Source organism: Microbispora sp. H10885, from assembly GCF_014161415.1.
Classification (GTDB): Bacteria; Actinomycetota; Actinomycetes; order Streptosporangiales; family Streptosporangiaceae; genus Microbispora; species Microbispora triticiradicis.
The window spans coordinates 172,441-633,813 of the sequence record NZ_JABBWY010000002.1 but is presented as its reverse complement, the minus strand read 5'-3'; the positions used below and the strand labels follow the sequence as shown (position 1 = coordinate 633,813).

Annotated in this window: 381 protein-coding genes, 8 tRNA genes, 3 pseudogenes and 2 riboswitches (2 of these 394 cut by a window edge); of the genes and pseudogenes, 220 read left to right on the top strand and 172 right to left on the bottom strand. The window is 72.2% G+C overall.

Annotated elements, in window-relative coordinates; all coding sequences use genetic code 11:
* On the top strand, positions 1–384 hold the 3' portion of the coding sequence (locus HHX37_RS07785; RefSeq protein ID WP_182874284.1) for a MarR family winged helix-turn-helix transcriptional regulator. It extends 60 nt beyond the left edge of the window; 384 of the gene's 444 nt are visible here — the last part of the coding sequence; the start codon falls outside the window, past its left edge; the stop codon is at positions 382–384.
* 31 nt (positions 385–415) lie between these two features.
* Here HHX37_RS07785 and HHX37_RS07780 read toward each other — a convergent pair whose 3' ends face one another.
* The 4 genes from HHX37_RS07780 to HHX37_RS07770 form a co-directional block, all read right to left on the bottom strand.
* Positions 416–1,045 (bottom strand): DUF6879 family protein, encoded by a 630-nt coding sequence (locus HHX37_RS07780; RefSeq protein ID WP_182880015.1) that lies wholly within the window; start codon positions 1,043–1,045, stop codon positions 416–418.
* A 104-nt stretch (positions 1,046–1,149) separates the two neighbouring features.
* The gene (locus HHX37_RS36370) at positions 1,150–1,278 is read right to left on the bottom strand and encodes a hypothetical protein (protein WP_259402306.1); all 129 of its coding nucleotides are present in this window, start codon (positions 1,276–1,278) and stop codon (positions 1,150–1,152) included.
* An 80-nt stretch (positions 1,279–1,358) separates the two neighbouring features.
* The gene (locus HHX37_RS35530; RefSeq protein ID WP_259406262.1) at positions 1,359–1,985 is read right to left on the bottom strand and encodes a DUF1707 SHOCT-like domain-containing protein; all 627 of its coding nucleotides are present in this window, start codon (positions 1,983–1,985) and stop codon (positions 1,359–1,361) included.
* Positions 1,986–1,987: 2 nt separating this feature from the next.
* The gene (locus HHX37_RS07770) at positions 1,988–2,755 is read right to left on the bottom strand and encodes a PadR family transcriptional regulator (protein WP_182874282.1); all 768 of its coding nucleotides are present in this window, start codon (positions 2,753–2,755) and stop codon (positions 1,988–1,990) included.
* 362 nt (positions 2,756–3,117) lie between these two features.
* On the opposite strand from HHX37_RS07770, the gene HHX37_RS07765 reads away from it, so the two are divergent.
* On the top strand, positions 3,118–3,840 hold the full coding sequence (locus HHX37_RS07765) for a metal-dependent hydrolase (protein ID WP_182884946.1): 723 nt from the start codon (positions 3,118–3,120) through the stop codon (positions 3,838–3,840).
* 208 nt (positions 3,841–4,048) lie between these two features.
* Positions 4,049–6,823, top strand: a complete 2,775-nt coding sequence (locus HHX37_RS07760) for an aconitate hydratase (RefSeq protein ID WP_111698064.1) — start codon at positions 4,049–4,051, stop codon at positions 6,821–6,823.
* 64 nt (positions 6,824–6,887) lie between these two features.
* Here the strand turns inward: HHX37_RS07760 and HHX37_RS07755 are convergent, their stop codons facing one another.
* Positions 6,888–7,223, bottom strand: a complete 336-nt coding sequence (locus tag HHX37_RS07755; RefSeq protein WP_220498858.1) for a type II toxin-antitoxin system PemK/MazF family toxin — start codon at positions 7,221–7,223, stop codon at positions 6,888–6,890.
* The gene (locus HHX37_RS07750; protein WP_182884945.1) at positions 7,204–7,518 is read right to left on the bottom strand and encodes a hypothetical protein; all 315 of its coding nucleotides are present in this window, start codon (positions 7,516–7,518) and stop codon (positions 7,204–7,206) included. The genes HHX37_RS07755 and HHX37_RS07750 overlap by 20 nt, the downstream gene beginning before the upstream one ends.
* 187 nt (positions 7,519–7,705) lie before the next feature.
* On the opposite strand from HHX37_RS07750, the gene HHX37_RS07745 reads away from it, so the two are divergent.
* Positions 7,706–8,431 (top strand): sulfite exporter TauE/SafE family protein, encoded by a 726-nt coding sequence (locus HHX37_RS07745; protein WP_111698062.1) that lies wholly within the window; start codon positions 7,706–7,708, stop codon positions 8,429–8,431.
* 58 nt (positions 8,432–8,489) lie between these two features.
* Here the strand turns inward: HHX37_RS07745 and HHX37_RS07740 are convergent, their stop codons facing one another.
* A complete protein-coding gene (locus HHX37_RS07740; protein ID WP_182884944.1) occupies positions 8,490–10,469 on the bottom strand; it encodes an alpha-L-fucosidase in 1,980 nt (659 codons plus the stop codon).
* A gap of 334 nt (positions 10,470–10,803) precedes the next feature.
* A complete protein-coding gene (locus HHX37_RS07735; RefSeq protein ID WP_182874276.1) occupies positions 10,804–11,517 on the bottom strand; it encodes a FadR/GntR family transcriptional regulator in 714 nt (237 codons plus the stop codon).
* A 327-nt stretch (positions 11,518–11,844) separates the two neighbouring features.
* Between HHX37_RS07735 and HHX37_RS36365 the strand changes: the two genes are divergently transcribed.
* From HHX37_RS36365 to HHX37_RS07720, 4 genes are read left to right on the top strand one after another with little or no spacing between them, the layout of a single operon-like run.
* Complete coding sequence (locus tag HHX37_RS36365; protein WP_259402304.1) at positions 11,845–11,967, top strand: hypothetical protein; 123 nt, start codon at positions 11,845–11,847, stop codon at positions 11,965–11,967.
* On the top strand, positions 11,964–13,052 hold the full coding sequence (locus HHX37_RS07730; RefSeq protein ID WP_182884943.1) for a sugar ABC transporter substrate-binding protein: 1,089 nt from the start codon (positions 11,964–11,966) through the stop codon (positions 13,050–13,052). The genes HHX37_RS36365 and HHX37_RS07730 overlap by 4 nt, the downstream gene beginning before the upstream one ends.
* 5 nt (positions 13,053–13,057) lie before the next feature.
* On the top strand, positions 13,058–14,629 hold the full coding sequence (locus HHX37_RS07725; protein WP_182880019.1) for a sugar ABC transporter ATP-binding protein: 1,572 nt from the start codon (positions 13,058–13,060) through the stop codon (positions 14,627–14,629).
* Positions 14,622–15,674 carry an ABC transporter permease gene (locus HHX37_RS07720; RefSeq protein WP_111698058.1) on the top strand — a complete coding sequence of 351 codons (1,053 nt, stop codon included), beginning with the start codon at positions 14,622–14,624 and terminating at the stop codon, positions 15,672–15,674. The genes HHX37_RS07725 and HHX37_RS07720 overlap by 8 nt, the downstream gene beginning before the upstream one ends.
* A 55-nt stretch (positions 15,675–15,729) precedes the next feature.
* On the opposite strand, the gene HHX37_RS07715 is transcribed toward HHX37_RS07720, so the two are convergent.
* A complete protein-coding gene (locus HHX37_RS07715) occupies positions 15,730–16,821 on the bottom strand; it encodes a LacI family DNA-binding transcriptional regulator (RefSeq protein WP_182884942.1) in 1,092 nt (363 codons plus the stop codon).
* Between the two features lie 202 nt (positions 16,822–17,023).
* On the opposite strand from HHX37_RS07715, the gene HHX37_RS07710 reads away from it, so the two are divergent.
* From HHX37_RS07710 to HHX37_RS07695, 4 genes are read left to right on the top strand one after another with little or no spacing between them, the layout of a single operon-like run.
* Positions 17,024–18,382, top strand: a complete 1,359-nt coding sequence (locus tag HHX37_RS07710) for an ABC transporter substrate-binding protein (RefSeq protein ID WP_182880021.1) — start codon at positions 17,024–17,026, stop codon at positions 18,380–18,382.
* A gap of 6 nt (positions 18,383–18,388) precedes the next feature.
* A complete protein-coding gene (locus HHX37_RS07705) occupies positions 18,389–19,312 on the top strand; it encodes a carbohydrate ABC transporter permease (RefSeq protein WP_182880022.1) in 924 nt (307 codons plus the stop codon).
* Positions 19,309–20,133: a carbohydrate ABC transporter permease gene (locus tag HHX37_RS07700; RefSeq protein ID WP_182880023.1), complete on the top strand. Its 825-nt coding sequence runs from the start codon at positions 19,309–19,311 to the stop codon at positions 20,131–20,133. The genes HHX37_RS07705 and HHX37_RS07700 overlap by 4 nt, the downstream gene beginning before the upstream one ends.
* 5 nt (positions 20,134–20,138) lie before the next feature.
* Complete coding sequence (locus tag HHX37_RS07695) at positions 20,139–21,449, top strand: glycoside hydrolase family 68 protein (RefSeq protein ID WP_220502653.1); 1,311 nt, start codon at positions 20,139–20,141, stop codon at positions 21,447–21,449.
* On the opposite strand, the gene larE is transcribed toward HHX37_RS07695, so the two are convergent.
* Together larE and HHX37_RS07685 are read right to left on the bottom strand one after the other, a co-directional pair.
* Complete coding sequence (gene larE / locus HHX37_RS07690; protein WP_182884940.1) at positions 21,396–22,274, bottom strand: ATP-dependent sacrificial sulfur transferase LarE; 879 nt, start codon at positions 22,272–22,274, stop codon at positions 21,396–21,398. The genes HHX37_RS07695 and larE overlap by 54 nt on opposite strands.
* A gap of 13 nt (positions 22,275–22,287) precedes the next feature.
* On the bottom strand, positions 22,288–23,577 hold the full coding sequence (locus HHX37_RS07685; RefSeq protein ID WP_182880026.1) for an L-fuconate dehydratase: 1,290 nt from the start codon (positions 23,575–23,577) through the stop codon (positions 22,288–22,290).
* Positions 23,578–23,745: 168 nt separating this feature from the next.
* Here HHX37_RS07685 and HHX37_RS07680 point away from each other — a divergent pair, with 168 nt between their 5' ends.
* From HHX37_RS07680 to HHX37_RS07625, 12 genes are all read left to right on the top strand, one after another.
* The gene (locus HHX37_RS07680; protein ID WP_111698051.1) at positions 23,746–24,594 is read left to right on the top strand and encodes a fumarylacetoacetate hydrolase family protein; all 849 of its coding nucleotides are present in this window, start codon (positions 23,746–23,748) and stop codon (positions 24,592–24,594) included.
* Positions 24,591–25,325: an SDR family NAD(P)-dependent oxidoreductase gene (locus HHX37_RS07675; RefSeq protein ID WP_111698050.1), complete on the top strand. Its 735-nt coding sequence runs from the start codon at positions 24,591–24,593 to the stop codon at positions 25,323–25,325. The genes HHX37_RS07680 and HHX37_RS07675 overlap by 4 nt, the downstream gene beginning before the upstream one ends.
* Positions 25,322–26,245, top strand: a complete 924-nt coding sequence (locus tag HHX37_RS07670; protein WP_310740297.1) for an aldo/keto reductase — start codon at positions 25,322–25,324, stop codon at positions 26,243–26,245. The genes HHX37_RS07675 and HHX37_RS07670 overlap by 4 nt, the downstream gene beginning before the upstream one ends.
* A complete protein-coding gene (gene larA / locus HHX37_RS07665; protein WP_182884939.1) occupies positions 26,235–27,491 on the top strand; it encodes a nickel-dependent lactate racemase in 1,257 nt (418 codons plus the stop codon). Before HHX37_RS07670 ends, larA begins: the two co-directional genes overlap by 11 nt.
* Before the next feature lie 2 nt (positions 27,492–27,493).
* A complete protein-coding gene (locus tag HHX37_RS07660) occupies positions 27,494–27,916 on the top strand; it encodes an RbsD/FucU family protein (RefSeq protein WP_182884938.1) in 423 nt (140 codons plus the stop codon).
* Positions 27,913–28,614, top strand: a complete 702-nt coding sequence (larB, locus tag HHX37_RS07655) for a nickel pincer cofactor biosynthesis protein LarB (RefSeq protein WP_111698046.1) — start codon at positions 27,913–27,915, stop codon at positions 28,612–28,614. Before HHX37_RS07660 ends, larB begins: the two co-directional genes overlap by 4 nt.
* Positions 28,611–29,744, top strand: coding sequence for a nickel pincer cofactor biosynthesis protein LarC (gene larC / locus HHX37_RS07650; RefSeq protein ID WP_182884937.1), 1,134 nt, complete (start codon positions 28,611–28,613; stop codon positions 29,742–29,744). The genes larB and larC overlap by 4 nt, the downstream gene beginning before the upstream one ends.
* An 8-nt stretch (positions 29,745–29,752) precedes the next feature.
* Entirely contained in the window at positions 29,753–30,631 is an 879-nt protein-coding gene (locus tag HHX37_RS07645) for an amidohydrolase family protein (RefSeq protein WP_310740296.1), read from the top strand.
* 559 nt (positions 30,632–31,190) lie between these two features.
* Entirely contained in the window at positions 31,191–32,315 is a 1,125-nt protein-coding gene (locus tag HHX37_RS07640; protein ID WP_182874261.1) for a sugar ABC transporter substrate-binding protein, read from the top strand.
* Between the two features lie 176 nt (positions 32,316–32,491).
* A complete protein-coding gene (locus tag HHX37_RS07635) occupies positions 32,492–33,268 on the top strand; it encodes an ATP-binding cassette domain-containing protein (protein WP_182880033.1) in 777 nt (258 codons plus the stop codon).
* A complete protein-coding gene (locus HHX37_RS07630) occupies positions 33,265–34,506 on the top strand; it encodes a sugar ABC transporter permease (RefSeq protein WP_111698042.1) in 1,242 nt (413 codons plus the stop codon). The genes HHX37_RS07635 and HHX37_RS07630 overlap by 4 nt, the downstream gene beginning before the upstream one ends.
* An 89-nt stretch (positions 34,507–34,595) precedes the next feature.
* Complete coding sequence (locus HHX37_RS07625) at positions 34,596–35,801, top strand: ROK family transcriptional regulator (protein WP_182885069.1); 1,206 nt, start codon at positions 34,596–34,598, stop codon at positions 35,799–35,801.
* Between the two features lie 35 nt (positions 35,802–35,836).
* On the opposite strand, the gene HHX37_RS07620 is transcribed toward HHX37_RS07625, so the two are convergent.
* Positions 35,837–36,631, bottom strand: a complete 795-nt coding sequence (locus HHX37_RS07620) for a neutral zinc metallopeptidase (protein ID WP_138459985.1) — start codon at positions 36,629–36,631, stop codon at positions 35,837–35,839.
* 238 nt (positions 36,632–36,869) lie between these two features.
* Here HHX37_RS07620 and dxs point away from each other — a divergent pair, with 238 nt between their 5' ends.
* Together dxs and HHX37_RS07610 are read left to right on the top strand one after the other, a co-directional pair.
* Positions 36,870–38,783 carry a 1-deoxy-D-xylulose-5-phosphate synthase gene (gene dxs, locus HHX37_RS07615; RefSeq protein WP_182880034.1) on the top strand — a complete coding sequence of 638 codons (1,914 nt, stop codon included), beginning with the start codon at positions 36,870–36,872 and terminating at the stop codon, positions 38,781–38,783.
* A 63-nt stretch (positions 38,784–38,846) separates the two neighbouring features.
* Complete coding sequence (locus HHX37_RS07610; protein WP_310740295.1) at positions 38,847–40,334, top strand: amino acid permease; 1,488 nt, start codon at positions 38,847–38,849, stop codon at positions 40,332–40,334.
* Here HHX37_RS07610 and HHX37_RS07605 read toward each other — a convergent pair.
* Positions 40,297–40,920, bottom strand: coding sequence for a LysE family translocator (locus HHX37_RS07605; protein WP_182884936.1), 624 nt, complete (start codon positions 40,918–40,920; stop codon positions 40,297–40,299). The two genes, HHX37_RS07610 and HHX37_RS07605, sit on opposite strands and share 38 nt — an antisense overlap.
* A gap of 13 nt (positions 40,921–40,933) precedes the next feature.
* Between HHX37_RS07605 and HHX37_RS07600 the strand changes: the two genes are divergently transcribed.
* The 8 genes from HHX37_RS07600 (at position 40,934) to HHX37_RS07565 (ending at position 53,779) form a co-directional block, all read left to right on the top strand.
* A complete protein-coding gene (locus HHX37_RS07600) occupies positions 40,934–41,110 on the top strand; it encodes a hypothetical protein (protein WP_182884935.1) in 177 nt (58 codons plus the stop codon).
* A 109-nt stretch (positions 41,111–41,219) separates the two neighbouring features.
* Positions 41,220–43,421 (top strand): alpha/beta hydrolase, encoded by a 2,202-nt coding sequence (locus HHX37_RS07595; protein ID WP_182884934.1) that lies wholly within the window; start codon positions 41,220–41,222, stop codon positions 43,419–43,421.
* Between the two features lie 182 nt (positions 43,422–43,603).
* Positions 43,604–44,551 carry an agmatinase gene (gene speB / locus HHX37_RS07590; RefSeq protein ID WP_182884933.1) on the top strand — a complete coding sequence of 316 codons (948 nt, stop codon included), beginning with the start codon at positions 43,604–43,606 and terminating at the stop codon, positions 44,549–44,551.
* Positions 44,548–46,200 (top strand): N,N-dimethylformamidase beta subunit family domain-containing protein, encoded by a 1,653-nt coding sequence (locus HHX37_RS07585; RefSeq protein WP_182884932.1) that lies wholly within the window; start codon positions 44,548–44,550, stop codon positions 46,198–46,200. The genes speB and HHX37_RS07585 overlap by 4 nt, the downstream gene beginning before the upstream one ends.
* Complete coding sequence (locus HHX37_RS07580; RefSeq protein ID WP_220502652.1) at positions 46,197–46,577, top strand: cupin domain-containing protein; 381 nt, start codon at positions 46,197–46,199, stop codon at positions 46,575–46,577. The genes HHX37_RS07585 and HHX37_RS07580 overlap by 4 nt, the downstream gene beginning before the upstream one ends.
* A gap of 85 nt (positions 46,578–46,662) precedes the next feature.
* Positions 46,663–48,165 carry an APC family permease gene (locus HHX37_RS07575; protein ID WP_182880042.1) on the top strand — a complete coding sequence of 501 codons (1,503 nt, stop codon included), beginning with the start codon at positions 46,663–46,665 and terminating at the stop codon, positions 48,163–48,165.
* Positions 48,158–50,707, top strand: coding sequence for a CehA/McbA family metallohydrolase (locus HHX37_RS07570; RefSeq protein WP_182884931.1), 2,550 nt, complete (start codon positions 48,158–48,160; stop codon positions 50,705–50,707). Before HHX37_RS07575 ends, HHX37_RS07570 begins: the two co-directional genes overlap by 8 nt.
* A gap of 1,164 nt (positions 50,708–51,871) precedes the next feature.
* Positions 51,872–53,779: an HNH endonuclease gene (locus HHX37_RS07565; RefSeq protein ID WP_182884930.1), complete on the top strand. Its 1,908-nt coding sequence runs from the start codon at positions 51,872–51,874 to the stop codon at positions 53,777–53,779.
* A 106-nt stretch (positions 53,780–53,885) separates the two neighbouring features.
* Here the strand turns inward: HHX37_RS07565 and HHX37_RS07560 are convergent, their stop codons facing one another.
* Positions 53,886–56,006 carry a 3-hydroxyacyl-CoA dehydrogenase NAD-binding domain-containing protein gene (locus tag HHX37_RS07560; RefSeq protein WP_182884929.1) on the bottom strand — a complete coding sequence of 707 codons (2,121 nt, stop codon included), beginning with the start codon at positions 56,004–56,006 and terminating at the stop codon, positions 53,886–53,888.
* The gene (locus tag HHX37_RS07555; RefSeq protein ID WP_220498861.1) at positions 56,003–57,226 is read right to left on the bottom strand and encodes a thiolase family protein; all 1,224 of its coding nucleotides are present in this window, start codon (positions 57,224–57,226) and stop codon (positions 56,003–56,005) included. The genes HHX37_RS07560 and HHX37_RS07555 overlap by 4 nt, the downstream gene beginning before the upstream one ends.
* A 201-nt stretch (positions 57,227–57,427) precedes the next feature.
* Here HHX37_RS07555 and HHX37_RS07550 point away from each other — a divergent pair, with 201 nt between their 5' ends.
* A complete protein-coding gene (locus tag HHX37_RS07550) occupies positions 57,428–59,851 on the top strand; it encodes a hypothetical protein (protein WP_182884928.1) in 2,424 nt (807 codons plus the stop codon).
* Positions 59,852–59,889: 38 nt separating this feature from the next.
* On the opposite strand, the gene HHX37_RS07545 is transcribed toward HHX37_RS07550, so the two are convergent.
* From HHX37_RS07545 to HHX37_RS07530, 4 genes are all read right to left on the bottom strand, one after another.
* Complete coding sequence (locus tag HHX37_RS07545; protein WP_182884927.1) at positions 59,890–60,504, bottom strand: hypothetical protein; 615 nt, start codon at positions 60,502–60,504, stop codon at positions 59,890–59,892.
* Positions 60,501–61,070 (bottom strand): RNA polymerase sigma factor, encoded by a 570-nt coding sequence (locus HHX37_RS07540; RefSeq protein WP_182884926.1) that lies wholly within the window; start codon positions 61,068–61,070, stop codon positions 60,501–60,503. Before HHX37_RS07540 ends, HHX37_RS07545 begins: the two co-directional genes overlap by 4 nt.
* A gap of 99 nt (positions 61,071–61,169) precedes the next feature.
* The gene (locus HHX37_RS07535; RefSeq protein ID WP_182880051.1) at positions 61,170–62,393 is read right to left on the bottom strand and encodes an HRDC domain-containing protein; all 1,224 of its coding nucleotides are present in this window, start codon (positions 62,391–62,393) and stop codon (positions 61,170–61,172) included.
* Positions 62,394–62,396: 3 nt separating this feature from the next.
* Positions 62,397–62,993: a DUF3000 domain-containing protein gene (locus tag HHX37_RS07530; protein WP_111697961.1), complete on the bottom strand. Its 597-nt coding sequence runs from the start codon at positions 62,991–62,993 to the stop codon at positions 62,397–62,399.
* Positions 62,994–63,461: 468 nt separating this feature from the next.
* Between HHX37_RS07530 and hemE the strand changes: the two genes are divergently transcribed.
* Entirely contained in the window at positions 63,462–64,499 is a 1,038-nt protein-coding gene (gene hemE / locus HHX37_RS07525; RefSeq protein ID WP_182880052.1) for a uroporphyrinogen decarboxylase, read from the top strand.
* A 15-nt stretch (positions 64,500–64,514) separates the two neighbouring features.
* Here the strand turns inward: hemE and HHX37_RS07520 are convergent, their stop codons facing one another.
* From HHX37_RS07520 to HHX37_RS07510, 3 genes are all read right to left on the bottom strand, one after another.
* Positions 64,515–65,588: a DUF4349 domain-containing protein gene (locus HHX37_RS07520; protein WP_182884925.1), complete on the bottom strand. Its 1,074-nt coding sequence runs from the start codon at positions 65,586–65,588 to the stop codon at positions 64,515–64,517.
* Between the two features lie 172 nt (positions 65,589–65,760).
* Positions 65,761–69,069, bottom strand: coding sequence for a PQQ-dependent sugar dehydrogenase (locus HHX37_RS07515; protein WP_220502651.1), 3,309 nt, complete (start codon positions 69,067–69,069; stop codon positions 65,761–65,763).
* Positions 69,070–69,184: 115 nt separating this feature from the next.
* Complete coding sequence (locus HHX37_RS07510; protein ID WP_182880054.1) at positions 69,185–70,315, bottom strand: sugar phosphate isomerase/epimerase family protein; 1,131 nt, start codon at positions 70,313–70,315, stop codon at positions 69,185–69,187.
* Between the two features lie 374 nt (positions 70,316–70,689).
* Here HHX37_RS07510 and HHX37_RS07505 point away from each other — a divergent pair, with 374 nt between their 5' ends.
* From HHX37_RS07505 to HHX37_RS07475, 7 genes are read left to right on the top strand one after another with little or no spacing between them, the layout of a single operon-like run.
* Positions 70,690–71,892: an inositol-3-phosphate synthase gene (locus HHX37_RS07505; protein WP_182884924.1), complete on the top strand. Its 1,203-nt coding sequence runs from the start codon at positions 70,690–70,692 to the stop codon at positions 71,890–71,892.
* Positions 71,889–72,734: an SCO3242 family prenyltransferase gene (locus HHX37_RS07500; protein WP_182884923.1), complete on the top strand. Its 846-nt coding sequence runs from the start codon at positions 71,889–71,891 to the stop codon at positions 72,732–72,734. Before HHX37_RS07505 ends, HHX37_RS07500 begins: the two co-directional genes overlap by 4 nt.
* Positions 72,731–73,582 (top strand): sugar phosphate isomerase/epimerase family protein, encoded by an 852-nt coding sequence (locus HHX37_RS07495; protein ID WP_182880057.1) that lies wholly within the window; start codon positions 72,731–72,733, stop codon positions 73,580–73,582. Before HHX37_RS07500 ends, HHX37_RS07495 begins: the two co-directional genes overlap by 4 nt.
* Entirely contained in the window at positions 73,548–74,051 is a 504-nt protein-coding gene (locus HHX37_RS07490; RefSeq protein ID WP_111699525.1) for an EboA domain-containing protein, read from the top strand. Before HHX37_RS07495 ends, HHX37_RS07490 begins: the two co-directional genes overlap by 35 nt.
* A 5-nt stretch (positions 74,052–74,056) precedes the next feature.
* Positions 74,057–74,899, top strand: coding sequence for a TatD family hydrolase (locus tag HHX37_RS07485; protein WP_182884922.1), 843 nt, complete (start codon positions 74,057–74,059; stop codon positions 74,897–74,899).
* A gap of 2 nt (positions 74,900–74,901) precedes the next feature.
* Positions 74,902–76,032, top strand: a complete 1,131-nt coding sequence (gene eboE, locus HHX37_RS07480; protein WP_111699527.1) for a metabolite traffic protein EboE — start codon at positions 74,902–74,904, stop codon at positions 76,030–76,032.
* Positions 76,032–77,357, top strand: a complete 1,326-nt coding sequence (locus tag HHX37_RS07475) for an alkaline phosphatase family protein (RefSeq protein ID WP_111699528.1) — start codon at positions 76,032–76,034, stop codon at positions 77,355–77,357. The genes eboE and HHX37_RS07475 overlap by 1 nt, the downstream gene beginning before the upstream one ends.
* 64 nt (positions 77,358–77,421) lie before the next feature.
* On the opposite strand, the gene HHX37_RS07470 is transcribed toward HHX37_RS07475, so the two are convergent.
* Positions 77,422–78,612, bottom strand: a complete 1,191-nt coding sequence (locus tag HHX37_RS07470; RefSeq protein ID WP_182880059.1) for an ROK family transcriptional regulator — start codon at positions 78,610–78,612, stop codon at positions 77,422–77,424.
* 214 nt (positions 78,613–78,826) lie between these two features.
* Here HHX37_RS07470 and hemG point away from each other — a divergent pair, with 214 nt between their 5' ends.
* Together hemG and hemQ are read left to right on the top strand one after the other, a co-directional pair.
* Positions 78,827–80,263: a protoporphyrinogen oxidase gene (hemG, locus tag HHX37_RS07465; protein ID WP_259406260.1), complete on the top strand. Its 1,437-nt coding sequence runs from the start codon at positions 78,827–78,829 to the stop codon at positions 80,261–80,263.
* Positions 80,264–80,292: 29 nt separating this feature from the next.
* The gene (gene hemQ, locus HHX37_RS07460; protein ID WP_138460003.1) at positions 80,293–80,994 is read left to right on the top strand and encodes a hydrogen peroxide-dependent heme synthase; all 702 of its coding nucleotides are present in this window, start codon (positions 80,293–80,295) and stop codon (positions 80,992–80,994) included.
* Here hemQ and HHX37_RS07455 read toward each other — a convergent pair.
* The 3 genes from HHX37_RS07455 to HHX37_RS37620 all read right to left on the bottom strand — a co-directional run bounded on the left by HHX37_RS07455 (position 80,966) and on the right by HHX37_RS37620 (position 84,287).
* Positions 80,966–81,535 (bottom strand): hypothetical protein, encoded by a 570-nt coding sequence (locus tag HHX37_RS07455; protein WP_182884921.1) that lies wholly within the window; start codon positions 81,533–81,535, stop codon positions 80,966–80,968. The genes hemQ and HHX37_RS07455 overlap by 29 nt on opposite strands.
* Before the next feature lie 122 nt (positions 81,536–81,657).
* Positions 81,658–82,311 (bottom strand): response regulator transcription factor, encoded by a 654-nt coding sequence (locus HHX37_RS07450; RefSeq protein ID WP_310737992.1) that lies wholly within the window; start codon positions 82,309–82,311, stop codon positions 81,658–81,660.
* Entirely contained in the window at positions 82,296–84,287 is a 1,992-nt protein-coding gene (locus HHX37_RS37620; RefSeq protein WP_182884920.1) for a histidine kinase, read from the bottom strand. Before HHX37_RS37620 ends, HHX37_RS07450 begins: the two co-directional genes overlap by 16 nt.
* 143 nt (positions 84,288–84,430) lie before the next feature.
* On the opposite strand from HHX37_RS37620, the gene HHX37_RS07440 reads away from it, so the two are divergent.
* Positions 84,431–85,024: a hypothetical protein gene (locus HHX37_RS07440; protein ID WP_182874237.1), complete on the top strand. Its 594-nt coding sequence runs from the start codon at positions 84,431–84,433 to the stop codon at positions 85,022–85,024.
* Between the two features lie 7 nt (positions 85,025–85,031).
* On the opposite strand, the gene msrB is transcribed toward HHX37_RS07440, so the two are convergent.
* The gene (gene msrB, locus HHX37_RS07435; protein WP_111699536.1) at positions 85,032–85,433 is read right to left on the bottom strand and encodes a peptide-methionine (R)-S-oxide reductase MsrB; all 402 of its coding nucleotides are present in this window, start codon (positions 85,431–85,433) and stop codon (positions 85,032–85,034) included.
* Between the two features lie 95 nt (positions 85,434–85,528).
* Here msrB and ligD point away from each other — a divergent pair, with 95 nt between their 5' ends.
* From ligD to HHX37_RS07410, 5 genes are all read left to right on the top strand, one after another.
* On the top strand, positions 85,529–86,530 hold the full coding sequence (gene ligD / locus HHX37_RS07430; protein WP_182884919.1) for a non-homologous end-joining DNA ligase: 1,002 nt from the start codon (positions 85,529–85,531) through the stop codon (positions 86,528–86,530).
* A 162-nt stretch (positions 86,531–86,692) separates the two neighbouring features.
* On the top strand, positions 86,693–87,286 hold the full coding sequence (locus HHX37_RS07425; RefSeq protein WP_182884918.1) for a superoxide dismutase family protein: 594 nt from the start codon (positions 86,693–86,695) through the stop codon (positions 87,284–87,286).
* 348 nt (positions 87,287–87,634) lie between these two features.
* A complete protein-coding gene (locus tag HHX37_RS07420; RefSeq protein ID WP_182884917.1) occupies positions 87,635–88,423 on the top strand; it encodes a hypothetical protein in 789 nt (262 codons plus the stop codon).
* 100 nt (positions 88,424–88,523) lie between these two features.
* Positions 88,524–89,270 carry a pyrimidine reductase family protein gene (locus HHX37_RS07415; protein ID WP_310740294.1) on the top strand — a complete coding sequence of 249 codons (747 nt, stop codon included), beginning with the start codon at positions 88,524–88,526 and terminating at the stop codon, positions 89,268–89,270.
* 16 nt (positions 89,271–89,286) lie between these two features.
* Positions 89,287–90,387: an ATP-dependent DNA ligase gene (locus HHX37_RS07410; RefSeq protein WP_182885063.1), complete on the top strand. Its 1,101-nt coding sequence runs from the start codon at positions 89,287–89,289 to the stop codon at positions 90,385–90,387.
* A 41-nt stretch (positions 90,388–90,428) separates the two neighbouring features.
* On the opposite strand, the gene HHX37_RS07405 is transcribed toward HHX37_RS07410, so the two are convergent.
* From HHX37_RS07405 to HHX37_RS07360, 10 genes are all read right to left on the bottom strand, one after another.
* A complete protein-coding gene (locus HHX37_RS07405; protein WP_111699539.1) occupies positions 90,429–90,737 on the bottom strand; it encodes an AzlD domain-containing protein in 309 nt (102 codons plus the stop codon).
* Positions 90,737–91,597, bottom strand: a complete 861-nt coding sequence (locus tag HHX37_RS07400) for an AzlC family ABC transporter permease (protein WP_182884916.1) — start codon at positions 91,595–91,597, stop codon at positions 90,737–90,739. Before HHX37_RS07400 ends, HHX37_RS07405 begins: the two co-directional genes overlap by 1 nt.
* Positions 91,594–93,741 carry a glycogen debranching protein GlgX gene (glgX, locus tag HHX37_RS07395; RefSeq protein WP_182880066.1) on the bottom strand — a complete coding sequence of 716 codons (2,148 nt, stop codon included), beginning with the start codon at positions 93,739–93,741 and terminating at the stop codon, positions 91,594–91,596. Before glgX ends, HHX37_RS07400 begins: the two co-directional genes overlap by 4 nt.
* Before the next feature lie 116 nt (positions 93,742–93,857).
* Positions 93,858–94,286, bottom strand: a complete 429-nt coding sequence (locus HHX37_RS07390) for an OsmC family protein (protein ID WP_111699541.1) — start codon at positions 94,284–94,286, stop codon at positions 93,858–93,860.
* 98 nt (positions 94,287–94,384) lie between these two features.
* Positions 94,385–95,197, bottom strand: a complete 813-nt coding sequence (locus HHX37_RS07385) for an ABC transporter ATP-binding protein (protein WP_111699542.1) — start codon at positions 95,195–95,197, stop codon at positions 94,385–94,387.
* The gene (locus tag HHX37_RS07380) at positions 95,194–96,069 is read right to left on the bottom strand and encodes an ABC transporter permease (RefSeq protein WP_220502650.1); all 876 of its coding nucleotides are present in this window, start codon (positions 96,067–96,069) and stop codon (positions 95,194–95,196) included. Before HHX37_RS07380 ends, HHX37_RS07385 begins: the two co-directional genes overlap by 4 nt.
* On the bottom strand, positions 96,066–97,046 hold the full coding sequence (locus tag HHX37_RS07375; RefSeq protein WP_182884915.1) for an ABC transporter substrate-binding protein: 981 nt from the start codon (positions 97,044–97,046) through the stop codon (positions 96,066–96,068). Before HHX37_RS07375 ends, HHX37_RS07380 begins: the two co-directional genes overlap by 4 nt.
* Positions 97,043–98,170, bottom strand: a complete 1,128-nt coding sequence (locus HHX37_RS07370; RefSeq protein WP_111699544.1) for an agmatinase family protein — start codon at positions 98,168–98,170, stop codon at positions 97,043–97,045. Before HHX37_RS07370 ends, HHX37_RS07375 begins: the two co-directional genes overlap by 4 nt.
* A 116-nt stretch (positions 98,171–98,286) precedes the next feature.
* Positions 98,287–98,379, bottom strand: a riboswitch (guanidine-I (ykkC/yxkD leader).
* 86 nt (positions 98,380–98,465) lie between these two features.
* A complete protein-coding gene (locus HHX37_RS07365; protein WP_310740292.1) occupies positions 98,466–100,088 on the bottom strand; it encodes an isovaleryl-CoA dehydrogenase in 1,623 nt (540 codons plus the stop codon).
* Positions 100,089–100,193: 105 nt separating this feature from the next.
* On the bottom strand, positions 100,194–101,744 hold the full coding sequence (locus tag HHX37_RS07360; RefSeq protein ID WP_310740291.1) for an ankyrin repeat domain-containing protein: 1,551 nt from the start codon (positions 101,742–101,744) through the stop codon (positions 100,194–100,196).
* A 95-nt stretch (positions 101,745–101,839) separates the two neighbouring features.
* Here HHX37_RS07360 and HHX37_RS07355 point away from each other — a divergent pair, with 95 nt between their 5' ends.
* The 3 genes from HHX37_RS07355 (at position 101,840) to HHX37_RS07345 (ending at position 104,099) form a co-directional block, all read left to right on the top strand.
* A complete protein-coding gene (locus HHX37_RS07355; protein ID WP_182884913.1) occupies positions 101,840–102,625 on the top strand; it encodes a DUF1707 SHOCT-like domain-containing protein in 786 nt (261 codons plus the stop codon).
* A gap of 131 nt (positions 102,626–102,756) precedes the next feature.
* A complete protein-coding gene (locus HHX37_RS07350; RefSeq protein ID WP_182884912.1) occupies positions 102,757–103,254 on the top strand; it encodes a SigE family RNA polymerase sigma factor in 498 nt (165 codons plus the stop codon).
* A gap of 2 nt (positions 103,255–103,256) precedes the next feature.
* Entirely contained in the window at positions 103,257–104,099 is an 843-nt protein-coding gene (locus HHX37_RS07345) for a hypothetical protein (RefSeq protein WP_182884911.1), read from the top strand.
* Here HHX37_RS07345 and HHX37_RS07340 read toward each other — a convergent pair.
* The 6 genes from HHX37_RS07340 to HHX37_RS36355 form a co-directional block, all read right to left on the bottom strand.
* Entirely contained in the window at positions 104,096–104,842 is a 747-nt protein-coding gene (locus HHX37_RS07340) for a sirohydrochlorin chelatase (protein WP_182880072.1), read from the bottom strand. The genes HHX37_RS07345 and HHX37_RS07340 overlap by 4 nt on opposite strands.
* Positions 104,839–105,567 (bottom strand): phosphoadenylyl-sulfate reductase, encoded by a 729-nt coding sequence (locus HHX37_RS07335; protein ID WP_111699547.1) that lies wholly within the window; start codon positions 105,565–105,567, stop codon positions 104,839–104,841. The genes HHX37_RS07340 and HHX37_RS07335 overlap by 4 nt, the downstream gene beginning before the upstream one ends.
* A gap of 62 nt (positions 105,568–105,629) precedes the next feature.
* Positions 105,630–105,782, bottom strand: coding sequence for an Insertion element protein (locus HHX37_RS07330; RefSeq protein ID WP_111699548.1), 153 nt, complete (start codon positions 105,780–105,782; stop codon positions 105,630–105,632).
* Entirely contained in the window at positions 105,779–107,461 is a 1,683-nt protein-coding gene (locus tag HHX37_RS07325; protein ID WP_111699549.1) for a nitrite/sulfite reductase, read from the bottom strand. Before HHX37_RS07325 ends, HHX37_RS07330 begins: the two co-directional genes overlap by 4 nt.
* A gap of 155 nt (positions 107,462–107,616) precedes the next feature.
* Positions 107,617–107,700, bottom strand: a complete 84-nt coding sequence (locus tag HHX37_RS38125) for a putative leader peptide (RefSeq protein WP_357054749.1) — start codon at positions 107,698–107,700, stop codon at positions 107,617–107,619.
* 84 nt (positions 107,701–107,784) lie between these two features.
* Positions 107,785–107,919, bottom strand: a complete 135-nt coding sequence (locus tag HHX37_RS36355; protein WP_259402300.1) for a hypothetical protein — start codon at positions 107,917–107,919, stop codon at positions 107,785–107,787.
* A gap of 181 nt (positions 107,920–108,100) precedes the next feature.
* Here HHX37_RS36355 and HHX37_RS07320 point away from each other — a divergent pair, with 181 nt between their 5' ends.
* From HHX37_RS07320 to rsgA, 3 genes are all read left to right on the top strand, one after another.
* Positions 108,101–109,069 (top strand): YihY/virulence factor BrkB family protein, encoded by a 969-nt coding sequence (locus tag HHX37_RS07320; protein ID WP_259406258.1) that lies wholly within the window; start codon positions 108,101–108,103, stop codon positions 109,067–109,069.
* A gap of 180 nt (positions 109,070–109,249) precedes the next feature.
* Positions 109,250–110,509, top strand: a complete 1,260-nt coding sequence (gene glyA, locus HHX37_RS07315) for a serine hydroxymethyltransferase (protein WP_182884910.1) — start codon at positions 109,250–109,252, stop codon at positions 110,507–110,509.
* Between the two features lie 224 nt (positions 110,510–110,733).
* Entirely contained in the window at positions 110,734–111,846 is a 1,113-nt protein-coding gene (gene rsgA / locus HHX37_RS07310; RefSeq protein ID WP_182880074.1) for a ribosome small subunit-dependent GTPase A, read from the top strand.
* 155 nt (positions 111,847–112,001) lie between these two features.
* Here rsgA and HHX37_RS07305 read toward each other — a convergent pair whose 3' ends face one another.
* From HHX37_RS07305 to HHX37_RS07295, 3 genes are all read right to left on the bottom strand, one after another.
* A complete protein-coding gene (locus HHX37_RS07305) occupies positions 112,002–112,316 on the bottom strand; it encodes a WhiB family transcriptional regulator (protein ID WP_076434697.1) in 315 nt (104 codons plus the stop codon).
* A gap of 115 nt (positions 112,317–112,431) precedes the next feature.
* Positions 112,432–113,337: a sucrase ferredoxin gene (locus tag HHX37_RS07300; protein ID WP_111699553.1), complete on the bottom strand. Its 906-nt coding sequence runs from the start codon at positions 113,335–113,337 to the stop codon at positions 112,432–112,434.
* Between the two features lie 110 nt (positions 113,338–113,447).
* The gene (locus tag HHX37_RS07295; protein ID WP_182884909.1) at positions 113,448–114,956 is read right to left on the bottom strand and encodes a glycerol-3-phosphate dehydrogenase/oxidase; all 1,509 of its coding nucleotides are present in this window, start codon (positions 114,954–114,956) and stop codon (positions 113,448–113,450) included.
* A 57-nt stretch (positions 114,957–115,013) separates the two neighbouring features.
* Between HHX37_RS07295 and HHX37_RS07290 the strand changes: the two genes are divergently transcribed.
* The 3 genes from HHX37_RS07290 to HHX37_RS07280 are packed head-to-tail and all read left to right on the top strand — an operon-like array spanning position 115,014 to position 119,820.
* A complete protein-coding gene (locus tag HHX37_RS07290; RefSeq protein ID WP_259406257.1) occupies positions 115,014–116,633 on the top strand; it encodes an FAD-binding oxidoreductase in 1,620 nt (539 codons plus the stop codon).
* 27 nt (positions 116,634–116,660) lie between these two features.
* Positions 116,661–118,160: a metallophosphoesterase family protein gene (locus HHX37_RS07285; RefSeq protein WP_182884908.1), complete on the top strand. Its 1,500-nt coding sequence runs from the start codon at positions 116,661–116,663 to the stop codon at positions 118,158–118,160.
* A gap of 34 nt (positions 118,161–118,194) precedes the next feature.
* Positions 118,195–119,820 (top strand): bifunctional 3'-5' exonuclease/DNA polymerase, encoded by a 1,626-nt coding sequence (locus HHX37_RS07280; RefSeq protein WP_182884907.1) that lies wholly within the window; start codon positions 118,195–118,197, stop codon positions 119,818–119,820.
* Positions 119,821–119,856: 36 nt separating this feature from the next.
* Here the strand turns inward: HHX37_RS07280 and HHX37_RS35525 are convergent, their stop codons facing one another.
* The 4 genes from HHX37_RS35525 to HHX37_RS07260 form a co-directional block, all read right to left on the bottom strand.
* Positions 119,857–121,941: a serine/threonine-protein kinase gene (locus tag HHX37_RS35525; RefSeq protein WP_220502649.1), complete on the bottom strand. Its 2,085-nt coding sequence runs from the start codon at positions 121,939–121,941 to the stop codon at positions 119,857–119,859.
* A gap of 152 nt (positions 121,942–122,093) precedes the next feature.
* Positions 122,094–123,491: a DUF1116 domain-containing protein gene (locus HHX37_RS07270; RefSeq protein WP_182884906.1), complete on the bottom strand. Its 1,398-nt coding sequence runs from the start codon at positions 123,489–123,491 to the stop codon at positions 122,094–122,096.
* 46 nt (positions 123,492–123,537) lie between these two features.
* A complete protein-coding gene (locus HHX37_RS07265; protein WP_182884905.1) occupies positions 123,538–124,923 on the bottom strand; it encodes an FdrA family protein in 1,386 nt (461 codons plus the stop codon).
* Positions 124,920–125,864, bottom strand: a complete 945-nt coding sequence (locus tag HHX37_RS07260) for a DUF2877 domain-containing protein (protein WP_182880081.1) — start codon at positions 125,862–125,864, stop codon at positions 124,920–124,922. The genes HHX37_RS07265 and HHX37_RS07260 overlap by 4 nt, the downstream gene beginning before the upstream one ends.
* 195 nt (positions 125,865–126,059) lie before the next feature.
* Between HHX37_RS07260 and HHX37_RS07255 the strand changes: the two genes are divergently transcribed.
* The 6 genes from HHX37_RS07255 to cutA all read left to right on the top strand — a co-directional run bounded on the left by HHX37_RS07255 (position 126,060) and on the right by cutA (position 133,176).
* A complete protein-coding gene (locus HHX37_RS07255; protein WP_182880381.1) occupies positions 126,060–127,652 on the top strand; it encodes a PucR family transcriptional regulator in 1,593 nt (530 codons plus the stop codon).
* A gap of 17 nt (positions 127,653–127,669) precedes the next feature.
* A complete protein-coding gene (locus HHX37_RS07250) occupies positions 127,670–127,885 on the top strand; it encodes an RNA-binding S4 domain-containing protein (protein WP_117409520.1) in 216 nt (71 codons plus the stop codon).
* Positions 127,886–128,024: 139 nt separating this feature from the next.
* On the top strand, positions 128,025–129,407 hold the full coding sequence (locus HHX37_RS07245; protein WP_182884904.1) for a uracil-xanthine permease family protein: 1,383 nt from the start codon (positions 128,025–128,027) through the stop codon (positions 129,405–129,407).
* 24 nt (positions 129,408–129,431) lie between these two features.
* On the top strand, positions 129,432–130,307 hold the full coding sequence (locus tag HHX37_RS37615; protein ID WP_182884903.1) for an FAD binding domain-containing protein: 876 nt from the start codon (positions 129,432–129,434) through the stop codon (positions 130,305–130,307).
* Entirely contained in the window at positions 130,304–130,795 is a 492-nt protein-coding gene (locus HHX37_RS07235) for a (2Fe-2S)-binding protein (protein ID WP_182880083.1), read from the top strand. Before HHX37_RS37615 ends, HHX37_RS07235 begins: the two co-directional genes overlap by 4 nt.
* On the top strand, positions 130,792–133,176 hold the full coding sequence (cutA, locus tag HHX37_RS07230; protein WP_182884902.1) for an aerobic carbon-monoxide dehydrogenase large subunit: 2,385 nt from the start codon (positions 130,792–130,794) through the stop codon (positions 133,174–133,176). The genes HHX37_RS07235 and cutA overlap by 4 nt, the downstream gene beginning before the upstream one ends.
* 30 nt (positions 133,177–133,206) lie before the next feature.
* On the opposite strand, the gene HHX37_RS07225 is transcribed toward cutA, so the two are convergent.
* From HHX37_RS07225 to HHX37_RS07205, 5 genes are all read right to left on the bottom strand, one after another.
* Positions 133,207–133,527 (bottom strand): type II toxin-antitoxin system PemK/MazF family toxin, encoded by a 321-nt coding sequence (locus HHX37_RS07225; RefSeq protein ID WP_182884901.1) that lies wholly within the window; start codon positions 133,525–133,527, stop codon positions 133,207–133,209.
* The gene (locus tag HHX37_RS07220) at positions 133,517–133,747 is read right to left on the bottom strand and encodes a hypothetical protein (protein WP_182874211.1); all 231 of its coding nucleotides are present in this window, start codon (positions 133,745–133,747) and stop codon (positions 133,517–133,519) included. The genes HHX37_RS07225 and HHX37_RS07220 overlap by 11 nt, the downstream gene beginning before the upstream one ends.
* A 97-nt stretch (positions 133,748–133,844) precedes the next feature.
* Positions 133,845–134,756, bottom strand: a complete 912-nt coding sequence (gene cydB / locus HHX37_RS07215) for a cytochrome d ubiquinol oxidase subunit II (RefSeq protein WP_182884900.1) — start codon at positions 134,754–134,756, stop codon at positions 133,845–133,847.
* A gap of 11 nt (positions 134,757–134,767) precedes the next feature.
* The gene (locus HHX37_RS07210) at positions 134,768–136,255 is read right to left on the bottom strand and encodes a cytochrome ubiquinol oxidase subunit I (protein ID WP_182880087.1); all 1,488 of its coding nucleotides are present in this window, start codon (positions 136,253–136,255) and stop codon (positions 134,768–134,770) included.
* Positions 136,256–136,696: 441 nt separating this feature from the next.
* Complete coding sequence (locus tag HHX37_RS07205) at positions 136,697–137,761, bottom strand: alkene reductase (RefSeq protein ID WP_182884899.1); 1,065 nt, start codon at positions 137,759–137,761, stop codon at positions 136,697–136,699.
* A gap of 112 nt (positions 137,762–137,873) precedes the next feature.
* On the opposite strand from HHX37_RS07205, the gene HHX37_RS07200 reads away from it, so the two are divergent.
* Entirely contained in the window at positions 137,874–138,464 is a 591-nt protein-coding gene (locus HHX37_RS07200; protein ID WP_182884898.1) for a MarR family winged helix-turn-helix transcriptional regulator, read from the top strand.
* A 90-nt stretch (positions 138,465–138,554) separates the two neighbouring features.
* Positions 138,555–139,229, top strand: coding sequence for an SRPBCC family protein (locus HHX37_RS07195; RefSeq protein ID WP_182884897.1), 675 nt, complete (start codon positions 138,555–138,557; stop codon positions 139,227–139,229).
* A gap of 105 nt (positions 139,230–139,334) precedes the next feature.
* On the opposite strand, the gene HHX37_RS07190 is transcribed toward HHX37_RS07195, so the two are convergent.
* Positions 139,335–141,302, bottom strand: coding sequence for an ABC1 kinase family protein (locus tag HHX37_RS07190; RefSeq protein WP_182884896.1), 1,968 nt, complete (start codon positions 141,300–141,302; stop codon positions 139,335–139,337).
* A gap of 270 nt (positions 141,303–141,572) precedes the next feature.
* On the opposite strand from HHX37_RS07190, the gene HHX37_RS07185 reads away from it, so the two are divergent.
* The 5 genes from HHX37_RS07185 to HHX37_RS07165 all read left to right on the top strand — a co-directional run bounded on the left by HHX37_RS07185 (position 141,573) and on the right by HHX37_RS07165 (position 148,167).
* Complete coding sequence (locus HHX37_RS07185; RefSeq protein ID WP_182884895.1) at positions 141,573–142,235, top strand: DsbA family oxidoreductase; 663 nt, start codon at positions 141,573–141,575, stop codon at positions 142,233–142,235.
* 102 nt (positions 142,236–142,337) lie between these two features.
* Positions 142,338–144,380 carry a hydantoinase/oxoprolinase family protein gene (locus tag HHX37_RS07180; protein ID WP_182884894.1) on the top strand — a complete coding sequence of 681 codons (2,043 nt, stop codon included), beginning with the start codon at positions 142,338–142,340 and terminating at the stop codon, positions 144,378–144,380.
* A complete protein-coding gene (locus HHX37_RS07175) occupies positions 144,370–146,202 on the top strand; it encodes a hydantoinase B/oxoprolinase family protein (RefSeq protein ID WP_182884893.1) in 1,833 nt (610 codons plus the stop codon). The genes HHX37_RS07180 and HHX37_RS07175 overlap by 11 nt, the downstream gene beginning before the upstream one ends.
* A gap of 98 nt (positions 146,203–146,300) precedes the next feature.
* Positions 146,301–146,456, top strand: a complete 156-nt coding sequence (locus tag HHX37_RS07170; protein ID WP_182884892.1) for a hypothetical protein — start codon at positions 146,301–146,303, stop codon at positions 146,454–146,456.
* A 226-nt stretch (positions 146,457–146,682) separates the two neighbouring features.
* Complete coding sequence (locus HHX37_RS07165; RefSeq protein WP_182884891.1) at positions 146,683–148,167, top strand: carboxyl transferase domain-containing protein; 1,485 nt, start codon at positions 146,683–146,685, stop codon at positions 148,165–148,167.
* Positions 148,168–148,190: 23 nt separating this feature from the next.
* On the opposite strand, the gene HHX37_RS07160 is transcribed toward HHX37_RS07165, so the two are convergent.
* The 6 genes from HHX37_RS07160 to HHX37_RS07135 are packed head-to-tail and all read right to left on the bottom strand — an operon-like array spanning position 148,191 to position 152,964.
* Positions 148,191–148,655, bottom strand: a complete 465-nt coding sequence (locus HHX37_RS07160) for a hypothetical protein (RefSeq protein WP_310740290.1) — start codon at positions 148,653–148,655, stop codon at positions 148,191–148,193.
* Positions 148,656–148,663: 8 nt separating this feature from the next.
* Complete coding sequence (locus HHX37_RS07155; RefSeq protein WP_244361334.1) at positions 148,664–149,122, bottom strand: hypothetical protein; 459 nt, start codon at positions 149,120–149,122, stop codon at positions 148,664–148,666.
* Positions 149,123–149,132: 10 nt separating this feature from the next.
* The gene (locus HHX37_RS07150; protein ID WP_182884889.1) at positions 149,133–149,924 is read right to left on the bottom strand and encodes a carbon-nitrogen hydrolase family protein; all 792 of its coding nucleotides are present in this window, start codon (positions 149,922–149,924) and stop codon (positions 149,133–149,135) included.
* Complete coding sequence (locus HHX37_RS07145; protein ID WP_220502645.1) at positions 149,854–150,885, bottom strand: DUF418 domain-containing protein; 1,032 nt, start codon at positions 150,883–150,885, stop codon at positions 149,854–149,856. Before HHX37_RS07145 ends, HHX37_RS07150 begins: the two co-directional genes overlap by 71 nt.
* A gap of 20 nt (positions 150,886–150,905) precedes the next feature.
* The gene (locus tag HHX37_RS07140; protein ID WP_117409503.1) at positions 150,906–151,391 is read right to left on the bottom strand and encodes a hypothetical protein; all 486 of its coding nucleotides are present in this window, start codon (positions 151,389–151,391) and stop codon (positions 150,906–150,908) included.
* A gap of 4 nt (positions 151,392–151,395) precedes the next feature.
* Positions 151,396–152,964, bottom strand: a complete 1,569-nt coding sequence (locus HHX37_RS07135; RefSeq protein ID WP_182884888.1) for a RyR domain-containing protein — start codon at positions 152,962–152,964, stop codon at positions 151,396–151,398.
* A 315-nt stretch (positions 152,965–153,279) separates the two neighbouring features.
* Here HHX37_RS07135 and HHX37_RS07130 point away from each other — a divergent pair, with 315 nt between their 5' ends.
* Positions 153,280–154,164: an alpha/beta fold hydrolase gene (locus tag HHX37_RS07130; RefSeq protein WP_208758856.1), complete on the top strand. Its 885-nt coding sequence runs from the start codon at positions 153,280–153,282 to the stop codon at positions 154,162–154,164.
* Positions 154,165–154,185: 21 nt separating this feature from the next.
* On the opposite strand, the gene fxsT is transcribed toward HHX37_RS07130, so the two are convergent.
* From fxsT to HHX37_RS07110, 4 genes are all read right to left on the bottom strand, one after another.
* The gene (fxsT, locus tag HHX37_RS07125; RefSeq protein WP_182884887.1) at positions 154,186–158,106 is read right to left on the bottom strand and encodes an FxSxx-COOH system tetratricopeptide repeat protein; all 3,921 of its coding nucleotides are present in this window, start codon (positions 158,104–158,106) and stop codon (positions 154,186–154,188) included.
* On the bottom strand, positions 158,103–159,383 hold the full coding sequence (locus tag HHX37_RS07120) for a TIR-like protein FxsC (protein WP_182884886.1): 1,281 nt from the start codon (positions 159,381–159,383) through the stop codon (positions 158,103–158,105). The genes fxsT and HHX37_RS07120 overlap by 4 nt, the downstream gene beginning before the upstream one ends.
* A 68-nt stretch (positions 159,384–159,451) precedes the next feature.
* Positions 159,452–160,246 carry an AAC(3) family N-acetyltransferase gene (locus HHX37_RS07115; protein WP_310740289.1) on the bottom strand — a complete coding sequence of 265 codons (795 nt, stop codon included), beginning with the start codon at positions 160,244–160,246 and terminating at the stop codon, positions 159,452–159,454.
* Positions 160,247–160,373: 127 nt separating this feature from the next.
* Positions 160,374–162,560, bottom strand: coding sequence for an FxsB family cyclophane-forming radical SAM/SPASM peptide maturase (locus HHX37_RS07110; protein ID WP_182884884.1), 2,187 nt, complete (start codon positions 162,558–162,560; stop codon positions 160,374–160,376).
* Positions 162,561–163,040: 480 nt separating this feature from the next.
* On the opposite strand from HHX37_RS07110, the gene HHX37_RS07105 reads away from it, so the two are divergent.
* Positions 163,041–164,204: a pyridoxal phosphate-dependent aminotransferase gene (locus HHX37_RS07105; protein WP_182880103.1), complete on the top strand. Its 1,164-nt coding sequence runs from the start codon at positions 163,041–163,043 to the stop codon at positions 164,202–164,204.
* A gap of 10 nt (positions 164,205–164,214) precedes the next feature.
* Here the strand turns inward: HHX37_RS07105 and HHX37_RS07100 are convergent, their stop codons facing one another.
* Together HHX37_RS07100 and HHX37_RS07095 are read right to left on the bottom strand one after the other, a co-directional pair.
* On the bottom strand, positions 164,215–164,589 hold the full coding sequence (locus tag HHX37_RS07100; RefSeq protein ID WP_182884883.1) for a type II toxin-antitoxin system PemK/MazF family toxin: 375 nt from the start codon (positions 164,587–164,589) through the stop codon (positions 164,215–164,217).
* The gene (locus HHX37_RS07095; protein ID WP_182884882.1) at positions 164,589–165,263 is read right to left on the bottom strand and encodes a hypothetical protein; all 675 of its coding nucleotides are present in this window, start codon (positions 165,261–165,263) and stop codon (positions 164,589–164,591) included. The genes HHX37_RS07100 and HHX37_RS07095 overlap by 1 nt, the downstream gene beginning before the upstream one ends.
* 224 nt (positions 165,264–165,487) lie before the next feature.
* Here HHX37_RS07095 and HHX37_RS07090 point away from each other — a divergent pair, with 224 nt between their 5' ends.
* A complete protein-coding gene (locus tag HHX37_RS07090; RefSeq protein ID WP_182880106.1) occupies positions 165,488–165,634 on the top strand; it encodes a hypothetical protein in 147 nt (48 codons plus the stop codon).
* Here HHX37_RS07090 and HHX37_RS07085 read toward each other — a convergent pair.
* Positions 165,621–166,253, bottom strand: a complete 633-nt coding sequence (locus tag HHX37_RS07085) for a TMEM175 family protein (protein WP_182880107.1) — start codon at positions 166,251–166,253, stop codon at positions 165,621–165,623. The genes HHX37_RS07090 and HHX37_RS07085 overlap by 14 nt on opposite strands.
* Before the next feature lie 170 nt (positions 166,254–166,423).
* Between HHX37_RS07085 and HHX37_RS07080 the strand changes: the two genes are divergently transcribed.
* The 10 genes from HHX37_RS07080 to HHX37_RS07035 all read left to right on the top strand — a co-directional run bounded on the left by HHX37_RS07080 (position 166,424) and on the right by HHX37_RS07035 (position 174,968).
* The gene (locus tag HHX37_RS07080) at positions 166,424–167,359 is read left to right on the top strand and encodes a carbamate kinase (protein ID WP_310740288.1); all 936 of its coding nucleotides are present in this window, start codon (positions 166,424–166,426) and stop codon (positions 167,357–167,359) included.
* Positions 167,359–168,465 carry a ring-opening amidohydrolase gene (locus HHX37_RS07075; RefSeq protein WP_182884881.1) on the top strand — a complete coding sequence of 369 codons (1,107 nt, stop codon included), beginning with the start codon at positions 167,359–167,361 and terminating at the stop codon, positions 168,463–168,465. The genes HHX37_RS07080 and HHX37_RS07075 overlap by 1 nt, the downstream gene beginning before the upstream one ends.
* A gap of 37 nt (positions 168,466–168,502) precedes the next feature.
* Positions 168,503–169,072 carry an SseB family protein gene (locus HHX37_RS07070; RefSeq protein ID WP_182884880.1) on the top strand — a complete coding sequence of 190 codons (570 nt, stop codon included), beginning with the start codon at positions 168,503–168,505 and terminating at the stop codon, positions 169,070–169,072.
* Positions 169,073–169,196: 124 nt separating this feature from the next.
* Positions 169,197–169,976 (top strand): prepilin peptidase, encoded by a 780-nt coding sequence (locus tag HHX37_RS07065; RefSeq protein WP_182884879.1) that lies wholly within the window; start codon positions 169,197–169,199, stop codon positions 169,974–169,976.
* 152 nt (positions 169,977–170,128) lie between these two features.
* On the top strand, positions 170,129–171,307 hold the full coding sequence (gene aroC / locus HHX37_RS07060; protein ID WP_220502644.1) for a chorismate synthase: 1,179 nt from the start codon (positions 170,129–170,131) through the stop codon (positions 171,305–171,307).
* A 14-nt stretch (positions 171,308–171,321) separates the two neighbouring features.
* The gene (locus HHX37_RS07055) at positions 171,322–171,834 is read left to right on the top strand and encodes a shikimate kinase (RefSeq protein ID WP_117409525.1); all 513 of its coding nucleotides are present in this window, start codon (positions 171,322–171,324) and stop codon (positions 171,832–171,834) included.
* Positions 171,831–172,907: a 3-dehydroquinate synthase gene (gene aroB / locus HHX37_RS07050; protein ID WP_182884878.1), complete on the top strand. Its 1,077-nt coding sequence runs from the start codon at positions 171,831–171,833 to the stop codon at positions 172,905–172,907. The genes HHX37_RS07055 and aroB overlap by 4 nt, the downstream gene beginning before the upstream one ends.
* Positions 172,904–173,338 (top strand): type II 3-dehydroquinate dehydratase, encoded by a 435-nt coding sequence (gene aroQ, locus HHX37_RS07045; protein WP_117409488.1) that lies wholly within the window; start codon positions 172,904–172,906, stop codon positions 173,336–173,338. The genes aroB and aroQ overlap by 4 nt, the downstream gene beginning before the upstream one ends.
* A gap of 14 nt (positions 173,339–173,352) precedes the next feature.
* A complete protein-coding gene (locus HHX37_RS07040) occupies positions 173,353–174,150 on the top strand; it encodes an SGNH/GDSL hydrolase family protein (protein ID WP_182884877.1) in 798 nt (265 codons plus the stop codon).
* Positions 174,151–174,152: 2 nt separating this feature from the next.
* Entirely contained in the window at positions 174,153–174,968 is an 816-nt protein-coding gene (locus tag HHX37_RS07035; RefSeq protein ID WP_220502643.1) for a hypothetical protein, read from the top strand.
* 164 nt (positions 174,969–175,132) lie between these two features.
* Here HHX37_RS07035 and HHX37_RS36340 read toward each other — a convergent pair whose 3' ends face one another.
* Positions 175,133–177,259 carry an ATP-dependent DNA helicase gene (locus tag HHX37_RS36340; RefSeq protein ID WP_182884876.1) on the bottom strand — a complete coding sequence of 709 codons (2,127 nt, stop codon included), beginning with the start codon at positions 177,257–177,259 and terminating at the stop codon, positions 175,133–175,135.
* A 259-nt stretch (positions 177,260–177,518) separates the two neighbouring features.
* On the opposite strand from HHX37_RS36340, the gene HHX37_RS07025 reads away from it, so the two are divergent.
* Complete coding sequence (locus HHX37_RS07025) at positions 177,519–178,811, top strand: hypothetical protein (RefSeq protein ID WP_182884875.1); 1,293 nt, start codon at positions 177,519–177,521, stop codon at positions 178,809–178,811.
* A 58-nt stretch (positions 178,812–178,869) separates the two neighbouring features.
* A complete protein-coding gene (locus HHX37_RS07020; RefSeq protein WP_182880115.1) occupies positions 178,870–180,459 on the top strand; it encodes a Na+/H+ antiporter in 1,590 nt (529 codons plus the stop codon).
* Between the two features lie 24 nt (positions 180,460–180,483).
* Here HHX37_RS07020 and HHX37_RS07015 read toward each other — a convergent pair whose 3' ends face one another.
* On the bottom strand, positions 180,484–180,744 hold the full coding sequence (locus HHX37_RS07015; RefSeq protein WP_117409483.1) for a UBP-type zinc finger domain-containing protein: 261 nt from the start codon (positions 180,742–180,744) through the stop codon (positions 180,484–180,486).
* A 106-nt stretch (positions 180,745–180,850) separates the two neighbouring features.
* Between HHX37_RS07015 and HHX37_RS07010 the strand changes: the two genes are divergently transcribed.
* The 4 genes from HHX37_RS07010 (at position 180,851) to HHX37_RS06995 (ending at position 182,838) form a co-directional block, all read left to right on the top strand.
* On the top strand, positions 180,851–181,690 hold the full coding sequence (locus tag HHX37_RS07010; protein ID WP_220502642.1) for a ferritin-like domain-containing protein: 840 nt from the start codon (positions 180,851–180,853) through the stop codon (positions 181,688–181,690).
* A 10-nt stretch (positions 181,691–181,700) separates the two neighbouring features.
* Positions 181,701–182,066: a hypothetical protein gene (locus HHX37_RS07005; RefSeq protein WP_117409523.1), complete on the top strand. Its 366-nt coding sequence runs from the start codon at positions 181,701–181,703 to the stop codon at positions 182,064–182,066.
* 89 nt (positions 182,067–182,155) lie between these two features.
* On the top strand, positions 182,156–182,506 hold the full coding sequence (locus HHX37_RS07000) for a YidH family protein (RefSeq protein ID WP_117409482.1): 351 nt from the start codon (positions 182,156–182,158) through the stop codon (positions 182,504–182,506).
* Positions 182,503–182,838: a DUF202 domain-containing protein gene (locus HHX37_RS06995; protein ID WP_182877016.1), complete on the top strand. Its 336-nt coding sequence runs from the start codon at positions 182,503–182,505 to the stop codon at positions 182,836–182,838. Before HHX37_RS07000 ends, HHX37_RS06995 begins: the two co-directional genes overlap by 4 nt.
* A gap of 26 nt (positions 182,839–182,864) precedes the next feature.
* Here HHX37_RS06995 and HHX37_RS06990 read toward each other — a convergent pair whose 3' ends face one another.
* Positions 182,865–183,425 (bottom strand): lytic transglycosylase domain-containing protein, encoded by a 561-nt coding sequence (locus HHX37_RS06990; protein ID WP_182877017.1) that lies wholly within the window; start codon positions 183,423–183,425, stop codon positions 182,865–182,867.
* A 360-nt stretch (positions 183,426–183,785) separates the two neighbouring features.
* Here HHX37_RS06990 and HHX37_RS06985 point away from each other — a divergent pair, with 360 nt between their 5' ends.
* Positions 183,786–184,274 carry a glutathione peroxidase gene (locus HHX37_RS06985; protein WP_182880118.1) on the top strand — a complete coding sequence of 163 codons (489 nt, stop codon included), beginning with the start codon at positions 183,786–183,788 and terminating at the stop codon, positions 184,272–184,274.
* Positions 184,275–184,280: 6 nt separating this feature from the next.
* Here HHX37_RS06985 and HHX37_RS06980 read toward each other — a convergent pair whose 3' ends face one another.
* Positions 184,281–185,291 (bottom strand): LacI family DNA-binding transcriptional regulator, encoded by a 1,011-nt coding sequence (locus tag HHX37_RS06980; RefSeq protein ID WP_182884874.1) that lies wholly within the window; start codon positions 185,289–185,291, stop codon positions 184,281–184,283.
* A gap of 123 nt (positions 185,292–185,414) precedes the next feature.
* On the opposite strand from HHX37_RS06980, the gene HHX37_RS06975 reads away from it, so the two are divergent.
* A complete protein-coding gene (locus tag HHX37_RS06975) occupies positions 185,415–186,635 on the top strand; it encodes an ABC transporter ATP-binding protein (protein ID WP_182877019.1) in 1,221 nt (406 codons plus the stop codon).
* Positions 186,636–186,654: 19 nt separating this feature from the next.
* Here the strand turns inward: HHX37_RS06975 and HHX37_RS06970 are convergent, their stop codons facing one another.
* Positions 186,655–187,470 carry a hypothetical protein gene (locus HHX37_RS06970; RefSeq protein ID WP_182884873.1) on the bottom strand — a complete coding sequence of 272 codons (816 nt, stop codon included), beginning with the start codon at positions 187,468–187,470 and terminating at the stop codon, positions 186,655–186,657.
* The gene (locus HHX37_RS06965) at positions 187,467–188,636 is read right to left on the bottom strand and encodes a glycosyltransferase (RefSeq protein ID WP_182880121.1); all 1,170 of its coding nucleotides are present in this window, start codon (positions 188,634–188,636) and stop codon (positions 187,467–187,469) included. The genes HHX37_RS06970 and HHX37_RS06965 overlap by 4 nt, the downstream gene beginning before the upstream one ends.
* A 165-nt stretch (positions 188,637–188,801) precedes the next feature.
* Between HHX37_RS06965 and HHX37_RS06960 the strand changes: the two genes are divergently transcribed.
* Positions 188,802–190,040 carry a nucleotide sugar dehydrogenase gene (locus HHX37_RS06960; RefSeq protein ID WP_182884872.1) on the top strand — a complete coding sequence of 413 codons (1,239 nt, stop codon included), beginning with the start codon at positions 188,802–188,804 and terminating at the stop codon, positions 190,038–190,040.
* A 1-nt stretch (position 190,041) separates the two neighbouring features.
* On the opposite strand, the gene HHX37_RS06955 is transcribed toward HHX37_RS06960, so the two are convergent.
* Both HHX37_RS06955 and HHX37_RS06950 read right to left on the bottom strand, forming a co-directional pair.
* Positions 190,042–190,791, bottom strand: a complete 750-nt coding sequence (locus HHX37_RS06955) for an SDR family NAD(P)-dependent oxidoreductase (protein ID WP_182877022.1) — start codon at positions 190,789–190,791, stop codon at positions 190,042–190,044.
* Positions 190,792–190,825: 34 nt separating this feature from the next.
* Positions 190,826–191,191: a carboxymuconolactone decarboxylase family protein gene (locus tag HHX37_RS06950; protein WP_310740287.1), complete on the bottom strand. Its 366-nt coding sequence runs from the start codon at positions 191,189–191,191 to the stop codon at positions 190,826–190,828.
* Positions 191,192–191,525: 334 nt separating this feature from the next.
* Here HHX37_RS06950 and HHX37_RS06945 point away from each other — a divergent pair, with 334 nt between their 5' ends.
* From HHX37_RS06945 to HHX37_RS06930, 4 genes are all read left to right on the top strand, one after another.
* The gene (locus HHX37_RS06945; RefSeq protein ID WP_133306131.1) at positions 191,526–192,197 is read left to right on the top strand and encodes a hypothetical protein; all 672 of its coding nucleotides are present in this window, start codon (positions 191,526–191,528) and stop codon (positions 192,195–192,197) included.
* A gap of 13 nt (positions 192,198–192,210) precedes the next feature.
* Positions 192,211–195,186, top strand: a complete 2,976-nt coding sequence (locus HHX37_RS06940) for an AAA family ATPase (RefSeq protein WP_182884871.1) — start codon at positions 192,211–192,213, stop codon at positions 195,184–195,186.
* Positions 195,187–195,292: 106 nt separating this feature from the next.
* Positions 195,293–195,778, top strand: coding sequence for a MarR family transcriptional regulator (locus HHX37_RS06935; RefSeq protein WP_310740286.1), 486 nt, complete (start codon positions 195,293–195,295; stop codon positions 195,776–195,778).
* Positions 195,765–197,033, top strand: coding sequence for an epoxide hydrolase family protein (locus HHX37_RS06930; RefSeq protein WP_182884870.1), 1,269 nt, complete (start codon positions 195,765–195,767; stop codon positions 197,031–197,033). Before HHX37_RS06935 ends, HHX37_RS06930 begins: the two co-directional genes overlap by 14 nt.
* A gap of 9 nt (positions 197,034–197,042) precedes the next feature.
* Here HHX37_RS06930 and HHX37_RS06925 read toward each other — a convergent pair whose 3' ends face one another.
* On the bottom strand, positions 197,043–198,554 hold the full coding sequence (locus HHX37_RS06925; RefSeq protein WP_310740285.1) for an aldehyde dehydrogenase family protein: 1,512 nt from the start codon (positions 198,552–198,554) through the stop codon (positions 197,043–197,045).
* Positions 198,555–198,585: 31 nt separating this feature from the next.
* Positions 198,586–201,615 carry a helix-turn-helix transcriptional regulator gene (locus tag HHX37_RS37610; RefSeq protein WP_310740284.1) on the bottom strand — a complete coding sequence of 1,010 codons (3,030 nt, stop codon included), beginning with the start codon at positions 201,613–201,615 and terminating at the stop codon, positions 198,586–198,588.
* 167 nt (positions 201,616–201,782) lie between these two features.
* On the opposite strand from HHX37_RS37610, the gene HHX37_RS06915 reads away from it, so the two are divergent.
* Positions 201,783–202,670 (top strand): fumarylacetoacetate hydrolase family protein, encoded by an 888-nt coding sequence (locus tag HHX37_RS06915; RefSeq protein ID WP_182884868.1) that lies wholly within the window; start codon positions 201,783–201,785, stop codon positions 202,668–202,670.
* Positions 202,671–202,712: 42 nt separating this feature from the next.
* Here HHX37_RS06915 and HHX37_RS06910 read toward each other — a convergent pair whose 3' ends face one another.
* Complete coding sequence (locus HHX37_RS06910) at positions 202,713–203,258, bottom strand: DinB family protein (RefSeq protein ID WP_182884867.1); 546 nt, start codon at positions 203,256–203,258, stop codon at positions 202,713–202,715.
* Positions 203,259–203,409: 151 nt separating this feature from the next.
* On the opposite strand from HHX37_RS06910, the gene HHX37_RS06905 reads away from it, so the two are divergent.
* The 8 genes from HHX37_RS06905 to HHX37_RS06870 all read left to right on the top strand — a co-directional run bounded on the left by HHX37_RS06905 (position 203,410) and on the right by HHX37_RS06870 (position 214,484).
* Positions 203,410–204,138, top strand: coding sequence for a class I SAM-dependent methyltransferase (locus HHX37_RS06905; protein ID WP_182884866.1), 729 nt, complete (start codon positions 203,410–203,412; stop codon positions 204,136–204,138).
* Positions 204,139–204,359: 221 nt separating this feature from the next.
* Positions 204,360–205,565 (top strand): SWIM zinc finger family protein, encoded by a 1,206-nt coding sequence (locus HHX37_RS35515; RefSeq protein WP_220502726.1) that lies wholly within the window; start codon positions 204,360–204,362, stop codon positions 205,563–205,565.
* 208 nt (positions 205,566–205,773) lie between these two features.
* Complete coding sequence (locus HHX37_RS06895) at positions 205,774–207,126, top strand: DUF5691 domain-containing protein (protein WP_182884865.1); 1,353 nt, start codon at positions 205,774–205,776, stop codon at positions 207,124–207,126.
* Positions 207,123–208,190 carry an ATP-binding protein gene (locus HHX37_RS06890; RefSeq protein ID WP_182884864.1) on the top strand — a complete coding sequence of 356 codons (1,068 nt, stop codon included), beginning with the start codon at positions 207,123–207,125 and terminating at the stop codon, positions 208,188–208,190. The genes HHX37_RS06895 and HHX37_RS06890 overlap by 4 nt, the downstream gene beginning before the upstream one ends.
* Positions 208,180–210,843 (top strand): DUF5682 family protein, encoded by a 2,664-nt coding sequence (locus HHX37_RS35510; protein WP_220502640.1) that lies wholly within the window; start codon positions 208,180–208,182, stop codon positions 210,841–210,843. Before HHX37_RS06890 ends, HHX37_RS35510 begins: the two co-directional genes overlap by 11 nt.
* Complete coding sequence (locus HHX37_RS06880) at positions 210,843–212,000, top strand: VWA domain-containing protein (RefSeq protein ID WP_182884863.1); 1,158 nt, start codon at positions 210,843–210,845, stop codon at positions 211,998–212,000. Before HHX37_RS35510 ends, HHX37_RS06880 begins: the two co-directional genes overlap by 1 nt.
* A gap of 29 nt (positions 212,001–212,029) precedes the next feature.
* Positions 212,030–213,382, top strand: a complete 1,353-nt coding sequence (locus HHX37_RS06875; protein WP_259406254.1) for an MFS transporter — start codon at positions 212,030–212,032, stop codon at positions 213,380–213,382.
* 106 nt (positions 213,383–213,488) lie between these two features.
* A complete protein-coding gene (locus HHX37_RS06870; RefSeq protein WP_138460053.1) occupies positions 213,489–214,484 on the top strand; it encodes an enolase C-terminal domain-like protein in 996 nt (331 codons plus the stop codon).
* 84 nt (positions 214,485–214,568) lie between these two features.
* On the opposite strand, the gene HHX37_RS06865 is transcribed toward HHX37_RS06870, so the two are convergent.
* Both HHX37_RS06865 and HHX37_RS06860 read right to left on the bottom strand, forming a co-directional pair.
* Positions 214,569–216,098 carry an LCP family protein gene (locus HHX37_RS06865; protein ID WP_182884861.1) on the bottom strand — a complete coding sequence of 510 codons (1,530 nt, stop codon included), beginning with the start codon at positions 216,096–216,098 and terminating at the stop codon, positions 214,569–214,571.
* An 88-nt stretch (positions 216,099–216,186) separates the two neighbouring features.
* Positions 216,187–217,692, bottom strand: coding sequence for an alpha/beta hydrolase family protein (locus HHX37_RS06860; RefSeq protein ID WP_182880133.1), 1,506 nt, complete (start codon positions 217,690–217,692; stop codon positions 216,187–216,189).
* Between the two features lie 125 nt (positions 217,693–217,817).
* Here HHX37_RS06860 and HHX37_RS06855 point away from each other — a divergent pair, with 125 nt between their 5' ends.
* Positions 217,818–218,918: an exonuclease SbcCD subunit D gene (locus HHX37_RS06855; RefSeq protein ID WP_182884860.1), complete on the top strand. Its 1,101-nt coding sequence runs from the start codon at positions 217,818–217,820 to the stop codon at positions 218,916–218,918.
* 31 nt (positions 218,919–218,949) lie between these two features.
* Entirely contained in the window at positions 218,950–222,333 is a 3,384-nt protein-coding gene (locus HHX37_RS06850) for an AAA family ATPase (protein ID WP_182884859.1), read from the top strand.
* A 27-nt stretch (positions 222,334–222,360) separates the two neighbouring features.
* On the opposite strand, the gene HHX37_RS06845 is transcribed toward HHX37_RS06850, so the two are convergent.
* The 4 genes from HHX37_RS06845 to HHX37_RS06830 all read right to left on the bottom strand — a co-directional run bounded on the left by HHX37_RS06845 (position 222,361) and on the right by HHX37_RS06830 (position 225,331).
* Positions 222,361–223,401, bottom strand: a complete 1,041-nt coding sequence (locus HHX37_RS06845) for a hypothetical protein (protein ID WP_182884858.1) — start codon at positions 223,399–223,401, stop codon at positions 222,361–222,363.
* A 348-nt stretch (positions 223,402–223,749) separates the two neighbouring features.
* Positions 223,750–224,211 carry a hypothetical protein gene (locus HHX37_RS06840; protein ID WP_182884857.1) on the bottom strand — a complete coding sequence of 154 codons (462 nt, stop codon included), beginning with the start codon at positions 224,209–224,211 and terminating at the stop codon, positions 223,750–223,752.
* A gap of 35 nt (positions 224,212–224,246) precedes the next feature.
* Complete coding sequence (locus tag HHX37_RS06835; RefSeq protein WP_182884856.1) at positions 224,247–224,516, bottom strand: hypothetical protein; 270 nt, start codon at positions 224,514–224,516, stop codon at positions 224,247–224,249.
* Between the two features lie 95 nt (positions 224,517–224,611).
* Positions 224,612–225,331, bottom strand: coding sequence for a M50 family metallopeptidase (locus HHX37_RS06830; protein ID WP_182884855.1), 720 nt, complete (start codon positions 225,329–225,331; stop codon positions 224,612–224,614).
* 145 nt (positions 225,332–225,476) lie between these two features.
* Between HHX37_RS06830 and HHX37_RS06825 the strand changes: the two genes are divergently transcribed.
* Positions 225,477–226,571, top strand: coding sequence for a magnesium and cobalt transport protein CorA (locus HHX37_RS06825; RefSeq protein ID WP_220498873.1), 1,095 nt, complete (start codon positions 225,477–225,479; stop codon positions 226,569–226,571).
* A 117-nt stretch (positions 226,572–226,688) separates the two neighbouring features.
* Here HHX37_RS06825 and HHX37_RS06820 read toward each other — a convergent pair whose 3' ends face one another.
* Complete coding sequence (locus HHX37_RS06820; RefSeq protein WP_182884854.1) at positions 226,689–227,627, bottom strand: RNA polymerase sigma-70 factor; 939 nt, start codon at positions 227,625–227,627, stop codon at positions 226,689–226,691.
* A 216-nt stretch (positions 227,628–227,843) separates the two neighbouring features.
* Between HHX37_RS06820 and HHX37_RS06815 the strand changes: the two genes are divergently transcribed.
* From HHX37_RS06815 to HHX37_RS06800, 4 genes are all read left to right on the top strand, one after another.
* Positions 227,844–228,578: an SDR family NAD(P)-dependent oxidoreductase gene (locus tag HHX37_RS06815; protein WP_259406253.1), complete on the top strand. Its 735-nt coding sequence runs from the start codon at positions 227,844–227,846 to the stop codon at positions 228,576–228,578.
* 208 nt (positions 228,579–228,786) lie between these two features.
* Complete coding sequence (locus tag HHX37_RS06810) at positions 228,787–229,353, top strand: PadR family transcriptional regulator (protein ID WP_182884852.1); 567 nt, start codon at positions 228,787–228,789, stop codon at positions 229,351–229,353.
* Positions 229,354–229,423: 70 nt separating this feature from the next.
* Entirely contained in the window at positions 229,424–230,419 is a 996-nt protein-coding gene (locus HHX37_RS06805) for an ATP-binding cassette domain-containing protein (RefSeq protein WP_182877041.1), read from the top strand.
* A gap of 4 nt (positions 230,420–230,423) precedes the next feature.
* Positions 230,424–231,278 carry an ABC transporter permease gene (locus HHX37_RS06800; protein ID WP_117409781.1) on the top strand — a complete coding sequence of 285 codons (855 nt, stop codon included), beginning with the start codon at positions 230,424–230,426 and terminating at the stop codon, positions 231,276–231,278.
* A 20-nt stretch (positions 231,279–231,298) separates the two neighbouring features.
* Here HHX37_RS06800 and HHX37_RS06795 read toward each other — a convergent pair whose 3' ends face one another.
* The 3 genes from HHX37_RS06795 to HHX37_RS06785 all read right to left on the bottom strand — a co-directional run bounded on the left by HHX37_RS06795 (position 231,299) and on the right by HHX37_RS06785 (position 234,551).
* Positions 231,299–232,723 carry a condensation domain-containing protein gene (locus tag HHX37_RS06795; RefSeq protein ID WP_182884851.1) on the bottom strand — a complete coding sequence of 475 codons (1,425 nt, stop codon included), beginning with the start codon at positions 232,721–232,723 and terminating at the stop codon, positions 231,299–231,301.
* On the bottom strand, positions 232,720–232,998 hold the full coding sequence (locus tag HHX37_RS06790) for an acyl carrier protein (RefSeq protein ID WP_182877043.1): 279 nt from the start codon (positions 232,996–232,998) through the stop codon (positions 232,720–232,722). Before HHX37_RS06790 ends, HHX37_RS06795 begins: the two co-directional genes overlap by 4 nt.
* Before the next feature lie 233 nt (positions 232,999–233,231).
* Positions 233,232–234,551, bottom strand: a complete 1,320-nt coding sequence (locus HHX37_RS06785) for a hypothetical protein (RefSeq protein ID WP_182884850.1) — start codon at positions 234,549–234,551, stop codon at positions 233,232–233,234.
* Positions 234,552–234,776: 225 nt separating this feature from the next.
* Between HHX37_RS06785 and HHX37_RS06780 the strand changes: the two genes are divergently transcribed.
* Positions 234,777–236,996 carry a thiamine pyrophosphate-dependent enzyme gene (locus HHX37_RS06780; protein WP_182884849.1) on the top strand — a complete coding sequence of 740 codons (2,220 nt, stop codon included), beginning with the start codon at positions 234,777–234,779 and terminating at the stop codon, positions 236,994–236,996.
* Between the two features lie 43 nt (positions 236,997–237,039).
* Here the strand turns inward: HHX37_RS06780 and HHX37_RS06775 are convergent, their stop codons facing one another.
* Positions 237,040–237,615, bottom strand: a complete 576-nt coding sequence (locus tag HHX37_RS06775; RefSeq protein ID WP_117410194.1) for a TetR/AcrR family transcriptional regulator — start codon at positions 237,613–237,615, stop codon at positions 237,040–237,042.
* 46 nt (positions 237,616–237,661) lie between these two features.
* Between HHX37_RS06775 and HHX37_RS06770 the strand changes: the two genes are divergently transcribed.
* The 4 genes and pseudogenes from HHX37_RS06770 to HHX37_RS06755 all read left to right on the top strand — a co-directional run bounded on the left by HHX37_RS06770 (position 237,662) and on the right by HHX37_RS06755 (position 243,430).
* The gene (locus HHX37_RS06770; RefSeq protein ID WP_182884848.1) at positions 237,662–239,236 is read left to right on the top strand and encodes a carboxyl transferase domain-containing protein; all 1,575 of its coding nucleotides are present in this window, start codon (positions 237,662–237,664) and stop codon (positions 239,234–239,236) included.
* A 3-nt stretch (positions 239,237–239,239) separates the two neighbouring features.
* Positions 239,240–241,222 carry an acetyl/propionyl/methylcrotonyl-CoA carboxylase subunit alpha gene (locus HHX37_RS06765; RefSeq protein WP_182884847.1) on the top strand — a complete coding sequence of 661 codons (1,983 nt, stop codon included), beginning with the start codon at positions 239,240–239,242 and terminating at the stop codon, positions 241,220–241,222.
* A pseudogene (locus HHX37_RS06760) lies at positions 241,213–242,112 on the top strand (hydroxymethylglutaryl-CoA lyase); the annotation flags it as partial. The gene HHX37_RS06765 and the pseudogene HHX37_RS06760, both read left to right, overlap by 10 nt.
* Positions 242,113–242,281: 169 nt before the next feature.
* Entirely contained in the window at positions 242,282–243,430 is a 1,149-nt protein-coding gene (locus tag HHX37_RS06755; RefSeq protein ID WP_182884845.1) for an acyl-CoA dehydrogenase family protein, read from the top strand.
* A gap of 150 nt (positions 243,431–243,580) precedes the next feature.
* On the opposite strand, the gene HHX37_RS06750 is transcribed toward HHX37_RS06755, so the two are convergent.
* On the bottom strand, positions 243,581–244,027 hold the full coding sequence (locus HHX37_RS06750) for a hypothetical protein (RefSeq protein ID WP_182880150.1): 447 nt from the start codon (positions 244,025–244,027) through the stop codon (positions 243,581–243,583).
* Positions 244,028–244,273: 246 nt separating this feature from the next.
* On the opposite strand from HHX37_RS06750, the gene HHX37_RS06745 reads away from it, so the two are divergent.
* On the top strand, positions 244,274–244,717 hold the full coding sequence (locus HHX37_RS06745; protein WP_117409609.1) for a GNAT family N-acetyltransferase: 444 nt from the start codon (positions 244,274–244,276) through the stop codon (positions 244,715–244,717).
* 113 nt (positions 244,718–244,830) lie between these two features.
* Here the strand turns inward: HHX37_RS06745 and HHX37_RS06740 are convergent, their stop codons facing one another.
* From HHX37_RS06740 to HHX37_RS06725, 4 genes are all read right to left on the bottom strand, one after another.
* Entirely contained in the window at positions 244,831–245,625 is a 795-nt protein-coding gene (locus HHX37_RS06740; RefSeq protein ID WP_138460066.1) for an ArsR/SmtB family transcription factor, read from the bottom strand.
* Positions 245,626–245,833: 208 nt separating this feature from the next.
* The gene (locus HHX37_RS06735; protein WP_182884844.1) at positions 245,834–248,299 is read right to left on the bottom strand and encodes a hypothetical protein; all 2,466 of its coding nucleotides are present in this window, start codon (positions 248,297–248,299) and stop codon (positions 245,834–245,836) included.
* A 37-nt stretch (positions 248,300–248,336) separates the two neighbouring features.
* Positions 248,337–249,290, bottom strand: a complete 954-nt coding sequence (locus tag HHX37_RS06730) for a carbohydrate kinase family protein (protein ID WP_138460069.1) — start codon at positions 249,288–249,290, stop codon at positions 248,337–248,339.
* Positions 249,287–250,189, bottom strand: a complete 903-nt coding sequence (locus tag HHX37_RS06725; RefSeq protein WP_182884843.1) for a pseudouridine-5'-phosphate glycosidase — start codon at positions 250,187–250,189, stop codon at positions 249,287–249,289. The genes HHX37_RS06730 and HHX37_RS06725 overlap by 4 nt, the downstream gene beginning before the upstream one ends.
* Positions 250,190–250,308: 119 nt before the next feature.
* Here HHX37_RS06725 and HHX37_RS06720 point away from each other — a divergent pair, with 119 nt between their 5' ends.
* The 5 genes from HHX37_RS06720 to HHX37_RS06700 all read left to right on the top strand — a co-directional run bounded on the left by HHX37_RS06720 (position 250,309) and on the right by HHX37_RS06700 (position 256,419).
* A complete protein-coding gene (locus HHX37_RS06720; RefSeq protein ID WP_182884842.1) occupies positions 250,309–251,868 on the top strand; it encodes a phytoene desaturase family protein in 1,560 nt (519 codons plus the stop codon).
* Positions 251,869–251,986: 118 nt separating this feature from the next.
* Positions 251,987–252,706 (top strand): response regulator transcription factor, encoded by a 720-nt coding sequence (locus HHX37_RS06715; protein ID WP_310738002.1) that lies wholly within the window; start codon positions 251,987–251,989, stop codon positions 252,704–252,706.
* A complete protein-coding gene (locus tag HHX37_RS06710) occupies positions 252,703–254,133 on the top strand; it encodes a sensor histidine kinase (RefSeq protein ID WP_182884841.1) in 1,431 nt (476 codons plus the stop codon). The genes HHX37_RS06715 and HHX37_RS06710 overlap by 4 nt, the downstream gene beginning before the upstream one ends.
* 164 nt (positions 254,134–254,297) lie before the next feature.
* Entirely contained in the window at positions 254,298–255,368 is a 1,071-nt protein-coding gene (locus HHX37_RS06705; RefSeq protein WP_182884840.1) for a transporter substrate-binding domain-containing protein, read from the top strand.
* Positions 255,358–256,419 carry a hypothetical protein gene (locus HHX37_RS06700; protein WP_182880157.1) on the top strand — a complete coding sequence of 354 codons (1,062 nt, stop codon included), beginning with the start codon at positions 255,358–255,360 and terminating at the stop codon, positions 256,417–256,419. The genes HHX37_RS06705 and HHX37_RS06700 overlap by 11 nt, the downstream gene beginning before the upstream one ends.
* 7 nt (positions 256,420–256,426) lie before the next feature.
* On the opposite strand, the gene HHX37_RS06695 is transcribed toward HHX37_RS06700, so the two are convergent.
* Positions 256,427–257,365: a LysR family transcriptional regulator gene (locus HHX37_RS06695; protein WP_220498875.1), complete on the bottom strand. Its 939-nt coding sequence runs from the start codon at positions 257,363–257,365 to the stop codon at positions 256,427–256,429.
* A 113-nt stretch (positions 257,366–257,478) separates the two neighbouring features.
* Here HHX37_RS06695 and HHX37_RS06690 point away from each other — a divergent pair, with 113 nt between their 5' ends.
* On the top strand, positions 257,479–258,372 hold the full coding sequence (locus HHX37_RS06690) for an NAD(P)H-binding protein (protein ID WP_182880158.1): 894 nt from the start codon (positions 257,479–257,481) through the stop codon (positions 258,370–258,372).
* Positions 258,373–258,438: 66 nt separating this feature from the next.
* A complete protein-coding gene (locus HHX37_RS06685) occupies positions 258,439–258,804 on the top strand; it encodes a darcynin family protein (protein WP_182880159.1) in 366 nt (121 codons plus the stop codon).
* Positions 258,805–258,825: 21 nt separating this feature from the next.
* Here HHX37_RS06685 and HHX37_RS06680 read toward each other — a convergent pair whose 3' ends face one another.
* Both HHX37_RS06680 and HHX37_RS06675 read right to left on the bottom strand, forming a co-directional pair.
* On the bottom strand, positions 258,826–259,272 hold the full coding sequence (locus HHX37_RS06680; RefSeq protein WP_182884839.1) for a type II toxin-antitoxin system VapC family toxin: 447 nt from the start codon (positions 259,270–259,272) through the stop codon (positions 258,826–258,828).
* A gap of 8 nt (positions 259,273–259,280) precedes the next feature.
* Positions 259,281–259,577 (bottom strand): FitA-like ribbon-helix-helix domain-containing protein, encoded by a 297-nt coding sequence (locus HHX37_RS06675; protein WP_182884838.1) that lies wholly within the window; start codon positions 259,575–259,577, stop codon positions 259,281–259,283.
* Between the two features lie 196 nt (positions 259,578–259,773).
* Between HHX37_RS06675 and HHX37_RS06670 the strand changes: the two genes are divergently transcribed.
* The 3 genes from HHX37_RS06670 (at position 259,774) to HHX37_RS06660 (ending at position 263,581) form a co-directional block, all read left to right on the top strand.
* Complete coding sequence (locus tag HHX37_RS06670) at positions 259,774–260,946, top strand: bifunctional glycosyltransferase family 2/GtrA family protein (RefSeq protein ID WP_182884837.1); 1,173 nt, start codon at positions 259,774–259,776, stop codon at positions 260,944–260,946.
* On the top strand, positions 260,943–263,057 hold the full coding sequence (locus tag HHX37_RS06665; RefSeq protein ID WP_182884836.1) for a glycosyltransferase family 39 protein: 2,115 nt from the start codon (positions 260,943–260,945) through the stop codon (positions 263,055–263,057). Before HHX37_RS06670 ends, HHX37_RS06665 begins: the two co-directional genes overlap by 4 nt.
* Before the next feature lie 107 nt (positions 263,058–263,164).
* A complete protein-coding gene (locus HHX37_RS06660; RefSeq protein ID WP_117409557.1) occupies positions 263,165–263,581 on the top strand; it encodes a ferritin-like domain-containing protein in 417 nt (138 codons plus the stop codon).
* Positions 263,582–263,686: 105 nt separating this feature from the next.
* On the opposite strand, the gene HHX37_RS06655 is transcribed toward HHX37_RS06660, so the two are convergent.
* Positions 263,687–264,772: an FAD-dependent monooxygenase gene (locus HHX37_RS06655; RefSeq protein WP_182884835.1), complete on the bottom strand. Its 1,086-nt coding sequence runs from the start codon at positions 264,770–264,772 to the stop codon at positions 263,687–263,689.
* Positions 264,773–264,856: 84 nt separating this feature from the next.
* Between HHX37_RS06655 and HHX37_RS06650 the strand changes: the two genes are divergently transcribed.
* Positions 264,857–265,348, top strand: coding sequence for a TetR/AcrR family transcriptional regulator (locus HHX37_RS06650; protein WP_182880166.1), 492 nt, complete (start codon positions 264,857–264,859; stop codon positions 265,346–265,348).
* Between the two features lie 101 nt (positions 265,349–265,449).
* Here the strand turns inward: HHX37_RS06650 and HHX37_RS06645 are convergent, their stop codons facing one another.
* The 7 genes and pseudogenes from HHX37_RS06645 to HHX37_RS06615 all read right to left on the bottom strand — a co-directional run bounded on the left by HHX37_RS06645 (position 265,450) and on the right by HHX37_RS06615 (position 276,294).
* The gene (locus HHX37_RS06645; protein ID WP_220502638.1) at positions 265,450–266,277 is read right to left on the bottom strand and encodes a helix-turn-helix domain-containing protein; all 828 of its coding nucleotides are present in this window, start codon (positions 266,275–266,277) and stop codon (positions 265,450–265,452) included.
* Between the two features lie 90 nt (positions 266,278–266,367).
* Positions 266,368–268,134, bottom strand: a complete 1,767-nt coding sequence (locus HHX37_RS06640) for an acyclic terpene utilization AtuA family protein (RefSeq protein ID WP_182884834.1) — start codon at positions 268,132–268,134, stop codon at positions 266,368–266,370.
* Complete coding sequence (locus tag HHX37_RS06635; protein WP_182884833.1) at positions 268,131–268,937, bottom strand: enoyl-CoA hydratase-related protein; 807 nt, start codon at positions 268,935–268,937, stop codon at positions 268,131–268,133. The genes HHX37_RS06640 and HHX37_RS06635 overlap by 4 nt, the downstream gene beginning before the upstream one ends.
* Positions 268,938–269,437: 500 nt before the next feature.
* A pseudogene (locus tag HHX37_RS06630) lies at positions 269,438–271,381 on the bottom strand (acetyl/propionyl/methylcrotonyl-CoA carboxylase subunit alpha); the annotation flags it as partial.
* 40 nt (positions 271,382–271,421) lie between these two features.
* Positions 271,422–273,020, bottom strand: coding sequence for an acyl-CoA carboxylase subunit beta (locus tag HHX37_RS06625; RefSeq protein WP_182884832.1), 1,599 nt, complete (start codon positions 273,018–273,020; stop codon positions 271,422–271,424).
* A gap of 163 nt (positions 273,021–273,183) precedes the next feature.
* The gene (locus HHX37_RS06620; protein ID WP_182884831.1) at positions 273,184–274,866 is read right to left on the bottom strand and encodes a serine/threonine protein kinase; all 1,683 of its coding nucleotides are present in this window, start codon (positions 274,864–274,866) and stop codon (positions 273,184–273,186) included.
* 63 nt (positions 274,867–274,929) lie between these two features.
* Complete coding sequence (locus HHX37_RS06615) at positions 274,930–276,294, bottom strand: FAD-binding oxidoreductase (protein ID WP_310740282.1); 1,365 nt, start codon at positions 276,292–276,294, stop codon at positions 274,930–274,932.
* 196 nt (positions 276,295–276,490) lie between these two features.
* Here HHX37_RS06615 and HHX37_RS06610 point away from each other — a divergent pair, with 196 nt between their 5' ends.
* Both HHX37_RS06610 and HHX37_RS37605 read left to right on the top strand, forming a co-directional pair.
* Positions 276,491–279,244 carry an immune inhibitor A gene (locus HHX37_RS06610; RefSeq protein WP_259406252.1) on the top strand — a complete coding sequence of 918 codons (2,754 nt, stop codon included), beginning with the start codon at positions 276,491–276,493 and terminating at the stop codon, positions 279,242–279,244.
* 248 nt (positions 279,245–279,492) lie between these two features.
* The gene (locus tag HHX37_RS37605; protein ID WP_182884830.1) at positions 279,493–280,422 is read left to right on the top strand and encodes a diacylglycerol/lipid kinase family protein; all 930 of its coding nucleotides are present in this window, start codon (positions 279,493–279,495) and stop codon (positions 280,420–280,422) included.
* Positions 280,423–280,426: 4 nt separating this feature from the next.
* On the opposite strand, the gene HHX37_RS06600 is transcribed toward HHX37_RS37605, so the two are convergent.
* From HHX37_RS06600 to HHX37_RS06585, 4 genes and pseudogenes are all read right to left on the bottom strand, one after another.
* Positions 280,427–281,272, bottom strand: a complete 846-nt coding sequence (locus tag HHX37_RS06600; protein ID WP_182884829.1) for an SWIM zinc finger family protein — start codon at positions 281,270–281,272, stop codon at positions 280,427–280,429.
* Positions 281,273–283,984: an SNF2-related protein gene (locus HHX37_RS06595; RefSeq protein WP_182885051.1), complete on the bottom strand. Its 2,712-nt coding sequence runs from the start codon at positions 283,982–283,984 to the stop codon at positions 281,273–281,275.
* 249 nt (positions 283,985–284,233) lie between these two features.
* Positions 284,234–285,244, bottom strand: a pseudogene (locus HHX37_RS36315) (SNF2 helicase-associated domain-containing protein); the annotation flags it as partial.
* Between the two features lie 787 nt (positions 285,245–286,031).
* Positions 286,032–286,682 carry a TetR/AcrR family transcriptional regulator gene (locus tag HHX37_RS06585; protein WP_182884828.1) on the bottom strand — a complete coding sequence of 217 codons (651 nt, stop codon included), beginning with the start codon at positions 286,680–286,682 and terminating at the stop codon, positions 286,032–286,034.
* Positions 286,683–286,763: 81 nt separating this feature from the next.
* Between HHX37_RS06585 and HHX37_RS06580 the strand changes: the two genes are divergently transcribed.
* The 3 genes from HHX37_RS06580 to HHX37_RS06570 all read left to right on the top strand — a co-directional run bounded on the left by HHX37_RS06580 (position 286,764) and on the right by HHX37_RS06570 (position 288,952).
* On the top strand, positions 286,764–287,903 hold the full coding sequence (locus tag HHX37_RS06580; RefSeq protein ID WP_182884827.1) for an FAD-dependent monooxygenase: 1,140 nt from the start codon (positions 286,764–286,766) through the stop codon (positions 287,901–287,903).
* A 190-nt stretch (positions 287,904–288,093) separates the two neighbouring features.
* Entirely contained in the window at positions 288,094–288,498 is a 405-nt protein-coding gene (locus HHX37_RS06575; protein WP_182884826.1) for a hypothetical protein, read from the top strand.
* Positions 288,491–288,952: a hypothetical protein gene (locus tag HHX37_RS06570; RefSeq protein ID WP_182884825.1), complete on the top strand. Its 462-nt coding sequence runs from the start codon at positions 288,491–288,493 to the stop codon at positions 288,950–288,952. Before HHX37_RS06575 ends, HHX37_RS06570 begins: the two co-directional genes overlap by 8 nt.
* A gap of 79 nt (positions 288,953–289,031) precedes the next feature.
* Here the strand turns inward: HHX37_RS06570 and HHX37_RS06565 are convergent, their stop codons facing one another.
* Genes HHX37_RS06565 through HHX37_RS06555 form a run of 3 tightly spaced genes read right to left on the bottom strand, consistent with a single transcriptional unit; the run spans position 289,032 to position 291,804 of the window.
* A complete protein-coding gene (locus tag HHX37_RS06565) occupies positions 289,032–289,799 on the bottom strand; it encodes an FAD:protein FMN transferase (protein WP_220502636.1) in 768 nt (255 codons plus the stop codon).
* Complete coding sequence (locus HHX37_RS06560; protein ID WP_182884824.1) at positions 289,799–290,407, bottom strand: FMN-binding protein; 609 nt, start codon at positions 290,405–290,407, stop codon at positions 289,799–289,801. Before HHX37_RS06560 ends, HHX37_RS06565 begins: the two co-directional genes overlap by 1 nt.
* Positions 290,408–290,430: 23 nt before the next feature.
* The gene (locus HHX37_RS06555; RefSeq protein WP_182880177.1) at positions 290,431–291,804 is read right to left on the bottom strand and encodes a ferric reductase-like transmembrane domain-containing protein; all 1,374 of its coding nucleotides are present in this window, start codon (positions 291,802–291,804) and stop codon (positions 290,431–290,433) included.
* Positions 291,805–291,952: 148 nt separating this feature from the next.
* On the opposite strand from HHX37_RS06555, the gene HHX37_RS06550 reads away from it, so the two are divergent.
* The 3 genes from HHX37_RS06550 to HHX37_RS06540 all read left to right on the top strand — a co-directional run bounded on the left by HHX37_RS06550 (position 291,953) and on the right by HHX37_RS06540 (position 294,581).
* Entirely contained in the window at positions 291,953–292,681 is a 729-nt protein-coding gene (locus HHX37_RS06550; protein ID WP_182884823.1) for a response regulator transcription factor, read from the top strand.
* On the top strand, positions 292,678–294,186 hold the full coding sequence (locus HHX37_RS06545; RefSeq protein ID WP_182880178.1) for a sensor histidine kinase: 1,509 nt from the start codon (positions 292,678–292,680) through the stop codon (positions 294,184–294,186). Before HHX37_RS06550 ends, HHX37_RS06545 begins: the two co-directional genes overlap by 4 nt.
* 131 nt (positions 294,187–294,317) lie before the next feature.
* Complete coding sequence (locus HHX37_RS06540; RefSeq protein ID WP_117409574.1) at positions 294,318–294,581, top strand: hypothetical protein; 264 nt, start codon at positions 294,318–294,320, stop codon at positions 294,579–294,581.
* 127 nt (positions 294,582–294,708) lie between these two features.
* Here the strand turns inward: HHX37_RS06540 and HHX37_RS06535 are convergent, their stop codons facing one another.
* The 3 genes from HHX37_RS06535 to HHX37_RS06525 all read right to left on the bottom strand — a co-directional run bounded on the left by HHX37_RS06535 (position 294,709) and on the right by HHX37_RS06525 (position 300,284).
* Positions 294,709–295,119: a cellulose binding domain-containing protein gene (locus tag HHX37_RS06535; protein WP_117409575.1), complete on the bottom strand. Its 411-nt coding sequence runs from the start codon at positions 295,117–295,119 to the stop codon at positions 294,709–294,711.
* Positions 295,120–295,250: 131 nt separating this feature from the next.
* Positions 295,251–297,686, bottom strand: a complete 2,436-nt coding sequence (locus tag HHX37_RS06530; RefSeq protein WP_182884822.1) for a glycoside hydrolase family 9 protein — start codon at positions 297,684–297,686, stop codon at positions 295,251–295,253.
* Between the two features lie 126 nt (positions 297,687–297,812).
* A complete protein-coding gene (locus HHX37_RS06525; RefSeq protein ID WP_182884821.1) occupies positions 297,813–300,284 on the bottom strand; it encodes a glycoside hydrolase family 48 protein in 2,472 nt (823 codons plus the stop codon).
* A gap of 365 nt (positions 300,285–300,649) precedes the next feature.
* Here HHX37_RS06525 and HHX37_RS06520 point away from each other — a divergent pair, with 365 nt between their 5' ends.
* From HHX37_RS06520 to HHX37_RS06495, 6 genes are all read left to right on the top strand, one after another.
* Positions 300,650–301,048 (top strand): phage holin family protein, encoded by a 399-nt coding sequence (locus tag HHX37_RS06520; RefSeq protein WP_117409578.1) that lies wholly within the window; start codon positions 300,650–300,652, stop codon positions 301,046–301,048.
* Complete coding sequence (locus HHX37_RS37600) at positions 301,045–302,052, top strand: DUF3618 domain-containing protein (RefSeq protein WP_220502635.1); 1,008 nt, start codon at positions 301,045–301,047, stop codon at positions 302,050–302,052. The genes HHX37_RS06520 and HHX37_RS37600 overlap by 4 nt, the downstream gene beginning before the upstream one ends.
* Positions 302,049–303,020, top strand: a complete 972-nt coding sequence (locus HHX37_RS06510) for a YihY/virulence factor BrkB family protein (RefSeq protein ID WP_182884820.1) — start codon at positions 302,049–302,051, stop codon at positions 303,018–303,020. The genes HHX37_RS37600 and HHX37_RS06510 overlap by 4 nt, the downstream gene beginning before the upstream one ends.
* A gap of 119 nt (positions 303,021–303,139) precedes the next feature.
* Positions 303,140–303,568 carry a YkvA family protein gene (locus HHX37_RS06505; RefSeq protein ID WP_138460104.1) on the top strand — a complete coding sequence of 143 codons (429 nt, stop codon included), beginning with the start codon at positions 303,140–303,142 and terminating at the stop codon, positions 303,566–303,568.
* Between the two features lie 242 nt (positions 303,569–303,810).
* Positions 303,811–304,332, top strand: coding sequence for a phospholipase (locus HHX37_RS06500; RefSeq protein WP_138460107.1), 522 nt, complete (start codon positions 303,811–303,813; stop codon positions 304,330–304,332).
* 104 nt (positions 304,333–304,436) lie between these two features.
* Positions 304,437–304,859: an HIT family protein gene (locus HHX37_RS06495; protein ID WP_396774917.1), complete on the top strand. Its 423-nt coding sequence runs from the start codon at positions 304,437–304,439 to the stop codon at positions 304,857–304,859.
* Between the two features lie 121 nt (positions 304,860–304,980).
* On the opposite strand, the gene HHX37_RS35500 is transcribed toward HHX37_RS06495, so the two are convergent.
* Complete coding sequence (locus HHX37_RS35500; protein WP_220502634.1) at positions 304,981–305,193, bottom strand: hypothetical protein; 213 nt, start codon at positions 305,191–305,193, stop codon at positions 304,981–304,983.
* 125 nt (positions 305,194–305,318) lie between these two features.
* Entirely contained in the window at positions 305,319–305,780 is a 462-nt protein-coding gene (locus HHX37_RS06485; protein ID WP_182884819.1) for a hypothetical protein, read from the bottom strand.
* Between the two features lie 141 nt (positions 305,781–305,921).
* On the opposite strand from HHX37_RS06485, the gene HHX37_RS06480 reads away from it, so the two are divergent.
* The 7 genes from HHX37_RS06480 to HHX37_RS06450 all read left to right on the top strand — a co-directional run bounded on the left by HHX37_RS06480 (position 305,922) and on the right by HHX37_RS06450 (position 312,801).
* Entirely contained in the window at positions 305,922–307,103 is a 1,182-nt protein-coding gene (locus HHX37_RS06480; RefSeq protein ID WP_117409583.1) for a sensor histidine kinase, read from the top strand.
* A gap of 85 nt (positions 307,104–307,188) precedes the next feature.
* Positions 307,189–307,938, top strand: a complete 750-nt coding sequence (locus HHX37_RS06475) for a LytR/AlgR family response regulator transcription factor (protein ID WP_117409605.1) — start codon at positions 307,189–307,191, stop codon at positions 307,936–307,938.
* Positions 307,935–308,306, top strand: a complete 372-nt coding sequence (locus HHX37_RS06470; protein WP_182876239.1) for a hypothetical protein — start codon at positions 307,935–307,937, stop codon at positions 308,304–308,306. The genes HHX37_RS06475 and HHX37_RS06470 overlap by 4 nt, the downstream gene beginning before the upstream one ends.
* Positions 308,307–308,407: 101 nt before the next feature.
* The gene (locus tag HHX37_RS06465; protein ID WP_307801172.1) at positions 308,408–309,883 is read left to right on the top strand and encodes a cation acetate symporter; all 1,476 of its coding nucleotides are present in this window, start codon (positions 308,408–308,410) and stop codon (positions 309,881–309,883) included.
* Between the two features lie 178 nt (positions 309,884–310,061).
* Positions 310,062–310,406 carry a DUF485 domain-containing protein gene (locus tag HHX37_RS06460; protein WP_138460110.1) on the top strand — a complete coding sequence of 115 codons (345 nt, stop codon included), beginning with the start codon at positions 310,062–310,064 and terminating at the stop codon, positions 310,404–310,406.
* Positions 310,403–312,001 carry a cation acetate symporter gene (locus HHX37_RS06455; RefSeq protein WP_182884818.1) on the top strand — a complete coding sequence of 533 codons (1,599 nt, stop codon included), beginning with the start codon at positions 310,403–310,405 and terminating at the stop codon, positions 311,999–312,001. The genes HHX37_RS06460 and HHX37_RS06455 overlap by 4 nt, the downstream gene beginning before the upstream one ends.
* 200 nt (positions 312,002–312,201) lie before the next feature.
* Positions 312,202–312,801 carry a TetR/AcrR family transcriptional regulator gene (locus HHX37_RS06450; protein WP_117409587.1) on the top strand — a complete coding sequence of 200 codons (600 nt, stop codon included), beginning with the start codon at positions 312,202–312,204 and terminating at the stop codon, positions 312,799–312,801.
* A gap of 124 nt (positions 312,802–312,925) precedes the next feature.
* Here the strand turns inward: HHX37_RS06450 and HHX37_RS06445 are convergent, their stop codons facing one another.
* Complete coding sequence (locus tag HHX37_RS06445; RefSeq protein WP_182884817.1) at positions 312,926–314,518, bottom strand: wax ester/triacylglycerol synthase family O-acyltransferase; 1,593 nt, start codon at positions 314,516–314,518, stop codon at positions 312,926–312,928.
* 290 nt (positions 314,519–314,808) lie between these two features.
* Here HHX37_RS06445 and HHX37_RS06440 point away from each other — a divergent pair, with 290 nt between their 5' ends.
* Positions 314,809–315,711 (top strand): helix-turn-helix domain-containing protein, encoded by a 903-nt coding sequence (locus tag HHX37_RS06440; protein WP_182884816.1) that lies wholly within the window; start codon positions 314,809–314,811, stop codon positions 315,709–315,711.
* Between the two features lie 123 nt (positions 315,712–315,834).
* On the opposite strand, the gene HHX37_RS06435 is transcribed toward HHX37_RS06440, so the two are convergent.
* From HHX37_RS06435 to HHX37_RS06385, 11 genes are all read right to left on the bottom strand, one after another.
* Entirely contained in the window at positions 315,835–321,282 is a 5,448-nt protein-coding gene (locus HHX37_RS06435) for a hypothetical protein (RefSeq protein ID WP_182884815.1), read from the bottom strand.
* 12 nt (positions 321,283–321,294) lie between these two features.
* Positions 321,295–322,656: a hypothetical protein gene (locus tag HHX37_RS06430; protein WP_182884814.1), complete on the bottom strand. Its 1,362-nt coding sequence runs from the start codon at positions 322,654–322,656 to the stop codon at positions 321,295–321,297.
* Between the two features lie 18 nt (positions 322,657–322,674).
* Entirely contained in the window at positions 322,675–324,135 is a 1,461-nt protein-coding gene (locus HHX37_RS06425) for a ComEC/Rec2 family competence protein (protein WP_182884813.1), read from the bottom strand.
* Between the two features lie 140 nt (positions 324,136–324,275).
* Positions 324,276–325,961 (bottom strand): DNA polymerase/3'-5' exonuclease PolX, encoded by a 1,686-nt coding sequence (polX, locus tag HHX37_RS06420; RefSeq protein WP_182884812.1) that lies wholly within the window; start codon positions 325,959–325,961, stop codon positions 324,276–324,278.
* A gap of 75 nt (positions 325,962–326,036) precedes the next feature.
* A complete protein-coding gene (locus HHX37_RS06415) occupies positions 326,037–326,570 on the bottom strand; it encodes a GNAT family N-acetyltransferase (protein ID WP_182880192.1) in 534 nt (177 codons plus the stop codon).
* Positions 326,571–326,651: 81 nt separating this feature from the next.
* The gene (locus HHX37_RS06410; protein WP_182884811.1) at positions 326,652–327,626 is read right to left on the bottom strand and encodes an aldo/keto reductase; all 975 of its coding nucleotides are present in this window, start codon (positions 327,624–327,626) and stop codon (positions 326,652–326,654) included.
* A 9-nt stretch (positions 327,627–327,635) separates the two neighbouring features.
* Entirely contained in the window at positions 327,636–328,961 is a 1,326-nt protein-coding gene (locus tag HHX37_RS06405; RefSeq protein WP_310738006.1) for a cytochrome P450, read from the bottom strand.
* A complete protein-coding gene (locus HHX37_RS06400; RefSeq protein WP_220498882.1) occupies positions 328,958–329,557 on the bottom strand; it encodes a GTP-binding protein in 600 nt (199 codons plus the stop codon). Before HHX37_RS06400 ends, HHX37_RS06405 begins: the two co-directional genes overlap by 4 nt.
* Positions 329,558–329,561: 4 nt before the next feature.
* The gene (locus tag HHX37_RS06395) at positions 329,562–329,918 is read right to left on the bottom strand and encodes a DUF742 domain-containing protein (protein WP_117409594.1); all 357 of its coding nucleotides are present in this window, start codon (positions 329,916–329,918) and stop codon (positions 329,562–329,564) included.
* Complete coding sequence (locus HHX37_RS06390; RefSeq protein ID WP_182884810.1) at positions 329,915–330,349, bottom strand: roadblock/LC7 domain-containing protein; 435 nt, start codon at positions 330,347–330,349, stop codon at positions 329,915–329,917. The genes HHX37_RS06395 and HHX37_RS06390 overlap by 4 nt, the downstream gene beginning before the upstream one ends.
* A 92-nt stretch (positions 330,350–330,441) precedes the next feature.
* Positions 330,442–331,923, bottom strand: coding sequence for a sensor histidine kinase (locus HHX37_RS06385; protein ID WP_182884809.1), 1,482 nt, complete (start codon positions 331,921–331,923; stop codon positions 330,442–330,444).
* Between the two features lie 25 nt (positions 331,924–331,948).
* On the opposite strand from HHX37_RS06385, the gene HHX37_RS36305 reads away from it, so the two are divergent.
* Positions 331,949–332,131, top strand: a complete 183-nt coding sequence (locus tag HHX37_RS36305; RefSeq protein WP_182880196.1) for a hypothetical protein — start codon at positions 331,949–331,951, stop codon at positions 332,129–332,131.
* 311 nt (positions 332,132–332,442) lie between these two features.
* Here HHX37_RS36305 and HHX37_RS06375 read toward each other — a convergent pair whose 3' ends face one another.
* Complete coding sequence (locus HHX37_RS06375) at positions 332,443–333,219, bottom strand: sensor histidine kinase (RefSeq protein WP_182884808.1); 777 nt, start codon at positions 333,217–333,219, stop codon at positions 332,443–332,445.
* 386 nt (positions 333,220–333,605) lie between these two features.
* Here HHX37_RS06375 and HHX37_RS06370 point away from each other — a divergent pair, with 386 nt between their 5' ends.
* Positions 333,606–335,471 carry a hypothetical protein gene (locus HHX37_RS06370; RefSeq protein WP_182884807.1) on the top strand — a complete coding sequence of 622 codons (1,866 nt, stop codon included), beginning with the start codon at positions 333,606–333,608 and terminating at the stop codon, positions 335,469–335,471.
* Positions 335,472–335,517: 46 nt separating this feature from the next.
* Here the strand turns inward: HHX37_RS06370 and HHX37_RS06365 are convergent, their stop codons facing one another.
* The gene (locus tag HHX37_RS06365) at positions 335,518–337,062 is read right to left on the bottom strand and encodes a PQQ-dependent sugar dehydrogenase (RefSeq protein WP_182884806.1); all 1,545 of its coding nucleotides are present in this window, start codon (positions 337,060–337,062) and stop codon (positions 335,518–335,520) included.
* Positions 337,063–337,330: 268 nt separating this feature from the next.
* Between HHX37_RS06365 and HHX37_RS06360 the strand changes: the two genes are divergently transcribed.
* A complete protein-coding gene (locus HHX37_RS06360; protein ID WP_310740281.1) occupies positions 337,331–338,263 on the top strand; it encodes a GNAT family N-acetyltransferase in 933 nt (310 codons plus the stop codon).
* Positions 338,264–338,336: 73 nt separating this feature from the next.
* On the top strand, positions 338,337–339,680 hold the full coding sequence (gene gdhA, locus HHX37_RS06355) for an NADP-specific glutamate dehydrogenase (RefSeq protein WP_182876258.1): 1,344 nt from the start codon (positions 338,337–338,339) through the stop codon (positions 339,678–339,680).
* 15 nt (positions 339,681–339,695) lie between these two features.
* Here the strand turns inward: gdhA and HHX37_RS06350 are convergent, their stop codons facing one another.
* Complete coding sequence (locus tag HHX37_RS06350; RefSeq protein ID WP_182880202.1) at positions 339,696–341,093, bottom strand: MFS transporter; 1,398 nt, start codon at positions 341,091–341,093, stop codon at positions 339,696–339,698.
* Positions 341,094–341,195: 102 nt separating this feature from the next.
* On the opposite strand from HHX37_RS06350, the gene HHX37_RS06345 reads away from it, so the two are divergent.
* The 3 genes from HHX37_RS06345 to HHX37_RS06335 are packed head-to-tail and all read left to right on the top strand — an operon-like array spanning position 341,196 to position 342,862.
* Positions 341,196–342,083, top strand: a complete 888-nt coding sequence (locus tag HHX37_RS06345; protein WP_182884804.1) for a helix-turn-helix transcriptional regulator — start codon at positions 341,196–341,198, stop codon at positions 342,081–342,083.
* Positions 342,084–342,093: 10 nt separating this feature from the next.
* The gene (locus HHX37_RS06340) at positions 342,094–342,465 is read left to right on the top strand and encodes a VOC family protein (protein ID WP_182880204.1); all 372 of its coding nucleotides are present in this window, start codon (positions 342,094–342,096) and stop codon (positions 342,463–342,465) included.
* A 34-nt stretch (positions 342,466–342,499) separates the two neighbouring features.
* A complete protein-coding gene (locus HHX37_RS06335) occupies positions 342,500–342,862 on the top strand; it encodes a DUF2203 domain-containing protein (protein ID WP_244301765.1) in 363 nt (120 codons plus the stop codon).
* Between the two features lie 37 nt (positions 342,863–342,899).
* Here HHX37_RS06335 and HHX37_RS06330 read toward each other — a convergent pair whose 3' ends face one another.
* On the bottom strand, positions 342,900–343,772 hold the full coding sequence (locus HHX37_RS06330; RefSeq protein WP_165900667.1) for a sirohydrochlorin chelatase: 873 nt from the start codon (positions 343,770–343,772) through the stop codon (positions 342,900–342,902).
* Positions 343,773–343,984: 212 nt separating this feature from the next.
* Between HHX37_RS06330 and HHX37_RS06325 the strand changes: the two genes are divergently transcribed.
* The 6 genes from HHX37_RS06325 (at position 343,985) to HHX37_RS06300 (ending at position 350,651) form a co-directional block, all read left to right on the top strand.
* Positions 343,985–345,064, top strand: a complete 1,080-nt coding sequence (locus HHX37_RS06325) for a LacI family DNA-binding transcriptional regulator (RefSeq protein ID WP_111700681.1) — start codon at positions 343,985–343,987, stop codon at positions 345,062–345,064.
* The gene (locus tag HHX37_RS06320) at positions 345,061–345,969 is read left to right on the top strand and encodes a ribokinase (RefSeq protein ID WP_182884803.1); all 909 of its coding nucleotides are present in this window, start codon (positions 345,061–345,063) and stop codon (positions 345,967–345,969) included. Before HHX37_RS06325 ends, HHX37_RS06320 begins: the two co-directional genes overlap by 4 nt.
* A 78-nt stretch (positions 345,970–346,047) precedes the next feature.
* Positions 346,048–346,302, top strand: a complete 255-nt coding sequence (locus tag HHX37_RS06315; RefSeq protein WP_133305992.1) for a hypothetical protein — start codon at positions 346,048–346,050, stop codon at positions 346,300–346,302.
* Between the two features lie 110 nt (positions 346,303–346,412).
* Positions 346,413–347,432 carry a phosphotransferase enzyme family protein gene (locus tag HHX37_RS06310; protein ID WP_182884802.1) on the top strand — a complete coding sequence of 340 codons (1,020 nt, stop codon included), beginning with the start codon at positions 346,413–346,415 and terminating at the stop codon, positions 347,430–347,432.
* 126 nt (positions 347,433–347,558) lie between these two features.
* Complete coding sequence (locus HHX37_RS06305; RefSeq protein ID WP_182884801.1) at positions 347,559–349,973, top strand: molybdopterin oxidoreductase family protein; 2,415 nt, start codon at positions 347,559–347,561, stop codon at positions 349,971–349,973.
* Between the two features lie 90 nt (positions 349,974–350,063).
* The gene (locus HHX37_RS06300; RefSeq protein WP_182884800.1) at positions 350,064–350,651 is read left to right on the top strand and encodes a hypothetical protein; all 588 of its coding nucleotides are present in this window, start codon (positions 350,064–350,066) and stop codon (positions 350,649–350,651) included.
* A gap of 616 nt (positions 350,652–351,267) precedes the next feature.
* On the opposite strand, the gene HHX37_RS06295 is transcribed toward HHX37_RS06300, so the two are convergent.
* Positions 351,268–351,342, bottom strand: a tRNA-Val gene (locus tag HHX37_RS06295).
* A 25-nt stretch (positions 351,343–351,367) separates the two neighbouring features.
* A tRNA-Gly gene (locus tag HHX37_RS06290) sits at positions 351,368–351,439 on the bottom strand.
* A gap of 193 nt (positions 351,440–351,632) precedes the next feature.
* On the opposite strand from HHX37_RS06290, the gene HHX37_RS06285 reads away from it, so the two are divergent.
* From HHX37_RS06285 to HHX37_RS06235, 11 genes are all read left to right on the top strand, one after another.
* The gene (locus HHX37_RS06285) at positions 351,633–352,196 is read left to right on the top strand and encodes a DJ-1/PfpI family protein (RefSeq protein WP_182884799.1); all 564 of its coding nucleotides are present in this window, start codon (positions 351,633–351,635) and stop codon (positions 352,194–352,196) included.
* A gap of 190 nt (positions 352,197–352,386) precedes the next feature.
* The gene (locus tag HHX37_RS38120; protein WP_182885047.1) at positions 352,387–352,983 is read left to right on the top strand and encodes a DJ-1/PfpI family protein; all 597 of its coding nucleotides are present in this window, start codon (positions 352,387–352,389) and stop codon (positions 352,981–352,983) included.
* Positions 352,984–353,347: 364 nt separating this feature from the next.
* Positions 353,348–358,498 carry a LamG-like jellyroll fold domain-containing protein gene (locus HHX37_RS06275; RefSeq protein WP_182884798.1) on the top strand — a complete coding sequence of 1,717 codons (5,151 nt, stop codon included), beginning with the start codon at positions 353,348–353,350 and terminating at the stop codon, positions 358,496–358,498.
* Between the two features lie 219 nt (positions 358,499–358,717).
* The gene (locus HHX37_RS06270) at positions 358,718–359,476 is read left to right on the top strand and encodes a hypothetical protein (protein ID WP_111700691.1); all 759 of its coding nucleotides are present in this window, start codon (positions 358,718–358,720) and stop codon (positions 359,474–359,476) included.
* A gap of 313 nt (positions 359,477–359,789) precedes the next feature.
* Entirely contained in the window at positions 359,790–360,512 is a 723-nt protein-coding gene (locus HHX37_RS06265) for a hypothetical protein (RefSeq protein ID WP_182876269.1), read from the top strand.
* A gap of 189 nt (positions 360,513–360,701) precedes the next feature.
* Positions 360,702–360,977, top strand: coding sequence for a hypothetical protein (locus HHX37_RS06260; RefSeq protein WP_030505148.1), 276 nt, complete (start codon positions 360,702–360,704; stop codon positions 360,975–360,977).
* A gap of 8 nt (positions 360,978–360,985) precedes the next feature.
* The gene (glmS, locus tag HHX37_RS06255; RefSeq protein WP_182880211.1) at positions 360,986–362,803 is read left to right on the top strand and encodes a glutamine--fructose-6-phosphate transaminase (isomerizing); all 1,818 of its coding nucleotides are present in this window, start codon (positions 360,986–360,988) and stop codon (positions 362,801–362,803) included.
* Positions 362,804–363,010: 207 nt separating this feature from the next.
* The gene (locus HHX37_RS06250; protein ID WP_182884797.1) at positions 363,011–363,973 is read left to right on the top strand and encodes a Bug family tripartite tricarboxylate transporter substrate binding protein; all 963 of its coding nucleotides are present in this window, start codon (positions 363,011–363,013) and stop codon (positions 363,971–363,973) included.
* A gap of 45 nt (positions 363,974–364,018) precedes the next feature.
* Positions 364,019–364,229, top strand: a riboswitch (cobalamin riboswitch).
* A gap of 131 nt (positions 364,230–364,360) precedes the next feature.
* Complete coding sequence (locus HHX37_RS06245) at positions 364,361–366,598, top strand: ribonucleoside-diphosphate reductase subunit alpha (RefSeq protein ID WP_182884796.1); 2,238 nt, start codon at positions 364,361–364,363, stop codon at positions 366,596–366,598.
* Positions 366,595–367,599, top strand: a complete 1,005-nt coding sequence (locus HHX37_RS06240) for a ribonucleotide-diphosphate reductase subunit beta (RefSeq protein ID WP_244301766.1) — start codon at positions 366,595–366,597, stop codon at positions 367,597–367,599. The genes HHX37_RS06245 and HHX37_RS06240 overlap by 4 nt, the downstream gene beginning before the upstream one ends.
* A gap of 41 nt (positions 367,600–367,640) precedes the next feature.
* Positions 367,641–368,696: a mechanosensitive ion channel family protein gene (locus HHX37_RS06235; RefSeq protein WP_182884795.1), complete on the top strand. Its 1,056-nt coding sequence runs from the start codon at positions 367,641–367,643 to the stop codon at positions 368,694–368,696.
* Between the two features lie 41 nt (positions 368,697–368,737).
* Here the strand turns inward: HHX37_RS06235 and HHX37_RS06230 are convergent, their stop codons facing one another.
* Together HHX37_RS06230 and HHX37_RS06225 are read right to left on the bottom strand one after the other, a co-directional pair.
* A complete protein-coding gene (locus tag HHX37_RS06230) occupies positions 368,738–370,309 on the bottom strand; it encodes a hypothetical protein (protein ID WP_182884794.1) in 1,572 nt (523 codons plus the stop codon).
* Positions 370,310–370,383: 74 nt separating this feature from the next.
* On the bottom strand, positions 370,384–371,544 hold the full coding sequence (locus tag HHX37_RS06225; RefSeq protein WP_182884793.1) for a DUF5685 family protein: 1,161 nt from the start codon (positions 371,542–371,544) through the stop codon (positions 370,384–370,386).
* A 110-nt stretch (positions 371,545–371,654) separates the two neighbouring features.
* Between HHX37_RS06225 and HHX37_RS06220 the strand changes: the two genes are divergently transcribed.
* Together HHX37_RS06220 and HHX37_RS06215 are read left to right on the top strand one after the other, a co-directional pair.
* Entirely contained in the window at positions 371,655–372,419 is a 765-nt protein-coding gene (locus HHX37_RS06220) for an enoyl-CoA hydratase/isomerase family protein (RefSeq protein ID WP_310740280.1), read from the top strand.
* Between the two features lie 44 nt (positions 372,420–372,463).
* Positions 372,464–373,054, top strand: a complete 591-nt coding sequence (locus HHX37_RS06215; RefSeq protein ID WP_138460134.1) for a hypothetical protein — start codon at positions 372,464–372,466, stop codon at positions 373,052–373,054.
* A 53-nt stretch (positions 373,055–373,107) separates the two neighbouring features.
* Here the strand turns inward: HHX37_RS06215 and glgC are convergent, their stop codons facing one another.
* Complete coding sequence (glgC, locus tag HHX37_RS06210) at positions 373,108–374,397, bottom strand: glucose-1-phosphate adenylyltransferase (protein ID WP_259402746.1); 1,290 nt, start codon at positions 374,395–374,397, stop codon at positions 373,108–373,110.
* 71 nt (positions 374,398–374,468) lie between these two features.
* Between glgC and glgA the strand changes: the two genes are divergently transcribed.
* Positions 374,469–375,644 (top strand): glycogen synthase, encoded by a 1,176-nt coding sequence (glgA, locus tag HHX37_RS06205; protein ID WP_182884791.1) that lies wholly within the window; start codon positions 374,469–374,471, stop codon positions 375,642–375,644.
* Between the two features lie 7 nt (positions 375,645–375,651).
* Here glgA and HHX37_RS06200 read toward each other — a convergent pair whose 3' ends face one another.
* A complete protein-coding gene (locus tag HHX37_RS06200) occupies positions 375,652–377,010 on the bottom strand; it encodes a hypothetical protein (protein WP_182884790.1) in 1,359 nt (452 codons plus the stop codon).
* A gap of 349 nt (positions 377,011–377,359) precedes the next feature.
* On the opposite strand from HHX37_RS06200, the gene HHX37_RS06195 reads away from it, so the two are divergent.
* Complete coding sequence (locus HHX37_RS06195; protein ID WP_396775116.1) at positions 377,360–380,131, top strand: hypothetical protein; 2,772 nt, start codon at positions 377,360–377,362, stop codon at positions 380,129–380,131.
* Positions 380,132–380,181: 50 nt separating this feature from the next.
* Here the strand turns inward: HHX37_RS06195 and HHX37_RS06190 are convergent, their stop codons facing one another.
* The gene (locus HHX37_RS06190; RefSeq protein ID WP_138460137.1) at positions 380,182–381,249 is read right to left on the bottom strand and encodes a zinc-dependent alcohol dehydrogenase family protein; all 1,068 of its coding nucleotides are present in this window, start codon (positions 381,247–381,249) and stop codon (positions 380,182–380,184) included.
* Positions 381,250–381,369: 120 nt separating this feature from the next.
* Here HHX37_RS06190 and pgeF point away from each other — a divergent pair, with 120 nt between their 5' ends.
* Positions 381,370–382,059 carry a peptidoglycan editing factor PgeF gene (pgeF, locus tag HHX37_RS06185; protein ID WP_111700276.1) on the top strand — a complete coding sequence of 230 codons (690 nt, stop codon included), beginning with the start codon at positions 381,370–381,372 and terminating at the stop codon, positions 382,057–382,059.
* A 113-nt stretch (positions 382,060–382,172) separates the two neighbouring features.
* Here pgeF and HHX37_RS06180 read toward each other — a convergent pair whose 3' ends face one another.
* Positions 382,173–382,631: a MarR family winged helix-turn-helix transcriptional regulator gene (locus HHX37_RS06180; RefSeq protein WP_220498885.1), complete on the bottom strand. Its 459-nt coding sequence runs from the start codon at positions 382,629–382,631 to the stop codon at positions 382,173–382,175.
* Positions 382,632–382,682: 51 nt separating this feature from the next.
* Here HHX37_RS06180 and HHX37_RS06175 point away from each other — a divergent pair, with 51 nt between their 5' ends.
* From HHX37_RS06175 to HHX37_RS06155, 5 genes are all read left to right on the top strand, one after another.
* Entirely contained in the window at positions 382,683–383,099 is a 417-nt protein-coding gene (locus tag HHX37_RS06175) for a VOC family protein (protein ID WP_182884788.1), read from the top strand.
* 188 nt (positions 383,100–383,287) lie between these two features.
* Entirely contained in the window at positions 383,288–384,010 is a 723-nt protein-coding gene (locus HHX37_RS06170) for a hypothetical protein (RefSeq protein ID WP_182880221.1), read from the top strand.
* Between the two features lie 134 nt (positions 384,011–384,144).
* Positions 384,145–385,146, top strand: a complete 1,002-nt coding sequence (locus HHX37_RS06165; RefSeq protein ID WP_182876284.1) for a YihY/virulence factor BrkB family protein — start codon at positions 384,145–384,147, stop codon at positions 385,144–385,146.
* Positions 385,143–385,913 (top strand): phosphatase PAP2 family protein, encoded by a 771-nt coding sequence (locus tag HHX37_RS06160; protein WP_182880223.1) that lies wholly within the window; start codon positions 385,143–385,145, stop codon positions 385,911–385,913. Before HHX37_RS06165 ends, HHX37_RS06160 begins: the two co-directional genes overlap by 4 nt.
* A complete protein-coding gene (locus HHX37_RS06155; RefSeq protein WP_182876286.1) occupies positions 385,897–386,646 on the top strand; it encodes a phosphatase PAP2 family protein in 750 nt (249 codons plus the stop codon). Before HHX37_RS06160 ends, HHX37_RS06155 begins: the two co-directional genes overlap by 17 nt.
* A gap of 55 nt (positions 386,647–386,701) precedes the next feature.
* Here the strand turns inward: HHX37_RS06155 and HHX37_RS06150 are convergent, their stop codons facing one another.
* The 4 genes from HHX37_RS06150 to HHX37_RS06135 all read right to left on the bottom strand — a co-directional run bounded on the left by HHX37_RS06150 (position 386,702) and on the right by HHX37_RS06135 (position 388,429).
* Entirely contained in the window at positions 386,702–387,403 is a 702-nt protein-coding gene (locus HHX37_RS06150; protein ID WP_182876287.1) for a hypothetical protein, read from the bottom strand.
* Positions 387,404–387,539: 136 nt separating this feature from the next.
* A tRNA-Cys gene (locus HHX37_RS06145) sits at positions 387,540–387,610 on the bottom strand.
* Positions 387,611–387,640: 30 nt separating this feature from the next.
* A tRNA-Gly gene (locus HHX37_RS06140) sits at positions 387,641–387,712 on the bottom strand.
* 54 nt (positions 387,713–387,766) lie between these two features.
* Entirely contained in the window at positions 387,767–388,429 is a 663-nt protein-coding gene (locus HHX37_RS06135; protein ID WP_111700252.1) for an ACT domain-containing protein, read from the bottom strand.
* Between the two features lie 101 nt (positions 388,430–388,530).
* Here HHX37_RS06135 and dusB point away from each other — a divergent pair, with 101 nt between their 5' ends.
* Positions 388,531–389,643: a tRNA dihydrouridine synthase DusB gene (gene dusB / locus HHX37_RS06130; protein WP_310740279.1), complete on the top strand. Its 1,113-nt coding sequence runs from the start codon at positions 388,531–388,533 to the stop codon at positions 389,641–389,643.
* A 23-nt stretch (positions 389,644–389,666) separates the two neighbouring features.
* On the opposite strand, the gene HHX37_RS06125 is transcribed toward dusB, so the two are convergent.
* The 3 genes from HHX37_RS06125 to HHX37_RS06115 form a co-directional block, all read right to left on the bottom strand.
* Positions 389,667–390,554 (bottom strand): hypothetical protein, encoded by an 888-nt coding sequence (locus HHX37_RS06125; RefSeq protein ID WP_182884787.1) that lies wholly within the window; start codon positions 390,552–390,554, stop codon positions 389,667–389,669.
* Position 390,555: 1 nt separating this feature from the next.
* Complete coding sequence (locus tag HHX37_RS06120) at positions 390,556–393,135, bottom strand: DUF6493 family protein (RefSeq protein ID WP_182884786.1); 2,580 nt, start codon at positions 393,133–393,135, stop codon at positions 390,556–390,558.
* Between the two features lie 515 nt (positions 393,136–393,650).
* A complete protein-coding gene (locus tag HHX37_RS06115; RefSeq protein ID WP_182885045.1) occupies positions 393,651–396,143 on the bottom strand; it encodes a DEAD/DEAH box helicase in 2,493 nt (830 codons plus the stop codon).
* Between the two features lie 138 nt (positions 396,144–396,281).
* Here HHX37_RS06115 and HHX37_RS37595 point away from each other — a divergent pair, with 138 nt between their 5' ends.
* The gene (locus tag HHX37_RS37595) at positions 396,282–397,445 is read left to right on the top strand and encodes a sensor histidine kinase (RefSeq protein ID WP_182884785.1); all 1,164 of its coding nucleotides are present in this window, start codon (positions 396,282–396,284) and stop codon (positions 397,443–397,445) included.
* Positions 397,446–397,493: 48 nt separating this feature from the next.
* Here the strand turns inward: HHX37_RS37595 and HHX37_RS06105 are convergent, their stop codons facing one another.
* The 3 genes from HHX37_RS06105 to HHX37_RS06095 all read right to left on the bottom strand — a co-directional run bounded on the left by HHX37_RS06105 (position 397,494) and on the right by HHX37_RS06095 (position 399,283).
* Positions 397,494–398,159 (bottom strand): rhomboid family intramembrane serine protease, encoded by a 666-nt coding sequence (locus HHX37_RS06105; protein WP_208758867.1) that lies wholly within the window; start codon positions 398,157–398,159, stop codon positions 397,494–397,496.
* A gap of 135 nt (positions 398,160–398,294) precedes the next feature.
* Positions 398,295–398,696, bottom strand: coding sequence for a nitroreductase family deazaflavin-dependent oxidoreductase (locus HHX37_RS06100; protein ID WP_111700247.1), 402 nt, complete (start codon positions 398,694–398,696; stop codon positions 398,295–398,297).
* Positions 398,697–398,722: 26 nt separating this feature from the next.
* A complete protein-coding gene (locus tag HHX37_RS06095; protein WP_182876291.1) occupies positions 398,723–399,283 on the bottom strand; it encodes a TetR/AcrR family transcriptional regulator in 561 nt (186 codons plus the stop codon).
* Between the two features lie 117 nt (positions 399,284–399,400).
* On the opposite strand from HHX37_RS06095, the gene HHX37_RS06090 reads away from it, so the two are divergent.
* A complete protein-coding gene (locus HHX37_RS06090; RefSeq protein WP_182876292.1) occupies positions 399,401–400,999 on the top strand; it encodes an MDR family MFS transporter in 1,599 nt (532 codons plus the stop codon).
* 147 nt (positions 401,000–401,146) lie between these two features.
* On the opposite strand, the gene gndA is transcribed toward HHX37_RS06090, so the two are convergent.
* Together gndA and HHX37_RS06080 are read right to left on the bottom strand one after the other, a co-directional pair.
* Complete coding sequence (gene gndA, locus HHX37_RS06085; protein ID WP_111700244.1) at positions 401,147–402,568, bottom strand: NADP-dependent phosphogluconate dehydrogenase; 1,422 nt, start codon at positions 402,566–402,568, stop codon at positions 401,147–401,149.
* Positions 402,569–402,661: 93 nt separating this feature from the next.
* Entirely contained in the window at positions 402,662–403,945 is a 1,284-nt protein-coding gene (locus HHX37_RS06080) for a TIGR03118 family protein (protein WP_182884784.1), read from the bottom strand.
* A gap of 320 nt (positions 403,946–404,265) precedes the next feature.
* On the opposite strand from HHX37_RS06080, the gene HHX37_RS06075 reads away from it, so the two are divergent.
* On the top strand, positions 404,266–405,141 hold the full coding sequence (locus HHX37_RS06075) for a hypothetical protein (RefSeq protein WP_111700242.1): 876 nt from the start codon (positions 404,266–404,268) through the stop codon (positions 405,139–405,141).
* 158 nt (positions 405,142–405,299) lie between these two features.
* Here the strand turns inward: HHX37_RS06075 and HHX37_RS06070 are convergent, their stop codons facing one another.
* The 5 genes from HHX37_RS06070 to HHX37_RS06050 all read right to left on the bottom strand — a co-directional run bounded on the left by HHX37_RS06070 (position 405,300) and on the right by HHX37_RS06050 (position 411,218).
* On the bottom strand, positions 405,300–406,289 hold the full coding sequence (locus HHX37_RS06070; RefSeq protein ID WP_182880231.1) for a sulfotransferase family protein: 990 nt from the start codon (positions 406,287–406,289) through the stop codon (positions 405,300–405,302).
* Positions 406,290–406,373: 84 nt separating this feature from the next.
* Complete coding sequence (locus HHX37_RS06065) at positions 406,374–406,847, bottom strand: ATP-binding protein (protein ID WP_111700240.1); 474 nt, start codon at positions 406,845–406,847, stop codon at positions 406,374–406,376.
* A gap of 295 nt (positions 406,848–407,142) precedes the next feature.
* Complete coding sequence (locus HHX37_RS06060; protein ID WP_182884783.1) at positions 407,143–408,393, bottom strand: hypothetical protein; 1,251 nt, start codon at positions 408,391–408,393, stop codon at positions 407,143–407,145.
* A gap of 158 nt (positions 408,394–408,551) precedes the next feature.
* Positions 408,552–409,541: an adenosine deaminase gene (add, locus tag HHX37_RS06055; RefSeq protein ID WP_182884782.1), complete on the bottom strand. Its 990-nt coding sequence runs from the start codon at positions 409,539–409,541 to the stop codon at positions 408,552–408,554.
* Positions 409,542–409,721: 180 nt separating this feature from the next.
* Entirely contained in the window at positions 409,722–411,218 is a 1,497-nt protein-coding gene (locus tag HHX37_RS06050; protein ID WP_182884781.1) for an LLM class flavin-dependent oxidoreductase, read from the bottom strand.
* Positions 411,219–411,261: 43 nt separating this feature from the next.
* Here HHX37_RS06050 and HHX37_RS06045 point away from each other — a divergent pair, with 43 nt between their 5' ends.
* From HHX37_RS06045 to HHX37_RS06030, 4 genes are all read left to right on the top strand, one after another.
* The gene (locus HHX37_RS06045; RefSeq protein WP_310740278.1) at positions 411,262–411,966 is read left to right on the top strand and encodes a DNA polymerase beta superfamily protein; all 705 of its coding nucleotides are present in this window, start codon (positions 411,262–411,264) and stop codon (positions 411,964–411,966) included.
* A 115-nt stretch (positions 411,967–412,081) separates the two neighbouring features.
* Positions 412,082–412,837, top strand: coding sequence for a DNA polymerase beta superfamily protein (locus HHX37_RS06040; RefSeq protein WP_182884780.1), 756 nt, complete (start codon positions 412,082–412,084; stop codon positions 412,835–412,837).
* Between the two features lie 140 nt (positions 412,838–412,977).
* The gene (locus tag HHX37_RS06035; protein WP_138460151.1) at positions 412,978–413,211 is read left to right on the top strand and encodes a hypothetical protein; all 234 of its coding nucleotides are present in this window, start codon (positions 412,978–412,980) and stop codon (positions 413,209–413,211) included.
* Positions 413,212–413,303: 92 nt separating this feature from the next.
* Positions 413,304–413,897 carry a DUF488 family protein gene (locus tag HHX37_RS06030; protein WP_220502630.1) on the top strand — a complete coding sequence of 198 codons (594 nt, stop codon included), beginning with the start codon at positions 413,304–413,306 and terminating at the stop codon, positions 413,895–413,897.
* 104 nt (positions 413,898–414,001) lie between these two features.
* On the opposite strand, the gene HHX37_RS06025 is transcribed toward HHX37_RS06030, so the two are convergent.
* From HHX37_RS06025 to HHX37_RS06015, 3 genes are all read right to left on the bottom strand, one after another.
* A tRNA-Val gene (locus tag HHX37_RS06025) sits at positions 414,002–414,076 on the bottom strand.
* 13 nt (positions 414,077–414,089) lie between these two features.
* Positions 414,090–414,160, bottom strand: a tRNA-Cys gene (locus tag HHX37_RS06020).
* 13 nt (positions 414,161–414,173) lie between these two features.
* Positions 414,174–414,245: transfer RNA gene (locus tag HHX37_RS06015), tRNA-Gly, on the bottom strand.
* A 224-nt stretch (positions 414,246–414,469) separates the two neighbouring features.
* Between HHX37_RS06015 and hutH the strand changes: the two genes are divergently transcribed.
* Entirely contained in the window at positions 414,470–416,017 is a 1,548-nt protein-coding gene (gene hutH / locus HHX37_RS06010) for a histidine ammonia-lyase (protein WP_111700235.1), read from the top strand.
* A 21-nt stretch (positions 416,018–416,038) separates the two neighbouring features.
* Here hutH and HHX37_RS06005 read toward each other — a convergent pair whose 3' ends face one another.
* Positions 416,039–416,878, bottom strand: coding sequence for an NAD(P)-dependent oxidoreductase (locus tag HHX37_RS06005; protein WP_182884779.1), 840 nt, complete (start codon positions 416,876–416,878; stop codon positions 416,039–416,041).
* 85 nt (positions 416,879–416,963) lie between these two features.
* On the opposite strand from HHX37_RS06005, the gene HHX37_RS06000 reads away from it, so the two are divergent.
* From HHX37_RS06000 to HHX37_RS05990, 3 genes are read left to right on the top strand one after another with little or no spacing between them, the layout of a single operon-like run.
* Positions 416,964–417,872, top strand: a complete 909-nt coding sequence (locus HHX37_RS06000) for a LysR family transcriptional regulator (RefSeq protein ID WP_182884778.1) — start codon at positions 416,964–416,966, stop codon at positions 417,870–417,872.
* 60 nt (positions 417,873–417,932) lie between these two features.
* Complete coding sequence (locus HHX37_RS05995; protein WP_182884777.1) at positions 417,933–418,943, top strand: chorismate-binding protein; 1,011 nt, start codon at positions 417,933–417,935, stop codon at positions 418,941–418,943.
* Positions 418,944–418,962: 19 nt separating this feature from the next.
* The gene (locus HHX37_RS05990; protein ID WP_111700231.1) at positions 418,963–419,793 is read left to right on the top strand and encodes an aminotransferase class IV; all 831 of its coding nucleotides are present in this window, start codon (positions 418,963–418,965) and stop codon (positions 419,791–419,793) included.
* Between the two features lie 34 nt (positions 419,794–419,827).
* Here HHX37_RS05990 and HHX37_RS05985 read toward each other — a convergent pair whose 3' ends face one another.
* Positions 419,828–421,243 carry a hypothetical protein gene (locus HHX37_RS05985; protein ID WP_310740277.1) on the bottom strand — a complete coding sequence of 472 codons (1,416 nt, stop codon included), beginning with the start codon at positions 421,241–421,243 and terminating at the stop codon, positions 419,828–419,830.
* 91 nt (positions 421,244–421,334) lie between these two features.
* Complete coding sequence (locus HHX37_RS05980) at positions 421,335–421,751, bottom strand: SsgA family sporulation/cell division regulator (RefSeq protein ID WP_036329836.1); 417 nt, start codon at positions 421,749–421,751, stop codon at positions 421,335–421,337.
* 477 nt (positions 421,752–422,228) lie between these two features.
* Between HHX37_RS05980 and HHX37_RS05975 the strand changes: the two genes are divergently transcribed.
* Both HHX37_RS05975 and HHX37_RS05970 read left to right on the top strand, forming a co-directional pair.
* Positions 422,229–422,303: transfer RNA gene (locus HHX37_RS05975), tRNA-Val, on the top strand.
* A 957-nt stretch (positions 422,304–423,260) separates the two neighbouring features.
* Positions 423,261–424,016, top strand: coding sequence for an FkbM family methyltransferase (locus HHX37_RS05970; RefSeq protein ID WP_182884776.1), 756 nt, complete (start codon positions 423,261–423,263; stop codon positions 424,014–424,016).
* Between the two features lie 36 nt (positions 424,017–424,052).
* On the opposite strand, the gene HHX37_RS05965 is transcribed toward HHX37_RS05970, so the two are convergent.
* The gene (locus tag HHX37_RS05965; RefSeq protein ID WP_182884775.1) at positions 424,053–426,563 is read right to left on the bottom strand and encodes a hypothetical protein; all 2,511 of its coding nucleotides are present in this window, start codon (positions 426,561–426,563) and stop codon (positions 424,053–424,055) included.
* A 692-nt stretch (positions 426,564–427,255) separates the two neighbouring features.
* On the opposite strand from HHX37_RS05965, the gene HHX37_RS05960 reads away from it, so the two are divergent.
* Positions 427,256–428,356: a hypothetical protein gene (locus HHX37_RS05960; protein WP_182880250.1), complete on the top strand. Its 1,101-nt coding sequence runs from the start codon at positions 427,256–427,258 to the stop codon at positions 428,354–428,356.
* A gap of 44 nt (positions 428,357–428,400) precedes the next feature.
* Here the strand turns inward: HHX37_RS05960 and HHX37_RS05955 are convergent, their stop codons facing one another.
* The 4 genes from HHX37_RS05955 to HHX37_RS05940 all read right to left on the bottom strand — a co-directional run bounded on the left by HHX37_RS05955 (position 428,401) and on the right by HHX37_RS05940 (position 433,531).
* The gene (locus tag HHX37_RS05955) at positions 428,401–428,814 is read right to left on the bottom strand and encodes a hypothetical protein (RefSeq protein ID WP_182884774.1); all 414 of its coding nucleotides are present in this window, start codon (positions 428,812–428,814) and stop codon (positions 428,401–428,403) included.
* Positions 428,815–429,224: 410 nt separating this feature from the next.
* Positions 429,225–430,604 carry a lectin gene (locus HHX37_RS05950; RefSeq protein WP_259403396.1) on the bottom strand — a complete coding sequence of 460 codons (1,380 nt, stop codon included), beginning with the start codon at positions 430,602–430,604 and terminating at the stop codon, positions 429,225–429,227.
* 347 nt (positions 430,605–430,951) lie between these two features.
* Entirely contained in the window at positions 430,952–432,427 is a 1,476-nt protein-coding gene (locus tag HHX37_RS05945; RefSeq protein WP_220502629.1) for an arabinofuranosidase catalytic domain-containing protein, read from the bottom strand.
* Between the two features lie 366 nt (positions 432,428–432,793).
* On the bottom strand, positions 432,794–433,531 hold the full coding sequence (locus HHX37_RS05940) for a FadR/GntR family transcriptional regulator (RefSeq protein ID WP_208758869.1): 738 nt from the start codon (positions 433,529–433,531) through the stop codon (positions 432,794–432,796).
* A 383-nt stretch (positions 433,532–433,914) separates the two neighbouring features.
* Here HHX37_RS05940 and HHX37_RS37590 point away from each other — a divergent pair, with 383 nt between their 5' ends.
* The 10 genes from HHX37_RS37590 to HHX37_RS05890 all read left to right on the top strand — a co-directional run bounded on the left by HHX37_RS37590 (position 433,915) and on the right by HHX37_RS05890 (position 452,614).
* Entirely contained in the window at positions 433,915–436,344 is a 2,430-nt protein-coding gene (locus HHX37_RS37590) for an RICIN domain-containing protein (RefSeq protein ID WP_182880252.1), read from the top strand.
* Positions 436,345–436,468: 124 nt separating this feature from the next.
* Positions 436,469–437,893: an RICIN domain-containing protein gene (locus HHX37_RS36290; protein WP_310740276.1), complete on the top strand. Its 1,425-nt coding sequence runs from the start codon at positions 436,469–436,471 to the stop codon at positions 437,891–437,893.
* A 113-nt stretch (positions 437,894–438,006) separates the two neighbouring features.
* Positions 438,007–440,889, top strand: coding sequence for a lectin (locus tag HHX37_RS05925; RefSeq protein WP_182884772.1), 2,883 nt, complete (start codon positions 438,007–438,009; stop codon positions 440,887–440,889).
* Positions 440,890–441,009: 120 nt separating this feature from the next.
* Complete coding sequence (locus HHX37_RS05920; RefSeq protein ID WP_182880254.1) at positions 441,010–442,833, top strand: ThuA domain-containing protein; 1,824 nt, start codon at positions 441,010–441,012, stop codon at positions 442,831–442,833.
* Positions 442,834–443,567: 734 nt separating this feature from the next.
* Positions 443,568–444,992: a sugar ABC transporter ATP-binding protein gene (locus tag HHX37_RS05915; protein WP_208758890.1), complete on the top strand. Its 1,425-nt coding sequence runs from the start codon at positions 443,568–443,570 to the stop codon at positions 444,990–444,992.
* Between the two features lie 41 nt (positions 444,993–445,033).
* Positions 445,034–445,990 carry an ABC transporter permease gene (locus HHX37_RS05910; protein WP_259406251.1) on the top strand — a complete coding sequence of 319 codons (957 nt, stop codon included), beginning with the start codon at positions 445,034–445,036 and terminating at the stop codon, positions 445,988–445,990.
* Positions 445,987–446,919, top strand: a complete 933-nt coding sequence (locus tag HHX37_RS05905; RefSeq protein ID WP_182880256.1) for an ABC transporter permease — start codon at positions 445,987–445,989, stop codon at positions 446,917–446,919. Before HHX37_RS05910 ends, HHX37_RS05905 begins: the two co-directional genes overlap by 4 nt.
* Before the next feature lie 13 nt (positions 446,920–446,932).
* Complete coding sequence (locus HHX37_RS05900) at positions 446,933–448,156, top strand: substrate-binding domain-containing protein (RefSeq protein WP_182884770.1); 1,224 nt, start codon at positions 446,933–446,935, stop codon at positions 448,154–448,156.
* Positions 448,153–448,986, top strand: coding sequence for a sugar phosphate isomerase/epimerase family protein (locus HHX37_RS05895; RefSeq protein ID WP_182884769.1), 834 nt, complete (start codon positions 448,153–448,155; stop codon positions 448,984–448,986). Before HHX37_RS05900 ends, HHX37_RS05895 begins: the two co-directional genes overlap by 4 nt.
* A gap of 76 nt (positions 448,987–449,062) precedes the next feature.
* A complete protein-coding gene (locus HHX37_RS05890) occupies positions 449,063–452,614 on the top strand; it encodes a lectin (RefSeq protein WP_182884768.1) in 3,552 nt (1,183 codons plus the stop codon).
* Between the two features lie 91 nt (positions 452,615–452,705).
* Here the strand turns inward: HHX37_RS05890 and HHX37_RS05885 are convergent, their stop codons facing one another.
* Positions 452,706–455,282, bottom strand: coding sequence for an LVIVD repeat-containing protein (locus HHX37_RS05885; protein WP_182884767.1), 2,577 nt, complete (start codon positions 455,280–455,282; stop codon positions 452,706–452,708).
* 543 nt (positions 455,283–455,825) lie between these two features.
* Between HHX37_RS05885 and HHX37_RS05880 the strand changes: the two genes are divergently transcribed.
* From HHX37_RS05880 to HHX37_RS05850, 7 genes are all read left to right on the top strand, one after another.
* Positions 455,826–456,245: a DUF5980 family protein gene (locus HHX37_RS05880; protein WP_111700198.1), complete on the top strand. Its 420-nt coding sequence runs from the start codon at positions 455,826–455,828 to the stop codon at positions 456,243–456,245.
* 238 nt (positions 456,246–456,483) lie between these two features.
* The gene (locus HHX37_RS05875; protein WP_182884766.1) at positions 456,484–458,745 is read left to right on the top strand and encodes a catalase; all 2,262 of its coding nucleotides are present in this window, start codon (positions 456,484–456,486) and stop codon (positions 458,743–458,745) included.
* Positions 458,746–458,826: 81 nt separating this feature from the next.
* Complete coding sequence (locus tag HHX37_RS05870) at positions 458,827–459,264, top strand: hypothetical protein (protein ID WP_182880262.1); 438 nt, start codon at positions 458,827–458,829, stop codon at positions 459,262–459,264.
* A gap of 214 nt (positions 459,265–459,478) precedes the next feature.
* Entirely contained in the window at positions 459,479–459,985 is a 507-nt protein-coding gene (locus tag HHX37_RS05865) for a flavin reductase family protein (RefSeq protein WP_111700195.1), read from the top strand.
* Between the two features lie 88 nt (positions 459,986–460,073).
* Positions 460,074–460,622, top strand: a complete 549-nt coding sequence (locus HHX37_RS05860; protein WP_182884765.1) for an NADPH-dependent FMN reductase — start codon at positions 460,074–460,076, stop codon at positions 460,620–460,622.
* The gene (locus HHX37_RS05855; protein WP_182884764.1) at positions 460,619–460,858 is read left to right on the top strand and encodes a hypothetical protein; all 240 of its coding nucleotides are present in this window, start codon (positions 460,619–460,621) and stop codon (positions 460,856–460,858) included. The genes HHX37_RS05860 and HHX37_RS05855 overlap by 4 nt, the downstream gene beginning before the upstream one ends.
* A gap of 44 nt (positions 460,859–460,902) precedes the next feature.
* A protein-coding gene (locus HHX37_RS05850; protein ID WP_182880265.1) for a lanthionine synthetase LanC family protein crosses the window boundary here: on the top strand, positions 460,903–461,373 show its 5' end (the start). 846 nt of this gene lie beyond the right edge of the window; 471 of the gene's 1,317 nt are visible here — the first part of the coding sequence; it begins with the start codon at positions 460,903–460,905; its stop codon lies beyond the right edge, outside the window.

The window sequence follows — 461,373 nt, the reverse complement described above, 5'->3', positions numbered from 1 at the left end:
GCGGTGAGCGACCGGCTGCGCGCCGAGCACGGCATCGGCCTGGGTCAGTTCGAGTTCCTGCAGATCATCGACGGCCGCCCCGGGTGCCGGGTGCTCGACATCGTGCGCGAGGTGGGGATCACCGTCGGAGCCGTGAGCAAGGCCGTCGACCGGCTCGAGAGCGCGGGTTTGTGCGTGCGCGCGGCCCATCCGGAGGACCGGCGGTCCTCCGTCCTCAGCCTCACGCCGGAGGGGTCCCGGCTCCTGGCCGCGGCCCGCCCGACCCTTGAGGCCGAGCTGGCCGCCCGCACCGCCGCCGTCCCGGCCGCCGACCTCGCACGGACCGCCGGGACGCTCGCCATCCTGCGCACGGTGCTGGAGGAGCACCAGCGGGACGGGGCCTGAGCCCTGTCCCGCCGGCCGGAACGGGCGAGTCTCAGGGGTGGCCCGGGTGGGAGAGGATGCGCCAGGGCGAGGGAGGCGGCAGGGGCGCCACCTCACGGTCGTGGAAGGCCACCATGTCCTCCGCCTCCGCGTACAGCTCGGCGATGATCTCGGCGCACTCGTCGATCACGGCCGGGTCGGTGATCCGCCGGCCGCCCACGTGCGCCCCCATATCGTCGTAGAGGACCTCGTACATCAGGCCCGGGCCGAGGATGAGCAGCTCGGGCAGGGGTCCGCGGTCCTCCAGGTGCCGCACCGACCGGGCGTGCAGCGCCCTCGCCCGCTCACCCGCCCGGGTGCGGGCCGCGAGCAGGACGATCTCCCATTGCAGGTACGGCGTCGGCGGCGTCTCCACGATCCGCAGGCGGCGTAGCTCCGCCCGGGGCGGGAGGTCGTCGGCGAAGCGCATCTCGCCCATCAGCGCGAGCGCCCGGTCCCAGTCTCCGCTCACCATGGCGACCCAGCTCGGCGTGTCGGGCTCGTGGAAGTGCTGGGCGCGTTCCAGCTTCCACACCACACCCTCCACCTCCCGCAGGTGCTCGTAGAGCTCGGTCCGGTACTCCGCCGCGGGGAGGACTTCTCCCGCGACCTTTCTGACGTGCTCGAACGCTTCTCCGGGCATGGGGCCTCCTCGGCCGAAGCCGAATAGTGGTCGGAGCGCGCCCGGCCCCGGCCCGGATCGAGGAACGTGGCGCGCGTCGATCTTCCGCGGACGTGTGGCGCGTGTCAGTTCCCCGTCGAGTTGCTGCAGGCGCTCGTCTCCGCGGCGTCCAGCAACCTGATCCTGATCTGCCTCGTCCCCGCCGTTCGCTCGGTCTGCGGCACCACCTCGGGTTCCGGCTCGGCTGCCTGCATATCACCCTCCGTTCATCGGGGTGGCCGCAAACTCTCCCCCGAGGGCGACATGTCGATCGTTGGCCTCCGTCGATGCCGGGTCAAGGCCCAATTCGCGAGCGGCGCGGCCGGTGCCGGTGCCGGGCGAGGCGGAGGACCGTCGTCACCAGCCAGGCCAGGAACAGCAGCTTGGCGACCAGGAACAGCGGCCAGGCGAACCCGGAGACGAACGCGACCACGAGGACCACCGCGGCGACGAGCGGCAGGACCGGCGGCCCAATCCTCGGACGCCTCGCGCCCGCCCAGTGGGCCCCCCGGGGCGCGCCCCACGCCGCCCCCCAAGGCGCCGCGTACGGCGGCCGCCCCCAAGGCGCCGCGTACGGTCCCCGGGCCGCGCCGTACGGCCCCCAGGCCGCGGGGAAGCCGTGGCGGTGGTGGTGATGCCCGGGGTACGGCGATCCGGGCAGGGGAGCCGCGTTCCGGAAGTCGGCCCGGACGTCGGGGAGGAGGTCGGCGGTCACCCGCCGCAGGTCCTCCTCCGTACGGGCGGCGAGGGTGGCGTCGAGGCGTTCGTCGAGTTCCTCGCGGGTGATGCGGCCCTGCGCGAACGCGTCGTGCAGGACCCGCATCACCTCGTCGCGCTCCCTGTCGCCGATGCGCAGGGCGCCGGCGGGGGGCCGGCCGGCCCCGCCGCCACGCCCGCCGCCGGTGTCGTCGGGGAATGCCATGGTCACTCCTCGGCGGGGTCGCCGTCGGCGAGGATCCGGTAGAGCTGCCGCCGGGTCTCGGTCAGGACCTGCCTGGCCTGCCTGATCTGCCCGTCGCTGCCCGACTGGGCGATCTGGAACAGCGCCGACGCCGCCTGCCGGGACAGGCCGAACAGCTCGTGGACGTCGTCCCCGATGTCCGGCGTCATCTCCTCCCAGGGAGCGCGCACCTCGGTCTCGTGCTGCGCGACGTACTCCCGGCCGGCCTCGGTGAGCTGGAACGTCTTGCGCCCGTCGGTCTCCTCGGCACGGACCAGGCCCTCGTCGCTGAGCTGCTGGAGCGCGGGGTACACCGCGCCCGGGCTGGGCTTCCAGCCGCCCTGGCTGCGCTCGGCGATCTCCTGGATGATCTGGTAGCCGTTGCGCGGCTCCTCCGCGAGCAGGGCGAGGATCGCCGCGCGCACGTCACCCCGCTTGGCCTTGCGGGGCCGTCCGAAACCCCGGCCGCCGAACGGGAAGTTCCCGCCCGCCCACGGCCCGAACGGGCCGCCAGGGCCGCCCGGACCGAAACCGCCCCACGGGCCGCGCCCCCGCATGCCGCCCCTGTGCCGGTGCTCGTGCGGACCGGTCTCCTGATGCTCCTGGTGCCACATGGCCGCCTCCTTCATGTTCGCGTACGCCCGGCGCAGGGCGCGCCGCAGGTGGCGGCGCATCTCGTCGCGGAGCGCGTCCCGGGCGTCCCGGGGGTCGTGGCCGGCCCAGGGCCCGCCGAACGTGTGTGCCTGGCTCATCGCGTGTCCCTTCTTTCCGATCCGTTCTCGATGCCTCAACGATATATCGAGATTGTTCTCCTGGCGCATGCGGGGAAGAGTGATGTAGCTCACCCGGAACTTTTTCCGGTTGCGGGGAACACCGGCCGAGACCGTAGCGTTATCTGCCACAGGCGGGATCGTTCTGCTCTGGGAGGGCTGGGGGGTGCTCTTGGAGCGGGACGATCCCGCACCCTTTTCTCGCGGCGGCCCGTCCCGCCGCGTTCTTCGCCTCCGGGGCTGCCGCGGCGCCGATGACGAGAGCCCGACACAGCTCCGGCCTCGTGGGCGCTTCGCGGATTTTGTCGGTGCTTTGCCGTACAGTCTCAAGGCGTGATCTTGACATGATGGGGCACTCGCACGCCCTCAGCGGGGCGGCGGTGTGGCTCGCGGTCGCGCCGGCCCTGGTGGCGCTGCCGGGCGTGGTGGGCCATGCGGAACTGGCGACGCTGACGGGCCCGATCCTCACCCCGCCGGAACTCGTCGCGGGGGCGGTGGTCTGCGCGGGCGCGGCCATGCTGCCCGACCTCGACCATCCGAGCGCCACGATCGCCCAGACGTTCGGCCCGGCGACCTACCTGCTGAGCAAGGGCGTCAACTTCGTGAGCGGCGGGCACCGGCACGCGACGCACTCGTTGCTGTTCAGCGTCGTGATGGGGGTGGGCGCGCACCTGCTCGGCGACCGCTACGCGGTGGGCCGCGACATCCTGGTCGTCCTGATGATCGGCCTGGCGCTGCGCGCGGTGGGGCTCGGCGTGCCCGGCAAGACGCTCATCTCCGCGGTGGTGAACGTCGGGATGACCGCCGCGCTGTTCCTGACGTTCATGACGCTCGGGGTCACCTACTCCTGGCTGGGGATCGCCATCGGGGTCGGCTGTCTCGTGCACGTCATCGGCGACTGCCTGACCGAGCGCGGCTGTCCCGTCTTATGGCCGATCAAGGGGCGCTGGCTCCTGCCGTTCGACATCGGCATCAAGACCGGCAGGGCTTTCGAGAAGCAGTTCCTCGGCCCGGCCCTGTCGATCGTGGTGATCGCGCTGCTCTGCCTGCGGCTGATGCCCGCCTGAGCGCGGGCCGGCGGCCTGCGGAGGCGCGAAATTCGGGCATCTACTCGCAAGTAACTTGATGTCGAGATATCCGGGGAGATATCTTGATGTCGAGACATCCTCGCGCCGCACAGGTAAGGGCGACCTCATTGTCAGGAGTGTTCCTTCGGTGCGGGAGGATGCATAGCGAACTTGTGAACAAGCCCGGAACCCTGGGGAGGCGAACTTCGTGTCCGCGAACAGCTTCGGCAGCCGTGACACGCTGCGCGTCGGTGACGCGTCATACGAGATCTACCGGCTGGACGCCGTCGAGGGGTCGGCGCGCCTCCCGTACAGCCTGAAGATCCTGCTGGAGAACCTGCTGCGCACCGAGGACGGCGCGAACATCACCGCCGACCACATCCGCGCGCTCGCCGGCTGGGACCCGAACGCCACGCCGAGCGTGGAGATCCAGTTCACCCCGGCCCGAGTGATCATGCAGGACTTCACCGGCGTCCCGTGCGTGGTGGACCTCGCCACCATGCGTGAGGCCGTCCGCGACCTGGGCGGGGACCCCGCGAAGATCAACCCGCTGGCCCCCGCCGAGATGGTCATCGATCACTCGGTCATCGTGGACTACTTCGGCCACCCCGACTCCTTCCAGCGCAACGTCGACCGGGAGTACGAGCGCAACCGCGAGCGCTACCAGTTCCTGCGCTGGGGCCAGACGGCCTTCGACGAGTTCAAGGTCGTGCCGCCGGGCACCGGGATCGTCCACCAGGTCAACATCGAGCACCTGGCCCGGGTCGTCATGATCCGCGACGGCCGGGCGTACCCCGACACCTGCGTGGGCACCGACTCGCACACCACGATGGAGAACGGCATCGGCGTCCTCGGCTGGGGCGTCGGCGGCATCGAGGCCGAGGCCGCGATGCTCGGCCAGCCGATCTCCATGCTGATCCCCCGGGTGGTCGGGTTCAAGCTGACCGGCAAGCTGCCCGCCGGCGCCACCGCCACCGACCTCGTGCTCACGATCACCGAGATGCTGCGCAAGCACGGCGTCGTCGGCAAGTTCGTCGAGTTCTACGGCGAGGGCGTCAGCAGCGTGCCGCTGGCCAACCGCGCCACGATCGGCAACATGAGCCCGGAGTTCGGCTCCACCTGCGCCATCTTCCCGATCGACGGCCAGACGACCGACTACCTCACGCTCACCGGCCGCTCGCCCGAGCAGGTCGCGCTGGTCGAGGCGTACGCCAAGGAGCAGGGCCTGTGGCTCGACCCCTCGGCCCCCGAGCCCGTCTTCAGCGAGTACATCGAGCTCGACCTGGCGACCGTCGTCCCGTCGATCGCCGGGCCGAAGCGCCCGCAGGACCGCATCCCGCTGTCGGACGCCAAGTCGGCCTGGCGCGCGGCGGTGCGCACGTACGTCACGGACGAATGCATCGAGGGCCCCGCCGACGAGGCGTCGGCCGAGTCGTTCCCGGCCTCCGACTCGCCCGCGATCTCCCACAGCGGGGCGGGCGACGTGCCGCACGCCGTGCGGCGTAACGGCGAGCGGCCGCACCGCCCGACGCGGGTCACGCCTGCGGACGGCGCCTCGTTCGAGATCGACCACGGCGTGGTCACCATCGCCGCGATCACCTCCTGCACCAACACGTCCAACCCGTACGTCATGCTCGGCGCGGCCCTGCTCGCCAGGAACGCCGTGGACAAGGGCCTGGCGCGCAAGCCGTGGGTGAAGACCTCCCTCGCCCCGGGCAGCCAGGTCGTCACCGGCTACTTCGAGCGGTCCGGCCTCCAGCCGTACCTCGACAAGCTCGGTTTCAACCTGGTCGGGTACGGCTGCACCACCTGCATCGGCAACTCCGGCCCGCTGGACCCGGAGATCTCCGAGGCGATCCAGGAGAACGACCTCGCGGTCACCGCCGTGCTGTCGGGCAACCGCAACTTCGAGGGGCGCATCAACCCCGACGTCAAGATGAACTACCTGGCCTCGCCGCCGCTGGTCGTGGCGTACGCGCTGGCCGGGACGATGGACATCGACCTGAACAACGAACCGCTCGGCGTCGGCGCCGACGGGCAGCCGGTCTTCCTCAAGGACATCTGGCCCGCGCCCGAGGAGGTCGCGGCCGTGGTGTCCGAGTCGATCGGCCAGGACATGTTCCTGCGCGACTACGCGGACGTGTTCAAGGGCGACGAGCACTGGCGGTCGCTGCCGATCCCGACCGGTGACACCTTCGAGTGGGACTCCGACTCGACGTACGTCCGCAAGGCGCCGTACTTCGACGGCATGCCCGCCAAGCCCGAGCCGGTGACGGACATCAGGGGCGCCCGGGTTCTCGCCAAGCTGGGCGACTCGGTCACGACCGACCACATCTCGCCCGCCGGATCGATCAAGGCCGACACTCCGGCCGGTCGCTACCTGCGCGAGCACGGCGTCGAGGTCAGGGACTTCAACTCCTACGGCTCCCGCCGGGGCAACCACGAGGTGATGATCCGCGGCACCTTCGCCAACATCCGGCTGCGCAACCTGCTGCTGGACGGCGTGGAGGGCGGCTTCACCCGCGACTTCACCAAGGGCGGGGAGCAGGCGTTCATCTACGACGCCTCGCAGAACTACCAGGCCGCCGGCATCCCGCTGGTCGTCCTGGCCGGCAAGGAGTACGGCTCGGGCTCGTCGCGCGACTGGGCGGCCAAGGGCACCGCGCTGCTCGGCGTCCGCGCCGTCATCGCCGAGTCGTACGAGCGCATCCACCGGTCGAACCTGATCGGCATGGGCGTGCTGCCGCTGCAGTTCCCCGAGGGCGAGACGGCGCAGTCGCTCGGCCTGACGGGCGAGGAGACCTTCGACATCGTCGGCGTCGAGGAGCTGAACGCCGGCGCGACCCCCGCCACCGTGACCGTGCGGGCCGGGGACGTCGAGTTCCAGGCCGTGGTGCGGATCGACACCCCGGGAGAGGCCGACTACTACCGCCACGGCGGCATCATGCAGTACGTCCTGCGCTCCCTGCTCGCCAAGAGCTGACACGTTCGGCGCAAGCCGGCGGCCTGGTTTCGTGGCCAGGTCGCCGGCTTGCGTCAGACGCGCTTCACGGCTTCATGAGATAGCCGAGGACGGTGTGCATCTTCGCCAGGGCCGGCTCTTCCACCCAGCCGATCCTGCGAGTCAGCCGCTGGACGGAGACGGCACGGAACTGTTCCACCATCGCCCAGCTCTGCTTCTTCAAGCCCGTGCCCGGGTCGATCTCGACATGGCTGGGCCAGTCGCGCTGGGCCGTGGTCAGCGGCACCGTGAGCACGATGCCCACATGCACGTCGTTGAGCACGCGCCCGCTCACGACCACCACGGGCCGCTGCCCGCCCTGCTCGTGACCTGTCGGCCGGCCGAAGTCGGCCAGCCAGAGGTCACCGCGTGTTATCCGCATCAGGCTCCTTCGGGGTGAGGTGGGAGGACCAGTCCTCGGGCTCGAGCCCGTCCGCGGCGGCACGGTCGAAGACGGCGGTCTCCGCCAGATAGTCGGCCCACCCTTCGGGATCTTCCCGGCGGGTCCGCTCGATCGCCGCTCGCATCTCCTCCCAGAACTTCTTGTGCTCGTACTCGGCGACCGCGTCGTCGATCACTGCTGTCATGGGTCTGCCTTCCTGCTTCGCGATTGCCGCGACCTTGTCGCGAGTAAGCGTGCTGACCCGGATCGTCGTGTGGCGTTGCTCGCTGCTCATACCGCGAGGCTACGATCCTGTCTACAAAGGGGTCTACAGAAAGCGCTACAGCGCTGTCGCTGTGAGGGAGTCTACGGACCCTGTGATTACTCTCGCAACATATATTGATTACTGACGGTGATTGTCTAAGTTCCCGGGCCGGATAACCGGTTGCCGCGACGCGGGGAGCCCCCGCTAGGGTCCCGCCATGGATCACGAGGCGGCGTTGCTGCTGGTCGCGGGAGTGGCCGTCTTCGCCGGGGCGGTCGTGCAGGGCGGGGTGGGGTTCGGGCTCGGCCTGGTGGCGGCTCCCGTGATCACCCTGCTCGACCCGACGGTGATGCCCGGCGCGGTGCAGGTCGTCAACATGACGATGCCGCTGTTCACGCTGGCCCGGGAGTGGCGCCGGACCGAGTGGCGGGGCGCGGGCTTCGCCCTCCTCGGCAGGCTGCCGGGAAGCGCCGCCGGGGCCCTGGTGATCGTCTACGTCAGCACGGCGACGCTGGGCGTGCTGGTCGGCGTCATGGTGCTGGCCGCGGTGGTGCTGACGGCGCGCGCCGTCGCGGTGCCCCGCAACGGCGCGACGCTGACCGCGGCCGGGTTCCTGTCGGGCATCACCGGAACGGCCACGGGGATCGGCGGGCCGCCGATCGCCCTCGTCTACCAGAGCGCCCGCGGCCCGGAGATCCGGGCGACGCTGGCGACGTTCTTCTGCCTGAGCGCCGCGCAGTCGCTCGTCATCCTCGGCCTCCTCGGCAGGCTGCCGGCCCGCGCACTGGTCGCGGGGGCGGCGCTGGTGCCGTTCGTCCTGCTCGGCCACGCCGCGTCGGGGCCGCTGCGGCGCTATCTCGACGGCGGACGGGTGCGCGGGGCCGTCCTCGCCGTGGCGGCGGTCTCCGCGTGCGCGCTCCTCGGCCAGAGTCTCGCCCGGTGAGCGCGCACGTGCCCCGAGGACGGCGGCCCGTCCCCGTGAGGGCGGGCCGCCCGGCGGGTCAGACCCCGGTGACGGTCCACTGGTTGTTGGCGTTGGTGTTCGGCGTCCACATGCCGACGGCGGAGCCGGCGCTGGTGTAGCCCATGCCGTCGAGGGAGGTCCCGGTGCCGCGGTTGATGATCTGGTAGCGGCCGTTGCCGACGTCGTTGAGGCGCCACTGCTGGTTGTTGCCGCCGTTCCAGGCCGACTGCCTGGCGACGGCGCCGTTGGCGGTGTTGCCCCAGCTGTCGATGACCATGCCGTTGGTGCGGTTGACGATCCGGTACCAACCGCCGCCCAGGTCGACCAGCTGCCACTGCAGGTTGTTGCTGCCGTCCCAGTTCCACTGCTTGACGTTCGACCCCGACGCCACGTTGCCGCCGCTGTCCAGCACCAGTCCGGTGGCCACGTTTGCGATCCGCACGTAGCCGGTCGGGGTGCCGCCGGAGCCCAGGGAGGGGATCTGGCCGTTGAAGGTCAGCTTGACCACGTACGCGGGTGCGGTGAACGGGGCGTTGGACGAGGGCATCGAGATGTGCAGGCCCGAGCCGTCCTGGGTGCGGTTGGGCAGGTTGGTGTACTGGCCCGCCGACGAGCCGAGCAGCTGCACCGAGGCGAGGTTGCTCAGGCTGATCCGGTTCGAGCCCAGCGTCGCGATGTTCAGCGTGGCGCCCGGCCAGCCCAGCACCGTGGCGTACAGGACGGTGTTGTCCTTGCTGCGGGTGAACCGGATGTCCTGCGCGGTGCCCGCGCGCGGGGTGGTGAAGGAGCCGCCGCCCATCTGCGTGGGACCCTCGCCGAAGGCCGCCCAGGCCCGGGTGGCGTAGATGGACTCGCCGAAGCGCTTGAGGTAGTCGCCGATGCCCAGCAGGATCGACCGCTGCCCGGAGGGGATGGTGCCGTCGGCCATGGGCGCGATGTTCAGCAGCATGTTGCCGTTCTTGCTGACCCGGTCGATCAGCGAGTGCAGCATGGCGTTCAGCGAGTAGTAGCCGATGCCGTTCGTGTAGCACCAGCTGGAGCTGGAGATGCTGTCGTCGGTCAGCCAGTAGGGGGTCTGGATGCCCGCCGGGCCGCCGCGCTCGTAGTCGACCACCTCGCCCCGGGTGTTGTACCCGTCCTTGTAGGTGGCGACGACGTCCTTGTTCCAGGCGACCGCCTGGTTGTAGTAGTACGACAGGAAGTTCAGCCGGTACGACTCGGGGATCTGGCTGAGGTTGAAGTCCTCCCAGATGACGTCGGGCTGGTAGCCGTCGATGATCTCCTTGAGCTTGTCGTGCCAGAGCTGGTATTCGGTGGTCTTGTCGAGCTGGCCGTACAGCTTCTTGAGGCTGGTGCTGGACTGTGCCGGCACCCACTGGTAGAAGCCGGTGAAGTTGTAGGCGTGGTGCATGGCCACCAGCAGCTTCAGGCCCTTGGCCCGGATGGCGTCCGCGTGCAGGCGCAGCAGGTCGAGCTTGGGGCCGGTGGCGACCGAGTTCCACTCGTTCACCCTGCTGTTCCACATCGAGTAGCCGTCGTGGTGCTCGGCCACCGGCCCGGCGAACCTCGCGCCGGCGTCCGCGAAGAGCTGCGCCCACTCGTCGGGGTCGAAGTTGCCGCCGGCCGACTTCAGCTTCGGCGCGAACTGCACCCAGTTGCCGGCCTTGTCCCGGGCGCCGTTGATGAAGTTGTGGTACGGCCACGCCGACGGGTCGCCGTAGACGCTCTTGTGGTGGTTGTTCTCGTTCGACCCGCTGTTGTACATGTTGCGCGGGTACCACTCGTTGGCGTACGCCGGGACGCTGAAGACGCCCCAGTGGTAGTAGATGCCGAACTTCGCGTCCTGGAACCATTCGGCGGCCGGCGGGTGCTGGTCGACCGAGGACCAGCTCGCGCTGTAGCTCTGCGGGCCGGCGGTGGCCCACGCGGGGCCGGCTTTCAGCACACCGGCGGCCGTGGCGACCGCGGCGGAGGCGAGCAACTGGCGGCGGCTCATCCGGAACGAAGGCGAAGACATGGGCGTGCCTTTCGGGGAGGGGGTCCTGTGGGGTGCCGCGCACGAGGGTTACTGCTAAGACATGGGATGTCTTTGTAGGACGGGCCGGGAGGCCTGTCCAGACCCAACGCGACCGGCGGCCACTCACCGGTGCCTGTTCCGCGGTCCGCCGCCATGCCGGAGGGTGGTCAGGCCACACCCCTTCGGCGACGTTCGCGCATGCCGCGGGCCCTGGCGGCCGGCGTCGGCCCGCCCTCGTCGTCCGCGCCACGGCGCCGGGCCCGGCATGACGGCCGGCCTTACAAAGGCATGGGATGTCTGTAAGTTTCACGGCGCGCTCTCGCCGCCGGTGCGGTCACTCCGGCGGCTCGCCCGCGAGGCCGGGCACCGGACGGCCGAGGTTCTCCCTGAGCCAGGTCTCCGTGGTGTTCACGTGCAGCAGCGCGGCCGCCTGGGCGAGGGGTGCGTCGCCGTCCGCGAGCGCCCGGTAGATGGCGGCGTGCTCGGCGATCGTCCGGCCGGCCGCGTTCTCCACCACCAGTCCGCGCCACACGCGGGCGCGGAGCGTCCGGCCGGCGATGCCGGCGAGCAGGGCGCACAGCGATCGATTGCCCGTGGCCGCGAACACGGCGCGGTGGAAGGCGTCGTCGTGATGGTTGAGCAGCTCCACGTCGTCCTGGGCGGCGATCATCGCGTCGAGGTGGCGTCCCACCTCCGCGAGCTGGGCGGCGGTGATCCGGGTGGCGGCCAGCGCCGTGGCCACCGGTTCGAACAGCCGCCGCACCTCGGTGATCTCGAGAAGGTCGTCGCCCCGCATCATCTCCACGGCGAGGCCGACGCCCTCCAGCAGCAGTTCCGGCTTGAGGCTCGTGACGAAGGTGCCGTCGCCCCTGCGCACCTCCAGCACGCGGGTGGTGACGAGAGAGCGCACGGCCTCCCTGAGCAGGTTGCGGGACAGCCCGAGCTCGGCGGCGAGGTCCTGCTCCGGCGGCAGCCGCGCGCCCGGGGGCAGGGTCCCGTCCTTGATGAGCTGCCGGATGCGTTCGATCGCCTGCTCGGTCAACGACATACCCGAATCTTCGTACGCGGGGGTCGTGAACAGCCACACGGCCCGGTGCCGCGCCGGCCCGGGAGCGCCGGATATGGGACGGCCGGAAAGGGACGGCGGCGTGCCGAGACCCACGGAAGGTCACGTCGCGGCCTCCGGCGGTGGTGGCAAACATGCGATGTATTCGGCCCGGCCTCCCCACCCCACCGAGCTGCGGAACCGGTTGCACTCCGGCCGGGGAGCAGGACTTTAACCCCGAATTTCAGGGGTTTCGGCGATTCCGACGCCGGGAGGTCTGGACACTGACATGGTTTTGGCCATAGAAAGACATCCCATGTTCTGTCAATAATGAGCACGTACGAGGGCAGCCTCGCCGGAGGCTCGCGCGTCCCTGGCGCGGGCCCGATCGAGCCCGCGGGCGCGGTCGGTCACGGCAGGCCCGTCGTGGCGATGCAGAAGGAGAGACTATGAGACGCAGACGCTTCGGGGCCGGGCTGATTCTGGCCATGTCGGGTTTCCTCGCCGCCGCGTGCGGGGGGAACGGCGGTTCCGGGGGCGAGGGGAGCGCGGCTTCCGGCGGTACGGACACGGCGGCGAAGCCGGTGGTCGGCGTCGACTACCCGCGGTCGGACACCGACTTCTGGAACTCCTACATCCAGTACGTGCCCAAGTTCGCCGGCGAACTGGGCGTCGACCTCAAGACCACCAACTCCCAGAACGACGTGGCCAAGCTGGCCGCGAACGTGCAGACGCAGATCGGCCAGGGCGTCAAGGCCGTGGTCATGGCGCCGCAGGACACCGCCGCGGTGGCCCCCACGCTGCAGCAGCTGGAGGGTAAGAAGATCCCCGCCGTGCTGGTGGACACGCGCCCCGACACGGGGAACGCGTTCATGGTCGTGCGCGCCGACAACCGCGCGTACGGCGAGAAGGCCTGCAAGTTCCTGGGCGAGAAGCTTCAGGGCAAGGGCAAGGTGGTCATGCTGGAGGGCGACCTCGCCTCCATCAACGGCCGTGACCGCACCGAGGCGTTCAACGACTGCATGAAGCAGAACTACCCCGGCATCACGGTCTTCGGCGAGGCCACGAAGTGGGACGGCGCCGTGGCCGCGCAGAAGCTCTCCACGAGGCTCACCGCGAACCCGGACATCAAGGGCGTCTACATGCAGTCGAGCTTCGCTCTCGCGGGCACGCTGCAGGTGCTGAAGCAGCGGAACATCCTGGTGCCGCCGGACGACCCCAAGCACGTCTTCGTCGTCTCCAACGACGGCATCCCGCAGGAGCTCAAGGACATCGCCTCCGGGAACATCGACGCCACCGTCTCGCAGCCCGCGGACCTCTACGCCAAGTGGGCGCTGTCGTACGCGCAGGCGGCGGCCGAGGGCAAGACCTTCCAGCCGGGCAAGACCGACCACGACAGCAACATCATCGAGGTGCGGCCCGGTCTGCTGGAAGACCAGCTCTCCGCGCCTCTGGTCACCGCGGACGGCGGTACGTACGGTGACATCCCCAGCGTCAAGCACGACGACAAGTCGCTGTGGGGCAACAACCTGAGCTGAGAGGCATGACAATGGGCGATTTCGCGGCAGGGCCCGCGAGCCCTTCGCCCGCCCGCGACGGCGAGCCGGTCCACTCCGGCCCGCCCGTCGCCGAGGCGGAACGCGTCACCAAGAGATACGGCGAGACGACGGCGCTGGACCGCGCCCACATCACGATCAGGCAGGGAGAGACCCACGCGCTCGTCGGCCGCAACGGCGCGGGCAAGTCGACGCTGGTCTCCATCCTCACCGGCCTGCAGGCGCCGGACGAGGGCGAGGTCCGCTTCGCCGGGGCGCCCGCGCCGCGGTTGTCCGACCGCGACGCGTGGCGGGAACGGGTCGCCTGCGTCTACCAGAAGTCCACGATCATCCCTGAGCTGACCGTGGCGGAGAACCTGTACCTGAACCGGCACGATCGCAACCGGTTCGGGCTGGTCGGCTGGAAGGGCGTGTGGCGGAAGGCCGCCGAGCTCCTGGAGGCCTGGTCGGTGGACGTCGACGTCCGCCGGCCGGCCGGGGAGCTCGGCGTGGAGCAGCGGCAGTTCGTGGAGATCGCCCGGGCGCTGTCGTTCGGCGCGCGGTTCATCATCCTGGACGAGCCGACCGCGCAGCTCGACGGCGCGGCGATCTCGCGGCTCTTCGACCGGATGCGGGCGATGCGGGACCAGGGAGTGACCTTCCTGTTCATCAGCCATCACCTGCAGGAGATCTACGAGATCTGCGACACGGTCACCGTGTTCCGGGACGCCCGGCACATCCTGACCGCGCCGGTGACCGACCTGCCGCAGGGAGAGCTGGTCGCGGCGATGACCGGGGAGGCGGCCGGCCTGCGGGAGCACGCCGTCCGCCCGCCGGTCGCGGCCGAGGCCCCGGTGGTCCTCGACGTCCGGGGCCTGAGTGACGGCGACGTCTACCAGGACGTCGACCTGCGGGTCCGCGAGGGAGAGATCGTTGGCCTGGCCGGTCTGGGCGGCAGCGGGAAGACCGAGCTCGCCGAGACCATCGTGGGGCTGCGGGCCCCGCAGGCCGGGACCATGGAGGTGGCCGGTGAGCGCCCGCGACCGGGGAGCGTGCCGGACTCGCTCGCCGCGGGCGTGGGATTCGTCCCCAGGGACCGGCACCACCAGGGGCTCGTCCCGCTGATGTCGATCGCCGACAACACCACGATGACCGTGCCCGAGCGGCTCGGGTCGGCGGGGTTCGTCAGCGGCCGCCGCAAGGACGCGCTGGCCCGCCAGATGATCACCAATCTGGCGATCAAGACCCCCGGCCCGGACCTGCCGGTCTCCGGCCTGTCCGGCGGCAACCAGCAGAAGGTGGTGATGGCCCGCGCCCTGGCGAACGACCCCCGCCTGCTCGTGCTGATCACGCCGACCGCCGGGGTCGACGTCCGGTCGAAGGAGTTCCTGCTCGAAAAGGTCGAGGAGATCGCCGGGAACGGCACCGGCGTCGTGATCGCCTCCGATGAACTTGACGATCTGCGGCTGTGCAACCGGGTGCTCGTGCTGTTCCACGGCCGGGTCGTCGCGGACCTGGCCGCCGGCTGGCACGACCACGAGATGGTGGCCGCCATGGAAGGAGTCGACCTCGATGCCTGAGACCACCGCCGCCCACCCGGGGACGGGCCACCCCCAGGGCTCCGCGCCGCCGGAGAACGCGGGAACGGGAGGGCGCCGCTCCCCGATTCCGCTGGCGCGGCTCCGGGACTTCGCCCTGGTCCCCGCGATCATCGTGATCGCGATCGTCGGGCAGATCGTGAGCCCGATCTTCCTGCAGGCCGACAACCTGATCAACATCCTGCAGACGATGTCGGAGATCTCGCTGCTCGTCCTGGCGCAGACGCTCGTGCTGGTCGCCGGCAGGATGGACCTGTCGCTGGAGTCGACCTTCGGGCTGGCTCCCGGCGTGGCCGCCTGGCTGACGGTCGCGGCGGGAGCGGGACACGGGCTCGGGCTGCTGTCCGGGGCGTGGGCGATCCCGATCACCCTCCTGGTCGGGGTGCTCGTCGGAATGGTGAACTCGCTGTTCATCGTCCGCTTCGGGCTCAACGGCTTCATCGTCACGCTGGGCATGCTCATCGTGCTGCGCGGCCTCCTGACGGGCATCTCCGGCGGGCAGACCTTCTTCAACCTCCCCGAGTCCATGACCTACCTCGGCTCGACGATGTGGCTCGGCGTGCCCGCGTCGATCTGGATCTGCCTGCTGCTGTTCGCGGCCGGCATCGTCCTGCTGGGGTTCACCCGGTTCGGCCGCGCGCTGTACGCCATCGGCGGCAACGTGGACGCCGCCAAGGCGGCGGGCATCCGTACCGACCGGGTGCTGTGGATCACGCTGATCTCCGCCGGCGCGCTGGCCGCGCTCGGCGGGCTGATGCTGTCGGGCCGGCTCGCCTCCGTCGCCGCCTCCCAGGGGAACGGAGCGATCTTCACCGTGTTCGCGGCCGCCGTCATCGGAGGGGTCAGCCTCAACGGCGGCAAGGGAACGGTGTTCGGCGCGTTCACCGGCATCCTGCTGCTGTACATGATCCAGAACGTCCTGACGCTCGCGGGCGTGCCCGCGCAGTGGATCGACGCGCTCAACGGGGCGATCATCCTCACCGCCCTGGCGATCTCCCGGCTGACCGGGGGCAAGTCACAGAACTGAGGGGGTTCCGGCAGCCCGGGCACGGCTGCCGGAACGCCTTCGCGCGGCCGCCGGGTCACGGCGCCGCCGCGGCGACCGACTCCCGGAGGCGGACGGGCATCGGCACCCGGTGCACCTCGCCCTCCCGTACGGCGCCCTCGCGTACGGCGCCCTCCCGGACGGCGTCGTCACCGTCACGGCCCATCTCCGCGAACAGGACGTCCACCGCTTTACGGCCCAGTTCGTAGTGGGGGAGCGCCACCGTCGTGAGCTTGGGGCGCATCCACGCGGCGATGGGGTGGTCGTCGAAGGAGACGACCGAGACGTCGCCGGGCACCTTGAGCCCGAAGTCGTCGAGCGCCTGGTAGGCGCCCAGGGCGACCCGGTCGTTGAAGCAGATCAACGCGCGCGGCCGCTCGCCCTCCAGCAGCGCCCTGGTCGCGGCGAGGCCGTACTCCGGCTGCCAGTCGGCGCAGACGTGGGCGCCCGCCACCTTGACCCCCGCCTCGCGGAACACCTCCCGGATGCCGATGAGCCGCTCGACGGCCGCGACGCCGCCTCCCCGGGGAAGGTCACGCCGCCCGGGACCGGCGCCGATCAGATGGATGCCCTCGCGATGGCCCGCGTCGAGCAGGACCCGCGCGGCGCGGCGGCCGGCCTCGACCTCGTCGGGGAGCACCGAGGGCAGCGGGGACCGCTGCTTGGGCAGCGCGTTGAGCAGCACGGCGGGGGCGGCCCCCATCCCCTTGGGCACCCTGATGGTCCGCGTGTACATCGCGGCCAGGATGAGCCCGTCCACCTGACGGTCGTGCATGGCCTGCAGCAGGAGACGTTCGAGCTCGGGGTCTCCCTCCGTCTCACCGATGAACAGCATGAAGCCGCGCTCCCGCGCGGCCTCCAGCGCCCCCTTGATCATGTCGCCGGCGAGCCGCGACGTGGCGATCGTGTCCGAAACGAAGCCGATAGTCCGAGTTGTCCCAGTTCGTAGGCCTACGGATACGATGTTCGGCCGATACTGCAACTCGGCCGCGGCCTTGAGCACACGCTGCTCGACATCCTGAGAGATGCGCAGCTCCCGCCCGCGTCCGGACAACACGAGCGACGCGGTGGTCGGCGAGACGCCGGCGATCTTGGCGACGTCCGCCAGCGTGACCCGTCGTGGGCTCACCGAGCGACCTCCTGTGCTGTGAGGGGGTTGACACCCCGCGACGCGTATGGTGAGACTACCGCATTGCTAATCCGATTTAGCAAACCGAACCCCGGGGTGTCCGGCGTCAGCCGTCGAGGGGATCCCCGAGTGGTCCGTTCACGCAACCAACCCGAGCAACCCAACCCGAGTAACCACACCCGAGCAACCCAAGGAGACGCACATGTCGCGTCGAATCCGCCGATGGAACGGAGCGGTGCTTACGGTCGCGCTGGGAGGGGCGCTGGCGGCGGGGTGCGGGGCCCCGGGCGGCGACGCCCCCCAGGCGGAGGCCACCGGCACGTCCCCCTCGTCCGCGCCCACCTGCGGTACGGCGCCGGTCACGCTCAACGGCTACTTCGAGACCGGATTCCCGCTGCCGAAGGATCTCGCCGACGAGTTCACCAAGCAGCATCCGAACGTCAAGTGGAACATCCGTGAGGACCAGTTCGCGGTCATCACCCAGAACGCGCCGCGCGTCCTGGCGGACGACCCGCCGGACCTGATGCGGCTTCCCCAGGTGTCCGAGCTCGTCAAGAACAACCTGCTGAAGAACCTCGACGGCTACGCCAAGGCGTTCGGCTGGGACACCTGGCCGGCGTCGCAGCTCCAGCAGATGCGGATGGCCCCCGGCGGGAAGACCCGCGGCGAGGGCTCCCTGTACGCCATGGGACTGAACTTCAGCATGACCGGCGTCTTCTACAACAAGAAGCTCGCCGCGAAGATCGGCATGTCGGCGCCCCCGGCCACCCTGGCGGAGCTGGACGACGCCCTCGCGAAGGCCAAGAGCGCGGGCGTCCAGCCCATCGCCCAGTTCAACGGCGGAGCCACCGGCGGGCTCGCCTTCCCGCTGCAGGACCTCATGGCCGCCTACGGTCCCCCCGGGCCGATCAACGACTGGATCTTCCAGAAGCCGGGAGCCACCATCGACACGCCGTCGAACCTGCAGGCGACGCGGCACCTGGAGAAGTGGATCAAGGCCGGGTACTTCTGGAAGGACGTCAACGCCGTCGACTACGCGACGATGATGAGCCGCTTCATCAAGGGCGAGGGCCTCTTCATGTTCAACGGCGACTGGGAGTCGGGGAACCTCGACAAGCAGATGCCGGGCGACGTGGGCTTCTTCCTGATGCCGCCGGAGCAGGAGGGCGGCGCCCAGGCCGCGATGTCCGCGCCGCTCACCTTCGGGATCAGCTCCCGGGCGAAGAACGCCGACTGCGCCGCGTTCTTCCTCAACTGGGTGGCGACCGACGCGAAGGCGCGAGAGATCGGCGTGAAGGTCGGCGGATCCCACCCGATGGGCCCCGCGGACGCCGCGATGCCCGAGGTCGAAGCGGGCACGGTCACCGCGAGCACCCTGGAGGCGGGCGCGAAGATCGGCAAGGACAACGGCGCGATGGACTTCATCGCCAACGCCACGGGCGCGATCTACGCCAAGAGCTGGACCCCGCAGCTGCAGAAGCTGGTCGCCGGGCAGCAGACCCCCGACGGGCTGCTGAAGTCGGTGCAGAGCGACTACACGAGCCAGGTCGGGGGGAGCTGAGCGCCGATGGCACGGCGGACTCCGAAGACGAGAAGACCGGGCCCCGCCCGCGCGGCGGGGCTCCGCACCCCGAGCTGGGTCGGCTGGCTGTTCGTCGCTCCGGCGCTGGCCGTCTACGCGGTCTTCGTGCTGCGGCCGATCGTCCTCACCTTCCAGTACTCGGTGTACCGCTGGGACGGCATCGGCTCGTCCACCTGGGTCGGGCTCGGCAACTACGGGAAGGTGTTCACCGACCCCGACCTGTTCGCGACCATCCTCAACGCGGTCAAGCTGATCGTCTTCTTCAGCCTGATCCCCGTCGTGCTCGGCCTCGTGATCGCCTCGACGATCCGGCGGATCGCGGCGAGCCGGCTCGCGCTGGTCGCCCGGACGGTCCTGTTCCTGCCGCAGGTCATCCCGCTCGTCGCGGCGGGCATCACGTGGAGCTGGCTGCTGTCGTCCACCGGCCTGGTCAACCAGCTGCTGTCGCACATCGGTCTCGGCGGCGTGACGCGCGCCTGGCTGGGCGACTTCTCCACCGCCCTGCCGGCGGTCGGCGTGATCGGCGCGTGGGTGCTCCTCGGCCTGTGCACGATCCTGCTCCTGTCCGGGATGAGCAAGATCGATCCGGCGCTGTACGAGGCGGCCCGGATGGACGGCGCCGGGCCGGTCCGCGAGTTCGTCTCGATCACGGTGCCGAGCCTGCGGCAGGAGATCGGCGTCTGCGTCACGGTGACCGTGATCGCGGCCCTGGCGAGCTTCGACATCGTGTACGTCGCGACCCAGGGAGGCCCGGGGAACGCGACGATGGTCCCCGGGCTGGAGATCTACTACCTCGCCTTCTCCGAACGGCAGGTGGGCACGGCCTCCGCTCTCGCCGTCGTGCTCATGGTGCTCGTCATCGTCGTCGCCATTCCCATCCAGTGGCTCACGAAGGACAGAACCTCATGATCGTCGGACGCGGTGAGACGTGGAGCGGGAGGGCGCTGCTCGTCCTGCTGATGGCGGCCACGCTCATGCCGTTCGCCAGCCTGTTCGTCACGGCCCTGCATCCCCCCGGCAGCTACCCGTCCGGTCTCGACTGGCCCTCCGACCCGCACTGGGGCAACTTCGTCACGGCCTTCCAGGCCGCGCGGATGGGCGAACTGGTGAAGTCGAGCACGCTCATCGTCCTCGGCGTGGTGCCCGTCGCGCTGCTCCTCGCGACGCTGGCGGGCTTCGCCATCGGCCACCTCCGCGTCCCGGGACGCAACGTGGTGTTCCTGACGTTCGTGCTCGGGCTGACGCTCCCCTTCGAGGGCATCATCACGCCGCTGTACTACCAGGTGCGCGACATGGGCCTGCTGAACACCAGGTGGGCCATCATCCTGCCGCTCATCGGGCTGTTCATGCCGTTCGCGGTGTTCTGGATGCGGGCGCACTTCGTGAACATGCCCGACGAGCTGTCCGAGAGCGCGCGGATGGACGGGGCGAACCTCTGGCAGCTCTTCTGGCGCATCCACGTGCCGCTGGCCATGCCGGCGCTGTCGTCCCTCGCCATCCTGCTGTTCCTGTGGACCTGGAACCAGTTCCTGCTGGCCATCGTCCTCGTCGACGACCCGCTGAAACGGACGATGTCCGGGGCGCTCGGCGCCTTCCAGGGACAGTGGGGGACCGACATCCCGCTGCTGTGCGCGGGCTCGCTGCTGATCCTGACCCCCACACTCGCCATCTTCCTGATCTTCCAGCGCCGCTTCGTCACGGCTCTGCTTCAGGGTTCGCTGAAGGGATGAACCGCGTGAACGAGGACGGCCCCGCGCGCTGGACGCGGCGGCATCTCGACCTGCTGACCACCGGCCCGCTGACCCTCGCGCCGGAGACGACGGCGCCGCCCGCCCACACGCCCGCCCCGCCGCGTGTGCTGCCCGGCGACGACGTCTGGGACCTGTGGCCGATCCAGGAGGAGGACGGATCGATCTCCGTGGTCCTCGGCCGCGAGCTGTGGATGGCCCTCTCCGCGCCCGCCGCCGGTCATCCGGAGGAGCGTCACGACCACGCCCGGATCCGGCTGCTCGCCAGGGACGGCGACGGCTGGCACGACCTCGGGCCCGCGTTCGCCGACGGCGCCTCGCCGGGCAGCCGCGAGTGGTCCGGATCGGCGGTCCGCCGCCCCGACGGCACCGTGTCGGTCTTCTACACGGCGGCCGGGCGGCGGGGCGAGGCACGCCCGACGTTCCTCCAGAGCGTCGTCGAGACCCGGCCCGCCGTGGTCGTCGCCGAAGGCGGCCGCGTCCTGCTCGACCGGGCCGCCGGGCACCGGGAGGTCCTCCGGTCGGACGGCCGGGCCTACCTGCCGGCCGACGAGATCGACGGGGGACCCGGGCGGATCAGGGCCTTCCGCGACCCGGGCTGGTTCCGCGACCCGGCCGACGGGCGTGAGTACCTCCTCGTCGCGGCGTCCGTGGCGGCGTCCGTGGCGGCGTCCGGGGCGGGATCCGCCGCGGCGCCCGCGGGCGGAGCGGCTGCGGACGACGGAGACGGCGGCTACATGGGCGCGGTGGCCCTCGCCGAAGCGCGGGACGGCGGCTGGTCGCTGCTGCCCCCCCTTCTCGTGGCCGACGGCGTCAACCACGAGATCGAACGGCCGCACGTGGTGGTCCGCGACTCGTCGTACTACCTGTTCTTCTCGACCCAGCGGCACTCGTTCCACCCGCCGGGAAGCGCGCCCACCGGGCTCTACGGCTTCGTCGCGCCCCGCCTGACCGGGCCGTACGCGCCGCTCAACGGGTCGGGGCTGGTGGCCGCCAATCCCCCGGAGGAGCCCGACCAGGCATACGCCTGGCTGGTGCTGCCCGATCTCCGCGTCGTGAGCTTCGTCAACTACCGGTCCGTCGGCGGCGGCGCGGACCCCCTGCGGGCCGGGGCCGCCGAGGCGCGGGCCGCCTTCGGCGGGACGATCGCGCCGGTCTTCCGGCTCGCCCTCGACGGAGCCCGCACCCGCGTGGTCGCCACCGCGCCCGCCACTGGGCCCACCACCGCGCCCACCACAGGACCCTCAGGAGGGGAGCAGCGGGAGCAGGGCGTTCAGCCGCCCGGACGCGAAACCTGAGAGATCCAGCGAGCAGAAGGTGAAGCCGGCGCCGCGTACGGCGGCGTCGACGCGCTCGCGCGCCTCGGTCACGCGCGGGATCTCGTCCCGCGGCACCTCGACCCGGGCGAGCGTGCCGCCCGCGTGCGCGCGCACCCGGCACACCGGGAAGCCGAGGCCGCGCAGCGCGGCCTCGGCGGCCTCGACCCTGGCCAGCACCTCCGGCGTGACCGGATCGCCGTAACTCACCCGCGAGGCCAGGCACGGCGCGGCGGGCTTGTCCGCGGTGACCAGCCCGAGCGTACGGCTGACCAGGCGCACTCCGGCCTTGGTCAGCCCGGCGTCCACCAGCGGCGCGATGGCTCCGCGCTCGGCCGCGGCCCGCTGCCCCGGGCGGTGGTCGCCGAGGTCGTCGAGGTTCGTGCCGAGGGCGACCCGGGCGCCCATCGCCGCCGCCAGCGGCCCCAGCGCGTCGAACAGCGCCGACTTGCAGTGGTAGCAGCGGTCGGCGCCGTTGGCGGCGTACTCGGGCCGCTCGGCCTCGTCGGTGCACACCTCCAGATGGGCCAGGCCGTGGCGCCGCGCGAACGCGCGGGCCGCGGCCCGCTCGGAGGCGGCCAGGCTGGGGGAGACGGCGGTGACGGCGAGGGCCCGCCGCCCGAGCACCCGGGCGGCGGCGAAGGCGAGCAGCGCCGAGTCGGCGCCGCCGGAGTAGGCGACGACGAGCGCGTCCTCCCGGCGCAGCCGGGCCGTCAGCCGCTCCAGGGCGTCGTCGGCGGCTCCGTCGGCCGTGTGGTCCGCCGGGTCGTCGGCCGGGTCGTCCACGCCGGCCGGGCGGTCAGTCATCGGCGCCTCCACGTCAGCCTCCCCAGCGGTGCCCGTCAGGGTAGCGGTAGGCGGCGACGGACTCGTCGTACATGCGGGCGTTGTACCCGGGCGCGTCGGGCAGCCGGTAGCGGCCCCGCTCGATGCGGACCGGATCGACGAAGTGCTCGTGCAGGTGGTCGACGTACTCCAGGACGCGCCCCTCCAGGCTGCCGCTCACGCAGACGTAGTCGACGACCGACATGTGCTGGACCAGCTCGCACAGGCCGACCCCGCCCGCGTGCGGGCAGACGGGCACGCCGAACTTGGCCGCCATCAGCAGGATGGGGACGATTTCGTTGACCGACGCGAGCCGGCACGAGTCGATCTGGCAGAAGTCGATCGCCCCGGCCTGCAGGAGCTGCTTGAACATGACCCGGTTGTGCGCGTGTTCCCCGGTGGCCACGCCGACGGGCGCGATCGCCTTCCGGATGGCCGCGTGGCCGAGCACGTCGTCGGGGCTGGTCGGCTCCTCGATCCACAGCGGCTCGTACGGCGCCAGCCGGTTCACCCACTCGATGGCCTGGGGCACGTCCCACACCTGGTTGGCGTCCATCATGAGGGTCAGGTCGCCGATCTCCTCGCGGGCGATCGCCAGGCGGCGTACGTCGTCCTCCACGTCGGCGCCGACCTTGAGCTTGACGTGGGTCCAGCCGTCGGCGACCGCCTCGCGGCACAGGCGGCGCAGCTTGTCGTCGTCGTAGCCGAGCCAGCCGGGTGTCGTGGTGTAGGCGGGGTATCCGTGCGCGGCGAGCTCGGCGATCCGCTCCTCCCGGGTGGGGGCGAGCCGGGCCAGCATCTCGACGGCCTCGTCCGGGGTCAGCACGTCGGACAGGTAGCGGAAGTCACAGGCGGCGACCAGCTCCTCGGGCGTCATGTCCGCCACGAACCGCCACAACGGCTTGCCGGCCCGGCGGGCGGCGAGGTCCCAGGCGGCGTTCAGCACGGCCGCCGCGGACAGGTGCACCACCCCCTTCTCCGGGCCCAGCCAGCGCATCTGGCTGTCGGACATGATCTGGCGGTAGAGGCCGCCGAGGTTCCCGGCCAGCTCGTCGACGTCGCAGCCGGTCAGCCGTGCTCCGATCTGCCGCGCGGCGGCCACGCACAGGTCGTTGCCCCGTCCGATGGTGAAAGTCAGGCCGTATCCGGCGAGGTCGCCGTCGGTCTGCAACACGACGTACGCCGCGGAGTAGTCGCCGTCCGGGTTCATGGCGTCCGACCCGTCGAGCGTCGCGGAGGTCGGGAACCTGATGTCGATCACGTTCACCGAGGTGATCGTCGGCATGGGCGAACTCCAAATGATCCGATGAATGTGATTCGAACAGTATGGTCACGCCCACCTGAGGTCAAGTAAGTCGGCAAATATCCCACCAAACGGCTTTACTTCAACCCGATGAATCTGACAGGCTCGGCACCACACTTGCCCCTGTGAACCAGTCGGAGTAGACGGATCGTGAAGCTGTTGCGGGTGGGTCCGCCGGGTTCTGAGCGGCCCTGTGTCATGGGCCCCGGCGACCGGGTGCTGGACCTGTCGTCACTGACGAAGGACATCGACGGCGCGTTCCTCGCGGGAGGAGGCGTCGACCGGGTGCGGACGGCCCTCGCGGAGGGCACGCTGCCCGAGGCGGAGCCGTACGAGCGGGTCGGAGCGCCGGTGGCTCGGCCGGGGAAGGTCGTCTGCATCGGCCTGAACTACTCCGACCACGCCGAGGAGACCGGAGCCGCCCTCCCGGCCGAGCCCGTGGTCTTCATGAAGGCGTCCAACACCGTCGTCGGCCCCGACGACGAGGTCCTGGTGCCCCGCCTCAGCGTGAAGACCGACTACGAGGTCGAGCTGGCCGTCGTCCTCGGGGGCACCGCCCGCTACCTGTCCTCCCCGGAGGAGGCCGCCGGTCTGATCGCCGGGTACGCGATCTCCAACGACGTCTCCGAGCGGGAGTTCCAGAACGAGCGCGGCGGCCAGTGGGACAAGGGCAAGTCGTGTGAAACTTTCAACCCCCTCGGCCCATGGCTGGTGACGCCCGACGAGGTCGGCGACCCCCAGGCCCTCGGCCTGCGGCTGTGGGTGAACGGCGAGCAGCGCCAGAACGGCAACACCAAGAACCAGATCTTCGGCGTGCACCACGTGATCTGGTACCTCAGCCAGTTCATGGTGCTGGACCCCGGCGACGTGGTGAACACCGGCACCCCCGCCGGCGTGGCGCTCGGCCGCGGCCCGCAGGCCTACCTGCGGGAGGGTGACGTGGTCGAGGTGGAGGTCGACGGACTCGGCCGGCAGCGCCAGCGGATGGGGCAGGCATGAGCGAGTTCGAGGGGCTGGTGGCGGTGGTCACCGGCGGCGCCTCGGGCATCGGCAGGGCGGTCGCCGAGGAGCTGACCGCGCGGGGCGCCCGGGTCGCGGTGCTGGACCTCAAGGACACCGAGTTCACGTGCGACGTGACCGACGACGCCTCCGTACGGCGGGCGGTCGCGGCGGTGGCCGAGCGGTACGGCCGGATCGACGTGCTGGTGAACAACGCGGGCATCGGCGCGGCGGGCACCGTCGCCGACAACGACGACGCCGAATGGCTGCGGGTGTTCGATCTCAACGTCGTCGGGATCGCCCGCGTCACCCGGGCGGCCCTGCCGCACCTGCGGGAGTCCCCGCACGCGGCGATCGTCAACACCTGCTCGATCGCCGCCACCGCGGGGCTGCCGCAACGGGCGCTGTACTCCGCGTCCAAGGGGGCGGTGCTCGCGCTGACCCGCGCGATGGCGGCCGACCACATCCGCGAGGGCATCCGCGTCAACTGCGTGAACCCCGGCACCGTCGACACCCCCTGGGTCGGGCGGCTGCTGGACGCCGCCCCCGACCCGGCCGCAGAACGGGCCGCGCTGGCCGCCCGCCAGCCGCACGGCCGGCTGGTGACGGCGCAGGAGGTCGCCCACGCCGTCGCGTACCTCGCCAGCCCGAGGGCGGGGTCGACCGCCGGGACCGAGCTGGCCGTGGACGGCGGCATGGCCGGCCTGCGACTGCGGCCGGTGGGCTCGTGAAGGTGTCCCTCGGGCCGTACGGGCTCGGCACCGCGCCGCTGGGCGGACTGTTCGCGCAGGTGGACGAGGAGCAGGCCGAGCGCACCCTGGCCGCCGCGTGGGCGGCGGGCATCCGCTACTTCGACACCGCGCCGCACTACGGCACCGGTCTCGCCGAGGAGCGTCTCGGGCGCTTCCTGCGCGGCCTGCCCGGTGGAGGGGCGGGGGAGGCGATGGTCTCCACCAAGGTCGGCCGCGTCCTGGTGCCCGGTGAGGGCGAGGAGGACGGCTTCCCCGGCCGCACGCAGTACGTGCGGGTGCGGGACTACAGCCGCGACGGCGTGCTGCGCTCGCTGGAGGACAGCATGCGGCGCACCGGGCTCGACCACTTCGGCGCGGTGTTCGTCCACGACCCCGACGAGCACTGGGAGCAGGCCGCGGGGGAGGCGTTCCCGGCCCTGGCCGAGCTGCGCGACCAGGGCGTCGTCGGCGCGATCGGCGCCGGGATGAACCAGACCGCGATGCTGACCCGGTTCGTCCGGGAGACGGACGTCGACGTGGTCCTCGTGGCCGGGCGCTACACGCTGCTCGACCGGTCGGCGGAGGAGGAGCTGCTGCCCGAGTGCGCGCGGCGCGGCGTCGCCGTCGTCGTGGGCGGGGTGTTCAACAGCGGCGTCCTGGCCGGCGGCGGCACCTACGACTACGCCGCCGCCCCGCCCGAGGTGCTCGACCGGGCGCGTGAGATGGCCCGCGTCTGCGAGTCGTACGGCGTGCCGCTGCCGGCGGCGGCGCTGCGGTTCCCGCACCGGCACCCGGCCGTGGACACCGTACTGATCGGCGCGCGCAGCGCGGAGGAGATCACCGAGGACCTGGAGCTGGCGGCGGCGGACATCCCCGACGCCCTCTGGGACGATCTCGAAGGTCTGGGCCATGCGGGTTGACCTCGCCTACGGCGCCGACGGCCTCGCCGTCGACTTCCCCGGCGACCGGACCACGGTGATCGCGCCGGTGGCCCGGCCCTCCGTCCCGGACGAGACCGCCGAGCTGCGGCGGGCCCTGCGCGAACCCGTCGCGGGACCACCGCTGCGCGAGCGGGTGCGCCCCGGCCAGACGGTGGCGATCTCCGCCTGCGACGGGACCCGGCCCCAGCCCAGGCACCTGATGATCCCCGCGATCCTGGACGAGCTGGACGGGGTGGTCGACCTCGGAGACGTGGTGATCCTGGTCGCCACCGGCACGCACCGCGGCAACACCCCCGAAGAGTTGCGCGCGATGTTCGGCGACGAGGTCGTGGACGCCGTGCGGATCGTCAACCACGATGCGCGCGACGCGTCCTCGCTGCGGTGGATGGGCCGGCACGGCAAGGACGTGCCGGTCTGGCTGAACCGCGAGTGGACCGACGCCGACGTGCGGATCACGACGGGGTTCGTGGAGCCGCACTTCTTCGCCGGGTTCTCCGGCGGGCCCAAGCTGGTCGCGCCGGGCCTCGCCGCCCTGGAGACCGTGCTCACCCTGCACGACGCGGCCCGCATCGGCGATCCCCGGGCGACCTGGGGGATCATCGAGGGCAACCCCGTCCACGACGACGTCCGCGCGATCGCCGCGGCGACCGGCGTCACCTTCGCCCTCGACGTCGTGCTGAACCGGGAGCAGAAGATCGTCCGGGCGTTCGGCGGCGACCTCGCGCCGATGCACGCCGCCGCCACGGCCGCGGCCCGCGCCGCCGCGATGCGGCCGGTCGCCGAGCCGTTCGACGTGGTGGTCACGACCAACGCCGGTTTCCCGCTGGACCAGAACCTCTACCAGTCGGTGAAGGGCATGAGCGCCGCCGCCCAGGTCGTCCGGCCCGGCGGGACGATCATCTGCGCGGCCGAGTGCCGGGACGGGTTCCCCGACCACGGCTCCTACCGCGAGGTGCTCACCTCCGCGGCCTCGCCCGACGCGCTGTTCGAGGAGATCTCCCGCCGCACCGAGACCATCCCCGACCAGTGGCAGGTGCAGATCCAGGCGCGCATCCAGCGGCAGGCCCGGGTGATCATGCACACGGCTCGTCTCGGCGACGCCGACCTGGCCGCCGCCCACCTGGAGCGGACCGAGGACATCGCCGCCACCGTGCGGGCCCTGCCGGGGCGGGTGTGCGTGCTGCCGGAGGGGCCGATGACGATCCCCTACCTCGCGGGAGAGTGAGCGTGCTCCGCTATCCCCTGATCCACCCGCCGCTGCTGGCCGCGCTCGCGGCGACCGGGCACGGCTCGCGCGTGCTGCTCGCCGACGCGAACTACGCCCACGCCACCAACGTGCGTACGGGCGCCCCGGTGATCCACCTCAACCTGCGCCCCGGGCTGGTCCGCGTGGACGACGTCCTGGAACTCCTGGTGGACGCCGTACCGCTGGAGGCCGTGCACGCGATGCGGCCCGACGAGGGGGGCGAGCCCGGCGTGTTCGCCCGCTACCGCGAGCTGCTCGGCCCCTCCCTGCCGATCCAGGTCCTGCCCAGGTTCGGCTTCTACGAGGCCGCGAAGGAGCCGGACGTCGCGTTCGCGGTGGCGACCGGCGACGACCGGCTCTACGCCAACCTCCTGCTGACCATCGGGTACGTCGTACCGGCATGAGTGAGGCACTCGACCTCGGCTACGCCCGGGTGGACCTCGGCCGCGAGGCGCGGCAGGGGCTGCCCGAGATCGTGTACGGCCCGGGCAAGCGGGTGAGCGAGATCGCCGGGATCGTCACCGCGCTGCTCGCCCGGAACACCGGGCCGGTCCTGGTGACGCGGGTCGAACCCGGCCCCGCCGCCGAGGTGCGCGAGCACGTCCCGGGCGGCGCGTACGACCCCGGCGCCCGGCTGCTGGTCTGGCGGCCCGCGCCGCCGGTCGCGCACACGGTGGCGGTGGTCACGGCGGGTACGGCGGACGGCCCGGTCGCGGCCGAGGCGGCGGCCGTCGCCTCCGCGCTGGGTCTGCGGACCACCCTGATCAGGGACGTCGGGGTGGCCGGGCTGCACCGGGTGCTCGCCGCGGCCGGTGACCTGCGCGCGGCCGACAGTGTGATCGTCGTCGCCGGCATGGAGGGCGCGCTCGCCAGCGTCGTCGGCGGTCTCGTCGAGACGCCGGTGATCGCGGTGCCCACCTCGACCGGGTACGGCGCCGCGCTGGAGGGCGTGACGGCCCTGCTGGCCATGCTCACCTCCTGTGCCGCCGGGCTGACCGTGGTGAACATCGACTCCGGCTTCGGCGCCGCCCTCGCCGCGTACCGGCTGACCAGGAGGGCCTCCCCGGCGAAGGCGTCTCCGGCGGGCGAGGAGCCCCGATGATCCTCTACCTGAACCCGTTCACCGGACTCGCGGGCGACATGCTGCTCGGCGCGCTGCTCGACGCCGGCGCCTCGCTCGACGCCGTACGGCAGGCGGTCGCCGAGACCGGCCTGACCGGCTGGCGGCTCGACGCCGAGCGGGTGCGCACCGGCGCGCTTACCGCCACCCGGGCGCTGGTGACGGTGGACGACGACGCCACCGAGCGCCGCGCCGCCGAACTGCTCGCGATGGCGGCCCGCACCGGGCTGCCCGTCGCGGAGGCCGCGCTGACCGCGATCGCCGAGGCCGAGGCCGCGCTGCACGGCGAGCCGGTCGCCGAGGTGCACCTGCACGAGCTCGGCGGACACGACACGCTGGTCGACATCGTCGGCTGCGCGGCGGCGCTGCGCGACCTGCGCGTGACGCGTGTTCACTGCGCGCCGCTGCCCCTGGGCGCCGGAGTCGTCCGCACACGTCACGGCGTGCTGCCCGTCCCGGCCCCCGCCACGCTCGCCCTCCTGAAGGGGGCGCGGGTGCGGGGCGGGGAGGCGGGGGAGGCGGTCACCCCGACCGGCGCGGCCCTGCTGGGCGCCGCGGGCACGACGTACGGCCCGGCTCCGGAGATGGTCCTGCGCGCCACCGGGTACGGCGCGGGCGGGCGCGTGCTGCCCGACCGGCCCAACGTCACCGTCGCCATGCTCGGCGAGCCCGTGGCCGAGGCGGAGGCGGTGACCGGGCCCGGCCGCCAGGTCGTCCTGTCGACGAACCTCGACGACGTGACGGGCGAGGTGCTCGGGCACGTCGTCGAGCGCGCCCTGGCGGCGGGCGCGGCCGACGCGTGGGTCACGCCCGCCGTGATGAAGAAGGGCCGCCCCGCCCACGTCCTGCACGTGCTCACGCCCCCCGAGCTGGCCGGCGAGCTGCAGAACCTGGTCCTCGCGGAGACGGGGAGCCTGGGCCTGCGGCGCAGCGTGGTCGAGAAGGTCGCGCTGCCCCGGCACTTCGAGACCGTGCGCCTGCACGGCCGGGACGTGCGGATGAAGCACGGGCCGTGGGGGGTCAAGCCCGAGTACGACGACCTCGCCGCGCTGGCCGAGGCCACCGGCAGACCACTGAGGGAACTGGCACGAGAGGCCTACGACGCACTGTGACTCCTCCTGTGACTTCTTCTGAGACATCCGCCGCCGCACGGATCGACGCCCACCACCACCTGTGGGATCTGTCCCGGCGCCCCCAGACCTGGCTGGAGCCGCCGCAGATGGCTCCGATCCACCGCGACTTCACCGTCGCCGACTACGACTCGGCCGCGGCCGGGGCGGGCGTCGGCCGGTCCGTGCTCGTGCAGGTCCTGCCCGACGCCGAGGAGACGCGCGAGTTCCTGGCGCTGGCGGCGGACTCGCCGACCGTCGCCGGGGTGGTGGGATGGGCCGACCTGACCCGGCCCGATCTCGCCGCCGAGCTCGCCGCCCTGGCCGCCTCGCCCGGCGGCGGCCTGCTGCGCGGGATCCGCCACCTGGTGCAGGGCGAACCCGACCCGCGCTGGCTCGCCAGGGACGACGTGCGCGCCGGGCTGCGGGAGGTGGCGGCGGCCGGGCTCGTCTACGACCTGCTCGTCGTGCCGCACCAGCTGCCCGCCGCGATCGAGACCGTGCGCGCCCTGCCGGAGCTGAACTTCGTCCTGGACCACCTGGCGAAACCCCCGGTCGCGACCGGAGAGGTCGAGCCCTGGGCGGGGCTCGTCCGCGAGCTCGCCGCCGAGCCCAACGTGACGGCCAAGCTCTCCGGCCTGATCACCGAGGCGGTCTGGGACGACTGGGACGCCGCCGCCCTGCGGCCGTACGTCGACGTGGCGCTCGACGCGTTCGGCCCCGGCCGCCTGATGTTCGGCTCCGACTGGCCGGTCTGCCTCCTCGCCGGCTCCCTTTCCCGCTGGTCCGAGACCGTCTCGGCGCTGCTCGCGGAGGCCGGGCTGCCGGACGCCGAGCGCGAGGCTGTCTTCCGGGGCACGGCGGCCCGGGTCTACGGCCTGAAGGACTGAGCAGTAGACCTAGTCATCCCATGAAACGTGTGTATGACACATCGTCGGGATGAGGCTTGAGCACGCATGTGCTATTTAGGCGGGAGACGTGCGTTCCACGGCTCCCGCCGCCGTGTCCGCGGGCCTGCCGCCACGCCCGGCTCGGCGGCGGTGCCGGTGCTTGACGGTGGAAGGGGCGGTTCGTACTGTCCGCTTGCCGGATAGATCCCATGTCTCCGGCAGGCACCCCGGTTCTGGAAGCGCACCACGTCACCGTTCGACCGGCGTCCGTCCGACCGGCTCCGGCCGGGCGGGCGGACGCCTTCGTGTGTTGATCCCACGTTTCTTGATTGTTACCGCAGGCAACAAACGTTACCGTCCTGTGTCTTTCACCACCTGGGCTTTGGGCTTACGTTGTCTCAAACAACATTCCCTGGAGCGGTGAACGCCGTGACCCGGCCACTGCCGTACCGGGTGGCCGGAGCGCCTCGACCCCGAAGGATCTGCGAAGACGTCGGGAAGGCGCGGGCTCGGCCGCACCCCCTCATAGACCCCCAGTCAGAGAAAGGACCCACGCATCATGCGCAAGGGGATCCTCAGCATCGGCGCCGCCGCCGCGGCGCTCACCCTCGGTCTCACCGCCTGCGGGGGCGAGAGCGGTGACACCTCCGCCCAGAGCGGCAGCAGCGCCGCGCCCTCCGCCGCGGACAACGCCAAGGCCGGCAAGATCGGCGTCATCCTCCCGGACAGCAAGTCGTCCGCCCGGTGGGAGACCGCCGACCGCAAGTACCTGGAGGAGGCGTTCAAGACGGCGGGTGTCCAGTACGACATCCAGAACGCGCAGGGCGACAAGTCCGCCTTCCAGACGATCGCCGACCAGATGATCACCAACGGCGCCACCGTTCTGATGATCGTCAACCTCGACAGCGGCACCGGCAAGGCCGTGCTCGACAAGGCCAAGTCGCAGGGCGTCGCCACGATCGACTACGACCGCCTCACGCTGGGCGGCAGCGCGGCCTACTACGTGTCGTTCGACAACAACAAGGTCGGCCAGCTGCAGGGCGAGGGCCTGGTCAAGTGCCTGACCGACAAGAAGGCCGACAAGCCGATCATCGCGGAGCTGAACGGCTCGCCGACCGACAACAACGCCACCCTGTTCAAGGAGGGCTACGACAGCGTCCTCAAGCCGAAGTACGACTCGGGCGACTACAAGAAGGGCCCGGACCAGTCGGTTCCGGACTGGGACAACACCCAGGCCGGCACGATCTTCGAGCAGATGCTGACCCAGGAGCCGAAGATCGCCGGTGTCCTGTCCGCCAACGACGGTCTCGGCAACGCCGCGATCTCGGTGCTGAAGAAGCAGAACCTCAACGGCAAGGTCCCGGTCACCGGCCAGGACGCCACCGTGCAGGGCCTGCAGAACATCCTCGCCGGCGACCAGTGCATGACGGTCTACAAGGCCATCAAGAAGGAGGCCGACGCCGCCTCCCAGCTGGCCATCGGCCTCGCCAAGGGTGAGCAGCCCTCGGTGAGCGGCTCCGTCAAGGACCCGGAGGGCAACCGGGACGTGCCGTCGGTGCTGCTGGACCCGCAGGCCATCTACTTCGACAACGTCAAGGACGTCGTCGCCGACGGCTTCGTCACCAAGGACGAGCTGTGCACCGGCGACTTCGCCGACAAGTGCAAAGAGGCCGGTATCAGCTAACCCACCCCACCCACCGGGTGCGTACGGCGGCGCGAACCCCCCAGGGGTGACCGGCTGAGCCGCGACGAGCACCGTGCGGGGCGCCCCTTCCAGGGCGCCCCGCACCGCTCGGAGCGGCGAGAGGCGGCCCCGAGGACGGCGCCGTACCGGCCCATAGATCTACGGAGAAGCCCATCGTGTCCCAGGGACCGATCCTGGAACTGCGCGGCATCAACAAGAGCTTCGGCCCCGTGCAGGTCCTTCACGACGTCGCCTTCTCGGTCCATCCGGGAGAGGTGACCGCACTGGTCGGCGACAACGGCGCCGGCAAGTCAACGCTGGTCAAGTGCATCGGCGGAATCCACCCGATCGATTCGGGCGAGTACCTCTTCGAGGGCGAGCGGGTCCACGTGAGCGGGCCCAGGGACGCCGCGGAGCTCGGCGTCGAGATCGTCTACCAGGACCTCGCCCTCTGCGACAACCTCGACATCGTGCAGAACATGTTCCTGGGCCGCGAGCGCAAGAGCGGGCTCGTCCTGGACGAGGACACGATGGAGGAGATGGCGGCCAAGACCCTGGCCGGGCTCTCGGTGCGCACCGTGAAGTCGCTGCGCCAGCACGTCTCCAGCCTCTCGGGCGGCCAGCGGCAGACGGTGGCCATCGCCAAGGCCGTGCTGTGGAACAGCAAGGTCGTCATCCTCGACGAGCCGACCGCCGCCCTCGGCGTGGCGCAGACCGCCCAGGTGCTGGAGCTGGTCCGCCGCCTGGCCGACAAGGGCCTCGCGGTGGTGCTCATCTCGCACAACATGAACGACGTCTTCGCCGTGTCCGACCGGATCGCGGCGCTCTACCTGGGACGGATGGCGGCCCAGGTGAAGGCCTCCGAGGTGACCCACTCGCAGGTCGTGGAACTCATCACCTCCGGGCGCAGCGGGGAGCTCGGCATCGGGAACGGCATCGGAGCGGCATCATGACAACCGAAACGCTCCCCAAGCAGGAGAACGCCGACTCCGCGATCGGCACGCACGTCAGGGGTTACGTCGAGCGGGTGCGCGGCGGTGAGCTGGGCGCGCTCCCCGCCGTCTTCGGTCTCATCATCCTGTGCGTGGTCTTCTCGGTCCTGCGGCCGTCGTTCCTGTCGGCGCTGAACTTCGCCAACCTGTTCACCCAGGGCGCGGCGGTCGCCGTCATCGCCATGGGCCTGATCTTCGTGCTGCTCCTCGGCGAGATCGACCTGTCCGCCGGCTTCGCGAGCGGCGTCTGCGCGGCGGTGCTCGCCGTGCTGCTGACCTTCCAGGGCTGGCCCTGGTACCTCGCGGTGCTGACCGCGATGGTCACCGGCGCGGTCATCGGCCTGGTCCTCGGGTCGCTGGTGGCCAAGCTCGGCATCCCGTCCTTCGTGGTCACGCTGGCGGCGTTCCTCGCCTTTCAGGGCGTCGTCCTGCTGCTGGTGAAGAACGGCACCAACATCTCGATCCGGGACGAGACGATCCTCGCGATCGCCAACAAGAACGTGCCGCCGGCCGCCGGCTGGATCGCCACCGCAGTGGGCGTCGCCGCCTACGCCGCGATCCAGTTCGTGCAGGCGCGCCGCCGGGCCGCGCGCGGCCTGGTCGCCGCGCCCATGGCGGTGATCGCCGCCCGCGTCGCGGCGCTCGCCGTCATCGCGGGCGCCGCGGTGTACATGCTCAACCTGGAGCGCAGCCGCACGGCCATCGTGTCGCTCAAGGGCGTGCCGATCGTCGTCCCGCTGATCGTCATCCTGCTGATCATCTGGACCTTCGTGCTGCGGCGCACGGCGTACGGCCGGCACATCTACGCCGTCGGCGGCAACGCCGAGGCCGCCCGCCGGGCCGGCATCAACGTGGACCGCATCCGCATCTCCGCCTTCGTCATCTGCTCCTTCATGGCCTCGATCGGCGGCATCATCGCGGCGTCCCGGGCCAACTCGGTCGACCCCAACACGGGCGGCAGCAACGTGCTGCTGTTCGCGGTGGGCGCGGCCGTCATCGGCGGCACCAGCCTCTTCGGCGGCAAGGGCCGGGCGCTCGACGCGGTGCTCGGCGGCGCGGTGGTCGCGGTGATCGAGAACGGCATGGGCCTGATGGGCTACAGCGCCGGCGTCAAGTTCGTCGTGACCGGCTCGGTGCTGCTGCTCGCCGCGGGTGTGGACGCGCTGTCCCGCAAACGCTCGGCGGCCACCGGCCGCTGACAGGGCGGGCTCCGCTCTCCGATCAAGTCCCAGAGGCCTTCCGGGCCTCTGACCCCCACCCCCCACGGAAGTCCGAGGCCGTTCCGATGATGCGCGCAGGTCCCTCACAGGAGGAGATCCGCAAGCACAACCTCGGGACGCTGCTGCGGCACGTCCACGTGGGAGGGCCCACCTCGCGGGCCGAGCTGACCTCGCTGATGGGGCTCAACCGCAGCACCATCATGGCCCTGACGGCCGACCTCACGGCGGCCGGGCTCGTCCGGGAGGAACTGCCCAGGGACACCGGAAGGGCGGGGCGGCCGTCCCTGGTCGTCCGCCCGGAGACGGCCCGCGTCTACGTGCTCGCCTTCGACGTGGGGGTGGACCGGCTGGCCGCCGCCCGCATCGGCCTCGGCGGCGTGATCCTCGACCGCCGCGAGACCAGGCGGGAGCGCGGGCCCTTCGACCTGGCGCAGGTCACGGGCACCCTGGCGGGCTTCGCCCGGCAGATGCGGCGCAGGACGCGGGAGGACACGATCTGCGTCGGCGCGGCCGCGGGGGTCTCCGGCGTGGTCCGCCGCTCCGACGGCGTGGTCAGGCTCGGGCCGAACATCGGCGCCGTGGAGACGCCGCTGCGGGAGGAGCTGACCCGGCGCCTCGCGCTCGGCATGCCGGTGGCGGTGGGCAACGAGGCGAACCTCGGCGCGCTCGCGGAGCACACCCGCGGGATCGGGATCGGCTGCCGCGACCTGGTCTACCTGCACGGAGACGTGGGCATCGGCGGCGGCATCATCGTGAACGGCCAGCTTCTCGGCGGGCACGGCGGGTACGGCGGCGAGGTGGGCCACATGGTGGTCAACCCCGACGGCCGCCGGTGCGGCTGCGGCTCCCGCGGCTGCCTGGAGGCCGAGGTGGGGGAGCCCGCCCTGATGGAGCACGCCGGCCGGTACGGCGAGATGATCGGCAGGGACGCGGTGCGGGCTGTGGTCGACGCGGCGGACCGGGGCGACGTGCGGGCCCAGGAGGCCCTCGCCCACGTGGGCGGCTGGCTCGGCCTCGGCGTCGCCAACCTCGTGAACGTCTTCAACCCCGAGATGGTCGTCTTCGGCGGCATCCTCAGGGAGATCTACCTCGGCTCGGCGGCCCAGGTGCGCAGCCGGATCGCCACCGGGACGCTGTCGGCGGCGCGGGAGCGGCTGCGGCTGCGCACCACGGCGCTGGGCGACGACGCGACGCTGATGGGGGCCGCCGAGCTGGCCTTCACGCAGGTGCTCGCCGACCCCCTGGAGGCGCTGTCGCGTCTCGGCCCCGCCTGACGGGGACCGTCAGGCGGAACCGCGGGGCGGAACCGTCAAGCGGTCGTACGGGCGGGGGCGCTGAAGGTGTCGCACGCCTTCGGGCCGTTGCCGATCCAGCCGCGCTTGAGCCAGTAACGGATGCTCCGGGCCTTGCCGTGCGCGGCGTCGCCGGTGATCCAGTCGAGCTGCTCCTCGAAGTCGAACTCGTCGCGGCCGAGGGAGTGCCACACGCTGCCGATGAAGGCGCCGGAGAAGCACTCGGCCTGGAGCTCCACGCGGCGGGTGAGGTCGTAGGCCCGCTTCTTGCTCACCGTGCGGTAGCGCCGGTAGACCTCCGGCAGGATGCCGGCGCGGTCCTGCGCGTAGTGGCCGTACTCGTGGGCGATGACCGTGAACAGGTTGAACTCGGTCGGGTCGGACAGCTGCGACTTGTACAGCAGGATCCACATGGTGTCGTTCTTGGGGCAGTACATGCCCGCGGCGTAGCCCGCCGGGTACTTGCCGCAGCCCGTCGGCACGCTCTTGGTGATGTAGCGCACCTTCGGCGGGGAGAACCTCAGCCCGGCCTGCCGGAACTCCTCGGCCCACGACTTGTTGAGGCAGTCGAGCAGGTGGTCGAGGTAGACCCGGTAGGTGTCCAGGTCGTCGGGGCGGCGGGACAGCTCCGAGCACTCGGGGAAGTCGAACTCGCCCGTCTTGTACAGGGGGTTGGCAGTCAGCGCGGCCTGGCCCCTGGGCATGGGCCGGGCGGCCTTGCCCGGGGACGCGCCCGCCGTGCCGGCGAGGGAGAGGACGGTGGCCGCCGCCGTGGCCGCGACGGCGGCAGCACGGAGGCTTATGCGAATCATGAGTGGGCATCCCCAGCGGACAGAGAAACAGGGTCAGAAAAAGGTGGCGAGGGGCTCGAACGCCTCAAAGCGGACTCCCTCGCGAGATCATGAGAGTAGGGCAGGAGGCGGCGACGGGTAAAGCGGAATAGATGTCGTTACGGAGAAGGTCTGTGGAGGTTCAGTGCGACCCCTGGTAACACCCGGCCTCCGTCGAACTAGACTCGATCCGTTCGATGGCGAGCGGGAAGGATGCACGGTGGGGATTCTGGAGACGATCAAGGACCCGCTCGACGTGAAGCGCCTCGAGGCCGGGCAGCTGCCCGCGCTGGCGGAGGAGATTCGCGACGTGCTGGTCTCCACGGTCGCGAAGACCGCCGGCCACCTCGGCCCCAACCTGGGGGTGGTCGAGCTGACCATCGCCCTCCACCGGGTCTTCGACTCGCCCCGCGACCCCATCCTGTTCGACACCGGCCACCAGTCGTACGTGCACAAGCTGCTGACCGGCCGGGCCGAGCGGTTCGGCACCCTGCGGCAGGAGGGCGGCCTGTCGGGGTATCCCAGCCGGGCCGAGTCCGAGCACGACTTCATCGAGAACTCCCACGCCTCCACCGTCCTGTCGTACGCCGACGGGCTCGCCAAGGCGTTCGTGCTGGGCGGCGAGACCGACCGCACGGTGGTGGCGCTGATCGGCGACGGCGCGCTGACCGGCGGGATGGCCTGGGAGGCGCTGAACAACATCGCCGGGCGCAAGGACCTGCCGCTGATCATCGTGGTCAACGACAACGGCCGCTCCTACTCGCCGACGATCGGCGGCCTCGCCTCGCACCTGTCGTCCCTGCGGATGACCCAGGGGTACGAGCACGTGCTGGAGCTCGTGAAGAACAACCTCGGCCGGGTCCCGGTGGTCGGCACGCCGCTGTACGACACGCTGCACGGCATGAAGAAGGGCCTGAAGGACATCCTGACCCCGCAGGCCATGTTCGAGGACCTCGGGCTGAAGTACGTCGGCCCGATCGACGGCCACGACGAGGGCGCCGTGGAGGCGGCCCTGCGCCGCGCCCGGGGCTTCCGCGGGCCCGTCATCGTGCACGTGCTCACCCGCAAGGGGAACGGCTACGCGCACGCGGAGAACCACGACGAGGACTGCTTCCACTCGCCGCAGCCCTTCGACGTCGAGACCGGCGAGGAGCGGCCCCGGCCGCACAGCTGGACCAACGTCTTCGGCGACGAGATGGTGAAGATCGGCGCGGAGCGGAAGGACGTCGTCGCGATCACCGCGGCGATGCTCCACCCCACCGGCCTGGCGGCGTTCGCCGAGGCGTACCCGGATCGGATCTACGACGTGGGCATCGCCGAGCAGCACGCCCTCACCAGCGCCGCCGGGCTCGCGTTCGGCGGTCTCCACCCGGTGGTCGCGGTCTACGCGACCTTCCTCAACCGGGCCTTCGACCAGCTTCTGATGGACGTGGCGCTGCACCGGCAGCCGGTCACGGTCGTGCTCGACCGGGCCGGGGTGACCGGCGACGACGGGCCGAGCCACAACGGCATGTGGGATCTGTCACTCCTCCAGGTCGTTCCCGGGCTGTCGGTCGCCGCCCCCCGCGACGGCGCGCGGCTGCGCGAACTGCTGGCCGAGGCGGTCAGGATCGAGGACGGCCCGACGGTGGTCCGCTTCCCCAAGGGCGCGCTGCCCGCGGACGTCGACGCGGTCGGCAAGCTCGGCGAGATGGACGTGCTGCGCGCCGGGGACGCCGACGTGCTGCTCGTCGCGGTCGGCCCGATGGCGGAGCTCTGCCTGGAGGCCGCGACCCTGCTCGACGCGCAGGGCATCTCGGCAACGGTGGTCGACCCGCGCTGGGTGAAGCCGCTCGACAAGGCCCTCGTGCTCGCCGCCTCGGCGCACCGGCTGGTCGCGGTGGTGGAGGACAACGGCCGGGTCGGCGGCGTGGGCGACGCCGTGGCGCGCCTGCTGCGCGACGCCGACGTGGACGTGCCGGTGCGGACCTACGGCGTCCCGCAGCGGTTCCTCGACCACGCCAAGCGGGCCAAGATCCTCTCCGACGTCGGCCTGACCGGGCAGGACCTCGCCCGCCAGATCACCGAGGCCGTCGCGCGGCGCTCGCAGGTGATGGAGAGCCACCCGGCCAGGTTGGTACATCCGACTGACTGATCACCATGCGTAATACCGGTCCGACCGGGAAGTCTGCAGGTCATCGACGTGAGGAGCCTGCGGATGAACGTTTTCCGGACGAAACCGGTAGAACAGTCCATCGAGGACGCCGAGGGCGGCGAGCACCGGCTCAGGCGCACGCTGAGCGCCCTCGACCTGACGGTCTTCGGCGTCGGGGTCATCGTGGGCACCGGCATCTTCGTGCTGACCGGCGTCGCGGCGCGCAACACGGCCGGCCCGGCGGTCGCGATCTCCTTCGTGGTCGCCGGGGTGGTGTGCGCCCTCGCGGCCCTGTGTTACGCCGAGTTCGCCGCCACGGTCCCGGTCGCCGGATCGGCCTACACCTACGCGTACGCCACGATCGGCGAGTTCCCGGCCTGGATCATCGGCTGGGACCTGATGCTGGAGCTGGCGCTCGGCGCGGCGGTGGTCGCCTCGGGCTGGTCGGGCTACTTCGCCTCGCTGCTGAAGAACTTCGGCATCGATCTGCCGCCGTCCCTCGCCGGTGACCACGCCGTCTTCAACATCCCCGCAGCCGTGATCGTGCTCCTGCTGACCGGGGTGCTGGTGGCCGGGATCAAGATGTCGATCAGGTTCAACGGCGCCATGGTGGCGATCAAGCTGGCCGTGGTGCTGCTCGTGATCATCGCCGGGCTGTTCTACGTCAAGGGGGGCAACTACCAGCCGTTCGTCCCGCCGGCGCACCAGCTTCCTCCCGACGAGGGGCTGAAGGCGCCCCTCATCCAGGTGCTGTTCGGCGTGCAGCCGGTCGCCTACGGAGTCTTCGGCGTCTTCACCGCCGCGGCGCTGGTGTTCTTCGCCTACATCGGCTTCGACGTCGTGGCGACCGCCGCCGAGGAGACCCGCCGCCCGCAGCGCGACCTGCCCATCGGGATCATCGCCTCCCTCGTCGTCTGCACGATCCTCTACGTGGTGGTCTCGCTCGTGGTCGTCGGCATGCAGCACTACTCCGAGCTCAGCGAGTCGGCCCCGCTCGCCGACGCGTTCCGGTCGGTGGGCCAGTCCTGGATGGCGACCCTGATCAGTGTCGGAGCCATCGCCGGTCTCACCACGGTCGTGATGACCCTCATGCTCGGCCAGAGCCGGGTGCTGTTCGCGATGTGCCGCGACAGCCTGCTGCCCCGCTCCCTCGCCCGGGTCCACCCCAGGTTCCGCACGCCGTACCGGATCACCATCGTCATCGGCGTGGTGACCGCGCTGCTCGCGGCGCTGATCCCGCTCAGCGCGATCGCCGAGCTGGTGAACATCGGCACGCTGTTCGCGTTCGTGATCGTCGCGGTCGCGGTGGTGATCCTGCGCAGGACCCGTCCCGACCTGCCGCGCTCCTTCCGCACCCCGCTGGTGCCGCTGGTGCCGATCGCCTCGGTGCTGGCCTCGGCCTACCTGATGCTCAACCTGCCGGTGGAGACCTGGATCCGCTTCTTCGTCTGGATGGCCGTGGGCACGGTCGTCTACTTCCTGTACGGATACCGGCGGAGCCGGGTGGCGAATCCTAGGAGTAAGCCCGGGGAGCCAGCCCTCGGACGATGAGCACGACGCCGACGGCGGCCAGCAGCACGCCGCTCGCGCCGAGCAGCAGGCGGTAGCCGCGGGGGGTCAGCCGGTGCCTGCCGGCCCCCACCGCCCCCGCCAGCGCCACCTTGGAACCGACCAGGACCAGGTAGAAGGCCCCGGTGAAGCCCAGCGCGTACGCCGGGGCCCGGTCCCAGGCCGCGACGAACACCGGCGAGCCCACCGCGATCCAGAACAGCCAGGGGTGCGGGTTGAGCAGGTTCACCACCACTCCGCGCAGGATCTCCCGCGCCGAGGACGGCGCGTCCTCGCCGGGCCGGGGCGGCAGCGCCGTACGGGCCTCGCGCAGCGTCTCCACGCCCAGATAGACCACGTAGAGGCCACCGCACACCGACAGCACGCGCAGCAGCGCCTCCGGCAGCGCCCCGACGGCCGTCACGGCGAGCAGCACCACGGGCAGGTCCGACAGCAGCGGCACGCAGGCCAGGCGCACGCCCGCGCGGAAGCCGCCGCGCAGGCTGGCCGTGATGACGAGCGTCAGCAGCGCCCCGGGCATGACGCCCGCCCCCAGCCCCAGGCTGAGCCCCATGAATAGTTCTGGCACATGACCTCCAGATTTGTCCGCACGAGAGGCTATCGGCGGCCGGCATGCGGCCCTGCCGCAACTCCGCTCGTCGGTGGCGTCCGGCTGTCCCGGCCCGCTGATCGGCGGGTACGACGCCCACGGCGCCGCGCTCACCGTCGCCTGTCAGACGCCGGAGACGGGAGAACGCGTCACGTTCCTGACCCCGTGAGCAACGGGGAACGACATCCCGAACGATCTACCGATATGGCGGTTTATCAATTACCTTGACTTGGTGCAAAGGTGATCGATAACACTGCCGGCAATCAAGGAGTTTCGGGATGACGTTATTCCGTCACGGCGGCGTGCGGCCCGGGGGGACGCGCCGGCTTCCGGCGGTGATCGCCGCCGGGGTCGTGGCGATCGCGGCGGTCCTGGTCGCGCCCCTCGTGCCCCTCTTCACGCCCGGGCCGGCGGCGGCGGACACGCCGTGGCTGAACGTTTCGGACGACGGCTACCTGTCGATCAGCATCCCGGCGGCCTCCATCGAGGCCAAGGTGGGCCCGGTGTCGGAGGTGGCCGTCGAGGGGAACTTCGGTCCCTCCTCCGCCTGGGCGGAGTACGGCCTGACCCGCCGGGGCGACGTCTGGTGGGGGGCCCTCGGCCCGCTCAAGCCGGGCTTGTACCACTACCAGGTCACGGGTGACATCACCAAGAGTCTCAAGGACCCGACGAACGCCACCACCGTGGCGTCCAAGCCTCTGTGGAGCACCTTCCTCGTCGCGGGCGACTCGGCGCGCCTGCTGGCGGACGCGCCCGAAGGGCGGGGCGGCAAGGTCGGGACCCTGACCTACCGGGCCGGGACGCAGGAGCGGTCGGCTCTGGTCTGGACCCCGCCCGGGTACCCGGCCAAGGGCGGCAAGCCGCTTCCGGTGCTCTACCTGCTGTCCGGCCCGGACAGGAGCGCCACCGACTGGCTCGACCTCGGCCGTGCCAGGCAGATCCTCGACAACCTGTCGGCCGGCGGTTCCATCGAGCCGATGGTGGTCGTGATCGCCGACGGTCGCGGACCGGACGACGACAAGGACCTCAAGGACCTCCGCAAGGCCGTCGGAGACGCCTACCGCGTCCATCACGACCGGGAGCACCAGGCGATCGCCGGTGTGTCCGAGGGCGGCTCGCAGGCGTTGCGCGCCGCCCTGACCGGTGCCGGCCAGTTCGCCTACGCCGGCTCGTTCTCGGGTCTCCTCACGGAGATCGCCGGAGGCAGGCCCGGTCCCGGGCCGAACCCCGGTGCCAAGCTGCTGCGCCTGTACACCGGGAACGTGACCGATCCCGCCTACAACGCCACCGTCCGCCTGACGAAGGCGCTGGACCGCGCCGGTGTCAGGTACGAGTTCGACGGGGTCAACCCCGACGCCGGGGGGAACTGGACCGCCTGGCAGGAGAACCTGATCGATTTCCTCCCGCGGCTGTTCCGCAAGGCGCCGGACCATGGTCCGAGCGCCGGTCACGAGCGGCTGAAGGGCGAGTTCCACCCGCCGAGGCCCGGCACGACTCCGACGCCGTTCGTGACGAAGGACGGCTTCGTCACCTTCGAGACCACGACGGACTTCAAGAACGCCCAGCACGTCACGGTATGGGCCAACGACGCTCCCGGCGGGAGCTGGCTGCGCGTCCCGATGTCCCGTGACGGCGACCGGTGGCGGGCGACCATCGGTCCGCTGGACCCGTGGTTCTACTACTACCAGTGGATCGTGGACGGGGTCTCGGTCAAGGACACGTCGAACCCGGCGAAGGTGACCACCGAGCCGAACTGGAGCACCTTCCTCATCCCCGGTGAGCGGTCGCGCCTGCTGTCGGACGTCCCCGCCGGCCGGGGTGGAAAGATCGAGAGCCTGACGTATCCGAGCACCGTCGCGAACCAGGACCGGACCGCGCTGGTGTGGACCCCACCCGGATACGACGCCGGCCGGGCGGAGCCGTATCCCGTCCTCTACCTGCAGCACGGCAGCGGCCAGAGCTACACGGACTGGGTGGAGATGGGACGCGCCAAGCAGATCCTCGACCACGAGTTCCTGGACGGGAAGCTGGTGCCGATGGTGGTCGTGATGGGCAACGGCAACGTGCCCGACTTCGGCAAGGAGCTGCTGGAGAACATCGTTCCGGCGGCCCGGGCCCGCTACAACATCTCCGGCGACCCGTCGCAGCAGGCCCTGGCCGGTCTCTCGATGGGCGGGGTGCAGACGCTCGGGGTGCTCAAGGCGTATCCGGGCCGGTTCGCCTACATCGCGGCGTTCTCGGCCTGGTTCGGCAGCGGCGACGGCGTCGACGCGGAGGCGATCAACAAGGGGACCAGGATGCTGCGCCTGTACGTCGGCGACCAGACCGACTTCGTGCAGCCGTTCTTCATGGCGTCCCTGCCTACCTTGGACGGTCTCGGCATCCACTACGAGTTCGACGGGGTGACCCCCGGGCCGCACGGCTGGGACGTGTGGCAGAAGAACCTCATCGACCTGGCGCCACGTCTGTTCAGGCGCTGACCCTCGGCTCCACGCGGCGCGGTCACCAGGGGTGACCGCGCCGCGTCCGCGTTTGTGCCCGTCCACAAACCATCCTCAATCTTCCGTCGCCACACCAATTGCCGGTCCCTTCGCTCCTCCTGCAGACTTGCCGATCCATAGCCCCTGACCTGGGGCTTCGCAGTGGAGGGAAAGGATCGGGTATGACCGTGCCCCGGGGGCCCACCGACTCGTCCCGGGTTCCGCGATTCGCCGGACCGGCCACCTTTGCGCGGCTGCCGCGCCTGGACGAGGTCGGCCACGCGGACGTCGCGGTGGTGGGCGTGCCGTTCGACAGCGGGGTCTCCTACCGCCCCGGCGCCCGGTTCGGCCCTTCGGCCGTCCGGGAGGCCAGCCGGCTGCTCCGGCCGTACCACCCGGGCCTGGACGTCTCGCCGTTCGCGGCGATGCAGGTGGCCGACGCGGGGGACATCGCGTGCAACCCGTTCGACATCCACGAGGCCGTCGAGACGATCGACGAGGCGGCGTCCGGGCTCATGGAGGGCGGCACCCGGCTCGTCACGGTCGGCGGCGACCACACGATCGCGCTGCCGCTGCTGCGTGCCGCCGCCCGGCGGCACGGCCCGGTCGCGCTGCTGCACTTCGACGCCCACCTCGACACCTGGGACACCTACTTCGGGGCCGAGTACACGCACGGCACGCCGTTCCGGCGGGCGGTCGAGGAGGGCATCCTCGACACCGAGGCCGTCTCCCACGTCGGCACCCGCGGCCCGCTGTACGGCAAGAAGGACCTGGAGGACGACCGGCGCCTCGGCTTCGGCATCGTGACCAGCGCCGACGTCATGCGCCGGGGCGTGGACGAGGTGGCCGGCGCGCTGCGGGAGCGCATCGGCGGCCGCCCGCTCTACGTCTCGGTCGACATCGACGTGCTCGACCCGGCCCACGCGCCCGGCACGGGTACCCCGGAGGCCGGTGGCCTGACCAGCCGGGAACTGCTGGAGATCCTGCGCGGCCTGACCGGGTGCGACATCGTCGGCGCGGACGTGGTCGAGGTCGCCCCGGCCTACGACCACGCCGAGATCACCTCGGTCGCGGCCTCCCACGTGGCGTACGACCTGATCAGCCTGCTCGCACTCAAGGAGGAGCGGTGAGCGACACGAACGCGGCGACGGGTCTTCCCGCCGCCTTCGCCTGGTCCCCGAAGGGCTGGCCCTCGGAGCGTGCGTTCGCCACTCCGGACGCGGCCGAGGTGTGGTGTTACACCGACCGGTTCTCGTACTTCCCCGGGGAGACCGTCCGCTTCCACCTCAGCGCGAACGTCCCGTCCTTCGACCTGGAGGTGGTCCGCGACGGGCTGGAGCCCCGCGTGGTGTGGTCGCGGCGCGGGCTGTCGGCGGGCTGGTTCGAGGCGCCGGCCGACGCCCACGCCGCCGGCTGCGGCTGGCCGGTGGGGCTGGAGCTGGAGATCCCGGACGACTGGCGGAGCGGCTTCCACATCGTCACGGTGCGCGCGGTCACGCCGTCCGGCGAGCTGTGGGAGCGCGAGCACTTCTTCGTCGTCAAGGCCCCGGCCGGGCGGCGTGCCCCGGCCGCGCTCGTGCTGACCACCAGCACGATGCTGGCCTACAACGACTGGGGCGGCGCCAACCACTACCGCGGACTGGGCGACGATCCGCGTTCCGACAACGGGTCGCCGCTGGCCTCGACGCAGCGTCCGATCGCCCGGGGAATGATCCGCAAGCCCGCGGGCGCGCCGCGGGAGGCCAACCCCGGCACGCTGCCGATGCACGGCGCTCCCCGTTACCCGTCGTACGAGTGGGCGCGCCTGTTCGGGTACAGCCGCCACCACGCCGACGCGTTCTGGGCGACGTACGAGCGGCACTTCGCGGTGTGGGCCGAGCGCCATGGGTACGAGATCGACTATCTGACCCAGCACGACCTGCACTTCGACCCCCAGGCGCTGGACGGGTACTCCTGCGCGATCGTCGTGGGGCACGACGAGTACTGGTCGTGGCGGATGCGCGACACGGTCGACGCGTTCGTGGACGCGGGCGGCAACCTGGCCAGGTTCGGCGGCAACTACCAGTGGCAGGTCCGGCTCGGCGACGACGGGACCACGCAGTACTGCTACCGGCTGCCGTCGCTGGACCCCGAGGCCGCCACGACGCCGCACCTCGCCACCACGGTGTGGGAGGCGAAGTCGGTCGGCCGGCCGGGCGCCACCACCATCGGGCTCAACGGCCTCGGCGGGATCTACAACCGCTACGGGGTCGCCACCCCCCGCTCGTCCGGAGGCTTCACGGTCTACCGGCCGCACCACTGGGCGCTGGAGGGGACCGACCTCTACTACGGCGACCTGCTCGGCGGGCCCCCGTACTTCCTCGCGGCCTTCGAGCTCGACTCGGTCGAGTACACGTTCCGGCGCGGGCTGCCGTACCCGACGTTCGAGGACGGCGCCCCCGAGACGCTGGAGATCCTGGCCCTCGCGCCGGCCGTACGCGGGGAGGAGGACCGCTTCGGCGGCCGGGTGCCGATCGGCGGGCCGGAGGAGGAGGTCTACAACTACAACGCGGACCTCGGCGACGACCTGCCCGGCTACGTGCACGAGGGGGAGATGCGCGGCGCCGGGATGATCGCGGCGTTCACCCGCGGGGACGGCGAGGTCTTCAACGGCGGCACCACCGAGTGGTCACACGTGCTCAGCCTCGGCGACCCCTTCGTCGAGCGCATCACGCACAACGTCCTGCGCCGCTTCGGCCTGCGCAGCCGCTTCGAGAACCACAAGGGAGCCGCATCGTGAGCGACGAACAGACCCCCGTGGGCATCGACGCCGTCCGCGTCGTCTCCGCGGCCAACGGCGAACGCTTCGTGCCCCCGCTGAGCGACTACCATGTGCTGTCCGCCGAGTGGACGGAGGCGGAGTTCCGCGTCTTCGGCGGCGCCGCGAGCGCGTTCACCGGCGGTTACTGGACGGGCGAGCCCGGCGCCGTACGGTTCGACTCCTGGCCCTACGACGAGATCTGCTTCATCCTCAAGGGCCGCGTGGCCGTGCAGGACGACTCCGGCCGGCGCAAGGAGTTCGGACCGGGGGAGTCGTTCCACATCCCCCAGGGCTTCCGCGGTGACTGGATCACCCTGGAGCCGAGCGAGAAGGTCTTCGTCGCGGTCAGCCGCTGAGCCCCTCCTTCCCGCCTTCGGGGCCCATCCGCCTTTCTCTCCCCACCTGCCTTCTCCTTCCAGCCCGCAGTAAGGAGCCCCTCCCATGCCCGGTCGTCCTCCCGACAGCTCCGCGAACGCCCCCGGTTCCCAGGTCGGCTCCCTGGCCGGCAACGCCATGGGGACCAAGGACCTCGTCTTCACGGTCCTCGCCGCGCTGGCGCCGCTGACGCTCATCGTCGCGGTCGCCCCCCTGCACTTCCTCAAGGGCGGCGCCGCCGTCCCCGGCGGCTACCTGGTCGCCGGGGTGGTCATGGCGCTGTTCGCCGTCGGTTTCATGACCATGAGCCGGTACGTCCGCAACGCCGGGGCCTTCTACGCCACCGTCTCGCGCGGGCTGGGCAAGCCGGCGGGGTCGGGCGCGGCCATGCTCGCCATCGTCGCCTACAACGCCCTGCAGATCAGCACGTACGGCGCGCTCGGCGTCTACGCCACCGAGACGTTCAAGAACTACTTCCACCGCGACGTGCCGTGGTGGGTGTTCGCGATCGTTGGCCTGGTCTTCGTGGGATGGCTCGGCTACCGGGGCATCCACACCAGCGCCCGGATCCTCGGGGCGCTGCTGGTGCTGGAGACGGCCGTGCTCGTCGTGCTGGCGGTCTACGTCCTGGTGAAGGGCGGCGCCGGGGACTGGTCCGCCGAGTCGTTCGCCCCCACGAGGGTGTTCGACCCGGGCAACGGAGCGATGTTCGCCCTGGTCGCCGGGGCGTTCATGGGCTTCGAGGCCACCGCGATCTTCAGCGAGGAGGCGCGGGGCGGCATCCGCACGGTCCGCCGGGCGACCTACATCGCGGTCGGGTTCATCGCCGTCTTCTACGCCTTCATCACCTGGGTCGTCGTCATGGCGTACGGCGTCGACAAGATCGCGGCCGCGGCCGAGGCCGACCCGGTCAACCTCGTCGTCGCCGTCTTCGACAGGTACGTGCCCGCCCCGATCACCGAGGTGATGCACATCCTGTTGCTGACCAGCGCGTTCGCCGCGCTGCTCGCGCTGCACAACGCGGCCAACCGTTACTTCTACGCGATGGGACGGGAGGGTCTGCTGCCCCGCCCGCTGGGCCGTACCCACCCGCGTACCAAGGCGCCGTGGACGGCGGGGCTCGTGCAGACCGTGCTGGCGGCCGCGGCGATCGTCGTGTTCGCGGTCTTCGGGATCGACCCCTACCTGGGGCTGCTGCTGTGGGGCAGCGCCCTGGGGTTCCTCGGGATCATCTGCTTGTGGGCGCTGTGCTCCCTGGCGATCATCCGCTTCCTGCGCCGGGAGGCGCCCGAGGCCGGGATCTTCCGTACCACGATCGCCCCCGGGCTCAGCTTCGCCGCCCTGGCCGTGGTGCTCTTCCTCGTCCTGAGCAACCTGCCGCTGCTGACCGGCGCCGGCACCGCCACCAACCTCCTGATCGTCGGTCTGGGCGTGGCGGCCGTCGTGGCCGGCGTGGCCAGGGCCCTGTACCTGCGGGCCCGCGCACCCCGGCTGTACGCCGGGCTGGCCCAGACGTCCGTCGACGAGCCGCCCGCCGGGCGGAGAGAGCCTGTCACCGGAAATGCCTGATCACGACACGCCACCCGCGGGCCGGGGCTACCGTCCGCTCGACCTCGCCGGTGTGTTCAACGTGCCCCGTTCGGTCCTCGACGACGGCGACTCCTATCCGCTCGGCACGCGTACGCTCTACGGCCTCCCGTTCCTCTTCGGCGACGAACGGGACGCCGGTGCGGCCCTGCTCCGCGTCGGCGGTCCGCACCCGGCGGCCGTCACCATCCCGGTCGGCCGCGCGGTCACCTGGCTGGTGGTCGCCCACGCCCTGGAGTCCCCGGACCTGTTCGACGGGCAGGCGGTCGGCGGGACCTGCGGCCACTACACCCTCGTCTACGACGACGGGAGCACCGAGCGGCTGCCGGTGCGTCAGCGCATGGAGATCGGGCCCACGCCGAGGCTGTGGAGCGACCGCGCCATCCCGCTCGACTGGGGGCAGACTCCGTTCCTGGCCGTACCCGACGCCCAGCACCGGCTGATGCCGCGCACCCACGGGCGTTTCGACGCCGCCGGGGCGCGGTTCGTCGACATCGACGACCCGCAGGCGCGGTCGCCGTACGTCCTGCCCTACCGGTTCTACCTGTGGCCCTGCCGCAACCCCCGGCCCGGCCGCACGGTCCGCGCGCTGGAGATCCGGTCGGCGGGCCCGGCCATCCTCGTCGGCGCGGTGACCACCAGCGACCTCGACGAGGACCCCTTCGGGCGTACGGTGTGGCGCGACGTCCTGCTCGACCTGGACCCCTCGGCGGGACCGATCGCGGAGGACCTGGCGGTGACCGTCGACCGGGGCTCGGCGACCTACGTCTACCGCACGACCGGCTCCGGCTCCGGCGACGCGGCCGCCGAGGGTACGCCGGCCTGGGGGACGCCGGAGGGGGAGCACCGCCAGGGCTACGTACGCGTCGCGGCCAATCCCTCGGCGCGGCTGACGCTCACCCGCGGAGAGACCGTGATCAGCACCTGCGGATGGGGCGAACTGCTCGCCGCCGGGCGGCACGGCGACGGAGGGGTCACCTGGCGGGTCCCCGACGCCGGGCGGGCCTGGGTGCGCACCACGGTCAGGGACGCGGCGACAGGTGAGCCGATCCCCTGCCGGATCCACTTCCGGTCCGCCGACGGCGTGCCCTACCCTCCCCACGGCCATCACGGGCACATCAACTCCGACGGCAACACCTGGAACCTCGACATCGGTGGGGACGTCCGCCTCGGCACCACGACGTACTCCTACATCGACGGCACCTGCGAGGGCTGGCTGCCTCTGGGGGAGGTCACGGTCGAGGCGGCTCGCGGGTTCGAGTACGAGCCGCTGCGCACGACGGTCACCATCCGGCCGGACCAGGCCGAACTCGATCTGACGCTGGCCAGGGTGACGGACATGGCCGCGGAGGGCTGGTACAGCGGCGACACCCACGTGCACTTCGTCTCGACCCTCGGCGCGGAGCTGGAGGCCCGCGGCGAGGACGTCCGGGTGACCAACCTGCTGCTCAGCCAGTGGGGGCACCTGTTCACGAACACCGAGGAGTTCACCGGCCGCCCGCACACCTCGCACGACGGGCACACGCACGTGTTCGCCGGCCAGGAGAACCGCAGCGGCATGCTCGGCCACATCAACCTGCTCGGCCTGCGCCGCCCGATCATGCCGTGGTGCACCGGCGGCGCGGAGGAGTCGGAACTCGGCGGCGGCCTGGAGACCACGCTGTCCCACTGGGCCGACGAATGCCGTGAGCAGGGCGGCACCGTCGTGCTGGCGCACTTCCCCGTGCCCAACGGCGAGGCGGCCGCGCTGCTCGCCACCGGCCGGCTCGACGCCGTCGAGATGATCGCGTACGACCCGTACAACATCCAGGAGTACTACCGCTACCTCAACGCGGGCTACCGGATCACCCTGGTGGGCGGCACCGACAAGATGAGCAGCGAGGTCCCGATCGGCCTCATCCGCACGTACGCGCAGGTGCCGGCCGAGGAGGAGTTCGACTACTGGAGCTGGTGCCGGGCCGTCCGGCGGGGAGCGACCTTCGCCACCAGCGGTCCGCTCCTGTGGCTCGGCGTCGACGGCCGTCAGCCGGGTGAGGAGACCCACGTGCCCGCGAGCGGCACCGTCCACGTCGGCGCCCGCGTCGAGTCGATCTTCGACGTCGACCGGCTGGAGATCGTGGTCAACGGCCACGTCGTCGCCGAGCGGAGGGTCGAGACTCCCGGCCGTACGCTGGAACTGACCGCGGACGTGCCGGTGACAGAGGACAGCTGGATCGCCGCGCGCTGCTACGGGCCGGGCGCCGGAGTCGCCCGCCACCACGACGTATGGGCCAGGCCGATCATGGCGCACACGTCGCCGGTCTACGTGCGTACGGGCGAGGAGTACGCGCGATCCGACGCGGACACGATCGACCACATGCTGAACCTCGTCGACGGCTCCCTCGCGTACATCGACGAGCGCAGCCGTCGCCTGTGGCCCGGCCAGGTCTGCCATCGGCACGGGCAGGAGGATCACCTGGCCTTCCTCCGGGCGCCGTTCCTGCAGGCGCGCGAGCTGCTGCTGAAGCGCAAGGCGGCCGGCTGAGGGCCCGCGCCGTCTCGCCCGGGAACCGCCAAGGAGCGGATCTCGGGCGAGCGGTCACCTCGCGGTCCCCCCGGCGACGACTGCGGGCCCGTCGTCCGAGCCGATAGGTGGGTCACCCCACACCCAGAAGCGGTAGAGCGCGTTCTCCCGTAGCAATTCGAACGACAGGCGGATTCCGGTGATCCGCTCCATCAGGGCGAAGGCATGGATGCGCCAGGCCAGTCGTCCAGCGTCTGCTCGCCCGGCACGAGGCCTCGCCCGGGACGAGGCCTCGCTCGACGTCGGCATACTTCTCGTGCAGGTTGAACAGGCCGTCGAGGTGCCTTTCGATGAGGGCCGTGTCGCCCCAGATGTCGCCGCCGTAGCCGAACACGCACAGCCTGCGGCCTTCGCATGCGTAGTACAACCTGCCCCTATAGAGCATCTGACCGTTTCTCCGCCATTCGCGATATTTCGCGGGAACACATGTGTTCTGAGGGAATGCGGAACGCGTCACATTCTGGGCAATCGGGAATCTGCCTGTGGCTCCAACAAATCCCGGCGCAAGGGTGTTCGTGCCTGCTGGGGCGTGGAAGAATTAATACAGGTTTTCGAATCCCTATGGGAGGTGTGATGGATCTGTTCGATACTGATCCTGAGCGCCTCCGTCGTTCGAACGATACTGGTGATGGCGACTGGTGGGAGCGGCTCACCGTCAACTCGCCCCTTTGGTCTTCCGAGGGTGCGCTAGCCCGTGAATACGTTCCGATCGTCGAGCCCAGGGCGCGGAAGCACGCGAGCCGGTTCGACGACTCGGCGGAATCGCCCAACTTCGCCCGCGTATTCGAGACTCATGGCGGCAACGCGTCCGATACTGGATGCACCGGCGATGAGGCCGCAAGCGATGCCTCTTCCGACGGTGCTTGTCCTGACAGCGTCCGGGGTGCCGACAGCGGCGATTCCGCTGGCGTTTCCTGCGGCGCTTTGGCGGGCGCTCCTGGTGCTGTTCCCGGTGGTGCGTCGGACGGCGCCTCTGGCGCTGGCTGGGGCTATGCGGGCCGGGGTGATGCGGGCCGAGGTCAGGATGCGGGCAGTGAGGGGGATGCCGGTGGCGCGTCCGGTGGCATCCCTGGTGGCGCTGCTTCTGGTGGTGCTTGCGGTGCGGGGTCGTCGTCGTGGGTGGCGGTGGCGGCGGTTGGTGAGGCGGCCCGGGCAGTGGCGCTGGTGCCGGTGCCTGAATCGGCGGAGGTGTGCCTGGCGGAGGCCGAGGAGTTGCTGTCGGCCCGCGACCGCATCACCAGCGCGCTGGCTGCCCGGGTCGGGCGCGTTCACCGGGCTGGGGAGGCGAGGAACCATGGGCATGCCTCCACCAAGTTGTGGCTGCGCTCTGTCGGGGGCATGACGATCCCGGGTGCGGGTCGGTTGGTGACGATGGGCATGGAGTTGGGTCGTCTGTCGCGGGTGCGTGAGCGGTTCGCCGAAGGCAGCCTGGCGGAGGGGATCGTGGAGGCGATCTGCACCGCCACCTCCGGGTTGACCGACGATCAGGCGACCACCGCTGAGCGGATTTTGCTGGAGTTGGCAGGTTCGGCGGGTGCGGCGGAGGTGGCCAAGGCGGGGCGGTATCTACGGGCGGTGCTGGACCCCGACGGCCACGAGCAGGACGAGCAGGCCGACTTCGACCGCCGGTTCTTCCGGGTGCGGCGGCGCAGGAACGGCGGGCTGGAGGGAGAGTTCTACCTCCCGGTGGAAGCCGCGGCCCGGTTGCAGCACCTGCTGGACGTCTACGCCAAGCCCAAGGCCGAGGGCGACGACCGCACCCCGACCGTGCGGAACGCCGACGCGGTCATCGCGTTCCTGGACAACAAGATCGCGGCCGAGCTCCTGGTGCTGGTCAACGCCGAAAGCCTCCCCGACGACCCCCCAACCGACAACCCCGGAGCCGCCGACCCCGCAGGCACCACCCCCTCAGGCGATTCCACAGCTGACCCCTCTGCCGACCATCCCACCAGCGACCCCTCGCGCACCGACCCCTCAGGCGACCCCACAGCCGACGACCCCACCAGCGACCCGGCAGGCACCGACCCGAGTGACGGCTCTGGTCCCGACTGCTCCGGCACCGGCCCAGGCCCTGACCCCGGCCCTTCGGGCACCGACCCTTCGGGCGCCCATCCCTCAGAGACCGGCCAGTCGGACGCCAGCTCCTTGGACACGGGCCTCTTGGACGCAGACCCGGGTGACGATGCTGGCCCTGAGCCCGGCTCAGGCGACGACCCCGTTCCTGGTCCTGACGCCTACGCGACCCGCGCTGCCGCGACCTGCGCCAGCGCGACCTCCGCCGACGCGGCCGACGCCACCGGCGAGCCCTCCGCCGCCGACTCCGCCGCTGATCCGCCGCCCGAGTACGGCGATCCTCCTGGTAGCCACACTGGGGAAAGCCCAGGCGGGGACTGCCCTGCCGGCGACTGCCCGGCGGGGGACTACCGGCATGCCTTCGCGCCGGGTGATACGCCGAACGGGATGCCGGGGGCGGGCTCCGACGCGCCGTCGGGTGCGGAGGGGAGCACCTGGCCGGGAGGCCGCGCCCGGCCGGGGGGAGATGCCCGGGTGGGACGCGGGGCCTGGCCAGGGGGCGAGGCATGGGCGGGGGTGGGAGGCAGTCCGCCGGGGGTGTGGTTGCGGGGCTTGCCGGGGCTGATCCTGGCGACCGGGCACCTGCTGCCCGTCTCCCGCGTGCACCGGCTGGCCCGTACCAGCACGTTGGTGCGGATCGTGATGGACGCCGGTGGGCAGGTGCTGGACATGGGCCGCAAGGTCCGCCTGGCCACCCCGGCCCAGCGGCGGGCGGTCTTCGCCCGGTATGCGACCTGCTGGGTGGACGGCTGCCCGCTGCCGGCCACGATGTGCCAGATGGACCACGCCGAGGACTGGTGCAGCGGCGGCTTGACCGACCTCAAGCTGCTGGGACCGGCGTGCCAGTTCCACAACCGCGACCGCTACCGCCACCCGGCCCGCTACACCCGCCGCAAGATCGGCGACGACCGCTGGGCCTTCACCTACCGCAACCCCCGCACCACCCGACTGCGGGTGTAGAGGCGGGACACCGGCAGGGCCGGGACGGCGAGTCGTCGTCGCCCCGGCCCCGTGCCCGCGCAGTAAGACCAGCGCAGTGAGACCAGCGCAGTAAGACCAGCGCGGTTCAGGCCGGTACTGAGGCCACGCCAGGCTCCAGGAAGCGGGAGCCGGTGACCTCCTCGGAGATGCCCGTACGGTCCAGGTACGGCGTGATACCGCCGGTGTGGAACGGCCAGCCGGCGCCGAGGAGCATGCACAGGTCGATGTCCTGGGGCGCGGCGACCACGCCCTCGTCGAGCATCAGCCTGATCTCCTGGGCGAGGGCCCGCAGGGCGCGCAGCCGCACCTCGTCCGTGGTCGAGGGGGATGCGGTCGAGGGGGACGAGCCGCCCTCGAACAGCGCCCGAACCTCCGGGTCGATCTGGAAGTCGGGGCCGTAGAGGCCCGGCTTGCCCGCCGCGACCAGCTTGGCGAGGTTCTCCGACACGCCGAAGCGGTCCGGGAACGCCGCGTGCATGGTCTCGGCCACGTGCAGCGCGACGGCCGGGCCGACGAGCTGGAGCAACGCGAACGGCGTCATCGGCAGGCCGAGCGAGTCCAGCGCGTGGTCGGCGGTCTCCAGCGGGGTGCCCTCGTCGGCCGCGGCCGTGACCTCGCCCATGAAGCGGGTCAGCAGCCGGTTGACGACGAACGCGGGCGCGTCCTTGACCAGCACGCACGACTTCTTCAGCGTCTTGCCTACCGCGAAGGCCGTCGCGAGCGTCGCATCGTCGGTGGCCGCGCCCCGGACGATCTCCAGCAGCGGCAGCACGGCGACCGGGTTGAAGAAGTGGAAGCCGACCACCCGCTCGGGGTGGCGCAGGCCCGCCGCCATGCCGGTGACCGACAGCGAGGAGGTGTTGGTCGCCAGCACGCAGGTCTCCGAGACGACCTCCTCCACCTCGGCGAACACCTTCTGCTTCACCGCGAGGTCCTCGAACACCGCCTCGATCACGAAGTCGGCGTCGGCGAAGGCGTCCTTGGTCAGCGACCCGGTCACCAGGCCCTTGAGCCGGTTGGCCTGGTCGGCGGAGATCCGGCCCTTGGCCAGCAGCTTGTCCACCTCGCCGTGGACGTATCCGACGCCCTTGTCGAGGCGGGCCTGGTCGAGGTCGGTCAGCACGACCGGGACCTCCAGGCGGCGGGCGAACAGCAGCGCGAGCTGCGAGGCCATCAGCCCGGCGCCGACCACGCCGACCTTGGTGGCCGGGCGGGCGAGCGACCTGTCGGGCGCGCCGGCCGGGCGCTTGGCCCGCCGCTGCACGAGGTCGAAGGCGTACAGCCCGGCGCGCAGTTCGTCGCCCATGAGCAGATCGGCCAGCGCCTCGTCCTCGGCAGCGAAGCCCTCGTCACGCGACGCCGTACGCGCCAGGGCGACCAGGTCGAGAGCCCGGTACGGCGCGGGGGAGGCGCCCCGCAGCTTGAGATCGACGAGGGTCCTGGCCTGGTCGATCACCGGTGTCCAGTCGCCGGCGGTGTGGTCGGGGCGCTCCACGGTCACCTCGTCGCGCAGCACCTGGGCGGCCCATCGCAGCGACTCCTCCAGGAAGTCGGCGGGCTCGAACATCGCGTCGGCGATCCCGAGGGCGTACGCGTCGCGGCCCTTGATCATGCGGTTCTGCGACAGCGGGTTCTCGATGATCAGCTTCAGCGCCTTCTCCGGGCCGATCAGCCGGGGGAGGAGCTGGGTGCCGCCCCACCCGGGCACCAGTCCGAGGAAGCACTCCGGCAGCGCGATCGCCGGGACCCCGGACGACACGGTGCGGTAGGTGCAGTGCAGGGCGATCTCCAGCCCGCCGCCCATCGCCGCGCCGTTGACGAATGCGAACGACGGCACGGCCAGCTCGCCCAGGCGGCGGAACACGTGGTGGCCGAGCGCCCCGATCGCGACGGCCTCCTCCCGGGCGGACACCTCCGCCGCGCCCTTGAGGTCGGCGCCGACGGCGAAGATGAACGGCTTGCCCACGACGCCGACCGCCGCGACGTCGCTGCGCGCGGCGATCCCGTCGAGCGCGTCGTCCAGCGAGAGCAGGCCGTGCGGGCCGAAGGTGTTCGGCTTGGTGTGGTCGTGCCCGTTGTCGAGAGTGATCAGCGCCATCGTGCCCGCGCCGTACGGAAGCTCGACGTCGCGCACGAGCGCCTTGGTCACGACCTCGTCGGCGTTCCTGCCCTCCAGGAGGGCCTTCCAGGTCTCGATCGTGCTCATGCGAGGTTCTCCCAGATGACGGTGCCGCCCATGCCCATGCCGACGCACATCGTGGTGATCCCGTAGCGGACGTCGGGCCGCTCGGCGAACTCGCGCGAGAGCTGGATCATCAGCCGCACGCCCGACGACGCGAGCGGGTGGCCGAACGCGATCGCGCCGCCGTACGGGTTGACCCGCGGGTCGTCGTCGGCGATGCCGAAGTGCTCCAGGAAGGCCAGCACCTGTACGGCGAACGCCTCGTTGATCTCGAACAGGCCGATGTCGCCGATCGACAGCCCGGCCAGGCGCAGCGCGCGCTCGGTGGAGGGGATCGGCCCGACGCCCATCACCTCGGGGTCGACGCCGGCGAAGGCGTACGACACGAGGCGCATGCGCGGGGTCAGGCCCAGCTCCTCGGCCACCTCCTGGGCGGCCACGATGCAGCCGGTCGCGCCGTCGTTGAGACCGGAGGAGTTGCCCGCGGTGACCCTTCCGTGCGAGCGGAAGGGCGTCTTGAGGCCGCGGATGCCCTCCAGCGTCGTGCCGGGGCGCGGCCCCTCGTCCGCGGTGGCGAGGCCCCAGCCCTCGGCGGCCTTGCGGGTGGCCACCGGCACGAGGTCGCGCTGGATCCTGCCGTCGGCGTACGCCTTGGCGACCTTCTCCTGCGAGGCGACGGCGAAGGCGTCGGCGCGCTCCTTGCCGATGGACGGATAGCGGTCGTGCAGGTTCTCCGCGGTCATGCCCATGACCAGCGCCGAGCCGTCGACGAGCCGCTCGGACAGGAACCGGGGGTTGGGGTCGACGCCCTCGCCCATGGGGTGGCGGCCCATGTGCTCGACGCCGCCCGCGATGGCCACGTCGTACGCGCCGAAGGAGATGCCGCCCGCGACCGTGGTCACGGCGGTCATGGCGCCGGCGCACATGCGGTCGACGGCGTAGCCGGGGACCGACTTCGGCAGCCCGGCGAGCACCGCCGCGGACCTGCCGATGGTCAGGCCCTGGTCGCCGATCTGGGTGGTGGCCGCGATGGCCACCTCGTCCACCCGCTCCGGGGGGAGGCCGGGGTTGCGCCGCATCAGCTCGCGGATGACGCGGACTACCAGGTCGTCGGCACGCGTCTCGGCGTACAGGCCCTTCGGGCCCGCCTTGCCGAAAGGCGTCCGAACGCCGTCGACGAAGACGACTTCACGGGACGCAGGCACGGGTTCGCTCCTACTAGTCGGTAGCTGCCGGAGTCCCATGCTACTGGTCGGTAACCCGTTCTGGGAGCGGTGGGCGTGCCGCGCCTGTGAGAGATCGTTAACCCGGGAGAAACCGGTAGGAATCAGCACATGTGACCTACAGCGATCTCATTCGTGATGTAAGCCCCACAAACCTCAAGATTCCCTCATGTAACTCACATGATCGTCATTCTTGGGGCATTGCACTTGAAAAGGGATCCAATGCACTCCCCTGTGCGCGCCTGGACCAAGGCGCTCGCCGCGGCCGTCACGGCCGTGACCCTGTCCACCTCGCTCCTCCCGGGTCCCGCGCACGCCGGGCCACCCGCCTCGGCCGGCTCGGCCGGCGACGACGGCACCTGGACCGTCGAACCCGTCGGCGGCGGCCACCGGGTCACCCTCCGCCTGAACAGGCCGCTGCCGGTCCGCGACGCCGTTCCCGAACTCGCGGCGGACGGCCGGTCGCTCGGCCCGGCCGAGGAGTCGCCCGACGGCATGACGCTGACCGTCGTCACCCCCGACCCCGCCGTCGCCACGGCGTCCTCCGTGGACGTGGCCTGGAACGGCGAGGTGCCCAGGGTCACCGGGTCGGCCGTCGGCAGGGCCGCCCCGTCACCCGCCGGTTCTCCCACCAGGACACACGGCAAGCCGGTCCCCGTGCCCGTCGACCCGGCCGCGCCCGGTCCGTACGCCGTGAGCCACGACGAGTACGACCTCGGCGACACCGCCATCACGCTGGAGGGGCTCGGCGGCCGCCAGGCCGAGATCCGGGCGAAGGTCTACCTGCCCGAAGGCGCCCCCGGCAGGCGCCCGCTGGTCGTCTTCCTGCACGGCCGCCACTCGGCCTGCTACAACCCTGCGACCCGGGCGACGTCCAACACCCAGTGGCCCTGCCCGGCGGGGCAGCAGCCCATCGCCAGCTACCAGGGATACGACGGTCCCGCGGACGTGCTCGCCAGTCAGGGGTACGCCGTGGTGTCGGTCAGCGCCAACGGCGTCAACGCCGCCGACAACCCCTACAGCGAGGACCGGGGCGCGCTGGCCCGGGGCGAGGTCGTCATGCGGCACCTCGACCTGCTCGCCGACGCGGCCAAGGGCGTGGGCGACGCGAAGCTGGTGAGCCTCTTCGAGGACCGCCTCGACATGTCCGATGTCGGCCTGATGGGCCACTCGCGGGGCGGTGAGGGCGTCGTCAAGGCCGCGCTGATGAACGCGGGCCGGGCGAAGCCGTACGGGATCAGGGCGGTGCTCCCGCTCGCGCCGACGGACTTCGCGCGGGCGACCCTGCCCGGCACGCCGATGGCCGTCATCCTGCCGTACTGCGACGGGGACGTCTCCAACCAGCAGGGCCAGCACTTCTACGACGACTCCCGGTACGCCGTGGACAGCGACCCGGCCTTCCGCGCCTCGCTGATGGTCATGGGCGCCGACCACAACTTCTTCAACACCGAGTGGACCCCGGGCGTGGCGCACGCGCCCGCGTCCGACGACTGGTCGAACCGCAACGACCCCGTCTGCGGCGGCTCCGCGCCGTCGCGGCTGACCGCCGCCGAGCAGTACGCCGTCGGCACCGCGTACATCGCCGGGTTCTTCCGGCTCGTGCAGGGCGGCGAGCAGGGCCTGCTGCCGCTCTTCGACGGCAGCGGCGGCACCACCCCCTCGGCCGGGCGGGCGGTCGTCCACACCGTCGCCCAGGCGCCCGCGGGCGGGCGCCTCGACGTGGCCGCATTCACGTCGCCGTCGCCGTCCACCCAGGTCTCCGGGGCGGCCACCGCGGTCGTCTGCGCGGGGATGCTCGACCGCTCGCCGCAGAGCGGCCTGCCGTCCTGCGCGTCCGCGCTGACCACCTCGCAGGCGCCGTCCTGGACGCCCGCGACGTACGCCGGAAACGTCGCCTCGACTCCGGTGCTGCGGTTCTCCTGGAGTGACCCGACGGGCGCGGTGACCGTGCCGCTGGACAAGCCCGACCAGAACGTCTCCCGCTACGACGCGCTGACCTTCCGCGCGGCCCGGGACGAGACGGCGACCGGCGAGGTGGACCTCGCGGTCGAGGTCGTCGACAAGAGGGGCGCGTCGCGGACGTTCAAGGTGTCGGAGGTGAGCGACGCGCTCACGCCGTTCCCCGGCACGGCCTCGCCGCTGCCCAAGACCTGGCTGCGCACGGTCCGCGTCCCGCTGAGCGCGTTCACCGGCGTCAAGCCGCAGCAGATCAGCGAGATCCGGATCTCGGGCGCGAGCCAGAAGGGCGCCGTCTACCTCGCCGACCTCGCGTTCACCACCATGGCCGCGGGCGAGGCCCGTACCGACAGGCTGCCGCAGGTGTCGGTGGAGGGCACCACGGTGGACGAGGGCGACGGCCCGGGCACGGCCCTGATGACGGTGCGGCTCTCGGAGCAGAGCAGGACGCCGGTGACGGTCCAGATCCAGACGATCGCGACCGGGGCCACCCCGGTGGTCGCCTCCGCGGCGCAGGAGGTCGTCATCCCGGCCAGGTCCCTGGAGGCGTCCTTCCAGGTGCCGGTCAACGGCGACACCGCGGTGGCGTCCGCGCCGCAGTCCTACCAGGTGGTCGCCTCGGTGCCGGTCAACGCGACGATCGGCGGCGGCTTCACCCGGCTCCTCGTCACCGACGACGACATGAGCTGACTCCCCTGCCGGCTGAGGCCTTCCGCCTGCGGAAGGGCTCAGCCGGCGTCAGGGACGGGCGTGCACGGTTTCACGGGTGAGCCCGCTCTGGCCAGCCAGGCGCCGAGTCTCCAGGGCCGCTGCGCGTTCTGGTTGTCGCGGAACTCCAGGACGAGCGTCTCGCCCGGCCGGATGAACTCCGGACGGATCCTGATCTCACGGACGTCGACCACCTGGGTCGCCTCGAACGAGCGCCACCGTTCCACACCCGCCCGCATCTGCGCCTCCGTGTGGCCCGGCGACCCGTAGGAGGGATCCACGCCCTCGAACCGGGGATCCGCGCACCGCGTGTGCGGCGCCAGGAACGACACGTCGGCCGTGACGCCGGCCGCCAGCAGATCGGCCTGCAGTCCCTCGGGGTCGCGCATCTCGTCGAGGGCCACCGTGATCGTGCCGTCGGGGTTCTCGGTCACCGCGTACGCCGGGGTCCCGCCGCCGGCGACCAGCGGTGTGGCGACGGCCGCCGCCACGACGCCGGCCGCGACCAGCAGCCGAGGGGCGGTGACGACCCGCCGCCGGGCGTGCATCCCGTCCATCAGCCGCCGTCTCGCCCCGGTGAGGTCCTCGGAGGAGGCCACCGGGACGTCCCGCCACATGCCGTCGAGCACCTTCATGATTGTTCTCCTTCTGGTAGCGACTGCCGGATCTGGGCGCGGGCGCGGTTGAGCCGCGAGGCGACGGTGCCGGGAGGGATGCCGAGCGCGTCGGCGACCTCCTGGTAGGTGAGGCCGGCCCAGGCGACGAGCAGCAGCACGTCGCGGTCGGCCCGTTTGAGCCGCAGCAGGGCCCGCGCCAGCGGGCGGTTGACGGCCAGGGTGTTGACGCCGTCCTCCACCTGCGCGCCCGCTGTCTCCCCCGGGTGAATCCCGCTGCGCAGGTACGCGCGGTAGAGGGCGGCCTCGGCACGGCGGCGTCTGCCGATCATGTTCGAGGCGATGCCGTACAGCCACGGCCGGGCGTCGGGGCGGCCCCGGTCGTAGTCGGCCCGGCTCTGGAAGGCGGCCAGAAAGGTGTCGGCCACGACGTCCTCCGCCTCGCCGGGACCCAGTCGCCTGGTCACGTAGCGGTGCAGAAGCGGCGCGTGCCGGTCGAACAGGACGGCGAAGATCTCCGGCTCGTGCAGCGATCTCCCGATGAGGGTCGCGTCATCCGCCGCGATGACTTCGCGGGTGGTTGTCATGCATCTCGGCCTTTCCTGGCGTATGCGGTCACCAGTACTTGCCGCGCCGGGCCGAAATGCTTCATTCCCAGGGCACGCGCCGGTCGCCGGCGTCCCGGGTCAGACCTCTCCCTTGATCTCCAGCCGTTCGAGCGCCTTGGTCAGCGGGTGGACGGTCAGGCCGATCTGCCACTCCCGGGCGCCCAGCGCGCGCAGCCGCGCGGACACCGACTCCTCCGTGACCGGGGCGGGCGGCTCCCACGTGAGGCGGCGTACGGCGTCGGGCTGGAGCAGGTTCTCGGTCGGCATGCGGTGCTCGTCGGCCAGCGCGGCGACGACGGCCCGCGCCGCCGCGAGCCGCTTGGCCGCGGCCGGGTCGCGGTCGGCCCAGCGGTTAGCCGGGGGAGGGCCGTCCCCGGGCCCCACGGGCTGCGGCAGCGCAGGTTCGGGCATCGTGCGGGCCCGGTTCACCGCCGCGAGCCAGTCGTTCAGGTGGCGCCGGGCGCTGCGGCCGACGAAGGGCGTGATCTCGGTGAGCGCCTTGGTCGTCCGCGGCTGGTCGAGCGCAGCCTGCACGATCGCGGAGTCGGGCAGCACGCGGCCCGGCGCGAGGTCGGCCTCCCGCGCGATCTCGTCGCGCAGCGTCCACAGCTCCCGCACCACGGCGAGCCCGCGCAGCGAGCGGACCCGGTGGATGCCGGAGGTGCGCCGCCACGGGTCGGTGCGCGGCGGATGGGCGGGGGCGGCCAGGATCGCGCCGAACTCCTCCAGCGCCCACTCCAGCTTGCCCGTGGCGGTCAGCTCGTCGTGCAGGAAGTCGCGCAGCTCGACCAGCACCTCCACGTCGAGCGCGGCGTACCGCAGCCAGTCCTCCGGCAGCGGGCGGGTCGACCAGTCCGCTGCCGAGTGCCCCTTCTCCAGCCGCAGCCCGAGGACCAGTTCGACCATGGTGCCGAGGCCCACCCGCTCGTAGCCGAGCAGCCGCCCGGCCAGCTCGGTGTCGAACAGCCGCCGCGGCCGGAAGCCCAGCTCCGCCAGGCAGGGCAGGTCCTGGTTCGCGGCGTGCAGGACGATCTCGGCCTCCCGCAGCGCCTCGTCCAGCGCGGACAGGTCGGGGCAGGCGACGGGGTCGATCAGCGCGGAGCCCGCGCCGGCCCGGCGCAGCTGCACCAGGTAGGCGCGGCCGCTGTAGCGGTAGCCGGAGGCGCGCTCGGCGTCGACGGCCACGGGCCCCGTGCCACGCGCGAAGGCCTCCACGGCGGCCCTCAGCGCGGCGGGGTCCTCGATGACGGGCGGGATTCCCTCGCGCGGCTCCAACAGCGGCTGGATCACGGGTTCTGACACTGGCTACGGGACCTTCGGGTCATCTCTGCGGGCGGGACGCGGGTGCAGCGTCGCGACGTCGGGGGGCAACGGGGGGATGCCCGCCGCCAGGCACATCAGATCGCACCAGGCGGCGGCGTGGGGCGACATGTCCTCGTCGAGCGGCGACCATGAGGCCCGCAGCTCGATCTCGGTGGTGACGGGGTCGTCGGCCTTGCTGCCGAACCCCTCCGAGACCGCCCGGGTGACCGTGCCGCCGACCGCCGCGTAGCGCGCGCCGTGCGCGTCGAGCGCCTCGGTGAGCCAGCTCCAGGCCACCGGCCCGAGCAGCGGATCCGTGGTCATCTCCGGCTCCACGTCGGCGCGTACGTAGGCGACCAGGCGGAACTGCCCCTCCCAGCCGCGCTGGCCGTCGGGGTCGAAGAGCAGGATCAGGCGGCCGACGGCGAGTTCGTCGTCGTCGCGGTAGACGGAGGCCCCGACGGCCCCGGAGTACGGCGCGAGCCGCTGGGGCGCCGGGATGTCCTCCAGCTCGATCTCCGGCCGGACCCCGGTGGGGCGCAGCGTCTCCAGCGCGCGCCGGAAGGCGGCGGGAGGCGCCGGCGGCTCACCGAGGGTCATGACGGAAGCGTAGGTCGGATTCGGGAGAGCGCGAAGCAGGGGGGTGGCTGTGGGGGACATGAGAAGTCGTCAAGCCGTCGCCGCCGCTCGAGTACTCGGACGCCCGCCTCCCCGGCGGCAGGCAGGGCGCTCGGCACCGTGATCAGTGCGGTGTTCGGGGGAACTCCACATCGAAGTCATCGCTCCGGGGCCTCTCGTCGGATCCACGGTCGTGGCGGTCGCTCGGGACTGATCCGACGTTGGCACGTCCCGCCGACATTTCCCCGCATCGCACTCGGCGTGTCTCGAAAGTGGTATTGGAATCGATGCCGGATGCCCGATTGACGAACACATTGCCGAGCGGTGAGGCGACTCACAGGAGGGGATGGGGTTCACCTTACGGGATCGGCGGAGTTTTTCGCGTCCTCCGGGAACCCCAGGTGGTGGGTCCGGGCACGGGGCGACCTCCGGGCATGGCAGGCTGGTGCCGTGAAACCCCAGCTCGCCGAATCCGTCTTCGTCCGCGCCTGCCGGCGCGAGGCCGTCCCGCACACCCCCGTCTGGTACATGCGACAGGCCGGGCGCTCACTGCCCGAGTACCGGAGGGTACGCGCGGGTGTCGAGATGCTCACCGCCTGCGCCACGCCCGACCTGGTGGTGGAGATCACCATGCAGCCGGTCCGCAGGTACGGCACGGACGCGGCGATCTTCTTCAGCGACATCGTGGTCCCGCTCAAGGCGATCGGCGTCGACCTGGACATCAAGCCGGGCGTCGGCCCGGTCGTCGGTACCCCCATCCGCGACAAGGCGGGCGTCGACACCCTGCGGCCGCTGGAGCCGGACGACGTGCCGTACGTGACGGAGGCCGTCGGCGCGCTGACCGGCGAGCTGGGCGGGACCCCGCTGATCGGCTTCGCCGGAGGGCCGTTCACGCTCGCGTCGTACCTCATCGAGGGCGGCCCGTCCAAGAACCACGACCGCACCAAGGCCATGATGTACGGCGAGCCCGAGCTGTGGCACTCCCTGATGGAGCGGCTCGGCGCGATCACGCTCGCCTTCCTGCGCGTGCAGGCGCTGGCCGGGGCGTCGGCCGTCCAGCTCTTCGACTCGTGGGTGGGCGCGGTCGCGCCGCAGGACTACCGGACGTACGTGCTGCCGCACACCAGCCAGATCTTCGCCGGGCTCGCGGACCTCGGGGTGCCGCGCATCCACTTCGGCGTCGGCACCGGCGAGCTGCTCGGCGTGATGGGTGAGGCCGGCGCCGACGTGGTGGGCGTCGACTGGCGGGTGCCGCTCGACGAGGCCGCGCTCCGGGTGGGCGCGGGCAAGGCGCTGCAGGGCAACCTCGACCCGGCGATCCTGCTGGCGCCCTGGGAGGTCGTCGAGAGGCGGGCCAGGGACGTGCTCGAACGCGGCCGGGTGGCCGAGGGGCACGTGTTCAACCTCGGCCACGGCGTGCTTCCCTCGACCGATCCCGACCAGCTCGCCCGGCTCACCGACCTCGTCCACGAGGCGTCGGCCCGCTGACCACCGCTCCGGGTCCTACTCGGGCTCGTCGCCGGGTGCCTGCCCGGGTCCGGGGGTGTACGCGGGTGTCCGGGCCGGCGGACGCGGCGCGGCGGGGCCGGGAGACGCGGGGGGTGCGGGAGGCGCGGCGGGCCTGCGCCGGCGGACCCGGCGCACGATCTCCCGTCCGGCCAGCCACAGCACCGCGCCCACGGCGAGCCAGGGCAGCAGCACGCCCACCACGGTCAGCGTCACCCCGGTCGCCGAGGACAGGGCGTCCCACCCGGCCCGCAGCCCGGCGAGGAAGCCGGGCGCGTCCTCGGTCTTCTTCGGCTGCGGGGAGGGGGAGGCGCCCGGCTGCGGGAACAGGGTGAGCGTCAGCGTGCCCATGCCGGTCTGCCCCTCCAGGGCCTTCTGCCTGGCCTGCAGCGACTCCAGTTCGGCCTCGCGGCTGGAGATCTCCCGTTCGATCTCCATGATCTCGCCGATCTTCTCGGCCTTCGACAGCAGCGTGCGGAACTGGCTGAGCGCGGCCTCGGCCGACTTCACCCGGCTGGCGACGTCGGCGACCTCCTCGGTGACGTCCTCGGTGTTCTGCCGCATCGACTTGCGGACGCCGAGGTCGCGTCCGAGCTGGGCCAGCACGCCGGAGTAGCGGTCCGGGGGCACCTTGAACACGATCACCCACTGACCGCCGCCCGGGGAGTGCTCGTCGCCCGCGTAGAAGTCGCTGCGTTCCTGGGCGACGTACCCGCCCGCGCCGCTCACGACCTCCTTGGCGCGGTCGGCCGCCGCCGTGACGTCCTTGGCCTCGACGATGAGCTCCGACGTGTAGACGATGGCGCGGTCGGCCTGGCCGAGCTTGACGTCGTCCTGCTTCCCGCTCCCGCCGCCGGACGCGGCCTTCGAGTCCTGTGCCGAGCCCCCCGCGGAGCCGGCCGCCGAGCCCCCCGCCGACCCCTCTCCGGGAGCCTGCTCCTGCATGGCGGGCACGGGCGCGGCGGCGTCGCTCGCCGCCTGGCCGCTCGACGAGTCGTCGCCGCCCCCACACCCCGTCAACAGAAAGGCGACGGCCGCCAGGGCCGCCGCACCGTACCGGATTCGACTCATGTCAGGTACATCGGTTCACCCGCACGGACAGTTCGACGCCGGCGATCACGATGGCATCACAATGCCTCTGGTCATCGCCGGCGTCTCGCCGCTGGGGGGTGAAGACCCGTGGGCCCCGGCCGGGCCGGGCCGGAGCCCACGGGGGTCGTGCCGGCCGAGTACTCGCCGAGTACTAGCCGAGCTGCCTGATCAGGTCCGCGGCGTCCCGGACGAGGACGTCGCTGACGGCCGGGTCGGTCACCTTCTTGCTCTCTCCGGCGAACTCGATGAACTTCTCCAGCCTGCCGACGGCCTTGTGGTTGCGGCCCTTGCCGACCACCTGCTCCTCGGCCTTGTCGAGTTCCTTGAGCAGGGACTCACTCTTGACCTTGCCCGCCGCCTTGAAGGTCTCCAGCAGCGCGCGCACGTCGGCGAACGAGGTGGTGACCTGGAAGGTGACGGTCTTCTCGGTGGTGAAGCCGGCCTTGTCGCGGGCGGTGACGGTCAGCGTGTTGTCGCCGAGCGGCAGCGTCCACAGCGGGATCGCCGCCCCGGACTCGACCGTACGGTCGCCGATCTTGGCGGTGACGCTCGCCACGCCGGAGGCCGCGTCGGTGGCCGAGAAGACCGGCGTGATCGAGGCCGAGTCGCCGTACGCCTTGCTCTCGACGCCGCTCACGTCCACGGCGGGGGCGGTCTTGTCGATCTTCACCGTGACGGTGCCGATCTGCGAGACGTTGCCGCCGCTGTCGGTCGCGCGGTAGCGGACCTCGGTGGTGCCCTCGGTGCTCAGCGTCACCGCGTTGTTGGCGTTCAGCCAGGTGGTGCCGCCGTTGACCGAGTACTGCCGGCTCGCGACCGTGCCGTTGTCGGTCGCGGTGACCGTCAGCGTCACGTTGCCCTTGTACCAGCCGTTCTCACCGGTCGGCTGGGCCGGGTTGAGGGTGGCGGTCACGGTCGGCGGGGTCTTGTCGGCGACGCCGTCGCCCACGAAGGTGAACGCGTCCACGTCCACGCCGCCGGTGGAGGTGACGTAGAGCCTGCCGCTGCCCGTGGGGGCGTTCTTCAGGTCGGTGGTCACCGTCTGCCAGCCGGCCCCGGCCGGGATCGCGACGGTCGCGAAGGGCTCCGCGGTCGGCGAGTTCCAGCGCAGGGACAGGGTGCCCGCGCCGGTCGCCTGGGTCTTCACCGAGGTGATGCCGGCGAAGTTCACCGGGTCGTAGCCGATGTAGTCGCCCGCGTCGAGCGAGGTGACCTTGTTGAGGCCGGACGCCGTCGAGTCCGGGGTCTTGGTGACGCCCTTGCTGTCGTCCCCGTGCTCGGCCTGCATGAGCTTGGGGTTGAGGATCAGGGTCGTGTCGCTGGAGGCGCCGGGGATGCCGTTGGCGCCGTTGTCGCGGTAGCTGACCACGACCACGCCGAAGATGTTCTCGGTCACGCCGTGCTCGGGAGCGTCCGCGGGGGTCGCCCAGGTGATGGTGCAGCCCGTGCCGGTCGTGATCGGGTGGGCGTGCGTGTCGTGGCCGAGGCCGAAGGTCCACGCGACCCGGCTGCAGGTCGGGTTGTCGCCGTCCTCCTGGTCGGTCACCTTGACCTTGAACGGAACCGCGTTGCCCCAGTCGATGAAGCCGCCGTCACCGGGGGTCTCGATGGAGACCTTGGGTGCGGTGTTGCCGACGGTGATCTCGAGGGTGGCGAGACCGAACCGGCCGCCCGCGTCGGTGACCCGCAGCCGGGCGGTGTACTGCCCGAGCTTGTCGTAGGTGTGGGTCGCCGTCACGCCCTTCGCGTCGAACGTGCCGTCGCCGTCGAAGTCCCACTCGTAGGTCAGGTCGCCGGCCTCGGAGTCGGAGGACTTGGCGCCGCTGAACTCGACGGTGAGCGGCGCGTTGCTGCCCGACGTCTTATCCGTGGTGATCTTCGCCTGCGGGGCCTTGTTGCCGGGCGAGTAGTCGATGCGGTAGAGACCCGAGTCGGGGTTGGCGCGGAAGAAGCCGTCGCCGTACTCCAGCACGTACAGCGCCCCGTCGGGACCGAACTCGAGGTCCATCGGGTTGTCCGTGATGGGCATCGCCATCTTGGTCAGCTCGGCGTTGGGCAGGACCTGCTCGATCTTGGTGACCGGCCCGTCGGAGCCCGAGACCGTGAACGCCGCCAGGTAGTCCTGCGAGAACTCGCCGAAGAAGAACTTGTTGTCCCAGTAAGCGGGGAACTTCGTCGCCGACTTGTTGTCCGCGTCGAAGTGGTAGACCGGGCCGCCCATGGGGGCCTGGCCGTTCTGCACCGGGTCGAACTCGGTGAGCCCGGACCACTCCGCCGGCTGGTCGCTCGCGCGGTCGCCGTAGTACAGGTCGGCCGGGGTCGCCGGGGGCAGCTTCTCCAGGCCGGTGTTCCAGACGGAGTCGTTGGTCGCGCCGCCCGCGCAGTCGAAGAACTCACGCGGCTTGGAATTCGCGTAGTCCCAGTGGTTGTAGTTGAAGTTGTCGCCGGTGCAGTACGGCCAGCCGCCGTTCATCGGCTTGTTCAGCGGGGTGACGTTCCACTCGACGAGACCCATCGGGCCGCGCTGGGGGTCGGCGGCGCCGGCGTCCGGCCCGTAGTCGCCCCAGGAGAGCGTCCCGGTCTTCGAGTCGACGTCGATGCGGAACGGGTTCCGCACGCCCATCACGAAGATCTCGGGCCGGGTCTTGGCCGTGCCCTTCGGGAAGAGGTTGCCGTCGGGGACCGTGTAGGAGCCGTCCGCCCCCACCTTGATCCGCAGGATCTTGCCGCGCAGGTCGTTGGTGCTGCCCGCGCCGCGGCGGTCGTCGAAGCCCGGGTTCATGCCGGGGGCGTCGTTGTTGGGCGCCATGCCGTTGGCGCCGGGGGTGCTGGCCGGGGTGTTGTCACCGGTGGCCAGGTAGAGGTTGCCGTCGTCGTCCCAGTCGAAGTCGCCGGCGACGTGGCAGCACTGCCCGCGGTTGGTCTCGACCTTGATGATGACCTGCTCGGTGGACAGGTCGAGCTTGTCGCCGTCCCACTTGAACCGGGAGACCTGGTTGTAGCCCTTCCACTGGTCCCAGTAGGACACGTCGGCGCCGGCGGGCAGGGAGTTGGGCGCCGATCCGGCCGGGGTCTCCGCCGGGTACGGCCCGGTCATCTTCCTCGGCGCGTAGTAGACGTAGACCCACTTGTTGTTCGCGAAGTCCGGGTCCAGGCCGATGGTCTGCAGGCCGTCCTCGGAGTTGTTGTAGACGTCGAACTTGTTGATGATCTTCGTCACGCCGCTGGCGGGGTCGGTCAGCCTGAGGTCGCCGTTGCGCGCGGTGTGCAGGACGCGGCCGTCCGGCATGACCGCCATGTCGATCGGCTCGCCGACGTCCTTGGTGAGAGTGACCTTCTCGTAGTTCTGCCAGTTCAGGGCCGGTTCGTCGGCCGCCTGTGCGGGTGCGGCGGTGAACGCCGCGAACGGGAGTGTCAGTGCCGCGGCGAGACCGCCGAGCACGATGCGAGTACGCTTCAAGTCTGCTGCGCCTCTTCTCTTCCTGGGGGGTGGCAAGGCAACGGCGGGCCGCCACGAGTGCCGCTGCAATGGAACACGTGGCGGTCCGCCGATTCTCGGCGGCTGATGAAGATCGTCAGCCGCGAAGCTTGGAGATGTTGTTGTAGCTGAGCGCGGCGTACTGCAGCGACTGACCCGGGTTGGCGGTGCCGCCGGGCGCGTTGTCCTGCTCGTACATCGGGTTGTGGTAGCCCTTGGCGCCCATCTCGGAGAAGAAGGACTTGTAGTCGATGTCGCCGGTGCCGAACGGAACCATGTCGTAGCCGTTGGCGGTACCGGTGTTGATCTTGCCGTCCTTGGCGTGGAACAGCGGGAACCGCATGGTCTGGCCCTGCACGACGCCGAGCGGGTTGAAGATCTGCGTCTGCGCCGAGCCGTCGGGCGCGGTGTAGGCCTTGTGCTTGTACTGCGCCACGTAGGCCCAGAAGATGTCCATCTCCAGCCACACGTGCTTCGGGTCGGTGTTCTGGAGGAAGTACTCCAGGCGGCGGATGCCGGAGGAGCGGGTGGGCCGGCCCTGCGCGTCGAGCGGTCCGCTGTCGAGCAGGAAGCTGTAGGCCACGTCGTGGTTGTGGGTGTACAGCTTGAGGCCCGCCTCGGTGGCGATCTGGCCGAGAGCGTTCCACTTCTCGGCGGCCACGTCCCAGTCGGCCTTGTAGGCGCTGCTCGTCGGGTCGTTGCCGGTGCCGACGTGCTTCATGCCGAGGATGTTGGCGATCTCCAGGTGGAGCTTGAAGCGGTCGAGGTCGGCCTGGTTCAGCGGCCAGGAGCCGGGGATGAAGCCGTGGTTGCCCTGGGCGACCAGGCCGCTGTCGTCCAGCCAGCCGCGCAGCAGGCGGGCGCCCTCGACGCTCTCCAGGCTGGCGCCGCCCTCGGCGTTGCGGTGCTGGGCGTAGCCGGCGAACTCCACCTGCGCGTAGCCGATCCGGCCGAGCTCCTGCAGAACGGCCCGGAAGCCGGACGGGAGGTTGCTCGACAGCGGGTCGCGGCTGATCGCGTCCCGGACCGTGTAGAGGATGATGCCGCGCCGCGGCGGCGGGACCAGGATGCCGTTGGCGGCGCGGGCGACCGACTTCATCGGGCCGGCCGCGGTGACCGCGGCGACGGCCGCCATGCCGGTCGTGGCCGCGAGGAACTGGCGTCGGTTGAGCCCCAGCTTGCGTCCGAGGTTTCCGGCCGTCTCCATCTCTTCTTCGTACGCACTCATCTGTCTTACTAACTCCATCTGCGTGGAAGCACCTGGGTCCTCGGGTGGTCCTCGGGGGTCAGGTGTGTGCGGAGCACTTGACGAGCAAGTTACGCCTCTTTCACCGAGCGTGGAAGAAGTTTCGTCATGATCTTTTGAACTTTCTACCGTCAGAGGACAAAGTTCCTCGCAAGGGGGTTGGGCGACCAGGGATTTCGCGTGGGAAGTGAGGGGCGGAAGGGGTGGTGGACGATCTTGAGCTCACCGCTTCATCGCAGGTAGATGAACTTTGTGTAGCAAGCCGGAAACTTTTGCTTGTGCGTGGCAAAAGGTCCCACTTAGTATCCGAATGTTCCGGGGTCATCCTTCATACCCGAGTTGACGGGAGAGTTACAGTGCCCATCGGTGTCTGGCTGGTCGGCGCCCGGGGGTCCGTCGCGACCACGGCAGTGGTCGGAGCGGCGGCGGTACGGGCGGGAGCCGCCCTGCCCACGGGTTGCGTCATCGAGGCCGCCGGCTTCCCCGGCGACTTCCCGCCCCTGGCCGACCTGGTGTTCGGCGGCCACGACGTGGTCGGTACGCCGCTGCGCAAGAGGGCCGAACTGCTCGCCCAGGCGGGCGTGCTTCCTCCCGCCCTGACGACTCTCCTCTCGGCGGACATCGACGCCGCCGAGGCCGAGATCCGGCACGGCTACGTCCCCGGCGTGGAGACCCAGGCGGAGGCCGCGCGCCGGCTCGCCGGCGACATCGCGGACTTCCGTGAGCGGCACGGCCTCTCCCGCGTGGTCGTGGTGGACGTGTCCTCGACCGAGCCGCCGGCCGAGGTGCCGTACGCCCGGCTCGCCGACCTGGAGGAGGCGCTGGCGTCCGGGGCGGACGCGCTGCCGCCCAGCTCCCTCTACGCCTACGCGGCCTTCCTGACCGGCAGCGGCTACGTGGCGTTCACGCCCTCCGCCGGACCGACGCCGCCCGCCCTGGACGAGCTGGCGCGGCGCAACGGCGCTCCGTACGCGGGACGCGACGGCAAGACCGGGGAGACGCTGATCAAGAGCGCGCTCGCGCCGATGTTCGCCGGCCGCGCGCTGCGGGTCCGGTCGTGGTCGGGGCTCAACCTGCTCGGCGGCGGCGACGGCGCCACGCTGGCCGACCCCGCCGCCCGGGCGAGCAAGTCGGCGAGCAAGGCGCGCGCCGTCCCCGCGATCGTGGGCGAGGAGGTCGAGGGCCTGACGCACATCGACTACGTCGCCGACCTGGGGGAGTGGAAGACGGCCTGGGACCACATCACGTTCGAGGGGTTCCTCGGCGTCCGGATGACCATGCAGTTCACCTGGCAGGGGTGCGACTCGACGCTGGCCGCCCCGCTCGTCCTCGACCTCGTCCGCCTCGTCGCGCGGGCGCAGGAGGCCGGGCACAGCGGCGTGCTGCCCGAGCTCGGCTACTTCTTCAAGGACCCGCTGGGCGGCGCCGGGCACGACCTGCCCGCCCAGTACGCCCGGCTGGTGGAGTTCGCCCGGTCGCTCGCGGGTGAGACCCCGGCGGTCGAGGCACTGAGGGTCGAGGCACTGACGGACGAGGCACCGACGGGCGACCGGCCGTGAGGGCCTGGCTGGAGCTGGTCCGCGCGCCCGCCGCGCTGTCCGTCCCCGGTGACACGCTCGCGGGGGCGGCCGCGGCCGGGCGGGCCGCCCGGCCCGGCCTCGCCGCGGCGTCGGTGCTGCTCTACTGGGCCGGAATGGCGCTCAACGACTGGTCCGACCGCGAGCTCGACGCGGTCGAGCGGCCCGAGCGGCCCATCCCCTCCGGGCGGATCAGCCCGGCGGGGGCGCTCGGGGTCGCCGTCGCGCTGACCGGCGCCGGGGTGGCCGCCGCCGGGATCTTCGGCGGACGGCGCGGGCTGGCGCTCGCGGGCCTGCTCGCGGGTTCCGTGTGGGCCTACGACATCAAGCTCAAGCACACTCCGGCGGGCCCGGCCGCCATGGCGGCCTGCCGCGTGTTCGACGTCCTGCTCGGCGCGGGCCCCGCCACCCGGGCCGCGGCCCCCATGGCCCTGGCCGTCGGCGCGCACACGTACGGGATCACCCTGCTGGGCACCGCCGAGGTCGACGGCGCCGAGCCTTCGACGATCGTCGGCGCGATGGCCGCCACCGGCGCGACCGCCGCGCTGGCCGCCGTCGCCTGCCGCAGCGGCGGAACCGTGGAACGCCTCGGCGCAGCCGGGCTGATCGCCGGGTATCTCGCCACGGCCGGGCGCGCCCAGGTGGCGCTGTGCACCGACCCCGACCCCCAGCACGTACGGCAGGCCGTGCGGATGAGCATCCTCGGCCTGATCCCGCTGCAGGCGGCGGCCGTCGCCGGGCGGGGCAGGCTCGCCCAGGCGGCGGCGCTGCTCGCCGCGCTGCCCGCCGGCCGGTGGCTGTCGGCGAAGGTGGCGACCTCGTGAGCGCGCTCTTGAATTGGGCGTACTGCACCAACGGCTTCCGCGACCACCCGCTCGACGAGGCGCTGCGCGTCCTCGCCGGCCTCGGCTACACCGGTGCGGCGATCACCCTCGACCACGGTCACCTCACCCCCGACGCGCCGCCCGCCGAGGTGGACCGGATCGCGGGGCTGGCGCGGCGGCTCGGCCTCGCCCTGGCCGTCGAGACCGGCGGCAGGTACACGCTCGACTCCCGGCGCAAGCACTTCCCGACGCTGCTGCACGCCGAGGGGGAGGCGCGGGCGGACCTGATCCGCCGCGCCATGCGGATCGCGGCCGACCTCGGCGCTCCGGTGGTGCACTTCTGGAGCGGCATCCGGCCGCCGGAGGTGCCCGAGGCGGAGGCGTGGGACCGGCTCGCCCGGCACTGCGAGCGCCTGCTCTCCGAGGCGGAGCGGGTGGGCGTCACGCTCGGGTTCGAGCCGGAGCCGGGGATGCTCGTGCAGGACCTCGCCGGGTACGAGCGGCTGCGCGGCCTGCTCGGCGGGCACCCCCGCTTCGGCCTCACCCTCGACATCGGGCACTGCCGCTGCCTGGAGCCGTACGACGTGCCCGAGTGCGTCGAGCGGGCGAAGCCCTATCTGGTCCACGTGCAGATCGAGGACATGCGGCGGGGCGTGCACGAACACCTCGAGTTCGGTGAGGGCGAGATCGACTTCCCGCCCGCGCTCGCCGCCCTCGACGGCTTCGGCGGCCTCGTGGCCGTCGAGCTCGCCCGGCACAGCCACGCGGCTCCCGACGTGGCGAGAAGGTCGATCGAATTCCTGAGGAGGGCACATGACCTGGCTGGCGCGGGCCGTAGCCGACGTTGAGCGCGACCCGGAGACCGTCCACGCGCTGTTCCCGAGGGCCGCGCGCGACGGCGGCCCCGGCGCCCGCGTGGAGCTGCTGAGAGCGCTCGCGAAGGCCGGGCCGGAGCCGGCCGAGGCCGTCACGAGGCTCTACTGGCAGGGTGACGCCTCCGAGCGGCTGGACATCCTGCGGGCGCTCCCGGACCTCGACCTCGGCCCGGCCGCCCTGCCGCTCGTGCACGACGCCCTGCGCACCAACGACACCCGGCTGGTCGCCGCCGCGCTCGGCCCGTACGGCTCGGCCTGGCTCGACGACCACGCCTTCCGGCAGGGCGTGCTCAAATGCGTCTTCATGTCCGTTCCGCTAGCCTCGGTCGAGGGCCTCGACCGGCGCTTCGACGAGGAGCTGCGGCGCATGCTCGCGGACTTCGCCGCCGAGCGCCGCGCGGCCGGACGTCCCGTTCCCCCCGACGTTCTCGAGAGGCTCTGATTCCCATGCGGATCTTCGATCCCCACGTCCACATGACGTCCCGCACCACCGACGACTACGAGCGCATGTACGCCGCCGGGGTCCGGGCCATCGTGGAGCCGGCCTTCTGGCTCGGCCAGCCGCGCACCAACGTCGGGAGCTTCCTCGACTACTTCGACGCGCTGCTGGGCTGGGAGCCCTACCGGGCCGCGCAGTACGGCATCCGCCATTACTGCACGCTCGCGCTCAACCCCAAGGAGGCCAACGACCCGCGGTGCCTGGGCGTGCTCGAGGAGCTGCCCCGCTACCTGCTGAAGGACTCGGTGGTCGCGGTGGGCGAGACGGGGTACGACTCCATGACGCAGGAGGAGGAGCGCGTCTTCGAGGCCCAGCTCGCGCTGGCCGAGGAGCACGGCCTTCCGGTGCTCGTGCACACGCCGCACCGCGACAAGGCCGCGGGGACCCGCCGCACGCTCGACGTGGTCAAGGGGGTCGACCCGGGGAAGGTGCTCGTCGACCACCTCAACGAGCTGACCGTCGGCATGGTCCACGAGGCCGGCTGCTGGATGGGCTTCTCGATCTACCCCGACACCAAGATGGACCCGGACCGCATGGTCGCGATCCTCAAGGAGTACGGCACCGAGCGGATGATCGTGAACTCCGCCGCCGACTGGGGACGCAGCGACGTGCTGAAGACCCGCGAGGTCGGCGAGGCCATGCTGGCCGCCGGGTTCACCGACGACGACGTGGACCAGGTGCTGTGGCGCAACCCGGTGGCCTTCTACGGCCAGAGCGGGCGCCTGGTCCTCGACGACGTCGAGTCCGGCGGCGACTACGAGGGCAACACGATCCTGCGCGGGACGCGCTGACCATGCGCCTGCGTCATCCCGCCGGTCCCGTCGTCCACCTGGCCTACTGCACGAACGTCCACCCCGCGGAGGACCTCGCGGGAATCCACGAGCAGCTCACCGGAGTCGCCGCGCGGGTGCGCTCGCTGACCGGCGCCGGGCGGCTCGGGCTCGGTCTGTGGCTGTCGCGCCGCGCCGCCCGGGCGCTGCGCGACGACCCCGCCGAGCTGGCCCGGCTGCGCGCCCGGCTGGACGAGCAGGGGCTCGAGGTCGTCACCCTCAACGGCTTCCCGTACGGAGGCTTCCACGACGAGGTCGTGAAGCTGCGGGTCTACCGGCCCGACTGGGCCGAGCCGGAACGGCTCGCCTACACCCTCGACCTGGCCGAGATCCTCACCGCGCTGCTGCCGGACGACGTGACCGAGGGCTCGATCTCGACGCTGCCCCTCGCCTGGCGCACCGGCTGGACGCCGGCCAAGGCCGCGGCCGTCAACGCCAGCTTGGCGGTGCTCGCCCGGGGCCTGCGGGCGCTGGCGGAGCGCACCGGCAAGACGATCCGGGTCGGCTTCGAGCCCGAGCCGGGCTGCGTCGTGGAGACCACCCCGCAGGCGGTGGCGCTGCTCGGCGGGGCCGACCGCGACCACCTCGGCGTCTGCCTGGACGCCTGCCATCTCGCCGTCGGCCTGGAGGAGGCCGCCGACGCGGCGGCCCTGGGGCTGCCGATCGTCAAGCTCCAGGTGTCGTCGGCGGTGGAGGCGCCACCGGGCGGCCAGCACGCGCTGGCGGCGTACGTGGAGGAGCGGTACCTCCACCAGACGCGGTGCGCGGCGGGCTACACCGACGACCTGCCCGAGGCGCTGGCCGGGGCGCTGCCCACGGACCTGCCGTGGCGCACGCACTTCCACATGCCCCTGCACGCCGCGCCCCCGCCGCCGCTCACCACCACCTCCTCCTATCTGGAGGACCTGCTGCGGCTGCTGGTGACCCCCGCCTCCCCCCACGGGGACCTCGCCGCCCCCCTCACCCGGCACCTCGAGGTGGAGACCTACACCTGGAGCGTGCTGCCCGGCCCGGTGGACATCGCCGAGGGCATCGCCGCGGAACTGGACTGGACCCGGCGGCGGCTCGCCGCCCTCGGACTTAAGGAGATCTGATGGCGCCCGTCGTCGTCGTCAACGTCGTCGGCCTGACCCCGCGCCTGCTCGCGCACATGCCGAACGTCGCCAAGGTGGGGGCCGCGGCCACCCTGAAGCCCGTGCTGCCCGCGGTGACCTGCACGATGCAGGCCACCCTGCTGACCGGGGCCATGCCGCGCGACCACGGCATCGTCGCCAACGGCTGGTACTTCCGCGACCTCGGCGAGGTCTTCCTGTGGCGGCAGCACAACCGGCTGATCCAGAGCGAGCAGCTGTGGGACGCGGTGCCGGGGATGCGCACGGCCAACGTCTGCTGGTGGTACGCGATGGGCGGCTCCAGCGACTTCATCGTCACCCCCCGGCCCGTCTACTACGCGGACGGCAAGAAGGACCAGGACTGCTACACCCGTCCTCCGTCGCTGCACGACGACCTCGTGGCCGAGCTCGGGGAGTTCCCGCTCTTCTCCTACTGGGGGGCGAACGCCAACATCGCCTCCTCCAAGTGGATCATCGCGGCCGCGCGCCGCATCCTCACCCGGGAACGGCCGGACCTGCTGATGGTCTACGTGCCGCACCTCGACTACGACCTGCAGCGGTTCGGCCCGGACGCGCCGCAGGCCGTCGCGGCGGCCCGTGAGGTCGACGCCGCCCTCGCGCCCCTGCTGCGGGAGGACGCCACCTTCGTCGTGGTGTCGGAGTACGGGATCACCAACGCGTCCCGGCCGGTGGACGTGAACCGCGCGCTGCGCCGGGCCGGGCTGCTGGAGGTCTACACCCAGGCCGGGATGGAGTACCTGGACCCCTGGGCGTCCCGGGCCTTCGCCGTGTCCGACCACCAGATCGCCCACCTCTACGTGCGCGACCCCGCCGACCTGCCCCGCGTCCGCGACATCGTGGCCGAGCTGCCCGGCGTGGACGAGGTCCTCGGCCAGGAGGGCAAGGCGAGGTACGGCCTCGACCACGACCGGGCCGGCGATCTCGTCGCCGTGGCCGACCCGGACGCCTGGTTCACGTACTACTACTGGCTGTCCGACGATCGCGCGCCCGACTTCGCGAAGCTCGTGGAGATCCACCGCAAGCCCGGATACGACCCGGCCGAGCTGTTCATGGACCCGGACGACCCGTTCGTGAAGCTCCGCGCCGGCGCGGCGCTGGCCCGCAAGAAGCTGGGCTTCCGCTACATGATGTCGGTGGTGCCCCTCGACCCGGCGCCGGTGCGGGGCAGCCACGGCCGGCTGCCCGACACGGCGGCGGACGGTCCGGTGCTGCTGGGCCCCTTCGAGGGCGAGTCCTACGCCGCGACGGAGTTCAAGGGCCTGCTGACGCAGCTGCTCAAGGGCTGAGAGACACCTGAGACAAGGCCGCCGTCCCGCGACCGGGGCGGCGGCCTTCGCCTTCGGGGAAGGCTCACTCCGCCGAGAACAGGTGGTCGCTGATCAGGCGGGCCGCCCCGACGATTCCGGCGGTCCCGCCGAGCTCCGACAAGACGATGGGCAGGTTGCCGGTCGCCAGCGGCAGGGAGCGCTGGTAGACGACGCTGCGGACCTCCGCGAGCAACGCGTGGCCGAGACCCGCCACCCCGCCCCCGATGATCACCAGGCCGGGGTTGAAGAAGCTCACCAGCGAGGCGAGCACGAGCCCCACGTGCCGGCCGCCCTCGCGGACCATCCGCACGGCGGCGGCGTCGCCCGAGGCCGCCGCCGCGCCCACGTCCTCGGCGGTGAGCACGCCCTCGTGCGCGAGCCGCTCGGCGAGGAAGGCGGAGCCGCCGGAGCGGGCGGCGGCCAGGGCGTCGCGGGCCAGCGCCGCGCCGCCGAAGTACGCCTCAAGACAGCCCGTGTTGCCGCACGTGCAGAGGGGGCCGTCCTCGTCCACCCGGATGTGGCCGATGTCGCCCGCGCTGCCGGTCACCCCGCGGTAGATCCCGCCGTCGACCACGATGCCGCAGCCGATGCCCGTACCGATCTTGACGAGCAGGAAGTCGTCGACGGACCTCGCGAGCCCGGCGTGCAGCTCGCCGAGCGCCATGATGTTCACGTCGTTGTCCACCAGCACCGGGCAGCCGAACTCCCGGGTCAGCGACTCCCGTACGGGGAAGCGGTCCCAGCCGGGCATGATCGGGGGCGAGACCGGCGTCCTGTCACGGAAGCTCACCGGGCCGGGGACGCCGAGGCCGATGCCGTGGATCACGCCGTGCGTCTCGGCCGTCTCACCGGTGAGCAGCTTGCCGACGAGCTCCATCGTCTGGTCGAGGACCGCCTCGGGGCCCTCCCGCACGTCGGCCGGCTTCGACAGGTGGCCGAGCACCTCCAGCTCGCCGTTGGTCACGCCCACGTCGATGGAGGTGGCGCCGATGTCGACGCCGACGAAGCGCAGATCGGAGGAGAGGCGCACGATGCCCGAGCGCCGTCCGCCCCGGGACGCCGCGAGGCCTCCGGACTCCACCAGGCCCAGCTGCGCGAGCCGGTCGAGTTCGAGGGCGAGCTTGGACGCGGACAGACGGACCACCTCCCCGAGCTCGGCGCGTGAGCGCGCGCCGTCCTGACGCAGGAGGCGCAGGAGCCGGGCCTGGTGCGGATTCTCGGGGCGAACCGTCATTCGCTTCACGCCGCTCTTCGGGGTCGGGAGAACTTCGGGATCGGGGAAATCGGTTGCATGAGGTAACTGACTCTACTTCTGCTCTGGCCTCCTCAACTTTATTACAGGACTGTCTTACTTTTAGCCTGGTATGTGAAAAGTTTCTATGAATCTTGCCCAGGTGGCGGCCATGCCGATACGGCCACCGCGTGTACGGGCCGGTAGCTTTGCCTCCATGGGCAGGACGATGGGCAGGACAGCGGGTAGTCATGTGGTCGTCGTGGGCGCCGGCATCGCGGGACTGGCCGCGGCGCTGCACCTGAGCCGGGCCGAGGCGGGGCTGCGGGTCACCGTGCTGGAAGCCGCGCCGAGGATCGGCGGCAAGCTGTACTCCTCGCCCGTCGCGGGGGTGGAGGTCGACGCGGGCGCCGAGTCGATGCTGGCGCGGCGGCCCGAGGGCACGGAACTGGCCCGGCTCGCCGGTCTCGGCGACGACCTGGCCGACCCGGGCACGACCCGGGCGGCGGTCCTGTCGCGGGGGTCCCTGCGCCCGCTGCCCAGGCAGCAGGTCATGGGCGTGCCCGCGGACGTGGTCGCGCTCGCCCGCTCGGGCATCCTGTCGCCCGCCGGGCTCGCCCGGGTGCCGCTCGACCAGTTCCTGCCGCCCACGCTCGTGACCGGCGACGTCTCCGTCGCGGCCTACGTGCGCGCCCGGATGGGGAGCGAGGTCGTCGAGCGGCTGGTGGAGCCGCTGCTGGGCGGCGTCTACGCCGGGCGGGCCGAGTCGCTGTCGCTCGACGCGACCATGCCGCGCGTCGCCGCCGCCGCCCGCACCGAGCGGTCCCTGCTGCAGGCCGCGAGGAGCATGGCCGCCGAGGCCCCGGCGGACGCCGGGCCGGTCTTCACGACCCTCAGGAGCGGCATGGGCGCGTTGCCGGCCGCCGTGGCCAAGGAGTCCGGCGCGCAGGTCCGGACCGGCGTCACCGTGCGCGACCTCCTCCGCACGCCGGACGGCTGGCGGCTGGTCACCGGCCCCACCCGCGACGAGGAGATCATCGACGCCGACGCGGTCGTCCTGGCGGTCCCGGCGCGGCCCGCCTCCCGGCTGCTGCGGCGCGAGGTGCCCGGGGCGGCGGCGGAACTCGCCGCGATCGAGTACGCCGGAATGGCGATCGTCACCCTCGCCTACCCCCTGGCGGCCTTCCCCGAGCCGCCGACCGGCAGCGGCTACCTGGTCCCGCCGGTGGAGGGCCGGCCGGTCAAGGCCGCGACGTTCAGCAGCGTCAAGTGGCCCCACCTCGCCGAGGCCGGCCGGGACGTGCTGATCGTCCGGTGTTCGCTCGGCCGGCTGGGGGAGGAGGCGGTGCTCCAGCGCGACGACGCCGAGCTGACGGCCCTGGCGACGGACGAGATGACCGAGGTGATGGGCGTCCGCGGGCTGCCGCTCGACACCCGGGTGACCCGCTGGGGCGGCGCGCTCCCGCAGTACGAGGTCGGCCACCTCGACCGGGTGGCCCGGGTGCGGGCCGCGATCGCCGGGCAGCCCGGCCTGGCCGTGTGCGGCGCCGCGTACGAGGGCGTCGGCATCCCGGCCTGCGTCGCCGGCGCCCGGACGGCCGCCCGGCTCGTGCTCGACCACCTGCGGGCGGCGCAGGCCGCCCCGGGGGCCTGACCGCCTCGCCGTACGGGCAGAATGGAGCCATGACGGAGCCCGCCCCGCGCCCCAAGGCACGCGATCTCAACCTGGTCATCCGGTACACGATGTGGTCGGTCTTCCGGCTGCGCGACCGGCTCCCCGACGCCCGTGAGGCCGTCGCCGGGGAGGTCGAGGAGCTGCTCGCCCAGGCGGCGGGCAAGGACGTGACGACGCGCGGCTGCTACGACGTGGCGGGGTTCCGCGCCGACGCGGACTTCATGTTCTGGTGGCACGCCCCCTCCCCGGAGGACCTCCAGGAGACCTACGCCCGGTTCCGCCGTACGGCGCTCGGCCGCGCGAGCGAGCCGGTCTGGTCGGCGATGGCCCTGCACCGGCCCGCGGAGTTCAACAAGTCCCACGTCCCGGCCTTCCTCGCCGACGAGGAGCCCCGCGGCTTCGTCTGCGTCTACCCCTTCGTCCGGTCCCTGGAGTGGTACCTGCTGGAGGACTCCGAGCGCCGCAGGATGCTCGCCGAGCACGGGATGATGGCCCGCGAGTACCCCGACGTGCGGTCGAACACGGTCGCCTGCTTCGCGCTCAACGACTACGAGTGGATGCTGGCCTTCGAAGCCGACGAACTGCACCGCATCGTCGACCTGATGCGCCACCTGCGCGGGGCCGAGGCGAGGCGGCACACCAGGATCGAGATCCCCTTCTACACCGGCACCCGCAAGCCGGTCAGCGAACTCGTCGCCGCGCTGCCCTAGCGATCGACACCCCCAGGACGGCCCAGGTCAGGGCTTCGACCAGGGGGCCCGCCGCGCCGAGCGCCATCGTCAGCGGCAGCGTCGCGGGCAGCACGGCCGCCACGGGACGGGGCACCGGCCCGTGGCGGAAGCACGCGATCGCCAGCGGGACCAGCCCGGCCATCCACAGCGCGATCCCCGGCACGAACAGCGCGCCGAGCGGGTCCGGCGCGTCGTGGCCGAGGAGGAAGGTGGTCGTCACCGGGACCGCGACGAGCGCGTGGCCGAGGCCGTACAGCAGCGCCCCGGCGTCGCCGATCCGACCCCAGCCCCCCGCCGGGCGGTGGACACGGCGCAGCGCGAGGACGGCCACGACCGCCGCCACCAGATAGAGCGCGTACGCGCCCTCGATGACGTAGTCCGCCGGAGAGGCGAACGGCACCGTCTGCGCGTGCAGGATCTGCGTCACGCCGAGCGTCAGTGCCGCCGCGACGGCGACGGCCGGAGCGGCGGCCGGCGCGGTGGGGGCGGTGGAAGTGCGGGGCGACGCGGTGGCGTCCATGACGGTTCTCCTCCGGAGGGTGCTGTCGTTGCCCGTCCAGATTCGGGCCGTGACGATCCCGGCCGGAGGAGCCGATGTTCCCGTCCGCGGGGGAACGCCTCCCGGATCTCCGGGAGGCGGGCTCAGCCCGTGGCGAGTCCCGCCGCGCGGGCGGCGGCGACCGCCCCGGCGCGGTCGCGCACGCCGAGCTTGACGAGGACGCCGGAGACGGCGTTGGCCACGGTCTTCGGGCTGACGCCCAGGCGCGCCGCGATCGCCTGGTTGCCCAGGCCCGACGCGACGAGTTCCAGGATCTCGTACTCCCGGTCGGTGAGCGCGGGGAACGGCCGCGGGGACACGCGGGGCGGCGCGTGCAGCAGGTTGATCAGGGACTCGGCCGCGCCGGTCCCGAAGACGGCCTGTCCCCGGGCCGCCGCGCGCACCGCGGCGACCACGTCGTCCTGGCCGGCGTTCTTGAGCAGGTAGCCCCTGGCCCCCGCGCGGACGGCCGCCAGCAGCGACAGGTCGTCGTCCGACATCGTGAGCATCACCACGCTCGGCGGGCGGGCCCCGGCGGACAGCCGCCGGGTCGCCTCGATGCCGTCCATGTTCGGCATCGAGATGTCCATGAGCACGACGTCGGGGCTGTGCTCGCGGGCGGCGGCGAGCGCCCGCAGGCCGTCCTCGGCCACCGCGACGACCTCGATGCCCTCCACGGTCGACATCAGCGCCCCGAGGCCGTCGCGGACCACCGGGTGGTCGTCGACGACGAGCAGCCTGATCACAGGGGAATCCACGCGGCCACCACCGTTCCGCCGCCGGGGGCGGCGTCGACCGTCAGCTTTCCGTCCAGCTCCTCCACCCGCTCCCGCATGGAGGTCAGCCCGACTCCCGGGACGGCCTCGGGCGCGAGCCCGCTCCCGTCGTCGCGCACGCTCAGCTCGAACCCGTCCGTCGTGCCGGCCTTCGCACCGGCCGCGGTCCGGCCGAGGCGTACGGCACAGCGGCGGGGCCCGCCGTGCCGCACCGCGTTCGTCAGCGCCTCGCGGGCGACCAGGTAGGCCGTGACCTCCACGGCGGCCGGCAGGCCGCTCACGTCCCCGGCCGTGACCTCGATCTCCACCCCGCCGGCGCCCAGCGTCGCGGCGGTGTGCTCGACGGCGCCGGCCAGCCCGAGCTGGGCCAGCTCGGGTGGCCTCAGCCCCCGCACCAGGCGGCGTACGCCCGCGCCCGCCTCGGCCACCTGCGTCCTGATCTGGGTGAGCAGGCCGCGCGCCCGCTCCGGGTCGGCCTTCAGCGCGTTGCCCGCGGCGTCCACCGTGAAGCCGATGCCCGAGAGGAAGGCGCCCAGCCCGTCGTGCAGGTCCCTGCTGAACCGCCGCCGCTCCTCCTCCCGCGCGGTGACCAGCAGCGTCCGCGAGCGCTGCAGCGCCACGGCGCGGTGGGCGGCGGCGAGCGCCGCCCCGGCGTGCGACGCGAGCGGGGCGAGCACCCGCACGTCGCCTCCCGACAGGCCGAGGACGCCGAGGACCTCGTCCTGGAAGCGCAGCGGCACCGACACGCCGAGCGGGGCGGGCGTGCCCCGCTCGGCGACCTTCAGCGGCTCGCCCGGCGCGCCCAGCTCGGCCCGTACGTAGGCGGCCCGGGTCGCCTCGGCCGCCGCGTCGGCGACGGCGGCGAGGATCTCCGCGGGCTCCGAGGTCGCGGCCAGGCGGGCGCCCAGCCGGGCGTGGACGGTCTCGGGGTCGGCCCGGCCGCCGTACAGGATGCGGCCGGAGGCCCGGCGCAGCCAGCGGTGCAGCGGCTCGACCGCGACCGCGACGGCCGTCGCGGCGGCGACGTGCGCCCCGGTGAGCCCGGACACCGTGAAGTACAGCAGGGCCAGGACCCCGGTCAGCAGCCCCAGGGTCAGCACCCGGCGCAGCCACGGCCCGGTCCCGTACAGGTCGTGGCGGAGCATCGCCACGCCGACGCAGGCCGGCAGGGCCAGGATGAACGGCACTCCGGCGGCGGGCAGCCGGGTGACGGCCGGCAGGAAGACGCCCGCCACGAACGCGCCGGCGCCGAGGCAGATCCACAGCAGCTGGGTGCGCCGCTCGCCCTGCGCCCTGACGGTGCGGACGACGAGCCCGGCCGCGCAGGCGAGCGAGACCGCGGCCAGGAGCACGATGACGGCGGGCAGCGCGTCCCGCGCCGGCGCCAGGGCCTCGACCGGGAACGGCCGGTCCGGGCCCTCGGGCACCAGCGCGGCCAGCACCGTGAACGCCGCCGTGGCGGCCACTCCCGTCGCGGCAACCGGCCGCCAGGCCCGCCCGGGCAGGCGGCCGTCCGGCACGAGCAGCAGCAGCACGCCGCCCACGGTCAGCAGGGCGGGGGCCCAGGCCCACGCGCCCACCCAGGCGGCCCAGCGGCCGCCGGGCAGGCCGGGCCGGAGCGAGTAGGAGTCGGCGAAGTAGGCGACGGCGCCGAGCACGGTCACCAGGCAGCAGGGTCCGACGGCGCCGCCCCTGCGGCGGGCCACCAGATAGGCGCCGAGCGGGGTGAAGCCGAGCGCGACCGCGGCGTCCACCGGGTCGGCGCCGCCCAGCGCTCCTCCGGCCGCGACCAGGACGCAGGACAGCCCGAACACGAGCCAGGACACGGTGGGGGACACGGTGGGGGACACGGTGGGGGACACGGTGGGGGACACGGTGGGGGACACGGTGGGGGACACGGTGGGGGACACGGTGGGGGACACAGTGGGGGACACGGTGAGGGACACGGCGGCCGGCACGGACCCTCCCTGTGATCGGCGGAGGACGGGACTCCGTTGGAAGGGACATTCTGCCGGACCACGTGCGAAACGCCTGAAAGGGACTTGGCGGCGGCTGGACTTTGCCATACTGTGACGGAAGATCTACGTCTAGGTGAGGCAGAGTGTCAAGCGGGCTGGCACGTTCCAGGGGGCGCCGCCGTAAGAGGCGGACCCGTTCACACGTCGTCGAACTGTCGCTGGGAGCCGCCGCCTTCGCCGTCGGGGCCTTCGCGATCGCCGGGCCGCTGTCGCACCCGGACGCGGCTCCGGCCGGCGTGGCCGCCGCGCCCGCGCCGCACGCCTCCCCGGCCGGTGAGCTCACCGTCGCGAGCGTCGACACGGGGAAGAAGGCGGACGGCGCGCGGAAGAAGAAGGCGTCGGCGAAGAAGGCGTCGGGACCGTCCAAGTACACCGACAAGAAGGCGGACGCCTACTTCCGCAGCCGGTGGAACGACAAGACGGCCAAGAAGGTCAAGGACATCCGCACCACCGGCCGCTATCTGCGCATCTACACGAGCCTCCCGGAGAACGCCGACAACTCCAAAGCCGCGATCACCCTGTGCAAGCGAGGCCTGGAGTACCTGGCCGAGCGGGGGGAGGTCAACCCCGTGGTGTTCGTCCAGTCCAGGTTCGGCGAGAACGGCAATCCCGTCCTCGCCAACGTCCTCGGCCCGGACGACGACGACTGCCGGGTCACCTACCCGAAGCCGAACTGAGCCGGCCCTACTCGGCCGGCCGCAGGGTCAGGCTGACGGAGTTGATGCAGTACCGGTCGTCGGTCGGGGTGGGATAACCCTCGCCGTGGAACACGTGCCCGAGGTGCGAGTCGCACCGCGCGCAGCGCACCTCGACCCGGCGCATGCCCAGGGAGTCGTCCTCGTGCAGCGTCACGGCCTCCGACTCCGACGGCTCGAAGAACGACGGCCAGCCGCAGTGCGACTCGAACTTGGCCTCCGACCGGAACAGCTCCGCGCCGCAGGCGCGGCAGGAGTAGACGCCGACGGTCTTGGTGCCGACGTACTCGCCGGTGTAGGGGCGCTCGGTCCCCGCCTGCCGGAGGACGCGGAACTCCTCCGGGGAAAGCTGCGCGCGCCACTCGGCGTCGCTCTTGACTACCTTTTCCATGCTCACCACCCTGTGCCCGGTGGCCCCTCGCGGGGATTACGAAGTGAGGAACCATCAGGCCGTCCCGGATCTTCCCCGGGGGTAGGGTCGCCTACATGGCTTCGCCGTACATCGAGATCGAGGTGGGTGACCGGGTCGTCAAGGTCACCAACCCGGACAAGGTCTATTTCCCGGCGATCGGTGCGACCAAGCGCGACCTGGTGACGTACTACGTGAGCGTGGGGGAGGGCGCGCTGCGCGCGATGCGGGAGCGGCCGACCTACCTCAAGCGGCATCCGGACGGCGTCGGCTCCGAGGCGATCTACCAGAAGCGGATGCCCCGGCACCCCGACTGGATCGAGACCGTCACCGTGCGCTTCCCCAGCGGGCGCACGGCCGACGCCTTCTGCCCGACCGAGGTGGCGGCCATCGCCTGGTGCGCCAACCTCGGCACGATCGACTTCCACCCCTGGCACGCCCGCCGCGCCGACCTCGACCACCCCGACGAGCTGCGCATCGACATCGACCCGCAGCCGGGCACCTCGTTCGAGCAGGCCCGTACGGTCGCCTTCACCGCGAAGGAGGTCCTCGACGAGCTCGGCATGCGGGGTTTCCCGAAGACCTCCGGCAGCCGCGGTGTCCACGTGAACGTGCGCATAGAGCCGCGCTGGACCTTCACCGAGGTGCGGCACGCCGCCATCGCCTTCGCCCGGGAGGTGGAGCGGCGCACCGATCTCGCGACGACCGCCTGGTGGAAGGAGGAGCGGGGGGAGAAGGTCTTCATCGACTACAACCAGAACGCCCGCGACCGGACGGTGGCGTCCGCCTACTCGGTGCGCGCCCGGCCCGACGGCCGGGTGTCGGCCCCCGTGACCTGGGCCGAGCTGGAGGACTGCGACCCCGGCGCCTTCGACCTGAGGACGATGCCGGACCGGTTCGCCGCGCTGGGCGACGTGCAGCGGGAGATCGACGACCGCGCCTTCGGCATCGGCACGCTCCTGGAGTGGTACGACGCCGACGAGCGGGGCGACCTGCCGTATCCGCCGAACTACCCCAAGATGCCCGGCGAGCCCAAGCGGGTGCAGCCCAGCAAGGCAAGGCCATCTGGCGGAGGATGACGCTGCGCGAAGCCGGCCCGGCTTTCCCGGGTGCTCGCGGCGCTCGTTGAGCCTCGTCGGAAGCGCGGGCCGAGACTTGACAGAGTCTTGGCCCGGTCTCCCCGACGTGCGTGCCTACCCTGGGCAGTACGAGCCGTTTCCTCCGGCGGGAGGGAGATCGTCATGCTGTGGCGGACGTACCTGTCGTTCATCGTCGCCCTGACTCCCGCAGCGGGGCTGCAACATATGGCCGCCCCGGGCCCGCCTTCGACGGTGGTGCGCGACGGCCCCGACGCCCGGGCGACGCTGAAGGACGCCAACGGCCGGACCGTCGGTGTGGTCCGCGTCAATGAGCAGAAGGACGGCGCCACCAGGGTGCGCGTCGCCGTCGAGAACCTGCCGGCCGGGTTCCACGGGCTGCACCTCCATGCCAAGGGGGTGTGCGATCCCTCGTCGACCGACCCCGCGACCGGCAGTCCGTTCGCCAGCGCAGGCCGGCACCTCGGCATGGGCTCCCACCCCGACCACGCGGGTGACCTGCCCAACCTGATGGTCGGGAAGGACGGGAGAGGGCGGGCCACATTCCTGACCGATCGCTTCGGCCTGGACCGGCTACGTGCGCCGGAGGGCGCCTCGGTCGTCGTCCACGCCCGTGCCGACAACGCGGCGCAGATTCCGGACCGCTACCGCCACGGCAGGAAGGGCCCCGACGCCGAGACGCTCAAGGCCGGTGACTCGGGCGACCGCATCGCCTGCGGCGTCATACGCGTACGGTGAGTCGGCGCGGGTTGTGCGTGCCGGCTTGAGGATGTATTACGCATTGCTCGCAATGATGGATCCGACCTGGGGGAATAATACCTTCTGTTGGGTCGTCATGTCTTACATGGGAGTCTTACCCTGGAGTTGTAAGCATTTCTCTGTGGCTAATCTGGGGAAGAAATGCGAGAGGGCTCCTCGGTCGCAACCGTCAACCGGAAGACAACTTCCTGGCGAGAGCGAGCACTCGCTACCATCGAGGGTCTGGAAACCGAACTTGACCGCCTGAACAACGACTCCGCTTATGCAAGGGGGGTGCGGCGACATTTAGGGGCTGCGCGAGGTGCGGCGACGCGGCTTCGAAACCCGATGTCTGTTTGGACGGGGTCGGCGGTTGACTCCGCGTGGGCAAATATCCACCAGGCCGAGGCCGAGTTGCTGAGGTTGGTTCCGCCCGGCGAGCTGGAATGGTGGGGTACGAACATCCTTGCCCGCGCGAAACAGCATTTGGGGGCAAGTGATCCCCGACGGGTCAAATTCGAATCCCAGCTCAGGCGGTCTGGCGGCAAGCTGACGACGGATGATCGCGAGTTGGCGATTCAAGCAATGCAGGCGGCTAACATAGCCGCCCAATTGGAGAGAGTGAACCTCCGAAGCTTTCGAAACATTGTCATAATCACCACGATCATTCTGGCTGCGATAGCTTTCTCGTTCATTCTCCTGGGTCTTCTTGATCCCAAAAAGCTAAAACTGTGTTATCATCCTCAAGATTTCATGGTATGTCCACTGGGCATGGGTCCGAGTAGGTGGGATATTGCCCTAGTGGAATTTGTAGGATTGTCTGGCGCGGCATTGATGAGGGCCGCCGCTTTGCGTCATGTTCATGGGACCTCTACGCCGTACACTCTTCCTATAGTGCTGGCGCTTCTGAAGCTTCCGGCCGGTGCGGTTTCTGCGGTCCTAGGGCTGTTGCTCATCCAAGGTGGTTTCATTCCGGGCCTGACCGACTTGGATACGGGAGGTCAAATCCTTGCCTGGGCGGCCGTTTTTGGCATCGCGCAGCAAGTGGTGACGCGAGTAGCAGATGAACAAGGGCAGCGTGTGCTCGAAAATGTTCGCGGGCCTTCGTATTGGGGGGAGCGAACTACAAAACCGTAAGCCGTCCAAGGCCCGGCCCGGGGGCGAGCAGGAGGGCTGAGCCGCCCCGGGTTCTCATGGGCGGGGCGCCTGGGCCGTGTTGTCGGTGCGGTGTGCGAGTGTGGGAACCGTGCGCCGCATCCATCCCCACGCCGAGGACGATCCCGACATCGCCGCCGCCTACGCCTACCCGCGTGACCACTGGCTGCGTCTCAACATGGTGGCGAGCGCCGACGGCGCGGCCTGGGTCGAGGGCCACTCGGAGGGCCTGTCCGGCCGGGCCGACAAACGGATCTTCGGGCTGCTGCGCGGCCTGGCCGACGTGGTGCTCGCCGGCGCCGCCACCGTCCGCACGGAGGGCTACCGTCCCGCCCGCCCGCGCGAGTCGTGGCGGGCGCCGCGCGAGGGCCGCCCGCCCGTGCCGCCGATCGCCGTCGTCACCCGCCTGCTCGACCTCGATCTCGGGGGTCCGCTGTTCACTGAGGCCGAGCCGTACGCCCGGACCATCGTGATCACGACGGAGGCGGCGCCGAAGGACCGCAGGGACGAGGCCGCGGACAAGGCCCTCTTGATCGTCGCCGGAGACGACCGGGTCGATCTCGCGACCGCGGTGGAGGAGCTGCGCGGCCTGGGACTCGGCCGGATCCTGTGCGAGGGCGGGCCGCGGATCAACGCGCAGCTCGCCGCGGCCGGGCTGGTCGACGAGCTGGCGCTGACGGTGAGCCCGCTGCTGGCCGGGGGTGACGCCGCGCGCATACTGGACGGCGTCGCCTCGCGCACGCCGCTGACCCTCGCCCAGGTGCTGGAGGAGGACGGCTTCCTCTTCTGCCGATACCTCAGGGAGGCGCATGATGAAGCCGCCGGTTGAGCCGCTGATCCCGGACCTGGACCTGCCGGTGGTGCCGCCGGTCGCGCCGATGCTCGCGAAGGCGGTCAAGAAGCTGCCAGAGCAGGACGGCACGCTCTACTACGAGCCGAAATGGGATGGCTTCCGCTGCATCGTCTTCCGCGACGGCGACGAGGTCTTCCTGGGCAGCAGGAACGAGCGGCCCTTCACGCGCTACTTCCCTGAGCTGGTCGAGGCCGTCAGGAAGGAGCTGCCGCCCCGGTGCGTGGTGGACGGCGAGATCGTGCTGATCAGGGGCCAGTCGCTCGACTTCGACGCGCTCCAGCAGCGCATCCACCCCGCCCAGTCCCGGGTGCGGCTGCTGGCCGGGAGCACGCCCGCCTCCTTCGTCGCGTTCGACCTGCTCGCCGTCGGCGCGGAGGACCTGATGGAGGCGCCGTTCTCGGAGCGGCGGTCCCGGCTGGAGGAGGCGCTGGCGGGGGCGGGCCGGTCGGTGCGGCTCACCCCGGTCACCCGGGACGAGGGCCGGGCCGCCGAGTGGTTCGACGCGTTCGAGGGCGCCGGGCTCGACGGCATCGTGGTCAAGCCGGGAGACCAGCCGTACACGCCGGACAAGCGGGTGATGTTCAAGGTCAAGCACGAGCGGACGGCCGACTGCGTCGTGGCGGGCTACCGCGAGCACAAGTCGGGGCCGGTCGTCGGGTCGCTGCTGCTCGGGCTGTACTCCGCCGACGGCCGCCTGCACCACGTGGGGGTGGCCGCCTCCTTCCCGATGAAGAAGCGCGAGGAACTGGTCGGGGAGCTCGCGCCGTACCGGATGGAGGACCTGAGCGAGCACCCTTGGGGACACTGGGCCGAGGTGGCGGAGGGCGGCGCGCAGAGTGGCCGGCAGGGTGGCGCGCAGGGCCAGCGCCTGCCGGGCGCCGTCTCGCGGTGGAACGCCAAGAAGGACCTGTCGTTCATCCCGTTGCGGCCGGAACGGGTCATCGAGGTCGCCTACGACCACATGGAGGGCGACCGGTTCCGGCACACCGCCCAGTTCCGCCGCTGGCGCACCGACCGCACGCCCGAGTCCTGCACCTACGACCAGCTCGAACGCCCGGTGAGCTACGACCTCGACGAGATCCTCGCCCGCTGAGCCGTCCCGGCATCCGGCCGGTCGGCAGAGGTCGGCAGAGCTCAGCCGGTCAGGGCGCGGACGGCGGCGGTGACGACGACGGCCACCGCGACCACCACCAGGAAGGGCGCGCGCAGCAGCAGCGCGACGGCCGCCGCGGCGAGGCCGGCGGCCCGGGCGTCGACGACGAGCGTGCGGCCGTCGGCGAAGGTCTGCAGGGCGATCAGCGCGGCCAGCGCCGCGATCGGCACCAGCGCGGCGAGCCTGCGCATGAGCGGCCGTTCCAGCACCGCCGCCGGGACCGACAGCCCGAGGAGCTTGACCGCGTAGCACCCGGCGACGGTGACCGCGATCGCGATCCACACCCCCATCACGCCTCCTCCGCCCGCGCCGCCGCGCTCCGCTCCCGCCGTGCGGCGGCGCGGGACCGGAGCGCGGAGACGGCCAGGACGGCGGGCGCGGCGAGCACGGCCACCAGCACCGGGACGCCCGCGGGCAGGAACGGCACGCAGGCCAGCGCCAGCACGACGGCCAGCACGGCCACCGCCACCTCATGCCGGAGGACCGCGGCCCGGGCCGGCCGGGCCGTCGCAGTGCCCTCCCCATCCTGGCCCGGAGCCGGGGTGGCGCCTGCCCGCGCCGAAGGAGCGGCGGCGGAGCGGTCCCGGAGCATGGGCAGGAGCAGGGCGAGGAAGACGGCCGGACCGGCCACGTCGAGCCCCCAGGCCGCCGGGTCGCCCAGGGCCGCGGCGCCCAGCGCGCCGAGGAGGGTCGTGACGTTCCACCCGGCGTACAGGGTCACGCCCGTGACGGTGAACCCGAGCCGGGCGAGGCGCCGGTCGGGCTGGGCCAGGGCCACGGCGGAGGTCTCGTCGATCACCCAGTGGGCGGCCAGCGGACGGACCGCGGCGGGGAGGCCGAGCACCTGCGACAGACGCAGGCCGTAGAACGCGTTGCGGACGCCCAGCAGCAGCGCCCCCGCCGCCGCGGGGAGCGGTGCCCCGCCGGCGCCGAGCGCGCCCACCAGCGCGAACTGGGACGCCCCGGTGAAGACCAGCAGCGACAGCACGCAGGTCTGGGCGAGCGTCATCCCGGCCCCCGCCGACGTCACGCCGAACGCGAACCCGGAGAGCCCGACCGCCGCGCCGACCCCGAGGGCGTCCCGTACGACCGCCGACCGGGGCTTCGTCGGCAGGCCGGAATGCGGCTTTTGTGGTGGTGCCGTAGTCACCCGACCGAGGGTAACCGGCGGCTCGGGCCGCCGGCGCACACGAGGACGCGCATGGACCGGTCGGTGACGGTGACCTTGGACCCGGCGACCAGCGTCTCCGCCGCGTCCGGGTCGTCCGGCGGGTCCTCGTCGGCGGTGTCGAGCACGGGACGCCAGGCCGCGCCCAGCTCCGGGCCGGGGAGGGCGAAGGTCAGGCTCTCGTGGTGCGCGTTGATCAGCAGCAGGAACGTCGCGTCGGTGATCCGCTCGCCCCGCGCGCCGGGCTCGCTGATCGCGTCGCCGTTGACGTAGACGCCCAGCGACTTGGCGTAGCCGGTCTGCCAGTCGGCGTCGGTCATCTCGGTGCCCGACGGCGTGAGCCAGACGATGTCCCTGCTGTCGTCCCCGACCGTGCGGCCCAGGAAGAACCTGCGGCGCCGGAAGACGGGGTGGGCCCGCCGTAACGCGCCCAGGCGGCGGACGAAGTCCAGCAGGCCGGGTTCCTGCCCGACCAGGGACCAGTCGATCCAGGACGTCTCGTTGTCCTGGCAGTAGGCGTTGTTGTTGCCCTGCTGGGTGCGGCCGAACTCGTCGCCCGCCAGCAGCATCGGCACGCCCTGGGACACGAACAGGGTGGTGAGGAGGTTGCGCCGCTGGCGCCGCCGCAGCCGGTTGATCGCCGGGTCGTCGACCGGTCCTTCGGCGCCGCAGTTCCACGACCGGTTGTCGTCCGTGCCGTCGCGGTTGCCCTCGCCGTTGGCCTCGTTGTGCTTGTGGTCGTACGACACGAGGTCGTTGAGCGTGAACCCGTCGTGGGCGGTGACGAAGTTGATCGAGGCGACCGGGCGGCGGCCGCTGGTCGCGTACAGGTCGCTCGACCCGGCGAGGCGCGAGGCGAACTCGGGCAGCGTCCGGGAGTCGCCCCGCCAGAAGTCCCGTACGGCGTCGCGGTACTTGCCGTTCCACTCGGTCCACAGGGGCGGGAAGTTGCCGACCTGGTAGCCGCCGGGACCGACGTCCCACGGCTCGGCGATCAGCTTGACCTGGGAGATCACCGGGTCCTGCTGGATGAGGTCGAAGAACGCGCTGAGCCGGTCGACGTCGTGCAGCTCGCGGGCGAGCGCGGCGGCGAGGTCGAAGCGGAAGCCGTCCACGTGCATGTCGAGCACCCAGTAGCGCAGCGAATCCATGATCAGCTGGAGCGCGTGGGGCGAGCGGACGTTCAGCGAGTTGCCGCAGCCGGTGTAGTCGAGGTAGTAGCGGCGGTCCTCCTCGCGCAGCCGGTAGTAGGCGACGTTGTCGAGGCCCCGGAACCCGAGCGTGGGGCCCATGTGGTCGCCCTCGGCCGTGTGGTTGTAGACAACGTCGAGGATCACCTCGATCCCCGCGTCGTGCAGGGCCCGGACCATCGCCTTGAACTCCTGGACCTGCTGGCCGCGCTGCCCCGCGCAGGAGTACGCGTTGTGCGGCGCGAGGTAGGCGATCGTGTTGTAGCCCCAGTAGTTGGTCAGCCCCCGGGCGACCAGGAAGTGCTCGGGCACGAACTGGTGGACGGGCATGAGCTCGACCGCCGTCACGCCGAGCGACCGCAGATGGTCGATCACGGCCGGGTGCGCGAGCCCGGCGTAGGTGCCCCGCTGCTCCTCGGGCACGGCGGGGTGCCGCATGGTGAGCCCGCGCACGTGCGCCTCGTAGATCACCGTCTCGTGGTACGGCGTGCGGGGCGGCCGGTCGTTGCCCCACTCGAAGAACGGGTTGACCACCACGTTCTTCGGCATGTGCGGCCCGGAGTCCTCGACGTTCAGCCGGGCGGGGTCGGCGAAGTGGTAGGAGAACAGCGACTCGTTCCACCGGACCGAGCCCTCGATCGCCTTCGCGTACGGATCGAGCAGCAGCTTGGCCGGGTTGCACCGGTGGCCGTGCTCGGGCCGGTAGGGGCCGTGCACGCGGAAGCCGTACCGCTGGCCGGGCATGATCCCCGGCAGGTAGCCGTGCCAGACGAAGCCGTCGACCTCCGGCAGGTCGACGCGGGTCTCCGCGCCGTCGTCGTCGAACAGGCACAGCTCGACCCGCTCGGCCACCTCCGAGAACACCGAGAAATTGGTGCCCACACCGTCCCAGGTGGCGCCGAGTGGGTAGGGCTCTCCAGGCCAAACCTCGCGCATGTAACCTCATTCTCCACTGCCCGGACGATTCGTGCACCTGGGGCGGTACCCCTGCTCCCGGTCCGCGCACGCGGAGGCCCCCGCCGGACCGGTCCGGCGGGGGCCCCACTGGTGGTTCAGCCGACGAGTTCGGCGTTCAGGGTGATCGTCGTGCCGGCCAGCGCCTTGCTCACCGGGCAGTTCGCCTTCGCGGTCTCGGCCGCCTGCTGGAAGTCCTCGGCGGACAGGCCGGGCACCTGGGCCCGTACGGAGAGCACGATGCCGGTGATGCCCTCTCCGGGCTGGAAGGTCACGTCGGCCCGGGTCTCGACCGACTGCGGCGGGGTGCCCGCCTGGGCCAGGCCGTGGGACAGGGCCATCGAGAAGCACGAGGAGTGGGCGGCCGCGATGAGCTCCTCCGGGCTCGTCTTGCCGTTCGCCTGCTCGGCCCGGGAGGGCCAGGAGACGTCGAAGGTGCCGACGCCGGAGGTGTCGAGCGAGACAACGCCCGAACCGTCGAGCAGGGCGCCCTTCCACTGCGTCGTCGCGGTACGAGTGGTCGCCATGGCGATATCCCTTCACTAGCGAGTCTTAATCCATTCAGCAGCGACCTTAACGCCACCCGCGCCGCCGGTCGTCCCGCGACCCTCCCGCAAACCCACGATCACGCCGGCGCGGCGGCGACACGCGCCTGGTGGGCGCGGTGCTCGGCCCGGACCAGGTCCTCGACCTCCGCCCTGATCCGCAGGAACTCCGCGGAGCGCTTGATCTCCAGCGGGCGGGGCTCCGGCAGGCCGATGGCGATCTCCTGGCTGATCCGGCCGGGATCGCTGGACAGCACGATCACCCGGCGCGCGAGGAACACGGCCTCCTCCGTGTCGTGGGTCACCATGACGACCGTCGGGCGTTCCCCGGCCGGTGTCACGTCCTGCCAGACCTGCCGTACGAACAGCTGCATGTCCTCCTTGGTCTGCACGTCGAGCGCGCCGAAGGGCTCGTCGAGCAGCAGCACGCGCGGCGCGCAGGCCAGCGCGCGGGCGATCGCCACCCGCTGCTGCTGCCCGCCCGACAGGCGTCCGGGCAGGGCCCCGGCCAGGTGGCCGAGGCCCACCTCGTCGAGCAGCCACCGCACCCGCTCCCGCCGGGCGGCGCGCGGCACGCCGAGCGCCTCCAGGCCGAACGCGACGTTCTGGGCCACGGTCCGCCAGGGATACAGCGAGGCGGTCTGGAACACCAGCCCGCGGTCCGGGCCGGGACCCGCGACCTCACGGCCGTCCAGCAGCACCCGGCCGGACGTGGGCGGGACGAGGCCCGCGACCATGCCCAGCAGGGTCGACTTGCCCGAGCCGCTCGCCCCCACCACGCAGACGAAGTCGCCGGATGCCACGGACAGGTCCACGTCCTGGAGCACCGGCCGGCCCGGGACGAACTCCTTGCCCACGCCCTCCAGCCGGAGACCGCTCGGTGCGCTCGTCAACGGGCCCACCTCCCCACCCGGGCGCGCAGCAGGCGCAGCGTGACGTCGATGGCCAGGCCGATCAGGCCGATCACCACGAGGATCGCGAAGATGCGGTCGGTCTGCAGGAACCGCTGGGCGCGGGTGATCCGGTAGCCGAGTCCCGAGGTGGCCGCGACCAGTTCGGCGACGACCACGAAGTTCCACGCCGCGGCGGCGTTGACCCGCATCGCGTCGATGATCCCCGGCAGCGCGTACGGGAACACCACCCGGGCGGCCACCCGCGGCCGGGACGCCCCGAGGGTCGCCGACACCTCCAGCAGCCGGTGCGGCACCTGCCGTACGGCGTCGGCGGTCATGAGCGTGTTGAAGAACACCACGCCGAGGACGAGCAGCGCCACCTTCGACGCCTCGCCGATGCCCAGCCAGATGATCAGCAGCGGGATGAAGGCCGACGCGGGCAGGTAGCGCAGGATGCCGACGGCCGGTTCGAGCAGCGGCTGCGCCCAGCCGAGCGTCCCCATCGCGAACCCCAGCGGCACCGAGATCAGGACGGCCAGGCCGAAGCCCGCCGCGATCCGGCCGAGGCTAGCCGCGAGGTCGGCGGCCAGTTCGCCGCCGGCCGCCATGTCCACCCCGGCCGCCCAGACCGCCGACGGGGAGGGCAGGAACGCGGGGTCCACCCGGCCGCTCGCGCTGACCGCCTGCCAGACCGCCAGCGGCACGAGGATCGACAGGCACCGCAGGAGCCAGGCCGTACGCGCGGAGACCGAGGTCGTGAGCGCCTTGGTCGTGAGCGGCCCGGTTCTGAGCCTCGCCCGGCGCGGCGCGGGCTCTTCCGCCGCCGGGGCCGTCCCGGCGTCCTGTCTCGGCATCGCCTCGGCCGCGGTCACGGCTGCACCGCGCGGACGAACTGGGGCGCGAACAGTCCCTCCAGCGACGGGGCCCTGTCCACCAGCTTCGCCGAGACCAGGAACTCCGCGATCTCCTTGGCGCGGCCGTCCAGCTCGCCGGAGAAGGCCGTCCGGTTGCGCTCCAGCGTGAAGATCGTCGTGCCCTTGTCGTACGACTCGTAGTCGGACACGCTCACCCCCGCCCGCTTCGCCATGATCTCCAGGGCCTCCGGCCGGTGCTCGCCGATCCAGGTGAGCGCGTCGAACCAGGCCGACACGAGCCCCTGCACGGCCTTCGGGTCGCGGGAGACGAGGTCACGGGTGACCACCAGATGGTCGGGGATCGCCCCGGGGAAGTCGGCCGACGTCGCGATCGCCCGGCTGCCCTTCCGCTTGAGCGCGGTCGTGGTGAAGGGGGCGAACACCCCGACGGCGTCCACCTGCCCGGCGGCGAAGGCCGCCGCGGCGGCGTCGGTCGGCATCGGCCGGAACTGCACGTCCGCCTCGGTGAGACCGGCCTTCCGCAGCGCGAGCAGGAGCAGGTAGTGGTCGACCGTGCCCTGCTCGGCGGCGACGGTCCTGCCCTTCAGACCGGACAGCGACGAGATGCCCGGCCCCGCGATGATCTGGTCGTTGCCGCTGGAGTTGTCGTTGACCAGCACGACGCTCTGCTTCGCCCCGCCGGCCACGGACGCCAGGGTGTCGTTGAGCGTCTGGCTGTTGGCGTCGATGGTTCCCGTGGCCAGCGCGTTGAGCGAGTCGGTGTAGCTGTCGAAGTACTTCAGCTCGACGTCCACGCCGTTCTTGCGGAACAGGCCCTGCTCGCCGGCGACCTGCCAGGGGAACCAGCCCGGCCAGGCGCTGAAGCCCAGGGTGATCGTCGAGCCGGCCGGGGCGGCGGCCTGCCGCTCCCCGGGGGAGGCGCAGCCCGCGAGCAGGAGCAGAACGAGAACGGCGGCGAGGTGTCGGCGCGTCATTGGACGGCCTCCTTCTTCCTCTTCGGCAGGTGTCCCGAGCGCACCAGGCACCCGAGGGTGTCGCAGATGACCCGGGTGGCGATGAGCGAGGTGATCTCCGCGTTGTCGTACGGCGGGGAGCACTCCACCACCTCGATTCCGGCGAGCGGCCGGGCGTCGGCGATGAGCTGGATGAACTTGAGCACCTCGCGGGGGAGGAACCCGCCGGGCTCGGGCCAGCCGGTTCCGGGCACGAAGGCCGCGTCGAGGCAGTCGACGTCGAAGGACAGCCAGACGGCCTCCGCGCCGTCCCAGGCGACCTCCAGGGCCCGCTCGGCGGCGGCCTCGATGCCCATCTCGACGCAGTCGGTGACCGTCATGATCGTGGTGCCCCGCTCGCGGCCCACCTTCACGCCCGGGCGGGGCGCCTGCCAGCCGCCGATGCCGATCTGCACGAGGTTCTTCGGCGGCACGTTCGGGATGTCGGTGGCGTGGAACCAGGGGGTGGTGTGCATCCGCTCGTCGAGGTCGGTCTCCTGGGTGTCGACGTGGCGGTCGAAGTGGATGATGCCGACGTTTCCCCGCACGTGTTCGGCCACCCCGCGCACGGTCGGGTAGCCGATCGAGTGGTCCCCGCCGAGGATCACCGGGAAGGCGCCGCTCTCGAAGACGTGCGCGACGCCCTTGCTGATCTGGTCGAAGGTCTTCTCGATGTTGCCCGGGATCGTGAAGATGTCGCCCAGGTCGCAGATCGTGATCGACTCGCGGAGGTCGACGCCGAGCTCGAAGCTGTAGGGGCCGTACAGCGCGGAGATCTTGCGGATGCCCTGCGGCCCGAAGCGGGTGCCCGAGCGGTAGGTGGTGCCCCCGTCGAAGGGCGCGCCGAGCACCGCCACGTCGTACTCCCCGCAGCGCCGCACGTCCTCGACGTACGGCGCCTTGAGGAAGGTGTTGATCCCGGCGAAGTGCGGCAGTTCGCCGCGGGAGAAGGTGGGAATGGTGCGGTCGACGATCGAGTCGGCGCCCTGCAGGCCGAGTTCGAGCCCGCGGGCGATCTCCCGCTCGTGCATGGTGGTGGGGATCTCGGCCTCACGCTCGACGGCGTTACGGGCTTCGGGACCGTAGTGGGAATGGAGGTGGCCCACGGCACTCCTCGGGGGGACGGCTGGTCCACCGCCGCCCGGCGGGCGGCGGGATTCGCGACCCGCGGCGTCTCCCCGGTCCCGGCCGCGCCGTTGACCGGGGAGACGCCGAAGTCGCAGCCTCCCGGGCTTTTGTCCCGCCGTGGAACGGCTCCGCGCCGAGCCGCCTGCACCTCTCGGACCAGCCGAACGGAACCCTAGGTGCGCCTCACCGGGGTGAGCCGGTGAGTCCCCTTCATGACAGCGGCGGCCTGTTTCCGCCGGATTTCCGTGGGGTAGCCGTCCCGTGACCGCCTGCTCACGCGGGCGCCGCGCGCTCCAGGATCGGCTCCAGGTCGAGGCCGGCCGGGAGCGTGCCGAAGGCGCGGCCCCAGTCGCCGCCCAGGCGGGAGGCGCAGAACGCGTCGGCCACCGGCGCCGGGGCGTGCCGCACGAGCAGGGACGCCTGCAGGACCAGCGTCATCTCCTCGGCCACCCGGCGGGCGTCGGCCTCACCGGCGGAGGCGAGCGTCTTCAGCACCCGCCCGGCCGCGTCGCCGACGCGGTGGTCCCCGGCTCGGGCGACCTCGGCGAAGAACGCCTCGACCGCCTCCGGCTCCCGGGCGAGCACCCGCATCAGGTCGAGGGCGGCCACGTTGCCCGAGCCCTCCCAGATGCCGTTCAGCGGGGACTCCCGGAAAAGCCGGGGCATCTGCGACTCCTCGACGTACCCGTTGCCGCCCAGGCACTCCAGCGCCTCGGCGGCGTGGACCGGCGCCCGCTTGCAGATCCAGTACTTGGCGGCGGCGAGGGCGGCCCGGCGGAACAGGCCCTCGGCGGCGTCGCCCGCCACCGCCCGGTCGGTCGCCCCGGCCAGGCGGGTCATCAGCGTGGTCGCCGCCTCGGACTCCAGCGCGAGGTCGGCGAGCACGGCGCGCATCAGCGGCTGGTCGGCCAGCGGCCGGCCGAACGCGCTCCGGTGGCGGGCGTGGTGGAGGGCCTGCGACAGTCCCTGCCGCATGCCGGCGGCCGAGCCGGTCACGCAGTCGAGCCTGGTCATGTTGACCATCTCGATGATCGTGCGGACGCCCCTGCCCTCCTCGCCGACGAGGAAGGCCGTCGCGCCGTCGTACTCGACCTCCGCGGAGGCGTTGGACCGGTTGCCGAGCTTGTCCTTCAGCCGCATCAGGCGCATCGCGTTGCGGGTGCCGTCGGGCAGCACACGGGGGAGCAGGAAGCACGACAGCCCGCGCGGGGCCTGGGCCAGCACCAGGAACGCGTCGCACATCGGGGCGGAGTTGAACCACTTGTGCCCGGTCAGGGCGAAGCTCCCGTCGCCGAGGGGTTCGGCCCGGGTGGTGCCGGCCCGCACGTCGGAGCCGCCCTGCTTCTCGGTCATGGCCATCCCCGCCAGCACGCCCCGCTTCTCCAGCGGCGGGCGCAGCCCGAAGTCGTACGTGCGGGAGGCCAGCAGGGGCTCCCACTCCGCCCGCAGCGACGGCGAGTGCCGCAGCGCGGCCACGGCGGCGTACGTCATGGAGATCGGGCAGCCGTGCCCGGCCTCCACCTGGGACCAGACGAAGAACTTCGCGGCCCTGGCGACGTGCGCCCCCGGCCGGGCCGAGGTCCAGGGGGAGGCGTGCAGCCCGTTGCCGACCGCGACCGACATCAGCTCGTGCCAGGCGGGGTGGAACTCGACCTCGTCGATCCGGTTGCCGTAGCGGTCGTGGGTGCGCAGGACGGGCGGGTGTTCGTTGGCCAGCCGCCCCCACTCCTGCGCCTTCTCGGATCCGGCCAGCAGGCCGAGCCGGCGCAGCTCCCCGGTCGCCCAGTCCGCCCCCTCCCTGGCGAGCCCCTCCAGCAGCGCCTGGTCGGCCGAGACGTCGTGCCCGGCCAGCGGGGGCGCCTGGTTGGTCACGTCGTGAGTCGCGTCGCGGGTCACAGGGTCCTCCTCGGGTGATGCCGGGTCCTCGGCGCCGGGAACCGGGCGAGGCCGGAACTCCATCTCAGCACTCGGGCCCGCCGGGACAAACACCCGCCGCCGCGCTCAGGCGCCGGAGATGTCCAGGCCCAGCTCCTGGGCCGCCTCAAGGGCGAGATCACGCGCGTAGCCCTGACCGGCGCCCGCCTCGCACAGCACCCGGTGGACGCCCGTGAGCGCCCGCCTGTCGCCGCGCGCGGCCAGGCCGCGGGCCGCCTCGGCCACGGTCGTCACGTCACGGTCGGCCAGCCGGGCGGCCAGCGCCTCCCTGATCCGGGCGGTGTCGGCCGGCAGGCCGGCGAGGCCCATGGTCGCCCAGTCGCGCACCTCGTCGTCCCCGCACTCGGTCAGCCGGATCAGGGCGGCGAGGCCGTCCTCGTCGCCGGACGGCAGGACCGCGGCGAGCGCGACCGCGTCGTTGACGGTGGGCTCGCGCCCCGGGCCGCCCACGATCGCCAGCACCTCGGGCAGGGCCCGCTCGTCGGCCCGGTGGCCGAACGCCGCGAGCAGGGCCTCGACCACCGCGGGCTCGGTCTCCCGGCGGGCCAGGTCGCGCAGGATGCCGAGGACCTCGTCCTGCCGGTCGTCGTGGCCCGTGTCCTGTCCCGGGAGGTGGCCCGGGTCGCGGCCGAACTGGGCGAGGACGTCGACGCCGAACTCCCGCCGCACCGGGTCGTCGCTCTCGCACAACCGTGTCACCGCCCGGAACGTCTTCTCGTCGTGGCGCCCCCGCAGCGCGTGGACGGCCGCCCACCACGTCTCGTCGTCCTCGTCCAGGTCGCGGTAGGGCAGGACGCGGCGGAGCAGCTCCTCGGGCGGCGGCCGGAGACCGAGCGCCGCCTCCAGGACCGTGGCGGCGGCCGCGTGCCCGTACTGGCGGGCCACGGTGTAGACGCCGGTGTGTGTGCCGGTGCGGGCGCCCTCGCCGCGCGCCTCGACGGTGACCCGCCGGGTGCCGTCCGGCGCGGCGGAGTGCGCCACCAGCACCGTGTGCTCGCCGCCCAGCCGCGCGGCGGCGTCGTCCCGGAGGACCGCCTCCAGATCGGCCCCCGCCAGACGGGCGGCGATCTCCAGCGGGGTCGCGCCGTCCCAGCCGGGCGCGGCCGGGTCCGCGCCGTGCTCCAGCAGGGACCAGACGATCCCGTACGCCCCGAACAGCGCGGCCAGTGTCAGCGGCGTGTCGCCGTCCTCGTCGGCCAGGCCGGGATCGGCCCCGGCGTCGAGCAGGACGTCGGCCGACTCGAGGTTGCCGTTGGCGGCCGCCCACAGCAGGGCCGTCCAGCCGCCCTCCTCCGCCGCGTCGGGGTCGGCGCCTCCGTCCAGCAGCGCCTGCACGGTCTCGGCGTGGTCCCAGCAGGCCGCGGCGCACAGCGGCAGCCCCTCCTCGGGCCCGCCGCTCGGCCGGTCGGGGTCCGCGCCGTGGTCCAGCAGCAGCCGGACGATCTCGTGGTGGCCTCCGGCGGCGGCCCGGTAGAGCGGCGTCGTCCCCTGGGCGGGGTCGACGGCGGGGGACACAGGGGAGGACACAGGGGATACCGGGGCCTCCGGGTGCAGCATCTCCGCCACCCGCGCGGCGTCCCCCTCCGCGATCGCCTCCAACAACCTGCTGCGGGTCACGTCTCCATGCTCACACAACCCCTTCTGGAGGACCCCGCAGGGATCGTCCCCAGGGAGGATGGGGAGCGGGGCCGGTCGGGGTTACGGTGGGGGACGTGAACGATCCGGGTGGCATGCGGGCGTCCGACGCCGAGCGCGAGTCCGTGGTGGAGCGGCTGAGGGTGGCGTCCGCCGAGGGGCGGCTGACGCTGGCCGAGCTGACCGAGCGGACCGAGGCCGCCTATCTGGCCCAGACGCACGGCGAGCTCGCCCAGATCATCGCCGACCTGCCGGGCGGCGCCCCGGCCCCGGCCCCCGGGCCCGCGGCTCCGGCCGCCCCGCAGGGCAGGATGCGCAAGTGGATCGTGGCGGTGCTGGGCGACGCCAAGAGGACCGGCTCGTGGCGGATCGACGACGGCATCGGCGCGGTCAGCGTGCTGGGCGACGTGACCCTCGACCTGCGGGAGGCCGAGGTGCGCGGGCGTGAGGTGGACGTCGTCGCCGTCTGCGTGCTGGGCGATCTCAAGATCATCGTGCCGGACGGGATCGACGTGGAGCTCTCCGGCGTCACCGTCCTGGGCGACAAGAAGGTCCAGGTGATCGAGGCTCCCGCCGGGCAGGCCGCCCCCGTCGTCAGGGTCAGGGCGTACGTCCTGCTGGGCGACGTGAAGATCATCGGGGACTCCCGGGCGCAGCCGATCAAGCGCGGCTGGTTCGCCTGGAGCGAGTGGTGGCAGGAGCGCCGCTCCTCCCTCACCGAGGGGTACGAGGGCTCCGAGCACGGCCTGCACGGCCTGGACGGCATGCACGGGCTGCACGGGCTACACGGCATGCACGGGCTCCGCCCGCCCCGCCCGCCTCGTCCTCCCCGGCTCCGCGACCGCCGGCGCGACTCCCGCTGAACGGCCCCCGAGCGCGCGGTCGTACGCCGCAGGGGAACCCGATCGCCGTCCGAGGCAACGGCGCGGCGCTCCCAGGGCGTAGTCATCGGTGACCGTCCACCGAGGACCGCACCGATCACTGGGGGCCGCACATGCGCGACCGGGCCGACTTCGAGCGCTACGTCGAGCAGCGCTCGGACCGCATGCTGCGGACGGCCTACCTCCTCTGCCGCGACTGGGGCACGGCAGAGGACCTGGTCCAGACGGCGCTGGCCAAGGCGTGGCTGGCCTGGCGGAGGGTCGGTGACAATCCCGACCCGTACGTCTACCGCATCCTGACCAACACCCATGCCAGCTGGTGGCGCAGGCGCTGGCGCGGCGAGCAGCCGACCGAGGTGCTGCCGGAGCCGGCGGTCGGCGACGCCGCCGACCTGTTCGGCTTCCGGGACGCCGTACGGCGGGCCCTCGCGGGACTGCCGCTGAAACAGCGCGCCGTGATCGTGCTGCGCTACTTCGCCGACCTCGGCGACGACCGGATCGCGGAGATCCTCGGCTGCTCGGCGGGGACCGTGCGCAGCCAGGCGAGCAGGGCCCTGGCCAGGCTGCGCGTCGATCCCGCCGCCCGCTCCGCGATGAGCCTGGAGAGCTGACGATGACACTGACAGAGACAGAGCTCCGCGAGCTTCTCGCCGGGGACGCCGCCACGGGACGGGGCGGGGGACGGGGCGGGGGCGTCGCTCTGGCCGACGTGGACCGGCGCGTCCGCCGCGTCCGCCGCCGGCGGGCCGGCGCAGGGGCGGCGCTGGCCACCGGTCTGGCCGCCGCGGTGATGGTCGCGACCGCGCCGCGCACGGTCACGATCGCGCCCCCCGGAGACGGCGGGCCGGCCGTCCTGGCGGCCGTTCCCTCCGAGGGCTTTTACCTGACGGGGGAGCGGGTGTTCCTCAACGGAGCGATCGAGACGGGCGGGCGGGTCCTGAGATTCCCCTACACGGGCATCAGCGAGTCGGTGAACGTGCGGGTCGACTGCCGGGACCCGTCGTACGCGCTCGTCTGGCTGAACGGCCGTCTGGTGACGCAGGGCGTGTGCGGCATCCAGAGCGACCACGTCGATCACTCGCTGTCGTGGACCGACGAGTCCGGCGGGGATCTGAGGGGACGCAACGACGTGGACGTCGCGCTGGTGCCGGTCCAGCGGGTCGCGGCGGGCCTCGAACCGGGGGCGCCGATCCCCGCGCTCGGCGAGCGGGAGGCCGGGCGCGTCATCGAGGAGACCGGCGAGTACCGCACCGGTGGACGGCTCACGATCAGGGAGGCGTTGCCTCTCGTGGCGGGGCAGACGCCGATCGCCTGCGACCAGGACATCGTGATCCGCAGGCCCAACGGGCAGGAGATCCTCTCCTCCGCGTGCGAAGACCCCGCCGCCACGCCGTGGCCGGGGTCGCGGAGGTGGTCCCTGCCGGACCTGGAAACGGCCCGGGGAACCGTCGGCTAGGCCGCCTGGCGGGCGGCGCGGACGGCCTGGGCGTGGCGTTCGAGCAGGAGCGCGACCAGTTCGGGGGCGGCGCCGAGGACGCCGCCCACGGCGTGCGCCCCCGCGTCCAGGGCGTCGCGCCGCACGGCGTCGGCGAAGTGGCCGGGGGCCAGCAGGTACGGCGCGACGACGACCCTCGGCGCGCCCGCCCGCCTGAGCCGTTCGACCTCCTCCCGGGGCCTGGGCGCGGCGGCGGAGGCGTAGGCGGCGGTCACCGACCACCAGGGGCGCTCCCGCGCCCACGCGCGGGCGACGGCGGCGATCGTCGCGTTCGCCCGGCCGTCACTGGACCCGGCCGAGACCAGCACCACGGCGGTCTCCGGGTCGCCGATCCCCACCCCGGCCTCGGTGAGGCGGCGTTCGAGGGCCCGGACCAGCAGCGGGTGCGGGCCGAGCGTGGGGCCGCAGACGGCCCGCAGGCGCGGCGCGCGGGCCGACGCCTCCCGCAGTGCCGCCGGGATGTCCACCCGGCTGTGGTAGGCGGCGGTGAGCAGGAGGGGGAGCACGACCGCCTCGTCCAGGCCCGACAGCGCCCGAGGCAGCGACGGCGGGGCGTGGTCGAGGTAGGCGGCGCGGACGTCGAGGCCGGGCCGGGCCCGCCGTACGCCGTCGAGCAGGGCCTCCACCGTCGCGGTGGCGCGCGGGTCGCGGGACCCGTGCGCCACCGCGATCAGCGGCGCGTTCCCGTGTGGAGCACTCGTCACAGGTGGATGCCGCACTCGATCTTGCCGAGGCCGGACCAGCGCCCGCTGCGCGGGTCCTCGCCCGGCGCCACGCGGCGGGTGCAGGGGGCGCAGCCGATCGACGGGTAGTCGTCGTAGTGCAACGGGTTGATCAGCACGCCGTTGTCGGCGATGTAGTTGTCGACGTCCTCCTGGGTCCACCGGGCGATGGGGTTGACCTTCACCATCTGCCGCTTGGCGTCCCACTCGACGACCTTGGTGTTCGCGCGGGTGGGCGACTCGTCGCGGCGGATGCCCGACACCCAGGCGAGGTACGGCTCCAGCGCCCGGTTGAGCGGCTCGACCTTCCGCAGGTAGCAGCACAGGTCGGGGTTGCGCCCGTACAGGCGCGGGCCGAGGTCGCGGTCCTGCTCCTCGACCGTCCTGGACGGCTTCACGTTGATCACGTTGACCTTGTAGACGGTCTCGACCGCGTCGCGGGTGCCGATGGTCTCGGCGAAGTGGTAGCCGGTGTCGATGAACAACACGTCGACGCCCGGCTTCACCCTGCTGACCAGGTCGATCAGCAGGGCGTCGCTCATCGACGAGGTGAGACAGAGGCGGTCGCCGAACGTGGCCGCGGCCCACCGGATGATCTCCCGGGCGGGGGCGTCCTCAAGGAAGCGCGCCGCGGACTCCACGATCCCCTGGAGGTCCAGCGTCGCCCGCTGCCGCTCCAGGCCAGCCTCTATCTCTGCCACCGACATCGTTACTCCTCACACGTCGTTCACTGGTTCATCGGATGATCGGACGACAAGCCTTCGGACAATCACGAACGCACGCCGACGCCGAGGAATTTCACCCGGAAGGCACGGGCGCAGGCCCTGCAGTACCATCCGTGGCTCTCCTCCTCGGTCACGTAGGGCTCCAGGTCCTCGTCGCCGCAGTACGGGCAGTAGAACGGCGCCGCCCGCTCGCTCACTTGAGGTCGCTTTCGTCGGCGCGCTGGACCCACTCGGCGAAGGTCTCGCCCTCGTTCCGCTGCTTCTCGAAGTTGCGGGCGACCCGCTCGACGTAGTCGGGCAGTTCCTCCGCCGTGGTCTTGAGCCCGCGCACCTTCCGGCCGAAGGTCGGGTTGAGCCCGATCGAGCCGCCCAGGTGCACCTGGAAGCCCTCGACCTGCTCACCCTTGTCGTTGGCCACGAGCTGGCCCTTGAGGCCGATGTCGGCGACCTGGATGCGGGCGCAGGAGTTCGGGCAGCCGTTGACGTTGATCGTCAGCGGCTCGGCGAAGTCCGGCAGGCGCCGCTCCAGCTCGTCGATCAGGGCCGACGCGGTGGCCTTGGTCTCGACGATCGCGATCTTGCAGTACTCGATGCCGGTGCAGGCCATCGTCTGGCGGCGGAACGTGGACGGGTTGACCTGGAGGTCGGCGGCCTCCAGCTCGCTGACGATCGACTCCACCTGGTCGGGGGCGACGTCGAGGATGACCATCTTCTGCTCGACCGTCGTGCGGATCCGGGCGGAACCGTGCCGCTCGGCGATGTCGGCGATGCGGTGCAGCGTGTCGCCGTCCAGCCGGCCCACGCGCGGGGCGAAGCCGACGTAGAAGTTGCCGTCCCGCTGCGGGTGGACCCCGACGTGGTCGCGCCGGCCGCTCTGCGGCGCCTCCGGAGCCGGGCCGTCGGGCAGGGCGTACCGCAGGTACTCGGTCTCCAGGACCTGGCGGAACTTCTCCGCGCCCCAGTCGTTGACGAGGAACTTGATCCGCGCCCGGTGGCGCAGGCGGCGGTAGCCGTAGTCGCGGAAGATGCCGGTGACCCCGGCCCACACCTCGTGGACCTGGTCGGGCCGGACGAACGCGCCGAGCCGCTGGGCGAACATCGGGTTGGTCGACAGGCCGCCGCCCACCCAGACGTCGAAACCGGGCTCGCCCTGCTCGTTCACCACGCCGACGAACGCGACGTCGTTGATCTCGTGGACGGTGCAGTGGGCGGTGCAGCCGCTGATTGCCGTCTTGAACTTGCGCGGCAGGTTGGAGAACGCCTTGTCCCCGACGTACCGGTCGTAGATCTCGTGGATCTGCGGCGTGCCGTCGATCACCTCACCGGCGTCGATCCCGGCCAGGGGGCAGCCCAGGATGACGCGGGGGGTGTCGCCGCACGCCTCGGTGGTGGACAGGCCGACCGCCTCCAGCCGCCGCCAGATGTCCGGGACCGACTCGATCTCGATCCAGTGGAGCTGGATGTTCTGCCGGTCGGTGACGTCGGCGGTGCCCCGGCCGTAGTCGTTGGAGATGTCGGCGATGGTGCGCAGCTGCTCCAGGCTGAGCTGCCCGCCGTCGATGCGGACCCGCAGCATGAAGTAGCGGTCGTCCAGCTCCTCGTCCGGCAGGATCGCGGTCTTGCCGCCGTCGATGCCGGGCTTGCGCTGGGTGTAGAGCCCGAACCAGCGGAAGCGCCCGCGCAGGTCGGCGGGGTCGATCGAGTCGAACCCGCCCTTGGAGTAGATGTCGATGATCCGCTGGCGGACGTTGAGCCCGTCGTCGTTCTTCTTGTTCTCCTCGTTCTTGTTCAGTGGCTCACGGTAACCGAGAGCCCACTGACCTTCGCCGCGCGGGCGTCTGTGGTGGCGGTTCGCCGGGCGGGCCGGGGTGCTCATGGGCACACGTCCTTCTCCGAGGCTCGGGTCGAGATCGGTCTTCGGCGGACACCGGCGCAGGCGGCCTCTCACCTCGCCGGCGGCATTGCGCGGCCGAGTATGAGGGCATACGAAAACGACGCCTGGCCGAGCGCCCGGGTAACGGAGGGCGACGGTCAGCCGGCGTCGATACAGATCGCGCTACGGACGCGCAGGAGATCGACGTGGCGTCGCACGACGAGCAACGGGTCCGCTGGCATGTCCCAAACGATACCCCCGAGATCCTGGATGTCCAAGTTCGTGTCCAGGATGCGGGATTGTAACGGCATAATGACGGGAGGTTGTCAGCCCTTGCGGACCCAGTTCTCCGGCGGCTCCGCCTCGCGGTCCTGCTCGGCCGGCTCCTTGTGCTGGCAGTCGCACCAGGACCCGCCACGGCACTCCTCGTGCCTGTGTTCCCCGCACGCCCGGCAGATCATGTCTTCATTGTTCCCCTCCCATGACAGCCGGATGACACCCGCGCGGACCCAGGTGAGAGTCGTGATTATCGCGAGAGGGGGGCGGGGGCCCCTATTCTGGGCGGCGACGATCCGCTCGCACGTCACGTGATAAGAGCCACGCCGGCGGGTAGAGCCCAGTTCTCATGACCGGTTGGGTGCCATGACCTCCACGGACGCGCGGGCGCGCAGGCCGCGGCGCATCACGCGCAAAGGCATGGCCGTCGCCCGCGCGCGCCTGAGCTGGGTACGCGAGACGACCATCTGGGCCCTGGTCAAGGCGACCACGATGGCGGGGGTCAACTACCGGGTGACCGGGCTGGCGGGCGAGGCGGCGTTCTTCGCCCTGCTGTCGCTGCCGCCGTTCGTGCTGGGGCTGCTCGGGGTCATGGGTCATCTGAGCGGGCTGCTGGGCGACGCCGGCGTCGCCGAGATCAGGCGCTGGGTGGTGGACCAGTCCGAGTTGTTGTTCACGCACAACACGGTGGAACGGGTCGTGCAGCCGCTGCTGTCCGACGTGCTGAGCGGTGGCCAGGTCTCGCTGATCTCCGTCGGGTTCCTGCTGTCGCTGTGGTCGGGCTCGCGCGCCCTGTTCGTGTACGTCGACCTCATCTCCATCGCGTACGGGCTGGGGGAGACCCGGGGGATCATCCGCACCCGCGTCCTGTCGTTCGGCCTCTATGTCGCCGCGCTGCTGATGGGCCTGGTCGTCATGCCGGTCCTGGTGATCGGCCCCACGCTGATGTCCAACGCCCTGCCCAGGTACGCCGCGCTGGTGACGATCCTCTACTGGCCCGTGCTCGTCGTCGGCTCGGTGCTGATGCTCACGCTGCTCTACCACGTGAGCGTGCCGCACCGTACGCGCTGGTGGCGGGAGACGCCGGGGGCCGTGCTCGCGCTGGTGATCTGGATCGTGTGCGCGGCGTTCCTGCGCGAGGTGCTGGCCGCGTGGTTCACCCCGCTGTCGATCTACGGCTCGCTGGCGGCGCCCATCGCCGTGCTGCTGTGGCTCTACATCACCGCGCTCGCCGTGCTCATCGGGGCGACCCTGAACGCGGAGATCGACCGGCTGTGGCCGCTGGGCGGCGCCCCCCGGCACGAGCACCATCACCGCAAGTCCGCCAAGGCGTGATCTGGCCCCGTCGCCGATGAGTGAGGGCACCGCCGCGTCCCGATAAGGTGGGGAGGGTCGCGACTGGCGCTGACGAGCCCGGCAGGGGAGCGTCGCTAGGTGGGGCACCACCGGGGAGCGAATCAGCGGAGGCCGTGCGCCTGGGTCGCCGCCGCTGTCGACGTGGAGAAGGAAGGCGCCATGGCTGAGCACTCGCTGAACGTCGTCGATCCCGAGATCGCCGAACTGATCAGGGCGGAGGAGCGGCGGCAGGCCGACACCGTCAAGCTGATCGCGTCCGAGAACTACGTGTCCAAGGCCGTCCTGGAGGCGACCGGCACCGTTCTCACCAACAAGTACTCCGAGGGCTACCCGGGCAAGCGCTACTACGAGGGCCAGCAGGTCATCGACCAGATCGAGACGCTGGCCGTCGAGCGGGCGAAGTCGGTCTTCGGCGTGAACCACGCCAACGTCCAGCCGTACTCGGGCTCGCCCGCGAACCTCGCCGTCTACCTGGCGTTCCTGAACCCGGGCGACACCGTCCTCGGCATGGGCCTGCCGTTCGGCGGCCACCTCACCCACGGCTGGTCGGTGTCGGCCACCGGCAAGTGGTTCAACTCCGTGAAGTACGGCGTGCGCCGCGACACGGGCCGGATCGACATGGACGAGGTGCGCGCCCTGGCGCTGGAGCACCGGCCCAAGCTGATCTTCTGCGGCGGCACCGCGATCCCGCGCACGATCGACTTCCCGGCCTTCGCCGAGATCGCCAGGGAGGTCGGCGCCGTGCTGGCGGCCGACATCGCCCACATCGCGGGCCTCGTCGCGGGCGGCGCCCACCCCTCGCCCGTCGGGCACGCGGACGTGATCTCCACGACCACCCACAAGACCCTGCGCGGCCCCCGCGGCGCGATGCTCATGGCGAACTCGGACGAGGTCGCCACCGCGCTCAACAAGGCCGTCTTCCCCGGCCTCCAGGGCGGCCCGCACAACCACACCACCGCCGCCATCGCCGTCGCCCTGCACGAGGCCGCCCGGCCGGAGTTCAGGGCGTACGCCGCGCAGATCGTGAAGAACGCCCAGGCGCTCGCCGACGAGCTCCTGAACCGCGGCTTCGACCTCGTCTCCGGCGGCACCGACAACCACCTGATCCTGATGGACCTCACGTCCAAGGGCGTCGGGGGCAAGCCGGCGGCGCAGGCGCTCGACCGGGCGGGCCTGGAGACCAACTACAACACCGTGCCGTTCGACCCGCGCAAGCCGTTCGACCCGTCGGGCATCCGGATCGGCACGCCCTCGGTCACGTCGCGCGGGATGGGCGAGGCCGAGATGCGGCAGATCGCCGCCTGGATGGACGAGGTCGTCACCGCGGTGGCCAAGGGCGACGCGGAGGACGTCGTCGCGCGGGTGCACGGCGAGGTCACGGAGCTGACGAGCCGGTTCCCGGCTCCCGGCCTTTCCTGATTCCTGGGAAAAAAGGGTTGCGGGAGGTGGCGGCGGTGCTGCTAACGTTCCCGCATCCGACGCCGCTCGCGCGTCATGAGGGTGGCCGCCGGTTGGCGGCCTGACACCGGGGAGGTGAGGACCATGCGGGTCTTTCTGACGACCATGCCGTCCGTCATCTCCCGGGTGTCCGCATAACCCTTTTCCGCAGGGACACCCGGTCTTTCCGAAGGGTGTCCACAGCAATGTCGTTCGAACTCTCGCTTCTCGGCTGGCACGACGACCTCGCCGAGTCGCTTCCCGACCTTCCCGGCGGGGCCGTGCCCGGCCGGGTTGCGCGGGTCGACCGCGGCGCCGCCGAGGTCGTCGCCGCCGGCGGGACCCACCACGCGCGGCTGTCCGCCCGTGTACGGAGGGCCGCGGCGGCCGACCCGCTCGCGCTTCCGTGCGTGGGGGACTGGGTCGCGCTCACCCCCCTCGCCGAGGGCCGGCACGAACTGGCGGAGGTGCTGCCGCGCCGTACGGCCTTCGTCCGGGGCGGCGTGAGCCGCGACTCGCGCGGCGGCCTGTCCGGCGACGGCCAGGGGCAGGTGCTGGCCGCGAACGTCGACGTCGTCTTCGTGGCCGAGCCGTCCATGCACGCCGACGACTTCGCCGATCTCGGCAGGATCGAGCGCCTCGTGGCGCTGGCCTGGGAGAGCGGCGCCCGGCCGGTCGTGCTCGTCACCAAGGCCGACCTGTTCGCCGATCTGCAGGACCGGGTGCTCGGCGACCTGCTCGCCGACGTCGAGGCGGCGGTGCCCGGGGTGGAGGTCCACCCGGTCTGCTCGCTCACCGGCGACGGTGTGGACCTGGTGCGGGCCCATCTCGGCGAATCCGGCACCGCGGTGATCCTCGGTCCCTCGGGCGCGGGCAAGTCCACGCTCGTCAACGCCCTCGCCGGCGCGGAGGTGATGGAGACCCAGCGCGTCAGGGCCGGCGACGGGCGGGGCAGGCACACGACCGTCCACCGGCAGCTCATCCCGCTGCCCGGCGGCGGGCTGATCATCGACACCCCCGGCATCCGCCGGGTGGGACTGTACGAGACGAGCGAGGGCGTGGACCTGGTCTTCGCCGAGATCGACGAACTGGCCGGCGGCTGCCGGTTCTCCGACTGCGGGCACGGCCAGGAGCCGGGCTGCGCCGTGATCGCGGCGGTGGAGTCGGGCGAGCTGCCCGAGCGGCGGCTGGAGAGCTGGCGCCGGCTTCAGCGGGAGGCGGCCTGGATGGCCCGCCGCACCGACGCGCGGCTGCGCGCCGAGGAGACCCGTAAGTGGAAGTCGATCCACCGGCAGATGCGCGGCATGGGCCGCCCGTAGCGGCCCGCGCGACAACGGGCCGGACACCAGAAGGGCGTTTCACGCCTGCCGTCTGTCCGGGGGGACAGGGGCGGGACGTGGAACGCCCTGTGGTGACACTGTGATGACGCTGTGGTGGAACCGTGGTGACGCGTGTCGGGGAAGGGGAAAATCGCTCAGGCGACGGCGCTGATGCCGGCGCTGGCGGCGCGGCGCATGCGGCGGCGACGCTCGGAAGCGCGCTCGTCCTCGTTGAGACCGCCCCAGGTGCCGTACTTCTCGGGCCGCGAGAGCGCGTAGTCGAGGCACTCCGCGCGCACAGGACACTGAGCACAGATGGCCTTGGCCTTGCGCTCCCGGATGTCGCGCTCGGGCTGACGCTCGCCGTCAGGACCGAAGAACAGCACCAGGTCCTCTCCCCGGCACGCGGCATCATCCTGCCAACCCCAGCTGGGGCGCGGGCGGGCGAGCTGCCGACGTACCTGAGACATGAGAAACCACCTTTGGTGAGAGGTATTTCAGTGTTTGTGCCGCTTTGGACGCTTGTGGCGTCCCTTGTGCCAACGCCGGGATAGGCCGTGGTGTTCCCGGCTTCTCGCGAAGCCCTCAGGTCGATACCGGCATGAGCGGACTCAGTTCGGCCAACCTGTAGGTCGGGATTCCGTCGGCGCAGGTCATCCCGCACGGCGCCGAGAACACCGTGGGTTCGACCACGACCCGGAATCGCGACGTCCCACGCCCCGTCGTGCACCGCACGACGCAGACGGTGGAGTCGCCGACCGACCGGGAGGATTCCACGGCCACCCCGCCGACCGAGATCTCGCCCGTATGAGCGCGGACGAAGTGCTCGGCGGCCTGGAGTGGCTCAGGGATACCCGCGCGTCCCCGGAAACGGTCGAGGACGACCTCGCCGTGCCGGTACGCGTTTGCCGCCGCGATCGCAGCAGCCTGAGACATGCTGCCGTAGTAAAGCCCGTGTGGCAAGCATACGAGGTTGGCGGCGTATCGATCGCCGCCAACATGTGTGGTTTCCCACACTTCGCCGGGCAGGTTCTCGCTGAGGAACCGGGCCAGCGGCAGTCCGAGCCGAGCGCAGCAGGCGTTGTGCTTGCCGTGGGTGCAGACCAGGAACATCGGCTCGTTCACCAGTATGCAGGACTCCGGAACCACTCCGTGCACGAGAGACCGCAGGTCAAGATCGTCCGGGCTCTCCGGGAACGCCTCCGCGAGCCACGGCTCGTTCACCGCGGCGGCGGCGAGGTAGACGTGCAGCGGGCCGCTCCGGGCCTCCCTGCGGCCGGGGCGGCGGATGAGCTGCGGCCGGATCCCGAGTTCGCGCGCGCGGGAGATCAGCGTGCGGGCGTCGTCCGGCAGCCGGCACTCCTCGATCTCCGCGGCCCAGGGCCCCGCGTGCTCGATGAGCAGCCAGAACCGGCCCTTCTTGGTCGCGCTCGCCAGGACGGGAGCCTCCCCCGTGTGGCACGCGGCGGGGTGCTCGCACCCGTTGGCCATCAGGTCCCGTCCCTCCCGTACGTTTCTTAGGTAAGACTAACCTTATCCAATGCGGTCAAGAATCGGGTGACTTCCCCGACGAATCAGGAACAAACGCCTTCGCGGTGGGGTCAGGTGCGATAAAGGGCGGCCTCGGCGGCGGGAAGGGCGGCCGCCCGGTCCTCCGCCACCAGGCCGATCCTGGTCCGCCGGTCCAGCAGGTCGCCGGCGTCGAGCGCGCCCTCGTGGCGGACCGCCCAGACCAGATCGGCCAGGGTGATCCCCGCCGCCACCGGCTCGGCCAGCTCCGGCTCGCGCCGCATCAGGTCCAGCACCGCCCCGGCCTCCGCGCCGTACCGCAGGACCAGCCGCCGGGGGAGGCCCGGCCGCACCGGTCCGGCCCCGGCCAGCGGCAGCCGCGCCGTACGGCTCGCGGGCGCGTGGGGGCAGGCGGCGCCGACGGCGTCCTCGGCCATCCGGCGGTAGGTGGTGAGCTTGCCGCCGACGACGGTGACCACGCCGTCCGGCGAGCGCAGCACGGCGTGCCGGCGGGACAGGTCCGCGGTGGCCCCGCCCACCCGGCCCGCCCCGCCCGGGCCGTCGACCAGCGGCCGCAGGCCGGCGAAGGCGCCCGCCACCTGGTCGCGGCCCAGGGGACGGTCCAGCACGCCGCCGAGGACCTCCAGCAGGAAGGCCACGTCGCTCTCGGGCGCCTCGGGGACGTCCGGGACCGCGCCGTCCAGCGGCTCGTCCGTCAGCCCCACGTAGATCCGCCCGTCGGCCTGGGGGAGCACCAGCGCGAAGCGGGCGCGCTCGCCCGGGATCGGCACGTGCAGCCCCGCGCGCAGCGCGCCCAGGGCTCCCGGCCGCAGCACGAGGTGGGTGCCCCGCGACGGCCGCAGCGCCACCGAGGGCACCAGCCCCCCGGCCCACACGCCGGTCGCGTTGACCACCGCCCGCGCCCGGATGTCGAACTCCGCGCCGGTCAGCTCGTCGCGCACCCGGGCGCCGTCCCCGGCGAGCGCCAGCGCGCGGCACCGGGTGAGCACCCGCGCGCCGTGGGCGGCGGCCGTACGGGCGATCGCGACCACCAGGCGGGCGTCGTCCACCACCCGGCCGTCCCAGGACAGGAGCGCGCCACGCAGGCCGTGCGGGCGCAGGGACGGGGCGAGGGCGAGCGCCCGCGCGGCGGTCAGGCGGGACGGCCCGGGCAGCAGGCTCCTCGGCGTGCCCGCGGCGGCCCGCAGCGCGTCGCCAAGCCGGTAACCGGTCATCACCGTCGCGGCCTCACCCGGGCCGACATCGGACGTCAGCGGCAGCAGGTACGGGTGCGCGGCCACGAGGTGGGGGGCGGTGCGGCGGAGCAGGACGCCGCGTTCCACGGCGCTCTCCCAGGCCACGCCGACCTGGCCGCTCGCGAGGTAGCGCAGCCCGCCGTGGACCAGCTTGGAACTCCACCGGGAGGTGCCGAAGGCCAGGTCGTAAGCGTCCACCGCGGCCACCGACAGCCCGCGTGAGGCGGCGTCGAGCGCGGCCCCGGCCCCCGTCACGCCCAGGCCCACCACGAGCACGTCGACGACGCCCGTGCGCACCTCGTCGAGTTCCCGGGCCCGCCGGGCGGCGTTCAGTGAGGATTCCATGACCCCGCCTCTATGGTCGCGTTACCCTTGAGTAACCTATCTGGAGGCGCACCGGTCATGGAATCCCCTCTCCTGCCCGCGGAACCCATGCTCTGGTCGGGCTGGGGCGACCCCGCCAGGGCCGCCGAGCTGCCCGCGCCGGTGCGCGAACTGCTCACGGAGCTTCTCGGCGTGCGCCCGCCCGCCGCCCCGGCCGCGACGTTCGGCGAGGTGCGGCTGCCCCCGGCGGCGCTGCCGCAGGCCGTCCTCGCCGCGCTGGCCGCCGTGACCGGCGAGGAGCACGTGCGGGCCGACGACGACGCCCGCATCCGGCACACCCGGGGCAAGTCCACGCCCGACCTGCTGCTGATGCGCGCGGGGGACGCCTCCGACGCGCCCGACGCCGTCGTGCTCCCCGGCTCGCACGAGGAGGTCGTGGAGGTGCTGCGCCTGTGCGCGGAGCACCGGGTGGCGGTGGTGCCGTTCGGCGGGGGCACGTCGGTGGTCGGTGGGCTCACCCCCGCGCGGCGGGGCTTCGCGGGAGTGGTCGCCCTCGACCTCGGCAGGCTCGACCGCCTGCGGTCCGTCGACCCCGTCTCGATGACCGCCGACCTGGAGCCGGGACTGCGCGCGCCGCAGGCGGAGCGGCTGCTCGCCGGGCACGGGCTGACGCTCGGGCACTTCCCCCAGTCGTACGAGTACGCGACGCTCGGCGGGTTCGCGGCGGCCCGGTCCAGCGGGCAGGCCTCGGCCGGCTACGGCAGGTTCGACGACATGGTCGTGGGCATGACCGTGGCGACGCCGCGCGGCACGCTGGAGATCGGCCGTGCCCCCAAGTCGGCCGCCGGGCCCGACCTGCGCCAGGTGTTCCTGGGCTCCGAGGGGGCCTTCGGGGTGATCACCTCGCTGCGGCTGCGGGTCCACCGGGCCCCGGCCGTCCGGGCGTACGAGGGCTGGCGGTTCGAGACCTTCGCGGCGGGGACGGCCGCGCTGCGGCGGCTCGCGCAGGAGGGCGCGCCGCCCACCGTGCTGCGCCTGTCGGACGAGACCGAGACGATGGTCGGGCTGGCGAAGCCCACGGACCTCGGAACGCCCGGGGGCGACTCGGGCTGCCTGGTCGTGGCGGGCTTCGAGGGCGCCCCGGGCGACGTGGCCCACCGCCGGGAGCACGCCGCCGCGCTGCTCGTGGAGGCCGGCGGGGTGCACCTCGGGCCGGAGCCGGGGGAGAAGTGGGCGCAGGGCCGGTTCTCGGCCCCCTACCTGCGCGACTCCCTGCTGGCCGCCGGGGCGACCGTGGAGACGCTGGAGACCGCCTGCTTCTGGTCGGACCTGCCGCGCCTGTACGACGCCGTACGGCTGGCCCTGCTCGGCGCGCTGCGCTCGCCGTCGGGGGGCGCACCGCTGGTCATGTGCCACATCTCCCACGTGTACGCCACGGGGGCGTCGCTGTACTTCACGGTGGTGACGGCGCAGACCGGCGACCCGCTGGCGCAGTGGGCGGCGGCCAAGCGCGCCGCCGGGGAGGCGATCGTCGCGGCGGGCGGCACGATCTCGCACCACCACGGCGTCGGCCGCGACCACCTGGAGGCGTACGCCGCGGAGATCGGCGACCTGGGCGGCGAGATCCTGCGCGGGATCAAGGAACGGCTCGATCCGGCCGGGATCCTCAACCCGGGTGTGCTGATCCCGGTGTACTGATCCCCGGAAAACGCCAAGATTGTCCCCATGGTCGATGTGGGCGCGGCGGCGGCGCGGGGAAAGCAGGTCTCGTCACGGGTGTCGGAGGCGGGAGCGGGCTGGGACTGCTCGCAGATCGGCACGTTCCAGGCGCTGCGCCCCAACCAGGACTCCTTCAGCTGGCTGAGCCCGGCGACGCTCTGGCGGTCGCGCAACGAGGTGATCGCCCAGCTCTTCGGCGATCCCTCGCCCCAGGTGCGCCGCCGCTGGGTGGCGGCCCAGCGCGACCGCGGCGCCGACCCCGACTTCCGGGTCAGGCTCGACCTCGGGGAGGAGTTCTCGTTCCTGCTGCTCGGCGACACCGGCGAGGGCGACGCCTCGCAGTACGCGGTGGTGCCCGGGCTGCTCAGGCTCGGCGAGGGCACGTCGTTCGCCGTCGTCGCCAGCGACGTGATCTACCCGACCGGCTCGGGCAACGAGTACTGCGACAAGTTCTTCCGGCCCTACAAGGACTACCCGGCCCCGATCTTCGCGATTCCCGGCAACCACGACTGGTACGACGGGCTCGGCGGCTTCATGCGGGTCTTCTGCGACGCCCGCCCCCTGTCCGCCGAACGGCGCGGCTTCCGCCTGTCGCCCGGCGGGCTGCGCGGGCTGCTGTGGAAGAAGCCGGAGACGATCGACGAGAACGCCCTGGCCGAGGCGAGGAAGATGCGCCCGGACCCCGGGCCCGCCCTGCCGGGGCCGTACTGGGTGATCGACACCGGCCGCCTGCTGCTGGTCGGCATCGACACCGGGATCAAGGGCACCCTCGACCGCGAACAGGGCGAGTGGCTGCGCCGGGTCTCCGCCGACCCCAGGCCGAAGGTCCTGGTCACCGGCAAGCCGATCTACGTCAACAACGCCTACCACCCGTGCGAGATCGAGGGCGGCGGCACGGTGGACGACGTCGTCCGCGACCCGGCGAACAACTACGTGGCCGCCGTCGGCGGCGACGTCCACAACTACCAGCGCTATCCCGTACGGGTGGACGGCCGGCTCATCCAGTACGTGGTCTCCGGGGGCGGCGGGGCGTTCATGCACGCCACGCACACCATCCCCCGGGTGGACGTGGCGGGGGTCCACGAGGACGACTTCAAGTGCTATCCACTGCGCGGCGACTCGCTGTCGTTCTACAGCCTGCTCTACAGCAGGCGGCTGCGGCTGCGCGGGCTGTACGTCACCCCGGAGGAGGGCCTGGCCCTGATGTCCCGGCAGATCGGGAACACCCCGCCCCGGCCCACGCCCGGGGCGCCGATCGGCGCGCGGGTGAGGTGGGCGGCCCGGCTGCTCGGCGGCTGGCCGATGCCGTTCCGCCTGCCGGTCGGGCGGGTCTTCCACCGGTACATCTCGGAGCTGTCCGACTGGGACACCCCGCCCTTCTTCAAGAGCTTCCTGCACATGTCGGTGACCGGGGACACGCTGCGGCTGCGCTGCTTCGCCGCCACCGGCTGCCTCCCCCAGGAGCAGGAGCCCCCACTGGAGGACGAGGTCGAGATCCCCCTCTGACGGGATTGTCGGTGCGGGCTGGCACGCTGGGGGGATGCACGTCGTGGTCGCGGCCGGCGCCGAGGGGGGCGGGACGATCCGGCCGCTCGGCGGGACGGCGGCCCGGGTGCCCGACCTCGCCGCGGCCGTCCGGTCGCTGGAGGCCGCCGAGCGGCCCCGCTGGGTCTGGGCCGACGCGCGCCGCGTCTACCCGGCCCTCCTCGCGGCCGGTGTACGGCTGTCGCGGTGCCACGACGTCGCGCTGACCGAGGGCCTGCTGCTGGCGGCCGACGCCCGTCACGGGGAGCCCAGGCAGGCGCGGGCGGCCTTCGCGCGCCTGCACGGCCTCCCGGTGCCCGAGGACCCGCACGAGGCCGCGGAGGGGCATCAGCCGGGCGGCACGCAGGCGAGCCTGTTCGAGCCCGCGCCGGCCGAGGACCCCGCGTCCGAGGCCGGCATGGTCGCCGAGGTGTTCGAGGACCAGCTCCGCCGCGTCGCCCGCACGCCCGATCCGGGGCGGTTCCGCCTGCTCGTCGCCGCCGAGTCGGCGGGGGCGCTGGTCGCGGCCGAGATGCGGCACGACGGCATGCCGTGGCGCGAGGACGTCCACGACGAGTTGCTGACCGGCCTGCTCGGGCCGCGCCCCGCCCACGGCATGCGGCCCGGGAAGCTCCAGGCGCTGGCCGACGAGGTGGCGGCCGCCTTCGGGCAGCCGGTGAACCCCGACTCCCCGCAGCAGATCGTCCGGGCGTTCAAGGCCGTGGGGATCGAGGTCCCGTCGACCCGGTCGCACGTGCTCAAGGCGGTCGATCACCCGGCCGTCGCGCCGCTGCTCGCGTACAAGGAACTGGCCCGCCTGCACAGCGCCCACGGCTGGGCCTGGGCCGCGCAGTGGGTCGGCGGCGGCCGCCTGCGCCCCGAGTACGTCGTCGGCGGGGTGGTGAGCGGCCGGTGGGCCACCAGCGGCGGGGGCGCGCTGCAGATCCCCAAGGTGATGCGCCGGGTCGTGGTGGCCGACGACGGCTGGACGCTCGTGGTCGCCGACGCCGCGCAACTCGAACCCCGGGTGCTGGCGGCGCTGTCCGGTGACCGGGGGCTGGCGCGGGCGGCCGGGGAGATCGACCTGTACGCCGCGCTGGCCGGGGCCTTCGGCGGCGTGCGCGACTCGGCCAAGGTGGCCATGCTGTCCGCGATGTACGGCGGGACCAGCGGCGACGCCTCCAAGCTGCTGCCCGTCATGCGGCGGCGCTTCCCGAAGGCGTACGCGTTCGTGGAGGACGCCGCCCGCGCGGGGGAGGAGGGGCGCCTGGTCCGGTCGTGGCTCGGCCGCACCTGCCCGCCGCCGTCGGAGCGGTGGCGCCGCCTGGTGGCCGGGCCGGAGGGCGCGCGGGCGGCCCGGGACCGGGGGAGGTTCACTCGCAACTTCGTCGTGCAGGCGACCGCGGCCGAGTGGGCGCTGACGCTGCTCGCGGTGCTGCGCGGGCTGCTTCCGGACCCGGCGCGTCTGGTGTTCTTCCAGCACGACGAGGTGATGGTGCACTGCCCGCTCGGCCTGGCCGCCGAGGTCCGCGAGGCGGTCGGGCGGGCGGCGGACGAGGCGACCCGCCTGCTGTTCGGCGACACCCCGGTCCGCTTCCCGATGGAGGCGGTCGCGGTCGCCTGCTACGCCGACGCCAAGTGACGCGCCCGGTCGGGCGGCGCCGGCCGGGCGGGCCGCTCAGGCGGGGCGGAAGGTGTTCCAGAGGGCCTGCCGCACCGGCGCGGCGGCCTCGGTCCAGTCGAAGTCGGGCGAGGCGAACATGACCGCGTACGCTCGCCCGTCCGCCTCCAGGTAGCGGATGACCGCGTGGACGGTGACCTGGCTGGAGTTGGTGTAGGTGTACTCCCAGTCGGCGGCGGGGTAGTGGTAGTCCGCCTCCCGCAGCTGGATCTGCGTGTAGTCCGGGTAGTCCTTGATGTTCAGGTTCTGCTCCGCGGCCCGCAGCGCCTCCAGGCCGCCGTCGGGGATCCTCCTGACGGTGATGCTCTGCCCGCTGTCCTTGGGGCCGAGGAGCCTGACGGCCCCGCCGTCGTCGGTCGTCGCGGTCCACGCCTGGGGCACCGCGATCGAGACCCCGCCCTCGGTCACGAGCCGGTAGCCCTCGGGCACGCGTACGGCGGGAAGGGAGCGCCCGGCCGCCCTGGCGCCGCCCGTGGACGCCCCGGCCGCTCCGGTCGCCAGGCCACGGGCCCCGGAGGTCGTCTCCCCCTGGTCGCCGGAGCCTCCCGGCAGCAGCACGAGCGCGATCGTGACGATCACCGCGAGGACGGCGACGCCGGCCACGACGAGCAGCAGCCTGGCGCGGGGGTCGCGGTCCGTCCCCCGCTGGGTCTGCTCCTTGCGCCTGCGCCCCACCCGGGGCCGGTGCGGGCCCGTGGTGACGGCGTCCGCGGCCCGGCCGGACCTCCGGCCGTTCCGCGTGTCCGTCTCGGGCGGACCGGCGCCAGGACCGGCGCCAGGACCAGCGCCAGGACCGGAGGCCGGACCCGATCCCGGGCCCTGAACGGTGCCGAGGCCGCCGCCCAGGTCGCCGGGCATGTCGCCCGGCGCGGGGGCCGGCCACATGCCCTCCTTCCGCCGCTCCGGCGCGTACGACGACCCGGACGGCGACGACAGCGGGTCGAACGCCGGGGCCTGGCCGAAGGGCGTGACGGGCCCGAAGGCGGCGAAAGGCTCGAACGCGGGATCGGCGGCGGGCTCGACGGTGGGACCGGGCGGCGCGCCGCCGGGGAGGCCGTTCTGGGCGAGCGGCACGCGGACCGGGCCCGAGGGCGTCTCGACGATGCGCGAGGGCAGCGGCCCCGAGGGGATGTCGAGCGGCGGCAGCAGCCCCGCCGGCATGGAGTTCTGCGGGGTCGGCACCGAGGACGGCGTGCCCGCCCGTCCCGGCAGCCCGGCCCCGTGGCTGTGCAGGATCCGCTCCAGCATCTCCGCGACCTGCGCCGCCGGGAGGCGGTCGGCCGGGTTCTTGCGGAGCAGTCCCTCGATGACCGGCAGCAGCGCGCCCGCCCGGCGGGGCCGGCTGGGCTCCTGGGTCAGCACCGCGCCGAGGACGGCGACCGCGTCGGGGCCCTCGTACGGCGGGCGGCCCTCCACGGCGGCGTACAGGGTGGCCCCGAAGGACCACAGGTCGGCGGCGTGGGTGATCGTGCGGCCCTGCAGGCGCTCCGGCGGGATGTAGGCGGGCGAGCCCATCAGCAGGCCGGTCTGGGTGATCGTGACGTCGCCCTCGATGGCGGCGATGCCGAAGTCGGTGAGCACCACCCGGTCGGCGGTGAGCAGCACGTTGCCGGGCTTCACGTCCCGGTGCAGGATGCCGGCGGCGTGGGCGTGGCGCAGGGCGTCGAGCACCCGGACGCCGATCTCGGCCGCCTGCACGACGGGCAGCGGCCCGCCCTGCCGCACGGCCTGTTCGAGGGACCAGGCGCGGACCAGTTCCATGACGATCCACGGCCGCCCGTCCTCCTCGACCACGTCGTGGACGGTGACGATGCCGGGGTGGCTGAGGCGGGCCGCCGACCGCGCCTCGCGCAGCATGCGCCGGTGCGCCGACTGGGCGCCCGCCTGGTCGAGCCCGAACGGCAGGAGCAGTTCCTTCACCGCGACGTCGCGGTCGAGCAGCACGTCGTGGGCGTGCCACACCATCCCCATGCCGCCGCGGCCCACCGGGGACAGCAGCCGGTAACGCCTCCCGACGAGACGGCCCTGCCCGTCGGGAACGCCGGCCGGGGGGCGCCCCGCGGGTCCCTGACCCTCTGGCATAGGGGGGACCATACCGAGCAGGCGATCGGTCGTCATAGAAAAGGTCCCCAATTCACGCTCGATCCGCAGGATCCCCCGTCCGGACCGTGCGAATTGCTCCGGATATCTGAGACTGACGACGATATTACGGTCTGATGACGGTCAAAGGGAATTCATGCGGCGGCCAGCGCGTCGAGGGCGGCCGTGAAGACCCCGGCGGGCGGGCTGACCAGCCCCGCCCCCACCTGCCCCGTTCCGGCGACGCGGCCCGCGATGCCGGTGTTCACGACGGGCAGCACACCGGTCCTCGCCACGAGGGCGACGTCGATGCCGGCGGGCGTGCCGCGGAAGCCCAGCCCCGGGATCTGGAACGCCGGGTGCTCGGCCAGCGTGATCTCGTACATCGAGGTCGTGGCCGCGACGGCGTCGGCCACCTCGCCGCCGACGAACCTGACGATCGCCGGGGCCGCCGCCATCGCGAAGCCGCCGAGCCCGGTGGTCTCGGTGATCGTGGAGTCGCCGATGTCGGGATTGGCGTCGTCCGGACCGTAACCGCCGAGGTAGAGGCCGTCGGGCAACCCGGCCGGGCCGGTGAACCACCGGTCGCCGAGTCCCGACACCTGTATTCCGAAATCCGTTCCGTTGCGGGCCATCGCCACGACCAGGCTCGACCCCGGCACGCCGCGCGCCGCGTCGGCCGCGGCTTTCGCCGCCGCCATTCCCGCGTTCAGGAAGAAATGATCGTTTCCATTGATGAAACGCAGTACCTCGGCCGCGCGGCCCGGGGCGGCCTCCACGACCGCGGGGGCGATCTCCCGCACCAGCAGGGACGTCGCCGCCCGGTTCCGGTTGTGCAGCTCGTCGCCCATCTGCAGGGCCTGCGCGATCAGGGTGCGCAGGTCGAGGGGCCCGCACCGCTCCAGGGCCGCGGCGAGGACCGGACCGAGCACCTCGCCCATCCAGCGCAGCCGCTCGATCACCTCGGGTCCGTACGCGCCGTACCGCAGGACCTTGCCCAGCCCCTCGTTGAGCGAGCAGTAGGCCGTGCCGCCGTGCTCGGCGTCGGTGACCTCCAGCATCCACATGGACGGGCTGACCACCCCCGCCATCGGGCCGACCGTGCGGTGGTGGTGGCAGGAGTCCAGGGTGATCCCCGCGCCGGAGGCGAGGCGCTCCGCCGCCTCCTCCGGGGTGGCGGCCAGGCCCTCGAACAGCATGGCGCCGACGAGCGCCCCCCGCATCGGCCCGGACGCCCGCTCCCACGTGATCGGCGGGCCGGCGTGGAAGAACGACCCGGCCTCCAGGCCCAGCGCCTCGCGGGCCGGCCGCACGCCTGAGAGCATGGGCCGCGCGGACAGCATCCTCCCCACGGCCGTCGCGTTGGCCCGCTCACGCCGGGGATCGGCGAGCACCTTGGCGAGCATCCCGGCGAGCGCGGCGGAGACGCCCGGGGCCGGCGGGCGCCAGTCGACCCGCCGCTGCGGCACGGCCTGCCGGTCCAGCGCCTCGGCGAGCACCTCGGCGCCCACGGTGATGACGCGCGGTTCGCCGTACAGCATGGAGAGGGTCATCGGCTGCCTCCGGTGAGCCGGGTGGGACTACTCGGCCGCACAGCGGTCAGCCGTCGGCCAGGCGGCGTGCGTGCCGCGCCGCCGCCGCGTTGGAGGTGAAGACGGCGGCGCCCGCCTCGTTCAGGCGCGCGGCCTGGGCGCGCGGCCCCTGCGGGTCGCCGTCGGCGCCGACCAGGGCGACCACCACGTCCACGCCCCTGGCGGTGGCGTCGCGGACCTCGGGCGCGAGCCAGGAGGACGGATCGGGGTCGGCGCCGTGCCCGAGCACCACGTCGAGCAGCACGACGCCCGAGTCGACGCCGCGCAGCGCCTCCCGGCGCAGCGACGGGTCGATCATGGGGTGGGCCCGCCCCCGCGTGTACGCGTCGTCCCCGTAGTCGACGAACCACGCCTCGCCGCCCGGCTCCACGGCGCCGGCGATCAGGGCCGCCTCGGCGCACAGCGTGCCGCCGGAGTAGAGCCCCCGCAGCGGACGCCGCCCCTCGCGCGCGGGCGCGTCGCCGGCGGGCCAGGACGGCCACTCGGGCACGTCCCGGCCGAGGGCGCGCAGCGCCTTCTCCGCGACGGCGGTCAGGTCGTCCTGCCCCGGCCCGAGCAGCGCGGCGACGACCGGGGTGGCCAGGTCGAGGTCCCGTACGGCCCGGGCCGCCTCGGGGGCGGGCGGCTTGGAGATCAGCACGATCAGTTCGGTCGCCGGGTCCTCGTCCAGCGCGCGCAGTGCCTGCACGGCCGAGCGCCCGCCCACCTCGGCGGACAGGTCCCGGCCGCCCACGCCGAGCACGTGCGACACGCCGACGCCGGCGATGTCGAGCAGGCACGTCACCTGCTGGGCGCCGGTCCCCGAGGCGGCCACGACCCCCACCGGGCCCGGCCGCAGCACGTTGGCGAAGCCCAGACCGGCCCCGCCCACGACGGCGGTGCCGCAGTCGGGCCCCATGACGAGCACGCCCCTGGCCCGCGCCCGGTCCTTGAGCAGGATCTCCTGCTCGACCGGCACGTTGTCACTGAAGATCATGACGGAGAGCCCGGCCTCCACGGCGTCCAGCGCCTCGGCGAAGGCGTGCTCGCCGGGCACGCTCACCAGCGCCACGGTCGCCTCCCACGACCGCCCGGCCGACCGGACGGTGCGGGGCGGCGCCTCGTCGCGGGTGGTCCCGCCCGCCGTCCCGGTCGTGGCGAGCTGCCGCTCCAGTTCGGCGGCGGCCTCGCCGAGATCGGCGGCCGAGGCCGCCCTGATCGCCACCAGCAGGTCGCCGGGCGTCGTGGGCGGGACCTCGAAGCCGAGATCGCGGGCGAGGCCGGCGTTGAGGTCCGTGCCCATCGCGACGACGGCGACGGCCACCTCCGGGCGGGCGGTGAGCGCCTGGCTCACCCGCATCAGCGTCACCGAGTCGTGGTAGACGCCGGGGCGGACCTCGACGAGGTCGGTCACGGCCGCTCCCGGCGGGACGGGGCGCCCGCGACGGCGGGACCCGCGCCGAGGAGGGACAGGACGGCGGACACGCCGATCTGCACCCCCCACGCCAGGTCGGCGCCGGAGGTGTGGCCGAGGCGGAGCAGGCGGTTGACCGCGGGTTCCAGCGGCTGGTGCCCGGCCGCCGCCCGCAGCACGCCGAGGACCTCCGGGCTCGCCTCGCCCCTGGCCGCGCAGTGCAGCAGGGTCGCCGAGATGGAGGTGGTCCTGGTGCGGGCGTCGAAGGTGACCGCGGCGGCCAGCCAGTCCGCCAGCCACACCGCGCGCGGGACCCCGGCGGCCCGGCCGAGGTGGCGCAGCGCGACCAGCAGCCCCGCCAGCATGTCGTCGCCGCTCGGCGTGAGTCCGGGGCCGAGGCCGATGAGCCGCTCGGCCGCCGTGATGCTCTCCACCAGCGAGCCGCGCAGGCAGCCCCGCTCCAGCAGCGCCGGGGCCCCGGCCGCGTCCAGCCCCGGCTGCCGGGGCGACGCGGCGCGGATCCCGGCCAGCGCCGCGGGGGCGGACGCCAGCCGCGCGGGGTCGGCGGGCGCGAGCGGGGGAGCGGGGTCCCACCAGCGGCGGACGCCGACGCACAGGCCGCCGATCTCGATGGAGCCGTCGCCGACCCAGCCGTCGTCGCCGGCCGACACCCCGTCGAGGGACTCGGCGAGCACCACCGCGTTGGGCAGGCGGACGCCCTCACCCGTGACCACGGCGATGACGTGCGGCTCGCACTCGCTCCTGACCTCCAGGTAGAGCGCGAGCGGGAAGGCCGCGAGCACCCGTGCCGGGCGGCGGGGAGACTCCAGGGCCGGGCGTACGGCGACGCTCGCCGCGCCGCTCACGTAGGCCGGGGCCGCAGGGGGGCGAGGGGCGGGCGCCGCCGCCCGCCGCCCTTTCTGGCGCGTGCCAACACTCACCGGGACCTCCCTCGCCAGTCGTTGCCGACGCTAAGGCCCGCCTTCCCCCCTCCGTACGGAGAAAGATGCCAACAGTCGGCCGAATGCTTGGCTCTTCCTGACAGGACCGGCGTCGGGCAGAATCTCCGTGAGACGTCCCGAGTACGTCGACACTCCCCGGAGAGGCCCTTGCGCAACGACCCGGCTCCGCCCGCGATGCGGCTGGCCAGCACCGGCACGATCCTGCACGGGGTGTCGGTGGGCGAGGTGCTCGGCGTGTCCACGCTCGCGGACGCCCGCCTGATCGCCGGCGGGGACGGGCTCGGCCGCATCGTGCAGCGCCTCAACGTGATGGAGGTCCCCGACATCCTCGCCTGGGTGAAGCCGCACGAACTGCTGCTCACCACGGGCTACCCGCTGCGCAACACCCCGCAGTCGCTCGACCGGCTCGTGACCGACCTGGACGAGCGGGGCCTCGCCGCCCTGGCGATCAAACTCGGGCGCTACCTGGACGAACTGCCGGGGGAGATGGTCGAGCAGGCCGACCGGCTGGGCTTCCCGCTGATCCTGCTCCCCAACGACGTGGGGTTCGACGACATCCTCAACCAGGTGCTCACCGACATCCTCAACCGGCAGGCCGCGATCCTCGCCAGGACGGAGGAGGCCCACCGGGCGCTCGTGCAGATCGTGCTGGCCGGGGGCGGGATGCGGGAGGTCACCGCGGAGGTGGCCGGCCTGCTCCGGGTGGCGGTGGGCGCGATCGACGCCTCCGGGCACTTCCTCGCGGCGGCCGGGGAGGCGGCGCAGGTGGCGCGGCTGCGGGAGATCGACGCCGCCCCCGTGCGGACGCCCGCCGGTCCGGGACGGACGCCCGGGAAGGCCGCCGGGAACGGGCACCACGCGAGCGTGCCGATCGTCGCGGGCGGCCACCACCACGGGAGGATCGCCGCCTACAGCGCCCACGGCACGCTCACCCCGAGCGACGTCGGCATCCTGGAGCGGGCCGCGACCGTGGCCGCGCTGGTGATCACGAAGCAGGAGGCGGTCACCGCCGTCGAGAGCAAGTACCGGGCCGACTTCCTGCGGGACGTGCTGACCGGCCGGGGCGGGCTGCGGGTGGCCGAGCGCGCCCGGGCGTTCGGCTGGGACCTGGAGCGCCCGGTGAGCGTGATGGTGGCGGAGATCGACCCGGACGCCGAGGAGCGGCCCCTCCAGGACCGCATGTGCGCGGCCTGGCAGGCGTCGGTGCGCAAGCACGACCCGCGCGGCGCGGTGGCGGGTTTCTCGCACGAGGTGGTGGCGATAGTCGGGGCGTCCGCGGACCCCGCGCGGGTGGCGCGGGACGCGCTCGCGGGGATCTCCGACGGCACGTTCTCCACCGGGCTCAGCCGGGTCGCCTCCGGGGTGGACGCCCTGCCCGGCGCGTACAACCAGGCGCTGAAGGCCGCCCGGGTGGGCCGCCAGCTGCATGGGGCGGGCGCGGTCGCCCACTTCGACGAGCTGGGGGTCTACCGGCTGCTGTCGCTCGTCAGCGACACCGACGAGCTGCACTCCTTCGTACGGGAGACCCTGGGCCCGCTCGCGGGGGACGACGACGCCGAGAACGCCGACCTGCGCCGCACCCTGCAGGCGCTGCTGGAGACCAACCTCAACGTCGCCGAGACCGCGAGGCGGCTGCACTTCCACTACAACACCCTGCGCTACCGCATCGGCAAGCTGGAGCGCCTGCTCGGCAACTTCACCGAGGACGCGCATCTGCGGCTCAACCTCACCCTCGCCCTGCACGTGCTGCGCATGCGGGGCATCTGAGTCCCTAAGCTGGCGCCGTGAACGAGGCCATAACCTTCGAGCTCGACGGCGACCACATCCCGCTCTGCGATCTCCTCAAGTTCTGCCAGATCGCCGACAGCGGCGGCGCGGCCAAGCACCTCGTCGCCGAGGGCCTGGTCCGCGTGGACGGGCAGGTGGAACTGCGCAAGGCCTGCAAAATCAGGGCGGGCCAGGTCGTCACCGGCGACGACTACACGATCCGCGTGGTGTAGACGCCCCGGTGGTCGTCGTTTTGGCAGATCATGCCCATGTCTGTCGCGCACGCCGGTCCTAAAGTGCCCCAAACGGTCAAGGAAGTACGCGGGACGCCTGCGGGGTGGCCGAGCCCACGGCCCAGCTGGAGGGACGTACATGACTTTCAGATGGACGGTGCACGGAGACGGCAGAGGGCTGGCACCCGGCGAGGTCGTCAAACCCGATGAGAGGCTGAGCTGGCCGCGGATGGCCGGCATCGGCGCGCAGCACGTGATCGCCATGTTCGGCGCGACCTTCGTGTTCCCCCTCGTGATGGGGCTCGACCCGAACACCGCGGTGATGATGTCCGGCGTCGCGACGATCCTGTTCCTGCTGATCACCCGCGGCAGGGTGCCCAGCTATCTCGGCACCTCGGCGTCGTTCGTCGGCGGCGTGGTGGCGGTGCGCGCGGCGTTCGGCGGCGACACCCCGGGGGCCGACCGGGTCGTCACCGGGGCGATCCTCGTCGCGGGTCTCGTGCTCGCGGTGTGCGGCGTGGTCGTCCACGTCCTCGGCGTGCGGGTGATCCACCGGATCTTCCCGCCGGTCGTGACCGGAGCGGTGGTCATGCTGATCGGGTTCGGCCTGGCGTACGTCGTGGCCGACGTGTACTGGCCGCAGGACCCGTGGATCGCGCTGATCACCATGATCGCGACGTTCGTGTTCGTCGTGCTGTTCCGCGGCTTCCTCGGCCGGATCGGCGTGCTGCTGGGGCTGGTCTTCGGGTTCGTCCTGTCCTGGCTCGCCGACAGGGTGTTCGGGAACATCACCGCCTACAACGCGGGCACCGGGGCGGTCGACACCCATCCCCGGGTGAGCTTCCAGGCCGTCGCCGACGCCGGCTGGATCGGGCTGCCGCACTTCCACGCGCCGTCGTTCCAGGCGTCGGCCGTGCTGGTCGTGCTGCCCGCCGTGATCGCCCTGATCGCGGAGAACGTCGGCCACGTCAAGGCGGTCGGCCAGATGACCGGCGCCGACGTCGACCCCCTGATGGGCCGGGCGATCGCCGCCGACGGCGTCGGCACCGCGGTCGCGACCGCCGTCGGCGGCTCGCCCACCACGACGTACGCGGAGAACATCGGCGTCATGGCGGCCACCAGGGTCTACTCGACGGCGGCGTACTACATCGCCGCGGTCATCGCGATCCTGTTCGGCCTGTGCCCGAAGTTCGGCGCGCTGGTCGCCGCCACGCCCGGCGGCGTGCTCGGCGGCGTCACGGTCATCCTGTACGGCATGATCGGGCTGCTCGGCGCGAAGATCTGGGTGGAGAACCGGGTGGACTTCGCCGATCCGGTCAACATGGTGCCGATCGGCGCGGGGATCATCCTCGCGATCGGGCCGGTCACCCACCAGATCACCGGGGACTTCTCGCTCGCCGGGATCGCGCTGGGCACGATCGTGGTACTCGCCGGCTATCACCTGCTCCGCGCCATCGCGGGCAGGCCCGCGAAGGAGGTCACAGGTGGGGAGATCGGGCTCGAACGAGACCCGGCCGTCTGATCGGCGCGTGTCCCGGACGACGCGGTGAAGCCGCCTCCGTTCGACTACCGCCGCCCGGCCACCCTCGGCGAGGCGCTCGGCCTCCTCGCCGAGGCGGGCTCCGGCGGGAAGGTCCTGGCGGGCGGCCAGAGCCTGATCCCGCTGCTCAACATGCGCCTCGCCGCGCCCGCCCGCGTCGTGGACGTCAACCGCGTGCCCGGCTTGGACGGGATCGAGGCCGGGCCGTCCGGCGTACGCGTCGGAGCCCTCGCCCGCCACGCCGCCGTCGAGCGCTCGCCCGGGGCCGAGGCGGCCCAGCCGCTGCTGCGGCAGGCGCTGCGCCTGGTCGCCCACCCCGTGATCCGCAACCGGGGCACCGTGGTGGGCAGCCTCGTCCACGCCGACCCCGCCGCCGAGATGCCCGCCGTCCTCGCCCTGCTCGGCGGGTCCGTACGGCTGGCGAGCCGGGGCGGGGAGCGGGAGGTGCCGGCCGCGGCGTTCTTCACCGGCCCGATGGAGTCGGCGGTGCGGCCCGGCGAGCTGGCCGTGTCGGCGTTCTTCCCGGCGCTGCCGGCGCGGTCGGGCACGGCCTTCCACGAGGTGGCCCGGCGGCACGGCGACTACGCGGTGGCCGGGGTCGCCGCCGCCGTCACCCTGGACGAGGACCTCCGGATCGCCGCCGCCCGCGTCGCCTGCGTGAGCGTGGGACCGGTCCCGGTGGTCGCGGACGTGACCGCCGCCTGCGGCCCGCGCCCGGCGGCCTCGGTGGCCTGGGACGCGGTGGCGGCGGCCGTACGGGACCTGGTCGAGCCGGAGGGCGACATCCACGCGACGGCGGACTACCGCCGCCACCTCACGGGCGTGCTCGCCGTACGGGCGCTGCGGGACGCCGCTTCCGCGGCCCACGGGGAGGAATCGTGAACGAGACACACCATCACGTGACGCTGACGGTCAACGGGGTCGTGCGGGAGGCGACGGTGCCCGGGCGGCGACTGCTGTCCGACTGCCTGCGCCACGATCTCGGCCTCACCGGCACTCACGTCGGCTGCGAGCACGGCGTCTGCGGCGCGTGCACGGTGCTGCTGGACGGCGAGCCGGTGCGGTCGTGCCTGACGTTCGCCGTCACCGTGGACGGTCAGGAGATCACGACGGTGGAGGGGCTGGCCCGCGACGGCGCGCTGTCCCCGGTCCAGCGGGCCTTCACCGAGTGCCACGCCCTGCAGTGCGGGTTCTGCACGCCGGGGTTCCTGTGCACGGTCACCGCGTTCCTGCGGGACAACCCCGCGCCGACGGAGGAGGAGGCGCTGGAGGCCGTGGCGGGCAACCTGTGCCGGTGCACCGGCTACCAGAACATCCTCAAGGCGGTCCACCGCGCCGCCGAGATCCAGGCGGAAGAGGGTGGGGCATGACGACCAGGCTGTTCGGCGAGCCGGTCCGGCGGCGCGAGGACCCCCGGCTGATAACCGGTCAGGGGCGCTACCTCGACGACCTGGGCGCGGGCGCGCTGGCCGCCGCCTTCGTCAGGTCGCCGCACGCCCACGCGCGGATCCTCGACGTCGACGTGTCCGGCGCGCTCGACGTGGACGGTCTGGTCGCGATCTACACGTGGGAGGACCTGCCGGGCGCGCTGGCCGAGCCGCTGCCGCTGCTGATCCCGCACCCGGCCCTCACCCACGGCCGCACGGCGTACGCGCTGGCCCGGGAGGTCGTGCGGCACGTGGGGGAGCCGGTCGTGATGGTCGTCGCCCGTGACCGCTACCTCGCCGAGGACGCGTGCGCGCTGATCCGGGTGGACTACGAGGTCCTCAAGCCGGTCGTGAGCCTGGAGGAGGCCGCCGGAGGCGCGCACCTGGTACACGAGGACGTGCCGGGCAACATCGGCGCGCACCTCGTGCAGGAGGTGCCCGGCCCCGGCGGCGTGACGGCGCGGGAGGCGGTCGACGCGGCCCCCCACCGGCTGGAGTTCCGCCTCGACGTCGAGCGCAGCGCCTGCACGCCGCTGGAGGGGAAGGGCGTGTACGCCCGCTGGGACGCCGACGACGAGTCGCTGCGCGTCTACTCCTCCACACAGACCTCCACCAGCGTGCGGATGGCGATCGCGGCCAAGCTGGGGCTGCCGCTGCCCAAGGTGGAGGTGGTCGCGCCCGACGTCGGCGGCGGCTTCGGCGTCAAGATCGTCCATCCCTGGCCCGAGGAGATCCTCGTCCCGTGGGCGGCCCGGCTGCTGAACCGGGAGGTGAAGTGGACCGAGGACCGGCGCGAGCACTTCGTCTCCTCCTCCCACGAGCGCGGGCAGGTGCAGCACGTCCGGGCCGGCTTCGACGACGACGGCCGCCTCCTCGGGCTGGAGGTGGAGATCCTGCACGACCACGGCGCGTACACGCCGTACGGGATCATCGTGCCGATCATCACCTCGACCCAGCTGCTCGGGCCGTACCGGGTGGGCGCCTACCGGGTCGAGTTCTCCTCGGTCTACACCAACACCGTGCAGGTCACGCCGTACCGGGGCGCGGGCCGCCCGCAGGGCGTCTTCTGCATGGAGCGCACCATGGACAAGATCGCCGCCTACCTCGGCCGGGACCGTACGGAGGTCAGGGCGGCCAACTTCATCCAGCCGGACGAGTTCCCCTACGACCAGGGCCTGACGTTCCAGGACGGGCGCCCGCTGATCTACGACAGCGGTGACTACCCCGAGGCCCTGCGCATGCTCAAAGAGCTGATCGGCTGGGACTCCTTCCCGGAGGAGAAGGCGCGGGCGGCGGCCGAGGGCCGCAGGATCGGCATCGGCGTCGGCTGCTACGTCGAGGGCACCGGCGTCGGGCCGTACGAGGGCGGTCACGTGCAGATCACCTCCGACGGCCGGGTGCACGTGTCGACCGGCCTCACCTCCCAGGGGCAGGGCCACGAGACGGTGTTCGCGCAGATCGCGGCGACCGAGCTCGGCGTGCCGATCGAGAAGGTGTCGGTCGTCACCGGCGACACCCGGCGCTTCGGCTACGCCGTGGGCACCTTCGCCTCACGCGCGGCCGTGATGAGCGGCAACGCGATCGCGCTGGCCTGCCGCAAGGTCAGGGAGAAGGCGCTGCGGATCGCGGCCGAGGCGCTGGAGGCCGACCCGCGCGACCTGGAGATCACCGACGGGATGGTCCACGTGGCGGGCGCGCCGTCGGCGTCGATCCCGCTGGCGACCGTCGCCGTGCTGTCCAACCCGCTGCGGTACGCCTTCGACGAGGAGGCCAAGCGGGCCACCCAGTTCGCCGGGCCCGCCTCGGACGACCGGCCGCCGGTGGCGGAGGGGGAGGAGCCCGGCCTGGAGGGCCGCGACTACTACTCGCCGGTCAGGTCGACCTTCGCGGCCGGCATGCACGCCGCGATCGTGGAGACCGACCCGGACACCGCCGAGATCAGGATCCTGCGGTACGCCGTCGTGCACGACTGCGGCAGGCTGATCAACCCGATGATCGTCGAGGGGCAGATCCACGGAGGGGTCGCCCAGGGCGTCGGCGGCGCGCTGTACGAGAAGATGGTCTACGACGAGCACGGCCAGTTGCTGAACGCCTCGTTCATGGACTTCCTGATGCCGTACGCCACGGAGGTGCCGCGCATCGAGACGGCCCACCTGGAGACCCCCTCGCCGCTCAACCCCCTGGGGATCAAGGGCGCCGGGGAGGCCGGGGTCATCCCGGTCTCCGCCGTCGTCGCCGCCGCGATCGAGGACGCCGAGGGCATCCCGATCGACCGGATGCCCATCTCCCCCTCCGACCTCCACACCCTGCGCCTCACGCGCTGAGTACGGCGGCGGCCCGAGAGCCGGGCGCCTTCAGCGAACCAGACCGAGCAGGAGATGGAGCGCTTCGTCGATTTCGAGCAGTTCGGCGGGGGAGAGCCGACCGGTGAAGGAACCGAGTCGCTCCGGTGCGACCGCGGCGGTCTGTTCCAGCATGATCCGCGTCGACTTGCCCAGCAACTCGATCTCGGGACGGAAGGATGTAGGACGCGCGCTCGTGGAGGTCGGGGCGACGAGCAGCGTCGAGAGAGCCGGGATGAAGTCGGACTGGATCACTACGGCGAACCGCTCGCCGCTCTGCTCGTGCTTCATGCCGTCCCGGGGAGAGCGGAGACGGTAGACATCACCACGCACGGAGGGATTCCATGTCACGCATGATCGCACGGGCTTCCTCGCGGTCCTCTGGATCATCCGCGAGAGCGAGGGCCTCGCGCCGCGCCGTTTCCGCGCGCCGTAGCCGCCAAGCCATCACGATCGCCTCGCGGATCACCTCGTCGGTAGCCTGACCGTCGGCGGTGAGTTCGGCCAGCGCGGCTTCGGTGCGCGGATCGGCCTGAAAGGTAACCACGCTCATATTCTCAGCGTACGACACGGTCTCCCGCAGGCCTTCGCGACGATCCGTGAAAGATTGAGTGCTCTGCGTATTCGTCTGTTCGTCGGCTTGGAGAAACTCAGGAGAGCTCGGCGGTGAGGCGCTTGCGGAACACCCAGTAGGTCCAGGCCTGATAGGCGAGGACGCCCGGCAGGGCGATCAGGCCGATCCAGGTGAGGAGCGTCAGCGTGTACGGCGCGGAGGCCGCCTCGGCCAGGGTCAGGCCGGGCAGCGGCGCCGCCGACAGCACGCCGAAGACGGTGGCGGTCGTCGCGGTGATCGCCGTGGCGGTCGCCGCGAAGGCCCAGCCCTCCCGGCGGCCCCACACCAGCGTGACCCCGGCCGCGAGCGCGGCGGCGGCGAGCAGGGCCGTCCCCAGCGTCCACAGCGGCCCCCTGCCGGGCACGGACGGCAGCGTGCTGAGCGCGACCGGCATCGCGCCGACCGCCGCCAGCAGGGCGGCGCGGCGGGCGCGGGCCCGCACCCCGCCGGTCGTCTTGAGCGCCACGAACACCGCGCCGTGCAGCACGGCCACCGACAGCGACAGGGCCCCGCCGAGCACGGTCGCGAGGGCCGTGCCGAACAGCAGGTTGCCGAAGATCGCGCCCCACAGGAACGCGGGCAGCACGCTGCCGGTGACGATCCCGGCGTCGCACAGGGCGACCTCGCGCCGGGAGTGGACCTTGCCGCGCCACTCCAGGCCGACGCCGCGCACGATCAGGCCCGTGATCACCAGGAAGACCGGCAGGTAGAAGCCGCTCAGCAGGCCGGAGTACCACGCGGGGAAGGCGGCGAACATCGCCCCGATCGCGGTGATGAGCCAGACCTCGTTGCCGTCCCACACCGGGCCGATGGTGCCGAGCACCTGCCTGCGGTCCGCCTCCGAGCGCGACAGCAGCGGCAGCAGCGCGCCCACGCCGAAGTCGAACCCCTCCAGGACGAAGTAGCCCGTCCAGAGGAAGGCGATCACGATGAACCAGAAGGTCGTCATCTCGTGGCTCCTCAGTACATGAGGGTCGGGGTGAGCCGGGTCTCCTCCGCCCGCGCCGGCGGAACCGCGGCGGCGGGCCCGGGGGCCGGGGCGGGCAGTTCGGGGCCGGCCTTGACGTGCCGCAGCAGCAGCGCGCCCTCGGCCAGCGCGAGCACGCCGTACAGGACCGTGAAGACGGCCAGCGTGATCGCGACCTCGGTGAGCGAGACGCCGGGCGACACGCTCGCGGCCGTCATGAGCTCGCCCTGCACGGTCCACGGCTGGCGGCCGATCTCGCTGAGCAGCCAGCCGGCGATGATCGCGGTGGCCGGGAGCGGGAGCGCCAGCACGCAGAGGCGCGCGAACCAGGCGGGCAGGGGCTCGCTCTGCCCGGCGCGCCGGCCGGCCCGCCGCCCGCGGCGCTTCCTGGTCAGCCAGAGGCCGAGCACGGAGAGGCCCACCGTGGCCATGCCGAAGTTGATCATCACGCGGAACGACCAGAAGACGACCGGCAGGTTCGGGGTGTAGTCGGCCGGGCCGAAGGCCTTCTCGTACCTCGCCTGGATGTCGTCCACGCCCTGGACGGTCGCGGCGGGGTCGTGCGCGGCGAGCAGGCTGAGCAGGCCGGGCACCTCGACGCCGGGCGCGATCGAGAACGGCGCGCCGGCCGTGTCGTGACGCAGGCCCTCGGCCGCGGCCAGCTTCATCGGCTGCTGCTCGTGCAGGAGCCGGCCGGACAGGTCGCCGGTGCCCGCGACCACGGCTCCCGCGATCGCGGTCATCACGAGTGCGGCGCGCAGGGCGGTCCGCCACATGTCCGGGAGGCGGCGCATCGGCGTCGTGGCGTCCTCCGCGGTGACCGTGCGGGCCCGGCGGCCGGGCAGCACGCCGAGGCCGCGCTCACGCAGGACGCGGTAGCCGATGACGGCGAGGACGAACCCGCCGGCCACGACGAACGAGGCGGCCACGACGTGCGGCACCTGGGCGAGCGCGGTCGAGTTGGTCAGCACGGCCCACAGGTCGGTCATCCGGGCCCGGCCGTCCACGACCTCGTAGCCGACCGGGTGCTTCATCCAGGCGTTGGCCGCGAGGATGAAGTAGGCCGACAGGTTGGAGCCGATGACCGCCGCCCACAGGCAGGCGAGGTGGACCCGCTTGGGCAGCCGGTCCCAGCCGAAGATCCACAGGCCGAGGAACGTCGACTCCAGGAAGAAGGCGAGCAGCGCCTCCAGCGCCAGCGGCGCGCCGAACACGTCGCCGACGAAGGTCGAGTACTCGCTCCAGTTCATCCCGAACTGGAACTCCTGCACGATGCCGGTGACCACGCCCATGGCGAAGTTGATCAGGAAGAGCTTGCCGAAGAACCTGGTGAGCCGCAGGTAGTGCTCCCGGCCCGTACGGTGCCAGGCGGTCTGCAGGCCGGCCACGTAGACGCCGAGCCCGATCGTCAGGGGCACGAAGAGAAAGTGGTAGACGGTGGTCACCCCGAACTGCCACCGTGCCAGGTCAAGCGCGTCCATGTCTTCCTCACGCCGAGCTCTACGACTTGTAGTTCTATATTCAGTAGTACTACAAGCTGTAGAGCATTAGGGCCCCGCGAGGTGCGATCTTCGTCACAGCCGTGAGGCACGCCGAAGCGGCCCGGTTCGCGGTGCCGGATCCCCGTTCCTTGCAGTACGGACGATGCCGGTCGGACGGTCCCGGTGAACAGGGACAGGTGTCCCGTCCCGCCGGGCGTGCCCGGCTCGGGCACATGACCAAGAGTGGCCCGACGGCGGCACGGGCGGCGTCCGCCGTGCGGCTGATTCCCCCGTACGCCGCGCGGTTGACGTCGCGAGCCCTCCGGCCGTCGCGGAGATGCGCGTAGGAACGGCGAGGACCTCCGGTTCCGCGAACCGGAGGTCCTCGCCTGGTCTTCCGTGGTCCTTCCCGCGCTTTCCCCGGGGTCAGGTTCCCCGGGGTCAGGCGACGGCGGGGTGGAGGGCCAGGGTGGGGTAGTCGGTGTAGCCGCGGTGGTCGCCGCCGAAGGCCGTGCTCAGGTCCGCCTCGTTCAGCGGCGCGCCGACGCGCAGGCGCACCGGCAGGTCGGGGTTGGCCAGGAAGGACTTGCCCAGCGCGACGAGATCGGCGCCCCAGCGCAGGCGTTCGGCGGCGGAGGCCGCCGGGTCGGTCGCCGTGGGGTCGTTGACGATCAGGGTGTTCGGCCACAGGTCCCGGATGCGCGCGTCCAGCTCGGCGCCGCCGGTCGCCAGCAGGTGCAGGTAGACCAGGTCGAGACCGGCGAGCTCGGACACCAGCGCGGGATAGACCTCGTGGGCGTCCTCCTCCACCAGTCCCTGGGCGCCGTTCCGGGGGGACAGCCGGATTCCCACCCGGGAGGGGCCGATCTCGTCCGCGACGGCCTTCGCTGTCTCCACCGCGAACCGGATCCGGCCCTCCACCGACCCGCCGTACCGGTCGTCGCGGAGGTTGGCGTTCTGCGACAGGAACTGGTGGATCAGGTAGCCGTTGGCGCCGTGCAGCTCGACGCCGTCGAACCCGGCGTCCACCGCGCGCCGGGCGGCGGCGGCGAAGTCGCCGACCGTGGCCTCCACCTCGGCGGTGGACAGCTCCACGGCCACCGGCGTGTCCTGAAGGCCCGCGGGCGTGAAGATCTGCTCGCCGAGCCGTACGGCGGAGGGGGCGACCGGGAGGTGGCCCGTGTTGTCGGGGTGGCCCACTCCGCCCGTGTGCATGATCTGGGCCACGATCCGGCCGCCCGCCGCGTGGACGGCGTCGGTCACCTCCCGCCACCCGGCGACCTGCTCGTCGGTGTGCAGCCCCGGGGTGTTCATGTAGCCCTGTCCCACCGCGCTGGGCTGGACGCCCTCCGTGACGATCAGGCCGGCCGAGGCGCGCTGGGCGTAGTAGAGCGCGGTCAACGGCGAGGGGATCCCCGCGACGTACGCACGTGACCGCGTCATGGGTGCCATGACGAGACGGTTCGGCAGGCGAAGAGAGCCCAGGGTGTGGGGTGTGAACAGCATGGTCAAGACCTCCCGAATATACTTGGTCGGCCAACTTGGTCGGCCATAGATACTCATACAACTTGGCCGACCAATATGCAAGCGGTAGGCTCGTCGCAGAGGAGGCGGCGTGATGACGGAAGCACGGACGGACGGCGTGGAGGCGTGCGGGACGACGTCCGCGGCCGGGGCGGGGTGCGGAGGGGCGCCCGGAGAGGACCCCGACAGCCTGAGCTGCCTGATGGCCCAGGCGGCCCTGGGGCACCGCGTCCTGCTCGCCGCGCTGCTCGCGGAGATCGGCCTCTATCCCGGTCAGGATCGGGTGCTCAACGCGCTGTGGGCCAACGGCCCCATGTCCCAGAACAGGCTCGCGGCGGCGGTGGGCATCGACATGTCGACGATGACCAAGAGCCTGCAACGGCTGGAGCGCAGCGGGTTCGTGAGCCGCGCTCCGTCCCCCCGCAACCGGCGGATCAGCGTGGTGAGCACGACGCCGAAGGGCGACACGCTGCGTGCCGAGGTCCGCCGGGTGGAGGAGGAGCTTCACCGGCGGCTGTCCGACGGCCTGACGCCGGAGCAGGTCGAGACCCTCCGCTCCCTGCTGGGGGTGGTCCGCCGCAACGTCTGCCGTGAGACCGCGCCGTCCCCGCTTCCCGCGGCGGAGCTCCCCGGGACGGGGCTTCGTGAAGCGGATCCTCCCGCCACGGCCGCGGCCTCCCGGTAGCCCGGCCGTACCGCCGCGTCGTGGCCGGGCATGTCTTGCCGTTCCCGCCGTACGGGTGATTCTCTAGGGTGCTCGGCATCGGAGGTGGCCATGAAGGTCTCGGGCAGCGCGGTGGTCGCGGCGGAGCGCAAGCGGGTCTGGGACGCCCTCCAGGACCCCGGCGTCCTGGTGCGGACGATCCCCGGCTGCGAGCGCCTGGAGACGGTCGGCGAGAACGTGTACGCGATGACGGTCACGGCGGGGGTCGCCTCGGTCAGGGGCGTCTACCAGGGTGAGGTGGCCCTGCGCGACCAGGAGGAGCCGGACCGGTTCACGCTCGGCGCGCGCGGCCAGGGCGCCCCCGGCACCGTCGAGGCCACCGTGGCCGTACGGCTGAGCGACGCCGAGGGCGGCACCCGGGTCGACTTCGACGCCGAGGCCGTGGTCGGCGGCATGATCGGCGGCGTGGGGCAGCGGATGCTCGCCTCGGTGGCCAAGAAGACCGCCGGGGAGTTCTTCTCCGCCGTCGAGCGGCACCTGCTGTCCGCCTCCGCCGTTCCCGTCGCCGTGTCCGGAACCGCTCCCGCCGTGTCCGAGGCCGTTCCGGCGGCGACGGCCGCGGCCGGGGAGACGGCGCCGCGCGTGTTCACCCGTGAGGCTCCGGCCGCGCCCCGCCAGGGCGTGCCGGCCTGGACGATGCTCGCGGCCTTCGGCACGGGCGCCGGGGTGGCCCTCGGCAGCGCCGTCATCGGCTGGCTCCTCGGCCGCAACTCCCGCCGCCGTTAGGGCGCGTATCGGGTTGTGATCAAGAGGTGGCCCGGGTGGGGTCTAGGTGGGCCGCCGGCGAAACGGCCGTGCTGGAGGCGCCCTACCAGCTCGCGAGCCGCTCGGCTACGAGTGATGATCGTCCGAGGCGCGCGGGCGGCGGAAGATCACGGCCAGGACGCGCAGCACCAGGATGGCGGAGATCCCCAGCAGGTTGTAGCCGATGAGCTGGAACAACGAGGTGTTCGACAGCACCTGCGGGCCGCCGTCCGTCCCGAGGAGGATGACCGCCATCACCCCGGCCGTGGCGCCGAGCACCGTCAGGAGCACCTGGTGGAGCAGGCCCGTCACGTAGCTGCGGTCGCGGTCGTCGGCGAGCAGCCGGACGTTCAGGGTGAACCTGCCGTGCTCCGCGGCGCTCGCGATGCGCTCGACGCGGCGCGGCAGGCGGCGCAGCATCGGCAGCAGCGCGGCCAGCTCCTGGGTGACGGTCTCCCTGACCGTCTCAGGGGCGACCCGCTCGGCGAGGTAACGGCCCGCGAACGCGCGCGCCTCGCCGATCAGGTCGAACCCGGGGGAGAGGCGTACGAGCGTGCCCTCCAGCGTGGCCAGCGCGCGGAACACGGCGGCGACCTCCGGCGGGATCGACAGCCCGTACGCGGAGACGATCTTGAACAGGTCGGTGAACAGCTGCACGCTGTCCATGCCGGGCGCCAGATGCCTGGCCATGAACTGGCCGAGCGCACGCTCTAACGCGGCCTCGTCGATGTCCTCCGGCCTGGGCACCACCTCCAGCAGCGCGTCGGTGACGCCGAGGGGGTCCTGCCGGTTCATGGCGAGCAGGAAGCGCTGCAGCGCCGAGCGCACCGAGCCGTCGAGCCGGCCGACGGAGCCGAAGTCGAGCAGCCCTAGGGTGCCGTCCTCGAGCAGCATGAGATTGCCGGGATGCGGGTCGGCGTGGAAGACGCCCTCGACGAGGATCTGCCTGAGCAGGCAGTCGAGCAGGTCGCGGGCCAGCCGCGGCCCCTGCTCGGGTGCGGCCGTGGTGACCGGACTGCCCGACAGGCGGCGCATGACGAGCACGCGTTCGGTGCACATGGCGCTGATCGGGGCGGGGTAGGTGACGCCGCCGCCGTCGGAGGCCGCGACTGCCGCCATGTTGGCCGCCTCCACGCGGAAGTCGAGCTCCTCGCGGATGGCGGTCGCGAACCCCTCGGCCAGGTCGCCCAGGCCGAGCGAGCGGCCCCAGCGGGTGCGCGACTCCAGTGTGGCCGCCAGCCGCCTGACGATGTCGAGGTCCTTCGCGACGACCGACTGGATCCCCGGCCGCCGCACCTTGACCACGACGCTCTCGCCGGTGTGCAGGCGGGCGGGGTGGACCTGCCCGATGGAGGCGGCGGCCAGCGGCGTCCTGCCGAACTCGGCGAACACCTCCTCGACCGGCCCGCCCAACTCGGCCCTGAGCACCGGCTCGACATGCTCCCAGCGCGCCGGGGCGACCTGGTCCTGCAGCCCTCCCAGCTCCTCGACGAACTCGGCGGGCAGCAGGTCACGCCGGGTGGACAGGATCTGGCCGAGCTTGACGAACGTGACCCCGCCGTCCTCGAGCGCCTCGCGCAGCGACCTGGCCAGCCGTACCTTGCCCGAACGGTCTTCCAGCCGCTCGCCCCGGCCGCGCAGGTAGGGGCCGAGGCCGTGCCTGATCGCGATCCTGGTGATCTGCGAGTAGCGCCTGGATCGGGAGACGCGGCCGCGGACGGACCTGATCAGCTCCAGCGGCCCCGGAACCGAGCCGGGCGGCACCAGCGCCTCGGCCAGCACGAGGATCACCATGGGGATGAGCACCACGCACATGACGATGAGCAGCAGGAGCGCCAGGGCCGCCGCGGCGGGTGGGTGCTGCGCGTCGACCCCGCCGAGCGAGCCCAGGATCGGCTCTAGCACCGGCCGCGCCAGCCCGAAGGCGGCCAGCGCGGCCAGGAACGTGCGCAGCCTGCCGAACCTGACGTTCAGCAGGCGCTGGGCGGCCGTGGCCAGCACCATGATCGTCAGGAGCGTGAAAACGCCAAGAAGTAGCTGCGCGGCGAGATCCATAGGTGAGGATCATTCCACGGCGACGGCGCCCCACCTCGCCGCCCGCGGCGCGCTGGAAGGCTCAGCGTGCCGCCGCGGCGCGTGCCCGGCGCTCCTCCCAGCGCTCGACGAACCTGGCGGCCGTCACCTCGGTCTTGGCCTCCGCGCCGCCATGATCTGAATCAAAGACCCCACCCGGGTCACCTCTTGATCACAACCCGATACGCGCCCTAGGCGACTTCTCCTGGGTCCGGGGGAATCGGCCGGAGGGCGCGCCGGTTGGGACATGTCGTGAAAGTCGAGATCTTCTCTGATGTCGTGTGTCCCTGGTGCTACATCGGGCACCACCGGCTCCAGCAGGCCGTACGCCTCTTCGAGGGGGACGTCGAGGTGGCGCACCGCCCCTTCCAGCTCGACCCGGACGGCGTCTCCACCGGTGAGCCGCTGCTGCGCGCGCTGGAGCGCAAGTTCGGCGGCGCCGGGCAGGTGGCGCAGATGACCGCCCGCGTGGCGGGCGTGGCCGCCGAGGACGGGCTGGACCTCCGCTTCGACCGGGCGCTGCAGGCCGGCACCTTCGAGGCGCACCGGCTGATCTCGCTCGCCGGGCGGGCCGGGCGCGGAGCGGCGATGGCCGAGCGGCTGTTCCGGGCCCACTTCACCGACGGCCTCGACGTGGGGGACCCCGGCACGCTGGCCGGGCTCGCCGCCGAGACCGGCGTCGAGGACACCGGGGAGGGCGCGGAGCAGGTGCGCGCCGATCTGGCCCGCGCCCACGCGCTGGGCGTGCGCTCCGTCCCGCTGTTCCTGTTCGAGGAGAAGTACGCCGTCTCGGGCGCGCAGCCCGTCGAGACGCTCGTGGCCGCGCTGCGAGAGGTCGAGGCCCGTACGGCCCAGGAGAGGGCGACCCAGGAGAAGGCGGGCGCCGGGTGTGACGACGGCGCCTGCGCGGTCTGATCCCGTAGGCGGTCCGGGTAGGCAGGGTGTGACGACGGTGTCCTGATTCTTCGGCAGAGTGCGCCGGTTCTTCCCGGTGGCGGCGCTCGATAGACACTGAGCATGTCCATCCGCATCGGGGTAGACACCGGCGGCACCTTCACCGACGTCGTTCTCGTCGACGAGGAGTCCGGCCGCGTCGTCACGACCAAGACTCCCTCCACTCCTGCCAACCCGGCCGATGGTTTCATGGCAGGCGTGCACAAGGTGCTGGAGACCCATGGGGGGTCCCGCGACCTCGATGCCGTCGCCGCCCTCGTCCACGGCACGACCGTCGCCACCAACCAGTTGCTGGAGGACCGCCCGGACGGCACCGCCCATCTGGGGTTCGTCACCACCGAGGGCTTCGAGTCCGTACTGGAGATCGCCCGGCAGAGCGTGCCGGACGGCTACGGCAACTCCTACTTCTGGGTGAAGCCGCCGCGGATCGTGCCCGTCCACCGGGTGCGTGCCGTGGGGGGACGGCTCGACCACCTCGGCCGCGAGGTCCGGCCGTTCGACGAGGAGCAGGCCGCGGCCGCCGCGCGGTGGTTCAGGGAGCGGGGCGTCACCGCGATCGGCGTGTGCTTCCTGCACTCCTACGCCAACCCCGCCCACGAGCGGCGGATGCGCGAGGTGCTGGAGCGCGAGCACCCGGAGGCCGTCGTCTCGCTGTCGAGCGACGTGCTGCGGGAGTACCGGGAGTACGAGCGGTCGGTGACCACGCTGGTGGACGCGGCGGTCAAGCCGATCATGCGGCGGTACATCGAGAACCTGTCCGAGCGGCTCGGCCGGCCCTTCTCCGTCATGAAGAGCAACGGCGGCGTGCTGTCGGCGGCCGAGGTGGTGCACCAGCCGATCACGACCGTCCTGTCCGGCCCGGCGGCGGGCGCGCTCGGCGCCGCGCTGGTGGCCGGCGCCGCCGGGCATCCGAGCGCGATCACCCTCGACGGCGGCGGCACCTCGACCGACGTGGCCGTGGTGGTGGACGGCGAGCCCTCGCTGACGACCGAGGGCAGGATCGGCCGCTACCCCTGCAAGATCCCGATGATCGACATCGTCACGGTCGGGGCGGGCGGCGGGTCCATCGCCTGGGTCTCCCCCGAGGGGACGCTGAAGGTGGGCCCCCGGTCCGCGGGCGCGGACCCCGGGCCGATCTGTTACGGGGCGGGCGGCGCCGAGGTGACGGTGACCGACGCGCACGTCTTCCTCGGCCGGGTGCCGCCGCACCTGCTCGGCGGGGAGATCCGCCTCGACGTCGCCGCGGCGCGGGCGGGCGTCGAGGCGCTCGCCGCCCGGCTCGGGCTGACCCCCGAGCACTGCGCCACCGGGATCCTGGAGATCAGCGCGTTCAACCAGTCGAACGCGATCCGGCAGATCACCGTGCAGCGCGGCCTCGACGTGCGGGACTTCCCGCTGGTCGCGTTCGGCGGCTCCGGCCCGCTGCTGGCCTGCAGGCTGATCGACGTCCTCGGGCTGCCCGCCGCGATCATCCCGCCCGACCCGGGGAACGTGTCCGCGTTCGGCCTGCTCACAGTGGACGTGAAGAACGACTACGTCCGCACGCACGTGACCCGTGAGCCGTCGCCGCGGGCGCTCGGCGAGATCCTCGCCGGCCTGGAGGCCGAGGCGGCGGACGCGCTCGGCCGCGAGGGCTTCGCCGAGCACGTGTACGCGCGCACCGCCGACCTGCGCTACTACGGCCAGGCGTACGAGGTGCGGGTGCCCGCGCCGGACGGCCCGGTGGACGAGGCGTGGCTCGCCGTGGTCGCGGACCGGTTCCACGCCGAGCACGAGAGGCTCTACGGGTACGGCTACCGCGACGATGCCCGTCACGCCGTCGAGTGGGTCAACCTCCGGGTGTCCGGCATCGGCCCGATCACCCGGCCGAAGCTCGCGCGCAGGCCGTACCAGGCGGACGAGCCGAGCCCGGTCGGAACCCGTGACGTGTACTACGAGCGGTGGGGCAGGACCGTGGTCTACCGCCGCGACGACCTCGGCGCGGGCGCCGTGGTGCGCGGCCCCGCCGTCGTCGAGGAGTACGGCTCGACCCTGCCGGTGCATCCCGGCTTCACGGCGACCATGGACGACTACGGCAACCTCGTGGTGGTGAGCGATGACCGGTAGGACCGCCGACCCCGTGCTCGTGGAGATCGTGGAGGGCACGCTCGCCTCGGTCGAGACGGAGGTGGAGACGGCGATCGCGCGCACCGCCCGCTCGCCGATGATCCGCGACGCGCACGACTTCCGGGCCGGCATCCACGACGCGCGGCTGCGCAAGCTGACCGGTCGTTCCTATTCGGCGCTGGTGCAGCCGGTCGTCCGCGACTTCCCGATCGGGACGATGCGGCCCGGCGACGTGTTCTTCCACAACGACGTCTACCTCTCCGAGGGCGGCATCGGCCACCTGCCCGACCTGTGCGTGACGGTGCCCGTCTTCCACGAGGGCGAGGTCGTCGCGTTCGTCCAGGCCTTCGGCCACCACGACGACATCGGCGGCGCGGTGCCGGGATCGATGCCGTCGCACGCGCGCAGCGCGTTCGAGGAGGGCCTCATGGTCCCGCCGATCAGGTTGTGGGACGGGGGGGTGCCCAACCGGGCCGCCCTCACGATCATGACGCGCAACTCCCGCATGCCCGACTCGCTGGCCGGGGACCTCGACGCCGAGTGCTCGGCCTGCCTCATGGGCGCCCGGCGGCTCGGCGAGCTGTTCGGCCGGTACGGCCGGGAGGCGGTCGAGGCCTGCTTCGACGCGATCATCTCCAAGACGACCGAGACCTTCCGGCGGGAGCTGCTCGCGAAGATCCCCGAAGGGGTCCACGTCTGGGAGGACTACGCCGAGCACGACGGCGTGGACGAGCCGCGGCTGCACACCCAGCGCATCACGCTGACCGTCGACCACTCCGCCGGCACCCCGCTGACCATCGACTTCACCGGCACCTCGGCTCAGGCCAAGGGGCCGATCAACCACGCCGGCGACTACGCCGAGGGCGTCTTCCTGAAGAAGTGGCTGGCGCCGATCCTGCGCAACCTCGCCGACACCCCCGAGCGGATGGCCGAGCTCGACGTCAACGAGGGCGTCGTACCGCTGATCAGGATGGTCTTCCCGGAGAAGGGCACCCTGCTCACGCCGATCTTCCCCGCGCCCACCAACGCCCGCACGTTCGTGATCCTCCGCCTGCTCGGCGTGCTGGCGGGCGTGCTGGCCAAGGCCACCGGCGGGCGGATGCCCGCCGACCAGGAGACGATCCGCTACACCGGCGTGTACGGCGAGTCGGACGACGGGCCGTACCTCATGCGCGAGGTGCTCGGCGGCGGGTCGGGCGGGCGCTGGTACGCCGACGGGGAGGACACCATCCACGTCGTGCCCGACAGCCGCAACATCCCCGCGGAGTTCGCCGAGGCACGCTGGCCGTTCCGGGTCGAGCGGCTGGGCCTGGCCGTGGACAGTGGCGGGCCGGGGGAGTTCCGCGGCGGCCTCGGCTACGACAAGCACATCCGGATGCTGCGGGACGCCTCCTTCATGTCGATCGCCGACCGCTCGATCCTGTCGTGCTGGGGCGTCAACGGCGGCCGGGCGGGCCGTCCCTTCCAGGTCACGGTCGACGGGGTGGAGATGGAGGGCCTGGTCGACGACTTCCCCGTACGCGCCGGGCAGGTCATCCGCATCCGTACGACCGGGGGAGGCGGCTGGGGCTCGCCGTACGACCGGCCGGCCGAGCGTGTGGCCGACGACGTCCGCGACGGGAAGGTCTCCTTCGAGGGCGCGCGCGACGACTACGGCGTCGTCCTGACCGGCACCCGGGACGACGTCGTCGTGGACGCCGAGGCGACCGCGCGCCTGCGGGAGCGGCTGCGGGAGGCGCCGCCCGCGGCCTTCTTCGACCGCGGCCCCGGCTATCCCCGGCTCTCCGGCGGCCTCCCGCACGCCGAGGTCGACATCGTGTGAACGCCGGCGACGCCCGGAGCCGTCCGGGATTGGCGGATTGGCGGCGGTGCCGTTGGGTAGCCGTTCAGTGACGGCACAAACAGGATGGTGAGTTCGAAATGGCGAATATCGTCCAGCGCATCAGGGAGTACCTGCAGACCCCCAAGGGCCGCGAGAACATGGAGAAGGCCAAGACGATGGCCCGCGATCCCGAGAACCAGCAGCGGCTGCGCCGCCTGATGGACCAGGTGCGCGGTCACCGTACGCCGCGCTGAGGCGTCCCGGTCGTACGGCGTGCGCGGGGCTCCCCGGCCCCGGCGGCGCGGCCCGTACGGCGGAGCGGCGGGGCCGGTGGGGATGATCAGCTGGACATCGGCCCCGTAGTACCGAAAATATGCGGCACAAGGGATAGTTCGCGTATCGGGAAGAGCTGATCGCCGAGATGGAGAAGCCGCCTGCGGCGCACGGGCACCGGCGCGTGGCGCCGGGGCGGCGGCCGTCGTGACCAGGCCGGACGCGCGCGCCCTGATCGCGCGGGTGCTCGACCCGCACTCGTGGAAGTCGTGGGACGGGCCGCCGCTCGACCGGGCCGCGCCGGGCTCGGAGTACGCGGCCGAACTCGCCCGGGTGCGGGCCAGGACGGGATACGACGAGTCGGTCGTCACCGGGGAGGGGACCCTCGACGGCCGCCGGGTCGCCGTGATGGCCTGCGAGTTCTCCTTCCTGGCCGGTTCGATCGGGGTGGCGGCGGCCGAACGGCTCGTCCGGGCCGTCGAGCGGGCCACCTCCGAACGGCTGCCGCTGCTCGCCGCCCCGGCCAGCGGCGGCACCCGGATGCAGGAGGGCGCCCTGGCCTTCACCCAGATGGTGAAGATCACCGCCGCGGTCGGCGCGCACCGGGCCGCGGGGCTGCCGTACGTCGTCTACCTGCGCCACCCGACCACGGGCGGGGTGTTCGCGTCGTGGGGGTCGCTCGGGCACGTGACCGCGGCCGAGCCGGGCGCGCTGATCGGCTTCCTCGGGCCGCGGGTGTTCGAGTCGCTGCACGGCTACCCGTTCCCCGAGGGCGTCCAGGTCGCGGAGAACCTCCACGCCCACGGGCTGGTCGACGCCGTGGTCTCGGCCGGGGACGCCCGGGAGATCGCCATCAGGGCGCTGGCCGTGCTCTGCGCGCCCCGCTCGGGGCTGTCGCCGGGCCCGGAGCCCGAGGAGGCGGCCGAGCCGGTCCCGGCGTGGGAGGCGGTGACCCGCTCCCGCCGCGACGACCGGCCCGGCATCCGCGAACTGCTGAGACACGGGGCGCGCGACGTGACCCCACTGCAGGGCACCGGCACCGGCGAGCGCGACCCCGGCCTGTTGCTCGCGCTGGCCAGGTTCGGCTCGGCGCCCGCCGTCGTCCTGGGCCAGGACCGGCGGCGGCGCGGGGGCAGCGGGCTCGGCCCCGCCGGTCTGCGGGTGGCCCGGCGCGGCATGCGCCTGGCCAGCGAACTGGGCCTTCCCCTGGTCACGGTCGTCGACACGGCCGGGGCGGCGCTGTCGAGGGCGGCCGAGGAGGGCGGCCTCGCCGCCGAGATCGCCCGCTGCCTGGCCGACCTCGTCATGCTCGACGCGCCGACCGTGTGCCTGCTGCTGGGGGAGGGCGCGGGCGGGGCGGCGCTGGCCCTGCTCCCGGCCGACCGGGTCGTCTGCGCGCAGCACGCCTGGCTGTCCCCGCTTCCGCCCGAGGGCGCGTCGGCGCTGCTGTACCGGACCGTGGACTTCGCCCCGGAGATGGCCGCGGCTCAGGGCATCCGCGCCACCGACCTGCGCCGCGACGGCATCGCCGACCGGGTGGTCCCGGAGCGGCCCGACGCGGCGTACGAGCCGGAGGCGTTCTGCGGCCGGGTGGCCAGGACGCTGGAGCACGAGATCGCCGGCCTGCTCGCGCGCCCGGCGGAGGACCGGACGGCCGCCCGGTACGCCCGCTACCGCTCCCTGGGCCTCTGACCGGTCTTATCCGGGAGGCGCCGTCATCGGTCGCCCGGCTCCCGGCCGTCCGGCCGGTCGGCGGCGAGCGGCACGGGCACTCGTTCCACCCGGACGGCGTGCACCTCGTCGCGGGGCACCACCACCTCGTACGCGCCGTGGTCCACGAGCCAGTAGCCGAGCGCCTCCGCCTTCAGGCCGTTGTGACCGGTGTAGGCGATGTGGAGGCCGCCCTCCCCGCCGTCGCCCCCGTCGTCCTCGTCCAGCACCAGGCAGGGCTCCCCGCCGAACGCCCCGACCGTACGCAGCAGGGTGAGCCGGTCCAGCGCGGACCGGTCCACCCGCAGCCACCAGTAGCCGCCGGCGGCGGTGAAGCCCTCCTGCGGCGCCTCGCTGAACAGCACCACGTCGTCGCTGCCCGGCCCGAGCGCCGCGGCGTACTCCCGGTCCCGGTAGAGGGCGACGAACCCCAGGCCGACCGGCTCGCCACCGCTGATCGGGGCGCTCACAGGGCCGCTCATCGGGCCGGCCGCCACGTCAGGCCGTCGTACGCGGCGAAGGAACGCGCGGCGCCCGGCGTGAGGTGCACGATCTCCGCGCCCGCGGGGATCGGCATCGGCATCGTGTGGAACTGCGGCACCACCTGCTCGCGCGAGGCGGTGAACCCGTTCCCGGTGAAGGGCGGTGCATCGCTCCAATCCCCGCCCATGTGCTGGCCGTACGGGACGACGTAGGTGTCGATGTCCCGGGCGTCCCACCGCATGACGTACAGCTCGGGCACGTCCGGCGTGAGCTCCGACCCGTCGAAGCCCAGGTCGAGGGCTTCGACGAGCGCGGCGGGCGAGGTGAGGCGGTCGCAGTCCTGCACCCGGTAAACGTACCCGGAGATGATCGTGCGCCGGCCCGACAGGTACGGCACGAGCAGCCGCGGCGGAATCACCTTCTGCATCCGCGTCCTGTGTCCCGGCTCGTTCATGGGGGGTAGTTTACGATCTGTCGACACCCAGCCGTCGGTGTTCCAGCGAGGGGAGGGTGGCGCGCGCGGTCGCCGTCCAAACGGGGTCGATCTCCGCGACCAGCACACCGGGGCCGGGGCCCAGGTCGTGGCGGGCGACGCCCATCGGCTCGACGAGCATGCTGCGGCCGACACCGAACCCGTCCGGTATGGCGGGATTGGGAGCCTGACCGACGGCGATCGTGCAGGTGGTGTTCTCGATGGCCCTGGCCCTGACGAGGGTCGTCCAGTGGTCCTCCTTGAGCGGCCCCGAGCCCCAGGCGGCGATCACCGCGAACGTGTCCGCGCCCCGGTCCACCAGCGCTCGCGCGAGCTCGGGGAACCGGACGTCGTAACAGGTGATCAGGCCGATCCTGAGCCCGGCGAGCTCCACGACCACCGGTTCGTCCCCCGGCGCGACCAGGTTCGACTCCTTCGCGCCGAACGAGTCGAAGAGATGGATCTTCCGGTAGGCCGCGGCGAGCGAGCCGTCCGCCCGCAGGGCGACGGCGGTGTTCCACACCCGGCCGTCCTCGGCCGGTTCGAAGACGCCGGCGATCACGGCGACGCCGTGCTCACGCGCCGCCTCCGCGAGGCCGGTGACGAACGGCCCGTCCAGCGGTTCGGCCGTGTGCGTCACGCCCCGGCCGAACCGGGTCAGCGTGGCCTCGGGGAACACGGCGAGGTCCGCTCCCGGCACCCGGGCGAGAGCGTCACGCACGGTCTCGAGGTTGGTCTTCGGGTCGTGGTCGACGGGGATCTGGCACAGCGCTATGCGGGTCACGGCTCCCAGTCTGCCCGGCGGGCGGCTCTCCCCACCAGGTGAGCGTCCGCCACACCCGCTCCAGCGGGCCGTACCGGTGGCGGGCCAGCCACCACCGGCAGAAGGCGGCCTGCGCGGCCAGGGTCACGACGGTGAGCCCCACGATGACGACGGCGCCGGAACCGCCGGCGGCGGGCGGCGGCAGCGCCACCGCGATCACCAGCGTGCCCGTCACGTAGTTCGTCAGCGCCATCCGTCCCAGTGCCTCGAACAGGGCCGTCCGGCGGGCGAGCAGCAGGAACGCCGCCGCGTAGGCGGCCGCGCCGCTCACCGCCGCCGCCTGGTAGACCCCGCCGCCGGGCGGCGCGTGGTTCCACCACCAGGTCAGCCCGGCCGTCAGCGCCCCAGCCGTTCCGCCGACGGCGGCGAGGACCCGCGTCCCGCCCAGGTCTCCCCAGCCGCCCGCCACGCTCGGGGCGGCGGCCAGGCCGAGCAGGAACAGCGCGCTGATCAGCACGTACGGCTCGGAGTCGAGCAGGGCGGCGGCCAGCGTGCCGCAGCCGAGCAGCAGCACCACCCACCGGGGCAGCAGGCTCGCCGGGAGCAAGACCGCCACCCCCAGCAGCGCGTACGGCAGCAGCACCCCGCCGGGATGGACCACGGTGTGCGCCGCGCCCAGCACGGCCAGCACGGCCAGGCGCCGCAGCAGGACGACCCGGGGGCGGGCCGAGCGTTCCCGGGCCGAGCCGAGGAACAACGCGAAGGACAGGCCGAAAAGGAACGCGAAGATCGGGTAGAAGCGGCTCTGGACCAGGTTCTCCATCACCCAGCCGAACGGGGACAGATCACGTCGCTCCGCCGTCCGCTGCCAGGTGTTCACCAGCATGATCCCGCAGACGGCGAACCCGCGCAGCGCGTCGACCCGCCGGATCCTGCCCACCGCCGCGCCCCTCGTCATGCTCCCCGTCACGTCTCCTGCCACGTCTCCTGGCATGCTCCCCGTCAGTTCCGCCGCGAGCCGGGCGGCCAGAGCACCAGCACCCGCATGTCCTGCTCGCGGGCGTGCGCGACGACGTCGGCCGTGCCGCCGAGCCCGCGCGCCGGCAGCCCGTCCCAGACGGCGAACAGTTCGTCCGCCCGTTCGAGCATGAACACCGCGGCGGCCATGTACGCCACCGGCTCCGGCCGGCCGAACGGCATCAGGTGCACCTGCCGCGCGAGCGGGAGCAGGTCGTCGTACGCCGCCCGGGCCGCCCGGGGCAGGCTCTCCCGGTATCCGGCGGCGGGCACGACCACGTCCAGGTCACCACCCACGCGTAGCACCTCCCTGGCGAAGAGCTGGTCGGCCCCCTCGGCCAGGCAGGACAGGCCCACCAGCGGCAGGGCCCGGCCGGCGAGCACGGCCCGCAGGGCGCGGCGGACCCGCACGGCCGTGTCGTGCGGGAGGCCCCGATGGCCGGTGAACGCGATCCTGGCCGTCCCGCTCACTCGTTCAGCCGACCCGTACGATCTGGAACCCGGCGGTGGACAGGATACGCGGCAGATTCCGCACGGTGTCGCGGTCCTTCTCCTTGGCCGCGTCCGAGATGTCGTCCCAGCCGCCCAGGTCGGGGTGCCTCCTGGTCTCGGTGTCGCGGACCGGGCCGCGGGCCCACCCGTCGGCGATCAGGTCCCGCAGCCACCGTTCGTGCTCCATCATCGCGAGCTGCTCGATCTCGTAGTCCTTGAAGGCGAAGTGCAGCTCGGGCTCCACGCGGGGAGCGAGGGCGCAGCCGATGCTCGTCAGCTTGCGCCCGATGTCCTCGGCCTGCCGCCGGTTGGCCGCCCGCAGGTGCGGCGGCAGGCTCTCCCACGGGACCAGCGACGGGTTGGTCGCCCGCACGTGGCGCCGCGCGGTGTTCTCCGCCACGTAACTGTCGTGGATCGCCCGGGCCAGCGTCTCCACCAGGTCCTCTCCGATGAGCTGCGGATCACCGGCCTCCTCGTTGACCGCGAACACCCGCAGGGCGCCGGAGAGCCCCTCCAGCAGATGGACGCTGTCGAAGGCCCGGCTGAAGGTGCCGGCCTCCTCGACCCGCACCACGAGCGATCCGGGCCCGCAGTTCCACAGGCGCGGCGAGGTGAGCGCGGTCTTGAGCGCGAGGTCCTGGTCGTCGTGGCACACGAACACCCGTTGCGGCGGCTCGGCCGGCAGCAGTTCCCCGAGCGGCGGGTTGCCGAGCGGGAAGTCGCCGGGTGGCGCGTCGTGGGTGGTCAGCGCGCACACATCGGCCACGAACTCGAATCTGTGGCACAGGGCCCGGACGGTCCGCGCGGCGTGGGCGTCGATGATCGTCACCGGCAGCGGGCCGGGGAAGGGGGCCAGCCGCCGCCTGCGCGCCATCTCGACCAGCAGGCTGCGGCCGAAGGCGTCCAGCCCGATGAGGACGACCGGCTGTTCGTTCACGATCGGGTGCCGGTCGAGGAGCACCCGGGCGGCGAGCTCGTCCAGGTTGAAGAAGTCGAGACGCAGCCGGGGCCGGCCCGGGAGGCTCAGCCGGCGGGCCCGCAGGGCGGCGCACAGGTCGGGGTCGGTGATCAGGGCGTACGCCGACAGCGGATGCCTGCCGCCCGGTCTGGCCACCCCGTGCGCCGCGAGGGCGATCGCCGTGTTGGCCGAGCTGTCCGGCTCGCAGGCGTACAGGACGGAGGCCCGCTGGATGCCGGCGGCCCGCAGGGTGGCGGGGCTGCGCGCGTCACCCCTGACGTAGAGCACCTTGCGGTCGCCGACGGCGGCCACCGGAGCCGAGCCGATGAGCACGATCCGCGTGCTCGCCGCGCGCAGCCGCTCCACCAGGGCCACGGCCGCCGATCCGGACCCGCACACGACCACGTGCTCCTTCGACCTGCGTGCCCGGAACCGGCGGAGTTCGGCGGCGAAGAGCAGACGGGCTCCGTCCACCAGTGTGTAGACCGTGACGCCGGGCGCGGCGAAGCGGGCGAACTCCAGCGCCGACGGCAGCGGGCTCGGGTCGTCGAGCGGCGCGGAGTCGAACACGAACAACTGCAGGTCCCAATACAAAAGATCCAGTGGGGCCGAAGGCAGGCCCAGGGTTTTCGCATATGTATTAAGGCCGATATATCCGGTCACCAATGCGGCCACTGCGAGCCCCGCGAATACCACACGCACCACGTAGCTGGCGGGAAAGGTCATAAACGCCCTTCCTTTCCTGGTCGGCACGTGCCCTTTCGAAAATAACCCGCCATTAGGAAGCGCTCCAGGGCCGTCCGGAGAAAGGTGTTGCCGTTCCGAGGCCAACGGGGTCTTTCCTGCCACGTCCGTCCGATGGATGCTGGACTCGAGATCCTTCGACGATCGCCACGGGAGGGCCGGGCGTTGACGGACGGGGTGTGGTCGGCAGACGGCGAGCGGCGCCTCGCGGTCGCGCAGCGGGGGAAGATCCACGGGGGAAGACCGGTGTTCCTGCTGCACGGCACGCCGGGCAGCCGGATCGGCCCTCTGCCACGGGAAGGCCTGCTCTACCGGCTCGGCGTGCGGCTCATCACCTACGACCGGCCGGGGTACGGCGCCTCCGACCGGCACGAGGGCCGCAGCGTGGGGGACGTAGCCGCGGACGTGGCGGTCATCGCGGACCACCTCGGCCTTGACCGCTTCGCGGTGGTCGGCCGTTCGGGTGGCGGGCCGCACGCGCTCGCCTGCGCCGCCCTGATTCCCCACCGGGTGACCCGGGCCGCGGTCCTCGTCGGGCTCGCCCCCCGGGAGGCGGAGGGGCTCGACTGGTTCGACGGCATGACGGAGGGCAACGTCGCGGAGTACATGACCGCCATGCAGGGGCGGGCGCGGCTCGCGGCGCGGCTCGTCCCGACCGCGGCCGAGATCCGCGAGGACCCGGTACGGCTCGTGAACTCCCTGTACGACGAGCTGACGGAGTCGGACCGGAGCGTGATCGCGGACGCCGGCATCCGGACGATGCTGGTGCAGAACTACGCGGAGGCCGTGCGGACCTCCGCGTACGGCTGGATCGACGACGCGATGGCCTTCTGCTCGCCGTGGGGGTTCGACCCCGCGGACATCAGGGTGCCCACCCTCCTGTGGCACGGCGAGGACGACGTCTTCTCACCGGTCAGCCACTCCCGCTGGCTGGCCGGGCGGATACCGACCGCGACGGTGCGCATCCAGCGGGGCGCGGCGCACTTCCACGCCCTGCACGTGCTGCCCGACCTGCTGGGCTGGCTCGCCAGGGACGGCCGGGCGGCCTGACCGCGGAGCGGCCGGGCCCGGTCACCAGGGGAGGGGTTCCAGCTCCCGGTCGACGCGGCGCCACTCCAGGACCGCCTCGATGACCGGATGCGTCTCCCCGAGGATCCGGCGGAGCTGGACGAGCAGGGGCTCGCGCAGCACCCGCGCCTCGTCGGTCCGCCTGAGGTCGCGGAGCGTCACGGCCAGGTCGGCCTCGCAGATCAGCGTCGTGGGGTGATAGGGGCCGAGAACCGCGCGCAGCCGGTCGAGGGTGTCCCGCTGCAGCTTCTCCGCCTCGGCGTACTCCTGCAGTTCTCCCAGGGTGTTGGCGACGTTGACGGCGCAGGCGAGCGAGAAGGGGTGGTCGGGCCCGACCTTGCGCCGCAGCGACCGCAGCGTCCGGACGCCCAGCGCACGGCTCTCGGCCGAATCGCCCAGATGCCTGAGGTACACGGTGATGTTGTTGGCCGCGATCAGCGTGTACGGGTTGTCCGCGCCCAGCGTGTCCTGGTAGCTCGCCCGCACCTCCGAGGCGAGTTCGAGCGCCCCTCGCCTCTCGCCCGCCGCCATGAGGTCGCAGGCGAGGTTCAGCTTGCAGGCGACGGTGTCGGGGGAGTGGGGGCCGAAGCGCTGGAGATAGCGCTCGTAGGTCGCCTCGATGAGCTGCCGCGCCTCCGCCAGGCGCCCGGCCTCGCGCAGGGATATGGCGAGGCTGCGGGCCGTGTGCAGCGTGTCCGGCAGGTCGGGGCCCGGCACCTCGGCGTAGGTGTTCAGCGTCTCGCGCAGCAGGTCCGCCGACTTCGCGAACTCGCCGCCTTCGCGCATGTCGAGGCCCAGGTTCGTCTCGGACAGGAGCGTGAAGGGATGGGCCGGGCCGAGCACCTCACGGCGTTTGTCCGCGGTCTCCTGGTCGAGCTGGCGCGCGGCGGTGAAGTCCCCGACGTGCCGCAGGGCGACGGCCAGGTTGTTGGCCGCCATGAGGACGCGCGGATGGTCGTCGAAGAAGAGCTCCTTGGTGCGCTCGTAGGTCTCCTGCTCCATCCGCAGCGACTCGGTCAGCTCGCCCAGGGCGCGCAGGTCCGCGGCGAGGCTCCCGGCCGTCTGCAGCGTGTGGGGGTGCGGGTCGGAGAGGACGCGGCGCTGGTCGTCCAGAACGGCCCGGTTGAGCTCGCACGACTCCCGGTACCTGCCCTGGGAGCGCAGCACGTTGCCCATGTGGAACCGCAGGTAGAGCGTCTGCCGGTCGTAGTCGCCGAGCTTCCTGATCCAGAGGGCCTCCAGGCGGCGGCCGAGGTCGAGCGCCCGGTCGAACTCGCCCCGCCGCCACAGGTACCGCACGCGGTCGATCAGCAGCTGCCGGGTCTGCTCCTCGTCGCAGTCCTCCGCGTTGGACGGGGCGAGGTGCGGCCAGATCTCGTCGTACCGCGGCCAGTTGCCGGGGTCGTCGGTGTCGCCCTCGCGCGGTCGGGCGCCGAGGAGGATGCGGTGCACCTCGTGCACGGTCCGCTCGCGCTCGTCGGCGTCCATCTGGTCGCTCAGCACGGCCTGCACGAGCCGGTGCACCTGCACCGAGTTGTTGCGCTGGTCGACCTTGGCGAGGGCGAACCTGTTCAGCTCGCGCACCAGCCGCCCGATCATGATCTTCTCACGCAGCGAGTCGTCGTACGGGACCAGGCAGCGCACGGTCTCGTCGCCGTAGAGCATGGACAGCGACACCGGTTCGGCGGCGAAGAAGGCCAGCAGCTGGAGCAGGCGGACCGCAGCGGGCGACTTCTCCCGCAGCCGCTGGAAGGAGACGTTCCAGGTGGCGGCGACCGGGGTCGGGTAGGTCGGGGAGTCGCCCAGCGCGAGCGTCCTGACGGGCTGCTTGAAGAGCTTGTCGACGTACTCGTCGACGCTCATGCCGGTCTCCTGCAGCCAGGCTCCGGCCTGCTCGATGGCGAGGGGCAGGTCGCCCAGCGCGGCGGCCACCCGGTCGGCGTCGTCGTCGCTGAGATCGGCCACCCGGCGCCGCAGGTGCTCCAGGCTCTCCTCGCGGGTGAAGACGTCGATCTCCAGCGGCTTGGCGATCAGGGACCAGGTCTGGCTCCGCGACGTGATCAGCACATGACCCGACCCGCCCGGGAGGTAGGTCTGCACGTCCTCCGCGTTGTTGGCGTTGTCGAAGATCAGCAGCCAGCGGGCGTACGGCTCGCCGCGGCGCAGCGCGTCCTTCGCCGCCAGCGCCGCCTCCGCCAGGTTGTCGCCGGTCCTGATGCCGAGCCGGTCGGCCAGATCGGCCATCGAGCCGTTCAGCAGTTCCGGCTGCTCGGCGGACACCCACCACACGACGTCGTAGTCGCTCATGAAACGGTGGGCGTACTCGATCGCCAGTTGCGTCTTGCCGACGCCGCCCAGCCCGAACAGGGCCTGGGTGCGGCCCTCCTGCACCTGGGTCACCACCGCCTGGCTGCCGCCGACGAGCTGGTCCCGCAGCCTCTCCAGGACCTCGCCCCGGCCCGTGAAGGCGGCGTTCCTCGTCGGCAGGTTCAGGATGGCCGGCTGGATGCCGGGATACCGCGGCGTGCCCCCCTGCGTGCCGGTCTCGGCCCCCGCCGGGCGGTCGAGCGCGCGCAGCAGCGCGCCGGCCGCGTGCTGCTCGTCGAGCCGGAACAGGTCCAGCGCGGGCGGGTCGGCGTACGACGGCGGGACCCGCACGTCCGACACCCGGACGGGGAGAAGGCCGAGGGACAGCGCGGCGGGGCCCTCGGCGGCGTGCCAGGCATCCCTCGCCCGGCTCGAGCGCAGGTACGCCGGGGACATCAGCGCGACCGTGCGTACGGTCGGGTCAGGGGCGCGTCCCTGGCCGTCGCCGTCCCGGTCGCCCACCTGCGTACGGACCCGAATGCCCGCCTGGGTCAGCACGGCGGCGATCCACTCCGCCCACAGCCGGTCCTCCGGGACGTAGCTCAGGGCGACCTCGTTCGACAGCGACGGCCGGCGGCGCACGAACCGCTCCCGGCAGCTCAGCCTGAGGTCCTCGTCCAACGGGGGGAGTGACGAGACACGGCCCCCGGTGATGACGCCCGTGAGCCGCTCGTAGGCGGCCAGCAGCGAGCCGGGGGAGCCGGGTGCGTCGCCGAAGGTCGCCAGGGTCTCCTCGTAGGCGTAGAACGGCTTGTAGGGGATCTCCACGGCGCCCCAGTAGTTGCCGGCGTGCTCGTGGGCGACGCCGCTGGGGAACCCCTCGAACTGGCTCCGGGCGAACGCCCGGCCCGCGTCGAGCTTCTCCTTCTCCGCGTCGTCCACCCGCATGGGGATCGGCAGGATCCTGATGTCGCGGTCCGGGAAGCGTTCGGCGATCTCCCCGGCGACCCGGGCGGCCCCCTCGATGCTCTGGTCGCTGAGCGTGAAGCAGGTCACCACTGTGTCGGGGAAGTGGACCGTGCAGATGTCGGCGATGTCGCTCAGGCCGGTGCGGCTGTCGATGAGCACGTAGTCGTAGCCGCGTCGCATGTCCACCCGCAGCGCGTCGAGGAACTGCCCGCCGCCGAGCCGCTCGTAGAAGTTGTCCCAGTCGAAGGTGGACACCAGCGAGGAGTAGTCGCGGTTCTGCCGCCCGGCGGGGAGGAAGTCGAGGGAGCCGCCGTCGGGGAAGTGGGGCCACTCGACCGACACGACGTGCCGCCCCACGCTGGCGTACCGGGTGTGCCAGTCGGCGGGACGCGGGTCGGGACGGGTCGCGGCCCAGGCGAAATCCTTGATCAGGTCGATCACGCCGGCCGTACCGCTGATCATCCCCCCGTCCAGGAAGGGCCGGAAGAACTTGTGCAGGCCGGGAGACTCCAGGTCCCAGTCCACCACCAGTACGCGGTGGCCGTTGGAGGCGAGGATCCAGGCCGTGTTGGCCAGCGCCATCGTCCTGCCCGTCCCTCCCTTGTAGGAGTAGAAGGTGATGATGTGCCCGTTCCGGAAATCGCTCATTGCCTCCCCTTCCTTCCTGGCGGGTCGTCGGGCCCGGGGTCGTCCGGTGTGAGCGGCCACAGTCGCGGGCGGTCGCTGCCGGGCACCTGCGGCGGGAACACCCGTCCGTGCCGCAGGTAGGAGTTGCCCGAGGCCTCCACCACCGGCCTCAGCGCCGTCTCGAAGCCGGCCACGGTGGAGGTGTCGCTCACCGCCCGGCGCGCGGCCGGCCGGCCCTGCGCCAGCTTCGCCGGCAGCAGGGCGCGCAGGGCGGCGCGCAGCGCCGGGGCGTTCTGGCCGGTCTGCGCGTCGGTGCCGCTCCACGGGACGACCACGCCCACCCAGGGCCTTTCGGCCTGGTCGAACGCCTCGAGCAAGGGGCGGTACTGCGGGTCGAGCACCGTCCACACGTCCAGCAGCACGATCGCGGGGCAGTTGGGCGCCCCGGCGCCCAGCAGTTCGTCGCGGTGGTGATGGAAGGTGCCGATGTCGGGCTCGAAGCCCAGGCGCCGTACGACGTCGGCGGCGATCCGTGCCACGGGGCGCGGATCCTCGGGCTGGTAGGGGTTCCAGTCGCACGGAGAGGATCCGTAGAACCGCGCGTCCCGGGGCGCCGTGCGAGTGGCCGTCGTGTGCGCGAGGACGGCTATCAGGAAACGGCGTTCCTCGTCGCGGGTGAAGGCGCTCTTTATGCTGCCGTAGTCGCAGGGCGCCATCGGCGGGAGCCGAACTCCCTCGGCCACCTCGATGACGCGCCGCGCCAGCGCGTGAACGGCGGACCGATAATGGTCGCGGTATCTGCTGATCTTCATCAGGCCGTAGAGGCCGCGTTCCAGATAGTGCGCTCCGAGATCTGGATGGGTGAATTGAATGGATCTGGCCATATCCGGAAGTTCGAAGTCCGGAACCGGCACCCAGAACGCGGGAACGATCACTTCCGGAATGTGCCTGCGCCCGTCCAGATGCAGCCGCCTGCGCAGGTCGAAGGCGGCCCATTCTTTGCCGCACTGCTCACTCTGGAAGTAACGCCGTGAGTAGAGGGGAAGGAAGACCCGGCAGGTGGCCAGCTCCGTGGCCAGGCGGTTCTCCCACTCGACGCCCGGAGCCATGTCCATGTCCATGAAGCCCGCGGCACTCGCGGGCAGAAACGTGTGCTCCAGAATCTCCCGGCGCAGGTCCTTGTAGAGCTTTTCCACCGCGAGGTTGGGGTTCTCGTCGTCGGGGTGGGTGCGGGGCGTGCGCGCGTAGCTGAGGAAGAAATAGGGCAGATGGCCTTGAGTATCCGAGGTGCCGGCCACCGCACCTCCTCGACGTCGCCGGTTCCTCCACTATAGGCCGCGGCCCCGGTGCCGAGAGGAATTCCGTGTTATTCCCCGGTACGTCCGCGCCTTTCGGCGAACCAGTTCTGGGCGAAGGCCACGGCCGCGGGAAGGGGGAAGAGCCTGCCGTCGGCATTTCCGACCCGGCCCAGGTTGACCTTTTCGGTCAACTCCATTGCCGCGCCGCACTCGCCGAAGTCGCTGTCGTCCAGCACCACATCCTCGTAACTAATCCAGGTGCGCCGCCCGTCGACCTTCATCGCGCACCCGTACACGGCTGTCGGAGGCTTTGGCGTGTACCGGTATTCGGCAAGATGGAAAGCGGTGCACCTGTCGTAGCTCACGCCGAGGAGCAGCACCATCGCGCCCCTGAGCTCAAGCTCGCGCAGAGGGGATCGCTCGCCCAGATGGTTGTCGTGCCGGTGCCCCGCCGTGATCCCGCGGGCGGCGGGTCCGACGGCGGCGAACGACGTCTGCGGATGGCCGCTGCGCACCGCCCTCCTCCGTGTCCGCACATACTCCGACAGCACCCCGCACTCGATCGAGGAACTCTTGTCCGGGTCGAAGGCGGGTATCTGGTCGCGGTAGGCCTCTTTCTCCTGGGGCGTCATGTGCCGGGTCGCCCGGTGAAAGGATTTGGAGGTGTCGGAGTTGCCGGGCGTGTAGGCCGGCACGACGAGCGTTCCCCTGCGGCCGAGCACATCGCGCAGCGCGTCGTAGAGCGTGGCGACGCCTCCGGCGATCTCGCCCACACTGCGCAGCGAGGCGTGGACCAGAACGATCTGCCCGCGCCGAAGCCCCAGCAGGCGCAGGGCCTCCGCCAGGGTGGCCCGCCCGAGCACGCCGTTCTCCCCCGTGCCTGACCCTGTGCCTGACGGAGCCGGCCGCCGGCAGGCGAGGAAACCGGCCGTCGTCAGGCTGAGGTGGGCGAGGAACGCGGACAGGGAAAGCCGGACGCCCACCATCGCGCTATCTCCGTCCGGAGGCGACCTGAGCGGTCCGGTCGGCGGCCGCGCCGGCGAGCCGTGCGGCGAACCGCTGCCCGGGCGCCGGGAGCGCTGCATCGGCGATCCGCCCGATCGCAGAGGTCAGCCGGTCCTGTTCCGCCTGAGTCAGGGAGTCCGCGACGGCGAGGAGCCCGTACGCGTCGGTCAGCAGCCGCTCCCGGTCGGCGTCGCCGCCGGTGAGGTCGAGCAGGTCGAGCAGCGCGCCGAGCTGGGCCCGGTGGAAGTGCTCCACGAGCAGCCGGGCGGCCGTGCCCGGGTCGGTGCCCAGCGGAAGAGCGAGGGCGCCGTACGCCGCGCGGCTGGACGCGCCCGCCGTCGCGTCCGCCAGGGGCGTCAGGACGCGCAGAGCCGTGCGCATGGCGGCCCGCCGGTCTCCGGGCAGGGAGGCGAGCGCCGCACCGGTGGCCTCGCTCCAGACGGCGGCGGCCTCATCGGTGAGCCGGTCCTCGACGGCCGGGCCGTGACAGTCCCGGTACGGGTCCACATCGTCCAGAAGCAGGCGGAGCCCGGCGGCCTCGATCAGGCGGACCGGTTCCCAGAGCGGACTGTCCTCCGACAGCCACCGGCCGTCCACCCGCACCGCGAACGACCCGTCGTGGACCTCCACCTCCGCGTGCTCCTGCCCGCCCGTGCGCATCCGCCCGAGCCCGGGCAGATGGACGAAGGTCCCGGCGGCCGGCACCGCGACCTTCACCGCCAGTCCGGTCCGTACGGCGGCGACCGCGGCGACGGCCGCGAGGTGACCGGCGTCGGCGGGATCGAGCGCGGGGCCTGCGGCCGCGCAGCGGGCCGCCCAGGCGTGGACGTAGGGATGGCTCAGCAGGTCGTCAACCGCGGGGCGATCCGTCCGCTCGGCGTCCACGAGGATCGACCAGGACCGGCGATCGGCGATGACCGCCGCTGCCCGGCGCATCGCCTGCCGGGCTCTGCTGAGCTGCGGAGCGCTCAGATGAGCGATGTCGGCCGCCGTGGGCCTCCCCGAGGCCAGGGCGTCCAGCGTGGCGACCGGCAGTTCGTGTACCGGAGCCGCGGGGCTCCGCCGCTCCGAGGCGGTCAGATGGGAGATCAACCGGAACAGGTCCGCGCAGTAGACGGAGGGGTTGGCGAAACCGGAGCCGGTCCGGTGGCGATGGGCGTAGAGACCGCCGCCGCAACTGGTGACAAGCGGGCAACGCCGGCAGGCCTCGGCCAGTGAGGCGAGCCCGCTCTGCCGCGCGGCGAAGCCAGGATGCCGCGCGGCCTCGCTCAGCGAGTGCCGGGAGGCGTCGAGTCCGGTCGCCGGGGCGCCGTCGTAGGCCGTCTTGAGAGAGTCGGCCTGTTCATAGGTGCCGTCGGTTTCCACGACCACCAGATCCGATGGCCGCGTTCCGAGGGATTCACTCTGGCTCTCCCCGCCCAGAGCGCTGAGGATGATCGAGTCGAACATCCGGACCTGCGTCGGTCTGCCGTCCGCCCGCCATCGGTCGTGCACGGTGATCAGCCATTCCGCGTACGCGGTGTCCCGGCCGGCGGGCCGCAGTGGCGGGTGGTCCCAGTTGGCGTGCGGAAGCAGGAAATCGACGCGCGGAGGGCGCAGTTCGACGAGCGCCTCGTAGACCGCGACGGGATCGTTGCGGATGTCGACGGTGCACAGCAGACCGGCGTAAAGATGCGGGTAGTCGTCCCGCAGCAGGGTGACCGCCCGGATGGCCTGGTCATAGCTGCTGCGGCCGTTGGCGTACCGGCGGTGGAGATCGTTGGCCGGCCTGTCTCCGTCGATCGAGACGCCGACCCTGACGCCCTCGTCCGTGAACATGTCGCAGAAGGCGCGTGAGAGGAGGACGCCGTTGGTGTGGATGTGGAGGTCGAGGTCGCAGACACTCTCGGCCGCGCGGCGAAGCGCGCGGGCGAACCGGCGCAGCCGCCCGATTCCGGCGAGGAGGGGTTCGCCTCCATGGAAGACGACGTGTACGGCTTCCAGGCGGTGCTCGTCGGCATGTTCCGCAATCCGATTCGCCACCCGGATGGCAGTTTCGTCGGACATCACCACCGGCCGTCCCCGCCAACTGGTGTCGGCGTGCTCATACACATAGCAGTGGTCGCAGGCGAGGTCGCATCGGCTCGCGACCTTCACTACGAACTGCCGGAACGGCGCGATGGGCGGCTGCATTGGGCGGTTTCGCTATCCGATCGCCGAATTGAAAGACAGGTTGCTCACTCCGGGCCGATAGCCGTCCGGCAGCTCCTCGAGGGACTGGCCCGATGAGTCCACGACCGAGGTTTGAATTCTTGGTTCGTTCGGCATAGTGACACCTAACTGTGGGAAAAGGATGAGTTGTCGCGAGTCCCGCGGCCGCAGGTGGCACACTACAGATATCCCCCTCGCGGAGCCGTCCATGCGGTCGGGACCGAAACCACGCGATTCTAACAGCGGACATGGGGTTCCAGCCCCGGACTCCGACCCTTTCTTTGTCTGACACTTCTCTAACTCTATTCGGCGTGGCGTTTCGCCCGTGATTGTCGACCTAAATATATATGCTGATTGTATGAGGGTTTTATGGCGGTAGTGGTCCTTATCGGCCTTATTGTGACATGTGTTGCCTAATGGGCCCGTGTCGCTGTTTTGGGATCGGGCGGATAGAGTGGCGCTGTGAGTGAGCCTCTGGTGCGGCGGATGCGGGAGTTCGGCACGACCGTCTTCGCCACGATGACGAAGCTGGCCGTGGAGACGGGCTCGATCAACCTGGGCCAGGGCTTCCCGGACACCGACGGGCCGGAGCGCATGCTGGAGCGCGCGGTCGAGGCCGTGCGGAGCGGTCTCAACCAGTATCCGCCCGGACCGGGCCTCCCCGAGTTGCGCCAGGCGGTCGCGGAGCATCGCAAGCAGTGGTACGGCCTCGCCTACGATCCCGACGGGGAGGTCCTCGTCACCGTCGGCGCCACCGAGGCCATCGCCGCGGCGATCCTCGCGCTCTGCGAACCGGGCGACGAGGTGGTCGTCTTCGAGCCCTACTACGACTCCTACGCCGCGGCCGTCGCGCTAGCGGGAGCCGTGCGCAGGGCGGTCACGCTGCGTGTCGACGCGGGGCGGTTCACCTTCGACCCGGCCGAGCTGGAGGCCGCGATCACGCCCCGCACCCGCGCGATCCTGGTGAACTCGCCGCACAACCCGACCGGGACCGTGTTCACCCGGGAGGAACTGGAGTGCGTCGCCCGCGTGTGCCGCGAGCACGACCTGATCGCGGTGACCGACGAGGTCTACGAGCACCTCGCCTTCGACGCTGTCGAGCACGTGCCGCTGGCCACGCTGCCCGGCATGCGCGAGCGCACGATCATGATCTCTTCGGCGGGCAAGACCTTCAGCGTCACCGGCTGGAAGACCGGCTGGGTGTGCGCTCCGGCGCCGCTCGCGGGCGCCGTGCAGGCGGTCAAGCAGTTCCTCACCTACACCGCGAACGCCCCCTGGCAGGCCGCGGTCGCGTACGCCCTGCAGGAGGAGATGGAGTGGGTCGCGGCCCAGCGGGCGGCCCTGCAGGCCAAACGGGACCGCCTCATGACGGGCCTGGCGGAGGCCGGCTTCGACGTGCTCCGGCCGGCCGGCACCTATTTCGTGCAGACCGACATCCGGCCGCTCGGCTTCACCGACGGGCTCGACCTCGCCCGGCGGCTGCCCGAACTGGCGGGAGTCGTAGCGATCCCCACCCAGGTCTTCTACGACCACCCGGACCGTGGCCGCCACTTCCTGCGCTTCGCCTTCTGCAAGCGCGACGAGGTCATCGACGAGGCCGTCACCCGCCTCCGCCGTCTCTCCTGAAGGCGTCTCGTCAGTTCAGGAGGCCGAGGTACTGGGCGAGACGCCCCTGAACCTGCGTCAGCAGGTCTTCGTCCAGGGTGCCGGTCCTGTCCTCCAAGGCCGATTTCATGAGTGGCTGTACTGCGGGGATGCGGATCCAGCACTTCTTGATGACACCGCCCTGTCCTTTGCCGAGCTGGACATCAAAGCGGGTACGGCGCGACGTAGAGCCAGATATTGGGCACACAAGGACGAACTGCCAGTCGGGATCTCCGTTGGACTCCACGCCCGTGACCACGACCACGGGACGACGTTCGTCGTGGACGACGCGATCCTCCTCCGGAATGAGGCGCACTTCCTTGTCGCTGGCGAAGTAGACACCGCCGGCCACATAGGGACCCGGCACTACTCCTCCAGGAGTTTCCGGGTCGCCTCTGCCCGGAGTTCAGTGAAGTGCCCGATCTCCTGCATCAGGTCGTCGGTGCCCCCTGGCTCGTCGTCCGGAAGGGGATTGTCCTCCACCCACCGGCGCAGGCGGGCAAGGCCAGAGCCCAGGTCGGGAAGTGGCGGACCGCCGGCGAGGTCTATCCGCACCCCGGGCCTGTGCTGCTTGCCGGCCTCCTGCATCGGGGGAGTCTGATGCGTGAGATCACGCAGTTGGGTAGCCGACCAGCGCCCATACGCCCCGAGGACGTCGTCGACGAGCTCGGCGAACTCCTCGTCGATGACCATCTGAGGGGAGTCCATGAGGTGGATGACGCACTCACGATGGCTGGCGAAAGGGTCGATGCTGTCCTCGGCCGAAATGACGCCCGCCTCACACAGGTCACGCTCGACCTCGGCGAGGCGAAGGCTGCGCAGGCCACGTGGGTGCCACCGCCATTCCGCACCGGAGCCCGGAGGGAGCCCTTTCTCAACGGCGCGGAGGTCGCTCAGATACAGGAGGGTGGTGAGTTTTGTGTGATTGATCCGTATGCCACTGGTCCGCGCGGACGCCAACAGGTAGGCGATTGCCGCCGCGGGACCGCGAAGTGGCACAGAGGCCGTCACGACGTCCAGTGTAGGCAGCCCGTAAGCCATGACCACCACCTCCTCGACCTCCTCACGCGGGCGTATAGACAGATCAGACCGAGTCGTCGCTGCCGCGGTGGAGGAGTATCTCGCCCGACATGACCATGAGGGTGACGATGATGAGGTCGAGCGGCCGGCGATGGAAGGGGCGCGCCGGTGGAGGCCCCTGCTCGATCGGCTCGCGCAATGAGCGGCTGGCGGTTCGCCCAGTCGTTTTGGCGGGGTGGCTCACGATGTACGTCTTCTGCGCGAAGAACGGGCTGGAGATCGATCCGCAGGATGACGACGCCGCGTACGAGTTCGTGATCGCGGTGGCCTCGGGCAAGCTCACCGAGGTCGACGAGATCGCGGACGTGTTGCGCGGCTTCACCGCCTCCTGAGCACGCGGACCGTGCCGTAGGCGACGAGAGAGGTCCCCAGCCACAGGAAGGGCACCGCGCTGACCACCCAGGCGGACGCCACGGCCGTCAGCAGCCAGTAGATCCCGATCGCCCAGTAGACCCCGGCGTTGGCGCGCAGGCGGGGCAGGTCGGCCTCCGGCCGGTGCAGCCGCTGCGTCAGCACCAGAGTGAACAGCGCGCCCTGGGCGAGCAGCAGGACGGCCTCGCTGCCGGCGAACAGGCCGGTCGCCAGGGCCCTGCCGTCCTCCGGGAAGTGACCGGCGTTGGCCTCGCCGAACAGCGACGTCGTGTACGGCAGGAAGGCCACGAAGAACAGCAGCGGAATGTGCAGCAGGAGCATCGACTGGGACACCCGCTCGATCTGGTCGAACAGCGTGTGATGGGCCCGCCACGCGAACCAGAGCATCAGGAAGGCGATGGCGAAGGCCATGAAGGAGCCGAAGTGGTCGCCGAAGAAGGCGCTCAGCCGCTGGAAGTCCTCGCCCTCCGGGCGGGGGAGTTCCAGGGCGAGCAGCGTGATGGCGATCGCGAAGATCGCGTCGGCGAAGACGCCGACGCGTTCGTGGGTGAGCCCGGGCCGCACCTGAGGCGTCGACATACGGATCTCCGTTGAAAGGGGGGCAGTGGTGAGCATTCTGGCAGAGGCCGCCGGGACGGGAACCGATCCCGCAGCTCGGTGCCGGGCTTGGTGAAATCTGCTCATGGATGCGGCAGGGGTGGGCGGAACTCGCCAATGAAGGCCTGTGTGGGGCTGGATAGTTTCCGGATGTGGGCGGACGCGTACTGATCGCACTCGGCGGCAACGCCATGACGGCTCCGGACGGGAGCGCGTCACCGGCGGACCAGCACCGGGCGGTGGCCGAGGCGATGACCCACGTGGCGGCGCTCATCCGGGCCGGGCACGAGGTGGTGCTGACCCACGGAAACGGCCCCCAGGTCGGCAACATCCTGCTGAAGAACCAGCTCAGCGCGGGCGTCGTGCCGCCCGTGCCGCTCGACTGGTGCGTGGCGCAGACGCAGGGCACGATCGGCACGCTCATCATGAACGCCCTGCAGCGGGAGCTGGGGCACGCGCGGGTCGCGGCCGTCGTCACCCGCACACTGGTGGACGCGGACGACCCGGCGTTCCGGGACCCGGTCAAGCCGATCGGTCGCTACTTCGAGGAGGACGAGGCGCGCCGGTTCGAGGGGCAGGGCCAGGTCTGGCGGCGCTTCGAACGCGGCTGGCGGCGGGTGGTCGCCTCGCCCCGGCCGGTGGAGATCCTGGACGCCGCCGCGGCCGTCGCGCTGATCGGGACCGGGTTCACGGTCGTCGCCGCCGGGGGAGGCGGAGTGCCGGTCGTACGCCGGCCGGACGGCGTGCTGACCGGGATCGAGGCGGTGGTCGACAAGGACCTCGCCGCCGCCGCGCTCGCCGTCGCCGTCGGCGCCACCGATCTCGTGATCGCGACGGACGTGCCGTACGCCTCGGTGGACTTCGGCACACCCCGGGCCCGTCCGATCGGGGACGTCGACGTCGCCGCGCTGCGCGCGTTGCAGGCGGCCGGTCACTTCGCCGGGGGCAGCATGGGCCCCAAGGTCGAGGCCGCCCTGCGCTTCGCCGAGGAGAGCGGCAACCGGGCGGTGATCACCTCGCTGCACCACATCGGGGCGGCGTTGTCAGGAAATATCGGGACCAGGGTGTCCAGAGGGGTGGAGGGATAGTGCCGGATCCGATCGAGGTACGGAAGGTCCCCATCGAGAGCGTCACCGACGCCTCCGGGCTCGCGAAGCTGATCGACGACGGCGTGATCGAAGCGGACCGGGTGCTGGCGGTCGTCGGCAAGACCGAGGGCAACGGCGGGGTCAACGACTACACGCGGATCCTCGCCGACCGCGCCTTCCGCGAGGTGCTCGCCACGAAGGGCACCCGTACGCCGGAGGAGATCGCGCAGGTGCCGCTGGTGTGGTCCGGCGGCACCGACGGCGTGCTCAGCCCGCACGCGACCGTCTTCGCGACGATCGACCCCGCGAAGGCCGTACGCACCGACGAGCCCAGGGTGAGCGTCGGCGTGGCGATGAGCGAGGTGATCCTCCCGGAGGACATCGGCAGGCCCGCGATGGTCGAGAAGGTCGCCGCCGGGGTGCGGGAGGCCATGAAGCTCGCCGGGATCGACGACCCCGCCGACGTCCACTACGTGCAGACCAAGACCCCGCTGCTCACGCTGTCCACGATCACCGACGCGAAGGAGCGCGGGCAGACGGTCGTCACCGAGGACACGCTCAAGTCGATGGACATCTCCAACTCGACCACGGCGCTCGGCATCGCGGTCGCGCTCGGGGAGATCCCGATGCCGTCGGCCGAGCAGATCCACAAGGACCTGTCGCTCTACTCGTCGGTGGCCTCGTGCTCCAGCGGCGTGGAGCTCGACCGGGCCCAGATCGTCGTGGTGGGCAACGTGCGCGGGATCGGCGGGCGCTACCGGGCCGGCCACTCGGTGATGCGGGACGCCCTGGACAGCGACGGCATCTGGGAGGCCGTCGCGAACGCCGGGATCGACCTGCCCGAGCGCCCCCGTACGGACGACCTCGGCGGCCGGCTGGTCAACCTGTTCATCAAGTGCGAGGCCGACCCGTCCGGCCGCGTCCGCGGGCGGCGCAACATCATGCTCGACGACTCCGACGTCCACTGGCACCGCCAGATCAAGGCGACGGTCGGCGGGGTGGCGGCGAGCGTGACCGGAGACCCGGCCGTGTTCGTCTCCGTGGCGGCCGTCCACCAGGGGCCGTCCGGCGGGGGCCCGGTCATCGCCATCGCGGACCTGGGCTGACATCCGCGGCCCGGCCCGAAAGGTAGGGTCGGGAGACGTGCCATCGATTCCGCAGCCCCTGCGCCCCGACGACGAGGGCGGCGCCGACGCGGCCGTGGCGGCGGCGCTGTCGGCGTTCGAGGCCGGTACGGCGACCGCCGCCGACGTCCTGGCGGCGCTCGCCGGGACCCGGCTGCTGGTGCCCGTGGTCGCGATGCTGACCGAGTCGGAGGTCGGCGAGCACGGCCTGCGCCAGGAGAAGGAGAGCGAGATGGCCCTCCCCAAACTGGTGGGTAAGGACGGCCGTGAGGCGGTGCTCGCCTTCACCGGCGCCGAGCCGATGCGCCGGTGGCGGGCGGACGCCCGGCCGGTGCAGGCGACCGCCCCCCAGGTGTGCCAGGCCGCACGCCACGAGAACGCCGCCGCCGTGGTCGTGGACGTGGCCGGGCCGGTCCCCTTCGTGATCGAGGGCGGCATGCTGCACGCTCTCGCGACGGTGGAGGAGGCGAGGCGCGACGCCGGCGCCGTCGACCGCCTCACCAGGGAGGTGCCGGACGCGACGGTCGCCCGGTTCGGCGCCGAAGAGGACGCGCCCCGCCGCCGCTGGTGGAACCGCCGCCGCGCCTGACTCCGCGGTGCGGGTCTCACCCGCCGCGCCTGGTCGCCTCTCTGGTTCTCCACAGGAGGGCGGCCGTCCACAGGGCCGTGCTCGGACCATGCGGGTCCGGCGCACGGGCGTTAGGGTCGGCCGCGTGTCCCTCCCCGTCATCGTCGTCGCCGCCGTCCTCGGCCTTGTCGCGGGCGCGTACGCCCGGGCGTTCGCCACGGGATTCGACACGCAGCCCGAGGCGCGGGGCGGGGTGGAGCCGGGCGGTCGCCCGGCCGAGGCGGAGCCAGGCCCGCACTCCGAGGCGCGGGATGAATCGCAGGAGGGCACGCGGGGCGGGGTGGAGCCGGGCGGCCACAGGGCCGAGGCGGTTCGCGCGTTCGCGTCGGCGGTGCGCGCGGCGCCGCTGCCCCGCCCGCCGTACCTGCTCGAAGCCGTGACCGCGCTGGCCGCGGCGCTGGCCGTCTGGCGGGTCCACGACGGCTGGGTCCTGGCCGCCTGGTCGTACGCCGTGGTGGCCGGCGCCGCGCTCGCGGAGATCGACCGGAGGACCTGGCGGCTGCCCGACGCGATCACGCTGCCGTCGTACCCGATCCTGGTGGTCCTGCTCGCGCCGTCGGGCCGCCTGCTGCCGGCCCTGGCGTCGGGGTGCGCGCTCGGGGCCGTCTACGCCGTGCTGTGGTTCATCCGCCCGGCCGGTCTCGGGCTCGGCGACGTCAAGCTGGCCGGGCTGATCGGCCTGCTGACCGGCGCGCTCGGCACGCAGTCCGTGATCGTCGCCGGGATGGCCGGGCAGGTGCTCGGCGCGCTGTACGCCGTGGGACTGCTCCTGGCGCGCAGGGCCACCCGGACGACCGAGTTCCCGTTCGGCCCGTTCATGCTCGCGGGCGCGCTGGTCGCGCTGTGTCTCACGAACGGGGCATGACGAGCCGTGCCCGGCGCGCGGTCTCTGACGAGTCCGGCCCGATCAACTGTGAACGACGTACCGGGCCGGGTGGGCCTGGCCTGATGTGCGGGGATGCGCACACGGGTGTCGGGGTGACGCCGCAGTCGGGCGCACATGGAAGACTGGGCGTCATGCTGCGCTGGTTGACCGCCGGGGAGTCACACGGCCCCGAGCTTCTCGCGATCCTGGAAGGCCTCCCCGCCGGAGTGTCGGTGACCACCGCCGACCTCGACGAGGCGCTGCGCCGCCGCCGTCTCGGATACGGCCGCGGGGCACGGATGAAGTTCGAGCAGGACGTGGTGACGATCTCCGGAGGCGTACGGCACGGCCGCACGCTCGGATCGCCCGTCGCCATCCGCATCGGCAACACCGAATGGCCGAAGTGGGAGACCGTGATGGCCGCCGACCCGGTGGACCCGGCCGTCCTGGAGGGTCAGGCGCGCAACGCGCCGCGGTCCCGGCCCCGTCCCGGCCACGCCGACCTCGCGGGCATGCAGAAGTACGGCTTCGACGACGCGCGGCCGGTGCTCGACCGGGCCAGCGCGCGTGAGACGGCCGCCCGCGTGGCGCTGGGCCAGGTCGCCCGTTCCTTCCTCAAGCAGGCTCTCGGCGTCGACATCGTCAGCCACGTGGTCTCGATCGGCGAGGCCGTCACGCGCCGCGAAGTGATCCCCGGCCCGGCCGACCTGGAGGCGGTGGACGCCGACCCGGTGCGCTGCCTCGACCCGGACGGGAGCGCCGCGATGATCGCCGAGATCGACAAGGCGCACAAGGACGGCGACACCCTCGGCGGGGTGGTCGAGGTCGTCGCCTACGGCCTGCCGCCGGGCCTCGGCAGCTACACGCACTGGGACCGGCGCCTCGACGCCCGTCTCGCCGCCGCGCTGATGGGCATCCAGGCGATCAAGGGCGTCGCGGTCGGCGACGGCTTCGAGACCGCCCGCCGCCCCGGGTCCCGGGCCCACGACGAGATCGAGAACACCGCCGAGGGCGTCCGCCGGATCACCAACCGGGCCGGCGGCGTCGAGGGCGGCATGACCAACGGCGAGCCGTTGCGGGTCAGCGCGGCGATGAAGCCGATCTCCACGGTGCCCCGGGCGCTCGCCACGGTCGACGTGCTGACCGGCGAGGCGGCCAAGGCCCACCACGAGCGCTCGGACGTGTGCGCCGTCCCGGCCGCCGGGATCGTGGCCGAGGCCATGGTCGCGCTGGTGCTCGCGGACGCGGCGGTCGAGAAGTTCGGCGGCGACTCCGTCGAAGAGGTGGCGCGCAACCTGGCGGGCTACCTGTCCTCCCTGGTGATCAAGTAATAAGGTCAGTGATCATGCAATCGGCGTCCAACGGCCCGGCCGCGGTCCTCATCGGCCCGCCAGGTTCGGGCAAGTCAACGGTCGGTCGGCTCCTCGCGGACCGTCTCGGCCTGCCGTTCCGCGACACCGACGCCGACGTCGAGGCCGCCGCGGGCAAGACCGTCAGCGACGTGTTCGTGGAGGACGGCGAGGAGCGGTTCCGCGAGCTGGAGGCGGAGGCCGTGCGGTCCGCGCTGGCCGATCACCCCGGGGTACTCGCGCTCGGGGGCGGCGCGATCCTGCACGAGGCCACCCAGGAGCTGCTGGCCGGCCACCGGGTCGTCTACCTCCAGGTCGGGCTCGACCAGGCGGTCAGGCGGGTCGGCCTCGCCTCGGCCCGGCCGCTGCTCGTGCTGAACCCCCGCAGCCGCCTGCGGACGCTGATGGAGGAGCGCCGCCCGATCTACGAGCGGCTCGCGGCGGTCGTCGTGAAGACCGACGACCGCGAGCCGGAGGACGTCGTGGCCGAGATCGAGGGGGCGCTGTGACCGCGACCCGCATCACCGTCGGCGGTGAGAGCCCCTACGACGTCGTGGTCGGCGCCGGAGTGCTGCCGGAGCTGCCGGGCCTGCTCGACCCGAAGGTCCGCACGGTCGCCGTCATCCACCCCGCCGGGCTGCCGGAGATCGCCCGGCCCGTTCGCGAGGCGCTGGAGACCGCCGGGCTGGAGGTCCTCTCGCTGCCCGTGCCGGACGGCGAGGAGGCCAAGACGGTGCACGTCGCGGCCGAGCTGTGGTCGGCCTTCGGCCGTTACGGCATCACCCGGTCCGACGCGGTCGTCGGAGTCGGCGGGGGAGCGACCACCGACCTGGCCGGGTTCGCGGCGGCGACGTGGCTGCGCGGGGTGCAGGTCGTCCAGGTGCCGACCACGCTGCTGGCGATGGTCGACGCGGCCGTCGGCGGCAAGACCGGCATCAACACCCCCGAGGGCAAGAACCTGGTCGGGTCCTTCCACCCGCCCAAGGGCGTGCTGTGCGACCTCGCCACGCTGACGAGCGTGCCGCGCGACGACTACGTCGCGGGACTCGCGGAGATCATCAAGGGCGGGTTCATCGCCGATCCGACGATCCTGCTGCTCATAGAGGACGATCCCGCCGGCGCCCGCACCCCCGAGGGCGAGCACACCCGGGAGCTGGTCGAGCGCAAGATCCGGGTGAAGGCCGACGTCGTGGGCGCCGATCTGCGGGAGAGCGGCCTGCGGGAGATCCTCAACTACGGCCACACCCTCGCCCACGCCATCGAGCGGGTCGAGGACTACCACATCAGGCATGGCGAGGCGGTGGCCATCGGGCTCGTCTACGCCGCCGAGCTGTCCCGGCTCGACGGCCGGGTCGGCCGCGACCTCGTGGACCGGACGCGCTCCATCCTGGAGTCGGTCGGGCTGCCCACCACCTACCGGGCCGGGGCCTGGCCGCGCCTGCGCGAGCACATGCGGGTGGACAAGAAGGCCAGGGGAGCCGTGCTGCGGTTCGTCGTGCTCGACGACGTCGCGAGGCCGGCCCGCCTGGAGAACCCCTCCGAGGAGCTCCTGGAGGCGGCGTACCAGGAGGTGGCCCGATGAGGCCGGTGCTCGTCCTGAACGGCCCCAACCTGGGACGCCTCGGCAGCCGGGAGCCCGACGTCTACGGCGCGCAGACCTTCGAGGACCTGTCGGCCCTGTGCCGCGACGCCGGCCGCGAGCTGGGCCTGTCGGTCGAGGTCAGGCAGACCGACGACGAGGCCGAGCTGGTCGGCTGGATCCACGAGGCCGCCGACAGCAAGACCCCGGTGGTGCTCAACCCCGCCGCGTTCACGCACTACTCCTACGCCCTGCGCGACGCGATCGCGCAGCGTACGGCGCCGCTGGTGGAGGTGCACATCTCCAACCCGAACGCGCGGGAGGAGTTCCGCCACACCTCGGTCGTGGCGGCGGTGGCCACCGGGACGATCGCGGGGTTCGGCATGCGGTCGTACGAGCTGGCGCTGCGTGCGATCGCCGAGATGGGCGAGTGACGAAAGAAGGGTCCATGGGGTACCGGTCGTACGTGGCGGTCGGAGACAGTTTCACCGAAGGGCTGGGCGACCCCCTCCCGGACGCGCCGCCTCCGGCGCCGGGGGAGGTGGTCCGCTATCGGGGGTGGGCCGACCGGGTCGCCGAGCGGCTCGCGGTGCTGGAGCCGGAGTTGCGTTACGCCAACCTGGCCGTGCGGGGGAAGCTGATCGACCAGATCGTCGCCGACCAGGTGCCCGTGGCCGTCGAGATGAAGCCCGACCTGATCAGCTTCTGCGCCGGCGGCAACGACCTCATCCGCCCCGGCAGCGATCCGGACCGGATGGCCAAGAAGGTCGCCGCGGCCGTGCGCGACCTGCGGGCCACCGGCGCGGACGTCGTGCTGTTCACCGGCACCGACCCCCGCGACACGCCCATCATGCGGCGTGTGCGCGGCCGGTTCGCGATCTTCTACCTGCACGTCCGCTCGATCGCCGACCTGTACGGCTGCCACCTGGTGGACATGTGGTCGATGCAGGGGCTGCGCGACTGGCGGGCCTGGTGCGGGGACCGGCTGCACATGAACGCCGAAGGCCACCGCCTGGTCGCGGCGAGGGTCCTGCACGTGCTCGGGCTGCCCGGCGAGGACGACTGGCGCAAGACCTGGCCGCCCCGGGAGGCGGTGGACCCGAGGGCCAAGCGCCAGGAGGACGTCCAGTGGCTCAGAGAGCACTTCGGCCCCTGGATCGGCCGCCGGCTCCGCGGCACCTCCTCGGGCGACGGCCTCGCCCCCAAGCGCCCCGATCTCGCCCCACTGCCCCCGTTCACCACCTGACCATGACGTCGAAGCGGCGGCGCGCGGGCTCGCGTGGCGGCGCGTTCCGGCGCGCACGGGTGTGGCTGCTCGCCGCGCTCGTGGCTCTGCCGATCGCGGCGGCCACCGTCGTGGCGGTGGCCTACCCCGCGGTCGCCGCCACCACCTGCCCCCGCTGTTACGGACTGGAACGGCTGGCGGGGGACGTCTACGCGGAACAGGGCCTGCCGCCGTACCGGAAGCGGCAGGTGCTCTCGGCCGTGGAGGAGGCGGAGCGGCGCGTCCGCGACTTCTACGGAGACAGGCGGGCCTCTCCGCGGATCCTCGCCTGCCTCAGCGACCGCTGCTACCGGCGGATCGGCGGTGGCGGGGAGCGGGGCGTCGCCGTGCTGAACCGCGCGGTGATGCTGTCGCCCTCGGGCGTGGACCCGGTCATCGCCTCCCACGAGATGTCGCACGTCGAGCTGCACGCCCGGCTTGACTCGGGAGCAAAGGTGCCGCAGTGGTTCGACGAGGGCCTGGCCGTCCTGGTCTCCGGCGACCCGCGGTATCTCGCCCCCGAGACCGCGCCGGGCGCCGAGCCCGACACCGAGCCCGACACCGCGCCGGGCACCACGCCGGGCACCGCGGCCGACCGCTGCCTCGTGAGCACGGACGCCCCGCTGCCCGCGACGCTGGACGCCTGGTTGCGGGCCGCCGGAGCCGACCGGACCACCTATGCCCGGGCGGCGTGCCGGGTGAGCCGGTGGGTCGCCGCCAACGGCGGGCCGCACGTCGTGCTCGACCTCGTCCGGCGGCTCGACGCGGGCGAGACGTTCGGCGCGATCACGGGGATGTGAGGGAGCGCCCGGCATCGCGGAGAGCGAGCGGCGGGGCTTGAGCCGCCGGTCCCGCTCTCGAACGCCGTCCGCGCGTGCTTCGGGAGCGCTGCACGCGCGGGGGTGCCGGTGCGGGGGCAGAGGTGTTGTGCGGGTGGCGCTGGGTCCCGCTCGGAGGTCAGAGGTCAGAGGTCGGCGGTCAGGCGGCGCAGGGCCTCGCGGACCTTTGCGGGGTCGGTGGTGCGCCAGTAGGGCGGCAGCGAGTTCAGCAGGAACCCGCTGTAGCGGGCCGTGGCCAGCCGGGGATCGAGCACCGCGACGACGCCGCGGTCGTCCATCGAGCGCAGCAGGCGGCCCGCCCCCTGGGCCAGCAGCAGCGCGGCGTGGGTGGCCGCGACCGCCATGAAGCCGTTGCCTCCCTTGGCCGCGACGTGCCGCTGCCGCGCGGAGGCGAGCGGGTCGTCGGGGCGCGGGAACGGGATCCGGTCGATGATCACCAAAGTCAGCGACGGCCCCGGCACGTCGACGCCCTGCCACAGGGAGAGCGTGCCGAACAGGCAGGTGGCGGGGTCTCCGGCGAACTGCTTGACGAGCTGCCCGGTCGCGTCGTCGCCCTGGCAGAGCAGAGGCACGTCCAGCCGTTCGCGCAGCGCCTCCGTCGCGGCCTTGGCGGCCCGCATGGAGGAGAACAGGCCGAGCGTGCGCCCGCCCGCCGCCTCGATCAGCTCGGCGATCTCGTCGACGTACGCCTCCGGCAGGCCGTCGCGGCCGGGCTGGGGGAGATGCGTGGCGACGTAGAGGATGCCGCGGCGCGGGTGGTCGAACGGCGAGCCGACGTCCAGGCCGGTCCACTCGCCCGGCCGCAGGCCCCACTGCCGGGCCAGGCTGTCGAAGGTGCCGCCCAGTGCGAGTGTGGCGCTGGTGAGGACGACGGTCCGGTCGCCGAACAGCTTGTCCCGCAGCATTCCGCCTACCGACAGCGGCGCGACCCGCAGGGTGGGCGGGACGCGGCCGCGGCCCTCCTCCAGCCAGACGACCTCCGCCCGGTGGATCTCCTCGGCCTCCGCGTCGCCGCCCGCGCGGCCCATGGGCCCTCCGGACGCCGCGGCCCCGGTGCCTGAGGACCGGGTGCCTGAGGACCCCGAGTCCGAGGCCCTGGAGTCCGGATCATCGGAGTCGTCGGCACTGAGGCCCGTGCCGGTCCCGCCGGCCGCCGGGCCGAACGCGTCGAGCATCCGCTGCGCGGTGTCGTGGACGTCGTCGAGCACGGTGAAGGCGGCCTTGCGCAGCCCGGCGTTCTCCGGGTCGTCCTTGTCCTTGTTGCGCGGCCCGAGCGCCGTGATGCACGCGAACGCGGCGTCCCGCACCAGAGAGAGCGTCAGCCCGAGCGACTGCGGCAGCGTGTCGACGCGGCCGGGCGGCGCGGCGCCCAGCAGGGCGCGCAGGTCCTCGCCCGCCTCCTGCAGCCGGTCGGCCACCCCCTGCTCGACGAGCCGTCCCGCCCGGCGCACCGCCAGGCTCACCGTGGCCTCGGACAGCTCGCCGGTGACCACGGAGGTGACCCGGTCGGCGAGCTCGTGCGCCTCGTCCACGACGACCACGTCGTGCTCGGGCAGGACGGCGAAGTCCTCCATCGCGTCGATCGCGAGCAGCGCGTGGTTGGTCACCACGACGTCGGCCTCGCCCGCCCGCTCCCGGGCGAGCTCGGCGAAGCAGTCGGCGCCGCTGGGGCAGCGCTGGGCGCCCAGGCACTCCCGGGCGGTCACCGAGAACTGCCGCCAGGCCTGGTCGCTGACCCCCGGCACGATCTCGTCGCGGTCTCCGGTCTCGGTCTCGTCGGCCCAGTCCTGGATCCGCTGCACCATCCGGCCGGTCGCGCTGACCTCGCGCGGGTCGAAGAGCTGGTCGTCCTCGTCCTCGGGCATGCCCGCCGCCGTCTTGTGGCGGCACAGGTAGTTGCGGCGCCCCTTGAGGATCGCGAACTCGGGACGGTGCGGCAGCAGGCCCTCCAGGGCGTCGGCCAGCCGGGGCAGGTCGCGGTCGACGAGCTGGCGCTGCAGCGCGATGGTGGCGGTGGACACCACCACGGCCTTCTTGCTCTCGGCCGCGTGCCTGATCGCGGGCACCAGGTAGGCCAGGGACTTGCCGGTGCCCGTGCCCGCCTGCACGGCCAGGTGCTCCTCGCTCTCGACGGCGTCGCGCACCGCCTGCGCCATCTTGACCTGGCCCGGGCGCTCGACGCCGCCCACCGCGGTCACCGCGGCGGTGAGGAGTTCTTCGACGGGCGGAAGCTCGGGACGGTCCTTTGGCACGGCAGAACGCTACCCCCTGCCACCGACATCTCGTGCGTGCCGCGTTCACCACATCCTGGCGTTCCAGGAACTCCCTCCCGGCCCGCATGGCACACTGGATACCAGTGCTCTCAAGGTCAACGGCGATCTTCCCAGTGAGGTCAAAGAGGACGAAGCGGATGTTGCGCCAGGGTTCCCGGGATCGAGTGGACGAAAAAGGGCTGGTAAAGGCACTATGACTGCCATGTCGGAAGTTGTCCCATTGCCATCGTTTGGCGAGGTGTTCTTCGACGCACGGGGTCAGGACCGCGTGCTCAGGGTCACCTGGCACGACGGCACGCTGGTGCTGAGTCTGTGGCGGGGCGAGATGTGCACGGCCAGTTTCCGTATGCCCATGGACGACGTGGGACGTCTGATCGACACCCTGGACGACGGGTTCGCGGAGGAGGATGTCCCGGACCAGGACGCCGGCACCGGGCCCTTCCCCCGGCAGGCGCCCGACCAGGACGGCTACGCCGGCGCCGGCCGGGAGGCATACCCGGCGCACGCCCAGCGGCAGGAGCAGGAGGCCCAGAGCCGGGACGTCTATCCGGCCCAGGACCCCTACGCGGCCCCGGACCCGTACGCCGCGCAGGCCCAGGACCCCTATCCCGCCCACGACCCGTACGCCGCTCCGGTCAGGGACGCGTACGGCGCGCAGGCCGCGGACGCCTACCCCGCCCAGGACCCCTACCCCGCTCAGGACCCCTACGCCGCGCAGGCGCAGGACGCCTACCCGGCGCAGGCCGCCGACCCCTATGGCACCCGGCCGCAGGACGGCTACGCGGCCCAGGCCCAGGACGGCTACGCCACGCCGCCTGACGGGTACGCCGCCGGTCAGGCCGGAGACGGCTACGCCACGCGCGATCCGTACACGGCCGACGATCCGTACGCCACGCCGCAGCGCCCCTACGGCCAGGCCCAGGACGGCTACGGCGCCGCCCACGACGCGTACGCGCGGGGCGAGAACGGGTACGCCGCGCCGGACGCCCACCGGGGACACGACGCGGGCTACCCCGAGCAGCCGGCCCGCGGCGACTACCGGAGCACTTACCAGAGCACCTACGAGGGTGACTACCAGGGCGACTTCGAGTACCCGGACTTCCCCGGCACGGGGCAGTACGCCCGCCCGCCGGTGCCGCCCCCCGCCCCGGCCCCCGAGGCCCACCCCGCCCCGCCCGCGCTCGGCCCCAACGACGTGCTCGTGGCCCGGGGGACCCCCACGCAGGACCGCCTCGTCGCGTCCTCCGCGACCCAGACCGGGCCCCTGGCGGACCCCCGCCAGCAGCCCCCGGCGGTCGACCCGAACGATCCTCTCGGCATCGGCTCCGTCCGGCCGTACATGAACGAACCGCCGCTCTACCACACGGGCGAGCGGCTGCGGCCGGACCAGTGGCCGGCGGGCCAGGGCCCCGACCCGCAGGCGGAGCACGAGCGCCACGGAAGACGGCGTTCCGGGCGGACCACCGGGGAGAGCCCGGGCCAGTGGCCGGACGACGGTCAGGAGAACTGGGAGGACGCGCGGGGCTGGTAGGCCGATTTACGGGCCGGTGGTCGGCAGGGGTTCCAGCTGTAAGTAACCTCGTCCTCTGATGGACACCTCAACGGCACTGCAGTTCCTGCTTCTTCCCGCCGGCGCCCTCGCCGTCGCCGCCCTGGCCCGATGGCGGGACTGGTCGTCCCCGCTGCTCCTGGTCGTCGCCGGGCTGGCCGCCTCCTACCTGCCCGGCGTCCCCGACTACAGCCTCGACCCGCACATTGTCCTGCTGGTCTTCCTGCCGCCGATGCTCTACTCGGCGGCGCTGGACAGCTCCTATCTGCGGCTGCGCGACGCCGCCCGGCCCGTCGGGCTCCTCGCGGTCGGGCTGGTCCTGATGACCACCGTGGTGGTCGGGTTCGTCACGCACGCGATGGTGCCGCAGCTGCCCCTGGCCGCGGCCTTCGCGCTCGGCGCGATCATCGCGCCGCCCGACGCGGTGTCCGCGGTCGCCATCGGGCGCCGCCTCGGCCTGCCGCGGCGGGCGCTGACCATCCTGGTGGGCGAGAGCCTCTTCAACGACGCCACCGCGCTGACCGTCTACCGGGTCGCGCTGGGCGCCGTCGCCGGCACCGCCGGGGGAGTGCTGGACGTCGGCGGGCAGTTCCTCCTGGCCGCCGGTCTCGGCCTCGTCATCGGCCTCGCCATCGCGCGGATCGCGGGCCTCGTGCTGCGGCGGCTCGACGACGCGCTGATCGCCAACGGCGTCTCGCTGCTCGTGCCGTACGCCGCCTATCTGGCGGCCGAGGCCGTGCACGCCTCCGGCGTGATCGCCGTGGTGATCGTCGGAATCTACCTGGGGCACGAGCTCAGCCGGAGCTCGTACGGCACGCGCCTGCTGTCCGGGGCGGTCTGGCGGGTGGCCGACCTGGTGCTGGAGTCCATCGTGTTCGCGCTGATCGGCCTGCAGCTGCGCCCGATCCTCGCCGGGCTGGACGGCCAGCCGCCCGCGCGGCTCGCGACGTACGCCGTCGTGCTGTTCCTGGTGGTCGTCCTCGTGCGGGCCGCCTGGGTGCCGCCCAGCACCTACCTCCCGCGGATGCTGTCGAAGCGGGTGCGCACCCGGGAGCCGAAGACGCCGTCGTGGCAGAACGTGGTGGTGACGAGCTGGGCGGGGATGCGCGGGGTGGTGTCGCTGGCCGCGGCCTTCGCCCTGCCCGAGGACTTCCCCCAGCGCAACCTGCTGCTGTTCCTGACGTTCGCCGTCGTCGTCGGCACCCTGATCGTGCAGGGTCTTTCGTTCCCCTGGCTGATCAGGAAGCTCGGGGTCTCCACCGCCAGGGAGCGGTACGCCGACGACCTGGCGGAGGCGGGCGCCCAGCAGGCCGCCGCGTCGGCGGCGCTGTCACGGCTGGAGGAGCTCACCTCCGACGGCGTGCGCGACGTCCACGAGGAGGTCGTCGACCAGTTGCGCACCCGCGCCGAGCGCCGGGCCATGCACGCCTGGGAGCGGCTCGGCGGCGGCACCGGCGCGGAGGGCGAGGAGACGCCCGCCGCGCTCTACCGGCGGCTGCGCCGGGAGATGCTCGCCGCCGAGCGCGACGTGTTCGTACGGCTGCGCGACGAGCGCCGCATCGACGACGAGGTGCTCCACCGGGTGATGCAGGAACTCGACTTCGAGGAGGCGACGCTCGAACGCGGCTGAGCGGCCGCCGGGCGGCTCCCGGGCTTACTGGCCGAGGCGCTGGTCCAGGTAGCACCAGCGCCAGTTCTCGCCCGGCTCGTAGGAGCGGACCACCGGGTGGGACGTCTCCTTGTAGTGGGCGGTGGCGTGCTTGCCGGGAGAGGAGTCACAGCAGCCGATGTGGCCGCAGGTCAGGCACTTGCGCAGGTGGACCCAGTGCATACCGAGGTTCAGGCACTCCTGACAGCCTTCCGGCGTGAGCGCGTCGGCCTCGGCGGTCACGAGCAGATGTTCACACGATCCCATGCCGCAGATGCTATGACCCCCACTCGACTGGCCCGGCCGCGTTCTCCTTCAAACCTCTACAAACCCGCCCCCGGAATCTGCATCCCCGGCCCGTAGGTTCCCGGCCATGACGGTCGACATCGGTGACTTCACGAACTGGTTGCGCGACTTCGAGGGCGCCGCGCTGCTCCGCCGTACATGGGGCGACCCCGACTGGACCCGGGGCGCGCGGCTGGACCCCGCCCTGGTGCGCAGCCTCCAGCGGTTCCAGGTGGGCGAGGACGGCGACGGGGCCTTCCTCACGGGCAAGGCCGCCCGGGCCGGGGACCCGGCGTACGCGGCCGCGGTCCGGCTGTTCGTCGCGGAGGAGCGCGAACACGCCCGCCTGCTGGCCCGGCTGATCGGGGCGGCGGGCGCGGCGACCCTCCCGGGCCACTGGACCGACACCGTCTTCGTCCGGCTGCGGCGGCTCCTCGGGCTGCGCATGGAGTTGATGGTCCTCATGCTCGCCGAGGTGGTCGCGCTGGCCTACTACCGGGCCGTGCGCGACGGCGCCGATGATCCGCTGGCCGCCGAGGTCGCCGGCCGGATCCTCGCCGACGAGCTTCGCCACGTGCCGTTCCACCGCGACCGGCTGCGGTGGTCCTTCCGGAGGTCGTCCCGGCTGACGCGGGCTGCGGCCGCGGCCCTGTGGTGGGCCCTGCTGGCCGGCGTGGTCGCCGTGGTCGTGGCCGACCACGGCGGGGCGCTGCGCGGGGTGGGGGTGCCGGGGACCGTCTTCGTCCGGGAGGTGGCGGCGGGCTTCCGCGCCGTCGTCGCCGGCGTCATGTGGCCGTCCGCGCAGAACGGCGCCGCAGACGGCGGCGTCGAACACCGAAGCGGCGCCGGGCACGGCGGCACTGGACGGGCGGAGGGTGCGGGAACCGCCGCCGTGCGAAGCCGCGGCGATCGGGGGACGGTTGGGTAGGGTGATCGGTATGCGACTCCTCCCCCTCGCCGCCGCCTGCGCCGCCGCCGTCCTGCTCGCCTCGGGCTGCGCAACCGCGGACAAGGCCCAGTCGTGCGCCGAAGCGACGAAGGTGATCAGCCGCACGGTCAGCGAGATCGGCAAGGTCGCCGACGATCCCGCCGCGATGCGCAAGAAGATCGAGGACGGCGCCGCCGACCTGGAGGACATGGCGAACAAGGCCGCCGACACCAGCCTCAGGGACGCCCTGCAGGGACTGGCCGACAGCCTCCAGAAGCTGAACGTCGACGACGCCAACGCTGCGGTGGACGCGGCGCAGAGGGTGGCGACCGACGGCGCGAAGTACCTCCGCGAGGTCAGCGAGGCCTGCATCTGACCCGGCCGCCGGAGGGCCTGGCCAAGACACCCGGAATTAGCCACAACCCGGGAAATCTGCCGGAAAAGGGCCAGAATTAGCGTTCTCCTATGAGAGGGAACGAGAACGAGCCAGACCCCCGCTTCGTGCTCGCCAACGAGCGCACGTTCCTCACCTGGATCAGCACCGCTCTCGCACTGAGCGCGGGCGGCATCGCCATGGCGGTCGTGCCCGAAGGCGTCTTCGTCCCGTGGGTGCGCACGCTGCTCGCCGTCGTGCTCGTGCTGCTGTCCGCCCTGGCGGCGGGCTCGGCCTATCCCCGCTGGCGGCACATCGACCGCGCGCTGCGTGAGGACCGCGCGCTCCCGCCGCCCGCCCTGGCGCCCATGTTCGGGTACGGCGTGGCCGGGGTGGCCCTCCTCGCCCTGCTCCTCATCCTCGTGCCGAGGGTGCTCGCGTGACCACGTCCGGGGGCGGCGGCCCGAGGCCGGGCCTGCACGGCGAGCGGACCCGGCTGGCCTGGGTGCGGACGGCGGTCCTGATGTCGGGCTCCGGCATCGGGGCGGCGGGAGCGGCGGTGCGGGACGACCTGCCCGGCCTCGCCGTCCCCTTCGGGGTGGTGGCGCTCGCCGGCGCCGTCCTGCTCCTGCGCACCGGGCTGCGGCACCGCGCCCTGGAACGGGCGCTGCGGCACGGGCGCCCGCTCCGCTCCGGGCTGGACGCCCGCGTCGCCTGGGCCGGGGCGCTCGCCGCCGCGGCCGGAGCACTGGTCCTGGTGCTCCGCCTCGCCTGACGAGACCCCGGCCCGCGCGCCGGTGTTCAGTACCAGTTGTGGGACCGGAAGTGGCCCCACGCGCCGCACGGCGAGCCGTAACGGCCCTTGATGTACCGCAGTCCCCACCTGATCTGGGTCTGCGGGTTGAACCGCCAGTCCTGGGCGACGTAGCCCATCTTGTCGCCGGGCAGCGCCTGCGGGATGCCGTAGGCGCCGGAGCCGGAGTTGTAGGCCCGGTGGTCCCAGTTGCTCTCCCTGGTCCAGAGACTGTCCAGGCACTGGAACTCCTGGCCCGACCACGTGCGGCGGGTGACGAGCCGGAAGGCGTAGGCCTTGCTGAGCGCCTTCGCCGGCGCCCGGAACCTGGGCGCCTCGGGCGCCGCCCGCATCGTCCACACCCCGAGGTGCGTGACCTGACGGGCGTTCTGCCCGGCCGGCACTGCCGCCGACCCACCGGCCGACTCATTGGCCGACTCAGTGGTGGCCGACTCTCCGGCCCATGCGACGCCGCTCACGCCCCCGGTCAGGCTGCCGGTCACGCCACCGGTCAGGGCGGCCGCGACGACGGCGGCGACTGTGCTGCGTAGAACGCTGTTGCTGTCCAAATCGGTCCTTGTCATCGGGTCGCGTGCGGAAGGGGCGCGCGCCGGCGCCCTTCGCGGCCGTACGCCCGTGGCGCGGGCGTCGCCGTCCGCTCGGCCCGCACCGGATCACGAAGAGCTTCCGGGGGGCACCGCGACGGGTCCTCACGCGGATTGAAATACGGCGGCCCGCCCCGGCGGCGGCATTCGCGACACGCCGCGGACGGTTCTTTGCCGATCCGCCGCCCAACGCCGACCGTCCCCAGGGACGCAGGTTAACCAGGGGCACCGGTCGGCCAGGGGCGCGGGACGACCGGGACGACACGGCGCGCATCAGGGGGCCCTGCGAGGCGCGGCGGGGAAGACGGGACGTATGGTGCGGACATGAGCGTTCTCGAGATCCCCGTGAACACGATCGACGGCACGGCCACGACCATCGGCGGCCTGCTCGGCGGGCGGGCCGCGCTGGTGGTCAACGTCGCCTCCAAGTGCGGCCTCACCCCGCAGTACGGCGGCCTGGTCGCCCTCCAGCGGGCCTACGCCGGCCGCGACTTCACCGTCGTCGGCGTGCCCTGCAACCAGTTCATGGGCCAGGAGCCCGGCTCGGCGGAGGAGATCGTGGAGTTCTGCTCCACGACGTACGGCGTGGACTTCCCGCTGCTGGAGAAGACCGAGGTCAACGGCCCGGGACGGCACCCCCTCTTCGCCGAGCTCACCGCCGTCCCCGACGCCTCGGGGTCGGCGGGCGACGTGGAGTGGAACTTCGAGAAGTTCCTCGTCTCCGCCGACGGCGAGGTGGTCGCCCGGTTCCGCCCCCGTGTCGCGCCCGAGTCGCCGGAGATCGCCGAAGCGATCGAGAAGGTCGTCTCCTGACGGACGTCAGGAGGACCGGCGCGGCGCGACCCGGGGCCCGCAGCTCGCCCGTACGACGAGCCGTGTGGGCAGCGTGACCGCCGGAGGCCGGCGGCCCCCCTGCCGCAGCACCAGTTCGGCGGCGCGGTACCCGATGTCCTGGGCGGGCTGGGCGATCACCGTCAGCGGCGGGGAGCACAGCTCCGCCCAGGGCACGTCGTCGAACATGATGAGCGACACGTCCCGGGGGATCCGCACGTCCAGCTCCCGGGCGGCCAGCACGGCCGCCTCGCCGAGCACGTTGCCGCCCGCGAGGACCGCCGTGACGTCCGAGTGGTGCTGCAGCAGCCCGGCGGCGGCCGCGTAGGCGGAGTCGCGGCTCGCCCGCGCGTGCACGACCAGGTCGCGGTCGACCGGCAGCCCCAGCGACGCCGCCGCGCTCAGGAACGCGGTCACCCGCTGCGACTGCCCGTGCCGGGCGAGGAACGCGATCCTGCGGTGGCCGAGTCCGGCGAGGTACTCCACCGCCGTGAGCACGCCCGCCCGGTCGTCGGGCACCACGCTCGGCACGTCGGTCCGCACCCGCCGGTCGGCGAACACGACGTTGAGCCCCGCCCGCAACGCGGGCGCCCACATGTCGCCGTCCCCCGACGGCACCGCGATGAGCCGGTCCATGCTCTGCTCGATCAGCGCGCCGATCAGCTCGGCCTCCCGCTCGGGGTCGTCGCCGGTGACGCCGATCGTCACGGGCTCGCCGTACGAGCGGGCGCACGACAGCACGCCGTCGGCCAGGCGCGCGTAGAAGCTGTCGGTGATGTCGGGGACCAGCAGCCCGACGCCGCCGGTCCGCTGGCGCCGGAGGTTGCGCCCCAGCGCGCTCGGCCGGTAGTCGAGCCTGGCCGCGGCGGCGAACACCTTCTCCCGGGTCTCGGGGCTCGCCGAACCCCCTGACAGGACGCGTGACACGGTGGCCACCCCGACCCCCGCCGCCTCCGCCACTTCCTTGATCGTTATTCGCCGCTGCGCTGGACCATTCATGGAAACGATTCCACCATGATTCCATCCGGCATGTGACCGAAATCTTGACAATAGGCGGCATTTCACGGGACAGTCATGAAAACGTATCCACTTGCTCTTGACTCGCAAGCGCGAAGGACTGGCATGGCTTCTATCGTTCTGAACAGTGTCGACAAGATCTACGCGGGCGGGGTGAAGGCCGTCAACGGCCTCAACCTGGAGATCAAGGACGGCGAGTTCATGGTGCTGGTCGGCCCGTCGGGATGTGGCAAGTCCACCGCCCTGCGGATGATCGCCGGCCTGGAGGACATCAGCGGCGGCGAGATCGTCATCGGCGACCGCGTGGTGAACCACCTTCCGCCGAAGGACCGCGACATCGCGATGGTCTTCCAGAACTACGCGCTGTACCCCCACATGACGGTCGAGGAGAACCTCGCCTTCGGCCTCAAGCTGCGCAAGATGCCCAAGTCGGAGATCCAGAAGCGGGTCAACGACGCCGCCCGCATGCTCGGCCTGGAGCAGTACCTCAAGCGCAAGCCCGCCGCCCTGTCCGGTGGTCAGCGCCAGCGCGTCGCGATGGGCCGCGCCATCGTCCGCGAGCCCCAGGCCTTCCTGATGGACGAGCCGCTGTCCAACCTCGACGCCAAGCTCCGCGTCTCGATGCGCGCCTCGCTCAACCAGATGCACGAGCGCCTCGGCGTCACCACGGTGTACGTCACCCACGACCAGGTCGAGGCCATGACCCTCGGCGACCGCGTCTGCGTCCTGCGCGACGGCATTCTGCAGCAGGTCGACACCCCGCAGAACCTGTTCGACGACCCGGTCAACCTGTTCGTCGCCGGCTTCATGGGCTCCCCGGCCATGAACTTCGCCTACGCCGAGCTGGTCCGCGACAACGGCGGCGCGACCGTCGCCTTCGCCGGCTACCGCCTGCCCGTCCCCGACTCGACCTTCGCCGAGAAGCCGGGCCTCGACCGCTACATCGGCCGCAAGATCATCCTCGGCATCCGGCCCTCGGACTTCGAGGACTCCGGCTCCGCGAGCGGCAACGGCGCCGGCTGGGCGCACGTCCCGGTCAAGGCGACCGTCACCGAGGAGCTCGGCTCGGAGATCAACGTCCTGTTCACGATCGACGCCCCGCCGGTCGAGCACAAGGACACCGTGGCCGCCGCGAACGACGGCGACGACGAGGAGACGTCGCTGCCGCTCACCGGCGACAAGTCGCTGTGGACCGCCCGCGTCAACGCCCGCAGCCACGTCCGCCCCGGTCAGGACATCGAGCTCGTCGTCGACACCCACAACCTGCACTTCTTCGACGTCGACTCGGGCCTGTCCATCGGCCACGAGGCCAACATCGGCCGCTGAGCCCCCAGGCGCCGGCCTCTCAGGCCCGGCGCACGCCCTGACGCACGTCCCGGCGCGCGTCCCGGAGCACACCTCCGGGCGCGCCCCGCCGTCCGCCCCCGGCCCACCGCCGGGGGCGGACGCCGTAGAGCCCGGCTCCCAGCGCGACCGCCAGCGCGGGAACCAGCATCCCGGCCGTCATCGCGGCCGGGCCGCGTCCCGCGGCGAGCGCGACCGCCAGGCAGGTCAGGCCGAACCCGGCGAACAGCGCGGCGGACGGCCCGAGACGCACCCTCCCTCGCCCCCTGCCGCGCCTCCTGCCGTACGGGAGGAACCCCAGGCAGGCGCCGGACAGGACCGCCGCGGGCACCGCGAGGGCCGGGTCGGCGAGCAGGAGCGCCGCGGCGGCGAGACCCGCCCCGGTGACGGCGGCGACCCCGGCGAGCGCGCCGCCGAGCCGGTCGAGCAGCGCGTGGGCGTTGGTCATCGCGACGATCCACATCACGCTGAGCGGACCGTCGGGCCAGTCGCCCGTCAGCGTGACCTGCACCCCGCACAGCACGACGCCGCCCGCCGCCACCGACTCCACGACCAGGCGGGTGGCGAGGGGCAGTGCGCCCACGTCCGCGATCAGGCCGAGCAGCGCCACCGCCGCGGCGGCCAGCAGGACCGCGCTCACCCGCCGGTCCGGCGGGCCGAGGGCCGCCGCCGTGGCGGCCACCGTGGCGCCCGCCGTAACCGCCGCGAGCGTCATCCCGCCCAGGCAGAGGATCGTACGGCGGACCGGGCGCAGGCCCGCGGCGGCGAGCAGGCAGCCGGCGGCCCCGGCGAGCGCGGAGGTCAGAAGGGGCGTCACCGGCTGCCCACCTCCGACCGCGCCGCGCCGCGCAGCGTGCGGTAGAGCGCCTCGGTGTCGGCCACCAGCCGGTCCACGCCGAACGCCCGGCAGGTCCACGCGCGGGCCGACTCGCCCATCCGCCGGGTCAGGCCCGGATCCACCAGCAGCCGCACGAGGTGGTCGGCCATCTCGTCCGCGTCGGGCTCGGTGAGGAACCCCGTGCGGCGGTCCACGACGATCTCGGGCACGCTGCCCACCCGCGTGGCCACCGCGGGCAGCCCCGCCATGCCGGCCTCCACGAGCGAGAGCGGCGTGCCCTCGCTGTCGGAGGTGAGCAGCATCACGTCCGCCGCCGCGTACACCGTCTCGACGTCGCGCCGCCACCCGAGCAGGCGGAAGGAGTCCCACATCGGCATGACGGCCCGCTCCAGCTCCTCCTTGAGCTCGCCGCCGCCGCACACGAGGAACCGCGCGCCGGGCAGCCGCGCCAGGACCGCCCGGGCGACCTCCGCGAGCCGGTCCGGCCGCTTGGCCTTCTTCAGCCGCCCGACGTACGCGACGACCGGCGCGTCGAGCGGGACCCCCAGCGCGGCCCTCGCCCGCGCGCGGTCGGGAAGCGGGCCGAGACGGGTGCCCGGGGGGATGACCACGTACTGCTCGGGCCGGCCGATCCCGGCGGCGAGGAGGTCGTCGCGCACCCGCGCGCCGACCGTGACGATCCGGTCGGTCATGGACGCGAGGCGGCGCTCGGTGCGGGTGTAGACGGCCCGGCGGAGGCGCGAGAGCTGACCGTCCAGGAGATGACCGTGATAGGTGTGCACGCGCGCCGCGCCGGCGCCCGACAGGCGGGCCGCGAGGCGGCCCAGCGCGCCGGCCTTGGTGGTCCGTGTGTGCACGATGTGCGGCCGGAACTCGCGCATCGCGTTCGCCAGCCCGAACAGGGCGCGGTAGTCGTCGGCCGGTTTGATCGCCCGGCCGAGGCCCGGCACCCGGTGGACCGGGATCGTCGCGTCGCGAAGCTGCAGATGGTCGCCCTCGCCGCCGTCCACGTAGCCGGTGTAGAGCCGGTGGTCGAACTCCACCGGGCTGAGCCGCTCGCACAACCCCGTGACCTGGGTGGCGGGACCGCTCACGTTCATCCGGGCGATTATCTCCATGACACGAATCCGGTCGTCCGGTTTCATGCTGGCTCCTCCCTGATCATGTCGGAGAAGCTAGCCCGCCCGTCCCGTCGCGACCGGACGCCCAGACGCCGCCGGAAGAGACTTTTCCGTATCCGTACCCAAGCCTTACAGCGGTCCGTCCGGCAATCGCGGGGCGGGCGGCGCGGCCGCTCCTACAGTCGTCCCATGGCGGAGAAGCTGGTGGTCGTGGGCCAGGGCCCGGCCGGCCTGCCCCTCGCGACACGCGCCGCGGAGGCCGGGTTCCGCGTGGTCGGCCTCGACGAGGACGAGTGGCGGGTCAAGCGGCTGAACGCGGGGGAGCCCTGCGTGGAGGGCGTCCGCGCGGGCGAGCTCGCCGCCGCGCACGCCTCCGGCCGCTACACGGCCAGCGCCGACGCCGCCGACGCGTCCGGGTTCGACTTCTGCGTGCTCACCGTCGCCGTGCGGATGCGGGACGGCGCGCCCGACCTCGGCCCGCTCGGCACGGCCGCCGGCCGCGTCGCCCCCTTCGTACGCCCGGGGGCGACCGTCGTGGTGGAGACCGCCGCCTACCCCGGCACCACCGAGGAGTTCGTCGGGCCGATCCTGGAACGCGGGTCGGGGCTGCGGGCGGGGGAGGACTTCCATCTCGGCCACAGCCCGCGCCGCGCCGAGCCCGGCGACCCCCGCTGGCGGATCGGCAACACGCCGAAGGTCGTGTCGGGCGTCGGCCCGGCCTCGCTGCGCGCCGTGACCTACCTCTACGGGCGGCTGGTGCGGGAGACCGTGCCGGTGTCGTCACCTCGCGTGGCCGAGCTGTGCGCGCTGCTGGAAGGCGCCCGCGCGCATCTGGACGCCGCCCTGGCCAACGAGCTGGCGATCTTCGCCGGGCAGCTCGGCGTCGACGTGTGGGAGGCCGCCGAGGCCGCCGCCGGCACCCCGTACGGCCGATCCGGCGCGCGGCCGGGCCCGGGCCTGCCGGACCCGTGCCTGCCGGTCGACGTGTCGTACGTGCCGTGGGCGGTCAGGCACCGGGCCGGGCGCGGCTTCCGGCTGATCGAGGCGGCCAACGACGTCAACGCGAACATGCCGGCGTACGTGGTGGACCGGATCGGCCTCGCGCTCAACCGGCGCTGCCGCGCGGTCCGGGGCAGCCGGATCCTGCTGCTCGGCCTGACGCCCGTGGAGGTGGCGAAGTCGCTGTGCCGGCTGGGCGCCCGGGTGCGGGCCGCCGACCCCCGGGCCGCCGACTCCCGCGCCGGCGACCTGCTGGTGCCCGCGGGCGTCGAGGTCGTCGAGCCGGACGCCGCCGAACTGGCGCGCGCGGACGTGGTCGTGGTGCTCGGCGCGCCCGACTGCTACGACTACGACCTGGTCCAGCGGGCGAGCCGCTTCGTCTTCGACACCCGGGGCCGCTGCCGCGGCCCGAACGTCGAGCGGCTCTGAGTCACCGGTAGCGGACCCGCGCTATCCGGCCGAGCAGGTTGACCGGCAGCAGCCGGAGGAGCGCGACGACCGCCTTGTAGCGGGCCGACGGCACGCTCACCCACGCCCCGCGGGCGAGGTCGCGCATCGCGTCGGCGGCGACGCGGTCGGCCGACAGCCACGCGAAGGGCGGCAGATGGGACATGTCGAGCTGGGCCCGGCCGTGGAACTCCGTCCGCACGAACCCCGGGCACAGCGCCATCACCCGCACGCCGCGGCGGCCGACCAGGCCGGCCGCCGAGGTGCTGTAGTTCACCACCCACGACTTCGACGCGCCGTAGGTGCCTCCGGGGAGGAACGCCGCGACCGAGGCCACGTTGACGACCCCGCCGCGGCCCTTGGAGATCATGTACGGCAGGGCCGCCTGCGTCAGCCGCAGCACCGCCTCGCAGTGCAGCCGCAGCATCCGGACCTCGTCGTCGATCGGGGTGTCGAGGAAGCCGCCGGGATGCCCGAACCCGGCGTTGTTGACCAGCAGGTCCACCCCCGAGCGCAGCCGCTCCTCGGCGGCCGCGATCCCCTCCTCGGTGGCCAGGTCGGCGCGCAGCGTCTCGGCCGTCACGCCGTACCGCTTGTGCAGCGCCTCGGCGGAGGCGGTCAGGCGCTCCTCGTCGCGGGCCACCAGGACCAGGGAGAACCCGTCGGCTGCCAGGCGCCGGGCGAAGGCGGCGCCGATCCCGGCGGTCGCGCCGGTGATGAGTGCGGTGGGCATGACGGCAGCGTACCCATCCCGCCGCCGCGCCGGGTCACGCGCGGGCGGTGCGGCAGATCAGCTTCTCCACCTGGGCGCTGAGCCGGGTCGCGCGGGGCCACCCGGCGTACAGGGTCAGGAAGACGACGGTCTCGCGCAGTTCGGCCGGGGTCAGCTCGCCGGACCGCAGGGCGGTGTCGAGGTGGCGCTCCAGCGCGTCGTCCATGCCCTGGCCCACGAGGAGGCCCACCAGCAGCAGGCGGCGTTCCCGGCGCGTGAGGACCTGGCGGGACCACACCTCCGAGAACAGGCGTTCCGCGAGCGCGCCGAAGAGGCCGTCCGGCCCTTGGCCGACGCCGTCCTCTCCGTGGGCCTGCTCCATGGCGTCCGGTCCCTCCGCGGTGAATCTGGCGGCATGCACTCAGGTTGTCGTGTTCCGGCCGCCGAGGTGTTACACCTTCCGCCGAAGAGATCTCGTTTCCGGGCGGCCGTCCGATGGGCCGAGGGCCGCTTCCGGCCGCGCTCCGGTGGGTATCGCCATCCGTGACGCGCCGCCCTGCCGGCGGGCGGGTACGGAGCCGCGCAACCTCGATGTAACAGGAGGAGTACGGATCCGGGCAAGATTCGGTCTAGTTTTCCGAGGCGTCGCGGATCTACCGTGAGAAGAACGATTTGAGAACGGGCACTACTACCTCGTAGACCCGCAAAGCGGAGGTTGGGCCCTGGTGGAAAGACCGCGGGTAAGGACCGGGGTGGTGGGAACGGTCGCAGGGGCGGCGATGGCCGCCTCCGTGCTGTCCGGCTGTGCCGGCCCCCAGTACACGTACGTACACGACGACACGGGCGACACCTACTTCAAGGTCCCCGTCTCGTGGCGTCAGGTCGACCAGAAGACGATCGACGAACAGATCTTCGGCGGCACGGAGTCGGCCACCGCGCAGCTCGCGAAACAGGCCCTCTGGACGGCCGCGTTCGACGCCCACGACCAGCCGTCGATCCTGCACCTCGTCCGGGGCCCGGCGAGCGGCGAGGACAAACCCTTCGTGTTCGCCAAGGTGGAGAAGCTCACCGAGGACAAGCAGAACGCCGCGTCGCTCAACCTGCTGCGCGTGTCCCCGCCGATGCCGGTGCCGCTGACGGAGGACCAGCAGAAGGAGCTGGAGACGGAGGGCCTGTCCGGCTTCGAACTGCTGGACGACGAGGTGCTGCCCATCGTGGACGGGGTCAAGGGGGTCCACACCGTCTACAACTACCGGGTGGCGGAGGGGCCGGTGCAGACGTTCGACAAGACCGCCTACCTGTCGGCCGACGGGACGACGACCTCCACCCTTCTCATCCGCTGCTCGCCCGCGTGCTACCGCCAGCGGGCGGCGGAGATCGCCGCGATCGTCAAGTCCTTCAAGGTCAAGCGCATCATCAATCCGTGAAGGAGCCCCTCATATGAGCACGGCCCTCCCACCGAAGCACCACGAGGGGCTTCGCGAACCGGGGTCGGGTCCCGAGGACCGCGACCCGCGCACCCGGAAACGACTGCCGCTGTGGGACAGGAGCAAGTTCCTGATCCTGCTCGCCGTCGCGTTCGGCGTGCTGCTCTGGAACGAGATCGCCACGTACGAGGGCATCATCTCCCTTTCCGACGCCTTCCTGCTGACCGTACGGAACGCGTCCTGGATCCTGTGGCTGGCGGGCCTCGAAGTGGTCCGGCAGATCCACTTCCTGATCAGTGAGCGTTCGGCCGGATACCACCGGTTCTGGACGCGCGGCGTCTTCGGCGGCTGGAACCGCTGGACGCACCGCAGGTTCAACGACTGGAACCGCTACCGCATCGCACGGGCGATCAAGTGGGTCGTCTGGATCGTGGTCATCGCGCTGGTGCTCGCCAAGGTGCAGCAGACCTCGCCGCTGCAGGCGCTGTTCAACGTGCCGGCCACGGTGTGGGGCTTCCTCCCCATGGTCCTGCAGATCATGCTGCTGATGGTGCTCGCCGTCGGGCAGTTCGTCGCGATCTTCTGGTTCCTGTCCCGCGGTGGCGTGGACGTCTACTACCCCGACGACATCAAGACGCGGTTCTCCGACGTGTGGGGCCAGGACCACGTGGTCGAGCGGGTCAAGGAGAACATCGTCTTCCTGGAGAAGCCGGACGAGATCGAGGCCAGGGGCGGCTACGTGCCGAGCGGCATCCTGCTGTGGGGCCCGCCCGGCACCGGCAAGACCCTGATGGCCGAGGCGGTCGCCGGCTCCACCGGCAAGCCGTACGTCTTCGTGGACCCCGGCGCGTTCATCAACATGTTCTTCGGCGTCGGCGTGCTGAAGGTCAAGTCGCTGTTCCGCAAGCTGCGCAAGCTGGCCCTGCGGTACGGCGGCGTCATCGTCTTCTTCGACGAGGCCGACTCGCTCGGCAACCGCGGCGCGCTCGCCCAGGGCGGGCCGGGCGGCTGGGGGCGCTCGGTCCCCGCGCCGTTCGAGGACGCCGGCTGCCACGGCTTCGCCTACCTCGACCCGCACACCCGCACCGTGCTCGGCCGCCACGCCGCGGGCCCGGCCGCCGAGGCCGCGCCCGCGCGGATGCCGCGCACCGGCGCCTTCGTCAACCGCCTGATGTACGGCGGGGGCATGGGCGGCGGTGGCGGGATGGGCACCCTGGAGGCGCTGCTCACCGAGATCTCCGGCCTGAAGAAGCCGCGCGGCTTCGTCAACCGGTACGTGCGCCGGCTGCTCGGCATGCGGCCCAAGCCGCCGCCGAAGTACCGCATCCTCATCATGATGGCGACCAACCTGCCCGAGGCGCTGGACGAGGCGCTGCTGCGCCCCGGCCGCATCGACCGCATCTACAAGGTCGGCTACCCCTCCAAGGCGGGCCGGATCCGCACATACCGCGGTTACTTCGACAAGGTCAGCCACCAGCTCACCGACGAGCAGATCGACAAGCTCGCCACGATCACCCCGTACGCCACCGGCGCGACGATCAAGGACCTGGTCAACGAGTCGCTGATCACCGCGATCCGGGACGGCCGGGAGACCATCACCTGGTCGGACGTGATGCGGGCCAAGCGGCTCAAGCAGCTCGGGCCGCCGGAGGACGTCGAGTACATCGAGCGCGAGCGGCACGCCGTGGCCGTGCACGAGGCCTGCCACGCGGTCGCCGCCTACCGCACGCGCCGCCACCTGGAGATCGACCTGGCGACGATCGAGAAGGGCGCCGACTACCTCGGCATGGTGGCCAGCATCAAGCCGGAGGACCAGTTCACCCGGTGGAAGTCGGAGTACGAGTCGGACATCATGGTGTCCCTCGCCTCGCTGGCGGGGGAGCGCATGTTCTTCGGAGAGGACAACTCCTCCGGCGTCTCCGGCGACCTGCAGTCCGCCACCGCCATCACCGGCCTGATGGAGGCCCACTGGGGCATGGGCATCGGGGTCGCCTCGCTGCCCGCGCTGCAGGAGCTCGGCCTGCGCGAGGGCAAGGCGGCCCAGCCGCAGCCCGGCACCGGCACTCCGGCGGGCCGGCGCGACGAGCTGCTGCCCGACATGCTCCCCGAGCGGATCGAGTTCAACCTCAGCCGGCTGCTGGAGAAGACGGCCGAGCTGCTGCGGGAGAACCGCCGCGAGGTGCTGTCGGTCGCGCACGCGCTGGAGCAGCACAAGACGCTCAACGGCGACGACGTGGTCGCGGTCATCGAGAACAGGCCGGGGCCGCTGATCGACGGCACCGTCTACGCCTCCGACGAGTTCTACGAGGAGATCGAGAGCTATCACACGGCCGCGGTGGAGGCCCATCACGGCCACAGCGAGGTCCCGCTCGAGCTTCCGCTGCCGAGGATGCGGACGCTGGAGGCGTCCGTCGTCGTGCCCTCCTCCGGCGGGCCCTCCTCGGGTGTGGCCGCCTCCGGCGGGGTCGCGCCGGTGCTCGCCACGCAGCCGAACGGCCTGGCGGGCGGCAACGGGCACCTGCCCCAGCCGTTGCAGCCGCCCCAGCCGGACTTCGTGCCGTGGAACGGCGCGCCGCCTCCGATGACCGCGTCGCCGTTGCCGGGCCAGACGCCGCCCGGGGAGGCGTCCGCGCCGCGGCGCCGGTCGTACGGCGCGCTGTGGGCGGTGCTCGGCCTCGTCGTCGCGGTGGTGCTGTTCGTGCTGCTCGGCGCGCTGCTGTTCGCCTCGCCGCAGGGCGCGCGGGGCGCCGCCGTCGTCGGCGGCGTCCCGGCGGGCACGGCGGTGCTGCTGACGGTCGCGCTCGTCGCGGTGGTCGGCGGCATCGCGGTGGCGATCCTGCTCGTCCGCACGCAGCAGGCGGGGCGGCGCCGGGCCGAGGAGGCCAGGGACCGGGCCGCCGAACGGGCCCAGCTTCTCGCGGCGGCCATGGACCCGGAGGTCGCCATGCGGCTGCTCGGCTACGACGGCAGGCGGGGCCCCGAGGCCTGACCCCGCGCTATCTCCGAACGGCGATCCCCGGTGGGCGTCCCCCACCGGGGATCGCCGTTCTCATATGGTTCAGTTGCTTAATTAAGTTTCTGATATATTTTGCCGCGTGCCCGACTTCCCCGAGCTGAGCGTGGCGGAGCTGACCCGCGTCCTCGAAGACTTCACGCGCATGCACATCCGCCTGCCCGCGGAGCGGCGGCTGAGCTTCACCACGCTGTCCGTGCTGCACACGCTGGCGGGCGGCGGCCCGAAGCGGCTCACCGACCTGGCCGCGGGCGAGCAGGTCACGCAGTCGGCGATCACGCAGATGGTGACCAAGCTGGAGCGCGATGGCCTGGTGGAGCGCCGCCCGGACCCGTCGGACGGCCGTGCCGTCCTCGTGCGGGTGACGGCGGCCGGCGCCGCGATCGTGGACGGGCGGCGCAGCGAGCGCATGGCCCGGCTCGCGGACCTCGCCGCCCGGCTCGGGCCCGGGGAGAGGGCCGCCATCGCGGCGGCCCTCCCGGCCCTGGCCCGGATGGTCGAGCTGCACGAGGGGGCCGTGCCGGGTGACCCCCCTTCGACGGCTGGAGGAAACGATGACGAGCCATGAGACGACCGACACCATCGGGACCCACGGCGCCGGGGACCGGGCGTTCCCGCTGGAGCCGCGGCCGATCCACGTGCCCGGCGACGTGCTCGACGACCTGCGCCGCCGCCTGGAGCTGACCCGCCTGCCGGACGACGTGGGCAACGACGACTGGCGTTACGGCGTGAACGGCGCCTACCTGCGGGAGCTCGTCACCTACTGGCGCGACGGGTACGACTGGCGGGCGGCCGAGGCGGCGATCAACGCCTACGAGCATTACCAGGTGGAGATCGACGGCGTGCCGGTCCACTTCATGCGGCGGCCCGGCGCCGGGCCCGCCCCGACGCCGCTGATCCTCACCCACGGCTGGCCCTGGACGTTCTGGCACTGGTCCAGGGTGATCGACCCCCTGGCCGACCCCGGCGCGTACGGCGGCGACCCGGCCGAGGCGTTCGACGTGATCGTGCCGTCGCTGCCCGGTTTCGGGTTCTCCACCCCGCTGCCCGGCCATCCGGACATGAACTTCTGGAAGATCGCCGACATCTGGCACGTCCTCATGACCCGCGTCCTCGGTCACGAGAGGTACGCCGCGGCCGGGTGCGACGTCGGCGCCCTGGTCACCGGCCAGCTCGGGCACAAGTACGCCGATGAGCTGCTGGGCGTCCACATCGGCTCCGGGCAGAAGCTCACGCTGTTCTCGGGCGACCGGGCCTGGGACCTCAGCGGCGGCCGGCCCATCCCCGAGGGCCTGCCCGCCGACGTCCACGCCCGGGTCGTCGCCCTGGAGAAGCGCTTCGCCGTCCATCTCGCCGCGCACGTGCTCGCCCCGAGCACCCTCGCCGCCGGCCTGTCGGACTCGCCCGCCGGGATGCTCGCCTGGATCCTGGAACGCTGGGTCACCTGGAGCGACAACGGCGGCGACGTCGAGACCGTCTTCAGCAAGGATGACCTGCTGACCCACGCGATGATCTTCTGGGTGACGAACTCGATCGGCACCTCGATCCGCACCTACGCCAACAACAACCGCTATCCGTGGACCCCCTCCCACGACCGCTGGCCGGTCGTCGAGGCGCCCACCGGCATCACCTTCGTCGGGCACGAGAACCCGCCGGGCGTCCGCACCGACCAGCGGGTGGAGCACTTCCTCGGCAGCGACAGGGCCGCCTGGTACAACCTCGTGAACCTCGCCGCCCACGACCGCGGCGGCCACTTCATCCCCTGGGAGATCCCCGGCGAGTGGGTCGACGACCTGCGGCGCACCTTCCGCGGCCGGCGGTAGGACGCGGGGTCAGAGCCGGAAGCCCAGGTCGGGGATGATCTCCGCGACGTCCATCTGGGCCTTCTGCAGCCGGCCCGAGTAGTCCCAGTTCATCGCCTGCCAGCGGGTGAACTGGTCGAGCACCCACATGCCGCTCTGCCGGCTGCCGTTGCCCGACTTGCCGTTCCCGCCGAACGGCAGGTGCGCCTCCGCCCCGGACGTCGAGTTGTTGACGCTGACCATCCCGGCCGACACGCCCTCACGGAAGCGGAACACGGCCTTCGGGTCGGAGGTGTAGACGGACGACGACAGGCCGTATCCCGGGCGGTTGGCGAGGTCGATCGCCTCGTCCAGGGTGGAGAAGGTGGTCACGCCCACGATCGGGCCGAACGTCTCCTCCAGGAACAGCCGGTCGTCCGGGCGGACGCCGTCCACGATCACCGGGTGGTAGTACAGGCCCTCGCCGTCGATGCGGCCCACCGGGCCGGGCAGCACGGTGTGGTGCGGCCGGATCCAGCCCAGGTACTCCTCGTACTGCTCGGCGAACCTCTGGTCGAGCAGCGGGCCGTACAGCACGTCGCCGTTCGGGTCGCCGATCTTCGCGCTCCGCACGGCGTCGGCGAACCTGCGCAGGAACGCGTCGTGCACGTCCTCGTGGACGATGACCGTCCCGAGGGAGGTGCACCGCTGACCGGCCGTGCCGAACCCGGAGAACAACGCGCCCTCAGCGGCGAGGTCGAGGTCGGCGTCCGGCAGCACGACCATCGGGTTCTTGCCGCCGAGTTCCAGGCAGGGCGACTGCAGGTGCCGTCCGCACAGTTCGCCGACGAGGCGGCCGACCGCGCTGGAGCCGGTGAACCCGACCTTCTGCACCGTGCCCTCGCCGAGCGCGCGGTCGAGCCCCGCGTAGGTCTGCTCCCCGTCGGCGAACACGATGTTGAGCACGCCGCCGGGCAGCCCGGCCGCGGCGAACAGCCGATAGAGCGCGTGCGCGGACGCCGCGGCGTACTCGGCGGGCTTCCAGACCACCGCGTTGCCGCACAGCAGGGCCGGCACCAGATACCAGGAGGGCACCGCGACGGGGAAGTTGCCCGCCGTGACGACCGCCGCGACCCCGACCGGCACGCGGAAGGTGAACAGGCTCTTGTCCGGCATCTCCGACGGGATCGTCTGCCCGTAGAGGCGGCGGCCCTCGCCGAGGAAGAAGTCGCAGGTGTCCACGATCTCGCGGACCTCGCCGAGCGCCTCGGCGTACGGCTTGCCGATCTCCTCGGTCACCAGGCGGGCCAGCGCCTCGGTGTTGGCCTCGACGAGGCGGCCGATCGAGGCGATCACCCGTCCGCGCACCGGAGCCGGGACGCGCGCCCACTCCCGCTGGGCGGCCGACGCGGCGCGGCAGGCGTCCGCGAAGCCCGCCGCGTCCGTGAGCGACACGTCCGCCACGGTCTGCGAGGGCCGCGCCGGGTTGACGGACGCGTACGGCGTGCCCGAAGTGAGCTCGTCACCACCGACGACGGAAACGATCTGCCGGGCCACTGCCACCTCCGCGATTGCTCCTGGTCTCAGGCCTCGGTTACACAGTATTTCCATCTCCGGTGCCCGTCAGGCCTTCCTGGTGGGCGACCGCGGCGGCCTGGGTGCGGCTGGAGACGCCGAGCTTGGCCAGGATGTTCGAGACGTGCACGCTGACCGTCTTCTGGGAGATGAACAGCCGCTCGCCGATCTCGCGGTTGGCTAGGCCGTCCGCGACGTGCGCCAGCACCTCCCGCTCGCGCGCGGTGAGCCCGGCCAGCCGCCCCGGCTCCCGGCCGGCCGAGGGCCCGCCTGGCCGCCCGGAGGCGCCGCCGCCCGCCGTGCTCCCGCCGCCTGCCGTGCTCCCGCCGCCTGCCGTGCTCCCGTTGTGCGCCGTGCTCGCACCACCGGCTTGGACGTCCGGCGCGGGGGCGGCCGCGGTCGGGTCCCGGAAACCGGCGCGCGCCCCGGACTCCCGCAGCGCGGCCAGCAGCGGACCGGCTCCCAGCGCCGCGGCCACGGTCACCGCCCGCTCCCACTCGGCGTGGGCCGCCGTGCGGTCACCCGTCCGCAGCAGGCTCTCGGCCAGCCGGCGGCGCGACCGCGCCTCCTCGTAGACGAAGCCGAAGCCGAAGGCCTCGGTGGCGCGCCGCCACACCTCCGGGTCCGCCGTGCCGTGGGCGCGGTGCCACTCGGCCTCCGCCCGGGCCAGCCAGGCGAGACCCTCCGGGCCCATCCGGGCTCGCGGGCCGTTGGGTCCGTTGGCCGCCGCGTGCCTGGCCCGTCGCAGCAGGTCGTCGCAGTGCTCGCCGGTCCGGCCGAGATCGGCGAGCGCCCACAGGCCGGTCGCCGCGATCCGGATCAGGCCGGGGTCGAACGGTTCGAGCGTCGCGAGGATCGCGTCGACGTGTTCGAGCGCGGTCTCCGGGTCGCCGTGCCACAGGGCGTGCTCGGCGGCCATCCCGCGCGCCATGTAGCTGACCAGCTCGTCGGACCAGAACGGGGTCAGCCACCGCAGCCTCTCCTCGGCCCCCGCGCGTCCCCGGCCCACCTCGACGAAGAGGGCGAACGACGACAGCTGGGCCTCCGCGCGGGTGCCGACCCGCACGCCGAAGGCAGCGGCCAGCCGCTCGGCCGCGTCCCAGTCGCCGTCCGCGTAGTGGATGAGGTAGTGCAGGAAGCGCAGATCGGTGCCGAAGGCGCTCCAGGTCAGCCCGGTCTCGGCGGCCAGCCGTACGCCGGACTCGGCGATGCGGGCGGCGTCCGCGAGATGGCCGTGCTCGTAGTGGATGCGCGCGTGGTTGAACCGTGCCCGCAGGTCGATGGACAGGTCGCCCGAGGGACGGCGGGTGGCGCGCGTGAGCAGGTCGACGGCGCGCTCGACGTCGTCGGAGGACTCCTCCGACAGCGCCAGCACGACCAGGGCGCTCGCCTCGGCGTCGCGGGCGCCTGTCTCCTGCGCGACCTCCAGCGCCCTGGCCGCCGTCGTGGTCGCCTCCTCGATCCGGTAGCTCCACCACAGCGTGCGCGCGTACGTGGCCAGGGCTCTGGCCAGCAGCGGGCTGTGCGGCGCGAGGTCCACCGCCTCCCGGGCCGCCGCGGTCGCCTCGTCCCGGTCGTCGTCCGCGTCGGCCAGGTAGTAGGCGAGCCGCTCGCCGATCTCGGCGACGAGGACGGGATCGTCCGCCTCCCGGCGCAGCCGTCGCAACTGACCCGACGCCCTGTGGGAGTCACCGGCGGCCGCGGCCGCGGCGGCGCTCGCCAGCGCGATCCGCGGCCGGCTCTCCCCGGCCGGGCGCCCGGAGGCCGGCACCTGGTCCCACAGCTCCAGTGCCCGGTCGAGGTGCCGGTGCGCCTCCGCCGGCGCCCCCAGCTGGGAGGCCAGCCGCCCGGCCTCCACCGAGGCCCGCAGCGCCCCCGGCGTGTCGTGGGCGGCGAGGTGATGGTGGGCCAGTTCGGCGGGGGAGCCGCCGCGCTCCGCGAGTAGCGCGGCGAACGTGGCGTGCAGGCGGGTCCGCTCGCCCGGCAGCAGGTCGTCGTACACCGCCTCCTGGAGGAGCGCGTGCCGGAACGCGTATCCGTCGCTGCCCGCCGTGAGCAGCCGCCGCGAGACGATCTCACGCAGCGCCTCCTCCAGCGGCAGGTCCCCCAGCCCGGCGGCCTCGCGCAGCAGGTCGTGGCCGACCCGGCGCCCGGCCACCGCGGCGATCCGCAGCACCTGACGGGCCGTGTCCGAGAGGGCCTCCACCCGCGCGAGCATCAGGTCGGCGAGGGTGCCCGGCAGCCGGCTGTGATCGGCGCTGGCGGCCAGCAGCTCCTCGGCGAAGAACGGGTTGCCCCCGGCCCGCTCGATCAGGGCGCCGAAGCCGTGTTCCCGTTCCGCGCCGGCCGGGCCGTCGTCGTACCGGTCGAGGCTGGCGAGGTACGCCGCCATGTCGTCGTCGCCCAGCGGCGGCAGCTCGACGGCGGTGACCAGCGGCAGGCGCCGCAGCTCGGCCAGGACCGGGCGCAGCGGGTGGCGGCGGTGCAGATCGTCGGTGCGGTAGGTGCCGACGAGGCAGACCCGCTCCCGCTGCAGCATCCGGGTGAGGAAGACGAGCAGATCACGGGTCGAGCGGTCGGCCCAGTGCAGGTCCTCGAAGACGAACAGCACGGGATGGCGCCCGGCCACCTCCGACAGCATGTCGAGGACCGACCCGAACAGACGCTGCTGGGCGAGGCCGCCGGTGGCCGTCTCCTCGGCGAGGCCCGCGTCGTCGCCGGGCAGCAGCCGCCGCAGGGCGGGGCGGGCGGTGACGGCCGGGCCGACCGGCCCTCCGGGCTCGGCGGCGGCGGTGCGCAGCGCGTCGGCCAGCGGGAGGTAGGGCAGGGCGTCGCCGAGCTCGGCGCACTGCCCGGCGAGCGTCACGAATCCCCGCCGCTGCGCCAGGTCGCACAGCTCGGTCACGATCCGCGTCTTGCCGATCCCCGCGTCGCCGCCCACCAGGGCGACGCCCGCGAGCCCGGCCGCGGCGCCGTCGAGCACGCCCAGAAGCTGATCGAGCTCGGAGGAACGCCCGATCAGCACCCTTTGCGGCGTACGCGTGACCACGTTCGCGAGTATGGCACGGTGCCCCGACAGAACCGTGACGACGGCGTCGGCCCCCACCCGGTGACCGAAACCCTTCCTCTCACGGTCCGATTCGTACACGCTGTCGTATACGCGGGGCCGCGGCACCCGCGTCACCGGAACCCATCGACTCGTGAAGGCACACATTGATGCGACTCGTTCGTGGCCACCTCTCCGACGACACCGGCGTCCCCGGGCCCGCCCGCTGGGCCGTGCGCGACGAGGAGGGCGACCGGCTGCTGCCGGAGGACTTCTCGCTCGGGGAGGCGCTCTCGTCCGGCCTCGACCACTTCCGCCGGTCCCTCGCGGCGGCGTCCGGCCCGGCCGTGACACTGGCACTCGCCGCGCCCGTGGACCGGTGGACGGAGGTATGGGCCGCGGGCGTCACCTACCGGAGATCGCGGGAGGCGCGTAAGGAGGAGAGCCACGAGCCCGACATCTACGAGCGGGTGTACGACGCCCCTCGCCCCGAGCTGTTCTTCAAGTCGCTCGGCTGGCGGGTCCGGGGGCACGGGCAGGCCATCGCCGTACGGCCCGACTCGTCCTGGGACGTCCCGGAGCCGGAACTGGCCGTGGTGGTCTGCGCCAGCGGGGAGATCGCCGGATACACCGTCTGCGACGACGTGAGCTCCCGCTCCATCGAGGGCGAGAACCCGCTGTATCTTCCCCAGGCGAAGATGTACCTCGGCGCCACCGCGCTGGGCCCGGGCATCCGTCCCTCCTGGGAGGTTCCCGACCCCTACGACCTCGGCATCCGGCTCGCCATCTCGCGCGGCTCCCGCGAGATCTGGGCGGGCTCGGCGAGCACCCGCCGGCTGCACCGGCGGATCGAGGACCTCGTCGAACACCTCCTGCGCGCCGACCGCTATCCGTACGGGGTGATCCTGACGACCGGCACCTGCCTCGTGCCGGAGTCGGACTTCACGCTGACGCCCGGCGACGAGGTGACCATCGAGATCGACGGCCTCGGCCGTCTGGTCACCCCCGTGAGCGCGGTCGACGGCATCGACCTGTGGCGGGACCTGCCCGGCCGGTGACCTCACCCGGCCGGGTCCGCCCGCGCGGGCCCGCGCGGAGCGTCAGTGGCCCGTGGCGCCGTCGATCCGCTCGCGGAGCAGGTCGGCGTGCCCGTTGTGGCGCGCGTACTCCGCGATCATGTCGACCAGGATGCGGCGCAGCGAGATCGGCTGGCCGGTGGCCCGCTTGACACCGGTCTCGTCCAGCGACCGGGCCGCGGCCACGATCTCCCGGGAGCGCTCGCACTCCGCACGCCACACGGCGAACGCCTCGTCGACGTCCCCGCCCAGATCCTCGAAGTCCTGGTCGGGGTCGTCGTCCGAGTAGTAGAGGAGCGGGACGTCCTCACCGGCGAACTGGATGCGGAACCACCACCGCTCAACGCCGGCGAGGTGCCGGAGGATGCCGTGGAGGCTCAGCACGGACGGCGGCACTCCCTGGTCGGACAGCCGTTCCTTCGGCACGCCGGAGCACTTGAGCGCGAACGTCTCGCGGTGCCAGTCCAGGGAGGCGGTGAGGATCTCTCGCTCGTCGCCGACGAGGACGGGAGCGGACCGGGAGTCGCCGTACCACTTCTTCGAGTAGTTCGCCTCGGGGATCTCATTCATACTCCGACCCTGTCAGACGGCACCGACAGTTCCCGGGACCGCGGCCGGAGCGGCGTTCGGCCTCCCGAGGCGTTCCGGGCCTCGGCCGCGGGACGGATAGGACGGAGAGACGGACACGCCGGGTCGGGGCGCTCGCGGTTATGGTCGTGGCGTGCCTGACGCGATCTTCGCTCATCCGCGCCTCGCGGCCGTCTACGACGCCTTCGGCGGCGCCCGCGACGATCTGGCGGCCTACCTCGGCATCGCCGACGAGCTGGGCGCGGGCCGCGTGCTCGACATCGGATGCGGCACGGGGTGCCTGGCGGTCCTGCTCGCGGACAGCGGCCGTACGGTCGTCGGGGTCGATCCGGCCGAGGCGTCGCTTGCGGTGGCGAGATCGAAGGACCCGGCCGGAAGAGTCACCTGGGTCCACGGCGACGCGACGTCGCTGCCCGCTCTCGGCTTCGACCTCGCGGTGATGACCGGAAACGTGGCGCAGGTCTTCCTCACCGACGACGACTGGACCCGGACCCTGCGGGGAGTCCGGTCCGCGCTCCGCCCGGGTGGTCACCTCGTGTTCGAGACGAGGCGTCCCGGATATCGGGCATGGGAGGAGTGGGCCGCCGACTCCGCTCCGGTCACCCTGGAAGTCGCGGGGATCGGACCGGTGCGGCGCCGTCATGAGGTGACCGCCGTCACCCTGCCGCTGGTCTCTTTCCGATACACCTTCGAGTTCCTCGCGGACGGCACGGTCGTCACCTCCGACTCCACGCTGCGGTTCCGGGACCGCGACGAGGTGGAGACGAGCCTGCTCGGCAACGGCTACCAGGTGATGGACGTGCGGGAGGCCCCGGACCGTCCGGGCCGGGAGTTCGTGTTCCTCGCGCGGCGCACGCCCTGAGGCCACCGGCACCTCAAGGCACCGGCACCTCAAGGCACCGGGACCCTGAGGCACCGGGACCCTGAGGCCACCGCGACAGGCCGCGCCACGGCCTCCGTTCCCCTCCGGCGCCACCGCTGGAACAGCAGGACCGGTGCCGTTCGCGGCGTGCCAGGAGAGGGCCAGACGCCCGTCCCGAGGTGAAGGCGTTTTTGTCGGCGGCGCTGGCTAGTCTGCGGCGCGTGACGCGAGGACGGAGCCGGGACCAGGCGATCGAGGCGCCTTCCGCCCGCACCGGTGCCGGGGAAGCGGCCGGGCGGGCGGCCGTCAGGCGCGGGCAGGCCGAGCAGCGTGAGGGCAGGGTCGCCGCGGGACTGTCGGAGCTGGAGCGGTGGCTGGCCGACCAGATCGGGCAGGGGATCGCGCAGGCGCGCCAGACGGGCCCGGCCGGCTGGGACGACCTCGCCAGGCGGCTGGTCGACGCTCAGGCGCCGGGTGTGGCGGGCATCGTCACCCGGCTGCCCCGGGTGCTCGGCGCCGAGGACTGGCCGGGTCTCCTTCTCGGGGAGTACGCGCTGCTTCATCTGCTGGCCGTCGCCCACCGCCGCGCCGACGCGCTGCCCGGGCCGCTGCGGCAGACCGTACGGACCCGGGTCGGCTTCCCCGTCACGAGGGAGTCGGTGCTGGCCGGCCCGGTGGTGCGGGACCACTGGGACGTCGTCGGCTGCCGGGACGAGGAGCAGGAGCGGCTCGTCGCCCGGCGTGTGTGGCTGGCGGGCCGCGCGACCGGCCGCCCGGCGATGGTGCTGTCGTTCTCGCCGGTCGGGCAGCCGCCGGAGTCGTTCCCGCCGCCGGGCACGACGATCGACGCCGATCTCGCCTTCTACCCGGGCGCGTCGCCGCTGCGCGCCCTGGTGGCCGTGCGGCACGGCGACGTCGAGGCGGGCCCGCCACCAGGGACGGAGATCTCGCGGGTCCCCGCGCTGATCGCGGAGGTGCTCGCGGCCGATCCCTGGACCGACTCCTGGCCTCTGGTGCTCGCCGGGGTCGTCCCCTGCCCGGACGGCCTCGCCGACGGTGAGGGGCCCGACGGTGCGGGGGTCGACCGTGCGGGCGTCGTCAGCGAGGGGCCCGCCGGTGCGGGGGCCGATGGTGCTGGCGTCGACAGTAAGGGGCGGCCCTACAGTGCGGGGGCCCATGGTGCTGGGGTCGTCAGTGAAGGGCCCGACCGTGCGGTGGCCGACCGTGCCGGGATCGACAGCGATGGGACCGGCGGTGCGGGAGCGGTGCTGGTGCCGTACCTGCCGTTGCACCCTGCCGCAGGCGTCCCGTGGCGGCTGCTGGCCGTCTCCGGCGGGCGGCCGGTGACGGTCGCCGCCGAGTGGACGCCGCGCGGGCTGCTCCCGCTGACGGTCTGGGACGAGGAGGGCGAGGTGATGCGCCTATGACGCCGGTTCCGATCGTGGCCGCGCCGTTGCCGGCGGGGCCCACCTTCAGGATCGCGACGCCTGTCCGGCGGAGCGGGCGACCGGCCGCCTCTCCCGGCCGCTCGCCCCGCTTCCCGAGCGGAGCGACCGGCCTCGGTGCAGGCCGACCGGTGGAGGCGGTATCCGGAGGACGGGCCCGCGCGGTTCCCCTGGTGAGTAGGGCCGCCCGATGACCGGCTCGTGGGAGGAACTGGTGTCCACCGCGCTGGTGGGCGCCGGCCGCCGCGCCGTCCCGCCCGAGAGCCTGCTGGAGCGGGCCGCCGAGCAGGTGGTCCGGATGCGCGCGGGGCGGCGGCCGGGGAGGGGCACGCCGCCGGCTCCGGCCGCGTCGGAGACGCTGCCGCCCGTGCCCCGTGCCGCCGCGGACCGGCTGGCCCGGATGCTCGCGGGTGAGCAGAACAGGCTGCTGACCGAGTGGCTGGAGACGGCGGCCGCGCGGCGGGTGCGCGTGCCGGCCGCCACGATCCCCGCGCTGCTCGATCTCGGAGCGCGGGACCGGTCGATCCGCGCGCACCTGGGGGCGGTCACCGGGGCCCGGGGCCGCTGGCTCGCCGGACTCAACTCCGCCTGGGCGTACCTGCTGGAGGAACCGGCGCACGTGCCGCCGGGGGAGGTGTGGGAGCTCGGCACGAGCGGAGACAGACGCGCCTTCCTCGCCGCCACACGCCGGCGCGATCCGGCGGCCGCGCGGGAGTTGCTGGCACGCGGCTGGAGCACGGAGACGCCGGAGGACCGGGCCGTCTTCGTCACGATCCTCGCCGAGGGGCTCGGCATGGCCGACGAGCCGTTCCTTGAGGCGGCGCTCGACGACCGGCGCCGTGAGGTGCGGCAGGCCGCCGCCGACCTCCTCACCCGCCTGCCGCGGTCGCGGCTGGCTCACCGGATGACGGCACGGGCGTCCCGGTTCGTGACCGGGAACGGTTCCGGGATCTCGGCGGAACCGCCGGCGGACTGCGACGGCGAGATGGAGCGCGACGGCGTGCGGGCCCGGCCGCCCGCCGGCATGGAGACGCGGGGCTGGTGGCTGCAGCAGGTGGTGGCGCACACTCCGCTGTCCTTCTGGCCGGGTCACCTCGGCATGCCGCCGGACGAGATCGCCCGGACGAGGATCGGCGACTGGGAGCGGGAGGTGCGCATGGGCTGGACCCGGGCCGCCATCCTGCAGCGGGACGCGACGTGGGCGCGTGCCCTGTTCGAGGCCGAGCCGCTGACCGACCTGCTGGCCGTGCTCCCGCCCGAGGAGCGATCTCACCGGGCGGCCGAGCTGGTGGCCGGCCACCCGGTGGACGGCCAGCTGGTCATGATGCTGGGCGGCGTGCCGCGGCCCTGGGGGTCCCGGCTCGCGAGGGCCGTGCTCAAGAAGATCGTGGAGACCACGCGGACTCAGCCGTGGAACGCCGGAGAGCTGATCCGGCTCGCGGGCGAGCGGTTCGATCCCGCGGCGTACGCCCACGCGGGAGAGGTGCCCGAGCTGGCCGCGACCCTGCGGTTCCGCTTCGACATGCTGAAGGAGCTTTCGTGACCACCGTTCTGCGCCCGCACGCGGAGGAGCAGTTCGCCGACGAGCTGGCGATCCTCGCGAAGACCGACGACCGGCCGCGACCGCCGGGCTGGCGGCTCTCGCCCTGGGCGGTGACCACCTACGTGCTGGGAGACGGCGGTCAGATCACACCGAAGTACATCGGCCCGCGCAGGATCGTCGAGGTCGCGGTCGCGACGCTCGCCACCGACCGGGCGCTGCTGCTGCTCGGCGTGCCGGGCACGGCCAAGACCTGGCTGTCGGAGCACCTCGCCGCGGCGACCTGCGGCGACTCGACGCTGCTCGTGCAGGGAACGGCCGGCACGGCGGAGGAGGCGGTCCGCTACGGGTGGAACTACGCGCGGCTGCTGTCGGAGGGCCCCTCCCGTCTGGCGCTGACGCCGAGCCCGGTCATGCGCGCGATGGCGGACGGACGGCTGGCCCGGGTCGAGGAGCTCACCCGCATGCCGTCCGACGTGCAGGACGCGCTCATCACCGTGCTGTCGGAGAAGACGCTGCCGATCCCGGAGCTGGGGGAGGAGGTGCAGGCGGCCAAGGGCTTCAACGTCATCGCCACCGCCAACGATCGCGACCGCGGGGTCAACGACCTGTCGAGCGCGTTGCGCAGGCGGTTCAACACGGTCGTGCTGCCGGTCCCGGCCACCTTGGAGGAGGAGGTCGACATCGTGACCCGGCGCGTGGCGCAGCTCGGCCGTTCCCTGGAGCTGCCGGAGACCGTGACCGGGCTGGCGGAGATCCGCCGGGTGGTGACGGTCTTCCGCGAACTGCGCGCGGGGGTGACCGCCGACGGGCGGACCAAGGTCAAGTCACCCACCGGCACGCTGAGCACGGCCGAGGCCATCTCGGTCGTCACCGGCGGGATCGTGCTCGCCGCCCATTTCGGCGACGGCGTGCTGCGCCCGGCCGACGTCGCGGGCGGCATCCTGGGAGCGGTGGTCCAGGACCCGGTGTCCGACCGCGTGGTGTGGCAGGAATATCTGGAGACCGTCGTCCGCGACCGCGACGAGTGGCGCGACTTCTACCGGGCCTGCCGCGATGCCGGCTGAGACCGCCGCCGCCTCGCCCGGCCCGAGTGAGAGCCGGGCCGAGGGCCAGGGTGAGGACACGAGCGCAGGCCGGGTCGAGGACACCAACGTGGGCCAGGGCCGGGCCGGGGACACCGGTGGGGGCAGGGCCGAATGCCGGGGTGGGGACACCAATGTGGGCGGGGGCCAGGGCCGGGCCGGGGACAGCGGTGGGGGCAGGGCCGAATGCCGGGGTGGGGACACCAATGTGGGCGGGGGCGAAGGCCGGGCCCGGGACACCGGCGGGGGCGAGGACACGAGGGTGGGCCGGGGCGGGCCGCGGGTGTGGGTGCTCGGAGTGCGGCATCACGGGCCCGGATCGGCCAGGGCGGTGCGTGACGAGCTGACCAGGATCCGGCCCGATCTCGTGCTGGTCGAGGGCCCGCCCGAGGCCGACGGCCTGGTGGCGCTCGCCGCCGACGCCGGCATGCGCCCGCCCGTCGCGCTCCTGGCGTACGTGCCAGGGCAGCCGTCGCGGGCCGCTTTCTGGCCGTTCGCGGAGTTCTCGCCGGAGTGGCAGGCGATCATCTATGGCATCGGGGCGGGCGCCGAGGTGCGGTTCTGCGACCTGCCCGCCGGCCACAGCCTCGCGCTCGACACCGATCCCGCACGCCGCGATCCGATCGGCGAACTGGCCCGCGCGGCGGGGTACGACGACCCGGAGCGGTGGTGGGAGGACCTGGTCGAGCACCGGGGCGAGTCCGGGACGCTCGACGTGGTCGCCGAGGCGATGCGGGCGGTACGCGACGGGCACGTCGCGGAGGGCACGGAGGCCCGGCGCGAGGCGTACATGCGCAGGACGCTGCGGAAGGCGGTGCGTGAGGGCTTCGCCCGGATCGCGGTGGTCTGCGGGGCCTGGCACCTGCCCGCGCTGACCCTGCCCGAGTTCACTGCGCCCGAGTTCACTGCGCCCGAGTTCACCGCGCCCGAGTTCACCGCGCCCGATCTGGCCCTGTCCCGAGCGACGCCGCCCGGATCGACGCCGCCCGGATCGGCACCCGGGCTGACACCATCCGCGCCGGGCCTGCCGGGACGTCGCGCCGGCGGGTCCGCTCCGCGGGCCGGGACCGGCCCGGCGGCGGAGGACGAGCGGCTGCTGCGCGGCCTGCCCAGGGTCAGGGTCGAGATGACCTGGGTGCCGTGGACCCACGGACGGCTCGCGGCGGGTGCCGGCTACGGCGCGGGCGTCGCCGCGCCCGGGTGGTACGAGCACCTGTTCACGGCGCCCGGCCACCCGGTGGAGCGCTGGCTCGCCCGCGCGGCCGCCATCCTGCGCGAGGAGGGCCTGCCCGTCTCCTCCGCGCACGTCATCGAGGCCGTACGGCTGGCCGAAGGGCTGGCCGCGCTGCGCGGGAGGCCGCTCGCCGGGCTGTCGGAGGTCACCGAGGCGGTGCGGGCGGTGCTGTGCGGCGGTGACGAGCTGCCGGTCGAGCTGGTCCAGCGGCGGATGGTCGTGGGGGAGCGGCTCGGGCGGGTGCCGGACTCCACGCCGATGGTGCCGCTGCGGCGTGACCTGCGCGACGAGCAGCGGCGGCTGCGGATGAAGCCGGAGGCACTGACCGGGGAGCACGACCTCGACCTGCGCAGGCCGCTCGACCTCGGCCGCAGCCGGCTGCTGCACCGGCTCGCCCTGCTGGACGTGCCATGGGGAACTCCGCGGCCGGCGCGCGGCAAGGGGACGTTCAAGGAGTCGTGGTCGCTGGAGTGGCGCCCGGAGCTCGACGTGGCCCTCGTCGAGGCCGCCGTCTGGGGGATCACGGTCGAGGCGGCGGCGACGTCCCGCGTCCGCGACCTCGCGGGCGGCGCGGGCCTGCCCGAACTGGCCGCGCTGGTCGAACGCTGTCTGCCGGCCCACCTTCCCGGCGCGCTGCCGTACGTGCTGGGGCGGATCGAGGACCGGGCGGCGCTCGACGGAGAGGTGCGCCACCTCATGGGGGCGCTGCCCGCGCTCGTGCGGACCCGCCGGTACGGGGACGTGCGCGGCACCGAGGGCCTCGCGGGCGTCACCGAGTCGATGCTGGCGCGGATCTGCGCCGGGCTGTCCCCCGCTCTGACGGGGCTGGACGAGGACGCCGCCCGCGAGATGGCGGCGCTGGTGGACGGCGTCCACGCGGCGGCCGGGCTGATGGGAAGCGGCCGGTGGCTCACGACGCTGGCCGGGATCGCCCGGCGCGACGACCTGCCGGGGCTGCTCGACGGCCGGATCGTGCGGATCCTGTTCGACGCCGGGGCGCTGGAGGACGACGTGGCCGCCCGCATGGCGCGGTCGATGTCGCCCGGCAACCCCCCGGCCCGGTCCGCGGCCTGGATGGAGGGCTTCCTCTCCGGGGGCGGCCTGCTGCTCGTCCACGACGCGCGCCTGCTCGCCACCGTCGACGCCTGGCTCACCGGCCTGTCCTCCCAGGAATTCGTGGACGTGCTGCCGTTGCTGCGGCGCACGTTCGGCGCCTTCCCGGCGCCGGAGCGGCGGATGATCGGCCGGCGGGTCCGCTCCGGCTCCCCGCCGGGCTCGGCATCGGGCTCGGGACCCGGCGACGGGGCGGACTACGACGACGCTCTGGCGGCGGCGGCCGGCCGGACCGTGCGGGAGATCCTGGGCCACGGGATGTCCGGCGCTATGGACGGGAGGCCCTGATGGGCGGCGAGGAGGAGCGGCTGCGCCGCTGGCGGCTAATGCTGGGCGGCGCGGCGGAGGGAGCGGCGGAAGGGGGCCTGGAGGGGGCGCTGGAGGGCGCGGACGCCCGGATGGACGCGGCGCTCACGGCCCTCTACGACGAGCAGGAGCGGCGCGGCGCCGGCCTCGGCGCGTCCGCGCCGCGGGTGGCCCGCTGGCTGGGAGACATCAGGGAACACTTTCCCGCCGGTGTCGTGCAGGTCATGCAGAAGGACGCCATCGAACGGCTCGACCTGACCCGGCTGCTGCTGGAGCCCGAGATGCTGGAGGCGGTCGAGCCCGACGTCCATCTCGTGGGCACCCTGCTGTCGCTGAACCGGCTGATGCCGGAGCGGGCCCGCGAGTCGGCCAGGGCCGTCGTCCGCACGGTCGTGCGGGATCTGGAGGCGCGGCTGACGCGCCGCACCCTGGCCGCCGTCAGCGGCGCGCTCGACCGTTCGGCGAGGACGCACCGGCCCAGGAGGACGGCCGAGGTCGACTGGGACCGGACGATCCGGGCGAACCTCGGCAACTACCTGCCCGAGCGGAAGACCGTCGTGCCGTCCCGGCTCGTCGGGTACGCCCGCGGGCAGCGGGGTGTCCGGCGGGACGTCGTGCTGGCCGTCGACCAGAGCGGCTCGATGGCCGTCTCGGTGGTGTACGCGGGCGTCTTCGCCGCGGTGCTCGCCTCGATGCGCGCGCTCAGGACCTCGCTCGTGGCCTTCGACACGGCCGTGGTGGACCTCACCGATCAGCTGCGTGACCCGGTCGAGGTGCTGTTCGGCACCCAGCTCGGCGGCGGAACCGACATCAACCGGGCCGTGGCCTACTGCCAGACCCTCGTCACCCGGCCGGCCGACACGATCCTCCTGCTGGTCAGCGACCTGTACGAGGGAGGACCGAGGGAGGAGATGCTGCGCCGGATCGCCGCCCTGACCGCCGCCGGGGTCCAGGTGATCGTGCTGCTCGCGCTGTCGGACGAGGGGGCGCCGCAGTACGACCGCGAGAACGCGGCGGCGCTGGCCGCGATGGGCGTGCCGGCCTTCGCCTGCACCCCGGACGCCTTCCCCGAGCTGATGGCGGCCGCCATCGAGCGCCGGTCCTACGACCAATGCCGGATAACGCCACCCGGACGATGATTTGTAAGGTCCGTATCATGACTTCGGTAATGTCCGCTCCAACCGTCTTCGGCCAGCGTTACCGCTCCCTGAGCGTCGGGATCGTGGCCCTGGTGATGCTCGTGGCGTTCGAGTATCTGGCGGTTGCCACCGCGATGCCGCTGATCGGCCGGGAGCTGAACGGCTACCGCCTCTACGGGCTCGCGTTCAGCGGCGGCATGGCGGCCAACGTCATCGCCACGGTGGTCGGCGGGCGCTGGAGCGACGCGCGGGGGCCGTTCCCCGCCCTGTGGACGGGGGTCGCGGGGTTCGTCGCCGGGCTGGCGGTCTCGGGGTTCGCGCCCGCCATGGAGGTCTTCCTCGCCGGCCGGTTCCTCCAGGGACTCGGCGGCGGCCTGTTCAACGTGGCGCTGTACGTCCTCGTCGCCCAGGCGTACCCCTCCGCCATGCACCCGAAGGTGTTCTCGGCGCTGGCGGCGGCGTGGGTGCTGCCGTCGGTGGTGGGCCCGGCCGTCACCGGCTTCGTGGCGGAGACCTGGAGCTGGCGCTGGATCTTCCTGGGCGTGGCCGTGCTGTCGGTTCCCGCCGCGCTGGTCATGTGGCGCGGCCTGCCCCCGCCGGCCGGGCAGCCGAGAGAGGCGATGGGCCGGGCCTTCCTGCCCCGGTTCGCCTGGGGTGTGTGCGCCGCCGTCGGCGCGGCCCTGCTGCAGTACGGCAGCGGCGCGGCGGGCGCAGGGGTCCTGCTGGCGGGCGCCGGGCTGGTGGTCCTCGCGCTGGCGCTGCCGAGACTGCTGCCCCGGGGCACGCTGCGCGCCGCCCGGGGCCTGCCCACGGTGATCGCGCTGCGGGGCCTGGGCGCCGGGTCGTTCTTCGCCGCCGAGGTGTTCGTCCCGCTGATGCTGGTCCGGGAGCGGCACCTGAACACGGCCGAGGCCGGTCTCGCGCTCACCGGAGGAGCCCTCGCCTGGTCGCTCGGCTCGTGGATCCAGGGGCGGAGGCCCCACGCGCGGGCGCTGACCATCCGGCTCGGCGCGACGCTGATCGCCGCCGGCATCTGCGTCACCGCCCTCGTCGTCGTCCCCGCCACTCCGGTCGTCGTGGCGTTCGCGGGCTGGCTGGTGGCGGGCCTGGGCATCGGCATGGTCTTCCCGACGCTGTCGGTATTGGTGCTGGAGCTGTCCGCGCCGGGGGAGGAGGGCCGCAACAGCGCCTCGCTGAGCATCGGCGAGTCGGTCTTCGCGGTCGTCGCCGTCGCGGTCACCGGCGCCCTGTTCGCGGCGTACGGGGGCAGGTCGTGGGTCTACGTGACGTGCCTCGGCCTGCTGGTCGTGATGGCCGGCACGGCCGCGGTCGTCGGCGGCCGGTTCGAGCACCGCCGCGAACCGGGCACCATGGAGGTCTAGGGACTCCCGGAAATCCCGCCGTGGAGCAGGCCGGGCCGGCCGCCCGGGGCATGACGCCACGGAACGGCCGCCGGCGGGGATACGGGGAAGAAACGAGGGGATCCGAGTGCCGCGTATCCGGGAGCTGGAGGTCTTCAGGATGACCCTGCCGTACGGCAGGCGTCCGGAGACCGTCCTGGTGAAGATCACGGACTACGGCGGCATGGTCGGCTGGGGCGAGGCCGTCGATCCGGCCGCGGCCGGGCCGCTGGAGCGGGCTCTGCCCGCGCTCGTCGGCCTCGACTGGGAACACCCCTCGGAGCTGGGGGACAATCCGGGCGGCGCGGCCGGCGACATGGCCTGCTGGGACCTGTGGGGCCGCATGAACGGCGTCCCGCTCGCCCACGCCCTCGGCGGCACCCGCACGTCCCTGATCGCGACGGTCAGGCTGGCGGCGGACCGCTCGCTGGAGAGCATGGTCGCCCGGGTGAACCGGCACGTCTGCGCGGGCTACGGGCACGTGACGCTGGACGTCCACCCCGGCTGGGACGTCGAGCCGCTGCGGGCCGTGCGCGCCGCCTACCCGGGCCTGGCCATCGCGGTGGACGGGCGCGGCGCCTACACCGAGATCACCCAGCTGGAGGCGCTGGACGCCTATGGGGTGGTGGCCATCGAGCGCCCCTTCAAGGACCTCCTGACCAGCGCCGACCTGCAGGACCGGGTGTCGGCCGCGGTCGCGGTCGAGGTGGCCTCCGTGGCCGAGCTCGACGAGGCGACGCGCCTCGGCGCGGGCCGGGCGCTGCTGCTGCGGCCCGCCAGGTTCGGCTCGCTCGGCGCGGTGCGGCGCGCGCACGACCACGCGGCGGAGGCCGGGTGGGGCATCGTCTGCGCCGGCGGTCTCGGCGCGGGCCTGGCCCGGGCCGCGACGGTCGCCGTCGCCAGCCTGCCCGGCTGCACCCTGCCCAGCGACGTGGCCGAGCCGCCGCGCAGCGCTCAGGTGGTGCTCCCGCCGGTCGGCGCGTCCGGCGGGGTCGTCGCCGTGCCGCTCACCCAGCCCGGTCTCGGCCACACCGTCGACGAGGACCGCGTACGCCGCCTCGCCCGCGAGTCGTTCCGCGTCTGATCCACCCGGCGTCACGCCGGCCACCCGCCTTCGTCGCGCCCCGGACGGACGAGCCACGCCGGTCCCCGGCGAGGTCACGATCTTTCAGCGCGCCGTCGCCGTGCCCGGCGCCCCGCAGCCGTCCCCGATCGGGCTCGGCGTCCCCGGCGACGGCGGCACGGGCGGCACCGGCGCGGGGGAGGGAGAGTGGCGATGCCGGAGCCGCCGCGGACCGGCTGGGAAGCCGTTCGACGGGGGCGCCGGAGGAGAGGTCTGGGCGTGCAGCGAGTCACGGATCGCCCGCGCCGTGAGCAGCCGGATCCGGTCCCAGTCGGGGTAGGCGGTGTTGACCAGCGGTGGCACGAACTGGAGGCTGGTCACCCCGGCGTGCTTGACCTTCCAGGCCAGCGGCACCAGGTGCTCCAGCATCGGCCTCGGCACGTCGGTGCTGAGAATCCTGCGGGTGGCCGCCGCGATCTGGGTGAACCGCGTCAGCACGGTCGCCGGGTCGGCCTGGCCGAGCAGCGCGCCGAGCAGGCATCGCTGACGGTGCATCCGGTCGAAGTCGTCGCTCATCGTGCGGGAACGGGCGTACCACAGCGCCTCGGTGCCGTCCAGGCGGCGGGTCCCGGCCCTGACCACCCCCTCGTCGTACCGGCCGTACACGATGTCGCGGTCCACGGTGAGCACGATCCCGCCGAGAGCGTCGATCATCTTCGCCAGGCCCCAGATGTTGACCAGCGCGTACCAGTCGATGCGCAGGCCGAGGATGTAGCCGACCGTCTCCTTGAGGACCTGCGCGCCCATGTGCCGGTGGCCGCCGAACAGTTCGGGGTGGTCGTCGGCGTACTGCCACACCGAGAACAGCAGGTCCTCCCGCCATCCGGGCCGGTACTCCGGAAGCCGGAACCCGAAGGGGAACCGGACGGCCATCGGGCTGCCGGGAGGGAACCGCACGTGCTCCAGGTTGCGGGGCAGGCCGAGCAGCACGGCGCGGCCCGTGCGGACGTCGACGCTGGCGACGTTGATGCTGTCGGTGCGCATCCCGATTCGGTCGGCGCCCCAGTCGCCGCCGAGCAGCAGCACGTTGACCCGGTCCCGGCCCGCCCACGGATCCTCGGGCCCCGCCCCGGCGGCGCCCGCCGGTCCGCCTCCGCCGGGCGTGGTGAAGATCGCGTCGAGCGTCCGCTCGGACAGGGAGACGTACCGGGCGGCGACCGCGAACGGCACCGCGACGGCGACCGCGAGCACGCCCGCGACCAGCCCGGTGAGGATCTGCCCCGAGCGCGGCAGCGCCGCGGGACGCAGGACGGCGTACGAACGGACGACCAGCCAGAACCAGGCGACGGAGCAGGCCACGAAGACCAGGGAGATCTGGCTCAGCCACCCCAGCGCCCGTCCGGCGAGGCCCGCGTCGGCCCCCGCGGCGACGCCTGCGACGCAGACGACCGTGGTCAGGTAGGCGCCGAGGAGGGTCAGCCCCGTGCGGCGGCGGCCCGCGCGCAGGTGCGCCGCGCCCGGCAGCACCGCCGACAGCGCCACCCAGGCGATGAGCGCGACGGCTCCGCGCGCCGGCCCGGAGCGACGCGTCGCCGGCGCGGCGCCCTTCCGGCGTGCCAGACCAGGGGTGACCACGGCTCAATTGAAGCGACACGGACCGCGGAAAACCCGTGACCGCCGCGAGCCGGAACAGTCCTTGCCGGATTTTGACCGGGGCGCGGCCCTACCAGGGGAAGGCGAACAGGCCGTAGTAGGCCGCGGTCAGGAGCAGCAGGGCCGTTCCGCCGAGCACGCCCGCGAGCACGCTCTTCTGCCAGGGCGTCGGCTCCCAGCCGTCCCGCAGGCCGCCGGCGACCGCGGCGAACGTCGCCACCGTCTGCGCCAGCATCGCGACGGCGAGCAGCCGTACGACCAGCCACCCGGCCTGTACGGCGGGCCAGGCGCCGGCCTGGTTCACCGAGAACAGCACGATCAGCGTGATGAAGGCGATGACCGCGGCGAGTTCGCCGAGCCCGATCCAGGCCATCCGCCGCAGCCGCCGCCGGATGGCCGGCCATCGCTGGACGTTCTCCTGGAACCGCAGGTCGCGTCCGCGCAGGCGGACGACCATCTCGGTGACCGGGGCCGCGACGTATCCCACCGCGGCCAGGCAGAGCGTCAGCCACAGGATCGTGCTGTCCCCCCACCACGGCGCGGCCGGCACGTCGGCGGCCTCGAAGCGCTGCACCGGCGTCGCGCCCGCGATGGGCACCGAGGGCCTCGCCGTGCGCGGCAGGTCCTTGATCCAGTTCGCGAGCGTGGGCAGGTAGTCCGCCGCGAACGCCCCTCCGTTGACCCGCATGGCGTGGTCGGCCCCGGCGAGGAAGCGGATGGTGTAACCGGTGTCGCCGCTCTGCCGCAGCGCCCGGGTGAGGGCCTGGGTGCTCTCCACGAAGGGGATCGAGGGGTCGTCGGTGCCGTACAGCGCGAGCACCGGCTGGGTGATCCCGCGCAGGGCGGGCGCCCCGTCGTAGCGCAGGAAGTCGAAGCCGACGCCGCCCATGACCCTGGTCAGCAGGTCGCGTACGCCGGTCGGGGCGTGCAGGCGCAGCAGTTGCTCGTTGAGCGCCCAGGCGACCTGGCGCAGCGGCGAGACGTTCGGCGAGGAGACGAGGACCACGAACGCCGCCCGGGGGTCGCGGGCGGCGGCGATCGGGACGACCCAGCCGCCCTCGCTCACCCCCCACAGGCCCGCGCGCGCCGGGTCGACGTCCGGCCGCTGGAGCAGCACCCGCAGCATGCGCAGGGCGTCGTCGGCGAGCAGCCCGAAGTCGCGGCTGCGGAAGGAGTAGCCGACGGTCCGCTTGTCGTAGGCCAGCGTCACGACGCCCGCCCTCGCCAGCCACTCGGCCTGCTGGGTGAACTCCCCGCCGTCGCCCGAGCCCGAGCCCTGCACGAACACGAACGCGGGGTGGCGTCCGGGCGACAACGGCGCCCTGATCGTCGCCCTCAGCGTCTCGTTCCTCGCGGGCACGAGCAGTTTCTCGGTGCGGAACCGCCCGCCGCCGAAACCCGCTCCGGCGATCGGCCGCACTTCGGCGGCCGGCTGCGCGGGGATGTCCCGGAACTGGGGCGAGGCGCGAAGCGGCGGCGGGTCGAAGGCCGGCGGGGAGAGCACGTGGCCGATGGTCGCGAGCATCACCATCAGCACACCGGCGATCACTCCGAGAGTGCCCCGGCCGATGTTCATGAGGCGCTCCCCCATGCGTGCTCGTATCCCGAACCCAGGTTAAGTCATTACTCGCTCTTCACGCGGTGCACGGATGTGACGATTGATGCGTCGTTTGTCGGCGGGACCTGTTAGCTTCCTGCGACATGCGTGTCCTGCACACCTCCGACTGGCATCTCGGCCGCTCGTTCCACCGGGAGAGCCTGCTCGGCGCGCAGGCCGCGTTCGTCGACCACCTCGTCGAGACCGTCCGCGCGGAGCGGGTCGACGTCGTGCTGGTCTCCGGCGACGTCTACGACCGCGCGCTGCCCCCCGTGGACGCGGTCGCGCTGTGCAACGAGGCGCTCGCCAGGCTCAAGGCGCTGGGCGCGCACACGGTGCTGATCAGCGGCAACCACGACTCCGCCGTACGGCTGGGCTTCGGCGCCGATCTGATGGAGCGGGTGCATCTGCGCACCGACCCCGCCCGGGCCTGGGACCCGGTCACGATCGGCGACGTCGCCTTCTTCGGCATCCCCTACCTGGAGCCCGAGCTCGTCCGGGGGCCGTGGGAGCTGGCCGAGCGCAGCCACACCGCCGCGCTCTCGTACGCCATGGAGCGCGTCCGCGCGCACCCGGCCGCGCGCAGGGTGGTGCTCGCGCACGCGTTCGTCACCGGAGGGGAGGCGAGCGACAGCGAACGGAACATCAGCGTCGGCGGGGTCTCCCACGTGCCGCTGAGCGCCTTCGACGGCGCCGACTACGTCGCCCTCGGCCACCTGCACGGGCGCCAGGTGATGAGCGAGACGGTCCGCTACAGCGGCTCGCCGATCGCCTACTCCTTCTCCGAGGCCGGCCACCTGAAGGGCTCCTGGCTCGCCGACCTGGGCGGCGGGCGGACGGAGTTCGTCCCGGCCCCGGTGCCGCGCCCGGTCGCCAGGCTGCGGGGCCGCATCGACGACCTGCTGACCGACGCCCGCTTCGCCCGGCACGAGGACCACTGGCTGCAGGTGACGCTGACCGACCCGGTGCGCCCGCGCGAGGCGATGGAACGCCTGCGCGGGCGCTTCCCGCACACGCTCGCGCTCGCCTTCGAACCGGACGGCGCGGCCGGGAGCGCTCCGCAGGCGCCGAGGATCGCCGGGAGGGCCGAGATCGAGGTGGCGCTCGACTTCGTCCGAGAGGTGCGCGGGGAGCAGGCCGACGACGACGAACGGCGGCTGCTGGAGGAGGCGGTCGAGGCGTGCCGCATCAGGGAGAGCGCGTGAGCGGCCGGCCCGTGCCGGGTGAGGAGGTCCGGTGAGGCTGCATCGGCTGAGCCTGGTCGCGTTCGGGTCCTTCCCGGGGACGGAGGAGGTCGACTTCGACGCGCTCGGCGAGGCGGGTCTGTTCCTGATCCACGGGCCGACCGGCGCGGGCAAGACGACGGTGCTCGACGCCGTCTGCTACGCCCTGTACGGGCGGGTGCCCGGCCAGCGGGAGAGCGCCCGCAGCCTGCGCTGCGACCACGCGCCGCCTACCCGGGGGCCGTCGGTGACGCTGGAGGCGACGATCCGGGGCAGGCGCCTGCGGGTCACCCGTTCCCCGGCGTGGATGCGGCCGAAGCTCAGGGGCTCGGGTCTGGTCGAGGAGAAGGCCAAGGCCCTGGTCGAGGAGCTGACCGAGCCCGGCGGGCGGTGGGTCGCGCGCAGCACCCGCAGCGACGAGGCCGGCGACTTCATCGGCACGCTCACGGGGATGAACGCCGCCCAGTTCTGCCAGGTGGCGCTGCTGCCGCAGGGCGACTTCGCGAAGTTCCTGCGCGCCGGGGGCGAGGAGCGGCGCGAGCTGCTGGAGCGGCTCTTCTCCGTCCGGGTGTTCGGCGAGGTGGAGCGCTGGCTCGCCGACCACCGCACGCGGTCCGGGCGGGAGGCGCAGGAGCTGGCCCAGCGGGTCCACTCGGTGCTGGACCGCATGCGCGGCGCGGCGGGAGACCTCGCGCTGCCCGAGGACGCGGACAGACCGGAGACCTGGTCGGGTGAGGTGCTGAGCCTCGCCGAGGGCGCGCTCGCCCACGCGGTGACCGCCTGCGCGGCGAGTCAGGCCGGCCTGTCGTCGGCCCGGAGCAGGCTGGAGGAGGGCAGGGCCCTCGCCGACCGGCAGCGCAGGCACGCCGCCGCCCTGGCCCGGCGCCAGGAGCTCGACGCGGCGGCGGACGAGCGATCCGACCTCGAGGCGATGCTCGACGAGGCGGCGCGCGCCGACCGGGTGCTGCCGCTCGTCCGCCAGGCCGAGCAGCGCGCGGAGGCCGTGGCCAAGGCCCGCCGGGTGGCCGCCGACGCCATGCTCCGCGCGTTCCCCGGTGCTCCGGACGGCCCGGTGTGGCCGGACCCGGAGCGGCTGGCCGTGCTGGAGCGGGAGCGGCGCGACGAGATCGCCCGGGTGCGTCAGATCCTCCCCGAGGAGGCGCGCCTGCGTGAGGTGCGGGACGAGCGGGCGGGCGCCGAGCGCGTGCTGGCGGCGCTGTCCGAGGAGGAGGCCCGCCTGGCCGGGCGGCTCGCCGCGCTGCCCGGGGAGCGCCTCGGCGTCGAGGAGCGGCTCGCGGGGGCACGCCGGGCGGCGGCGAGCCTTCCGGGCCTGACCGCCGCCAGGGACGCCGCGCTGCGGCTGCGTGCGGTCACCGGGGAGGCCGCGCTGCTCGACGGCGAGCTGACCCGGCTCTCGGATGACGAGGCGCGGGCGCGGGCCGACCAGCAGGAGCTGCCCGCGGCCCTGGCCGGCGCCGGGGAACGGCTCCGGGACCTGCGCGACATGGCCGCGCGGATTCCCGCGCTGGAGGCCGCCGCCCGGACGGCGGAGGAGCGGCTCGGCAGCGCGCGGCTCCGTGACACGCTGACCGCCGAGCTGGAGGCGGCCGAGCGGGACCGCCGCGCGGCGGTCGACCTGGCCCAGGAGCGCCGGGACCGGCTCCAGGAGGTGCGGCAGGACCGCATCGACGGAATGGCCGCCGAGCTGGCGGCCGGGCTGGTGGACGGGCTGCCCTGCGCCGTGTGCGGCGCGACCGGGCATCCCCGCCCGGCCGAGCCCGCCGTACGGGCCGCCACGGCCGAGGACGAGCGGGCGGCGCAGGACGCGTTCGACGCGGCCCAGCGCGCCCGTGAGGCGGCGGAGGCGAACGTCGCGGGGCTCTCCTCGCGCCTCGCCGACGCGGAGTCCCGCGCCGGAGACCTGTCCCAGGAGGCCGCCGGGGCCGCCCTGGACGAGGCCCGGGACGAGCTGTCGCGGCTGCGGTCGGCCGCGTCCGCGGTCGACGCGGCCGAGGCGGAGGCCGGACGGCTCGCCGCCGCCCTGGAGGACGCCCGCGAGCGGGCCGGGGAGCTGGCCGGGCTGCTGACCGAGACCAGGACCAGGCGGGACGCCCTGCTCGCCGAGGGGGAGCGCCTCGCCGCGGGACTGGAGGGCGATCTCGCGGACGTGGAGGCCCGGCTCGGCCGGGCGCGATCGGAGGCGGAGGCGGAGGAGGAGCTCGCCGCCCGCGCCGCCCGGCTCACGGCCGAGCTGGAGGAGCTGGGCGCGCTGGCCGCGCGGACCGGGGCGGAGCTGGCCGAGGCCCGCGCCCACCGGGACATGCTGGAGGCCGGCGAACGCCGGCTGGCCGAGGTGATAGACGCCGCCCGGGGCGCGGACCCCTCGCTCGCCGCCCGGATCGACCGCCTCTCCGAGGAGGCCGGCCTGCTGCGCGAGGCGGCCGACGCGGCGCGTACGGCGGCGGAGGCCGGGCGCGAGAGCGAGGCCGCGCGGGCCGCGGCGGCCCGCGCCGCGTCGGGGGAGGGGTTCGCGAGCGTGGAGCACGCCGCCGCCGCGGTCCGCACCCCGGAGGACCGGGAGGCGATGACCGAGCGGCTGGGACTGCTGGACGCCGAACGCGCCACGGTGGAGGGGCTGCTGGCCGATCCCGAGCTGGTCGCGGCCGCCGCCGAGCCGCCCGCCGGCCTGGCGGAGCTGAGCGCCGCGCACGATGCGGCCGAGCGCGAACACGGTCTGCGCACCTCGGCCCGCGACCGCGCGCGGAGCAGGCTCGACCAGCTCACCGCCCTCGCCGGTGAGCTGGACGCCGCGGTGCGCGCCCACCGGCCGGCCGAGGAGCGGCACCGCCTGGCCCGGCGCCTCGCCGAACTGGCGGGCGGCACCTCCGGTGACAACCGATGGCACATGCGGCTGTCGGCGTACGTGCTCGGCGAGCGGCTGCGGCAGGTCGTGGACGCGGCCAACGAGCGCCTCGACCACATGTCGGGCGGGCGCTACCTGCTGCGGCACGACCTGAACCGGACCGCGGGCGACCGGGGCCGGTCGGGCGGCGGGCTGGGCCTGCGGGTGCTCGACGCCTGGACCGGGGTGGAGCGCGACCCGGCCACCCTGTCCGGCGGCGAGAGCTTCATCACCTCCCTCGCCCTCGCGCTGGGCCTGGCCGACGTGGTGACGCAGGAGGCCGGGGGCGCGGAGATCGGCACCCTCTTCGTGGACGAGGGCTTCGGCACGCTCGACGAGGACACGCTCGACGACGTGCTCGACATCCTCGACGGACTGCGGGAGGGCGGCCGGGCGGTCGGCGTCGTCAGCCACGTCGCCGAGCTGCGTGTGCGCATTCCCGCCCAGCTCCGCGTGCTGAAGAACCGCGGCGGCTCCACCCTGTCGCACGCCTGACCCGGCCCCGTACGCGACGGGGCGGGCTCAGGGGGTCAGCAGGTAGGCGTTGTTCTTCCACCAGGTCCAGATGGCCGGCCGGTCGCCCGCCTCGGCGAGGACCGCGACGTCCTCGCCGTCGAAGGTCCACACAGCCAGGTAGGAGCCCTTCGAGCCGGGCTTGCAGACGAGCGTCCCCGTGACCTTTCCCTCGTGGTTCCAGGCGCCGGAGGAGTCGCCGCGGGCGCAGCCGCGCGACCTCAGGCCCTTCGACAACCCGGCGACCCACGCCTTCAGCGCCTTCCCGTCGATGAACCGCATCACCAGCGGGTTCCGCGCCGGGCCGTGGCGCACGGCCGCGCAGTTCACCGCGGCGATCACCTTGGCGTTCTCCTCCGAGAACGCGGGGACGCACCCGGTCAGCACCCGGGGGTCGATGCGGTCGACCAGCGCCTGCTGCCCCACCGTGAACCTGGCGGGCGTCGGCGTGGCCGGGCCCAGGGGGGAGGTCCCCATGATGGCCAGGCACTCGGTGAGGCCGAGCCGCCGCGCGCCGGCCACCCACGACGGCATCGTGCTGGCCGACAGCGTCTGCATCGCCGTCATCGCCGCCTGGTCCTGGAGCGGGCCCTGGTCCACCTGGTAGTCCACGAGGACCGTGGAGATCGCGGTGAACGCCGTCGCGAAGCTCCGGGTGTCCCGCAGGAGCCCGTCGATGTCGCGGCGATCGTATCCCTCCGGCACCGGGATCTCCGCGAAATCGGCGCTCATGGCGCGGAACGCCGAGGCGATCTCGTCCATCGAGGTCACGACCGCGGCCAGTTCGGGGCTGCGCGTGCCGGCGTGCGGCACCGCCCTCAGGACCTCGGCCGCCTGGAGCAGGGCCGAGTGGAGCGAGACCTGCATCTCGCCGAGGTCGCGCTGGCAGGTGTTGTCGGCCTTGAGACGCCACTCGTCGATCGTCGGTCCGGGAGTCCGGTCCACCAGCGCGATCCAGAACGCGCCCACGGTGACGGCGAAGGTGATCAGGGCGCCGGCGGACTTCCCCGCCAGCATCAGCTTCTCCCGGTGGGTGCGCGGCCGCCTCACGGGCGGTTCCTCCGGCGCCTGGTCCTGGCTCACGCGACGATCGCCCCTCGCGTGCGGTCGCGCTGTCCGCCCGATCGAGTTCGCCTCACCAATTCGTCCCTTTCCAGCCGGACCCCGACCAGCAGACGAACCACACGTAACCATAGAAGGGAGCTGGTCACGACCGGAAGAAATCGAATCGTCACCAGGAATTCCCCCTTCCTGGCTACCCCAACGAAACGTGTCCGCGAGAAAGTGCCCGACCCACTTACGGAGGGCCGAATCAAGGAAACCATTGTGCCCATTGCACAAAGGCGCGCCGATTCATCCGGTATTCGCGCTACCCGCTGATCTACAATGTAAAGGCGCTCAGGCGGAGTCGAGCACTTGGGCGATGGCCCGCAACGCCGCGGACGGATCATCGGCGAAGAAGCGCAGGCGCCGGGCCCGGCCCTGAGGACGGGGCACGTCCAACGGCTCGCGCAACTCGACCACCACGTTCGTCTGCGACGCGACCGCGACAGCCAGTTCGCCGTCCGACAGGCTCAGCAGCCGCTTCTCATCGAAGCGGCGGTCGAGACGGGCGGACGCGATGAGCTCGGCGGGCACGTCCAGAGTGAAGAACGGGCCGTATCGCAGCCGCAGGCCGTCCTGTGACACGACATGCGGACGGCGGGCGCAGACGATCATCACGCCGAGGACGCCGAGGACCGACGACACGCCGAGCGCCAGGATGGCCAGACGCGGCACGTCGGGCAGCCCGAAGCGGCGCAGCAGCAGCTCCACGGCCGCGGTCTCCACAACCAGTACGAAGGACAGGATCGCCGTCATCGGCGTCTGCTCCCTGCTGTACCCGACGGCATGCCTCACCGCGCCGCCCGCCGTGCCAGCAGGTCCATGGCCCGCCGTACGACCTCGGCCTGGGCGGGGGACAGGCCGTCCAGGAAGGCGCCGGCGAACGGGTGCGCGGAGCCGGGCATCGCCGTGCCCAGCGCGTCGGCCAGGCCGGAGGGCAGGTGAGCGACGAGGTCCGCCGCGAGACCGTCGATCCGGGGATCGGCCGCGGCGGCGTCCTCCAGCGCCGCCAGCCTCCGGTACAAGTGCTCCCCCCGGGCAACGGAGTCCGGTGTGGACATCGGGCGCATCAGCGCCAGCAGGCGGTCGCGGGTCTCCGGCTCGGCCGACGTGTCGAGGAGGGAAGACCCTGACGCCGCGTCAAGGTCAACTCGTGCTACAGCGGCAGCCAGTGGGAGGTCAGGAGGTAGCCGCCGTAGACGAGCGACGCGGTGGAGACCAGCAGGAACAGCAGCACCCAGAGCGTGCCGGGCACGTGGGTCAGCCGGGCGAGCTGGTCGGCGTCGGAGTCCGGCGCGTGCCCGACCCGGCGCTTGGCCTGCAGTTCGAGGATCGGCCGCACGCCGCCGAGCAGCAGGAACCACGCCGCGGCGTAGGCGCCGGCGGACTGCACGTCGGGCGGGGCGAACCAGGACAGCGTGAAGACCGCGCCGCCCACCACGAGCAGGGACACCGCGCCGAAGACGTTCCTGATCATCAGCAGCATGCAGGTCAGCAGCGCGAGCACGGCCCACAGCAGCAGCGTGATCCGCCCGTCCGCGACCAGCCAGGCCGCGCCGAGGCCGATCAGGGACGGCGCGACGTACCCCGCGGCGGCGGTGACGACCATGCCGGGTCCGGTCGGCCTGCCCCGGGTCAGCGTCACTCCGGAGGTGTCCGAGTGGAGCCGGATCCCCCGCAGCTTGCGCCGCGTGAGCACCGCCACGAACGCGTGGCCGCCCTCGTGCGCGATCGTGATCAGGCCGCGGGAATAGTGCCACGAAACCGGGTAGGCGACTACCGCCAGAGCGGCGAACCCGGACAGGACGACCAGCCAGAGCGGGGGCGCGACCTGGATGGCGGTCAGATGGTTCCAGAGGGCCTTGAGGGGGGTCACTCCCGGAATCGTACGGCCCGCGGGCCCGGTCCACGCCGTCCACGCCGCCCGCGCCCGCCCGGTGCGCGGGGAAAGTGCGAACGGGGGTTACCTTCTACAAGTGGCAGAGCGGCGGATACGTGGACTGCGCGGATTGAGTGGACTCATGAGGACGAAGCCGGAGCAGGCTCCCGAACACTCCATGGACCCACGGGCCGGCGAGCGCGAGGACTCCTTCAGGCACAGCGTGATCGACAACGCGGTGTACGTGGACGGCGAGCGGGTGGACTCGCCGCTGTCGCTCGGCGACGCCATCGCCTCGTTGCGTGCGCGGCCGGGCGCGATGGCGTGGATCGGCCTGTACCGGCCGGAGGAGGCGGAGCTGATCAAGGCCGCCGAGGAGTTCGGCCTGCACGAGCTCGCCATCGAGGACGCCATCGTCGCCCACCAGCGGCCCAAGGCCGACCGGTACGGCGGCACGCTGTTCGTGGTGCTGCGGGCGGCGCAGTACCTCGACAAGCCGGAGAAGGTGGCCTTCGGCGAGTTGCACGTCTTCGTGGGCCCCGACTTCGTCCTGACCGTGCGGCACAGCGAGGCGCCCGACCTGTCGAAGGTGCGCCGGCGGATGGAGTCGGACCCCGATCTGCTCCGCCAGGGCCCGCAGGCCGTGCTGTACGCGATCCTCGACGCGGTGGTGGACGGTTACGCGCCCGTGGTCGCCGGGCTGCAGAACGACATCGACGAGATCGAGGTGCAGGTCTTCGGCGGCGACCCGGCCGCGCCGCGGCGCATCTACGCCCTCTCACGGGAGGTCATCGAGTTCCAGCGGGCGACCAGCCCGCTCGTGCCGATGCTCGACGGCTTCATCGCGGGGTCGCCCAAGTACGGCGTGAACGAGGAGTTGCAGCGTTACCTGCGCGACGTGTCCGACCACGCCATCACGGTCACCGAACGTGTGGCGGGCTTCCGGCAGATGCTCCAGGACATCCTCATCGTCAACTCCACTCTCGTGAGCCAGCAGCAGAACGAGGAGATGACCAAGCTGACGGCGACGAGCATCGCCCAGGGCGACGAGGTCAAGAAGATCTCCGCCTGGGCGGCCATCCTGTTCGCTCCGACCCTGGTCGGCACGATCTACGGGATGAACTTCGACCACATGCCCGAGCTGCACTGGATGCTCGGCTACCCCCTGGCGATCGTTCTCATGGGCGTCGTCTGTCTCACGCTCTACCTGGTGTTCAAGCGCCGCGACTGGCTGTGAGACGCGAGGACGCCCGGTACGTCCTTGTCGGGGCCCCACTCGGGTCCCGCGACCAGGCCCGAAGTAGCTCTCTGTAGCCTGTTCGCCGAGTGCCGCCGGCCGGGCGGGCTCCCGGCCTCAGCGGCTCAGCGCGGTCTCCCGTTCCACACGCGACAGCTTGTCCGGGTTGCGCACGAAGTAGAGCTCGGTGACCAGACCGCCCTCGACCCGCATCGCGACGACACCGTCGATCTCCCCGTCGATGCGCATGAGGAGACCCGGGCAGCCGTTGACCTGCACCGGCTCGACCGACACCTCGGCCCCGAACCTGTGCAGGCCCGCGGCCAGCAGGCGAGCCACCTTGCCGGCCCCCACGACGGGCCGCGGCACAGCGGGCTTGACGCCGCCGCCGTCGCTCAGGGCGACGACGTCGGGAGCGAGGACGTCGAGCAGGCTCTGCAGCTCGCCGGTCTCGACCGCGCGCTGGAACGCCTGGAGCGCGTCGCGGGTCTCGGCCGCGGAGACCACGTCGCGCGGCCGCCGGGCGGCGACGTGCGCTCGTGCCCGGTGGGCGATCTGGCGGACCGCTGCCGGGCTCTTGCCGACGGCGTCGGCGATCTCGTCGTATCCGACGTCGAACACCTCGCGCAGCACGAACACCGCCCGCTCGGCCGGCGCGAGCGTCTCCAGCACCAGCAGCATCGCCATCGAGACGCTGTCGGCCAGCTCGACGTCCTCGGCCACGTCGGGTGTGGTCAGCAGCGGCTCGGGCAGCCAGGGACCGACGTAGGACTCCCTGCGCCGGCCGAGCGTACGCAAGCGGGTGAGCGCCTGCCGGGTGGCGATCCGCACCAGGTACGCACGCCGATCCTCCACGGTGTCCAGGTCGACGCCCGACCACCGCAACCAGGTCTCCTGCAGGACGTCCTCGGCGTCGGCGGCCGACCCGAGCATCTCGTAGGCGACGGTGAACAGCAGGTTGCGGTGGGTGACGAACGCCTCGGTGGCGGGATCGGTCCGGCCGCCGCCGGCGAACGCTCCGGCTGTGCCCGTCGTCCGCTCGCTCCGCTCGTTCATATTCCCCGCCCCTGCCTGTTGCCGCTCGACTCTGCCACACGTGTGCCACACGCAAGACGCCGGTCCCCGTCGCCGTGTGACACCCGCTCGCGGTGACACACCTCACATCCGCGTCCTGTCACAGGGGTCGGGTCGGCGGCGTCTGCATGGTCGTCAGGACGCCGCGTGACGACGAACGCGGCAGGCGAACCACGGAAGTGAGGATCGATGACGAACATGGACCGGACTTCGGTGCTGATCACCGGTGCCAACAAGGGACTCGGTTTCGAAGCGGCCCGGCGGCTCGGGGAACAGGGGTGGACCGTCTTCCTGGGGTCGCGCGACGAAGGACGCGGAAGGGCGGCCGCCGGCAAACTGGCCGCCGGCGGCGTGGACGTGGTCATGGTCCCGCTGGACGTGACCTCGGACGAGTCGGTGGGCGAGGCCGTACGGCTTGTGCGACGGCACACCGACCGGCTCGACGTGCTGATCAACAACGCCGGGACGCCGGGCAGGATCATCCCGCCCGCGGACGCGACGGCCGATGAGGTCCATTCCGTCTACGACACCAACGTATACGGGCCGATCAGGGTCACACACGCGTTTCTCCCCCTGCTGCGGGCGGCGGACAACCCGCGCGTGGTGATGGTGTCCAGCGGCGGGGGTTCCTTCGCGGTCGTGACCGATCCGGATCAGCCGGTCTCGAAGATGCACGAGCTCGCCTACAGCTCGTCGAAAGCGGCACTGAACATGATTACCGTCCGATACGCCCAGGCGCTCCCGGAGATCAAATTCAACGTCGCCACCCCCGGAGAGGTCGTCAACCGCAAGTTCGCCGCCACCGACATGAACAACCACACCGGCGCGATGACGGTCACCGAGGGCACCGACTCGATCATCGAGCTCGCGACGCTCGCCTCTGACGGGCCGACCGGGATCTTCATCGATCGCCTCGGCCCCATCGCCTGGTAGTTCCGGGCCCCGTGACGGTCTTGTCGAGCTCGGGACGCGTGGTGGCGCGAGCGTAGCCGATCCGCGCGTGCCCGGCCGGCTCGACGTCGGCCCCGGCGGGGCGGGGCAGCCGGGTTGTTCGGGGCAGGTCGCGCGGACCCGAGCGGGGGCTTGTTCGCGCCAATTATCTAGATATATCGTTCATGTATCTCGATAGTTGGAGGATCGCATGCACGAGGATGGAGGGCCCCCGGCGGCCCCGCTCGCGCCTCCGCCGCCACCGACACCGCCACCACCGCCGTCACCCCCACCGCCGCCGCAGGCCGGTCCGCGGCTCCCTCAGCCGCCCGCGCTGGGACCGCGCGTACGGCGGGGCGACGTCCGTGCGGCCCTGCTGCGCCTGCTAACCGAGGAGCCGCGCAACGGCTACCAGCTGATCGAGGAGATCGCGCGGCGCAGCGGCGGGGTCTGGCGGCCCAGCCCCGGCTCGGTCTACCCCGCCCTCCAGCAGATGGAGGACGAGGGACTGGTCCAGGGAGAGGACGCGGGCGGCAGCCGTGCGTACCGGCTGACCGAGGAGGGCGGGCGGCAGGCCGACGAGCGGGCCGAGCCGTGGGCGGACGTCTGCCGCGGCCTCCCCGCGGACCGGCACGAACTGCGGACGCTGTGGGGCCAGCTCGGCGAGGCCTTCGTCCATCTGACGCACGTCGCGGACGACCGCCAGGTCGACGAGGCCAAGAAACTGCTCAGGAGCACGCGCCAGGCGATGTTCCGGATTCTCGCGGAGGACGCATGAACGAGCGAAGCGAGCGGATCGACGGGCGCGGGGCGGTTCGCGTGAGCCCGCGGCCTTCGGAGGGGGTGGCATGAACGCGCGGGCCGGGGATCTCGGCGCGGCGGTGGCAGTGCGCGGCCTGCGCAAGACGTACGGCAAGGTCGAGGCCGTCAAGGGCGTCGACTTCGAGGTCGCGCCCGGCGAGGTGTTCGGCTTCCTCGGACCGAACGGCGCGGGCAAGACCACCACGATCAGCATGCTGTGCACGCTCGCCACCCCCACGGGCGGCACCGCCCTCGTCGCCGGGCACGACATCGTGACCGAGCGCGACGCCGTGCGCCGCAACATCGGGCTGGTCTTCCAGGACCCCACTCTGGACGGCTACCTGACCGCCGAGCAGAACCTGCGCTTCCACGCCGAGCTGTACGGCGTGCCGAAGGACCTGGTCGGCGACCGGATGCGCCAGGTGCTGGACATGGTCGGGCTGTGGGACCGCAGGGACGGCAAGGTCATGACGTTCTCCGGCGGCATGAAGCGTCGGCTGGAGATCGCCCGCGGGCTGCTGCACTCGCCCCGGGTGCTCTTCCTGGACGAGCCCACGGTCGGCCTGGACCCGCAGACCCGCTCGGCCATCTGGGGATACATCGGCAAGCTGCGGCACAGCGAGGACATCACGATCTTCATGACGACGCACTACATGGACGAGGCCGAGTACTGCGACCGCATCGCGATCATCGACCACGGCGAGCTCGTGGTGATCGACTCGCCGGAGGCGCTCAAGGCGAGCGTCGGCAAGGACCGCGTGCAGATCCAGACCGGCGACGACGAACGCGCGATGGTCCTGCTCAGGGAGAGGTTCGGCGTCGAGGCCGCCGTACGGGAGGGCCAGGTGACGTTCGCGGTCCCGTCGGGGGAGGAGTTCGTGCCGAAGCTGTTCGCCGGCCTCGGCGTGCCGATCCGGTCGGTGAGCGTGTCGCGCCCCTCGCTCGACGACGTCTTCATGTCCTACACCGGCTCCACGATCCGCGACGCGGAGTCGTCGGGGACCGGCAACCAGTGGATGCGCGCGATGGCCAGGGGAAGGTGAGCGGATGACGACCGACGTGGTCCGGGTGAGTGTGCCGCGGGCGGGCGGAGGCCACGACCTGCGGGCGGTCAAGGTGGTGCTGCACCGGGAGTTGCTGCGGTTCGCCAACGACCGCACGCGGATCGTGTCCTCGCTGGTCCAGCCGGTGCTGTGGCTGTTCGTTATGGGCACCGGGCTCGGCACGCTGGTGCGGGGCTCGGTCCCCGGCGTCGACTTCCGTACCTTCATGTACCCCGGCATGATCTCGATGACCGTGATCATGACGGCGATGTTCTCGGCGGGGTCCATCGTGTGGGACCGCGAGTTCGGGTTCCTGCGCGAGATGCTGGTCGCGCCGGTCAGCCGGGGCGCGATCGTGGTCGGCAAGTGCCTGGGCGGCGCCGTCGTCGCCACCCTGCAGGGCGTGATCATCCTCGCGCTCGCGGGGCTGGTCGGCGTGCCGTACTCGCCGGGCCTGATCCTCACCCTGCTCGGCGAGATGTTCCTCGCCGCCTTCACGATCACCGCGTTCGGCGTGACGCTCGCCGCCCGGATGCGCACCATGCAGAGCTTCTTCGGCGTTATGCAGATGGCGATCATGCCGATGATGTTCCTGTCGGGCGCCATGTTCCCGCTGGCCGGTCTGCCGTCGTGGCTGCACGTGCTCACGACGGTCAACCCGCTGACGTACGCCGTGGATCCCATGCGCCGGGCGGTCTTCGGCCACATCGACGTGCCGCCGCAGGTGGACGCGATGCTCAACCCCGGCGTGAGCTGGTTCGGCCACCGGCTGCCGGTGGTGCTCGAACTCGGCCTGGTCGCCGCCGTCGGCGCGGTCCTGCTGGCCGTGGCCGTGGCCCAGTTCCGGCGTACGGACTAGCTGTAGCCGGTTCCTACGGACTAGACGGTTCCGGCGTACGGGCCGACCCCGCACACCCGGGGGACGGCGGCGAGCGGGACGTCCTCGTCGAGGGCGCGGACCAGCAGCGCCTCCACGCCGAGGAGCATGGCGCGGGCCGTCTCCAGGGGCAGGTAGGCGGTGTCGGCGATGAGGCTGAGCTGGCCCGTGTCGGTGGCCGCGCCCACGGTGAAGAACGCCTTGAACCGGACGCCGGGCCAGGCGTTCGTGACGTACGTGCGGGTCTTCGCGGTCAGGTCGGCGAGGGACTCGCCGGCGATCTCGCCGGCCGCGGGCCGGGGCACTCCCGGCCAGGTGCCGATGGTCCGCCGGTCGTTGAAGAACGCGTCGAGGTCCGGCTCCCGGCCGCGGCGGCGGCCGATGTCCTCGCGCATGGCCTGCATCGCGAAGGGGTCGTAGTGCGCGTTGCGGTACGCCGTGAAGGCGGCGCGGTGCGCCTCCCGGCAGGCGTCGGCGAAGCCCTCGGAGGGCGGGTCGAGGACGAACAGGCCGTCCTGGCCGACGTTGCCGATCATGGTGCGGGTGCGGGGGTCGCGGCGGTTGCTGTGCACGAGCTGCATGACCGCCTTCGTGCGGCCGCTCACCGTGGCCAGGACGGTCGCGCACGCGCCGAGCAGGACGCTGGTCGTGCTGATGGTCCACCGCTCGGCCAGCGTCTCGGCCGCCGCGGCGAGCGCGACCGACTCCATGCCGACCTCGATGAACCGGGGGTCCTCCGGCTCGCCCGGAGGATGGTCGAACACATCGAGCGGCGCCTCCTCCAGGACGGCCCGCCAGTAGCGGATCGACCTGGCCGAGCGCGCCTGGAACGACTCCTCGCGCTCCAGGGCCGCCTGGTCCATCGGATGCCAATCGGCGGGCGGCGGCTCCTCCCCTCTGAGCAGGACCTTCCACTCCTCCGAGAGCAGGCTCAGGGCCTGGAAGTCCACGGCCAGGTGGGAGAAGGTCAGCGCCAGCGCCATGGGCCGCCCGGCCTTGAGGACGGCGGCGCAGCGCAGCGGCAGCTCGCGGTCGTGGACGAAGGCCGTCGTGCTCAGTTCGCCGGAGATCCGTTCGGCCGCCCGCAGCGCCCGTTCCTCCCCCGCCTCCACCAGGTCCACCGTGAGCCGGCCGTCGCGTCTCACCCGCTGCACCGGTCCGTCCGGCGTGCCGTGGAACGTGGTACGCAGGGTCTCGTGCCGTTCGATCAGCACGCGCAGCGTGTCCAGCACGGTGGCGAGGTCGCGCCTGCCGTACACCGGCAGCACCCAGGGGCAGTTGAGGAAGGACTGGCTGTCCCCCATCAGATGGACGGCCCGCCAGATCAGCCGCTGCCCCCAGGTCAGCGTCGCCTCGCCCTCCCGCGCGCCGTGGAACTCCACCGTCGCGCCCGCGCCCCGCGCCGGGGAGCCCTCCGGGGTCGTCACGCGCCCGCCGTGGTCCGGTCGCCGGGCTCGGCGGCCCGGGACACCAGCGCCGCGAGGGCGTCGACGCTCTCCAGCGAGGCCCAGTCGCCGCCGAGGCCGACCTCGATCCCGAAGGTGTCCTCGATCGCGTCGACGAGCCGCACCCGGGCCACCGAGGTGAGGCCGAGCGCCGACAGCGAGCGCTCGCCGGCGAGCGCCTCCTCGGCGCCGATCGCGCCCTCGGACACCTCGGCGACCAAGTCCGCCAGGGCCCGTCTGTACTGTCCGGCCGTCATGCCGCACCACCCGTCATATGACGTCCTCCGCTGTCCCGGGGGAATCATGCCGACCTGGCACGGAAGCATAGGCAAATCGGATCGGGAATGACAACGAAACAGAAAAGACGCTGACCGAAAACTTTCGGAAACGGAGCGCGCGGTCCGCGAAGGCGCCGTGACGCGGATCGGCCCGGGGCGTGACACCCGCCCCGGGCCGGCCTGACCGTCTTCTCTAGTGCTTCACGTCTTCTCTAGTGCTTCACGCGGACCCAGTCCGCGCGGCTGGACGAGCGCCGGGCCTCGTCGTCACCGGGGAAGACCACCTTCCAGCTTCCGGAGCGCGTCGCCTTGGTCCTGCCCCAGAACTTGCCGGAGACGTTCGTCCGCAGCGTCTTGACGTAGTGCCAGGAGCCGCCCGCCTTCTTGAACCACACGGTCACCTTCTGGTGGCCGTAACCCTCCCAGCCGTCGTCCCACACCTGGAGCGCGCCGCGGAAGGTCAGGTACCTGCCGTACCCGACCGGCTCGGGGGCGGCGTTGAAGCGGATCACCCGGGTGTCGGCGGCGGGCGGCGGCACGGGCCGGGGAGCGCGGACCGTCACGTAGTCGGACGAGCTCACCGAGCCCGTCGCGCCGGTGACGGCCTCGAACTCGGCCCGCCACCAGCCGGAGGTCCTGGCCCTGACGTCCGCGGCGAAGAAGCCGCGGTCACCGGTCCAAGCGGAGGTGACGTACTGCCAGCGGTAGCCGCCGTCGGGCTTGAAGAGGATCCTCACGCGGTGGTCGGGGAAGCCGCGCCAGAAGTCCCCGCCGCCGATCTCCAGCCGGCCGCGCAGGCGCAGGGTGCCACCGGCACGGACGGGGTCGGGGGAGGCGTCGAAGCCGGTGACGCGGGTGCGCCGGGCGGCGTCCCGTACGTCGACCCGGTCGCTGTCGCTCGTCGCGGGCTCGGCGGCGGCGGTGCCGTCGAACTCGGCCCGCCACCAGCCGGACCTGTCCACCCTCTCGTCGGCCGAGAAGCGGCCGCGCCCGTCGGTCGTCACCCAGCCGACCCGGCCGTAGGAGCCGCCGACCGGCTTGAAGGCGAGGTACACCCGCTGGCCGGCGTAGCCGCGCGACGCGCCGTAGGTGAGCGTGCCGGACAGTCTGACGACGCCGCCGCGGTCGGCCACGTCCGGCGAGGCGGCGAAGTCGAGGCCGGTGTTCCAGTGAACCTGGAACTCCTTGGTCGCGGTGCCGCCCCCGGTCCTCACCTCCAGCTTCCAGGCGCCCGGCTCGTCCCTGAAGGTGAAGCCGTACCTGGCCGAGTAGGCGCCGGAGCCGGCGGGACCGGTGGTGAGCGCGACGGCCCGGCCCGATCCGTCGAGGAGCCGGGCGGTGCCCGCCTCGGCCGACTTGTAGGTGAAGGTCGCCGGCGTGCCCGCGCCGGTGGCGACGATCACGGGGCTGGGGGAGACGGCGAGGTCGCTCGGCGCCGTCACCGTCGCCGCGCCCGCGGCGGCCGGGAGCGCCACGGCTCCGCACAGGGCGGCCGCCCCTCCCATGGCCACCGCCGCGATCACGGCGCGCATGCGTTCCAACATTCCGCTGAACCATCCTTCCCGGTGGTCGAACGGTGAACGCGGCCTGAGGGTGCCACGTCATTCCTCTCAAGTAGACGGGCGATAACCGGCATAGGTTGAGAGAAATGACATTCGTCATCAAATTGTGTCAATTAAGTTGATCAATTGGCGGAGGGATACCGGGAGTTCCCACTGTGCGGGACGGGGCGAGCATCCTGCGACATAATCGGCCGTGTGGTACGGGAAGCAGTGGAGACCCATTTCGCCGAAGCCGTGGGGGCGCTGACCCCGGGGCCCGCCGGGGACCCGGATCTGCCGGTCCGGCCCGGCTCGGGCCTCACCGGGGTCCGGTGCCGGGAACTGTTCGCGGTGCAACTCGGCAGCCGGCTTCTCGACGTCGCCGCCCGCCTGATGCGCGGGCGCGACGAGGGCTTCTACACGATCGGTTCGTCCGGCCACGAGGGGAACGCCGCCGTGGCCGCCGCGCTCCGGGCGACCGACCCCGCGCTGCTCCACTACCGGTCGGGCGCGTTCTACCTGGCCCGCTCCGCCCAGGCCGGGCGGCTGGCCGAGGAGGGGCTGCGCGACGTGCTGCTGGGGATCGCCGCGTCGGCCGAGGAGCCGATCGCGGGCGGCCGGCACAAGGTGTTCGGCCACCCCCGCCTGGCCGTCATCCCGCAGACCTCCACGATCGCGAGCCACCTGCCGCGGGCCGTCGGCGTCGGCTTCGCGATCGAGCGGGCGCGCACGCTGGGCCTGCCGTCGCCCTGGCCGCGCGACGCGGTCGTCGTCTGCGGATTCGGCGACGCGTCGCTGAACCACGCCTCCGCCCTCACGGGTCTCAACACCGCGGCGTACGGCAGCCATCGCGGATTGCAGGTGCCGGTGCTGTTCGTGTGCGAGGACAACGGCCTCGGCATCAGCGTGCGGACCCCGCGCGACTGGGTCGAGCGGGCCAGGCACCCGGCGCTGGAGTACTTCCACGCCGACGGCTGCGACCTCGCCGGGACCTACGACGCCGCGACGCGCGCCGTGCGCCACGTGCGTGACAACCGCGCTCCGGCGTTCCTGCACCTGCGCACGGTGCGGCTGATGGGCCACGCGGGCTCGGACGTGGAGATCGCCTACCGCACCCGCAAGGAGATCGCCGCCGACCTGGAGCGCGACCCCCTCGTCCGTACGGCGCGGCTGCTGGTGGAGGCGGGCCTCGCCCAGCCCGACGAACTGCTGGCGCGTTACGAGACCGAGCGCGACCACGTGCTGAAGCTGGCGATGGAGTGCGCGCGGCGGCCCCGGCTGTCGTCCGCGGTGGAGGTGATGGCGCCGCTCGCGCCGCGCGACCCGCGGGCGGTGGCGGCCGGGGCCCTGCGGGCGGCGCCCGCGCGGGAGCGCGACCGGGCCTTCGCCGCGCCTCCGGAGTCGGAGGGCGGGCTCACCCTCGCGCAGGCCGTCAACCGCGCCCTCGCCGACGCCATGGCGGCCGACCCCGGGGTCCTGGTGTTCGGGGAGGACGTGGCCCGCAAGGGCGGGGTGTACGGCGTGACCCGAGGGCTGGCACGCAGGTTCGGCGGCGAGCGGGTCTTCGACACGCTGCTCGACGAGCAGGCCGTCCTCGGGCTCGCGCTCGGCAGCGGGCTGGCGGGGATGCTGCCGGTGCCCGAGATCCAATATCTCGCCTATCTGCACAACGCCCTTGATCAGATTCGTGGCGAGGCGTCGACCATGCAGTTCTTCTCCCGGGGCGCGTACCGCAATCCCCTGGTCGTACGAGTTGCCTCATATGCCTACCAAAAGGGCTTCGGGGGACATTTCCATAATGACAACTCAATTGCCGCGTTGCGCGATATCCCAGGTTTGATCATCGCGTCTCCGGCGCGGCCCGACGACGCGGCGGCGATGCTCCGCACCTGCCTGGCCGCCGCCCGTGTGGACGGCAGTGTGTGCGTGTTCCTGGAGCCCATCGCGCTCTACCACGCCCGGGACCTGTTCGAGGAGGGCGACGACGGCTGGCTCGCGCCGTACGCGCCGCCGGCCCGCTGGGCGGAGACGCACGTCCCGGTCGGCCGGGCCCGTTCCTACGGCGACGGCCGCGACCTCACCATCGTCACCTACGGCAACGGCCTGCGGATGAGCCTGCGGGCGGCGGCGCGGCTCACGGCGGAGGGCATGGGCTGCCGGGTGCTCGACCTGCGGTGGCTGTCGCCCCTGCCGGTCGACGACCTCATGCGCGCGGCCGACCTCACGGGCCGGGTGCTGATCGCCGACGAGACCCGGCGCAGCGGCGGCGTCTCCGAGGGCGTGATGGCGGCGCTGCTCGACAACGGGTTCACCGGCCCGATCACCCGGGTGACCTCCCGGGACAGCTTCGTGCCGCTGGGCCCGGCGGCCGGCGCCGTGCTGCTGTCCGAGGCCGAGATCGAGCAGGCCGCCCGCGCCCTCCTCACCCGGAGCTGACCGAAGGGCCCGATCAGGGGCCTGATCGCGGGACGGCCGCCGGTCACCCGATCCGGCACAGGGCGGCGCGGGCCATGGTGTGCAGCAGACCGGCCATGGCCTCGGGGGACAGCTCTCCCGCGCTGTGCGGGGTGGAGTTGAGCAGGCCGAAGACCGCGTGCGCGGCGGCGCGCAGCCGCGCCTGCGGGCAGTCGGGGTGCAGTTCGGCCAGCACGGCCACCCACTCCTCGGCGTACAGCCGCTGGAGCCGCCGGATGGCCCGCCTGGCCTGCTCGGGCACGTTGTCGAGCTCGCGCTCCTGCACCCGGATCAGCGCCGGATGGCGCAGCGCGAACTCGATGTGCCCGGCCAGCAGCGCGTCCAGGGCCGCCTCCGCGGTGTCCGGGTCGGCGGTGGTGGCGAGCCGCGCCCCCTGCTCGCGCAGCCGCTCGCTGATCCCGAGCAGCATCTCGGTGAGCAGGGCCTCCTTGCCGCTGAAGTGCCGGTAGAGCGCGGGCCCCGACACGCCCACCGCGGCGCCGATGTCCTCGATGGACACGCCGTGGAAACCGCGTGCCGCGAACAGGGCGGCGGCCGCGTCGAGGATCTCGGCCCGCCGATTGCGGGTAGGGGACTTCACGGCACCATGGTAGACGGAGTCAGTTAACGATGACTAACATTCGAGCATGAGTACAAGCGACTGGCCGGTGCTGGAGAGCCGGTGCGACCCGGGCGGCGAGGCGTACAAGCGCGACGCCGAGGCGAACGAGCGCCTGGCGGCGGAGCTGCGCGAGCGGCTCGCGGCGGCGGCGCGGGGCGGCCCGGAGCGGGCCCGCGCCCGGCACGCCGAGCGCGGCAAGTTGCTGCCCCGCGACCGAGTCGACACCCTCCTCGACCCCGGCGGGCGCTTCCTCGAACTGTCGCCGCTCGCGGCGACCGGCATGTACGACGACCAGGCCCCGGCCGCCGGGATCATCACCGGCGTGGGCCGGGTCGGCGGCCGCGAGGTCGTGATCGTGGCCAACGACGCCACCGTCAAGGGCGGCACCTACTACCCCATGACGGTCAAGAAGCACCTGCGCGCCCAGGAGGTCGCCCTCCACAACAACCTGCCGTGCGTGTACCTGGTCGACTCGGGCGGGGCGTTCCTGCCGATGCAGGACGAGGTCTTCCCCGACCGGGAGCACTTCGGGCGCATCTTCTACAACCAGGCCACGATGTCGGCGCGGGGCATCCCGCAGATCGCGGCCGTGCTCGGCTCCTGCACCGCGGGCGGCGCCTACGTCCCGGCGATGAGCGACGAGGCGGTCATCGTCCGCGACCAGGGGACGATTTTCCTGGGCGGGCCGCCCCTGGTGAAGGCCGCGACCGGCGAGACCGTCACGGCCGAGGAACTGGGCGGCGGCGAGGTCCACGCCCGCGTCAGCGGCGTCACCGACCACCTCGCCGAAGACGACGCGCACGCCCTGAAGATCGTCAGGGACATCGTGTCGACGCTCGCGCCGAGAGGCCCCCGCCCCTGGGACGTCGCGCCGGCCGAGCCGCCGCTGCACGACCCGCACGACCTGTACGGAATCGTTCCCCAGGACACCCGCCGGCCGTACGACGTGCGCGAGGTGATCGCCCGGATCGTGGACGGCAGCCGGTTCCTGGAGTTCAAGGCCGAGTACGGCCCGACCCTGGTCACCGGGTTCGCCCGCGTTCACGGCCACCCCGTCGGGATCGTGGCCAACAACGGCATCCTGTTCGGCGAGTCGGCGCTCAAGGGCGCGCACTTCATCGAGCTGTGCGACCGGCGGTCGATCCCGCTGGTGTTCCTGCAGAACATCAGCGGCTTCATGGTCGGCAAGGCGTACGAGGCGGGGGGCATCGCCAAGCACGGCGCGAAGATGGTCACGGCGGTCGCCTGCGCCCGGGTGCCGAAGTTCACCGTGATCATCGGCGGCTCGTTCGGCGCGGGCAACTACGCGATGGCCGGCCGCGCCTACTCGCCCCGTTTCCTGTGGATGTGGCCGAACGCCCGCATCTCGGTGATGGGCGGCGAGCAGGCCGCGACCGTCCTGTCCATGGTCGGCGACGCCGACCCCGAGGAGATCCGGGCCCGTTACGAGCACCAGGGGAGCCCCTACTACTCGACCGCCCGCCTGTGGGACGACGGGGTGATCGACCCGGTGGACACCAGGACCGTCCTCGGCCTGGCGCTCGGCGCCGCCGCGAACGCCCCCCTCGAACCCGTCGGCTACGGCGTCTTCCGGATGTGAGTGATGTTCACCAGTGTGCTGATCGCCAACCGGGGAGAGATCGCCGTCCGGATCATCCGGACGCTGCGCGCGCTGGGGGTGCGCGCGGTCGCCGTCCACAGCGACGCCGACCGTGACGCCCGGCACGTGCGCGAGGCCGACCTCGCCGTACGGCTCCCGCGCGGCTATCTCGACGCCGACGGGATCGTCGAGGCCGCCCGGACGAGCGGCGCCGAGGCGATCCACCCCGGATACGGCTTCCTCGCCGAGAACGCCGGGTTCGCCCGCCGCTGCGCGGAAGAGGGCCTGGTCTTCGTCGGCCCGCCGCCCGAGGCCATCGAGGCCATGGGTGACAAGATCCAGGCCAAGGAGACGGTCGCCCGCGCGGGCGTGCCGGTCGTCCCCGGCGGCGCGGAGCCCCACGACGACCTGGCCGAGGCGGCCGGGCGCATCGGCTTCCCCGTGCTGATCAAGCCGTCGGCGGGCGGCGGCGGCAAGGGCATGCTGCGGGTCGCCTCGGCGGAGGAACTGCCCGCGGCGATCGAGTCGGCCCGCCGCACCGCCGTGGCCGCCTTCGGGGACGGCACGCTGCTGCTGGAGCGGTACGTCGACGGCCCCCGGCACATCGAGATCCAGGTCATGGCCGACGCGCACGGCAACGTGGTCCACCTCGGCGAGCGCGAGTGCAGCCTGCAGCGCAGGCACCAGAAGATCGTGGAGGAGGCGCCGTCCCCGCTGCTGGACGACGCGACGCGGGCGCGCATGGGCGCGGCGGCGGTGGAGGCCGCTCGGTCGGTCGGCTACGTCGGCGCGGGGACGGTCGAGTTCATCGTCCCGGCCGCCGACCCGGGGGGCTTCTCCTTCATGGAGATGAACACCCGGCTCCAGGTGGAGCATCCGGTCACCGAGATGGTGACCGGTCTCGACCTCGTCGAGCTGCAACTGCGGATCGCCTCCGGCGAGGCGCTGCCGTTCGGGCAGGACGAGGTGCGCCTGCGCGGCCACGCGGTCGAGGCCCGGGTGTACGCCGAGGACCCCGCCCGCGACTTCCTGCCGACCGGGGGCCGGATCCTGGCGCTGCGGGAGCCCGCCGGACAGGACGTCAGGTTCGACTCGGGGCTCGCCGAGGGCATGGCGGTGGGCAGCGACTACGACCCCATGCTGGCCAAGGCGGTCGCCTGGGCCCCTGACCGGGCGGGCGCGCTCGCGGCCCTGGACCGGGCGCTCGGCTCCACGGTGATCCTCGGGGTCACCACCAACGTCGGTTTTCTGCGGGCGCTGCTGGCCGACCCGGAGGTCGCGGCCGGGCGGCTCGACACCGGCCTGGTCGAGCGCCGGCTCGGCGATCTGCTGCGCGGCCCGGTGAACGGCCCTATGAAGGGCCCGGGCGGCGGTGGCGTGCCGGACGAGGTGCTCGCCGCCGCGGCGCTCGTCTTCCACGCGGGCTTCGCCGGCCCCTCCGGCGGCGGCGACCCCTGGGACGTGAACGACGGCTGGCGGATCGGGGTGCCCGCCTGGACGGTCCACCACCTCGGCGTGCCGGTGCGGATCGCGGGACCGGCCGGCGACGCCCGGATCGAAGTTAATGGACGTTCACTTGGCCGGGCGCGGCTGACGCGGCTCGGCGACGGCGCGGCCGTGGTGTCGCTCGGCGGGGTCACCCGCCGGTACGCGGTCGCCCGCGACCGCGGCACGCTCTGGCTCGCCGAGGGCGGCCGGGCCTGGCCGGTGACCCGGCACGAGCCCGGCGACCCGGGAGACCGGGCGGGCGGCGCGCTCGCCGGGGACGGCGTGGTCCGCAGCCCGATGCCGGGAACGGTGCTGCTGGTGAAGGCGGCCCGGGGCGACCGGGTCACCGCCGGGCAGCCTCTGGTCGTGGTGGAGGCGATGAAGATGGAACACACCCTGACGGCGCCGGGCGACGGCGTGCTCGCCGAACTGCGGGTGCGGCCGGGACAGACGGTGGACCTGGACGCGGTGCTGGCGGTGGTGACGCCGTGCGAGTGACGATCTACGAGGTCGGCCCGCGCGACGGCCTGCAGAACGAGTCGGCCGTCGTGCCGGTGGAGGTCAAGCGCGAGTTCGTCGCCCGGCTGGCCGAGGCCGGGCTCACCACGATCGAGACGACGAGCTTCGTCCACCCGAAGTGGGTGCCTCAGCTCGCCGACGCGGGCGAGTTGCTGGAGAGCCTGCCCCGGGTGCCCGGGGTCCGTTACCCGGTGCTCGTCCCCAACGAGAAAGGCCTCGACCGGGCGCTCGACTGTGCTTCCAGCCACGGGGGCGTCACCGACATCGCGATCTTCGGCAGCGCCACCGAGTCGTTCGCGCGGCGCAACCTCAACCGCACGGTCGAGTCGCAGTTCGAGATGTTCGCGCCCGTCGTCGAGCGGGCCCTGGCCCACGGCGTGCGGGTCAGGGCGTACGTCTCGATGTGCTTCGCCGATCCCTGGGAGGGACCGGTCGCGCCCGCGCAGGTCGCCGGGGTCGGGCGCAGGCTGCTCGACCTCGGCTGCCACGAGCTGTCGCTGGGCGACACCATCGGTGTCGGCACGCCCCGCCACGTCGAGGACCTGCTCGACGCCTTCGCCGAGGCCGGTGTCGGGCCGGAGCGGCTCGCCGTCCACTTCCACGACACCTACGGCCAGGCCCTCGCCAACACGCTGACCGCGCTGAGACGGGGAATCACCGTCGTCGACTCCTCCGCCGGAGGCATCGGCGGCTGCCCGTACGCCAGGAGCGCCACCGGCAACCTCGCGACCGAGGACCTGGTGTGGATGCTCGACGGCCTCGGCGTCGAGACCGGGGTGGACGTCAGGTCGCTGGCCGCCACCAGCCTGTGGCTCGCCGGAATCCTGGGCCGGCCGAGCCCCTCCCGCGTCGTCCAGGCCCTTGCCAGGGAGCTTCCCGCGGATCTCGCCGTAGCGAGGATCGGCCAGGCGGATGCATCGCAAGGCGGAGGAGGAGCCCATAGCGGAGCTATGGGCGACGACGACAACGAAGCGAGGCGCCGCGTGGTCGACCGCAGTAGGCGAAAGATCCAAGGGGAGCGACCGGAGGAGATCTGAGATGCTCAACGACGAGCACATCGAGCTGCGCAAGTCGGTGGAGGAGTTCGCCCGCGAGGTGGTCGCCCCCGTCATCGGGGACTACTACGAGCGGTGCGAGTTCCCGTACGACGTCGTCCGCAGGATGGGCGCGATGGGCCTGTTCGGCCTGCCCGTCCCGGAGGAGTACGGCGGCATGGGCGGCGACTACTTCACGCTGTGCCTGGCCCTGGAGGAGCTGGCCCGGGTCGACTCCTCGGTGGCGATCACCCTGGAGGCGGCGGTGTCGCTGGGCGCGATGCCGATCCTCCGGTACGGCACCGACGAGCAGAAGCGGCGCTGGCTGCCGGGGATGGCGGCGGGGGAGATCCTCGGGGCGTTCGGGCTGACCGAGCCCGGCGGCGGTTCCGACGTGCCGGGCGGCATGCGCACCAACGCCGTCCTCGAGAGCGGCGAGTGGGTGATCAACGGCTCCAAGGCGTTCATCACCAACTCCGGCACGGACATCACCGCCGTCGTCGCGGTGGCGGCGATCACCGGCCGCCGCGAGGACGGAAGGCCGGAGATCTCCACGATCCTCGTGCCGTCGGGCACGCCCGGCATGACGGTGTCGAAGAAGTATTCCAAGGTCGGCTGGTCGGCCTCCGACACCCGCGAGCTCTCCTTCACCGACTGCCGGGTGCCGGAGGAGAACCTGCTCGGCGAGCGCGGCCGGGGCTACGCGCAGTTCCTCCAGACGCTCGACGAGGGCCGGGTGGCGATCGCCGCGGTGTCGGTCGGCCTCGCCCAGGGCTGCGTGGACGAGTCGCTGCGGTACGCGCGGGAGCGCCGGGCCTTCGGCCAGGAGATCGGGGGCTACCAGGCCATCCAGTTCAAGATCGCCGACATGGAGGCGCGGGCGCACACCGCCCGCCTGGCCTACTACCACGCGGCCGAGCGCATGGTGGCCGGCCTGCCCTTCAAGAAGGAGGCGGCGATCGCCAAGCTCGTCGCGTCCAACGCCGCGATGGACAACGCCCGCGACGCCACCCAGGTCTTCGGCGGCTACGGCTTCATGAACGAGTTCCCCGTCGGCCGCTTCTACCGCGACGCGAAGATCCTGGAGATCGGCGAGGGCACCAGCGAGGTCCAGCGCATGCTCATCGCCCGCGAACTCGGCCTGCCCGTCTGAACCCGTCCACGCCACGGTACGGCTCCCCGGGGGACGAGCACTTGGGCCGGCGTGAGGGTGAACGCCGCAACCGCCCGTGTCAGGGAGGCATCGGTCTGCTTCGATCGCCATGCCAAGGCGGTGGACGTCACCGTGTGCCGCTCTTCCGGGTCAGCTGCCCTCAGTGATCCACATGCAGGTTTGCGACACTTTGGCTATTGTCTCGACGCCATATTCCGGATCGCCCTGGAACCACTGGAACTCATCGGATGCCGCCGCGTTCGTCGGAAAATGCAGGTATGTGTTGCTGCTGGTCAGCAGTACTGCGCCGCAGCCGTCCGCCTCGTCCAGAAACCTGATGATGTCGGACAGTTCTGGATTGATCTTCTGTGCCGCCTCGTAGTAACTGGCTCCCGACCGGAACACGGCAAAGTAGCGCGTGTAATTGCAATGCGTGTACTGCCTGTTGCTCCCGATTTTGCCGCTGGTGCACACGGGCGGCTCCGGCGAGTCGTGCGTGTACCCGTCGACAAGTGCGTTGGCCGGAGTGGCTGATGCGAGGAGTGCTGTAACCGCCGCGGCGAGCACCAGACCGAAGGCGCGAGTCATCGTTCTCATGAGCGGCAATTTAGGGCGATGGAAATGCGAATTTCTTGCATGATCCTTGAACGCTGCTTGCAGCCGTGCCGCGGCTGGTAGAGGCCCGCGGCCTCGGCCGTCACTCCACTCCAGCGCGAGAAACGGCGACTCCGGGTGGGGGAAACGGCCGGACGGCCCGCGGGCGTGAGGCGGTTCCGCCTGCCGCCGGTCTCGCGGGGGGGTCGGATTGGACGTATGTGTCTGGGTACTCCTAGAGTCCCTTTCATGACGTCTGGTGATCTCCAGCTCCGGCGGGCCGAGCAGACCGACGCGGACGAGATTTTCGCACTCGCCCGCGAGTTCGCGGTGACGTTCCGGCCCGAGCGCGCGCCGTTCGACGCGGCGCTGCCGCAGCTGCTGGAGAACGAGGACGCCTTTCTCATGGTCGCCACCGTGGACGGGACCGTACGCGGTTACCTGCTGGGCTTCACCCACATCACGCTCTTCGCCAACGGCAGGGTCGCCTGGGTGGAGGAGGCGATGATCGAGAGCGGCTACCGCCGCCACGGCATCGGCCGCAGGCTGCTGGAGGAGTTCGAGACGTGGGCCCGCTCGCGGCAGGCCGGGTATGTCGCGCTGGCGACCCGGCGGGCCGCCGAGTTCTACGGCGCCCTCGGCTACGAGATCTCGGCGACCTACTACCGGAAGATGCTCAGACCGAAGGCCTGACCTTCTCCCCGCCTACCGCGGTGCTCCCCGGGCCGCTCGCCGTCCTCCGGGTGGTCGTCCAGGCGGGCCGGCCCGGCGGCGCCTCGCGGCGTCGCCGGGGCCGATCGGGGAGGTCACGCGTCGGCCGGCAGCGGTTCGCCGGTCTCCAGCAGCGTCTTGAGGCTCGCCACGACGTTCGGCCAGCCGTGGCTGACCATCTCGGCCAGGCTCGATCCGGGCTCGAAGCCGTCGTGCACGACGGTGAGCTTCACGACCTCCCGCGCGGGCTCCTCGATCGTGAAAGTGACCTTCGAGCGGGCCTCGCCGGACAGCCGGGCGAGCGTCTCCTCGTCCCAGCCGAAGCGCTTGGCGAGCTCCGGGGTGACGGCGTGCCAGGTGTAGGAGAGCCGGCTGTAGGGCTCGGCCTCCAGCACGACCTGCTCCGGGTCGCTGATCAGCACGCCGTGGTTGTCCCAGGTCATCGGTGAGCCGGCGGACCAGTCCGTGGTGAACTCCGTGGCCCAGTAGCGGCGGGTGAAGGCGGGCTCGGTCAGCGCCTGCCAGAGCTTCTGCGGGGTGGTGCGGATGTAGGTGGTGTAGACGAAGGTCGGCGCGTCCATCGGGGTCTCCTCAAGGGCGAGTTTCAGGTCCGCCAGGGCTTGGACCCTGGCCCGGTCGTAGCGGCTGATCCACCGGTGGGCGATCTCGTGCACGGGCGCGGCGTTGAGGTAGTGCAGCTTCTCCCGGCCCCGCCGCACGGTGGTGACGAGCCCGGCCTCCTCCAGCACCGCGAGGTGCTTGCTGACGGACTGCCTGGCCATGTCGAGTCCGGCGCACAGCTCACGCAGCGTCTGCCCGTTGCGGGCGTTGAGCGAGTCGAGCAGCGCGCGCCGGCTCGGATCGGCCAGCGCCTTGAACACCTCGTCCATGCTCGCCCTCGTTCCCGGATCGCCCTCTGTTGATATGCAGCCTTTTGGCTGCCTTTAATTTGGCAGCCGGATGGCTGCATGTCAAGACGTGCGGCTGTCAGGGCCGGCACGGAAGGTGATCATGCCCGGAAGCGGGCTCGCGAAGGCCGGCGCGCACGCGCGGCGCATCGCTCATGGAGCACCGTGCGCCGCGCGTGGCGGGGGACGGTCAGACGGCCGAGGTGAGCTGGGCGTCGAGCCGGTAGCCGTCCACGGTCACGTAGACCGAGTCGCCCGGCCGGGCGTTCAGCCGCATGAGCACCGGCTGGAGCGAGTCGAACACCGGCTGCCGGTCACGCCACACCAGGACGACGGCGTTGTTCCCCGGGCCGGTGACCGACAGCAGCGTCCCCGGACGCATGCCCAGCTGGGCGGCGTACCCCTCGGGGACCGCCACCGGCTCGCCGCGCAGGTGACCGCTGGTCACGTCGATCCGCTGCCAGCGGCGCGGGTCGGAGGCCGGGCCCGAGGTCGGACGGGGGTTCGGCACCAGGTGCGGCAGGGGTACGCCCCCGCCCCGGGTGCCGCTCGCCAGCGCGTTCAGCGCGGCCAGCGCCGTGGCGGCGTCGGGCCCGTTGCCGGCTTGGGAGGGGACCGGGATGCCGCCGCGGCCGTGGTGGTGGCCGTTCGCCCCCGGAGTGCGGCGCGGCAGCGGCGCCGGCTTGCCCGCCGGACCGCGCCGCGTCGGCAGCGCGTCCGCCGCGGACGGCGAGCCCGCCTGGGGCATCGAGTCCAGCCACGCCTTCGCCGAGTGGGCGCGGATGCCGAGCTGGCCGAGCAGTTCCACGACATCGGCGTCCGCGGGCTTGCTCGCCAGAAGGTGGCGGGTCTTCTCGCGCAGCCCGGCCAGGTCGCCGACCACGAGCCAGCCGTCCTGCAGGCGGCGGTCGGGCATCAGCGTGACCAGCACCCGCCACAGCGGCGTGCCGAGGGCCGGGACCTCGACCGGGTGGGACGGGTCGGCCGCGATGAGCTGCTCCTGGGTGGCCGCCGCGCCGAGCCATTCGGTAAGCCCGAACAGATGCCCGGTGAGCGGTGCGGTGTCGGGGGAGCGCAGCCACAGCAGCACCCGCTCCTCCGCCGTGCGCTGCGCCTGGGAGAGCAGTTCGCGGTCGACGCCGAGGGTGTGCGCGAGCGCGCGGAGGCTCACCGGTTCCGCGGCGAACAGCCGCTCGGCGGCCACGGCCCGGGCGAGCGGGTCCCAGTCGCGGAACAGCCCCTCGACGACCCCGACCATCGGGTGCGCGGACAGGTCGGCCGGCTGCCGCTCCGGGGCCGCCGGAGCCTCCGGCCGCGCCTCGCCACGAGGCTCCGTACGGGACTGTGCCACGGGTTGGGCCGAGGGTTGAGCTGCGGGTTGGGACGGGGACGGGGCGGTGGGCCGGCCCGCGGCCTGGGCCGGGGGCTGGGGGAGCGCGGCGCCGGGCTGCCGGGCGAAGGGCTGGGTGGCGGGCCTGGCCTGCTGGCCGGGAGGCGCACCCGCCGGCGGCAGGCTCGCGGGCGGCGGGGCCGTTCCCGGCTGCACGGCCGCCTGCTCCGCCTGGCCGGGAGGCACGGCGTCCGGCCGCGCGAAGGGCTGCGAAGGGGCTCCGTTGACCCGCGGGGGCGGCGGGGAGCCGGGTCCCTGTGCCGCGGGTCCCTGGCCGGCCACGGGGAAGGGCTGGGAGGGCGTGCCCGGAACGGCGGGGAAGGGCTGGGAGGTGGCGCCCGGAACGGCGGGGAACGGCTGGGAGGGGGCTCCGTCGGCCTGCGAGGCGGGTCCGTGAGCGGTGGGTCCCTGGGCGGCGGCGGGGAACGGCTGGGAGGTCGGGCCCGGGGTGCCCGGGAACCCTTGCGCGGCCGCGGCGGGCTGTTGGGGGAACGGCTGCGCCGTGCCTCCCTGCACTGTGCTTCCCGGCGCGGGGCTTCCCGGCGCCGCGGTTCCCTGCGGCGTGGTCACCTGAGGAGCCTGCGGGAACGGCCCGGAGACGGGACCGGCGGCGGGCTGGGCCGTGGGGGCGCCCGGGACCGCCTGCGCGCCCGAAGCGCCCCGTGTACCAGGAACGCCTTGTGTACCCGGAACGCCCGGTGCAGCCAGAGCGCCCGGTGTGCCCGGAACAGACTGTGTGCCCGGAACAGCCGGTGCGCCTGGAACAGGCGGTGCGCCGGGAGCCGGCTGCGCCCCCGGGAACGCCTGTGCGGCCGGGGTGGAGGGCTGTTCGCCGCCCGATTCCCCCAGGTGCCCGAACACCTCTCGGAAGATCGTGGTGAGGAGGGCCTCCGGCGAGGCCGAGCCGCTGGGCGTCCGCAGGTCGACGGGTGTCATGCGGCGGAGCCGGTACCACCCGCCCAGGTGGGTGACCACCGTACGGACCGGCTCGGGCCACCCGGTCATGGCCGGGTCCACGGTGTGGACCTGGAGTGCGGGGAGCAGGTCGGTGAGAGGCAGATGGTCCCAGCGGCCGACGGCCAGCCGGGCGAGCCGTTCGCAGAGCCAGTCGACGCCGGTCGCCCGCACCGCGTGCCCGATCGTGACGGATGCCCACCACCCGCCGGGCAGGCGCGGGTCGGCCAGCATCTCGGCCACCTGCTGAGGACGGCTCCAGCGCAGGGCCGGGACCAGGTCGCTCAGGCAGATCGTTGACTCGGCGTCCATCGGTATGACCGCACCCTCCCGAGAGTGACGCATGTTGCTAATGGTGCAGCTTACGCCGCAAACCAGCAATTGGTGTCAATAGGGTAAAGTTCCCGGACTTCGGACGGCCGCCCACCTGCGCGACCGCCATCGCCCCCGCCTCGCACCCCGTCCGCAGCGCCTCCTCGGGGGTTCCGCCCGCCAGCGTGGCGGCCAGGAACCCCGCCGCGAAGGCGTCTCCGGCACCCGTCGAGTCGACCACCGCCGCCGGGGGAGCGGGCGCCCTGGCGACTATACGGCCCTCACGGGCCAGCAGCGCGCCGTCGGCCCCGAGCTTGACGACCGCCGTGCCGTAGCGGGCACTCAGCACCCGCCCGGCCGTGTCCGGGTCGGACGCCCCGGAGAGCAGCAGCGCCTCCTCCCGGTTGGGGATCACGGTGGCCGCCGGGGCGGTCTCGCGGAGGAAACGTTCACGGCCGAACTCCCGCAGCGGCCCGCAGGAGGCCGGGTCGACGCTGACCGGGATGCCCCGCCCGGCCGCCTCGCGCATGGCCAGCCGGGCCAGTTCCAGGCCCGGCCCGGCGAACATCGTGTACGCCGACAGGTGCAGGCGGCCGACCCCGTCGAGGAGATCGGGCGCCCAGTCGTCCACGCCGATGTGACCGCTCGCGCCCCGGTTGGTGAGCATGGACCGCTCCCCGCTGGCGTCGACCATCGCGATGACGACGGCCGACGGACGGCCGGGGTCGATCCGCAGGTGCGGCCGTACGCCGGCCTTCGTCAGCTCCGCCGCGTGCCACTCGCCGGTGTCGTACCCGGCCCGCGCCAGGAGGCGGGTGTCGGCGCCGAGGCGGGCGGCCCAGGAGGCGGTGTTCGCCCCCGAGCCGCCCGGCCGCAGCGTGATGTCGGCGGGTGTGTCGGTGCCGGTGGCCGGGGGCCCGTCGTGCAGCGCGACGACGTCCGTCACCACGTCGCCGATCACCAGCAGGCCGGTCGCCGGCGGAGCGCTCACCCGGCCGCCCAGGCGGCGGCGATCCGACCGGCCAGGGCCGTGTTCCCGCGTACGGCGGCGAGGTTGGCCTCCAGCGACGCCCCGCCGGTGCCCTCGACGAGGTACTCCAGCAGGAAGGGGGTGATGGCCTGCCCGGTGACGCCGCGCTCCTCGGCGGCGCGCAGGCCCTCGGCGAGCACCCGGTCGTGCAGGTCCGGGTCGAGCTGGAGGTCGGCCGGCACCGGGTTGGCCACTATGAGCGCGGTCTCCAGCCCGCCGAGGGCGTCCTGGGCCCGCATGATCCCGGCGGCCTCCTCCGGCGTCTCGACGCGCCAGTCGACCGGCTCGCCCGAGCTGTGCAGGTAGAAGCCGGGGAACTCGTCCGTACGGTAGCCGACCACGCTGACCTGCTTCGTCTCCAGCCGCTGCAGGGTCGCGGGCACGTCGAGGATCGACTTGACGCCGGCGCACACAACCGTGATCTTGGTCCGGCTGAGCGTGTCGATGTCCGCCGACTCGTCCTGCACCGCCGTCCAGCCGCGGTGCACGCCGCCGAGCCCTCCGGTGGCGAACACCCGCACGCCCGCCCGGGCCGCGAGGAACGACGTGCCGGAGACGGTCGTGGCGCCGCTGAGCCCGAGCGCGGCGGCCGGGGCGAGGTCGCGGTAGCCGAGCTTGCGCAGGCCCGGCTCGGTCGCGATGCGCTCCAGCCCGTCCTTGTCCAGGCCGACCCGGGGGACGCCGTCGAGCACCGCGACCGTCGCGGGCACCGCGCCCGCCTCCCGGACGATCTCCTCCAGTTCGAGGGCGACCTGGAGGTTCCGGGGCTGGGGAAGCCCGTGGGAGATGATCGTGGACTCCAGGGCGACGACCGCCCGGCCGGCGGCCAGCGCCTCGGCGACCTCATCGGAAACGCGCATGGTGCTCCTGTTCGTGGTGGCGGAAAATTGTCCGGCTTCGTCATATTCTGCCCGGGTCCAGCGGGCAATCTTGCGATACCTTGCGGGCACCGCGCCTCGTAGACCCGGGAGAACGCTCCATGCCACGTTCGCACTACGACGTCGTCATCGCCGGTGCCGGGCACAACGGCCTCGTGGCCGCCGCCTACCTCGCCGGGGCCGGACGCCGGGTGCTGGTCCTGGAACGGCTCGGCCACGTGGGCGGCCTCGCCGTGTCGGCGCAGGCGTTTCCCGGCGTGGACGCGCGGCTGTCGCGCTACTCCTACCTGGTCAGCCTGCTGCCGTCGAAGATCGTCAAAGAGCTGGGGCTCCGGCTCGACCTGCGCCGCCGCCGCTTCTCCTCCTACACCCCGGCCGGCGGCACCGGGCTCCTCGTGGACAACGAGGACGCCGCCCGCACCGCCGCCTCGTTCGAAGCCGTCACCGGCGGACGGCGCGACCTCGACGCCTGGGAACGGTTCTACGCGATGACCGCCCACGTCGCCCGGCGGGTCGCGCCCACGCTGCTCGACCCGCTGCCGGGCCGTACGGACCTGCGCGGAATCGTGGGCGACGACGAGGCGTGGCGGGACCTGTTCGAGCGGCCCATCGGGCAGGTCGTGGACGAGCGGTTCGCCGACGACACGGTGCGCGGGGTGGTCCTCACCGACGCCCTGATCGGCACCTTCGCCGACCCCGCCGCCGACCTGCTGGCCAACCGGTGCTTCCTCTACCACGTCATCGGCGACGGCACGGGCGACTGGAACGTCCCGGTCGGCGGCATGGGCGCGGTCACCGCCGAGCTCGCCGACGTCGCGCGGCGGCGCGGCGCCGAGATCCGTACGGGGGCCGAGGTGCTGGCCGTCGACCCCGGCACGGGGGAGGTCACGTTCCGGGACGTCTCCCCGGACGGCCAGGACGACGGCGCCGAGCACGTGGTGACCGGCGGGAAGGTGCTGGCGAACCTGCCGCCCGCCGTGCTCGCGCGGCTGCTCGGGGAGACGCCCGAGACGCCCGAGGGCGCCCAGCTGAAGATCAACATGGTGCTGTCGCGGCTCCCCCGGCTGCGCGATCCCGCCGTGACGCCGGCCGAGGCGTTCAGCGGCACGTTCCACATCAACGAGAGCCGCGACCAGCTCGCCGCGGCGTACGCGCAGGCGGCGGCGGGGCGGGTGCCGGACCTGCCGCCCGCGGAGGTCTACTGCCACTCGCTCACCGACCCCTCGATCCTCGGGCCCGAGCTGCGCGCGGCGGGAGCGCACACGATGACGCTGTTCGGCCTGCACATGCCCGCCCGGCTGTTCGCCGACCCGGCCGCCAAGCGGGAGGCGCTGGCCCGCACGCTCGCCTCGATCGACTCCGTGCTCGCCGAGCCCATCGGCGACTGCCTGCTGCACGCTCCCTCCGGTGAGCCGTGCCTGGAGGTCAAGACGCCGCTCGACCTGGAACGGGACGCGGGCCTGCCCGGCGGGCACATCTTCCACCGCGACCTGTCCTGGCCGTACGGCGAGGAGGACGCCCCTGGCGGTCACGGCGGCCCGTGGGGGGTGGAGACGGCGCACGAACGGGTACTGCTGTGCGGCGCGGGCGCGCGGCGCGGCGGCGGCGTGAGCGGCATCCCGGGCCACAACGCCGCGATGGCCGTCCTCGGCCACGCGTGACTCGGCGGGATGAACGCGGTCCGGCTTTCGCCCCCGGATCGCCGGCCGGGCGGGTGCCACTCAACGGGACAAAGCGCCCTTTAACCGGATTCTCATGACGCTCGGATAGCGTGTGGCGGTGCGTGAGGAAGCCGCGAAGCTGCTGGTGGTGGACGACGAACCCGCCCTGCGGGAGGCGCTGTGCAGCAGCCTGGAGTTCGAGGGATACCGGGTCGAGACGGCCGGCGACGGGCTGGCCGCGCTCGGCCTCCTCGACGACGCCGCGCGGAACCGCGAGGCGTACGACGCGATGCTCCTCGACGTCATGATGCCGCGGCTCGACGGGCTCACCACCTGCCGGCGGCTGAGGTCGGCGGGCAGCCGCGTCCCCGTGCTCATGCTGACCGCGCGCGACGCCGTCGGCGACCGCGTGTCCGGGCTGGACGCGGGGGCCGACGACTATCTCGTCAAGCCGTTCGAGCTCGACGAACTGCTCGCCCGGGTGCGGGCCCTGCTGCGGCGCGGCGGGCAGTACGCCGCCCAGAGCGGCGACGGCGACGTGCTCGCCTTCGGCGACCTGCGCATGGACGCCGCGAGCTGGGAGGTGACCCGCGCCGGTCACCGGCTGGAGCTGACCCGCACCGAGCACCTGCTGCTGGAGCTGTTCCTGACCCACCCGCGCCAGGTGCTCACCCGGGAGCAGATCCTCGGCGCCGTGTGGGGCTTCGACTTCGAGCCGACGTCGAACTCGCTCGACGTGTACGTCATGTACCTGCGCCGCAAGACGGAGGCGGGCGGGTTGCCCCGCCTCATCCACACCGTGCGCGGGGTGGGCTACGTGCTGCGGTCGTCGCCGTGAGGCGCCGCTCGCTCCGGTCCCGGCTCACGCTGCTGATCGCGGCGGCGGTCGCGCTGGCCGTCGCGGTGTCGGCGGCGGCCTGCTGGCTGCTCGCCCGCGCCGAGCTGCGCGACCAGATCGCCCGCTCGCTGACCCGGCTGAGACCGGCGGCCGACCAGATCGCGATCGCGCTGCGGGACTGCCGCGGCGACGAGACGCAGCGCCGCGGGCCCCGCCCCGACTGGGACCCCTCGGGGCGGAGCTGGCAGATCGTCGCGCCCGACGGCACGGTCTGCGTCTGGGCCGGCTCGGCCTACGTACGGCCGTCCGAGGCGGAACGCGCGCTGACCTCGGGCTCGATCCTGCGGGACGCGGTCACCACCGACGGGACCTCCGTGCTCGTCCACACGACCCGCTACGTGCCCCGGCTGCCCGGACCGCCGGGCCGGTTCCCGGAGCTCGCCCAGCCGCCCGCGCCGGTGACGATCAGTGTGTTCCGCTCCACCGCCGAGATGGACCAGACGCTGGGCATCCTCGCCGTGGTCTTCGGGTCGGTCAGCGTGCTCGGTGTGGCCGGCGCCGCCGTGGCGGGCCTCTGGCTCGCCCGTACGGCCCTGCGGCCCGTGGCGCGGCTGACCCGCGCGGTCGAGCACGTGGCGCGGACGGAGGACCTCACGGTCACGATCCCCGTCGAGGGGGAGGACGAGATCGCCCGCCTCGGCCGGTCGTTCAACACGATGACCGCCGCCCTGTCGAGCTCCCAGGAGCGCCAGCGTCTGCTCGTCTCCGACGCCGGGCACGAACTGCGCACCCCGCTCACGAGCCTGCGTACCAACATCGACCTGCTGCTGCGCAGCGAGGCCACGGGCCGCGCCATCGAGCCCGCAGCCAAGCGGCGGCTGCTGGCGAACGTCAAGGAGCAGTTCGAGGAGATGTCGAGCCTCGTCGGCGACCTGCTGGAGCTGTCGCGCGAGGCGGAGAGCGGCGAGTCGTCGGCCGAGATCGACTTCCACGAAGTGGTGGCGGCGGCGGTCGAGCGGGCCCGGCGGCGCGGCCCGGGGCTGCGCTTCGACGTCGGCCTCGATCCCTGGCAGGTCCACGGCGACGCCCGCGGCCTGCAACGCGCGGCGGTGAACGTGCTCGACAACGCGGTGAAGTTCAGCCCGCCCGGCGGCCTCGTCACGGTGCGGCTCGGCAAGGGGCGGCTCGGCAAGGGCGTGCTGACCGTGCGCGACGAGGGACCGGGCATACCCGAGGGCGAACTGCCGCACGTCTTCGAGCGCTTCTGGCGTTCGCCGTCGGCGCGCGGCCTGCCCGGCTCCGGCCTGGGCCTCGCCATCGTGGCCCAGGCCGTACGGGACGCCGGGGGACAGGTCACCGTGGAGAACGCCCCGGGCGGCGGGACCCTCGCCACCATCGTGCTGCCCGGGACCGCGCCGGGCGACTGACCCGGCCGCCTCGTTCCGCGGAACCGGCCCTTGCGGCCTGCCGCGCACCGGCTTGCTCGCGGGGCGTTCTCGTTCTCCGAGTCACCCGCTGAAAGCGAACACCCCTTTTCCGGGATGATCTCCGTGAATATGGTGGGCTCGACGTTGCGACGGAGGCTGCTCGGGTGGAGTCAGGGAAGCGGTTCGGACGGCGGCAGCGGCGGGTGCGGCCGGAAGCGGAACCGGCCGCGCCGAGCTCTCCGCCTCCGCCGGCGCCCCCGGCCCAGGAGGCCGGACCACCTCGTCGCCGGGGAGACTGGCTGCGGCTGTACGGCTGGCTGGCCGCCATCATGGCCGCGGTCCTCGTCGGCGGTTACATCCTCTTCGCCGCCGGGCCGCCGACCGAGGCCGAGTTACGCGACCAGGCCCGGCTCACGGGGAAGAAGAAGCTCCTGGTCGGGGTGAAGGACGACACCCCGGGCATCGCCCTGCGCGACCGGACCGGCGCCTTCTCCGGCTTCGACATCGACATCGCCTACATGATCGCCGGGGAGCTCGGTTTCCGGCCCGACCAGGTGGAGTTCCTGTCCATCGAGACCGAGGACCGGGCCCGCCGCCAGGCCACCGACGCCGACGGGAACTTCGTCACCGTCGACCTCGTGGTGGCGACGTTCAGCATCACCGCCAAACGGCTGCAGGATTCGTCGGTCGGCCTCTCCAGCCCCTACCTGTTCACCGAGCAGTCGGTGGTGACACGGGCCGATCACGCCCGGGTGACCTCCCTCGGTCAGCTCGCCGGTGAGAAGGTCTGCACGCTCGGCACCTCGACCTCGGAGGGCCCGCTGGCCGAGAGCGGCGCCAGGGTGACGGCGGAGAACAAGATCAGTGCCTGCTTCGAGGGGCTGGAGGCCCACCTGTACGACGCCGTCAGCACGGACGCCGCGATCATGGCGGGATTCGTCGCCAAGTCCGGCGGGAAGCTGAGACACCACGACATCGGGCTGGAGACGACCGAGATGTGGGCGGTGAACACGGGCACCAACACGGCCCTGCGCACCCTGGTCGAGCTGGCGTTGTACCGCTCGTACGCCGACCCCCAGAACAGGATGTGGGAGGAGGCCTACGACCGGCACATCCGTCCGATGCTGGCGGCCAATCCCGGGGTGAACGTGGCCCAGAGCACCCAGCCGTGCCTGAAGGCGCCGCAGGTGCGCCGGTGGCCGTGGGAGCGAGCCCTTTCCGCCGATGGCTGCTGAGGCCGGGGAGACGGGAAGGATCCGCGCGCCGCAGCGCAACCAGGAGTGGGTGCTGACGCTCCTGCCCGCCTTCCCGCTGGTGCTGCTGGTGATGCGGCTCTGGTACGCCAGCAGGCAGGATACGCAGACCCTGCTGCTGCTCGTGCAGTACGTCAGCCCGCTCGGCCTGCTCACGACGGTGCTGCTGACGCTCGTGTGGGTGCTGCCCGCCGTGGTGCTGGCCGGACGGGTGCTCGGGCCGCTCTACCGGCTCAGCACCCGGCGCTCCTTCTGGGTGGCGCGGTCCGCCGACCGGGTGCCCGACTGGGTGGTCGCGGTGGCCGTGGGCGTCGGGCTGCTCGGCTGGCAGCTCCGTTTCCTGCCGACCCTGCTCATGCTCACACTCGCGGTGGCCGGGCTGACCGTGCGGGAACGCCGCCCACTGGACCGGACGTGGATCCGGGCCGTCTGCCTGGTGGTGCCGGTGGTCTCCGGCGTCCTCGTCCTCCTGCTGTTCCGCCCGGCGATCATGCAGGCGCTGGCGCAGCGTGACGTCGCGACGCTGATCCTGCTCACCGCGCCGCCCGTGCTCGCCCCGCTGGTCACCGGGCCGGTCCCCGCCTCCGCCGCGCCACTGGTGGTGCACGGCCTGACCTGGACGCTCGCCGTGCTCTTTCCGCTGGTCGCCGGAGTGGTGGTGCTTCGCTCGCCGATCCTGCCGCTCACGGCCATGGAGATCGCCACCAAGCCGAACGGCGGGGCCGAACAGGTCACGATCGGCTACGTGATCGCCAGCGACGACCGTCTCGTCACCATCCTCGAACGCTCCGGCGCGGTCCGTTTCGTACGCAACGACCTGCTCGTCTCCCAGGTGCTCTGCCCGGAGCCGGGCGCGGTCCCGCACACCACCGTGGACCTCCACCAGTGGAACGTCGAGCGGAGCGCCCTTTCCTGGCTGGCTCCCGCGCCTGTGCCGATCCCGCCCGACTCCCGCTGCGAGGGCCGTCCGGCGTCACCGGCCGACCTCGCCCCCGGCGAGGCGGCGGTCTCCGTGGGAGGCCCGCGCCGCTGACGACCCCTCACGTGATCGCGGGTGCGCCAAGAGTCCGGCGGACGGCGTCGCGGAGCCAGCGGTGGGCTCCGTCGGCGGCGTGACGGGGGTGCCAGGCCATGCCGATGGTCAACGGCGGCAGCGGGAGGGGAATGTCGAGGAGGCGGAGGCCGAGGGCGCCGGCGGGGTCGGTGAGAGGCGAGGGGCCGGCGCCGGGGGGTGCGGTGGGGATGAGGCAGACGACGTCGCTGCGGGCGGCGAGGGTCATCGCCGCCAGGTGGCCGGGAAGGACGGCGACGACCCGCCGGTGGAGGTTCCGCTCGGCCAGGGCGGTGTCGAGGGGGCCGGTGAACCGGCCGCGGCGGCTGACCGCGACGTGCTCGGCGGCGGCGAGCCGGGCCGGGGTCAGGGTTCCTTCGGTGAGGGGATGACCGGGCCGGACGGCCGCCGCCATCCGGAGGGTGACCAGCTCTTCCACCAGGGTTTCGGGGTCGACGTGGTCGATGGATCCGATCTCCAGGTCGATGCGGCCGTCGCGGAGGGCCGGCCCGGCCTCCAGCTCTTCGGCCCGGAACCGCAACGAGACCCCTGGCGCCTCCTGCCGGGCCCGTCGCAGCAGTCCCGGAGCCAGCGCCGCGCCGACGAGGTCGGCGGTCTGCAGGGTGAAGGTGCCGCGCAGGGTGGCGGGATCGACGTCGGCGCCGGGGGTGAGCAGTGCTTCGAGGCGGCGCACCACCGCGGCGGCTTCGTCGCGCAGGGCCTGGGCGCGGGGGGTGGGGACCATGGCCTGCCCGGCCCGGACCAGGAGCGGGTCCTGGAGGATGCGGCGGAGGCGGGCCAGGGTGCGGCTCATGGCGGCGGGGGAGGTGCGCAGGCGGGCGGCGGCGCGGGTGACGCTCTGCTCGGCCAGCAGGGCGTCCAGCGCGACGGCGAGATTGGCGTCGATGATCGGATCTGAGCTGTTCACCAGCGTAATTCCATTTCAGGCAATGATTCCATGCTGAAGTTCCCATTGTGGCAACACTGTGGCCCTCCGCAGGATTGGGGGCGTTCCGATCCGACGCGACCCACGAGGTTCTCATGATCGTCATTACTGCTCCGACCGGGAACATCGGCCGCCGGCTGCTGTCTCTGCTCCTGGAGTCCGCCCCCGCCCGTGGTGAGGAACTGCGCGTGGTCGTGCGCGACCCCGCCAGGCTCCCCGGCCCGGTACGCGAACGCGTCGAGGTGGTCACCGGCTCGCACGGCGACGCCGAGGTCGTCGACCGGGCCTTCGAGGGCGCCGACGCCGTCTTCTGGCTCGTCCCCCCGGACGCCTCCCTGACCCCGGCGGACGCCTACTGCGGCTTCACCCGCCCCGCCGCGAAGGCGCTCGCCGCCCACGGCGTCGGCCATGTCGTCGGCGTCTCCGCGCTCGGCCGCGGCACCCCGGTCGCCGGACGCGCCGGACTCGTCACCGCGTCCCTCGACATGGACGACCTCATCGCGGGGACCGGCGTCGCCTACCGGGCCCTGGCCTGCCCCTCCTTCTTCGAGAACCTTCTGGAGGAGGCCGGTTCGATCAGCGAGAAGGGCGTCTTCACCGACGTCGTCGCCGCCGGCCGCAGGGCCCCCCTCGTCGCCGTCGCCGACATCGCGGCCGTCGCCGCCCGCCTGCTGCTGGACCGCTCCTGGACCGGCACCGGCGACGTCCCGGTCCTCGGGCCACGGGACCTGTCCCCGAACGACCTGGCCCGCATCATGACCGAGCAGTTCGGCCGTCCCGTCCGCTACGAACGCCAGTCGCTCGACGACCTGCACGCCACCCTCGCCGGTTACGGCCTCAACGAGGCGTTCGTCCAGGGCGTCGTCGACATGAAGCGGGCCAAGGACGACGGCCTCGACGCCGGTGTCACCCGTACGCCGGACACCGCCTCCCCCACCACCTTCGAGCAGTGGTGCGCCCGGACCCTCAAGCCCGCCGTCCTCGCCTGACGCCTGCCGGCGCATCCGTGATGCCCACCAGACCGAGGCCACCTGCCACCACAAAGGGAGCACATCATGCCCGCTGAGACGACCGAACCGCCGGTCACCGCGTTCATGCTCGTCAAGACCACGCCCGAATGGCTCGCCATGACCGTCCGGGAACGGGCGGACGCCTTCGCCACCCAGGTCGTCCCCGCGATCGAGGCCAGGACCACCGGCGTCCGGTCACGCTTCTACGACACGGAGTTCTACTCCACGCGCGTCACCGACGTCTGGGTCTGGGAGGCGGACGACCACCACGCCTATCAGCTCCTCATCGACGCGCTGCGCGAAACACCCTTCTGGGACCGCTATTTCGAGGTCGTCGACCTCCTCGTCGGCGTGGAGAACGGCTACGCCCGCACCTACGGCCTCGACCCCGTCGCCACCGTCACCACCTGACACGCCGGCACAGCCGCGTGTTCACACGAGAGCGAATCCGAGTGCTTCGGCGGCCTGTGCCTGAAAGCCATCGCGGCTGGCGAAGCCGAGCTTGTCTCCCTCTTCCTCCAGAAGAGGAATCGCCGCGATCTCCGCCAGAGCGAGGTGGATCGCGTCGAGTGCACGCAACGCATGGACATGGACGATCTCGGTGGCGCGCTGTTCGACTGCCTCACGTGGAGCGGCGAGCAGCGTAACAGGGCCGTCTTCGCCAAGGTCGGACGATAGAACCGCGAGAGTTCCGTCCAGATCCATCAGCCGTTGTGTGCGTGCCGCACGCACCAGGACACCGGTCACTTCGACCACTGTCAGCGTCCCTGTCACCAAGAGATGATCAGGGTCGTCCAGCAGCTCACGAGCCCGACCATGACCAGGCTCGTCACGAAGGTAGGCGCAGGCGAGGACGGAGGAGTCGACATAGGTGAGCACGGCGGCGGTCAGCGACCTTCGGCCCAGAGCCGGTCGAGTATGGGGCCGATACCCTCGGTCGTTTCCAGAGCGCGCTCGCGGTCAGCGCTCGTCACTCGTGGCATCTTGGGCACACAACCTTCCGCGAGGACACCCAGGCGGCGGGCTCGGGCGCGCAGTTCCGCCCGTGCGTCGAGCGTCTCATCGGCGACGCCTCTCGCGAGGATCTCTCCGGCGGTCGCGTTGATGGATCGGCCGGTGCGGTGAGCTCGGCGCGTGATGCGCCGATGCAGGTCGTCATCGATTCGAAGCAGCAGTTGTTTCACCGTTCGATGCTATCACCAAAGACTGTCCTAGTGATATCACTTGTGGCCGCTGACCCCGCTTGTCTCCTCTTGGCTGCGGCGCCGAGAGCGGCCTGTGAGGGCGCTCCCGCAGCGTCATGGACATCGAGGTCGGGTTCTCATGCGGCGTTAATCGAGGGCTCAGGGCGGTCCCATCGGGGGCCGCGAGCGTGGGGCCATGAGCGTAACTATGGTGTCCGGGCCGGAGGCGGGGGCGTCCCGCCGGACCCGGCTGGTCGAGGTGGTCGTCCCCGTCCACAACGAGGAGCGTGTGCTGGCCGCGAGCGTGCGGCGGCTGCACGGCTACCTCGCCCGCGAGTTCCCGTACGGCTTTCGCGTGACGATCGCGGACAACGCGAGCACCGACGCCACGTGGCGGATCGCCGAGCGGCTGGCGGGCGAACTGCCCGGTGTGCGGGCCGTCCACCTCGACCGCAAGGGCCGGGGCCGGGCCCTGCGGAGGGTGTGGGAGGCCAGCGACGCCGACGTCGTCGCGTACATGGACGTCGACCTGTCGACCGACCTGGACGCGTTCCTGCCGCTCGTCGCGCCGCTGCTGAGCGGGCACAGCGACCTGGCGATCGGCACCCGCCTTTCTCCCTGGGCCAACGTGGTGCGCGGCCCGAAGCGCGAGATCATCTCCCGGGCCTACAACCTGCTCCTGCGGTCGCTGATGGGCGTGCGCTTCTCCGACGCGCAGTGCGGCTTCAAGGCCGTCCGCACGGAGGTGGCGCAGGCGCTGCTGCCCGCCGTACGCGACGAGGAGTGGTTCTTCGACACCGAGTTGCTGCTGCTCGCGGAGCAGCACGGCCTGCGCATCCACGAGGTGCCGGTCGACTGGGTGGACGACCCCGACAGCCGGGTGGACATCGTCAGGACGGCGGTCGGCGACCTGCGCGGCATGTGGCGGGTCGCCCGCGCGAGCCTGCGCCGTCCGCCGGCCCGCCCGGCCACCACGTCCATCAGGAGGCAGATCCCGGCGTTCGCGGTCATCGGCGTGATCAGCACGGCCGCCCACCTCGCGCTGTTCTGGACGCTGCGCGCCGTCCTGCCGGCCGTGATCGCCAACGCGGTCGCGTTGCTGGTGACGGCGGTGGCCAACACCGCCGCCAACCGGCGCTTCACCTTCGGCGTACGCGGCCGGGCGGGGGCCCTGCGGCACCACCTGGGCGGGCTCGTCGCCTTCGTCGCGGGGCTCGCGCTGACCAGCGCGGGCCTGGCCGCGCTGCCCGCCGGGGCGCCGCGGGCGGCCGAACTGGCCGCCGTGGTCGTCGCGAACGGCCTCGCCACGCTGCTGCGCTTCCTGCTCCTGCGATCCTGGGTCTTCGCGCCCGGCAAGGACTCCCGATGACCGTGCTCGCCACCATGACCCCGATCGGCCGGCGAGCCCCTGCCACTCCGTTCCTGCGCTGGGGCGGGTGGGCCGTCCTCGTCCTCGCGGCCGTCCTCCACACCTGGGCGCTCGGCCGCAACGGGTACGCCAACGACTACTACGCGGCCGCGATCTACTCCGGCACCCGAAGCTGGAAGGCGTTCTTCTACGGCGCGCTGGACGCCGGGTCGTTCATCACCGTCGACAAGCCGCCGTTCGCGCTGTGGGTCATGGGCCTGTCGGCCCGGATCTTCGGCTTCGGCACGTGGAGCATGCTGCTGCCGCAGGCCGCCGCGGGGGTCGGGTCGGTGGCCCTGGTCGGCTCGGCCGTACGGCGGTCGCTGCGCGGGCTCGGCGAGCGCGCGGCCGGGGTGGCGGCCCTGCTGGCGGCGCTGGTGATGACGCTGACGCCGATCACCGTCGCCATCGACCGGGACAACAACCCGGACACGATCCTGGTGCTCCTGCTGGTGGCGGCCGGGTGGTTCTGCCTGGAGGCGACCCGCACCGGGCGCCTGCGCACGCTGCTGACGGTCGCCGTGCTGGTGGGCCTCGCCTTCAACACCAAGATGCTGCAGGCCTACCTGGTGCTGCCCGCGTTCGCGCTCGCCTACCTGTACGCGGCGCCGGGGCGGCTCGTACGGCGGATCGGGCGCCTGCTCGCCGCCGGAGCGGTGCTCGTCGTCTCCAGCGGATGGTGGATGGTCCTGGTCGACCTGACCCCGGCCTCCTCCCGGCCGTACATCGGGGGCAGCACCGACAACAGCGTGTGGGACCTGGTGATCGGCTACAACGGCCTCGGCCGCGTCTTCGGCGGCGCGGGCAACGGCGGGCCGGCCCGGCTCCCCGCAGCGGCGTCCGGCGACCTGCCCGAGGGCCTCACCCGGGCCTTCGGCGGCGGCCCGGGAGGTGGCCCGGGAGGCGGGTTCGGCGGCACGGCGGGCGCCGGGCGGCTGTTCAACGACGTCATGGCCGGGCAGATCTCCTGGCTGCTCCCGTTCGCCGCGGTGGCGCTCGTCTGCGGCCTGCTCCTGGCCGCCCGGCACACGTACGGGCCCGCGACCCGGCCCGTCCGCGCCGCGCTGCTGCTCTGGGGCGGCTGGCTGCTGGTCCACTACGTCGTGTTCAGCTTCTCCAGCGGCACGTTCCACCCCTACTACACGACCGCGATGGCTCCCGCGATCGCCGCGCTGACCGGCGCCGGCGGCGTGCTGATGTGGCGGGCGGCCCGTACATCCCGGGCCTGGCGACCGGTCCTGGCGGCGGCCGTCGCCGCGACGGGTGCCTGGTCGTTCGCCGTGCTGCGCCGTACGCCGGAGTTCGTGCCCTGGCTCGCCTGGACGATCGCGGGCGTGACGGCGGTGGCCGTGCTCGCCCTGGTGGCCTCAGCGTTCGTCCCCGTGAGGCCAGACGCGGACCCCGGCGCCGGGCGCGGACGCCGTACGGCCACGCGGGTCACGGCGGTGGCACGGGTCACGGCGCTCGCATCGGCCGCGGCGGTCCTGGCCGGGCTCGCCGGACCGGCGGCGTACGCCGTGACGCCGCTCGGCACGGCGGTGAACGGCACCAACCCCACCGCAGGTCCCACGACCGGACGCGGCGGCGCCCCCTTCGGCGGGCGCGCCGGCCTTCCCGGTGGCCTTCCCGGTGGTCTTCCCGGCCAGGGCACACCGCCCGGGGGGCCGGAGGACGGGACGGACGGACGGCTGGGCGGACGGCTGGGCGGATCTGGAGGGATGGGCGGGGCCGTGGACGCCGAGATGGCCGCCTACCTGAAGCGGAACAAGGGCGGTGCCACCTGGCTGGTCGCCGTGGGAAGCGCGCAGAGCGCCTCCTCGCTCATCCTGTCGACCGGAGAGCCGGTCATCGCGATGGGCGGCTTCACCGGCTCCGATCCCGCGATGACCGTGGACCTGCTGAAGAGGTACGCCGCGGACGGCAGCCTGCGGTACGTCCTCCTCGGCGAGGGACGCGGACCCGGCGGCGGGGCCGACTCGTCCGTCACCGCCTGGGTGAAGGCCAACGCGACCCTCGTCCCGGCGTCCGAATACGGCGGAACCGGGACAAGCTCCCTTTACCGCCTGAGCTGAGCGCGTACGAGCACCGATACACAGCGCCGATATCGGGACCGGACGTGTTCGGCCGCCACCTTCGCGGGTACGGGAAGGGCCTCTCGATGACGAAAGGACGACCACCCATGGACACGGAGGCCTTCATCGCCCTCCTGAACGAGGATCTGGAGAGCGAGTACCGCTCGATCGTGCAGTACGTCCAGCACGCGGCGACGATCAAGGGCGCGCAGTACCTGTCGATCATCGAGGAGCTCAAGCAGCACCTCGGCCAGGAGCTCAACCACGCGAGCACGCTGGCCGAGCAGATCGACTTCCTCGGCGGCGTGCCGAGCGTCCGCGTTCCCGAGATCCCGGTCGCGACCGACAGCGCGCAGGCGTTGCGGCTCGACCTCGAACTGGAGCAGGAACAGCTGCGCCGCTACCGCGAGCGGGTGGAGCAGGCCCAGCAGCTCGGCCTGAGCGACGTCGCCGAGGCGCTGCGCCCGCTGCTCCAGCAGACGCAGGACCACGTCATGGACCTGCAGACGGTGCTGGGCGAGTGACGGACCGCCTACCGGCGGATGAGGCGCGCGGGCTCGCGGCCGGGACGGGTCGCGTCGCCCGCGCGTCCGGCGCGTCCGCCAGGGCGGCGGTGCCTCGGCGAGGGGTCACGAGGTGTGCGCATCCGCAGGGGCGGCCCCTCCGCCGAACATCGTGACCGCGGTCTCCCGCCCTGTCGCCTGGTTCTCCGCGACGTAGGGCCGCAGTTCCTCCTCGTACGCGGCGAACGCGGTCGTGTGATCGCCGCCCGCCGAGGCGAGGGCGCGTGCCAGGGCCCGGGCACCGACCAGTGCTTGTGAGGTGCCCATGCCGCTGGTCGGCGCGGCGCAGTACCCCGCGTCGCCGACCAGCGCTACCCGGCCCGCCGACCAGCGGTCCAGGTGGACCTGGCAGGACGAGGAGAAATAGAAGTCGTCGGCCTCGCTCATCGCCTGTAGCAGCCGGGGCACCTCCCAGCCGCGCCCGGCGAAGGCGGCGCGCACCGCCTCCTCCTGCTCGTGCCGGGGCCGCCGGTCGAGCGCGGGGGAGGCGGTGGAGAAGGAGAGGCTGACCGTGAGCCGGTCGGCGTCGCCCGTGCTCAGCAGGAAGATCGCCCGGTCCACGCCGTGCTGCAGTATTCCGCTCCGGCGGAGTCCGAGGTGGTTGACGGTGCTGAAACCGGCGCCGGAGAGGCCCAGGTGCCGCAGGGCGCCGGCGGGCGAGCCGAAGGCCAGCCGTCTGACCTTCGAGTGCACGCCGTCGGCGCCGAACACGAGGTCGAACTCGCGGGTGGCGCCGCGTTCGAACTCGGCCGTGATCCCGGACTCGCGCTCGGTCAGCGCGCTGATCGAGTCGTCGAACACGTACGTCACGTCGCCCGCCGTGATGCGGTGCAGGATCCGGGTCAGCTCCCTCTTGGGCACCTCCAGCTCGCCGGCGAAGGCCTCGGCGGGCAGCCGCCCGATCTCGGTGCCCTCCTCGTCGACGAGGAGGGTGCCGCTCATCCTGGTGTCGTGTTCGCGGAGCTCGGACAGGATGCCCATCTCGTCGAGGACCTCGAACGCCGCGCCCCGGAAGTCCACGGCGTACCCGCTGTCGCGGAGGTCCGGTGCGCGCTCGACCACGGTCACCTCGTAGCCGTCGCGCCGCAGGAAATAGGCGAGGGCGGGTCCGGCCACGCTCGCCCCGGAGATCAGAACCTTCGTCGCTGTCATGGCACGACCGTAGCCGGGTCTTGTCCATTTGGTCAAACCATATGGATAAGCCAAATGGTCAATCGATCCCGTATGCTGCTCGGCATGGGAAACCGAGAGGATCTGCTGGCCGGCGCCAAGCGGTGCCTTGTCGAACGCGGCTGGGCGCACACGACCGTCCGTGACATCGCCTCGGCCGCCGGAGTCAGTCACGCCGCCATCGGCTACCACTTCGGCTCCAAGGACGCCCTGCTCACGCAGGCCCTGGTGGAGGCGGTCGACGAGCTCTCCGAGGAGCTGGCCTCTCGCACTCCGTCCGACAGGCCCGAACAGCGCTGGCAGGTGCTGATCGACAGCTTCACCACGCACCGGGCGCTGTGGGTGGCCCAACTCGAGGCCGCGGTGCGGGCCGAGCGGTCACCGGAGGTACGCGAACACCTCGCCAGGGGGCAGCGGGAAGGACGCGAGGGGCTCGGCGGCTCGGTGCCGCTCGCCCTGTTGAGCGGTCTGATGCTGCAGTGGCTGGTGGATCCGGACCACGCGCCCGGCGGCGCGGAGGTGATCGCCGGGCTTCGCTCACTCGCCACTCGGCTCTGAGGGCTCCGGGCGCCCGACGCGGCGCCACGGGGCGCGCGGCCCGGCGGGCGGGTGGCGTGGAGTGTGGGTCCGTGCGGCGGGCGGGTGGCCTGGCGCGTGGGTCAGCGCGGCTGGTGGAGGGTGTAGTCGTCGAGGGCGCGGACGATCAGCGCCCTCGCGTCGTCCCTGAAGGCCGCCGCCTCCCAGAACTCCTCGAACGCCCGGGCGTAGAAATCCACCTCGCCGGCGTCGCGCAGCAGCAGGTCCCTGGTGCCGGTGGCCACCCCCACCAGGGCGTTGTCGTAGATCCAGAACGAGTTCGTCAGCGCGGACGGCAGCGGTGCCTCGAACGGCAGCAGGCCGAACTCCACGTTCGGCAGCGTCGTCACCGCGATCAGCCGGTCGAGCTGGCCGCGCATCACGTCGGGTGGCGCCAGCCGGTAGCGCAGCACCGACTCGGGCATGACGAACCGGAACCGCCGCGCGGGGTCGTACAGGATCTCCTGGCGCCGCATGCGCACCCGGATCGCGTCGTCCACGTCGGCGGTCGACTTGTACAGCCGCCTGAGCTTCCCGAAGACGTGCCGGGCGTACTCGGTGGTCTGCAGCAGCCCGATCACCGCCCCGGGCTCGAATGCCCGGAACAGGAGGGTGCGCGTCTCCAGGTCGCGGATGTCCTCCTGCAGGGCGGCCAGGCCGTTCCGGTGCCGCTGCCGCCAGGAGTCCTGCCGCTCCTGGAGCCCGGCCACCTGCCTGACCAGCGCGTCGATCGTCTGCGGGTCGGCCTCCACGGCCTTCCCCCACGCGGCCACGTCGTCCTCGGAGGCGGTCTGGCGGGCGTTCTCGATGCGCGAGACCTTCGACGGCTGCCAGTGGAGCCGCTCGGCGAGGTCCTTCCCGGACAGGCGGGCGTTCTCCCGCAGCCGGCGTAGCCGGACCCCCAGGTCCATGCGGGCTTGATGGAAACCGCTCACTTCCACCTCCGCATGCGGGCGGTCCTGCGATTGCGCAATCCTAGTGCGGGAGCGGCACGAGGCAGTTCAGGGCGGGACCGGCACGCGGACCGCGCGCAGGCGTTCCCCGAGCGCCTTGGCCTGCGCGTCGAGGAGCGGGCTCGCGGCCACGCCCCTTCCCAGCAGACCGTGGATCACGAAGTTGAGCGCGTGCAGGTTGGGCAGCGCGAACCGCTCCACCGGCAGCCCGCCGATCTCCGGCAGCAGTTCCCCGAGCCGCTCCACGGTCAGGAACGCCGCGAGCCACGGGTAGCGGGCGGGGTCGCGCACCCAGACGCCGAGATTGGCGTCACCGCCCTTGTCGCCCGACCGCGCGCCCACGACCCGGCCCAGCGGCCGGACCGGCCCGGCCGTGAGATCACCCGCGTACGGCGGTGCCGCCTGGTGATCCGTGACGCCGCCGGTAGGGCCGTACGCGTCAGGGGAGACCAGCGGCCCTGGCGGCGCGTACGGCACCTCGATGCGGACCCCGCCGACGGTCACGACCGGGAGCACGGCACGGGCGTCGACCGAGGAGGGCCAGTAGACGCCGTAGGGGGAGGCGTCGGCGGGCGGCGTCAGCCCGAAGAAGCCGGGGTAGCTCGCCAGGCCGGTCTCCACCACCGCCGAGGAGAACGCCCGTCCCGCCTTGCGGGCGTCGGAGTCCATGACCGTGATCCGCAGCAACGCGGTGCCACCTGTCTCCGCGGCCGTCCCCGGCTCGTACGCGTGCGGGCCGAGGGGGGTCAGCTCCACGTGGACCTGGTCGAAGGAGTCCCGGGGCACGCGGGCCCAGATCGCCTCCTGCGCGACCCGGGCCTTCGTGGCGATGTCCAGGCCGGTCAGCACCAGCGTCATCGTGTTGCGGTAGCCGCCGACGTAGGTGACCGCCACCTTCAGCGTCTCCGGCGGGGCCTCACCGCGTACGCCCGTGATCCTGACCCGGTCGGGCCCCTCCTGCTCCAGGTGGACGGTGTCGAACCGGGCCGTCACGTCGGGGCCGAGATAGCGGGGCGAGGCGATCTCGTAGAGCAGTTGCGCGGTCACGGTGCCGGTCGAGACCAGCCCGCCGGTGCCCGGGTGCTTGGTGATGACGCTCGACCCGTCCGCGTACAGCTCGGCGATGGGGAAGCCGCAGTCGGGGAGGCCGGGCACCTCCTCGAAGAAGGCGTAGTTGCCGCCGGTCGCCTGGCAGCCGCACTCGATGACGTGCCCGGCGACGACGGAACCGGCCAGCGGGCCGAGGTCGCCGGGCCCCCAGCCGAACCACCACATGCCGGGCCCGGTGACCAGCGCCGCGTCGGTGACCCGCCCGGTGACGACGACGTCGGCGCCGTGCTCCAGCGCCACCGCGATCGGCCGCCCGCCCAGGTAGGCGTTCGCGGTCAGCGGAGTCTCCCGCAGGATCTCGCCGGTGCCGGCGTTGACCGGCGGCCCGGCGAGCGGCATGAGATCGTCACCGGTGACGTGGGCGACGCTCGCGCGCAGCCCCAGCCGGTCGGCCAGGGCGGACACCGCCTCCGCGCAGCCGGCCGGATCGAGGCCGCCCGCATTGGACACCACCCTGATGCCCCGGTCGAGGCAGGTGCCGAGGACCTGCTCCATCTGGGTGAGGAAGGTGCGGGCGTAGCCGGGGCGGCCCTTGAGCCGGTTGCCGGCGAGGATCGACATGGTGAGCTCGGCGAGCCAGTCGCCGGTCAGGACGTCGATCGGCCCGCCCTCGACCATCTCCCGCGCCGCCGAGAGCCGGTCGCCGTAGAAGCCGCCGCAGTTCGCGATCCGCAGCGGTCCCGGTCGCCCGGCCCCGGCCGTCATCGCGCGGCTTCCGCGCCCGCGATATCGGAGGGGACCCAGGCGGCGGGGCGTTTCTCGGCAAAGGCCCGGATGCCCTCCCGCCCCTCCTCCGAGGTGAACCGCTCGGCCGACAGCGCGGCCATCTCCCGCAGGCCCTCCTCGATCGGCATCAGCGGCACCTCGCGGACGAGCCGCTTGGTGATCGCCAGCGCCTCGGGGCCGCCGCGCAGCAGCATGCCCGTGTAGTGCGCCACCGCCGCGTCGAGGTCCTCCTCGGGTACGGCCCGGGTGAGCAGCCCGATCTCCACCGCGCGTGCGGCGGTGAAGACCTCGCCGGTGAGGAGGTACTCGGCCGCGGCCCGGGGCTCCAAGCGGCGCAGGCAGGTGGCCGCGATCATCGCGGGGACCACCCCGAGCCGCACCTCGGTGAACGCGAATGACGCGCTCGCCGGGGCGATCGCGAAGTCGCACGCCGCCACCAGGCCGAGTCCGCCAGCCCTGGCCGTGCCGTTGAGGCGGCACACGACCGGCTTCGGGCTCTCCCAGATCCGCAGCATGACGCCGGGGAACGACGCGGTCACCGGCGCCCCGCCCGCGCGCTGCTCCTTCAGGTCCGCCCCGGCGCAGAACACGGGCCCGGCGCCGGTCAACACGATCACCCGTACGGCGGGCTCGTCCAGCGCCCGCGACAGGGCCTCGTCGAGTTGCGCGAGCAGCCGGGACGACAGGGCGTTGCGGTTGTGCGGCGAGTCGAGCGTGATCGTGGCCACGCCACCCGCCTGCTCCCACCGCACGAGATGCCCCGGCTCGCCGGTCGTGTTCATCTCTGCTCCGCCTCCCCCCTCGGAGCCGCGCCCGGATCGGAGCCCGAGTCCGGGCCGGGAGCCACGACCGCACCGCCACCCGCGGCCGTGCCCGGGTCCATGCCCGGAACCGCGCCGCCCGGAACCGCGCCGCCCGGAACCGTGCCCGAGTTCGCGCCTGGGTTCGCGCTTGGGTCCGCGACCGGAGCCGTGCCGCCCGGAGCCGTGCCCGTGCCCGGCTCCGGGCCGCCGGCGTCCGTGGGGAGGCCGCCCCGCGTGTCCGTCTGGGCGTTCTGCCCGGTGCCGTCGCGGCCCGCCGCCAAGCCATCCGCCGGGTCGGCGGCGGCCACGGGTGCCTGGCCGGAGGCCGGGGCGCCCGTAGTGTCCGCGAACGGATCCCACGGCTGGACACCGGCCGACTCGTGATCCTCGTTGCGGGTCTCGGCGGGGGCTCCCTCGCGGGCCTCGACATCGGGCCTGGTCTCGGGCCTGATATCGGGCTTGGTCTCGGGCGCGGGTTCGATGTCGGCGAGGGGCACGCCCGCCTCGACCCGCGCGCCGGGCACCACGTGCAGGGCGGCCACGGTGCCGGAGGCGGGGGCCACGATCAGGTGCTCCATCTTCATCGCCTCCAGCACGACCACCGGCTGCCCGGCCTCGACCACGTCGCCGGGCTTCACCTCGACACGCAGGACCGTACCCGGCATCGGGGCGGGCAGTGCCCCCGGCGACACCCGCGCCGCGGGCTCGGGCAGCCGCTCCACCGGGGTGAGCCGGACCGGCCCGAGAGACGAGTCGACGTGCACGAGCCGCCGATCACCGGGGCCCGGATAGACCGCCACGTCGAACGCGTGCCGCAGGCCTCCCGTCTCCAGCACCACCCGGCCGGGCTCGGCGGACACCAGGGCGACGTCCTCGAAGCCCTCGGCCCGCAGCCCGTCCCTGCTCAGCCGGTAGGCGATCTCCAGGCGGCCGCCGTCCTCCGTGTCGTACGCCGTGCGCCGGGGCTGTGAGGGCACGTTGCGCCAGCCGCTCGGCAATCCGCCGAGCACCCCGTCGCGCCGCGCCTCCGCCCGGTTCGCCGCCGCCCCGGCGAGCGCCGCCGCGAGGGCCGACAGGCGTACGGCCCCGGGCCCGGCGAGCGACGCCGGAACGGGCCGCCGGTCGAGGAACCCGGTGTCGAGCGCGCCGGACAGGAAGTCCGGATGCCGCAGCACGCCCACGAGGATGTCGCGGTTGGTCGTCAGCCCGTGGATGCGGGCCCGCGCGAGCGCGTGCGCCAGCCGCCGGGCCGCCTCCGCCCGGTCCCCGCCGTACGAGACGACCTTGGCGAGCATCGGGTCGTAGTGGACGCCCACCTCGCCGCCGGAGACCACGCCGGAGTCGAGCCGCAGCCGGGCGCCGAGGCCGAACTCCCCGTCCACGCCGGGGATCTCGAAGCGGTGCAGCACGCCGCTCTGGGGGCGTCCCTCGGCGTCCTCCGCGTACAGGCGGGCCTCGATCGCGTGGCCCACCGGGCTCGGCGGCAGCGCGGCGAGCCGCGCGCCCTCGGCCACCTCGATCTGCAGCCGGACCAGGTCGACCCCGTAGACGCACTCGGTCACCGGGTGCTCCACCTGCAGGCGGGTGTTCATCTCCAGGAAGAAGAAGCCCTCGTCCGACACGAGGAACTCGACGGTGCCCGCGCCGGTGTAGCCGATCGCGCGGGCGGCCCGGATCGCGGCGTCGCTCAGCTCCCGGCGCAGTTCGGGGGTGACGGCGGGGGAGGGGGCCTCCTCGATCACCTTCTGGTGGCGGCGCTGGATGGAGCACTCCCGCTCGCCGAGGGCCCAGACCGTGCCGTGCTCGTCGGCGAGGATCTGCACCTCGATGTGGCGGGCGCCCTCCTGCAGCGGCTCGGCGAACAGCGTGCCGTCGCCGAAGGCCGACAGGGCCTCGCGGCGGGCCGACGCGACCGCCTCGGCGAGCCCGGCCTGGTCGCGCACCACCCGCATGCCCCGTCCGCCGCCGCCCGCCGACGCCTTGACCAGCACGGGAAACGTGAGCTGGGGCGGGGCGTCCGGGGACAGCGGGATGGTCGGCAGGACCGGCACCCCGGCCTCGGCCATCAGCGCCTTGGCCTCGATCTTCGTGCCCATCGCGGCGACGGCCTCGGGGGAGGGGCCGATCCAGGTCAGGCCGGCGTCGAGCACGGCGCGGGCGAAGCCGGCGTGCTCGGACAGGAAGCCGTACCCGGGATGCACCGCGTCGGCTCCGGAGCGGCGGGCCGCCTCGATCACGCGGTCCGGGTCGAGGTACGCCAGCGGGGCGCCGAGCCGTACGGCCTGGTCGGCCTCGGCCACGTGCGGCGCGTCCGCGTCGGCGTCGGAGAAGACCGCGACGGTCTCCACGCCCAGCTCACGGCAGGTGCGGAACACCCTGCGGGCGATCTCCCCGCGGTTCGCCACCAGCAGCCGCCCGATCATGACCCACCCCCGCGAATATGGAAGCCGAAGAGCATGCCCGTCACATCCGGAAGACGCCGTAGCCGGCCCGCCCGGGGTCCGGCGCCCCCGCGACCGCCGACAGGCACATCCCGAGCACCGTGCGGGTGTCGCGCGGGTCGATGACCCCGTCGTCGTAGAGGCGGCCGGACAGGAAGAAGGCCGCCGACTCCGCCTCGATCTGCGTCTCGACCGCCGCGCGCATCGCCGCGTCGGCCTCCTCGTCGTAGACCTGCCCGCGCGCCTCGGCCGCGGCCCGGCCGACGATCGACATCACCCCGGCGAGCTGGGCCGGGCCCATCACGGCCGACTTCGCGCTCGGCCAGCTGAACAGGAAACGGGGGTCGTAGGCCCGCCCGCACATGCCGTAGTTGCCCGCGCCGTAGGAGGCGCCCATCACGATCGTGATGTGGGGCACGGTCGAGTTGGCCACCGCGTTGATCATCAGCGAGCCGTGCTTGACGATGCCGCTCTGCTCGTACTCCCTGCCGACCATGTAGCCCGTCGTGTTCTGCAGGAAGACGAGCGGCGTGCGGGTGGCGTTCGCGAGCTGGATGAACTGCGCGGCCTTCTGCGACTCGGCGCCGAACAGCACCCCCTGGGCGTTGGCGAGGATCCCGACCGGGTGGCCGTGGACGCTCGCCCAGCCGGTGACCAGGCTCGGCCCGTAGAGCGGCTTGAACTCGTCGAAGTCGCTGCCGTCCACCACCCGGGCCAGGACCTCGCGGGGGTCGAAGGGGACCTTCAGGTCCTCCGGCACGATGCCCAGCAGCTCGTCCTCGTCGAACAGGGGAGCCGGGTAGTCGCGGGCGGCGGCGTGCCCGGCCCCGCGCCGGCCGATCCGCCGCATGATCCGCCGGCCGATCCGGAGCGCGTCGTGCTCGTCGGCCGCGAGGTGGTCGGCCAGGCCGGAGGCGCGGGCGTGCATCTCCGCCCCGCCCAGCGACTCGTCGTCGGACTCCTCGCCCGTCGCCATCTTCACCAGCGGCGGGCCGCCGAGGAACACCTTCGCCCGCTCCCGCACCATCACGACATGGTCGCTCAGGCCGGGGACGTAGGCCCCGCCGGCGGTCGCGTTGCCGAAGACGAGGGCGATCGTCGGGATCCCCGCGGCCGACAGCCGGGTCAGGTCGCGGAACACCTGCCCGCCGGGGATGAAGATCTCCTTCTGCGTCGGCAGGTCCGCGCCGCCCGACTCCACCAGGTTCACGTACGGCATGTGGTTGCGCAGCGCGATCTCGGTGGCCCGCAGCGTCTTGCGCAGCGTCCAGGGGTTGGACGCGCCGCCGCGCACGGTCGGGTCGCTGGCCGTGATCACGCACTCGACGCCCTCGACGACCCCGATCCCGGTCACCACGCTCGCGCCGACGGGGAACTCGGTGCCCCAAGCGGCCAGCGGGGACAGTTCGAGGAAGGGCGCGTCGGGGTCGACCAGCAACTCGATCCGCTCCCGGGGGAGCAGCCCGCCGCGCTCGCGGTGCCGCTCGACGTACTTCGGCCCGCCGCCCGCGACGGCCTTCGCCTGCTCGGCCTCCAGTTCGGCGAGCTTCGCCAGCATGGCCTCGCGCCTCGCGCCGTACTCGGCGCCGGAGGGGTCCAGCCGGCTCACAAGCACGGTCATGGCGCCACCGAACCGACTTGTGTCACGGTGAGAACCTCCGGTTGGTCCGCGATCACGTCAACGAGCCGAGTCTGCCACCGGGCGGTGACATTCGTGCCGCACACTCCTGGCCGGCCGTGGTCAGGCCGTGGTTCGGCCCTGGTTCAGCCGTGGTTCCGCGGGGTCAGCCGCAGTGGGACCACGCGCTGCTCCAGGAGGCGCCCCCATACCCGCCGCCCCAGATGACGCACCTGCCCTTGGCGGGCAGCCGGAGCGGCCCCGCGTACACGGTGTAGGCGCCGGCGTCGGCGGCCGACGCGCCCCCCTTCACCTTCAGCACCACGCTCATTCTGATCTTAGCGGGCATCGTGTAGCGAGAGAGCGTGATCACGCAGTTGCGGCCGGTGGAGGCGTTGTAGAGCAGGTATGTCGTCGCCTGCCCGCCGTACGAGTGGGAGTCGACGACGGCGAAGCCGGTCCCGCACACGCCCTTGGCCGTGTACGGGTTGGGTTTGGGCGCGGCGGTCTTCGTGGGAGTCGCCTTCGCCGTCGGGCTGGGTCTGGGCGTCGCGGTGGCCTTGGTCGGGGCCGGGCTGGCCTTCGCCGTCGGAGGGACCTTCGTGGGCTCCGCCGCCGGTCCGGTCGCCGTGGGGGACGGCCGCGTCCGGCGGCCGTGCGCGGGCGAGGCGGCGGGCTTCGCGGTCGCGCCGGGTCTCGCATCGGGTCTCGAACCGGGCCTCCGGGTCGCGGAACCCGGCGACGGACTCCCGGTCCGGTGTCCCGAGGGAGTGACCAGGCCGGACGGCGGCGGGATCGGCGGTTCGGCGGGCGCGGACGCCGCCTGGCCGGGCGCCTCCGTCGCGGTGGTCTCGCTCCCGGCCGCCCGCACCGAGACCCAGGACGGCACCAGGAAGGCCGCGGCCACCAGGGCGGGCACCCCGATCCCGGCCGCCGTCCAGGTCAGCACCGTACGCCGGGGTCTCCTCGCCGCCGCGGGCACGGTGACGTGCCCGGGGGGAGCCGCGGCCTGCGCAGGGGGCAGCGGGGGCGGCGGGGGAGTGAGGTGGGCCTGCCCGGTGAGGCGCGCGACGACGTCCTGGGCGGAGGGCCGCGGCGCGGGGTCCTTCGACAGGCAGGCGGCGACGATGTCCCGCAGGGGCGCCGCGAGGTCGCCGAGGTCGGGCTCGTCGCGCAGGATGCGGGTGATGACCGAGGGGATCGAGTCCGCGCCGAAGGCGGGCCTGCCGGTGGCGGCGAACACCATCGTGACGCCCCAGGCGAACATGTCGGCCGGGGCGCCCGCCGTGCCGCCCGACAGCACCTCGGGGGCCAGGTAGGCGGGAGTGCCGATGGACGCGCCGGTCGCGGTGGCCTGCGGCGAGTCGAACGCCCTGGCCACCCCGAAGTCGATCACGACCGGCCCCTCCGGGCCCATCAGCACGTTGGCCGGCTTGAAGTCGCGGTGGGTGATGCCCGCGCGGTGGATGGCGGCCAGCGCCGTCGCCGTGCTGATGGCGAGCCGTTCCAGCGCCGCTCCCCGGCGCGGGCCCTCCCGGTCCACCAGTTGCCGGAGCGACGGGCCCGGCACGAACTCGCTGACGATGTACGGCTGGTTGCCGGCGAGGTCGGCGTGCAGCACGGGGGCGGTGCAGAACGGCGCGACCCGCTGCGCCAGCGCCACCTCGCGCAGGAAGCGCTCCCGCGCCTCGGGATCCGCCGTCAGCCGCGTGTGCAGCAGCTTCACCGCGACCTGTTCGCCCTGCGGGCCGTGGCCCAGGAAGACGACCCCCTGGCCGCCCTCCCCGAGCCGGTCGACGAGCGTGAACGGGCCCAGGCGGGCCGGGTTCCCAGCCTCCAACGCCACCATCGCCCCCGATTACCCCGGTAACCCCACCAACGGTGCCAAACGCTACCGGATTGGGAACGACCGTCAGATGGCCTTGCCGGGGTTGAGGATGTTCAGCGGGTCGAAGACCTGCTTGATGCCCTGGTGCAGTTCGGCGGCCACCGGGCCGGTCTCCAGGCCGAGCCAGCGCTTCTTCAGCAGCCCGACGCCGTGCTCGCCGGTCAGCGTCCCCCCGAGGGCGAGCGCGGCGCGGAACACCTCGTCGGCCGCGGCCCAGACCTCGGGCGGCGGCTCGGCCAGGCCGCGGTCGAACACGAACACCGGGTGCACGTTGCCGTCCCCCGCGTGGGCGACCGTCGAGATCAGGACGCCGTGCCGGGCGGCGGTCTCCTCGATCGCGGTGATCATCTCGGGGAGCGCCGACCGGGGCACGCACACGTCCTCCACCAGACACTGGCCCAGGCGCTCCTTGGCCGGGTAGGCGAGGCGCCGGACGCCGACGAGCTCGGCGGCCTCCTCCGGCGTGGACGACACCGCGACGAACGACGCCGCGGCGCACAGCTCCGCCATCCGGGCGGCGGACTCGTCGGCCGGGCCCTCCGCCTGCGCGATGAGCATGGCCCTGGTGGACGGCTCCAGCCCGATGTTCTTCCAGTCGTCGATGGCCCGCAGGGTCGTACGGTCGAGCAGTTCGAGCATCGACGGCTGGCAGCCCTCGGCGATGATCGCGGCGACGGCCGCGGCGGCGTCGCGCAGCGAGGTGAACTCGGCCGCGACGGTGGACAGTTCGCGCGGCGCCCGCCGCAGCCGCAGCGTGGCGGCGGTGATCACGCCGAGCGTGCCCTCCGAGCCGACGAACAGGCCGGTCAGGTCGTAACCGGTGACCCCCTTCATGGTGCGGCGGCCGGTGTTCAGCACCCGCCCGTCGGCCAGCACCACCTCCAGCCCGAGCGCCGAGTCGCGGGTCACGCCGTACTTGACGCAGCGCAGGCCGCCCGCGTTGGTCGCCAGGTTGCCGCCGATCGTGGAGATCTCGTACGACGAGGGGTCGGGGGCGTACATCAGCCCGTGCGCGCGGGCCGCCCGGTCGAGGTCGGCGGTGATGACCCCGGGCTCCACGACCGCGATCTCGTCCTGCGGCGACAGCTCCCGGATCGCGGTCATCCGCGCGAGGGAGAGGACCACGCAGCCGTCCACGGCCGTCGCCCCGCCCGCAAGGCCGGTGCCGGCGCCGCGCGGGACCACCGGCACCCGGTGCGCGCTCGCCCAGCGCAGCGTGGCCACGACGTCGTCGCGCGACTGCGCGAGCACCACGCCGAGCGGCTTGCCCGGCGGTGCGAACGTGCGGTCCCGCGCGTACGCGTCCATGACGTCGGGGTCGGTGAGGACTCGCCCGTCCGGCAGCGCGGAGGCCAGCCCGGAGGCCGGCGCGGAGGTCGCTTCGGTCACGTCTGGACTGTACGACATGACCCGATATCGGGTCGCAACCGGAATTACTAACGGATATTGGTACACATCACATTTTGACAACCATGCATGGCGGCTCTTTACGATCCCTTTACCCCCTCGTCTAAGGTCCCGCATGCGCGCTCATCCCGGCGCGCTGTGCATGGTGTCCGGGGAACCCGGACGGGAAGGGATCTCGTTGTCCAAGAGAATCCGGCGTCTCGCCGCGATCGTGCCCGCGCTCGGGCTGGCGGCAGGAGGTCTGGCCGCGGCCGGTGCGGCGGCGGCGCCTACGGCGGGCTACCAGCCGTCGGCCACCGACCATTACATCAACTACGCACCGCCGCGTGTGCAGGGCGACTTCACCACCACCGAGGAGAAGGTCCCGCCGAAGGGGGCCAAGCGCACCGCCGCCCTCGCCGCGGCGATCGACCACAAGTTCGCGGCCGGCAACCCCGTCGCGGCGCGCGTGCTGGCGCAGCACGAGAAGCAGGCGATCAGGACCGGCAAAAACCCCTTCGACTTCATCTACAAGAAGGCGAAGACGACCCGCACCGCCAAGCTGCTCACGCTGCTGGTCGAGTTCAACGACCAGGCCAACGACGACTTCTCCGGCTGGTCGCACCCGAAGACGACCGACGACGTCAACGACTGCGTGACCGAGCCGGCCGGCACCAAGCTGAACGGCCCGCTCCACAACCACATCCCCAACCCGGCGACGGCCGGCGGCGGGGGCAAGGACAACAACTCCATGTGGGTGGCGGACTTCAACACCGCCCACTACAACAACATGCTCTACACCTCCAAGGGGATCACGACCCGGGTCCGGCCGGACCTGAAGGACCCCCGGGACGGCAAGAAGGGCATCGACATCTCCGGCTCCACCATGAAGAACATGTACGAGGAGCTGTCGAAGGGCGCCTACACCGTCACCGGCGAGGCCGTCGGCTGGCTGAAGGTCCCGCACTCCGAGGCGTGGTACGGCGCCGGCAAGTGCGGCACCTACCCGCAGGACATGACCGGCCACCCGGACAACCCGCGCGGCGCCGCCCAGCTCGCGGTCGACGCGGTCGACACCCTGGTGAAGACGAACCCCTCGTTCCCCTGGGCCGACTACGACGTCGAGGACGTCTCCGACGCCGACGGCGACGGGAACTTCGACGAGCCCGACGGTGTCATCGACCACCTTGTGCTGATCCACGCGGGCGAGGACAAGTCCGGCGGCGGCGGCAACGAGGGCACGTTCGCCCTGTGGGCCCACTCCAGCGACGTGGCGGGCGGCTACACGATCCCCGGCACGACCAAGAAGATCTCCAACTACATCCTCCAGCCCGAGGACTCCGGCGTGGGCGTGTTCGCCCACGAGTACGGCCACGACCTCGGTCTGCCGGACCTGTACGACACCACCGGCGCGGGCGACTCCGACGTCGACTTCTGGGACCTGATGTCGAGCGGCTCGCACTCCGGGCCGATCTTCCAGTCCCTGCCGACGCACATGAGCATCTGGGACAAGTGGGTGCTCGGCTGGGCCAACCCGAAGATCATCGAGCCGGGCGCGGCCAAGCAGCTCGCCGTGATCGGGCAGGCCTCCCGGACGCCGAAGGGCACCGAGGACGGCGTACGGATCAACCTGCCGGACAAGCTGAACATCATGTCCACCCCGCACAGCGGGTCGAACATGTGGTGGTCCAACAGCGACCAGAACTGGGCCGACCAGAAGCTCGTCCGGACCGTCGCCGTGCCGGCCGGCACGGACGTGAAGTTCCGCTGGTGGAGCGACTGGGGCATCGAGGCCGACTGGGACTACGGCTTCTTCGAGGTCTCCGCCGACGGCGGCGCCACCTGGGCCGAGCAGAAGATCTTCGACGAGGACGGCACGCTCGTCAGCACCGGTGACGACTACACCGACCCCAACGGCCGCATGAAGGACTACGGCGGCAAGAAGTACGGCCTGACCGGCGAGAGCGGCGGCTGGCACCACCTGTACGCCGACCTCGCGCCGTTCGCCGGCAAGACCGTGCAGATCCGCTTCCGGTACAACACGGACGCGGCCTCCGTGGAGCGCGGCTGGTTCAACGACGACTTCTCGGTCACCAACGGCGCCACGGCGGTCTGGACCGACGACGTCGAGGGCGGCGCCAACGGCTGGACGACCGTCAAGGGCACGTTCACCGACACCACCGGCGGCGGCTGGACCATCCACCCCGGCCGGGTGCAGGCGGCGCAGTACTACCTCGCCGAGTGGCGCAACTTCGACGGGTTCGACCAGGGCCTGAAGTACGCGTACGACACGACCTGGCTGCGCGACGGCGCGTGGAAGGTCGAGAAGATCGCCTACAACGCCCCGGGCCTGCTCGTCTGGTACCGCGACACCTCGCAGGGCAACAACAACGTGTCCGACACGACGTTCGACCTGCCGTCGGTGGGCCCGAAGGGCCAGCTGCTCCTCGTCGACTCGCACTACGAGCCGCTGCGCCGTACGGGCGAGGCGGCGGCGCACGACCCGAGCACGCTGAAGAACCTCCCGTCGCGCCCGCAGTCGTCGAACGCCGCGTTCAACTTCGCCGGGACGTACCCGTTCAAGGAGTGCGTCGAGGGCGAGCCGTTCACGGAGTACTGCACCTCGTTCGGCAAGCAGTCCGCGGTGAAGGAGTTCACGGACGCCAAGGGCTGGTACCCCGGCCTGGAGCTTCGCGACGGCAGCCTGTACTACCGCCACCGCGACGCCTCCGTGGTCATCCCGTCCAAGGACAACCAGCCGTACTCGACCAGGATCGTCAACCCCGACGGCACGCCGGCGACCGACCTCTACGGCACCGACATCGGCGGCGCGATCCTCGGCAGCGGCAACCCCGGTGACGAGGGCAAGCAGCTCGGCGTGCAGATCAAGCTGGTCAGCCCGCTTCCGCTCAACCTGGGTGCGGTCGTCCAGATCACTCCCGCCAAGAAGTAACGGCCACCGGGTGGCGTGACGCCACCCGGCAGCCCGTGGTGTGGCCACAGTGCGTGGTCACGGTGCATGGTCACGGTGCATGGTCACGAGCCCTGCCACGGTGCATGGTCACGGTGCCCGGCCGCCGTTCGCTCATGGACGGCGTGCCGGGCACGTCCATGCCGGGGGGCGTCCCGGCGTCCCGATCCGGGGCCGGGAACGGCCGGCGGCGATGCGCGCCCACGCCCGGCGGCCCCTAGCATGTCAGCGTGCGGAGCAAGGCGGATCACACCGCGGCCATCCACCGGGACCGGAAGGCCGCCGTCGTCGTGAACACCAGGTCCAGGCGAGGCCGCCGCCGTTACGCGGAGGTGCTGCGGCTGCTGAAGGACGGGGACTTCCGGCTCACCGGCGTCCATCCGGTGACCGACCCCTCCCGGCTGCGCGACGTGCTCACCCGCGCGCTCGACGCCGGGCCCGACCTCCTCGTGGTCGGCGGCGGAGACGGCACGCTGAGCAGCTCGGTCAGGCACGTGGCCGGCCGTGACGTCGCCCTCGGCGTGCTGCCCCTCGGCACCACCAACAACTTCGCCCGCAGCCTCGGGCTGCCGCTCGACCTCGCCGGGGCGATCGGCGTGTTCAGCGGAGGCAAGGTGGCCGACATCGACCTCGGGATGTGCGGCGACCGGCCGTTCGCCAACCTCGCGAGCTTCGGCGTGTCGGTCGAGGTGGCGGGCACCGTCAGGCCGTGGGTCAAGCGTATGCTCGGCCGGGCCGCCTACCCGCTGACCGCGCTCACGATCCTGCCGGGGCACCGACCGTTCCGCGCGTACATCACCGTGGACGGCAAACGCCACGAGCTGCTGACCCACCAGCTCAACATCGCCAACGGGCGGTTCCACGGCGGCTGGCAGATCGCCAGGGACGTCAGCATCGACAACCGCAGGCTGGTGGCCTACCAGCTCGGCTCGGGCAAGCGGCTGCGGCTGCTCGGGGAGACGCTCGTACGGGCGACCACCGGCAAATGGACCAGCCTCGCGGGCGGCCCGTTCGTCACCGGCCAGGAGATGCTGCTGGAGACCGACCCGCCGCTGGCCGCCGACATCGACGGCGAGGTGCGGCTGCGTACCCCGCTGGTGCTGAAGACCATCCCCAACGGCCTGCGGGTGATGGTCCCGCGCGACTTCGTGGACACCTGATCCGCTACGCGTCCTCCTCGGCGGCGAAGGCCCGGTAGGCGGGCCGCAGCAGGTCGAGCAGCGGGATGTGCCTGGCCTTGACCGGCGGCGGGTCCAGCGCGCGCAGCAGCAGGTCGGAGGGCGAGCCGGGATCGGCCGGCGGGCCGAGGCGGGCAGGCGAGACGCCCGAATCGTAGAAGTCGCCGACCCGCTCCGCGAACGGGACGTCGGTCACGTCGAGAGGCGCCGGCGTCCCGCCGCCCGTCCCGCCGGTCTGCCCGCCGGTGTGGCGGAGGGCGTCGAGCAGCGTGTCCCTGGCCATGCCCCGCCAGGCCAGCACCAGGAACGGGTCCGCGTCGAACGCCTCGGCCAGCAGGTAGAGCACCGCGGACAGGTGCTTGCAGGGGAACCCCCAGTCGGGGCAGGAGCACTCCATGTCCAGCCCGCGCTCGCCGGGGAAGAGCGGCAGCCCGCACTGCTCGAAGACGTCCTCGATCTCCGGCGGCATCTCCCCGGCGAGCAGCTTGGCGCGGTGCACCGCCCGCGCGCCCAGCGCCCCGGTCAGCTCCGCCCACTCGCCCGCGCCGTACGCCGTGATCCGTACACGCACGTCGTACGGCTCCGGGCGGGAGCCCTGCACCCTGGCCTTCACCAGGCCGGGACCGAGGTCGAGGTCGAGCACCTGGCCCCGCCGCGCGTACGCGCGCCCCCGGCTCAGCCTGCCCGCGTCGCAGACGCGCTCCAGGATGTCGACGAAACGCCGCGACCACCACTGCTCGCCGATGGACCCCCGCTTCGAGCGCGCCCTGATGCCGCCGTCGACCCTGATGGGCCGCGCGGCCTCGAACCAGCCGTCCCGTCCGGCGGGCACTCAGCTCACCGCCTCGGGGGACAGGCGGAACAGCTCGCGCAGCTCCGCCGTGGACAGCCCGGCGATCCAGTCCTCGCCCGTCCCGACGACGCTCTCCGCCAGGGCCTGCTTGCGCTCGATCATCTCGTCGATCCGCTCCTCCAGGGTGCCCGCACAGATGAACTTCCTGACCTGCACGTTCCGGGTCTGCCCGATGCGGAACGCCCGGTCGGTCGCCTGGTTCTCCACGGCCGGGTTCCACCACCGGTCCACGTGCACGACGTGGTTGGCGGCGGTCAGGTTGAGCCCGGTGCCCGCCGCCTTGAGCGAGAGCAGGAAGATCATCGGCTCGTCGTCGGTCTGGAACCGCTCCACCAGCGCGTCACGCGCCTTCTTCGGCAGCCCGCCGTGGAGCCACAGCACCGGGCGGTCGAGCCGCGCCGTCAGGTAGGGCTGCAGCATCGAGCCGAACTCGGCGTACTGCGTGAAGACCAGCGCCTTGTCGCCCTCGCTCACGATCTCCTCGGCCAGTTCCTCCAGCCGGGCGAGCTTCCCCGACCGCCCGGCCAGCCGCGAGCCGTCCTTGAGCAGGTGGGCGGGGTGGTTGCAGACCTGCTTGAGCCGGGTCATCGCGGCCAGCACGTTCCCGCGCCGTTCGATGCCCTCGCTGCCGGCGATCCGGCCCATCATGTCCTCGACCACCGCCTGGTAGAGGCTCGCCTGCTCCGGGGTCAGCGTGCACCAGACCTTCATCTCCATCTTGTCCGGCAGGTCGGAGATGATCGTCTTATCGGTCTTGAGGCGCCGGAGCACGAACGGGCCCGTGGCCCGCTTGAGCGCGGCGGTCGCCGTCTCGTCGCGGTGCCGTTCGATCGGCTCCTGGTAGCGGTCGCGGAAGGCCCTCGCCGGTCCGAGCAGGCCGGGGTTGCAGAACTCCATGATCGACCAGAGCTCGGCCAGATGGTTCTCGACCGGCGTGCCGGTCAGCGCCAGCCTCGTCCGCGCCGGGAGGGAGCGTACGGCCTGCGCCTGCCGGGCGGCCGAGTTCTTGACGGCCTGCGCCTCGTCGCAGACGACCCGGGCCCAGGTGAACCCGGCGAGGACGTCGCGGTCGCGCAACGCCGTGCCGTAGGTGGTGAGGACGATGTCGGCCGCGGCGACCCGCTCGGCCAGCTCCGCGCCGCGCAGGCGGCCCGAGCCGTGGTGGAGGTAGACCTCCAGCGACGGTGCGAACCGGGCGGCCTCCTTCTGCCAGTTGCTGAGCAACGACATCGGGCACACCAGCAGCGTCGCCCCCGCCCGCTCTTCCTGCTCACGCTCGTTGACCAGCAACGAAAGGGTCTGTGCGGTGTTGTGGCAGAAGATGCCTCCGGCGACGAAGTTGTGGTGCTCCGCCACCTCGAAGTCATAGACGTATCCCTCGTAATCGACCTCTTCCACCGAGACGACCCGCGTGTAGAAGACCTCGCGTTCCGCCCGCATGGCGAGCTCATCACGGATGGCGCGCAAGGCGTCCCGATCCAAGGCGCGATAGGCGGCGGCGACCTTCCCGGTCCATCGGTTCGCCGGTTGTATCGAATGTTCGCGTTCCGCTGCGCCGGACAACATCCGGTCCATCGCCTGAACCGCCATGGCCGCGCTCTTCGGGGAGAGCTCCTGGGTTCCCGTGAAGTAGACGGTACCGACGCCGAAATGACGCATGGGAAGGCCGGTGGACGCCTGAGCGAGTACCAGGAGATCGCTTCCTGGTACGCCCTCCACGTTCGAGTTGGCCGGCTTCGCGGATAGGTTGTCCAGCTTGGCCTGCTTCACCGGGTCGGAGAACCCGATGAGATCGCGGAACAATCGAAGCCCAGGACCGCCGATCATGCCGATTTGATAAGGTCGCCTGATTCCAGCGCCGTTGGTGGCCGCCTTCATCTTCTCGGTCGTCCGCAGCCAGATCCCGAAACGGCGGAGCATGATGCTCAGCTGGGACATGAGCCAGCGCGAGGCGGACGCGACCTCGATCATCCGCATTCCCGCGAGGACACTGCCTTCGGCTGTGAAGAACTCCCTGAGGAAGAGCCGGACAGTGTCGTCGTCAGCGGCCATGATGAAGTCAGGAATGCGCTTCGCGGCGGAGAGACGGCCCCACTCGTAGCCCCGTGCGGCAAGGAACGCGGCATAGTCGACGCTGCACAGGCGCAGATCGTGAACATTCCGTGTAGATCGGATGGTCGGATTGTTCACGGACAGCCCGTGGCGGGCGCCGATCCGAAGAATACGCTCACGGAGGGCGTCGAGAACGGCGCGGTCCTTCTGGGTGATTCGCAGATCCGCCTTGCGATTCTCGTGGCCCTCGCTTATCTGCCAGGCCAGGAGAACGGTGAGGTCCGGATCGACCGGCTCCCCCTCCCAGCGGATGCGGCGGGGCACGCAGATTCGGTCGCCGGGCTGGATGGCGCGGGTCCAACCGTCGACACCGAGCAGACGATGCCGCCTGGTGATCGTGATCTCGCTGCCGTCGTCCAGGCGGACCCGGCGAAGCCGTTCCCCTACATGCTGGCGGTACAGGCGAGTGAACGGGGCCTGTACCACCCGGCCTTCGGCGTCGATCGCATTAGTGGAGAGTGGGGACGACGGGGTAGCCCACTCACCACCGTCCTCGAAGAGAATGTCGACGGCGTAGTTCTGCCAGATGTCGCCCGCAGAGGTGAGCACCCCGTTGACGAAGACCGGCGAATCGGGCATTAAGCACTTACCGAGTCCCATATCGTCCGCGAGAATGCCGCCAAGTCCGATTTGGGACATGAAGGTGAGCCAGGCCAGACCCCGCTCCTGGTACGGCCGGAGCGTGCCGTGGAAGGCGGCGGGGGTCGCCACGGGTTCGAGACGGCGGTCGGCCTCGCCGGAGAGCAGGTCGCCGAGCAGGCCGTCGGCGTCCACCCGGACCAGGGGAAGGTCGTCGTCCCCGCCGTGCACCACCTCGCGGACGACCTCGCCGACCGTCATCTGGCCCGATCCGCGCCGCTCCACCGCCTTCAGCGCGGCCCCGAGCTGCCGGGCGTCCAGCTCGACCCACTGCCCCCGCAGCCGGACCAGCGGCACCTTGAGCCGGGCCAGCTCGGCCAGCTCCGCCTCGCTGATCGTCTCGTCGCCGACGGCCAGCTCGGCCCGGAAGTCGACGAGCTGCGCCAGCCCGAACCCCTGGTCGGCGGCGGCGCCCGGCCCGGAGCGCGACCGGGCCGTCAGCTTCAGGCCCAGCCGGGCGCGGCCCGCCCACGCGGGAAGCTGCACGCCGAACCCGGCCGACTGGAGGAGCGGCGCGGCGTGGCGCAGGAAGTGGAAGGCGCCCTCGACGTCGAGGTCGACGTGCGCCGGCCGGGCCTCCCGGAGGGCGTCGTCGATCCTCGGATAGAGGCGGGCCGCCCGGCCCAGACCGGCGAGCAGCGTCTCGTCCGGCCGCCCGGGAAGGCCCGGCAGACCGGGCAGGGTCTCGCCCGTCCAGACGAGGGAAGCGGGCAGGTAGAGGCTGGGGTCCTCGGCCGACTGGAGCGCGAACTCCACCCGCCACCTGCCGCCGCCCGCGTGGGCCGCCGCGTCCGTTCCGGTCGCAGCGCCCGCGTGGGCCGCGGCGTACCCGGCGGCGACGGCCGGGCCCGCGACCGGTGCGGAGCCGGGCCGGGGACCGGACACGGGCCCCGGCTCGAACTCGGGCTCGAACTCGAACTCGGGCTCGGGCTCGGGCTCAGGTTCGGGCTCGACGAGGCGGAAGCACACCCTGACCGGGCCGTCGAGCTGGTGGGCCGCCCGGAACCACTCCTGCAGCGGCCGGGCCAGCGCCTCCGCCTCCTCCTGGCCGGCTCCGGGCAGGTCCGCCTCCTCGCCGGTGAGGGCCACCGTCCACCGGTCGGCCAGGGGAGCGCGCCGTCCCGGACGGTGCCCGCCCAGCAGGCGCTCCGGCAGCGCCTGCCGTACGGCGGCGTCGGCCAGGCCCGCCAGCGCCTCCATCAGCACGTGGGCGGACGGGCGCTCCTCATCCACGGCCCGGCAGACCGGCGGCATCGCGGCGGCGAGCTCGCGGAAGCGGTCGGCGTGCGGGCCGGTCAGCACCGGCCGCCAGCGGGCCGCGTAGCCGCCGTCCTCGGTGACGAGCTGGGGCAGCACCCTGCCCCGCCGCACCAGCTCCCGGGCGTGGGCCGCGACGACCGCGAGATAGCGCAGGGACGGCCCGGGGAGCATGTCGGCGAGGCGGTCGTCCGGTTCCGGCGACTCCACCGGTGTGTGGGCCGCCTCGCCGAGCGTGGTGAGCAGGCGCATCGCCGCGCCGGCGTCGACCAGCAGGGCGGGCACCCGCCACGGCCTGATCCCGGCTCGGCGCGCGCGGACCTGCAACCCGGTCTCCGGTGAGGGCAGGGGACCGGACGCCGAACCGGGCAGGAGGAGCACCACCTCACCCGGCACGGCCTTTCCTGCCGCCTCGGCCGCCGCCTCCCCCCAGCCCGGCAGCGCGGCGACGAGGGCGCTCGCCGGGGCGGCGAAGGGATGGGGCCGGACCTTGGCCCTGGAGGTCACCGGCTCCGCGCCGGCCGTCTCCTCCGCCCAGAGCACAAGCCGCCCGCCGTCCCAGGCCGCGTGTAGCACGAGCACACCGTCTCCTCCCGCCACCCCGGAACGCTAGCAGCGCCTCCGGCGCCGTATGTTCGCCGGAACCTGAGCCTCCAGCGACGACCGGCGACCGGAAATTCCGTGATTACTGATGATCTGGGGCGGTTTGTCGTACTGCTGGGGCCGGCCGTCAACCGGGGGGAGTGCCGTCGACCGTGGTGTAGCGGCGCAGGGCGTCGGCGTCGAGCGGAGCCCCGGGAAGGGGTGATCTCCGGTCGGCGCGCAGGCCGTCCAGCATGATCTCCACCATCCGCGCCATGGCCTCCTCGCCGAGCACGGCCGGTGGCGTGTAGACGTGCAGGGTCATCAGCAGGGCGATGTCGCCGGGACCGATGTCGGGGCGCAGGGCGCCGTCCGCCTGCGCCCGCTCGGTCAGCCGCAGGACCGCGGCGGCGACCCCCTGCCGGATCTCCCGCAGGTCGGCGCCGACGCGCAGCCGCTGGTGCAGGAGAGGATCGAGCTTCGCGGCGAGCACGCCCAGCCGCAGGGCGACCGCGCCGCGCAGGAAGCGGCACAGCGCGTGCCACGCGTCCGGCTCCTCCCGCCCGGCGATCTCCACCAGGTCCGCCAGGCGGCGGAGGCTCTCCTCGCCGACGGCGCGCAGCAGCGCGTCCCGGTCGGGGAAGCGGCGGTAGAGCGTGCCGACGCCCACGCCCGCCCGGCGGGCGACCTCCTCCAGCGGCACGTCGACGTTCTGCTCCAGGAACAGCTCACGGGCCGCGGCGACGATCAGATCCCGGTTGCGGCGCGCGTCGGCGCGCAGCCCTTTCTCCACGGTCACCTCAAGAGGATCTGGACGATTTTCCTCCGGTTAGGATACCGTCATCATGCGGAGGAAATTCCTCCGGTTAGGGGGTGTGCCATGAGCGCGGTGCTCATCTCGGGGGCCGGGATCGCGGGGCCGACGCTGGCCTACTGGCTGGCCAGGCACGGGTTCACGGTCACGGTCGTGGAACGCGCGGGAGAGGTGAGGTCCAGCGGCAACCCGGTGGACGTCAGGGGAGCCGCCGTCGCGGTCGCCGAACGGATGGGCGTCCTGCCCCGGCTGCACCGGGCCGCCACCGGCACGACCGGGGTCAGCTTCGTCGACGCGGCGGGCAGGCGGGTCGCCCGGATGGACATGCGCGCCGTACAGCGGCCGGGCGAGGTCGAGGTGCCACGCGGCGACCTCGCGTCGATCCTGTACGAGGCGAGCCGCGACCACGCCGAGTTCCTCTTCGACGACTCCATCACCGCGCTCGCCCAGGACGAGCACGGCGTGGACGTCACCTTCGAGCGCGCCGGCTCCCGCCGCTTCGACCTGGTGATCGGAGCCGACGGCCTGCACTCGGTGACGCGGCGCCTGACGTTCGGCCAGGAGAACGGCCTCGTGCGCCACATGGGCCTGTACGTCGCGACGACACCGCTCGGCGTCGAGGCGGTGGCCGGGAACGGCCGGGACATCCTCATGCACAACGCCCCCGGCAAGGCGGTCGCCGTCAGCCCCATGTCCGCGGGCGCGTTCTTCCTCTACCGGAGCCCGGCGGAGCCCGGGTTCGACCACCGCGACACCGGGCAGCACAAGCGGATGCTGACCGCCGCCTTCGCGGACGTGTCCTGGCGGGCGCCGGAACTGCTCGAACGGGTGCGTACGGCCGACGACCTCTACTTCGACTCCGTCAGCCAGGTGCGCCTGCCCCGCTGGTGGAAGGGCAGGGTCGCGCTCCTCGGCGACGCGGCCTCGTGCGTGTCGCTGTTCGGCGACGGCTCCACGCTGGCGATGACGGGGGCGTTCACCCTCGCCGAGGCGCTGGCCGCCCATCCCGGCGACCCCGGCGCGGCCTTCGGCCGGTACGAGGCCGTCCACCGGCGCCTGGTCGAGCCCAGGCAGCGCGCCGTCGGCCAGGCGTCGGCGCTCCTGGCCCCCGCCACGCGAGGCGGCATCCTCGCCCGCAACCTCGCCACCCGCCTGTGGCCCGCCGTAGTCGCCGCCACCCGGCTGAAGCAGGCCCTCGCCCGATGACACGCCGCGTGAAGTTCATGCTGGTATGGCGTGAATACAGGTAAGGGCCGTTCCTTGTATACGCAAGAATGCGCCGGAGTGTTCAGATGTGGCGATTTTTCACTATTTTGGGCTGCTGCGACCTGCACTTATTCGCGGAAAGTGCCGTCCTGATCACAGTGCTATTGCCCAGGCTTTACCATCGTTCCTCATGCGACTGTTCAGGCGTAGAGAGAGGATCGGAGACGAAGAGATTCTCACTCAGTACGGCAGCAGGGACCGCCCCGTCAAGGGTCGGCCATTTAAGGACGAGCCGGTAAAACCGCACGTTGCCAACGCCGTCTCCTTGATGCGCGGCAAGCTGACAGTCGACGAGGCCGTACGTTGCTTCCCGAACAGGAGGTCGCCCGCCGCCACCGGCGATGGTGCCAGGTACACGACGGCGGGAACACTCCGTGAGGCATTATTTCGCGTCAGGTTCACCCCGAACGCGTGGAACCCGGTTCACGTTCCGGTTGAGAATCTAGACTCGAAGCGTCCGTGGACAGATGATGACAGGGATCGCTTCAACGCCTGCTTTGGAGATCCGGAGTGGAGGGAGGGTGACGATGAGTGATCAGATCCATCTGAGGATCGGTGCCGAGCCCTGGCGGCCGGCCGACTCAGCCAAGATCGACAAGGTGCTCAACCACTACGACATCCCACTCGCGGGGATCCTTCGCCAGCACGGCAGCTACTTCATCTTCGAATGCCTGGAAGGCCACACCAAGGACACGAACATCTGGGCGTACGCCAAGATAGACCGTGCCGAGCGGAAGGCGATCCGGAAGTCCAAGGGTGACGATCTGCAGAAGCTCTTCAACCACATCCTGAGTTCGCGTACCTTCACTGCGGCTCTGGCGATCGATCACAGCGTCGAGATCAGCGCGGAGGTCCGGGTGGTGCAGCCCAAGGCGGCCCCGGCCGCAGCGGCGCAGCCGGTGCAGGCCCCCAAGGCGGCGGCCAGTCAGGCGATCCACATCAAGGTGGACCGTGTACAGAGCGCCGGGACCTTGGCCGCCGCCTGCTGATCGAGCGATCGCCTCGGTGCCGCTCTCGCCGTCGATGACGGCGGGCGTGCGGTGACGGCGCACCGAGGTCAGGTCATGGTCAGGCCATGGCTCCGGGGCGGAGGCCGGAGGTGCGCCAGGTGGCGCCGGAGGAGGTGACGGCGAAGGCCTCGTAGCCGTGCAGGCCCTCCACCCAGTCTCTGGCCGCGGCGCCCATGGCGAAGGCGCTCGTGGCGTACGCGTCGGCCAGGGTGAGATCGGGCCCGACCACCGTCACCGAGGCCAGCCCGGTCGCCGGTCGGCCCGTGTGCGGGTCGACGACGTGCGCGCCGCGTTCGGCGGTGCCCGAGGTCGCCACGGCGAGGTCGGTCCCCGACACCACGGCGGCGAGTTCGCCCGGCCGGAGGGGGTGGGCGACGCCGACGCGCCAGGACCGGCCGGGCGCGGGCGAGCCGGACAGCCGGACGTCCCCGCCGCCGTTCACGCAGTGGTCGGCGGCGCCCGCCGCGCGAAGGATGGCCGAGGCGCGCTCGACCGCCCAGCCCTTGACGAGGGCGGAGGGATCGAGGCGGCCCCGGGGATGGAGGGTGAAGTAGCCGTGGGAGACCAGCGCGACCGACTCGCAGAGGCGCAGGACGTCCGCCACCTCCGCCGGGCAGCCGGCCAGGGTGATCTCGCCCCGGCTCAGGCGGTTGACCGCGCTGTCCGGCTTGTACGTCGAGAAGACCTCGTCCACGTGGTGCAGCCAGGCCACCGCCTCCGCGACGTACGGCCCGGGGTCGGAGTGGCGCCCGTCGGAGTCGGGCCCGTCGGAGTCGCGGATGTCGAAGGAGAAGACGGTGCCCATGACGTGCTCGATGTGACGCATCAGAGGCCGGCCTTGTCGAGGGCGCTCTGCAGCGAGCGGATGTAGCCGTCGCTGGTGTAGGTGGCGCCGGAGACCACGTCGATCTGGGCCGACCGGGCCGACAGCGCCTCCTCGTCGAGGATCGGCAGCGCCTCGTTGTTGATCTCGATGTCCCGGTGGTTGTTCTGCGGGGCCACCAGCACCCTGATCCCGGCCATCCTCCCGCCGGAGATCACGATCTCCACCTGCACGGGCCCCCACCGGGTGTCGGCGGCGTCACCGGTGACGGTCTTCTCCCCGCTGGTGGCGCCGGCGGTGGCTCCCGCCCCGCTCCAGCCGCCCTGTGTCTCCTGGGACTGGGTCTCCTGGGACTGGGTCTCCTGGGTCTGCGCATCCCGGGGCCCGGAGGAGTCCGGGAATCCCCGGCCGAAGCGGCCCCCGTCCTCGCCCCTGTCGCCGTCGCCGTCGCCGTCGTCGTCCCCGGGACCGGAGTCGCCGGGACCGGAGCCGGTCCCCTCGGCCGCGGCGGCGGGGCGTGTGGCGGGCGAGGTCACCTCATGGGGCTTGAACGACAGCAGCAGCACGAGGCCGACGGCGGTCGCGAGCACGGCCAGAATGGCTCTGCGCATGGAACTTCCAATCCGGGGATGGTTCAGAACTCGAACGATTCGTGGTGGACGCGGCGGCGGGGGACTCCGGCGGCGCGCAGCGCGGCGACGACGGCGGTGGTCATCCCGTCGGGCCCGCAGACGTACGCCTCGTGGTCGCGCAGGCCGGGCACGAGCGCGGCCAGCGTCTCGGGCCTGAAGGGGTCGCCGACGAGGGCGCGGGGGCCGACGCAGTAGTGCAGGGTCGCGCCCCGCGTCGCGGCGATCTCCTCCAGTTCGGCGCGGAGGACCAGGTCTCCCGCGTCACGGGCCCGGTAGAGGAGGGTCAGGTCGCCGGGGGCGGCGGGCAGGGCCTCGAACAGCGCGCGCAGCGGGGTGATGCCGATGCCGCCCGCGACGAGCAGGACCTTGCGCGCGCGGCGCGCCCGCCCGGTGAGGGCGCCGTACGGCCCCTCGGCGAGCACGCGGGTGCCCGGCCGCAGCCCGGCGAGAGACCGGCTCTGGTCGCCCAGGTCCTTCACGGTGATCCGCAGTTCGCCGTTCCGCGGCGGGGCCGACAGCGAGTAGGGGTTGGCGGACCACCACAGGTCCCGGGTCAGGAACCGCCAGCGGAAGAACTGGCCCGGCTCGGCCCGCAGCCGGTCGAGCCGCCGTCCCGTGACGTGGACGCTGACGACGCCGGGCGCCTCCCGCACCACCCGCGCGACCCTGAGCCGGTGGCGCAGGGCCAGTCGTGCGGGCGTGAGGAAGCGGTACCAGACCAGCAGCGCGGCGACGCCCAGATAGAGGGCGTACCACGCGACCTGCGCGGGCCGGTCGCCGATGAACTCCTCGCCGGTGGCCAGTTGGTGGCCGAAGGCCAGCCAGGTGGCCAGATAGGTGTAGAAGTGCAGGTGGAACCACGTCTCGTAGCGCAGTTTCGGACGGATCCGGCGGGCGGAGACAACGCCGACGCCGACCAGGAGCAGCAGCGCCACCGTGGCCTTGAGCACGTCCGGATAGGTCAGGTTGAGCGTGACCGTCTCGCGCACCACGTCGGTGTGCTCGGCCACCGCGTAACCCCAGGTGATCAGGAGCAGGTGGGCGACCGACAGGCCGACCACGTAGCGGCCGCCCATCGAGTGCCAGCGGGCGAGCCGGTCGGCGCCGACCCCGCGTTCCAGCGCCGGGACGCGGGCCATCAACGCCAGCAGGACGGCGATCGCGTACCCCGCGAGCAGCCCGGTGATCCGGCCCGCGTTGGTCAGCCAGCCGTCGAGGCCGGCGACCGCGGGCGTGTGCGCCCACCACAGGCCGGCCACGGCGACCGTCCCCGCGGCGATGACCGCCAGAACCGCCTCCGGGCGGGCGAGCACCCCTCGTGGCGGCGGCTGCGCGTGGCCCGTGGCCGCCGCCCGGCCGGCGAAGGTCGTGGTCAAAGGTGCCTCCCTTTCCTCGTGCGCGACTCACGCTGCCAACCGAACCTCTTGTTTTCCTATGAACAGGGGCACGCCGGGAGCCTTCATAGGATTCTCAGAACGTTCTCAGAGGAAGCGCCGGAGCAGTGGGGAGGACCCTGGCATCATCATGCGTACGACATCGAACGGCCTGCCTGATCTGGTCCGCCCCGACGGGACGCCCGTGCGCGTCCTCGTGGTCGACGACGAGCCCGACCTCGTCGAGGTCCTGGGCGCTGTCCTGAAATACGAGGGGTGGGACGTGCGCACCGCCGGCGACGGCGCGTCGGCGGTGCGCACCGCCCGGGAGTTCCAGCCGGACGCGGTGCTGCTGGACGTGATGCTGCCCGACTTCGACGGGCTGGAGGTCCTGCGCCGCCTCCGGACGGAGGCCCCGGACGTCTGCGTGCTGTTCCTCACCGCCCGTGACTCCGTCGAGGACCGCATCGCGGGGATCACCGCGGGCGGGGACGACTACGTGACCAAGCCGTTCAGCCTGGAGGAGGTGCTCGCCCGGCTGCGCGGGCTGCTGCGCCGCGCCGGGATGGCGCGTACGGCCGAGGGCGACCGGCTCACGGTCGGCGATCTCGTGATGGACGAGGACGCCCGCGAGGTGACCCGCGGCGGAGAGCTCGTCGAGCTCACCCCGACCGAGTTCGAGCTGCTGCGCTTCCTCATGCGCAACCCCCGGCGGATGCTCAGCAAGGCGCAGATCCTCGACCGGGTCTGGTCGTACGACTTCGGCGGGCAGGCGCACGTGGTCGAGCTGTACATCAGCTATCTGCGCAAGAAGATCGACGCGGGCCGCCCCGCACTGATCCACACCGTGCGGGGCGTCGGATACGTCCTCAAGCCGTGAGGGTACGGCTGAGGCCGCCGCGCACGCTGCGGGCCCGGCTGGTCGCCGGGACGCTCGTGCTGCTCGTGCTGGCCTGCGCGGCGGCGGGCACCGCGTCCTCCCTGCTGCTCGAACGGTTCATGGTGGACCGGGTGGACCAGCAGCTCGGCATGCAGGCCGGCCGGTACGCGGCCAGCCTGGAGCACGAGGAGCGCGAGGAGCACCCCCACGGGTACGACGGGCGGAACCCGTTCGCCGAGCGCGGGGACACCCGGGGGCAGGCGCCCGGCACACTCGGCGTCCGGGTCGTGAACGGCCAGGTGGGCACGCCCGCCGTGGTGGGCCGGGCCGACCCGTCCCTGCCGGCGGCCGACGAGAGGGCGCTGGCCTCCGTGCCGCCCGACGGCGCCGGGCACACCCTGGACCTGTCGCGGCTCGGGCGGTACCGCCTGATGGCCGTGCGGAGCTCCGGCGGGGACATCCTCCTCACCGGCCTGCCGCTGGCGGACGTGCACGACACGGTCCGGCGCCTGCAACTGGCCGAGATCGCGGTGTTCGCCGTCGTCGTGCTCGTGACCGGCGTCGCCGGGGCCGTGTGGGTGCGGCTCTCGCTGCGCCCGCTGGACCGGGTCGCGGCCACCGCCCGGCGCGTCGCCCGCCTGCCGCTGTCGGACGGCGAGGTGGCGCTGCCCGACCGGGTCCCCGACGAGGACCCCCGTACGGAGATCGGCCAGGTGGGGCTGGCCTTCAACCGCATGCTCGGCCACGTCGGGCAGGCGCTGGCCCACCGCCACGCCAGCGAGGAACGCATGCGCACCTTCGCCGCCGACGCCAGCCACGAGCTGCGCACCCCGCTCGCGACCGTCCGCGCCCATGTCCAGCTTGCCCGGCGCGATCCCGCGGAGGTGCCCGGGAGCGTGCGCCACGCCTTGGAGCGCGCCGACGCGGAGTCGTCCCGCATGGGCAAGCTGGTCGACGACCTGCTGCTGCTGACCCGGCTCGACGCGGGCCGGCCGCTCGCCCGCGAGGAGGTGGACCTGACCCGGATGGTGATCGACGCCACCGGCGACGCCCGCGTCTACGCTCCCGGCCACCACTGGCGGCTGGACCTGCCCGAGGAACCCGTGACGGTCCCCGGCGACCCCGACCGGCTGCACCAGGTGGTCGTCAACCTCCTGGGCAACGCCCGCGCGCACACCCCGCCCGGCACGACCGTCACCGTGGCGCTGCGTGAGCGGGCGGTACGTGAAGGGGCGGTACGTGAAGGGGTGCCGGGCGGGTCCGGCCCGGGTTCCGGACGGGTCGAGCTGACCGTGACCGACGACGGCCCGGGCATCCCGGCGGACCTCCAGGGCGAGGTCTTCGAACGGTTCGTCCGCGCGGACAAGGGACGCTCGCGCGCCTCCGGCGGCAGCGGCCTCGGGCTCGCGATCGTCCGGGCGGTCGTGGCCGCCCATGGCGGGACGGTCGACGTCGAGAGCCGCCCCGGACGCACCGTCTTCCGGGTGAGCCTGCCCTCCGCGTGACACCCTGCTGACCTCGAACCCCCATTCGAGGGGGTCGCATGAAACATATGTTGCATATGAGGAATACTTGGATGAATGGGGGGCAGGGGGGTCTTTCTGAGCGGGGGTCCCCGCGATAAGAGAGGTGTGCAATGACCGCGACCGCTATCGAGCGCCGCAACCTGGACGGGCTCGCCCATCCGTGGCCTGACGACCGTTACGAGGTCAGGTGCGACAGGGAGAGCCCGTACACCGGTAGCCGTGACCGCTACCACTACGCGAAGAACGCGGTGGAGTCCGCGAAGGCGCTGGAGAGAGCGGGGCTGGCCCGCCGTGTGGTGGTCGTCAGGCTTGCGGACGAGACCGTGATCTACGATCGTGTCGGCGACGTGAACCTGCCGCCGGAGGCCTGGTGACGAGGCCGGCGGACGTGGCTTGGTGAACCGTTTCCGACGTGTCACACGACACAGCGCATGACGACGATCCCCCCGGGAGGAGGCCTCCCGGGGGGATCGTCGTGTGGTTGCCGCCGTCAGGCGCCGGTCATGAGGGCGTGCAGGTGACGGCGGGAGCGCCGCCTCCGCCCCCGCTGGTCAGGAGGCTGAAGACGGTCGAGCCGCCCACCGGGAGGGCGCCGTTGTAGCTCTCGTTGCCGAACGCGTAGATGCCCGGCAGGCCGATCACCGGGAGTGACACGGCTCCTCCGACCCGGTTGACGACGGTGCCGTCGGTGTAACGCACCGACACGCGCCAGCCCTTCATGGCCGACGATCCGCTGTTGCGCACGGTCACCTGCGCGAGCGCGCCGTAGCTCTGCGAGCCACCCCACACGCTGCTGATCACGTAGGTCGCGGTGCAGCCGAGCGAGTCGGCGGCGGCCGGAGCGGCCGTGGCCGCCGCGGTCCCCACGGACGCCAGGGCCAGCGCCGCCGCGGCGATTGTCGTCCTGATCATCGTGCTTTCCTTCCCTCGGTCATGTCCGTATGGATGGTGCCGACTTGCCAGGAGAAAGGTGGATGCCCGCCTTCCCCAGAGAGGGGTCCGACTGGGGAAGGCGGGCGACTGGGGCGAGCCCGGGACGGGGGCTACGCGGGTGTGCAGGTGACGGGGGACGGGATGGAGCCGGTGCCGCTACCGGTGAAGCCGAAGCTCGTGGTGGCGCCGGGGGCCAGGTTTCCGTTCCAGGACAGGTTCTTCACCGTGACGTTCGACCCGCTCTGGCTGAGCGCGCCGCTCCACAGCTGGGAGATGCTCTGGCCGCTCGGCAGCGTCCAGCCCACCGTCCAGCCGGTGATGGCCGTGGTGCCGGAGCTGCGCACGGTGACGTCCGCCTGGAAGCCGCCCTGCCACGAGCTCGTGATCTTGTACGTGGCGGTGCAGGCCTTGCCGTACTGCGTCGGGCTGACCGACGGCGACGGCGACAACGGCGGCTCGCAGTCACCGGTGTTCGACGGCGGGCAGGTCGGCGTCGGGCTGGGCGACGGCGACGGGGACGGGGACGGGGACGGGGACGGGGACGGGGACGGGGAGACCGACGGGCTCGGCGAGGGGGAGGGGCTGCCGGACGGGCTGGCGGACGGGCTCGGCGACGGGGACTGCTCCGTGCCGGGCGCGTTGCCCCAGATCTTGTTGGAGCCCGAGTAGAGCGTGATGTTCTCCACGGTCACCGGCGTGGACCCCGGCGTCGTCGCGACGCCCTTGTACGACCAGTCGTTCGACGGGTCCCACGAGCCCGAGCTGGCGATCCGGAACTGGACCTCGCGCCGCGACTGCGACTGCCCCTGCGGCGCGACGACCTGACCCGAGCAGTCGATCGTGACGTAGTAGATCTTCCCGGAGAACTGCGTCGGGCCGGTCGGCGGCTTGCACTGCGTGTACGCCGAGCTCAGCGTGATCTGGCCGGGCGTGGTGTCGCCGTCGAGGGTGAAGTAGTAGCGGAACGACCCGTCGCTCAGCGCCCGCGCCGGCCAGGCCGAGTGGTTGACGACGAGCGCCTTGATCTCGGTGAAGGTCGAGCCCGTGGCGTTGACCGACGCCTGGAGGTAGATCTCCGGTCCGTCCGGGGTCTCCGTGCCGGGGAAGCCGGCCAGCGGAGTGCCGCCGTACTCCTTGACCAGCCGGACCAGCGCGCTGGTGAAACCGGCGTTGTAGTCGGTGGCGACCTCGTTCATCGTGTAGTCGCTGCGGCTGTCGGTGTAGGCGTCGTTGGCCGACGTCGGGCCGCCGACGAGCGCGCCGTACAGGATGTGGCGGCTCTGCGCCGGCTCGCTGAGGTTGTCGGACCAGGAGCCGTGCGCGGTCCGGTGGTGCGGGTTGCGCGGCGGATTCGCGCCGAAGCCCACCACGAACGATGACTTGCGTGGGTTGTCGCCGAGCGCGTAGTTGATCTGGCGGACGGCGAAGTCGTGGTAACGCGCCTTGCGGGTGGCGTCGGTCAGCCAGTCGCTGTAGACGAGGGCGACGAAGGCGGTGTTGGCCGCGTAACGCAGCGACCCCCACTGGTCGAGCACGGCCTGGCCGCCGGGGGAGTAGGCGACCTTCTGCCCGTTGACGCCGACCGTCCACCAGTCGAGCCAGCGGTTGGCGTCGTCGGCGTACTGCTGCTTGCCGGTCAGCTTCGCGAGCAGCGCGTAGCAGCCGTACGACTTGTCGTCCCAGGCGATCGTCCACTTGTACGACTTGGTCGTCGACTGCGGCTCGGTGCCGAGGTTGGCGTAGTACGACTCGGCCTTCGCGAGGTAGGAGGAGTCGCCGGTGGCGCGGTAGAGCCAGATGGCGCCCCAGACCAGCTCGTCGTTGTACCCGCTCCAGGACTTGTAGTAGCCGGCCGCGTCGGTGATGCAGTCGCTGTACTTGCCCCGCACTGTGTCGGCGAAGGTGTACAGCTGCTTGGCGTGCGTCAGCAGCTTGTCGGCGTACGTCGCGTCGGTGGGCCGGAAGACCATCGAGGAGGCGGCCATCGCGGCGGCGGTCTCGCCGGCCAGGTCGGAGCCGCCACAGGAGGAGTCGATCTTGTAGGCGGGCCGGGCCATCGGCAGCACCTCGGCCGGTCCCCACCACTTGTGGTCGTCGCCGCCGTTGCCGACCTGCCCGTACAGGACGTTCGGGGAGGGGTGGGCCTTGACGAAGTAGTCGTTGACGAAGCGCAGGTTGTTGAGCAGATAGGAGATCTGCCCGGACGAGGTGTAGGCGTCGCGGTACTCGACCGCGCCCCACGCCAGCATCGTCGTGCTCGCCGCCATCGGCAGGCCGAACTTGACGTGGTCGCCCGCGTCGAACCAGCCGCCGGTCAGGTCGAGGCCGACGTCCTTGCCGTCGTTCAGGGCCGAGTCGCCACGCCAGGAGACGCGGTTCGTGGACGGCAGCTTGCCGGACTGCTGGGCCTCGTAGAAGAAGAGCGACTTCTGCAGGGCCTCCGCGTAGTTGTACGCCGGGGCCGCCGCGGCGGTGGAGGGGACGGCGGCCGGGACGACCGCCGAGGAGATGATCAGCGCCGCCAGAGCCGGGAACGTACGCCGCATGAAGGTGTGCCTCGCATAGGTGGGGGGGTCGGGGGCGCGGCGGCGGGTCAGGCGCCGCCGCGCCCCGGCTTACTGGGGGTGCGGTGAAGGGTCAGGCGACACCGCACCCCGGCCTACACGGCGTGCTCAGCCATTCGGGAAGAGCAGGCCGTACTGTCCGAGCGCGGTGGCCACGTCGGTCTGCGCCCAGAAGCGGTGGTAGCGGAAGACCGGCGCGGAGCCGCCGTTCAGGTACGACTGGACCTTCGGCCAGTCCGGGTCGTTCTTGTACCAGGACCGGATGGAGATGAAGGTCGAGTTGCTGTTGATCGGGTCACCGTTCGGCATCTTGCCGCTCCAGCCGGACGGGACGTAGATCGGGTCGTCGAGGCGGTTGTAGTCGGTCTTGGTCTCGTTGACCGACACGCCCTTGGCGTCCTGGTTGTTCTTCCAGATGCCGTCCAGGAGAGCCTTGGCCGTGGCCTTGGCCTGCGCGTTGCCCGACTTGGCCGCGTAGAACATCAGGGCCTTGGCGTACGAACCGGCCACGCCGATGTCGTCGGTGTAGTCCCGGATGGTCACGTGCAGGCCGGTGTTGGCCGGCGGCATCCCGGTGCCGCTGAAGCTGGCGTCCGGCTGACCGGTCCACACCAGCGTCGAGGGGATCTGGAAGGTGCCGTCGGAGTTCACCGTGGTGCCCGCCAGCGCCCAGGCGACCCACTTGTCGAGGATGGTCTTGGCGTCGGCGTTGCCGCTGGCGTAGTAGAGCTCCGCCACGCGCTCCATCGTCCAGGCCTGGAAGCCGAACCACTGGTTGGACGGCGGGTCGTGGTAGACCGGCTGCCAGTCGTAGGCCATGCCGAAGAACTTCGGCAGGCTCGACGGCGGGGCGGCGTAGTGGCCCTCCCAGCTGTTGGTCGCGCCGCCGGCGATGCCGCCCTCGGCCGACTGCAGCCACTTGTAGAACTGCAGCTGGCGGGTGAGGCTGGTCGACCAGTCGGTGACCGCGGTCGAGCCCTTGGGCTTCAGCGCGCTGACGTTCGACAGCGCCCAGGCCGCCAACGGGTTCTGGTAACCCGAGTGGTTGTGGCTGGAGCCGATGCGCCACGCCCAGCCGGCCGACGTGTCGGTCGCGCCGCCCCAGGCGTAGTACCAGGACAGCAGGTAGTTCGACGCGTTCTTGCCGGTGCCCGCCGCGCAGGAGGTGCTGGTGCAGTTGGGCTGCTTGAAGTACTTGTCGTACATCGAGTAGCGCAGGTAGTCGCCCATCTTCGCGGCGTTGGCCACGGAGGTGGAGATCTGCGACTGCTTGCCCTGCTCGGTCGCCCAGGTCAGCGCCCAGTAGGCGGCCTGGACGGCGCGGGCGTCGGCGTCCGGCGCGTTGGTGTACTTCCACTGCTTCGCGTACGACGCGTCACCGGTGAACAGGTCGAGGAACCCGTTGGGGCCGCCGAACTTGAAGGTGTCGCAGGACGGCTGCGGGATGGTCTCGAAGACCGACTCCTCGGGGCCGCGCTGGTAGGTGTTGATGTACGCCGGCTTGGTGGTGCCGTCGCCGCAGCGGCCGAAGCCGTAGGTGTTGTCGACGTCCAGCAGCCAGTGCATGCCGTAGATGTCGGAGGTGCCGTACGCGCTCTTCAGCTCGTTCGCGATCGGGTCGGTGCCGACGCTGACACTGCTGTCGAGCTTGGACGGGTACCCCGAGATGTCGTTCCACTCACCCGCGTACGTCGCCGGCTTGCTGGGGTCGTACTTGTCGTTCGTCGGCTGGTCGGCGCGCGCCGGGATGATGTACTTCTCCATCGACTGCCACGCGGTGTTGAACTTCGACCAGTCGCCGGTGACCTTGCCGTACATCGCCTCCAGCCACAGGTAGTAGCTGTAGGCCTCGGACGTCGTCTCGTGGCCCTGGTCCGGCGCCTCCACGAGCAGCGTCTCGACCGAGTGGTACGGCACGCCCTGCGGCGAGAAGTACCCGTTGGCCGGGTCGTGGATCTTGTTGTACATCGTCAGGAAGTTCTTGACGTACTGGTTGTCCGTGCTGGGGCTCGTCGACGGCGACGCGGAGGGGCTCTGCGACGGCGACTGCGAGGGCGACTGCGAAGGCGACTGCGACGGGGACTGGGACGGCGACTGCGAGGGCGACTGGGACGGCGACTGCGACGGGCTCACGACGGCCCCGCAGGTCACCCCGTTGACGGAGAACGAGGCGGGCTTGTTGTTGCTGCCGGTCCACGTTCCCTGGAACCCGACGTTGGTCGTCGCGCCGGATCCGAGGTTGCCGTTCCACGACATGTTCGTGGCCGTGACGGTGGCGCCGCTCTGGCTCCAGTTGGCCGACCAGCCGTTCGACAGCTTCTGCCCGTTCGGGAAGTTGAACTTCAGCGTCCAGCTGCTGATCGGGTCGCCAAGGTTCTTGATGTCCAGGCTGGCGGTGAAACCGCCGGAGCCCGAACCCCAGGAGTTGAGCGCGTATTGGACATCACAGGCCACGGCGGCGGACGCAGGCGTCTGCGTCAGCCCGACGAGGAGGCCACCGGACACGGTGGCGGCCGCCAGCAGGGCGATCCGTCTCCGCGATCGTGGGAGCGCTCCCGTGCTAAGAGCTCTCGTTCGCATTTGCGGGGGGTCTCCAAAAAGAATAGGGGTGGGAAGCATCGGCTGAAGAAGTGCCAGGTAGCGGATTCGACAGCCGATGCGGGCAGGGGTGGATCTGAACCGATACGATGGGAGCGCTCCCACATCAGGATTGTGGATTGGGCCCCCGGTATGTCAATGACGCGTTGCCGGAGCCTCACCCCGTGGCCGTACGGTGCCGTGAGCCGAGGCCCCTTGCTGGCCTTTTGCCCGCCTGTGACAAAAAACGTGTGCGTACCGAACTGAAACTTTCATCTGTTCCGGTCTCTCCGTTCACCCCGGGGACGGTGGTGGTTAGGGCTCTTGGCTGCGGGTAGGCGCTTCCCAACCTGGAAGGGAGGCAGGCCATGACCATCCAGAAGGAGTCGCCGTCCACGGGCGATCTCGTCCGCCGGCTGTCCGAGGACGTCTCCCGGCTGATCCGCGACGAACTGCGACTGGCGCGGCTGGAGATGACTCGCAAGGGCAAGCGCGCCGGCATGGGCGCCGGCCTGCTCGGCGCCGCCGGCGTCGTCGCGTTGCTCGGCGGGGGTGCCCTCGTGGCTACGGCGATCCTGGCGCTCGCGTTGATCCTGCCGGCCTGGGCCGCCGCGTTGATCGTGGGCGCCGCGCTGCTGGCGATCGCCGGGCTGCTCGCCCTGGTGGGCAAGGAGCAGATGTCCCGGGCGGCGCCGCCCACTCCCGACGAGGCGATGCGCAGCCTCAAGGCAGACATCGACGTCATGAAGGAGAGTGCGCGCAGATGACCGAGACCGACCCCGGTGCGGCCCGGCCCAACGCCGGGACCGTGGGAGTGCACAGACAGGACGTGTCAGAGCCGGTCACCGACACCGAGTCGCTCAACGCCGTACGGCAGGCCAGGCCCGGCCCGGAGCCCGTCGCCGCGGCGCGGGACACGACGGGGGGCACCGAGACCGAGACCGGGAGGAAAGGCGGCGAGCACGACAAGGGCCACGACGAGATCTCGGAGGTGCGCCGGGACATCGAGCGCACCCGCGACGATCTCGGGGACACGATCGAGGCCCTGGCCGCGAAGGCGGACATCAAGGGCCGGGCGCAGGAGCGCATGCACGCGACCATGACGGCGGCGCGGGCCAGGGCCACCGGAGTGGCCGGGCGGGTGCGTGAGGCCGCCCCGGCGCACATGCGTGAGGCGGCCGGCCGGGCCGGTGAGCAGGTCAGAACCGGTCCGGGCCTCGTGGCCGCCGCCGGCGCGGTCGCCGCCGCCGGGGGCGCGGTGCTGCTGCTGCGCCGGATGACCGGGGGCAGGGGCCGTACGGCGAAGACCGCCGGGCTCGGCGTGCCGATCTTCCTGAGCGGGCCGGGTCTGCTGGGCAAGCGGGGCGTGACGGGCAGGCGGAGCCTCTCCGCGAAGGCCGGCCTGCCCGCGCGGATCCGCCTGTACGGCAGGACCGGCATGCGCGGCCGCCCGGCGATGTCCCGCATGGGGATGCCCGGCAGGAGCATGTTCGGCAAGGGCATGTTCGGCGGGAAGGGCATGTTCGGCCGCGGGGGTGTCTTCGGCGGAAAGGCCATGTCCGGCCGGAGCGCGTTCGGCAAGGGCATGTTCGGCGGGAAGGGCAAGTTCGGCGGCGCGAGCATGTTCGGGAAGAGCATGCCGGGCAAGGGCATGGCGGGAAAGAGCGCGTTCGGCAAGGGCATGTTCGGCGGGACCCGTGCGATGCGCGGAGGCCGGGTGTTCGCGACCGCGAAGCACAACACGTTCACCCGGAGGTTCGCCCACCGATGACCGACCCCGAGGACGAGCAGGGGCCGCTGGAAAGGCTGTCGCGCCGCGACTGGATCGGAGTCGCCAAGCGCACGGCAAAGGAGTTCAAGGAGGACAACGTCCAGGACTGGGCGGCGTCGCTGACCTACTACGCCGTCCTGTCGATCTTTCCCGGTCTGATCGTGCTGGTGTCGATCCTCGGCCTGCTGGGCCAGGACGCCATCGGTCCGCTGCTCGACAACCTCAAGTCGCTGACGCCGGGGCCGGTCCAGGAACTGCTGCAGACCGGCCTCGCCAACGTTCAGCAGCACCAGGGCACCGCCGGGGTGTTCGCGATCACCGGTCTGCTGCTCGCGCTGTGGGCCGCCAGCGGCTACATGGGCGCCTTCATCCGGGCGACCAACGCCATCTTCGACATCCGGGAGGGCCGTCCGTTCTGGAAGGTCACCCCGCTCCGGGTCGGGCTGACGCTCCTGCTGGTGATCCTGATGGCGGCCTCCGTGCTCGCCGTGACCTTCACCGGCCGCCTCGCCGAGATCGCCGGGGGGATGCTCGGCCTCGGGCCCGCCGCGGTCACGGTCTGGAGCATCGTGAAGTGGCCGGTCCTGGTGCTGCTCGCGGCCGGCATGATCACGCTGCTTTACTACGCCGCGCCCAACGTGCGCCAGCCCGGCGTGCGCTGGCTCAGCCCGGGCAGCCTGCTGGCCGTCGTGGCCTGGGTCGTGGTCTCCGCGGGCTTCGGGCTGTACGTCGCGCGGTTCGGCTCCTACAACAAGACGTACGGCACGCTCGCGGCGGTGGTCGTCTTCCTCATCTGGCTGTGGCTGTCGAACATCGTCATCCTGACCGGGGCCCAGCTCGACGCCGAGCTCCAGCGCGGGCGCAGGATCGCCGACGGCGAGTCCCCCGCGGAGCCGTACGTCGACCCCCGGGACCCCCCGAAGGAGCCGGCCCCCGAAGAGGGCCTGAGCGAGTCCCGCACCGGCTGACGACGCATCGCCCACGCCCGTATGGTTACGGCCGTGGCGGCATGGGCCCGCGCCGCCTGTCGCGTCCTGCCACCGCTGAGGGCCGCCGGGCCGCCCGGCCGTGACCTGGGGGAGTGGGCGTGACCGGATCGTGGGCGTGGGATCTGCTCATCGGCGTCGCAGTCGCGCTGCTGGTCACCTGGATCGCTCTGATCGGCATGCTGGCGGTCGTCCGGCCGCGCGGGGGACTGCTGCGTGAGGCGCTGCGGCTGCTGCCCGACGTGCTGCGTCTGGTGCGCCGTCTGGCCGCCGACCCCGATCTGCCCCGCGGTGTGCGCGTGCGGCTCGGCCTGCTGCTGGCCTACCTGGCCTTCCCCATCGACCTGGTGCCCGACTTCATCCCCGTCCTCGGATACGCCGACGACGCCATCGTGGTCACCGCGGTCCTGCGCTCGGTCGTGCGTCGCGCCGGTCTGCCCGCCGTACGCCGCCACTGGCCCGGCACCGACGACGGCTTCGCCACCCTGGCCAGGCTGACCGGACTGGACCGGCCGCCCGCCGCCCCATGACCCGTCGGCGTACGGTCCGCGCCGAGGATCGCGTGTCGTCGCCGCCATGACGGCCCGGGAGAACCGCCGGCTGATCAGACTTCACTTACAAGAGCGAGTCATCGATGTAAACAGCCATTGTGCACGAACGTCCGCCGTGATCTCGATTTGGTCTGGCGCGAGAATTTCCGGATATATGGGCTCATTCTTGGGCGGTGGCAGATTCCTGCCGTGAGAGCACCCCCCACCCAAAGGCAGAGCCCATGGTCAAACGCGCCCTCACCGCCGCCGCCCTGTCCTTCGCCGCGTTACTCGCGTCGCCTCTCCCCGCACACGCCGTGACCCTCGAACAGAAGCTCGCGGCACTGTCGACCTTCACCCAGCCCACCGCCTCCAGCGCCGCCAGCTGGCGCTCGGCCTGGCAGGACCAGGCGGCCTGGGCCGCCTACGCCTTCGACTGGTCGACGGACCTGTGCTCCAGCAGTCCCGACCAGCCGCTCGGGTTCGACTTCAGGATGCCCTGCCGCCGGCACGACTTCGGTTACCGCAACTACAAGGCCGTGAACCAGTTCTCCGGCAACAAGTCGCATGTGGACGACGGGTTCTACTTCGACATGCGGCAGGTCTGCGCCGGATACTCCGGCGTCAGCAAGAGCACCTGTGACGGCCTCGCCTGGACCTACTACCAGGCGGTCAAGCAGTTCGGCGCGCTGAACGTCACGCAGGACCAGATCGAACGGGTCCAGAAGGACGCTCAGCAGGCCGCGAAGAACGCCCAGGAGTGACCCCGGCCGGGCATCCGCCGTACGCCGGCCGCGGGAAGGCGGCGGCGGTGCCCGGCCTCCGCGTGGCACGTCCACGACCCCGTGCGTGATCCAGAATGGGTCTCGTGGACGGCTGCGTGTTCTGTGAGATCGTGGCGGGGGAGCGGCCCGCGCGGGTGGTGCTGGACGACGAGGTCGCCGCCGCCTTCCTCGACACCCGCCCGGTGTTCAAGGGGCACGTGCTCGTCGTCCCGCGCGGCCACGTCGAGACCCTCCCGGACCTTCCGCCGGAGGAGGTCGGGCCGTTCTTCGCCCGGGTCCAGGCCGTCACGCGGGCGGTCGAGGCGGGCACCGGCGCGGCCGGCACGTTCGTCGCGATGAACAACCGGATCAGCCAGAGCGTCCCCCACCTGCACGTCCACGTCGTGCCGCGCAACCGCAAGGACGGTCTGCGCGGCTTCTTCTGGCCCCGCGTCAAGTACGACGGCGACGCCGAGATCGCGGACTACGCCGCCCGCATCCGCGCCGCGCTGGACGCCGGCGACTGAGTGAGATGCCGGACCGGACGGTGTCCGTGCGCACCCTCGCCCGCCTCATCCTGCCGGCCGCCGTCGTACCGTTGACTTCGCCCTGGACGTGCGGCGGCTGTGAGCTCCCGGCCGGTCCGCATCATGCATCGGTCTGCCTGGGGTGTCCCGCCCCAGCCCGGGTGATCCAGATCGTGCGCTCGCCGTCATCGATCGCGTACCAGATACGTCCACCCGAGGTTGCTTCGTACTGCCACTGCTCCAGCACCAGGCCGACCATTTTCACGGTACCGAGGGAGCCCTTGAGCCGGTGCTGACGGCTGTCCACACGACGCGGATTGGCAGTGATGGCCACCCACGCTCGGTCGAGATTCTCAGCGGCGTGGCGAAGGAGATGCGTCCAGCCTTCAGCCGCGCGACGATCAGCGAACCGTACTGTCCAGGGATTCGGCCGTGGGACGTCGTCACCGCGCCCCGGCATCACGAGCTCTCGGATGGACGAGGGACCTCGGGACCGTCACCAGGGAAGGGACCCTGCAATTCCCGGGCCAGTTCCGGATCGCTCCACACCACGGCAGTCGATCGCCAGGCCGTCAACGCACGCGCGAACGGGAGCAGCTCTCCCGTGTCCGCCCCGGCGATGAGGTGGTTGAGCAGCTCGCTCACACAGGCAGGACGCTCAGTGTCCGGAAGCCAGGTGAGCCAGGGGAGTTCCTCGGCCAGGACATCTTCGGCGAGGCTGTTGTTCCGACGCGCGACGATCGCCAGAGCGCGGGCAGCGATGCGCAGGCTGGCCGCACCCGCCTCGAAACGCTCCGCGCGCATCAGTACGAGGTCTTCGTCGTCGCGTCGCTCAAGGATGACGACGGCGCTGTCGAGTGAGGGAAGCACCTGCGAAGGACCGCGAAGGAAGGCGCTGTAGGGAACAGTTCTCGTACTCATGTGACCAGCATATCTGAAGTAGTTCAGATATGCTGGTCGCCTCCCGGCTCCCGCTGATTCCGCACAGCTGGATCCGCAGGACCTGTAGCGCCGGGGCCGACGCTCAAGCCGTGCGGGCGGCGGGGGGTAGGCTGCGGCGGCGTGGAACCGGTCGTCACGGCGCTCGTCGTCGCCGTACTCGTCAGTGTGCCGGCCGTCGTGCTCTGGCGGGTTCTGCGCGGGCGGCGCGACCTCGGCAGCAGCCCCGCGGAGCGGGCGACCTTCGAGACGCTGCACACCGCGTCGCTGGCCGCGCCGCCGCTGCGGGCCGGGCTCACCCAGGCCGGCGCGCTCAAGGCGTCGCGGCATCTTCGTGAGCTGCTCGGCTCCCCGGCCATCGCCATCACCAACGGCGAGGAACTGCTCGTGTACGACGGCGCGGGCGACCACCATGCCGCCGACGCGTTCGAGCACGCGGCGGAGACGCTGAAGGACGGTCGCACCCAGGTGCGGGCGCTCGCCTGCGCGCTGCCCGAGTGTCCCGTCCGGCACGCCGTGGTCGTCCCGCTCACCACCGACGACCGGGTGGTCGGCTCGCTCGCGGCGTACGGCGACCACGCCTCGGCCGGGCTGGTGCGGGCGGCGCAGGAGGTCGCGCGGTGGGTCGACTCCCAGCTTGAGCTGGCCGAGCTCGACCGGTCCCGGACGATGCTGATGGAGGCCGAGGTGCGGGCGCTGCGGGCGCAGATATCCCCGCACTTCATCTACAACTCGCTGACCACGATCGCGTCGTTCGTCCGCAGCGACCCCGAGCAGGCCAGGGAGCTGCTGCTGGAGTTCGCCGACTTCACCCGATACTCATTCCGGCGGCACGGCGACTTCACGACGCTGGCCGAGGAGCTGCGGTCCATCGACCGCTACCTCACCCTGGAGCGGGCCCGGTTCGGCGACCAGCTTCTGGTGACGTTGCGCATCGCCCCTGAGGTCCTGCCGGTGGCGGTGCCGTTCCTGTGCCTGCAGCCGCTGGTGGAGAACGCCGTACGGCACGGCCTGGAGGCGAAGCCCGGCGCCGGCCGGATCACGATCATCGCCGAGGACGACGGCGCCGAGTGCGGCATCACGGTCGAGGACGACGGTGTCGGCATGGACCCCGAACGGCTGCGGCGCGCGCTGGCCGGGGAGGACCGCTCGGGGGCAGGCGGCATCGGGGTGGCCAACGTGGACGAGCGGCTGCGCCAGGTCTACGGCGACGAGTACGGGCTGGTCGTCGAGACCGGCCCCGGCGCGGGCACCAAGGTCACCGTGCGGATCCCCAAATACCACCCCGGGGTGTCGGTGCTCTGACACCGTCTCGTGACACGCGCAAACGTTGACTTCCGGTCGTCCTGGTCATCACCCTCTAGAGCATCGGCCGGTGAAAGGGGTGATCGTGAGCGGCCTGCGGGTCCTGGCGGTGGACGACGAGCAGCCCGCGCTGGAGGACGTCGCCTACCTGCTCAGAGCGGACCCCCGCATCGGCGAGGTGCTGACCGCCCGCGACGGCGCCGCGGCGCTCAAGCTGCTCGACCGCGCCATCGCGGACGGCAGGCCGGTCGACGCGGTGTTCCTCGACATCCGGATGCGCGGGCTGGACGGAGTGGTGCTGGGCCGGCTGCTGACCCAGTTCACCCGCCCGCCGAAGATCGTGTTCGTCACGGCGTACGACGACCACGCCGTGGACGCCTTCGAGCTCAAGGCCGAGGACTACCTGCTCAAACCCGTACGGCCGGAGCGGCTCGCGGAGGCGATCCGCCGGGTCTGCGGCAGCCGCGGCGAACCGGGGGAGGGGCCGCAGGCCGACACCATCCCGGTCGAACTGGGCGGAGTGACCCGGTTCGTGGCCAGCACCGAGGTGCGGTACGTCGAGGCGCAGGGCGACTACGCGCGGCTGCACACCGCGACCGGCAGTCATCTGGTCCGCATCCCGCTGGCGACGCTTGAGGAGCGCTGGGCGTCGGCCGGGTTCCTGCGGGTGCACCGCAGCCATCTCGTCGCGGTCCGGCACATCGACGAACTGCACATCGACTCGGGCAAGTGCGTGGTGCGCGTGGGGGACACGGAGATCCCGGTGAGCCGGCGGCACACCCGGGAGTTACGCGACCTGCTCGTCCGCCGGGCGCGCAAGGGCCAGGCCCGGTGACGGGCAGACCGCGCCGGGTGACGGTGACCAGCCCGCGCACGGCGGCGGCCCGCCGGCGCCGCCACCCGCTCACCCGGGAGATCGACGAGCAGACCCACCTGGGTGAGGTCTACATGCGCTCGCTGGTGCGCACGCAGTTCCGGCTGGCCCTCTTCGTGTGCACGGTGCTGGCGTGCGTGGTGGGCGGGCTGCCGCTGCTGTTCCTGCTGGCCCCGGAACTGCGCGCGGCAGACCTGTTCGGGCTGCCGCTGCCGTGGGTGGTCCTCGCCGGGCTGATCTATCCCGCGCTCGTCGTCGGGGCCTGGCTGTACGTCCGGCAGGCCGAGCGCAACGAACGCGACTTCGCCGACCTCGTGGAGCGCCGGTGAGGACCGTGCGCCGGGTGAGGACCGTGCCGGTGAGCACGGTGCGCCGGTGAGCACGGTGCGCCGGTGAGCACGGTGCGCCGGTGAGAGAGAACGGAGCGTAGGTGGGCCAGATCGCCGCCGTCGGCGTGGTGCTGCTGGCGACCGTCCTCATCGGCGCGTTCGGCATCCGCATGTCCCGCACCACCTCGGACTTCTACGTCGCGTCCCGCACCGTGTCGCCGCTGTGGAACGCCTCGGCGATCGGCGGGGAGTACCTGTCGGCGGCCTCGTTCCTCGGCGTGGCGGGGCTCATCCTCACGTTCGGCGCCGACATGCTGTGGCTGCCGGTCGGCTGGACCGGCGGCTACCTCGTGCTGCTGGTGCTGGTGTCGGCGCCGCTCCGCCGTTCGGGGGCCTACACGCTGCCCGACTTCGCCGAGGCGCGGCTGGAGTCGATGGCCGTGCGGCGGCTGTCGAGCGTCCTCGTCGTGCTGATCGGCTGGCTCTACCTCATGCCGCAGTTCCAGAGCGCCGGGCTGGTCTTCCGTACGATCACGGGGGCGCCGCCGTGGGCGGGCAGCCTGCTGGTGGCGGCGGTGGTGGCGGCGAACGTGCTGTCGGGCGGCATGCGGTCGATCACCTTCGTGCAGGCGTTCCAGTACTGGCTGAAGCTCACCGCGCTGGCCCTGCCGCTGGTGTTCATGCTGATGGCCTGGTGGTCCGGCGGCGCGCCGGGGCTCGCCGCCGGAGACGAGTGGGCGCTGCCGCTGCACGGCCGCGACCACCCGGTGTACGAGACGTACTCGATGATCCTGGCGACGTTCCTCGGGACCATGGGACTGCCGCACGTGCTCGTCCGCTTCTACACCAACCCCGACGGCCGGGCCGCGCGCCGCACCACGCTGGTCGTGCTCACCCTGCTCGGCGCCTTCTACGTGATGCCCGCCGTGTACGGATACCTCGGCCACGTCTACGGCATGCCGGCGGGCGACACCGTGGTCCTCACCCTGCCCGGGCGGCTGGTCGGCGGCCTGGTGGGCGAGTTCCTCACGGCGCTGGTGACGGCGGGCGCGTTCGCGGCGTTCCTGTCCACCTCGTCGGGGCTGACGGTGTCGGTCGCCGGGGTGATCGCGCAGGACATCCTGCGCGGCGGGGTGCGCTCGTTCCGCTACGCGACCGTGCTCGCGGTGGTCGTGCCGTTCGCGCTGGCGGGCGCGGCCAGATCGCTTCCGGTGGCGACCGTGGTGGGGCTCGCGTTCGCCGTGGCCGCCTCGTCGTTCTGCCCGCTGCTCGTGCTCGGCATCTGGTGGCGCAGGCTGACCACGACGGGGGCGTTCGCCGGACTGCTGGCCGGGGGAGGGCTCGCCTGCGCCGCCGTGGTGGTGACGATCAGCGGCGGCCCGCACACCGGCTGGGCGGGCTCGCTGCTGGCCGAGCCGGCCGCCTGGACGGTGCCCGTGTCGTTCACGGTCATGGTGACGGTGTCGCTGCTGACGCCCTCACGGGTGCCGCGCGGCGTGGCGCGCACGATGGTCCGCCTGCACACGCCGGAGACGCTGAACGTCGACCGCGGCGACTGGCGTCCTCGTCACATGTGACCGGTTTCCCCGCGCCGGCCGGCCGTTCGGCGCGCGCAACCGACCATTCGTCGCATCGTCGTGCCATGTGAACGATCGGGCGGTACGGCTGGGCGACGCGGCGGCCCCCGGGGCTCGTCGGCGGGCGCACCACGCTCCTACGTTGTGGTGATTCAGATCACTTGCCCAAGGAGATCTTGTGACCGTCCAGCACGATCCATCGGTCTATGAACGTATACAGGCGGGTGAGCAGTTCCAGGAGCTGCGTCGCCGCTACCGGTCCTGGGCCTTCCCCATGACCATCGCCTTCCTGGTGTGGTACCTCCTCTATGTGCTTCTGTCCGGCTTCGCCCGGGACTTCATGGGCACCAAGCTGTTCGGCAACATCAACGTCGCCCTCGTCTTCGGCGTGCTGCAGTTCGTCTCGACGTTCCTGATCGCCTGGGCGTACTCGCGGCACGCGGCGGCCAAGCTCGACCCGATCGCCGACGAGCTGCGCGCCGGGGCCGAGAGCCGTGACGAGGTCGGAGAGGGCGCCAAGTGAGTCACGAGACCCTGTCCACGATCCTCTTCGTGGTCTTCGTCGCCGGCACGCTCGGCATCACGTTCTGGGCGAGCCGCAACACCAAGAGCGCGTCCGACTTCTACGCGGGCGGCCGCTCGTTCAGCGGCCTGCAGAACGGCCTGGCAATCGGCGGCGACTACATGTCGGCCGCGTCGTTCCTCGGCATCGCCGGCATCATCGCGCTGTCGGGCTACGACGGCTTCCTCTACTCGATCGGCTTCCTCGTCGCCTGGCTGGTCGCGCTGCTGCTCGTCGCCGAGCTCATGCGCAACTCCGGCAAGTACACGATGGCCGACGTGCTGGCGTTCCGGATGTCGCCGCGCCCTGTCCGCACGGCGGCCGGCGTGTCCACGATCGTCGTCAGCATCTTCTACCTGCTCGCGCAGATGGTCGGCGCGGGCTCCCTGGTCGGGCTGCTGCTGGGCGTCACCTCGCAGACCGGCAAGGTCTGGACGATCATCGCGGTCGGCCTGCTGATGATCGTCTACGTCGTCTTCGGCGGCATGAAGGGCACCACCTGGGTGCAGATCGTCAAGGCCGTCATGCTGATGGTCGGCGCCGCGCTCATCACCCTGCTCGTGCTGGGCAAGTTCGGCTTCAACCTGTCCGGCCTGCTCGGCGACGCCGCCGGCGCGAGCGGCAAGGGTGAGGCGTTCCTCAAGCCCGGTCTCAAGTACGGCACCGAGGCACAGGGCATCTGGGGCAAGATCGACCTGATCAGCCTCGGCCTGGCCCTGGTTCTCGGCACCGCCGGTCTGCCGCACGTCCTCATCCGCTTCTACACGGTGCCGACCGCCAGGGACGCCCGCAAGTCGGTCCTGTGGGGCATCGGCATCATCGGCGTCTTCTACCTGCTGACGCTGGTCCTCGGCTTCGGCGCGGCGGCCCTGGTCCACGGCAAGATCGACAAGTCGGGCAACACGGCGGCGCCGCTGCTCGCGCAGGAGATCGGCACGCAGGTCTTCGGCGACGTCGGCGGCACGGTGCTGCTGGCGGTCATCGCGGCGGTCGCGTTCGCCACGATCCTCGCCGTCGTCGCCGGGCTCACGCTCGCCTCGTCCTCCAGCTTCGCCCACGACCTGTACGCCCACGTGTTCAAGCGCGGCCAGGTGACCGACCGGCAGGAGGTCGTGGTCGCCCGGATCGCCGCCTTCGTGATCGGCGCGGTCGCGATCGCGCTGAGCATCTTCGCCCAGTCGCTCAACGTGGCCTTCCTCGTCTCGCTGGCCTTCGCGGTCGCCGCGTCGGGCAACCTGCCCGCGATCCTCTACAGCCTGTTCTGGAAGAGGTTCAACACCGCGGGTGCTGTCTCGGCCATCTACGGCGGCCTGATCACCGCCCTGGTGATGGTGATCTTCTCGCCGGTCGTCTCCGGCGCGAAGACGGCGATGTTCCCCGACGTGGACTTCCACCTGATCGCGCTGTCGAACCCCGGCATCTTCTCGATCCCGATCGGCTTCCTGTGCGGATACCTCGGCACGGTCCTGAGCAAGGAGTACAGCGCGTCGAAGTACGCCGAGATCGAGGTCCGGTCGCTCACCGGCATCGGCGCCGAGCAGGCCACCGGTCACTGACGCGAGCTCATTGACGCGGGTCACCGAGGTGAGCCGCCGAGGTGAGCCGCCGAGGTGACGCACTGACATGGGACGCCGGCCGCACCCCGCCGACGCCCCCGTACGCCCGGCCGCGAGCCACCCGCCCGCGGCCGGGCGTATGACTGCCCTGTCCCTCGCGTCATGGTGCTGGAGCACCCGCTCTGGTTAGGGTTCGGTCCGTGGACCACCCCCTCCAGACCGCCAAGGCCTGGTCCCGTTCCCGGAGAAGGGCACGCCCGCAGGACGGCGACGCCCGCACCCGCATCCTCGACGCCGCCGAGGAACTGTTCGCGGGCGGCGGCTACGAGGCGACGCCGACGGCGCGGATCGCCGAGCTCGCCGGGGTGCCCAAGGGACTGGTCTTCCACTACTTCCCGCGCAAGATCGACGTGCTGGTCTCGCTGGTGGACGAGCGCACGGTCGTCACGGAGGAGGAGGTCGAGGCCCTGCCCGGCGACGCGGCGGGCACGCTGTCGCGTCTCGCCCGCGGGCTGCCGCTGCGGGCGTCCCCCGCGATGCGGCGCATCCTGTTCCGGGAGGCCGACACCCACCTGTCCGTACGGGAACGGCTGGGCCGTCTCAACAGCGAGATCATCCGCAGGGCCAGGTTCGCCCTGGAGCTCGCCCTGCCGGGCGGGCGCGGCGACGCCGCCCGGGTGGAGGCCGCCGCCGCCACCTTCGCCGCGGTCCTGCTCTACCAGGAGAGCATCTGCCTGCTCACCGGCCACCACATCGACCCCGACGCGGTGGCGGAGCTGATCGCCAACGCGCTGCACTGATCCGCCACTGATCTGCCGCCGATCCGCCACCGTCCGGCGACCGGTGAACCGCACTCATGAGCCGTACCGATGGGCCGCACCGAATGAGCCGCGCCGCTCGGCGGCGCCGGCTCGCCGGACGTCCTCAGGCCGGCACCTTCTCCTGGCGCTCCTCCGGCTCCTCGCGCTCCTCGCGCTCCTCCGGCTCCTGGCGCTCCTCGGGCGACTCCCGCCCGGGGTTCCCGTGCGACGGCGCCTCGTCGAGCAGCGCGACGAGCTCGTCCATCGCCTCGCGCAGGTGGCCGGTCACACTCCACACGTCCGGCACCCGGGTGGGGCACACGACGACGCCGAAGTCCAGCCGGTCGTCGTACGACGCGCAGGTGATGCTGATCCCGCCGGTGGCGTCGGTGACCACCGACAACGGGTGATAGGAGAGCATCCGCGCGCCGCACAGGTAGAGAGGCCGGCGCGGGCCGGGCACGTTCGACACGACGAGGTTCACGCCCGCCCCCGCCACTCCCGCGAGCCGGAACACGAGCGGCGTGGCCAGCGCGGCGAACGCGTTCGGCACCATCGCGCACACGTCGTCCAGCCAGCTGCGGTGGGAGACGGCGAAACGCCGCTTGGCGGCGCCCAGCGCGGCGCGTACGGCCGCCAGGCGCTCCCCGGGACGGGCGACGTCGGTCGCGAGCGGCGTGATCATCGCCGAGATGCGGTTGCCGACCCGCCCGTCCGCCGTGCCGTCCGCCGTGCCGGGCGATGCCGCCGTGGCGCGCAGCGCGACCGGCACGGCGGCGACCAGCGGCCGGTCGGGCAGCGCGTCGTGCGCGAGGAGCCAGCGTCGCAGCGCCGAGGCGCACAGCGTCATGACCACGTCGTTCGGGCCCATGCCGAAGGCCCTGGCCACCCTTCTGACCTCCGCGAGCGGCACCGACCCGAACGCGACCGCGCGCGCCGCCGAGATAGGGCCGTTGAACGGCGTGCGCGGCGCGGCCAGCGGCGGCGTCTCCGGCAGCCGGCGCGGGTCTCCCGCGAGCGCGCGGGCCGCCTGGGCCACCAGCCGCGCGTCGGGCAGCGCCGACAGCACCGGGATCGCGTCCAGGTCGGCGGCGGCGCGGGCGAGCGAGCAGAGCGCCTCCACCGGCTGCACGATCGTCCGGGTGATCGCCCCGGCGAGCATCGCGAGCAGCCCGGGCGGCTGCGGCGGCGCGGGGCTCGGGGACGCGGGCACGGGCGCCTCCACGAGGCGCGGCTGCGGTGAGGGGTCGAGCAGCGCCGTCAGGATCTCCGACCCCGTCACGCCGTCGATCGCGCAGTGGTGCACCTTCATGTAGAGGGCGACCCGCCCGCCGGTCAGGCCGTGGATGAGGTGCGCCTCCCACAGCGGGCGTCTCCGGTCGAGCCGCCGCGCGTGGACGTCCGCCACGTACGCCGCGAGCTCCCCTTCGCCGCCCGGCGCGGGCAGGGTGGTCTCGTGCACGTGCGCGCCGAGGTCCACGTCCGGGTCGTCGATCCAGTACGGCCGGTCCAGGCCGAAGGGCACGTCGGCCAGCCGCATCCGCAACGGCGCGGCGAGGTGCAGCCGCTCGCGCAGCAGGGCGAGCAGGGCCTCGCGGGTCAGGATCCCCGAGGGCGAGGAGGACGGGTCGAAGACGGCCACGCCGGCCACGTGGGCCGCGGTCGTCGCCGACTCCACGGACAGGAACTGCGCGTCGAGTGCCGTCAGCTGGCGCATCTCGTCATCCTCCTGGCACTCCTCCCCGGCGCTCGGCGATCACTCGCCTGCGTACCGTGACCATCATGGCAGTGGCGCGTTACCGCCGCATTTCTCCCGGGTGCCGCCGGGGGATGTCGAGGTGTGGCCGTGACCCGGGCCAGACGATCGCGGCCGGTCAGGATTCCCTTGCAACCGGTTACAGCCGCCGCCCCACGAATGGTGATCCGATATGACATGGTTGTTCGAAAGCGCCGGTACAGGCGCATCACTTGGCCATGCGCCACGTGCGGAGCGAGGAGAGGACAGAGATGATCTCGGCTGGAGCGGGGACGACCTTCACGGACGGACGACCGGCTCAGCCGCGGGGCGGACCGACGGTCCTGCGCATGATGCTCGGCGGGCAGTTACGCCGCCTCCGTGAGAGCAGGAACATCAGCCGGGACGAGGCGGGGCGGGCGATCCGCGCCTCCAACTCCAAGATCTGCCGGTTGGAGCTCGGCCGCATTCCCTTCAAGCAGCACGACCTGGCCGAACTGCTCACCCTCTACGGCGTCACCGACAGCGCCGAGCGGGAGACGATGCTGGAACTGGCGCGGCAGGCCGCCGTGCCCGGCTGGTGGCACCAGTACAACGACCTGCTGCCCAGCTGGTTCGGGCCGTACGTCGGGCTGGAGGAGGCCGCCTCCACCATCCGCACCTTCGAGGCGCAGTTCGTCAACGACCTGTTGCAGACCGAGGAGTACGCCCGCGCGGTCTTCCGCGTACGCCACAGAAGGGCGTCGATGTCCGACATCGACCGCCGGGTCAGCCTCCGCCTGCGGCGTCAGCGGCTGCTCGACCACCCCGACGGGCCCCGGCTGTGGTCCGTCATGGACGAGGCGGCGCTCCGCCGTCCCGTCGGCGGCCGCGCCGTGCAGCGCGGCCAGATCAAGCGCCTGATCGAGGTCTCCGCGCGACCGGACGTGACCCTGCAGATCCTGCCGTTCCGCGCCGGTGGTCACGCCGCCGCCGGGGGTTCCTTCACGATCCTGCGGTTCGCCGAGCCCGATCTCTCCGACGTCGTCTACCTGGAGCAACTGAGCGGCGCTCTCTACCTCGACAAGCAGGAGGACGTCGACGACTACACCGTCGTGATGAGCGAGCTCAGCGTGCAGGCCGAACCGGCCGGGAACACCGAGTCCCTGCTCCACGCGATCCTCCGGGAACTCTGAGAGGGCGGTTGGTGCGCCGACGCCCCTTGCGCTGGTCAGCGCGTGACGGCTGCCGGCTCAGGGGCGCGGCCGGGTGGGCAGGCGGGCTCGGTCTCGATGAGGATGCCGCGGCCGGCTGGTCGGTCAGCGCCCGGGGGGTTGGTCGGCCACCGGGACGAGCTCTGACCAGGGCCCGACCCCGCCTGCGATGGCGCGCACCTGCACCCACAGGCGCCAGCCGTCCCGGCGGGTCAGCGCGGGTGCCTCCTTCAGCCCGGACGTCTTCCGCACCCTGGCCACCTCGCCTCTCTCGTCGCTGATCAGCACCTCGTACGCCGCCGCGCCCTGCGACGCCTGCCATGTCACCAGGACCGACGCCCCGCCCCAGTACGCCACCACGCCCCGGGGCGGGTCGAGCAGGGAGACGCCGATGGCCGCCCAATCGCCCGTGGTCGTGCCGCGCAGGGCGCGCACGCGTCCCGTGTGCACGCCCGGGGTGATCTCCTCGACGCGTACCGGCACCGATGCCGTCAATCGTCCGGTCACCTGCGTCGGGGAGGCGAGCGGCTGCCCGTCGGGGGCGTGCACCTCGACCTCGTAGCCGGTGGCGCCCCTGGCCGCGTCCCAGGCCAGGGAGAAACTCCCCGCCCCGTACGACAGATGCTTCACCGCGACGAGGCCGGGCAGCGGCCCGTCGTCGCGGGCCGGGGCGTGGGAGGCGGAGTCGTTCAGCGAGGTGGCCACGGCTGCGGAGGCGGCCGTGGCCGCTCCGGCGGCGGTGACTCCGCCGGCCGCCGCGATGGCCGTCGCGGCCGCGTCGGCCGCCGCCGCCACTCCGCCCTCCACGAGCTCGTCGCACGCCAGCTTCAGGCCCACCGCGAGCGCCTGGGGGCCGAACGCCATCGCGAGCAGCAGCGCCGCCTTGTCCGGCCGGCTGAGCAGGTCGCGCACGACGGTCGCCGACGAGGACGCGACTCCGGACGCGAGCACCTCCGGCAGATCCTCCCAGCGGGTCGTCACGGGGACGCCGACGGTCAGCGCGGGCAAGGTCACGGACAGGAACGGCCCGGCGGCGCCGCGCACGGTCAGCTCATACGTGCCGGTCAGCGTGAACACCAGCGACGTCCCCTCCAGCGCGGCGCTCGGCGCCAGGTGGAACGTCGTGTCGAACGCAGCCTGTACGGCCTCACTGATCCGCCCGCACGGCGATCCGCCCGTTCCGCAGATGTCCTTGAGGGTCTGGACGACGTCCACGAGCGCGCGCGGCCACGGAAAACTCGGCCAGTCGTCCACGGTGAGCTGCGTCGCCCGTCCCGGGCCGCCGGCGTAGGTCAGCCTGAACTGCGCGTCACGGAACGGGGCCGGGCCACGCGCCGCCGTGACCGTCCCGGAGAACCTGGTCCGGCCGTCGTCGCGCCGCACCGTCACCTCGGCGCTCACGAACGGCGCGCCCAGGAAGTTCACCCCGGTGATCAGGCTCAGGCTGGGCGTGCGCCCGGTCCGCAGCTTCAGTGACGGTCCTCCCGTGTACGGCCCCACGGCCGGCGGCGGGCCGCCGCCGGCCAGCGAGACGGGCCCCAGGTCGACGGCGGACGGCAGGGCCAGGGTGGCCTCGACGGCGGAGTAGGACGCGTCGCCCGCCTGTTCCTTGACGACCCTGATCAGTCCGCGCACGGTCACCGGGTCGACGAGCGTCACGCGGATGGCGGCCGCGACCGTGAAGCCGTCGTCGAAGGGCGGGGTCGCGGCCCCGGCGTACGCGCCGCCCGGGTCCGCCGCCGCCACGTAGTAGGAGAGCCGGGTGCCCGCCAGCAGTGTCACATCCACGTAGGCGCCGGGCCAGGACGCCCCCGCGCCCGTCAGGCACTGGGTGAGGAAGTCGCCGATGGACAGGTCGGCGGCCAGCGTCACGTGGAACAGCACAGGGGCGCCGTCGCGCAGGACCAGCGTGCCGGTGAGCGCGGGCCGCGTGTCCTGCCCTCCCGGCGCGGGCGCCGGTCCCAGCCGGAGCCCGCCACGCAGGACGAGCCGGGTGGAGCGCGGGGTGTCCGCGGTCGCCCATCTGTAGCCGACCTCCAGCGACAGCGCGCTCAGGGTGATCCCGGGAAGCCCGAGCGGCTCGGCGATCTGCTGGCCGCTCGTGGCGATGCCGGTCATTCCCGTGTCGTCCACGGTCAGCCGCACGTCGAAGGCGTACGCGGCGGAGGACAGGGCGAGCAGCCTGACCTGCCCGACGAGGGTGAGCCGGTGCGCGTCCGTGCCGCGGTAGGTCAGGGTGAGCCCCGCGAACGCGACTCGCCCGAGCAGCGTGATCGTGGGCAGGCCGGCGGTGAAGGCCGTGGCGGCCGGGGTGAGGCGGTCGACCTGGGCCGTGACGTGGACCACGGGCGTGCTCCCGGAGTCGCCGATCTGCAGCAGACGGGTGAAGACGCCCGGCCGGGTGAAATCGACCGAGGCCGTGAAGTACGCCCCGGCGTGCAGCGAGAGGGTGGACTCGTCGAGTCCGTCCAGCGGGCGCGGGCCGGTGGGGGCGAGCTCGCCGAGCACGGCGTTCGTGGCCGTCGCGAGGTCGCCGAGCGACCGGCCGCCCGCGTCGCAGACGATCAGCCGCGCCTCGGTGACGTGCAGGACGTCGTCGACGGCCGCCAGCGCGGGAACCAGGTCGCCGAACCTGAACCCCGGCCCGATCGACAGCGCGACGGCGTACACGCCGGTGCCCTCGGTGTAGACGAGAGCGCCGGCCGTCGTCGCCGTGCCGTAGTGCACGGAGCCGGACAGCAGGAGACGGGATCCCGGCACGTCGAGACGGAGGACGGCGGAGCCGCCGAAGACGAGCGAGGGAGCGCCGGGTGGCGCGCTCTGCGTCCACGCCGTGGCGGCCGAGGCCAGTCCGCCGGTCACCGCCGGCAGGTCCACCGTCCGGGCGTCGGCGACCACGCCGTCGAGGACCAGCGCACGATCGGGACCGCCCAGCTTGAGGCGTACCGCCGCGTTGATGCCGGCATAGGCGAACGCCGCGCCGATGTGGGCTTCGGCGGGGGCGTCCCGGTCCGGCACCTCCACCGCCACCGTCAGCGCGGCCAGCAGCAGGTTCGCCCCGCCGACGGTCACCGGCCACGCTTTCAGGGCGATGTCGCCGGTGAAGGCGAACCGGCCCATGGCGGGGACGGCGGTCACGGTGGCGCGCCGGACGGTCAGTGTCGCCGGCAGGCCGCGCGCCACCGCGCCGGCGGGCAGCGCGAAGCCGGAGCCCGCGGTGTTGGCCGCCGCGACGACGTCGACGGACAGGCCGTCGAGCAGCGTGCCGGTGAACACCCAGTCGCCGTCCGCCGGCCTGGCGGCGCCGACTCCGATCGGCACCCCGCCGATGGTCACCACGGCCGAGATCTCGCCGTGGACGGTCGAGGGAGAGATCGGGTAGGGAACGGCCAGCGCGACCCGTATCCGGGTCAGCGGAACCGGTCCCACGGGCCAGGGGTCCGACGTACGGACGACCACCCCCACCTCGTCGACCGTGCCGCCTGGCCCGCCGAACCGCACATGCGCCTCCCCGACGTCGAGACCGCCCGCGAACGGCAGCCTCGCGGGAACACCGGAGGGCAGCGCCGCCGGTCCCAGCCAGGTGTCCAGCTCGGCGAAACCGCGCACGTGCACACGGTCGGCCTGGGCGATCCACAACGTCCACGGCCCCTCGCCCGGGTTGCGGCGCATCGCCGCGTCCACCCGCCGCCCGGCCAGCACGACCACGCCGGAGACCGCGCCCGCGACCGCCTCCGTGGCCGACGTCGCCAGCGCCAGGCGCACCCCCGTGACCGTCAGCCCCGGCAGGATCTCCCAGTCGGCCGCCTGCTCCGCCATGACCGACAGGCCCACGATCGTGGTCGCCGCGAGGTCGGCGGAGACCGTGAACACCGTCACCGACAGCCCGCCGAGCGTGTCCAGCGCCGTGGGAAGCCCCGCGGGGCGCACGCCGAGCACGGCCAGCGCCTGCCCCAGCGTCGGCAGCGTCACGGGTTCGGCCAGCTCCAGGGTGAGCGTGCCCTCCTCGGCGGGCAGCGGCAGCGTCACCTCCAGCCGCGTGGAGCCCAGGCCGACCGTGCCGGACAGCAGGCCCCGGACGGCCCATGAGCCGTCGTCCCGGTGTATCTCCACGTCCGCCGTCCAGCCCGACACCGTGATCGCGCCCCCGGCGAGGGGCCAGGGGCGGGTCTGCGCGAGCCGGAACCACACCTCGGCGAGCGCCTGGTTCCCGGGGTCGACCGCGATCGCGATCCGCGCGGGGGTGCGCAGGTCGCCGAGCTCGCGCAGCGAGGGGGGCAGGACCTCCAGCGCCTCGGCCTGACCCACGCCCGCCAGGCGTGCCAGCACGTCCACCCCCGGCACGTCGCCGGACGCCGTCAGCCACCACAGGCCGTCCTCGCCGGCCTCCGCCAGCACGGTGTACGGCCGGTCGCGGACCAGCAGGGTGCCTTGCAGGCTCGCCCCATAACCCGTGATCGGGTCACGCCCGCGCCACGCCGCCCTGTTGACCGTGACCGTGAGGACGGGCGCGGTGACGACCAGGTCGAGGCCGCGCACCGGCGTCCACCGCGCCGCCGTGGCGAAGTTCAGGGTGAACGCCGCCTGCGACGGCTCCTCGCCGGACGGGTCGAACAGCAGCTCGTAGCGGCTGACCCGCGCGCCCGCGAGGTCGAGCAGCGCGGCGGGCAGCCAGGCCGCAGGCACGTCCGCTTCGGCGAGCAGGCTCAGCGCGGCGCGGGCGCCGAGCGTGACGTCGTCCGGCGGCGTGAGGACCAGCCGGAGCATCGTCTCCCAGCCCGACGGCACGTCCACGACGGCGTCCAGGACCTGCTCGCCCAGCCGGACACGGCCGCTGATCGTCATGACCGGCTCCGCGGTCAGGGCCACCACGCCTTCGGTGAGTGTGAGAGGCGCCTGCCCGATCCGCGTGATCCGCAGCGCGCCGAGCGGGCGGTCTCCGGTGAGGGTGAACGACGCCGATCCCGCCGCCCCGACCGTGATCGGGCCGCCGACCCGGACGGTGAGGGGATCGCGGGCACCGGCGTGCCGCAGGGCCGGGTCGACCGTCAGCGTCGCCCACAGGTTCAGGCCCGGCCGGAGCTGCGCCGCGGCGCGGTCGTCCGCGTGCGCGTACGTGGTGCACAGCAGCACCACCTCGGTCAGGGGCACCGTCTCCCAGGGGCCGTCCCCGAGCGCGGGGAACGCGTCGGGCAGCGCCCAGCCGGCGTCCGGTGTCACCGCCCAGGTGGCGCGGAGACCGCCGTCCGCGACGACGTCGAAGGTCAGCGTGGTCGGCAGCGGGCGCCCGCCGCCGAGCACCGTCGACCGGCCGTCCAGGACGAGCGCGCCCGCCGCGAGGGCGGGCTCGCCCGCCTGGATGACCGGCGCCGGGCCGAGTGCGCCCGTCAGGACGCTCAGCACGGCGCCCGGGTCACCGTCGCTGCCGGTGGGCAGCGTCGCGGCGTTCAGCGGGTAGGAGAAACCCGTGTCCGGGGCCGGGAGCGGGGTCCGCGCCGCGACCAGCCGGTCGCGCAACGCCGCCAGGACGAGGTCGGGCACGGGGCCGGGCATCGCAACAGCTCCTCAGGGGGTGATCGCCTCGCCGTTCGGCGTCACGAAGGCGACGGGGTCGCCGCCGCCGAACGGCTGCCGCCGCATCGTCGCGGTGGTGAACTCGTAGGGATCCACGACGGCGGCGGCCGTGGCCTTCGCCGAGGCGTTGCGGACGTTGAACAGCAGCACGTCTTTCTGGCCGACCGTCGCGGGTTCCGGCGCGACCACGGTCGTGAGCGACAGCCGTCCCGTGTCCTCGTCCCAGCGGTAGCCCGCCCGCCAGACGATGCCGCTGATCGCCCTGTGCTGTCGCGAGAGGGTCTGCTGGTGCGGGAGCACGCCGTAGACGATCGTGGTGTACACGAAGGTGACGTCGTCGACGTCCGCGGGGTCGAAGGGCCCGCTGTCGCCGGAGGTGACGTCGAAGGAGTCGCGGAGCAGGCCGTTGGTGCCGCGGCCCGTCGCGGCACGGATCGGGTCCCACTGGTGGGACGCCAGATGGTCGCTGATCCGCCGCATGGCCGCCCTGCCGAGGCAGCCTTCAAGATCCCGCATCTCGTACGCGCTGAGTACGTGGACGCTGACCCTGGTCCCCGTGCCCCGCCACTGCTCCCCGCGCACCACCAGCGTCTCGCCGAGATCCTCGTCGTCGGGGAGCGCGAGCAGCACGTACTCGCCGATCGCGCGCGCCGAAAGGCCCCTCTCGTCCAGCCCGGCGAGCGGCCCGCCCCCGCCCGTGAGCTCGTCCAGGGCGATCCGGTACGGCTCACGCCCGCGGACGTCGGCCCTGTCCACCTCGACGACCCTGGCGGGATCGCGGCCTTCGAGGACCTTCGTGATGCGGCCTCTGGTGAGCAGCCCGGGCGTGACCGGCGCCACGATCGAGGCGCAGGTGGACGCGCGGGGGTCGGGGGCCCCGGGCACGTACAGCGAGCCGTTCGGCAGCGGGTGGACCGCGTAGGAGGCCGGGACGTTGCCCAGCGACGGGTCGCTCAGCCAGGCGTTGAACGCGTAGAACGGCGAGCTGACGCCGGACGCTTTCAGATCCTTCGGGCCCATGATGTCCACGAACCGATAGTTGTCCTTCTCGCGCGCGTACGGTTCGCGGTCGGCCAGCCGCCCACCGAACACCTGCGGCGGGATGGGCCTGCCGTGGTGGGTCATGCGCATGAACTGGATGTAGCCCACGTGGCCGTACCCCTCCCGCCTGGTCGTGCCGGCGGGAGGGTCGAAGAAGGCGCGCATGACGAACGGCTCGCTGAAGTCGTCGTCGAAGCCGACCCAGTGGTCTCCGACGCGGAAGTGCCACCGCCCCAGGAGCACCGGCCCGCTGGTCGGGGTGACACCCCGCAGGTGCCAGCGGCCGTCGATGAGTTCCGCGTCCAGCGCCACGCCCCGCCTCCGTCCCGGTCAGTGGGTGTCGGTGTGCATCCAGGGCCCGATCGGATACCTGTCCTGCGATTTGACGGTCTCGGTCGGCCACAGGGACGTCTGACGGTCGTAGATCGTGGTGCTGACACCCGTGCCGTACACCTGGACCTTCAGCTCCCCGCCGGACGCGGTGGCCTTCTGCAGCGCGGTGACGGTCTCGTCCACAGGCCGTACGACGATGTCGCCCAGGACCCGCGCGGTGCCGAGCTGGGTGGCGAACGCCTTGCTGCGGACCCGCGACGCCACCTCGGTCAGGTACACCTGCGCGACCGAGTTGGGCACGGACTTCCCCTTCCGGTCGGTCCACGCGCCGGCCAGGCGGCGCATCACCTCGGGTGTCGGGTGACGGTGGAAGCGCGCCTTCACTCCCGAGCTGATCAGCACGATCAGCGGACGCAACGTCGCGAGCAGGTGAACGTCCATGCTGGAGGAGCTGCCGTGGTGGTTGGCCTTCATGACGGTGCAGTAGCCGGGCCACGGGTACTTGGCGACCCCGGCGGTGTACGTCTGGGTCATGGGGAACGCCGACTCCAGGACGGGTCCGAGAACGCTTTCCACGTCCGCGTGAACCGAGTAGTACCGCTTGCCCGACTTCTGCATCGCGTTCTGGCCGATGTTGCCTCCCTGAGGGCCGCCGTTGCCCGCGATGTCGCCGCCCGCGAAGTACCGGAAGGATCCGTACTCCACCATGACGACGACCGACCGGTCGTTCTGGTCCACGGCCGAGCCGACGGAACGGATCTCGGTGACCTGCTTGGTGGCCGGGTCGTAGACGCCCTGCGCCGCGGCCAGCACGCGGACCCTGATGGGGATGTCGTCCGCACCGGCCCCCAGATCGATCACAGCGGGGACGCCGTTCTCCAGCCCTCCGGTGGTGAGCGTGTGGACCACGGTGTGGTTCCTCGTACGGATCGTCTGGGCCTGGTCGAGGTCCTTGAGAAAGGCGTCGTAGCGGGCGGACGCGGGGGCCCGCACACCGAAATGACCCGCATGGAAGACCGCGCCGGGCTGGTACCTCGCCGTCAGGCCGGGCGCCTTCCCGCCCTTCGCCTTGGACGACGCGGGCTCCTGCTGCTTGAACAGGCTGCGCAGCCCGGCCATGTGGTCGTCGTGATGGTGGCTGACCAGGACCGTCAGATTTCCGAGGTAACCCGTGCGCCGGCCCTCCAGGACGCCGTGTGCGCGCAGGTAGTCGATCACGTCACCGCCGTACTCGTCGTCGCCGCCGTCGATGAGCAGAGCCTTGGCGACGGTGCCGTCGAGGGAAACGCCGTGCTGGATCGCGTAGGGAACATAGTCGATCTTCTCGGAAGGCAGTACGAGGCCCGACGTGGCCTGGATCGCGTCGGCCACCTTGCCGAGATCGCGGTTGACGATCAGGGTGGAGTCGCCCTGCCCCACGTTGATCTGATGGATCTCCAGTCGTGCGCTGACGGCCACCGGCCACCTCTTCGCTAGGTGATCGCTCGGCTCACCGTACGTCCGTCTTCTCCCGATGACCATAGGTGAACCGTCGGCGCCCGCCGACGACGCGCTGTGGGGAGGCCGGGAGATCGTGGGACCCGAGAGCGAAGGGGTGGTCACCGGCCGCCGAGACGGGCCAGCAGCCGGTCGAGCGGCCAGGTGTTGACGACGTCGTCCGGTGTGAGCCAGGCCCGCTGGGCGATGCCCACGCCGTACCTCTGGTGGGCCAGATGCGGGATGGCGTGGGAGTCGCTGTCGATGGAGAACGTCACGCCGTGGTGGCGCGCGAGCCGCACGAGATCGGAGGGCAGATCGGCCCGGTCGGGGTAGGAGTCGATCTCCATGATCGTGCCGGTCCGGGCGGCGGCGCGGAACACGGCGTCCCAGTCGGCGTCCACCGGAGGCCGCTTGCCGATCTTCCGGGTCGTGGGGTGACCGATGACGTGGACGTGCGGGTTCTCGCAGGCCGTGACGTAACGGCGGGTCATCTCCTCCCGCGACTGGGTGAAGTGCGAGTGCACCGAGGCCACGCAGACGTCGAACCCGGCCAGCACCTCGGCCGGCCAGTCCACCGAGCCGTCGGGGGCGATGTTCAGCTCGCTGCCGTGCAGCAACCGCATGTCCGGATATTTCGCCTGAAGGTCGGCGATGCGCGCCCGCTGGGCGAGGGCCTTGTCGAGCGTCATCCGCTGCATGACCAGGTCGGGCGCGTGGTCGGTCACCGCGTAGTAGGAGTAGCCCCGGGCGGCCGCGGCGGCGACCATGTCCTCCAGCGAGGCGATCCCGTCGGTGAGGTCGGTGTGGGTGTGCAGGTCGCCCCGCAGGTCGCCCAGCTCCACCAGACGCGGCAGCTCGCCGCGCAGCGCGGCCTCCACCTCCCCGCCGTCCTCACGCAGCGTGGGAGGCACCCACCGCATGCCGAGCGCCTGGTAGATCTCCTCCTCGGTCTCCGACGCGATCAGCCGCTCCCCGTCGAACAGGCCGTACTCCGAGAGCTTCCAGCCCTTCCTGACCGCCATCTCCCGGATGCGGACGTTGTGCTCCTTGCTGCCGGTGAAGTAGACCATGGCGGCGCCCCACGACTCGGCCGGGATCAGCCGCAGATCGACCTGCAGGCCGCGGTCGGTCCGCACCGAGGTCTTCCGCTCGCCCTTCGCGATGACCTCGGTGACGTACGGCTGCCGGGCGAACAGGTCCATCAGGCCGGGATCGCCGACGGCGAGGACGTCGATGTCGCCGATCGTCTCGCGCATCCGCCGCAGCGACCCCGCGACGGCGATCCTCTCGGCGGGCAGCGAGGCGACGACCCGCTCGGCGAGGTCCGTCGCGATCCCGAGGTGGACCCGGTCGCCCGACCGCTCCATGTGCTCGATGCCCTTGAGCAGGTTCTCCTCGGTCCTGGCGCCGAAGCCGCGCACGCCGCCGAGGCGGCCGGCCCGGATGGCCTCGGCCAGGGCGGCGGGGGAGTCGATGCCCAGCTCCTGGAACAGGAACAGCGCCTTCTTCGGGCCGAGCGAGGGGATCCGGGTCAGCCTGCGCACCCCCTCGGGCACCCGCGCGCGCAGGTCGTCGAGCTGCCGGAAGCTGCCCCGCGCGAGGAACTCCTCGACCTTCTTGGCGATGGCCTCGCCCACCCCGGGGATCGACCGGACGTCGGTCTCGCCGAGGTCTCCGGGGAACCCCGCGATCGACTTGGCCGCCTTCTGGTAGCTGCGCACCCGGAACGCGTCCCCGCCGTTCAGCGCGAAAAGCTCGGCGTACTCCTGCAGCGCCGCGGCCGCCTCGTCATTGGCCCGTCCCATGTCCGCCAGCGTACGGCAGCCGTACGACAGGAACCGGGGCCAGGCGCATGGTCAGAGGGCATGGTCAGAGGCCGGTCACACGCGGGAGAACGGCTCGGCGTACGTGAACGGTCCGCGCGGCGCGGACCGCCCGAAGACGCGCACCTGGAAGAACTCGCCCCAGGACGGGTCCGGCGCCGCGACGCCGTGCGCCGAGGCGGGCTCGAAGCCGAACCGCCTGTAGTAGGCGGGGTCGCCGAGGAGCCCCACCAGCGGCTCGCCGAGCGCCTCGGCCGCCCCGAGCACGGCGTGCACCAGCGCCGATCCGACTCCCCGCCGCTGGTGGGCGGGATGCACGGACAGCGGGCCGAGGCCGACCACGGGCACGGTCCCCACGTGGGCCCTGGTGCAGAGGACGTGACCCGCGATCCCGCCGTCCCGCGCCGGCGCGACGAGCGACAGCTCCGGCAGCCAGCCCGGGTCCGTACGCAGCTCGTCGAGCAGGACCGCCTCGACCGGCGGCACGTGCGGCCGGCCCGGGTGGCGGGCCTCCTGGTGCGGAGCGAAGGCGGCGGCGACCACCTCGCGCACGGCCTCGGCGTCGCCGGGGTTCTCACGTCGGATCAGCACCCGTACAGCCTGCCGCCCGTCATCGGCCCCGGCAACGCATTTCGGTCGTGACCCGCATGCCGCTCCGCGGCGGGCGGCCCGCTAGTACTGCGGCGACCTGGCCTGGTACGGCTCCTGCAGGAAGGCGATCTCCTCCTCGGTCAGCGTGAGGTCCACCGCGGCGAGCGCGTCGTCCACGTGGTGCTCCTTGGTCGCGCCGATGATGGGGGCGGTCACGCCCGGACGGCCGAGCAGCCACGCGAGGGCGACGGTGGCGGGCGAGACGCCCCTGTCGGCGGCGGTCCGCGCCACCCGGTCCAGGATCTCCTCGACGGCCGGTCCGCCGTACAGCTGCCGCTGCCGGGCGCCGTCGCCGGTCTGCCGCGCGGTGTCGGCCGTCTGGCCGGCGCGGGCGAGCAGGCCGCGGGCGAGCGGGCTCCACGGGATGAGTCCCACGCCCTGGTCGAGGCACTGCGGGATCATCTCCCGCTCCTCCTCGCGGTCCAGGAGGTTGTAGTGGTTCTGCATCGAGACGAACCGGGTCCAGCCGCGCCTGTCGGCGGTGTGCTGGGCCTTGGCGAACTGCCAGGCCCGCATGCTGGAGGCGCCGATGTAGCGGGCCTTCCCGGCCTTGACGACGTCGTGCAGGGCCTCCATCGTCTCCTCGATCGGCGTCTCGTCGTCCCACCGGTGGATCTGGTACAGGTCGACGTGGTCGGTGCCCAGGCGGGTGAGGGAGGCGTCGACGGCCGACATGATGTGCTTGCGGGACAGGCCCCCGTCGTTCTGGCCCTCGCCCATCGGGAAGTAGACCTTGGTGGCGAGCACGTAGTCGTCGCGCCCGGCGAAGATCTTGCGCAGCAGCCGCCCGGTGACCTCCTCGCTGACGCCGGCCGAGTACATGTCGGCGGTGTCGAAGAACGTCACCCCGCCTTCGGCGGCCCTGCGGACGATGGGCTCGGCGAGATCCTCCTCCAGGGCCCAGCCGCCCCACTTGGAGGGCTCCCCGTAGCTCATCATGCCGAGGCAGAGCCTGCTGACCTTCAAACCAGTGGTGCCAAGTCGTCCGTATTCCATGTGAGCACCCTATTCACCCCACGGGCCCCGGCCGGTCGGCACGGCCGGGCTGAACCGTACGGGCAGGGCCTCCAGGCTGCGAACCCACAGCGAAGGGCGCCATCGCAGCGCGTCCGGTTTCACGGTGAGGTAGACGTCGGGCAGCCGGTCGAGGAGGACCTCCACGGCCGTCTTGGCGATGATCCCGCCGAGCTCGGGCGCGGGGAAGGGACAACCGTACTCACCGTGGCCAAAGGCCAGGTGCGCCCGGTTGGCGCCGGAGCCGGCATGCGCGGCCGGTTGCACCTGCGGATCGGCATTGGCCGCGGCGACACCGAGCACCAGCATGTCGCCACGGCGGATGCGCCGCCCGGCCAGCTCGCAGTCCTGCACGGCCCAGCGATTGGGCATGTTCGGCGTGGGCGGGTCCTTCCACAGCACATCGTTCAGCGCCTCGCCGACGCTGCTGCGGCCGCCCTGCAGGCTCATCGAGAAGTGGTCGTCCATCAACATCAGCCGCAGGGTGCTGCCGATCCAGTTGGAGCAGTTGTCATGGGAGGAGATCATCGTCATGATCAGGTCCTGGACGATCTCCTCGTCGGCGAGCCGCGCGTGGTGTGCCAGCATGTGCGAGGTGAGGTCGTGGCCCGGCAGGGCGCGCTTGTCGGCGATGAGCCGGCTCAGCTTGTCCAGAATCCGGGTGACCGCCGGGAGGGCCTCCTCGCCCCCGCTCAGCACGTGGTTGACGTCCTTGACCAGCTCCGGCAGGTCGGTCTCCGCCAGCCCGAACAGCCGGGTGATGACCTGAGCCGGAATCCGGTCGGCGTACTGGGAGATCAGGTCGGTCTGGCCGTCCCCGGAGAACTCGTCGATCGCGTGGTCGGCGATCTGCTCGCAGATCAGGGCGAGCTCGGTGCGGTCGACGCTGTCCAGCGCGTCGCTGATGGCGCCGATCCGCCGTTGGTGCTCGGCCCCCTCCGTGTACATCACGGACGGTTGCCACGTCACGTACGGGCGCGCCGGCCAGTCAGGGGGGAGGAGGTCCTGCAGGTTCCAGCGCCTGGGGTCGCGGCTGAACAACTGCGGCTGGCTGGTGACATGGTGCAGCTCGCGATAACCGATCACGTACCAGACGGGCATGCCGTCGAGGAGAACGGGGACGACGGGGCCGTGCTCGCGGCGCATCTCCTGGAACAGCGCGGTCGGGTCGTCGCCGATCAGTGACGCGTGCAGTGGTACGGCATCGGCGTGGTCGGCGTATCCCTCCAGCGGCTCCCGTCTCCGCTCGGCATGCCGCGATGCGGGCGAGGCGGCGTACGGGTCTGGGGGTTCGGGCAGGGGAGGGGAGTTCGTCACGGCATGCTCTCTCGGGCGGGCAACTGGTCGTAGGTGCGGGTGAGGTGCTCGATGAGCGTGATCAGCACGTGCTTGGACGAGGACCGCTCTCTCGCGTCGCATTCGATGAGCGGGACCTCGGGCGACAGTGCCAGCGCCTCGCGCACCGAATCCAGGGTGGGCCCGTCGGTGAAGCGGTTGACCGCGACGACGAACGGGGTCCGGTGGTGCTCCAGCCGGTCGATGGAGTACCAGGAATCCTCCAGGCGGCGGGCGTCCACCAGGACGACCGCGCCCAGGCTGCCGGCGAACAACTGGTCCCACACGAACCAGAACCGCTGCTGACCGGGCGCGCCGAACAGGTAGAGCACCCTGCTCTCGTTCAGCGTGATCCGGCCGAAGTCGAAGGCAACCGTGGTGGTCGACTTGGTCCGTACCCGGCTGGCGTCGTCGATGCCCACGCTCGCCTGGGTCATGAGCTCCTCGGTGCTCAGCGGGCGGATCTCGCTCACCGAGCCGACCATGGTCGTCTTTCCCGCCCCGAACCCGCCGACGATCACGATCTTCAGGGCGTCCGCGGCGGTCGTGCGCAGCGGCGTTCGCGTGGTGGCCGCCATCTGGTCAGAGGTTGTGGAGTGCAACGAGCACCTGCCTGAGGATTTCGGGATCCGGTCGTCCGGCCTGTGCGGCGATCGACGGATGACGGACGGTGATGCGACCGGTGTCCAGCAGGTCGCACAGCAGGATCTTCACCACGCTGACCGGCAGCCGCAGCTCCGCCGAGATCTCCACCACCGCCGTCGGCCGCTGGGCCATCCGCAGGATCTTGATGTGCTCGGACTGCATACCGGGGGTCGGGGCGCACTCGCTGACGATGAGGGAGACGGAGTCGAAGGTCTTCTCATCGGCGCTGGTACGCCCACCGGTGACCGTGTAGAGCCGGTCAGGGTCTTCTTGGTCGATGGCTCGCCGTGTCATCCGCGGTCGTCGCTGTTCTCCGCTTGCCGCGGTGCCGCGGTGAGGTACACCCCGATCTGCTCCACCAGTTCGTTCATGTTGTGCGCGATGAGCCCCACCTCGCCGTCCTCCTCGGCCACCACGGCCAGGTGGGCGCCGTCCCCGGCCGGCACGATGAGCAGCAGTCCGCCGGCGAACTCCACCATCGCCTGCCCCGCTCCGATGCCGTCCCCGAACTCGGCGGAGGCGCTCAGCGAGAGGCTCTGGATCCCGGCGGCCAGGGCGGAGAGCTGGTCGGCCCCGTCCCGGCCGAGGCCGGCGGTGAAGCTCATCTTCAGGCCGTCCCTGGTCAGCACCAGCACATGCCTGATCCCCGGGGTCTTCTTCTTGAGGTTCTCCAGTAGCCAGTCGAAGTCACTGTCGGTGGTGTGCGAAGCGTCGGTTGTGCTCATAGAAACGACGGGGTGCCCCTTCGGCGCGGGAGGGACGCCCCCTGCCTCCTCATCTGTGAATCCAAAGACGTCCGGTGGTCGGCGGACGCGTGTCAAGAGTCGCCCGGGGCCGGGGGAGGGGCTGAAGGGGAAGTACGCCCACGGCCGCCGGCCTGGCGGAACGCGGCGAACCTCGCAGCCGAGTCGGGACCCTCGCGCGCGGGCTTGGCCGGCGACGCCTGCCGCGCCCTGGTCGCCTCGGCCAGCGTCTGCCCCCGGCGCCGCCTGGGCAGCAGGTCTTCGGACGCGTCGGCCGGCCCCTCCTGCGCGGGTACGGCCGGTGCCTGCACGGCGGCCTGTACGGCGGCCCGCACGGGGTGGCGGACCGACGCCTCGGCGTCGGGCGGCACGGTGGCCGACAGGGGCTGCGTGATCAGCAGGCGCGGGATCAGCATCACGACCCCCATGCCACCGCGGGCGGACGACCGGAAGCTGACCGTCAGGCCGTACTTGTCGACCAGGCGTCCCACGACCGCCAGGCCCAGCCGGGTACCGGACAGCGTCCGCAGGTCGAGCGGCTCGGACACGAGCCTGGTGGCGTGCTGCCGCTCGCGCGGGCGCATCCCCAGGCCACTGTCCTCGATCGTGATCACGACGCCGGCGTCCTCCTCGTCCACGTACACGTGGACCTCGGTGCCGTGCGCCGAGAACGTGGCGGCGTTGTCCATCAGCTCGGCCAGCGCGTGCATCACGCCCTCGGCCGCGTACCCCGCGACGGCGACGGTGCTGGTGGAGTGCAGCCGGATGCGCCGGTAGGCGCTGATGCGGCCCATCGCGCCGCGCAGGACGCTCTCCATGACGATCGGCCGGGTCCATCGCCGCCCGGAACGGCCGCCGCTCAGCAGCGCGATGTTGTCCGCCAGCCGGCTCATCTGGGAGACGCGGTGGTCCAGGTCCAGCAGGTCGGCGAACACCTCCTCATGCTCGCCGTACTGCTCCTCCAGTTCACGCAGCCGGGCGAGCAGGCTGGTGGCCTGTGCCTGCACCCGGGCCGCGGCCCCGGCGCACGCCGCCATCACGGCGGTGCCCCTGCGCTCGCTCTCGGAGAGCTGCCGCGCCGTCTCGCGCAGCAGGTCGCGTAGCGGGTCCAGCCCCGGCTGGCGTATCTCGGCCAGTGCGGCGCTCACCGACATCCGGTCCGTCTGGATCCGCCGGAACAGCTCCGGCAGCGTGTCGTCGATCAGCCGGGAGATCTCGCTCTCGGTCGCGTCGCGGGACACCTGGGCGGCGGCGCGCTCGCGTCCGAGCAGTTCGAGCTCGTGCCCGGCCGCTTCGAGCAGGTGCCGCAGCGGGCCGTCCGGGGGCTGCGGTATCCGGGAGAGCGCTTCGGCGACCGAGGCGCCGTCCCGCACCTGACGTCCCAGCGAGGGCAGCGACTCCTCGGCCGTCCGCAGCGTCTCCCGCTCCAGCCAGGCGAACCGCGCGCCGGCCCACTCGGCCCGCTCACGCAGCCGGCGACCGGTGCCGGCGTAGTGGACGGCGGCCGCGACGGCGCCGGACAGGAGTACGGCCGAGACCCCGCCGACGAGCGCCATAAGCTCTCTGGCCTCATAAGGGGCGATGGACATCGCCCACAACCACGCGCAGGCCGTAATGATCACGGTGCCGAGAAAGGCGAGGACCACCAGTTCCTTTGGTGAAAACCTTCTCCGCGCCCGGTGGGGTGCATCTACTGACATCGGCGTCCTCGGGGTGGCGGCAGAGCATGACAAGGCCGCGTCGAACCTGCTGTTCTCCCTGTAAGGCGGGACGGCCATGCGGTGCCGTTTCACAGCAGGGCGGTGAACAGGCACATACCGTAGCACCACGTCACGACTAAGAACAGACAGTCACTCTGGAACCATGTGTTTCAGTTCTAATCAACCCCGAGTCAATACATCCCTTGACTAATACTCACTTTTTGGGACATTCAAGGCTATATAGTGATGATCTTCCGCGGGGGTCCGAGATATGCGGCCTTGTCGTCCCGACGGGCTGGAAGAAGATCGTCCAGCCGCGGGCCCTGTCGCGGCGAAGATCTCGTGCAGCGCTGTCGTTGTCGTCTGGCGAACTGCTCAGCCTGGGGCCGAGGGGTGGGCGAGCGGCAGGCGTACGACCAGTGCGGCGCCGCCGCCGGCCGCCTCCTCGGCGTGTACGCTGCCGCCGTACATCTCGGCGATGTTCCGGACGATCGCCAAGCCGAGGCCGGTGCCGCCGCGGTCGCGGCACCGGGCGTCGTCGAGCCGCGTGAAGCGGCCGAAGACGCGCTCGCGCTCGTGCGCGGGGATTCCCGGCCCGTCGTCGCTGACCACCAGTTCGCCCAGGTCTCCGGCGCGCCGAATCTCCACCCGCACCAGGAAGCGCGCGTGACGCTGGGCGTTGTCGAGCAGTTCCGCGAGCAGGCGGCCGAGCCTCGCGGGCACCGAGGAGACGACCAGCCCGGGCTCCGCCTTCACCTTGACCTCGTGCCTGCCGGCGCACCGGGGCACCTGCGCCCGGACGACCTCCGCCAGGTCCACGGGCACCGGCTCGACCAGTCGCGCGGCCTCCTGGAGCTCGCAGAGCAGATGGAGGTCCTCGATTATCGCCTGCAGCCGGTTCACATCGCTCAGGGCGCGTTCGAGCAAGCTGTCCAGATCGATCTCCGCACGGTTGAGCTGGGCCTCCTCAAGCTGGGCCCGCAGCCCGGCCACCGGAGTGCGCAGCTCATGGGCGGCGTCCGCCTCGTACCGGCGCTGCACGTTGATCGCAGCCTCCAGCTTGCCACGCATGACGCCCAGTGACCGTTCCAGGCTGCGTTCGAGGCCATCGAGCTCGCCGACGCAATCTTGCAGCTGGGCGCGCAACTCCATGTCCACCGCCTCCCGTAAGGGGACGTATCCCCCTTCTCATCCCGTTGAGACGTATATAGGAATTTATCTATGGACTTGTCTGGTCCCACGAGATGATTGGCGGTTCTGTCCCACCACATGCTTGACGGCACCCATGGAAACGTGACCGGGCTCGCGTGGCCGGGACGGCGGCTTCCTCCCCGGTGACGATCACGAGGAGCGGCTTCGCGCGCTGGCCGACCCGGAGCGCAGGACGGTCACCTCCGCCGGTTCCAGTACAGCGGTCGGGGAGCGCGGGCCGTGACGCTGTCGCGCGTACGGCCGCCCACGCATTCGATCTTGCCGCCGGCGGGCGGGGATGACATCGTGAGTGGCATGAACGAGAGAATCGAGTTCGTCTCCGGCCGGTGAGCCTGGCCCGCGAGCGCGGTGCGCTCGACCACCGGCTGTCCCTGTTCGATCACGCGTCCCGCCTGCACGCGCTGACACCCGACGCGCCCCTTCCCAATGGCGGGCGCCCCTACCCCGATGACGCCGACCACCGAGGTCCCCGGCCTGGCGGTGGCTCCTTCTCCGTCGAGCAGGCCAGAGCCGCGCTGGCCGCGGTGCTCCGCGCCCACTTCGACGGCCCCGGTCGCTCCCTCGACGAGCTGCACGAGGACCTCCGCGCCCTGGACGTCCCCGCGTGGGCGATCAGGCCCGACGTCCTGGACGGCCTGCCCTGGCTAGCCACCGAGCCTGCCCGCGAGACGGGCGTCTGGCTGGCCCGGCACGCGAGGGACCGCCGTCCCGCGCTGACCGGTTTGTGCCTGCTGGCGGGCAGGGCAGGCCCGGAGGACGTCCCCCTGGTCCGTACGCTCGGCCTGCTGCGCTGTCTCGGGCCCGTGGCCGTGGCCGTGCTGGAGTCGATCCCCGGTTCGGCCGGGGCGCTGGTGTGGCTGGCGGAGCGGTCGGCACTGCTCACCCTCAGCCGTGCCATCGAGGCGATGTGCCGGGCGGAGGATCCCGTCGCCGTCGCCTGGCTGCTCCGGCACGCCACGGGCCAGGATCCCACGGCCGGTGGCCACGCGCTGCGGGTGGCCCAGGCCGTACGCCTCGCGGACGTCCTCGAAGACGGCGAGACCGTCGACCAGATTGTCCTCGTGGCGGGCCGGCTCCTCCAGGCGATGGCCTGGGAGGACTTCTCCGCGCTGCGTGATTACGACGACGCCTGCCGGGCCCTCGCGGCCTTCGCCGTACGCGCGGCGGCCGTGCCCCCGGAGCTGGACTCGCTGGCCTCGGCCGTCGCTCTCGCGGAGGACCTGACCAGCGGCCACGCCGCGTGCCTGCCGTGGCGGCCCGGCGTCCGGGAGGCGACGCTGGAGCGGCTGCGCCGCCTGCTCACCTCGGCGCGCGCGGCGGAGGCGCTCGCCGGGGCGGCACGGTCGCCCGACCCGGTGACCCGCCGGCGGGCGGCCTGGGCGCGCCGGTCGATCGCCGCCCTGCCGGTCGTGCCGCGATTCCCCTCGCGGCTTGCGGCGGACGGGGGAGACCGGCTGACGGTGCATGTCGTCGTCCCCGATCCGGCGCTGCCGGGCCGCGTGGAGACGAGGCCGCTGGTCAACGGCCGGCCGGTCGTCGCGCGGGCGTTCCGTAAGGGCCGGCCGTACGAGCCGGAGCACCTGCTGGGCGGGCTTGAGGCGACCGAGGAGGGCCGGGAGGTACGGCTGGCCGAGGCGTACTGCACCGAGGGGTGCTGTGGATCCCTCTATGTCACGATCGTCCGTGACGGTGACACGGTCGTCTGGCGCGGCTGGCGCGACCCCGATTCGCCGGCGGTCGAGCTGGAGCCGTTCCGCTTCGCCGCCGGTTCCTACGACGAGGTCGTCGCCCGGGCCGTGGACGATCACGGCTGGGAGTGGCCCGCCCGTACGGTCGCCCGTGAGGTGCGCCGCTCGCTGCGCGAGGATCCCGGCCTCCTGGCGGCGTGGGAGTGCGAAGCGGGCGGAACCTACGCGGAGGCCGACCGGCGGGACGAGATCCAGGTCGTCTTCTGGCATCCGCGCGAACCGTCGTCCGCCGGGGGAGATCGGCCGGACGACGAGCCGTGGGTGCAGCTCCAGTGGACCGTCCTCATCGACGACACGGACGCGGGTGACCAGGCGGCGCGTCTGGTGGACTGGCTGCGCGGCAACGACCCCAGGCCGCACGCCAGGATCGTCGGCGGCAGCCCGGAGTTCGCCGAGAGGCTCGGTCTCCCCTGGCCGGACTGGGACGACGACTATGAGGAGTGAATGCCGTCCGAACGCCGTGCGTCAGGAAGACCGATGAGCGTGCCGGTCACCCGGCGGTGCAGCTGATCGGGGACGGGACCCGGTTGGCGCCGGACCAGCTCGCGTTGAAGCCGGCCGTCGTCGAGGCGTTCGGTGCCAGCGCGCCGTTGTACGTCTCGTTGGCGACCGTCACCGCGGCGCCCGACTGGGTGAAGCGGCCGCTCCAGGACTGCGTGACGCGCTGGCCGTCGGGGAAGGCGAAGGTGACGGTCCACGACGTGATGGCCGCCGTCCCCGAGTTGCGCACCGCGAGCTCGCCCTGGAACCCGCCCTGCCACTGGTTCACGATCCGGTACGTCGCGGAGCACGCGCGCGGACCGGCCGACGGGCTCGCGGACGGGCTGACGGACGGGCTGACCGACGGGCTGACCGACGGGCTCGGCGACGGGGAGGGGCTGCGTGACGGCGAGGCCGAAGGGCTGGGAGAGGGGCTGGGCGACGAGCCGCCGGCGGGCGGGACGCGGAGGATCCGGTCGTCGTTCGCCGCGGGGGTCCCCCTGCCGTCGCGGTTGCTCGTGCCGACCCAGAGCCACCCGTCCGGCCCGACGGCCACGGCGCGCAGCCGGCCGTACGTGCCCTGGAACTCGGCCACCGGGTTGCCGGTCCTGCTGCCGCCGCTGACCGGCACCGTCCACAGCCGCTTCCCGGCCAGGGCCCCGGCGAAGAGCGTGCCGTTGGCGTACGCCAGGCCGCTGGGCGACGCCTCGGACGTGCTCCAGGTGACGATGGGGTTGCGGAAGCGCGAGTCGGTGCAGACGCCCTCACAGGTGGGCCAGCCGTAGTTGCCGCCGGGGACGATGTAGTTGAGCTCGTCCCAGGTGTTCTGGCCGAACTCGCTGGCGTACAGCCGTCCGCCCTCGTCCCAGGCGAGCCCCTGGACGTTGCGGTGGCCGTAGCTGTACACGCGCGAGCCGTACGGGTTGTCCGGCGGCACGCTGCCGTCGGGCCGCATCCGCAGGATCTTGCCGCCCAGGCTGTTCAGGTTCTGCGCGTTGGCGGAGGTGCCGGCGTCGCCCGTGGAGAGGTACAGCATGCCGTCGGGGCCGAACGCGATCCGCCCGCCGTCGTGGAACTGGGCCTTCGGCACGCCGGAGAGGAGCACCTGCTGCGTCTGCGGGGCGTTCAGCCTGAACCTGACCAGCCGGTTGTCGGACGCGGCGGTGAAGTAGGCGTAGACCCACTGGTCCTCGGCGTAGGTGGGGGAGACCGCGATGCCGAGCAGGCCCGCCTCTCCGCCGGGCGACACGTTCGGGACGGTCGCCACCCGTACGGGCGACGAACCGGGACGCACCTGCATGATGTTCGCCGTGTCGCGTTCGGAGACGAGGGCGCTGCCGTCCGGGAGGAAGGTCAGTCCCCAGGGCGTCTGCAGGCCGGTGGCGGCGACCTGGGCCCGCGTGAAGTCGAACCCGCCGGTCGCGGCCACCGCCGGCGTCGGGCCGGCCGTGACGAACGCGGCGCCGGCGGCCAGCGCGGTGACGGCGGTCGCGAGCGCCACGCTGGGACGTGCCCTGAGACACGCGCTGAGACGCTCGGTGAGACGCTTGGACATCGATGCTCCCGGGACGGCGGGCCGCCGTGCGGCTCGTGAACCCCGCGGCTGCCTTCGATCGCGTGCAGCCGCCTGCCACTGCGGGACCATGGAATCCACACCGTCGCGCCCGGATCAACCGCGAGGCGGATGTCTTTCGGTATCGCCCCCTCTGATCAGCGCCTACGACGGGCGCCCGCACGCGGGGCGCCCCGGGGTGCGGGAAACTTTCATGGCGGCACAAGGCTCCGGCAAGTCCCTCACAAGTCACTCAACGTACAAATGCGACGTGAACGACTACGAAATCCGGCGGCCGGTGGTCGCCGACGCGGTGACCGTGCACGAACTGGTCGCCGAGCACGACATCGAGGTGACCGGCAGGCCCGATTGGACGCTCGATGACATCGCCGACACACTGAAGGAGCTCGACCTGGACCACGACAGCTGGCTGGTCCGCTCCGACGGGCGGCTTCTCGGCTGGGGCTACGCCAGGCGCAACGGCGCCAGCGAGAACGTCGACATCGACGTGCAGGCGCGGGAGCCCGGTGCGGCCGCCCTCCTGTGGGACATGGCGCTCGGCCGGGCCGCCGATCTCGCCCGCGAGGCGGGGCACGACCACGCGGTGGTGGACATCAGCCTCTACGAGCAGGACAAGGCCATGCGCGAGGCCGCCGAGCGGCGCGGCTTCGCCCCCGCCACCAGCTTCCACCGCATGCGGGCCGACCACTCCGGCGTACGGCCGGTGTTCCTGCCGGGGGTCGGGGTCGAGGCCGGCGCCCCCGGGTGCGAGGCGGTGCTCCGGACGGCCCATCGGGTGCACCAGGAGGGCTTCGCCGAGCACTTCGGGTTCGTGCCGAAGACGTTCGAGGAGTGGACCGCCGAGATGGAGTCGTCCAGCGCGAACGACTGGGGGCAGCTTCTGCTGGCCCGCGTCCACGGGGAGCCGGCGGCGATGCTGCTCGGGACCGACCATTTCGTGTCCGACGAGAACTGCGGATATGTCCGCACGCTCGCGGTGCGGCCCGGTTTCCGCGGCTACGGCCTCGGGAAGCTGCTGCTCAGCAGAGCCTTCGCCGCCGACGAGCGGCGGGGGCGGGTGGGGACGATCCTGCACGTCGACTCCAACAACGTCACCCCGGCGCTCGGCCTGTACGAGTCGGTCGGCATGCGGCCGGTCCTGGTCATCGACGTCTGGCGGGCCGTCGTCCGTCCCGGCCGGTGAGACGGTCCTTCTCACAACCTCGTCATCGATACAGTGAATTGGGAGAAATCAGGCAGAAGCTAGGAGCGATCGAGTGCTGCACGAAAGGCTCGAGGGCGTTTACGACAACATTCTGCGCCGCAACCCGGGGGAGGCGGAGTTCCACCAGGCCGCGCGCGAGGTCCTGGAGAGCATCGGTCCCGCGCTGGGCAAGCATCCGGAATACGCGGAGCAGAAGATCATCGAGCGCATCTTCGAGCCCGAGCGGCAGATCATCTTCCGCGTGCCCTGGGAGGACGACCGGGGTGAGGTGCACATCAACCGCGGCTTCCGGGTCGAGTTCAACAGCGCGCTCGGGCCGTACAAGGGCGGGCTGCGCTTCCACCCCTCGGTCTACCTCGGCATCGTCAAGTTCCTCGCGGTGGAGCAGATCTTCAAGAACAGCCTGACCGGCCTGCCGATCGGCGCGGGCAAGGGAGGCGCGGACTTCGACCCGAAGGGCCGCTCCGACCGGGAGATCATGCGCTTCTGCCAGAGCTTCATGACCGAGCTGTACCGGCACCTGGGCGAGTACACCGATGTGCCCGCGGGGGACATCGGCGTCGGGCAGCGGGAGGTCGGCTACCTGTTCGGCCAGTACAAGCGCATCACCAACCGGTACGAGTCCGGCGTCATCACCGGCAAGGGGCTGAGTTACGGCGGCGTGCAGGTGCGCACCGAGGCCACCGGCTACGGCTGCGCCTTCTTCGTCGAGGAGATGCTCAAGGCGAAGGGCACGTCGTTCGAGGGCAGGCGCGTGGTCGTCTCGGGCTCGGGCAACGTCGCCGTCCACGCGATCGAGAAGGTGCGCGAGATGGGCGGCGTCGTCGTGGCCTGCTCCGACTCCTCCGGCTACGTGGTGGACGAGAAGGGCCTCGACCTCGATCTCCTCAAGCAGGTCAAGCAGGTCGAGCGGCGCCGTCTCAGCGACTACGCCGAGCGCCGCGGCGCCGATGCGGCGTACGTCGCCGGGCGCAGCGTGTGGGAGGTGCCCTGCGAGGTGGCGCTGCCGTCGGCCACGCAGAACGAGATCACCGGCAAGGACGCCGAGGCGCTGGTGCGGGCCGGGTGCGTCGCGGTCGGCGAGGGCGCCAACATGCCCACCACGCCCGAGGGCATCCGGGTGTTCCAGGAGGCCGGAGTGGCCTTCGGCCCCGGCAAGGCCGCCAACGCGGGCGGCGTGGCCACCAGCGCCCTGGAGATGCAGCAGAACGCCAGCCGCGATTCATGGACGTTCGAGTTCTCCGAGCGGCGGCTCCAGGAGATCATGAGCGACATCCACGCCCGCTGCCTGGAGACGGCCGACGCGTACGGCATGCCGGGCGACTACGTGGCCGGCGCCAACATCGACGGCTTCAGGAGGGTGGCGGACGCGATGCTCGCCCTCGGCCTCATCTGAGCACTCACCGAGTGCTCATCGGTTGACCCGGCGGGTGCGCAGGAGGGGAAGCGCGAACCCGCCCGCAGCCAGCGACACCGCGGCCAGCCACAGCGATGTCACCGTGGCGGCGTGCGTGGACGGGGCGAGGCTGAGGAACAGCGTGCCGAAGACGGCCACGCCGACGACCTGGCCGAGCTGGAGCATCATCGCCAGCAGGCCGCTGGCGTCGGCCGCGTCGGCGGGCGCGACCCGGGCCAGCGCCACCGCCATGAGCGGGCTGAACGTGCCCGCCATGCCGGCCCCGATGGCCACGAAGCTGATCTCCAGCAGCGGCTCGCCGTGGCCGCCGCCGGCCAGCGCCGCCGCCAGGGCCAGCTCGCCTGCGGCGGTGACGACGGCGGACGCGACGATCATCGGCCGGTGCAGGCCGGCCGGCAGCCGCTTCCAGTTGAGGCTGGTCAGTCCGAAGGCGGCGGCCGCGGGGATGAACAGGCAGCCCGCCCGCAGGGCGCTGTCGCCGAGGTCGCCCTGCAGGTGGAGGGCCATGGCGAACAGCCAGCCGCCGTACGCCGCCATGACGAGGAAGATGCCGGACGCGGCGACGGCCACCCCGGGGGCGCGCAGCAGGCGGCCGGGGACGAGCGGATGCGCCGCACGCCGCTCCACAAGCAGGAACGCGCAGAACGCGAGAACCGACAGGCCCATCGCGACCCACCCCCACAGCGGCCAGTCCTCCTCGTGGCCGAGCACGAGCGGCACGACCAGCAGGCAGACCGCGAGCGACAGGGTGACCAGGCCGGGCACGTCGAGCCCCTGTTCACGCCGCACGTGTGCGGCGGGCAGCGTCCGGGCGCCGACGGCCAGCAGCGCGAGCCCGATCGGCACGTTGACCAGGAAGACCGGCCGCCAGGCCGTGCCGAACAGGTCGGCGGTCACCAGCAGCCCACCGAGCACCTGGCCGACGACCGCGCCGACCGAGATGACCGTGGCGTAGACGCCGAGCGCCCGCCCTCGTGTGGCGCCGTCGAAGGTGATCTGGATCAGGCTGAGCACCTGGGGCACCATCAGGGCGGCTCCCGCGCCCTGCACCAGCCGGAAGGCGATCAGCACGCCGGTCGACGGGGCGAGCCCGCACATCAGCGACGCGGCCGTGAACACCGCGAGCCCGGTGAGGAACAGCCGCCGGTAGCCGAGCAGCCCGCCGAGGCGTGCCCCGGTGATCAGCAGCATCGCGTACGCCACGGTGTAGCCGGAGATGACGAGTTGCAGTCCGGAGCCGGTGGCCCCGAGGTCGGCGCGCATCGTGGGCGCGGCGACGTTGACGATGGTGGCGTCGAGGACGGCCATGAACTGCCCCGCCAGGATGACGGTGAGCAGCAGACTCGGCGAGGTTCGCCGCGCGGCCGGCGCGCGGGTGGTGACAGTGGTCATGGCGGCAACGATGCGGCCGTCGCGATACCGGTAACGAGAGCCTGCCGATACTGGTACTGACACCACCTGGCAACGCGGTCGCGCACTCGCCAAGATGGGGAGGTGACGACGGGGATTCGCACCAGGAACACCAGGCGTGAGGAGCTCGCGGCCTTCCTGCGCAGCAGGCGCGAGCGGATCCGGCCCGAGGATGTCGGCTTGCCGCCCGGCCTGCGCCGCCGTACACCGGGCCTGCGGCGGGAGGAGGTCGCCCAGCTCGCGGGTGTGGGCGTGACCTGGTACACCTGGCTGGAGCAGGGCCGCCCCATCAACGCGTCGGTGCAGGTGCTCGACGCCATCGCCCGTACGCTGCGGCTGGACGCGGCCGAGCGGGAGCACCTCTACCGGCTGGCGGACCTGCCGGAGATCGCCGATCCGGCGGGCGACGGGGAGGGCCTCGACGCCGAGGTGCACACGATCCTGCGCCGGCTCGACCCGCTGCCCGCGTGCGTCTACAGCGGGCGTTACGACCTGCTCGCCTGGAACGCCGCCTACGGCACGATCTTCGCGTCCGTGGTCGATCGGCCACGGCTCGAGCGTAACGTCCTGTGGCGGGTGTTCACCATGCCGGACTGCTGCTGCCCGCTCGTGAACAAGGACGAGGAACTCCCGCAGATGGTCGCGACGTTGCGGGCGGCCTTCGGCAGGCATGTGGGAGAGCCGGCTTGGACGGGCTTCGTCACCCGGCTGTCGGCGGCCAGCCCGGAGTTCGCCCGAATGTGGGCGATGCATGAGGTGGCCAGACCGGGCGTCCGGATGAAGCTGTTCAAGCACTCGTCGGTGGGCCTGATCCGCCTGACGTCCACCAGCATGGCGCTGGCCGCGCCGCCGGAGACCCGCATCGTGGTCTACACGCCCATGGACGACGAGAGCAGGCAGCGGATCGAATGGCTGGCGGCCCATCCGGAGGTCGCCCACTGCCCGCTGCATGGGGAGCCCGTCCACGGGTAAAGCCGCAGTCATGGCCTGTCGCATCAGCGAACTCGTCGTCGACTGTCACGACCCCGAGCGGCTCGCCGCGTTCTGGTGCGAGGTGCTCGGCTTCGAGGTCCTCCAGCGCACGGACGGGTGGATCGAGATCGGCCCGCCGGGCGTGGGCTTCGGCGGCCTCCAGCCGACGCTCGTCTTCGCGCCCGTGCCGGAGTGCAAGCGCGGCAAGCTACGCCTGCACATCGACGTCAACCCCACCGACCGCGACCAGGAGGACGAGCTGGAGCGCCTGCTGAAGCTCGGCGCCGTACGGGCCGACGTGGGCCAGACCGGCGAGGAGCGGTGGCATGTGCTCGCCGACCCCGAGGGCAACGAGTTCTGCCTGCTGCGCCGCCGCCTGTGACCTTCCGGCGGGCCGATGCGGTAGCGTCCGGAGCGTGGCGAGGATCTTCACGCTGGACGAGGCCGGGTCGCTGATGCCGGAGGTGCTGGAGCACGCCCGCGCGTTCGTCGCCGTCCGCGCCGACCTCGCGGAGCTCACCCACGACCTGCGGCAGGCCGGGACCTCCGCTCTGGGCGGCCTCGCCGAGGCCAAGGGCCTGGAGGCGCGGATGGACGAGATCCTGAGCTGGTTCGACGCCGAGGAGATCGAGATCAAGGGCGTCGCCCCGCTGCTCGTCGACTTCCCCGCCGTGCTCGGCGGCGTGTCCGTACGGCTGTGCTGGCTGGAGGGGGAGACCGCCCTCGGCTGGTACCACCGCAGCGACCTCGGCTTCCCCGGCCGCCGCCCGCTGCCCTGACCCCAGGGGTGAGGCGGGCGGGGAGGGCCGGGGAGGCTCAGTCCGACAGGTCGTCGAAGCCGTCGAAACCGCCGAAGGCGGCGCCGTACCGGACGCAGACCATGCGGGCCACCGACTCGTGGGCGCCGAGAGGCTCGGCGCAGCCGGCGCCGATGGCCTCGGCCGCCGTCGTGATCCGCTCGCTGTCGGTCTCGGGACCGATGACGTACGGCACCATGGCGAGGCGGTTGGCCCCGATCTTGCGCAGCCGCTCGGCGGCGTCGCGCACCGTCGGCACGCCGTCCAGCGCGGCGGGGACGACGGGAAGCGTCAGGCGGGCGGCCAGCAGGACGGCCGTCGCGTCGGCCCCTCGCGCGGCCTCGTCGCCCCCGGCGGTCGCGACGATGATGCCGTCGACGGGCGAGGAGACGTTGAACAGCCGCATGCGATCGGCGCGGGCCAGGCCCGCCTCGGACAGCCGTACGTGCAGGGCCTCGGCCAGCAGCGGATGCGGGCCGAGCGGCTCGGTGATCCGCACCGCGGCCCCGCTCTGCGTCACGGCGTCCCGCACGGCGCGCCGGACGCGGGGATGGGGTCCGGTCACGAGCGGCACCACCACCGCCGCCGGTCCGCCGGCCGGCCGCTTGGCCGCGATGTCGGAGAACTCCTTGACGAGATCGGTGCCGCCGTCGGCCAGTGAGACGATGCGAAGGTCGAGTTGCGGATTGTCGATCCGGACGATGGAGGCGACCTCGGCGGCCACGTCGCCCTGGCCCGCCGGATCTCCGGCCCTGCCCGGCACGGCCAGGACCAGGGCGGGCGCGTCGGCCGGCAGGTCGGCCGGCAGCGGCCGTCGGTGGCGGCCGGTCCCGGGCCGGGAGGATCGCTCCCGGGTGGGGAGCTTGGGCGGGTCCTCGTGACCTTCGTTCACATCGGCGGATTCTAGGGCGAAACCGGTCGAAGAGCAGAACCAACGCGCGGCTTGTTGCGGCTTGGTGATCTAGACGTTTTACGTCTCGGTTACTTGACGCTGCTGGTGGCCGTCGCTTTGATAAGGGCCGTCCACGCCGAAAACGATTACAGCTCCCCGCGCGCTGCCACGCGTGGACGAGTACCCGAGAGTCTCCCCAGAGTGAGGTGGCCGTGACCGAGGGTCCCACGATCACCACGATCGCGCAACGCGCCGGCCTGTCGATCGCATCGGTGTCGCGGGTGCTCAACGGGCTGCCCACCCGCGAGGACACGGTGCGCCGGGTCATGCGCGCGGCCGACGAACTCGGCTACGTGCCCAACTCGGTGGCCCGTTCGCTGCGCAACCGCCGCACCCACCAGATCGCCTTCGCGCTGTCCGACATCGGCAACCCCGTCTACGTGGCGATGGTGCGGGAGATCCAGGCCGTGCTGAAGGCGGCCGGATACCGCCTGCTGCTCCACTCGACCGAGGGCGACCCGGAGGACGAGGTGTGCGTGCTGCGCGGGCTGCGGGAGCGCTACGTGGACGGCCTCATCATCAGCCCGCTGCGCGGCGTCGGGGCGGAGCACATCGAGGCCGTCACCACGGCGCGGGTCCCCGTGGTCGTCGTCGGACCGGTGCCGGAGGGCACGCCGGTGGACAACGTGCGCGGCGACTCGCGGACCGGCGTCCTGCTCGCCATGAACCACCTGCACGGCCTCGGCCGGAGGCGGATCGGCCTGCTCAACGGCCCGCTCGGCACCGCGCCCGGCGCGGCCCGCGCCGCCGCCTACCGGGAGGCGCTGGAACTGCTGGGCCTGCCGTACGACGAGAACCTGGTCGAGGTGGGCGACTTCACGCGCGACCGCGGCGCCCGGGCCGCGCGGGCGCTGCTGGCGCGCGCTCCCGGTCTCGACGCGCTGATGTGCGCCAGCGACCTGATCGCGCTCGGCGCCCTCGACGTGCTGCGGGAGCAGGGCAGGGACGTCCCCCGCGACGTCGCCGTGGTCGGCATGGACGACACCGACCTCGCCTCGGTCGCGTGGCCGTCGCTGACCAGCGTCTCGCTCGGCTGGGCCGAGCGTGGCAGGGCCGCCGCGAGGCTGCTGCTCGACCGTCTGCGGGACGGCTCGCTGCCGCCGCGCGTGGTGACCGTGGAGCCGGGCCTGATGGTCCGGTGCTCGACCGGAGGCGGGCCGGCGACCGCGTTCGCCACCCGTGCCCGCGCCCGTGTCCGTGCGCTCGCGCTCGCCGGGGGAGACCGGCCGTGATCTCGGTGTTCGGCAGCGCCAACATGGACCTCGTGGCGTACGTGGCGCAGGCCCCCAAGCCAGGGGAGACCATCACGGGCCGCGCCTTCCGCACGATCCCCGGAGGCAAGGGGGCGAACCAGGCGATCGCCGCCGCGCGGGCGGGCGGGCAGGTCGCGTTCCTCGGGGCGGTGGGCGACGACGCGTTCGGGCCGGGGCTGCGCGCGGCGCTCGCCGGGGCGGGCGTCGACACGCGCGGGGTGCGGACCGTCCCCGGCCCCTCCGGTGTCGCCCACATCGTCGTGCAGGACGGCGGCGACAACTCGATCATCGTCGTGCCGGGGGCGAACGGCGCCCTCACCGGTCCCTCGGCGGAGGACGCGGAGACGATCGGGCGGTCCCGCGCCCTGCTCCTGCAACTGGAACTGCCGATGGAGGCCGTGGTCGCCGCCGCGTGCCTGGCGGGCGCCGTGACGGGCGCCGTGACGGGCACGGAGGTGATCCTCACCCCCGCCCCGGCCGTGCCGCTGCCCGCCGAGCTGCTGGACGCGGTCGGCGTCATCGTGCCGAACGAGCACGAGGCGGCGGTCCTCACCGGGCGGGACGACCCGCGCGACGCGCTGGAGGCGCTGCTCGACCTGGTTCCCGAGGTGGTCGTGACGCTCGGCGCCCGGGGCGCGTTGTACGGCTCCCGCGACGGCGTCCGCCTCCACGAGCCCGCCGTACCGGTTCGGGCGGTGGACACCACGGCGGCGGGGGACACCTTCGCCGGCGCGCTCGCGGTGGCCAGGACCGAGGGGCTCGGCCCCGAGGGGGCGCTGCGCTTCGCCTCGGCGGCGGCGGCGCTGTCGGTCCGGCGCGAGGGCGCGAGCACCTCGATGCCGCACCGGCCCGAGATCGACCGGCTCGTGCGGGACCGAACGTAAAATCTCCGAATACGGAGCGTGATTGACGGGTAGCTCTGCGTTGTCATGTGTCAGTGCTTCGCAGAGAAGAGGTATCCGTTGATCAGATCGTTGGAGCGCGCCGGGATCGCGGCGCTCGTGACCGCCGCCCTGTTCGCGGCCCCGCTGGTTCTCGCGGCGCCCGCCGCCCACGCCGCCGCCGGACGACCGGCCGGGGACGACGTGTACCGCACGTGGTTCACGAGCCACTCGCGGTGCGTGGCGGCGGGCCAGGGCGGGATCGACCGCGGCCACTGGGAGCACTACACCTGCTCCGAGGGCGACTGGTTCTGGCATCTGTGGACCAACCGCTGAGCTGAGACGCGACCCGGCCCCGGCGCCCATCCGCCGGGGCCGGATCACCAGAGCGGAGATCACAGGGGAGGATGAGGGGCGACCGGCCGACTGATTCGTTAGGAGTGCGCATGCAGGTCCACGACCTGTCCGGTGGCGGAGACGTCCTCGCCCGCGTCGAGGGGGTCGCCCGCCGTGCCCTGGAGCGGTACGGGCTGTCCCCGGACGCCGTCGTGACGTTGCTGAACGTGTCGGAGAACGCGACCTTCACGGTGGACGACGGGGAGACGCGGGCGATCCTCCGGGTCCACCGGCTCGGCTACCAGTCCCCGGCCGCCATCGCCAGCGAGCTCGCCTGGCTGGAGGCGCTGCGCGAGGAGGCGGGCGTCGTCACGCCGCGAGTGCTGCCGGCCCGCGACGGGTCCCGCGTCGTCACGGTCGAGGATCCGGGCGCCGAGCCCCGCCGCTGCGTGATGTTCGAGTTCCTGCCCGGCGCAGAACCGGCCGAGGACCGGCTGGTGGAGGAGTTCGAGCGGCTGGGCGCGCTGACCGCCCGCATGCACCGGCACGCGCGCGGCTGGGCGAGGCCGGCCTCCTTCACCCGCTTCCACTGGGACCTCGACGCCGCTTTCGGGCCCTCGCCCCGCTGGGGCAGGTGGCAGGACGGTGTGGGGGTGGACCGGGAGGCGCACGCCGTGCTCGCCCGCCTTGAGGCCGAGCTGCGCCGCAGGCTGGGGCGGTACGGCAGGGGCCCGGACCGGTACGGGCTCATCCACGCCGACCTCCGCCTGGCCAACCTGCTGGTGGACGGCGAGGCGGAGGCGAGCGTCATCGATTTCGACGACTGCGGCCTCGGCTGGTACCTCTACGACCTCGCCGCCGCCGTCAGCTTCATCGAGCACCGGCCCGAGGTGCCGCACATGGCGGAGTCGTGGGTGCGCGGCTACCGCACCGTGCTCGACCTCCCGAAGGAGGACGAGGCCGAGATCTGGACGTTCATCATGTTCCGCCGTCTCCTGCTCGTCGCCTGGATCGGCTCCCACCAGGCCGCCGAGGTGGCCGCCCGGCTCGGCGCCGGCTACACACGCGACAGCTGCGAGCTGGCCGAGCGCTATCTGAACGGCTCACTGGGCGGCTCACCGGCCGGGTGACTCCGCGATCACGCCGAGGAAAGTATTCGAAAAGGAACCGGTCAGTTCGGGCGAATCCGGGATCAGAAGGACATTGCGCCGGGTACGGGGAGCGTCGTTCACACATCGTCACCGCGGAGGTGCCAGGTGCTGGACCGGATCGCCGATCCCAGGGGGCGGCGCACGCCGTACGGACCTCCCGACGCGGTGGAACGGCTGGCCGCGGCCCTGCCGGGGCGCATGCGCGACGCGCTTCCCCCGGTCATCCGCCTGGGCAGCCCGTGGCCGGTGCGGGTCGACGTGTTCCTGGAGGACGGCGTCACCGAGGACGAGGTCGAGCGCTGGGTACCCGCGGCGTCGGCGGCCGGCTCCCACGGGGACGCCGTCGACCTGGCGGTGCGCGGCGGGCGGGTGGTGGGCGTACGCGGCCGGGCCGGTGACCGGGTCAACCACGGGAGGCTGGATCCGCGCGAGTGGCCCGCCTGGCGGCCGCGCCCGGGACGGCTGACCCGCCCGCTCGTACGCGAGGGCGGGCGGCTGGTCGAGTCGACGTGGGACGCCGCGATGGACCGCGTCGTGACGCGGTCGAGGCGGCTGCTCGCCGCGCCCGGCGGCTGGGGCCGGATCGCGTTCCACACGGGGCCCCGGCTGTTCCTGGAGGAGCACTACACGCTCGCCGTGATCGGCAAGGCGGGCATCGGCACCCCGCACATGGACGGCGACACCCGGGGGTGCGCGGCGGCGGCAGCGGCCGCCCTCGCGGCGAGCTTCGGCACCGACGGCCAGCCCGGTTCGTACACCGACGTGGACCACTGCGACGCGCTCGCGCTGTGGGGCCACGACTGCGCGGCCTGCCACCCCGTGCTGTGGGAGCGGATGCTCGACCGGAGGCTCGGCCCCGGGCCGCCCGCGATGATCGTGGCCGATCCGGACCGGACGCCCGCGGCCAGGGAGGCCGACGTCCACCTCGCCGTGCGCCGCGGCACCAACGTGGCCCTGCTGAACGGCCTGCTGCACGAACTCCTCGCGAACGGCTGGCACGACGCGGCCTACGTCGCCGCGCACACCGTCGGCGTCGAACGGCTGTGGCGGACCGTCGAGGCCTACCCGGCCAAGCGGGCGGCCGAGATCTGCGGGGTGCCGGTCGCCCGGATCGAGCAGGCCGCCGAGATCCTGGGCGCCGCCGAACGGCTGGTGTCGACCGTCGGCCCGGCCCTCCTCGGCTCCAACCAGGCGACGGCCGCGGCCTGCCAGGTCGACAACCTCCACCTGCTGCTGGGCATGCTGGGCCGGCCCGGGGCGGGGCTGTTCCAGCTCGGCGGCCCGGGCTGCGACGCGCTGGAGACGGGCTCGGCGGGAGACCTGCCCGGCCTGCGCAACTGGGCCGACCCGGGACACGTCCGCGAACTGGCCGGGCTCTGGAACGTCGACCCCGCCGTCATCCCGCACTGGGGGCCGGCCACCCACGCGACCCAGATCCTCGGGTACGCCGAGGAGGGCTCCGTCGGGCTGCTGTGGATCACCGCGTCCGACCCCGTGAGCGCGACTCCAGGGCTCGAACAGGTCCTCGCCCGCGAGGACCTGTTCGTCGTCGTCCAGGATCCGTACCTCACCGAGACCGCGCGGCTCGCCGACGTCGTGTTCCCCGTAGCCGCCTGGGGAGAGAAGACCGGGACGGTGACCGGCGCCGACCGGACGGTGCACCTGTGCGAGAAGGCGGTGGAGCCACCGGGGGAGGCGAGGGCGGACCTCGCCGTCCTGCTCGACTACGCGCGGCGGATGGACCTGCGCGACCGCGACGGCCTGCCGCTCGTCGGCTGGACCGACGCCGAGTCGGCGTTCGAGGCGTGGAAGGCCTGCTCGGGGGGCCGCCCCTGCGACCATACCGGCATCACCTACGACCGGCTGCGGACCGGCGGCGTGCAGTGGCCCTGCACGCCGGCCGGCTCCTACGGCGCGGAACGCCTGTACGCCGGGGGGAGGTTCGCCACCGAGCCGGGGCGCTGCCAGGCGTTCGGCGCGGACCTGGCCACGGGCGCGGAGTACGGCGAGGAGCGGTACCGCGCCGACGACCCCCGGGGGCGGGCGTTCCTCCACGCCGCCGACTACGAGCCGTCTCCGGAGGTGGCCGACGACGAGCATCCGCTGGTTCTCCTCGTCTGCCGGGCGCCGCGCCGCTCTCCCGCCCCGCCGCACCTGGAGGTCCATCCGGGCGACGCCGCGGCGTACGGCGTGGAGGAGGGCGACCTCGTGCGGGCCGAGTCGCCCCGGGGCGCGCTGGAGGCCGTCGCCCGGCTGTCGGGCGTGCGGCCGGGAGCCGTCGTCCTCCGGCTCGACGGCCGGTCCGAGGCGGTGGCGCGGGCGGCGGCCGAGCTCACGCTCACCTCGTGGGACCCGGTGTCGCGGCAGCCGCTGCGCACCGCGGTGGCGGTGCGCCTGGTGCGGGTCGCCCCCAGGCCGGGGGAGCCCGCCGGAGCGCTCACGGCCGTGGAGGGCGTCTGCTCCGCCGCCGCGCCCCTCGGGCACGGCGTCGCCGTACGCGAACGCTACGAGGAGGTCTGACGTCCGCGATCACCGGAGAAGGGTGGGGGCCATGGGCACTGACACCGCGCGTACGGCCGGCGGGAAGGCCGTCTCCGGGTGGGCCGATCGGTGACCGTCCACCTGGCGGACTATCTGGAGCTCCTGCTACGGACGGAGCACGAGCTGTCCGGCGGGTTCCACGCGCTGTGGCGCGGCCATCCCCGGGAGCCCGACCTGTGCGGCGTGTGCGAGCGCCTGGCCGCGCAGTGCCGGGCGCACGCCGAGCGGCTCGAGCCGTTCCAGCGGCGATACCAGGGCCCTCAGCAGATGGAGCATCGGATGGAGCCGTGGGCGCCGGATCCGGCGATTCTGGACGCGACGAGGACGGAGCTCCAGCGGGCGGGCCCCGAGGGGGTGGGTCTCGTGACGGCGGTACGCCTGCGGCTGACGCCCGCACGCGCGGCCGGAGGAAAAGGCGGTAACGGCGGGGACGGCGGCGGTCTGGTCCTGCTGCGCGAGCTGCACCGGTTGTACCTTCTCGCGACCGAATGCGAGCTTTCCTGGAGCGTGGTCGCACTGGTCGCCCGCGGGCTCAAGGACGACGATCTCCTCGACCTGGCCGGTCGCTGCACCCCCGAGACGGCCGTTCAATTGCTCTGGCTGCGGACCCGGATGCGCCGGGCCGCGCCGCAGGCCCTCGTCGTCGCGTCCTGGTGAGCCCGCATATCACGCGGATTCATACAAACGCGGAGAAGAATCGTCCGGAGGGCGCGGTCTCGTTCTCGTCTGTCGCCATTGTCGCAATTCACGACAGGGCTCAGGCAGGGCTGATTCGCCGACAAATGTCGTCATGTAGGGATTATCAAGACCATGTCTCGGGATCGTTGCAGAAAATAGATTGCGCTCAGATGGTGATAATTGGTAGAAAATGATTACGACGAGGCGCGTCGCACAGGCCGGTACGGATGGGCGTGCCCACAGACGACGCCGGTGCTCATGGCGGGGGCCGCACCGGCGGTGCGGAACGCCGGGGAAAGCGCGTCCGGCACCGCGGTCGTTTCATATATATCGGTGCCGACGCCTGCCGCGGCAGGCGTCGGCACCACCGATGTCCGTCCCGCTGTCCGTGTCGACGGCCTGGCGCCGCCATGTGCGTGTGCGGACGCGCGCGGGCGTCACCGTCGAGGACGTCGCTGCGCGAATGTCCTGGGTGATGCCGGTGCGGGAAGTAGCCGCACCGGAGACGTCGCCACCTGGGATTCGATTGCCGATGAGGCGGAAGGACGGCCTGCCAGGCCTCGGCGGTACCGCCGCAGGGGTGCCAGGATATGGGTGGTGGGCGATACTGGGATTGAACCAGTGACCTCTTCCGTGTCAGGGAAGCGCTCTCCCGCTGAGCTAATCGCCCGTGCCCGGATGTCGTCCGGGCTCCGAGCGGAAGACGGGATTCGAACCCGCGACCCTCACCTTGGCAAGGTGATGCTCTACCACTGAGCCACTTCCGCAGCCATCGCTCGGGTTTCCCCGGCGACGCGTGCTCAACTCTAGCGGATCCCCGGGGGTGCCGGTGCCAACTGTTCCCATCCGGAGAGCGATCCGAGAGCGACCGGGGGGCTCGGCGTCGCGGTGAGCCGTTGACCCGCCGGAGAGGACGTGCGCAGGATGAGGCGCAACCGTACGCGAAGGGAGTTACCCGCCATGGCGAAAGTGCTCATCATCACGGGCGACGCGGCCGAGGACCTGGAGGTGATGTATCCGTACCAGCGGCTTCTGGAGGAGGGCTACGAGACGCGCATCGCGGCGCCGTCGGCGAAGCGGCTCCAGTTCGTCGTGCACGACTTCGTCGAGGGCTACGACACCTACACCGAGAAGCCGGGCCACACCTGGGCGGCCGACATGGCCTTCGCCGACGTGGACCCGGCGGAGTACGACGCGCTGGTGATCCCCGGCGGGCGCGCGCCCGAGTACCTCCGCGGCGACCGCGACGTCCAGGAGATCGTGCGGCACTTCGCCGACGCGGGCAAGCCTATCGCCGCGCTCTGTCACGGTCCGCTGATCCTGGCCGCGGCCGGGGTGCTCAAGGGCCGGGAGAGCAGCGCGTACCCCGCCTGCGCCACGGACGTCGAGAACGGCGGCGGCACCTGGGTCGACAGCGAGGCGCACGTCGACCGGAACCTGGTGACCGGGCGGGCCTGGCCCGACCACCCCGCCTGGATGCGCGCGTTCATGAAGGTGCTGAGGGCCGCCGTCCCGGCGGGCTGATCACGACACCTACTTTCGGGGACGGATCCGCTATCGGGGCTGTCATCCTGTGAACCCGAAAAAGTTCAACGGCGGTCGCCTATGACACCCATGGCGCGGCCGGGTTTGGACGGTTGGAGAATGAGGCCCCTTTACTCCTCGCGGTTCACTTCGGCGAAGGCCACGCCGGCCGCGTAGGCGTGGTCCGCTTCTGCCGGGGCGGGCAGGCCCGATTGCGGCGCTATGCCACGGCCCGCTGGTGCTGGGGGCGGTGGTGCTGAAGGGCCGGGAGAGAAGCGCGTATCCCGCCTGTGCCCTGGACGTCGAGATCGGCGGCAGCACGTGGGTGGACAGCGAGGTGCACGTCGACCAGAACCTCGTGACCGGGCGGGCCTGGCCGGACCACCCCGCGTGGATGCGCGCGTTCCTGAAGCTGTTGCGCGCCGCCGCGCTCGCAACGAGTTCGATTGTCTGCCACCAGAGCTGGTGGCGCTCGCCGCACTCGCCGAGTCCGTACAGGCCGCTGGCGCCGGGCCTGTCGTCGATATCGGACCGGCCCCGGCCCTGTGAGGGTGCTCCTGCGAGACGTGGACAGAACGCCCTCGGTGCCGATTCGTCGCCCAGGACCGTCGAGCGCGACCGCAGAGCCTCGGGCGCCGCATGTCGTCATCGATTGCGCCTTGAACACCGGGTTCGTCCTTGTACGAACCGTGTCGGCTGGATAGAACCTCCCGGCCGCGTCCGGCCCTGCTGTTGGTGGTGCTCCCCCACAGGGGCCGGAGCCCCCCCGGTGCGTGTCCTGTCGTGAGCGAAGCGCCCGCTGTGTGATCGCAGGTGATCTCTGTTGATTTTTGCGGGAAATGGAAATTTCCTATATGTATTCTGGTGACATGCAGAGAAAATCTATTTTTTTCTGACCAAGTTCCCCGCTTGTGGAATGTTGTGCATATGTCCGCATGGCTGATACAAAAGCGCGTGGCAACCCACATCTCCACGAAGGGGAATCGGTGAGAAAGTCGCGGAGTGTTCTCCCTGTTTTACGGGGAGTTTCCATGCGGTCGTCGGGGAGGAGGAAAACCCTGGTGGCGGCTCTGGTCCTGGCGGTACTCGCGACGGGCTTGCCGGCGACGGCAGAGGATGCCTCCTAAGCGTCCGGCGCGGTTCCGCAACCGGTGCCGCCACCGCTGACGCAATTTCCGAAACCAAGGGATGCGGACGCCCCTTTACGGGAGGCGATCGCGGAGGCGAAAAAACAAGGCAAGCCGGTACCGGTGCCGTCGAAGGACACCGAGACGAGCTGGACCTGGGCCTATCCCGATTCTCATCTCACGACGGAGACCTGGGCGGGACCCGCTCGCGTCAAGCAGCCGGATGGCACGTTCCGCTGGGTCGACACAACGCTTGAGGAGCGCGACGGCGCGCTCTATCCCAAGGTCGCGAAGGTGGGCGTGCGGATTGGCAATGGCGGTGACACCCACCTCGCAACTCTGGAACGTGCCGAGAAGGGCCAGTCGTTCGCAGTGGACTGGCCTGCGAGACTGCCCAAGCCGCGGATCGAGGGCAACAAGGCGATCTACGACATCTCCACATCTGATCTCAAGGCGGATCTGGTCGTCACCGCGCTGGCCACCGGCTTCCGGCACGATGTGGTGCTTCGCGAGCGACCCACCGGCCCTGTGGAGTTCCGTCTCCCGGTGCGGTCGGAGGGCCTGAAGCTGAGCGAGACCAAGGCGGGCGGGCTGAAACTGACCGACGCCAAGGGCAAGGTCGTGGCCTCTGCGGCCGAGCCGTTCATGATGGAGGCGCCGAGCACAGACGCGAAGTCCGCGCCGAACATGCGCGGCCAGATCGACACGCGAGTGGTCGGCAAGGCCGGTGACCAGACGCTCGTCATCAAACCGGATCCCAAGTTCCTGGCGGACAAGGACACGACGTACCCCGTCACCGTCGATCCGACCGTCTCACTGACCGCGACGATGGACGCCTGGATACAGTCCAGGACGGGTGCCGCAGACGCGACCGACTCGGTCCTGAACGTCGGCACCGGCACGTACTACCAGTCCGAGCGCCGCTGCTCGGGCAGCGTGTGCTCCTACACCAACAAGATCTACCCGAACTTCCTTCGGGGCTATGTGGGCTTCGGCGACGATGCCGGCGGCTTCGCCGGCAAGTACGTGGAGTCGGCGACGCTGCAGTTGCTCGGCTCCTACGCCGGCTCATGCGTGGGCCGTACGCTCACCGCATCCCCGGTCACTTCCTCCTGGGACGCGGACGCGCTGTCGTGGAACCTGCGACCGTCCACCACGAGCACGGGGGCGGTCACGATCACCCCCAGCTGCGGCTCCGACACGGTCACCAGTCTCAACGTCACCCAGATGGCCAGGAACTGGTCGGCCGGAGGCGGGTTCTACGGCGTGGAACTCAAGTCGACGGAGGACACCCGGTCCAGCTGGCCCGACGAGTCGAACCCGATCTCGGCCCAGTACTGGTCGTTCTACTCCGTCGAGTCCGGCCAGTCGCCGCCGAAGCTGAGCGTCAACTACCTGCTGCCACCGGAGATTCCCACAGTGACGGGGGAGTCGATCGACTCGATCGCCGGTACCGACGCCATCTCCCGCACCAGCGACGTGAAGGTCAACTACTCCTCGACCTCCATAGACGGCAAGAAGCTGGACTACCTGGTCTCGATCTCCGACCCGACTACGCCCATCCCGGTTCCCACCACAACACCGTCGCCGAGCCCCAGTCCGTCGCCGACTCCGTCTCCGTCCCCGGCGGGCACCGCCGTTCCCGGGCTGGTCGCCGCGTACGGGATGAACGAGGGCACGGGAACGGCGGTGGCGGACCAGTCCGGCACCGGCAACGCGGGTACGGCGAGCGGCACGGCCTGGGCGGTCGGCAAGTTCGGCCAGGCATTGTCGTTCAACGGCACCTCCAGCAGGGTGAATGTGAACAACTCCGCCTCACTGCAGCTCACGAACAAGATGACCATCGAGGCGTGGGTCAAGCCCTCCAGCGTCAGCGGATACCGCACGGTCATCATGAAGGAGGCGTCGAGCGATGCGTCCTACGCCCTTTACTCCAGCATCAACGGTGGCTTCTTCCCCGGAATGGGGATGTCGGGACCCACGAGTTACCTGCAGATCGGCGGAAGCATCGCCAGCGTCACCGGCCCGACCGCGCTGCCGACGAATACCTGGAGCCATATCGCCAGCACCTACGACGGTACGGTCATCAAGACCTACGTCAACGGCACCGTGGTCGCCCAGAGCACTGTCAGCGGCAACCTCGCGTCCAGCACCGCGCCTCTGCGCATCGGAGGCAACAGCATCTACGGTGAGTACTTCAGCGGGTTGATCGACGAGGTCAGGGTCTACAACGTCGCTCTCACCCAAGGGCAGGTCCAGTCCGACATGAACACCGCCGTCGGCAACACGGCGACGGTGGACAATCCGCCGACCGCTCCGGGGACGCTTAACGCGGTCGCCGGTCCCGACACCGTCGACCTGTCCTGGGCCGCGGCCACCGACGACCGAGGCACGGTCACCTACCAGGTGCACCGCTCGACGACCGCCGGCTTCACCCCGTCGGCGGCCACCCGCGTCGCCACGGTGAACGGCCTGACCTACAGCGACAGCGGCATGGTCCAGGGCCAGTACTACTACCGGATCGTGGCGGTTGACAGCGCCGGCCAAATGGGCCCGGCGTCCAACGAGGCCGCGGCAAGGACCTCCGCGCAACTCTTCCCGCCTGTCACGGGGTCGCCTTCGGGTCAGGTGGTGAGCAACGAGTTCCAGCTGGGCAGCCCCGACAGCTTCAAATTCAAGATCAAGGCCTGCCTGAGCGGCATCCCGGTCCGTATCTGCAACGAGACGCCCTACTACCGCATCACCACGGACGCTCCGTTTGCTCCTAGCAGCCTCTCGGTAAGTCTTGAGGATCCGCAGAAGCCAATTCTGTCGGGTATGGCCGCCAGGCCTTCCGGCGGGTCCGTGACAGCCAAATTCTTTCTCTACAGCAACGCAGGACTGCCGGTAGGGGCGGTGCCCCTCGGCGTGGTCCAGGTGGCAGGTGGAGAGCGGGCCGAATTGGCCGTACCGGAAAACCTCCTACAGCCTGGCGCTTTTTATACATGGAAGATGCAGGCGTGCGTACAGGCGATCTGCTCGTCCAGGACGGAGGCGGAGGGTTTCACCGTCGAAGGTACGGATGAAGCAACCGAGGACGCCGCGGATGCTGTACAGCGGGTAACTCTCCGAAGCGACGCCTTCGCCATCATGACAGGCCCGGCCAGCGCGACGGCCTGCGGAGGGGGCCCCTGCTCCCTCACGGAGAGCGGCACGATCAAAGTAGGTGGATCGGGTGACGATAAGACGGTCACTGTTCTGGGGATCAACGTCGCGGACATACCAGGAAGCTCTGTCTTCACGAATACTGTGCTCGATTTAGGATCGCCGGTATGCGCAGGAGCCCCCTGCCCGGCGAACCTGAACCTGTCGGTACGCCCCTTGGATACTGAGGTCACGACTGACACCAAGGGTTCCCAGGTGAGTACGCTGCCGGGCGGCGAGGCGCAGGCAGCGCCCGTGCAGGCGGCGACATTCACGGTGACGGGCCAGGAGCTCTCCTGGTTTGCCATTGATAGTGACTCCGCCATCCCCGTTGTCTTCGGAGACGCCGCCGCGCCGGTGTCGCCCACCGTCTCTGTCGCGTACATCCCGCCCGGACCGCCTGGACCCATTGTCAATCTGAAGGCCACGCCAGGCGATGGCGGCGGTACCGTCAGCTGGGGTGTGCCAGAGACGAATGGTTCTATGGCGATGCTGGAAGGCTACGATGTCGAAGTCCTCGACCAGAGCGGTGAGGTCCTTACGACCACCGATACGGGCGACCCGACGGCGCTTGTCGACGATCTCGTGAACGGGGTCACCTACACGATCCGGGTACATGCGCGGACGACTGTCGGGACAGGAGAGTGGGTGTCGACCTCGTTGACCCCTCGCGCCAGCAGAGCCGGCTCCATCGACTATGCAGAGACGATTAAGAGCTTTTACGAGGCTCAGGACGCGGTCCTCGAAGGTCGTGTGCCGGAAGTCTGGGCATTGCCGCAAGCCTCTCCATCCGCTCCGCTGGCCGCCAGACTGGCGTTACTCAACACACAACTCGTGAGCGAGAAGCAGAGCATGGACGCGGCCGGCATGCGTCGCACCGACTCCACCATCTCCTTGGCCAGCGCCGTGGTACAGGCGACGGACGACACGACCGTGCTGGTGGATGCGCGTGTAGACCGAAGTTGGAAGATCGTCAGTAAAGACGATCAGGGGCAGGAACAGGTCACGGTCCGCCAGACGAGCGAAAGGGAGACTTTCGCCTTCCAGCGGGACGATCGACTCTCCTACGAGATGGGGTCGGTCGATCTCCAAGAGGACTCCAGCGACCTGGTCGCAGGGGACGTCCTGGCCGAGTTGGAGGCTGCCGAGACCGCCCAGGAGAGTCCGATCCGCCAGGGCGACTCCGGCAGGTCCCTTCAGAAGAAGTCCGGCCCTTCGGTCACGGCAGACAAACTCGCCTCACCGAACTCCGCTGCGGCCTCTCCCGACTCCCCCTCCGGGTGCGGTGGTTACTTCGACATTGTGCGCCGGGGGTCCGCGCCGATCCTCAGACCCGTCAAGGGAGCCGCGATTCAGACCGCCGTACGTTCTCGCTGGCTCAAGCCGGAACTGTGCGTGGACAGTACGACGTGGCCTATCTACAGATTCAGCGCCATAACAAAGATGTACACGAATTCCTCCTTCTGGAGTCCCAAGAAGAAGAACAGCAAGGGTAAATGGGTGATCGACAAAACCCAGCAGCAGAAGAACAAGTACATCTACGACCACTCTCGGCTCGACCTCTCCAGCAGCGCCTGTTTTGCGGCGAACACCACAAGCTTCACAGTCGGGGGCGAGGTCTCGGTAGAGAAGGGTGGAGGCAGCTTTGGAGGAGGGGCCGCGGTCGCCGGTCAGATTACTCAGAGCGGCAACGAGTTCTGTCAGCCCTATGAGGCTGAGGGGCTGGTGGCGGCCGGCATCCACGAACTCTCGTTCGCCAGCGGATCAGTCGTCGCACGATGCTGGGGATCGGGAGGAAACACCTGTGACATCAAGGCCTACGGACATAGTGCTTTCCCTGAATTTCGCATGAACTACTGGGTGTCGCCGTCTCAGGATCGGCAGTGTCATCCCGTGAACCCGAAGAAGCTCAACGGATGCAAGAAGATGAAGGTGCTGCACGGTCGTAAGGCGGACACCGGATTCCTGCAGCGGAACGGCAACCGTTACTGAGAGCGGTAGCGGCCCTGGAGAGGGCGGCCGGAGGGACGGATTCCTTCCGGCCGCCCTGCCCGAGCTTCAACAGTGAGGAGCCTGACGGAATTGTTATGGCGCATCGTGATTATGACGGCTGCTATGTTCGTGATTGCGAGCTGTGATACTCAAGCGGAGACGACCCCGCGGCCTGCCGCGCACCAAGCGGTGCCCTGCTCGTCGTCGAGGTGTGCGCACGTGGAAAAGGTATTGACCACGGGCATGATGATCGCGAACCCCGAGTATGTGGTGCAGCCCTGGCCTGGGGGCCCCGTCATCGACGACGGCGAGATCACCGTCACAGTGCTGGTGCGGCCGCGATCCGTCCCCGATGAAGCGGCGCGGCGGGTGTTCGAGGTCGTGCGGCAGGACTCGGGTGAGGTTCGCTCTCCGCGTCTGCCCTACACGGACATGACGCCGCTCCTTTTCGGCGCCGCGCATGAGGTGTCGCATAACGCCCTGCTGCTTCTCGACAGGCTGCCGAGCAACGTCCTCGTGACGGCGGTCGTCGAATTGAAGCGCCCTGTGCCCATGGAGGAGATCAAGAAGACGACCGACCTGATGTCGCTGGATCTCGTCCTGTCGCCCATGACGCCTCTGACGCGGACGGGCCCCGACGCCTGGACGGTGAGGCCCCTGTACTGGCCCAGCGGCGTGACCTGTGAGGAGCGCGATCGGCCTCGATGCGACGACAACGACCAGCTCTCTCAATTCCGCAGTTGGGTGGCCGCGCTCAGGGACGACGATGGCGTCATGCTCAAGACGATGGGTCTCGATCTGCCGCGGCTGCGATCCGCCGCCTCGGCTGGGCTCGTATACGGGTGGATCGCTTACGGGCAGCCTGAGGTTATCCGGCCCAGCTTGACAGGGCCGCTGGTGAAAGTGGCCCAGATCGCAGAGATGGCACCTGTCCGCGACAAAAACCAGGTAGTCGTGCCGTTGCCACATCGTCGCTGATCGCCGGGGCGGGACAGATGCTCGCGGTGCTCGCACAGCGCGAAAGCAAAGGATGCGAAAGCAAAGGATCCGGATGCCCCTTGACGGGAGGCGATCGCGGAGGCGAGAAGCAAGGCAAGCCGAGACCAGTGCCCTCGGAGGACACCGAGATGAGTTGGACCTGGTCCGGAAACCCCGAGGAGTATTCCGTATGCGAGGCCGTCTGCTTGGTGCACTCATTGTCGCCCTGCTGGTCACCTGCGCCTGTGGCGGTTCGGAGGCATCGAGCGCTCCGCGTCCGTCGGCACCGTTTCCCAATCATGGGGAGCTGATCGTGAAAGCCGCCGCTGTGATGACGAACCCGGGACGACGGCTGGATCTGTCCAACTGGTACAGGGAGCCGCAGGGGAGTGGCTACCGGATAGGGCCGACGGGTGAGTTATGGTCGGGCTTCCGGGGACCGGCACGTATCTCCCCCAGCTCTTACGCCGTCACCTTGGACGCGGCAGGGAAAGTGGTCCAGGTGCCTGAGCCGTCGCCGGATCCGATTTCCCGTGCGCTCCTCGGGCTGGGAACGGGAGCCGGCTTCGGCACGGGGGCGAAGGGGGACGGCAGCGCCTGGGTGCTGAAAAGACTCCCGCCGGGCCTGACCGTGGAAGCGATAATCGAGTTCAAGAAGCCGGTGACGGAGAAGACCCTGGGCGTGGAGAACGGCCCTCCGGAGCGTGTGCTCCTGTCGAGGTCCCGCAAAGCTGGCTCGTCGCTCTACTGGGATGGCGACGAGGGGTGCGCGCCAGGCTCTCGTTGCGTGGAGTGGTCGTCCGTGGACCAGTTCAGAAGTTGGGTCGCGCGGCTCGCCGGCGCCGACGAATTGAATCTGCGGAAATTCGGACTGGAACTAGGAGAGCTGAGAAAGGCGGCCTCGGACGGACTGATCTATGGAGTCGTCACCGAATCGTCGCCGAGGCGGGTGCGCGAGATGAGCCGCGACGAGAACGTGCTGGGAGTCTGGATCACTGACATATGGCCCTGCCCCAGGAAGGAGCCCTGCCCCTGAGCGTCCGGGTGGCCGGCAACACCGGGAGTTCCGTCCCAGACCGGCCAGACCGGCCCGGACCGGCCACCGGCATGGACACACCGAAGGCTCTGCGTACGTGCTCCTCCAAGAGGTTCTCGGTCTGATCCTGCCCGAAAACGGGCAAGAAACTTGTTAGTCGGCATCCGCGCTGCGTTAGGGTCCTGCTCTGTGTCCACGGCACGGCATCCCTTCGAGGATCTGATCGGCCATCTCACCCGGACCACCTCGCTGGGTCCGGGTGAGGCGGCCCGCGTGGTGGCCGACGTCCTGGCGTACTTCGGCGAGCCCGCGGAAGAGTACGTGCGGCGCCGCCACGGCGAACTCAAGTCGAGGGGGCTGACCAACGACCAGATCTTCCCCAGGATCTCCGCCGAGCTCGCGGGAAGGCGTGTCGCGGCACCGGAGCTGACCCTGCGCCAGCTCCGGAGGATCGTTTACGGATAGGAGCGGTTATGTGCGGAATCGTCGCTTACGTCGGGCCGAAGGATGCGGCGCCCATCCTGCTCGAAGGTCTCCAGCGGCTGGAGTACCGGGGCTACGACTCGGCGGGCCTCGCCGTCGTGAACTCCAGGAGTCTCAAGACGCGCAAGGTCAAGGGCCGGGTCGCCGACCTGGCGGCGGCGGTGCCCGCGAAGTTCAAGGGCACGATCGGGATCGGGCACACCCGGTGGGCCACGCACGGCGCGCCCAGTGACGTGAACGCGCACCCGCACCTCGACCAGGAGCAGCGGATCGCCGTCGTGCACAACGGCATCATCGAGAACGCCGACGAGCTGCGCCGCCGCCTGGAGGGCGAGGGCGTGAAGTTCGAGAGCGAGACCGACAGCGAGGTGCTCTCCCACCTCGTCGGGCGGATGGTCAAGGAGACCGACTCGCTGCGGGAGGCCGTGCTGCGGGCGCTGAAGAGCGTCGTCGGGACGTACGGCATCGCCGTCGTCGACGCGCAGCGCCCCGGCGAGATCGTGGTCGCCCGCAACGGCAGCCCGATCGTCCTCGGCCTCGGCGAGAAGGAGATGTTCGCCGCCTCCGACGTCGCCGCGCTCATCCGCTACACCCGGCAGGTCGTCCACCTGGAGGACGGCGAGCTCGCGGTCATCAAGGCCGACGGGTTCAACACGTTCACGAGCGACGCCCGGGAGACCGCCAAGGAGCCGTTCACGGTCGACTGGGACGCCGGCCACTACGACAACGGCGGCTACGAGCACTACCTGCTCAAGGAGATCTCCGAGCAGCCCGACACGGTCGCCCGCACCCTGCGCGGCCGCATCGACGACCGGTTCCACATCGCCCACCTCGGCGGCCTCAACATGGACGCCCGCGAGACCCGGTCCTTCCGCCGCGTGAAGATCATCGGCTGCGGGTCCGCGTACTACTCCGGGCAGATCGGCGCGCAGCTCATCGAGGAGCTGGCCCGCATCCCCGCCGACGCCGAGCCGGCCTCGGAGTTCCGCTACCGCAGCCCGGTCGTCGAGCCCGACACGCTGTACGTCGCCATCAGCCAGTCGGGCGAGACGTACGACACGCTCGCCGCGGTGCAGGAGCTCAAGCGCAAGGGCGGCCGGGTGCTCGGCATCGTCAACACGGTCGGCAGCGCCATCGCCCGGGAGACCGACGGCGGCATCTACCTGCACGCCGGGCCCGAGGTCTCGGTGGCCTCCACCAAGGCGTTCACCTCCACCGCCGTGGCGTTCGCGCTGCTCGCCCTGCACCTCGGCCGCGTACGCGACCTGTCGCCGGCCGACGGCCGCAGGATCTGCGACGGCCTGCGGCGGCTGCCCGAGCAGATCAAGGAGATCCTCACCCTGGAGGACCGGATCAGGGAGCTGGCCAAGAAGTACGCCGACGCGCCGGGCATGATGTTCGTCGGCCGGGTCCGCGGCTACCCCGTGGCCCGCGAGGGCGCCCAGAAGCTCAAGGAGATCTCCTACGTCCACGCGGAGGCCTACCCGGCGAGCGAGCTCAAGCACGGCCCGCTGGCGCTGATCAGCCCCGAGCTGCCGACCGTCGCGGTCGTGCCGGACGACGAACTGCTGGACAAGAACCTCACCACGCTCGGCGAGATCCGGGCGAGGCACGGCCGCATCCTCATGGTCGGCCACCGCACCTCCGAGGCGGCCGACGACTGCATCGTGGTGCCGAGGAACGAGGTGGAGCTGGACCCCATCCTGCTCACGATCCCGCTCCAGCTGTTCGCCTACCACGCGGCCGTCGCCCTCGGCCGCGACGTCGACCGCCCCCGCAACCTCGCCAAGAGCGTGACGGTCGAGTAGCTCCGCCACGTCCCGTCCGGCTCGCGTCGCGGACGCGAGCCGGACGGTGCGCATCTGTCACCGCGCCCTCCGATCGGCACCGACGACATGAGCGCCGCGCCCGCCCACCCGCCGATCGCCACATCCGTAACGTCCGTTATGTCCTGAGATGGGGTGGTTGCTCATAGTCTGTCCGCATAAGGGGCTCTTCGGGGGGAGGGTGCCGGCATGCGACGCCGTACGGTTCTCGCACTGGGGGTCCTGGCCCTGGCGGGCGGATGCGGCACCCCGGCGCCTCCGTACCGCGGGGAGATCTCCCTCCTCGTCCCCGGCCCGCCGGAGTGCTGGGGGGACGGCGTCGCCCGGAGCCTGAAGTCCCTCATCGAGGCCCGCCGCTGGGCCGGCAGAGTGCTGGTCACGCGGGACGCCGGGGGCGGCGGCGCGTCGGCCGTCGGACGCTTCGCCGTCGGACGGCCGGACCGGCTGATGGTCGCCGACCCCCTCCTGCTGGCCGACTGCGCGCTCGGGCGCGCGCCCGATGAGGCGGGGCCGTTCGCCGCCCGGACCGTGCCGCTGGCCAGGCTGGCGGGGGAGTGGCAGGTGCTGGTGACCTCCCCCGATTCGGGTTACCGCACGTTCGAGCAGGTCGCGGCGGCCCTGCTGCGCACCCCCGAGCGGGTGAAGGTGGCGGGCGGGCCCGACCGCGGGCCCGGCCACCTGCTGCTCGGCCTGACCGCCCGGGGCCTCGGGGCCGATCCGCGGCTGGCGGCGTACGAGGCCTTCGACAGCCCCGCACGGGCCGTCGCGGCGGTGGCCGAGGGGACGACCGCGCTCGCCTTCGGCGGGCGCGGCGACGTCGCCGCCCACGTCAGGGCCGGACGGCTGCGCCCGCTCGCCGTCTCCGCTCCCGAGCGCCTGCCCGGCCTGGACGCGCCCACGCTGACCGAGTCGGGGGTGCGGGTGGCGTACGCGAACTGGACCGGCCTGCTCGCCCCCCTCGGGGTGGCGGCCCGCGAGCGCGACGCGCTGACCGGCCTGTGCCGGGCCGTCGCGGACTCGCCCGCCTGGCTCCGCCTGTGCGAGCGCAACGGCTGGACGCCGATGTGGCTCGCCGGCGAGGAGTTCCGGCAGTGGCTCACGGGCGAGGCGCGTCGTACGGCCCTGCTTCTCGATGATCTCGGAATCCGGTGACCAACACAACTTGTAGGGTCGCTTGCGAGATCGCCCACTAGATGTAGGATCCATCGCGTCGCTGGTTCACCTCGGTGAGGCAAGAGGGAACCCGGTGGGAATCCGGGGCTGCCCCGCAGCGGTGAGCGGGAACGACCGCCGTCACAGAGCACTGGTGCGTGAGCGCACCGGGAAGCGACGGCCAGTAGGTCCGGCGGGCGTGTGTCCCGCCGGTCGCCCGCGAGCCCGAAGACCTGCCCGCGACCGCGCGCGGAGTCACCGCGCGTGCCCGCGCCGTGCCCCGAGGGAGGGCCCGCCGCCCGCAGGCCGTGCCGTCGCACGCGTGCGCCGCGGCGTCCCCTCCCCTCCGGCCGGCCGGGTCAGGAGACGAGGAGGAGAGGGCGACCGATGACGATCACCGACCCGGTCTCCGCGCCCGCGCGCCCCGCCACGGGGCCGCGCGGCGCGGAGGAGACCGCGGACGTCTGGCGGGCCATCGAGGAGGCGGCGGCGGGGGTCGTCGCGGACCCGGACAACTCCCGGCGGGCGGCGCGGCTGCTCGCCCGGGTGATCGAGGAGGAGACGGCGGGCCAGGGGGTGCGCGCCTTCTCCGAGTCGGTCGCGGCCGCCCACACGGCCGGGCTGCTGGGCGACGCGGTCGCCGCGTTCGTGGCCGACGAGGCCGAAGCGCTGGACGCGCTGATCGACCCGGCGGCCGACGACCGGTTCGAGTACTTCGGGCTGCGTACGGTCTACGACCGCTACCTGCTGCGGCATCCGGTCACGCGGCGGGTGCTCGAACGCCCGCAGCACTTCCTGCTGCGCGTGGCCTGCGGCCTGTCGGCGAGCGTCGGCGAGGCGGCCGAGCTGTACCGGCTGATGTCCGCGCTCGCCTATCTGCCCAGCTCGCCGACGCTGTTCAACTCCGGGGCGCGCCGCCCGCAGCTGTCGTCGTGCTTCCTGCTCGACTCGCCGCGCGACGAACTGGAGAGCATCTACGAGCGGTACGGCCAGGTGGCGCGGCTGTCGAAGTACTCCGGCGGGATCGGCGTCGCCTGGACCCGGGTGCGCTCGCGCGGTTCGCTGATCCGGGGCACCAACGGCCTGTCCAACGGCATCGTCCCCTGGCTGCGCACGCTCGACGCGTCGGTGGCGGCGGTGAACCAGGGAGGCAGGCGCAAGGGAGCCGCCTGCGTCTACCTGGAGACCTGGCACGCCGACATCGAGGAGTTCCTGGAGCTTCGCGACAACACGGGCGAGGAGTCGCGCCGCACCCACAACCTCAACCTGGCCAACTGGGTGCCCGACGAGTTCATGCGCCGGGTCGAGGCGGACGGCGTGTGGTCGCTGTTCGACCCCAAGGAGACCCCCGAGCTGACCGACCTGTGGGGCGAGGCGTTCGACGCCCGGTATCGCGAACTGGAGGCCTCCGGGCGGTACGTCCGGCAGGTGCCCGCCCGCACCCTCTACGCCCGGATGATGCGCACCCTCGCCCAGACCGGCAACGGCTGGATGACCTTCAAGGACGCCGCCAACCGCGCCTCCAACCAGACCGCGCTGCCGCGCAACGTCATCCACCTGTCCAACCTGTGCACCGAGATCCTGGAGGTCACCAGCGACGGGGAGACCGCCGTGTGCAACCTCGGCTCGGTCAACCTCGCCGCCCACCTGACCCCCGAGGGAGACGCCGTCGACTTCGGCCGGCTGCGCGCCACGGTCCGCACCGCCGTACGGTTCCTCGACCGCACGATCGACCTCGGCTTCTACCCGACCCCCGAGGCGGAGGCGGCCAACCAGCGGTGGCGGCCGGTGGGCCTCGGCGTCATGGGCCTCGCCGACGTCTTCTTCGCGCTGCGCCTGCCGTTCGACTCGCCGGAGGCGCTGGCGCTGTCCACCCGGATCGCCGAGGAGATCGCGCTCGCGGCGTACGGCACCTCGGCCGGCCTGGCCGCCGAACGCGGGCGCCACCCGGCGTACGAGGAGACGCGGGCGGCGGGCGGCGTCCTGCACCCCGACCACTACCCGTGCGCCCCGGCGCATCCGGAGGAGTGGGCGGCGCTGCGCGCGAGGATCGCGGAGACCGGGCTGCGCAACTCCCTGCTGGTCGCGATCGCGCCGACGGCCACGATCGCCTCGATCGCGGGCTGCTACGAGTGCGTCGAGCCGCAGGTGTCCAACGTCTTCAAGCGCGAGACGCTGTCGGGGGAGTTCCTCCAGGTCAACCGGTATCTCGTCCGCGACCTCCAGGCCCTCGGGCTGTGGACGCGGGCGATCCGCGACGCGATCAAGCTCCACGACGGCTCGATCCAGGACATCCCCGCGATCCCCGGCGAGCTCAAGGCGCTCTACCGCACCGCCTGGGAGCTGCCGCAGAAGGCGCTCGTCGACCTCGCGGCCGCGCGGCAGCCGTACGTCGACCAGTCGCAGTCGCTCAACCTCTTCATGGCCGCGCCCACGATCGGCAAGCTCTCGTCGATGTACGCCTACGCCTGGCGGTCGGGCCTGAAGACCACCTACTACCTGCGCTCGCGCCCGGCGACCAGGATCGCCCAGACGACCGTGCCGGCCGTCACCCCCGCCGTGCCCGATGAAGGGGCGGTCGCCTGCTCCCTTGAGAACCCCGAGATCTGCGAGGCGTGCCAATGAGAACGATGCTGCTCGACCCGGGCATGGACCTGACCCTCCGCCCGATGCGCTACCCCGGGTTCTACGAGAGGTACCGCGCGGCGATCCGGAACACCTGGACCGTCGAGGAGGTCGACCTCGCCTCCGACCTCGCCGACCTGGCGACGCTGGAGCCGGGGGAGCGGCACCTGATCAACCGGCTGGTGGCGTTCTTCGCGACCGGCGACTCCATCGTGGCCAACAACCTCGTGCTGAACCTCTACCAGCACGTCAACGCGCCCGAGGCCCGGCTCTACCTGAGCCGCCAGCTGTTCGAGGAGGCCGTGCACGTCCAGTTCTACCTGACCCTGCTGGACACCTACCTGCCCGACCACGACGAGCGGGTGAAGGCGTTCGCCGCCGTGGAGCACATCCCCTCGATCCGCGACAAGGCCGAGTTCTGCTTCCGCTGGATCGACTCGATCAGCGAGCTGTCGCGGCTGGAGACGCGGGAGGACCGGCGGGCCTTCCTGCTCAACCTCGTCTGCTTCGCCGCCTGCATCGAGGGGCTGTTCTTCTACGGCGCCTTCGCCTACGTCTACTGGTTCCGCTCCCGGGGGCTGCTGGGCGGCCTCGCCACCGGCACCAACTGGGTGTTCCGCGACGAGTCCATGCACATGGAGTTCGCCTTCGAGGTGGTGGACACCGTACGCCGGGAGGAGCCGGACCTGTTCGACGACGAGCTGGCCGGCCGGGTCGTGCGGATGATGGAGGAGGCGGTCGCCGCCGAGCTGGCCTTCGCCCGCGACCTGTGCGGCGACGGCACCGGCGGGATGACCGCGGACAACATGCGCCGCTACCTGGAGTACGTCGCCGACCGCCGGCTCGCCCGGCTCGGCCTGCCCGCGCGGTACGGCACGGCCAACCCCTTCCCGTTCATGGAGTTCCAGGACGTGCAGGAGCTGGCGAACTTCTTCGAACGGCGGGTCTCGGCCTACCAGGTGGCCGTCGAGGGAGAGGTGGCCTTCGACGAAGCCTTCTGATCCCGTTTAAGGGGGTTCCAATCCCGGGCAAAGGAAACCCCATGACGACGAACGGGGGCGCCGTCACAGCGGCAGCGTGGAACTGGGCGACATTGGCGATCGCGGTGGGGACGGCGATCGTGGCGGTGGAGCTGGCCCGGCGGGTGCTCAGGTCGCGGCTGATCGGCGACCGATGGGCGCTCGCCGGGCCGTTCGCGCGCCGCTGCACCTGGCCGGGCTTCGCCTCGGCCGTGGTGGGCACCGTCAAGGCCGTCTACGACCCGGACATGCCGGGATCGGGCTCCCACGGCTTCCAGCGGGTGCTGTCGCTGCTCCTGATCGCCTGCGTGACCTGGCTGCTGATCCAGGCGGCGTACGCGGTGACCGACGTGGTGCTCGACCGGCTCACGCGGATCGAGGGCGAGCGCAACCGCCGGGCCCGGCGCATCCGCACCCAGATCGCGCTGGTGCGCCGGGTGTCGGCGGCGGTCGTCGTGGTGATCGCGCTGGGCGCGATGCTGTTCACCTTCCCGCAGGTGCGGGCCCTGGGCGCGGGGCTGCTGGCCTCCGCCGGGATCGCCGGCGTGGTGGGCGGCATCGCGGCCCAGTCCACGCTCGGCAACCTGCTGGCCGGGCTGCAGCTCGCCTTCAGCGACGCCCTGCGGCTCGACGACGTGGTCGTGGTGGAGGACGAGTGGGGCCGTATCGAGGAGCTGACCCTCACCTACGTGGCGCTGCGCCTCTGGGACGAGCGGAGGCTCATTCTGCCGGTGTCCCACTTCACCAGCCATCCCTTCCAGAACTGGACGCGGCACGAGAGCCGCATCCTCGGCAGCGTGTACCTCCTGGTGGACTGGTCGGTGCCGGTGGAGGAGGTGCGGGCCGAGCTGTACCGGGCGCTGCGCGACAACCCGCTGTGGGACCAGAAGGACTGGACGCTCCAGGTCACCGACATCACCGCGAACGGGCTGGTCGAACTGCGCGCGCTGATGAGCGCGGCCGACTCGGCCAGCGCCTGGGACCTGCGGTGCGACATCCGCGAGCACCTCGTGACGTTCATCCGCGAGAAGCACCCGGAGAGCCTGCCGCGCCTGCGCGTCGAGACCCCCGTGCGCTGAGTGCCCGGCACGACCTCGGCCGGCGAGCGTCCGGGCCGGGGTCAGGGGGCGTGGGAGCCGCGCAGGACGCGGGTGCCGCCGGCGATCAGCGCGGTGGCGAGGATCCATCCCGCCGCGATCAGCCCGTACGCCAGCCACTGGGTCCAGCCGACCGGCTCCCAGGCGCCGCGCTGCTCGAACAGGCTCACCGGGACCAGCAGGTCGAGGGTGTAGACGAAGGCGCTGAAGTGCCGTGACTCGTCCAGCCCGATCTGGTGCGGTTGCCAGCGCGCGAACACGGCCGTGCCGGCCGCGAGGAGCAGCACGGCCCACACACCGGCCAGCCAGGGCCGGTATCCGTACCCGACCAGCCCGTCGAGCAGCCGGCCCCACAGCCGCCCGGGGAACCGCAGTGTCCGGCGCCGCGCCCGCTGCCGGGCCAGCAGCACCCGGCGGGCGTCGGACTCGTGCCCGATCCTGCGGTAGTAGGCGGCCAGCTGCTCGTACGGCTGCGGCCGGTAGCCTCCCGGGTCGCGCCGCAGCCAGGTCAGCCGGTCCGCCAGGGTGGCCGGGCCACGCAGCGACTCGTACGTCAGCCCGTTCAGCCGGACCCCGGCGGGATAGCTCTCCGGCCGGTCGAACAGCACCCCGAAGCGGGAGTAGCCGAGGTTGACCTCTCCCTCGACCGACTTGGGCAGCAGGATCAGCTCGTCGGCCTGCAGGTGGCTCAGATGCAGCGCGCGGCCCGGCGCCCGGACGACGGCGCCGTGGAAGGACAGGACCCCGCCGATGCGCGCGCCGCGCAGCCGTACGGTGCCGTCGGAGGTGAAGCCCGCCCCGAGCTCGGCCGCGGCGGCCTGCAGGTGGTCGGCGTGCACGGCGGGCGTGGCGTCCGCCGCGACTGCGGCCCCTTCGAGGTAGAGGCCGCTGGCGAAGCGGGCGCCGATCAGCCGCAGCCCGCCCGTGGCGCGCAGGTCGCGCAGGAAGGCCCCGCCCTCGACGGCGAGCCCACCGGCCCACAGCGCGACCGACTCCCAGACCCGCGGCTCCTCCGAACCCTCCGGTCCGTTCCAGCGGGACGACTCGGGCGGGGAGGTTCCCGGCTGCCCGCCCCGGTACGGCGCGGCGCCGGGCGTGCCCAGACGCAGGCCGGAGAGCCGGAGCTGCCCGGTGATCCGGGCGTTGTCCAGGCGCACCCCCGCGTGGACGGCCGACCGGTCGAGGTCGAGCAGCCCGTCGACGGTGGCCCGGCTCGCCCGGAAACGGTAGATGTCGCAGTGCCGCAGCCGTACGCCCCGGGTCTTCGCGTCGTTCAGCGAGACGGTTCCCGCGATGTGGCAGTCCAGCAGGTGGATCTTCGCCTCGACCGTCGCGTCGGACAGGTTGAGGTCGCCGACGATCCGGGCGCCGGCGAGGCGGACGCCCGGCACCCAGGCGGAGCCGTCGTCCCGCCTGCTCAGCAGCAGAGCGGTGATCACCTCGGCCCGGACGATCCGGGAGCGGCCCCAGGAGCCGCCCGAGCCCGCGTCCACGTCGCGGCCCTCGCGCAGGTCGACCCAGGCTCCGGTGGGATAGGCCTGCCACAGCCGCCGCTCGGCCGGGGTGAACCGGTGGAAAGGCCGTGATCTTCCCATGCGCCGACCCTATCCCGTACGTGATCGCCGAAGGGCTGCCACGCCCCGCGAGGCGGCGCCTGACGCCGGTGGCGTCAGGCGCCGCAGTCGCAGCAGCAGCCGTCCCCGCAGGAGCACCCGTCGCCACAGCACCCGTCGCCCGAGCAGCAATCGCAGCATCCCGAGCAGTCGGGGCAGTCACAGCCGTCGCAGAAGCAGCGGTCGGTCCACGGCGCCTGCCGGTAGGGGCTCCACGGCGGCCGGTAGAGCCCGCATGTGACGAAGGTCGTCACCCCGGCCACCGCCGTACACGTGATGCCCGGCGACTCCGTGTGCCGCGCGGCGGGCGCCGCGAGGTGGTGCGGGCGGGCGGGACCGTGCGGGCGCGTGGCCGGAGGGGGAGCCCCGAAGGTACGGGTGACGGCGCGGCGGGTCTCGCCGCACAGCAGCGCCTCGACGAGATGGCGCTCCTCCAGGTCGAGGTCGGCCACGGCGAGGCGCAGCCCGTGCAACGCCTCCTCGCACACCCGCCGCGCCTCGTCCGGCGAGGTGCCGGTCGCGTCGAGGGGGTTGAACGCCCCGCGCGCCCGGTCCTCGGCGAGGTCCTCCACCGCGTCGAGCACGTGCGCGAGGCGGCCGAAGAGACGGCCGGCCTCGCGCAGGCTCTCGGCGTTGCCCGGCCGCCCCGCGAGGACGGCCGTGTGCGCGAAGGCCGCCGCCGCGGCGGTCTCGGTGGGCTCGGTGAGGCCGAGCAGCGTACAGCCGGCGGACGCCTCCAGCAGCGCCTGGCGCCCGGCGACCTCGGTCAGGACGGCGGTGTCGAAGCCGATCGCCTCCCCGCCGCGCCGCGCGGCCGAGGTCCAGGAGGCGGCGGCCGCGCGCAGCGGGGCGCCGCGCACGCGCCGGCCGGCGATCCCGTCCCCGTCGGCCGCGTGGTCGCGGATCTTCTCCGCGGCGAGGGCCAGGGAGACCACCGCGGCCAGGCGGGCGCCCCGGTCGGCCGACGGCACCACCTCCGCCGGTCGGAAGCCGCGCAGCGCGCAGGGCCCGGCGGTCCGGCGGCTCGCCCCGGGGCGTACGCCCGTCTGCGCCTCGGTCAGGACGGACAGGACGAGACCGTCGTAGTTGGTGGCGGTCCGGGCCAACTGCCCATGGCGGTCCCTCAGCGTCAGGCACAGGCCGCACAGGTGCGCGCGCCACGCTTCGTGAACCGACGGGCAGGAGTGCCGGGCACACGGCCGGAGGATCCCGAACACCCATACTCCCTGAGATCGCGCGTACGGGGTCGTCCCGTCGCGCGGTGATTATGCCATCAGGGGGCGGACCCCGATGGCAGGCGGAAGGGGGCGACCCGCACAATCGAGGAGTGGACGCTACCGACGGGTACGAACTGGGTCTCGACGAGCATGTGGCCACCCTGACGATCAACCGGCCGGAGAAGCGCAACGCCATGAGCGCCGCGATGTGGCGGGCCCTGCCGGCCATCCTGGCGGACCTGGCGGCGGATCCGAAAGTCCGGGTCCTCATCCTTACCGGGGCAGGCAAAACTTTCTGCTCCGGTGCCGATATTTCGGAAATCAATGAGCTTGGAGATAACGGTGATGACACTGGCCTGACCATCCTCGCGGAACGCGCGTTGAGAGCCTTTCCGAAACCCGTCATCGCGATGATCGAGGGCTACTGCGTCGGCGGCGGATGCCAGCTCGCGCTCGCCTGCGATCTGCGCTTCGCCTCTGCCGAGGCCCGTTTCGGCGTCACCCCCGCCAGGTTCGGGGTCGTCTACCCGTTCAGCTCCACCCGGCGGCTGGCCGAGATCGCCGGACCCGCCACCGCGAAGCTGATGCTCTTCTCCGCCGAGCTCATCGGCGCGGACCAGGCGTTGCGTACCGGCCTCGTGGACGAGGTCTGCCCGTCCGGCGCGCTGCGCGAGCGCGTGTACGGCCTGGCGGCCACCATGGCGGCCCGGTCCCGGCTGACGCTGGCGGCGGCCAAGCGGGTCGTCGACGGCCTGGCGGACGAGGCCGAGGTGCTCGCCTGGCAGCGGGAGGCCCGGGAGAGCGGCGAATTGGCCGAAGGTCTCCAGGCATATCGGGAGGGGCGTTCCCCTGGATTCTCTTGGGATGCAAAATAGGCATAAACGGGACTCGCAGTGGTAATGACCCTGTGAGGTGTGAGATGTCGCAGAATCCATTCGCCAGGTTCGCCCGATGGCTGGGCCTCGACAGGAATCCGCTCCGACGCCGGTGCGACCGGGTCGAAGCGGTGGTCCGGCTTGCCGCGGTGCTGGGCGTCGTGGCCGCGGTCGTGTTCGGCGTGCTGCTGGGCATGCGCGAGTACGGCGACGGGCTGAAGACCGAGGCCCGGCAGGCGCACGACCGATACCAGGTGGTGGCCACGCTTAGCGGTGACGTGGCGACGCCCCGGCTGTCGGTGGCCGGAGCGGCGGTGGGGCACGCCCAGGCCGCCTGGCAGGCTCCCGACGGCACGCCCAGGTCCGGAGTGATCGAGGTCTCGCCGAGCAGGCGGGCCGGCGAGACCGTGCGCATCTGGACCGACGCCACCGGCGTGATCACCCCCCGGCCGCAGGACAGGGAGACCACGGTGGTCGCCGCGATGACCGTCGGCACGGGCGTGCCGCTGGCCGCCGCGGCCTTCCTCGCGCTGCTGGTGACCTGCACCCGCATGGTCAACCAGAGGCGGGCCCGCCGGGCGTGGGAGGCCCAGTGGACCGTCGTCGAGCCCATGTGGCGCATCAACGGCCGCTGAACAGACCCGGCCGGGCTCCGGCCGACCCGCGCGTCAGCGGCCGACGATCTCGTTCAGCGGTCGACGATCTCGTTCTTGCCGATGACCACCACGCCCTCGCGCGTCACCGTGAAGCGCTGGCGGTCGTACTCGGGGTCGAACCCGATGCGCGCGCCGTCGGGGATGACGACGTTCTTGTCGATGATGGCCTTGCGGACGATCGCGCCCCTGCCGACCTTGACGCAGCCCATCAGCACCGAGTCCTCGACGTGCGAGTGGGAGTGCAGGACCACGCCGGGGGAGAGGATCGAGCGCAGCGCCGTGCCACCCGAGACGATGACGCCGGGCGACACCAGCGAGTCCAGCGCGTGCCCCACCCGGTCGCCCTCGTTGTGCACGAACTTGGCCGGGGGCAGCGGGTCGTGGCCCGAGTAGATCGGCCACCGGTCGTTGTAGAGGTTGAAGACCGGCTGGACCGAGACGAGGTCCATGCTGGCCTCGTAGTAGGCGTCGAGCGTCCCCACGTCACGCCAGTAGCCGCGGTCGCGCTCGGTGGACCCGGGCACCTTGTTGTGCGCGAAGTCGTACACCTCGGCGCCGCCGCTCTTCACGAACATCGGGATGATGTTGCCGCCGAGATCGTGCTTGCTGCCGGGGTCGAGCGCGTCCTCGCGCAGCGCCTCGATCAGCGCCTGGGTCCTGAAGACGTAGTTGCCCATCGAGGCGAAGATCTGGTCGGGCGCGTCGGGCAGGCCCACCGCGTCCTTCGGCTTCTCTCGGAACGCCGCGATCCGGCGGCCCGAGGCGTCGGCCTCGATGACCCCGAACTGGTCGGCCAGTTCGATGGGCTGGCGGATCGCGGCCACGGTCACGTCCGCGCCCGAGTCGATGTGCTGCTCGACCATCTGGCGCGGGTCCATGCGGTAGATGTGGTCCGCGCCGAAGACGATCACGTGGTCCGGCAGTTCGTCGTAGATCAGGTTGAGGTTCTGGAACAGCGCGTCGGCCGACCCGGAGAACCAGTGCGGCCCGAGCCGCTGCTGCGCGGGGACCGGCGTGACGTAGTTGCCGAGCATCGACGAGAGCCGCCAGGTGCGGGAGACGTGCCGGTCGAGGCTGTGGTTCTTGTACTGGGTGAGCACCACTATCTGCAGATAGTGGGCGTTCGCCAGGTTCGACAGCACAAAGTCGATGAGGCGGTACATCCCGGCGAAGGGCACGGCGGGCTTGGCCCTGTCCGCGGTAAGCGGCATCAGCCGCTTCCCCTCACCACCCGCCAGCACGATCGCCAGGACCTTCATAGGCAGGACCTTAACCCGCCGAACGCCCAACAAACACCATGCGCACCGGCAAATAGTGAACATTTCGGTCGAGGCCGGGCATCGCATGACCTCCCGGGCGCCGTGCCCGGCGGTGCCCGGCCTAAGCTCCTCGTATGCGTGTCGATCTGCTGAGCCGTGAGTATCCGCCCGAGGTGTACGGCGGCGCCGGAGTCCATGTCGAGTACCTCGCGCGGGAGCTTCGCCGGCTGGCCGACGTCCGGGTGCGGTGTTTCGGCGCGCCGCGCGAGGAGCCGGGCGTCCGGGCGTACGAGGTGCCCGGCGGCCTGACCGGCGCCAACGCCGCCCTCCAGGTGCTCGGCGTGGACGTCGAGATGGCGGCCGGCTGCGAGGGCGCCGACGTCGTGCACAGCCACACCTGGTACGCCAACTTCGCGGGTCACGTCGCGAAGATGCTGTACGGCGTGCCGCACGTGGTCACCACGCACAGCCTGGAGCCGCTGCGCCCGTGGAAGGCCGAGCAGCTGGGTGGCGGCTACACGCTGTCGTCGTGGGCGGAGCGGACCGCGCTGCACGCCGCCGACGCGATCATCGCGGTCTCCGAGGGCATGCGCCGCGACGTGCTGACGGCCTACCCCGACGTCCCCGCGGACCGCGTACAGGTGATCCACAACGGCATCGACACCGAGGAGTACGCGCCCTCGCGCGGCACCGGGGCCCTGCTGCGGCACGGCATCGACCCGGCCGTGCCGTACGTCGTCTTCGTCGGCCGGATCACCCGGCAGAAGGGCCTGGTCCACCTGCTCCACGCGGCCCGGTCGTTCGCCCCCGACGCGCAGATCGTGCTGTGCGCGGGCGCGCCGGACACGCCGGAGATCGCCGAGGAGGTCACCGGGCTGGTCCGCGAGCTGTCGGCCTCCCGCAAGGGCGTGATCTGGATCTCCGAGATGCTGCCCCGGCCCGAGGTGATCGAGATCCTGACCCACGCGGCCGTGTTCGTCTGCCCTTCGGTGTACGAGCCGATGGGCATCGTGAACCTGGAGGCGATGGCGTGCGAGACCGCCGTCGTGGCGACCGCGACGGGCGGCATCCCCGAGGTCGTCGCCGACGGAGAGACGGGCCTGCTCGTCCCCATCGACCAGGGGCGGGACGGCGAGCCGCGCGATCCCGAGGCGTTCGCCGCGGCACTGGCCGAACGGGTGAACGCGCTGCTCGGGGATCCCGGCCGTGCGGCCTCGATGGGCGAGGCCGGTCGCGTGCGCGCGGTCGAGCACTTCTCCTGGGCCCGCATCGCCGAGCGGACCCAGGCCCTCTACGCCGGTCTGGCCTGACCGCCGTCTAGTAGGTGTAGGGCAGGAGGCCGTCCAGCCGGCATCCGTCGGTGGTCTTGCCGTTGTTGCAGTGGTTGAGCTGCAGGCTGTCCAGCAGGTAGGCGAAGGTCTGGCCGGACGGGCTCACCACGGAGAGCCGCGCGGTGGCCGCGCCGCTCGGAGCGACCGCCGAGACGCTGTACTCCTGCCAGTTGGAGTTGAGGGCGTAGGTCGAGCTGTCGCTGTTGGAGATCAGCGCGTTGGAGGAGTTGTACCAGGACAGCCGGAGTTTGATGTTGCCGGAGGTGGCGGTCGTCACCCGGGCGAAGAACTTGTACCGCTGTCCCGCCGTCACCGCCGGCTTGCGGGTGAGCGACAGGACCCCCTCAGACCACGACTGGACGTTCATGGTCAGGGACCGGCGGCCGTCGAAGTACCTGGCCGACACCTGGGCGTCCGACCCCGGTGGGGTGACCTGCATCCAGCCGCCACCGGAGAGGGTGAAGCTCGCCGGGTAGCCGGACGGCGCCACGGACTCGATCCCGCGTTCCTCGGCGGTGAGCAGGTCGTTGCTGTAGCCCACGTCGCAGCAGACGGGCGAGGTGAACCACGGGGTGGTGGCCACGTTCACCGCGAGGCCGTAGTTGGGGAACCTCGCGGTGAGCTCGCTGGGGTCGTAGTAGCTGTTGAACTCCTGGTCCAGATTCCAGTTGTCCCACTGGCTGGACATGACGTCGGAGACGTCGACGGTGTCGGGCACCTCAGTGGCCTTGGCGTGATCCGCGTCGGACAGGTGGACCAGTTCGTGCAGTATGGTGCCGCTGTCCCATTCGTCCGAGGTGGCCACGCAGACCTGGCCGCAGTGCCCCTGCGCCGTACCCTCGCTGAAGTCTTCGAAGACCACGTACCGGCGGTTGGCGTTGTCGTAGCCCGCCGCCGCCAGGTCGTCGGCGACGACGTCGGCGGCGATCTCACTGCCGATCGTCCCGCCCTCGATCTTCTCCGGGATCACCAGGGCATGGGCGTAGCCGGAGTAGGTGCTGGTGTCGTAACCGGTCCGGCAGCTGAAGTTGATGTGCTGGTCGTAGTTGGTCGACTCGTCCACCGACCAGTCCATCCGGTCGACGATCTTGGCGATCTGCTCGACGACGTCGTTGTAGCGGTTCCCGTACCCCTCGTGCCAGGCGTAGATCACCTGAACCGCTGGGATGCTCGCACTGGCGTTGGTGGGGTCGGACAGTGTCGTGGCGCAGCCTCGCTTCGGGACGTTCGCGTCCACCGGCTGGGCGTAGGGGTAGGCGGGCTCGGTGCCGGTGGTGGCGAAGTCGGCGTGCGCCGGCCCCGCCGTCAGAACCACGAGACCCGCCGCGACCACCGCAGACGCCAAGCGACTAAGCCGTGATAACGACAAAGAAGTTCCCTTTCCTGGATGACCGTACGGCGACCCCGGCCACGAGCCGTGGAAGTTATCCGGGAATCGCCCGCCGCGCTTACTGACGCGACTTTCGGTGACTTGTCGATGAGGAGGCCCGGCCCCGGCGGCATGGCCGCTCGGCGGGAACGGGACGTGCCCGACACTAGGGTCGGACGGGGTGTTCAGGTTCGCCCTCGGCGCCTGAACAACTAACAACGAACATCGGCTCTGGTGCTCGCGTATTCACGGAAGGTGAGTTTCGAGGTCTCGCCGCCGCGGTGAAGAATGCCCGGGGGCGATATCGGGGTGGGAAAGGGTGGCGATGCCACGTCAGGAACGCCCGCTGGGCGCCGAGGACACGCCGTTGCTCCGGTTCGCCGGCGACCTGCGGCGATTACGGCAGCAGGCCGGGCAGCCGCCGTACCGCGAGCTGGGCAGGCGGGCCCGCTATTCGGCGGCCGCGCTGTCGGAGGCCGTGGCCGGGCGGAGGCTGCCCAGCCTCGCGGTGACGCTGGCCTTCGTCGCGGCCTGCGACGGCGACGTCGACGCGTGGCGGGACCGGTGGCGGGACCTGGCGGCGTCCGACGCCAAGGTGGACGAGCAGGCGCCGTCGCCGTACGTCGGGCTGGCGGCCTACCAAGTCGAGGACGCCGACCGGTTCTTCGGCCGGGAGGCGCTGACCGAGGCCCTGGTGCGCCTGGTCGACGAGCGGCCGTTCGTCGGCGTCTTCGGCGCGTCCGGCGCCGGCAAGTCGTCGCTGCTGCGCGCCGGGCTGGTCGCCAAGTCCAAGCGCACCGCCCTGGTCCTCACCCCCGGACACGACCCCGTGACGGAGGTGGCGACGGTCGTGGCCGGGCTCGTCGACGAGCCGCTGGCCCCCCTGCGCGAGCAACTCGCCGCCGACCCGCACGCCCTGCGCCGCCGGCTGTCCGAGGTGCCGGGCGAGCTGCTCCTCATCGTCGACCAGTTCGAGGAGGTGTTCACTCTCTGCGCCGACGACGACCGGCCGTGGTTGGTGCGGGCGCTGACGGCCGCGGCCTCTCCGCGCAGCAGGGTGGTGCTGGGCGTGCGCGCCGACTTCTACGGCCACTGCAGCCGCCACCCCGAGCTGGTCGCCGCCCTCTATCGCGCTCAGCTGCTGGTCGGCCCGATGTCGGCCGACGACCTGCGCCGCGCCGTCACCGAGCCGGCGGCGCGAGCGGGTGCCTCCGTGGAGGGCGCCCTGCTCGCCCGGCTGATGTCCGATGTCACCGGGCAGCCGTCGGCGTTGCCGCTGGTGTCGCACGCGCTCGCCGAGACGTGGCGGCGTCGCCGCGGGATGACACTGACCCTGGGCGGGTACGAGGACGTCGGTGGCGTGGAGCACGCCCTGGCACGCACCGCCGAGCAGACCTTCCAGCAGCTCGCGGGCGAGGAACGGGACGCCGCCCGGCTGATGTTCCTGCGCCTGGTCACTCCCGGCGACGGCACCGAGGACACCAAACGGAGGATCCGGCGTGACGAGCTGGCGGAACCGCGCGGCCCGCTCGAGCGGTTCGCCGCGGCTCGGCTGGTCAGCCTCGACGACCACGGCGCCGAACTGGTCCACGAGGCGTTGCTGCGCGCGTGGCCGCGGCTGGCCGCCTGGATCGCCGAGGACCGGGACATTCTCCGGTCGCACCACCGGGTCATCGAGGCGGCCGCGGCCTGGCAGGGGCATGGACGCGACCCCGACCTGCTGTGGCGTGGGGAGCACCTGGCCCTGATCCACCGCCTGCGCGACCGGCTCAACCCGATCGAACACGACTTCCTCGACGCCGGTCTGACGGCTCAGGGGCTCCGCGCGACCGAGCTCCGCCGGCGGCGACGCCGGCTGAGGATGCTCATCGCGGCCCTTTCCGCGCTGGTCGTCCTGCTGGCGGGAGCCGTCGGCCTGGGCGTTACGGCGAAACGCGAAGCCGACCGCCAGAGGAACGACGCCATAGGCCTGCGCGCCGCGGATGCCGCCCGTACCCTCCTGCTCACCAGGCCACGCGATGCGGCGGCGCTCGCCCTGGCCGCCTACCGGATCAGCCCGACGCCTGAGACCCGTGCAGCGCTGATCCTCGCCGATGCCGCAACGGGGGCGAGCATCCTCGGTGAGGGTTACATCGACTCGCCGGGCCGGATCGCCGTCACCACACGGGCCGACGGGTCCGCGGCGCCCCCCGGCTATCGGCTCTGGCGTCGGGACGGCACCGGCTGGCGGCCCGCGGGTGTGCTGCCTGGCGGCTCCTTCTACTACGCCACCAGCGCCGACGGGAGCCACATGATCACCTGGAACGGGACGGCCTCCACGTCTGTCCTGTGGGACGTCTCGGACCCGGACCATCCCCGCGAGATCGCCATTCCCGCCGGCCTCCCGGTGGTGAGAGGCATCACCCGGGACGGCAGCCTGGTGATGGCCGTGGGAACGGACCGTAGGGCCTTGGTGTGGCAGGTCGCCGGCGGAGCGGTCCGCCGGCTCTCGGCCGGCGATGTGGAGGACGCGTCGGTGGCCCCGGACGCTTCGGCGGTGGTGCTGACCCGACGCGTCAGCGGGGCATACGCCGCCGAGCTGTGGAGCCTCGACGGTGTGCGGATCGCGACCCTGATGCGCACTCCGGACGTGGTGTACCCGATCGCCGGTCCCGCCGGCACGGTGGCCGTGCTCGGCAAAACGTCGGGGAACCTGACCCTGCTGAAGGCCACCGGCCCGAGCTCCCCGCGTACGGTGGTCGAAGCCGGCGGCGTGAAGTTTCCCGCCAGGGTCGCCTTCGACCCGCAGGGCCGGATGGCCGCCGTGGTGGACGACGCCTCGATCCGTATGTGGAATCTCGCCTCGGGAGCGGAAGTCATGTCCCTCCGCCTCGAAGGCCTGGACCTCACCAACCCCCGGTTCCTTCCCGAGACCGGCGAACTGCTCCTCACCAGCATCCAGAAAGGCGCGCTGTGGCGGCTGGACCCCGACGTGCCCCGCGTGATCGACGACATCTGCGCCGGCCCGGTGGAACTGGACTGGGATCGCTACCTGCCGGACACGCCGCGGTTCCCGCTGTGCCCGACCACCCCGAGCCCCACCGCCCGGCGACGTTGAACCGCCGGGCGCCCCGCACATCGAGCCATGCACCCAGATAGACAGGCAATCTACGACTCAGGACACCAGGTCGCCCTGGCGGGCTGGGGGAGGATCACCGTCACACCGGCGGACGTCCCGGGCCGGGTCAGCACCTCCGGGGCGTCCTCCAGGCCGATCGTCCGGGTCACGAGCAGGTCGGGGCGGAGCACGCCCTCCGCGATCAGCTCCAGCATCGGGGGATAGGCGTGGGCGGCCATGCCGTGGCTGCCCACGATCTCCAGCTCGTGCGCGATCACCCGGCCCATCGGCAGCGCGGTCTCCCCGGGCAGCAGGCCCACCTGCACGTGGCGGCCCCTCCGGCGCAGGCCCGCGATCGACGCGGCGCACGTCGCGGCGTCGCCCAGGGCGTCGACGGAGACCTCGGCCCCGCCGCCGGTCGCCGCCCTGACCAGGGCCGCCGACTCCTCCGGAGTAGAGCCGCCGCGGAGCTGGACGCACTCGGCCGCGCCGAACCGCCGGGCCAGGTCGAGCGCGGCCGGCGAGACGTCCACGGCGACGACGCGCGCCCCCACGGCGGCGCCGATCATCACGGCGGAGAGCCCGACCCCGCCGCAGCCGTGCACGGCGAGCCACTGGTCGGCCCGCACCCCGCCCTGCTCCACGACGGCCCGGAACGCGGTGGCGAAGCGGCAGCCCAGGCTCGCCGCGGTGGCGAAGGACATGCCCGCGGGCAACGGGACGAGGTTCACGTCGGCGTGGTCGATCGCCACCAGTTCGGCGAACGACCCCCAGTGGGTGAAACCGGGCTGGGTCTGGCGCTCGCACACCTGCTGGTTCCCGCTCAGGCACTCGCGGCAGCTCCCGCAGGCGCAGATGAACGGCACCATCACCCGGTCGCCCGGCCGCCAGCCGGTCACCTCCGGGCCCGCCGCCTCCACCACGCCTGCCAGCTCGTGGCCCGGCACGTGCGGCAGCACGGTGATGTCCGCGTCGTGTCCCATCCACCCGTGCCAGTCGCTGCGGCACATCCCGGTCGCCTCGACCCTGATCACCACGCCGTGCGGCGGCGCGACCGGGTCCGCCACCCGGCGCACCTCGGGCCGCCCGCCGAACTCCTCGTACACAACCGCGCGCAATCCCCGCTCCTTCCGTCGGCCGCAAACGTACTGCCACGTTCCAAGATCCCTACCGGCGCGTCCCCCCGGAGCGGGCGCCGGCCGTACGCTGAAGCCGTGATTGCGATCGACCGGGTCAAGATGGCCTTCACCGACCGGCACGGAGGCGTGAGCACCGGGCCGTACGGCACGCGCAACCTCGGCGGGGCGGTGGGGGACGACCCGGCGGCGGTCGCCGAGAACCGCGCGAAGACCGCCGCCGGGTTCGGGCTGGACCAGGTGGTGTTCATGCGCCAGGTCCACGGGACGGACGTCGCCTACGCGGGCGCGCCGTTCGGGGCGGACCCGCCCGCCCTGGACGGGGTCTTCACCGACCGGCCCGGGCTCGGGCTGGCGGTGCTGGTCGCCGACTGCGCGCCCGTGCTCCTGGCCGACCCGGTGGCCGGCCTGGTGGGCGGCGCGCACTCGGGACGGCCGGGCACCGAGGCGGGGGTGGTGCCCGCCCTGGTCGAGGCGATGGCGGCCGGCGGGGCCGAGCCGGCCCGGATGATCGCGGTGATCGGGCCCTCGGCCTGCGGGCTGTGCTACGAGGTGCCGGAGGACCTGCGCGAGCGGGTGGCCGCCCGGGTGCCCGAGACCTGGTCGCGGACCCGGCGGGGGACGCCCGCGCTCGACATCCGGGCCGGGATCGCGGCCCAGCTCACCCGCGCGGGGGTGGCCGACGTGCGGCACGACGCCCGATGCACGATCGAGACGGCCGATCTCTACTCCTACCGCCGGGAGCGGGTCACCGGCCGCTTCGCCGGATACGTCTGGCTCACCGGCTCCTGACGGCCGTCCGGGCCGGTCGGTCCTGGGCCTGGTCGGTCCTGTGCCTTGGTCGGTCCTGTGCCCGGTCGGTTCTGAGCCCGGTCAATCCTGTGCCCAGTTAGTCCCATGCCCGGTCAGTTCCGGGCCCGCGGGTCCAGGCCGCCGTACGCCTTTCGGAGCAGCGCGTGCAGGGCCGCGCGCTCCTCCTCGTCCAGCGCGGCCAGCAGGTCGTCGCGCACGGCCCCGGCGTCGCGCAGGGCCGCCTCCAGCGTGGCCCGGCCCGCGCGGCTGACCGCGACCCGGTAGCGCCGCCGGTCCTCCGGGTCGCGGTCACGCTCCACGAGGCCGAGCGGGACGAGCGTGTCCATGACCGCGACGAGGTCGCTGGGGTCGATGCCCAGCCGGGCGCCGAGCTCGCGCTGCGACGCGGGACCGAAGTCGCGGAGCGCCGCCAGCACGGCCAGGTCCCACAGGCCGATGCCGTGCCCGCGCAGCCGGTCGCCCATGCGGCGGCGCCCGGCGACGCCCACCTTCGACAGCAGGAACGCGGTGATCCCGAGCAGGGAGGGGGGAAGTTGCGGCACCTCGCTCACGAGAGCAGGATAGGGCACCTCCAATAGTTGGTACTCACCAAGGGATTCGCCGTGGACGCTCTCTACCCCCGTGTGCTCGCCTCCCGGTTCGCCGAGTGCTTCCGCTTCTACGACGGCCTGCTCACCGCGGTGGCGGGCGCGAGCCTCGTCAAGGGCGACGAGGCGGGGCCGTACGCCAACTGGGACCGGGACGGGGAGGCGGTGCTGGCCCTGCTCGACCGGGAGATGCTGGCGCGGGCCACCGGCATCGCTCTCGGCTCCGCTTCCGAAGGTGAGGGCGGCGGGGGGCGCGACGGGACGATGCTGGTCCTCACGGTGGACGACGTCGACAGGGCCGCCGCCGTCGCGGCCGCCTGCGGAGGCCGGGTCGTGGCGCCGCCGGTCGCCAGGCCCGAGTGGGGGCCGACCTGCCGCACCGCCCACCTGCGCGACCCCGACGGCAACCTGCTGGAGATCCAGTCCTACTGAGCGCTTCAGGGAGGCGCTCCCGGGGGCGCTTGCGGGCCACTTGCGGTGGCTTGCGGCCGCTTGCGGCAAGCGGGTGTCAAGAGACGTGCAGGCGGGCCCGCCTATCACTGAGTTGCACCCTCCCGGCGGCGACGGCCGGACCGGGAGATCCGAACAGCACCCGCACCCGGATATCTCAGGAGATCGTCATGAAGCGCACCCTGCTCGGTCTGGCCGCCGCCACGATCGCCGGTCTGGCCGTCACCGCCCCCGTCACGCTCATGGCCGGCCCGGCCGCCGCGACCGGCGACTTCGGCCCGGACACCTGCCTCCAGGGCTACGTCTGGCGCGAGGCCCGCACCGGCGACGTCGTCTGCGTCACGTCGGCGACCCGGACGCAGACCCGGGCCGACAACGCCGCGAAGGCCTCCCGCTGGACCTCCGGCGCGTTCGGCCCGCACACCTGCACGACCGGCTACGTCTGGCGCGGGGCCTTCAGCGGCGACGACGTCTGTGTCACCCCGGCCGTCCGGTCGCAGGCCGCCGCCGACAACAGCAGGGCCGCCGACCGCAAGGTGTCGGCGCGGCTCTGGATCAGCCGCTACACCGTGCCGCCGGTGGACAACGGCGACGGCACCTCCACCAGCACCTCCGTCGACGACATCCCGCGCCTGAAGATCAACGGCGACCACTACAACCTCGGCCAGGTGCGCCTCTACATCCGGTACAACACCGGCAGGCTCTACTGGAGCGGCACGGTGAACGCGAGCGCCCACAGCGGCTACGCCGGCGGCAGCTTCGGCAAGAAGACCGGTGTGTTCGACTGCGCCGCGGCCGGCCGGCCGGCCAACGCGTACGCCCAGGCGCAGGACGTGATCTCCGGGCGCTGGTCGCCCCGGGTCGCCGTCAGGGTGGGCTGCGCCGTTCTGTGACGGTACGCCCGCCGCGGCGGATGATGTTCCGAGCGCCGTGATCGGGGTAGTCGGTGGGCCTGCGGGGACCGCCGGAGGCCGGCCCGCGACCCGGCCCCCGGTGGTCCCCACCCCCTGACGACGTGAGGACTCACATGGGAACCGCGACCCCGGTACCGGAGACCCGGAGCATGAGCGGCGAGGAGTTGTCGGCCGACGACGCCTACGTCACGTTACGGCGGTATGGCGGCTGGCACCTGATCCGGGACTCGTTCGTGCGGTTCAGGTACGGCGACGGCACGAGCAGCGCCCGCGCGCTGGCGTTCCAGGTCTGCCTTGCGATCATCCCCGGCGCCATCGCGATCGTGGGGCTGAGCTCGGTGGTCCACCAGGAACACCTGGGCCGCCTTCTTGAGCTCACCCTGCGGAGGCTGACCCCCGGCGCCGGCTCGCAGGTGATCCGGGAGACGCTCGACCAGAGCCACCACGCCTCGGGCGTCGGGGGGAAGCTCGCGCTGTGGTTCGGTCTGCTGACCGCGTTGGTGGCGTTGACCACGGCCATGGGCCAGTTCGAGCGCGGGGCGAACCGCATCTACGGCATGGAGCGCGACCGGCCCTTCAAGGCCAAGTACGGCCGGGCGCTGCTGATGGCGGTCACGGCCGGTGTCTTCATGAGCGTCGGGTTCGTCATCCTGGTCGGCGGCGGGGCCGTCGGCGACGCGGCGGCCCAGGTGTACCACTGGAGCGACACGACGCAGCGCCTGTGGGGCTGGCTGCGCTGGCCGATCGGCTTCCTGCTGGCCGTCCTGTCGATCTCGGTTCTCTTCGGCTCCTCGCCCCGGCGCAAGCAGCCCGGCCACACCTGGCTGGCGGTCGGCGCGACCGTCGCGGTGCTGCTGTGGACCCTCTTCACCTGGCTGCTGGCCCTCTACACCGCGAGCAGCGGCACCTTCGGCGCGACGTACGGCCCACTCACCGCGGTCATGGCACTGCTGCTCTGGTCGTTCCTGAGCTCGATGGCCCTCTTCCTCGGCCTCGCCTTCAGCGCGCAGCTGGAGGCCTGCCGGGCGGGCTGCGGCGAGCCGGCCGCACCCGACCCCGGCACCGCCGCCCCGGTCCAGGCGCGTGAGCGGCAGCCGGTGGGGAGCGGCCGATGAACTGGTTGCGCAGGCGGTTCGACCCCCAGAGCAGGCTGGGCCTGCGGCTCACGGTGGCCGTCGCGGCACTGACGCTGATCGGCGTGCCGTTCACGGTGCTGCTCGTCTTCGTGAAGACCTCCTTCGGCCCGCTCACCCGCATCGACGAGGGCGCGGCGCACAACCTGCACGCGTACGCGTACACGAACCCGGCTTTCGCCCAGTTCATGAGGCTGGTCAGCGACGTCTTCCAGCCGTGGACCTGGCGGATCGCCGTGGGCGCCGCGGTCGCGTGGCTGGTCTGGCGCCGCGCCTACCACCTGGCCCTGTGGGCGGGCACCACGATCACGGTCGGCGGGCTGCTCGGCCTCGCGCTGAAGATCGTGGTCGCGCGGGCCAGGCCGCACCTGCCCGATCCCGTCGCGATCGCCCCCGGCGCGTCGTTCCCCTCGGGGCACACGGTCAACGCCACGCTCGGGGCCGGGATCCTGCTGCTGCTCGTCCTGCCGCTCGTACGGGAACGCGGTCGCGGGATCGCGTGGACGCTCGCGGTGCTGATCCCGCTGCTGGTCGGTTTCAGCCGGATCGCGCTCGGCGTCCACTGGTTCAGCGACGTCGTGGCCGGGCTGGTGGTCGGTGTGGCCGTGGTCGCGGCGACCTGCGCCGCTTTCGAGACCTGGCGAAGAGAGGTCGGACGCCGCCCCGCCCAGCCGCTGCGGGAAGGCGTCGGGCCGGAGACGAAGAGGGAAGTAGCCCCCCAAGGAGGACGAGTTGGTCACCGTTCGTGAACGCCGCCCCGCCGCTCATACACCGTCGTCCTCGACGGTGGCCGAGGTGGCGCGGCGCATCCTGCTTCCGCTCGCGCTCATGGCCCTGGTCACCCTGGGGCTGGGCCTGCTGCTCACCCGGGTCCTGGAGCACTCGTCGCTCATCGCCCAGGACGAGGCGATCAGCCGTGAGATCGCCCAGGAGCGCACGCCGTTCTGGAACACGGTCACCCATTACGGCTCGATGCTGTCCGACACCCCGGTGATCATCGTGATCACGGGGATCATGGTCGTCCTCTTCCGGCTCGCCTACGGGCGCTGGCGGGAGGCGGCCTTCCTGGTGGCGGCCGTCTGCGCGCAGTCGGCGATCTTCCTGCTCGCCACCGTGTTCGCGCAGCGGGCCCGCCCGCACGTGCAGCACCTCGATCCCGCGCCGCCGACGTCCAGCTATCCGTCCGGCCACACCAGCGCGGCGGTGGCGTTCTACTGCGGGGTCGCCCTCGTGCTGACCCTGCACACGCACCGGCACACGATCCTCAAGGCGCTGTGGTGGCTGCTCGGCGCGGGGGCCGCCCTGACGGTCGGCCTGTCCCGGCTCTATCGGGGCATGCACCACCTGACCGACGTGAGCTGGGGCTGGGTGCTCGGGATCTTCTGCGTGTTCGTGCTCGCCCAGGCCCTCCTGATCCGGCCGGTCATGGCGTCGCGGCGGTCGTCGTCGAAGCGGACCGCGAACGACCCCGCCCCGGCCTGAGCGCGGGGCCGGTCAGCGGGGCCGGTCAGCGGGGCCGGTCGGCAGGACGGGCCGGTCAGGCGGACAGGCCGGTGAGGCGGCAGGCGTCCGCCCACCGGCCCGGGTCGACCGCCGGCACGGTGACCGGCCCGGCCGGCTCGGCGCCGCCGCGCAGCAGTGCCCAGCAGTCCTCGACCGCGCCGGCCAGCAGGTCGCGCAGCAGTGTGTCGGGGTCGGGCACGCACGCCTGCGCGATGCCCCGGACCGCGAGCTGCACCGTGTTCGGCGCGGCGTACCTGCGGAAGCCCTTGGGCGAGACGCGGACCCCGCGCCCGAAGTCGCGGGCCCAGCGGGCGGCCTCCGGCACCTGCGCCAGGGCCTCCCTGCTGCGCGGGTCCAGGTCGCGGGGCGACCGGCCCTCCACCTCGGCGAGCACGTGCTCGGCCGAGAAGATCGAGACGGCCATCGCGAGCTGGCGCTCGTGCGCGACGACGGGCAGCGCGGCCGTGGCGGCGCACAGGGCGATCCGCGCGTCGAGGCGCGGATCGTCGCCCGTCAGGCCGATGACGGACGGGATCAGCCCGGCCAGCCGCGGCCGGGCGGCGTCCGAGGTGTGGTCGTTGACGAGGCGGGCGAGCCCGGCGAGCAGCGGATGCGTGCACGACGGGTGGTCGCTCCACCGTTCACCGGCGAGGTAGGACGCGAACTCCATGAAGCAGGCGCCCTTGCTGGGATTGCGATGCTTGCCACGAGACAGCAGGGGCATCGCTTCGGGCATGTCACCGTGCACGGCTACTCCACCGAAATCGCCTGTCGTGTCTCTTTCAGTGTGCGCCCGGCGCCGTGCATTGAGAAGAACCCGGCCCGGACTGTCTGGATAGGATCAGAGTCCGGGTGGGTCGGGTCGGAACCAGAGGTGGAGACGGGATTTGAACCCGTGTAGACGGCTTTGCAGGCCGTTGCCTCGCCTCTCGGCCACTCCACCAGAGTGAGGCCCGGATGTGCGGCCCCTCGGAGCGGAAGACGGGATTCGAACCCGCGACCCTCACCTTGGCAAGGTGATGCTCTACCACTGAGCCACTTCCGCGTCCGCCTTGCGGCGACGTCGCTACTGTACCGGGTTTTCCGCTCGTGTGCGTACTCAGAACGGCCGTGCCGCCGGTCTGCGGAACGCGCGGTCGGCTCCGCGCTCGATCGCGGGGAGGGTCAGGAAGATCTCCAGGATCCGGGTGAACCGGTGCACCTCGTTGCGGTGGAAGGCCGGTCCCTCGGCCCTGGCGAGCATCAGCGTGAGCGCCAGCGGAGGCAGCGGCGCGACGACCACGTGCAGGCCGGACGGCAGCGTCGAGGCCGCCGGCCGCGACGGCGTCTCCTCGGGGAAGGGCACCTCCTCCGGCGCCCGCCAGCTCGAGTAGACGGTGACGCGCGGGTCCCCCTCCGTCGCCGCGGCGGCCCAGTCGGCGCTGAACAGGACCGGCATGGAGTCGATCAGCGTGGCCAGCGCGCGGTCGCCCGCGGTGCTGAGGAACTTGAGGATCTCCAGCTCCGGGTAGGTGCCGGGGGCCTCCCGCGTGCTCCAGACCCCCTCGATCCGGACCCCCTCGACGTCGTCGAGGGCGCGTACGAGGTCGTCCCGGGGCGCGGCGTCCGGCCAGTAGACGGTGAAGTCGTCGAGAGCGCGCCCGTCGCCCCGATCGAGAACGGTCACCTGGGTGATGTCGGCGCCCGCGGTTCCGAGGGCCCCGGTCACCTGGCCGAGCGACCCCGGCCGGTCCGGCAGGGCGATTCTCAGGCGCAGCAGCATGACGACCTCCCCACGATTGGTCCAGGTCAGATTAACCGGGACAAAAGCCCCCCGTCCACGATCTTGTACGGCCCACGGCCGGCGGCGGGGAGAATGTATGGGTGAGAATCGGCGCACTCGAGGTCTGGCCTCCCGTGGTGCTCGCACCCATGGCGGGCATCACGAACATCGGTTTCCGCACCCTGTGCCGGGAGCAGGGCGGCGGCCTGTTCGTGTCCGAGATGATCACCTCGCGGGCGCTGGTCGAGCGGGTGCCGCTGACGTTCCAGATGATCCGGTTCGGCCCGCACGAGTCGCCCCGCAGCATCCAGCTCTACGGCGTCGATCCCGCGATCATCGGCAAGGCCGCGCGCATGATCGCCGAGGAGGATCTGGCCGATCACATCGACCTGAACTTCGGCTGCCCGGTGCCCAAGGTCACCCGCAGGGGCGGCGGCTCCGCCCTGCCGTACAAGCGGAACCTGCTGCGCGCCATCCTGCGGGAGGCGGTGGCCGGAGCCGGGCCGCTGCCGGTGACCATGAAGATGCGGATGGGCATCGACGAGGACCACCTGACGTACGTGGAGGCGGGCCGGATCGCGGTGGAGGAGGGCCTCGCCGCCGTCGCCCTGCACGCCCGCACGGCCCGCCAGCACTACGGCGGCACCGCGCACTGGGACGCGATCAAGCGGCTGAAGGACGAGGTGCCGGAGATTCCGGTGCTCGGCAACGGCGACATCTGGAGCGCCGACGACGCGTTGCGGATGGTCGCCGAGACCGGCTGCGACGGCGTGGTGATCGGCCGGGGCTGCCTGGGCCGGCCCTGGCTCTTCCGCGACCTCGACCTGGCCTTCGAGGGGTCGTCCGAGCGGACCCGGCCCGCCCTGGGCGAGGTCGGCGCGATGATGCTGCGCCACGCCGAGTTGTTGTGCGAGGTCATCGGCAGCGAGCGGCACGGCCTGGCCGACTTCCGCAAGCACGTCGGCTGGTATCTCAAGGGCTTCGTCGTCGGCGCCGAGACCCGGCGCGCCCTCACCTCGGTCGCCGGCCTGTCCGAGATGGCCGAGCGGGTCGCCGAGCTCGACTCCGCCCAGCCCTGGCCGGACGAGGCCGACGGCCCGCGCGGCAAGAGCGGCGAGAGGTCCAAGGTGTCGCTGCCGCACAACTGGCTCGACGACCCCGACGACATGACGATCCCCGGCGCCGGCGCGGAGGACCCCACCTCCGGCGGCTGAGCCGCCGGGCGGGAGCGAGTGGTTCAGAAGCCGGACAGGTCCGGTGCCCCGGCGACGGGCCGCAGCATGCGGGGGAGGACGGCGCGCAACTCGGCGGCCGACTCCGGTGGCAGGTCGAGACGGATCTCGAACACCTGCTCGGTCTCCAGCAGGTCGGCGGCCTCCGGGGTCAGCTCCAGCCGGAGCGTGGAGCCGTCCAGCGTGACGGCCCGCACGCCCTCGCCGGTCCCGCGCACGCCCTCGCGGCCGACGTACCAGGTGTCCCGGGAACTCGTCACCATGAGGAACCCGGATTCCGGATCGCCGTCCCGCTCCGCGAGATAGACCAGCTGACTGCCGCGCTCCCGGTCGTAGGCCATGGCACGGGCGGTCATGGTCGTGTCCGGCACGTAGGTCAGCTCTCCGCTGATCGGCAGCGGCCGAAGCGGGCGGCGGTCACCGAAGTCGTGGCTCCACCCCTCGTACCGTTCGCCGTAGCTGAAGGGGAGAGGAAGGGGCGGGGCGGTCGGCAGCGCGGCGAGCAGCCAGCCGGGCGGAGTCTCGCGGGAGAACGTGGTCAGCTCCGCCAGCGCCGCCGCCGCGGGCACGTCCGCGAACGGCGGCTCCGAGGAGCCGGCCCGGCAGCTGTATCGCCTGCTGCCGGGCTCGAACGCCAGCTCGCAGGTGAACCAGGTGCCGGTGTCGGCTTGACAGGACAGCTCGCGCAGCCGCCGGAACGGCTCCCGCATGCCCTCGGCGGGGATCTCCCGGCCGTCGCGGAGCAGGGTGGTCACGGCGTGCGAGCCGACCTCGGCATGTCGTGCGACGAGCCGTGTCCACTCCGGAGCGGCGGCGGCACGGGCGAGGTCGCCGATCGCCATGCGCATGGCGTGGCCCTCTTCGTGACGGGTGGACCAGTTGCCGGTCTTCATGTCATCCCTCCTGGCCGGTGCCGTCGGTGCCCTCGGTGAGCCGGTCGTGGAGCCGGCGGACCTCCCGGAGCAGGCCGCTGTTCCCCTTGCGCGCGGCCACGTCGCGCACCTCGGGGATCTCGCCACGGGCGCCGCACCACTCGGCCGCCAACCTCGCGAGTGTGACGAACCCGGTCAGGCCACCCCGCGGGCGCTCGCCCGGCGCGGGCAGCAGCGCGGGCAGCGCCGCGGCGGCGATCCGCCACACCTGATCGTGCCCGCCCCGCCTGGCCGCCTCGCCGAGCGCGGCGACCATGTCGATCATCCTGACCTCGCCGCTGACCAGCAGCAGCCCGGCCTGGCAGCCGATCTCAGCCGCGGGCAGTTCGTCCCGCGCGGCGACCTCCAGCAGCACGTCGACCGGTTCCCCCGTGTTCCGGTCGCCAAGGGCACGGGCGAGGACCGCGGAGAACGCCGGCCCCGCGGGTCCTTCGGCCCGGGCGAGGTGGCGGGCCTGCGCGCGGACGACGGGCCCGTGCCAGTAGTGCTGCAGCAGGTGCGGCGCGAGGTACGCGGCGGCGACCTCGCGGTGTGAGGGCAGCGTCGAGGGCCACCAGTGGACGTGCTCGGGCTCGGCCCAGTGGCCGGGCACGCTCAGCACCAGGTCGATCAGCGGCAGGCCGGTGGGCGCGGCGACGGCCGCGGGGACCAGGCGGACATGGTGGGTGTGACTCCGGTCGCGCCAGTCGTGGGGGCCCTGGTGGCCCCATGCGCAGGTCCACTCCATCGTGACGTGCGCCTCCGGGCAGGTCCACCCGGCGACGATCTCGCCCGCCGCCGACGTCAGCCGGGCCGCGCGCTCGGCCGCCTCGGGGTCGGGGGTGCGCGGAAGGCGCAGCAGCGCCTGCTGGAGGTCGGCGGCGAGCGGCTTGGCGCCGGCCGCTTCGATCACCTCCAGCCGCCGGACCAGCTCGGCCGCCGCCACGTGGCCGGTGTCGTGCGTGGGCGTGGCCAGCAGCACCGGCGGCAGGGTGTCCTCCTCGACGGCCCGCAGGATCTCCGCCCCGCGATGCAGCAGGAGCAGGTCCGGGCCGGCCAGGCCCCTGCCGGGCAGGAAGCGCCGCCAGGCGTGCCGAGTCCGGGCGTCTCCGTTCAGGGCGGTGGCGGCGCCCCTGAGCCACTGCTCGGCCCGGGGCCAGGTCTCCTGCGCGTAGGTCCAGGCGTGCTCGTCGGTCAGCCGGTCGCGCGTCGCGGCCACGAGTCCCGGCCGGTCGCGGCCGGCGAGCACGACGAACCCGGCGAGCAGCCGCTCCCACGACTGCCAGGAGTCCGTCCACTCCGTGATCGTCTGGCTGAGCTCCTCGGCCGACCGGATCGGGGGCTCGACGGCACGGGCGCGTTCGGGCGCGGGAGGCGGCGACGGCGGCGTGAACACGGCCTCGGCCTCGGCCACCGCGCCGCCCGCGAACGCCGCGGCGGCCCGCCTGCCGAGCGCGGGCGGGAGGAAGCCGATCGCCTCACGGAGGGTGGCCCGGCCCTCCTCGGGCATGTCGTCCGCGTACGTCATGGCCAGCCCGGCGGCCGTCTCCTGCAGCTCCGCCGAGTCGGCGGCGAACGCGCGGGCCAGCGGCGCGGCGATCACCTCGGCCAGCGCCGGAGTGCGCTTCACGGAACGGGCGAGCCACGACAGCCCGGCGCGCACCAGAGTGCGTTCGGGGCGGAACAGCAGGCAGTCCCACGCTTCGGCGAGGTCGTCGGCGGGCAGCTCGGCACAGGACCGCAGGCGCTTCACGGCCAGTTCGGCGACCGGTCCGGGCGCCGCGGGCAGCAGATGGAGGTAGTCGCGGACGTGGCAGGAGGCTTCGGCGGGCGAGGGGGCGAGCGCCTCGTGCAGGCGGACGAAGAACCGCAGGTCGGCGGGCGTGCCACCACGGAGGAAGCGGCGTACGCAGCCGTCGATGAGCGCCTCGCGCTTCACCCGGCCGGCCTCGGCCAGATTCGGCAGCGCGCCCAGCCAGCCCTTCCCCGGTTCCCTGTCCCACTGCAGCGTCCGGCCGACGCCCTCGGCCTCGAACAGGCGCGGCAGCAGGTGATCGAGCAGCGGGTCCTCGCCCAGGCGCGCCGGGCCCCGGTCCACCCATCCGGCCACCAGCGGATCGTGCGGGGGCGGTTCGATCCCGGTCTCGCGGAGCAGGGCCAGCGCGAGCTCCACGCCGCGGTCGTCGGCGGAGCGCAGGCGGAGCACCAGCCGCTCGGCCAGGTCGGCGCGCCAGGCGGCGGGCCGGTCGGCGAGCACCGCCAGGACGAGGTCGACGTCGTTGTCGGCGCCGCCCCACCGGGGCGCTAGGTCGCGCCGGTACAACCAGGACGTCACGGCCGCCGCGCCGCCCAGGCAGCCGGCGCCGGCCACACGCAGACCGACCCGGTAGCCGGACAGGCCGTCGTCCCACCGGTCGACGCCGCGCAGTTCCTTCAGCAGCCCCGGCAGCCTGGCCGCGACCTCCCTGCGACCCTCGTCGCCCAGCGTCCTGACCCTCTCGGCCAGCCGTTCGGCGCGCCTCGCCTCGATCAGCTTCCTGATCTCGCCCCAGTGATCATCCATGCCTGGGGACACTAGACAGCCGTACCGACAAATCCCCGGTCCCGCCTCCGCGAGCCGTCACCGGTGAGGTCGGCGCGAAGATGCTGTTGTGCACGCCCGCCCGCCTACGTCCTCCGATCCGCCCGGAGACCTCCCGCTGACTCCCGCGGACCACTTCGATCTTCTGCTTGTCATGGCCATCCGCAGGTCCGGTGTGCTGTCGAAGAACATCATGATCGGGTGGCGGTCCTCGTACCAGGAACCGCTCCTCTGGGCGGCCGATGCGGTCGTCGGTGCCACGACATGGTGGCTGGACGGGCACGCGGCAGGCCTCGATCTTCTGCACGAGAGGTCAGCGTCATCGACCTCGACTGAGGGTGGAAAGCGCGAAGGCCGGACGCCCGATTCCATCGGGAGGCCCGGCCTCACTTCCGACGCCCACCGGGGGCGCGGCAATGAAAAGTATGCCTCGCTGAGTGTGAGCAGGCAAGTCTTCCTGAGTGATGGGCGTGGCGAGGGTCGGAGGCGGGCGGGGGTCAGAGGCGGGTGAGGCCGGTGACGTGGAGGACGGCGTGGCCCTCCTCGTCGGAGGCGGCGAGGTCGACCTCCGCGGCGATGCCCCAGTCGTGGTTGCCGGCCGGGTCGTCGACGATCTGGCGCACCCGCCACAGCTCCTTCTCCTCCTCGATGAGCAGGAGGGCCGGGCCGCGGGCGTCCGGGCCGGTGAGGACCTCGTCGTGCTCCTCGTAGTAGGCGTCGAGGGCCGCGCCCCAGTCGACGTCCGGATAGAGCTCGGTCAGCTCCTCCTCGCGGTCGAGCGCGGCCAGCTCCACCAGGCGGAACATCGCGTTGCGCACCAGCACCCGGAAGGCGCGCGGGTTGGCGGTGACCGGGCGGGTCCTGGTCTCCAGCTGCTCCTGCCCGGCGGCCAGGGCCTCGGCCGGGTTGGCCAGCTTCTCCCACTCGTCGATGAGGCTGGAGTCGACCTGGCGCACCAGTTCGCCCAGCCATTCGATGAGGTCCACGAGGTCGTCGGTCTTCAGGTGCTCGGGCACGGTCTTCGACAGCGTGCGGTACGCGTCGGCCAGGTAGCGCAGCACCGTGCCCTCCGAGCGGGCCAGCTCGTAGAACTGGATGTAATCGGTGAAGGTCATCGCCCTTTCGTACATGTCGCGCACGATCGTCTTGGGGCTCACGACGTGGTCGCCGACCCAGGGGTGCCCGCGCCGGTAGGTCTCGTACGCGCCGAAGAGCAGGTCGGCCAGCGGCATCGGGTGGGTGATCTCCGCGAGGCGCTCCATCCGCTCCTCGTACTCGATGCCGTCGGCCTTCATCTGCGCGACCGCCTCGGCCCTGGCCTTGTTGAGCTGGGCGTGCAGGATCTGCCGGGGGTCGTCCAGCGTCGACTCGACGATGGAGACCAGGTCCAGCGCGTACGTGGGGGAGGCGCGGTCGAGCAGTTCGAAGCTCGCCAGCGCGAACGTGGCCAGCGCCTGGTTGAGCGCGAAGTCCTCCTGCAGGTCCACGGTGAGCCGGGCCATGCGGCCGTGCTCGTCGGGCTCGGCGAGCTTCTCGACGATGCCGCCGGCCAGCAGCGACCGGTAGATCGCGATGGCGTGGCTGATGTGGCGGCGCTGGGCCTTGCGGTCCTCGTGGTTGTCGGTCAGCAGCCGCTTCATCGCCTGGAAGCAGTCGCCGGGACGGTTGATGATCGACAGCAGCATGGCGTTGCTGACCTTGAAGCGGGAGGTCAGCGGTTCGGGCTCGGCCGTCTGGAGTTTCTCGAACGTGTCCTCGCTCCAGCCGACGAACCCCTCCGGCGGCTTCTTGCGGGCGTAGCCGCGGCGCCGCTTGGGATCGTCGCCGATCTTCGCCAGCGCCCGCTCGTTCTCGATCACGTAGTCGGGGGCCTGGCAGACGACGTAGCCGACCGTGTCGAAGCCCGCCCGCCCGGCCCGCCCGGCGATCTGGTGGAACTCCCGCGCTCGCAGCCGCCGCACCTTCGTGCCGTCGAACTTCGACAGCGCGGTGAACAGCACGGTCCGGATCGGGACGTTCACCCCCACGCCGAGGGTGTCGGTGCCGCAGATGACCTTCAGCAGCCCCGCCTGCGCGAGGCGCTCCACCAGGCGGCGGTACTTCGGCAGCATCCCGGCGTGGTGCACGCCGATGCCGTGCCGTACGAGCCGGGACAGGGCCCGGCCGAACCGGGTGGTGAACCGGAAGTTCCCGATCAGGGCGGCGATCTGTTCCTTCTCCGCCTTGCTGCACATGTTGATGCTCATGAGCGCCTGAGCGCGCTCCATCGCCGCCGCCTGGGTGAAGTGGACGACGTACACGGGGGCCTGCTGGGTGGACAGCAGCTCCTCCAGCGTCTCGTGCAGCGGGGTGACCCGGTAGGAGTAGATGAGCGGCACCGGCCGCTCGGCGTGCTTCACGACGGCGGTGTCGCGCCCGGTGCGGCGCGTGAGGTCGGTCTTGAAGCGCTCGACGTCGCCCAGGGTGGCCGACATCAGCACGAACTGCGCCTGCGGCAGCTCCAGCAGCGGCACCTGCCACGCCCAGCCGCGGTCGGGCTCCGCGTAGAAGTGGAACTCGTCCATGATCACCGTACCGACGTCGGCGTCCGCGCCGTCGCGCAGCGCGATCTGGGCGAGGATCTCGGCGGTGCAGCAGATGACCGGCGCGTCGGCGTTCACCGTGGCGTCGCCGGTCATCATCCCGACGTTCTCGGTGCCGAACAACGCGCACAGGTCGAAGAACTTCTCCGACACCAGCGCCTTGATCGGCGCGGTGTAGAAGCTGATCTCGTCCCGGGCGAGCGCCGCGAAGTGCGCTCCGGCGGCGATCAGGCTCTTGCCCGAGCCGGTCGGGGTCGAGACGATCACGTTGTTGCCGGAGACGACCTCGATGAGGGCCTCCTCCTGAGCGGGGTACAGCGTGAGCCCCCGCTCCGCGTTCCACGACGCGAACGCGTCGAACAACGCGTCGGGGTCGGAGCCGGAGGGCAGGCGGCGGAGGAGGCTCATGCTTTCGGTCACGCTTCTTATCCTGCCCAAGCCGCGTGACTGTTTCGACCGGCACGTGGTACGGCAAGCTGCGGCACAACTACGTCAAAGGGGCGTGGCGCAGCCAGAATCCGCAGGTCAACCCCACAAACTGGCCGCGTGGGGGAGAATTTGGCCGGGCTCGTCGCGCGGCGCCGGGACGCGCTCGGCGACGTGCTGCTCGCGCTCGCCGTGCTCGCCTTCGCCGTTCCCGCGATCCTCACCGGCCGTTCCTTCTCCCTGATGCCGGTGCCGGAGGCCGTACGGCTGGCCGTGACGTCGGCCGCGGCGGCGGCCGTGCTGACGCGGCGCCGCACGCCGTGGCCCCTGGTCACGGGCACGTCCGCGTGCGCGCTGTTCGCGGGCCAGCTCGTGCCGCTGACGCTCGCCGCGTACGCGCTGACGGCCGAGCGCCGGGGACGCCACCGGCTCGGGGCGGTCGCCGCGCTGGCCGGGGTGTACGTCGTGGTCGACCGCGTCAACCCCTACCGCGATCACGCGCCTCTCCTGGCGGTCGTCTGGGCGGTGGCGCTGGTCTGCCTGCCCGCGCTGGCGGGCCACTGGGTGTCGCGCTACCGCGCGATGATCCGGGAGCTGCGGGAGAGCGCGCGGGCGGGCGAGGAGCAGGCGGCGGCGCTGGAGCGCCGCCGCATCGCGTGGGAGCTGCACGACACGGTCACGCACGCCGTCACCGTGATGGTGCTCAACGCGGGCCTCATCCAGGACGCCGACGACCCCGGGGAGATCCGCAAGCTGGCCGGGAGCATCGAGGACAAGGGTGTGCGGGCGCTGACCGAGCTGCGCGAGCTGCTCACGGCGCTGCGCAGCAGCGACCTGCCGCCCTCGGCGGAGAGCGTGGAGGGGATCCCGCGCCTGGTCGAGGAGGGCCGGGTCACCGGTCTGCGCGTCGCGCTGCACTACGAGGTCCCGGAGGAGGCGTTGTCCCGGCAGGCCGGGCACACCTGCTACCGGGTGGTCCAGGAAGGGCTGAACAACGTGCGCAAGCACGCCCCCGGGACCGACGTGCAGGTGGTCTGCGAGGCGCGCGGCGACAGGCTCAACGTGTCGGTGGTCAACAGCGGAGGGGCCGTCGCCGCCGGCGGCGGGAACCGGGCGGCGCCGGCCCGGGTGCCCGCCCACGAGGGGTCGGGCTACGGGCTGACCGGCCTGAGCGAGCGGGTGGCCCAGCAGGGCGGGCGGCTCACGTACGGGCCCACCGCCGAAGGCGGATTCGCCCTCAACGCCAGCATCCCCTACCGCTCGCCGGAGCGCCCGGCGAACTGAACCGGCACACCGGGCCCACCTACTGGGCCGGCGCGGTGTTCGGGGGCGCTAGAGGCCCAGGTCCTCGATCTCCTTCAGCAGGGCCGGCCGGGAGCCGCCGGGAGGGGTGCCGCCGGGCTCCTTCTCCACGCTCCGTGCTCCGCGGTCGCGGAACAGGTAGCCGCCGAGGATGCCGCCCACGAACCCGAAGACGTGTGCCTGCCAGCCGATGCCCTCGGCCGGCAGCAGACCGGTGAACTGGTAGGCGAAGCACAGGCCCATCACCAGGCCGATGACGATGTCGATCAGGTGCCGGTCGAAGGCGCCGCGGACGAGCACGTACCCGAAGTAGCCGAAGACCAGGCCGCTCGCGCCCGCACCGACGGTGGCGGCGTCGGCGGTGAACCAGGAGCCGAGCCCGCTGGCGACGGCGATCAGCCCGGTGACGCCGAGGAAGCGCCGCACGCCCCGGTAGGCCGCGAGGAACCCGAAGATGAACAGCGGCCCGGAGTTGCCCTCGATGTGCGCCCAGCTCCAGTGCAGGAGCGGCGCGGAGACGATGCCGGGCAGCCGTTCGACGTCCCACGGCCGGATGCCGAAGCTGTAGCTCAGCGAGTAGCCGGAGGCCCAGTTGGCCACCTGCACGGCCCAGATCACGGCCAGGAAGCCGACCATGACCCAGAACGCCTTACGGGCCTCGGCGACCATGATCTCCGCGGTGCGGCCGTCGCTCACGGAACCCTCCCTGTGCTGGGGATCACGCTACTGGGGACCACCACGGTACTGGGGATCATGGGAAACATACCGCCGACTGCCGCGCGAGTCACCGGGTGCGGGGGCCGCGTCGTGACGCGGCCCCGCCGGAAAGGGTCAGGCGCGTTCGATGACGACGACCGGGATCTCCCGGCTGGTCCTGGTGGCGTACTCGTCGTACGCCGGCCAGGCGGCGGCCATGGTCCGCCACATGTCCGGCCGTTCCGCCGCGGTCGCCGTACGGGCCCGGGCCCTGAACCTGTCCCCCTTGATCTGGAACTCGACCTCGGGATCGGCCTGGAGGTTGAGGTACCACAGCGGGTGCTCGTCGGCCCCGCCCTTGGAGGCGACGACGAGATAGGCGTCGCCGTACGGCTGGTAGATCAGGGGGGTGCTCCGGGGCTGCCCGGACTTCCGGCCCCTGGTGGTGAGGATGGCCGTGGTGGTGCCCTCCCAGTCGTGGCCCTCCTCACCCGCGGTCTCGACGTAACGCCTGACGTGTTCCTGTCCGAAGAGCATGGGGTCACCTTCCCACAGGGCCGGGGTCAACCGCCGGAGGCGTCCGCCAGTTCCAGGGCGACCTCCAGGCCGGCCCCGGTCCGCTGCTCGTCGGTCGTCGTCTCCTCGCGGATGAAGAACCACGCGGCGTGTATCGCGAACAGCGCCATGGAGCGCTTGAGCCGCACCGGCAGCGGATCCCCCGGCTCGTACAGGGACTGCATCAGCGCGCCCATGCGGTCGCGCATCAGGTCGACCTTGACGTGCCCCTGCAGCGCCGTCTTGTTACGGTCCATGAACTGCATGACCTCGTGGTGGCGCCCTCGGGTCATCTGCGCGGAGTAGCGCAGGATCAGCTCCCGGCGGGTCTCCGCCGTGGGGGGACGCCCGGCCGCCCACGCGATCAGCTCGTCCAGCGCGGCGATGCGGTCCTCGACCAAGCTGGCGACGATGTCCTCTTTTGTCCGGAAGTGGTAGTACAGTGCCGCCTTGGTCACGCCGAGGGCCTCGGCTATCTCCCGGAGCGACGTCGCCTCGTACCCCTGCTCGGTGAAGAGCCCGATCGCGACCTCCTGGATGCGGCTGCGTGTGTCGGTCTGAGTGCCCATGTCCTGCTGACCCCTAATTAACTTGACGGCCGGCAAGTAAGGACAATACCTTAAATCCGCACTAGCCTGTCGGCAAGTAAGTAGCTATCCAGAACCTTTACTCATGGGGGCACCACGATGACCGAGGCTCCGCCCGCGCCGGGGCGGTCCAAAGAAGTGATGGCCGTACTTCCCGGCCTGATGCTGGCGATCATGCTGGCGATGCTCGACAACATGATCGTCGGCACCGCGATGCCGAGGATCGTCGGCGAACTGAACGGCCTGGAGTACTTCACCTGGGTCACCACGTCGTACGTCCTGGGCACCACGGTGTCCACGCCGATCTGGGGCAAGCTCGGCGACCTCTACGGCCGCAAGAACATCTTCCTCGGGTCCATCGTGCTGTTCCTGGTCGGCTCCGCGCTGTGCGGCATGGCGGGCTCGTCGCTGTTCGGGGGCACCGAGCACGGCATGGCCGAACTCATCGCGTTCCGCGCGCTGCAGGGCCTCGGGGCCGGGGGCCTCATGGTCAACGTCATGGCGATCATCGGTGACCTCGTGCCGCCCCGCGAGCGCGGCCAGTACCAGGGCATCATGGCCGCGATCATGTCGCTCGCGATGATCGCCGGGCCGCTCGTCGGCGGCTTCATCACCGACCACCTCGACTGGCGCTGGGCGTTCTACGTGAACCTGCCCCTCGGCGGTATCGCGCTGGTCTGGCTGTTCTTCCGGCTGCACCTGCCCAGGCACCGCACCGAGCACCGCATCGACTGGCTCGGCGCGACCGTCCTCACCATCGGCATCACCGCGATCGTGCTGATCACCTCGTGGGGCGGGCAGGCGCACGGCTACCCGTGGGGCTCCTGGCAGATCCTGTCGCTGGCCGGGCTCGCGGTGGTCTCGCTCGCGCTGTTCATCCCGATCGAGCGGCGCGCGGCCGAGCCGATCATGCCGCTGCACGTGTTCGCCAACCGGAACTTCTCGCTCATCTCGGCGCTCGGCTTCCTGCTGGGCTTCGCGATGTTCGGCGCGATCAGCTTCATCCCGCTGTTCCAGCAGATCGTGCAGGGCTCCACGGCGACCAACTCCGGCCTGCTCCTGCTGCCGATGATGATCACGTCGATGATCGTGTCGCTGTTCGTCGGCAAGGCGATCACCCAGACCGGGCAGTACCGGATCTATCCGGTCATCGGCGGGGCGATCATGGCGGTCGGCATGTGGCTGCTGTCGCTGCAGGACGTCAACACGCCGTCCTGGCAGACCGGCGCGTTCATCGCCGTCTTCGGCCTCGGCATGGGCTTCCTGATGCAGACGACGATGCTCATCGCGCAGAACAGCGTCGAGCAGAAGGACCTCGGCGTGGCCAGCAGCGCCTCCACGTTCTTCCGGTCCATCGGCGGTTCGTTCGGCGTCGCGATGTTCGGCGCGATCTTCAACAACCGGCTCACCGACACCCTGAGCGACAAGCTCGGCCCGGCGGCGGCCAAGCAGGTCGGCAGCGGCGGCGCGGGCATCACCCCCAAGGCCCTCGAGCAGCTTCCCCCGCAGGTCAAGGGCTTCTTCCTGGACGCCCTCGCCACGGCCATCGGGTCGGTCTTCCTCTGGGCGGCCGTGGTCGCCGTGCTCGTCCCGGTGCTCGCCGCGTTCGTCAAGCACGTCCCGCTGCGTACCGGCGCTCCGAGCGCCGCCGCCCCCGGCGGCGAGAAGGCGGAGCCGCTGACCGCCGCCTTCGAGTGAGCCGGCCGACAGCTGGGAGCTTGAGCCGAGCTTGAGTCCGAGCTGAGATCCGGCCGGTACGGCCCTCGCCCCCGCGCGGGCGGGGGCCGTACCAGGTTCCGGGGCCGGTCAAGCGGACCGGTCGGGCGGACCGGTCGGGCAGACCGGTCAGGCGGAGTGCTCGGCGCGGTCCGCCGACCAGTCGGTGTGGAAGACGCCCTCCCGGTCGGTGCGGCGGTAGGTGTGCGCGCCGAAGAAGTCGCGCAGCCCCTGCAGCAGCGCGGCCGGCAGCCGGTCGCGGCGCAGCCCGTCGTAGTAGGCGAGCGCCGAGGAGAAGCCCGGGGTGGGCACCCCGATCGTCGCCGCCGTGGCCACGACCCGCCGCCACGACTCCTGGGCCTCGTCCAGGGCCTGCGCGAACGTGGGGTCGACCAGCAGCGTCGGCAGGTTCGGGTCCGCGTCGTAGGCGGCCCTGATCCGGTCGAGGAAGCGCGCCCGGATGATGCAGCCGCCCCGCCAGATGGTGGCCATGTCACCGAGCCGCAGGTTCCAGCCGTACTCCGCGCTCGCCGCGGCCATCTGGTCGAACCCCTGGGCGTACGCGACCACCTTGGAGGCGTACAGGGCCCGCCGCACGTCCTCGACGAGGCCGGAGTCGCCGGCGGTGCCGGACGGGCCGGTGAGCGAGCGGGCCGCGGCCCGCTGCTCCGGGTGGCCCGACAGCGCCCGGGCGAAGACCGCCTCGGCGATGCCCGTCACCGGGACGCCGAGGTCGAGGGCGCTCTGCACGGTCCAGCGGCCGGTGCCCTTCTGCTCGGCCTGGTCGACCACCACGTCCACGAACGGCTTCCCGGTCGCGGCGTCGACGTGGCCGAGCACCTCGGCGGTGATCTCGATGAGGTACGACTCGAGGTCGCCCCGGTTCCACTCGCGGAAGACGTCGGAGAGCTCCTTGGGGTTCAGCCCGAGGGCCTGCCGCAGCAGGTCGTACGACTCCGCGATGAGCTGCATGTCGGCGTACTCGATGCCGTTGTGCACCATCTTCACGAAGTGTCCGGCGCCGTCGGGGCCGATGTGCACGCAGCACGACACGCCGTCCACCTTGGCCGCGATGTCCTCCAGCAGCGGGCCGAGCGTCGCGTACGCCTCGGGGTCGCCGCCGGGCATGATGCTGGGGCCGTTCAGGGCCCCCTCCTCGCCACCGGAGATGCCGGTGCCGACGAAGTGGATGCCCCGCTCGCGCAGCGCGGCCTCCCGGCGGCGGGTGTCCAGGTAGTGGGCGTTGCCACCATCGATGATCATGTCGCCCGGCTCCATGACGGCGGCGAGCTCCTCGATCACCGCGTCCGTGGGGGCGCCGGCCTTGACCATGATGATCGCCTTGCGGGGCCGTTCGAGCGCGGCGACGAACTCCTCGATCGTGCCCGCCGGCACGAACGCGCCCTCGTCCTTGTGCTCCTCCATGAAGCGGGTGGTGCGGCTCTCTGTGCGGTTGTGGACCGCGACGACATGACCGTGGTGCGCGAAGTTGCGGGCGAGGTTGCGGCCCATGACCGCGAGGCCCGTCACTCCGATGTCTGCCTTGTTCATGGCTAAAGTCATACCGCTCCCGGGTGGGGGCGCTCGGCCGCGGGGTGGCGTGTCCGCGACCAAGCGTCGTGAGCTGGGCTTTCGTCCCGATCCTCAGTAGCCGTAGCCGCTTCCGGCGCCGCTTCCGGCGCCGCTTCCGTGGCGGTGCGCGGCCGAAGGCGAGGGTGAGGGGGAGGGCGCCGCCGAGGGGGAGGCGGCGCCGCCGGCGGTGGCGGGGCGGATCAGGCCGAGCAACCCGTGCCGCGCCCTGGAGATCCCGGCGGAGAACCACACCGCGTCGGTGCCGCCGTTTCCGGCCGTGCCCGGTTCGAGGTCCCACAGGCCCTCCAGGGCGATCGCCCCGCCGTCCGCGCGGCGCAGCGGGCCGAGGTAGCGGCCGGTCCGGGGGTTGTACGCGTTGATCCACCCGTCGCCGAAGTTGCCCACGAGCAGCGCCCCGGCGTACGCGCCGAACCCCTGGGGGGCGAGGGTCATCGCCCAGGGCGCGTTGAGCGGGCCGCGGGAGGCGAGGCGCCGTACGAAACGCCCGTCGGCGGTGAACACGCTGACGAACCCGTTGCCCCGCCCCGCGACCGGCTTGCCGGTGCCGGGATCGCGCCGCGCGTACGCGACCATGACGGAGTCGCCGACGATCTCCACGTTGAAGGGGGAGTAGCGGGCGGGCAGCGACGGGTCGCGGAACTGGCGGTTCGACAGCCGCACCCGCCGGAAGTCCTCGTCGAAGACGTGGACGCGGCGGTGGGAGAACGACGGCGCGAGCAGGAACGTGCCGCGGTTGGTGTTCATCAGCGCCAGGCCCTTGTAGTCGGCGCCGCGGGTGAACGCGGCGATGACCGCGTTGCCGGGGTCGGCCTTGGCGCTCCAGGCGGTGATGGCACCGCTCGGGCTGGAGAAGATGAACGAGGCGGGCGCGGTCCCCGCCTTTCCCTTGATCGTGAAGGCGTTCCCGGCGTACGCCACCTGCCCGGTGGGGGTCCCGCCGGGGATCGCGACCGTGGTGGGGGCCTTCCTGACCCCGCCCACGCCGCCCGCGCCGCCGGTGTCGCCGGTGTAGACGGTGGCGGTGCCGGTGCCCGCGTTGGACACCCACAGGGTCGCGCCCATGGCGAGGCCCCAGGGGTTGACCAGCTTCGGGTCCGTGACGGCGGCCTTGCCCGCCACGTCGGAGACCAGGGGGACCTCGGCGAACCGGGTGGACGTGCGCGCCGTCTGAGCGGGCGGGCGGGCAAGGGGACGGGCGAGTGGGTGGGCCTGGTGGCCGGGACGGCTCTCCGCGTGGCGCGAGGCGCCGGCGGCCGAGGCGGGATGGGCCGGGGCCGCGCCGGCGAGCGCCAGCGTGAGCGGCGCGGCGCAGAGCGTGACGATACGTGCCCGCATGGGGCCTCCTGAAAGTGGGTCAGACCTGCGAGGGGTCGGACTGCGAGGGGGTCGGAACGGTGTCGGCATGCCCTTACGCCCGGAGATACGCCCCCCTGCCGCTCCGGGTTCAGTCCCTTTTCCGTCGCAGGTGGGGGCGCGCGCATCGGGGTTTCTGGCCTATCCTGACAAAACCCGCAAACTAAGCGGGTTTTGTATAGAGATGGCCGTCCGATGGCGAGGACGCTTGGCCTCCTCGTCGGGCCGCTGGTAATTGAGGACAGCCAGGAAGGGACGGCGTCCAGCCGCCCACCGTCGTCGCGCACCCACGGAGAAGAGACGTGTTCGCACCGAAGCCGGAACGGTCAGTCGTCGCGATCCCGCCACCCGGAGACGGGCCCGGCTACTGGGCGGGCGCGCCCAGCGCCGTGAGCCGGGACGGGTGGATCTATCTGGCCTACCGGCTGCGCCGCCCGATCGGCTCCGGCCGGGGGTACGCCGTGGAGATCGCCCGGTCGGCCGACGGCGAGCGGTTCGAGCGGATCCTCACGATCACCAAGGACGAGATGAAGACCGAGTCGCTGGAGCGGCCCACGCTCGTGGCGACGCCCGACGGGTCGTGGCGCCTCTACCTCAGCTGCGCCACGTACGGCACCAAGCACTGGCGGGTCGAGATGATCGAGGCCGCCGACCCGGCGGAGTTCGACCCCGCCGACGCGCGGGTCGTGCTCCCCGGCGACCTCAAGACCGGCGTCAAGGACCCGGTCATCCTGCACCACGGCGGCGTGTGGCACCTGTGGGCGTCGTGCCACCCGCTGGAGGATCCCGACGAGGCCGACCAGATGGTCACCGACTACGCCACCAGCGCGGACGGGATCGCCTGGACCTGGCAGGGGACCGCGCTCGACCGGCGGCCCGGCCAGTGGGACTCCCGCGGCGTACGGGTGAGCGCGGTCACCTTCAGCGGGGAGACCGTCATCGCCTACTACGACGGCCGCGCGTCGGCGGCGGAGAACTACGAGGAGCGCACGGGCGTGGCGATCGGCCCCGACCCGTCCACCCTCACCGCGACCGGGACCGCGCCCGTCGCCCAGTCGGAGCACGGGGCGGGCGGGCTGCGTTACCTGTCGGTCGTGCCCGTGCCCGGCGGCCACCGGCTGTACTACGAGCTGACCCGCGCCGACGGGGGCCACGAGCTGCGCACCGAGCTGCGCTGACCACTGACGGCTGCCCACCGCCGCCGACCATCTCCGCCGACCACCGCCGGGCGGGTCCGGGGGCGTCGGCGGACGGCCGGTGAGGCCGGGGCCGCGGGAGCCGGATGTGGGAGCGACGGCGGCCGGAGCACGAGCGGGGCTCGCGCTCCGGCCGGGTGTCACCGCCCGGCCGGCGGGCCGTCCACGCCTCTGACGCGGCCGTTGCGGGCCTGCCGCTGGCCGTCCGGCCGGGCGCCCACCAGGCCGCCCGACCGTTCCCGGGGACGCAGCCAGTCGCCGAAGTCCTCCTCCAGCAGGTCGCGCAGCAGCGCGATGTCGGCGGCGAAGTAGGCCAGCAGCTCCTGGCGCTGCTCCCAGGTGAGCGGCCGCCGGGGCTGCGCGTCGCGCTGCAGCATCCGCTCCAGCGGACTGGTCAGCCGCTGGCCCAGGAAGGGGTCCCCGAGCCGGGCGATCCGGGCGAGGACCCGGTGCCTGCGGCTCTGCCGCGGATGGGCGGTGACGTTCTCCCTGGGCACCTCGCCGACGAGCCCCTGCTCCACCCCCAGGAAGGCGCAGATGCGGTCCAGCGTGTCGGCGGGCCGGTCGACCAGGTCGCGGTAGCGGAAGACCAGCACCTGCTCGCGGGGGAACAGCGTGAACAGGTGCGCGAGCTGCTCGCCGTACCGGCCGAGGCCCACATAGTGCCAGAACGGAGACCAGCCGTCCGCGACGCGCCGCTTCTCGGCGGCGCACGCCTCGATGACGTCGCCGATCGGCTCCAGGCCGGCCGACCACAGGTGCGTCCAGTTGGAGTGCGCCCGTTCCACCGGGTCGCGCAGCGAGACGATCAGCTTCGCGTCGGGGACGGTCTCCCTGATTCGCCGCTGGGCGTCCAGGTCGTACAGGTAGAAGGGGGTGGACTCGCCGGCGAGCGTCCCGGGCGGCGCGTCCGCGAAGAGCGCCTCGTAGTCGGCGCGCCGCCACACGTGCTCGCGGTAGGTCTCCGCGTCGCCCGGCCCGCCCTTGGCCGGCGGCGGGCCGTCGGTGAGGAAGAACTTCGGTTCCTTGACGGGTGACATGAAGAGCCCCGGGTGGCGGGCGAGCGCCGCGTGCAGGGCGGTGGTGCCGGCTTTCGGCACACCGATGACCAGGAAGTCGGGCAGAGCCATGGAAAAGTCCTCCTACTTTCCCGATTAGATTAGTTGGTTTTTGCCCCTTCCCAACGTGAAATCACCACAAATGGGTGTACCCGCTTAGCCGGCGACGAGCCGGATGCGGGTCGCCGGCCACCCGCGCCGCAGGGCGGCCGGGCGCCGCCCGCCGTCGAACCAGATCTCGAACCACACCTCGTTGCGTCCGCCCTCCCGGACCAGTCCCCACCGGTCGGAGAGCATGTCGAGCAGCGGCATGCCGCGCCCGCCCTGGCTCGACGCGTTCGGCAGCGGGTGACCGGCGCAGGGCGGCCCGGCGGAGCCGTCGTCCTGCACGCCGATGCGCACCCGGTCGGGCAGGCACGACACCGTGAGGGTGAACGTGCCGCCGTTCCCCGAGCGGGAGTGGACGACGGCGTTGGTCGCGATCTCGCTCGTGAGCAGGACGCAGTCGTCGTGCCGGGGGTGGCCGCGCCCCAGGGCGGCCGACACGAGCCTGCGCGCCCGCCCCACCTGGTCCCGTCCGCCCGCGAGCCGCGCCACGCGGTTTCCCTCGCCGTCCCCCGAGATCTCCATAGCACTCCTTCAGCGTGGGAGCCGAGTCAGTCGCCGCAGAGTTGACGTCCGCGCGGGCGCCCGCGATGTCACGGGAAAGTAGGAGTGTCCTTGCCCCGAGTCGCCGGAAAGTGTCCGGTATCGGGGGGTGGTAAGCATCCGGGAAAGCGACCCGGAAAGACGCCGCCCGGCGAAGCGGCCGGTCGCGGGACCGCACGGGCTCCGAAAGCTTGCCGGCTCCGGAAGCTCGGTTCCGAAAAGACAGGGCGGCGGGACCGGTTCCCCGGCCCGCCGCCCTGCGACGCGTACGGTCAGGTCAGGAGGCGTCGTGCGCCGCTCCGGCGGAGCCGTTGACGACGAGCACGCGCTCGCGCTCGGGCACCTCGATGGCCGGGAACGTGCCGGTGTCGACGATCCCGTGCTCCCGGTAGGCCGCCTCGATCAGCGCGTGCGCCTGGGGTTCGAGCTTCCACAGCGCCCGCCACTCCTTCGCCACGAGGAGCGGGATGCCGACCTCCTCGACGATGTCGGCGGCCCGGGGGACGTACTTGCGCGCGATCTGCTGGTCCCAGTACTGCCGCGCGGCGCGCATCTGGGTCGCGCGCTGGGCGGTGTCGACGACGGGCGCCGGCTCGGCGGGGAGGTCCTCCTCCTCGTCGTCGATCAGCTCCGCGATCCTCGCGGCGGGCAGCGCCACCGGGGCGGGCGGCTCGGGCTCCGGCCCCCACGGCACCGGCGGGGCGAGGTCGATCAGCGCCGAGGTGTTGTAGAGGGCGCCGATCTGCGACAGCAGCGCCTCCTGCCGCTTCTCGTCCACGGCCAGCCCGGTGTACTCGACGGCCTGGTCCATCGCCTTGTCGAGCCGCGCCATCGCGGCGCGCATCTTGCGGTCCGGCGCCCCGGCCTCGCGCAGCGCCCGGACCCGCTTGGCGGCCAGCGCCACCCGGGTGAGCCTGCGGTGCGCGTCCACCTCGCTCGCCGTACGGTCGCTCACCTCGGCCAGGCCGACCCGGACCAGGATCCGCTCGGGGGTCAGCCGCCAGTTGATGCGGCCGCGGCCGGTGATGCGGACCCGCTCGATCGCCATGCCGCGTTCCCACAGCCAGGCGGCCACGAGCGGGGCGGCGAGCCGGAACACGGCCTCGGCGACGCTGCGGGCGTCCATGCTCGACAGGACCGCCGACAGGCAGGTGAGCGCCCAGACGGCGACGCCGTCGATGCCGGCGGAGTAGTTCTCCCGCATGTTGCGCCGGGCCCGTACGGCGCTGGTGATGACGGCGACCTCGATGAAGGCGAACAGCAGGAGCCGCAGCGGCCCGTCGAAGCCGAGCACGTCGCCGGAGAAGCGCCACATGCCCTGCGCGGACACGCCGGTCGCGATGCTGGCGGCGACGATGGTGAGGACGTCCTCGGTGGGACGGCCGGCCGCCCAGCGGCGGAACAGGCGGATGAGGGCGCGGAGCGCGAAGAAGGCCAGGACCAGCAAGACCAGGGCGATGACGCTGATGATGACTGTCTCGACCGGATGGGCCGACACGAAGGCGGTTAGTTGGTCAATGGGGGGCATCAGTCACGGTCTCTCGATGTCCGATGGTTTTTCCCGAGATCATCCCAGAAGGGCAGGCCTCCGCGGGGGGAAACACGCCTGACTCGCGCCACTTGGCTCATGTCCGGTCACAGAGACGCCTTTTCATTCACCGTCGTCCGCCCGGCATCACCGGACACTCAGGAGGCGGGGCCGGCGAGCCAGGCGTCCACGTCGCGGCGCAGCGCCCGCTTCGTCGCCTCCGGCGCGAAGGACGCGTCCACGGAGGCGCGGGCGAGCCCGGCCAGCGCCGCGTCGTCGTAGCCGAAGACCTCCCGGACCCTGGCGTACTCGTCCGTCAGGGTGGTCCCGGTGACGGACGGGATGTCGGTGTTCAGCGTGACGGCGAGCCCCGCCTCGCGCAGCCGTGGGAACGGGTGGGCCGCGAGGCCGTCCACCAGGCCGAGCACGACGTTGGACGACGGGCACACCTCCAGGGGGATGCCCCGCTCGCGCACCTCGGCGGTCAGATCCGGGTCCTCCAGCACCCGGACGCCGTGGCCCAGGCGCTCGGCCCGCCCGACCGTGATCGCCTCGCGGACGCTGCCGGGGCCCTCGATCTCGCCCGCGTGGTGCACGACGTGCAGGCCCGCGTCCGCCGCGTCGGCGAAGACCTCGGCGAACGGCGCCAGCGGGTAGGACTCCTCACCGGCCACTCCGACGCCGAGCACGCCGTCCCCGGCATACCGGGCCGCGAGCTCCACGGTGCGCCGGGCCCGCTCGACCGGCCGCCGCCGCGAGTGGTCGAGCAGCACCCCGCACTCCACGCCGTACGCCGCGCGCCCCTCGGCGAGGCCGGCGAGCACGGCCTCCAGCGGCATCTCCGGGGAGCCGAGCCGTTCGCCGTGCGAGGCCGCGGTGAAGGTCACCTCCGCCCACCGGGTGCCCTGCGCCGCCTCGTCCGCGCAGAACTCCACGGCGATCCGATGGAAGTCCTCCGGCCGGACCAGGCACTCCCGTACGAGCGAACCATGGTCGGCGAACTCGCGGAAGCCGGCGAAGGGCCCGGCGGGGCGGGCGGGCACGGGCAGGCCGTTGGCCGCCGCGATCTCGGCCAGCGTGTCCGGCCGGACCGTGCTCTCCAGGTGGACGTGCAGGTGGGCCTTGGGCAGCAGGGCGAGATCGCGCACGGCGGCAGCGTAGGCGCGCGGGCCCCGCCGCCGCACCCCGGTTTCCGGCCGCGCCCGGCTGCCCGCGCCCGGATACCGGCGCCCGGATACCGGCGCCCGGATACCGATGCCCGGGTGCCGATGCCCGGGTGCCGGCGCTCAGGTGCGGGTGCCCGGGTGCCGGTGCTCAGGCGCCGGTCCTCAGATGTCGAGGCCGAGGCGGGAGATGGGCTCGACGAGCTCCTCCTCCTCGTACCGCAGGTGCGACAGCAGCACGTCCGACAGCAGGTCCACCTGCGCGCGGACGCCGTCGAGCCGGTCCGGGTCCTCGATCATCGCCACGAGCGCGGCGTCCAGGCCGGTCAGCACCTCGGCGATCACCTCGTGCTCCTGCTCCAGCCGCTCGACCACCGGCGCCAGCGACCCCTGCGCCGCCGCCAGCATCGGGAACATGTGCTCGTCCTCGATCGTGTGGTGGGTGGTCAGCAGCCGGCAGTACGACGCGCAGAAGGTGCCCAGCGTCCAGTAGTTCTGCCGCATGGTGAGCTCGTTGATCATCGAGCGGAGCGCCGCGGCGTCGGAGCGGCCCGCGGCGACCTGCTCCAGCGCGTCCCTGATCTGGGTCAGCTCGCGGCGCAGGTGATCGTGGATGAGCACGAGCCGCTGCCCGGCCGCCCGCTGCTGCGGCGTCAGCGCGGCGGGATCCCGCTTGGGCAGCCGCGGCCGGGTGGCCTCGTCCAGGGCGGCCGGCGCCGAGGCCGCGGCCCGCCGGTCGGCGGGGGCCACCGCGTCCTCGTCCGCCCGTCCGGCCCGTCCGCGCTCCCGTGCCACCGCCTCGCGTACGGCGGGGGCGACCTCCTCGGCGAAGACCTTGAGGTCCCTGTCGTCGTCCACCGCGAGCACGAAGACGCTCATGCCGTGGTCCCGCACGAGACCGGCGAGCCGCTCGGCCCACACGGCGGGCGGCCCGTCCAGGAACCCCTCCCCGGCGGCGCCGGAGAACCGTCCCTCGATGTTGTAGACGCGGCGGATCCCGGCGGGATCGCGCCCGGCCCGTTCGGCGGCGGCGTCCAGGATCGCCGTCATCGCGCCCAGGTCGTCCGGCGCGGCGTACCCCGACGAGGGCACCCAGCCGTCGCCGAGCCGGCCGGTCAGCTCCAGCATGCGCCGCTTGTACGCGCCGATCCACAGCCCGATCGGATGCGGGGGGAACGGCCCCGGCCGCGCGCCCTCCAGCCGGTAGTGCCGGCCGTCGAGCCGTACGCCCTCGCCGGGCGTCCACAGCGCGCGCAGGACCGCGACGGCCTCCTCCAGCGCCTCGACCGCGTCGCCGGGGTCGCGGCGCGGACCGCCCATGGCCGCGACACCGTCCCAGAACGCCCCGGCCCCGAGCCCCAGCTCCACCCGGCCGCCGCTGAGGATGTCGAGCGACGCGGCGGCCCTGGCCAGCACCGCTGGTGGCCGCAGCGGGAGGTTCACCACGTCGGGGAACAGCCGCACCCGCTCCGTGCGCGCCGCGAGCACCGACAGCAGCGTCCAGGTGTCCAGGAACGACGGCTGGTACGGGTGGTCCTGGACGCCGATGACGTCGAGGCCCAGCTCGTCGGCCAGCACGGCCTGCCGCACGATCCGGTGGTGTCCCGCCGCGTCCGGCCTGAGGAAGGCCCCGAACCACAGGTCATGCCCAAAATCGGCCATTAATTCGCTACCTTTCCGCGTCCCGACCCGGGAGCCTACCTTTGTGAGAAGATCCGGCGACATGACCCCGGCGGCCCCCGCGGGCAGCATCCTGTCCGTCGTCGCCGGCTCACGCGCGTACGGGCTGGAGACGGGGGAGTCGGACGTCGACCGGCGCGGCGTGTTCGTGACGCCCACGGCGAGGTTCTGGCGGCTCGACAAGCCGCCCGACCACGTGGAGGGGCCGCTGCCCGAGCAGTTCTCCTGGGAGGTCGAGCGGTTCTGCGTGCTCGCGCTGGAGGGCAACCCGGCCGCGCTGGAGTGCCTGTGGTCGCCGCTCGTCGAACTGGTCACCCCGCCGGGGGAGCGGCTGCTGGCGATCCGCCGGGCGTTCCTGTCGCGCCGGGCGGAGCGGGCCTTCGCCGGCTCCGCGGACCGGCAGTTCCGCCGCCTCCGCCCGGACGACCCGCCGCGGCCCGGCGGCGACGCGAGGCGGTGGAAGATGGCCATGCACATGATCCGGCTGCTGCTCGGCGCCTCGTCTCTGGCCCGGCACGGGGAGCCGCTGGTCCGCGTGGGCGCCCACCGCGACCGGCTGCTGGCCGTACGCCGTGGGGAGACGCCCTGGCCCGAGGTGCTGGAGTGGCGCGGGCGCCTGCTGGCGGAGCTGGCTCGGCTGGACGACCGGTCCGGGAGCGCGCTGCCGGACCGGCCGGACCGGGCGGCCGCCGAGGAGTTCCTGATCGAGGTGCGGAGGTCGGCTCTGTGATCGTCCCGAAGGCGAGCGTCCCGAAGGCGAGCGTCCCCAAGGCGAGCGTGACAAGAGGGGAGCGTGACGAGAAGGGACCGTGGCGAGAGGTGGGCGTGACGGGAGGGGAGGCGCCGTGACCGCCGTCCTGCCGTCCTGGCTGCCCGAGGTGGCCGCGGGCGAGCGGCATCCGCTCGCCTTCGCCACCGTGAGCGGCGCGCACCTCTACGGATTCCCCTCGGTGGACTCCGACGTCGACCTGCGGGGCGTGCACGTGCTGCCCGCCGAGGAGGTCGTCGGCCTGCGCACGGGCGAGGAGACCGTGATCAGGACGTGGGTGCGCGAGGGCGTGGAGGTCGACCTCGTGACCCACGACCTGGCCAAGTTCTGCCGCCTGCTGCTCGGCCGCAACGGGTACGTGCTGGAACAGCTCCTGTCGCCCCTGGTCGTGCGGACGTCCCCGCTGCACGAGGAGATGCGCTCCCTCGCGGCCGGCTGCCTCACCCGGCACCACGCGCATCACTACCTGGGCTTCGCCCGCACCCAGCGGCGGCTGTTCGACCGTACGGGGGAGCTGAAGCCGCTGCTGTACGCGTTCCGGGTGCTGCTGACGGGCATCCGCCTGATGCGCACCGGCGAGCTCGTCGCCGACCTGACCCTGCTCCTCGACGGCGCGCCGTCCTACCTGGCCGGCCTGATCGCGGCCAAGCGCGCGGTGGAGCACGGCGCGCCCCCGGACGACGCGCCCGGCCGGGAACGTCTCGCGGCCGACCTCGACGCCCTCACCGCGGCCCTGGAGGACGCCGGCGCCTCCTCCGCGCTGCCGGACGCCCCTTCGGCCCACGACGCCCTGCACGATCTCGTCGTACGGACCCGCCTCGCCGGGCGGTGAGAAGGGCCCAGGAAAGGCCGGAAAAGCCGGAGAAAGGCCGCCGAAACGGGACGGGACACGCGAACAATGTGGGGTGCCGCCCCGCGTCGCGGGCTCATCACGGATAATGGGCCAAGCCGCCATCACACCAGGAGAACGCTTTGACCACCCAGACCGGCAAAGACAACCTCGACCTGGCCGCGAGCGCGGAGGCACTGGCCGACAGCGCGCCCACCGGATCGCTGCGTCACGCGGCCGCCAAATCGGTCGCGATCACCTTCGCCACGACCCGTGACGCCGCCCAGGCGCGCGACACGTTGAACGGCCTCGCTCCCGACGACGTACGGCGGGCCGCGCTGGAGCTCTTCGACGAGCTCTTCGCCCGGGCCGACTGACTCGCGGGCCTTGGGAGACCGACCGTCCGGGGGCCCGGCCGGTCGTCCCGTCGCCGTGCCCATGGCCGCCCTCCGGCTGACGGAGGCCGTGCGTGCGAGACCAGATCGTCAGGAGCCGGCCGGCGCCGGGGAGCGCCGCCGAGGGCGAGCCGGCCCCTGCCCCCGTGACGCTGCTGACCTTCGGGCACGGCATCGCGCCGCGTGCGGAGCTGATCCCGCTGCTGCGCGGCGCGGGTGTGCGGCAGGTGGTGGACGTCAGGACCGCCCCGGGCAGCAGGCGCAACCCCGACGCCGCCCGGGCGGCGCTGGCGGGCTGGCTGCCGGACGCGGGGATCGGCTACCGCTGGGAGAGCCGGCTGGGCGGGTTCCGCAGGGCCGCTCCGGACTCGCCCGACGTCTTCTGGGAGAACGCCTCGTTCCGGGGATACGCCGGACACACCCGGCAGCCGGAATTCCTGGCCGCCGTCGCCGATCTGCTGGCGGGGGCGCGCACGGCCCGGACGGCCGTCATGTGCGCGGAGAGCCTGTGGTGGCGCTGCCATCGGCGGATCATCGCCGATTTCGTGATCCTCGCGCGGGGAGCCCGGGTGCTGCACCTGTCGCATGACGGACGGCTCGCCGAACACGTGCCGACCTCCGGCGCCCGCCTCCGCGACGACGGTCTCCTCGTCTACGACCAGACCTGACCCGCCGCCCCAAGCCGCTCCGACCGCCCCACCGGGCGGCGGGATCGTCCGGTGTGCGGCCCGGATACGCCGATGGCCTCCTCGATCGAGGAGGCCATCGGCGGTGGTGGGCGATACTGGGATTGAACCAGTGACCTCTTCCGTGTCAGGGAAGCGCTCTCCCGCTGAGCTAATCGCCCTTGGTGAACCAAGAGGTGGAGACGGGATTTGAACCCGTGTACGCGGCTTTGCAGGCCGCTGCCTCGCCTCTCGGCCACTCCACCGGGTTGATCTCCGAGCGGAAGACGGGATTCGAACCCGCGACCCTCACCTTGGCAAGGTGATGCTCTACCACTGAGCCACTTCCGCGTCCCGGCTCTCGGCCGGACTCACGCGAAGCACTTTATCCAATCTCCGGCGACTCCCCAAATCAGCGACGTTCGCCCTGCTCACGCCGTGAGTCCGGATGACCCTCGGGTGTCGTGGGAGCCGGACTCCGGCTGATGGGGCCGGGACGGGAGGGGCTGGAGAGAATCCCCGGATGTAAGGACCTAATCTAAAATACGGTGGTTACCAAACGAAGGGGTGGGACGATGCACGACGACGAGGTCGTGGCCGTCGGTCCCGGGCCGCTCGCCTTCGCCGACGTGGTCCGCGTCGCGAGGGACGGAGCGCCGGTGCGGCTGACGGACGACGCGATCGCCGAGATGGCCGCGTCGCGGGGGAGGATCGAGGAGCTGGCCGAGGCCGACACCCCGGCGTACGGTGTCTCCACGGGCTTCGGCGCGCTCGCCACCCGGCACATCGACCCCTCGCTGCGCGCCCGGCTCCAGCGCAGCCTCGTCCGCTCGCACGCGGCGGGCTCCGGGCCCGAGGTGGAGACCGAGGTCGTCCGGGCCATGATGCTGCTGCGCCTGCGCACGCTCGCCACCGGGCACACCGGCGTACGCCCGGTCACGGCCCGGGTGCTGGAGTCGCTGCTGAACGCCCGGCTCACCCCGGTCGTCCACGAGTACGGCAGCCTCGGCTGCTCGGGGGATCTCGCGCCGCTCTCCCACGTCGCCCTGACGATCATGGGTGAAGGGGTCGTGCGGGACGCCGGGGGACGCCTGCGGCCGGCCGCCGAGGCGCTCAAGGAACACGGCGTCGAGCCCGTCGAGCTCGCCGCCAAGGAAGGGCTGGCCCTGGTCAACGGCACCGACGGCATGCTCGGCATGCTCGTGCTGGCGCTGCACGACCTGTCCACGCTCCTCACCACCGCCGACATCGGCGCGGCCATGAGCGTGGAGGCGCTGCTCGGCACCGACTACGTGTTCGCGGCCGATCTCCAGGCGTTGCGGCCCCACCCCGGCCAGGCCCTGGCCGCGGCCAACATGCGGGCGCTGCTCGCGGGATCGGGCGTGATGGCCTCGCACCGCGACGGCTCGTGCACCCGCGTCCAGGACGCCTACTCCCTGCGCTGCGCGCCGCAGGTCGCCGGGGCCGCCCGGGACACCCTCGCCCACGCGTCGGCCGTGGCCGCCCGGGAGATGGCGAGCGCGATCGACAACCCGGTGGTGCTCGCCGACGGCCGGGTCGAGTCCAACGGCAACTTCCACGGCGCCCCCGTGGCGTACGTGCTGGACTTCCTGGCCATCGCGGCGGCCGACCTCGCCTCGATCTCCGAGCGGCGCACCGACCGCATGCTCGACGTGGCCCGCAGCCACGGCCTTCCGGCGTTCCTCGCCGACGATCCGGGCGTCGACTCGGGCCACATGATCGCGCAGTACACCCAGGCGGCGATCGTGTCCGAGCTCAAGCGGCTGGCGGTCCCGGCGAGTGCGGACTCGATCCCGAGCTCCGCGATGCAGGAGGACCACGTCTCGATGGGCTGGTCGGCCGGGCGCAAGCTGCGCCGCGCCGTCGACGGGCTCACCCGCGTGCTCGCGATCGAGGTGCTCACCGCCGCGCGGGCGCTCGACCTGCGCCGGCCGTACGAACCGGCGCGGGGGACGGGCGCGGTCGTCGCGGCGCTGCGCGAGGCGGTGGCCGGACCCGGGCAGGACCGCTTCCTGGCGCCGGAGATCGAGGCGGTCGTCCGGCTCGTCGCGAGCGGCACCGTGGCCGCCGCCGCCGAGTCCGCCGTCGGGCCCCTCGCCTGACCGGCCCCTACCGGAAGGCCGTCACCCCTGCCCGGGCGCGGAGCCCGCGCTCGCCGCGAAGGGGAAGACGGCCGTGAGATCCTCGCCCGCCAGGCCTGCCGCGACCGCCTCCGCCAGCCGGTCGCGGGCCGCGGCGGCCACCGACTGGACCACCCCCGGCCCCTCGGTCGCCAGCCGCAGGTCCTTGGCGGCCAGCCCCAGGGCGTACCGCGTCTCGAACGGGCCCGACTCGGCCACGGGTCGCAGCCGCTCCGCCAGCGCGGCCAGCGGGGTCGCCCCGAGGACATCCAGCAGGGCGGTCCGGCCGACGCCCAGCGCGTCCGCGTACGCCAGGGTCTCGGCCAGGTTCACCTGGGCGGTCACCACCATGCTCATCACCGCGAGCTTGGTCGATGCCCCCGCTCCCGGCCCGCCCGCCTCGTGCACCGTGCCGAAGACGGGCAGCACGTCCGCCACGCGGTCGAGATCCTCCCGCCGGCCGCCGGTGAGCACGACCAGCGTCCCTTCGGCGGCGGGGCCCACGCTGCCGAGCACCGGCGCGTCGACCAGCCCCACGGCCTCGGGGAGCAGCCCGCGCAGCCGCCGCACCGCGTCCGGGCCGATCGTGGACATCTCCACCAGCACCGACCCCGGCCGCAGCCCCGGCAACGTCGCCCGTACCACCTCGAAGACCGCGTCGGGATCGCTCAGCATGGTGATCACGATGTCCGCCCCCGCGACGGCCTCGGCCGGGGAGGGGGCCGCCTCCGCGCCCGGCACGTCCCGTGGCGTACGGTTCCACACGGCCACCTTGTGACCGGCGGTGACGAGGCGTCCGGCCATTGGGACGCCCATGCGTCCCAGCCCCAGAAAAGCAATCATGTCCTGGGACGTTATGGGAGGAACAATCCATTCCACCAGCGACTAGATTGCATGGCACTCATCTCCCTCGCTCATGGATCGGAGCATGTTCGACACCGACGCGCTTGTGCTGCTCGACGTCGTGGCCCGCACCGGGTCGTTCACCGCGGCCGCCCTGCAGCTCAACTACACCCAGTCAGCCGTGTCCCGGCGCATCGCGACCCTGGAGGCCCAGGCGGGCGGCCCGCTGTTCGCGCGGCTGCCCCGGGGGGTACGGCTGACGCCGGCGGGCCGGACACTGCACCGCTACGCCCGTGAGGTGCTCGAACGGCTCGGCCGGGCGGGGGAGGAGCTCGCCGCGATCCACCAGGGCACGGGCGGGCGGCTGCGCGTCGGAGCCTTCGCCACCGCGAACGCCGTGCTGGTGCCCGCCGCCCTGCGGGAACTGCGCGCGGCCCGCCCGGAGGTGACCGTCACCATGGTCGAGGGCCTCAGCACCCACCTCATGGACGGCCTGGGCCGGGCCGAGATCGACATCGCGGTGGTCAGCGACTACCCCTCCGGCCTGGGAGCCGGGCCGGAGGTCGAGGTCACCCGCCTGATGGAGGACGAACTGCTCGTCGCGCTCCCCGGCGACCACCCGCTGGCCGGAAGGGGGACGGTCGACCTGCGCGACCTGCGGGACGAGAGCTGGATCGAGGGCGCCCCTCCCGGCACGGTGACCATGCTCGGCGCCGCCTGCGCCCGGGCGGGCTTCGCGCCGAGGGTCGACCTGCGGATCGCGGAGTGGACCGGCAAGCTCGGCTACGTGGCGGCCGGGCTCGGGGTGACGCTCGTCCCGGCCATGGCCGTGCCCGCCGTACGGCCCGACGTGGCGCTGCGCTCGCTCGGCGAGTTCGCCCCGCGGCGGACGGTCTACGCGGCCCTGCCGCGCACCGCGCCCCTGCCCGCCGCGTCCGCGCTGCTCGGCCTGCTGGGCGAAGGGGCCGGTCTCCGGGCGGTGGGACGCGCCTGACGGAAGACGGCCCCGCCGCCGAGGGGCCGGACACGGGTGAGGGATTGCGACAATGGACGCGTGCACGACCCCTTCGCCCACATCGGGGGACGCCTCGCCACCGGTCTGCGTGAGGTGACCACCGATCTGGCCGCCCTCGACGGCTCCGGCTGGTGGGCGGTGGTGGTGTCGTACGAGGGGAAGGTCGTCTGCGCGCGGTTCGACTCCGTGCGGCCCGCCCCGCTCCCGGCGCCGGACGGCCCCTGGCGCGGCCCCGCCCGGGACGCCTGGACGACCTCGCTCGACCGGGAGGGCTACGAGCGGGGCGTGCGGCGCATCAGGGACCACATCGAGCGGGGAGAGGTCTACCAGGCCAACCTGTGCCGCGTCCTGTCCGCGCCGCTGCCGGTCCCGGGCGCCGACCCCCTGGCCCTCGCCGCACGGCTGGCCGAGGGCAACCCCGCGCCATACGCGGCGGTGGTCGACGTGCCGGGCCTCACGGTGGTGTCGGCCTCGCCCGAGCTGTACCTGTCCCGGCGCGGCGCGATGATCGAGTCCCGGCCGATCAAGGGGACCGGGGTGACGGCGGACGACCTGCTCGACAAGGACTACGCCGAGAACCTCATGATCGTCGACCTGGTCCGCAACGACCTCGGCCGGGTGGCCGAGGTAGGCTCGGTGACCGTGCCCTCGCTGTACGCGGTCGAGGAGCACCCCGGGCTCGTCCACCTGGTCTCCACGGTGCGGGCGCGGCTGACGGGCGGCGCCGGCTGGCCGGACCTGTTCGCCGCGACCTTCCCGCCCGGTTCGGTGACCGGCGCGCCGAAATCCTCCGCGCTGCGGATCATCGGTGAGCTCGAACCAGAGCCTCGGGGGCCGTACTGTGGGGCCGTGGGCTGGGTCGACGCCGACCGGCGCGAGGGGGTGCTGGCGGTGGGCATCCGCACCTTCTGGGCGGAGCACGAGACGATCCGGTTCGGCACGGGGGCGGGCATCACCTGGGGTTCCAACCCACGGCGGGAATGGCACGAGACGGAGCTGAAGGCCGCGCGGCTCATCGGTCTCGCCTCGGGTGACGGCGACAGCGGCTAGGAACGAACGGAGCGGGGAGATGGCTGTACCGATCTGGGTGAACGGGGACCTGTACGAACCCGACAAGGCCGTGGTCTCGGTCTTCGACCACGGGCTGATGGTCGGCGACGGCGTGTTCGAGACGATCAAGGCGGTGAACGGCGAGTCCTTCGCACTCACCCGGCACCTCGACCGGCTCGCGCTGTCGGCGAAGCGGATGGACCTGCCCGAGCCCGACCTGTCCGCGATCGCCGACGGGGTGCGCCGCGTCCTCGCGGCCGCGCCGAAGTGGGCGCTGGCCCGGATCAGGATCACCTTCACCAGCGGGCCGGGGCCGCTCGGCTCCGACCGCGGGACCGCCGGGACGAACGCGATCGTCATCGTGGGCGAGCAGGCGCCGTTCCCCGCCACCGCCGACGTCACCGTCGTGCCCTGGCCCCGCAACGAGCGCGGCGCGCTGGCCGGGGTCAAGAGCACGTCGTACGGCGACAACGCCAAGGCCCTGGCGTACGCCAAGGAGCGCGGCGGCGCCGAGGCGATCTTCGAGAACCTCGCCGGGAACCTGTGCGAGGGCACCGGGAGCAACATCTTCGTCGTCACCGGCGGCCGCCTGGTCACGCCGACGCTCGCCTCCGGCTGCCTCGCCGGGGTCACCCGCGCGCTCACGCTCGAATGGTGCGGCGGGGAGGAGGCCGACCTGCCGATCTCGGCGCTGTACGAGGCGGACGAGGCGTTCCTCACCTCCACCACCCGCGACATCCAGCCGATCAGGGCCGTGGACGGCAGGGTGCTGCCGCAGGCGCCCGGGCCGGTCACGCTGGAGGCCATGAAGGTCTTCGCCGAGCGCGCGGCGGGCGACCTCGACCCGTGACGGGTGTCGGCGTGTCGGCGTGTCGGCGTGACAGTCAGTAGGACCGCTGGCTCTGCGCGTTGAACTCGGTGAGCCGCACCTTCTCGGCGGGATCGGTCAGCGGGTCGTCGAGGCGCAGGACGTCCAGCCCCTTGGTGATGTCGCTGGAGTAGACGTAGCCGTTGTAGTAGTAGGCCGACCACGACCCGCCGAGCTGGAGCTCCGGCGCGAGCGGGCCGCGCTCGAAGTAGGCGATCTCCCGGGGACGGGCGGCGTCGGTGAAGTCCCAGACCGAGACGCCGCCCATGTACCACGCCTGGACCATCACGTCCCGGCCCGGAACGGGCACCAGCGCGCCGTTGTGGGCCACGCAGTTCTCCTTGGCGCCCTGTGTCCGGGGGATCTTGAAGTAGCCCCGGCGGACGAGCCTGCGGTCCGTCGTCAGTGTGTAGACCGCGTCCGCGCCCCGGGTGGGGCTCACGGAGGACAGGCAGGTGGGGGCCATGCCGCCGCCCATCTCGTCGCTGAAGACGACCTTGGTCCCCGCGTTGTCGAAGGTGGCCGAGTGCCAGATGGAGAAGTTCGCCTCGTCCCGTACGGTCTGGAGCACCTCGGGGCGCACGGGGTCGGAGATGTCGAGCAGCACGCCGTCGCCGAAGCACGCCGCGGCGGCCAGGCCCTTCTCCGGGTAGGCCGTGATGTCGTGGCAGCCGCCGGCGAGGTCGTCGTCGTCCGCGCCGCCGGGCTCGCGGGCGGCGAACAGTTCGGGCGTGGCCACCACCCGCGCCTTGCCGGGATCGTCGACGGGCACCTTCACGATCGAGATGTTCCGGTGCGGCGGAGGGCAGTTGGCCGAGCCCGGCTCGGGGCCGGGGGAGGAGACGTAGAGGTACAGCGTGCCGGCGTCGCGGCCCGGAACGATCGTGTGCGTGTGCGACCCGCACTCGGTGCGCACGGCCTTCAGGTATCGCGGGTGGGCCTTGTCGGAGATGTCGAAGACGCGGATGCCCTCCCACTCGGCCTCGGCCATCGGGTCGCCGGCCTCGCTCTCGCAGGTGTCGTCCGTACGGGCCTGGTCGACGGACAGGAAGAGCAGGTCGCCGGAGACGGAGATGTCGTTCTGCCCGCCGGGGCACACGACCCGCGCGACCACCTTGGGATGCGCCGGATCGCCGATGTCGTGCACCGTGAAGCCCCGGTAGTTGCCCACGAAGGCGTACCGGCCCTGGAAGGCCATGTCGGTGCCCCAGTCCTCCGGCCCGTCGAACGGGGCCGTCAGGGGGACGTTCGCGACCACCTTGAGGTTGGGGCTGTGGCGGATCTCGTCCTGGCCCGGAAGCGTGGAGGGAGCCGCCTGCTCGGGCCCGCCTCCGCCTGTGCAGGCCGCCGTCAGGAGGAGGGCGGTCGCCGCCAGCACGGCCTTCGGCCGTGACGCCCGTACGGCGTCCTTGAACCCGCGGTAGATCTCCACGTATGGACGCTATGTCGTACGGGCGGCCCGTGCGGACCGCTTCGGTAACGGTTGGGGTGAGTCACGGGGCCTCGCGTGCCCCGGGGGTGGTTCAGGAACTCCAGAGCATGTTGGTGAGCTCCTCGTCCAGGTCCATGAAGTCGGTCTCACGGCCGGCCGGGACGAGTTCGTAGGTGCGGTGCAGGAACTCGGTGAGGGGGGCCAGGGGCACCTCGAAGAGGGCCTGCCCGAAGGGCGAGGTGAGGCTGATGTTCAGCGTGCGCTCGCCGTCCGACCGGGCCGGCCACACCTGGACGTCCCCGTCTCCGACGCGCCGCACGATGCCCACGGTCAGCAGCTCGCGGGCGAAGATCCACTCGACCGGCTCGTCATTCCCCACATGGAAGGCCATCCGGATGGCGTACGGATCTTCAGCCGTGTAGCTCAGGCCGGCGAGCAGGGGGACGGTCGTACGGTCGGGGACCACGAGCCGAAGGCCCAGCTCGGCAGAGACGGTGGTGCTGTTCATCGTCAGCCAAACCTTTTCGTCGTCGGGTCCCCTGTCAGGGGCTATCACTGCGTCTCACTGTTGATGCGGGGCTCCACCGCGCGCTCGCGCTACGAGGACGAACGAAGAGACCCGTAGGAAAGATTCCGCCTCCAGGCCCTTCTGTAACGCACATCACAGCTTGACATTCGGTCATCTACCAGCTCAAACATCACCAACAGGCTCGTCCTTACCTCTGCTTTGCGTGTCGGCGGGACCGCGCAGGCGATGCCGTTGCGGGCGATTGATCTCAGGTCGTGCGTATGGGTCGAGCATGGAGCATCACGATGCTATGACACCACACCCCCACGCTGGGGATGGTCTGGCGAACCTTTCGAAGGTGTTGACGAAGGCGGGACGATCCGGCTCGCCCGGGCTCGGCCGTCCCGTCCTTTCGCCATCACCCCCTCGGGTGCGGTATGGTTTTCCCCGTCGGCGCCGCGAGGCGCGGATGATCCCGGGCGATTAGCTCAGCGGGAGAGCGCTTCGTTCACACCGAAGAGGTCACTGGTTCGATCCCAGTATCGCCCACCACGTTCGTCCAGCTCAGAAGGCCGGGCCGCTGTCCAGCGGGTCGGCCTTTCGCATTCCCTGGGAGACGACCGTTCTCAGTGCGTGGGCGTCCGCCTGGATCGATTGCGCTCAGCCGGAGCCGTACTGCCGGAACTCCGCGTGCTCGACGACAGTGTGGAACTCGATCGAGATCGGCCGGCCTTACTTCTGAGCGCCTACGCGAGCTGCTGTGATCGTGCGCCAGCCGGAGTGACAACGACCATGGACGCCGTAGAACCGTACGGCCCTTGGAGCCGACCGGCGGCCACACCACGTGATCAAGGCTAACGCGCCCGCCAGCGGCAAAACCCGGGTGTATCTCCGGCCGGCCAATGTCAGGGCTGTACGGAGTTGAGATCAGCGGGTGTCGATGGATGCGTCTTGACACCGAACTCAACTGAGTTGACCATCGTTGTGTTAAGCCTTCACGCAGATCCGGGCCGTCGGGCTCGGTGGAGTATCGAGCCCGCCAACGCCCCGGGAGACGGTAGCGGGGCGTAGCCCGATCGACTCAAGGAAGTGGGAGCGACCATGATCACCCCCTTTGACGACGAGGATGGCACGCGGGAAACCTGAGCAAGGCCGGGCCGTTCCGCGCGCACCGGCCGTACGGCTGTCAACCGCGGCCGTCCGCCAACGGCGAGGCACTCGTGGTCGCGACCACGCCCGGCAAGCCCTGCCCGCTGAGTGCGGTCGGCGAGATCTGACCGGCTGGCGACCACGTCGCACACGGATACCGGTGCGACCCGCGGGCCGCCGCCGTCACCGCGCTGCTACTCACCCGTCCGGGGCTGACCTTCCTGGGCATCGGCGCCCCTCGTAGGCCTTTCCTCACCGCCCCGAACAGTTCGCCGCCTCCGCGGCGTACGCCCCCTCCAGCCGGCTCTCCTGGGAGCTCCGGCCGGTGGAATCACCCACCCATCACTCCGGGAGAGACCAGTGGACATCGTGAGGGCCGACGACCTGCGCGTGCTGGGCGACGACGGGCTGGAGCTGTACGCCCCGGTCGAGCACGAGGCGAATTTCCAGTACCAGGAGATCTTCGAGCACGAATGCTACGACCAGTTCTCCCTCTCAGAGAGCCCCACGATCGTCGACGTCGGCGCGAACATCGGCATGTTCACGGTCTTCGCCAAGCGGCAGTGGCCGGGCGCCTCGATCCTTGCCTTCGAGCCGGTGCCGCGAACCGCCGACTACCTGTGCCGCAACATCGAGCTGCACGGGCTGTCCGGGGTCCGCGTCGTCCGGGAGGCCATCGGTGAGCGTGTCGAGGACACGACCTTCGTGCACTACCCGAACATGCCGGGCAACTCCACGCGCTATCCCGAGGACAAGGCGTTGCAGGTCAGCGTGGTCAAGGAGCGGCATCCCGACTGGGATGTGACCGCGCAGTACGAGCCCGAGTACCTGACCGTGCCGGTCCGCCGCCTGGAGAGCCACCTGTCCGGCCTGGCGCACATCGACCTGATGAAGGTCGACGTGGAGGGCGCCGAGCTGGAGGTGCTGCGCGGCATCGCCGACGGCCAGTGGGACCGCATCGACAACATGGTGCTGGAGGTCCAGGACCTGCACGGCCGAATGGCCGAAATCAGGGAGCTGCTGGAGGCGCGCGGCTTCCGCTGCGAGATCCAGCCGTCCCCGATGGTCTACCCGGAGATCTTGACCTATCTGTTGCTGGCGCAGCGCGGCGCCTGACCCGGTGCGTCCCGGTTGCGCAAGGAGACGTGCTGGTCACAGGGGCGGTGAGGCCGTGGGGAGAGCCCGCAGCCGGGCGGCCCTGGCCCAGAGCGCGGGCCATCCGCCGTTGCCCAGCCACCGTTCGTGGGCGCGCAACCCGCCCACGGCGACGTGCTCCCAGAACGCCTCGATGTCGGCACCCAGCTCGCGGGCATCGGGCAACGCGCGCTGCCAGGGGCCGTCGGGGTCGTTCATATCGCTGCCGGGAAACCCGGGCACATCGGTCCTGCCGGGCGAGGTGACGCGGGTCGTGTGCGACGCGGCACCCCAGGAGGTGACCGCGACGACGAGCGCGCAGAGCAGCGCGGTGTCGGCCTGCAGGGTGACACTTAGGGCGAGTGCGGGGTCCCCGTCTCGGGCAAGCCGGCCGAGAGCCGCACGGATCCTGCGCGCGACCAGCTCCGCCGAGCGGGCCGGTGCGATCACGGGATGGCGGGCGAGCGTGCGCAGGAGGCCGGGCAGCGGCGCGTCGGTCACAAGGAGGCCGAGCAGCTCGGCCTCCTTGTGACCGACGTCCAGCGCGGCCAGCGCGTTCGCCAGGGGGCGGCTCGCGGTGGCCCTCCACAGCCTGGCCAGGCCCACGCCGACCAGCGCGTCGCGACACACCGGGGTGATCCGGTCCGGGCCCAGGCGCCGCAAGGCTGTCGCCGCGGACAGGCCGCCGTGAAGGACTTCCAGGGTCCGGGCCGCCTGTACGGCCTCGGGGGCGGTCATGGCGTCCTGGACGAGCAGGATCAGGGGCTCGCCGACCTCACGGAGTACACGGTCGTGCGGCCGCCTGCCCGTCGGGCGGCCCGAGGGGGCCCGGGCTGCACGCACCGTGGGCTCGGGCTCGGGCTCGGGTACGGCGGGCGGCGGGATCCGCGCCGCCCAGTGCCGGACCCGCTTGTCCAGCGCCGCTTCGGGGTCTGTGTTGAACCTGGCCTGGAGTTCCGCGACGCGCCAGCCACCGCGCACCGGCCGGACCTCGAGGTTGGCGATGATGCGGCCCTCCCGGTCGCGCAGCGCCGCCAGGCCGCACCGGCCCTTGGCCGCGTCGCCGACATAATGCGGCCCGGCGATGCAGTTGCCCATGTAGGACGCCCAGTCGGCGAGCGTGCGAGGGTCGCGGGCCCAGTCGATCCTGACCTTGGTGCCGGGGACCAGGCGCCCGTCCCAGGCGGCCAGCGGCGCCGGCACCCGGAACGTGCCGGTCGTGGCCACTGCGATTCCGACGCTGTCGACGAGCCCGTTGACCAGTTCGGTCCAGTCGCGGCAGAGCTGCGGTGGGGACGCGCCGAGCGAGACGAGCTGGGCGGCGCCGGCGACCGCCGACGCGATGGAATCCAGGCGCGGGATGAACGGTTCGGGGCGGGCGGGCCGCGGGTTGTAGTCGACGCCGGGAACGGTGTCGGTGTAGTCGATGACGGCCGCGTCATGCCCGTGCAACCGGGCGAGGGCGTCGGCCAGGTCGGCGTACCAGAGCAGGTCGCGTCCGGTCTCGCTGTCGGCGGGCCGGCCCGCGAGCGGGTCGCCGCCGAACAGCGGGGGCTGCTCCCACCGGTCGGGCGGGCGGGTGTATCCGGCCGCGGCCCGCCACTCTCGCAGACCCCACCCATCCCACTCACTCGTCGAGTCGGGGACCGCGTGCAGGAGCTTCGTGACGGCCTCCATGACCACGATGCCGTAGTCGCGCGCCCTGGCCAGCCGCTGGGCGACCAGGTCGTCCGACCGGCCGCGGAGCAGGTCCCGGACAAGGCAGCCCGGGCGGGCCGGAAGCCCCGTCAGCCCGGGTACGTGGCGGGCGGCGTGCCCTGCTGTCCAGTCATTCATCAGGGAGGCGGCGGCGGTGAGTTCGGGCTCGCATCGGGCCAGCCCTTCGTGCACGCCGTGGTCGGCCACCGCGGTGGCGGCGCGCAGCAGCGCGGTGACGGCGATCGCGTCGTGCAGCGCCTTGTCGAGATACTTGTGCCAGTGCCAGGTCTGCGGGATCCAGCGGGCCGCCTCGGCCACTGACGGTTCGTGGCCGATGTCCAGGCGGACGTCGGAGAGCAGCAGGTCGTCCTCATGGCGGGTGTACCGCTGAGACAGGTCGTCCACCCGGCTCTGGCGGGCCTGGGTCGCCAGGGTCCGCTCGCGGCGGCGCGCCGCGTCCCGGCGCGCTGTGACCTGCGTCCACAGGTCGAGCAGCAGGTCCAGCCGCCGTCTCGGCGGGAACGATCCCAGTACCCTGCCCAGATGATCGGCCAGCACGGACGGCCTGACCCGCGACCTCGCGCCCTCCAGCCCTTCCAGGCTGAGGACGCGTTCCAGCTGCTCCGGGCCGAGCAGATCGCTCGCCGCCGACGCCAGTTCCAGGGCCGCCCACCGCCCCTCCGTGACGGCCTCGACCGCCGCCGCACCCACCGGCTTGGTCGCCGCGGGCCCGAACAGCGCCACCAGCACCCGTCGCGCGGCCGCCGAGCCGCTCCACGCCGTCGATCCCCAGCACCCGTAGCGCCGCCAGCACCGCGTCTCGCCGGTCACCGCGCGCACCCGCGGCCCGGGCGGAGACGAACCCGTCCCCGAGGTCGATACCGGCCCCCGCGACCTCCACCCCGCCCAGCTCCACCAGCCTGGCCAGTTCCGCGACGGCACATCCCGGATCAGCCCCCGCCGACCCCACCACGACCGGCGCCCCGATCGCCGGCTCTGGACCCGGACCAACGGACCACACCCGTTGCCCGCGCCCGGTCACCACACCATGCGCAAGCCGTGCCACACCCACATGATCCGGAGAACGCCCCGCGTCGGGCAACGCATTAAGGACCAGCACCGCGGCATCCGGAGATTCTGGAAGAGAGGGCGGCAAGGCTGGCGCGCCAGGCCCGCGACGCGGCGTCGGCGAAGCATTTCCGGTAGCAATTCGCTGCGTCCTCAAAGCATGTGGACAGAACCGGGGGCGCGAACTCCCGGTTCGGCTTGGAGGCGGATGTGCCGGTCTCAGCGCCGTGGCGAAGCGTCGTCCCCGCCTTCGTGCCGAGGTACGGATGAATATTCATTTGCCGTGAGTCGTCAATGAGCAGGGAGGTAGAGGCGGGGTTGTCGGCCGCTACCGCAGCAGATCACGGAGCGTGGGGAAATTCAGACGACCACTTCGTGGCGGGGGATGTGTCCACATGTATCGCGCCGTTGCCTCGCGGCCGGTGCAGTAGGACGTTGTGCGCATGCTGAGCGCTGTGTCGAGGCGGTTGGGTGTGGCCGGTGTCGCGGCCGCGCTCGCGATCGTGGTGACTACGGGGTGGCCGGGCGGCTTCGCCACGGCCAGGGCCACGGCCGGGCTTCTCGCCAGTCCGTCGCCGTACCCCACCGCGAGTCCGTCGCCGTACCCCACCGGCGGTCCGGAGTTCGTCTACGTGGCGAACGCCCACGGTCCGGTGACGGCCTATCCGGCCGGTAGCACGGGCGCCGTAGCTCCAGTACGGCAACTGGCCGACCCGGGCGACCCGAACACCTACTGGGGGCCGTGGGGGATCGCCTTCGACATCAGCGGGAACGCGTACGCGCAGAGCTTCCTGTCGGACGCGACCACCTTCGTCTACTCACCGGGCGCCACGACGCCGGGCCGGATGTTCCGTGTCGCGGGACCTGATTCCCGGGCGGTGGCCGTGGACAGCGCGGGGTACGCGTACGTGACGACCGGCCAGGCCGAGGCGGTGATCGCGGTGGCCGCGCCGGGTGCCAGGGGCACGGCCGCGAACCTCTACACGGTGCCCGCGGTACGCCAGATCCCGCTGGACGAGACGTTCCACCCGTGGCCGGGCGTACTGACCACGGACACGTCCGGACACGTGATCGCCGGAGTGGTGCGTGCGAACGGCAACGCGGTGGAGTTCTTCAACGGGGGCCCGTCCGGCAGCGCCACACCGGTGCGGGTCATCGCCGGGCCGCACACCGGTCTGGGCAGCTGCTCCAGCACCTGCGACCAGCTCGCGGTCGCCTACTCCGCCTTCACCGGCCGGCTCTACGTGGCCGTCAGCCAGGGCCAGCAGACCCGCATCAACGTGTACGCCGGCAACGCGAGCGGGGACGCCGCACCGGTACGTGTGATCTCCGGGCCGGCGACCGGCCTGGCCGGAAAGGTGATCACGGGCATCGCCGGCAGCCAGGTCGACGGCACCATCTACGTGCTCACCAAAGCGGCCCCGTTCAGCAGCCCCGGCAGCATCCTGGCCTTCGACCGGCTGGCCGGCGGCAACACGCCGCCGCGGCGTACCTTCACCGACAGCGGCACCGGCCTGGCCGACGGACTCGGCATCGCGGTGTCGTTCGTCCACTGACCCCGGCCCGATCCAGCCCGGGCGACCTGCTCCGGCGGCCGGGATCAGCAGGTGATGGTGTAGACCGCGGTCGTATAGGTGGTGTAGTCCCCGTAGCCGGAGGTGCTGTACGCCTGGAACTGGGCGGAGGCCTGGTAGGAGCCGGACTGGCAGGCGACCCCGGCATCGCAGGAGACCGACCAGTCGGTGGTCCCGCAGACGTTGCTCGCCACGGTGCTGCCGGAGCGGCGGAGCTGGACATCGGCCTGGAGGTAGTCGACCGATGAGGAGCAGGTGATGGAGGCGTTCACCGCGACGGCGGCGCCACCGGTCCGGGTGAAGTAGAGGCTGGGCGAGCAGCTGCCTCCGAGCAGGTTGGCGGATGCGACGGATGGCGTGGCGGCCCCGGCGGACGCGCCGGGCACCACGCCGAGCAGCGTCGCGACGACGGCGGCGAACAACACGCCTGCTGGCTTCATGGAGCTCTCCTGACGTAGAGGGAACGGGCGGACAGCTCCGCCGTCAGGAGCACGTGGAGGAACCGGGTGTCACCGCGTGGCATGGGTGATCGTCTCCAGCGTGAGGCGACGGGCTGCGTGGCCCGGCGCCGTGGTCGGATTCCCGCGGGCGCCGGCTCCCCAACACTCGGCGATCATCGCGCCTGTGTACATATGCGGGGGAGAAGGTAATCCCCCTTTCCCAACCGGGTGGCCGGAGCCCCGCGGCACCTGGGCGGACGCCGTACGGAGACCTTCCGCCGGCGGCGGACCGCTGAAAATTGCAGAGCCCACCGGCCGGCATCCGAGGTGTGAAAAAGGCCGGTCCGTCGTGAGGCGGACCGGCCTTCTTCAGCTGGGTGACGTCATCGGCACCCGATCAGGTGCTGGACTCAGACGCGGGTCCACTTCTGGTTGTTGGCGCCGGTGCACGACCAGATCTGCACCTTCGTGCCGTTGGCGGTGCCGTTGCCCGACACGTCCAGGCACTTGTTGGCGCCGACGGCGGTGATGCTGCCGTCGGAGTTGAAGCGCCACTTCTGGTTGTTCTGGCCGTTGCAGTCCCAGATGATGACCGCGGTGCCGTCGGCGGTGCCGGCGCCGTTCACGTCAAGGCACTTGTTGCCGTAGACGCGAAGCTCGGACGCGCTGGTGGAGGTCCACTTCTGGTTGTTCTGGCCGTTGCAGTCCCAGATCAGCACCGTGGCGCCGTTGGTCTGCGAAGCGCCGTTGACGTCCAGGCAGCGGTTGGACGCCACGCCCCTGAGGGAGTTCGTGCCGCCCGAGGGGCCCGTCGGAGTCGAAGAGGGCGTCGAGCTGGGAGTCGTGCTGGGAGTCGCCGAAGGCGTCGAGTTGCCGCTGAACTGCGTGAAGAAGTTCCACGTCACCGCTCGGGTCCAGGAGTTCTCACCCGGCTCGTAGTCGCCGGACTTCCCGTCCACCGGGTTGGGCGTGTGGCCCGCGTCGAACGCCGCCCACGCGACCGGATAGCCGGCCCGGCACCCCGAGTAGTAGGTGACGATGTGCGTCAGGCTGCCCTGCGCCGGCTCCGGCGGGTTCTGGGGCGTGCAGCCGTTGTTCCTGACGAACCTGTCCCGCAGCGACCGGCCCTGGGAGATGTTGAGCACCGGGTCGCGGAGGCCGTGGAAACCGAGGTACGCGACGGGCTCGGTGCCGCCGCTGCACCCGCTGAGCTGTCCGCCGGAGTAGACCGCCACCGCGCGGAACACGGTGGGCCGGGAGCAGGCGAGCGAGTAGCTCATGCCGCCGCCGTAGCTGAAGCCCATGGCGAAGCGCTGGGTGGTGTCGATGCACAGGTCCGACTCGAGCCGCCGGATCATGTCGTCGACGAAGACGACGTCCTCGCCGCCCGAGTTGGCCCAGCCGTTGTTGAAGCCCTGGGGCGCGACGAAGATCGTGGTGTTGTTCGACAGCGCCCTGGTCCCGTAGTAGGACCAGACGTACCCGCTGGTGCCGCCCGAGTCGACGTCGTTGGCGGTGCCGCCGTTCCAGTGGAACCCGAAGACCAACCGGTACGGGTTGGTGTTGTTGTAGTTGTCGGGGATCCTCAGGATGAAGCTGCGGTTCTTTCCGCTGGTCGTGATCGACTGCGTGCCGCTCCTCAGCGTCGGAGTCTTGCCGCAGCCGGCCGTCGCCGCGGCGGCGACGGCGCTGTGGGTGGTGGACGCGGTGCCGCCGAGTGCCACACCCGCCGTTCCCAGGGTGAGAAGCGCCGCCGCGGTGACCGCGGTGAAGATGGATTTGTACCTCAAGTCACGCAACTTTCTGTGCTGTGTCGAGTGTCGGATGAGGTGTCCCGGAGCCTCAGGCACATTACGGTCCCAGTCAACAAATCAGTCAAGAGCATAAGAATGCTCTTTTCACCGCCGACAGCGCCGGTTCTCCCGGGTCGCAGGCCGTAGGTTTCGGCTTCACAGCCGGTTGATCTGGTGATTCTGGTCCCTCGTGCGATTCCACCGTGATCGCGATGAGTGCTACTCATCTCCGCAGGCATCCGCGAAAAGACGGCCGTTCGGTGAAACTAAGTCGTACTCTTTCAGGCCGCTGCGAGGGTGGCCCGCCGCCGCGGCCCGGGGTCCGGGCCGCGGCGGGACGGGGTCTAGCGGTAGCCGGCCGCCACGATCTCGGCCTGGATCGCGTTCTCGGTGGCGTCGGAGGGGTACCCGGCGACCATCGCGCCCTCGTAGAAGGTGCCGGCGCTGAGGTTGGCGCCGCCGTCGGGCTTGCAGCAGTCGCCGCCGCTGCCCAGGATGATCGCGCCCTGCTTCTTCATCGGGCTGTAGCCGCCGGGGAGCGAGCCGTCGTACAGCGTGTAGAGGCTGCCGGACTGGGCGTTGCTGCCCTTCATCGCGAACCGGGACGTGCCGTTGTTCTTCAGGGTGGCGGTGACGAACTTGCTGGTGAAGGCCCTCTGGTTGGGGTTCCACGACTGGCTGCCGCCCGGGAACAGACCCCATTCGAGGTCGGCCTGGACCCACGGGCCGCTTCCGGAGCAGCCGCCGAACCAGCACTGCTTGCTGAAGTTGATGGCGTCCATGGCTCCGGCGGCGTCGGCCTTGCGGGTGGTCTCGCTGTTGCCGTAGTCGAAGCAGCAGCCGCTGTTGACGTGGGTGCCGCTGGTCACCATGTACATGCCCTCGGGCGCGCTGCCGGTGGGGACGCCGGTCAGGTGGCCGTCCCGCCAGTAGCTGTTGCCGGGGTTGATGTACAGCGAGTACGCCTTGTTGCCCCCGACGGTGAGCGACTCGGTGGTCGCGACCGCCGGCTTGCTCTGGGGAGAGCCGGGGACCACGCTGGATCCCTGGTACCACAGGTCGTTGCCCCGCCCGGACTGGTCGTACACGACGGTGACGACGCAGGTGGTGCCGGAGCAGAACGAGTCCTGGGCCGCCGCGTTGGCGACGCCGCCCGCGGTCAGGACGGCGATGTTGCGGGTGGTGTTGTCCGAGGAACGCCGCACCTGGTACAGGTTGCCGTTGTAGGCGCCGTACAGCGCCCGCGTCGTGCTGTGCGCGGCCACGCACGGCGTGCCGCCCGAGGCGTAGATGTCGCACGGGCGCGCGCCGGGCGGCGGCGGTGTGGGCGACGTGGTGGGGGTCGCGCTCGGCGAGGCGCTGGGCGACGTGGTGGGCTGCCCCCCGGTGGTCCACTTCTGGTTGCTGGCGCCGGTGCACGACCAGATCTGGACCCTGGTGCCGTTGGCGGTGCCGTTGCCGGACACGTCCAGGCACTTGTTCGCGCCGACCGCGGTGATGCTGCCGTCGGAGTTGAAGCGCCACTTCTGGTTGTTCTGCCCGTTGCAGTCCCAGATGATCACCGCGGTACCGTCCGCCGTGCCCGCGCCGTTCACGTCGAGGCACTTGCTGCCGTAGACGCGCAGCTCGGACGCGCTGGTGGTCGTCCACTGCTGGTTGTTCTGGCCGTTGCAGTCCCAGATCAGCACCGTCGCGCCGTTCGACTGCGACGCGCCGTTGACGTCAAGGCACCGGCCCGACCCCACGCCCACCAGTGGCGTGGTCGCCGCCGAAGCGGGCGCCGACCAGCTCAAAGCGGCGGCCAGGAGGGTGGTCAGCACCGCCACAGCAGACGAGATGACGGCCGCCCGGGAGCGCCGTCCGTGCGGCGCGCGGTCCGGTAAGGGAACGGATGAGGGTTCCATCGTGGGTACTCCTTGGGGGGATAGGGCCGGTGCGGCCCCGCGCTCGGAGAACCGCGGGGCCGCACCGGAGACCGCGTGAGCAGGGAGCAGAGATCGGGGAGCAGCGGACAGGGCGGGATCCGCCCGCAGGCCGTCGGCGTCACGACGGATGCGAAGCGGCGTATGCGAATCGATTCGCCATCGCACCGGATCCGCTGCGAGATGGTGCGGTGTACAGCGAAGCACACACGACACACGGACCGCCTGTCAAGGCCGGTCCGGGCGGCTCATGGCCTGCCGGGGTCAGTCGGACGAGAAGAGGCGCTGCTGGATTTCCCTGCGGTAGTCGTCCAGGGTGTTGTCGATGTGAGTCGCGGCGGCGTGGGCCGCCGCTTCCGCGTCACCGGCGCGAATCGCCTGGTAGATGGCGTCGTGCTCCTCGACGGCCTTGGCAGCGTGCCCGCCGACCGAGCCGCGCAGCCCGATGAGGCTCGACTGGGCCTGCAGCCGCCGCGCCTCGCGTACGGCGATCTGGAGGAACATGTTGTGCGAGGCCGTGGCGATGGCGGTGTGGAAGGCGTCGTCGCCCTCGTCGAACAGGTCCTGGCGCCCGGTGTCGAAGCCGTGGCGGCACACGGCGGCGGCCTCCTCGACGGCTCTGAGCTCGGCGGGAGTGGCGCGGCGGGCGGCCAGCCGGCTGGTCTCCATCTCCTGGGCGCGCCGGAACTCGAACAGCATGTAGACGTGGTCGAGGTCGGTGGGGAGGAAGAACGACGCCAGCCGCCCGGCGCCCAGCATGCCCTCGTCGTCGGCGACGTACAGGCCCCGGCCCTTCTGGGCGCGCACCCGGCCGAGCGCCGACAGGATCTTCACCGCCTCGCGCACGACGGTGCGGCTGGTGCCCAGCTGTCCGGCCAGGTCGTTCTCCGTCGGCATGCGGTCACCCGGACGCAGGCCAAGCCGGGCGATCAACTCCAGCACCTGCTCCGCGGCCACCTCGTAGCCCGGCCGGTATCCGCCCTCACGCGGGGTGTCGGTCACCGCGCCTCCTCCTCGCCATCCCTGCAGAAGTATGACCGATCGGGGCGCCCTTCCCGCCCTCCCGGAGACGGATCCGATCAGTACGACACATGTGAACGGTTCATTTTCGGCAGCCAGGAGCGGGACGCGTGCGTGGAGGGCGTTACCGCAGGTGAGTGATGGAAAACGGTTCACTGTACCCGGGACCTGAATGTGCGCTGTGTGAAATGAGTGGGCTTAAGGTCTTGACGGGTCCTTGGTGCTCCGATCGTAATTGGTCCGGATCCGCACAGCCGGCCGTCGTCGTACACCTCCGCGTCCGACGACGGTCTCCTCCTCAGGAGGGCGTCACCTGCCGGAGGAGGGCGTGACCTGACCGCACCCCTACCCCCCAAGGAACCACCGTGCAACGATCTTCGCCCGTCACGGCGCTGAGGCCGGTCCTGACCGGCGTCGTCGCCGCGGCGCTGGCCGCGGCGTTCGCCCTCGTCGCCCCGGCCGCCTCGGCCTTCGCGGCCACCACGACCCTCTACGCGTCCCCTTCGGGCACCGGCACCGCCTGCACCTCGGCCGAGCCGTGCTCGCTGCCCGCGGCGCAGACGGCGGTGCGGTCGTTGAACGGCTCCATGTCCGGCGACATCGTCGTTCAGCTGGCCGACGGGGTGTACCGGCTCTCCTCCCCGCTCCGGCTGACCTCCGCCGACTCCGGGAACAACGGCTACACGGTCAGGTGGCAGGCGGCGGCGGGCGCCCATCCCGCCATCAGCGGGGCCCGGGCGGTCACGGGCTGGTCACAGGCGGACGCCGGGAAGAACATCTGGCGCGCCAACGTCGGCACGGGGATCGACACCCGGCAGCTGTACGTCAACGGCGCCCTCGCCACGCGCGCCCGCACCCAGGTGAACCGGAACGACTTCACCGCGACCACCACCGGGATGAGGTTCAGCAGCAGCGCGCTGAGCTATCTGAACAGTCTGGCCAACCAGAACCGGGTCGAGATGGAGAGCGTCGGCTCGTTCACCGACCGGTACGTGACGGTGCAGAGCATCAGCGGCAACTTCATCACGATGCAGCAGCCCGGCTGGAACAACAACACCTTCGGGTACGACACCTTCAGCCAGCCGCACCGGGCGGGCGCGCTCTACCTGGAGAACGCGTACGAGTTCCTGGACTCCCCAGGTGAGTGGTACATCAACCCCGGGACCGGCGTCCTGTACTACATCCCGGCGTCCGGGCAGAACATCAACAACGTCAGCGTCGAGCTGCCGGTGCTGCAGTCGCTGGTCGACGTCGGCGGCACCTATGACTCGCCCGCGCACCACATCACGTTCAGCGGCATCACGTTCACCGGCACGACCTGGCTCGGGCCCAGCAGCAACCAGGGCTTCGCGGACCAGCAGACCGGCTCCTACATCGCGGGCAACTACAACTGGCCCGCCGACAGGCTGACCTCCTGCCAGGAGGGCTGCCAGGCGTTCGAGTCCGCGCGGCCGAACTGGTACCAGATGCCCGCCGCGGTCCAGGTCTCCGCCGCGAACAACATCACGTTCACCGACTCGCAGTTCGTCAATCTGGGCCAGACGGCCATCGGCATCGGCAACGACGCGAACGCGCACGCCAGCGGTGTGGGCCTGGGCGCGAGCGACATCACGGTCACCCGGTCCGAGATCGCCCGCAACTCGGCCGGCGGCGTCGTGGCCGGCGGGGTGCGCGCCGACGCGCACCACCCGAGCGACCAGCGGATGGTCAACCGGAACATCACGGTCAGCAACAACCGGATCCACGACCTCGGCCTGGACTACCGGGGCATCGTCTCGGTCCTGACCACCTACGTCACCACCTCGGACGTGTCGCACAACGAGGTCTACAACCTGCCGTACACCGGCATGTCGATCGGCTACGGCTGGGGCGCCAACGAGCCCGGCGGCAACAACAGCTACACCAACCGCGGGCTGTACAACTACCAGCCGCGGTACACCACGGCCACCACCGCGTCCGGCAACAAGCTCGTCGGCAACTACGTGCACGACGTCATGCAGCAGATGACCGACGGCGGGTGCATCTACACGCTGTCCTGGAACCCCGGCGCTGTGATCAGCGACAACTACTGCCTGCGGACCAACGGCTATTTCGGCGTCTACTTCGACGAGGGCTCGAAGTACTACACCGTCAGGAACAACGTCCTGTCGAACACCGGCACCTGGGCCACGGCCAACTACTGGGGCGGTGAGAACATGGGGAACTTCACCGTCACCGGCAACTGGTCGACCAACAGCAGCACCAACATCACGAACGGCGACCGCGGCAACGTCGTCAACAACAACGTCGTCGTCTCCGGCGGCAACTGGCCGTCCGGTGCGCAGGCCGTGATGGCGGCCGCCGGGCCCCAGAGCGGCACGTCGTCGCCGTCGGCCTCCCCGTCGGCCTCGCCCACTCCGCCCGCCGGGAGCACGAGCTCGCTCAAGGGCGTGGCGTCGGGCCGGTGCCTGGACGTCAACGGTGCGTCGCAGTCGAACGGAGCGACGGTGCTGATCTGGGACTGCAACGGCCAGAACAACCAGAAGTGGACCTCCACCAGCGCGACTGAGCTTCGCGTCTACGGCAACAAGTGCCTGGACGTGAACGGCGCGGGCACGGCGGACGGCACCGCGGTGATCATCTGGGACTGCAACGGGCAGAACAACCAGAAGTGGCGCCTGAACTCCGACGGCACGATCACCGCGGTCGGGGCGAACAAGTGCCTGGACGTGTCCGGCAACGGCACCGCCAACGGCACGAAGGTGCAGATCTGGTCGTGCACCGGCGCCAACAACCAGAAGTGGACCCGCGTCTGACACCCGCGACGCTCCCGGAGAGCTTCCGACGCATGTGACCTTCGAGGCTCCGCCGGGGTGACCCCTCACCCCGGCGGAACACGGCACGGCGGCCGCCGCCGACTCCCATCCCGCAGGAGCAGTAGTGTCCCCACCGCAAGCCCCGGAGCCGGCTTCCCGCCGGGCCCTCTTCGCGTACGACGCCGGACCGAGGCGCTTCGCAGCCGTCCTCGCCGGGATCGTGGCCGTCCTCCTGGTGATGGCCGGCGCGGCGGGGTGGCCGTCCACCGCGTCCGCCGCCGACAACCCCTACCAGCGCGGGCCCGCGCCCACCGCGGCGAGCATCGCCGCGGACCGCGGTCCCTTCGCCACCGCCCAGGTGACCGTGCCCAGGGGCAACGGATTCGGCGGCGGGGTCATCTACTACCCGACCGACACCAGCCAGGGCACCTTCGGCGCCATCGCGATCGCCCCCGGCTTCGGCACCGCCTGGAGCTACTACGCCTGGCAGGGCCCGAGGCTCGCCTCGTTCGGGTTCGTCGTGATCGGGATCGAGACCAACACCCTCAACGACTACGCCGACGCCCGGGCCGCCCAGTTGCTCGCCGCGCTGGACTACCTGGTCAACAGCAGCTCCGTACGGGACCGGGTCGACCGGGGCCGGCTGGCGGTGGGCGGCCACTCGATGGGCGGCGGCGGGGCCATCCTCGCGGCCAACCAGCGGCCCTCGCTGCTGACCGCGGTCGGGCAGGCGCCGTACGTGCCCGACGGCAGCCTGTCGGGCATCAAGAGCCCCACGATCATCTTCGCCGGCCAGACCGACGGAACGGTGACCCCGCAGTACGCGCAGAGCGCGTACAACACGATCCCCGGCAGCGTGGAGCGCGCGTACGTCGAGATCGCGAACGAGGGGCACGGCTTCCCCGCCGGGGGCGGCGGCGGCAACTCGGGCGCCTTCGCGCGCACCATGATGGTCTGGCTGAAGCTGTTCGTCGACAGGGACACCCGTTACGCGCCGTTCCTGTGCCCGTCGCTGACCAACGCGAACGGCGTCTCGAAGTACATGGCCAGCTGTCCGCTCGACCCGCCCGGCGGCGGTCCGACGGCCAGCCCGACCTCGACCCCGACCTCCACACCCACCTCGACGCCCACCTCGACTCCGTCGGGCACTCCGCCCGCGGGGGGCACGAGCGCGCTCAGGGGTGTGGCGTCGGGCCGGTGCCTGGACGTCAACGGCGCCTCCCAGGCCAACGGCGCGACGGTGCTGATCTGGGACTGCAACGGCCAGAACAACCAGAAGTGGACCTCCACCAGCGCGGGCGAGCTGCGGGTCTACGGCAACAAGTGCCTGGACGTCAACGGCGGCGGCACCGCCGACGGCACCGCGGTGATCATCTGGGACTGCAACGGCCAGAACAACCAGAAGTGGCGGCTCAACTCCGACGGCAGCATCACCGCCGTCGGCGCGAACAAGTGCCTGGACGTGTCCGGGAACGGCACCGCCAACGGCACCAGGGTCCAGATCTGGTCGTGCACCGGCGGCACCAACCAGAAGTGGACCCGCGTCTGACCACGAACCGAACCGGAGGCGGCACCCCTCCCTAAACCCCGTCCACCGGCAACAGCGCGGCGGCGCGCGCCTTTGCCCGACTGCATCTCTCATGTCAGGAAGGAACCCCCCTTATGTCCCGACGTCCGTGGCCGGTGATGCTGGCCACGCTGGCGCTGCTGGCTCCTCTGCCGATGGCGCTCAATGTCCCGGCGGCGAACGCGCTGACGATCCCGGCCTCCGACTACCAGCAGGTCGCCCTGGCGACCGGTGGCGGGGAACTGGGTGAGGCGATGTCGCTGGCGGTGCTGCCGAACCGGTCGGTGCTGCACACCGCCCGTGACGGCACGCTGCGGATCACCGACGTCAACGGCACCACGAAGGTGGCCGCCAAGCTGAACGTCTACACCCACGACGAGGAGGGGTTGCAGGGGGTCGCGGTCGACCCGAACTTCGCGACCAACCGCTACGTCTGGCTGTACTACTCGCCGCGGCTGAGCACCCCGACCGGCGACGCCCCCTCCAGCGGCTCACAGTCGCAGTTCGACCAGTGGAAGGGGCACCTGAACCTCTCCCGCTTCACGCTCAAGTCCGACGACACGCTGGACCTGAGCAGTGAGAAGGTCGTGCTGGAGGTCGCCAACGACCGTGGCATGTGCTGCCACGTGGGTGGTGACATCGACTTCGACGCGGCCGGGAACCTCTACCTGACCACGGGCGACGACAGCAACCCGTTCGAGTCGGCCGGATACTCGCCGCTGGACGAGCGCACGGACCGCAACCCGCAGTACGACGTGCAGCGCACCGCGGCCAACACCAACGACCTGCGGGGCAAGCTGCTGCGGATCAAGCCGCAGGCCGACGGGACGTACACGATCCCGAGCGGGAACCTGTTCCCGCCGGGCACGGCCAAGACGCGCCCGGAGATCTACGCGATGGGGTTGCGCAACCCGTTCCGGATGAGCGTGGACAAGGCCACCGGGGTGGTCTACCTGGGCGACTACGGACCGGACGCGGGGTCGACCAACTCCAACCGCGGGCCGCAGGGGCAGGTGGAGTTCAACCGCATCACCAGCGCCGGGAACTACGGGTGGCCGTACTGCACCGGGTCCAACAGCACGAACGAGACCTACAACGAGTGGAACTTCGCCACCAACAGCACCGGCGCCAAGTACAACTGCTCGGGCGGGCCGACCAACAACTCCTTCCGCAACACCGGGCTCACCACGCTGCCGGCGGCCAGGCCGGCCTGGATCCGGTACGGAGGGGACGCCGGTTCACCGCCGGAGTTCGGCGGCGGGTCCGAGTCGCCGATGGGCGGGCCGGTCTACCGGTACGACCCGAACCTGAACTCGTCGGTGAAGTTCCCCCAGGCGCTGGACGGGCGTTTCTTCGCCGGTGAGTACGGCCGCAAGTGGATCAAGGCCATCGAGGTCCGCTCCGACGGCGGGTACGGCGAGATCAGCGCGTTCCCCTGGTCGGGGACGCAGGTGATGGACATGGCCTTCGGCCCGGACGGCGCGCTGTACGTCCTGGACTACGGCACCGGCAGCAACAACCAGGCGCTGTACCGGGTCGAGTACATCGGCAAGGCCAACCGCAACCCGATCGCCAAGGCCTCGGCGGACAAGACCTCCGGCGCGGCGCCGCTGACGGTCAACTTCTCCTCCTCGGGCAGCTCCGACCCCGAGGGCGGCGCGCTGAGCTACTCCTGGGCGTTCGGGGACGGGACCACCTCCACGGCGGCCAACCCGAGCAAGACCTACAACACCAACGGCACCTACACCGCGACGCTGACCGTCCGTGACCCGCAGGGGCTGACCGGCACGGCGAGCGTGACCGTGAACGTGGGCAACACCGCGCCGTCGGTCGCGCTCACCTCGCCGGTGGAGGGACAGTTGTTCTCCTTCGGCGACACGGTGCCCTTCCAGGTCTCCGTGTCCGACCCCGAGGACGGGACGATCGACTGCTCGGCGGTGACGGTCACCTACTTCCTGGGGCACGACAGCCACGCCCACCAGATCACCTCCAAGTCCGGGTGTTCCGGGTCGATCGCGGTGCCGGTCGACGGTGAGCACGACTCGGCGGCCAACATCTACGGGGTGCTGCAGGCGACCTACACCGACAAGGGCGGCCTGACCACCACCGTCGTCCGGACGCTGCAGCCGCGGCACCGCCAGGCCGAGCACTTCGGCGCCCAGCAGGGCGTGCAGACGGCCGACCACACCACCGCCGAGGGCGGCAAGACCGTCGGCTTCACCGACGACGGCGACTGGATCTCCTTCACCCCCTACAACGTCTCCAACGCCACGCGCATCACCGCACGGGTGTCGTCCGGTGGCGTCGGCGGCCGGCTGGAGGTGCGGGCGGGCTCCGCGACCGGCACGCTGCTGGGCACGGTGAACGTGTCGCCCACCGGCGGCTGGGAGACCTTCGCCGACGTGTCGGCGAACCTCAGCGGCGCGCCGGCCGGGACCACCACGCTGTATCTGGTGTTCCGCGGGGCGACCGGGCAGGGATACCTGTTCGACCTGGACGCCTTCACCCTCGACACCGGCACCTCCAGCTCTCCCTCTCCGTCGCCGTCCCCGTCCGCGTCTCCGTCGGCCTCGCCGACTCCGCCCGCGGGTTGGACGAACTCGCTGCGGGGTGTGGCGTCGGGCCGGTGCCTGGACGTCAACGGTGCCTCGCAGACCAACGGCGCCACGGTGCTGATCTGGGACTGCAACGGCGGGAACAACCAGAAGTGGACCTCCACCAGCGCGTCCGAGCTTCGCGTCTACGGCAGCAAGTGCCTGGACGTGAACGGCGGCGGCACGGCGGACGGCACCGCGGTCATCATCTGGGACTGCAACGGCCAGAACAACCAGAAGTGGCGCCTGAACTCCGACGGCACGATCACCGCGGTCGGCGCGAACAAGTGCCTGGACGTGGCGAGCAGCGGCACCGCCAACGGCACGAAGGTGCAGATCTGGTCGTGCACCGGCGCCAACAACCAGAAGTGGACCCGCGTCTGACGCCGTCTCGCAGGCCACTTTTTATCAACCGATCCACCACCTGATGCGACGCCCGGCACGGCCCCGCCCTCGACGAGGAGGGACGGGGACCGCGCCGGGCGCCGCGACGAAAGGACATCCATGCTGCGACATCTGACCCCCGCCGCGCCCGGGCGCGGTGCGGGAGGCGACCGGAAGGCGTCGGTGCTGCGACGCCTGTCGGCGACCGCGGTGGCGTTCACCACCGCCGCCGCCGCGATGGTGGTCCCCGCCACCCACGCCCAGGCCGCCGCCTTCAAGGTGCTGGTGTTCTCGAAGACGGCCGCGTTCCGGCACGACTCCATCCCCGCCGGCATCCAGGCCATCCGTGAACTCGGCGCCGCCAACGACTTCGCCGTGGACGCCACGGAGGACGCGAACGCGTTCACGTCGGGCAACCTCGCGCAGTACAAGGCCGTGGTGTTCCTCAGCACCACCGGCGACGTCCTCAACGCCACCCAGCAGACCGCCTTCCAGTCGTACGTCGACGGCGGAGGCGGTTACGTCGGCGTGCACTCGGCGTCCGACACCGAGTACGACTGGCCCTACTACGGGCAGCTGATGGGCGCCTGGTTCAAGGACCACCCGGCGATCCAGCAGGCCACCCTCAAGGAGGAGGACCGCGCGCACGCGGCCACCGCCCATCTCGGCCAGACCTGGACGCGCACCGACGAGTGGTACAACTACCGCACCAACCCGCGCGCCAACGTGCACGTGCTGCAGAGCCTGAACGAGAGCAGCTACAGCGGCGGGAACATGGGCGACCACCCGGTCACCTGGTGCCACCCGCAGGCGTCCGGCCGGTCGTTCTACACCGGTCTCGGGCACACCCAGGAGTCGTACGCCGATTCCAACTTCCGCACCCTGCTGCTCGGCGGCATCCGCTACGCGGCCAAGGCCACGAACGCCGACTGCCGTCCGGAGACCGGCTACACGACCCTGTACAACGGGTCGACCTCCGGCTGGACGCAGGCCGGGCCCGGCTCGTTCACCAACAGCGACGCCACGCTGACCTCCCAGGGCGGCATGGGCATGCTGTGGTACAACGCCAAGGAGTTCGGCTCCTACTCCCTCAAGCTCGACTGGAGGATGACCGGCGACTCCAACTCCGGCGTGATCGTCGGGTTCCCGGCCACCAGCGACCCCCAGACGGCCCTCGACACGGGGTACGAGGTCCAGATCGACGCCACCGACACCGCGGACAAGACGACCGGGGCGATCTACGGCGTCAAGTCGGCCGACATCGCCGCACGTGACGCGGCGCTGAACCCGCCGGGTCAGTGGAACACCTACGAACTGCTCGTCGAGGGCGAGCGGCTGCAGGTCTTCCTGAACGGCAGCAAGATCAACGACTTCACCAATACGAACCCGGCGCGATCCCTGCAGCAGGGATACATCGGCATCCAGAACCACGGGTCCGGCAACGTGGTGGCCTACCGGAACATCCGCATCAAGGAACTGAGCGGCCCGTCGCAGTCCCCCTCGCCCTCCCCGTCCCCCTCGCCGTCCGCTTCTCCGTCCGCGTCGCCGACCCCGCCCACGACGAGCACGACCGCGCTGCGGGGTGTGGCGTCGGGCCGGTGCCTGGACGTCAACGGCGCCTCGCAGTCGAACGGCGCGACGGTGCTGATCTGGGACTGCAACGGCGGGAACAACCAGAAGTGGACCTCCACCAGCGCCACTGAGCTGCGGGTCTACGGCAACAAGTGCCTCGACGTCAACGGCGGCGGCACCGCCAACGGCACCGCGGTCATCATCTGGGACTGCAACGGCCAGAACAACCAGAAGTGGCGCTTCAACTCCGACGGCAGCATCACCGCCGTCGGCGCGAACAAGTGCCTGGATGTCAGCGGCACCGCCAACGGCACAAAGGCCCAGATTTACACATGTAACGGTCAGAACAACCAGAAGTGGACTCGCGTCTGACGCCATCAGTCCCATCCGGGGAGCGGCGGGATATGCGGAGGCCTCCTCCGCCTCGCCGCACCCGGCCTGATTTTCGGCGCGGTCCTGATGGGGGCCGCGCCGATTTTTTGGTAAGGCGGAGGCATGTGCTGATTCGGGGGATTTTCTCCCGATGGTGCCAGGAGTCCCTTTTCCCATGTCAGGAGCACGCGGCTGTTCGCCCCGAGGGTGGGTCCGCAGGTATGAAAAGGGGTCCGGCACGGCCTCGACATGAGCGTGAAAGTTTCATACTCATTTCGTCCACGACCCTGGACGGAAGATCTCCGATGGCTGTGGAGTGGAGGGTCCTCGGTCGCCATGACACGGTCATTGTCCTGTGAAAGGGCAACTTCCGCAGGAAGGTGGCGAAACTCTGGTGCAGAACGGGAGAAGAAGTCTCCATGGCACGAAAATAAGCGTGCTTGACAACAGAAGTTTGGTAGACCTATTTTCTTCCCGAATCGGTTCGTCCGCTCCCTGTGACCAGGCTGAATCCCTTCCCGAGTCACCCGCCGTCCACCGGAGCGGAACGCGCACCGGCCGGCCGCCAGGTCCTCCTCCCCGGCGGCCGGCCGGGTGAACCGCGCGCCCGGCTCGGCACGAGTCCCGCCCCCCGTTTAGGAGATCCCCGTGCATGACTCCCCACCCCCTACGGCGCGGGGGCTCGTCCCGGCCGGCCCGGCACGACGTCCCGGAGGGCGGGCCGCGTGCTGAGGATGACCGGCATCGGCAAGAGCTTCCTGGGCGTCCGGGTGCTCGGCGGTGTCGACCTGGAGGTGTCCGCCGGCGAGGTCCACGCGGTGGTGGGGGAGAACGGCGCGGGCAAGTCGACGCTCATGAAGATCCTCGCCGGCGTACACGCGCCGGACGAGGGGACGATCGAGATCGACGGCCGGAGCGTGACGTTCGGGCATCCGATCGAGGCGCAGCGGGCCGGGGTGGCGATCATCTATCAGGAGCTCACCCTGCTGCCGGAGCGGACGGTCGCCGAGAACGTCTTCCTCGGCCGGGAGCCCGTCCGGCGGGGACTGGTCGACCGGGCGGCGATGGAGTCGGCGACCGACGAGCTGCTGAAGTCTCTCGGCGAGGAGTCGTTCGGGCCGCGCGATCTCGTCCGGCGGCTCTCGGTCGCGCGGCAGCAGGTCGTCGAGATCGCCAAGGCGCTGTCGCTGAACGCCCGGATCGTGGTGATGGACGAGCCGACCGCCCCTCTCGCCGACCACGAGGTGGAACTGCTCTACACGCTGGTGCGGCGGCTCACCGCGCGCGGCATCGCGGTCCTCTACGTCTCCCACCGGCTCCGCGAGATCTTCGACCTCGCCGACCGGATCACCGTGCTCAAGGACGGCGCCCGGGTCACCACCGCGGAGGCGTCGAGCCTGGACACCGCGGGCCTGGTCCGTCTGATGGTCGGCCGGGAGCTCGACTCGTACTATCCGCCCCGCGCGGCCGGACCACCCGGAGAGGTGATCCTGAGCGTACGCGGCGGCGGCAACGCCCGGCTCCACGACATCGATCTCGACCTGCGCGCCGGGGAGATCGTGGGGGTGGCCGGGCTGCAGGGCTCGGGCCGCACCGAGCTGGCCAAGGCGCTGTTCGGCGCGGAGCCCTTCACCAGCGGCGAGATGACGCCCCGCCGTCCCCGCTCGGTCCGCGAGGGCATCGCCGCGGGGATCGGCCTGGTCACCGAGGACCGCAAGGCCGAGGGGCTCCTGCCCAACCAGCGGGTGCGCGACAACGCCCTGCTCGTCGCCCGGGCCACCGGAGCGCCTCGCACCGGGGTCGAGCGGCTGCTCGAACGCGTGCGGCTCAGCCCGCCCCGGCCCGCCCAGGAGGTCCGGCTGCTGTCCGGGGGCAACCAGCAGAAGGTCGTGCTGGCCAAGTGGATGACGGTGGCGCCGCGCGTGCTGCTGTTCGACGAACCCACCCGCGGCGTCGACGTCGGCGCCAAGGCCGCCATCCACGACCTGATGCGTGAGCTCGCCCGGGACGGCATGGCCGTCCTGATGATCTCCTCCGAGCTGCCCGAGCTCATCGGCATGAGCGACCGCATCGTGGTGCTGCGGGACGGCCGCCTCGTCGGAGAGCTGCCCGCGGGCTCCACCGAGGAGGCCGTGATGCGCCTGGCGGCCGCGTCATGACCCAGCAGCTGAAACTCGGGCGCGTGCCCGCCGGAGGCTCCTTGCTCCGCAGAATCTCGGCCGACCGGCCCGCGCGGCCCGTCTACGTCGCGCTGGTCCTGCTCGTCGTGCTCGGCTGGCTGGTCTTCGCCCTGGACGGCGGGACGTTCCTCGCCCAGGAGAACATCGTCGGCATCCAGCAGCGGTCGGCGGCGCTGGGCATCGTCGCGGTCGGCCAGACGCTGGTGATCCTGGCCGGCAGCCTGGACCTCTCGGTCGCCTACCTGATCAGCCTGACCTCGCTGGTCACCGCCGAGATCATGGCGGGCGCCGACACAGGAGTCCCGGCCGCGGTCGCCGCGGCGCTGGCGGTGAGCGCGCTGATCGGGCTGGTGAACGGCCTGATCGTCACCCGGCTCCGGGTGCACGCCTTCATCGCCACCCTCGGGGTCGCGCTGGTCGTCAGGGGCGCGCTGGACGCGCGGTACGACGGACCGGCCGGCAGCGTGCCCGAGTCCTTCCAGCATCTCGGGTACGACCGGATCGGGCCGCTGCCGGTGTCGGCGCTGCTGTGGGCCGCGGTGGCGGCGGGCGCGTGGCTCCTGCTCAGCCGGACCCGGCTGGGCTACCGGATCTACGCCGTGGGCGGGGACGCCGAGGTGGCGCGCCTCTCCGGGGTGCGCACCGAGCGGGTGGTGGTCATCGCCCACGTGCTCTGCTCGGTCTGCGCCGGGATCGCCGGGCTGCTGCTCGCCTCCCGGCTCGGGGCGGGCGCGCCGACGGTCGGCACCGACGGCGGGTACGACCTGGAGTCGATCGCGGCGGTGGTGCTCGGCGGGACCGCGCTGGCCGGAGGCCGCGGCGGGGTGGCCGGGACCGTCGGCGGAGTCCTGCTCCTGGCCGTCCTCGACAGCATCTTCAACCAGCTTGAGGTCAACTCCTTCGCCAAGGACGTCGTACGGGGCGTGATCCTGGTGGCCGCCCTGGCGATCTACGCCCGCGGAAGGCGGACCAGATGAGACGAGCGCTACCGATCTTCGTGGTGCTGGCCGGGCTGCTGGTCGCGATCGCGGTCGTCAACCCGTACTTCCTGGAGCCGCCCGCCTTCCTCGCCTTCGTCAAACGGGCCGCGCCGCTGGTGATCCTCGCGGCCGGGCAGTACTTCGTCATCGTGTCCGGCGAGTTCGACCTGTCGGTCGGCTCCCTCGTCACCGCCGAGGTGGTGATCGCCGCCCGGCTCATCGACGGCTCGGCGGAGGCGACCTGGCCCGTGCTGGCCCTGATGATCGCGTTCGGGCTGATTGTCGGGCTGGTCAACGGGGCCGTCACCACCCTGCTCCGCGTCCCGTCGTTCATCACGACGCTCGGCATGCTGCTGATCCTGTCGGGAGCGGTCTTCCTCTGGACGGGCGGTTCGCCCCGGGGCGCGCTGTCCGAGCAGTTCCGCCAGCTGGGCCGGGGGAGCCTCGGCCCGGTGCCCTGGTCGGTCCTGATCCTCGTCGTGGTGGCGGCGGCCGCAGTCTGGGCGACGCGCGCCCGGTTCGGCCACACGCTCGTCGCGGCCGGGGACAACGACCGCGCCGCTGCGCTGTCCGGGGTCCGGGTCGCCCGGGTCCGGACGGTGGCGTTCATGATCTCCGGGCTGTCCGCGGCGGTCGCCGCGATCCTGCTCGGCGGCTTCGCGGGAGTGTCCGCGCAGGTCGGCAAGGGCCTGGAGTTCCAGGCCATCACCGCTGTGGTGCTCGGTGGCGTGGCCCTCGGAGGCGGTCGCGGTTCCGTGGCCGCCGCGATGGCGGGCGCCTTCACTCTGGAGGCGCTGTTCACCCTGCTCAACCTGTACGGCATCTCGGGGGCGCTGGAGCCGGCCGTACAGGGCGTGATCATCATCGCCGCGGTGGCGCTGGGAGCCGTGCGCTTCCCACGCGCGAGAGCCGCGGCTGCCTCATAAGGGAAGGAAGACGATGCTTTCATATTCGCGGCGGTTCCTCGCCGCCGCCGCGCTCGCCGTGCTGACGCTGCCGGTGGCGGCGTGCACCAGCGACAAACCCGCGCCCTCCGCCTCCGCGGCGCCTTCCGGGGCGCCCGCCGGATCCGCCGGACCGGCGGACAAGGGCACCGGGGAGCAGTCGAAGTTCTTCGTGCAGGCCGACTACGACGCCCAGATGGCGATGCGCAAGGCCCAGCCGACCGGCCCGTCGGACAAGCCGTGGGAGCAGAGCATCGATCCCCAGCTCATCGACACCGCCGAGTACAAGAAGGCCGGGCCGTACCACCTGTGCTTCTCCAACGCCGCGGTCGACAACCCGTGGCGGCAGGTCGGCTGGAAGACCATGCAGGCGGAGGTCGCCCAGCACAAGGAGATCACGAAGTTCACCGCCCTGGACGCCGAGGGCAAGGACGACAAGCAGATCTCCGACATCGCGGAACTGACGGGGAAGGGCTGCGACGCGCTGATCGTCTCGCCCAACACCACGGCCACGCTGACCCCCGCGGTGTCCGGGGCCTGCCCGAAGGTGCCGGTCATCGTGTTCGACCGGGGCGTCCAGACCGACTGCCCGGTGACCTTCATCAAGCCGATCGGCGGCTACGCCTTCGGTGCCGCGGCGGCCGAGTTCCTCGTCGACAAGGTGCCGGCCGGCGGGAAGATCCTGGCGCTGCGCATCCTGCCCGGCGTGGACGTGCTGGAGACCCGGTGGTCGGCGGCCAAGGTGGCGTTCGACAAGAGCGACCTCCAGGTCGTCGGCGTGGAGTTCACCGACGGCGACGCCGCGAAGACCAAGAGCGTGGTCAGCGACTACATCCAGCGGTACGGCAAGCTCGACGGAGTCTGGATGGACGCGGGCGCCACCGCCGTCGCGGCCGTCGAGGCGTTCGAGGACGCGGGCCAGCCCGTGCCGCCGATCAACGGCGAGGACCAGCAGGACTTCCTGAAGAAGTGGAGCGACGCGAAGCTGACCGCGATCGCGCCGACCTACCCGACGTACCAGTGGCGCACCCCCGTCATCGCGGCGCTCAAGATCCTGAAGGGCGAGCAGGTGCCGAAGGTCTGGAACCTGCCGCAGCCGGCGATCACCCAGGAGAACCTCGCCACCTACCTCAAGCCCGGCATGCCGCCGCTGCACTACGCCCTCTGCGGCTGCGAGGACCTGCCCGGCTACCCCGAGAAGTGGGGCGGCACGTCGTGATCGGGGTGAACACCTGGGTCTGGGTCTCGCCGCTCACCGACGAGGCCCTGGCCCGCCTCGCGCCGAGGATCGCGGACTGGGGGTTCGACGTCGTCGAACTGCCGGTCGAGCATCCCGGAGACTGGGACCCGGAGCGGGCGGCGGCCCTCCTGGACGGGCTCGGGCTCGGCGCGTCGGTCGTGCTCACGATGCCGCCGGGACGCGAACTCGTCGACGCCTCGCCGCAGGTCGTCCGGGAGACCCAGGACTACCTGCGGCACTGCGTGGACGTGGCGGTGACCGTGGGCGCGCCGGCGGTCAGCGGGCCCGCGTACGCCTCGGTCGGCCGGGCCTGGCGGATGAGCCCGGACGAGCGGCGCGCGATCTACGGCGAGCTGCGGGAGAACCTGAAACCGGTCGTCGCGTACGCGGCCGAACGCGGGATCAGGATCGGCGTCGAACCGCTCAACCGGTACGAGACCAGCGTCATCAACACGGTGGAGCAGGCACTCGACGCCCTCCCGGAGGAGTGCGGGCTCGCCCTCGACACCTACCACCTGAACATCGAGGAGAAGGACCCCCTCGCGGCCGTCCGCCTGGCGGGCGGCAGGATCGCGCACCTCCAGGTGTGCGGGACCGACCGCGGGGCCCCGGGCGCCGACCACTTCGACTGGCCGGGCTTCGCCGCGGCCGTCCGCGACGTGGGCTACGCCGGCCCGCTCGTGATCGAGTCCTTCACCGCCGACAACAAGACCATCGCCACCGCGGCGTCCGTCTGGCGTCCCCTGGCCCCCAGCCAGGACGCCCTCGCCACCGACGGCCTCGCCTTCCTCCGCACCCTCACGACCTGACCGGAGGACGCGACTGGAGAACCCCACGACCCCCCGCAACTCCGACCCCTTCCGGTAACCCCCCAGGAGATCCTTCATGCGAAGATCACGCCTGATCCCCGCACTGGCCGCGGCCATGCTGGGGCTGCTGCTGTCCGCGGTGCCACTGGTGGCACACGCGGCGGCGCCACAGTTCAAGGTGCTGCTGTTCAGCAAGACCGCGAGCGGCGCCTACCGGCACGACTCCATCTCCGCCGGTATCGCGATGTTCCAGCAGCTGGCGACGGACAACAACTTCCAGCTGGACGCGAGCGAGAACTCCTCCGTCTTCACCACGTCGAACCTCAACAACTACGACGCGGTGATCATGCTCCAGACGTCGGGCATGGTGTGGGACACCGACGCGCAGCGTCAGGCCATGCAGGCCTACGTGCGCAGCGGCCGCGGCGTCGTGGCGATCCACAACGCCGTCGACATGAACATCGAGTCGCAGTTCCCCTGGTGGGACCAGACCGTGCTGGCCGGCGCGCACATGACGCAGCACTCGTCGATCGTGCAGGGCACCGCCAAGGTCGCCGACAAGGTCCACCCCTCGACCAAGGGCCTGCCGGACCGGTGGACCCGCACCGAGGAGTGGTACAACTTCGACAAGAACATGCGCGGCTCGGTGCACGTGCTGGTGACCGCGGACGAGACCACCTATGACGCGGGCTCGTACAAGATGGGCGCCGACCACCCGATCTCCTGGTGTCACAACCCGGAGGGCGGCCGGGTGTGGGCCACCGCGATGGGCCACAACGCGTCCTCCTACTCGGAGCCGCTGTTCAAGCAGCACCTGCTGGGCGCGGTGAAGTGGGCGGCGGGCGCGGAGCCCGGCGACTGCGGCGGCACGATCACGGCCCGCTTCCAGAAGGTGACCCTCGACGGCGCGCCGGACCAGCCGATGGAGCTGGACGTGGCGGCCGACGGCCGGGTCTTCTACATCTCGCGCTCGGGCAAGGTCAACCTGATCCCCGCGGGCGGAGGCAGCACTCGCGTCATCGGCACCCTGTCCGTGTACGATGGCGGCGAGGACGGCGGCATCGGGATCGCGCTCGACCCGAACTTCGCCAACAACGGCTGGATCTACATCAACTACTCGCCGTCCAACGGCGGTGAGGTGAACCGGGTGTCCCGGTTCACCTTCAACGGCACCAGCCTCGACCTGAGCAGCGAGAAGAAGATCATCGAGGTTCCGGCGTTCCGCAACGTCGACGAGCCGGGTCACACCGGCGGCTACATCGCGTTCGGCCCGGGCGGCAACCTCTACATCGCCCCTGGTGACGACACCAACCCCAACGCATCCAGCGGCTACGCCCCGATCGACGAGCGGCCGGGCCGGGAGCACTACGACGCCCAGCGGTCCGCGGCCAACACCAACGACCTGCGCGGCAAGATCCTGCGCATCCACCCCGAGTCCGACGGCACCTATACGATCCCGTCCGGCAACATGTTCGCGCCGGGCACGGCCAAGACGCGGCCCGAGATCTACGCGATGGGCTTCCGCAACGCGTTCCGCTTCGCGGTCGACAAGGTCACCGGCTGGCTCTCGGTGGGCGACTACGGCCCGGACGCGGGCAGCGCCAACTCCAACCGCGGCCCCGAGGGCACGGTCGAGTGGAACCTGATCAAGCAGCCCGGTTTCTACGGCTGGCCGTACTGCACCGGTAACAACACGCCGTTCAACGACTTCAACTTCTCCACCAACACCTCGGGGGCGAAGTTCAACTGCTCGGCGCCGGTCAACGACTCGCCCAACAACACCGGCCTGACCAACCTGCCGGCCGCCAAGCCCGCGACCGTCTGGTACAACTACCACGCCTCGGCGGAGTTCCCTGAGATCAACTGCTGTGGCGGCGCGGCCCCCATGGGCGGCCCGTTCTACCGCTACGACGCGACCAGCGCCTCCGACCGCAAGTTCCCCGAGTACTTCGACGGCTCGACCTTCCTGTACGAGTGGAGCCGCAACTTCGTCAAGGAGATGCGCCTCGACTCCTCGGGCAACCTCCTGAAGATCAACCCGTTCGTGGCGAACATCGCCCCGCACGCGCCGATCGACATGAAGTTCGGCCCGGACGGCGCGCTCTACATGGCCGACTGGGGCAACGGCTTCGGCCACGCCAACACCGACGACGCCATCTACCGGATCGACTACGTCGTCGGCAACCGCGCCCCGATCGCCAAGGCGAGCGCCAACCCCGACTCGGGCGCCGCGCCGCTGACGGTCGCGTTCTCCTCGGCCGGCTCGTCCGACCCCGACGGCGACGCGATCACCTACAGCTGGGACTTCGGCGACGGCACCACCTCCACCGCGGCCAACCCGACGAAGACCTACAACACCAACGGCACCTACACCGCCAAGCTGACCGTACGGGACGCGAGCGGGAAGACGGGCAGCATCACGCTGACCATCGCCGTCGGCAACACCCGTCCCAAGGTCGTCTTCTCGGCGCCGCCGGACGGCGGGTTCATCAACTTCGGCGACCGGGTGTCCTACACGGTCAACGTCACCGACCCCGAGGACGGCACCGTCGACTGCTCCAAGGTCAACGTGTTCACCGCGCTCGGCCACGACCAGCACGCCCACGACACCGGCCAGTTCACCGGGTGCTCCGGGACGGTCACGACGACCGCCTCGGGTCACGACGAGGCGGCCAACGTCTACTACGTCCTGGGCGCGGACTACACCGACAAGGGCGGCCTGAAGGGCAACGCCGGCATCACCCTGCAGCCCAAGCACAAGCAGGCCGAGCACTACAACGGCTCCAGCGGCATCCGGGTCGTCGACGAGGCCGGCGCCGAGGGCGGCAGGCGCGTCGGTGACATCTCCAACGGTGACTGGATCTCCTACACGCCGGTCAACCTGTCGGGGATCGACTCGGTGTCCTTCCGCGTGTCGGCGCCGTCCAGCACCGGGGCCTCCATCGAGCTGCACGCCGGCTCGCCGACCGGGACGCTCGTCGCCTCCAGCTCGGTGCCGTCGACCGGGGGATGGAACAACTACGTCTCCCTCCCGTCGGTGGCGGTCACCAACCCGGGTGGCACCGGCGACCTCTACGTCGTGTTCAAGGGGTCGACGGCGAACTCGTTCGACTTCGACTCGCTGACCTTCAACGGCAAGGGTGTCGGCCAGGACGGGGGCACCTCCTCGCCCTCTCCGTCGCCGTCGCCCTCCGTCTCGCCGTCCGCTTCTCCGTCCGCGTCGCCGACCCCGCCCGCGGGTTGGACGAACTCGCTGCGGGGTGTGGCGTCGGGCCGGTGCCTGGACGTGAACGGCGCCTCGCAGACCAACGGCGCCACGGTGCTGATCTGGGACTGCAACGGCGGGAACAACCAGAAGTGGACCTCCACCAGCGCGTCCGAGCTGCGCGTCTACGGCAACAAGTGCCTGGACGTGAACGGCGCGGGCACGGCGGACGGCACCGCGGTCATCATCTGGGACTGCAACGGCCAGAACAACCAGAAGTGGCGCCTGAACTCCGACGGCACGATCACCGCGGTCGGGGCGAACAAGTGTCTGGACGTGGCGAGCAGCGGCACGGCCAACGGCACGAAGGTGCAGATCTGGTCGTGCACCGGCGGCAACAACCAGAAGTGGACCCGCGTCTGATCGCGGAGTGACCTTCGACCCCCAATAAAAGCGGGGCCGGCCGATTCGGCCGGCCCCGCTTCTGTTCTATTGAGGGGTTACACGGGTGCGGTCAGGCGCAGCTGATCGCGTTGTAGGCGGCCTCGTACGAGGTGGTGCCCTGCTTGCCACCGATCGTCGCGGTCCCGGTGACGGTCACCGTGCCCGCCGCGAGCTGCCCGGCCCGCGTGTTGAAGGACTGGTAGGCCTGCTTGGCCGGGGCCACGCCCTCGACGGTCTTGGCGCCGTACGGGGTCGTCAGGGTCACGGTCGCCGGCACCTCGGCGTCGTTGACGGCCGTGACCGCCACGTACGCCGACGTCCCCACGCAGCGGGAGGAGGCGGTCACGGTCAGCGGGACGCGCGGAGCGGGCGTGGCGATGGTCAGCTTGACCGCCTTGGCCTCCTCCACGTTGCCGGCCTTGTCGGCCGAGCGGTACCGCAGCTCGTGCTCGCCCGGGCCGGAGACGGTGACCGGGCCGGTGTACGGCGTCCAGTCGCCGGCGTCCAGCGCGTACTCGGTGCGCGCCGTGCCGGACGTCTCGTCCGTCGCGGACAGGGTCACCTGCACGTCGCCGTCGTGCTCGCCGCCGTCGTTCGCCGGCGGGACCGTCGAGGTCGTGACCGGCGCCGTGGCGTCGATCCTGGCCGTGACGGTCCTGATCTCCTCCACGTTGCCGGCCTTGTCGGCCGAGCGGTACGCCAGCGCGTGCGCGCCGTCGCCGGACAGGACGACCGGAGCGGCGTACCGCGTCCAGGCGCCGCCGTCCAGCCTGTACTCGGTGCGGTCGAGCCCGCTGCCCTTCGCCTCGTCGGCGGCGGTCAGCGTGACCTTGACCTGACCGGTGAACCAGCCGCCGGCCGGCCGCGCCGGGTCGGTCGTCACGCTCGTCACCGGGGCGGTCCTGTCGGCCGGCTGCTTGGCGATCAGGGCCTTGGCGAGGTCCTTGAGCGCCTGGATCAGCGCGGCCTGCTCCGGGTCCGACTTCTTCAGCGGCAGCGTGGCGGCACCCAGCAGCAGCGCCGAGGCGGCCTGCCACTGGGACTTGCGGCTGAGCTGCTCGGCCAGGTCGATCGCCGTCTTCACCGAGGTGGCGGTGCCCTTGCTCATCTTGCCCGTGCGCAGCGCCTGAGCGTAGCGCGCCCGGACGAGGTCGAAGCTCGGCTCCCAGGTCAGCTTCGGCTGGGCCTGGGTGTTGAACTTGCCGAGCCGCACGCTCGCGGCCGCGTCGATCTCGGCCTGGTCGAGGAACTGGCTCGGCGTCAGCTTGAAGGCGTCGAAGCCGCGGGCGATCTCGTTGCCGTAGATGTGGCCGTTGTACCAGTAGGCCGACCAGTATCCGCCGAGCGCCAGCGACGTGGCGTTGATCGGGCCGCGGTCGAAGAAGGCGATCTCCTTCGGGTTGCGGGAGTCGGTGAAGTCGAACGCCGACAGCCCGCCCTGGTACCAGGCCTGGACCATGATGTCGCGCCCGGGGACCGGGACCAGCGAGCCGTTGTGCGCGACGCAGTTCTCCGTGGTCGTCTGCGGCGCGGGGAGCTTGTAGTAGCTGCGGAACTGCAGCTTGCCGCCGACGATGTCGTAGATGGCGTTGGCGCCCCACGACGGCTCGTCGGTGACCCGGCACCGCGCGCCCGAGCCGCCGCCCCACTCGTCGGTGAAGACGACCTTGGTGCCGTCGTTGTTGAAGGTGGCGGAGTGCCAGTAGGCGTAGTTCGGGTCCGAGACCGCGTCCAGCCGCTTCGGGTTCGACGGGTCGGAGATGTCGATCAGGATGCCGTTGCCCGCGCAGGCTCCGGCGGCCAGCCCGATCTCCGGGTACGCCGTGATGTCGTGGCAGTGGTTGGTGACCGGCCGCGGCGACCAGTTGGTGCCCGACGGGTGCTGCTGGGTGGGTGGGGTGTTCTGCAGCCCGTCGATCGCCCCGGTGGCCGGGTCGGCGAACAGCCGGGGCCGGCTGACGACCGCCGCGTTCTGCGGGGCGGCCAGCGGCACCCGGATGACCTCGATCCTCCACAGCGAGGTTTCGGGGTCGTCCGCCGCGGTGTTGGCGCAGCCCGCGAGCTCCTGACCCGAGCGCACGCCCGCCGTGCCGGAGACGTAGACGTAGACGTTCTCCGGCTCGTTCTTGCTGGTCACGAGCGAGTGGGTGTGCGAGCCGCGGCAGGTCTGCACCGCCGCGACCTGCACCGGCCGGCTGACGTCGCTGATGTCGAAGACGCGCACGCCGCGGAACCGGTCGGGGTTGACCGTGCCGCTCGCGCCCTGCGTGCCGCAGTCGACGCGGCCGCGGGTCTCCTCAACCGACATGAACAGCAGGTTCCCGTACACCGACAGGTCGCCCTGCCCGCCGGGGCAGATGACCGACGTCTTCAGGACGGGGCTGCCGCCGTTGGAGATGTCGTAGATGTTGAAACCCTGGTAGTTGCCGGAGAAGGCGTAGTCGCCGGCGAAGGCCAGGTCGGAGTTGGCGTAGGAGGCGTTCCCCGGGTTGGAAGGCTGGACGAACCCTTCCGGTTTGTCCAGATGGGTCAGCAGTTGAACGTTGCTGGCGGCCTCCTGGGCGTCCAGCCAGCCCGCGCCGAGACCGACGCGGGGGTCGGTGTCGGCCGTGGCCGCCGTCGCGGTGGACGCCAGCCCCAGGAGCATCGCTCCCGTAGTGGTGATGATTCCCAGCCTGCGTAGTCGAGCGCGTCCCCCACGCGCCAAACGGCTACTCGTCACGGGCCGTTTCCCTTTCTTTACGGCACCTCCTCCCCTGAGCCGGCGCGTGGCCGGTGGACGACCAGGGACCTGGCCGGTGCCTCCGTACGAGGCCGGCGTGGGGGGAAGATCCCATTGGTGGTTCCCGCGAACTGTAACGGAAAGGATTTTGATGTTCCATAGGACGACATATCTGATTATTCCGGACACGCAGCTCACGGCATTTGAAAGCGGTTACCGTGATGCATTCGTTGCATAAGTTGCGGTATCTGACCAGGGCTGTGGGGGTGCCGGCGAAAGTCCGGCGATCGTCCAGCACGGACGGGGGGCGACGAGGTGGGACGCGCCGCCGCGCCCGGCCGGACCCGATCGGCTTCGCGGCACCGGCCGGTGAATCTTGGTATGTGAAACCCCCCTCCCGAAGAGGTTGAACCGTAAATTACAGTGATCGCGCAGTCAACTCCCAGACACAAGAAGTCAGGAGGCCCTGTGAAATCACCCCATCGTGCCGTCAGGCTGGCACTCGGCCTGACGACCGGACTGGCGCTGACGCTGGCCGGTGCCCCGCCGGCCTCGGCGGCGACGTGGACGCTGAACGACATCCATCAGCAGACGTGCGTCACATCGCGCTACGGTCACCCGGGCACGTACTTCCTGGCCCAGGTCACCGGAACCTGGTCGGCGAACATCACGCTCGGACTGAGCGACCTGCCCTCCGGTTCCACCGTCATGGGCGGCTTGATCGGCGGCCCGGGATCGAACAGCGACCCGACGCTCGTGAACGGTTTCGTCGGGGTGTCGATCGCGCCGGCTCCCGTCGGCACCTACACCGCGCACCTGGTGGCATCCGACGGAACGGTGACCCAGACCAACCCGATCACGATCCACGTGAAGGACAGCTGCCCCTGATTCGCGGAGGACGTCCAGGCCGCGCGGGCCGCCGGAGCAGTCCGCTGTCTCCGGCGGCCGGCCGAGGACCGTCGCGGGGTCGCCTTCGGCGGGCCGGTGACCTCCCCTTATGCCGATCGTTGATCCGGCCGCCTGGGACGTCTTCGCCGAACCGGGCGGCGCGGCCGAAGGTTTCCCTTCCCCACCTGCGGGTATGCGCGCGAATCTGCTCATCGCCGCTCGGGGAGGAACGCGCCGCATGGATGCCAGCAAGCCCGCCAAGGTCGTCAAGGACGTCGTGGAGAACGCCGCCGAGAAGGTCGCCGAGTTCCTTACGCCGGACGTTCCCGGTTCGCCGGGCAGCGCCCCCGCGCCCCTGAAGGAGCCGACGACGCCGCACGACCCGCTGCCGCCCAAGAAGGAGCAGGGCGCTCCCGCGACCGTCACGCCGACCGGGGCGGAGACCGGCGCGCCCGCCGCGGCCAAGGCCCAGCAGGGCGCCCACCTCACCACCGCGCAGGGGGCGCGGCTGCGCGACACCGACCACTCGCTGAAGGCGGGGGAGCGCGGCCCGACCCTGCTGCAGGACCACCACCTGCGCGAGAAGATCACCCACTTCGACCACGAGCGCATCCCCGAGCGTGTCGTCCACGCCCGGGGCGCCGGCGCCCACGGCGTGTTCGAGGCGTACGGCACCGCCGAAACGGTGACAAAGGCCGGTTTCCTCAAGAAGGGCAGGAAGACCGACGTCTTCGTGCGGTTCTCCACCGTCCTCGGCTCGCGCGGCTCGGCCGACACGGTCCGCGACACCCGGGGCTTCGCGACGAAGTTCTACACCGACGAGGGCACCTTCGACCTCGTCGGCAACAACATCCCGGTCTTCTTCATCCAGGACGGGATCAAGTTCCCCGACGTCATCCACGCGGGCAAGCCCCACCCGGACCGGGAGATCCCCCAGGCGCAGAGCGCGCACGACACGTTCTGGGACTTCGTCTCCCTGCACACCGAGGCGCAGCACCACACCATGTGGAACATGTCCGACCGCGCGATCCCGCGCTCCTTCCGGACGATGGAGGGCTTCGGCGTCCACACCTTCCGGCTCGTGAACGAGGCGGGGGAGACCGCGCTGGCCAAGTTCCACTGGAAGCCGAAGCTCGGCGTGCACTCCCTGACCTGGGAGGAGGCACAGATGCTCGGCGGGATGGACCCCGACTTCCACCGCCGCGACCTCTACGACGCGATCGAGGCCGGCGCCTTTCCCGAGTGGGAGCTCGGCATCCAGGTCTTCCCGGACACGCCGGACGAGACCTTCGAGGGGGTCGACCTGCTCGACCCCACCAAGATCGTGCCCGAGGAGCTCGCGCCGGTGCAGGCGATCGGGCGGATGACGCTCACCCGGACGCCGACGAACTTCTTCGCGGAGGTCGAGCAGGTCGCCTTCCATCCCGGCCACCTGCCGCCGGGCATCGACGTCACCAACGACCCGCTGCTGCAGGCGCGGCTGTTCTCCTACCTCGACACCCAGATCACCCGGCTCGGCGGGCCGAACTTCGCGCAGATCCCGGTCAACCGCCCGCGCTGCCCGGTCAACGACATGCTCCGGGACGGCTTTCACCAGCACGCCGTCCACGCGGGGGTCGCGCCGTACCGGCCGAACTCCCTCGACGGCGGGAACCCGTTCGTCGCGGGCGACGCCGAGAACGCGTTCACCGACACGCCCGTCCAGGTCGCCCAGGCGCGGAAGGTGCGGGCCAACCCCGCGTCCTTCGGCGACCACTACAGCCAGGTGCGCCTGTTCTGGCTGAGCATGTCGCCGGTGGAGAAGGAGCACATCATCCGCGCCTACACCTTCGAGCTGGGCAAGTGCTACGAGCAGGCGATCAAGGAACGCCAGCTCCAGTGCCTGGCGAACATCGACCCCGTGCTCTGCCGCGAGGTCGCCACCGGGCTGGGCCTGCCCGTGCCGGAGCCCACGCTGCCGCTCGCCGACCCGGCGCCCAGCGCCGCGCTGTCGCAGGTGGGCAAGGAGTGGCCGGCCGATGGCCGCATGGTCGGCATCGTCGCCGACGCCGCCGCCGACCTCGGCGCCGTACGCGAACTCCGCACGGCCGTGTTCGCGGCGGGCATGGTGCCGCTGGTGATCGCCCCGCACGGCGGCATGCTGGACGACGTGCCGGTGCAGCGGACCTTCGCGACCGCCCGGTCGATCGAGTTCGACGCGCTGCTGCTGGCGACGGCCCCGGCGCCGGCGCCCGACGCCCTGCCCGCGCGCGACGCCAAGGCGGGCGCGGACGGGTCCGCCGCGGTGGACCCGCGCGTGACGCTCCTGGTCGACGAGTGCTGGCGGCACGCCAAGGCCATCGGCGCCTGGGGCGCCGGCGCGGCCGTGCTCACGCAGGCCGGGATCACCGGCGCGCCGGGAGTGGTGACCGGTGACTCCGCCACGGAGGTCCTCTCCGGCGTGCGGCGGCTGATGGCCGCCCACCGGGTCTGGGAGCGGTTCCCGGCCTCGGTCGCCTGACACCGCGCCCAGGGCGCGTCCGCCCGCGGACACCCGGGACGACGAGGCATGCCCCGTCGTCCCGGGGGCAATCTGCGTTCCATGAACGTCGCAGCAGATCCCGTCCTGCAGGCCCTGGTCTTCGCCGTCGACACGGCCAGGGGACAGATGAGCGTCACCCTCGCCGTGAACGGCGCGGTCATCACCGGCATCCTCGTCTCCGCCGAGGAGTACGCCGCCACGGTCGTCGCGCAGATCCGCCGATCGCGCGCCGGGAACGGCGAGGGGGAGGGGCTCGAGGACTTCTTCACGCCCGTCGCCGAGCAGGCGAGGGAGCGCCGCGAGCGCCATGCCGCCGTGCTCGCCGGCGGGAGCGCCCCGGAACCGGAACTCCCGGCCTACCTGCACCTCGTCGACGCCTTCACGGTGACCGGAGACCATCTGCCGCAGGGCCCGGGAGCGACCTGGCGGATCCGGGTCGACGACGTCGGCGGATGGAGCGTCAATCCGATCAGCGCCCCCGGCCGGCGCGACTCCTGACCTCCCGGATCTCCCGCCTCCCGATCTCCCCGCCACCGGCGCCGGGCCACGCGTACTCGCGTGGTCCGGCGCCGGTCGGCTGTCCGGCCTGCCTGCCAAGGCGTGACGGCACTTCCCAAAACCGGGTAAACAGACTAATTTAGTAGGGAATGTAACGCTGCTCCGCCCACGCGACGGGGGGTTCCCGGCAGCGGTGAACACGCATGGAGGTCCCATGACGCAGACTCTGCCCGGCCCCGCTCTGAACGCCGACGGCTTCAGGCGCGCGCTCGCGGTGCACGCGGCGGGCGTCGTAGTGATCACAGCGCAGAGCGGGGGGGTTCCGGTGGGCCTGACCGCCACCTCGTTCTCCTCGGTGAGCCTGGACCCGCCACTTGTCTCCTTCTACGTGGATCAGGCGTCCACCACCTGGCCCTCGCTGCGTGAGGCGGACCATTTCGCGGTGAACGTGCTGACCAGCGACCAGGCCGATCTCGCCGCCCGGTTCGCGCGCAAGGGCACCGACCGGTTCGCCGAACCGACCCGGTGGCGTTCCGGACCGCTCGGGGCGCCGTTGCTGGAGGACGTCTCCGCGCACCTGATCTGCCTGCCGTACGAGCGGGTCGGCATGGGCGACCACATCCTCGTCGTCGGCCTGGTCACCCAGGCCGACCTGCACGGGCCGCGGCGTCCTCTCCTCTACCATCAGGGCCGCTTCGGCCGGTTCGTCGAGCACTCGTGATCACCCGGGGACTCCCGGCCCCCTCTTCCTCTGGAGGATCATCCATGGTCTACGGCAACTCCCGTCCTGACGCTCCCGTGGTGGCGTCATGAGCTCTCTTGTGGCACTGGTCGGCAATCCACGCGGTGGCTCCCGCACGCGCCTCGCGGCGGTGGCGGCGGCCGAGGCGCTGGGGTCACGGATCGGGTATGGCGTGCCGCCCGAGGTCGTGGACCTGTCCGCGCTCGGGCCGCACCTGTTCACCCCCGGCCCTTCGCCGAGCGTGGAGGTGGCGCTGGAACTGGTCGCGGGATCGAGTGTGCTCGTGGTGGCGAGCCCGACCTACAAGGCCACCTACACCGGGCTGCTCAAGGCGTTCCTCGACCGTCTCCCAGGTGGCGCGCTGACCGGGACGGTGGCCCTGCCGCTGCTGGTCATGGGCGACGCCCGTCACTCGCTGGCCGTCGAGCTGCACCTGCGTCCCGTGCTGGTCGAACTGGGCGCGCTCGTGCCCACCCCCGGCCTGGCGCTGCGGGAGTCCGAGATCCCCGACCTCGACCGGGTCCTCGGCGAATGGGCCGACAGGGTCGCCCCGCAGGTGACCGCACAGCTGGCTGCGCAGGCGCCGCCGGCGGTGCGGGGAAAGGTCACGGCGTGACGGTCCCGGCCGGCGCCCTGGGGGACGCGGTGGGAGATGCGGTGGGCGACGGTCTGGGAGGCGGTCTGGGAGACGGGCCGGGGAACGCCGCGGAGGCGCTCCCTGACCGCTATCCGGGTGACACCCACTGGTACGACCTGCCCGACGACGACGCCGCGCCCGAGGAGGGCGAGCACGAGACCGGAGCCCGGTGGCTCCGGTGGCGCTCCGGCTCACGGCGCCGACCCGGACAGTAAGAAAAATTGGTATTACCTACTGGGTTTGTGGGATAGTAAACCCCATGGGCAGGGACCCGATCCGCTCGTCGAGTGAGCGGGCAGAGACTCCGCTGACGGCGGCCATCATGGCGGGACGGTGGATCCGCGCGGCCGCCGTGGACGACGAGCGCGGAAGGCGGTGGCGGGCCAACCCCGACCCGTACGGCAGACCGGCGACGGCCGGCGGGCCGGTGTCCCTGCACTCCGGGGCGGCCGGGATCGTGCTGTTCTTCCTGGAGCTCGCCGCCGGAACCGGCCACGAGGCCTACCTGGAGGACGCCCGCGCCGGCGCCCGCTACCTCGCCGCGACGTGTCCCGAGCAGGGGGACATGTCGCTGCACCACGGCCTGGCGGGCGTCGTCCTCGCGCTGGCCGAGGCCGGCTGGGCCCTCGGCGAGGAGCGGTTCGAGGCCACGGCGGTCGCGGTGGCCGACCGGATCGTGCGGAGCGCCCGCGCGTTCGACGGCGGCGGGATCGGCTGGTCGGGGGATCCC

Excerpts from the sequence above, each read along its gene's own strand:
- HHX37_RS07625 (WP_182885069.1), top strand. The coding sequence starts at position 34,596 with ATGCGCGCAGGTCCCTCACAGGAGGAGATCCGCAAGCACAACCTCGGG.
- HHX37_RS06765 (WP_182884847.1), top strand. The coding sequence starts at position 239,240 with ATGTTCACCAGTGTGCTGATCGCCAACCGGGGAGAGATCGCCGTCCGG.
- HHX37_RS07685 (WP_182880026.1), bottom strand. The coding sequence starts at position 23,577 with ATGCCGACGATCACCTCGGTGAACGTGATCGACATCAGGTTCCCGACC.
- HHX37_RS05990 (WP_111700231.1), top strand. The coding sequence starts at position 418,963 with ATGGCTGTACCGATCTGGGTGAACGGGGACCTGTACGAACCCGACAAG.
- HHX37_RS07730 (WP_182884943.1), top strand. The coding sequence starts at position 11,964 with ATGAGACGCAGACGCTTCGGGGCCGGGCTGATTCTGGCCATGTCGGGT.
- HHX37_RS07015 (WP_117409483.1), bottom strand. The coding sequence starts at position 180,744 with ATGGGATCGTGTGAACATCTGCTCGTGACCGCCGAGGCCGACGCGCTC.
- HHX37_RS07750 (WP_182884945.1), bottom strand. The coding sequence starts at position 7,518 with ATGAGCAGCGAGCAACGCCACACGACGATCCGGGTCAGCACGCTTACT.
- HHX37_RS06400 (WP_220498882.1), bottom strand. The coding sequence starts at position 329,557 with ATGGCGGCCACCACGCGAACGCCGCTGCGCACGACCGCCGCGGACGCC.
- HHX37_RS07735 (WP_182874276.1), bottom strand. The coding sequence starts at position 11,517 with ATGTCGTTGACCGAGCAGGCGATCGAACGCATCCGGCAGCTCATCAAG.
- HHX37_RS07040 (WP_182884877.1), top strand. The coding sequence starts at position 173,353 with ATGGGGTACCGGTCGTACGTGGCGGTCGGAGACAGTTTCACCGAAGGG.
- HHX37_RS07345 (WP_182884911.1), top strand. The coding sequence starts at position 103,257 with ATGACACTGACAGAGACAGAGCTCCGCGAGCTTCTCGCCGGGGACGCC.
- HHX37_RS07405 (WP_111699539.1), bottom strand. The coding sequence starts at position 90,737 with ATGGGGGTGTGGATCGCGATCGCGGTCACCGTCGCCGGGTGCTACGCG.
- HHX37_RS06725 (WP_182884843.1), bottom strand. The coding sequence starts at position 250,189 with ATGCGCGTTTCCGATGAGGTCGCCGAGGCGCTGGCCGCCGGCCGGGCG.
- HHX37_RS05925 (WP_182884772.1), top strand. The coding sequence starts at position 438,007 with ATGTCCCGACGTCCGTGGCCGGTGATGCTGGCCACGCTGGCGCTGCTG.
- larC (WP_182884937.1), top strand. The coding sequence starts at position 28,611 with ATGATCCTCTACCTGAACCCGTTCACCGGACTCGCGGGCGACATGCTG.
- HHX37_RS07705 (WP_182880022.1), top strand. The coding sequence starts at position 18,389 with ATGGCACGGCGGACTCCGAAGACGAGAAGACCGGGCCCCGCCCGCGCG.
- HHX37_RS06785 (WP_182884850.1), bottom strand. The coding sequence starts at position 234,551 with ATGCGCGCCGTGATCGCGGCGGTGGCCATGGGAGGGGCGGCCGCCCTG.
- HHX37_RS06235 (WP_182884795.1), top strand. The coding sequence starts at position 367,641 with ATGACGACGAACGGGGGCGCCGTCACAGCGGCAGCGTGGAACTGGGCG.
- larA (WP_182884939.1), top strand. The coding sequence starts at position 26,235 with ATGCGGGTTGACCTCGCCTACGGCGCCGACGGCCTCGCCGTCGACTTC.
- HHX37_RS07005 (WP_117409523.1), top strand. The coding sequence starts at position 181,701 with ATGCGACTCCTCCCCCTCGCCGCCGCCTGCGCCGCCGCCGTCCTGCTC.
- eboE (WP_111699527.1), top strand. The coding sequence starts at position 74,902 with ATGCGCCTGCGTCATCCCGCCGGTCCCGTCGTCCACCTGGCCTACTGC.
- HHX37_RS06095 (WP_182876291.1), bottom strand. The coding sequence starts at position 399,283 with ATGGGCACTCAGACCGACACACGCAGCCGCATCCAGGAGGTCGCGATC.
- HHX37_RS06050 (WP_182884781.1), bottom strand. The coding sequence starts at position 411,218 with ATGGCCGATTTTGGGCATGACCTGTGGTTCGGGGCCTTCCTCAGGCCG.
- glyA (WP_182884910.1), top strand. The coding sequence starts at position 109,250 with ATGGCTGAGCACTCGCTGAACGTCGTCGATCCCGAGATCGCCGAACTG.
- HHX37_RS36305 (WP_182880196.1), top strand. The coding sequence starts at position 331,949 with ATGGACATCGCCCACAACCACGCGCAGGCCGTAATGATCACGGTGCCG.
- HHX37_RS07035 (WP_220502643.1), top strand. The coding sequence starts at position 174,153 with ATGACGTCGAAGCGGCGGCGCGCGGGCTCGCGTGGCGGCGCGTTCCGG.
- HHX37_RS07630 (WP_111698042.1), top strand. The coding sequence starts at position 33,265 with ATGACAACCGAAACGCTCCCCAAGCAGGAGAACGCCGACTCCGCGATC.
- HHX37_RS07095 (WP_182884882.1), bottom strand. The coding sequence starts at position 165,263 with ATGGCTTACGGGCTGCCTACACTGGACGTCGTGACGGCCTCTGTGCCA.
- HHX37_RS07675 (WP_111698050.1), top strand. The coding sequence starts at position 24,591 with ATGAGCGAGTTCGAGGGGCTGGTGGCGGTGGTCACCGGCGGCGCCTCG.
- HHX37_RS06685 (WP_182880159.1), top strand. The coding sequence starts at position 258,439 with ATGCCCGCTGAGACGACCGAACCGCCGGTCACCGCGTTCATGCTCGTC.
- HHX37_RS07770 (WP_182874282.1), bottom strand. The coding sequence starts at position 2,755 with ATGAGCCAGGCACACACGTTCGGCGGGCCCTGGGCCGGCCACGACCCC.
- gndA (WP_111700244.1), bottom strand. The coding sequence starts at position 402,568 with ATGAACAAGGCAGACATCGGAGTGACGGGCCTCGCGGTCATGGGCCGC.
- HHX37_RS07175 (WP_182884893.1), top strand. The coding sequence starts at position 144,370 with ATGACCGGTAGGACCGCCGACCCCGTGCTCGTGGAGATCGTGGAGGGC.
- HHX37_RS07055 (WP_117409525.1), top strand. The coding sequence starts at position 171,322 with ATGCAATCGGCGTCCAACGGCCCGGCCGCGGTCCTCATCGGCCCGCCA.
- HHX37_RS35530 (WP_259406262.1), bottom strand. The coding sequence starts at position 1,985 with ATGGCATTCCCCGACGACACCGGCGGCGGGCGTGGCGGCGGGGCCGGC.
- HHX37_RS06310 (WP_182884802.1), top strand. The coding sequence starts at position 346,413 with ATGCAGGTCCACGACCTGTCCGGTGGCGGAGACGTCCTCGCCCGCGTC.
- HHX37_RS06910 (WP_182884867.1), bottom strand. The coding sequence starts at position 203,258 with ATGAATGAGATCCCCGAGGCGAACTACTCGAAGAAGTGGTACGGCGAC.
- HHX37_RS07545 (WP_182884927.1), bottom strand. The coding sequence starts at position 60,504 with ATGAAGGTGCTCGACGGCATGTGGCGGGACGTCCCGGTGGCCTCCTCC.
- HHX37_RS06445 (WP_182884817.1), bottom strand. The coding sequence starts at position 314,518 with ATGCGCCAGCTGACGGCACTCGACGCGCAGTTCCTGTCCGTGGAGTCG.
- hemG (WP_259406260.1), top strand. The coding sequence starts at position 78,827 with ATGGGCAGGACGATGGGCAGGACAGCGGGTAGTCATGTGGTCGTCGTG.
- HHX37_RS07205 (WP_182884899.1), bottom strand. The coding sequence starts at position 137,761 with ATGCTGTTCACACCCCACACCCTGGGCTCTCTTCGCCTGCCGAACCGT.
- HHX37_RS07110 (WP_182884884.1), bottom strand. The coding sequence starts at position 162,560 with ATGCAGCCGCCCATCGCGCCGTTCCGGCAGTTCGTAGTGAAGGTCGCG.
- HHX37_RS05915 (WP_208758890.1), top strand. The coding sequence starts at position 443,568 with ATGACCGGCATCGGCAAGAGCTTCCTGGGCGTCCGGGTGCTCGGCGGT.
- HHX37_RS07485 (WP_182884922.1), top strand. The coding sequence starts at position 74,057 with ATGCGGATCTTCGATCCCCACGTCCACATGACGTCCCGCACCACCGAC.
- HHX37_RS06800 (WP_117409781.1), top strand. The coding sequence starts at position 230,424 with ATGACGACCGACGTGGTCCGGGTGAGTGTGCCGCGGGCGGGCGGAGGC.
- aroQ (WP_117409488.1), top strand. The coding sequence starts at position 172,904 with ATGAGGCCGGTGCTCGTCCTGAACGGCCCCAACCTGGGACGCCTCGGC.
- HHX37_RS06485 (WP_182884819.1), bottom strand. The coding sequence starts at position 305,780 with ATGAGTACGAGAACTGTTCCCTACAGCGCCTTCCTTCGCGGTCCTTCG.
- HHX37_RS06170 (WP_182880221.1), top strand. The coding sequence starts at position 383,288 with ATGAAGCGCACCCTGCTCGGTCTGGCCGCCGCCACGATCGCCGGTCTG.
- HHX37_RS07155 (WP_244361334.1), bottom strand. The coding sequence starts at position 149,122 with ATGAACGAGCCGGGACACAGGACGCGGATGCAGAAGGTGATTCCGCCG.
- HHX37_RS06575 (WP_182884826.1), top strand. The coding sequence starts at position 288,094 with ATGCGACTGTTCAGGCGTAGAGAGAGGATCGGAGACGAAGAGATTCTC.
- HHX37_RS06195 (WP_396775116.1), top strand. The coding sequence starts at position 377,360 with ATGCCACGTCAGGAACGCCCGCTGGGCGCCGAGGACACGCCGTTGCTC.
- HHX37_RS06135 (WP_111700252.1), bottom strand. The coding sequence starts at position 388,429 with ATGCTGCTGCGCCTGAGAATCGCCCTGCCGGACCGGCCGGGGTCGCTC.
- HHX37_RS06215 (WP_138460134.1), top strand. The coding sequence starts at position 372,464 with ATGTCGCAGAATCCATTCGCCAGGTTCGCCCGATGGCTGGGCCTCGAC.
- HHX37_RS06940 (WP_182884871.1), top strand. The coding sequence starts at position 192,211 with ATGAGCACGGCCCTCCCACCGAAGCACCACGAGGGGCTTCGCGAACCG.
- HHX37_RS07085 (WP_182880107.1), bottom strand. The coding sequence starts at position 166,253 with ATGTCGACGCCTCAGGTGCGGCCCGGGCTCACCCACGAACGCGTCGGC.
- HHX37_RS07000 (WP_117409482.1), top strand. The coding sequence starts at position 182,156 with ATGAGAGGGAACGAGAACGAGCCAGACCCCCGCTTCGTGCTCGCCAAC.
- cutA (WP_182884902.1), top strand. The coding sequence starts at position 130,792 with ATGACGACCAGGCTGTTCGGCGAGCCGGTCCGGCGGCGCGAGGACCCC.
- HHX37_RS06665 (WP_182884836.1), top strand. The coding sequence starts at position 260,943 with ATGACCGTGCTCGCCACCATGACCCCGATCGGCCGGCGAGCCCCTGCC.
- HHX37_RS06165 (WP_182876284.1), top strand. The coding sequence starts at position 384,145 with ATGGGAACCGCGACCCCGGTACCGGAGACCCGGAGCATGAGCGGCGAG.
- HHX37_RS05955 (WP_182884774.1), bottom strand. The coding sequence starts at position 428,814 with ATGAAGCCAGCAGGCGTGTTGTTCGCCGCCGTCGTCGCGACGCTGCTC.
- HHX37_RS06160 (WP_182880223.1), top strand. The coding sequence starts at position 385,143 with ATGAACTGGTTGCGCAGGCGGTTCGACCCCCAGAGCAGGCTGGGCCTG.
- hemQ (WP_138460003.1), top strand. The coding sequence starts at position 80,293 with ATGACGGAGCCCGCCCCGCGCCCCAAGGCACGCGATCTCAACCTGGTC.
- HHX37_RS06985 (WP_182880118.1), top strand. The coding sequence starts at position 183,786 with ATGAGCGTTCTCGAGATCCCCGTGAACACGATCGACGGCACGGCCACG.
- HHX37_RS07740 (WP_182884944.1), bottom strand. The coding sequence starts at position 10,469 with ATGTCTTCGCCTTCGTTCCGGATGAGCCGCCGCCAGTTGCTCGCCTCC.
- speB (WP_182884933.1), top strand. The coding sequence starts at position 43,604 with ATGACCGTGCCCCGGGGGCCCACCGACTCGTCCCGGGTTCCGCGATTC.
- HHX37_RS07530 (WP_111697961.1), bottom strand. The coding sequence starts at position 62,993 with ATGACCCTCGGTGAGCCGCCGGCGCCTCCCGCCGCCTTCCGGCGCGCG.
- HHX37_RS06560 (WP_182884824.1), bottom strand. The coding sequence starts at position 290,407 with ATGCGCAGAGCCATTCTGGCCGTGCTCGCGACCGCCGTCGGCCTCGTG.
- HHX37_RS06790 (WP_182877043.1), bottom strand. The coding sequence starts at position 232,998 with ATGACGGCCGGACAGTACAGACGGGCCCTGGCGGACTTGGTCGCCGAG.
- HHX37_RS07170 (WP_182884892.1), top strand. The coding sequence starts at position 146,301 with ATGGCGAATATCGTCCAGCGCATCAGGGAGTACCTGCAGACCCCCAAG.
- HHX37_RS06740 (WP_138460066.1), bottom strand. The coding sequence starts at position 245,625 with ATGGACGAGGTGTTCAAGGCGCTGGCCGATCCGAGCCGGCGCGCGCTG.
- HHX37_RS06525 (WP_182884821.1), bottom strand. The coding sequence starts at position 300,284 with ATGCGAACGAGAGCTCTTAGCACGGGAGCGCTCCCACGATCGCGGAGA.
- HHX37_RS06375 (WP_182884808.1), bottom strand. The coding sequence starts at position 333,219 with ATGGAGTTGCGCGCCCAGCTGCAAGATTGCGTCGGCGAGCTCGATGGC.
- HHX37_RS07755 (WP_220498858.1), bottom strand. The coding sequence starts at position 7,223 with ATGCGGATAACACGCGGTGACCTCTGGCTGGCCGACTTCGGCCGGCCG.
- HHX37_RS05905 (WP_182880256.1), top strand. The coding sequence starts at position 445,987 with ATGAGACGAGCGCTACCGATCTTCGTGGTGCTGGCCGGGCTGCTGGTC.
- HHX37_RS36370 (WP_259402306.1), bottom strand. The coding sequence starts at position 1,278 with ATGCAGGCAGCCGAGCCGGAACCCGAGGTGGTGCCGCAGACCGAGCGA.
- HHX37_RS07640 (WP_182874261.1), top strand. The coding sequence starts at position 31,191 with ATGCGCAAGGGGATCCTCAGCATCGGCGCCGCCGCCGCGGCGCTCACC.
- HHX37_RS06670 (WP_182884837.1), top strand. The coding sequence starts at position 259,774 with ATGAGCGTAACTATGGTGTCCGGGCCGGAGGCGGGGGCGTCCCGCCGG.
- aroC (WP_220502644.1), top strand. The coding sequence starts at position 170,129 with ATGCTGCGCTGGTTGACCGCCGGGGAGTCACACGGCCCCGAGCTTCTC.
- HHX37_RS07720 (WP_111698058.1), top strand. The coding sequence starts at position 14,622 with ATGCCTGAGACCACCGCCGCCCACCCGGGGACGGGCCACCCCCAGGGC.
- HHX37_RS07195 (WP_182884897.1), top strand. The coding sequence starts at position 138,555 with ATGAAGGTCTCGGGCAGCGCGGTGGTCGCGGCGGAGCGCAAGCGGGTC.
- HHX37_RS06965 (WP_182880121.1), bottom strand. The coding sequence starts at position 188,636 with ATGAAACCGGACGACCGGATTCGTGTCATGGAGATAATCGCCCGGATG.
- HHX37_RS06125 (WP_182884787.1), bottom strand. The coding sequence starts at position 390,554 with ATGAAGACCGGCAACTGGTCCACCCGTCACGAAGAGGGCCACGCCATG.
- HHX37_RS06820 (WP_182884854.1), bottom strand. The coding sequence starts at position 227,627 with ATGAACGAGCGGAGCGAGCGGACGACGGGCACAGCCGGAGCGTTCGCC.
- HHX37_RS06805 (WP_182877041.1), top strand. The coding sequence starts at position 229,424 with ATGAACGCGCGGGCCGGGGATCTCGGCGCGGCGGTGGCAGTGCGCGGC.
- HHX37_RS06440 (WP_182884816.1), top strand. The coding sequence starts at position 314,809 with ATGATCTCGGCTGGAGCGGGGACGACCTTCACGGACGGACGACCGGCT.
- HHX37_RS06930 (WP_182884870.1), top strand. The coding sequence starts at position 195,765 with ATGACGAGCCATGAGACGACCGACACCATCGGGACCCACGGCGCCGGG.
- HHX37_RS06005 (WP_182884779.1), bottom strand. The coding sequence starts at position 416,878 with ATGATTGCTTTTCTGGGGCTGGGACGCATGGGCGTCCCAATGGCCGGA.
- HHX37_RS06635 (WP_182884833.1), bottom strand. The coding sequence starts at position 268,937 with ATGAACACGACCGGCGAGCCGGGGCATCTCGTGCGGTGGGAGCAGGCG.
- HHX37_RS06350 (WP_182880202.1), bottom strand. The coding sequence starts at position 341,093 with ATGACCACTGTCACCACCCGCGCGCCGGCCGCGCGGCGAACCTCGCCG.
- HHX37_RS06540 (WP_117409574.1), top strand. The coding sequence starts at position 294,318 with ATGACCGCGACCGCTATCGAGCGCCGCAACCTGGACGGGCTCGCCCAT.
- HHX37_RS06700 (WP_182880157.1), top strand. The coding sequence starts at position 255,358 with ATGGCTGCTGAGGCCGGGGAGACGGGAAGGATCCGCGCGCCGCAGCGC.
- HHX37_RS06100 (WP_111700247.1), bottom strand. The coding sequence starts at position 398,696 with ATGCTCTTCGGACAGGAACACGTCAGGCGTTACGTCGAGACCGCGGGT.
- HHX37_RS06620 (WP_182884831.1), bottom strand. The coding sequence starts at position 274,866 with ATGGTGGCGTTGGAGGCTGGGAACCCGGCCCGCCTGGGCCCGTTCACG.
- HHX37_RS06735 (WP_182884844.1), bottom strand. The coding sequence starts at position 248,299 with ATGGACGCCGAGTCAACGATCTGCCTGAGCGACCTGGTCCCGGCCCTG.
- HHX37_RS06385 (WP_182884809.1), bottom strand. The coding sequence starts at position 331,923 with ATGGCGCTCGTCGGCGGGGTCTCGGCCGTACTCCTGTCCGGCGCCGTC.
- HHX37_RS05865 (WP_111700195.1), top strand. The coding sequence starts at position 459,479 with ATGACGCAGACTCTGCCCGGCCCCGCTCTGAACGCCGACGGCTTCAGG.
- HHX37_RS06340 (WP_182880204.1), top strand. The coding sequence starts at position 342,094 with ATGGCCTGTCGCATCAGCGAACTCGTCGTCGACTGTCACGACCCCGAG.
- HHX37_RS07255 (WP_182880381.1), top strand. The coding sequence starts at position 126,060 with ATGCGGCTGGCCAGCACCGGCACGATCCTGCACGGGGTGTCGGTGGGC.
- fxsT (WP_182884887.1), bottom strand. The coding sequence starts at position 158,106 with ATGAGCGATTTCCGGAACGGGCACATCATCACCTTCTACTCCTACAAG.
- HHX37_RS06230 (WP_182884794.1), bottom strand. The coding sequence starts at position 370,309 with ATGGGAAGATCACGGCCTTTCCACCGGTTCACCCCGGCCGAGCGGCGG.
- HHX37_RS07490 (WP_111699525.1), top strand. The coding sequence starts at position 73,548 with ATGACCTGGCTGGCGCGGGCCGTAGCCGACGTTGAGCGCGACCCGGAG.
- HHX37_RS07780 (WP_182880015.1), bottom strand. The coding sequence starts at position 1,045 with ATGCCCGGAGAAGCGTTCGAGCACGTCAGAAAGGTCGCGGGAGAAGTC.
- HHX37_RS07610 (WP_310740295.1), top strand. The coding sequence starts at position 38,847 with ATGAACGTTTTCCGGACGAAACCGGTAGAACAGTCCATCGAGGACGCC.
- HHX37_RS06250 (WP_182884797.1), top strand. The coding sequence starts at position 363,011 with ATGCGACGCCGTACGGTTCTCGCACTGGGGGTCCTGGCCCTGGCGGGC.
- HHX37_RS06645 (WP_220502638.1), bottom strand. The coding sequence starts at position 266,277 with ATGGACCTGGGGGTCCGGCTACGCCGGCTGCGGGAGAACGCCCGCCTG.
- HHX37_RS06070 (WP_182880231.1), bottom strand. The coding sequence starts at position 406,289 with ATGGCTCTGCCCGACTTCCTGGTCATCGGTGTGCCGAAAGCCGGCACC.
- HHX37_RS07290 (WP_259406257.1), top strand. The coding sequence starts at position 115,014 with ATGGAATCCCCTCTCCTGCCCGCGGAACCCATGCTCTGGTCGGGCTGG.
- HHX37_RS06150 (WP_182876287.1), bottom strand. The coding sequence starts at position 387,403 with ATGCCCGAAGCGATGCCCCTGCTGTCTCGTGGCAAGCATCGCAATCCC.
- glgX (WP_182880066.1), bottom strand. The coding sequence starts at position 93,741 with ATGCGCGAGGTTTGGCCTGGAGAGCCCTACCCACTCGGCGCCACCTGG.
- HHX37_RS07190 (WP_182884896.1), bottom strand. The coding sequence starts at position 141,302 with ATGGATCTCGCCGCGCAGCTACTTCTTGGCGTTTTCACGCTCCTGACG.
- HHX37_RS06390 (WP_182884810.1), bottom strand. The coding sequence starts at position 330,349 with ATGAGCACAACCGACGCTTCGCACACCACCGACAGTGACTTCGACTGG.
- HHX37_RS06650 (WP_182880166.1), top strand. The coding sequence starts at position 264,857 with ATGGGAAACCGAGAGGATCTGCTGGCCGGCGCCAAGCGGTGCCTTGTC.
- HHX37_RS35510 (WP_220502640.1), top strand. The coding sequence starts at position 208,180 with ATGCCGGCTGAGACCGCCGCCGCCTCGCCCGGCCCGAGTGAGAGCCGG.
- HHX37_RS07010 (WP_220502642.1), top strand. The coding sequence starts at position 180,851 with ATGACGGTCGACATCGGTGACTTCACGAACTGGTTGCGCGACTTCGAG.
- HHX37_RS05860 (WP_182884765.1), top strand. The coding sequence starts at position 460,074 with ATGAGCTCTCTTGTGGCACTGGTCGGCAATCCACGCGGTGGCTCCCGC.
- HHX37_RS06120 (WP_182884786.1), bottom strand. The coding sequence starts at position 393,135 with ATGGATGATCACTGGGGCGAGATCAGGAAGCTGATCGAGGCGAGGCGC.
- HHX37_RS06580 (WP_182884827.1), top strand. The coding sequence starts at position 286,764 with ATGAGCGCGGTGCTCATCTCGGGGGCCGGGATCGCGGGGCCGACGCTG.
- HHX37_RS07375 (WP_182884915.1), bottom strand. The coding sequence starts at position 97,046 with ATGACGCGCCGACACCTCGCCGCCGTTCTCGTTCTGCTCCTGCTCGCG.
- HHX37_RS06640 (WP_182884834.1), bottom strand. The coding sequence starts at position 268,134 with ATGACGGCCGGGGCCGGGCGACCGGGACCGCTGCGGATCGCGAACTGC.
- HHX37_RS06090 (WP_182876292.1), top strand. The coding sequence starts at position 399,401 with ATGACCGAGGCTCCGCCCGCGCCGGGGCGGTCCAAAGAAGTGATGGCC.
- HHX37_RS06245 (WP_182884796.1), top strand. The coding sequence starts at position 364,361 with ATGACGATCACCGACCCGGTCTCCGCGCCCGCGCGCCCCGCCACGGGG.
- HHX37_RS06855 (WP_182884860.1), top strand. The coding sequence starts at position 217,818 with ATGCGTGTCCTGCACACCTCCGACTGGCATCTCGGCCGCTCGTTCCAC.
- HHX37_RS07700 (WP_182880023.1), top strand. The coding sequence starts at position 19,309 with ATGATCGTCGGACGCGGTGAGACGTGGAGCGGGAGGGCGCTGCTCGTC.
- HHX37_RS07200 (WP_182884898.1), top strand. The coding sequence starts at position 137,874 with ATGACGGAAGCACGGACGGACGGCGTGGAGGCGTGCGGGACGACGTCC.
- HHX37_RS06410 (WP_182884811.1), bottom strand. The coding sequence starts at position 327,626 with ATGGAATACGGACGACTTGGCACCACTGGTTTGAAGGTCAGCAGGCTC.
- rsgA (WP_182880074.1), top strand. The coding sequence starts at position 110,734 with ATGTCGTTCGAACTCTCGCTTCTCGGCTGGCACGACGACCTCGCCGAG.
- HHX37_RS07425 (WP_182884918.1), top strand. The coding sequence starts at position 86,693 with ATGCTGTGGCGGACGTACCTGTCGTTCATCGTCGCCCTGACTCCCGCA.
- HHX37_RS05875 (WP_182884766.1), top strand. The coding sequence starts at position 456,484 with ATGGATGCCAGCAAGCCCGCCAAGGTCGTCAAGGACGTCGTGGAGAAC.
- HHX37_RS06895 (WP_182884865.1), top strand. The coding sequence starts at position 205,774 with ATGACCGGCTCGTGGGAGGAACTGGTGTCCACCGCGCTGGTGGGCGCC.
- HHX37_RS07555 (WP_220498861.1), bottom strand. The coding sequence starts at position 57,226 with ATGGGACTCCGGCAGCTACCGACTAGTAGGAGCGAACCCGTGCCTGCG.
- hutH (WP_111700235.1), top strand. The coding sequence starts at position 414,470 with ATGCACGACGACGAGGTCGTGGCCGTCGGTCCCGGGCCGCTCGCCTTC.
- polX (WP_182884812.1), bottom strand. The coding sequence starts at position 325,961 with ATGGGACGGGCCAATGACGAGGCGGCCGCGGCGCTGCAGGAGTACGCC.
- HHX37_RS06755 (WP_182884845.1), top strand. The coding sequence starts at position 242,282 with ATGCTCAACGACGAGCACATCGAGCTGCGCAAGTCGGTGGAGGAGTTC.
- HHX37_RS06660 (WP_117409557.1), top strand. The coding sequence starts at position 263,165 with ATGGACACGGAGGCCTTCATCGCCCTCCTGAACGAGGATCTGGAGAGC.
- HHX37_RS06655 (WP_182884835.1), bottom strand. The coding sequence starts at position 264,772 with ATGACAGCGACGAAGGTTCTGATCTCCGGGGCGAGCGTGGCCGGACCC.
- HHX37_RS07595 (WP_182884934.1), top strand. The coding sequence starts at position 41,220 with ATGACGTTATTCCGTCACGGCGGCGTGCGGCCCGGGGGGACGCGCCGG.
- HHX37_RS07455 (WP_182884921.1), bottom strand. The coding sequence starts at position 81,535 with ATGGACGCCACCGCGTCGCCCCGCACTTCCACCGCCCCCACCGCGCCG.
- HHX37_RS07620 (WP_138459985.1), bottom strand. The coding sequence starts at position 36,631 with ATGATTCGCATAAGCCTCCGTGCTGCCGCCGTCGCGGCCACGGCGGCG.
- HHX37_RS06810 (WP_182884852.1), top strand. The coding sequence starts at position 228,787 with ATGCACGAGGATGGAGGGCCCCCGGCGGCCCCGCTCGCGCCTCCGCCG.
- HHX37_RS07420 (WP_182884917.1), top strand. The coding sequence starts at position 87,635 with ATGTCTGTTTGGACGGGGTCGGCGGTTGACTCCGCGTGGGCAAATATC.
- HHX37_RS07710 (WP_182880021.1), top strand. The coding sequence starts at position 17,024 with ATGTCGCGTCGAATCCGCCGATGGAACGGAGCGGTGCTTACGGTCGCG.
- HHX37_RS06285 (WP_182884799.1), top strand. The coding sequence starts at position 351,633 with ATGGCGAAAGTGCTCATCATCACGGGCGACGCGGCCGAGGACCTGGAG.
- HHX37_RS06080 (WP_182884784.1), bottom strand. The coding sequence starts at position 403,945 with ATGCGGGCACGTATCGTCACGCTCTGCGCCGCGCCGCTCACGCTGGCG.
- HHX37_RS06395 (WP_117409594.1), bottom strand. The coding sequence starts at position 329,918 with ATGACACGGCGAGCCATCGACCAAGAAGACCCTGACCGGCTCTACACG.
- HHX37_RS07245 (WP_182884904.1), top strand. The coding sequence starts at position 128,025 with ATGACTTTCAGATGGACGGTGCACGGAGACGGCAGAGGGCTGGCACCC.
- HHX37_RS07575 (WP_182880042.1), top strand. The coding sequence starts at position 46,663 with ATGCCCGGTCGTCCTCCCGACAGCTCCGCGAACGCCCCCGGTTCCCAG.
- HHX37_RS07570 (WP_182884931.1), top strand. The coding sequence starts at position 48,158 with ATGCCTGATCACGACACGCCACCCGCGGGCCGGGGCTACCGTCCGCTC.
- HHX37_RS07220 (WP_182874211.1), bottom strand. The coding sequence starts at position 133,747 with ATGAGCGTGGTTACCTTTCAGGCCGATCCGCGCACCGAAGCCGCGCTG.
- glmS (WP_182880211.1), top strand. The coding sequence starts at position 360,986 with ATGTGCGGAATCGTCGCTTACGTCGGGCCGAAGGATGCGGCGCCCATC.
- HHX37_RS06520 (WP_117409578.1), top strand. The coding sequence starts at position 300,650 with ATGACCATCCAGAAGGAGTCGCCGTCCACGGGCGATCTCGTCCGCCGG.
- HHX37_RS06955 (WP_182877022.1), bottom strand. The coding sequence starts at position 190,791 with ATGCCCACCGCACTCATCACCGGCGCGACCGCCGGGATCGGCGCCGCC.
- HHX37_RS06975 (WP_182877019.1), top strand. The coding sequence starts at position 185,415 with ATGGCTTCTATCGTTCTGAACAGTGTCGACAAGATCTACGCGGGCGGG.
- larB (WP_111698046.1), top strand. The coding sequence starts at position 27,913 with ATGAGTGAGGCACTCGACCTCGGCTACGCCCGGGTGGACCTCGGCCGC.
- HHX37_RS07270 (WP_182884906.1), bottom strand. The coding sequence starts at position 123,491 with ATGACCCTCTCCATGCTGTACGGCGAACCGCGCGTCATCACCGTGGGC.
- HHX37_RS07745 (WP_111698062.1), top strand. The coding sequence starts at position 7,706 with ATGGATCACGAGGCGGCGTTGCTGCTGGTCGCGGGAGTGGCCGTCTTC.
- HHX37_RS06980 (WP_182884874.1), bottom strand. The coding sequence starts at position 185,291 with ATGAATGGTCCAGCGCAGCGGCGAATAACGATCAAGGAAGTGGCGGAG.
- HHX37_RS06770 (WP_182884848.1), top strand. The coding sequence starts at position 237,662 with ATGAGTACAAGCGACTGGCCGGTGCTGGAGAGCCGGTGCGACCCGGGC.
- HHX37_RS07475 (WP_111699528.1), top strand. The coding sequence starts at position 76,032 with ATGGCGCCCGTCGTCGTCGTCAACGTCGTCGGCCTGACCCCGCGCCTG.
- glgA (WP_182884791.1), top strand. The coding sequence starts at position 374,469 with ATGCGTGTCGATCTGCTGAGCCGTGAGTATCCGCCCGAGGTGTACGGC.
- HHX37_RS06115 (WP_182885045.1), bottom strand. The coding sequence starts at position 396,143 with ATGAGCCTCCTCCGCCGCCTGCCCTCCGGCTCCGACCCCGACGCGTTG.
- HHX37_RS07295 (WP_182884909.1), bottom strand. The coding sequence starts at position 114,956 with ATGGAATCCTCACTGAACGCCGCCCGGCGGGCCCGGGAACTCGACGAG.
- larE (WP_182884940.1), bottom strand. The coding sequence starts at position 22,274 with ATGACTGACCGCCCGGCCGGCGTGGACGACCCGGCCGACGACCCGGCG.
- HHX37_RS05900 (WP_182884770.1), top strand. The coding sequence starts at position 446,933 with ATGCTTTCATATTCGCGGCGGTTCCTCGCCGCCGCCGCGCTCGCCGTG.
- HHX37_RS06500 (WP_138460107.1), top strand. The coding sequence starts at position 303,811 with ATGGTCAAACGCGCCCTCACCGCCGCCGCCCTGTCCTTCGCCGCGTTA.
- HHX37_RS05890 (WP_182884768.1), top strand. The coding sequence starts at position 449,063 with ATGCGAAGATCACGCCTGATCCCCGCACTGGCCGCGGCCATGCTGGGG.
- HHX37_RS36355 (WP_259402300.1), bottom strand. The coding sequence starts at position 107,919 with ATGATCTGCCGGGCGTGCGGGGAACACAGGCACGAGGAGTGCCGTGGC.
- HHX37_RS05920 (WP_182880254.1), top strand. The coding sequence starts at position 441,010 with ATGCTGCGACATCTGACCCCCGCCGCGCCCGGGCGCGGTGCGGGAGGC.
- HHX37_RS07335 (WP_111699547.1), bottom strand. The coding sequence starts at position 105,567 with ATGTCGGTGGCAGAGATAGAGGCTGGCCTGGAGCGGCAGCGGGCGACG.
- HHX37_RS07510 (WP_182880054.1), bottom strand. The coding sequence starts at position 70,315 with ATGAGTGCGTACGAAGAAGAGATGGAGACGGCCGGAAACCTCGGACGC.
- HHX37_RS06000 (WP_182884778.1), top strand. The coding sequence starts at position 416,964 with ATGTTCGACACCGACGCGCTTGTGCTGCTCGACGTCGTGGCCCGCACC.
- HHX37_RS38125 (WP_357054749.1), bottom strand. The coding sequence starts at position 107,700 with ATGCCAGCGGACCCGTTGCTCGTCGTGCGACGCCACGTCGATCTCCTG.
- HHX37_RS06535 (WP_117409575.1), bottom strand. The coding sequence starts at position 295,119 with ATGATCAGGACGACAATCGCCGCGGCGGCGCTGGCCCTGGCGTCCGTG.
- HHX37_RS06835 (WP_182884856.1), bottom strand. The coding sequence starts at position 224,516 with ATGTCCACACCGGACTCCGTTGCCCGGGGGGAGCACTTGTACCGGAGG.
- HHX37_RS05980 (WP_036329836.1), bottom strand. The coding sequence starts at position 421,751 with ATGAACAGCACCACCGTCTCTGCCGAGCTGGGCCTTCGGCTCGTGGTC.
- HHX37_RS07280 (WP_182884907.1), top strand. The coding sequence starts at position 118,195 with ATGCACGTCGTGGTCGCGGCCGGCGCCGAGGGGGGCGGGACGATCCGG.
- HHX37_RS06365 (WP_182884806.1), bottom strand. The coding sequence starts at position 337,062 with ATGTCCAAGCGTCTCACCGAGCGTCTCAGCGCGTGTCTCAGGGCACGT.
- HHX37_RS06060 (WP_182884783.1), bottom strand. The coding sequence starts at position 408,393 with ATGCCCCCCATTGACCAACTAACCGCCTTCGTGTCGGCCCATCCGGTC.
- HHX37_RS07470 (WP_182880059.1), bottom strand. The coding sequence starts at position 78,612 with ATGACGGTTCGCCCCGAGAATCCGCACCAGGCCCGGCTCCTGCGCCTC.
- HHX37_RS07725 (WP_182880019.1), top strand. The coding sequence starts at position 13,058 with ATGACAATGGGCGATTTCGCGGCAGGGCCCGCGAGCCCTTCGCCCGCC.
- HHX37_RS06625 (WP_182884832.1), bottom strand. The coding sequence starts at position 273,020 with ATGACCGTGCTTGTGAGCCGGCTGGACCCCTCCGGCGCCGAGTACGGC.
- HHX37_RS06565 (WP_220502636.1), bottom strand. The coding sequence starts at position 289,799 with ATGCGTCACATCGAGCACGTCATGGGCACCGTCTTCTCCTTCGACATC.
- HHX37_RS07090 (WP_182880106.1), top strand. The coding sequence starts at position 165,488 with ATGTACGTCTTCTGCGCGAAGAACGGGCTGGAGATCGATCCGCAGGAT.
- HHX37_RS35525 (WP_220502649.1), bottom strand. The coding sequence starts at position 121,941 with ATGCCAGAGGGTCAGGGACCCGCGGGGCGCCCCCCGGCCGGCGTTCCC.
- HHX37_RS06240 (WP_244301766.1), top strand. The coding sequence starts at position 366,595 with ATGAGAACGATGCTGCTCGACCCGGGCATGGACCTGACCCTCCGCCCG.
- HHX37_RS06435 (WP_182884815.1), bottom strand. The coding sequence starts at position 321,282 with ATGCCCGGCCCCGTGCCCGACCTCGTCCTGGCGGCGTTGCGCGACCGG.
- HHX37_RS07520 (WP_182884925.1), bottom strand. The coding sequence starts at position 65,588 with ATGAGTCGAATCCGGTACGGTGCGGCGGCCCTGGCGGCCGTCGCCTTT.
- HHX37_RS06840 (WP_182884857.1), bottom strand. The coding sequence starts at position 224,211 with ATGACGGCGATCCTGTCCTTCGTACTGGTTGTGGAGACCGCGGCCGTG.
- HHX37_RS06510 (WP_182884820.1), top strand. The coding sequence starts at position 302,049 with ATGACCGACCCCGAGGACGAGCAGGGGCCGCTGGAAAGGCTGTCGCGC.
- HHX37_RS07305 (WP_076434697.1), bottom strand. The coding sequence starts at position 112,316 with ATGTCTCAGGTACGTCGGCAGCTCGCCCGCCCGCGCCCCAGCTGGGGT.
- HHX37_RS07210 (WP_182880087.1), bottom strand. The coding sequence starts at position 136,255 with ATGGACGCGCTTGACCTGGCACGGTGGCAGTTCGGGGTGACCACCGTC.
- HHX37_RS06825 (WP_220498873.1), top strand. The coding sequence starts at position 225,477 with ATGAGGACGAAGCCGGAGCAGGCTCCCGAACACTCCATGGACCCACGG.
- HHX37_RS05870 (WP_182880262.1), top strand. The coding sequence starts at position 458,827 with ATGAACGTCGCAGCAGATCCCGTCCTGCAGGCCCTGGTCTTCGCCGTC.
- msrB (WP_111699536.1), bottom strand. The coding sequence starts at position 85,433 with ATGGAAAAGGTAGTCAAGAGCGACGCCGAGTGGCGCGCGCAGCTTTCC.
- HHX37_RS06065 (WP_111700240.1), bottom strand. The coding sequence starts at position 406,847 with ATGGAGATCTCGGGGGACGGCGAGGGAAACCGCGTGGCGCGGCTCGCG.
- HHX37_RS06595 (WP_182885051.1), bottom strand. The coding sequence starts at position 283,984 with ATGCCCGATTCGCCGGTCTTCGTCAACGGGGTGCTCACCTCTGCGGGC.
- HHX37_RS37600 (WP_220502635.1), top strand. The coding sequence starts at position 301,045 with ATGACCGAGACCGACCCCGGTGCGGCCCGGCCCAACGCCGGGACCGTG.
- HHX37_RS06530 (WP_182884822.1), bottom strand. The coding sequence starts at position 297,686 with ATGCGGCGTACGTTCCCGGCTCTGGCGGCGCTGATCATCTCCTCGGCG.
- HHX37_RS07300 (WP_111699553.1), bottom strand. The coding sequence starts at position 113,337 with ATGGCCAACGGGTGCGAGCACCCCGCCGCGTGCCACACGGGGGAGGCT.
- HHX37_RS06960 (WP_182884872.1), top strand. The coding sequence starts at position 188,802 with ATGGCGGAGAAGCTGGTGGTCGTGGGCCAGGGCCCGGCCGGCCTGCCC.
- HHX37_RS05885 (WP_182884767.1), bottom strand. The coding sequence starts at position 455,282 with ATGCTCCTGGGGCTGGCGTCCACCGCGACGGCGGCCACGGCCGACACC.
- HHX37_RS06570 (WP_182884825.1), top strand. The coding sequence starts at position 288,491 with ATGAGTGATCAGATCCATCTGAGGATCGGTGCCGAGCCCTGGCGGCCG.
- HHX37_RS07020 (WP_182880115.1), top strand. The coding sequence starts at position 178,870 with ATGGACACCTCAACGGCACTGCAGTTCCTGCTTCTTCCCGCCGGCGCC.
- HHX37_RS06720 (WP_182884842.1), top strand. The coding sequence starts at position 250,309 with ATGCCACGTTCGCACTACGACGTCGTCATCGCCGGTGCCGGGCACAAC.
- HHX37_RS07765 (WP_182884946.1), top strand. The coding sequence starts at position 3,118 with ATGATGGGGCACTCGCACGCCCTCAGCGGGGCGGCGGTGTGGCTCGCG.
- HHX37_RS07180 (WP_182884894.1), top strand. The coding sequence starts at position 142,338 with ATGTCCATCCGCATCGGGGTAGACACCGGCGGCACCTTCACCGACGTC.
- HHX37_RS07320 (WP_259406258.1), top strand. The coding sequence starts at position 108,101 with ATGACCTCCACGGACGCGCGGGCGCGCAGGCCGCGGCGCATCACGCGC.
- pgeF (WP_111700276.1), top strand. The coding sequence starts at position 381,370 with ATGGCCTTCACCGACCGGCACGGAGGCGTGAGCACCGGGCCGTACGGC.
- HHX37_RS06875 (WP_259406254.1), top strand. The coding sequence starts at position 212,030 with ATGTCCGCTCCAACCGTCTTCGGCCAGCGTTACCGCTCCCTGAGCGTC.
- HHX37_RS07550 (WP_182884928.1), top strand. The coding sequence starts at position 57,428 with ATGCACTCCCCTGTGCGCGCCTGGACCAAGGCGCTCGCCGCGGCCGTC.
- HHX37_RS06860 (WP_182880133.1), bottom strand. The coding sequence starts at position 217,692 with ATGAACATCGGCCGGGGCACTCTCGGAGTGATCGCCGGTGTGCTGATG.
- glgC (WP_259402746.1), bottom strand. The coding sequence starts at position 374,397 with ATGTTCACTATTTGCCGGTGCGCATGGTGTTTGTTGGGCGTTCGGCGG.
- HHX37_RS06815 (WP_259406253.1), top strand. The coding sequence starts at position 227,844 with ATGGACCGGACTTCGGTGCTGATCACCGGTGCCAACAAGGGACTCGGT.
- HHX37_RS06880 (WP_182884863.1), top strand. The coding sequence starts at position 210,843 with ATGGGCGGCGAGGAGGAGCGGCTGCGCCGCTGGCGGCTAATGCTGGGC.
- HHX37_RS06750 (WP_182880150.1), bottom strand. The coding sequence starts at position 244,027 with ATGAGAACGATGACTCGCGCCTTCGGTCTGGTGCTCGCCGCGGCGGTT.
- HHX37_RS07325 (WP_111699549.1), bottom strand. The coding sequence starts at position 107,461 with ATGAGCACCCCGGCCCGCCCGGCGAACCGCCACCACAGACGCCCGCGC.
- cydB (WP_182884900.1), bottom strand. The coding sequence starts at position 134,756 with ATGACGACCTTCTGGTTCATCGTGATCGCCTTCCTCTGGACGGGCTAC.
- HHX37_RS06915 (WP_182884868.1), top strand. The coding sequence starts at position 201,783 with ATGCGACTCGTTCGTGGCCACCTCTCCGACGACACCGGCGTCCCCGGG.
- HHX37_RS07350 (WP_182884912.1), top strand. The coding sequence starts at position 102,757 with ATGCGCGACCGGGCCGACTTCGAGCGCTACGTCGAGCAGCGCTCGGAC.
- HHX37_RS07540 (WP_182884926.1), bottom strand. The coding sequence starts at position 61,070 with ATGACAACCACCCGCGAAGTCATCGCGGCGGATGACGCGACCCTCATC.
- HHX37_RS07390 (WP_111699541.1), bottom strand. The coding sequence starts at position 94,286 with ATGGCGACCACTCGTACCGCGACGACGCAGTGGAAGGGCGCCCTGCTC.
- HHX37_RS07560 (WP_182884929.1), bottom strand. The coding sequence starts at position 56,006 with ATGAGCACGATCGAGACCTGGAAGGCCCTCCTGGAGGGCAGGAACGCC.
- ligD (WP_182884919.1), top strand. The coding sequence starts at position 85,529 with ATGGCTTCGCCGTACATCGAGATCGAGGTGGGTGACCGGGTCGTCAAG.
- HHX37_RS06690 (WP_182880158.1), top strand. The coding sequence starts at position 257,479 with ATGATCGTCATTACTGCTCCGACCGGGAACATCGGCCGCCGGCTGCTG.
- HHX37_RS06550 (WP_182884823.1), top strand. The coding sequence starts at position 291,953 with ATGCGTACGACATCGAACGGCCTGCCTGATCTGGTCCGCCCCGACGGG.
- HHX37_RS36365 (WP_259402304.1), top strand. The coding sequence starts at position 11,845 with ATGAGCACGTACGAGGGCAGCCTCGCCGGAGGCTCGCGCGTCCCTGGC.
- HHX37_RS06745 (WP_117409609.1), top strand. The coding sequence starts at position 244,274 with ATGACGTCTGGTGATCTCCAGCTCCGGCGGGCCGAGCAGACCGACGCG.
- HHX37_RS07285 (WP_182884908.1), top strand. The coding sequence starts at position 116,661 with ATGGTCGATGTGGGCGCGGCGGCGGCGCGGGGAAAGCAGGTCTCGTCA.